We start from the raw sequence: 461,373 nt of genomic DNA on the forward strand, positions 1-461,373 counted from the left end.
AGGCAGCAGTAGGGAATCTTCGGCAATGGGGGCAACCCTGACCGAGCAACGCCGCGTGAGTGAAGAAGGTTTTCGGATCGTAAAGCTCTGTTGTAAGTCAAGAACGAGTGTGAGAGTGGAAAGTTCACACTGTGACGGTAGCTTACCAGAAAGGGACGGCTAACTACGTGCCAGCAGCCGCGGTAATACGTAGGTCCCGAGCGTTGTCCGGATTTATTGGGCGTAAAGCGAGCGCAGGCGGTTTGATAAGTCTGAAGTTAAAGGCTGTGGCTCAACCATAGTTCGCTTTGGAAACTGTCAAACTTGAGTGCAGAAGGGGAGAGTGGAATTCCATGTGTAGCGGTGAAATGCGTAGATATATGGAGGAACACCGGTGGCGAAAGCGGCTCTCTGGTCTGTAACTGACGCTGAGGCTCGAAAGCGTGGGGAGCGAACAGGATTAGATACCCTGGTAGTCCACGCCGTAAACGATGAGTGCTAGGTGTTGGATCCTTTCCGGGATTCAGTGCCGCAGCTAACGCATTAAGCACTCCGCCTGGGGAGTACGACCGCAAGGTTGAAACTCAAAGGAATTGACGGGGGCCCGCACAAGCGGTGGAGCATGTGGTTTAATTCGAAGCAACGCGAAGAACCTTACCAGGTCTTGACATCCCGATGCTATTTCTAGAGATAGAAAGTTACTTCGGTACATCGGTGACAGGTGGTGCATGGTTGTCGTCAGCTCGTGTCGTGAGATGTTGGGTTAAGTCCCGCAACGAGCGCAACCCCTATTGTTAGTTGCCATCATTCAGTTGGGCACTCTAGCGAGACTGCCGGTAATAAACCGGAGGAAGGTGGGGATGACGTCAAATCATCATGCCCCTTATGACCTGGGCTACACACGTGCTACAATGGTTGGTACAACGAGTTGCGAGTCGGTGACGGCAAGCTAATCTCTTAAAGCCAATCTCAGTTCGGATTGTAGGCTGCAACTCGCCTACATGAAGTCGGAATCGCTAGTAATCGCGGATCAGCACGCCGCGGTGAATACGTTCCCGGGCCTTGTACACACCGCCCGTCACACCACGAGAGTTTGTAACACCCGAAGTCGGTGAGGTAACCTTTTGGAGCCAGCCGCCTAAGGTGGGATAGATGATTGGGGTGAAGTCGTAACAAGGTAGCCGTATCGGAAGGTGCGGCTGGATCACCTCCTTTCTAAGGAAAAACGGAATGTACTTGAGTTTCTTATTTAGTTTTGAGAGGTCTTGTGGGGCCTTAGCTCAGCTGGGAGAGCGCCTGCTTTGCACGCAGGAGGTCAGCGGTTCGATCCCGCTAGGCTCCATTGAATCGCAAGATTCAAGTATTGTCCATTGAAAATTGAATATCTATATCAAATTCCATATGTAATTAATTACATATAGATAGTAACAAGAAAATAAACCGAAACGCTGTGAATATTTAATGAGTTAGGTCGAAAGACCAAAATAAGGTTAAGTTAATAAGGGCGCACGGTGGATGCCTTGGCACTAGAAGCCGATGAAGGACGTGACTAACGACGAAATGCTTTGGGGAGCTGTAAGTGAGCAATGATCCAGAGATGTCCGAATGGGGGAACCCGGCAGGTAATGCCTGTCACTCATTACTGTTAAGGTAATGTAGAGGAAGACGCAGTGAACTGAAACATCTAAGTAGCTGCAGGAAGAGAAAGCAAAAGCGATTGCCTTAGTAGCGGCGAGCGAAACGGCAAGAGGGCAAACCGAAGAGTTTACTCTTCGGGGTTGTAGGACTGCAACGTGGACTTAAAGATTATAGAAGAACTACCTGGGAAGGTAGGCCAAAGAGAGTAATAGCCTCGTATTCGAAATAGTCTTTATACCTAGCAGTATCCTGAGTACGGCGAGACACGAGAAATCTCGTCGGAATCTGGGAGGACCATCTCCCAACCCTAAATACTCTCTAGTGACCGATAGTGAACCAGTACCGTGAGGGAAAGGTGAAAAGCACCCCGGGAGGGGAGTGAAATAGAACCTGAAACCGTGTGCCTACAACAAGTTCGAGCCCGTTAATGGGTGAGAGCGTGCCTTTTGTAGAATGAACCGGCGAGTTACGATATGATGCGAGGTTAAGTTGAAGAGACGGAGCCGTAGGGAAACCGAGTCTTAATAGGGCGTATTAGTATCATGTCGTAGACCCGAAACCATGTGACCTACCCATGAGCAGGTTGAAGGTGAGGTAAAACTCACTGGAGGACCGAACCAGGGCACGTTGAAAAGTGCTTGGATGACTTGTGGGTAGCGGAGAAATTCCAAACGAACTTGGAGATAGCTGGTTCTCTCCGAAATAGCTTTAGGGCTAGCGTCGATGTTAAGTCTCTTGGAGGTAGAGCACTGTTTGGGTGAGGGGTCCATCCCGGATTACCAATCTCAGATAAACTCCGAATGCCAACGAGATATAATCGGCAGTCAGACTGCGAGTGCTAAGATCCGTAGTCGAAAGGGAAACAGCCCAGACCACCAGCTAAGGTCCCAAAATATATGTTAAGTGGAAAAGGATGTGGGGTTGCACAGACAACTAGGATGTTAGCTTAGAAGCAGCTATTCATTCAAAGAGTGCGTAATAGCTCACTAGTCGAGTGACCCTGCGCCGAAAATGTACCGGGGCTAAAACATATTACCGAAGCTGTGGATACCTTTATAGGTATGGTAGGAGAGCGTTCTATGTGCGAAGAAGGTGTACCGTGAGGAGTGCTGGAGCGCATAGAAGTGAGAATGCCGGTATGAGTAGCGAAAGACAGGTGAGAATCCTGTCCACCGTAAGACTAAGGTTTCCAGGGGAAGGCTCGTCCGCCCTGGGTTAGTCGGGACCTAAGGAGAGACCGAAAGGTGTATCCGATGGACAACAGGTTGATATTCCTGTACTAGAGTATATAGTGATGGAGGGACGCAGTAGGCTAACTAAACCAGACGATTGGAAGTGTCTGGCCAAGCAGTGAGGTGTGATATGAGTCAAATGCTTATATCTATAACATTGAGCTGTGATGGGGAGCGAAGTTTAGTAGCGAAGTTAGTGATGTCACACTGCCGAGAAAAGCTTCTAGCGTTAATTATACTCTACCCGTACCGCAAACCGACACAGGTAGTCGAGGCGAGTAGCCTCAGGTGAGCGAGAGAACTCTCGTTAAGGAACTCGGCAAAATGGCCCCGTAACTTCGGGAGAAGGGGCGCTGACTTATGGTCAGCCGCAGTGAATAGGCCCAAGCAACTGTTTATCAAAAACACAGCTCTCTGCTAAATCGTAAGATGATGTATAGGGGGTGACGCCTGCCCGGTGCTGGAAGGTTAAGAGGAGTGCTTAGCAATAGCGAAGGTATGAATTGAAGCCCCAGTAAACGGCGGCCGTAACTATAACGGTCCTAAGGTAGCGAAATTCCTTGTCGGGTAAGTTCCGACCCGCACGAAAGGCGTAATGATTTGGGCACTGTCTCAACGAGAGACTCGGTGAAATTTTAGTACCTGTGAAGATGCAGGTTACCCGCGACAGGACGGAAAGACCCCATGGAGCTTTACTGCAGTTTGATATTGAGTATCTGTACCACATGTACAGGATAGGTAGGAGCCTATGACCTCGGGACGCCAGTTTCGAGTGAGGCGTTGTTGGGATACTACCCTTGTGTTATGGCTACTCTAACCCAGATAGGTTATCCCTATCGGAGACAGTGTCTGACGGGCAGTTTGACTGGGGCGGTCGCCTCCTAAAAGGTAACGGAGGCGCCCAAAGGTTCCCTCAGAATGGTTGGAAATCATTCGCAGAGTGTAAAGGTATAAGGGAGCTTGACTGCGAGAGTTACAACTCGAGCAGGGACGAAAGTCGGGCTTAGTGATCCGGTGGTTCCGCATGGAAGGGCCATCGCTCAACGGATAAAAGCTACCCTGGGGATAACAGGCTTATCTCCCCCAAGAGTTCACATCGACGGGGAGGTTTGGCACCTCGATGTCGGCTCGTCGCATCCTGGGGCTGTAGTCGGTCCCAAGGGTTGGGCTGTTCGCCCATTAAAGCGGCACGCGAGCTGGGTTCAGAACGTCGTGAGACAGTTCGGTCCCTATCCGTCGCGGGCGTAGGAAATTTGAGAGGATCTGCTCCTAGTACGAGAGGACCAGAGTGGACTTACCGCTGGTGTACCAGTTGTTCTGCCAAGAGCATCGCTGGGTAGCTATGTAGGGAAGGGATAAACGCTGAAAGCATCTAAGTGTGAAGCCCACCTCAAGATGAGATTTCCCATGATTTTATATCAGTAAGAGCCCTGAGAGATGATCAGGTTGATAGGTTAGAAGTGGAAGTGTGGTGACACATGTAGCGGACTAATACTAATAGCTCGAGGACTTATCCAAAGAAAGTAACTGAGACATATTGACAACGATTTGGTTTCTTGATACAGTATAGATATTCAATTTTGAGTTGAGAATACTCAGAGTTAAGTGACGATAGCCTAGGAGATACACCTGTTCCCATGCCGAACACAGAAGTTAAGCCCTAGTACGCCTGATGTAGTTGGGGGTTGCCCCCTGTTAGATACGGTAGTCGCTTAGCGTTTATCCGCCATAGCTCAGTTGGTAGTAGCGCATGACTGTTAATCATGATGTCGTAGGTTCGAGTCCTACTGGCGGAGTATAGATTTCATTGCTGGATTTAGGTCTAGCTTTTTTTGTTTTTATCAGTTTTATAGTGACATAAATGTCGCTATTTTATTTCTTATCTATCTCTTATAATAGGTTTCGTAATTAATTTAATTACAAAAATTATATCTATTAATAGGAGGTTGAATGGAACAAGAAATTTTTGTTCACGCATATGAAGTTGTAAGGCCGATTGTACTTAAGGCTAGTAGACAATATTTCATCCAACTTTGGGACCAAGCTGATATGGAGCAAGAGGCTATGATGACGCTTTATCAGCTTTTAGAAAAGTTTCCTGAATTAAAGTCTGATGATGATAAGCTACGGCGTTATTTTAAAACGAAATTTAGGAATAGACTTAATGATGAGGTTAGAAGGCAGGAGTCTGTAAAACGACAAGCTAATCGACAATGTTATATCGAAATTTCAGATATTGCTTTTTGTCTTCCAAATAAAGAGTTAGATGCTGTTGATAGGCTTGTTTATGATGAGCAGCTTAATGCTTTCCGTAATCAGTTGTCTTCGGAAGATGCTACTAAGTTAGACCGTTTGCTAGCTGGGGAGTGTTTTAGAGGTCGAAAAAAGATGATCAGAGAGTTAAAATTTTGGATGGTTGATTTTGATCCTTACAATGAAGATGATTAATTCTTAATATAGAACCTTGACTGGCAATATTGTTTAATATGAATAAAAAACACTTCGAAAGTAGATTCATCTTATCTATCTTTTGAAGTGTTTTTAATGTAATGAATTTATTTTACTGCTATAGGGTTTCCAATGAATCTTGGAAGTTCAATATTTTCTTTGATTAGGGCTTCTTGGTAAAGTTTCAAGAAGTCTGCATAGATATGAGTTTGTTGTCCATTTTTTGTAAAGATGTCAATACGAAATACTAGTTGTCCGGAAGGAGTTGTGCTTAATCCAATGATATTTGGTGCTCCACAGATTTGAGGATAGTTTTCAATGTTTTTTTGATTTACTTCTTGGATGATGCTTGTCACCTTATTGATATCGGTTGATGGATAGACTGGGATATCAATTTGAGCTCTCATATCCCCTCGAGATTTGTTGGATACAATTGTGATATTTCTGTTAGGTATAAAGTGGAGAGTTCCATCAAATCCTCGAATTTGAGTAGTTCGAATACCTACGGTTGAAATAAGGCCTGTAACGGGTCCTACTTCAACTGAGTCACCGACTTCAAATTGGTTTTCTAACAAGATGAAAAAACCATTAACGACATCTGATAGGAAGCCTTGAGCTCCTAGACCAAGAGCAACCCCAGCAAGTCCTGCACCAGCAAGGAGGCTTGATACTGGAACCCCAAGGATACTAAGAAGCCAGTAAACAAGGAAAAAGTATAGCACGTAGTTCATGCAATTGTGTAGTAAACGTTCAATGGTTTTTTGTCGAGCAGGTGTTTGAATTGTCCAAGCTAGAGAGCGTCCGACTGTATGTTTAAAAAGGAAGTTGATAATCTTCTTACTAAGAAGAAAGATGATGAGAAGAATGAGGAGCTTAATCCCTTTTGTAATGAGTACCATTAGGGTCTCTTCAAAATTAAATTGTTGGATGTATCTTTGTAAAATATTCATAGCTTTAGTTTATCAAAAATTTGAAAAAGTAGCAGTTCCTAACGATTTTCTTGTGATTAAATTGGAGAAAAAAACTTTTAAAAGGCTTTGAAATATGGTAAACTAAACTGTATCTATAAAAAATTTTAAGGAGAATGACTACATGTCTGTATCATTTGAAAACACAGCCACTAACCGTGGTGTGGTGACATTCACTATCGGTCAAGATAAAATTCAACCAGCTTTGGATCAAGCGTTTAACAAGGTTAAAAAGAATTTGAACGCTCCAGGCTTCCGTAAAGGACACATGCCTCGTGCCGTATTTAACCAAAAATTTGGTGAAGAAGCTCTTTACGATGATGCTTTGAATGCAATTCTTCCAGCAGCTTATGAAGCAGCGATTGCTGAACTTGGTCTTGATGTTGTTGCACAACCAAAAATTGATGTAAAATCAATTGAAAAAGGTCAAGATTGGACACTTACTGCAGAAGTTGTTACAAAACCTGAAGTAAAACTTGGTGCATATAAAGATCTTGAAGTTTCAGTTGAAGCTTCTAAAGAAGTTACTGATGAAGAAGTTGATGCTAAGCTTGAAAACGAACGCAAAAACTTGGCTGAATTGGTCGTTAAAGAAGGTGCAGCTGAAAATGGCGACACTGTTGTTATCGACTTTGTTGGTTCAGTAGATGGTGTTGAATTCGACGGTGGTAAAGGTGAAAACCACTCTCTTGAACTTGGTTCAGGTCAATTTATCCCAGGATTCGAAGACCAATTGGTTGGAGCAAAAGCTGGTGATGAAGTAGAAGTTAAAGTAACTTTCCCAGAAGACTATCAAGCTACTGATCTTGCAGGTAAAGCTGCTGTATTTGTTACTAAAGTTAACGAAGTTAAAGCTAAAGAAGTTCCTGCTCTTGATGATGAGTTGGCTAAAGATCTTGACGATGAAGTTGAAACTCTTGATGAGTTGAAAGCTAAATACCGTAAAGAACTTGAAGCAGCTAAAGAAATCGCATATGATGACGCTGTTGAAGGTGCTGCACTTGATTTGGCTGTTGAAAACGCTGAAATCGTTGAATTGCCAGCAGAAATGGTTGAAGACGAAGTTCACCGTGCTATGAACGAATTCATGGGTAACATGCAACGTCAAGGTATCTCTCCTGAAATGTACTTCCAAATCACTGGTACAACTCAAGAAGATCTTCACAAACAATATGAAGCTGACGCTGACAAACGTGTGAAAACTAACCTTGTTATCGAAGCTGTTGCTGCTGCTGAAGGATTCGACGCTACAGAAGAAGAAATCCAAAAAGAAATCAATGATCTTGCAGCTGAGTACAACATGGAAGTATCACAAGTTTCTGCCCTTCTTTCACCTGAAATGCTTAAACACGATATCACTATGAAGAAAGCTGTTGAAGTTATCACAAGCACAGCAAAAGTTAAATAATATGACTAAAATCAAGTTTCTGTTGAGACTTGATTTTTTCTTCTATAAATGCTTTGACTATTGACTCTTTTTAGCGTAAAATAAAAGGTAGCGAAAAATTGATTGCTGAGCTATTTCTGATGGAAACTAGCTTGAGTAAGAATGAAGGAGAACCACTTTGGAACTAGACGTATTTGCTGGACAAGAAAAAAGTGAATTATCAATGATTGAAGTGGCCCGTGCTATCTTAGAAACACGTGGTCGTGATAATGAAATGTATTTCAATGATTTGGTCAATGAAATTCAAAATTACTTAGAAAAATCGGATGCTGATATCCGCAATGCTTTGCCATTCTTTTATTCAGATTTGAATACGGATGGAAGTTTCATTCCACTAGGTGATAACAAATGGGGCTTGCGTTCATGGTATGCAATTGATGAAATCGATGAAGAGGTCATCACATTGGAAGATACTGATGAAAATGCACCAAAACGTAAGAACAAGAAAGTTAATGCCTTCATGGATGGTGATGAAGATGCCATCGATTATAATGACGATGATCCAGAAGATGAAAACTTCACACCTGATTCTGATAGTCTTGAATATGACGACGATAGCGAAGATGATGAGAAAGCCGAAGTGGAATCTTATGACTCTGAGTTGAATGAAATTATTCCAGATGATGATTTGGATGATGTTGAGTTGTCAGAAGAAGATGATGACGATGACTATGAGGATGAGTCAAACGACTAAGTTTTCATTGACAAATGGTTTTGGATAGTTTAGACTATTTATCGGGCACCTCTTTTGAAGAGGTCATGATTAAGGCTCCCAGAGTGAAACTCTTGGGGGTCATTTTTGTTTTTAGTCATTTACTAGACTTGTCTAAGGTGAGGTACTTTGTACCGCTTCCATCAGGTACTAGGAAAGGGCTGTCGTGATTATCTGAGTGGGTAATCAATCTACTATCTGTAGTTGTTTTGAATAATATTATAAGGAGTTAACATGACAAAATATATTTTCGTCACTGGTGGTGTGGTATCTTCAATTGGTAAAGGGATTGTAGCTGCAAGTCTTGGACGTTTGCTTAAGAATCGTGGTCTTAAGGTTACGATTCAAAAATTCGATCCTTACATCAATATTGACCCAGGGACAATGAGTCCTTACCAACACGGTGAAGTTTATGTGACTGATGATGGTGCTGAAACTGACCTTGACCTTGGTCACTACGAACGTTTTATTGATATCAATCTTAATAAATACTCTAACGTGACTACTGGTAAGATTTATAGCGAAGTTTTGCGTAAGGAACGTAAAGGGGAGTATCTTGGTGCGACTGTTCAGGTGATTCCGCATATCACAGATGCTTTGAAAGACAAGATTAAGCGTGCAGCGACAACGACTGATTCAGATGTCATTATCACTGAAGTTGGTGGTACGGTTGGGGATATTGAAAGTCTCCCATTCCTTGAAGCACTTCGTCAAATGAAGGCTGATGTTGGTTCTGACAACGTTATGTATATCCACACAACGCTTCTTCCTTATTTGAAGGCTGCTGGTGAAATGAAGACAAAACCAACGCAACACTCTGTTAAGGAATTGCGTGGTTTGGGTATCCAACCAAATATGTTGGTTATTCGTACAGAACAACCTGCTGGTCAAGGAATCAAGAATAAATTGGCTCAGTTCTGTGATGTTGCACCTGAGGCTGTTATCGAATCACTCGACGTGGAACATATCTATCAAGTGCCACTTAATATGCAGGCTCAAGGTATGGATCAAATCGTTTGTGATCATTTGAAACTGGATGCTCCAGCTGCAGATATGACAGAATGGTCTGCTATGGTTGATAAGGTGCTTAATCTTAAGAAAACAACTAAGATTGCCCTTGTTGGTAAGTATGTGGAGCTTCACGATGCCTACTTGTCAGTGGTTGAGGCCCTTAAACACTCTGGTTTGGCAAATGATACTGCCATTGATATTGACTGGGTCAATGCTAATGGTTTGACTGCCGAAAATGTTGCTTCTCGTTTGGCTGATGCTGATGGGATCATCGTGCCTGGTGGTTTCGGTCAACGTGGTACTGAAGGAAAGATTCAAGCTATTCGTTATGCGCGTGAAAATGATGTGCCAATGTTGGGTGTCTGTCTTGGTATGCAATTGACATGTATTGAGTTTGCTCGTCATGTCCTTAACTTGGATGGCGCTAATTCAGCTGAGCTTGATCCAAACACAAAATATCCAATTATCGATATTATGCGTGATCAAATTGACATTGAAGACATGGGTGGTACTCTTCGTCTCGGTCTTTACCCATGTAAGTTGAAACCAGGTTCTAAGGCTGCTGCAGCTTATGGCAACCAAGAAGTTGTTCAACGTCGTCACCGTCACCGTTATGAATTTAATACTAAGTTCCGTGAACAGTTTGAGGCTGAGGGCTTTGTATTCTCAGGTGTGTCACCAGATAATCGTTTGATGGAAGTTGTAGAACTCCCAGACAAGAAATTCTTTGTGGCAGCGCAATACCACCCAGAATACCATAGCCGTCCAAACCATGCTGAAGAACTTTACACTGCCTTTGTGACAGCAGCAGTTGAAAATGCTAAATAATAAACTAGGACAGAGTGGGACAGCCTACTCTGTTTTTTATTGGCTCCTTTTATGCTAAAATAAAGGGAATAATAAGAAAGAACGAGGAAAACAAATGGCTAAATTCGGCTTTTTGTCAGTATTAGAAGAAGAATTAGATAAGCACCTGGACTATGATTTTGCGATGGACTGGGATAAAAAGAATCACGCTGTGGAAGTAACCTTTATCCTAGAAGCGCAAAACAGTAGCAATGTGGAGACTATTGATGATAAGGGTGAAGTGTCTGATGAAGATGTTATTTTTGAAGACTACGTGCTCTTTTACAATCCAGCAAAATCACGTTTTGATGAAGAGGACTACCTAGTGACAATCCCATACGAACCTAAGAAAGGTCTATCTCGTGAGTTTTTGGCCTATTTTGCGGAGACCTTGAATGAGGTGGCGACAGAAGGATTGAGTGACTTGATGGATTTTCTATCTGATGATGGACCTGAGGAATTCGGTTTGGTTTGGGACAAAGAAGCTTTCGAAAAAGGGAAAGATCAACTCGAAGAGAAGGAATTTTTTGCTTATCCGAGGTATTAAAGGGAGCGAAAAGGGATGGATGCTTATTTAAAAAATCAGTTTGATTTTACAGGTGTTAAAGCTGCCTTACTCGTAGAGCAAAGTATTTTGGTCATTCTCAGAGATAATAAACCGGATATTCCTTGGCCAAATACATGGGAGTTGCCAGGTGGTGGAAGAGAAGGTCAAGAAACGCCTCTTGAATGTCTTCAACGTGAGGTCTGGGAGGAGCTGGGCTTGACTCTTAAAGAGGAATCGATTATTTGGTCGAAAATCTATCCTAGTATGTTGGATAAAGATAGGTCAGCTGTCTTTGTGGTTGGCCGAATTAGCCAAGAGCAGTATCGTGAGATTCGTTTTGGTGATGAGGGGCAGGAATTTAAACTAATGCCTGTAGAGGATTTTATAAAAGCAGAAGGAGTCATTCCCCAGTTGCAGGAACGTTTTAAAGACTATTTATCAGAAAAGGAAGAAAATAATATATGGACAAATGGCAAGAATTAACGATTGAGGTTAATCGTGAGGTCGAAGAGGCGGCTTCTAATATTTTAATTGAATCTGGTAGTCAAGGTGTGGCTATTGATGATAGTGCAGATTATTTGGAAAATGCAGACCGTTTTGGTGAGCTTTATCCTGAGGTTGAGCAGGTTGAGACGGTTAAAATTACGGCATATTATCCGGAGTCAGCAGATATCGAAGCTATTACTAAGCAGGTTAATGAGCGTTTGGCTGAGTTGACGGATTTTGGTCTTGAAACTGGAGACATTCACTTGGCTACTCAAGAATTGGTTGAAGAAGACTGGGCTGAGAATTGGAAGAAGTACTATGAACCAGCTCGCATTACCCACGATTTGACTATCGTACCGTCATGGACGGATTATGAGGCATCAGTAGGTGAGAAGATTATCAAGCTAGATCCTGGCATGGCCTTTGGAACCGGAACACACCCAACGACTAAGATGAGTCTTTTTGCACTCGAACAGGTGCTTCGTGGTGGCGAGACGGTGATTGATGTGGGAACTGGTTCGGGTGTCCTCTCGATTGCTAGCTCTCTTCTTGGAGCTAAGGAAATCTATGCCTATGACCTTGACGATGTGGCGGTTCGAGTGGCACAGGAAAACATTGATATGAATCCTGGCATGGAAAATATCCACGTTGCGGCAGGTAATCTTTTGAAGGGCGTGACGCAAGAAGCTGATGTTATCGTGGCTAATATTTTGGCGGATATTCTCATCTATCTGACGGAAGATGCCTACCGTTTGGTTAAGGATGAAGGTTATTTGATTATGTCAGGGATTATCTCTGAAAAATGGGATATGGTGCGTGAATCGGCTGAGAAAGCTGGTTTCTTCCTAGAAACTCACATGGTTCAGGGAGAGTGGAATGCTTGTGTCTTCAAGAAGACAGATGATATTTCAGGTGTGATCGGAGGCTAAATGCAACAGTATTTTATAAAGGGGCAAGTTGAAAATCCAGTAATCATCAAAGACAAGGATACTGTAAAGCATATGTTTAACGTTATGCGTTTAACAGAGGATGATCAGGTTGTCTTGGTTTTTGAAGACGGTATCAAGCGTCTTGCGCGTGTGACTGACCGTGAGAATCATATCTTTGAAGTGATTGAAGACTTAAATGATAATGTTGAGATGCCTGTATCTGTAACCATTGCCTCTGGCTTTCCCAAGGGAGATAAGCTAGAGTTGGTGACACAAAAGGCAACAGAGCTTGGAGCTCAGGCTATTTGGTCCTTTCCTGCCGACTGGTCTGTGGTCAAGTGGGATGGTAAGAAGCTTGCCAAGAAGGAAGATAAACTTGCCAAGATTGCTCTAGGAGCTGCAGAACAATCCAAGCGTAATAGTGTTCCAGAAGTTAGATTGTTCGAGAAGAAGGGAGAATTTCTATCAGAATTAGATAATTTTGATAAGATTTTTATCGCCTATGAGGAAACAGCCAAAGCAGGCGAGTTGGCTACTCTAGCTCGTGAGTTGGCTCAGGTAGAGAATGGTCAGAAAATTCTCTTTATCTTTGGACCAGAAGGTGGTATTTCTCCGTCTGAGATTGATGCATTTGAAGAAGCTGGTGGCCTTAAAATTGGCCTTGGACCACGTATTATGCGGACGGAAACGGCTCCTCTCTACGCTTTGAGTAGTGTCAGTTATGCCCTAGAATTGAATAAATAAAAGAAAGTTGGCCTTGTTCCAACTTTTTTGTATTTGACACTTTTAAGCTAAGATTGCATCTTGTTATTGGTTTTGTATGACAAATCGAGTATTTCTAAAAAAGTTGATAATCTTATTTAGGTTTAATATAATTGTATTATCTTTATAAAAGGGGAAGATTTTTAATGAAAACAAATCGTTATGTGACTCAATCTGCTGTGGTTTTGGGCCTTTTTGCTCTCTTGACTGTGCCACAAGTCGTAGGGCAAGCCGATGAAGCAACGGCACTAGTACCAACTACTTCTACCGAAACTGTGGCAGATAGTGGTGCATCAGTAGTATCAGGACAAGGAACTTCTGGGACAGCTGTTCAAGGAGGAACAGAGACTGTTTCTGCTACACCAACAACAGTAGCGACAAATGCTTCTGAAGAGCCATCAGCTAATACCTCAACGGCCCAAGCGAGTCAAGAAGCCAGTGCTGTTTTGACGAATGCCAATCAGGTGACACCAGCAGTGCCAGTACAGGCCGAAACTGTTACAGAGCCTGCTCATGAGGGCCAGACCGTTGATATGCAGATTCTGTCAACAACAGACCTTCATACCAACTTAGTTAACTATGATTATTATCAAGATAAGCCGTCTCAAACAGTTGGTTTGTCTAAAACTGCAGGCTTAGCCTGCTAACTCATGACAGAAAAGAAAGTTCGGCTTATAATGAAGGTGAACAATACCAATCCGTTGTCTTTAATAGGGCTTTGCCTAGCCTGTATCAAAAACTGGATGAACAAGAGTCATGAGATAACTCGAATATGCCTTGAGCATGAAAATAAAATTACTAATAGCCTCTTGTTCTATTGTTCAATAGTTAACAGGAGGTTTTTGTAATGGAAGTTATGATTGAAACTTGTTGTGGAATTGATGTCCACCAAAAGTCTATCGTTTGTTGTATTCTAGATGGTCCACTAGAAAGCAATAAACCTAAAAAGATTCAGAAAAAATTTGGTACAACAACTATAGCTCTCCAAAACGCCTTAGATTGGTTATTGGAAAATCACGTCACACATGTCTTTTTTGAAAGCACTGGCCAATATTGGGTACCACTCTTTAATATATTCTCAGACTCAGAACTCAATTTGATATTAGCTAACCCCCAACATATTAAGAATGTGCCTGGTCGAAAAACAGACATGAAAGATGCCGAATGGATTGCACAGCTCGGACGTTGTGGACTTATTGAGCCTTCTTACATTCCAAGCCCTGAAGTGATGCAGTTACGTTTACTCACTCGTAGGTTACGTTCTTACAAACAACGTCAAACTCAAATAAAGAATGAAATTCATAACCTCTTACAACGTGCTAATATCAAACTAACCAGCTATCTTTCTGATATCTTCTCTAAGACAGGACAGTCTCTTTTAACGCTCTTTATCAATGGGGAACTCATTGATTATGACAATGTGACAGCTTGTATTCACAAGCATGTCAAAGCAAGTCCCGAAGAATTAATGGAGGCCATGAATGGGAAGTTGTCACTGGAGGATCGATTTCTCTTGGACCAAAGCCTAGAAGAATATCAATTGTATCAAAAACTCATGAACAAATTAAGGAGTGAAATAATAGCTTATATCGAAAAGGAGTTTCCCTGAAGAAAATAGATTACTTCAAATGATTCCTGGTGTGAGTGAAACTTGTGCAGCCACAATTTTAGCTGAGATTGGACCAGATGTGAAGGCTTTTCAATCAGACGCACACTTAGCTTCTTGGGCTGGGCTCTGCCCAGGATCTTATGAAAGTGCTGGCATTAAAAAATCCTCACATATCACGCAAGGAAATCGATATATCAAGCAGGCTTTGACCATGTCGGGATTGATTGCGGCTCACTCTAAAGACAATGCGTTTTCATCTTTTTATAGCAAAATTTCCCAAAGAGGAAGTAAGATGAAAGCCGTCATTGCTTGCGCACATAAGCTACTTCGTATCATTTACAAAATTCTCGCAACACACCAAGAATACGACAAAGAAAAAGTGCTAGGACTGAGGCAACAGTTCTAACACCAAAAATTTAAAAAATCTCAATTACAGTATAGCACAAGAAGAGTTTTTTGCGCTATTTTTAATGTTTTTTTCAAATAAAAAGCCCGTGAAACCAATCCCAATACGGTTTTAGTGGACAGTGGGGATACGATTCAGGGAACTCCTTTTGGGACTTATAAGGCCTTGATTGATCCTGTTGCCCAAGGTGAGACTCACCCTATGTATAAGGCTTTTGAGATGCTTGGTTATGATGCCGAAACGCTTGGAAACCACGAGTTTAACTATGGTCTAGAATTTTTGGATCGTATGGTTAAGGCTGCTAAGATCAACATTATCAATGCCAATGTACGTAATGCTCAGACCGGTGATTACTATTACAACCCTTATAAGATTGTTAACAAGACCTTTACTGATACGGATGGCAAACAGGTAACACTAAAAATCGGTATTACTGGTGTCCTTCCAACACAGATTTTGGTTTGGGATAAGGCCAACCTTGAAGGTAAGGTAACCGTTGATGATCCAATGGAGGCTGTTAAGGCTATCGTTCCTAAGATGAAGGCTGCAGGAGCTGACTATATTCTTGTTGCTGCTCACTCTGGTATTGGTGACAATGAATACACTAAGAACGAGGAAAATGAAGGTTACCAAATTGCTGGTATCGAAGGCGTTGATGCTGTTGCGACAGGGCATTCTCACGCTGATTTCCCAAATGGAGATGGCACAAGTTTTTATGCAAAATACCCTGGTGTAGATGATGTCAATGGTCTCATCAATGGGAAACCTGTGGTTATGGCTGGTAAATTCGGAGATCATCTAGGTATCATGGATGTCAAATTGACTTACACGGATGGCAAATGGAAAGTTGTTAACAGTAAGGCTAAGCTTGAAAAGATTGATACTAAGTCAGATGTTGCGGACAAGGACTTAATTGACATGGCAGCCCATGACCATAATGGAACAATCAACTATGTTCGTAAGGAAGTTGGTGAGACTACTGCACCAATTACTAGCTACTTTGCTCAGGTTCAGGATGATCCATCTATTCAAATCGTTAATAATGCACAACTATGGTATGCTAAAAAACAAGTAGCGGGAACAGCAGATGAAAATCTCCCAATCCTCTCAGCAGCTGCACCTTTCAAGGCAGGGACTCGTGGGGATGCGACCTACTATACCGATATCCCAGCTGGTCCATTGGCCATTAAGAACGTCGCAGACCTCTACCTCTACGACAATGTTACTGCCCTACTCAAAGTGACTGGGGCACAAATTAAAGAATGGTTGGAAATGTCTGCAGGACAGTTCAATCAAATTGATCCTAACAGCAAAGAACCACAACAACTCATTAACAGTAGCTATCGCTCATACAATTATGATGTGATTGATGGGTTGACTTATAAGTTTGATTTGACACAACCTAACAAATACGATCGTGAAGGTAAGTTGGTTAATCCAGACGCTAGTCGTGTTCGTGACTTGGCTTATCAAGGAAAACCTATTGATTTGAATCAGACTTTCCTTGTCGTGACTAACAACTATCGTGCGACTGGTAACTTCCCTGGTGTTAAAGATGCTGCAGAAAAACGCCTCCTCAATCTTGAGAATCGTCAGGCCATCATTGACTATATTGTCAGCGAGAAAACGATTAATCCGAGTGCCGATGGAAATTGGAGTTTCGTCCCTAATATCACGAATGCAGATATCCGTTTTGCTTCATCTGACAATGCGCGTGCCCACCTTGCTGGTCAGGATGCCATTAGTTATGTAGGACCATCAACACAAGCCGGATTTGCAGAGTACCGCTTGATTGTTAAGGAAAAGGCAAATCAAGTTGAGGATACGACTAAGAAAGAATCTGAGAAGTCACCAAAAGGTGTTGAGACAGCAGACCAAACTAAGCGTGAGACACCAAAAGCTACTGTAGGTGCTAGCGTGGCTAAACCTGTTCCAGCTATCCAGTTGTCAAACGCTCAAGTTGTTATCTTGCCTCAAGCTCAAGTACAAGAAACTCAAGGTCCAAGCTCAGTTAAGGCCTTGCCAAACACTGGTTCAGATGAATCTGTGTCAGCAACTTTAGCTGGTCTGGTTCTTGTGACCTTGGCTGGATTCTTTGGAATCAAAAAACACGAAGAAAATTAAGCAAGAGAAAAAGCCCTGATATGGGCTTTTTTGCTCTAGTTTTAGCGTTGGTTAAAGTTCTTTTGTGCTTCTAGGATAATAGGTGCTAGACGTTCGATATCGGACTGTGTGCCACGTAGCTCGAAGTCTCCCAACATTGGGAAGTCAAAACGTTGACTGTACTGTTTGGCGGTTAGGCAGTACTGGTTATTGAAGTTACGGTTGCCAGAACCGATGATACCAAAGCAACGTTCGTGATTGTTATGGGCTGCGATAAAGTCACCCAGTGGATTGGTTAGGATCTCAATATCTCCATTGTCAACGCCATTTCCTCCTTCAAGGTAGGTTGGCAAGAGTGCGACAAAGGGTTCATCTACTTGGAAGGTTTCATGATTAAGTTCTTTAATATTGATTTGGCGACATTCAATCCCGTGGTTGAGGGATAGATAGTCAGACATACGTTTGACAAAGCTTTGGGTATTACCGCTTAGACTAATATAAACGAGGGTAAGTTGAGACATAAGCGTCCTCTTTCTATCTATATCTTGTGTTTGTTCAATCATTCTAACACAAGATATTGTGCTTTTCAAGTTAGCTCCTTGCGCTTAAGAATTGCCTATCTAGCTCTTTTTCTTTACTTGTAAAAGTGATAAAATAAAGGTTATTAAAAGAAGCGAAGGAAGAAATCATGGCTAAAGATAAAAATGTAACAGGAGAAGAAATTTTAGACATTTGCTCGGCCTACATGTCAGCAGATGATTTGAAATTAGTTGAAAAAGCCTGGCATTATGCAACAGATGCTCATAGTGGGCAATTTCGTCAGTCAGGAGAACCTTATATTATTCACCCTATTCAAGTGGCAAGTATCCTGGCAGATCTCCATCTTGATGCAGTGACAGTAGCCTGTGGTTTCTTACACGATGTCGTTGAAGACACCGAAAAAACGCTCGATGATTTGGAAGCGGATTTTGGTACGGATGTACGAAATATCGTGGACGGTGTTACTAAGCTTGGTAAGGTTGAGTACAAGTCCCACGAGGAGCAGTTGGCTGAAAATCACCGTAAGATGCTTATGGCCATGTCTAAGGATATCCGTGTCATCTTGGTTAAATTGGCCGATCGTTTGCACAATATGCGTACCCTTAAGCATCTTCGTAAGGATAAGCAAGAGCGCATTTCTCGTGAAACTATGGAAATCTATGCTCCTTTGGCCCACCGTCTGGGTATTAGTCGTATCAAATGGGAATTGGAAGACATGTCCTTCCGTTACCTTAATGAGGTGGAATTCTACAAGATTTCTCACATGATGAAGGAAAAACGTCGTGAGCGTGAGGAACTTGTGGACGAGATTGTCGATAAAATTAAGACCTATACAGCTGAACAAGGACTTGTTGGTGATGTTTATGGTCGTCCAAAGCACATCTACTCTATTTATCGTAAGATGCGCGACAAGAAAAAGCGCTTTGATCAAATCTATGATTTGATTGCCATCCGTTGTGTTATGGAGACGCATAGTGATGTTTACGCCATGTTGGGATACATCCATGAACTCTGGCGTCCGATGCCTGGCCGTTTTAAAGACTATATTGCCAATCCTAAATCCAATGGTTACCAGTCTATCCATACAACGGTTTATGGGCCAAAAGGGCCTATTGAAATTCAAATCCGTACCAAGGAAATGCACCAAGTTGCCGAATATGGGGTTGCAGCTCACTGGGCTTACAAGAAAGGTATCAAGGGCAAGGTAGATTCGAAAGAGTCTGCTTTGGGAATGAACTGGATTAAAGATCTTGTTGAACTTCAAGACGCCTCAAATGGTGATGCTATGGGGTTTGTTGACTCTGTTAAAGAGGATATCTTCTCGGAGCGTATTTATGTCTTTACGCCAAATGGTGCTGTTCAGGAATTGCCTAAAGATTCAGGACCTATTGACTTTGCCTATGCCATCCATACCCAAGTTGGTGAGAAGGCCACAGGTGCTAAGGTTAATGGCCGTATGGTGCCCTTGACTGCCAAACTTAAGACAGGTGATGTGGTTGAGATTGTCACTAATGCCAATTCCTTTGGTCCTAGCCGTGACTGGATTAAGATGGTTAAGACCACCAAGGCCAGAAATAAAATTCGTCAATTCTTTAAAAATCAGGACAAGGAAGCCTCTATCACCAAGGGTCGTGAGCTTTTGATTGCCTACTTCCAAGAGCATGGCTATATTGCCAATAAGTACCTAGACAAGAAACATATTGAGGAAATTCTCCCCCGTATGAGTGTGCGTAGTGAAGAAGCTCTCTATGCCGCTGTTGGTTTTGGTGAAATTAGTGCTGCTGCTGTTTTCAATCGTCTGACAGAAAAAGAACGCCGTGAGGAAGAGCGTGCTAAGGCAAAAGCTGAAGCTGAAGAGCTAATGAACGGTGGCGAAGTTAAGACTGAGAAGAAAGAAGTTCTTAAGGTTAAGAGTGAAAATGGCGTCATCATTCAAGGTGCTTCAGGTCTCCTCATGCGTATCGCTAAGTGCTGTAACCCAGTACCTGGAGATGAGATTGAAGGTTATATCACCAAGGGCCGTGGAATTGCTATTCACCGTTCCGATTGTAATAATATCAAGAGTCAAGAAGGTTATGAGCAACGTTTAATCGAAGTGGAGTGGGATGAACGTAATGCCAATAAATCTTATTTGGCAGAGATTGACATCTATGGCCTTAACCGTTCTGGTCTGTTGAATGATGTTCTTCAAATCTTGTCAAATACGACCAAGAGCATTGCTACGGTCAATGCACAACCGACTAAGGACATGAAGTTTGCCAATATTCACGTTAGCTTTGAAATTGCAAACCTTATTGAATTGACTGGTCTTGTGGATAAGATTAAAATTATCCCTGATGTTTACAGTGTTAAACGTACGAATGGGTAAGGAGTTACTGCGATGAAGATTGTAATTCAGCGCGTGCAAAGTGCCTCTGTAGTTATTGAGGATTCTACGGTTGGCGCTATTAAGCAGGGACTCTTACTCTTGGTTGGAGTTGGTCCAGAGGACACCAAAGAGGACCTAGAGTATGCAGTTCGTAAGATTGTCAATATGCGCATTTTTTCAGATGAAGATGGCAAGATGAATCTTTCTGTTAAGGATATTGGTGGCCAAATTTTGTCGATTTCTCAGTTTACGCTTTTTGCAGATACGAAAAAAGGGAATCGACCAGCATTTACGGGTGCTGCAAAGCCTGACATGGCTAGCCAGTTCTATGACGATTTCAACCAATCCTTGTCAACTCATGTTCCTGTAGAAAGAGGACGCTTTGGCGCAGATATGCAGGTTAGTTTGGTCAATGACGGACCTGTGACCATTATTTTAGATACGAAAAATCGATAAACAAACCATTTTTCGCCTTGTGTGAGAGGTGGTTTTTTTATTCTCTCACATGAACTATTTAGGTGATGGATTTTCATTATTGGGGATTTATTTTTGTCATTTTAAGTAGACTGAATCAAGTGAATATTTAATGAAATTAGAAAATGTTGCTCTCAAATTTCTGAAAAAACCTGACCATTCATGATGAAAAAATTACCGTTTACGAGGATTACCGGAAATTCCCTTGTCTTACAAAAAAGATTAAGTTAACATTAGTTTCATAAGAAACACCAAGCGATTTTTATGAAACTAAAAATAACTCGAGTTTACAGCATGCAAATACAAATAGTGATAATTTGAAACGCCGAGGTGATTTAAACTTTTTTAGAGGGATAGAGAGATATGTCAAAGAAAGTAGCGTCAACTAAATTATTATCAGGTTTGTTTGTAGCCGGTGGTGTCCTAGGGATGAATCAGGTTGCCAAGGCAGATAACGTGGTCAGTTCAGAAGCAACAAAACCAGTTATTACAACTGAAGCAGATAACTTGGTGGTGGTACCAACTGAGGCCGTTGCTCCAGTAGCGACAACAGAAGTAGGTCCATCAACTGCTGCTGTTGCGACAGATACTGCAACAACAGCGACAGCTTCTACAATCTTTTCACAAGCTGTGCCAGCAGAAAGTGCTAGCTCAGAAACGCTTGTAGCCAGTGAAGCACTAGCTCCTGAGTCAGCTGCTGTGGAAACCATCACATCATCATCTGATAATGCTACTGAAGCAGGACGCCATTCAACTGCTCAAGTAACACCAGTTACAGAAGTGACAGAGCAAAACTTGAATGGTGATGCTTACTTGACAGATCCAGAAACAACAAAAGCAGCTTATAGCAAGACAGATGGTGATATTAATTATTCCGTTGTTGTGTCTAATCCAACAGCAGAAACTAAGACAATGACTGTCAACTTGACACTTCAACATGCTTCAGAAATCATCGGTCAAGATAACGTTGACCTTACGCTAACGGCAGGAGCTTCAGCTAAGGTTTCAAACTTGACAGTAGCGTCAGAGTGGTTGACAAACAATACAGGTTACTTGGTGACAATCAGTGTCAACGATAAATCTGGTAGTACTTTGTCAAGCAAGCGTGCTGGCTTGTCTGTTGAAGATGATTGGACAGTTTTCCCACGTTACGGTATCGTAGCAGGTTCGCCAACTGATCAAAACAGTATTCTTGTTAAAAATCTTGAAGCCTACCGTAAAGAGCTTGAGCTCATGAAGTCTATGAATATCAACTCATATTTCTTCTATGATGCTTATAATGAAGCTACAGATCCTTTCCCAGAGGGTGTCGATAGCTTTGTTCAAAAATGGAATACCTGGAGTCACACTCAGGTTGACACTAAGGCTGTTAAAGAATTGGTTGACCAAGTTCATAAGTCAGGTGCTGTTGCCATGCTTTATAACATGATTTCAGCAGATTCAAATCCAAAGAATCCAGCACTTCCTCTTGCTGCTTTGGCTTATAACTTCTACGATAGCTTTGGTAAGAAGGGTGAACCGATGACTTACACTATCGGTGATAACCCAACTCAAGTTTACTATGATCCGGCGAATCCAGATTGGCAAAAATACATCGCAGGTGTCATGAAGTCAGCTATGGATCGTATGGGATTCGATGGTTGGCAAGGTGATACAATTGGTGACAACCGTGTGACTGATTATGAGCACCGTAACAGTACAGACGAGGCTGACTCACACATGATGTCTGATTCCTATGCGTCATTTATTAATGCCATGAAGGACCTCATCGGTGAAAAGTACTACATCACAATCAATGATGTTAATGGTGGTAATGATGATAAACTAGCCAAGGCACGTCAAGATGTTGTTTATAATGAGCTTTGGACAAACGGTGGTTCAGTTATTCCAGGACGTATGCAGGTTGCCTATGGTGATTTGAAAGCACGTATCGATATGGTACGCAATAAAACTGGTAAATCACTTATCGTTGGTGCCTACATGGAAGAACCAGGTATTGACTATACTGTTCCTGGCGGAAAAGCAACTAACGGTGCGGGTAAAGATGCCCTTGCTGGTAAACCATTGCAAGCTGATGCGACACTTCTCGTAGATGCGACAGTAGCTGCAGCCGGTGGCTATCACATGTCCATTGCAGCCCTTGCCAATGCTAATGCAGCCCTTAACGTTCTTCAAAGTGCCTATTACCCAACTCAATACCTCAGTGTGGCTAAGGACACTATTCGTAAGCTTTACAATTACCAACAGTTCATCACTGCTTATGAAAATCTTCTCCGTGGTGAGGGTGTGACAAACAGCACTCAGTCTGTATCTACAAAGAATGCTTCTGGTGAAATCCTTTCTAAAGATGCTCTTGGTGTGACAGGAAATCAAGTTTGGACATTTGCTAAATCAGGAAAAGGTTTCTCAACTGTTCAAATGATTAATATGATGGGCATCAATGCGGGCTGGCATAATGAAGAGGGTTATGCGGACAATAAAACACCGGACGCTCAAGAAAATCTCACAGTTCGTCTTAGCCTAGCAGGTAAAACGGCTCAAGAAGCTGCTAAAATTGCCGATCAAGTCTATGTGACGTCACCAGATGATTGGGCAACTTCAAGCATGAAGAAGGCACAAGCAAGTCTTGAAACAGATGAAAATGGTCAACCAGTGCTTGTCATTTCAGTTCCTAAACTAACTCTTTGGAACATGCTCTATATCAAGGAAGACACAACAGCAACACCGGTAGAACCAGTTATCTTGAAACCAGTTACTAACCAAGCTGGTAAGAAAGTAGATAATACCGTAACATCTGAAGCAAGCTCAGAAACAGCTAAATCAGAAAATACAACAGTAACCAAAGATTCAGAGTCTCCAACTGATACTAAACCATCTGTTGAAGCTCCTAAACTCGATGAAACAACTAAACCAGCACCATCAGTTGACGAGTTAGTAAACTCAGCAGCTGTTCCAGTGGCGATAGCTGTGTCAGAGACCGCACATGATAAGAAAGATGACAACTCAGTATCTAATACGGATCAAGGTACAGTAGCATCAGATTCAATCACTACACCAGCTTCAGAGGCTGCAAGCACAGCTGCCTCAACAGTCTCATCAGAAGTATCAGAAAGTGTAACAGTATCATCGGAAGCATCAGAAACTGAAAATAGTTCAGTAGCATCAACTTCAGAGTCAGCAATTTCAACGACGACAGCAATTTCAGAATCACATGCAGTAGTTGAACCAGTGGCTTCTTTGACAGAATCAGAGAGTCAGGCAAGTACTAGCCTTGTTTCAGAAACTACAAGCACAATTGTCTCAGTTGCTCCGTCAGAAGTATCAGAAAGCACAACAGTATCATCTAAGGTCTCAGAAACTGATATTATCTCAGAAGCATCAACTTCAGAGACTTCAGCATCTGAATCAGAGACTTCAATCAGCACAGTCGTTTCAGAATCAGAAGTAGTTGAAGAACCAGCTGTTTCATTGACAGAATCAGAAAGTCAAGTGAGCACTTCAGAAGTGACTTCAGCGATTTCAGAAACAGTAAGCACATCTGAGGAAGTCATCCTTGATGGACTATCAGAAAACATCAATAGTTGGAATAGACTCTCTGTAGCTCCTCGCGTCTCAGAAACCTTGCCAAGTACTTCTGAAACGATTACAGAAGCAGCGTCACTCTTTAGCAACTATGCAAGATATTCAGAAACAGCAAGCTCAGAATCCCACTCTATGGTAGCAGCTTCTTCAGAAGCCTCTATTGAAAAATTAGCAGTATCTATCTTGAAAGATACTGAGGGTGGCTTGTACGATGCAACAACAATCAGAAATATTGTTGAGATGATTGATAGCATTACAACAAAGGTCAGCTATACTCGCAGTAGCCGTCAAGACCTTGTCAATACAGCTTCGTCAGATAACACTTACAATGGTAGTCAAGATCTTAACCTTGCAAGTAAGACAACGACGCAAGCAGGTGAAAAAGGAACAACTGAAGATCTTAAGGCTACAATTGCTAAAACAGCAAAATCTCACAAGTGGGGAGAGCATGCTGTAGCTATCCTTACAGCTATTGTCCTTGCAGGTGCGGCAACCCTTGCAGGTGCGGCAACCCTTGCAGCTCTTCGTAACTTCTTGATGTCAAAAAAAGTTGATAAATAATAAGTAGAACTCTTTGTGTAAACAAGGAGTTTTCTTTATACTGGCTGCTATTTTTTCTGAAAATTGTGATACAATAGAAATAGTTTGAATATTGTGTCAAAGGAGAGCCAATGATTACTGCAAATGATATCGTAAAGGCTAATGAAGTCTTAAAAAACGTGGTGGAACGCACACCACTAGATTTTGATCGCTACTTATCTGAAAAATACGGGGCGACCATTTATATTAAAAAAGAAAATATGCAAAAGGTACGCTCTTTCAAATTGCGTGGAGCCTACTATGCTATCCATCAATTGAGTGATGAGGATAAGGCGCGTGGTGTGGTTTGTGCATCAGCCGGAAACCATGCTCAGGGGGTTGCCTACACTTGTAACGAGATGAAGATTCCGGCAACCATCTTTATGCCAGTAACAACGCCTCTCCAAAAAATTGGTCAAGTCCGTTTCTTTGGTGGCAAGTTTGTAACAATCAAATTGGTAGGAGATACCTTTGATGCTTCTGCTCAAGCAGCACAGGAATATACCAAGTCTGAAGGGATGACTTTCATTGATCCATTCGACGATTATAATGTCCAAGCAGGTCAAGGAACTGTTGCTTATGAAATTTATGAGCAGGCTCAAGAGGAAGGTGTTTCCTTCGATAGTATCTTGGTTCCAGTAGGTGGTGGCGGCCTTATCTCTGGTGTAGCTACTTATATCAAGGATGTAGCACCGTCTATGGAGGTTATTGGTGTTGAGGCTAGTGGTGCTCGTAGTATGCGTGCTGCCTTTGACCGTGGTTATCCTGTAAAACTCGAAGAAATTGATAAGTTTGCGGACGGGATTGCTGTTCAAAAGGTAGGTGTCAAGACCTATGAAGTCGCACGTAAATATGTTGACCGCCTCTTGGGAGTTGATGAAGGCTTGATTTCAGAAACCTTAATTGATATGTACTCTAAGGTTGGTACCATTGCAGAACCCGCAGGTGCGGCGTCAGTAGCGGCTTTGGAAGTGATTAAAGATGAGATTAAAGGAAAAACCATCGTCTGCATCATTTCAGGTGGTAACAATGACATCAACCGTATGCCAGAGATGGAAGAACGTGCGCTTATCTACGATGGTATCAAGCATTACTTTGTGGTTAACTTCCCACAACGTCCTGGTGCCCTTCGTGAATTTGTAAATGATATCTTGGGACCAAATGATGATATCACTCGTTTTGAGTACATCAAACGAGCTAATAAAGGAAAAGGCCCAGTTCTCATTGGTATAGCTCTTAGTGATAAGAACGACTATGATGGACTTCTCGAGCGTCTTTCTGCCTTTGACCCAAGTTATATCAACCTTCACGGTAACGAAACACTATACAATATGCTTGTCTGAGGATAGGTTCAGATAAGAAGAAAAGAACCGACAAAAGTTGGTTCTTTTCTACTTTGACTTAGCTATAAAGTGGTACTAATGCCTTATCTTCAAACTAAAACCCCAGTATTTCTACTGAGGTTTTCTTTATTCGATAATTAAGAGTCCATCTTTAATGGCGAATGGATTGTCTTTATTGATGCGGTCATAGAACATGATACCGTTAGTATGGTCGATTTCGTGTTGAACAACGATTGAGTTGTAACCACGGAGTTTAACACGTTGCTTTTCGCCTTCTTTGTTGAAGTATTCAACAGTTACACGAGCATGACGAACCACGTAACCAGGAACGTCGCGATCAACTGAGAGGCATCCTTCGCCATCGCCCAAAGCAGCATCCTGAACAGAATGGGCAACTACTTTAGGGTTGTACATGATTTCTTGAAGGCTATATGCTTCTTTTGGTGGATTACCTTCAGCATCTTCAGGGTTTGGAACGAGAACAGCGATAATGCGTTTTGAAATATCTAATTGAGGGGCTGCAAGACCGACTCCCCCACGAAGCCCCATTTTTTCGGCAATAACAGGATCTTGTGAGTTACGAAGAAACTGCATCATTTTTTCGCCTAGGATAATGTCTTCGTCTGATAGTGGGAAGGTTACATCTTCAGCGACAGCACGCAAGGTTGGATTTCCTTCGCGAATGATATCATTCATATCAATCATATGGCTGGCGCGGATAATTTTGGTTTGAGCATCCATTTGTTTACCTCTATTTTCTTTTTTCTTTGATTTACTTGTTTATAACTATAGCACAAAAGGGTTGAAAATTAAACCATCAAGGGTTAAAGTGAGGCTTTTTCTAATCGATAAAAGCCAGTTTTTCCAAGGTTTGTCTCTCTAAAATACGATAGGTTTTAAAGGCCTCTTTTTCGATAATTCCCTGATCGATAAATTGTTTGATAACTCGCTGTACATGACGATAGCTAGTTCCAAAACGGGAAGCTAAAATGGATGGTGATAATTGAAAGATATTCTCTTCTTCACTTTTCAAAATATGGGTGGCCAGACGCTCTTTGACAGAGTAACTCGCATTTGTTGAAGCAGTAATACCTTGCTTATGCAGTGCCATAGCCAGGTTACGTCCAATTTGGTAGAGAAAAACAGGGTCTTTGAGGAGTTCTTCTTTATTATTTAATGGGAGCTGAACTGCTTGAACCTCTTCTAAAGCAATGACTGATGATCCTGCTGGTTGGTTGGTCATGAGTTCTACATCTCCCAATATCTGAGGCTGATTGAGCGTTTCTAGGATATGTTCTTTACCATTGAAGAGAGAACGAACAATTTTTACCTTTCCTGATAAAATGTAGGTCAGCTCAGTGATAGCTTGCCCTTGGGTACAAATATAATCGTTCTTTTGAAAGGTGACTTTCTGTAATTGGTTGAGGTAGGGGGGTGGAAAGACCTGGTCAAGTTGAGGTCTTATGGTATGATTACGCATACATCTCCTTTTTTAGGACCTAGGTCCTATTTTTTAAAGTCTCCTTAGATTATAATGAAAAAATAACTATTAGACAAGTAAGGAAAGGATGTTCTTATCCCTATATTATGACACGAATTTTAGAAAAAATGAGCCTGCTTGGGCTATCCTTGCTCTTGATTTCGGCCTTTTCGATTTCAACAGCGTTACCACCTATGTTGGACTACTATAGCCCAACCTTTTCTGCCGCGCAAGTGGAGCTTTTAGTATCTGTCCCTTCATTTTCCGTAGTCGCGATGCTCTTACTTAATTCATTTATTGACAAATGGCTAAGTGATAGACAGCTAATTGTGACTGGGCTGCTCTTACTTAGTAGTGCTGGGATTTTTCCTTTTTTTGTACAAGCCTATCCTCTTGTCTTACTGTCACGTATTGCTTTTGGAATGGGGATTGGTCTTATCAATGCTAAGGCGATTGCCATCATCAGTCAACGTTATCAAGGTAAAGAGCGGGTTCAGATGCTAGGTATTCGTGGCTCCATGGAGTTGATTGGTGGAGCTTCTTGTTCTCTTTTAGTTGGACAATTACTGAAAATTCATTGGACCTTTGCCTTTCTTATCTATGGTTTTGGTTTTGTGATTTTGATTATGTATCTCCTTTTTGTGCCAACGATGGAGCAAGTGGAGAAGAAGCAGATTACAAAAAGAAAACAAGTTCTGAACAAAAAAGACCTGGGTATGATTCTTGGCATGGCTCTTTTAGCAGGTTTTGTCATCTGTATCAATTCTTCGATTAGTTTGCGCGCACCTCTGTTTCAAGTTGCTGGTAAGACTATTGAAAGTGGTCAATCAGCCTTAGTACTGAGTTTAGAGCAGGGAATTGGAATTGTAGCTGGACTGAGTTTCGCCTCGCTTATAGGACATTTTAAAAATCGTCTTTTGCCAATAGTGATGTTCTTGTTAGCGGTTTGTCTCTTTGGGATGTCAGTGGCTGGTAACTTACCGATTTTGATTTTATCTTCAGTTGGTGTTGGTTTCTTTTATAGTATTATTTTGACAATTATCTTTAACCGACTTTCTGAGTCTATTGCTAGAAATCTGTTGAACAAGGCGACAGCCTATGTCCTCTTAGGGTGTAACCTAGGGTCAGCCATTTCCCCTTATGTTTTGAAATTGTTAGCACTCATATCTCCAAGTTTTAGTTGGATTTTTCTAGCCTATGCAATCGTAAGTTTCCTACTTTTCCTTGGATTCTTTCTGAATGCAAAAATGGCCAAAAAAGTCTAAGCTTCAAAAACTTAATCAGTGAAATCTTGCGATTGACAAAGATTAGTAGATGAGCTAAAATAGAGAGGTCGTAAAGACAAACCAACTCTTTCTTGGTTTTAGGAGAGCCAATCCTAAGACTCGGATGGAGCAAAAAAAGGAGAAAAAACATGGCAATCTCAAAAGAGAAAAAAAATGAAATCATTGCTCAATACGCACGTCACGAAGGTGACACTGGTTCAGTAGAGGTTCAAGTTGCTGTCCTTACTTGGGAAATCAACCACCTTAACGAACACATTAAACAACACAAAAAAGACCACGCTACTTACCGTGGTTTGATGAAAAAAATCGGTCACCGTCGTAACTTGTTGGCATACCTTCGCCGCACAGACGTTAACCGTTACCGTGAGTTGATCAGCTCACTCGGACTTCGTCGTTAATTCAAGATACAAGTGCCTAGGCCTTGTTCAATTGAATACACGAAAATGGAACTGCTCTATGATGGGGCAGTTTTTTTATTCATTAGGATTTTATCCCGAGTTCAAAACAGCTCTCTAGATGTAGAGGGATGTTTTTCTGTGTTCCTCTAAAAATTTCTGACGTTGATTAATCTATAGAATAAAAAAACTCCAAAATTAATTCTGGGAGTTTTTTAACTTAAAATCTTTTTGATAACTGTTTGAAATTGAGGGAGTTGATGAATAGCAGTTCCGACAAGGATACCTAACATATTTAAGGTGATATCTCCCAAATCAAAGACTCCTAAATGTCCGAAGTATTGAATGGATTCGACGGAGAAAAGGGTAAGGAGACAGAGTAGGAGATTACTCAATCGTGAAGAAAAGAGGAGTCCCAGAGGGATGAACATTAACAGGTTCATGATGGGAACGAAGTGGCTGCCCCAGTATAATTCCCGAGCGAAGGAAAGGGGGTTAAGTGAGAGACCTTGGGTACCAATGTTTTTCAAGAAAAGTAGGTAGAAGAGAGCAAGAAAGTAAATGAAGTAGAGTAGGAGTAGTGTCTGTTTTTTTAGCTTTCTAGTAAGAAGGAGTTTCAAAAAAGCGTAGACAAAGTAACTCAGTAGGACAATAATGACTAGGTTGAGTAAGACTTGAAAGTAGGAGCCATAATGGGCGATGTAATGAACGTACTGTTCGAGATGTCCCCTATAAAACCAATAAGACAAGGCCAGTGAGAGGATTCCTAGTAAGATGTTACTCAATGTTTTTAATGTTTTTGCCACTTTGCTCCTCCATTTGCATATGATGAGTACACATTATATCAAAAAAACGTTTAAAGAAAGTTAAGAAACTGTAACGAAGTTTTGATAGAATAAAAGGATAAGGCAGAATCAAAGACTAAAAAAGGACTTTGAAACAGCAACTCTACTTTTGACTAACAATTTAATGATTTTTGTAAACAGGCTATGAAAGCTTATAAAATAATTAAATTTTAAAAATTAGGAGTCAGCATCTTGTTTCAGGATTATTAAAATGTTATTATATAGTAGTGAATTTTTAACATAAAAAGGAGTTCGTCTTATGAATAAAAAGGTTTTGGCGACAGCTGGAATTGCAGCACTTGCAGTTTCTGCTACAGTTGCTAAAGCTGATGAGGTAACGACAAACGATCAAGCCTCAACAACAGCATCAGTATCATCGACAGCTACACAAGCTGTCCCAACTCAAGCCCAAGTCGAAGCGGCTAGAGAACAAGCCAGCGCTGCAAATCAAGCAGTATCGCAACAAGAGTCAGTTGTTGCTAATCATGAAGCAGCTGCAAACCAGGCTCAAGCAAACCTAGCGACAGCAGATGCTAACTTGCAAAAGGCACAAACAGCAGCCGATGAAGCAAGTCCAGAAACTATTGCTGCCGCTCAAGGTCAAGTAACTACTGCTGAAAATGCAGCTAAGGAAGCTAAGTCAGCAGTTGAAACAGCTCAATCAGCAGAAAAAACTGCCAAAGATGCAGCAGACAAACAGCAAGCTGTCGTTAATACAGATCAAGCTAATGTCAATGCTAAAGCTAGTGAAGTTGCTAATGCTCAAAAATCAGTAGATGCCGCTAAAGCAGCTCTTAATGGTTCTAGCGCTTCTGAGGCAGCTTCTAACCAAGCTAAAGCACGATCAGCTTTTGATGCTGCAACAGCAGCTGAGAAAAAAGCTCAAGAAGAATTGGCAGCCGCTCAGGTAGCTGATAAAGAAAAAGCCACTGCTATTTCAGCTAAAGAAGGGCAATTGACTGCAGATCAAAATGCAGCAAACCAAGCTAAAGCAGCTTATGAGACTGCTCAAACAGTAGCTAATGAAAAGGCAGCCGCACTTGCAGCCGCTGAAGCAACTAAGAAAAAAGCAGAATCTTCAACAACTTCAACAGCTAATGTTCGTCAAAAATTCTCAGTGTCACAAGAGTATGTCAATGCTCTTAAGATTCATGAGTCTAAAACAGTGACAGCAGCAGAAAAAGCTCAAGCTGAACAAGTCTTGAAGAACGTTAATAAACGTGATCGTGGTAACAATAGTTATCAAGATAATGAAGCGGATAAAAATGTTAAAATTAGTGATTTGAATAACCTTAGTGAAGCTCAAATTACAGATTTGTCATTGTATGCTTCAAGTTTGATTAACCAAATTCGTACAGCCTTTGGTACAACTCAAACATCTGTTTCAAAAGGTAGTGTTCTTGCGGCTGACCGTGTTTCAGACGGTTATGTAGCAGATAACTGGGGTTGGGAAGCTATTACCCATAAACGACATGATAGTGCCGCCCTTGACCGTGCTGGTAAGTCATTTAATAGTGTAAGTATTGGTGAAAACCTTAATACATGGCAAGGTTTGACAGGACCATTTACTCTTAACGACATTAAGAAATATGTCTATGAAGCTATGCTTGACTTCATGTTTAACGGTAATGAGTGGAACCATGCTCGTTCTATCTCTGGACTTACAGCAGATGGTGGTGAGTCTTACATTGGAACAGACATCAGTGTTGTTGCCGGTGCCTTTAACGTTCACGTAAACAATGTCAATAAAAATTCTATCGCTTCTGATAGTAGCTTTGACACAACTAAGATTGCTAACCCATATGAAGGTAACCAATCTCAATCATCTTCAAATGCAAATCTAGCAGCTGCAAAAGCAGCTTATGAAGCTGCTAAGCAAGCTAACGCTCAAGCTCAAAGTGACTTGGCTAGCAAGAAAGCGGCTTCTGAGTCAGCAACTCTTAAGCTTAAGAATACTCAGTCAGAACTTGCAGCTCTTAAAGCGACTGCAAGCAAGTTGGCAGCTGCTCAGAATAACCTTTCTGAAAAACAAGCAGCCCTTGCAACTGCTAAATCAGAATTGGAAAAAGCTAACGCTGCAGTTGAAAACCTTAATGCTAACGCACAAGAAAAAGCAGCAGCCCTTAGCAAAGCTCAAGCAACTCTTGATGAAAAACAAGCAGAGCTTCAAACAGCTAAAGCTAAACTTGCGACAAGCTCTGCAACCTTGCAACGTTTGACAAATGCATACAACGCTGCTAAGCAAGATACTGCTAAGAAACAAGTAGCATTGACACAAGCTAACCAAGCTTTGACTGCTGCTAAGAACCGTCTAGCAGCCCTTACAAATGCTTCAGGTAACCTGGCTAAGGCTAAAGCAGAACGTGCAACAGCCTTTGCTAAATTTACTGCAGCCAAAGGTGCTCTTTCAACTGAACGTGCGAAACTTGTTGAATTGTCTGCTAAACGTGATAAATTAACGAGCGAATACACAACTGTTCAAACAGCCTTCGATAACTACATGAAAGCTAAGGCAGACAAAGAGCTTCAAACACAATTGGCTAAAGAGTATGCTAACATTACATCTAAAGGTCTTACACCAGTACCTGTTTACGATGTAGATGGTAAAGTTATTGCTTTCACAACACAAGAACAAGCAGCTCAAACTGTAGCTCAGGTTCCTGTAAATTATGGTCAAACAAAAGCTGAGAAACAAGCTCCTGTACAAGAAGCAGACAGCTTGCCAGAAACAGGTGAGTCAACTACAGCAGGATTCAGTCTTGTAGGTCTCTTCATGACACTATTGGCCTTCCTTGGTTTCGTTGACAGACGTACACGTCGTAACTAATCATAATAAAAAAACGGCAACTGCCGTTTTTTTTATATGCCTGAGAATCTAAAAAAGTTAAGGTCGAAACCTTAACTTTTTCGTATTTAACCCAAGAAACGTTTAAGGAATTCCTTAGTACGTTCTTCTTTAGGATTTTCAAAGATTTGTTCTGGGCTACCTTGTTCAGCGATTACCCCTTTATCCATGAAGATGACACGGTCTGAAACATCACGTGCGAACTCCATTTCATGGGTAACGATAATCATGGTCAAACCAGTTTCGGATAGCTCCTGCATAGTCTTGAGTACTTCCCCTACCATTTCTGGGTCAAGGGCTGAAGTTGGTTCGTCAAAGAGGATGGCTTCTGGATCAACAGAGAGGGCACGAGCGATTGCTACACGTTGTTTTTGTCCCCCTGAAAGTTGTTTTGGTTTAGCTTTCCAGTATTGTTCCCCCATACCAACTTTCTCCAAGTTAGCTTTGGCGATGCTTTCAGCTTCTTTACGGTCACGTTTGAGAACAGTTGTTTGAGCTACGATAGCATTTTCCAAGACATTAAGGTTTTCAAAGAGGTTGAAGGATTGGAAAACCATACCGAGTTTTTCACGATAGGTAGTGAGGTCGTAACCTTTTTCAAGGACGTTGTCCCCATGATAGAGGATTTCACCACCTGAAGGTGATTCGAGTAGGTTAATAGAGCGAAGGAAGGTTGATTTCCCTGAACCTGAAGAACCAATAATTGAGATAACCTCACCCTTTTTGACACTGAGGGAGATATCTTTGAGGACTTCATTTTTTCCGTATGATTTTTTGAGGTTTTTAATTTCTAAAATCGTCTCAGTCATTAGTGAACCCCTCCTTGTGTGTAAGTATCTTGATCCAAACGGCGTTCTACATAACGCAAGATGCGTGTCACTGTGAAGGTAAGGACAAAGTAGATTGCTGCGATAACAAAGAATGTTTGGAAGTATTGATAAGTTTGGCTTGCGACAGTGTTACCTGCGAAGTAAAGTTCCACAACAGAGATAACGTTCAAAACAGAGGTATCCTTGATATTGATAACGAACTCATTACCAGTAGCTGGCAAGATGTTACGGATAACCTGTGGAAGAACAATCTTACGCATGGTTTGACCGTGGGTAAATCCAAGAGCAGTTGCAGCTTCAAATTGTCCTTTATCTACGGCGAAGATACCACCACGAACGATTTCACTCATGTAGGCTCCGGTGTTGATAGAAACGATGAAGACAGCTGCTAGGGTACGGTCAATATTGATACCAAAGGCCTGGGCAGTACCGTAGTAGATAACCATAGATTGTACAATCATTGGCGTACCACGGAAAACTTCGATATAGACATTAAGCACCCAACCGAAGAGTTTTTGGAGCAAGGCTACAAATTTATTAGTAGCCTTAGGAGCTGTGCGGTAAACACCAATCATAAGACCGATGAAAGTACCCACAACTGTACCGATAATTGAGATAAGAAGGGTAATTCCTGTACCACGTAAGAATTGTGGCCAGTTCTTAGCGATGATATTGCTCATCTGACTAAAGAAGTTTCCTTTTTTAGCCTCATCAGTCTTATCTGCAGGTTGGATGTCAATGATGTGATCCATCAGTTTAACACGTTCCTCTTGGCTGATTCCAGCAAGGACCTTATTGACTTGTTCCATTTGCTGGCTGTCTCCTTTGCGAAGACCGACGGCCAAGGAGACGTCATCGTCTGAAACCTGGAAACCACCATCTTTAAGCGTAATCATCTTATATTTTGAGCTAGCTTCTTCGGCAGTTTTTGCTTCAGGACGCTCTGAAACATAACCATCGATGATACCTGATGCAAGGGCTTGGCGCATAGCCCCAAAGTCTCCCATAGCCGTTTGTTTGCTGACACCTGGGATTTGGTCAATCAAATTATAGAGATAAACCCCTTGTTGAGCTGTGATTTTAGCATCCTTGAAGTCTTTGAGACTCTTAGCGTTGGCATAATCACCGTCTGAGCTGACAACCATGACAGGTTCGCTTCGGTAGTAGCTGTCTGAAAAGTCGATTTCTTGACGACGTTCAGCTGTTGGGCTCATACCTGCGATGATCATATCGATTTTGCCGGAAGTGAGGGCAGGAATCAAACCTGTCCAAGCTGTTTTGACTACCAAGGGTTTCTTGCCTTGAGCTTCAGCGATTTTTTTAGCGATTTGCACGTCATAACCGTTGGCATACTGTTTGGTACCTTCGATTGGAACGGCTCCGTTTGAGTTATCGTCCTGCGTCCAGTTGAAAGGTGCATAGGCAGCCTCCATACCGACACGGAGATACTCGTCTGCTTGAGCGCTTGATACCCCACCAAAAACGAGGAGGAGCGCTGCAAAGCAGGCTACAATAATTTTTTTCATTGAAACAATGTCTCCTATAAAAATGTCATACCTTACTATTTTACAGGAAATTAGGATTAATGACAATAAGTTGGGATTAGAAAAACAATCTCTATACCAAGATTGTCTTCAAATACAAGTTGTAATTTGATATAATGGGAAGGACGATTTGGAGCCTTAATCATTTTTGGTGTGATGAGGCTAGCATTTTAAAACGGAGATAATTATGCAAACGGCACAATTTATTATTGAATTACTAAAAGCAGTCTTTCTTGGGATTGTCGAAGGTATCACTGAGTGGCTACCGATTTCATCTACAGGTCACTTGATTTTGGTGAATGAATTCTTGAACTTGAGACAAAGTAAAGATTTCATCGATATGTTTAATATCGTTATCCAACTTGGTGCTATTCTTGCGGTTATGGTCATTTACTTTAAACGTTTGAATCCCTTCCAACCTGGTAAGACAGCACGTGAAGTGCAATTGACTTGGCAACTTTGGCTCAAGGTGGTCATTGCCTGTATTCCTTCAGCCTTCTTTGGTCTTCTTTTAGATGACTGGATGGAGGCCCATCTCAGTAATTTCTTTGTAGTAGCTATCATGTTGGTAGTCTACGGGATTGCCTTTATTTGGATTGAGGACCGCAATCGACGTGTAGAACCTAAGGTAACGGATTTGGCACGTATGTCTTACAAGACAGCTTTCTATATTGGTCTTTTCCAAGTCTTGAGTATCATTCCAGGGACAAGCCGTTCAGGTGCTACTATTCTTGGGGGTATCATCGTTGGTACTAGTCGTAGCGTAGCTGCTGACTTTACCTTCTTCCTTGGTATTCCAACCATGTTTGGTTATAGTGGCCTTAAGGCGGTTAAGTATTTCATTGACGGGAATACCTTGACAGGTGGACAAGTGGCTATTCTCTTGGTAGCTAGTGTGACAGCCTTTGTTGTCAGCTTGTTCGTGATTCGCTTCTTGATGAATTATATTAAGAAACATGATTTCACAGTTTTCGGAAAATACCGTATCGTGCTTGGTATTATTGTGCTTCTCTATGGAGCTGTCAAACTTATTTTCGGATAATTACTTTTAAGTAAACTGAAAAGGACTTCAATTGAAGTCCTTTTTAGCTGGTTTAGAGATCATTTGTGGAGAAGTTTTCCAAAGATAAGGTAAGCTAGCGACCATAGGACCAGTCCGCAAGTCAAAAAGCTAGCTAGGATTTTCAAGAAGTCCACGACATTATGCAAGGGATACCATCCGGACAAACAGAGAATTGGAAGGATGGTAACACACATGATTGAGAAGTGGAGAAGAGATTGCTGTTTGAGCGATAAACGATTATCGTCGTAAATGGGTGCAGTTGCTAGTATGATGGCGACGATTAGCCCTGTAAGAAAGGTAGATTTGTTTACTTGATAAGGTTGCCCCGATAAGTAGAGAAAGAGCGTCAATAAACTCGTTATTCCTCCAGCAATGCTAGCTCGTAGCCACCCTTTTTTATAGGCAGTCATGGTCATCACCTCCATGTATATCTTCACTTTTATTATACTCCAATCTAGGATAGATGACAGGTATAAATGGGGAAATACAAGGTTTTGTTAGTATTAAGAAGTTTTTAGAAATCCTTTCCAAAATAAGACTCAAACTTGCTCAGAAATTGCTATCTCTTGGCTTTTCTAGTATAATGAAATAACTACTCGTGCGAGGTTTTTTACATATGGAAATGAAACAAATAAGCGAGACAACTCTAAAAATCATGATTACCATGGAAGATCTTGAAGAACATGGTATGGAATTGAAGGATTTCTTGATTCCCCAGGAAAAAACAGAGGAATTTTTCTATACTGTCATGGATGAGTTGGACTTGCCTGATAACTTTAAAAATAGTGGGATGCTGAGCTTCCGTGTCACGCCACGCAAGGATCGTGTGGATGTCTTTGTGACTAAATCAGATCTTAAGGAAGACCTTGATTTCAACGATTTGTCATATATGGATGACTACTCAGGGCTTTCTCCAGAAGAGTTCCTCAAGGCTCTTGAGGGTAACTTTATGGACAAGGGTGACATCGAAGCACACCATAAGCTCGAAGAGCTTGAAAAGACCTTGGAAGAGGTTGATAAGGCTATGACAGAGCCTACCAAGGAAGTGCCCGAAGAAAATATTCGTGAAGACTATACCCACTATGTCTTGGCCTTCTCTGACTTTGATCAAGTGGTGACCTTTACACAAGGCTTGAAGGATGTGCCTGTTGAAGGTTCTGAGCTTTATAAACTTGGGGATGTCTACTATATGACAGTCCTTCTTTACTTGGCTGATGAGCCTGATTATTACGCGAACAATATGTATGCGCGTTTTCTTGAATATGCGAATGTAGCAGACCGAACACGTGCCTACCTACAAGAGCATGCAACAATCTTGATGGAAGAGGACGCCTTACCGGTACTACAAGCAACGAAATGGAGCTAAGACATGCCTTGGACCATTAATTATATATTCGTTTTGATTGGGACCTTTTTGATAGCCATCGTGACGACCCCTTTGGTACGCTCTTTGGCCTTACGTGTCGGAGCTGTTGACAATCCCAATGCAAGACGTATCAATAAAAAGCCAATGCCTAGTGCTGGTGGTCTAGCTATTTTGTTGGCCTTTGTACTAGCGACCTTGGTCTTTATGCCTATGATTATCCATAAGGATATTTGGCATGTTTCTTACATCAGGTACATCTTGCCGGTTGTTGTGGGGGGATCTGTCGTAGCTCTGACGGGCTTCGTTGATGATATCTTGGAATTAAAGCCTCTACCTAAGATGCTTGGTATTGTTATTGGAGCTGTCATTGTTTGGGCTTTTACAGACTTCCGATTTGATAGCTTTAAGATTCCATTTGGTGGTCCTATGATTCATTTTGGACCGGTCTTGACCTTGATTTTAACGGTGTTATGGATTGTGGCCATCACCAATGCCATTAATCTGATTGATGGTTTGGACGGCTTGGTTGGAGGCGTTTCCATCATTTCCCTTATGACTATGGGGGTGATCTCTTATTTCTTCCTCTATGATACTGATATTTTCTTGACCATGACTATCTTTGTCTTGGTGGCTGCCATTATGGGCTTCTTCCCTTACAATTATCATCCAGCAATTATCTATCTAGGTGATACAGGGGCGCTCTTTATTGGCTTTATGATAGGTGTTTTGTCATTACAAGGGTTGAAAAATGCAACTGCAGTGGCTATTTTGTCACCTGTTATTATCCTTGGAGTGCCTATTGTTGACACAGTGGTAGCTATTGTCCGCCGTAAATTGTCAGGGCGCCCAGCCATGGAGGCTGACAAGATGCACTTGCATCATCGCCTTCTAGCTATGGGCTTCACTCATCGAGGAGCGGTTCTGGTGGTTTATGCCATCGCTATCCTCTTTTCATTGATTGCCCTCCTGTTAAACGTTTCTAGCCGTCTCGGTGGTATTCTCTTGCTCTTGAGTTTGATTTTGGGAATGGAAATTCTGATTGAAGGGCTTGAGATTTGGGGCGTTGGTCGAACACCACTCTTCAACCTTCTGAAATTTATCGGGAATAGTGATTATCGCCAAGCAACCATGTTAAAATGGAAGCAAGGGCGAAAAAATTAAACATTTGAAAAGCCAAGTAATGGCTTTTTTGTTATAATGATTCTAATTAAGGAAAATGGAAGTTCTCTTTTTGTTTTCCAGAAAATAGCAAGACTATTTTCAAAAAAATAATGCAAATTAGCGAGCGACTGCTCGCTGTATATATGAAAAAGGAGTATACAATGTCTGTACTTGAAATCAAAAATCTTCATGTTTCTGTTGAAGATAAAGAAATCTTGAAGGGTCTTAATTTGACTCTTAAAACTGGTGAGACTGCTGCTATCATGGGTCCTAACGGAACTGGTAAATCTACCCTTTCAGCTGCTATCATGGGTAATCCAAACTATGAAATTACAGAAGGGGACATCCTTTTTGATGGTGAAAGTATCCTTGACTTGGAAGTTGACGAACGTGCACGCCTAGGTCTTTTCCTTGCTATGCAATACCCAGCTGAAATCCCAGGAATCACAAATGCTGAGTTCATCCGTGCGGCTATGAACGCTGGAAAAGAAGATGACGAAAAGATTTCTGTTCTTGATTTCATCACTAAATTGGATGAAAAGATGGAATTGCTTGGTATGCGTGAAGAAATGGCTGAGCGTTACCTTAATGAAGGTTTCTCAGGTGGTGAGAAAAAACGTAACGAAATCCTTCAATTGCTCATGTTGGAACCTAAGTTTGCTCTTCTCGATGAGATTGACTCAGGTCTTGATATCGATGCCCTTAAAGTGGTTTCAAAAGGGGTTAACGCTATGCGTGGCGAAGGCTTCGGTGCTATGATTATCACTCATTACCAACGTCTCTTGAACTATATCACTCCAGATGTCGTACACGTAATGATGGAAGGTAAAGTGGTTCTTTCAGGCGGTCCTGAATTGGCTGCTCGTCTTGAGCAAGAAGGTTATGCGAAAATCGCTGAAGAGCTCGGTTACGAGTACCACGAAGAAGCGTAAGTCTGTTACTCGAAATAACTAGAAAAGGAGTAACCTATGTCAAAAGAATCTATTATCGCTTTTTCACAAGCAAAAGCAGAGCCACTTTGGTTGCAAGACCTTCGTCAAGCAGCCTTTGATAAGCTTGAAAGTTTGGCTCTTCCAAAAATTGAGTGTGTTAAATTCCACCGTTGGAATCTCGGTGATGGAACGATTACTGAAAATGAACCATCAGCAAATGTGCCTGATTTTACAGCGCTTGGAAACAACCCTAAATTGGTCCAAGTAGGAACAAATACTGTTCTTGAACAATTGCCAGCTGACTTGATTAGCCAAGGTGTGGTCTTTACAGACCTTACGAGCGCTCTTGAGGAAATCCCAGAAGTCGTTGAAGCCTTCTTTGGTAAGGCTGTAGCCTATGATGAGGACAAATTGGCAGCTTATAACTATGCCTACTTCAATAGTGCAGCAGTCCTTTATGTACCAGATAATGTTGAAATTGACTTGCCAGTTGAAAGCTATTTTTACCAAGATGGAGCTTCAAATGTTCCATTTAACAAACACGTTTTGATCGTGGCCGGTAAAAATAGTAAATTGACTTACCTTGAGCGTTTTGAAACGCTAGGTGAAGCGACTGAAAAAGCTAGTGCCAACATTTCTGTGGAAGTTATTGCTCAAGACGGTGCACAAGTTAAGTTTGCGGCTATTGACCGTTTGGGTGAAAACGTCACAACTTATATTAGTCGTCGTGGTCGTATCGGTCGTGATGCCAGCATTGACTGGGCTCTCGGGATCATGAACGAGGGAAATGTTATTGCTGACTTTGATAGTGACTTGATTGGTAATGGAAGTCATGCCAACCTTAAAGTTATTGGTCTTTCATCAGGTCGTCAGGTTCAAGGGATTGATACTCGTGTGACGAACTATGGTAACAACTCTGTGGGTCATATCCTACAACATGGTGTTATCTTGGAACGTGGTACTTTGACTTTCAATGGTATTGGTCACATTGTCAAAGGTGCTAAGGGTGCTGATGCACAACAAGAAAGCCGTGTGCTTATGCTTTCTGACAAGGCACGTTCAGACGCTAACCCAATTCTCTTGATTGACGAAAATGAAGTTACAGCAGGACATGCTGCTTCAATCGGTCAGGTAGATCCAGAGGATATGTATTACCTCATGAGTCGTGGACTTGATCAAGACACTGCAGAACGTTTGGTTATTCGCGGTTTCTTAGGAGCAGTTATTACTGAAATCCCAGTTAAAGAAGTGCGCGATGAAATGATTTCTGTAACTGATACAAAACTAAACAAACGTTAGGAACTATCGACGCAGATAGTCTAACCTATGATATATCTAGATAGGGAGATAAGATGTCAGCTTTAGATGCCTATAAGATTCGACAAAATTTTGCCATTTTAGATCAGGTAGTTAATGATGAACCTTTGGTATACTTGGATAATGCAGCAACGACTCAGAAGCCTCAAGTAGTTTTGGACACTCTCATGGCCTACTATCATGAGGACAATGCCAATGTTCACCGTGGTGTGCACACTTTGGCTGAGCGTGCAACAGCTGCTTACGAAGCTAGTCGTGAAAAGCTTCGTCAGTTTATCAATGCTAAATCAACCAAAGAGGTCCTCTTTACACGTGGAACGACAACTGGTCTTAACTGGGTTGGTCGTTTTGCAGAGCAGGTTCTTGAGCCAGGAGATGAGGTGGTTATTTCAATTATGGAACACCACTCAAATATCATTCCTTGGCAGGAAGCTTGTAAGAAGACAGGGGCTAAACTTGTTTACGCCTACTTGAAAGATGGCCAATTGGATATGGAAGATTTGGCCAACAAGATTACTGAAAAGACAAAATTTGTCAGTCTAGCTCAGGTCTCTAACGTTTTAGGCTGCATCAATCCTGTCAAAGAAATTGCCAAGCTTGCCCACCAAGTTGGTGCCTATATGGTAGTGGACGGTGCCCAATCGGCGCCCCACATGGCCATTGATGTTCAGGATTTAGATTGTGATTTCTTCACCCTTTCTGGACATAAGATGTTAGGTCCAACAGGGATTGGGGTTCTTTATGGTAAGGAAGAGATTCTTAACCAGATGAATCCGATTGAATTCGGTGGTGAGATGATTGATTTTGTTTATGAACAAGAAGCCACTTGGAAGGAACTACCTTGGAAATTTGAGGCTGGTACACCTAACATTGCGGGGGCTATTGCTCTTGGTGCTGCTGTGGACTACCTCTCTGCTTTAGGCATGGAAAATATTCATGCTTACGAGCAAGAATTGGTAGACTATGTTTTGCCTAAGCTTCAGGCGATTGATGGTCTGACAGTCTACGGGCCAGAAGATCCTAGTCAGCATGCAGGTGTTATTGCCTTTAATATTGATGGGCTTCACCCTCATGATGTGGCGACAGCTCTTGATTATGAAGGAGTGGCAGTGCGTGCGGGTCACCACTGTGCTCAGCCTTTAATTAATCATTTAGGAATCTCATCAGCTGCCCGAGCAAGTTTCTATATTTACAATACTAAAGAGGATTGTGACAAGCTTGTGGAGGCAATTCTTGCGACGAAGGAGTTTTTCAATGGCACTCTCTAGACTAGATAGTTTATATATGGCTGTTGTGGCCGATCACTCTAAGAGCCCTCACCATCATGGTGTCCTACCAGATGTGGAGCAACTTCAACTGAATAATCCGACTTGTGGAGATGTTATCAATCTGTCAGTTAAATTTGATGGTGACGTGATTGAAGACATTGCCTTTGCTGGTGATGGTTGTACTATTTCTACAGCTTCATCAAGTATGATGACGGATGCAGTTATTGGAAAAACCAAGGCAGAGGCTTTGGAACTAGCGGAGATTTTCTCTCTTATGATTCAAGGAAAACATGACATCGCTACAGGTAAATTAGGTGAAGCTAAGCTTTTGGCGGGGGTTTCTAAATTTCCACAACGTATCAAATGTGCAACACTCTCTTGGAATGCGCTCAAAAAAGCCATAGAGAGAAGCGAGCTTTAGGAAGTCAAGGAGCAGTTAGTCTCCTTGCCCAAGCAAAAAGGAAAACGAATCAAACCTTTAATAAAGGAAAATACTATGACTGAAACAAATGAAAAAGTAGAACCAAAACCCATTGATTTGGGGGAATATAAATATGGTTTCCATGATGATGTGACACCAGTCTTTTCAACAGGAAAAGGAATCAGTGAAGATGTGGTCCGTGCCATGTCTGCTGAAAAAGGGGAGCCTGAGTGGATGCTTGAATTCCGCTTGAAATCACTAGAAACCTTTAAGAAAATGCCTATGCAAGAGTGGGGACCAGATCTTTCGGAAATCGACTTCGATGACTTGACATATTTCCAAAAAGCGTCAGACCGACCTGCTCGTGACTGGGAAGATGTACCTGAAAAAATCAAGGAAACCTTTGAACGTATTGGTATCCCCGAAGCTGAACGTGCTTACCTGGCAGGGGCTTCAGCTCAGTATGAATCAGAAGTGGTTTACCACAACATGAAAGAAGAGTATGACAAGTTGGGTATTATCTTTACAGATACGGACTCAGCTCTTAAAGAGTACCCAGAACTCTTCAAGAAGTACTTCTCAAAACTGGTTCCACCAACAGACAATAAATTTGCGGCCCTTAACTCTGCCTTCTGGTCAGGTGGTACCTTTATTTATGTACCTAAAGGCGTCAAGGTGGATATTCCGCTTCAAACCTACTTCCGTATTAACAATGAAGCAACTGCCCAGTTTGAACGTACCCTTATCATCGTTGATGAAGGTGCCAGCGTTCACTATGTGGAAGGCTGTACGGCACCAACCTATACTTCAGCCAGTCTTCATGCAGCCATCGTTGAAATCTTTGCACTTGAAGGAGCTTATATGCGTTATTCAACCATTCAAAACTGGTCAGATAGCGTCTATAATTTGGTAACCAAACGTGCCACTGCTAAGAAAAATGCTACGGTTGAGTGGATTGACGGTAACCTTGGTGCTAAGAAAACAATGAAGTACCCTTCGGTTTACCTAGATGGTGAAGGTGCACGTGGGACTATGCTTTCTATAGCTTTTGCCAATGCTGGTCAGCACCAGGATACAGGAGCTAAGATGATTCATAATGCGCCACATACATCATCATCTATTGTCTCTAAATCAATCGCCCGTAATGGTGGTAAGGTTGACTATCGTGGCCAAGTAACTTTCAATAAGGACTCTAAGAAATCTGGTTCCCACATTGAATGTGATACGATCTTGATGGATGATTTATCTAAGTCAGATACGATTCCATTTAATGAAATTCACAACTCACAAGTTGCTCTTGAACACGAAGCTAAAGTTTCTAAGATTTCTGAAGAGCAACTCTACTACCTCATGAGCCGTGGACTTTCAGAACAAGAAGCAACTGAAATGATTGTCATGGGATTTGTGGAACCATTTACCAAAGAACTTCCAATGGAGTATGCTGTTGAGCTTAACCGCTTGATTAGTTATGAAATGGAAGGATCAGTTGGGTAAAAATAAGCTTGTGTATAAATACAAAGTAAACTGAGAATTAGTCCAAAATACTATAAGGTTAAGATATGCATCTTAGCCTTTTTGTTTGGATTGATTGTAAAAATTCTATAGCATTGTGAAAGAAGAGCTATAGATGCACAATTTTTGGATATTTATAGTCTTTTTAGAGGCAAACATAACTGAGTTGTCGAATTATTCAGAATTAGGTCTTTACTTTAGAATGTTTTAAGGTATAATTATACACGAAAGTAAATTTTTTATTGGAGGAGGTTTCTTATAAACATGATTAAGAAACGTAACTTTAAAAGTATTGTAGCTACTGGAGTAATTGCTTTGGCTTCTGCAACACTTCTTGCTGCTTGTGGTTCAAAATCAACCTCAAGTAAAGATGAAATTAACTGGTACACACCTACTGAAATATTGACACTTGATGTTTCTAAAAATACAGACCACTATTCGGCCTTGGCGATTGGGAATTCAGAAAGCAACTTGCTCCGTGTTGATAAAAATGGTAAGTTGCAACCTGATTTGGCTGAAAAGGTTGATGTGTCGGCCGATGGTTTGACTTATACAGCTACTCTTAGAGATGACTTGAAGTATTCAGATGGTACTAAACTTACTGCTGAGGACTTTGTCTATACTTGGCAACGTATGGTTGATCCTGCTACAGCTTCTGAATATGCTTACCTCGCTTCAGATTCTCACCTTGTTAATGCTGCAGATATTATTGCTGGTAAGAAGAGTGTTGAAGAGTTGGGTGTTAAGGCTGAGGGTAATAAAGTTATCTTTACCTTGTCAAATCCTTCTCCACAATTTAAGAGTCTTTTGTCATTCTCAAATTTTGTTCCGCAACATAAGGAATTTGTAGAAAAGACTGGAAAACAATATGGAACGAAGTCTGATAAACAAATTTATTCTGGACCTTTTAAAGTTGAAAATTGGAATGGTACAAGTGGTAGCTTTAAACTTGTCAAAAATGACAATTATTGGGATGCTAAGCACGTCAAAACAAAGACAATCAATATTCAAACAGTTAAGAAACCTGATACAGCCGTTCAAATGTATAAACAAGGTCAACTTGACTTTGCAAGCATTTCAAGTACGTCAGCAATTTTTAATTCTAATAAAAAGAATAAAGATGTTGTTACAGTTCCAGAAGCAACAACAAGTTATATGACCTATAATGAAACTGGCAAAGTTAAAGGTCTAGATAATCTTAAAATCCGTCAAGCCCTCAACCTTGCTACTGATCGTAAAGGTATTGTCGAAGCTGCGGTTGATACAGGTTCAGTTCCAGCAACTAGTCTTGTACCTACTGGATTGGAAAAATTACCTGATGGTACTGATTTATCTAAATATGTAGCACCTGGCTATAGCTATAACAAGGAAGAAGCAGCTAAGCTCTTTAAAGAAGGTCTTGCTGAAGCTGGTTTGAGCGACTTGAAATTGACAATTACAGCAGATTCAGATTCACCTGTTTCAAAAGCTGCAGTTGATTACATTAAGGAAACTTGGGAGAAAGCTCTTCCTGGTTTGACTGTTGAAGAAAAATTTGTGACATTCAAACAACGTCTTGAAGATACCAAGAATCAAAACTTTGATGTTGCTCTTGTTCTTTGGGGTGGTGACTATCCAGAAGGATCAACATTCTATGGCTTGTTCACTTCAAATTCAGCTTATAACTATGGTAAGGCAAATAGCTCTACATACGATGCAGCCTATGAAAAAGCACTTTCAACTGATGCATTAGATCCAACAGCTGCTGCAAATGATTATAAAACTGCTGAAAAAGCACTTTATGATGAAGCAATGTATAATCCGATTTACTTCCGATTTACAAAAGGTTTGCAAAATCCTTCAATCAAAGGACTTGTACGTAACTCAACTGGTCTTGATGTTGACTTCACCTATGCTTATAAAGATAAATAGTTGCTATCATTATAATGACAGAGTAAAGTAGAACATTCATCAGCTACTGTATGTACGTTTATCACAAAATGAACTAAGAAGCTGGCGGCTTTAGTCCCAGCTTCTTTCGTTGTTAGATAAAGGAAATTTTATGACGAAATATTTATTGAAAAGGATAGCTATTTTGCTAGTTACCTTATGGGTGGTTGTCACTCTATCTTTCTTCCTAATGCAGGTTATGCCGGGGTCACCATTCAATAATCCCAAATTAACGAATGATATGATTGCGGTTATGAATAAGCAATATGGGTTAGATAAGCCTGTATGGCAACAGTATTTGCAATATCTTTGGAATGTACTGCACGGTGATTTAGGAACAAGCTATCAGTCTGCTAATCAGCCTGTTAGCATGATGATTAGTCAGCGTTTGGCAGTTTCAGCGCAACTGGGTATTCAAGCCCTTGTTGTTGGGGTGTTAGCTGGTCTTTTTGTAGGAGCAGTGTCAGCGCGTAATAAAAATAATTGGATTGATAATATCTTGAGCGTGCTATCAACACTCGGTATTTCAGTACCTTCATTCATTATTGGTCTTTTACTTTTGGATTATCTCGGATTTAAGTGGGGAGTTCTTCCTTTATCTGGATGGGGTTCATTTAGCCAAACTATTTTACCTACTTTAGCTCTGGCTATTCCAGTATTTGCTCAAGTTACCCGTTTTTTCCGTAGTGAAATGATTGAAACCATGAATACTGATTTTATTCAACTAGCTAGGGCCAAGGGATTAACAGCTCGTCAAATTAGTAATCGACATGCTTATCGAAATTCAATGATTCCTGTTCTTACCTTAATCGGTCCAATGGCTGCTAATATCCTAACAGGTTCAGCACTCATAGAGCAGATTTTCTCAATTCCTGGGATTGGCCAACAGTTTGTTACCTCTATTCCAACAAAAGATTATCCTGTCATTATGGGAACCACTATTGTTTATGCTGTTATGCTTATGGTAGCTATCCTATTGACAGATATCATTACTAGTTTTGTGGATCCACGTGTCCGTCTGAAGTAAGGAGAGTATCATGGAAGAAAAACAACTATTCAAACTTGTTGGTGCTGGAAATACTGAATCACAAGAAAAAATTGAAAAACCGACTCTCTCTTTTACGCAAGATGCTTGGAGACGTCTGAAAAAAAATAAATTGGCGACCATATCACTTTGGTTTTTAGCGATTCTGTTGGTCTTTTCAATTGGATCAAATTTCTTTGTTAAAGCCAAGGATGCTAATAGTTTTAATGGTGATGAAGTTAAGACATATCGTAATTTACCCCCAAAAATATCAGATAGTTTACCATTCTGGAATGGTAGTATCGTGTTTTCAGGCAATACGGAACCTAATGATGTGTATTCTGACCAATCTGTTCCAAAAGGTGATAAATTTATTTTAGGAACTGATAATCTAGGACGTAGCTTAGCGAAACGTGTGATTATTGGTATACGTATCTCTCTCTTGATTGCCATTGTTGCGACCTTGATTGATTTGATTATTGGAGTGACCTATGGTCTGGTGTCAGGGTTCTTGGGTGGGAAAATTGACCTCTTCATGCAACGTGTTATTGAGGTCATCTCATCTATCCCTAATTTGGTCATAGTAACTATGTTAGGACTTCTCTTGGGTAATGGTGTAATGTCAATCATTATATCCATTGCCATTGTCGGATGGACATCTATGGCACGTCAAGTACGCAATTTAACTTTATCTTATCGAGAACGTGAATTTGTTTTAGCCTCACGCGCTTTGGGTGAAAACAAATTTAAGATAGCTTTTAAACATGTTTTACCAAATATCTCAGGTATCATTATTGTTCAAATTATGATGACAGTTCCAAGTGCTATTATGTATGAAGCAGTTCTGTCAGCTATCAATTTGGGGGTTAAGCCACCAACAGCTTCTTTAGGTTCGTTGATTACAGATGCGTCTGAAAATCTCCAATACTACCCTTATCAGGTGGTTATTCCTGCTTTGGCTCTTGTTTTTATCTCTCTTGCCTTCATTCTTTTAGGGGACGGCTTGCGTGATGCATTTGACCCTAAATCTAACAAAGAAAACTAATAGGAGCGTAATAATGACGAAAGAAACGATTTTAAGTGTAAAAAATCTCCATGTTAATTTTCATACTTACGCTGGAGAAGTAAAAGCGATTCGTGATGTTAATTTTGACTTAAAAAAAGGTGAAACATTAGCGATTGTTGGTGAGTCTGGTTCAGGAAAATCTGTAACGACAAGGACACTAATGGGGCTATCAGATAAAAATGCTGAGGTAATTGGAGAAATTACCTTTAAGGGACGCAATATGCAAACCTTGAAGGAGCAAGATTGGGTTGAAGTTCGTGGAAATGATATTGCTATGATTTTTCAGGATCCTATGACCAGCCTTGACCCTACTATGAAAATTGGACACCAAATTGCTGAGCCTATCATGCTTCATGCCAAGGTATCTCAGAAGGAAGCCTTAGAAATGGCTTTACAATTAATGAAAGATGTTGGTATACCTAATGCTGAAGAACATATAAATGATTATCCTCATCAATGGTCAGGAGGAATGCGTCAAAGAGCAGTAATTGCCATTGCTCTAGCGGCAGATCCTGAAATTTTGATTGCTGATGAGCCTACGACAGCCTTAGATGTAACGATTCAAGCACAAATTCTTCATCTTATGAAAAAAATTCAAGAAGAGCGTAATTCATCTATTATTTTTATTACTCATGACTTGGGCGTTGTCGCTGGTATGGCTGATCGTGTAGCGGTAATGTATGCCGGTAAAATTGTGGAATATGGTACTGTGGATGAGGTTTTCTACAATCCGAAACACCCATACACGTGGGGGCTTCTTAACTCAATGCCTACAACAGAAACAGAATCTGGTAGTCTAGAAGCTATTCCAGGAACTCCCCCAGACTTACTTTATCCTCCTAAAGGAGATGCCTTTGCTGCTCGAAATGCCTTTGCTTTAGATATTGATTATCAGGAAGAACCGCCAATGTTTAAAGTATCAGATACGCATTTTGCAGCAACATGGCTCTTAGATGAACGAGCTCCTAAAGTAACCCCTCCTTCACCAATATTGAAACGATGGGAAAAATGGTCAAAGATGAAGGAGAAATAAGATGACACAAGAACGTAAGAAGTTAGTAGAATTAAAAAATGTGTCTCTAACTTTTAATAAAGGAAAATCAAACGAAGTTAAGGCCATTGATGACGTTAGCTTTGATATCTATGAGGGCGAAATTTTCGGCCTAGTTGGAGAATCTGGTTCAGGTAAAACGACCATTGGGCGTTCTATTCTAAAGCTTTATGATATTGATTCGGGTACTGTTACCTTTGCTGGTAATGATATATCAAGTTTAAAAGGGAAAGACCTTCATGATTTCCGTAAGACAGCTCAGATGATTTTTCAAGATCCTCAAGCTAGTCTTAATGGACGAATGAAGATTCGTGATATTATTGCTGAGGGGATTGATATTCATAAATTGGCTAAATCCAAGGAAGAACGTGAAGCCAAGGTTAAAGAACTTATTAATTTGGTGGGATTAAATGAAGATCACTTATCAAGATATCCTCATGAATTTTCTGGTGGTCAGCGTCAAAGAATTGGTATTGCGCGTGCTTTAGCGGTCAATCCTCATTTTATTGTAGCAGACGAACCTATCTCTGCTTTAGATGTTTCTATTCAAGCACAAGTAGTTAATTTGATGCAAAAGTTACAACACGAACAGGGGTTAACTTATTTGTTTATTGCACATGACTTGTCAATGGTTAAATATATATCCGATCGTATTGGTGTAATGCATTGGGGTAAACTCCTTGAGGTAGGACCAGCAGATGAGATTTACCATAATCCGATTCATCCTTATACAAAGAGTTTATTGTCTGCCATTCCAGAACCAGACCCAGAAAGAGAGCGGAAACGTCAACATTTGATTTATGATTCCTCTATTGAAAATGATGGGGAAAAGAGACAAATGTATGAAATCCGAACAGGACATTTTGTTTATGCTACAGAAGCAGAGGCTAAAAATTATAAAGAAGAAGCCAATGTAAATTAGACTGTAAAAAGGGCTCTTTGTCAACTGTAGTGGGTGACGGAAAAGCTAACATCTAGAGAGGACCTGATAGGTCTTCTCTTTTTTTATGTTTAGAGTGATGAAGACACGTTTCTTAAAGTTGATGAAGTTTCTAAAACCGAAGCCCAACCGTTTGATGTCTTTAATCAACTTGTTAGTCGCTTCGAGTTTCGCGTTTGAATAGTCAGTTTCTAGTGCATTCTTGATGTATTGCTTGTGTCTAAGAAAAGTCCTAAAGACCGTTTGAAAGTAGTGATTGACCTTGCTCATGTTCTCCTCTATTAACTCAAAAAACTCATCTACCCTCTTCTCCTGAAAGTGAAAAAGCAAAAGCTGATAAAGTTTGTAGGCATTAGCGAGCTCTTCTGAAAAGACCAATGTCTTCTCAATGATTTCATGTGGTACTAAAGTTTGTCGGAAGGTCTTTGAATAGAAAGAGTTGAGCGATAGCTTACGGCTGTCCTTTTGAAAGAGTCGCCAGTGATTTTTCAAGGCTCGATAGGGTAGTGACTTCTTATCAAACTGGTTCATAATAGCAATTCTTGTCTTTAAAAATGCTCGACCAAGGTGCTGGATAATGTGGAAACGATCAAGAACGATTTTGGCGTTTGGAAAAAGTTTTTTGGCTAGTGGCATATAGGTCCCAGACATATCCATCGTGATAAACTGTACCTGTTGTCGGACTTTCAATGGATACTTCAAAAAGTAGTTTCGTATAGTGGTTTGGCGACGATTATCAAGGATGGTTATGAGTTCGTTTGTCTCATAATTCTGGGCTACAAAAGCGAATTCCCCTTTCTTGAACCCAAACTCATCCCAGGACATAACAGTAGGGAGCTTGTCATAATGTTCCTTGAAAGTAAACTGGTCGAGCTTACGATAGACAGTGGACGTCGACACACGAAGCTTTCTGGCAATATCAGTTAGTGACATCTTCTCAGTTAGTAGTTGTGTAACCTTTTGTCGGACAAGGTTGGAGATTTGACAGTTTTTCTCAACGATTGATGTCTCAGCTACCGTGACTCTCCTACAATTTTTACACTGGAAGCGGCGTTTCTTCAGACGTAGTAGTGTTGGAGTTCCCGCTTGTTCGAGAAGAGGGATTTTAGAAGGCTTTTGAAAGTCGTACTTGATCATTTTTCCATGGCAATGAGGACATGATGGTGCAGGATAATCGAGTTTTGCTTGAATCTCTATATGAGTGTCAGTTTCAAAAACAAGTGAAATCTTGATGTTTTGGTCTTTAATTCCGATTAATTCTGTGGTATTCTTAATAAGTCTCATAAGTTCTTCCTAATGATGGTTTGGTTGCTTTTCATTATAGTTCTTATGGGACTTTTTGTCTGCATTCAAAAAGCTCTATAATCTCTACAGTGATTTTACCCACTACAGAAATTATAGAGCCGTAAAAAGGCGGTGATTTTTAGTTACCTCCTTTTTATTTGCTAGAGTAAGAAAGCGTTTACAACATATATTTAAAAAGATATAATAGATTTGAATAGCAAGTAATGGAGGGGACTAATATGGGAGTGTATAACAGTGACTGGCTACTCAATCAAATTCGTGGGACAGCTAATGTGGTCAGTAAGGCTTTTAAATTTGAGACTCTGGATATTGATTTAGGTCAGGTGGAGGACGAGCAAGGTCACACTATTGATGGTAATGACTATATTGACGACTTGTTGATCCATGAACAGTATGATCAGGCAACTATCTTCATTCATAGTCAACTCAAGCGTTTGACAACTAATGACTATAATCTCCTTGTCAGCGTCTATATTGAGTATTTGGAGAATTTGCCACCTGTAATAAGGCAAAAACACCATTTTGATGATAGAAAAATAGCAAGTTTGAGGAAAAAACTGTCCGAATTTTCATGGTAATTTGGTAGAGAGTGTGGAAGCGAAACGCCGAGCGTTTACGATTTTTCCACCCTCTTTTTTGTGTTATAATAGAATCACTATGGATAAATTAATTAAAACAATTTCAGAATCAGGTTCTTTCCGTGCTTATGTTCTTGATAGCACAGAAACTGTTAGAACCGCACAAGAAAAACACAATACTCTATCATCATCAACAGTTGCTTTGGGGCGTACCCTTATTGCTAACCAAATCTTGGCTGCTAACCAAAAGGGTGAAAGCAAAATCACGGTTAAGGTTATCGGAAACAGCTCTTTTGGGCATATCATCTCAGTAGCTGATACCAAAGGACATGTTAAGGGCTACATCCAAAATCCAGGTGTGGACATCAAGAAAACAGCAACTGGTGAAGTCTTGGTGGGGCCATTCATGGGACAAGGGCAGTTTGTTTCTATCATCGATTATGGAACTGGTAATCCTTACACGTCATCAACACCGCTTATTTCTGGTGAAATTGGTGAAGACTTTGCCTACTATTTGACGGAATCTGAGCAAACGCCATCTGCTGTTGGTCTTAATGTACTTCTTGACGAAGAGGACAAGGTCAAGGTTGCTGGTGGTTTCATGCTTCAGGTTTTACCAGGAGCTAGTGAAGAAGAAATCGCTCGTTACGAAAAACGCATCCAGGAGATGCCTGCCATTTCAACGCTTTTGGAATCTGATGACCATATTGAAGCCCTCTTGAATGCCATTTATGGGGATGAACCTTTCAAACGTTTGTCTGAAGAGGAGCTTAGCTTTGAGTGTGATTGCTCGCGCGAACGTTTTGAAAATGCCCTCTTGACACTTGGTAAGGATGAACTTCAAGCCATGAAAGACGAGGATCATGGGGCTGAAATCGTCTGCCAATTCTGCCAAACTAAGTATGAATTTTCAGAAGCTGACTTGGAGGAACTCATCAATGACTAAACTTAATTCGTCCTTCATGATTGGAAACGTGGAGATTCCTCATCGTACAGTATTAGCTCCGATGGCAGGTGTTACCAACTCGGCTTTCCGTACCATTGCTAAGGAATTCGGTGCTGGTCTCGTAGTTATGGAGATGATTTCTGAAAAAGGTCTCCTCTACAATAATGAGAAAACCCTTCATATGCTTCATATTGATGAGAATGAGCATCCAATGTCTATCCAGCTTTTCGGTGGTGATGCTGAGGGCTTGAAGCGTGCAGCCGACTTTATCCAGACCAATACCAAGGCTGATATCGTTGATATCAACATGGGTTGTCCGGTCAATAAGGTCGTCAAAAATGAAGCGGGTGCCAAGTGGCTTAAGGATCCAGACAAGATTTACCACATCGTCAAGGAAGTAACATCAGTACTTGATATTCCTTTGACTGTTAAGATGCGTACAGGTTGGTCAGACAGTGACTTGGCTGTAGAAAATGCTCTTGCAGCTGAGTCTGCAGGTGTTTCTGCTCTTGCTATGCACGGCCGTACTCGTGAGCAGATGTACACAGGTCACTGTGATCATGAGACTTTGGCTCGTGTTGCTAAGGCTATCACCAAGATTCCATTTATCGGAAATGGTGATGTTCGCAGTGTTCAAGATGCGAAACTTATGATTGAAGAACTTGGTGTAGATGCTGTTATGGTGGGTCGTGCAGCTATGAACAATCCTTACATTTTCACGCAAATCAACCACTTCTTCGAAACAGGAGAGGAGTTGCCAGAGCTTCCATTTGATAAGAAATTGGATATCGCTGAAGACCACCTCAAACGTTTGGTGAATCTTAAAGGTGAAAAGATTGCTGTTCGTGAATTCCGTGGTCTCGCACCACACTATCTTCGTGGAACAGCGGGAGCAGCCAAGGTTCGTGGCGAAGTCTCACGTGCCGAGTCTGTGGCTCAGGTCGAAGAAATCTTTGCGACTTTACGATAAATCTATATCTGATGAAAACTTAACCAGCTTGGTTAGGTTTTTATTTTACCTTTATTCTTCCTTGATAGTGATGATAGCCCATCACCAATCTTTTTCTTGCTCCACCCTTGCAAAACCTCTGTGTTTTCGATATAATTAACTGGTTAAGTAAATGGAGAAAGCAATGCTAGAACTAGAAGAACAAATAAATCAATTGATTAACCAAATCTTGCTTAAGGCTGAAAATCAGCATGAGCTCCTCATTGGTCAGTGCCGTAGTCAGGTTAAGTTGACCAATACTCAGGAGCATATTCTCATGCTTTTGTCTGAGGGACGAAAGACCAATTCTGAGTTGGCTAAGACCCTCAATGTCAGCCAAGCTGCTGTTACCAAGGCAGTTAAAACCTTGGTCAAAGAGGGCATGTTGGAGGCTAAGAAAGACAAGGATGATGGGCGCGTGACCTACTTTGTCTTGACACAAGAAGCTAAACCCATAGCCCAAGAGCATGAGGAACACCACCAAGAGACCTTGGGGGTTTATCGGTCTGTATTGGATCAGTTCGATAATCAAGAGCGTCAGGTGATTGGACGTTTCTTGACAACATTAGCAGAAAAAATCGAGGAATAAGATGCGCTATATTACAGTTGAAGGACTGAGCTTCCAGTATGATGCGGAGCCTGTTCTGGACAATATTCACTATCATTTGGATTCTGGGGAGTTTGTGACCCTAACTGGGGAAAATGGAGCTGCCAAGTCAACGCTTATTAAGGCTACTCTAGGAATTCTCAAGCCTAAGAAGGGAACTGTAACCATCTCTGAAACCAATAAAGATGGTAAAAAGCTTCGCATGGCCTATCTTCCACAGCAGATTGCCAGCTTTAATGCAGGTTTTCCAAGCACGGTCTACGAGTTTGTTAAGTCTGGCCGTTATCCTCGCCAGGGCTGGTTCCGTCGTTTGACTAAGCACGACTTGGAGCATGTTCAACGTGCCCTTGAGTCTGTAGGTATGTGGGAAAATCGTCACAAGCAAATTGGTCGTCTCTCAGGTGGGCAAAAGCAACGTGCCGTTATTGCTCGTATTTTTGCCTCGGATCCAGATATCTTTGTCTTGGATGAGCCAACGACGGGTATGGATGCAGGAACAGCCAATACTTTCTATGAACTCATGCACCACTCGGCTCACAAGCATGGCAAGTCTGTCTTGATGATTACCCACGATCCAGAGGAAGTCAAGGAGTACACAGACCGTAATATTCATCTAGTTCGTAACCAGAAATTGCCTTGGCGTTGTTTCAATGTCCATGAAAAGGATGGAGAGGAGCACAAACATGATTAGTGAATTATTAGCCTATGATTTTATGCAACGTGCTATTCTCGCCGTGATTGCTATCAGTATCTTTTCGCCAATTTTGGGGCTTTTCTTAATTCTTCGTCGTCAGAGTCTGATGAGCGATACCTTGAGTCACGTGTCCCTAGCTGGGGTGGCTGTTGGGATTTTCTTGGGACTATCAACCACTTGGATGACCCTTGTGGTTGTGGTTATTGCTGCTTTGGTTTTAGAATATCTCAGGGTTAGTTACAAGCATTATATGGAGATTTCAACGGCTATCCTCATGTCAATGGGATTGGCAGTGGCTCTTATTCTTAGTAACAAGGCGGGTAGCAGTAGTATGAGTCTGGATAGCTATCTTTTCGGTTCTATTATCACGATTAGCTCAGAGCAGGTGCGTGCCCTCTTTATCATTGCGGCTATTGTACTGGTCTTGACTCTACTCTTTATTCGTCCTATGTATCTTTTGACCTTTGATGAGGACACTGCTCATGTAGATGGCTTGCCAGTTCGTCTTATGTCTCTCCTCTTCAATATTGTGACAGGGATAGCGATTGCCCTGATGATTCCAGCAGCAGGATCACTTTTGGTTTCTACCATCATGATTCTTCCTGCAGCTATTAGTATGAAAATAGGTCAAACCTTTAAATCTGTCATTTTCTGGGCTATTGGTATTGGTTTGGTTGGCATGCTCTCTGGTATCTTTATTTCCTATTATTGGGAAACACCAGCTAGTGCAACTATTACCCTTATCTTCATCGCCTTCTTTGGTCTGGTATCCATCTTTGAACCTCTCTTAAAAGCAGAGTAAATAATAGAAGAAAAGAGCTTGAGAAATCAAGCTCTTTTTGTGATATACTAAAGTGGTTTTTGAGAGAAGTTAAAATAAGAATGGTAGATTTCTAGGCAGAAAAAATGATTAGTTTTTTCTTGTGTCTACTATTATTTGTAACAGTAACAAAAAAGGAGAAAACATGGAAATCTTTTTAACGAGTATATCGGGCATCCTAGTCATCTTAGGTATGATTTTAGTGGGATTCGTTATGGGCGAAAAAGGCTGGTTTGACGACAAGTCACGTGGTCTTATAGCGAAGCTAGTCACTCAAATTGCCCTGCCTTGTTACATGCTCTATACGATCACACAGCGTTTCACAGCGACAGACCTACTTAAAATGTTGCCAGAATTGCGTTTTCCTGCACTGTCCATGGTGATTTTACTTGGGATTGCGACAGCGGTGGCTAGTATTTTTGCAGTGAAAAAGGAGCGTCGTGGTCTCTTTATCTCCATGTTTTTTAATTCAAACACCATTTTTGTGGGGCTCCCTATCAATCAAGCCCTCTTTGGCGATGCTAGTATTCCCTATGTTCTTATCTATTATATGTGCAATACGACCTTTTTCTGGACCTTGGGAACTTACCTTATTCAGCGAGATGGGGAAGGAGAGGCAGAATTTGATTTAAAAACAAGTCTGAAAAAGATCTTCTCACCCCCTCTAATGGGTTTCATGTTAGGTCTTATTATTGTTATCCTTCATATTAAATTACCAACTTTTTTAGCCAGTGACTTGAAGTATTTGGGTAGTTTGACGACTCCTTTATCTATGATTTTCATCGGTTTGTCAGTGTCAAATGCAGGTGTGAAGCAGTTGGTTCTTAAAAAGGACCAGGTATTGATTTTGTTGGGACGCTTTGTAGTTGCCCCTCTCTTGATGGCTGCCATTGTTTACTGGGCACCTCTCCCAACTTTGATGAAACAAGTTTTTATCATCCAGTCTGCCATGCCTGTCATGACCAATGCTCCAGTAGTTGCTAAACTCTATGGAGCTGATAGTGATTACGCAGCTGTTATGGTTACTGAGACTACCCTTGCAACCATGATTGTTATCCCAATTTTGATGGTTCTTATGGCTTAAAAATAATCAAGTAACCCCTGTTTTTCTGGGGGTTTTTAAATTTGTAAAAAAATTCAAAAAAAGTTTACGAAAACGCTTTACAAATCGTAAAAAGATGCTATAATAATTACATAAGTTATGCAAGCGTTTGCATCGAAACGTAGGAGGAAATGAAATGAATAAGCTAAAAGAAAAATTTGGCTTTGAGTTCTGGCAAAAATTCGGTAAAGCCCTCATGGTTGTTATCGCAGTTATGCCAGCAGCAGGTCTCATGATCTCACTCGGTAAAACAGTTGCCATGATTAATCCAAACGTGGCACCACTCGTTATTACTGGTGGATTTCTTGAGCAGATTGGTTGGGGGGTTATTGGTAACCTTCACATCTTGTTCGCCCTTGCCATTGGTGGTAGCTGGGCTAAGGAACGTGCAGGCGGTGCCTTTGCGGCAGGTCTTGCCTTTATCTTGATTAACCGTTTGACTGGTTCAATCTTTGGTGTTACTTCAGATATTCTTGCTGATAAGGCTGCTACAGTCCACACCATTTTTGGTCAATCAATCAAGGTATCTGATTACTTCATCAGTGTTATGGAAGCTCCAGCCCTCAACATGGGTGTGTTCGTAGGTATCATCTCTGGTTTCATCGGAGCTACTGCCTTCAACAAATACTATAACTTCCGTAAATTGCCAGAAGCTTTGTCATTCTTCAATGGTAAACGCTTCGTACCATTCGTAGTTATTCTTCGTTCAGCTATCGCAGCTATCGTCCTTGCTATCGTATGGCCAGTTATCCAATCAGGAATCAACGGCTTCGGTATGTGGATTGCCAACTCAAAAGAAACTGCTCCAATCTTGGCACCGTTCTTGTTCGGTACTTTGGAACGTCTTCTCTTGCCATTTGGTCTCCACCACATGTTGACTATCCCAATTAACTACACTCAATTGGGTGGTACTTACCACGTATTGACTGGTGCCGCTAAAGGTACTGAAGTATTGGGTCAAGACCCACTCTGGCTTGCCTGGGTTACTGACCTTGCAAACCTTAAAGGTGCACACCCAGAACAATACAAACACCTTCTTGAATCTGTTACACCAGCCCGCTTTAAAGTTGGTCAAATGATTGGTTCATTTGGTATCTTGATGGGTATGGTGGTAGCTATCTACCGTAACGTTGATGATGATAAGAAACATCAATACAAAGGGATGTTGACTGCAACTGCACTTGCAACATTCTTGACAGGGGTAACAGAGCCAATCGAGTACATGTTCATGTTCGTGGCTACTCCACTTTACATCATTTATGCTTTGGTGCAAGGATGTGCCTTTGCCATGGCTGATATCGTTCACCTTCGTGTTCACTCATTCGGTTCTATCGAGTTCTTGACACGTACACCACTTGCTATTAACGCTGGTTTGGCGATGGATATCGTTAACTTCATTTGGGTAACTGTACTCTTTGGTGTTATCATGTTCTTCATCGCAAACTTCATGATTAAGAAATTTGACTACGCTACACCAGGACGTAACGGTAACTATGAGCAAGGTGAAGATTCTTCATCAGAATCTGCTGGATCAGCAAGTGCTGGAACAAGCTCAGCAAGCTCACAAGTTATCAACATCATCAACCTTCTTGGTGGACGTGCTAACATCGTCGATGTTGACGCATGTATGACTCGTCTCCGTGTTACTGTTAAAGACGCTGAAAAAGTCGGAACTGAAGAACAATGGAAAGCTGAAGGAGCTATGGGTCTTGTCATGAAAGGACAAGGGGTTCAAGCTATCTATGGTCCTAAAGCAGACGTATTGAAATCTGATATCCAAGACGTTCTTGATTCAGGTGAAGTTATTCCTGAAACACTTCCAAGTCAAATGACTGCTGTTCAAAAAGCAGAAGCTAACTTCAAAGGTGTGACTGATGAAGTGCATTCAGTTGCTGATGGTCAAGTTATCAACATCGAAGATGTTAAAGACCCAGTATTCTCACAAAAAATGATGGGTGACGGCTTCGCTGTAGAACCAGAAAACGGTAAAATCGTTTCACCAGTAGCTGGTAAAGTGACAAGCATCTTCCCAACTAAACACGCTCTTGGTTTGGTAACAGACAATGGTCTTGAAGTTTTGGTTCACATCGGACTTGACACTGTTAGTCTTGAAGGTAAACCATTCGACGTTAAAGTTACTGAAGGTCAAACAGTTGCTGCAGGTGATCTCTTGGTTGAAGCAAACCTTGATGCTATCCGTGAAGCAGGTCGTGAAACATCTACAGTTGTTGTCTTTACAAATGCAGATGCAATCAAATCAGTTAAAGTAGAACATACAGGTAAATTGGCTGCTAACGCTCCAGTTGCAAAAGTAGAACTTTAATTTGCTAAACGATAAACAAGCAGACAGCCCTTGGGCTGTTTTGTTTGTAAATGACCCTATGTCATTTCTAGATGCAAGTCAGAAGAGGGATAAACTTATGAAATTTCTAACTTTAAATACTCACAGTTGGATGGAAGAAGATGCAGAAGGAAAATTCCAAACCTTAAAGGAACAGATCCTAAAGGCTCAGTATGATATTATTTGCTTCCAGGAAGTTAACCAAGAAATAGAGACTTCTGTTGTGGACACGGATGCTTACTATCATGCACTTCCATCAGCAACACCAATCCACCAAGATCACTTTGTCCGTCTTCTTGTGGAAAAGTTAGCTGAAGAAGGGCTTCAATACCATTGGACTTGGGCCTATAATCACATTGGTTATGATCACCTTAATGAGGGGGTTGCCGTCTTGTCACGTCAACCATTGACAGCTAGCGAAATCTTGGTTTCAGATGTTGATGATCCAACTGACTACCATACACGCCGTGTAGCAGTTGCTGAAACTACTGTAGATGGCCGAGAAGTTGCTGTTGCTAGTGTTCACCTTTCATGGTGGGACAAAGGTTTCCAAGAAGAGTGGGCACGTATTGAGGAACGTTTCAAAGCTATTGGGAAACCGCTCATCCTAGCAGGTGACTTTAACAACCCAGCAGGTCGCGAAGGGCATCAAGCCATTTTGGCTAGCTCACTCAATCTTCAAGATAGTTTTGAAGTAGCTAAAGAAACAACTGGTAGCTATACAGTTGGACCAGGTATCGATGGTTGGAAGGGCAATGAAGAGCCTTTACGTATCGATTATGTCTTTGCTAGCCAAGATTGGACAGTAGAGCGCCTTAGCGTGATTTTTGATGGCAACAATCAACCTTTGGTAAGCGACCACTACGGTCTTGAAGCAGAATTAACATTTAAGTAGAAACTGTATCCTATTATGACCTAATAAGGGTAAAAAACATTGTCAAAAGACAAATAAAAGAGTAAACTAGAAGCTATAATTGAATTTTTATAAGGAGAGACTAATGGCTCATATTACATTTGATTATTCAAAAGTTTTGGATAAATTTGTAGCACCACACGAAGTGGACAACCTTCAAGCACAAGTAACAGTAGCAGACGAAATGATTCGCAAAGGAACTGGCCCAGGGGCAGACTTCCTTGGATGGCGTGACCTTCCAGAAAACTACGATCGTGAAGAATTTGATCGTATCTTGAAAGCTGCTGAAAAAATCAAAGAAGAAAGCGATGTTTTGGTTGTTATCGGTATCGGTGGTTCTTACCTTGGTGCCAAAGCAGCCATTGACTTCTTGAATCATCACTTTGCTAACCTTCAAACAAAAGAAGAACGCAAAGCTCCACAAATTGTTTACGCTGGTAACTCAATTTCATCAACTTATCTTGCAGACTTGCTTGAGTATGTTGAAGATAAAGACTTCTCAGTTAACGTTATCTCTAAATCAGGTACAACAACTGAACCAGCTATCGCTTTCCGTGTTTTCAAGGAACTCCTTGTTAAGAAATACGGTCAAGAGGAAGCAAACAAACGTATCTACGCAACAACTGACCGCCAAAAAGGTGCAGTTAAAGTTGAAGCAGATGCTAATGGTTGGGAAACTTTCGTTGTTCCAGATGACATCGGTGGACGTTTCTCAGTATTGACAGCTGTAGGTCTCTTGCCAATTGCAGCTTCAGGTGCTGATATCAAAGCCCTTATGGAAGGTGCTAACGCTGCACGTAAAGAGTATTCTTCATCTAAAATCTCTGAAAACGAAGCTTACCAATACGCTGCACTTCGTAACATCCTTTACCGTAAAGGTTACACAACTGAAATCTTGGCTAACTACGAACCATCACTTCAATACTTCTCAGAATGGTGGAAACAATTGGCTGGTGAATCTGAAGGTAAAGACCAAAGAGGTATCTACCCAACATCAGCAAACTTCTCAACAGACTTGCACTCTCTTGGACAATTTATCCAAGAAGGTACACGTAACCTCTTTGAGACAGTTGTTCGTGTGGAAAAACCACGTAAGAACGTGATTATCCCTGAATTGGAAGAAGATCTTGATGGACTTGGTTACCTCCAAGGTAAAGATGTTGACTTTGTTAACAAAAAAGCAACAGACGGTGTTCTTCTTGCTCACACAGATGGTGATGTGCCAAACATGTTCATCACTCTTCCTGAACAAGATGCCTTTACATTGGGTTACATCATCTACTTCTTTGAAATTGCTATCGCCCTTTCAGGTTACTTGAATGCTATCAACCCATTCGACCAACCAGGTGTAGAAGCATACAAGAAAAACATGTTCGCTCTTCTTGGTAAACCAGGATTTGAAGAACTTGGAGCAGAACTTAACGCTCGCTTGTAATTCTCAGATAAGATCAGCTTTGGCTGGTCTTTTTTTATTCATTTGTAGGCTAAAACTCTCCATTAATGATTTCTTGTAGGTTAATTTACGAATTTTTAGTTTAAACTTTTTGGACTGGCTAGTTGGAGTTGGGTTTTGTGGCTCTTTAATTTAGAAATGATTGTTGTTATAATTAGTTCAAGTATAGGAGGATGAATCATGATTGGACCTGTGGAAATGGGTGCTTTGTTGAAAAAAATCCGTTTATCAAAGAATTTGACATTGAAAGAACTTGCTAGTGATTATTTATCAGTATCTTTCCTATCAAAATTTGAACGTGGAGAATCTGATATCTCATTATCTAGATTTTTTCTCTTGTTAGATAAATTGGATGTCAGTATTGAAGAATTCTATGGTATTTTATCTCAAGATAATCCAACTCATACTGAAAAGTTATTAGAAAGGGCTAGTAAGGCTTATTATCAAAACGATAGTTTATCGTTGCAGAAGTACGCTAGAGAAGAGCGTCATAAATTTGAGCTCACACAAGACAAATCATTTCTCTATAACAGTATTATGCTAGAATCTTTTTTGGCAAGTGTTTCAAATAAAGAGGTTGATGAAAATAAGGTAAGGGAATTAACAGACTATCTTTTTAGCATTGAACAATGGGGAAAAAGAGAGTTAATCATATTAGGAAATAGTATGTCGTTTATTTCCACCCAGACACTTAATGTTTTGACCAAGGAGATTGTGTATAGAACTAGACTTTTTGGAAATAGCGACTCAAATCAAAGAATCCGAATTAGTCTTCTTATTAATGCAGCTTCTGAATTTTTACGACGTGATGAATTAGATTTAGCGAAATACTATTTAGATTTAGTCAATGATAGTGGAATTCCTGAGGTCCTCTTATATGAAAGACATGAGTTGATATTTGTAATGGGGTCTTACTTGATAAAGTCGGGTGAAGTTGCTGAAGGGAGAAATCTAATTGAGGGGTGTTTAGAAACTCTTAGGACTTTAGGTGCGGAAAAGTTATTGCTCGCTAAGGAATCAGAGTATCAAGAGTTGTTAAATTCCACTATATGACAATTTTATAGAGTGAGTTAAAAAATAGAATAAACTAAGACCATAGTACGACATCACTATGGTTTTTAATTTTCAATGGATATATGGTATTTCAATGTCTTCAATTTATCCAACTGATTATATACCAAGGTGATTTAGATTGTGAGGAAATCTATGAGAACCTATATTCTTAAATACAAGTATGACAATTTAGTTCATATCTTACTGTTAGCACTGAATTCTGCTATTTTTGTGAGTGCCTCGGTAACCTTAGCTTTAATGACGAATCAGCTGGTATCGAAGCGAATCCAATCTTTTTTAGCTCTATTAGGTCTAGAGGTGGGGCTTTACGTTATTTATTTAGTTTTGAATTATATTATTGCTGTACATCAAACAAAATTAATCCAAAAAATGACTTTGTCTATTCGTCAGTCTTATCTTAGTAAAATTATTCACCATTCTTTTAGTGAATTCAGAAAGACTGATATTGGAGAGCATCTCTCAGTATTAAATAATGATATCCAATTGATTGAATCAAATGGCTTTTCAAGTATTTATACTCTTTGTTCAACAGTATTTACCACTTTGTTTTCAATTATTGCCTTATTAAGTTATGATGTAAGGATTGTTCTTCTAGCCATTTTTTTGACTTTGTGTCTGACTTATCTTCCCAAACCATTTACCAATAAAATGCAGAAATCAATGGAGATATTTTCCAAAGCGAATGAGGAGCTTGTTTCTGGAATAAGCGATCAGTTATATGGATATGCGGATGTTTATTACGCCAGTCGTAAACAGATATTTCTTAGACAAGTGAGGTCCATTGTTGAGAAATATATTGCACAAAAAATTATTTTTACAAAAAGAAATACTAGCACTGAGACGTTGATGGCTTTATTTTCAGTTGCCGCCCAGATGTTGATACTTCTTCTAACTGGCTTGTTAATTATTTTTGGAAATATTACTGTTGGAACCATTGCCTCAGTAGGACAGATATCAGGTAATATTTTTAACTCTCTATCCACCATTAATCAGCTGCAAGTGACCATTAAGTCTGTCGATCCTATCTTAAAAAAATTTCACGATTTTCCAGAGGGTCCAAAGACTTGCATAGCGACTATTCAGGATGTTCGTTTTGAGAATGTAAGTTATCATTTTGGAGAGAAGGCTGTTTTTGAGGGATTCACCCAAACTTTTAAAAAAGGAGGCAAGTATGCTATTACTGGATGCTCAGGTAGTGGGAAGTCAACCCTGCTTAATATATTCTTAGGCAATCTTAAAGATTACGAGGGAAAAATCTTGTTTGGAAAATTGGAGTCAAAAGAAATTGATGAGAACTCAATCGTGTCTGAATGTGCCTATGTTGGGAGTCAAACTCATATCTATAATGATACCTTGAGGAACAATCTAACCCTTTGGAATGAAGCTATTACTGATACGCACATCAAGGAAGTTCTTGAAAGAGTTAATCTTTTATCTTTCTTAAGTCGTATAGATGAGCAAGTAAGTGACGGTAGCTTTTCGGAGGGCCAAAAACAAAGAATAGGCCTGATAAGAGCATTTTTAAAAGGATGTTCTGTTGTGATTTTTGATGAAGCTACTGCAAATCTTGACCATAATAACGCTACTCGTATTGAGCACTTATTATTAAGCAATCCCAATATCACTTATATTACGGTTACCCACCATCTTATAAAGGAAAATGAACCATATTTTGATATGATTATTCGTTTGGGAGAGGCCACTGAGTAAATGTTTCATATGATAAATGCTTAGGATTTATTTCAATTTTACTAACGGCAGTCAAAGTGCTATAATGTAAGGGATTGTGAATTTAGCAAGCTTTGCTATTTTCAAAAAAGAAAAAACAAATCAGAGATACAAATCTCTTAGAAGAGGTGAATCCCATGGGACGTAAATGGGCTAATATCGTTGCTAAGAAAACTGCTAAAGATGGTGCAAACTCTAAGGTTTACGCTAAGTTTGGTGTCGAAATTTATGTGGCTGCTAAACAAGGTGAACCAGATCCAGAATCAAACTCAGCTTTGAAATTTGTTTTGGAGCGTGCTAAACAAGCGCAAGTGCCAAAACACGTTATTGATAAGGCCATTGATAAGGCTAAAGGTAACACTGATGAAACTTTCGTTGAAGGACGTTATGAAGGGTTTGGACCAAATGGTTCTATGATTATCGTAGATACTTTGACTTCAAACGTTAACCGTACAGCTGCTAACGTACGTACTGCCTTTGGTAAAAACGGTGGTAACATGGGTGCTTCAGGTTCTGTTTCATACATGTTTGATAAAAAAGGTGTTATCGTATTTGCAGGTGAAGATGCAGACGCAATCTTTGAACAATTGCTTGAAGCAGATGTAGAAGTTGAAGATGTAGAAGCAGAAGATGGTACTGTCACTGTTTACACTGAGCCAACAGATCTTCACAAAGCTTTGGAAGCTCTCCGTGCTAACGGACAAGAAGAGTTCCAAGTGACTGAACTTGAAATGATTCCACAAACTGAGGTTACTCTTGAAGGTGAAGACCTTGAAGTTTTCGAAGGACTTATTGATGCGCTTGAAGCAGACGATGATGTTCAAAAGGTATATCACAACGTAGCAGATATGTAATCTCATTCAACACTTTCCTTACCATGGAAAGTGTTTTTATGTGGTCTGTCTAAGGATTTGTCTTGCTTGTCCTGACTTAATCTGATATAGTAGTAGCCAAGCGAATTATTGGAGGAATACGAAATATGAATATGATGCTAGTTTTGGCCATTTATGTGGTCGCAATTGTTGCTTATGTAGCTTTCAGCCGTCGTCGCCAAGCAAAGGCACAGGAAGATCGTTTTGCAGGTCTTGCTAAGGGTGCTGAGGTTGAAACAATCGGTGGTTTGATTGCTATTGTCGATGAGATTGACAAAGAAAATAATCGTATTGTTTTGGATGCAGAAGGTGTTTTCTTGACCTTTGATTTGAGTCGTTCAATCATGAAAGTGATCACACCAGCACCAACTACAGAAACAGCAGAAACAACTAAAAAGACAATTATAGAAGAAGATTCAGCAATTGAGTCTGCTGATGAAAAGTAAGATGTGTATTTGAGACTAGGTTAAATCCTGGTCTTTTTGCGTTTTCTAATCTTATCGGTATTAAAAGCTGTTCAGAACCCCTGAAAATGTGGTAAAATAAAGGGTAAACTATATTTAGAGGATATTCCATGTTTAAATTTAGAAAAAAATCTCATCAAGAGGTTCTAGACAATATTCCCAACCATATCGGTATTATTATGGATGGAAATGGCCGTTGGGCTAAAAAACGTCTACAACCACGTGTGATGGGGCATAAGGCTGGGATGGACGCCTTGCAAAAGGTAACTATCGAAGCGTCACAACTTGGAGTTAAGGTATTGACAGTATATGCCTTCTCAACTGAAAACTGGTCACGCCCACAAGATGAAGTGAAATTCATCATGAATTTGCCAGTTGAATTCTTTAACAAATATGTACCAGAATTAGACAAAAACAATGTTCGTATTTTGACAATTGGAGATAACAGTCGTCTGCCTAAGGAAACCTTAGATGCTCTTGAAAAGGCAGTTGAGCAGACAAAACATAATTCCGGTTTGGTTCTCAACTTTGCACTGAACTATGGTGGTCGTGCGGAGATTGTATCTGCAGTTCAAGCGATTGCTAAAGAGGTTGAAGCAGGCAAACTCAGTCCTGAAGCTATTGATGAAGATCTCATTGCTAAGCATTTGATGACAGATAAATTGCCTTACCTCTACCGTGATCCAGATTTGATTATCCGTACGAGTGGCGAGCTTCGTCTTAGTAACTTTTTGCCTTGGCAATCTGCCTACAGTGAGTTTTACTTCACAGATGTTTTCTGGCCAGATTTTGACCAGCAAGGGCTACGTCAAGCCATCTCTGACTACAATAAACGTCACCGTCGCTTCGGTGGTGTCTAGAAAGGACCTCTCATGCAAGAACGTTTAATTGGTGGGGGTGTGGCAGCAGCCATTTTCCTCCCATTGCTCTTTATCGGTGGTCTTCCTTTCCAACTTTTGGTTGGAGCTATGGCCATGGTTGCGGTGTCTGAGATGCTTCGCATGAAGCACTTGGAGATTTTCTCTATCGAGGGTATTTTATCAATGGTGGCAGCCTTTATCTTGGCTGTGCCGATTGATCAGTATTTTATCAGTCTTCCAACAAATGCCAGTGTGACAGGTTTCGCTGTTATTTCATTTTTGATTCTAGCGGGGACTGTCCTTAATAGCGACCATTATTCTTTTGATGATGCAGCTTATCCAATCGCATCTGCCTTTTATGTTGGTTTTGGTTTTCAAAATCTTATTGCGGCACGTTTGGATAGTTGGGAAAAAGTTCTCTTTGCCCTTTTTATTGTTTGGGCAACAGATATTGGAGCTTACCTCTTTGGTCGTCAATTTGGTCAGAATAAGCTATTGCCAAAAGTATCACCAAATAAGACTATTGAGGGTAGTGTCGGTGGTATCTTATCCGCAATTATTGTGGCTCTTATCTTTGGTTTGATTAACCACGGCGTTTATGCCCCTCATAACTTCTTCTGGTTGCTTATCTGTACGATTCTCTTTAGTATCTTTGGTCAATTTGGTGATTTGGTTGAATCAGCTATTAAACGTCACTTTGGCGTTAAAGACTCAGGCAATCTCATTCCTGGGCATGGTGGTATTTTGGACCGTTGTGATAGCTGGATCTTCGTTTTCCCAATCATGCACTTCCTAGGACTTTTTTAAGAGTGGAGGTGTCTAGATGAAAGCTATTATTACCTTTTTACTGATTTTCTGTGTGATTGTCGTCTTCCATGAGTTTGGTCATTTCTTTTTCGCCAAACGCTCAGGGATTTTGGTTCGTGAATTTGCCATTGGTATGGGACCGAAAATTTTTGCACATACAGGTAAGGATGGTACCGTTTATACTATCCGTATCCTCCCTTTGGGTGGTTATGTTCGTATGGCTGGTTGGGGTGAAGATACAACTGAGATTAAAACAGGTAGTCCTGCCAGTCTAACGATTGGATCAGATGGTAAGGTAAGACGTATCAACCTTTCGGATCGCCAGATTGATCAGACGGCTTTACCTATGAACGTCACTGCCTATGATTTGGAGGAAAAGTTAACCATTACAGGTCTAGTCCTAGATGAGACCAAGACCTATGAGGTTGATCATGATGCCACTATCGTTGAGGAAGATGGTACAGAACTTCGTATCGCTCCTAAGGATGTCCAATATCAAAATGCAAGCATTTGGGGACGTTTAATTACCAACTTTGCTGGTCCTATGAATAACTTCATTCTTGGAGTGCTTGTCTTTATTATCTTAGCTTTTGTTCAGGGTGGTGTTCAAGATACATCGACCAACCGTATCCAGGTAGCCGATGGAGGCGCTGCTCAGGTAGCAGGCTTGAAAAATGGTGATGCCATCGAGGCTATCAATAAGGACAAGGTTACTGATTGGGACAGCTTGAAGGAAGCATTGACAGAGAATACCCAAAAATTCTCCAAAGGTGACAGCCTTTCTGTGACAGTTAAGAGAAGTAACGGTCAGGAAGAAACAATCTCTGTTAAACCTCAGGAGAACCAAGGTAGCTACTTTTTGGGTGTTTCTCCTGCTTTAAAAACAGGTCTTAAAGATAAGATTTTTGGTGGTTTCCAAATGGCTTGGGAAGGGGCCTTCAAAATTCTCGTAGCACTTAAGGGGCTTATCACCAACTTTAGTTTGAATAAACTTGGTGGACCGGTTGCTATGTTCCAGATGTCTGCCCAGGCTTCAGAAAATGGCTTGATTTCCATTCTTAACCTTATGGGGATGCTCTCAATTAACCTGGGAATTTTCAATCTTATCCCAATTCCAGCCCTTGACGGTGGAAAAATTGTTATGAATATTATTGAAGCCATTCGTCGTAAACCACTTAATCAAGAAATTGAAAGCTATATTACACTTGCAGGTGTTGCTATCATGGTTGTTCTTATGATTGCAGTCACTTGGAATGATATTATGCGTGCTTTCTTTTAATTAGAAACAAAGAAACGAAAGGAAGTCTAAGGGACTTGAGCCAAGGGCCAGCCTCCTTAGTATGTAAATGATGAAACAAAGTAAAATGTTGATTCCAACACTTCGTGAAATGCCAAGTGATGCTCAAGTTATCAGTCATGCCCTTATGGTACGTGCGGGTTACGTGCGTCAGGTTTCTGCTGGTATTTATGCTTATATGCCATTGGCAAATCGTGCTATCGAGAAATTCAAAACCATCATGCGTGAGGAATTTGAAAAAATCGGTGCGGTTGAAATGTTGGCGCCAGCGCTTTTGACAGCAGATTTGTGGCGTGAGTCAGGCCGTTATGAAACTTACGGTGAAGACCTTTATAAACTTAAAAACCGTGATAAATCTGACTTTATCCTCGGTCCAACTCACGAAGAAACGTTTACAGCCTTGGTTCGTGATGCGGTTAAATCATACAAACAATTGCCACTTAATCTCTACCAAATCCAATCAAAATACCGTGATGAAAAACGTCCTCGTAACGGTCTTCTTCGTACACGTGAATTTATCATGAAGGATGCTTATAGTTTCCACCAAAACTATGAAGATTTGGATGTAACCTATGAAGACTACCGTAAAGCTTATGAGGCTATCTTTACACGTGCTGGCCTTGAATTTAAGGGGATCATCGGTGATGGTGGTGCCATGGGTGGTAAGGATTCTCAAGAATTTATGGCGGTTACTCCTGAGCGTACAGATCTCAACCGTTGGGTAGTTCTTGACAAGTCAATTGCTTCATTGGACGAGATTCCAGAAGATGTCATGGAAGAAATCAAGAAAGAATTGACATCATGGTTGGTATCTGGTGAAGACACAATTGCCTACTCTACAGAGTCAAGTTATGCAGCTAACCTTGAGATGGCAACAAACGCTTACACACCAGCGACTAAGGTTGTGACTCAAGAAGAATTGACTCGTGTTGAAACACCAGATTGCAAGTCAATTGATGAAGTTGCTGCTTTCTTGAATGTTCCAGAAGAACAAACCATCAAGACTTTGCTTTTCATTGCTGATGATGAACCAGTGGTGGCCCTTCTTGTCGGTAATGATCAGGTTAACGATGTGAAGTTGAAAAACTACCTTGCTGCTGATTTCCTTGAACCAGCTACAGAAGATGAAGCACGTCAAGTCTTTGGCGCTAACTTCGGTTCTCTTGGTCCAGTTAACCTTCCTGAAAATGTTCGTATCGTTGCGGACCGTAAGGTTCAAGACGTGGCTAATGCGGTTGTTGGAGCCAATGAAGATGGTTACCACTTGACAGGGGTTAACCCAGAGCGTGACTTCAAGGCAGAATACGTGGATATTCGTGAAGTTAAAGAGGGTGAAATTTCACCAGATGGTCAAGGTGTCCTTCAGTTTGCGCGTGGTATCGAGATTGGTCATATCTTTAAACTTGGGACACGTTACTCTGAAAGTATGGGGGCTAATGTTCTTGATGAAAATGGCCGTGCTGTTCCAATCATTATGGGATGTTACGGTATCGGTGTTAGCCGTATCTTGTCAGCTGTAATCGAACAACATGCACGTCTCTTTGTTAACAAGACACCAAAAGGTCAATACCGCTATGCATGGGGAATTAACTTCCCTAAAGAATTGGCTCCGTATGATGTTCACTTGATTACAGTTAACACTAAGGATGAGGAAGCCAATGCTTTGACAGAACGTTTGGAAGCTGCTCTTATGGCTGAAGGCTATGATGTCTTGACAGATGATCGTAATGAGCGTGTTGGTTCTAAATTCTCTGACAGTGACCTTATCGGACTTCCGATCCGTGTGACAGTTGGTAAAAAAGCCAGCGAAGGTGTTGTCGAAGTTAAAATCAAGGCAACAGGTGATACTATTGAAGTTAATGCCGATAACTTGATTGAGACACTTGCTATCTTAACAACAGAACAAAATGCTTAATATAAAAAATCTTTTCTTGCAGGAGCAAGAAGAGATTTTTCTTTTGTAGTGACAATGATAAATTGAGAGAAAAGAGAGTAAATTCCAATTTGACAGAATTGTCTAAATAGTGTAAACTTAAAACTATCATAACTACGGAGGCATCACATGCTTAACAAAGCGACCCATTTGGGAAATCTTAAAGCTTTTTATTACTTTAGTTTCTTTAGATAGGACGTTTGTGTTTCAGGATACAAGCGTCAGTCAGTTTGTATCTATGAAGCTAAAGCATTTTGTGATGGATTAGCCGATTAGATGAATAGGTCTAACCGGTGACATAAGCTAGCCTGTGCTAGTCAAGATGCATAAAACCAGTTGGGCCTGTCCTAACTGGTTTTTTTCATACCGTGGTCTATTTTTAATTTTCATTTGACGCTATCGTCTTGGAAAAATCATAAAAGAAAATTGGAAATAGATAGAATAAAAATAGAGGTATACAAGATGAAGAAATTCTTGGTCAGTATGATGGCTGTTATCACAGCTGTCCTCTTAGTAGCATGTTCCAATGCTTCTAATAAAGATTTGGTTCACGTCGGTGTGCTCCAATATGTGGAACATCCTTCCTTGTCAGCGACCCGTAAAGGGTTCATTGAAGAACTTAAAGAGGAAGGTTACGTCGACGGTAAGAACATCAAAATCGATTATCAGAATGCACAAGGAGATCAGTCTAACTTGCAGACGATTTCTCAGTCGCTTATTGAAGATAATGATGTCATGTTGGCTATCGCAACTCCAGCAGCCCAGTCTTTGAGTAGTTTGACAAAGGACAAGCCAATTCTCTTTACAGCTGTTACAGATCCAGTTTCAGCTAAATTGGTTAAGTCTATGGACAATGTTGGAGGAAATGTGACAGGGACAAGCGACATGTCACCAATCAACAAACAAGTCGAGTTGTTGAAAAAGGTCCTTCCAAACACTAAAAAAGTTGGGATTATGTACACGACCAGCGAGCGTAACTCAGAAGTTCAGGTTGAAGAAGCCAAGAAATACTTCAAGGAAGCTGGTATTGAAACGGTTATCAAGGGAATTTCATCAACCAATGATATCCAAGATACAGCCAAGAGCTTGATGAGTCAGACCGAAGTGATTTTCATCCCAACTGATAATACTATTGTTAGTGCTATTAATACCTTGGTAGATCTTTCTAAAGAGACTAAGGTTCCAGTTGTTGGTAGTGACGCTGGTAGTGTAGAAAAAGGTGTCCTGTTCACTTATGGAACTAACTATGAAGCGCTTGGACGTCAAACAGGTAAGTTGGCAGGCCGTGTTCTCCGAGGTGAGAAGGTAAAGGATGTCGATGCCGAGTATCCTAAAACCCTAAATGTTGTGGTTAACCATGACATGGCTAAAGAACTTGGTATTGATGTTTCTAGCATTAGTGACGAGGAATCTAAAGCATCAACGCAAGATGACAAACCAATTGCTAAAAAAGATAAGGGTGTCATTAAGCTTAAGGTCAATAAGTCTTCTAAAAAAGGATTTTCAAATGTGGTGCTAACTGCCATTTCTCAGGGACTTCTCTGGGCTATTATGGCTATTGGGGTCTTCATTACCTTCCGTATTTTGGACCTTGCTGATTTGACAGCTGAGGGGGCCTTCCCACTTGGTGCTGCTACGACAACTATCATGATTATCCGTGGAATCAACCCAATCTTTGCGACTCTAGGTGGTTTTGTAGCTGGTATGCTTGCTGGAGCTGTGTCTGGCTTTATGCATACGAAAATGAAGATACCAGCACTCTTAACAGGGATTATTACCTTAACAGGGCTCTATTCAGTTAACCTTTTGGTTCTTGGAAGTGCCAATGTCTCTCTTTCAGGACATAACACGCTGGTGACTATGGTTATGGATCTTGGTCTATCTAAGCTGAATGGTGTGATTCTATTAGGACTGATTTTTGTTAGTCTGGTAGTACTTATGTTGGTTGTTCTCCTTAATACACAGGTTGGACTTGCTCTTCGTGCAACAGGTGATAACCTTGCCATGGGTGAAGCCAATGGTATCAAGGTTGACCGTATGAAGATTCTTGGCTACATGATTTCCAATGGTTTGATTGCCCTATCAGGTGCCCTCCTAGCTCAAAACAATGGCTATGCGGATATGAATATGGGTACTGGTACAATCGTAAATGGCTTGGCTGCAATCATCTTGGCTGAGGTTATCGTCAAGTATCTACCGCTTGGAAAACGTCTCTGGTCAATTGTCGTAGGAGCTGTTCTCTACCGTTTGGTCTTGGTTATTATCCTTGCCATGAACGTTGATGCTCAAATGTTGAAATTGGCTTCAGCCATCTTGCTTGCTATCATCCTTTATGTGCCAGAAGTACGCCAAAAATTGAAAATCAGACCTAATAAATCCTTGACTCCAGGAGGTGACAAGTAATGGCTTTACTTAGTTTACAACAGATTCACAAAACCTTTGAAAAAGGCACAGTCAATGAAAATCACGTCCTTCGTGGTTTGGACCTAGACATTGAGCAGGGAGATTTTATCTCTGTCATTGGGGGAAATGGTGCTGGTAAATCAACCTTGATGAATTCAATTGCTGGTGTTCTTAGCATTGATGAGGGGGATATCTTGTTGGAGGGGCAATCTATTAAGAAAGCATCTGTAGATGAGCGCTCTAAAGACATTAGTCGTGTTTTCCAAGATCCTCGAATGGGGACAGCGACAAACCTTTCTATCGAAGAAAATATGGCGATTGCCTATCGTCGTGGTAAGAAACGTAGCTTCTTTAAAAAGTCTATCACTGAAAGCGAACGTCAAGTCTTCAAGGAAGCTTTGGTAGATCTTGGTCTTGGTCTTGAGAATCGTATGAAGACCGATGCTAATTTCTTGTCAGGTGGACAACGTCAGGCCTTGACACTTGCTATGGCAACCTTGGTTCGTCCAAAAATCTTGCTTTTGGATGAACACACAGCAGCCCTAGATCCTAAGACAAGTGATATGGTCATGAATTTGACACGTAAGATCGTTGAAGAACAAGAATTAACAACCCTTATGATTACCCATAATATGGAACATGCTATCGAATATGGGAACCGTCTAGTCATGCTCTATCACGGAAAAATCGTCGTCGATGTGCGAGGTGAGGAAAAGAAAAACCTCACTGTTGCAGAACTTATGGACCTCTTCCACAAAAATAGTGGACAAGTCCTCAATGACGATGCCTTGGTACTCGGTTAATAAACAAAAAAAGAAACTATCCAAAGTTCAGATTTTGGGTAGTTTTTTCTTGACTATTTTTGACCAAGTGCTAAAATAAATATATGGATTAGCACTCGTGGTTTATGAGTGCTAAAAATAACGTTTCACACGTTACTAATAATAAATAACATTTGGAGGTAATTGGTATGGCATTGAAACCATTGGGTGATCGTATCGTTGTCCGTTTTGAAGAAACAGAAGAAAAAACAGCTAGTGGCTTTGTTTTGGCAGGAGCCAGTCATGAAGCTACAAAGACTGCTGAGGTTTTGGTAGTAGGTGAAGGAATCCGTACTCTTACTGGTGAATTGATTGCACCTAGTGTTGCAGCAGGCGATAAAGTTCTTGTTGAAAATGGTGCAGGTGTCAATGTTAAAGACGGAGATGATTCCGTTTCAATTATCCGTGAAGCAGATATTTTAGCAGTCCTAGCTTAGGTTTATGCTAATCAGATATAAAGTAAGATAAAGAAGGAGTAACTATGGCAAAAGATATTAAATTTTCATCAGATGCACGCGCAGCAATGGTCCGTGGTGTTGATACTTTGGCTGATACAGTTAAGGTAACGCTTGGTCCTAAAGGTCGTAACGTGGTTTTGGAAAAAGCTTTTGGCTCACCTCTTATCACTAATGATGGTGTGACAATTGCTAAAGAAATTGAACTCGAAGATCACTTTGAAAATATGGGTGCTAAACTTGTCAGCGAAGTGGCTTCAAAAACGAACGATATTGCCGGTGACGGAACAACTACAGCCACTGTTTTGACACAGGCTATCGTCCGTGAAGGTCTCAAAAATGTAACGGCTGGTGCTAATCCAATCGGTATCCGTCGTGGGATTGAAGCAGCTGTAGCTACAGCCGTGGAAGAGCTTAAAGCCATTGCACAACCAGTTGCTAATAAAGAAGCTATTGCCCAAGTCGCAGCGGTTTCATCACGTTCTGAAAAAGTTGGTGAATACATTTCAGAAGCTATGGAACGTGTGGGTAATGACGGTGTTATCACTATTGAAGAGTCACGTGGTATGGAGACTGAACTCGAAGTGGTTGAAGGTATGCAGTTTGACCGTGGTTATCTTTCTCAGTACATGGTTACTGATAATGAAAAGATGGTCGCTGACCTTGATAATCCATTTATCCTTGTGACTGACAAGAAAATTTCAAATATCCAAGATGTCCTTCCACTCTTGGAAGAAGTGCTTAAGACAAGTCGTCCACTCTTGATTATTGCTGATGATGTGGATGGTGAAGCTCTTCCTACACTTGTTCTTAACAAGATTCGTGGAACTTTCAATGTTGTTGCTGTTAAGGCGCCTGGCTTTGGTGACCGTCGTAAAGCGATGTTGGAAGACATTGCCGTATTGACAGGAGCAACTGTCATTACTGAAGATCTTGGTCTTGAACTTAAGGATGCAACTATGGCAGCACTTGGTCAAGCTTCGAAAGTAACTGTGGATAAAGATAGCACAGTTATCGTTGAAGGTGCAGGAAGCACAGAAGCGATTGCTAACCGTGTTAACCTCATCAAGTCTCAATTGGAAACAACAACATCTGAATTTGACCGTGAAAAACTTCAAGAACGTTTGGCTAAATTGTCAGGTGGGGTTGCAGTTGTTAAGGTTGGTGCGGCCACTGAAACAGCCCTTAAAGAAATGAAACTTCGTATCGAAGATGCCCTTAACGCTACTCGTGCCGCTGTTGAAGAAGGTATCGTAGCAGGTGGTGGTACAGCCCTTGTTAACGTCATTGCTAAGGTTGCTGAACTTGATCTTGAAGGTGACGACGCTACAGGACGTAACATTGTCCTCCGTGCCTTGGAAGAACCAGTTCGTCAAATTGCTTATAACGCTGGTTATGAAGGTTCAGTTATCATCGATAAATTGAAGAACAGCCCAGTTGGTACAGGCTTTAACGCTGCTAACGGTGAATGGGTAGATATGGTTGAAGCAGGAATTATCGACCCTGTTAAGGTCACACGTTCTGCCCTCCAAAATGCTGCTTCTGTAGCTAGTCTTATCTTGACAACTGAAGCAGTCGTTGCCAATAAACCTGAACCAGAAACTCCAGCAGCACCAGCTATGGATCCAGGAATGATGGGCTACTAAGAGTTTAAAAAAGCAAAAGAAAAAACCTAGGAAAAGTCGAGAAACTTTTTCTGGGTTTTCTTTTTTTCAATTATTTGTTGTTAATTACTGAAAAGGGTTAAATGTATCAGAACTTCCTTGTTGACCTGCCATTTGCATCATCATTTGTTGTTGTCTAATGCGTTCTGCTTCCTTATTCGTATTGATAGAAACAGCAAGAAGGATGATCCAACCGATGAATGTCCAGCCTAGAAGAAAGGATAGGATAAAGATTGGCCATTTTTTATCTGTTTTATTTAGAAGAGCTGGTAATATAAGAAGTACTACCAAGGGGAAATTAATGATGACGGAGAGAAGAGCCGTGATCAATCCGGCACTAAGATCATCACTGGCAATTCCCAAGAGTATCATTCCAAGAGCCCAGAGGATAGCTGGGATGGAAGCGACGGCTAACATGATGAAGTTTGTTTGGGTTTTCTTGTCTTGTTTCTTCCAAGTTTCATTTAGATTTTTGCTTGCTTGTTGGAAAGTTTCACCAGTTTGATTCGCAAATTGGTTAACAGTCTGACTGGCCGTTTCTACAGCAGGTTTAACTTGTTCCTGGAAGGTCTTTGCTTGCTTTTCTTGAGCTAGGTTAGTTGCTTGGAAAGTCTCTTCTTCATCTGCTGTAGAGTTAGTGAGTGGCTCTTCAGCAACATCATAGCTGTCAACATTTTTTTCGGCAGTTTCTACCACTTCTGTTGATGGTGCAGATTCTGCTGGTTCAACAACTTCTGAATCTTGCTTAGTTTCTACAGTCTCTTTTTGTGAGACAGTTTCTGTTACTTCGACAGTTTGTTTGGGAGTTTCTCGGACAAACTCGCCTTTCTGAGCTGCTTCAGCCATTTCTTGAATACTTGGATTACGACCATTAACTGCTTGGAAAAAATCGATCCAATCTTGTTGCTTCATGTGTATAACCTCCAGATATCTTGATTAAAAAATGTTGATAATTACAATTATAGCAATAGTGTAAGGGGATCGCAATGGGAGTCTTTACTTTATTTCCTTATAATCTTCTTATCACTAAAGATGGGAAAGAGAAAGAAATAGGTTAGGACATAGACCACTAGAGGATATATCAGTGGATTATAGTCCCAGGCTCCTTGCCAATCTAGGTGTAAGAGTCTAACACTAGCGCGTGTTAGGCCTGTGCTCCAAGCTTTAAGGCCAAATGGTCTTAGGATTAAACTGAGTGGTGTTGGAAGATGCAAAAGGTAGACTCCATAAACTGTCACTAAAACTAAGAGATATAATCTAAAAAAACGCTGGTGGTAGGCCCACAAGCGTGTAAAATAGTTTTTCATTAGCCAATAACTGCAAAGAGTTTTTGAGCGTTTGATTGGCGAGTAGCATCCATGATGAGGAATAAGTCAACAATTGACCAGATACCACATCCACCACACGTCAAAAGTTTACCAACACCGAGACCAATTTGTCCTAACAAAAAGCGGTCAATTCCAAGAGTCCCACCTAGAAGTGAAATAATCAACAACATTGTTGGATCTTGGAAGCTGATTGAGTAAAGCATTGAAAGTTGTTGCTCAGGAAGTGCTTCAAGACGTTGACGGATGTACTGAACTTGTTCTGTTGGGAAATACTTGGCGTTAATGGTTATCCATTGATCGACTGGATTCATAAATTAAATACCCCTCAAATTTTAAATGATATGTAAAGGATAACATATTGTAAAGGGAGATTCAAGGCGGTTAAGGCTTTTGAAGTCAATAAAAGCAACTTATTTGCAAGCTTCCACTGTGTCATAACTAGAGGATCATTAGGATAATCCTTTCGCACTATGCTTGAGAATGAGCCTACTTCTATTATTTGTGATTTCTCAACCCTTGTTCAAAACTGTTTGAGCTCGCCTTAACAGTGATTTTGTCGAGTGTTAAGGGATGGGTGAAACTAAGGGTGTGAGCGTGGAGCATGAGTCGAGATGCGGGGCGGTGGCTATAAAGAGGGTCCCCCAGAATGGCATGCCCATGGTGGGCCAGATGCACACGAATTTGGTGGGTCCGACCGGTTTTTAGTTGGCAGTTGACCAGACTAGCTCCTTTGAAGGCTTTGAGGCGCGTGATGGTTGTATAGGCAACCTGCCCTTTTCTAGGATCAACCACCCGTTTTCTACGGTCATGGCGGTCGCGTCCAATCTTGTCTTTGTACACAGTCTCCTTGGTCTGAAATTTACCTTCAGCCAAAGCCCAGTATTGACGCTGAATCTTCTTATCTTCCAAGAGTCTATTGAGAATTGGCAGGATAAACGGATTTTTTGCGAAGAGTACAGCCCCACTAGTTTCCATGTCTAGTCGATGAACGACGTAACAGGTTTGCCCACAATAGGCCGAAACATGGTTAAGTAGAGCAATTTCTGTGGGTTCATTACCATGTGTTTTCATTCCTTCAGGTTTATTGACCACGATGAGATGCTGATCCTCATAGAGAGGTTCTACTAAACTGGCATTTCCCATAGGGATAATTTTTTCAGGGTAGTCCTCTGTATCAAAGGTCAGGCTAATCTTATCACCTTTTTCAACAGGACTCTGCCAATTAATAGTCTCTCCATTGATGAGGACGTGCTTTTTCGTGCGTAGGAAATGACGAATCTTACGAGGAATGAGGAGCTTAGTTTCGAGCAAGTCTTTGACGGTTGTTGCAGGATAGGGATTGATAATTTCTACGTGTAAAGTCATGGTTTCATTATATCATGAACGTTTAAAAGAGGACAGAATCTGTAAAAACTTGGTATAATAGGGTTATGACATTTTTTGATAATCTAAAAAACAAACTTTTTAAAGAAGAAAATAGCGGAAAGGGCAAGGATTCCCAGCCTGCTGAAAAATCGAAGAATTTACAAAATAAGATAAAGGGACTCTTCGCTAAGAAACCTGATGAGGTTGAACAAGCCGTTGAAGACCTAGATATGTCTCAGGAAAGTCAAGAGACGTCACGTTATCAACGTTCTAAGCAAAAGAAACCTATTGATACGACCAAACCTTTAGGTAAGGTTCAGGCGTTCTTGAGCAAGTTTACACTTTCGCCAAGAAATCCTATTCGTCGTTTCTGGCGTCGTTATCATATTGGGAAAATTCTCTTTATCTTGGTAGCTATGCTGGTTTTGACAGTTGGTTCCTACCTTTTCTATATTGCCAAGACGACCAATGTTTCAGATCTTCAAGATGCCTTGAAAGCTACGACGGTTATTTATGACAAAGAAGGCAATCAAGCTGGTTCTTTGTCAGGGCAAAAAGGGACTTATGTGGAGCTGGATGCCATTAGTGATAGCCTAGAGAATGCTGTTATAGCAACTGAGGACCGTACCTTCTATGAAAATAGCGGGGTTAACGTCAAGCGATTCCTCTTGGCCATTGTGTCCATGGGACGCTTTGGTGGTGGTTCGACCATTACCCAACAGTTGGCTAAAAATGCCTTCTTGACACAAGAACAGACAGTCACTCGTAAGGCCAAGGAATTCTTCCTCTCTTTGGAATTAACCAAGAAATACAGCAAGCAAGAAATCCTTACCATGTACCTCAATAATGCCTACTTTGGAAATGGGGTTTGGGGTGTTGAAGATGCCAGCCAAAAATACTTCGGGACAAGTGCTGCCAATCTAACCGTTGATGAAGCAGCGACCCTCGCGGGTATGCTTAAGGGACCTGAAATTTACAACCCAATCGATAATATCCAAAATGCGACCAACCGTCGAAACACTGTCCTCGCCAACATGGTTGATGACAAGAAGTTGAGTCAGGCAGATGCCGACAGTGCGGCTGGAGTTGATATGGCTAGTCGTCTGGATGATACCTATCAAGGGACTGGCGATGACTACAAGTATCCGTCTTACTTCGATGCCGTCATTGAAGAAGCTACGAAAACTTATGGCTTGAGTGAGGATGAAATTGTTAAAAATGGCTACAAGATCTACACAGAGATGGATGCCAATTCACAAGCTAACATGCAGCAAACCTACGAAAATACTTATCTCTTCCCTACATCAGAAAGTGATGGTAGTACAGCCCAGTCCGCTAGTGTGGCACTTGATCCAACAACTGGAGCGGTCCGTGGTCTAGTAGGTCGTGTAGGTGGTACCAGTGATACAACCTTCCGTAATTTCAACTATGCAACCCAAGGTAAGCGTAGTCCTGGTTCGACCATCAAACCTTTGGTAGTTTATGCCCCGGCCTTGGCTTCAGGGTGGAGTATCAACAAGGATCTCCCTAATAAACCAATCGACTACAACGGCTATACCCCAACTAACTATGGTGATATTGAGACAGAGGATATCCCCATGTATCAAGCTTTGGCCAACTCCTACAATGTCCCAGCAGTTTACCTATTTAATCAAATCGGTATTCAAAAAGGGATCAGTTACGGTCAAAAATTCGGTCTCAACTTTGACAATGTTCCAGAAGAACTGGGGATTTCACTTGGTGGTGGTGTGACAGCCAGTCCTCTTCAAATGGCTCAGGCATATGCGACCTTTGCTAATGGTGGTGAGATGAACACGGCTTATTTCATCACTAAAATTGAAAATGCCAGTGGTGACATTATTGCTACCCATAGTAAGAAGTCTAAACGTGTTATCAGCCAGTCAGTAGCTAACCAGATGACCAGCATGATGCTTGGTACCTTCTCAAATGGTTCCGCTGTGAATGCCAACTACACAGGTTATACGATGGCAGGTAAGACAGGTACTGTTCAGGCTGAATTTAACAAGGATTTGACTAGCGACCAGTGGGTGATTGGTTATACTCCTGATGTGGTTATGACGACCTGGATTGGTTTTGATAAGACTGACGAGAGTCACTACCTAACAGGAGCTAGCTCGGGAACAGCTTCGACGATTTTCAGCTACATCGCTGCGGATGTTTTGCCAAATACACCAGGTACTGAGTTTACCGTTGAAAATGCCTATGCAGCTGATGGTCAAACACTAGACTATACGGCAGATCCAAATGACTCGCGCAATAGCAGTAACAAGTCATGGACAGACAAGGCATCAGACGTTGTGAATGACGTTAAAGATCAGGCAAGCAGCCTTTGGGATAAGATTACAGACTCCTTCTCAGGTCTATTCAGATAGCTTGTCAATTGCATTTAAAAGTGGTAAGATAAAAAGAACGGAGGCGTTATGGCACAGAAAAAAGCAAGCCTAGCGTGTGCTGAATGTGGGAGCCGAAACTACTCAATTAATGTGAGTAGCACTCCCAAACCAACACGACTAGAAGTTAACAAATTTTGTAAACATTGTAAAAAATACACCTTGCATAAAGAAACAAGATAGGAGACACCGTGAGACAAACTGGAAGTATTTTCAAAGTCTTGAAAGACACGACTTGGCCAGACCGTAAACAACGCTGGCACGATTTTATTTCAGTTCTTGAGTATACTGCGTTCTTCACTGTCATCATCTATGCGTTTGATGAATTGTTGAGTCGCGCTATGTCAGCACTGATTAACTTTTTCTAAAGAAAACACAAAAAGAGTGGGAATGCCTGCTCTTTTTTGTTATAATAAATGCAGATAAAAGCGAGAACGAGGGCCATCAGGCTTTTTTATTACGCTTTGAATTAAACCATAGACATTCATTGACATTTAACACTCGAAGCTAGAAGATAGCTAGCCGAAGGTGTTTAAATGTCATTTAGAAAAAAGAAAGGAATCCTAAAATGCTAGATTCATTCGACAAGGGCTGGTTCGTCCTTCAAACCTATTCAGGATACGAAAACAAAGTTAAAGAAAACCTTTTGCAACGTGCCCAAACTTATAACATGCTTGAAAATATCTTGCGTGTTGAAATCCCAACTCAAACGGTCAATGTTGAGAAAAACGGTAAAGTTAAAGAAGTAGAAGAAAACCGCTTCCCTGGTTACGTTCTTGTTGAGATGGTAATGACAGACGAAGCATGGTTCGTTGTCCGTAACACTCCAAACGTTACTGGTTTCGTTGGTTCTCACGGTAACCGTTCTAAACCAACACCACTTTTGGAAGAAGAAATCCGTCAAATCTTGATTTCAATGGGTCAAACCGTTGATGTCTTTGATACTAATATCAAGGTTGGTGACGTGGTTCAAATCATTGATGGTGCCTTTATGGGTCAAGAAGGCCGTGTTGTAGAAATTGAAAACAACAAGGTTAAAATCATGATTAATATGTTTGGTTCAGAAACAGCTGCTGAACTTGAACTTTACCAAATCGCTGAACTTTAAGATAGACAAAAAGAGGTTGGGCTAAGAGACTTCAACCTTGGAAGACTATCTCATTAAACTTGAGGGAGAGGCTAGAAGCTAGATTTTTGAAATTTAGTTCTGTGTCACTCCCTTTTTTTCTAACGGATGATGATGAATTACAAACGATTTTACGATAGGATTAGCGCTCCTTTGCGTTCTTACGCTAAGGTTTTAGAAGGGTTGAACAAGCTTATAACTAGGACTTTTTACCTGCTTTTTCCTATATTTCTTATTTGGGTTTGGCTAAGGAATGGTTGGTTTGTTCTCTCTACGACGGTGCTTATTATGGGGGGAGGCTTTTTCCTTCTTTCTCTTGGTCGTAGCCTCTACAATCGACCGCGTCCATACCAGACCTGGGCTATTCAACCCCTTATTAAGAAGGACAGTCTGGGCAAGTCCTTTCCCAGTCGGCATGTTTTCTCAGCGACTGTCATTGCTATGTTGGCACTGACGCTTAACCCCTGGCTAGGTGGGACTATGCTTTTTCTGGCGGGCGCTCTAGCTCTTTTGCGTGTGCTAGGTGGTGTTCACTATCCTAGTGATGTTTTGGCAGGCTATGTCATTGGGATTCTTATAGGTCTCCTTCTTTATCTTTAGAAAATTTGGGTCTTCTTCGAGAGAGGAAGGCTTTTTTCGTTGAAAAAGGAAAGGCACCTCTAGGGCACCTTTCCTTTTGTTCTAAAATTCGAGTTGGCAATTAAGGGCTGTTCCCACCCTAAATGTTATCTTAGTCATAAGATGTGTTCTAAAATTCGAGTTGGCGATTAAAGGTTGTTCCCACCATTAGATATTAGCTTAGTTTAGGACATGTTTTTTAATAGCTTGAGCGACACCATGCTCATCATTTGAAGCAGTTACTAAGTTTGCAGTTTCCTTGACCCCTTCAGGTGCATTGCCCATAGCAATTCCTAGACCAGCTAGAGCTAGCATAGGACTATCGTTGAAGTTATCTCCGATGGTCATGACTTCTTCAAGAGGAAGGTCATAATATTTGGCAACCTCAAGGAGAGCGTGTTCTTTAGAAACATGTTTGGCTGTGACTTCAAGGTAGTTATCTTTAGATAAGTAGAAGGCTGTCTGTGGAAAATCCATGCTTAGGAGTTTTTGGTGGAGGTCCTGGATAACTTCAGGCTCATCAATCAACAATAGCTTGTGGATAGGTGGTTCTGAGTCTGAGACCGTGTCTTGTAGTTCCTTAATGATAGGAGATTCACCCGTGATACTTCCTTCCAACTGAGACCATTTGTCTAGTTCGTTGGTGATCCAGTCCTTGCCAGAGTAGATATTCACAGAGACACTTGGATAATCTGTGGATAAGTAGCTAAGAAGTTCTTGAATCTCAGATTTATCCACAGGGTGCTGTATGATAGCACGATCACCCTCAAGTACTAGGGCACCGTTGTAGCAGGCGATAGGATTGTCATGAAGTCCCAGTTTATGAGCAATTGGTTGCATCCCTAGTGGCGAACGGGCAGAAGCTAAAACAAAGGGAATATTTGCTTTTTCAAGCTTTGGCATTAGCTCTATCAGTTGCTCGTCCACCTGGTGGTTACTAGTGAGAATAGTGCCATCAATGTCACTGATAATCAAACGAATATTACTCATAGTCGCTATCCTTTCCATCGTATAAAATCGTTACTTTATCTTTAAGAGACTCGACCAAATCAGGGTCAGGTTTCTTATCTGTAATCCAGTAGTCAAAGTCTTCAATCTTGCCCAAGATATATTTGGAATGTTTTTCATATTTATCAGATTCAGCAATAAGAATCTTGGTTCTAGCAGCTTGCATGGCTAGTTGTTTGACAGCAACGTCCTCTTCATCTTCATAGCTAACCACTCCTTGACTGAGACTAGCCGCTCCAAAGAAGGCTAAGTCAAATTGTAGATGTTGCAAGAGCTGGGCTTCGTGAAGCGAATAGTAAAAGCGGTTTTTGCTGTAAAATCTTCCTCCCAAGAGATGAAAGTCGATTCCTTCTTTGCCACTTAGGACCAAGGCATTGTCCAAAGAGTGGGAGTAGACAGTTACGCTCTTAGTCAATTTTTGTGAAACTTCAAGCATCAGGGTAGAGACATCGAAGAAGAGTAGAGATTGCTCTTTGACCAAGCTAAGCGCTAGGTCTGCCATTTTTTTCTTGTCTTCAGTGAGTCCTTTCTGACGTTCCTGGAAGCCAAGAACAGTGGTATTTTTAACTGGAAGAATGCCACCATGGGTACGCTGAGCCAAATTCCTCTGGCTGAGGCAGTCGAAATCTCTTCTGACGGTATCTTTGGAAACACCTAATGCGTCAACCATTTCCTTGACAGATAGGTTTCCGCGCTCCTCCAAAAGTGTTAATATTTTCTCTAATCGTTGTTCCTGATACATGAGTCACCTACTTTCTGATACTAGTATAGCATCTTTTTGCTTTTTTGTTACACAAGAGCGCAAAAAAACTTAAAAAGAAGAAAAAAGGTGCAAAATAGACTCAGGTGAATTTGCCTCTTAAAGTTCCCTTATCATCTTTAAAAATCCTTCAAAAATGCTATAATAGAAGCATTACGAATATTGGAGAGAAACCATGAGTTTTTACAATCATAAAGAAATCGAGCCTAAGTGGCAAAAATACTGGGCTGACAATCATACTTTTAAGACAGGAACAGATGCCTCAAAACCTAAGTTTTATGCGCTTGACATGTTCCCTTACCCATCTGGAGCGGGTCTTCACGTAGGACACCCAGAAGGCTACACAGCGACTGATATCCTCAGCCGTTTCAAACGTGCGCAAGGTTACAATGTCCTTCACCCAATGGGATGGGATGCCTTTGGTTTGCCTGCAGAGCAATACGCTATGGATACAGGGAATGACCCAGCGGAATTCACAGCAGAAAACATTGCCAACTTCAAACGCCAAATCAATGCGCTTGGCTTCTCTTACGACTGGGACCGTGAAGTCAATACGACAGATCCGAACTACTACAAGTGGACGCAATGGATCTTCACCAAGCTTTACGAAAAAGGTTTGGCTTATGAAGCTGAAGTACCAGTAAACTGGGTTGAAGAATTGGGAACAGCTATCGCCAACGAAGAAGTTCTTCCAGATGGAACCTCTGAGCGTGGAGGCTATCCAGTTGTCCGCAAACCAATGCGTCAATGGATGCTTAAAATCACTGCCTATGCTGAGCGTTTGCTCAATGACTTGGATGATCTTGATTGGCCAGAGTCTATCAAGGACATGCAACGCAACTGGATTGGTAAATCAACTGGTGCCAATGTCACTTTCAAAGTAAAAGGGACAGACAAGGAATTCACAGTCTTTACGACACGTCCAGATACTCTTTTTGGTGCGACCTTCACTGTTTTGGCGCCTGAGCATGACTTGGTAGATGCCATCACAACACCTGAACAAGCTGAGGCTGTAGCTGACTACAAACATCAAGCCAGCCTTAAATCAGACTTGGCTCGTACAGACCTTGCCAAGGAGAAAACAGGGGTTTGGACTGGTGCTTATGCCATCAACCCTGTCAATGGTAAAGAAATTCCAATCTGGATTGCTGACTATGTTCTTGCCAGCTACGGAACAGGTGCTGTTATGGCCGTACCTGCCCACGATGAGCGTGACTGGGAATTTGCAAAACAGTTTGACCTTCCAATCGTAGAAGTGTTGGAAGGTGGAAACGTTGAAGAGGCTGCTTACACAGAAGATGGCCTTCACGTCAACTCTGACTTCTTGAACGGTCTCAACAAAGAAGAAGCGATTGCTAAAATCGTGGCTTGGTTGGAAGAAAAAGGCTTTGGTCAAGAAAAAATCACTTACCGTCTTCGTGACTGGCTCTTTAGCCGTCAACGTTACTGGGGTGAACCAATCCCAATTATTCATTGGGAAGATGGTACTTCAACAGCTGTTCCAGAAAGTGAACTCCCACTTGTCTTGCCAGTAACCAAGGACATTCGCCCTTCAGGTACTGGTGAAAGCCCATTGGCTAACTTGACAGACTGGCTTGAAGTGACTCGTGAGGATGGTGTCAAAGGTCGTCGTGAGACTAATACTATGCCACAATGGGCAGGTTCAAGCTGGTACTACCTCCGCTATATCGATCCACACAACACAGAGAAATTAGCTGATGAGGATCTCCTCAAACAATGGTTGCCAGTCGATATTTATGTGGGTGGTGCTGAACACGCCGTGCTCCACTTGCTTTACGCTCGTTTCTGGCATAAATTCCTCTATGACCTTGGTGTTGTACCGACTAAAGAGCCATTCCAAAAACTCTTTAACCAAGGAATGATCTTGGGAACAAGCTACCGTGATCACCGTGGAGCTCTTGTGGCAACTGACAAGGTTGAAAAACGTGACGGTTCCTTCTTCCATGTGGAAACAGGGGAAGAGTTGGAGCAAGCACCAGCCAAAATGTCTAAATCCCTCAAGAACGTGGTTAACCCAGACGATGTGGTGGAACAATACGGTGCTGATACCCTTCGTGTCTATGAAATGTTCATGGGACCCCTTGATGCCTCAATCGCTTGGTCTGAAGAAGGATTGGAAGGAAGCCGTAAATTCCTTGACCGTGTTTACCGTTTGATTACAAGTAAAGAAATCGTTGCGGAAAACAATGGCGCTCTTGACAAGGTTTACAACGAAACCGTTAAATCTGTTACAGAGCAAATCGAGTCTATGAAATTCAACACAGCCATTGCCCAACTCATGGTCTTTGTCAATGCAGCTAACAAGGAAGACAAACTCTATGTAGGCTACGCCAAAGGATTTATCCAATTGATTGCACCATTTGCGCCTCACTTGGCAGAAGAACTCTGGCAAACAGTCGCAGAAACAGGTGAGTCTATCTCTTATATAGCTTGGCCAACATGGGACGAAAGCAAATTGGTTGAAGACGAAATCGAAATTGTCGTTCAAATCAAAGGTAAAGTCCGTGCCCAACTCATGGTCGCAAAAGACCTGTCACGCGAAGAATTGCAAGAAGTCGCTCTTGCTAACGAAAAAGTTAAAGCAGAGATTGATGGCAAGGAAATCGTGAAAGTGATTGCGGTACCAAATAAACTCGTTAATATCGTTGTAAAATAAAAATAAATCCTTCGGAGCTTAGCTCTGGAGGATTTTTTAGGTTCAGCTTGACAAGAAATAGTAATTTTGTTAATGTTATTAACAAAAAGAGGGACACTATGAATAAGAAAGAACTGCATAAGTTTAATAATCGTTTTAACAGTTTTGTTTTAGCCTTTGAACAGTTGAAAAAGGCTCAGCATAGGAACAGTATTGATAAATCAATCACTATTAATGAAGTCCATTTGATTGACCTAATAGGTCGCAATCAGCCTGTGAATTTAGTGAAATTATCTGAGTTACTTGAAGTATCTAGGAGTGCCATTACTCAGAGTGTTAGACGTTTAACCAAGAAAGACCTTGTTTCTTTTGAATTTGCACCTGATAATGAAAAAAATAAATATCTGATATTATCCAAAAAAGGTGTTGACGTTTTTAACATTCATAAAGAGCAGCAAGAACATATTGAAAAAGCCATTTCTTCAGTTTTAAGAAACTATAGTGATGAGGACCTTCAAATGGTTATGAAATTGATGGATGATGTTGAAAAGGTATGGCAAGAATTACCGTGGTAAAAATCACGGTAATTTTAAAACTATATTGTTAATTACATTAACAAAAAAGAGGAAGATATGAATATACAAATTGAACTGATTTCAGAGTCTGATTTAGCAGACGAATCTTTTAATATTGTCATCGATGGCTTAAAACCAAGAGAAATCTATCGAGTCGAAATGTTTCTATCCGATTATTATTGTATCAATGCTCCCATGCTTTTAGCTCATGATGTTTTATGGAAATCAACAGCGACTTTTGTATCAGATAAGAATGGTATTATTGATATTTCACAAACTCCATCTTGTTCTGGCTCTTATGAAGATATTGCAACAATGGGGTTATTCTTTAATGCCAAACCCTTGACCAATAGGAAAAAGAAACTTCCAAACTCTCTTTCTAAAATTCCCTTATTAGATCACTTTTTTGTGGAAATCAAAATTATACAAGGTAATACTGTCGTCGCAAAGAGAACTTTCACAAGACATTACATGAGTTCGCAAATTAGTCATCAAGATATTTACGAGAGACATTTTCAAGGGAGACTCTTTTATGATAAAAAGGCAATAAAAGCACCAGCATTGATTATTGTGAGCGGTAGTGAAGGAAGGATTGAAAAGGCACAGAATATAGCTCAGCTTCTATCTTCTAGAGGTTATATTTGCCTAGCAGTTGCCTACTTTGGTTTAGAGGGGTTGCCAAAACATTTGGAACGTATTCCTTTAGAGTGCCTTATGGAAGCAAAGGATTATCTACGTCAGCATCCTCAAGTAGATAGTGAAAAAATTGGACTCTATGGACGTTCTAAGGGAGCAGAGTTAGTTTTAGCTGAGGAGAGCATTTTTAATGACGTTCAATGTTTGGTACTAAATTCACCCTCTGATGTGGTGTATGAAGGGATAAAAGGGAAATGGAACTCTCATACTTCTTCTTGGACGTATTTGCAAAAAGAACTTCCTTATCAAAAGTTTCGACTTAGAGATTATCTGTTCAGCAAACTTTTAAAAAAATCCTTTCCTAAAGATTGCTCTGCTAGGATAGATATTGGTCAAATGTATTCACCAATCTTACTGCTCGGAAGTACTGTTGATGAAATATGGGATGCCTCGTCAGCAATTGATGATATTGTCTCACATTATAAAGGACACCAGATTACATTTAAAAAATATCATGAAACAGGTCACATGTTGACAGTGGCTTATCAACCCAATCATCGCTATCGAAAAGATTGGCGTTTACTGATGAAAGAGAGCAAGGATTCTTGGTTGGCTACGATTCATTTTTTTGATAGGCATTTGAAGAAGCAATAACATAAGATTATAAATATGCTATAATAGTCCCAACTAAGATAAAAACACAGTTCTGGTTGGTAGTCCAGACGTAGGCAAGCCTATCAGTAACCTTCCTCCTTGGTTGTCCATTCTTAGGGATAGATTTAAGGAGGTGCTGTCGTGGAAACAATTTCAATTGGATTGACAGTTTATTTTGAAGATGGATTTTGGCATGGTTTGTTCGAACAAGTTTATCGAGAATCTTATCAAGTTTGTCGTGTGACATTTGGTCAGGAGCCAAAAGATGATGAAATTCTAGAGATTTTACAGACTCAGTTTACCCAATTATCTTTTAGTCCAGAGACTACAGCTAATCAACATGTAAAAATTAAGAATCCTAAACGATTACAGCGAGCTGTGAAGAAACAAGTAAATCAGAAAGTTTCTTCCAAGTCGAAAGAACTATTGCAGTTGCAGTACGAGGAAAGGAAAAAGATTTCAAAACATCAATCTAGTGTCCAAAAGCAATTGCTCAAACAAGAGAAATTTGAACGCAAACAGCAAAAACGAAGAGACAAGCATAAAGGACATTAATGTGTTTCTCTTTATAGAAACAGCTCTTTTCTAAATAGAAAGGAGCTGTTTTTACTAGTATTGAAGAATAGATTTCAACTGTTTCCTAATCTAGTTACTTATCGTCAAAACTTTTACTGATGATAGTTTCAAATTCAGGACAATACTTACTTGCCTCAAATTCAATGACACCATATTGGGCAATCTCATTTTGATAGAATGGATCGTGTGTAATGATTTCTTGAACAGCTTCTTTATTTTTAGCTCTTCCATCCCTCCACTTAGCTCTTCATTTTGACCACTTATCCCCAAAAGCCGTTTTTTAAACGGCTTTTTTGCTAGACTGGTTCTATCAAAAGGAGAGTGAACATGATATTACAAGCTAAAAATATAAGCAAACGGTATGGGAACCACCTTGCTGTTGATAATATTCAATTACAATTCAAAAGAGGGACTTTCAATGCGATTCTAGGACCAAATGGGGCGGGGAAATCAACGACGATTTCCATGTTGATTGGTTTGAAACAGCCAACGAAAGGTGAAATCATCTATGAACCAGGTGCTAAAATTGGTATGGTCTTCCAAACCAGTGTTTTAGATGAGATGCTGACGGTTAGGGAAAATCTGGCCATTCGTGCCAGACAGTATAAAGGACTGAAACCCAATCGTGTGTCTGATCTCATTGGTCGGCTAGGCCTATCAGCTTTCCAAAAGCAGAGATACGGGACGCTTTCAGGTGGCCAAAAGCGTCGGGTTGACATTGCGCGTGCTCTACTGCACAGTCCAGATCTTCTGTTCTTAGATGAGCCAACGACAGGTTTGGATATCCAAACCCGGAAGTCTATTTGGGATTTGCTCTATCAATTGCAGAGAGAAGAGGGAATGACCGTTGTACTGACCACGCATTATCTTGACGAAGCAGATGAAGCTGATCAGATTTATATTGTGGACCATGGGAAAGTGATTGCTCAGGGATCAGCATTAGATATTAAGAGTCGGTATGCAAAAAATATCTTGAAAATTCGTTTCAAGGAGATACAGCAGATAGAAAGTCTTAAAACTTCGGGAATGTCAGTAGAGCAACAAAGTCAACTGGAGTATGTTTTTCAACCTGAGAGTGAAAGGGAAGCCATTGATTACCTGGCACAAGTTAGAGATAGAATAGCCCATTTTGAGTTTCGTCCAGGGACCATGGATGATGCCTTTATTGCACTTACAGGAAGGGAGGTCCGCTAATGTTAGCTTTACTAAAGCGAAATTTTTTATTGTACTTCAGGAATCGTTCAGGAGTTTTCTTCTCCTTGTTGGGAGCCTTGATTTCCTTTATTCTCTATATTATTTTTCTTCAAAAAAATCTAACAGATGCTTGGAATCAGCTCCCCAATAGTGGTCCTTTGTTAAATAATTGGTTGATGAGCGGGACGCTGGCTGTGACAGGGATTACGACGAGTCTGGCTGCCCTGACTCAGTTGGTAAAGGACCGTGAACATCAAGTAGATCAGGATCTTTATTTATCGAATCATGGGAAATGGCAGTTACCATTTTCGTATCTAGCGAGTGCAATCATCATTTCTTTTGCCATGCAGGTCCTTATGTATGTGCTGATGTGTGGCTATTTTAGAGAAGTGCCAAATTTATACATACTACCTGAAGTGCTCCTCATTATGCTGCTTAGTAGCCTGCTTTCTAGCTTAGTGAATGCCATTTTTGTTTATTTTTTCCAATCTGTAGACAGTCTTGGGAAGTTTTCGACCATAGTGGGTACAGCTTCTGGTTTTTTGGTAGGGACTTATGTACCTTTGGGCGTTCTACCTGATTTTGCACAACTACTAATGAAATGTACTCCAGCAACTTATATTGCTGCACTTTATCGACAAGTCCTCATGAAAGAAACATTAAGTGAGACCTTTAAAGGTCAAGATAACCTTCTTCAAGAGTTTCAAGAAAAAATGGGCGTTCAGCTCAAGTGGCAAGGTTTATTGACAAAGGAAAATACTTACCTTATAGTGTTAGGAGGTATTCTTCTAGCAAGTATCCTTTGGATTGTTTTAGTGAAAAAAACTAGTCAGAAAAAATAAGTGAGAGTTGGAATAGGAATGAAACTTCGTTTTGAAGAAAAATCAGATATTTCGGCAAAGGATCCCTGTGTGGTCATCCAAGCAGAGCGATTGTCTGATCAAGCACGAGAGGTAATGGATTATCTCGAACAATTTTCAGTTGTAAATCAAGTGGTGATTCCTATTAAAACGGATGATCATTTGGTTATGGTAAAAATTGATGACATTATCCTAGCTGAGATTGATAAGAATGTGTTAACGATTTATACCGTAAACAATACCTATACGATGAGAGAGACACTAACAAACTTTCAGCATCGCATCAATCGTCGAAGTTTTTTACAGATATCACGTCATGCTGTTATGAATATAGACCATTTGGAGTCCCTATCAGATAGTTTTTCTGGCAATATGATGGCTAAAATGACAGGTGGGGTGAAGTCCAGTGTCAGCCGAAAATATGTCAAATCCTTGATGGATTATTTAGGGGTGTAGGAGGAACCAATGAAACGTTTAATTGCTTATTTTGTATCCGGCGTGAGAACGGGATCGTTCTTTTACCTTGCACTCCTTTTACTTGGTCAATTATTTCCCCAGCTTATCTATCCCAAAGTTAGTGTGGGGAATATTTTAGCCCTCTTTATGATGAGTGGTTTGATGGGAATGCTCTCGTGGATTTTGGAAGAGATTGACTGCATATCGTATAGGCTTAGAATAATCTTGCATTTCTTGTTGACGGTGATTGTACTTACAGTGACTTGTCTGATATCAGGCTGGTATGAGGCTTTAACGAACCCTGCTATCTGGATTGTTTTCATTTTCGTTTATAGTATTATCTGGCTATATCTCATTTGGCAAATGCATATGAGAACACAGCGTATTAATCAAGCTTTACTGCATCGTCGAAGCCAGAAAAAGAAACAAAAGTAATAAATTATAGAAAACTTCAAAAAAATACTCTTTTTCCTCTTGACCCTCACGCCACGTCATAGCCTATACTCTTAATTAGAGAGGAGTTCTAGTGAAATCTGTAAAAGAAGTGAGCCAACTATCAGGTGTCAGTGTGCGCACCCTTCATTATTATGACGAAATTGATTTGCTGAAACCGTCGGTTGTGGCTGAAAATGGTTACCGTTACTATAATCGCGATGCGGTTGTCCGTTTGCAAGAAATATTGCTTTACCGTGAGTTAGACTTTCCTCTCAAAAAAATTAAGGAAATCGTAGGTCAACCAGGTTATGATAAAGTTCAAGGGCTTAGGGATCAGATTAAGCTCTTAGAGTTGAAAAAGTCCCGGTTGGAAGCCGTCATAGCTCATGCCAAGGCCTTACAAATGGAGGAAGAAGAAATGTCATTTGAAGCATTTGATCAAAAAGCTGTGGAAGCCTTTCAGGAAGAAGCTCAGGCTAGATGGGGTCAGACAGAAGCTTATCAAGCTTTTGTGGCTAAGGGAGAGGAGTCCTTCCCTGAAGTTACCAAAGAGATGACTGCAATCATGTCTACCTTTGGACAGCTCAAGGAGTATAATCCTGGTGATGATAGTGTTCAGGAGCAAGTAAAGTCGTTACAAGATTATATTAGTCAGCATTTTTATCCATGTAACCAAACGGTATTAGCTGGTCTAGGTCAGATGTACCAAACAGATAATCGCTTTTCTAGTTTTATCGATAAAGTCGGAGGATCGGGTACTGCCGCCTTTCTCGCAGAAGCTATTCGTATTTATTGTCAATAAACTAAGGCCAAAGTCTATAAGACTTTGGCTCTTTTCATGCCATAGTGACATTTATGTCACTATTTTTATAATCATTTAATGCTTATAATTAATGTATCGTTTTAAAAGGCGATTAGTTAAGTGTTTCTGCTATTTTGCTTGAAATTTTCTTGCAGATAATCAGATAGAAATTGATCAAATTCTAACCTAAATCAAATTTACGGAGGAAACCATGTCCATTTTAACCATCGATCACATCTCAAAGTACTATAATCTCGACGGTACGAACCAAGAGCGCGCTTTGAACGATGTTACGCTTGGGATTGCACCAGGAAAGATCACTGCTATCTACGGTCCATCTGGCTGTGGTAAGACCAGTCTGCTTAGTATTATTAGTGGCTTGGATAGTCAGTATCAAGGAAATCTTTATTTCAAAAATCAAAACATGCGAGATTTTTCAGAGCGTGACTTGACCTATTTTAGAAAGGCTCATATTGGCTTTGTCTTTCAAAATTTCAATCTTATCCCTCATCAATCAGTCCTTGAAAATGTCAAGATGCCTCTTTACGTTAAAAATATGACTGATAAAGAGATGGTCGATATTGCGGAAAGGGAGCTCAGCCGTCTTGGAATCGGAGACTTTATCAAGAAAAATGTTAAGCAGCTTTCTGGTGGGCAAAAACAACGTGTGGCCATTGCCCGTGCCCTAGTCAATAATCCAGAAATGATTGTGGCTGATGAACCGACAGGTTCTCTTGATTCTCAGTCTCAGGAAAATGTTCTCGAAATTTTTAAAGAGCTAGCTGAGGCAGGTAAAACTGTGATTATTGTAACCCATAACCCTGAAGTGGCGGATTATGCGGATGTTGTCATTAAAATGAAGGATGGTGAAGTCGTTGAAACAATCGAAAAATAAGGGGTTGACCCTCAAGAATAAACTCAAATTGTCATTGAACAACTTTATGGAACGTAAGTGGCGTAATCTTTTGATTGCGACGGCAACTTCCATTGGTTTTATCGGTGTCTTGATTTCCTTTGGTTTGGGAAATGCTATTGTTGGTATGATTAATGACAGTACCGATGGTGGCAATATTCCATCCCAGATTCAGATCAGTCTTAGTGCTAAATCAGCAGCCAGAGGGGTTCTAAATGCGGATGACGAGAAGTTTATTCGTAGCCAGATTAAGAGTGATGACATTAAGTATTTGGAGAGTCCCTTTGGAATGAACATGGCAAGTCTTACCCTTGATGGCAAGACCATAGATTTCAGCAAGGACCTTCCTAACTATTCTCAGGTTATCAGTCTTTACAAGAACACAAAAATCTCTACATCTCGCAATGATAAGGATAAAATTTCAGCTGGGAAACCTTTTAAATCTGAAGATGAAAAGGGCTTAACCCTTCCGATGAGTTTTGTCAAACGCTACAACCAAGAAATAGGGAAGAAGCTCAAGGCTAAAGACTTTATTGGTAAAGAAATTTCAGCTCAGATTGTTGAAAATACTGCTGAGGGAACTAAAGTAGCGGATATCAAGACTAAGATTGTCCGTATTGTTGATGACAGCGAGGATGCTGAAGAGGGCAATAGCTATATGCCAGCTAAACAATTGGAAGAATTGCTCAAAGAAAATGGCTTTACCAAAACAGTATCTTACATGCTTTTGGAGCTCAAGGATCCAGCCAAGACTAAGGAAGTCACTAAAAAATTGCAGAAAAACAAGAAGTATCTGGTTCTTTCACAGCAGGCCATCCTAGATGTCATTATTAAATTCATCCGTGTGATCCAGGCCCTCTTGATTACCCTTTCATCACAAGCTATCCTAGTTTCAGCTGTTATGATTGGAATTATCATCTATATTAACATCATGCAACGCTCAAAAGAGATTGGTGTTATGAAGGCTGTCGGTTATCTTAATCGTGATGTGAAAGCTATCTTTGTTTATGAGGCCCTCTGGATTACGGGTATCTCACTAGCTCTTGCCCTCCTTGTATCGCAGGGCATTGGAAGCTTGGCTAACATGATTGTTTCACATCTCTACCCAAGTGTCAGCAAGGTGTTTGACCTAAATCTGACATCAATTCTCATCATGTTTGGTTTCTCACTCTTGATGGGCTATCTGTCAGCCTACCTTCCAGCCCGTAAAATCAGTAAAATGGACCCTGTCGAGTCCCTAAGATATGAATAGAAATAAAGAGTAGTCTCCTCAGGCTACTCTTTTTTGTCAAAACAAGCATTAGAAAAATCGGAAAATCCAAACAATAATTAACTTTCTGAAAAGTGGAGACAATTGCTCAAAAATGCTATAATAGTCAGTATATACAGGCTATTAATAACAAAAAAAGAAGTACCTATTCGATTGGAGGAATTCCATGTATAAAGATGATAGTTTAACCTTGCACACTGACTTGTATCAAATCAATATGATGCAGGTTTACTTTAACCAAGGTATTCACAATAAAAAGGCCGTTTTTGAAGTTTATTTCCGTCAACTTCCGTTTAAAAATGGCTTTGCTGTGTTCGCAGGTCTGGAGCGTATTGTCAACTATCTTGAAAATCTGACCTTCTCAGAAACTGATATTACTTATCTAAAAGATTTAGGTTATCCTGAGGATTTTCTGGACTATCTAGCCAACCTAAAACTCGAGTTGACTATCAATTCAGCTCTTGAGGGTGATTTGGTATTTGCTAATGAACCGATTTTCCAAGTGGAAGGTCCCTTGGCCCAGTGTCAGCTTGTAGAGACTGCCTTGCTAAATATCCTCAATTACCAGATTCTTATTGCTACCAAGGCAGCCCGTATTCGTTCTGTCATTGAGGATGCTCCTCTGTTGGAATTTGGGACACGTCGTGCACAAGAGATGGATGCAGCAATCTGGGGAACACGTGCAGCCGTGATTGGTGGTGCTGATGCAACGTCAAATGTACGTGCCGGCAAGATTTTTGGAATCCCAGTTTCTGGTACTCATGCCCATGCCCTTGTTCAAGCCTATGGCAACGATTATGACGCCTTTAAAGCCTATGCATCTACTCATAAGGACTGTGTATTCCTTGTAGATACCTATGACACCCGTAAGATTGGTGTTCCTAATGCTATCCGTGTCGCTAAAGAGCTAGGTGATAAGATTAATTTCTTGGGTGTTCGTCTTGATTCAGGTGACTTGGCTTATCTATCGAAGCAGGTTCGTAAGCAATTGGATGCAGCTGGTTTCCCTGATGCTAAGATTTACGCTTCAAACGACCTTGATGAAAATACTATCCTTAACTTGAAGATGCAGAAGGCTAAGATTGATGTTTGGGGAGTAGGTACTAAGCTCATCACTGCCTATGACCAACCAGCCTTGGGTGCTGTTTACAAGATTGTCTCAATGGAAGATGATAAGGGAGTCATGCATGATACTATCAAGTTGTCCAATAATGCTGAGAAGGTTTCGACACCAGGTAAGAAGCAAGTTTGGCGTATTACGAGTCGTGCTAAGGGCAAATCAGAAGGTGACTATATCACTTTCGCAGATACGGATGTTAATGCTTTAGATGAAATTAATATGTTCCACCCAACATATACTTACATCAATAAGACGGTTCGTGATTTTGATGCAGTGCCACTCTTGGTTCCAATCTACGACAAAGGGCAACTAATCTATGACTTACCAAGTCTTGATGAAATCAAGGCTTATGCTACTAAGGAATTGGACGAACTTTGGAATGAGTACAAGCGCGTGCTTAACCCTCAAGATTATCCAGTTGACTTGGCTAAAGATGTCTGGGATAACAAGATGACCTTGATTGATAATGTCCGTAAGAAAGCCCATGACTTGTCAGAGTAAAGGGAGAAATTATGACTTTGCAAGAAACTATTATTGCTCAACTAGGCGTTAAACCTAGCATTGATCCAAAGGAAGAAATTCGAAAATCCGTTGATTTTTTGAAGGCCTACATGCTCAAACATCCATTCCTTAAAACATATGTTTTGGGAATCTCAGGAGGTCAAGATTCTACATTGGCTGGTCGTCTGGCACAACTTGCGATTGAAGAGCTCCGTGCAGAGACAGGAAAAGACTATCAGTTTATTGCCATTCGTTTACCATATGGTGTCCAAGCAGATGAAGATGATGCCCAACGTGCTCTTACTTTTATCAAGCCAGATGTGAGTCTTGCGGTTAATATCAAAGAAGCTGTTGATGGTCAGGTTGCTGAACTTGCCAAGGCAGGTGTCACCGTTTCTGACTTCAATAAGGGAAATATCAAGGCCCGCCAACGTATGATTACCCAATATGCGGTTGCTGGTGAAAATAGTGGGGCAGTTATCGGAACAGACCACGCCGCTGAAAACCTTACGGGCTTCTTCACAAAATTTGGTGACGGTGGTGCGGATATTTTGCCGCTCTTTCGTCTAAACAAGCGTCAAGGTGCAGCCCTTCTTGCAGAACTTGGTGCAGACAAGGCCCTTTATGAAAAAGTGCCAACAGCTGACTTGGAAGAGGACAAACCAGGAATCGCTGATGAAGTGGCACTTGGAGTGACCTATCGTGAAATTGATGACTACCTTGAAGGCAAGGAAGTCTCAGCCAAAGCTCAGGAAACGATTGAGTCTTGGTGGCGTAAAGGTCAACACAAACGTCACTTGCCAATCACCATTTTTGATGATTTTTGGAAATAAGAGGAGAAATGAGTTATGATTAAAGCTTATATTGATTTTTGGAAGCGTGCCTTTGACTTTAGAGGCCGTTCGACTCGTCCAGACTACTGGTGGGCTTACTTGGTTAATGTCATTATTATTACTATTCTTACTGTTTTTTGTGTTCTTATTCCTTTCTTCAGTAATGTTGATCTTAGTGACCCAGCTCTGTTGAATAATTCGACTGAACTGCAAAAAATAATTATTACCTATGCTTGGCCACTAATGCTTTTTAGCTTAATTGAACTTATCCCTCAATTGTCTCTACAAATCCGTCGTTTGAGAGATGCAGGATTTCATCCGGCTTGGGTACTTCTAAGTTATATAGGTCTTATACGAATCTTGGCTATCTTCTCATTGATTGGAAGCATTGTCCTCCTTATCATGTCTTGTCAACCAACGAAACCAGCACCTGAAACGCAGTTTGATAAAGTGGAATAAGATTGTCATAACCCTAGGTTAAACCTAGGGTTATTTTTAAATTGAATTTTCAGAAATTAGTGATAAAATAGAGAGGAATAAGGCTTAAAAGGAGGAATCTTATGACTTCACTATCAACAGATTTCACAGATAAACTATTTGCAGACTATGAGGCCAATGCCAAATACAGTGCTATCGAAAATGCTGTAACTCACAATGGCTTGCTCAAATCTATCGAAACACGTCAATCAGAAGTTGAAAATGACCATGTTTTCTCAATCGATTTGACTAAAGATGAGGTGTCTAATCAGAAAGCTTCAGGACGTTGCTGGATGTTTGCGGCACTAAATACTTTCCGCCATAAATTAATCTCAGACTTCAAATTGGAAAGTTTCGAGCTTTCTCAAGCCCACACCTTCTTCTGGGACAAGTATGAAAAATCAAACTGGTTCTTGGAACAAATCATTGCTACAGCAGATCAAGAGATTGGCAGTCGTAAGGTTAAATTCCTTTTGGATACCCCTCAACAAGATGGTGGACAATGGGATATGGTCGTATCACTTTTTGAAAAATATGGTGTTGTGCCAAAATCAGTTTATCCAGAATCTGTAGCTTCAAGTAATAGTCGTGAGCTTAATCAATACCTCAATAAGCTTCTTCGTCAAGATGCTCAAATCTTGCGTGATTTGATTGCTGGAGGTGCTGATCAAGCTGCTGTTCAGGCCAAGAAGGAAGAACTTCTTCAAGAAATTTTCAATTATCTTGCCATGACTCTTGGTTTACCACCACGTCAGTTTGATTTTGCCTACCGAGATAAAGATGACAACTATCAATCTGAGAAAAATATCACACCACAAGCTTTCTTTGAAAAATATGTGGGTCTAAAACTCAGCGACTATGTGTCAGTCATCAACGCTCCAACAGCTGATAAACCTTTCGGGAAATCTTATACTGTTGAGATGTTGGGTAATGTTGTGGGTGCACCAAGTGTTCGTTATATTAACCTCCCAATGGATCGTTTCAAAGAGCTTGCCATTGCACAGATGAAGGCTGGAGAGACTGTTTGGTTTGGTTCAGATGTTGGTCAAGTTTCAGACCGTCAAAAAGGTATTCTTGCAACTAATGTTTATGACTTTACAGCTAGCATGGATATTAACTTGACTCAAGACAAGGCAGGACGTTTAGACTACAATGAATCTCTCATGACTCATGCCATGGTATTGACTGGGGTTGATTTGGATGCTGATGGTAAACCTATTAAATGGAAGGTTGAAAACTCTTGGGGAGACAAGGTCGGACAAAAAGGTTACTTTGTCGCTTCCGATGCCTGGATGGATGAATACACTTATCAAATCGTTGTTCGCAAAGACTTCCTTACAGCTGAAGAATTAGCAGCCTATGAAGCAGAGCCACAAGTACTTGCTCCTTGGGACCCAATGGGAGCCCTTGCTTCAAAATAAGACAATATATAAAACCACTGGAAATGATGCTAGTGGTTTTATATAGCTTCTTTAAATTTTATCGGTAAAAAAAGAGTTATCCATTCGGATAACCCTTTTATTTCTTATTCTTCTGCTGTAGCAGTGTTTGAATTTGAATGTTCAGAACCGTTAGAGGCCGATGTCGATGGATTTGTTGAAGCATCAGGGCCGTACTGTTGACTATCTTGTGAACTTGATGAGTCACTGCTTTGGCTTGAGTCTAAACTTGATGATGAGCTAGATGTTCCAAGTGATCCTGTGTAAACATTTGATGTTGAAGAACCAGTAAGGAAGACATAGCTACCATTATTATAAACACCGCTAGGCATATCGAAATCTTCAGAACCCGCACCATACATCTGGTTAAGGTAGCCACTTGTTACACCGTAGATTTGTTTAGCAATGTCAAGGTCTGAATCATGAAGTGGTGTTTTACGGTTTTTGTAACCTGTCCAAATCGCCATTGAATACTTAGTATTGTAACCAACGAAAGTTTCATCTGGAACCATAAGATAAGCATAGACGCCACTTTCTTTTTGTACCTTGTAGTATTCATCGTCACCATAGTTAGATGTACCAGTCTTACCAGCATTGAATGTACCAGGGACATAAGCTTCAGTCGCTGTACCACCTGTCATTACTTGTTTCAACATGCTTGACATCATGTAAGCTGTTTGTGGCGACATGGCCTCGACACCTTTAGAATCAAATGATTTTGTTGAACCGTCTTCAAATTTGATTGATTTAATGTAAGATGGTTTATAGTAAGTACCGCCATTTGCAAAGGCTGCATAGGCCGCAGCCATTTTCTCGCTTGATGCACCGTACTTAGGATCTGACGATGTTGTTGAAGATGAGATGGCATTTGAGTAATACATTTCTGGATACTCAATACCCAAATCTTTCAAGAAGGACTGTGCATATTCCAAACCAACAGCCTGAAGAGCTTTAACAGCTGTTACGTTACGTGATTGTTGAATAGCATAGGTCAATGATATACTTCCGTAATATTTACGGTCCCAGTCGTAAACTGGGGTTGAAGAGCCAGGGAAATTATAAGGATTATCGTAAACAGTCGTACCAGTGTTTGTATAAACACCTTTTTCAATAGCGGGAGCGTAGTCAGTGATAGGTTTCATTGTTGAACCCCAGTCACGGTCAGTTTGGACTGCTTGGTTGGTACCAAGGGCAACGTTCTCATCCTGATGGCGTGATCCTAGCTGAGCAACAACACGACCATTAGTAACATCAATAATAGTAGAGGCAACCTGGAAGCTATCATTTGGATAGTAGATATAGTCATCAGTATTATAGACATTCCAAATGTATTTTTGAATATCAGGATTAAGGTTAGTGTAGACGTCGAGACCTGCTGAGTAAATATCAGCATTGGCATCAGTAGATACCTGTTCGATAACTTGTTTGATGTAGTTATCTAGATATGGCTCGTAGCTAGCTTTCTTTGTGAGTGGAAGAAGACCATCTGATATGTCAGTTTCTTTAGCTTGTTCGTACTCTTCTTTAGAAATGTTTTTGTCTTCATACATTTCACTAAGAACAGTGTTACGACGCTTTTTAGCAGCATCCGGATTAGCATAAGGGTCATATTGTGTTGGTGCTTGTGGAATACCGGCAAGAAGAGCTGCTTGGGCAACAGAGAGGTCGCTCAAGTCTTTACCGAAGTAAGATTTAGCTGCAGTCTTCATACCATAGTAACCATTACCCATATAAACCTTGTTAACGTAGAAGGTCAAAATCTCTTGTTTAGTGAATTGACGCTCCATTTGGAGAGACAACCAGATTTCTTGTGACTTACGTTTAAGGGTTTGGTCCGAAGTGTTTGTTGAGAAGTAGGCCAATTTAATCAACTGTTGGTCGAGTGTAGACCCCCCCTGGGTACTACTACGACGAAGGTTATTAACAGCCACTCCCATGATACGGTAGACGTCAATTCCACGGTGTGTGAAGAAACGTTTATCCTCAATAGAGGTGATGGCATTAACTAGAGTTGTTGGAATTTCATCTGTGGATGCACTCTCACGTTTCTCAGCTCCCAAGTCAGCAATAAGGCTACCATTGGCGTCGTAAATCTTACTTGAGCTTGTTGATTGTAGTTTGTTCTCGGTAAGTTTAGGAACACTGCTAATATAGTAGGCAAAGAGGCTACCACCAGAGATGACACACACTACAAAGAAAGTCAGTAATCCAATAAATCCGTATTTTGCAATACGCCAGCCCAAGCTTTGGTCTGAAGTAGCTGAGCGTTTTCCCTTGCTATAGCGAGAAGAATCTGAACGTTTGGCTTTGATGTTTTTAGCACGTTTAGTCAAACCGCTCAGCGATTCTTTAAAGTTGTTGAAATTAAATTTAGCCATTATGTGTTACCACCTAATAATTTTTCAATGATTTCTAAATAAGGAACTTGAGGATAAGCTGCTTCTGCAATTGCATAGCCTCTTTTTTTGATATAATCAAGAGGCATTGATTTCGTCCCCTTATCAATTTGATAAAAAGCGATTAAGTCTTTGGCAGGCAGAAGGTAGGTTTCCTTAAGCGTCGAGAAGTGAAGTAGCACGAAGCAGATCCCATCTTGACTGATGACCTGAGACATGTGCTCAATTTGATGCGCATGAAAGTTTTTCATAGGCATGGCTGTCTTTTGTCGTGTCTCTTTGGCTTCAAAATCAATGTAATATCCCTTGTAAACACCAGAGTAGTCGGTAGTAGAGGCTTGTCTAAAGTAAGCTTCCACAATCTTTGCTCGTGAGCGTTTGGGATAATCGACTTTGACAATTTGAACAGGAGTGGGTTTTTTATGAATAACGGCTAAACCACGCGACAAATAGTAATCATTAGTCGCGTTAATAGCAGATTCAAAGCTCATCCCCCGATTGGCAAAGTCAACTCTATTTGATTTTTTAGGACGTACTTGTGCTTTCTTACGAGATATCTGATGGGGATAGTTTACCATTTCTTTCCCTTCTTCTTTATAAGATATGCATAAAGACTATTTTATTATACCATAAAATGAACGAGGAAAACAATAAATGACATCACTACTGGTAACTGGTTATAAGAGCTTTGAACTCGGTATTTTTAAAGACAAGGACCCTAAAGTAACCATTATCAAGAAAGCAATTAAACGTGATTTTAAGCGTTTCTTGGATGATGGTGTGGATTGGATGATTTTTACCGGCAACCTCGGTTTTGAATTTTGGGCACTAGAGGTGGCCAAAGAACTTCAGAAAGACTATCCTTTGAAGTTGGCGACACTTTTCCCTTTTGAAACGCATGGTCAGAATTGGAATGAAGCGAATCAGACAAAACTAGCAGCCTTTAAGCAGGTTGATTTTGTCAAGTATAGCTTTCCCGCTTACCAATCTCCAGCACAGTTTAAACAATTTAATCAGTTTCTCATTGACAATACAGATCAGGCTTATTTATTTTATGAACCTGAAAATGAAACAAATCTGAAATATTTTTACGGTATGATGATAGAAGCAAGGGATTATCCCGTATCTCGACTGACTTTTGATGACCTCAATGAGGTCATGTCGGAATAGGATATAATTGAGTTTTAAACTTGCATTTTTATTTTTTTTTCTGTATCATAAAAACATTAGACAGTAAAGTATTAGTAAGTTAGATAAGACAAGTATTGGAGAATAAAAATGGCTAAGATTAATTTAACGCCCAAGAAAATCTACGAACAAGAATTTAAAACAAGCATGCGTGGATACGATAAAAAAGAAGTTGATGAGTTTTTAGATGATGTAATCAAAGATTACGGTGTCTATATTGCTCTAGTTAAGGAATTGCAAGAAGAAAATGCAAAACTTAAGGCTAAAGCTTCATCAGCTCCTGCAAGTCGCCCAGCATACGCAAGTGCGACAAGTGAACCATCACGTGCGAATGCCAATGTTGCTTCGGCTTCAAACTATGATATCTTAAAACGTATCAGTCGTTTGGAAAAAGAGGTCTTTGGAAAACAAATCGTCGAATAAAACTGGTTTGTGCAATTTTTGGATAATCGCATGGTTGCTAGTCTTCCATGAGGAAAGTCCATGCTAGCACTGGCTGTGATGCCAGTAGTGTTTGTGCTAGGTGAATTAATAAGCCTAGGGACTTGTTTTCAAGTTACGGCGAGTGAACTGGCTAAGTCTTCGGATAGGTTTTAGTAGCTCTGAAAGTGCCACAGTGACGGAGTTTTTAGGGAAACCTAAAAAGTGGAACGCGGTAAACCCCTCAAGCTAGCAACCCAAACTTTGGTAGGGGCATGGGATGGCTGGAAACGAACGGACCATCCTGACTGCTTTGCAGTAGACAGATGATTATCGAAGGAAGTGGTACCTAGTCACTTCTGGAACAAAACATGGCTTATAGAAAATTGCATATAGGTGAGGCTGGGACACATGTCTCAGCCTTCTTTTAGCAAGAATTCTTTCTTTTACAACTATATCTAAAGAAAAGAGTGGGAAAATAAGCCATCAGTTAAGAAAGTTTGTACTCGTAACAATGAGATAAAAGGATGACAATGAAAGAAACATTTACATTAGTAGCAACTGCTGCAGCAGGTCTTGAGGCTGTGGTTGGACGTGAATTGCGTGAGTTAGGTTATGACACTCAGGTTGAAAATGGTAAGGTGCGTTTCCAAGGCGGTGTTCGTGCAATTGCTGAGACCAACCTTTGGTTGAGAGCAGCAGACCGTATCAAGATTGTAGTTGGTGAATTTCCAGCACGTACCTTTGAGGAACTCTTTCAGGGAGTTTTTGCCTTAGACTGGGAAAATTATCTTCCGCTAGGTGCAAAGTTCCCAATTTCTAAAGCTAAATGTGTTAAATCAAAGCTTCATAATGAGCCATCTGTTCAGGCGATTTCAAAAAAAGCAGTCGTTAAGAAATTGCAGAAGTATTTCCACCGTCCAGAAGGAGTGCCTCTTCAAGAAACAGGAGCAGAATTTAAGATTGAAGTTTCTATCTTAAAGGATAAGGCTACGGTTTTAATTGATACCACAGGTGCTAGTCTCTTTAAGCGTGGCTATCGTACTGATAAAGGTGGGGCACCTATTAAGGAAAATATGGCGGCTGCTATCCTTGAACTTAGTAACTGGTATCCGGATAAACCGTTGATTGACCCGACTTGTGGTTCAGGGACCTTCTGTATTGAGGCTGCAATGATTGGTATGAACATTGCGCCAGGATTTAATCGTGATTTTGCCTTTGAAGCATGGAATTGGGTGGATAAAGATTTAGTACAGTCGGTACGTGATGAAGCAGATAGCAAGGCAAACTATGATGTTGAATTAGACATTATGGGTTGTGATATTGATGGCCGTATGGTTGAGATTGCAAAAGCTAATGCCCGTGAGGCAGGTCTTGAAGATGTTATTAAATTGAAACAAATGCGTTTACAGGACCTGAAAACAGATAAAATCAATGGTGTCATAATTTCAAACCCTCCTTATGGTGAGCGTTTGTTGGATGACAAGGCTGTGGATATCTTGTATAATGAAATGGGTCAAACTTTTGCGCCACTTAAAACTTGGAGCAAGTTTATCTTGACCAGCGATGAACAATTTGAAAGCAAATACGGTATGAAAGCCGATAAAAAACGTAAGCTTTATAACGGTACACTCCGTGTTGATTTGTATCAATATTTTGGTGAACGTGTTCGCCGTTCTGAGGCTAGAAAGGTAAATTAAACGTGTCAGAAGATAAAACACAAAATGGCTATGAAGGTAGCCAAGAGCTAGATTTCCAAGATGCCAAGGAAATGACAGTCGGTGAGGCTGTCCGCAAAGAAGCTGAGATTAATGCTGGTGTAACAGAAACAGATAGCATTTTGGATAAGTATATCAAGCAACACCGTGAAGAAGTTGCCTCACAAAAATTTTCAAAGAAAATTGAAGCTGACGGCGATACATCACCTTTGGATGCTTTTATTCAAAAGCAACGTCAGGAGTTTGCGGATTCAGGTTTGATTAGCCAATCAATGGCTAATGAGTCAATCAACTCAACAACAGCTACTGAAGAAGTAACACTGGTCACATTTGGTTTTGGTGCAACAGATAACAAGGTTGATGAAGCTCAATCTCATGTTGATAAGCAGTTGCCAAATGCTCCTGTTGAACCTGAGGTTATTGCAGAACCAGAAAGTCAAAATTCTGAAGTTATCATTACGTCAACGAATGCTGATCGTTTCATCACGTCAGAAACAGAAAAATTTGACATTGGTGATGCACTTGCTGATTCCTCTACTTCAACTAATCAGCCAGCCTATAACGATGCATTGGTCGATAATATTGATGATAACAATCCTTTGATTGCTAACATTGATGATCCAGAACCACAAAATCCTGTTGTCGCCAATATTGATGATACTGAGCCACAAGCTTCAAACCCTTTGTTGGATGATGTTACTATCTCAGACACTATCGATTTGGCGGCTATTGCATCAACAGTGGCAGGGGTAACTGGAGCAAAAGCTGATGAAGAAAAGACAACACCAAAAGTGTCTATGGCAGTTAATCGCCCATCTGCAGAAGACAGAATCTCTTCAGAATCTATTTCGCCATCGCATAAGAGTGCCTTTGATGGTGACATTCCAGTTTACCGCCGTAAAGGTGTTGTTATCGGTGCTCTAGCAGTTCTTGCTTTAGCTATTATTGGTGGTAGCTATGCTCTTTATAAGGGAACACATAGCCAATCGGCAAAAACAACAAGCACAGCTTCTTCAGCAGTGACTTCATCATCAAGCAAGGACACGGCAGCTGCTGATAATAAGGCCTTCGAAGAAATGTATAAGAATTTCTTCACAGATGACGAGCAAACAAAACTCGCTAATGATCAATTTGGTAAGCTATCAGATTTGGAAAAACTGCTCAAGAAATTGGAGAAAACCAAGTATTATGATGCAGCTAAGAAAAAATATGATAATTTGAAGAAGCAAATTGAAGCTGTACAAAAGATTAACAGTCAGTTTGAGTCAGATGCTCTTGTAGATGGTAGCTATAATGCCTCTATCGCTGTTAAATCCGATGCTAACTTTAATAATCTTCCAGAAAGTGTAACAACAACTGGGAATGCGAGTCTTGATAGCACTATTCAAGAAGCTATTAAGGGTGGTAAGACTCAGCTTGAAGAAAAAGCTAAGGCTGCGAGCGTAACATCTGCAGCGACAGCTGCTGATAGCGCCAATACTGTTAGTCCTGCTGCACCTTCGGGTGATAACACGTCTGGAGCAGCTTCTAATGGTGGTGGTTCGGCTGCATCAAATACTTCTGGAGCGCAAAATGGATCAGCTAACTCAGGTTCAACTGGTGCGACTGGAGGAACTACTGGTGGTTCGGCTGCAGCTTCAACAGTTGTAACACGCGGAATCACAAATTATAACCCATCAATCCTTCAACGTGACCGCTCACGTGTGCCTTATAATGCAAACGTAGTAGCAGATACAAGTAACCCAGCTTGGATTTGGGCTGACGGTGTTCTTGATAAGATTATCGAAACATCACACTCACGTGGTTACTTCTCAGGAGATAACTTCATCCTTGAGCCAGTTAACATCATCAATGGTAATGGCTACTACAACTTGTACCTTCCAGATGGAACTTACCTCTTCAGTATCAACTGTAAGACAGGTTACTATGTTGGTAATGGTTCAGGTCACTCAGATAAACTTGATTATTAATAATAATCTGCGACACTCCCTAGGGAGTGTTTTTTGTTTTATCTTGGTGAAGGCCTAGTTTATAAGGATTTTGTGCTATAATAGAGGGATAAGATAGGGGTGAATACTATGGCAAAATTGATGCCGGGTAGAGTCCGTAATGAGGGTATTGAACTTTTTGAAAAGGATCTCATTACCATTCATCAGGTCTCAGAAACTCAGTTGGATACAACAGTTGACCAACATCATTTAATTTATGCACTCAATGATTCTGAAATCACGTGTGACTGTGATTATTTCGTTCAAAAAGGCTATTGTCCCCATTTGGCAGCGGTTGAGTATTATCTAAAAAATGATAAAGAAGGCCAGCGCCTCTTGGCAGAACTGGAAGAGGAACAAGAATCCTCTCAAGGTCAAGACCGAGGACACTCTTTTGGTGGTTTATTTTTAGAAGGCCTTTCCCTGAATGAAGATGATACCGTTAGATATAGCTTGATGGTAGAGGGAGAGGAATCTACCTTTGGTTCAGAGATTTGGTGGAGTATACGTTTACGTCGCTTACCAGATGAACGTTCTTATGTTATTCGAGATATTCCTGCCTTCCTCAAACTTGTAGAGGCTGAAGGTTATTATCAGATAGGTAAGAACTACTATGAACCCCTATCACTTATTCAATTTGACCAGGCTTCACAGGCATTTTTAGACTTCCTAGGACGGATGATTCCAGATGAAGCCAAGACTAATTTAGACTTTATTTTACCGAATAATGCACGTCACCTTTGTCTCCCTTACGGTTTTTTTGAGGAAGGTTTGAGACGGATGCAAGATTTGGATGGCTTTAGGTTTGAATGGGAAGGAACCGAATATCGCCAACTTTTGGTCGAGGATTTGACTGCTGATGCTCAGCTCTTCTCGTTTGATATTTGTGTCGAGCCTAAGATGATTGAATTGACTGTCGCTGAGAAGAATAGTCAGGCCTTTTTTAATAATCGTATTCTCTTTTATCAAGGTGTTTTTTATCGTCTGAATCGAAAACAACAAAAACTTTTGGTTGGCTTACGCTCTCTTCCAATCGGAAGCGATTTGAATAAGCACGTCAGCTTTAATCTCGATGAACAAGCCATCTTGGCTGCTAGTCTTTTTGATTTTAGGACTATGGGGCCAGTTAAGGCACCAAAAGCTTTTAATATCAAGGATTTCACACCGAGATTTCGCTTTGATCTGAAAGGTGACAGTGAGATTATTCTTACATTAGCCTTTGATTTTGATGGTTTCTTGGTACATGATCGCCAAGAGTTGAGTCATTTAGGATTTACCAGTAACTATCGTCATGAGCAGGCAGTTTTTCGTTTGATGTCTAAGCATGGATTCATCCCTGATTTTCAGTCATCTAAACGATTAAGTAGCAGTCAAGAGCTCTATGATTTCTTTACAAATACTCTATCAGATTTTGAAAATGCAGGAACGGTTCTGATTGGACAGGAGTTACGTGACTTACGGGTTGAGCAGAGTCCACAGGTTCAGGTAGAGCGTCAGGGAAATTTATTAGATATTTCCTTTGATTTTTCAAGTCTTGACGACGAAGATGTGGATCATGCTTTAGCAGCCTTGATGGAAAGCTCGCCCTATTTTATCAATCGTAGTGGTCAGTTGATTGTTTTTGACGAAGCGACGCATCGTATTAGTGAGAGTCTCAAAACTCTGAGAGCTCGTTACTCAGGAAAAGGTCACCTAGAACTCAATCAATTAACTGCCTATCAATTGATGGCTGCTCTTTCAGAAAGTGATTCTGTTCGTTTTTCAAAAGATTTCCAACTCTTAACGCAACATTTGAGTAAGCCAGAGACCTTTGATTTGCCAACCTATAAGGTAGAAGCTGGCCTTCGTCCCTACCAGGAAAGAGGTGTTCAGTGGCTATCGATGTTGCATCACTATGGTTTTGGCGGTATCTTGGCCGATGATATGGGGTTGGGGAAAACTTTGCAAACTATTGCCTATCTCTCTGCACATTTAGAAGAAGGACAACGAGTTTTGGTTTTGTCACCATCAAGCCTGATTTACAATTGGCAGGATGAGTTTAAAAAGTTTGCCCCTCAGTTAGATGTAGCGGTTTCTTATGGACTCAAGCCAAAACGTGATGACATCATTGCTGAAGACCACCAGATTATTATTACAAGCTACGCTTCCTTCCGTCAGGATTTTGATGCTTACAAGGCTGGCAAATATGACTATCTCATTCTCGATGAGGCTCAGGTCATGAAGAATACACAGACAAAGATTGCCCAATATCTACGTGATTTTTCTGTTCCACATTGCTTAGCACTATCTGGAACGCCTATTGAAAATCATTTGTTGGAGATTTGGTCTATTTTCCAGATTATTCTACCAGGACTTTTACCAGCTAAGAAAACGTTTCTTAAGTTAACACCTAAGGAAGTGGCTAGGTATATTTCTCCCTTTATTCTAAGACGTAAAAAAGAGGAGGTCCTTCCTGATCTCCCAGATTTGATTGAAATCACTCATCAAAGTGAATTGTCAGATGCTCAAAAGGCTATCTATTTAGCACAATTGCAACAGATGCAACAAGGATTAATTTCGGCAAGTGATCAGGAAATCAACCGTCGTAAGGTGGAAATCTTGTCAGGAATTACCCGCTTACGACAAATCTGTGATACCCCAGCTCTCTTTATGGACTATGCGGGAGATAGCGGAAAATTAGATAGCCTTAGAGAGTTGCTTAGCCAAATTAAGGAATCAGACCATCGTGTCCTTATCTTTTCACAATTTCGTGGGATGTTAGATATTACAGAGGGGCTCTTACAAGAATTAGGAATTTCCTCATATAAGCTAACAGGGTCAACGCCATCTGATAGTCGTCAGGAGATGACCAGAGCGTTCAATCAAGGAAGTCGAGATGCCTTTTTGATTTCTCTGAAAGCAGGAGGAGTGGGACTGAATCTAACTGGTGCTGATACGGTTATTCTGATTGACCTTTGGTGGAATCCAGCGGTAGAAATGCAGGCTATTAGTCGTGCTCACCGTATAGGTCAGGAACAAAATGTCGAAGTTTACCGTTTGATTACAAGAGGGACTATCGAAGAGAAAATTCTTGAGCTTCAAGAAGGCAAGAAAAACCTGGTAACAACCGTCTTGGATGGCAATGAAAGCCGTGCCAGCATGACCGTTGAGGATATTAAAGAAATTCTTGGTATTGCAATATCTTAATTTGTTATATTTGATATTGGAATACTAAGAGGTAAAAATGCTACTAGGCAAATCTTTTGAATTAGGCTATAATAGAATATTGCAAGACGTATCTTCCCATTCCCGATTATTTATATTAAGATACGCATCATCTCGAAAATGAAAGGAAGTCTTTTATGCATCGCCAAAGACGACAATTTCCGCTGATTCCAGACGGGGAACCTTGCTTGCAAGAACCGGTCTCTATGCGCCTATACGAAAATGAAGATTTAATCACAAATATCCGTGGCCCTTACCAAGATAAGGACTACAATGATTTGTTGCCGAACTATGATTTCTTGTCAGCTAAGCCTAGCAATCGTAAGCAGGCTCCAAAACGAGTGGAGACACAAGAAGCTGGCATGACTTATGCTGAGGAAGCCCGTGAAAAGGCTAAGCGTGATGTACGTGAGAAACGCCAAAAATTCCTCCGCCAAGAAGTTCAACAAACCAAGCATACTAATAGCCGTCAACTGACTACTAAGCCTAAGGTAGAAGCTAAACCAAGCTTTGAGGCTACTGTTGAACCAGCTGCTGTAACAACGGATAAAGGACCAGTGACAGCCTCTATCTTGGGAGCTCCTGTAAGTGCTATCAAGCGAACTTTAGCACCTAATGGGAAGCACTCAAAGATTCATCACTTGGCAAATCGTCTGCAACAAGATTCTTACATCTTGGCAGAAGTGGCTCCAACTTATCAACAGCCTAGTAACCCATCTCGTAAGAACGTCAAGAAAAATAGCTATGACTTCTTGAAACGTAGCCAGGTTTATAATTACCCAGAACGTCAAACTTACCGTGAACACCGAGTTGCTCAAGAATTAAATTTGACGCATTTAGAAGACGCAAACTAATCGCAGTGCGATTGTAAGGAGAAACTATGTCAAAAACTTATCATTTTATTGGAATTAAAGGATCTGGTATGTCAGCTTTGGCTTTGATGCTCCACCAAATGGGACACAAGGTTCAAGGTTCAGATGTGGAAAAGTATTACTTCACTCAACGTGGTCTTGAGCAAGCAGGTATTCCTATCCTTCCTTTCGATGAAAAAAACATCACAGAAGATGTTGAATTGATTGCTGGAAATGCCTTTCGTGAAGATAACAACGTTGAAGTTGCTTATGCAATTAAAAATGGCTACAGCTTTAAGCGTTATCACGAGTTCTTGGGTCACTTCATGGATCAATTCACTAGCTTTGGTGTGGCAGGTGCACATGGTAAGACTTCTACAACAGGTCTCTTGTCACATGTTATGAAAAATATCACCGACACGTCATACCTTATCGGTGACGGAACTGGACGAGGTTCTGCTAATGCACAATACTTTGTCTTTGAGTCTGATGAATATGAACGTCATTTCATGCCATACCACCCAGCATACTCAATCATCACTAACATTGACTTTGACCATCCTGATTACTTTACAAGTATCGATGATGTGTTCTCTGCCTTTGATGACTATGCTAAGCAAGTGCAAAAAGGACTCTTTGTTTACGGTGAGGATCCACACCTTCGTAAGATTACAGCCAATGCGCCAATCTATTACTATGGTTTCGAAGAAAATGATGACTTTATAGCAACAGACATTGTGCGTACAACGACAGGGTCTAATTTTAAGGTGAAACATGATGGACAAATCCTTGGAGAATTCCATGTACCAGCCTATGGTCGTCACAATATCTTGAATGCAACTGCGGTTATTGGGAACCTCTATGTAGCCGGTTTTGACATGGGCTTGGTTGCGGAACACCTTAAAACCTTCTCAGGTGTTAAACGCCGTTTCACAGAGAAAATTATCAGTGGTACTGTTGTCATCGATGACTTTGCCCACCATCCAACTGAAATTATTGCAACGCTTGATGCAGCACGTCAAAAGTACCCATCTAAAGAGATTGTTGCTATTTTCCAACCACATACCTTCACACGTACCATCGCCCTTCTTGATGAATTTGCTGAAGCTTTGAACGAAGCAGATGCTGTTTATTTGGCACAAATTTACGGTTCAGCGCGTGAGGTTGACCATGGTGATGTTAAGGTTGAAGATCTTGCTGCTAAGATCAATAAACCTGCCAAAGTGGTTACAGTTGAAAATGTCTCACCTCTCCTTGACCATGACAATGCTGTCTATGTCTTTATGGGAGCTGGAGATATCCAACTTTACGAACGCTCGTTTGAAGAGCTCCTAGCAAGCTTGCAAACACACATGTAATATATTAAGGGCTGTAGCGATTTCGCTCAGCTCTTTCTCTTAATAGAAAGGAATTTGATATGCTTATTCGACATGCCCGAAAGGATGATTGGGCTGATGTTGTTCGTATCGAACAAGAAAATTTTTCGCCTGAAGAGGCTGCAACTCCAGAGGCTATTGCAGAGCGTTTAGAGACGATTTGTGATACCTTTCTAATTGCTGAAATTGATGGCGTTGTAGTTGGTTACATCGAAGGACCTGTGATTGCGGAACGTTATCTCACAGATGACCTGTTCCATAAGGTGGCTCCTAATGCTAGTCAAGGAGGTTTTATTGCAGTTACTAGTTTGTCTATCTCCAAAGATTTTAAAGGGCAAGGTATTGGAACAGCCTTGATTGCAGCGCTTAAAGATCTGGCTATTGCTCAAAAACGCCAAGGTATTAGCTTGACTTGTCATGATTACTTGATTGCCTACTATGAGATGAATGGTTTTACTGATGAGGGAGAATCAGAATCAAAGCATGGTGGAAGCTCTTGGTATAATATGGTCTGGGAGAACCCAGAAACCCATTGATTTCAGTGTTACGTTACTGTGACAAAGGACCAATTGATTTGCATTAACTGACTTTTTAAGATATAATGGCGTTTGTTACTATAGAGGAGGTATGCCTTGACGGACAAGTTTAATGAACACTCGGAAGCTTCTGAAGATAGCCTAAGCTTCAAAGATCAGATTCTCCGAGACTTACAAGAAGCGACACGGCTCCGTTCTCTTCGTGAGGAGGAGCATAATAAAAGTGCAACTATGCCCGAGACACCACTTTCAACGTCAGCTGAGAGCGCTACAACTCGTAGTGATTCAGCGTCTAATAAAGTAAGTAACCAAGATTTTAGTTCACATTCTGTTTCACACAGTGCCTTTGCTAAATCTATGACTTCTGAGACAGCCCAAGATTCTCAACAAGATAGTCTTGGCTTGTTTTCAGATTCTCAAGAGGAGTCTTTAGTATCTGATGCTCATTCAAACCTAGCGTCTATTCCTAAAGAGCCAATTGAGGAGGAGACAAAGGTAAATATTCCTCAGGAGACTGAAACGTCGAAACGTCGTTTTAAACGTCCAGTTTGGGAAACTAGCCTTAACGAAGCATCTGAAGAGGAGTATATTCCTGCAGATGTTGCCAAGGAGCTCATTGAAGCTAAGTCTAACGAAGCTATTTATACAGACCCTAAAGAATTGGAGGCCAAATTGACCTCAGAACGTCAAAAAGAAGCATTCTTGCAGGAACATCATGCAACAAGTGACCAAGCGTCGCAAGAAAAGGTTCAATCAGAGCTAGTAGCTGATGGTAATGAGGATGATGAGAGTATTTCTCTAGAACCCTCTGGAAAACCTAAGAAAAAGAAAGGCAAGAAAGTGAAGAAGAAAAAGTCTTCGCCAAAAGATGGTAAACAGGCTGACATTGTCGACGAAGAGCCGATTTCACGTTCTAACCGAAATCACAAACGCAATAAAAATAACCGTCGTGCTGGTAAAATTGCAAGAAACATTATCATCTTCTTGCTACTTATCTTGTCAGTAGCTACATTCTTTGGTTATCGCTATGTTAGTGATGCTGTTGGCGCAAAAGATGTTAATTCAACTAAGTTTGTTAGTGTTGAAATTCCTGAAAATTCAGGTAGCAGTTATATCGGCCAACTCTTGGAATCAGCTGGTGTTATTAAGTCTGGTAAGGTCTTTAATTACTATACCAAGTTTAAAAACATCTCAAATCTGAAAAGTGGTTACTACAACCTTCAGGCTAGCATGACCATGGATGAAATTATTGAGGCACTTCAGAAAAAAGGAAGTGATAAACCTCAGGAGCCATCTCTTGGTACGGTCTTAGTCAAAGAAGGATATACCATTGATCAAATTGCCAAGGCAGTTGAAGTTAATTCTTCAGCTAAAAAAGGCAAAAAATCATCAACTGGACTTAAGGCGAAAGATTTCTTGAAATTGATGAAGGATGATGCTTTCATTACAAAGATGAAAGCGAAGTACCCAACCTTGTTGGCAAACCTTCCAAATTCTACGGATGCTAAGTATGTCCTAGAGGGTTATCTGTTCCCAGCGACTTATAACATTCATGATGATACGACGGTGGAGTCTTTGGCAGAGGAAATGTTGTCAACGATGGATACCTACCTATCACCTTACTATGCGACGATTTCATCTAGTGGACATAATATTAATGAGATTTTGACCCTAGCTTCTCTTGTTGAAAAAGAAGGAGCTACAGATGACGACCGTAAAAACATTGCTAGCGTCTTCTATAATCGTCTAAACTCAGACATGGCTCTACAAAGTAATATCGCAGTTCTTTATGCTCTTGGAAAACTTGGTCAGGAAACGACCTTGAAAGAAGATGCAACTATTGACACAAACATTGACTCCCCTTATAATGATTATGTTCATAAGGGGTTGATGCCAGGTCCTGTGGACAGTCCTAGTCTGTCTGCGATTGAAGCGGTTATCAATCCATCATCTACCAAGTACATGTACTTTGTGGCAGATGTAACCACTGGTAATGTCTATTTTGCTGAAAGCTATGAAGAGCATCAGCATAACGTTGAAACTTACATTAACAGCAAACTAAAAGATAAATAGTCTAATTGGCTCATTAAAATCAAGCAAACGAATAGTGGTTTTGATGATACAGCCAACGGCTCAAAAAATAGAAAAGAGAAAAAAATGGCAGAAAAAACATATGTAATGACACAAGCAGAGAAAGAACAACTTGAAGCGGAATTGGAGGAGTACAAACTCGTCCGTCGTCCAGAAGTTGTAGAACGTATTAAGATTGCACGTTCTTATGGTGACCTTTCAGAAAACTCTGAGTATGAAGCAGCCAAAGACGAGCAAGCCTTTGTTGAAGGACAAATTCAGATTCTTGAAACAAAAATTCGTTATGCAGAAATCGTTGATAGTGATGCTGTTGCTAATGACGAGGTTGCAATTGGTAAAACAGTTGTTGTTCAAGAAGTTGGTACAAACGACAAAGATACTTATCATATCGTTGGTGCAGCCGGTGCTGATATCTTCTCAGGTAAAATTTCAAATGAAAGCCCAATTGCTCAAGCCTTGATTGGTAAGAAAGTTGGCGACAAAGTCGCTATCGAATCACCAGCAGGTAGCTACTCTGTAGAAATCCTTAGTGTAGAAAAAACAGCCTAAGTGACTGTTGGCATTAAGGTGTCCAATATTTGAAACTAGTGGGAGTGAGACAAAACAGTTGTTCTGTCTCACTCCCTTTTTGCTTACCGGCGCTATTAGGAGTTAGGCTGGTCTGAATTAATCTATAAGAAAAGCACTCTTGGCATTTGCCAAGAGTGCTTTGTAGCTTATTTACGATTTTGCTTACCGGCATTACGGTTTTTCTTTGGTTTACTTGCAATTGCTTGAGTATTTTTTGGTGTTACATCTTTACGCTTGATTGGTGCAGTACGAGGTGCTTTTGGAGGGTTCTTTTTGAACTCTTCAGCAACTTTTTCTTTCAAGCGAGGTTTGATGATGTAGTTGGTAATCAACTGTTGGATAATAGAGAAGATACCACCAACGAACCAGTAGAGGATTACGGCTGCAGGTGAGCTAATACCAAAGAAAATCATCATGATTGGCATACTGTACATCGTCGCTGCCATTTGTTTACGTTGCTCTTCAGGAACTTGTTGAATAGACAACCAAGATTGGAAGTAGTAAAGAGCTGCGATGATGATAATCAATGGGAAGTCACGGTGACCAAGGTTAAACCAGAGGAAGTTATCTTGGAGTACACCAGGAGTGTAACGTGCTGCGTAGTAGAGTGCTGAGAAGAATGGGAACTGAATCAATAGAGGAAGACAGCCGACACCACCCATCAAGCTTAGACCGTTTTCACGCTGAGCTTGCATGAGTTCAGACTGGGCAGCCATTTTTTCCTCTTGAGTTTCGGCGTTACGCAAACGTTCGTTGATTGGTTCCAAGATAGGCGCAAGGTACTCACGTTTTGCTGATTGGTAGGCTGCGCTACGAGATTGGTGAAGACCAAGTGGCAAGATAATCAAACGAACAATGATGGTAACAAAGATAATACCAAGACCAAAGCCGAGACCAAGATTATCAGCGAAGTAGGTGATGACGTGGCTCATAGGGCGACCAAGGAGGTTCCAGACCCAACCAGTAGGATTACCAGACTTATCAAGGCTCACACATCCTGATAGGAAGAAAAGCATGCTGGCAGCAAGCCCCATCAGGGCTAGACGTTTTTGATTTTTATTCACAATATCATTCCTTTTGTTTTTTAGTTATACTTGTCTATTTTACCTTTTTTTAAGAAAGAGAACAAGCTAAAAACGGTGGCTTCCTCTTAATTAGCCATCCGAAAATCGCTGTAATTTGAGAAGTTTGCCATGGTCACATCGACATAGGTTACTTTAGACCATTTTGAAGGTCCTTTTCGAACTTCTTGAATAAATTTAGCTAACTTAGCAGGATTGTCTGACTGAGCTAGGATTTCAACAGTTCCGTCGTCATTATTCCAAACCCGACCGTATATATCTCCAATATCTAGTGCTAGAGCATAGGTTGAATAACGAAAACCAACACCTTGGACTCTTCCTGAGACTAATAATCGTACTTTTTGCATGATCCACGACCTCCTTTTGAAAGCTCTTTCTTTTAGTATAATCCTTGCTATAAAGTCGGTCAAGTCCAAGATTTATCAAGGAATTTCTGCTATAATGAGTGTATGGAAATCATTCAATCAAAGCAAAATGCTAGCATTAAGTCTGCTAGAAAATTATTGCAGCGCAAGCACCGTAAAACTAGTTATCTTTTAGAAGGATGGCATCTTTTTGAGGAAGCAAAGGCAAGTGGTGCTGAGATTCTTCAAGTTTTCGTGCTTGAGGAAATGGCTGATTGTGTGGCTAATATGGCTAAGGTGAAGTTGGTTAGTCCAGAGGTGCTCAAGGAGCTCTGTGAAACTCAGACCCCCCAAGGGATTGTGGCAGAAGTTGCTAAACAATCTCAAGCCTTGCCAGAGTCTCTCTCAGGTAAGTACCTTCTCTTGGAGGATGTTCAGGATCCTGGCAATGTAGGAACAATGATTCGCACAGCGGATGCCGCAGGTTACGATGGAGTTTTTTTGTCAGACAGATCAGCTGATATTTATAATCAGAAGACCTTGCGTTCTATGCAGGGAAGTCATTTCCATCTTCCAATCTATCGTGGACCTATTCTTGACATGGTTGAGGCTTGCAGAAAGCAAGGGGTACCCGTCTTGGCAACGACTCTCTCAGATGTCTCGGTTGACTATAAAGCAGTTAAGACAGATGGTAATTTTGCCTTAGTGATGGGAAATGAAGGTCAAGGAATTAGTCAGGAAATGGCTGAGTCTGCTGATCAACTTGTACATATTAGCATGCCAGGTCAGGCGGAGAGTCTGAATGTTGCTGTGGCAGCAGGAATTCTCATGTTTAGTCTCTAGGTCTCAAGGATGATTTTAGGAGAAAACAACTGACTTTTAAAGTAATTTTAAGCACTAGTGGTATAATGAAGAAGCATTAGAAACATTAATGAGGTATTATTATGAAACGACCAGAAGATGATAAAGAATTCATGGAAGTTGTGGGACATTTGATTTCACACCCACGTTTTCAAAAATTGGATGGGATTGTACAACACCATCATTCGACACGTTTAGAACACTCGGTTAATGTTAGTTACACCAGCTATAAGATTGCTAAAAAATTTGGCTGGGATGCCAAGAGTACTGCTCGAGGCGGTCTCTTACATGACTTTTTCTATTATGATTGGCGAGTGACTAAATTTAATAAGAGTCATGCTTGGGTACACCCACGTATTGCTGTTCGTAATGCTAGAAAGCTTGTTAATCTAAATAAAAAAGAAGAGGATATTATCCTCAAGCATATGTGGGGAGCAACGATTGCACCGCCGAAGTATAAGGAATCTTATATTGTTACTATGGTGGATAAGTATTGGGCGGTTAAAGAAGCGGCGACACCCTTACGAAACCGAATTAAAAATCGTAAGTTTTTCCGTCGTAAGACCCTACAAAGCCACCACCAATAATTCATTATTTTTAGGAGATAACTATGGAATCAAATGCAATTTATACGACTAGTGATGCGGGCTTAAGCCGCTTTTTCGGAAAGATTTATGGCCTTGTTGGTATGGGAGTGGGACTTTCAGCAGTCATTTCTTATCTGATGCTCTTCCCTCTCTCGCATGTTTTTGTCAATATTCTCATGAATTATTCTTGGGTTTACATGGCAGCCCTCTTTTTAGAGTTTGGTTTGGTCTTTTTGGCTAGCGGTGCTGCACGAAGAAATACACCTGCAGCCCTACCTTTATTTTTGGTTTATTCCGCTTTGAATGGATTTACACTTAGTTTTATCATCGTTCAATACACGCAAGCTATAGTTTTTCAAGCTTTCCTTAGCACTGCCATTGTTTTCTTTATCATGGCCCTTATCGGAGTTAGTATTAAGCGAGATCTATCAGGCATGGCTAAGTTCCTTATGGCAGCCTTGATTGGGATTATTGTGGCTAGCTTGATTAATATTTTCTTTGCAAGTAGCATGATGAGTTTTGTGATTAGTATTGTATCAATTCTTATTTTCTCTGGTTTAATTGCCTATGATAACCAGATGATTAAAAAGGTTTACTACGGTACCAATGGTCAGGTCACAGATGGATGGGCAGTTTCTATGGCACTTAGTCTTTACTTGGATTTCATTAACTTATTCTTGAATATCTTGCGACTCTTTGCTAGACGTAATTAGTAAAAAGAATCAGCCACCTGGCTGATTTTTTAATGTCTAATAGTTTTTTGTAAGTGTCCCTTGCTGGCCTGTGTAAGCGTAGAAGAGTGGGTAGTATTCCCATTTTCCGACATAGCTATCTTTATCTGGGAAGGCCCACTTGTCGTCTTTTTTAGTAAGTTCGACTGAGTAATTATCAAAGATATTTGTTCCTTCTGTCTTTGGTGCTGATGGGCTTACTTCTTTGATTGAATTCGGTAGGTAAGTTTCCATGTAGTATTGTCTTGTTAGTTGATCGACATTTCCAGCGTTGGCACCATTGCTTTGTAGGTAGTTTTTAAGGTCATCTGTGAGATTTGGGTGATTAGCACCATAGGCATCGTCTGCAGCTTTCATACTGATAGTTGACATGCTGACATTGAATTCTGCCTTATCTTTAGCGACAATAATGTTATCAACAGTATAGCTACCGCGTTCACGGTTAGCAGTTTGGACCCAACCAAAAACTTTTGGAATTTCATCACCGGTTGGTTTGATATGATCAGTATCATCATAGCTGTATTGAAGGCTATCTGAGAAATATTGGTTAAGTTCGCCCTTGGCTTTGTCCAAGTCGTTAGAAACAAATTTACTGTAGTCTTTGCTTTCACCACCTAGAAGAACTGCATTGAAATAAGCATCAACAGCCTTTTTAACATTGGTAGTTGTTTTACCATCGAAATCTTTTAGGCTAGTAGAAACTGTTTGTCCCTCTGTTTTCTCATCTTTTGATTCAAAATAGAGTTTATAGCTTTCGTCGTTGTTAACTTCGAAAAAGAGTGAGACAGTCTTGTAGTCGTCAGCTTCAAGCTTTCCAAAGTCATCTGTAGCGTCCTCTACGTTCTTATTTTTATTGAAGAGAGTAGGTAGGTCGCCCTTGTCGAGCTTGCTTGCTGTGACTTTTTTACCATCTTTATCTTTGAGGTAGAATTGTTTAGCAGATGTTTTAAGCTCATTTTCCATATCTTCCGAAGTATTCTCGAGTTTGAATGAAACTTCGACTAGGGTTTGGTCATCCTTGAGCTTGAGGTCGCTTCCTGACATATAGACAATATCGTTAACAGAAAGCTTGGCATCAAGTTTTGGCTTGGCACATGCTGAGAGCGTTAAGATGGCTGCTAGAGCAAGAGCCCCAGAGTAAAGATATTTTTTCATAAATAATCCCCATTATTTTATTAGGTTGTAGGTCTATTGTATCATGAAATATGCCTTGAGATTATTAGAAAATTGGGTTTCAAGCCTTTTCTTATGCTATAATAGGATTACTATTGTAAAAAAATGGAGAATCAAATGACAAAAACACCTTTTATTACGGCTGATAAACTTGAACAAATCACTGCAGAATTTCCAACACCTTTCCATCTTTACGATGAAAAAGGTATTCGTGAAACAGCGCGTGCAGTTAATGCAGCCTTTTCGTGGAATCCAGGTTTTAAAGAATTCTTTGCTGTAAAAGCTACACCTAATCCAGCAATCCTCAAAATCTTGAAGGAAGAAGGGTGTGGTGTCGATTGTGCGACCGATACAGAGCTTGTCATGAGTAAGAAAATTGGTTTTGATAGTAGCGCCATTAGCTTTACATCTAATGATACACGTGCAGAAGAGTTTGTTTACGCGCGTGATATTAATGCGACAATTAACCTTGATGCTTACGAAGATATCTTTTTCTTGGAAGAGGCTGCAGGGCTTCCTGAAACCCTTTCTTTGCGCTTTAACCCAGGGGGCGTCTTCTCTCTTGGTACTGATATCATGGATCATCCTGAAGAATCAAAATTTGGGATGACTAAGGAACAGCTCTTCAAAGGTTATGCCTACCTTAAAGAAAAAGGAGTGAAATCATTCGGTTTGCATGCTTTCTTAGCGTCAAATACAGTAACGAATGAGTATTACCCAACCTTGGCTGCTCAACTGTTTGAATTGGCGGTAGAAATCAAGAATGAACTTGGTGTTAGTCTTGACTTTATCAACTTATCAGGTGGTGTTGGAGTGGACTACACACCAGCCAATAAACAAAATGATATTGCCGTTATCGGTGAAGGCGTTCATGCTAAATTTGATGAAATCCTTGTTCCGAATGGTCTTGGACACATCAGTATTTACACTGAGCTTGGGCGTTTCATGACAGCACCTCATGGCCTTGTCGTTACTAAGGTTCTTCATATTAAGGACACTTATCGTCGCTATGTTGGTGTAGATGCTTCTGCGGTTAACTTGCTCCGTCCAGCTATGTACGATGCCTACCACCACATCACGAATATGACTAATCCAGATGGTGACATTCAAGTAGTTGATGTGACAGGTTCGCTTTGTGAAAATAATGATAAGTTTGCTAAGAACCGTGAATTGCCAGAAGCTCGTATTGGAGATACATTGGTTATCCACGACACAGGTGCTCATGGTTTCTCAATGGGTTACAACTATAATGGACGCCTTCGTTCTGCAGAAATTCTCTACCAAGAAGATGGCACAGCTCGTATGATTCGCCGTGCAGAGACGATGAATGATTACTTTGCCACTCTTGATGGTTTTGATTTTGACATTTAACAAAAAATAAGCTAGGCCTTAAAGGCTCTAGCTTATTTTACTTTAATGATGACAGCTTCAAGAATGATATCGGCTAATTCCTCAGGGGATTCGATACAGCCTTCTTTGAGCCAGATTGTCAAAATGGTAACAATAGTGCTAACATAAACTTCCAATGAATATTTGGCAGGGATATGATAGCTTTGTTCCATGAGCTCTGTAACATTTTCAATATCAGAGTTAAGGATAGTCTCGATAATGAATTCACGAATCATCTCATTGATGTTTGGAATGTGTGTCATCAAGGTGAGACAGAGTTTTTGATTTTCCTTAAGATATCGTAGCATTTCAGTGACAACACCTTCTTGGTAGGTCATGTCTTCCTGAAGAATACTTGAGATTTTATCTAAAATCTTTGAGAAGGTTGTTTCAACCAAATCTTCCTTATTTGAATAGTAGTAGTAGAAGGTCGGTCTGCTGAGATTTGCCTTCTTGATGATATCTGTGATGCTGATTTGTTCGAGTGAACTCTCCTCTAAGAGTTCAATAAATGCGTTGACAATTTTTCGTTCGGAAATAGTTGCTTCCTTGAGCATAAATAAACCCCTTTATATAAACATAATAATAATTCCACAACTTATATAATAACCTATTTTTTTTCTAGAAATCTTACAAGTCCTTTACAGTTGTAAGTGAAAAATACTGAAACTCTCATTTTATCAGTATTTTAAACGAAAAAACTATTTTTCTAGACGTTTTTAAGAATCAACGTCTTATTTGTCAGTAGGGGCCATTTTTGCTATAATATAAGGTAAATCAACATTATAGGAGAAATGAATTTATGAACACCGTCCTTTGGATTATTCTTGTTTTTGTAGCCCTTTTGGGTGGTTTTTATGGAGGCGCATACTTTGCCCGCAAACAAATGGAGAAAGAATTGGCTGAAAATCCTCGTTTGAATGTGGACGCTGTTCGTACCATGATGTCAGCTGCGGGTCAAAAACCAAATGAAGCAAAAGTGCGTCAAACATATAACCAAATTATCAAACAACAAAAACAAGCACTTGCAGATAGCAAGAAAAAGAAAAAATAATGGTGGGGAGCTGGGACGTGAATCTCAGCTTTTTACATGTAACCTAGGGGATAAGGAGGCAAGATGGATAATCGACCTATAGGATTTTTAGATTCTGGTGTCGGAGGACTGACGGTAGTACGTGAACTTAAACGTCAGTTGCCTCACGAGTCTATTGTTTATATTGGTGACTCTGCTAGGGCACCGTATGGTCCTAGACCGGCAGAACAAATCAGACAGTATACCTGGCAGTTGGTTAAATTCCTTCTGACCAAAGATGTAAAGATGATTGTTATTGCCTGTAATACGGCAACAGCAGTAGTTTGGGAGGAAATCAAAGGAGCCTTGGATATCCCAGTGCTAGGTGTGGTTTTGCCTGGTTCTAGTGCGGCTATTAAGTCTAGCCAATCGGGTCATATTGGTGTCATTGGGACTCCAATGACGATTGCCTCTAACATCTATGAACAAAAAATTAAGCATTTGGCACCACAAATGAATGTCTTGAGTTTATCTTGTCCTCGCTTTGCCCCTATTGTTGAATCCAATGAAATTAACTCAAGTGTGGCTAAAAAAATTGTTTATGAAAGCATGGCACCTTTAGTCGGTAAGGTAGATACCTTGGTTTTGGGTTGCACCCATTACCCACTTTTACGTCCCATCATCCAAAATGTTATGGGGCCAAGTGTCAAGCTAATTGATAGCGGAGCGGAAACAGTTCGTGATGTTTCTGTTTTGCTCAATTATTTTGAGATTAATCGTAGCCGTGAAGTCGAAGACAAGACGGAAGAATATTACACCACGGCTAGTGTGCTTGGTTTTAAAGAAATCGCAGAACAATGGCTAGGTGAAGAAGTTGCTGTCCAACATGTCGATTTGGACAAGGAGTTAGAAAATGACTAAATCAATTTTTGAATATAAAGACGAACAAGACTGGTATTTGGCTAGTTTTGGAAACTACAATCACTTGACTTGTTTTGGTGGTGATGAGGCCTATGAGCAATTTGTTGACTTTTTCCAAGCTTTGACTAACGTTTTGGCTGTTAGTGGCTTTCAGTTACATATTGCGAAACATTCTTCAGACCTTCGCTTGGTATCCTTTATTTTGGATTGCTTGAAAGAGGAAACTGGTCGTGACCTAGCTGTTACGCAACATCAAGGGGCTTTGGTAGTTAGTGAAGGAGATAAGCTTGTCTATGTACATGTGCCTAGAGAAGGTGTCGCCTTGAGCGATTTCTTTGGTTCTGATAACAAATCAGACTTTGGTGATGTCCTATTGATTGCGACACGCAATGAAGGAAAAACCAAGGAATTTCGTAAACTATTTGGAAAACTAGGTATTAAGGTAGAGAATCTTAATGATTATCCAGACCTTCCTGAAGTTGCTGAAACGGGTATGACCTTTGAAGAAAATGCACGCTTGAAGGCGGAAACCATTTCTGAATTAACTGGTAAAATGGTCCTTTCAGATGACTCTGGTTTGCAGGTAGATGTTCTTGGAGGTTTACCAGGAGTTTGGTCTGCTCGCTTTGCTGGTCCTGATGCTACGGATGATGAAAATAATGCTAAATTATTACACGAGCTGGCTATGGTGCTTGATGATAGCAAACGTACTGCGAACTTCCATACAACCCTAGTTGTTGCAGCCCCTGGACGTGATAGTTTGGTTGTTGATGCCGACTGGAAGGGTTATATTGGCCGAGAACCGAAAGGTGACAATGGTTTTGGTTATGATCCACTCTTTTTAGTTGGTAATACGGGTAAAACGGCAGCAGAGCTTTCTGCAGAAGAGAAAAATGAACAATCTCACCGTGGACAAGCTGTTAAGAAACTTATGGAGGTCTTCCCAGCATGGCAGAACAAACAATAATCGTAATGAGCGACTCCCATGGAGAACGTGACATTGTAGTAGATATAAAAAATCGTTATCAGGGGAAGGTAGATGCTATTTTCCATAACGGAGATTCTGAGTTAGAATCAAGTGATCCTGTCTGGGAAGGTATCCATGTGGTTCGTGGCAACTGTGATTATGATTCAGGTTATCCAGAACGTTTGGTCGTAAAACTTGGTGATGTGATTATTGCACAAACACATGGTCATCTTTATGGCATTAATTTTACCTGGGACAAGTTAGATCTTTGGGCGCAACAAGAGGATGCAGATATTTGCCTCTATGGCCACTTGCATGCGGCAGTAGCTTGGCGAAATGGTAAGACAGTGTTTATCAACCCAGGATCTGTTTCACAGCCACGTGGACCTATCCATGAGAAACTTTATGCTAAGGTGATTATAAACAGTTCAAAAATTCGTGTAGAATATTACACACGTGACCATGAACTTTATTCAGAACTTACACAGGAATTTGAACGATGATTGCTAAAGAATTTGAAGATTTTTTGTTGGCTCATTTAGATAATTATTTAATTCCATCAGATCAGGTTGCTATTTTTATTGATAGTCACAACGCTGATCATGTGGTCTTGCTTTTGACAAGCAATGGTTATTCGCGCGTTCCCGTTTTGACTAAGGATAAGCACTATCTTGGGACCATATCTTTGACAGATATTAAGCGTTATCAAGATGAACATAACTTGCAAGAGTGGGAGATGGTTAACCGTGATATCGGACCGATGACATCAGATGTCGTGGAAACAGTGGAAGATAATGCCAATCTAAATGAGGTAATGCATAAGCTAGTTAATAATCCTTTCCTTCCTGTGGTTGACAGCCAAGGTATTTTCAAAGGAATTATCACACGAAAATCGATTCTAAAGGCGGTTAATAGCCTCTTACATGACTTTACACATGACTATATCATCATTCCAAAAACAACTGACAACTCAGATCACTGATTTTCTGGCTACTAAGGTCATTTCGGAGAGTTCAAAGCAAGCTTATGCTTATGATCTTAAGCAGTTTGCAACGTCGATTTCAGGACAAATTGATCAAACCAGTCTCAAGCTCTATGAAAACCAACTGAAGGAATGGAAGCCATCCGTACAAAAGCGTAAGCGCTCTGCGGTCAATCAATTTTTGCTATACCTCTATCAAAAGGGGGAATTAGAGAAATTTTTCAAACTATCAGAGACGGTTACGATACCTTCTCAGGAGGATAAGTTGCGAATACTGGATCTTTCATCGCTTTATGAGGGGCGTGAAGGGGTTGGTAAGCTGTCTTGTCTGCTGATTCTAGAGTTGGGGCTATTACCTTCAGAGATTTTGGAGTTGGACTGGTCCGATATTGACTTGGATTTTGGTGTTGTAACTGTGGCCAAGGGAAGCACTAAGCGTGTTCTCAGACTTGAAGCAGATGTGAAGCAGTATTTGTTGGCTATTAAAGATGTCAACAGCCAGGGCTTGCTTTTGGGTAAGGTCTATACTCGACAATGGCTGTATAAGCAAATCCAGACTTATGTTAGTGACTGTGGCTTATCGAATGTAACTGCTCAAGTCTTGCGTCAGCAATTTATTCTTAGACAGATTGAAAAGGGAACGGGCGCCTTTGAACTTGCTCGTTTACTGGGACTAAAAAGTCCAGTGACCTTGGAGAAATACTATAAAACCTAATGGATATTAAGTTAAAAGATTTTGAGGGGCCACTGGATTTGTTGCTCCATCTGGTTTCTAAGTATGAGGTAGACATTTACGATGTTCCCATTGTTGAAGTTATCGAGCAATACTTGGCTTATTTGGCAACCTTGCAAGCCATGAAGCTTGAAGTTGCTGGGGAATATATGCTTATGGCTAGTCAGCTCATGCTGATTAAGAGTCGTAAGCTTCTGCCCACAGTGGTGGAAGCTGAGCCTGAAGCAGATGATCCTGAACAAGAGCTCTTGAGTCAATTGGAAGAATATGCACGCTTCAAAGCAGCTAGTCAAGAGTTGGCTAAGCAGCATGAGGTACGAGCTCAGTATTTTTCAAAACCAAAAGTTGAATTGGTTTATGAAGATGTGACGCTGAATCAGGATAAGACCATTCAAGATATTTTCTTGGCTTTTTCAAAAATCATGGCTGAAAAGCAGGAAGAAATTCGCCGAAATCACACGACTATTGCGCGTGACGATTATAAAATTGAAGACATGATGCTGATTATTGAGGAAGCATTCGGCTTAAAAAATGAGCTGTATCTGGATGAACTTTTCACAGATGCCAAAGATATGAATCAAGTAATCACCCTCTTTTTGGCAACTCTTGAATTGATTAAGGTACATCGCATATCAGTACAGCAGGAAACAATTTTTGGTACAATCACACTAAGAAAGGAATGGACGAATGAGTAGTCACTTAGCACGATTAGAAGCTTTACTTTTTGTGGCTGGTGAAGATGGTCTTAGTCTACGTACTATGGCGCAGCTTTTGGAAATGCCAGTGACGGGTCTGACTCAGTCCTTGGAGAAATTGCAAGCCAAGTACGCGGCAGATGAGGATTCAGCTCTTTGTTTATTGGAATCGTCAAATACCTATAAGCTGGTGACTAAGCCAGATTTTGCAAGTCTCCTTCGTAACTATTCTAAAACGCCAATCAACCAGAGTCTATCACGAGCGAGTCTCGAGGTCCTCTCTATAGTTGCTTATAAACAGCCTATTACACGTGCTGAAGTCGATGACATTAGAGGTGTTAATTCTAGTGGTGCTATTGCTAAACTTCAGGCCTTTGATCTCATTCAAGAGGCTGGTAAAAAAGATGCTGTCGGTCGTCCTAACCTATATGCGACTACTGATTATTTCCTAGACTTTATGGGGATTAATAGTTTAGAGGAACTTGTTGCTATTGATCAACTAGAACTTGAAGAGCAAGAAACGAGTCTCTTTAGGGAAGATGCTCCAGAGGAGCTTGAGGACTTGGACAATTAAGAGTAAACCTTGTTGAAACTAATCATTAAAAATAAAGAAACATAGCAGAGATGCTAGGTAGAAAGGATACAGCTTAAGCTGTAGAAAAAGAATGCGAATTAATAAATATATTGCCCACGCTGGTGTGGCCAGCCGTCGTAAGGCTGAGGAACTGATTAAAGAAGGTCGTGTGACCCTAAATGGGAAGACCGTTACGGAATTGGCAACTATTGTCAAAAACGGTGATGTCGTTGAGGTAAATGGTAGCCCAATTTATAATGAAGAGAAGGTCTATTATCTTCTTAATAAGCCACGAGGGGTTATTTCTTCGGTATCTGATGAGAAAAATCGTAAGACGGTGATTGACCTCATGCCCCACGTTAAGGAACGTATCTATCCTGTTGGTCGTCTTGACTGGGATACGACTGGCCTACTTATTTTGACTAATGATGGTGACTTTACCGATAAAATGATTCACCCACGTAATGAGATTGACAAGGTTTATTTGGCGCGTGTCAAAGGTATTGCGACCAAGGAGAACCTTCGTCCTTTGACTCGTGGAGTGGTCATTGATGGCAAAAAAACCAAGCCAGCACGTTACAATATTATCAAAGTTGACCATGAAAAGAATCGTTCAGTTGTTGAATTGACAATTCATGAAGGGCGTAACCACCAGGTTAAGAAAATGTTTGAATCAGTGGGCTTGCTCGTTGATAAGTTGTCTCGCACACGTTTTGGGACCCTTGATTTGACAGGTCTTCGTCCAGGTGAATCACGCCGTCTAAATAAGAAAGAAATCAGCCAGCTTCATAACGCTGCTGTCAATAAGGTCAAATAATGAAAAGATTTCTGATTGCCTTGGTCAGGGCTTATCAGAGATGGATTTCTCCCCTATTTCCACCGTCTTGTCGTTTTCGTCCAACTTGTTCGGTTTATATGATCCAAGCAATAGAAAAGCATGGCTTAAAGGGAGTTCTTATGGGAATTGCCCGTATCTTAAGATGTCACCCCCTATCAGAGACTGGAGATGATCCAGTGCCAGATTATTTTAGTCTAAAACGTAATAAAACTCCTTTGGATAAATGAATCCAAAGGAGTTTTTCTATGCTTAAGTTTTTGACCAAGTTTTTGGCAGGAAGAGGAGTAGTAAAGGATAGATTTCCAAACGTCCTGCAATCATAGCAAATCCCATGATAAGCTTAGATAAAGGACTGAAAATAGCAAAGCTATCAGTCGTTCCAAGTAATGGTCCAATGTTGTTAAAGGTTGAAGCAGCAGCACTTGTCACAATCAAGAGGTCTTGATTATCCAGTGACAAAACAGTGACTAAACTTAGTATAATGAGTACATATACAGCTAGGTATTTGAGAACACTGTGCTGCGTTTCTTTATCGAGAACACTTCCATTAATATGAAGTGACAGGATACGATTAGGATAGAGGCTAGCCAGGGTCTGATTTCGTGCAATCTTAGCAATAATCATAGCACGGATAACCTTGAAACCACCAGCCGTAGAACCCGCTGATCCCCCGATAAACATCAGGAGGAGTAGGATATACTGAGAGAAGAGTGGCCATTTGGTAATATCTGTCAGACCAAAACCAGTTGTTGTGATAATGGTTGACACTTCGAAAAATGAGTATTTGAAAGAGTCAGCCAAATTGTGGTAGATTCCAAAAATATTGAGGATAATTAAACCAGTTGAAATAGCCACAATCGCAAAGTAGGTACGTAGTTCTTCATCTTGGAAGAAAAACTTGATTTTGCGAAGGAGGATATAGAAATAAAGGTTGAAGTTAACCCCAAAGAGTAGGGTACCAACAGTAACCACATAGGTAATCAGATCGCTGTGGTAGTGGGCGATAGAGTCATTATAGACAGCAAATCCCCCAGTACCTGCGCCCCCCATAGCAGTGATGATACTATCAAAGATTGGCATACCGCAAAGCCAGAGAATAACAGCAAAAATAACGAACATGGTTAAATAGATGATGTAAAGAATTTGAGCTGTATTTTTGAGCTTGGCCACGACCTTACCAAAAACTGGACCAGGCACCTCTGCACGCATAACCTCATGGTGACCATTTTTACTGTTGTTCATGATGGCTAGGGCAAAGACCAATACCCCCATCCCTCCAATCAAGTGGGCGAAGCTTCGCCAGAAGAGGAGGGAGTGGGTAAGTACACCAGTATCTGTGAGAATAGTAGCCCCCGTGGTTGTAAAACCAGAGCTCATCTCGAAGAAGGCATCAATGACACTTGGAATCTGACCAGCAAAGACGAAGGGCAATCCTCCAAAGAAGGACCAGAGCACCCAACAGAGGGCTACAATAAGCATCCCTTCTTTGGTGTAAATATGGTAGTTTTTCGGTTTAAAGAGAGTACCAAGCACTCCGAGAAAGAGAAGAATCCCCATCGTACCCAAGATGCTGGCAAATACTTTGGCATCTTCTTGATAAATGAGGGCAACGATAAGTGGTACAACCAAGAGAGCAGCCTCAATAAGCAGGAGCTTGGCAATAAGAAAACGGACAATAGATCGATTCATGGCAGCTTACCTCTTCAACAAGTCGTAAATATGAGTTACATTTTGTAAGAGTGTAACGATCACGATTTTATCCCCAATAGCGAGTCTGTCTTCTCCCGTTGGGAAAATAGATTTTCCATTGCGAATAATAGCAGCGATAAGGACACCATTAGCAAATTCAAGCTCAGAAAGTTTCTTCCCAGCAATTTTGTTGTTTTCCTTAATTTGGAATTGCAAGGTTTCGATACGACCATTAGCCACATGGTGAAGGGCATCGAGACTTGAGTCTTTAGCATTATAACGCCCACGGACAAAGTGCATTACAGTGTCAACGGCAATACTCTTAGGTGTGACAATTGTTGTTGTCTCACGTGTATCGATAATCTCTAAAAGACTGGTACGGTTGACTTTAGTAATATTCTTGTGAATACCAAGGCTTTCGAGGAACATAGAGGTGATGATATTTTCTTCATCTACTCCAGTTAGGGTAGCTACGGCATCATAACTGGCTGCACTTTCCTCGAGAAGAAGGTCTTTAGCAGTACCGTCACCTAAGATAACAGAAACTTCAGGGAAGACCTGACTAAAGGTTTGCGCACGGTCCATTTTTTGCTCAATCAATTTGACCTTAATACGATTATTTTTCAAGATATTGAGCAAGTAGTAGGAGATGCGCCCAGCACCAATCAACAAAAGTTTTTTGATGCTTTTTGGTTTGATGTAACTGTGGAAAAGCGCCATATCAACACGTTTACCAGTGACATAAATCTTATCCCCAATTTGCATGGTAGCATTCCCATCTGGAATGATGAGTTCACCTTGACGGTCAATCGTACAAACTAGAATATTGCCGAATTTCTTACGGAATTGCTCCATTGTCATACCAGACAATTGGCTATTTTCAGTGACTTTAAATGCCATAAGAATAACGCGTCCATTAGCAAAAGTCTCAACTGATAGGGCGTTTGGAAATTCAACTGTATTGGCAATATAGCGAGCTGTTAAAAGTTCAGGATTAACCACTAATGAGAATCCAAGAAAGTTCTTGTCTTTGAAATAAGCATTTGAGTATTCTGGGTTACGCACACGAACAATAGTTTCTTTGGCACCCATTTGTTTAGCCAGAACGGCTGAAATCATGTTTACTTCATCTTTATCAGTCATCGCGATAAAGACATCGCAGTTACTAACCTCGGCTTGTTCCAAAATTTTAAAATTAGCCCCATTTCCAGCAAAGCCCATAACATCATAACGTTTGCTGAGGCGTTTGAGGACCTCTTCCTTTTCTTCAATTAAAATAACATCGTGCTTCTCTTCAACAAGAGAACGGCAGAGTGCGGTACCGACTTTACCGGCACCTACGACAATAATACGCATGAGTTACCTCCAAATAATCATTACTATGATACTCTATTTTAGCGGAAAAATCATCCTTTTCAGCTAGCTTTATCAACTATTCCTATTTAAGTGAATAAAGGTGAAATTTTTCTTTAAATAGTCTTGACTTTTAGACCAGAAGTGCTAAAATATATTCAAAGATTCGTTATTTTAAATCTAACCTGTCATGATTTAAGCTAATGAACGTCCACAACCATGTCGTCTGCTGAGCTTGACTCCGGGCGACATGGTATTTTTTATGTCTAGGAGAATTGAGATGTCACGTAATCATATTGTCTTGTTTGAACCTCGTATTCCACAAAACACCGGAAATATAGCACGTACCTGTGCAGCGACTAATAGCCCTCTTCATATCATCCGTCCTATGGGCTTTCCAATTGATGACAAGAAAATGAAACGTGCAGGTCTAGACTACTGGGATAAGCTTGACATCACTTATTATGATAATTTGGCAGATTTCATGTCCAAAAATCAAGATGGTCGTTTGCATCTAGTCACCAAGTTTGCGGATAAGACTTATTCAGAAGAGGCCTATGATGATGGTGAGGACCACTATTTTATGTTTGGTCGTGAGGATACAGGCCTACCTGAAGATTTTATGCGTGAGCATCCTGAAAAAGCTATTCGTATTCCGATGAATGATGAACATGTGCGTAGTCTAAATGTGTCCAACACTGTTTGTATGATTGTTTACGAAGCACTTCGTCAGCAACAGTTTGAGGGCTTGGAGCTGAGTCATCGTTATCAGCATGACAAGTTAAAATAGAGGTCTATTTTCTCTTATAAGAGTATCTATAGTCATTGACTATCAACAGATTAGAAATCCATAATTTGAGAACCTTGTCACCAAGGTTTTTTTATGTTATTCTTAAAAGGTCTTCAGGGCAGGGTGAAACTCCCGACCGGCGGTGATTCTATAGATAAGTCCGCGAGCGCAAGCTGATGAGGTGTGATTCCTCAACCGACAGTACAGTCTGGATGGAAGAAGACCAGTCTTTTTGCGTAGGCTTTTTTGGCATAGGCAAATCCATTGGGAACTTCTTTCAAATTGTTAAAATTTGGAGGAATTTTTTTATGACAAACACACGTAAATTGGCTTACATTGCCATTTTATCCGCAGTTTCATTCTTGTTGCTTTATTTTTCGTTTCCATTGATTCCAGCAGCAGACTTTTTGAAGGTTGATTTTTCAATCCTTCCTGTTCTGATTGCCTTGGTTATCTTTGATTTTAAGAGTGCCATTGGTGTTCTCTTGCTTCGTTCATTGTTGAAGCTTTTGCTAAACAATGGTGGTCCAGGATCAATGATTGGACTTCCTATGAATTTCGTTGCTCTAGGAGTCTTTGTTTGGGGCCTAAGCTATTTTTGGAAGAAAAATCAAACAAGCAAGAATTATATTTTTGGTTCTGTTGTAGGAACTGTCTTGCTTACAGTTGCTATGGTTATTCTTAACTATATTTATGCAGTACCACTCTATGCTAAATTTGCCAACTTTGATATTGCGCAATTCATAGGTCTCTATAAATATCTTTTCGCTATGGTAGTACCTTTCAATTTACTTCAAGGATTGATTTTTGCGGTAACCTTTGCTCTGATTTATGCTCCACTTAAGTCTATTCTAGTAAAATTATAAATATGAAACACAAACACACACATTATATTTATGCTTCTTTTGCCTTATTGTTATTTGTTGCTCTCGGTTACATGGTTAAGTTCTACCCTGAAGCCTTGACAGGATTTGATAGCAACATTCAAACTTGGGTTCGAGGAGACTTACCGGCAGGACTGACACGCTTTTTTAAAACGATTACCATACTTGGAAATACGCCCGTACAGGCTATTATTGCAATCGTAGCAGTAATCTGGCTTTATCTACGTCAGTATAAAGCAGAAGCTATCTTTGTAGGTGCCAGTGGGCTTCTCGCTAGTATCTTGATTGTAAGTTTAAAGTATATTTATCAGCGTCAACGCCCATCAATTACGCATTTAGTGCATGCTAGTGGTTATTCTTTCCCTAGTGGTCATTCTTTGGGAACTTTTATGATTCTTGGAGCAATTGCCATTGTTCTTGCTCAGCGTTTGGCGAAAAAAGAATCTAAAATAGCAGTTTATGGTATTACTGGGCTTCTGATTTTCCTTGTTGGACTTTCGCGTATTTATGTGGGTGTTCATTATCTAACAGATGTTTTAGCTGGCTTTACCTTAGCCTTTGGGTTGATTAATGCTATCTATCCAACTTATGACCGCATTCGCTTTGAATGGCGATTCCAAAGTAAACAGAAATAAAACAAACATGTAGTTTTTGAACTGCATGTTTTTTATTTGAAAAAAACATCAAAAATAGCGCAAAAAACTCTTCTTGTGTTATACTGTAATTGAGATTTTTTAAATTTTTGGTGTTAGAACTGTTGCCTCAGTCCTAGCACTTTTTCTTTGTCGTATTCTTGGTGTGTTGCGAGAATTTTGTAAATGATACGAAGTAGCTTATGTGCGCAATCAATGACGGCTTTCATCTTACTTCCTCTTTGGGAAATTTTGCTATAAAAAGATGAAAACGCATTGTCTTTAGAGTGAGCCGCAATCAATCCCGACATGGTCAAAGCCTGTTTGATATATCGATTTCCTTGCGTGATATGTGAGGATTTTTTAATGCCAGCACTTTCATAAGATCCTGGGCAGAGCCCAGCCCAAGAAGCTAAGTGTGCGTCCGATTGAAAAGCCTTCACATCTGGTCCAATCTCAGCTAAAATAGTGGCTGCACAAGTTTCACTCACACCAGGAATCATTTGAAGTAATCTATTTTCTTCAGGGAAACTCCTTTTCGATATAAGCTATTATTTCACTCCTTAATTTATTCATGAGTTTTTGATACAATTGATATTCTTCTAGGCTTTGCTCCAAGAGAAATCCATCCTCCAGTGACAACTTCCCATTCATGGCCTCCATTAATTCTTCGGGACTTGCTTTGACATGCTTGTGAATACAAGCTGTCACATTGTCATAATCAATGAGTTCCCCATTGATAAAGAGCGTTAAAAGAGACTGTCCTGTCTTAGAGAAGATATCAGAAAGATAGCTGGTTAGTTTGATATTAGCACGTTGTAAGAGGTTATGAATCTCATTCTTTATTTGAGTTTGACGTTGTTTGTAAGAACGTAACCTACGAGTGAGTAAACGTAACTGCATCACTTCAGGGCTTGGAATGTAAGATGGCTCAATAAGTCCACAACGTCCGAGCTGTGCAATCCATTCGGCATCTTTCATGTCTGTTTTTCGACCAGGCACATTCTTAATATGTTGGGGGTTAGCTAATATCAAATTGAGTTCTGAGTCTGAGAATATATTAAAGAGTGGTACCCAATATTGGCCAGTGCTTTCAAAAAAGACATGTGTGACGTGATTTTCCAATAACCAATCTAAGGCGTTTTGGAGAGCTATAGTTGTTGTACCAAATTTTTTCTGAATCTTTTTAGGTTTATTGCTTTCTAGTGGACCATCTAGAATACAACAAACGATAGACTTTTGGTGGACATCAATTCCACAACAAGTTTCAATCATAACTTCCATTACAAAAACCTCCTGTTAACTATTGAACAATAGAACAAGAGGCTATTAGTAATTTTATTTTCATGCTCAAGGCATATTCGAGTTATCTCATGACTCTTGTTCATCCAGTTTTTGATACAGGCTAGGCAAAGCCCTATTAAAGACAACGGATTGGTATTGTTCACCTTCATTATAAGCCGAACTTTCTTTTCTGTCATGAGTTAGCAGGCTAAGCCTGCTTAGAGTTTTTGATGCAAAGGAAGGGTCTTCTTATATAAAATGTATAAAAATAGCTTTTTTTGACTATTATTCTGTTAAAATCATATTAACTGTATATTAATTATATTATAATTATGATATAATATTTTTAAACTTTTGAATAAAGGAGAGTCTCTTGAACATAAAAGACAGCATTGGACTAAGAATCAAAACTGAGCGTGAACGTCAGCAGATGTCACGTGAAGTACTATGTTTAGATGGTGCGGAGTTGACTGTTCGCCAGTTAATTCGCATTGAAAAAGGGGAATCTCTCCCGTCTTTAGATAGACTATCTTACATCGCAAAACGTCTAGGAAAAAATATGGCCGATCTATTGGATCATGACAATATTACTATCCCTGATGAATATTATGAGATGAAGAATCGTTTGATTAAGTTTCCAACGTACAGAAACCCAGAAAGAATAAAGGATAAACTTGCCTTAATTGAGGAAGTCTATGAGAAATTCTTTGAACTTCTTCCAGAAGAAGAACTATTAACTCTAGATATTTTGGAAAATATATTAAGTTTCACTAGTTGGGAGGAGAGTCCAAAGGTTGAGGAAATATATGAAGATTTATTTGAACAGGTCAAAAGGAAGAAGAAATTCTCAACTAACGATTTATTAGTTATTGACTATTATTTCTTCCATCTTTATGGAAGAAAACAGTATGACAAAAAACTTTTTGAAAAAATCGTAAAGAGAGTATTAAATCAGGAAATTTGGACAGATGATGTCCATAATATTGTTTTATTTAATGATTTGATGGCTATTGCTGCTTTGAAGATTTTTCACAATTCCTTTTCAGACTTCTTAACAGTTGTGGATAAAGCATTAGCCGTTATAGAAAAATCACAATTCTATAGCTATAAACCTAGTGTTTTTGTTCTCAAAGCTAAATATGAACTTCTGCATAAGGGAAATAAGAAAAAGGCTGCAGAGAATTACGATAAGGCCATAATGTTTGCTTCCGTTTTAGAAGACTCGGTTTTAGAAGAAAGTATAAAAGCAGGGAAAGCGGCAGATGGTTTATAGAAATGGTGGTGACATAAATGTCACTACTTTTTTAATGGTTAAATGTTTACTATAGAAACATAAATAACAGTTAAAAGGAGTTTTATTTTGAAAAAACTAAATTTATTTACACTATTCTCACTACTTATCACTATCTTGCCTTATTTCACAGGTTGTCTTTAATAAGGAGTCACCATGTCAAAATATCCATATATTTCACAGATTGATCAGCGTGATTGTGGTGTCGCTGCCTTAGCCATGATTCTTAAACACTATGGTTCATCTTATAGTTTAGCTTATTTGCGGGAGTTGGCTCAGACTTCTCGTGAAGGCACTTCTGCGCTTGGTTTGGTTGAAGCGGCCAAGCAGTTGGGTCTTGAAACTCAGGCTATTCGTGCGGATTTAGACTTGTTTAAACAAGAAAACCTATCTTATCCTTTTATTGCACATGTGGTTAAAGAAGGTGGACTGCAACATTATTATACGGTGTTTGGTCAAATCAAGGGGCAGCTTATTATTGGTGATCCAGATCCTAGCAAGAAGGTCATTAAAATGCCCTTAGAGGAGTTTGCCAAAGAGTGGACGGGAGTTGCTCTCTTTTTTGTTCCAGGAAAATCCTATACTAAATACAAAGAAGATGTACCTGGGCTTCTTTCATTTTTACCGATTTTGTTTCGTCGTAAGGGTTTGATTGCAGTTATTGTCTTGTTAAGTTTTCTAGTGACCCTTGTTAATATTATTGGTTCTTATTATTTGCAATCTATTATTGACCGCTTGATTCCTCAGGAGGCTTACACTCTTCTGACCATGATTTCGCTAGGCCTATGTATCTCTTATCTAGCTCAACAAGTATTTACTTTTTTCAAAGATTATCTTCTACATCGATTGGGAAATTACTTGTCCATTGCTGTCATCCTTCCTTATATTAAGCATGTCCTTTCCTTACCTATTAGTTTCTTTAGTTCACGTCGTACTGGTGAAATCACGTCACGTTTTGGAGATGCCAACACTATTATCGATGCTCTAGCTTCAACGATTTTATCGATTTTCCTAGATGTGACCATTGTGATGACTCTAGCTGTGGCTCTTATTGTACAAAATCAGTCACTTTTTGTGATGACTCTCACGGTAGTGCCTCTTTATGTTTTAATCATTTTGGCATTCTATAAGCTTTTTGAAAAGGAAAATTATCAATTGATGGAGGCAAATAGTCAGGTCAATACCGCTGTTATTGATGATTTGAGAGGCATTGAAACCTTAAAATCCTTGAGAGTTGAAGAAAGACGCTATCAGGAAATTGAGGTGAAATTCCATGACTATTTGAAGAAGTCTTTGTCTAAGGCCAAGTGGCAATTAACGCAGGATGGTTTAAAGACAGGGGTTCAGTTAGTTTCCAATGTCTTTATCCTCTGGTATGGGGCACAATTGGTCATGGAAGGGCAACTATCTGCAGGTCAGTTGATTACTTATAATATGTTGCTGAATTATTTTACAACTCCTTTAATTAATATTATTAATCTCCAATCCAAAATTCAGCAAGCCAAAGTAGCCAATAATCGTCTTCAAGAAGTTTATGTTGTGGATAAGGAAGAAAAAGGAAAACTTAAAGAGTTTTCTTTTAAACAACTTGCTCTTAAAGGAGTCAGTCACCGTTTTAGTTATCAGCAAGAGACGCTTAGTAAGATTGATTTAACGATTCATAAGGGTGAGAAAATCGCCCTCATGGGTAAAAGTGGATCTGGGAAAACAACCTTAGCGAAAATGTTGTCAGGTTATTACACAAAATCTAGTGGTCATGTAACCCTAGATAAAGATGCTATTGGCCATGCGGAGTTACGTCAAATGGTGACTTATGTTCCCCAGCAGACCTATGTGTTTACAGGAACCATTTTAGAAAATCTGCTATTAGGATTTGAAGGAGAAGTTGACGAGAAAAAGCTCCTTAAGGTATGCCAACAAGCTGATATCTTAGAGGATATTCAAAAAATGCCACTAGGTTTTCAGACCCAAGTATCTGAGGATGGTGGTCTATCTGGTGGTCAAAAACAACGCTTGGCGATAGCGAGGGCCCTCTTGTCCAAGCAGCCTATCTTGATTTTTGACGAAGCTACCAGTGGTCTCGATAGTGATACTGAAAGCAGGGTCATGGCTAATCTTGCTAAGATTAAACGAACAATGATTTTTATTGCTCACCGCAATAGTGTCCGTCAACATGTCAGCCGTGTAGTGACCATGGGGGGTGGTCAGATTGAGTCGGACAGTCCTAATTTCAATCCATTCCAGTTTATTTAAAAAATCTACCTATTATATATGTAGAAAACTTAAGAAGTCTAAATTTTCACATCTTGCACCTATCTTCTTTATATAGTATACTGGTAGCATATTATTAAGAGGTGTAAACATGTTAGAGGCATATAAAAATTTTTGGTTAGGCTATCTCGATTTTTATGGTCGTACAAAACGATCAGACTATTGGTGGGTTGTCTTGATTAATGGAGTTATTGGTACTTTGATTTTCCTACTGATGAACCTGCTTGGGCAAACAAAAGCTGCTGGCTTTACATTGACAGCTTTTATTCTATTTATAACAGCAACGGCGCTTCCCACAATTTCAATTCAGATTCGTCGTCTACGTGATGCCAATTTCAATGTTGCTTGGATTGTATTAAAAGCGACACCACTACTAGTAGTACTTTGGGTGATGTATGCCTTTCCTACAAGAGATTCAAAATAACTCCAATATAAAAAGGGTGAAACTAGTTAGTCTAGTTCCACTCTTTTTTTCTTACAAAATAAAGCTACCTAAGAGGCTAACAAGGGTGAAGCTGATAGTTGCATAAAATACAGCGAGACGAGTTGCCTGAATAGGTTTATAGAGTCGAATTAGTGTTAGGACACACCAAATAAAGAGTACTGTGACAAACCAACCTGACAGTAAGCGACGTGGCGTCACACCATAGAGTGCCATATAAACGCTAAAGAGTGTCCAGGCTCCGATTAAGAAATATTTCAGTGGGAAGATGTAGCTGGTGTATATGAGGTCTAGCCAAACCGTAATTCCCAAACGCTCTTGACTACTTTGTCCAGTGCGTGCCATAAAGTAAAGGAGGATACTCGCATGAAGGCAAAGAATCTGAGCGCTCCCCCAGTTGTCGTGCAGGCCCCAGAGACTAATTTGCATGCCTTGGAGTAGACTAGTGACCATAAATATTCCCGATTCAAGTCGTATTCCCTTTGCTTTTCCACCTAATAGGCGACAGCCCAGGTCAATCGTACTGATCAAGACAAGGGTTGCTGGAAAGGCAAAGGAAAAATGGGTCAAGTAAGTGACATACAGGAAGCAAGCAGCGAGACATGCGACAATCAGTCCCTTAATTTTCCAAATGTCTTTTGGTGAAAAATATTCCAAGAGTTTCTTGTTTTTGGTTTGAAGACTAGTCTTTTCGTCGGAATATTCCTAGGAGGCTAGCTGTAAATCAGTAGTGTAGTTATTTGTTTCCATCATAATTCTCCTTTTGGATTTTAGTCCAAAAAAGACTTTATCATAAAAAACGTTTGACTTTGTTACCAAACTGTAAAATTACTAAAAATAGGTCTATGGACTTAGGTCTGGAGAATGAGTTGGAAAAATAGGCGAGAAAAAATATAATACTCACATTGAATGATAGATTGTACGGGCTATATTGTCAGAAACAGTCAAATACTAAAGAAAGCTTTTTATAGATTAACTGTTTATTTATCTGGGATTAAGCAAAGGACTCCCTATTCTCTTTAAAGATAGTAGTGGTAATCCGCTTTACAATCCATACCCTTTGAGAGTGACACTTCCAGTAATGGGCTTGACCCACCTCCTCATCGGTCTGGTAGAAGGATTCTTCACAGCTGGTGTTCAAGAATTCATTGAACGTTTGAATATTGATAATGCCCAGGAAATAACGACTAAAAAACTACGTCCGTTATTGCTCTTTATCCTAGCCTTGATTATCCTAACGCCACTTGGTTTATTGGCGACGGGAACAGCTTTTGCGGAATGGGATGTCAAAGAGTTGGTAGAAAAATTGTCTCATTATCATGTGGAAGCCCAAGCGCCAAAAGGAATGTTGAATGGTTTCTCATTCAATGCCCTCTTCCCAGATTATAGTATCGCAGGCATTCCAGAAGTCTTGGGTTATATCCTGAGCGCTGCTTCTGCTGTTTTGATTTTCTTCATCCTCTATCGCTTGATTTTCGGTAGAAAGGTTGAAAAATGATTCTGCCAGAATGGATGTCGGAAGAGCGTCCGGTAGTCACTAAAGTCGGTAGAAATAACTTTCTTATCCGGAATCGTCACCATCTGGAAGCTCTTCTTCAAAAGTTTGAAACGCATCCTTTAAAAGTAGCATCAGTCTTTCATCCAACTGCTAAGGTTTTACTTCTCTTTTTCTTACTTATTTCAGTAGGAATTAGCCGAAATCTCACAGTTTTGTGGATTCTAGCCTTGTTTTTAGGAGCTGGAGTGGCTTTTCTGCCACATTCTATTTTAGTAAGAACCTTGAAAAAGACTGTAGTGTTGTTGATTTTTCCTTTAGTTCTTTATCTACCGCATCTCTTACTTAGCGGAGGTCAATCGCTCTTTCTTTTTAGACTTCCTTTGATTGCTGTAGCCATTGCTTATTATTCAGAGACGAGTACAATAAGTGAGATGTTGGCGGCATTAAAAGGGTTGCATTTTCCTGATCTTGTTCTGCTCCAGTTGGATATCACCATAAAATATATTGATGTCTTTGGAAAACAATTAATGGATTTGCTCAAAGGGATTGAAGCGCGAAGTTTTGGTGGCAATCATCGTTTCCGGATTGGAAGTAATATCTGGGGAATTTTATACCTTAAAGCCATACGCTATGGTGAGGAACTGACTCAAGCCATGGAAGCACGTTGCTTTGTTGGTGAGTATGTCAAGTCATCACAGTCATTCACATGGAAAGACTGGCTGGCCTTGATAAGTCTAGTAGCAGTGATTTTAGGACAGATTCTGTTAGGAGGATGAGATGTTTCAATTGAATCAAGTGGCCTGTGCCTATGAACAAAAAAAGGTCTTTACTGGTCTTGATTTGGAGATTAGACAAGGGCAATATGTGATGTTGATGGGGGAAAATGGAACTGGAAAATCAAGTCTTATCAGTTTATTAACCGGCTTTAAGCAGGCAGAATCTGGACGCATTCTTTTCTTAGGTAAGGACCTCAAAGAATGGCTGAAGGACAAACGTCAAAAACGAGATTTTTATAGCCGCCTCGGAATCCTCTTTCAGGATGTGGATAGTCAATTATTTAATAGTACTGTCTATGATGAGATTGCTTTTGGTCCTCGTCAGCTAGGTCTGACCGAAGAAGAAGTCTCACAGCGGGTCCAAGATACACTATCCCTGCTGAAAATTGAAGATTTAAGGGATCGCGTTCCCTATCAACTGTCTGGTGGAGAAAAGAAGAAAGTGGCCTTTGCCAGTATCATGGTAACGAATCCAGATGTCTATATTCTTGATGAACCCTTCAATAATCTTTCTAAAGAATATGAAAAATTTTTTAGGGAACTTCTACATGAGCTTCATTCAGCTGGGAAAACCATTATTATGTCTGCTCATCACTTCAAGCACCTTCATCATGAAAAGGCTGATGTTCTTCTTTTTGAAGATGGCAAAGCTGATTTCTTTCCTGCCCAGGAAGTGCTCAATAACCAGCAAGTGATTGAGCGTTTGTCACATTATTAATAACTATAAGTAGAAAATCGTTATTGGTTTTCTACTTTTTCTTTGTCAAACAATTAATACTTTTAGGTGATAGTATTTTCTTATCACCTTGATTATGTTTAAGTATTAGTTAAGCTTAGTGAATTCTGTTACAATAAAAACAATCAATCTCAAAGGAGAATATTATGAAACTTAAAAAAATTCTTGGAATCACAGGTGTAGCCATTGCTTCAGTAGCTTTGCTTGCTGCATGTTCATCTAAATCATCAAAAGAAGCATCTAAATCTTCAGGTGCTAAAGAAACAATTAACTTTGCCACAGTTGGGACAACAGCACCGTTCTCATATGAAGAAAACGGTGAATTGACTGGTTACGATGTGGAAGTGGCTAAAGCAGTCTTCAAAGACTCTGACAAATATGAAGTGAAATTCCAAAAAACAGAATGGTCTTCAGTCTTCACAGGTCTTGACTCAGCTAAATACCAAATGGCTGGGAACAATATCTCTTATTCAGAAGAACGTGACCAAAAATACCTCTTCTCATATCCAATTGGTACCACACCAGCTGTTTTGACTGTTCCAAAAGATAGTAATATTAAGAAATATGATGATATTGCTGGACACTCAACGCAGGTTGTTCAAGGAACATCGACAGCTACTCAATTGACAGAGTTTAACGATAAACATTCAGACAAGCCAGTTGAGCTTAACTATACAAATGAAAATATTACACAAATGTTGACAAGTTTGAATGAAGGTAAGTACGACTTCAAGATTTTTGATGCACCAACTGTTAATGCAATCATCAAAAATAATAAATTGAGCAACTTGAAGACTATTGAGCTTAAATCTGATGAACAACCATACATCTACTTCTTGTTCGCAGATAACCAAAAAGACCTTCAAAAATTTGTAAACAAACGTTTGGAAGAACTCCAAAAAGATGGTACTTTGGCTAAGTTGGCTGAAAAATTCCTTGGAAATAAAGACTATATTCCAACTAAAGACGCTTTGAAAGTTCCAAGCAAAAAATAAGAAAGGAGCTGGGAATGATTCTCAGCTTTTTCATATAATTAAAATCTAGGACACGTTATAGTTAAAAACTATAGAAATGTACAATTATAAACAATTTGCTACAATTCTCATCCTATGGGATAATAATTTTACACTTAAAACAATTAAAAGGAGTTCGTTATGAAACTTAAAAAAATTCTCGGAATTACAGGATTGGCAATCGCTTCAACAGTAGCTTTGGCTGCTTGTGGTGCTGGTGGTAATAAATCAGCTAAAGATGATAAAACTTTGACAGTTGGTATCATGACTTTGGATGATACAACTGAGCCATTGTGGGATAAAGTCAAAGAATTGGCTAAAGACAAGGGTGTTACTATCGAGTTGAAAGAGTTCACAGACTACAACCAACCAAATGAAGCTCTTAAAAACGGCGAAATCGATGTTAATGCTTTCCAACACATTTATTTCTTGAACAACTGGAACAAAGAAAATAAAGGTGATGTTGTTGCAGTAGCTGACACACTTCTTAGCCCAATCCACCTTTTCTCAGGTACTGAAAACGGAAAAGCTAAGTATAAAGATGTTAAAGAGCTTCCAGAAGGAGCTACAATCTCAGTACCTAACGATGGTACAAACGAAAGCCGTGCTTTGACACTTCTTCAAACAGCTGGTTTGATTAAGTTGGATGTTAAAGATGGTGAATTGGCAACTATCAAGAACATTTCTGAGAATCCAAAGAAATTGGATATCAAAGAAATCTCAGCTGAACAAGCTGCCCAAACGCTCTCATCAGTAGATGCAGCGGTTGTTAATAACTCATACGCACAACAACAAAACGTTAACTATGATACAACTCTCTTCCAAGAAGAACCAAGTCAAGATTTGAAAGATTGGGTTAACATCATTGCAGCTAATAAAGATTGGGAAAAATCAAATAAAGCTGATGCTATCAAGACTTTGATTAAAGCCTACCAAAACGATGAAGTAGCACAAATCATCTATGATGCATCTAACAAGGTTGACCTTCCAGCATGGAAAGGTGCCCCAACACAAGATCAATTGAAAGCTAATTCAAAGAAATAAGCTAAGGACAGAGGGCGTGTGAGAGCACGCCATTTTGTCGTGTATGAAGGAGACGATTTGATGGCATTTTCAAGTGAAGAAGAGCAGTTACGAAAATTTCGTAACGATGAAATTGCTCAGCACTATTTTGAAGTCTTGCGGACTTTGATTTCTAAAAAATCTATTTTTGCTCAAAATATTGGTCTCTATGATGTGGCTGCTTACCTTGGTGAGATTTTCTCTGGTGTTGGTGCAGAGGTGACAATTGACGAGACCTATACGGCACCTTTTGTCTTGGCAAAATTCAAGAGTCCAAATCCAGATGCGAAAACAATTATTTTCTATCAACACTATGATACGGTTCCTGCAGATAATGATCAGCCATGGACAGATGAACCTTTCCGTCTGACAGTTCGTAAGGGCTACATGTATGGTCGTGGTGTTGATGATGATAAGGGGCATATTACAGCTCGTCTGACAGCCCTTCGGAAATATATTCGAGAAGTTGGCGACCTTCCTGTAAACATTACATTTATGATGGAAGGGGCTGAAGAATCTGCATCAACCGATCTTGAAAAGTATTTGGAAAAATACAGAGATGACCTTCTTCCTGCAGACCTATTGGTTTGGGAGCAAGGAAATCGAAATAGCAAAGGTCAGTTGGAAATCACAGGGGGCAACAAGGGGATTATTACCTTTGATTTGTCTGTCGAGAGTGCTGATGTTGATATTCATTCTAAATTTGGTGCCGTGATTGAATCGGCTTCATGGTACTTGCTTAATGCTATTTCAAGCATGAGAGATGATCAGGGACGTATTCTTATCGACGGTATCTATGAAAAGATTGTCCAACCAAACGAACGAGAGATGGATCTTATCGAAACTTATGCCATTGAAAATGCAGATAGTCTTCGTAAGATTTACGGCTTAAAACTACCCATTTTAGAAAGTGACCGCCGAGCTTTCTTAAAAACTTACTATTTTGAACCTGCCCTTTCCATTGAAGGCATTTCAACAGGTTATCAGGGGCAAGGGGTTAAGACCATCTTACCAGCTCAAGCCAGAGCTAAGATGGAGATGCGTTTGGTCCCTGGCTTGACGCCTGAGTACGTTTTGGAGTGTATCAAGGCTCACCTTAAAAAAGAAGGATTTGACCGTATCAAGGTGACCTTCACTCTTGGTGAAGAAAGTTATCGTAGTGATATGTCTGATCCAGCTATTGTCAATGTTATTGAGTTAGCAAAAGGTTTTTATGAAGAAGGCGTTGCTGTGCTTCCAACGGCAGCAGGTACAGGGCCTATGCATATGATTCATCGGGCTTTGGGTGTTCCTATGGCAGCCTTTGGTATAGGGAATGCCAACAGTCGTGACCATGGTGGGGATGAAAATGTCAGCTTAGCAGATTACTACACCCACATTGAACTAATTAAGGAGTTAATTGCAAGTTATGAGTAATGTCATTATTGATTTGAAAAATATTGATATCACCTTTACGCAGAAACGCCGCACTATTCAAGCGGTTAAGGATGTATCTATCCAGATTGAAAAAGGTGATATTTACGGAATTGTTGGTTATTCAGGGGCTGGTAAATCTACCCTTGTGCGTGCTATCAATCTTTTGCAAGTGCCTACAGCTGGTAAAATCACTATCGGTAAAGATGTGACTTTTGCAGATGGTAAGGTCCAATTGTCGACAAAAGAATTGCGTCAGAAACGTCAAATGATTGGGATGATTTTCCAACACTTTAACCTTATGGCTCAAAAGACGGCTTATGAAAATGTAGCCTTTGCCCTTCGTCATTCTAAACTAAGCAATGAAGAGAAAGACAAAAAAATTCGTGGTCTTTTGGAATTGGTTGATTTGGCTGATCGTGCGGAAAACTATCCTGCACAATTGTCAGGTGGTCAAAAACAACGTGTAGCGATTGCCCGTGCCTTGGCTAATGATCCTGAAATCTTGATTTCAGATGAGTCTACATCAGCTCTTGACCCTAAAACAACTAAGCAAATTCTTTCACTTTTGCAGGATTTGAATAAAAAACTTGGCTTGACAGTGGTTATGATTACCCATGAAATGCAAATTGTTAAAGATATTTGTAACCGTGTTGCCGTTATGCAAAATGGTCAACTTTTGGAAGAGGGCAGTGTCCTTGATATCTTCTCAAATCCTCAAGAAGATTTGACACAAGAATTTATTGAAACTGCATCAGGGATTGAAGATGCCTTGGCTAAGATTAATGCACAACCTTTGGTGAAAAACTTACCAAGCTCAGCCCTTCTCGTTCAACTTAAATATGCTGGTTCTTCAACAGATGAGCCACTCTTGACCGAACTTTTCAAAGAGTACGGCGTTTCAAGTAACATCCTTTATGGTAACGTTGAGATTCTAGGTGATACTCCTGTTGGTGAATTGGTCGTTGTCTTGGATGGTGAAGCGGATCAGGTTCTTGCTGCTCAAAAAGCGATTGAAAATGCAGGTGTCAGCTTACAAGTACTTAAGAAAGGAGCCCAATAATGGCAGATTGGATTCAACAAAACTTTCCAGATATTTATCGTATCGGTATGCAGGGGGTTAACTCTTGGCCAGACGCCATCTATGCGACTCTCTACATGACGGTTATTTCCTTCATCATTGGGGGACTTCTTGGTCTTGTTATGGGGCTCTTCTTGGTATTGACAGGTCCTCGTGGAGTCATTGAAAATAAATTTGTTTTCCAAATCTTGGATAAAATCACTTCAATCTTTCGTGCCATTCCTTTCATCATCCTCTTGGCGATTTTGAAAGGGTTCACTTACTTTATCGTAGGGACTAACCTCGGTATGACGGCAGCCTTGGTTCCATTGTCAGCTGCAACCTTCCCATTCTTTGCACGTCAAGTACAGGTGGTACTTGCAGATCTTGACCGTGGCGTTATTGAAGCAGCACAAGCTAGTGGTGCGACACTTTGGGATACGATTAAGGTTTACCTTGGTGAAGGTCTACCTGAGTTGGTTCGTGTATCAACCGTAACTCTGATTTCCCTAGTCGGTGAAACTGCAATGGCTGGTGCTATCGGTGCCGGTGGTCTTGGTTACATCGCCATCTATTATGGATATAACCGTTCTAGTACATCAGTTACCATTTTGGCAACTTTCTTGATTTTGATTTTGATTTTCCTTATCCAATTCTTGGGTGATTTCTTGACACGTAAATTGAGTCATAAATAGGATTTGAGAGCCTGTTTGCCACAGGCTTTTCTCATGTCTTGACGATTTCAGATATTTATCATAGTATGGAAGCTATCGAATGCTTTATGGTTGACTAACCATAAAAAAGGAGTTAATAAGTTATGAAACGTTTTATTTCAACTTGGAATAGAACCAGTCTAATTAAGCGTATTGCCATTGGTGTGGTAGTGGGTGCTGTGCTTGGTTTGCTTGTTCCTAAGTTTACGGTTATTGGTCTCTTAGGAGACATGTTTGTTGGTGGTTTGAAGGCAATTGCCCCACTTTTGGTCTTTGCCTTGGTTGCCAATGCCCTTTCCCAAACGCGAGAAGGGCAACAAAGCAACATGAAGACAGTTATTGTTCTTTATCTCTTTGGGACCTTTGCGGCAGCTTTGACGGCTGTTATTTCTCACTATATTTTTCCAATTTCTTTGAAGTTGGGAGCAGCTGCAGCGACTAAAGCGACAGCACCTCAAGGTGTGGGAGAAGTCTTTAAAGATTTATTGCTTAAGATGGTGGATAACCCTGTCAATGCCTTGGCTCAAGCTAACTATATTGGTGTTTTGGTATGGGCAGTTGTCTTTGGTTTTGCCATGCGAGCAGCTAGCAATCACACGAAGGATTTGCTTAATACCTTGGCAGAAGTGACTTCACAAATCGTTCGTTGGATTATCAACTTGGCCCCATTTGGTATCCTTGGTCTTGTCTTTAATACTATTTCTGAGAATGGTGTTGGTGTTTTGGCAGATTATGGGGTCCTAATCCTTGTTTTAGTGGGAACAATGGCCTTTGTTGCCTTGGTTGTTAATCCAATCATTGCTTTTGTGATGATGGGCAAAAATCCTTTCCCACTAGTTTTCCGTTGTTTGAAAGACTCTGGGATTACAGCCTTCTTTACTCGCTCGTCAGCAGCCAATATTCCAGTTAACCTTCAACTTTGTAAGGATCTTGGTTTGAATCCTGATACCTATTCGGTTTCTATCCCTTTGGGGTCAACTATTAATATGGCTGGAGCAGCCGTGACAATCAATGTCTTAACGCTTGCTGCAGTAACGACTTTGGGGATTCAGGTCGACTTTGCGACAGCACTCATTCTTAGTGTGGTTTCAGCTATTTCTGCTTGTGGTGCCTCAGGTATTGCTGGAGGATCCCTCCTATTAGTGCCGGTAGCATGTAGCCTCTTTGGTATCTCAAATGATTTGGCCATGCAGGTTGTCGGTGTCGGCTTTATCGTAGGTGTCATCCAAGACTCTTGTGAAACAGCCCTTAATTCTTCAACAGACGTTCTCTTTACAGCAGTAGCAGAAAAGAGCCGTTGGAAGAAAGCATAGCTAATTGTATAAGGTCGGCCTATTTGGCTGGCTTTTTGATTTTAGAGAAAACATAGTCAAAGACTATAGCTAGCTCAAGAATCTATCATCTTTGTATGTGCATAAATCTTTGATGAAACAAGATTACCTTGTCATTGTGTCAGCTATTCTTTTATTGGGGATTAGTATAGGCTTAATCTTCCTCAATCATGGTCGTTTTTACAATCCATGGGGATGATATTCTTGGCTTTTAGTAAAAGTATGCAGATAAGCACAACAAAAAACGTTCCAGTCTTGTCTAGATGAACGAGATTGGAACGTTTTTTGTTATTTCAAATATCCTAAATAATCAAATTTTTCTAGTGTTCGATTGTCAGCGACAACTAGGATGATTCCTTCATCAGGTAGTTTCTTACTTGGGTCAAAATGAGTGTTTAACTTGCCACTTTTCTCATCTCTAAAACCAATAACATTGACGTTATAATTTTGTCTTAGATTTAAAGTATGCAAGGACTTTCCAGCCCATTCACTAGGAATTTTAAGTTCAATTAAAGCTACATCGTCCTCTAAATGAAAAACATTTGATATGTTATAGCGGAGGATATTTGAAGCCAATTCTTTTGCTGTGCTACGTTCAGGAGTGATGACCCAGTTAGCACCCATTCCGTAAAGGACTTCCTCATAATTGTTATTCATAGCTTTGGCAATAATATTCTTAATACCAAGTTTTTTGCACTGCAAGAGCGCTAGCGCAGACGATTCTAGGTGTTCTCCAGTTGCAATAATGACTGAGTCGCAAGTATCGATACCAGCAGAACGTAGAAATTCAATGTCAGTAATGTCCCCAACAGCAGCCTTAGTCACCTGATCAGCAAGGTAATCAATTGTTGTAGCATTATTATCTAAGGCAATAACATCTTGTCCAAAAGAAGAGAGTTCGGTTGCAATAGTTTGTCCAAAGATTCCCAAACCAAGGACCCCAATAATTTGTGTTTTCATATAAAATCCTTTCAGAATATTGTCAATTAATAAAATAGTTTAGCCGACTGAAATGTCAGTTGGGGCATAAGAGATATGTTTTTCTTTTTTGGTCATCAAGCTCAAGAGAACAGTGATAGGTCCGACACGGCCAATGAACATCAGAGCCATGATAACAAGGCGTCCTAGGGTATTTAGATTAGGGGTCAAATCCATTGAAACACCAACGGTAGCAATGGCTGACACACTCTCAAAAAGTAGGCCTAGTGGTGAGAGAGTAGGATTAGTTTCCAGCAAAATAACATAGCCGACAAAGAGCATCGTTAGGAAAAAGAGTATAACTGTGAATGCTTGCAAAATGGTTTTGTTAGATATAATACGGTTTCGAAAAACCACACTCGAGTTACCAGATAGCTCTGACTTAAAAAGTAGGAACATGATAGAGGCAGTTGTCACCTTGATACCACCCGCAGTTCCTCCAGGACCACCCCCAATAATCATTTGAATCATAAAAAGAAGATTTGTGGAGAAATCGGCATTGGTATAGGAAATAGTTGCAAAGCCAGCGGTACGCATGGTTACAGTCTGAAAGAAACTTACCAGAAGTTGTTGCCAGACATTGAGAGTACCGATTGTCTTAGAGTTATCCATTTCCAGTAACCAAGCAAGTAGTGTTCCTCCTAATAGGAGACAACCCGTACTTATAAGCACAAGACGGCTTTGATTACTGAAAGGTTTCCAAGCTAATTTCCAATTCCTTGGACGATCTTTAATATAACGTCTTATTAGTTGAATCAAATCAATCCAAACTGCAAATCCCAAGCTTCCAGACATGATGAGAAAAGCTACAGCAAGGTTAATGGTTGGATTGGTTGCATAATCCTGTAAACTGTTAGAACCTAAGTTATCAAATCCAGCATTACAAAAGGCAGAGACAGCTAGAAAGAGACTATTGAAAATGCCATGACCAAGTCCAAAACGAGGAATGAAATCAGTCATAATCACAAGTGCTGCCATAGCTTCAATAGTAAAAGTTATTTTATAGACCTTAAAAAGATAAGCCTTCAAATCTTTTTGGTTATCCCTACTAAGTGCGGATTGAAGGAGATCTTGATCGCTCAGTCCTAATTTATTTTTAAGGGTATAGGTACTAAAGGCTATAAGAGAGACTAGTCCAAGTCCTCCCGTCTGCATGAGAAGCATAGAGAGAACTTGACCAAGACCATTGTAAGCCTTACTGACCGGGACAACAGAAAGTCCAGTTACACAGACCATTGACACAGTATTGAAGAGATGGTCTAGGTAGCTTGTTTCTGGACTGTTAGCATAGTGGCTTATGGGAAGGCTAAGTAAAATACTCCCCACTATAATGACAAAGACAAAGCTGAGCACAAGCTTTTGCGTGACAGAAAGACGATTTATCAATGAAAACCTCCGAGTTATCATAAGAATAAATAATAATCCAAGGAGCAAGAAACATCCCTTGGATAAACGTTATAACGGCTTCTTGTTAGGCATCCCAGCACGACGTGGGTACTTATTTGGGGTTTCTTTTTTCTTATCGACAATGGTGATATTACGTCCATCCCCATTAGGCAGTTTATAGTTCTCATTGAGAATAGGTTTGGCAAAAAGCAAGTTCAAGGCATTTTTAGCATCGGCTAGCTCTTCGTCAGCTGCTGCAGCTTTAAGTGCAATAAGTTGTCCACCCACCTTTAAGAAAGGAATGGTCAATTCTGAGAGAACCTGCATGCGTGCAACAGCACGGGCAGTTACAATATCAAACTGAGCACGGAAGCCCTTGTCTTGTCCAAAATCCTCTGCACGTCCATGATAGAAGTGAACACCGCTGAGCTCAAGTTCATCGGCCAAGAGATTAAGGAAATTGATGCGTTTATTAAGAGAGTCAATAATAGTCACATCAAGCTCCGGGCAAAGGATTTTCATAGGGAGACTTGGAAATCCAGCTCCAGCTCCGATATCGAGAAGTCGAATAGTCTGATTTTTAATATGTCCTTGGAGAACAGGAGCTAGGGAATCGTAGAAATGTTTGAGGTAGACCTCGTCTCTTTCTGTGATTGCAGTAAGGTTAATCTTTTCGTTCCATTCTACCAAGAGCTCAAAGTAGCGTTGGAATTGGTCTTTTTGTTTTTGGCTGAGATCGAACCCTAGTTCTTTCAAAGCCTTGTAAAAATCTTCAGGTGTCATTTTATATTCCTTTTATATAGTTTCAATGCTCTTATTTTACCATAATTAAGAGCTTTCATCTAACGCTATAAGACAGATGGAAACTAGGTCTGAGTAAGTTTCTCATTAGCTTTGAAAAAAGTTCTAAGTTTAAGAAATATGTAATATTAAAGATGTTATTTTTTCTTAAAAATTTGATATAATACTAATTAAGTCTAAAATCATAATCATGCTCTCTAATGAAAAGTGAATGTGGGGGATTATGGTCTTGTGGATTGAAAATAGATCCCTATGGGGAAATTTAATTTGAGGATTAAAAATGATTTATCTTTCAGAAGTTAGAAAGTCTCCAGAAGGGCTCGCCTTTAACGAAGCACCTTCTTTGTTGGAGTCTATTAAAGAACGCTATGATCAAGTTTTAAATCTTGAACAGATTCAAGCAAGTGGGCAGGTAGTCTATGACAATGGTTTGTACCTTTTGGATTATCAACTCAGCTATGATATTACCTTGCCATCTAGCCGTTCACTTGAACCTGTGACCCTTAGTTTTAACTATCCGGTTTCAGAAACCTTTATACAAGAGGCAGATGCTGCTCTTCAAAAAGAATTAGTCGAAGAAAATCTAGTTCTTATCTTGGATGGGGATACTATTAATCTTGATGAGAGTATTCTAGATAATATTCTTCTTAATATTCCTTTGAGAGTACTAACACCTGAGGAAGAATCAGGACAAATTTCGCTCTCTGGGAATGACTGGGAAGTCTTGTCAGAAGAGGACTTTGCCGCACTTCAACAGGAGAAAAAAGAGGCAAGTAATCCCTTTGCCCAATTGAACGGTCTTTTTGATGAAAATTAATTCAAAAAAACAAACTAAAAATGTTTGACAATTTTAAAAATCTATATTATTATATCATTAGAAGTTAATTTTCGGATTTATTCATTGGGTAAATCTACAGACTTTTTAAGGGAAATGGAAGTCAAAAAATTTTAAGAAAGTGGTAAATACTTATTATGAGCAAACGCATTTTGATTGTTGAAGATGAGAAAAACCTTGCTCGTTTTGTCTCTCTTGAACTTCAACACGAAGGATACGACGTTGTGACAGCAGACAACGGACGCGAAGGACTTGAAATGGCACTCGAGAAAGATTTCGATCTTATTCTCTTGGACCTTATGTTGCCTGAGATGGACGGTTTTGAAGTAACACGTCGTCTCCAACAAGAAAAAGATACTTATATTATGATGATGACGGCTCGCGATTCAATCATGGACATTGTTGCTGGTTTGGACCGCGGTGCTGATGACTATATTGTAAAACCATTTGCGATTGAAGAATTGTTGGCACGTATCCGTGCAACCTTCCGTCGCCAAGATATCGAATCTGCTAAGAATGCACCAGCAAAAGCATCAACTTATCGTGATTTGAAATTGGATGTTCAAAACCGTACAGTTGTTCGTGGTGATGAAGCAATTCCATTGACAAAACGTGAGTTTGATTTGTTGAACACACTTTTGAGCAATATGAACCAAGTGATGACCCGTGAGGAACTCTTGCTTCAAGTTTGGAAATATGATGACGCCATCGAAACAAACGTGGTAGATGTTTATATTCGTTATTTGCGTGGAAAAATCGACGTTCCAGGTAAGGAATCATATATTCAAACAGTACGAGGAATGGGTTACGTTATCCGTGAAAAATGAGTAAATTACAAGATAAATTATTTGGTAAAGTAACCATTAGAAAAAAGTTGACCATGACAACTGCTGTGGTCTTCTTTCTTGTATTGTCGTTGTTCACTCTGGTTGTTATTTTTTCAGCTAATACGCTTCTTTTGCAACGTGAACGTCAAAATGTAAACACTACAATCGCAAAAGTTGTTACTTACATCGAAAAGGATTGGGATTCGGATGAAGAATTAAGTCCAGAACCGCTCTTAGCGGCTCTTTATTCGCCTAAAAATATCTATGCATCAATTATTAATGGCGTACTTTCTGAAAAGCACTCTTTGGATGGTCAAGTTGCAATTTCTAATAAATTATATTCAAATCAGTCAGTTTTTGTGTATGACAAAAAAGGAACCTTTATCTTTACTTCTGAGGAGAATACAGATTCGCCTCCCGGTATGTCCGAGGTAAACAAACTGAAGTCAGTATCCTATAAAGGAAAGCGTGGTTTCTTACTACAAGTTCCAATTTACGGTAAGGATAAAAAGACCATCGTTGGCTATGCCCAGATTTTCCATGATTTGGAATTCTACTATGCTCTTAAAGAGCGTTTGGTTTTCTTGTTGATTTTCCTAGAAGTGGGGATGACTGTCCTAGTTATCGCAGCAACTGTAGTTGTCTTGACATCTATTCTTCGTCCGATGAGACAGTTGCACGAAACGATGGGAGTTATTACCGATTCGCCAAGTGATTTGGAACTTCGTTCTAAGATTGAAAGTCACGATGAAATTGGTGATTTGGCGGTTAACTTTAACCGCATGATGGATAAAATTCAAGAAAATAATCAGATGCAGATGCGTTTCTTGAGTGACGTCAGTCATGAATTGCGTACGCCGATTGCGGTTATCAAGGGGCATATGGACCTCTTGCAACGTTGGGGTAAAAATGACCCTGAGATTCTTGAAGAAAGTCTTGAGGCTGCAAGTCACGAGGCCAACCGTATGACGATTATGATTAATGATATGTTGGATTCTATCCGTGTCAAAGGATCATTTGAAAATCATAGAAACGATACTTGTGATTTGAATTCTTCAATCCGTACGGTTATTGGGAACTTCCGTGTCTTGCATGAAGATTATCAATTTTATCTCAATGATTTCGAAAGTTCAGAGCGTCTAGCACAGATTTATAGTCAGCACTTTGAACAGGCGATCACCATTTTGATTGATAATGCGGTCAAGTATTCGCCTGTCAATAAGGAAATACAGGTTACTATTAAAGCATTGGAAGATGAAATGTTGGTACAAGTGCAAGATAACGGTGAGGGGATTTCAAAAGAAGATATCAATCATATTTTTGAACGTTTCTATCGTTCAGATAAGGCGCGTAACCGTACAACAACTCAATCTGGTGTTGGTATTGGTTTGTCAATCCTTTATCAAATTGTGGAAGCTTATCGCTGCCGTATTGATGTTAGTTCTGAACTTGGTGTTGGAACACGTTTCGACCTTTACATTCCATTTGCAGATCGAGAAACGACGACACCTCAACTTGAGCTTTAAATCAATTTATAAGAGACTTAGAGTGATTCTTGGTCATGAGCACGCCTCGTTTAGGGCGTGCTTTTTATGTGTTTTTATGGTAAAATAGAGTACCGAATTTCAAAGATTGGTGGTGAAGTGCATGCGTTGTCCAAAATGTCAACATAATAAATCTAGTGTTATCGATAGCCGTCAGGCAGAGGATGGGAATACTATTCGTCGTCGTCGTGAGTGTGATTCTTGTCATGCTCGTTTTACAACATTTGAGCGTGTGGAAGAGGTTCCACTTTTGGTTGTCAAAAAAGACGGTACTCGTGAACAATTCTCTCGCGACAAGATTTTCAATGGTATCTTGATGAGTGCTCAGAAGCGTCCGGTTTCTAGTGAGGATATCGAAAATGCCATCACCCGTATTGAGCAAAACATTCGCCGTAACCATGATGGAGAGGTTGAGAGTGATGTCATTGGGAATTTAGTGATGAAAGAACTCGCTGACCTTGATGAAATTACTTATGTACGTTTTGCCAGTGTCTACCGTTCTTTCAAAGATGTTGATGAGATTGAAGAGTTGCTTCAAGAAATCACCAAGACTGTACGTGCGAAAAAAGAGTCTAAAAAATGAGACCTATTGAAGAATTTGTCTATGTTGGCAATCAGGTTATCGTTCCCGATCAGGCAAGTCTGATGCGTTGCTACTATCCCATTATTGGGGGTGAGGGATACGCTCTCTACCAGTATTTCGTGGCTTTTTATGACAATGGGAATCACCGCCATAAGTTTGCGGCTATTCTGAACCACCTTAACTTTGGAATGCAGCCCCTTCAGGAAGCACTGGCGGTTCTGACAGCAGTAGATCTTTTGGCCCTTTACCAGTCCCCTCAAGGGTTTTATGTTATAGAGCTTAAGTCTCCCTTATCAATTGAACAGTTTTTAAAACATGCCGTTTATAGTTCACTTCTCGAGCAAAAGATTAGTGAACCAGCAGTAGATGCTTTGAAACCTGCAGGTCTACAAGGCTTGCAAGATTTATCTAAACGTTTTTCGGATGTCTTTACCGATGAGCGTTTGGCTCAAAAGTCTGTGTCTGAAATCAAGCCCAAAAATTCATTTGATTTAAGCAGTTTCAGGAATCGTATGCAGGCTGACGGACTTGTATTTACAGATGAAAAGACAGATGTGCCAGAAATCTATAAATTGTCTGAAACTCATGGCATGAATTGGTATGACACCTATCTCTTAGCGAAAAAGACAGCCGTGAACCACCAGATTATTGTCAAGCGTATGCAGGTGCAATTAGAACAGGCTCAAGCTCAAACATTGGGTGGTGATTCTGTTTTGACGGAGACGGAGAAAAAGATTCTTAAAGCGGTTAGGTCCGAAAAGCCTATAGATTACTTGCAAAGTGCTAAAGGCCCAAGCGGGACTGTGACTAATTCTGAGAAGCAGATTCTCACGGATTTGGCACAAAGAGGCTTTATGGATGAGGTCATTAACCTCATGGTTGCCTACAGTTTGGGACGGACACGTTCGACGAATGTGAATCGAGAGTATATCTCTAAACTTGCCAACGATTTTGCCTTTAAGAATATCGTCACTGCTGAACAGGGGCTTTTAGCTTTGCGTAGTGGTTACGATAAGAAATCACAGCAAGCAAAAGCTGATTCTAAGAAGAAAACAAATGTGCCGAGCTGGAGTAATCCAGATTATGATAATCAAACTAGTCAGGCTGATCAGGCCAAGTTGGATGAAATTAGACGTCGAGCTTTGGCAAAACTAGAAAAAGGAAAGGAGTAGCCTATGGAAAGAGTTGGACAAACCCTAAACCGAGCAGGGCATCATGGGTCTGGCAATGCAACAGATTTAACGAAGCAAATTTTGGCAGATCCAAGAGTGGCTAGCTTTATTCAAGAGCATAGCCTAAGCCAGGATGAAATCAAGCGTAGTCTTCCTAAGTTTAATCAATTCCTGGTGGAATGCCGTAAGGTCAAAGAAGGTGATGCCTCGTATATTGCCAAAGGGTATGAGCCGATTCTGACCATGAATGAAGGCTACGCTGATGTCACCTATAAGGAGACGCGTCAGCTCAAAGAGCAACAAGAACAGCAGGCTATTGCTAAACGGATTAATTTGGTGAGTCTGCCTCAGTCTTATCGTAAGATTACCTTTGCGGACATTGCTCTAGATGATGTGGCTCGTGTTGATACCTTTGAGAGTCTCGTGGATTTTGTGGCGAATTACCCTAGTCCAGACCAGAAAGGCCTTTATATCTACGGAGACATGGGGGTTGGAAAATCCTTCATGTTGGCTGCTATGGCTCATGAACTTTCTGAAACCAAGAAGGTTGCGACGACCATTATTCATTACCCATCATTTACTATTGATGTTAAAAATGGAATCAAGGATGGTTCTGTCAAGGAACAAATTGATGCTGTCAAACAGGCGGAAGTCTTGGTTCTAGATGATATCGGTGCAGAACAATTCTCTTCTTGGATTAGGGATGATGTTTTGCAAGTTATCCTCCAGCATCGCATGATTGAGGAGCTTCCTACCTTCTTTACGTCTAACTATAGTTTTGCGGATTTAGAAGCGAAGCTATCCAATGGACGTCAAGGAGATGAGACTTGGCAGGCCAAACGTGTGATGGAGCGTATCCGTTTTCTAGCCAAAGAGGTTCACTTGAAGGGTGTTAATCGCCGTTAGGGTGATCCTAATAATGATAAAGAATAAGAGAGTTTGCTTTCCTTGGTGGAAGTGAGACTGCTAAATGAAGAAAGGAATCCCTATTTAATCAGGGACTTAAACATATGACATTACCTACAGTTGCTATCGTGGGTCGCCCAAACGTTGGGAAATCGACCCTATTTAACCGAATTGCGGGTGAACGTATCTCTATCGTCGAAGACGTTGAAGGGGTAACACGTGACCGTATTTATACCTCTGCTGAATGGCTTAATCGCCAGTTTAGCTTGATTGATACTGGTGGTATCGATGATGTTGATGCACCATTTATGGAACAAATTAAGCACCAAGCTGACATTGCCATGACTGAAGCTGACGTTATTGTCTTTGTCGTCTCAGGTAAGGAAGGCGTGACAGACGCGGACGAGTACGTTGCTCGTATTCTCTATAAGACCAACAAGCCAGTTATCTTGGCGGTAAATAAAGTGGATAACCCTGAGATGCGTGCAGATATCTATGATTTTTATTCTCTAGGTCTTGGTGATCCTTATCCAGTTTCATCTGTTCACGGTATTGGTACAGGGGATGTTCTCGATGCTATCGTTGAAAACCTTCCAACAGAAGTTGAAGAAGAAAATCCAGATATCATTCGTTTTAGTTTGATTGGACGTCCAAACGTCGGAAAATCAAGCTTGATTAACGCCATTTTGGGTGAGGACCGAGTGATTGCCAGCCCGATTGCTGGTACGACTCGAGATGCCATTGATACAAACTTTGTGGACAGTGAAGGTCAAGAGTATACCATGATTGACACCGCTGGTATGCGTAAATCTGGTAAGGTTTATGAAAACACAGAAAAATACTCTGTCATGCGTTCAATGCGTGCCATTGACCGTTCTGATATCGTCCTTATGGTTATCAATGCCGAAGAAGGTATCCGTGAGTATGATAAGCGTATTGCTGGTTTTGCCCATGAAGCTGGTAAAGGGATTATCATCGTAGTTAACAAATGGGATACGATTAAGAAAGACAATCATACCGTTGCTAACTGGGAAGCAGATATCCGTGATCAGTTCCAATTCTTGAGCTATGCACCAATTATCTTTGTATCGGCTGAGACGAAACAACGTCTTAACAAGTTGCCAGAGATGATTAAACGCATCAGTGAGAGTCAAAATCGTCGTATTTCATCAGCTGTTTTGAATGATGTTATCATGGATGCCATTGCCATCAACCCAACACCAACTGACAAAGGAAAACGCCTTAAGATTTTCTACGGCACACAAGTTTCGGTTAAACCACCAACATTTGTTATCTTTGTCAATGAAGAAGAGCTTATGCACTTCTCATACATGCGTTTCTTGGAAAATCAAATTCGTCAAGCCTTTGGTTTTGAGGGAACACCAATTCATTTGATTGCTCGTAAACGTAAATAAAAAAGAGACCAACCAGAATAGAATCTTTATGGGTTGGTCTTTTATCATTGTAAGGAGAAAACGATGTTAGAAAATGTTCAAGCTTATTTGTCAAAACAGGGAGTTAAGTATATCAAACCTGAAAAAGCCGGTCCACATAAGGAAGAGATGGAAGACCTCAAGGCACTTGGTCAAGTAGCTCGTAAGGAGATGCAGACTTTAGCAAAACTTCTAGAGGAGCGTTTGGCACCCTTTAAGATGGATCGTGTCAGTAATTGGGCCAATCAAGCACAAATATGTCGTCCGCACTTTTGGTGCTATTACAGGGCCCCTGAGGATAGTTTAGACGATGTTGCTATGGCGATTCGACTTTATGGTCAGTCTGAAAAATGGGGGATTTCAGTAGAAGTTAGCTTTGTCGAACGTAAAAAATCAGATACTACTTTAGCTAAGCAACATAAGGTCCTAGACTTACCGATTGCACCCTCTCTATACTATTTTGCCCAGGAAAATGGTGTCAGTCATCGTGTGGAAGGAACTGAAGAAAATCGTCAGATGCTTAAAGAAGCAGTTAGAGATGGTCGTGTTCGTAAGGTGTTGGTCAAATATGATGTCCCTGTGACTGCTAGTGAAACAATGGAAGAGTTGGTAGAAGAACTCGCTGATGGATTCTATAAGTTGAAACCATACTACGAGGAAGCTAATCAAAACTAAAAAAATCTCCAGTTTTTTCTGGAGATTTCTCTTATTTATTTTGGTGAAATCACTTCAGCACCACCCATGTAAGGACGAAGAACTTCAGGGATAGTTACTGAACCATCTTCGTTTTGGTAGTTTTCAAGGATAGCGGCTACTGTACGTCCAACAGCAAGTCCTGAACCGTTAAGAGTGTGAAGAAGTTTTACTTTACCATCGGCTTCGTCACGGTAACGGATTTGTGCACGACGGGCTTGGAAATCTTCTGTGTTTGAACATGAAGAAATTTCGCGGTAAGTGTTTTGTGCTGGAATCCAAACTTCCAAGTCGTAAGTTTTCGCAGCTGAGAATCCCATATCGCCAGTACACAAAGTGATGACACGGTATGGCAAGTTAAGTTTTTGAAGGATGTTTTCAGCGTTAACTACCATTTTTTCCAACTCATCATATGAGTCCTCAGGTTTTGAGAATTTGACCATTTCAACCTTGTGGAATTGGTGAAGACGAATCAAACCACGTGTATCACGACCAGCTGAACCAGCTTCTGAACGGAATGAAGGGCTCATAGCTGTGAAGTAGATTGGCAATTCTTTACCGTCAAGGATTTCACCACGGTAGTAGTTTGTCAAAGGAACTTCAGCTGTTGGGATAAGGACGTAGTCAGTACCGTCAAGCTCGAAAGTATCTTCCTTGAATTTTGGATATTGACCAGTACCGAACATTGAGTCGTGGTTAACCATGTAAGGTGTGATCATCTCAGTGTAACCTTCTTTAGCGTGCTCATCCAACATGAAGTTGTAGATCGCACGTTCCAATTTTGCTCCAAGGCCTTTGTAGAAGAGAAAGCGAGAACCAGTGACTTTAGCACCACGTTCCCAATCTAGGATACCAAGGTCTTCCCCAAGATCCCAGTGAGCTTTAACTTCAAAATCAAAGTCACGAGGTGTTCCCCAACGACGAACTTCTACGTTCTCGTCTTCGTCAGCACCTACTGGAACAGAGTCATTTGGTGTGTTTGGAAGTGTCACAACGATGGCATTAAGCTTCTCATCGATAGCAGCAAGTTCTGCATCAATCTCCTTAATTTCTGCAGAGACTTTTTGCATTGCTGCAATTTGTTCGGAAGCATCTTCTTTGTTACGCTTAGCTTGAGCGATACCATCTGAAGCAATGTTACGTTGAGCCTTGAGTTCTTCAGATTTGATAAGAAGTTCACGACGTTTAACATCAAGCTCTTTGAGTTCATTTAAAGTTTCAGCAGCGACACCACGTGTAGCCAATTTTTCGGCAAGGGCATCGAAGTCGTTACGAATACGTTTTACATCTAACATAAGTTCCTCCAAAAAGTAAAACACTCCAGTGAAAGTGTTGGAGTGACATAGGCCACGGTTCCATCCAACTTCACAGGAGTGCACTTGTTTATGTTTTTAATTATTAGAAACGGTAGAATTTCGTAGGTCAACCCTACCTGCTCGCAGCAACCGCAGGCTTTCTGTAAGGGTCTAGCTAGTACTTATCCGTCTGTTATATTATACAAAAATTATGATTTTTTGGCAAATAAACCTTTGAGTCGAGCCCCAATAGTTTGAATGAGAGTTGGTAGCTTGACGACTTTTTCATTGCCAAGGTGTTCCCTAGCAATTTTTAGAATCTTCCCAGAATCTTTAGAAGCAAAGAGGAATTTGCTCTTGTCTGTCAACACTTCAAAGTGACGGCTAATTCTCTTTCCTGATACATTCGCACCGATTTGAGTAATGCTAGTCCATGGGATTTGAATGTATTGCTCGACATTGACATCTGGGTAGAATTCAAGAGCCACATCTCCGATTAGAAATTTGCCGACTTTCCCCCCGATAGCCATGTAGGAAACGCCTGTTGTATGCAATTCAACTGTTTTGTTTAGTGATTGTGCCATATCTATCTCGCTTTTTGATTGTAGTACCTTTATTATAGCATAAGAAAAGAGTTCAGCTTTGCTAAACTCTTACTCTTTTTACATGATTCCGAAGAAGCTTGCAACAATACCAACTACAAAGAGTCCGATGATGATTGTGATTGGTGAAACTTTCTTCTTAAGCAACCACATACATGCAAAAGTAAGGAGAAGTCCCATCAAACCTGGAATCAATGAATCCAATTGTTTTTGGAGGGTATCAACTTGAATCTTATCGAAGCTAAGTTTGTCATTAACTTGGCCGAGGATAGTCTTAAGTTGGTCACCGCTAACATTGCCTTTAGGCCATTCGATATAGGCACCTTTAGACAAAACTTTACCTGGAAGGTTTACAGTGAAGACGATAGATACCCAACGTTCAACAAGGACAGCCAAGATGAACATACCAAGGATTGATGCCCCTTTAGTAATATCTTTCAAGATACCACCAGACATGTCTTTAGTGATTTCTGAACCTGCTTTGTAACCAAGTTCTTGAGTGTACCACAAGAAGGCCATACGGATAAGGTTCCAACCGATGAAGAAGATAAGTGGACCAGCGATGTTACCAGCTTGTGCCAATGATGCACCAAGGGCACCAAGGATAGGACGAACTGTGAACCAGAAAACAGGGTCACCGATACCGGCAAGAGGTCCCATCATACCGATTTTAACCCCTTGGATAGCAGCATCTTCGATGTCAGTACCGTTAGCTTTTTCTTCTTCAAGAGCCAAGGTAACACCCATGATAGGAGCAGCTACGTAAGGGTGGGTATTGAAGAATTCCAAGTGACGTTTAAGAGCTGCGGCTTGGTCTTCTTTGTTAGTGTAGAGTTTTTTGATAGCAGGAATGAGTGAGTAAGCCCAACCCAAGTTTTGCATACGTTCATAGTTCCATGAACCTTGCAAGAATTGTGAGCGCCACCAAACCTTTTTACGATCCGCTTGAGATAATTGAATTTTTTCAGCCATGAGAGCACCCCTTCCTAGTAGTCTTCCAAGATATCGCCGATTGGGTCGCCTGAACCAGATGAAGTTCCGCCACCATTTCCGCCACCTTGTTTAGAAAGGTTGAGGTAGATGAAGGCAATAGCGACACCGATAGCACCAAGAGCGATAAGTGTCAATTGGCTAATAGCAGCAAAAGCAAAACCGATGGCGAAGAATGGCCAAACTTCACGAGTTGCCATCATGTTGATAACCATAGCGTAACCAACGGCTACGACCATACCACCACCGACAACCATACCGTGGTTGAGCCAGCTAGGCATCAAACCAAGGGCATGTTGAACAGATTCTGCTGGGATAGCAAGAAGAAGGGCGGCTGGCACAGCGATACGCAACCCTTGAAGAAGGAGGGCGAGGTAGTGTGCACGTTCAACACCAGCAATGTTTCCACTTTCTGCAGCTTTATCTGCGGCATGAACAAGGGCAACAGAGGCTGTACGAACAAGCATAGTTAGGAAGAGACCGGCAACCGCAAGTGGGATAGCTGTTGCAGTCGCAACACCGATACCTTCAGTTGTGAAGTTACCACCTTTAACCAAAATAATGGCAGCAGCAACAGAGGCAAGGGCAGCGTCAGGAGCGACAGCGGCACCGATATTAGCCCAAGCAAGGGCGATCATTTGAAGAGAACCACCAAGCATGATACCTGCAGTGAGGTTACCTGTAGCAGCACCGATGAGGGTACATGCAACAAGTGGTTGGTGGAATTGGAATTGGTCAAGGATACCTTCAAGACCAGCAAGGAAGGCAACAACTACGACCAAAATTGCAGAAATAATTGACATATCTGACATGGTAATAATTCCTTTTCTATTGAGTTGTGATTAGCTGAGAGTATCAACTAATTTATCCGAATGAAGGTTATTGAACGTTAGCTTTTTTGATAAGGTCGAACAAATCTTTCTTAGAATCATTTGGTACCTTACGGACGTCGAATTCAACGCCAAGGTCACGCAATTTTTCGAAGCAAGCGACATCGTCTTTGTCCATAGACAAAACGTTGTTAACCATTGTTTTACCAGTTGAGTGAGCCATAGAACCAACGTTAAGTTCTTTGATTGGCACGCCACCTTCGATAGCACGAAGTGCGTCTTGAACAGTTTCGAACAAGATAAGCGCGTGTGTGTTACCAAAGCGAGGGTCCTTAGAAGCATCAATCAATTTTTGAATTGGAACAACGTTTGCTTTAACCCCATTTGGTGCTGCTTGTTTGATCAATTCTTTACGAAGCTCATCTTTAGCAACGTCATCTGAAGCAACAATGATACGGTCTGCTTTAGAAGCAGGTGTCCAGTTAGTTGCTACTTGACCATGCAAGAGACGTGTGTCCAAACGTGCCAAGTTAATCTTGAGTTTACCATCTCCGATAACTGTCCCTTCTGGGATAGCTCCTTGAGGTGCAGCAGCTTCTACAGGAGCTGCTGTTGTTTCCTCAGCTGGATTAAGCTCCTCTGGAAGTGCCTTGATACCACCCTTAGCTTCCTTGATGATATTAGCAGCAACTTGCTCTGCAGTAGCGTTAGCATCCATCATACGTTCAGTGTATGCTTGGATAAGCATTGGCAAGTTAAGTCCTGTGATGATAGCAATCTTGCGATCTGGATTTTCTCCAGCAATTCGACTGGCTTGGTTAAATGGTGAACCAGACCAAAGGTCAGCCAAAACAAGAATTTCATCATCAGCATCGAATTGTGCAATGGCGTCGTTGAAGTGAGCGTACAAGTCATCAGGACCTTCACTTGGCATGAAAGTTACGACTTGAACTTTCTCTTGGTCTCCAAAAATCATAGAGCCTGATTGGTGGATTCCTTCAGCGAACTTACCATGGCTGGCAATAATAATACCGATACCCATTCGTGTTCTCCTCCTTATAAATTATTTTTTCCTAGGCTTAAAAAGACTATCTCCGATTTTTATCAAGACGCTAAAAAAAGCGTCTCTCAATCTTTTTAAACATAAGAAATCAAGAACAATTATATTCTAAAACGCTTTCAAGAAAATGTCAATAGCTAGTGAGATAAAATTTCAAAAGAAGTCAAACTCTTTCAAAAATGAGCAAAATATTATAAAAAGATTGCCCAATCATTAGATTGGACAATCTTTTTATAATACTCGGAGATTATTTCTTCTTGACAATGAGTCGGAAAAGATTCTTAAAGCCTTGTTTGAGAACAACGATGAAGCTAGGTGCTTTTCTTAAACTTTCTCGAGGAATTCTTTTTTGAATTTCTTTCAAAGTTATTCGGCTTTTTCGACTGGCAAAACGGAAACGTCCATTTTGCTTAGTACGGATTTCAAAACGTGGGATGAACTTACCACCGAAGTAGACATCGGCAATCACATAAGTGACTTCATCCCAAGGAATTTGAACGTAGTCTTGTAACTTCGTATCATTGTAAAATTCGAAGGCCTTATCACCGACCATGATATTTCCGTAAATAGGTCCTTCACGAAACCAAGTTCCCTTAGTTGTGTGAGCCATTTCGGTATTGAGCGATTTAACCATACCTTGCTCCGATTAGAGTATACCAATAATGTGGAGCACAATAGCAAGGACAAAGATACCTAAGATGATAACGATTGGAGAAACTTTTCTCTTAAGAAGGTACATACAGAGGAAAGTCAAACCAAGGGCAGCAAGACCAGGAATCAATTGGTTTAAGTTATCTTGCAAGGTTGTCACCTTGTTGACTTCGAGTGATTTACCAGCAGCTTGTTCTAGGAAGGCTGCTTTAACACCGGCAATACCTTTTGGAAGTTTATCCCAATCGATATAAGCACCTTCTTGTTGTTTAACAGTAGAGACAACTGGTGTGAAGGTGATACTTACCCAACGTTGGATAAGAGAACCGATAACGAACATCCCCATCATTGATGCGCCACGAGTTACTTGTTGAAGAAGGTTACCAGATACGTCGTCTGTGATCGCAGTACCAGCACGGTAACCGAATTCTTGGGTATACCATTTAACGGCAGCTACCATGACGTTCCAGAGAACGAAGAAGACGATTGGGCCTAGGACGTTACCTGAAACAGCCAAACCTGCTCCTAATGAAAGGAAGATTGGACGAAGGGTAAACCAGAAGAGAGGGTCACCGGCACCTGCAAGAGGTCCCATCATACCGACCTTAACCCCTGAGATAGCAGCATCATCAATCTCAGCACCGTTGGCACGTTCTTCTTCCAAGGCAAGGGTAACCCCAAAGATTGGGTTGGCCATAAATGGTTGTGTATTGAAGAATTCCAAGTGACGCTTAAGCGCAGCAGCACGTTCTTCTTTAGTTTGATAAAGTTTTTTGATTGCAGGAATAAGGGTGTAAGCCACACCACCATTTTGCATACGTTCATAGTTGAATGAAGCTAAAAGGAAGTATGAGCGCAAGAAAGCTTTGAAACGATCTGCTTTTGTTAATTTAATTTTTGAATCAGCCATTTTCTTTCCTCCTAATTAAAAGTCTTCCAGAATTTCACCGAGGGGATCACCTGATCCTCCATCGTTTGAAGAACCCAATGAACCACTAGCTTCAAGTGCAAGGTACATAACGGCAAGGCAGAGACCGATGATACCCAAGCTAATCAAGGTCAATTCTTTGAGTGCAGCCAAAGCAAAACCAAGGAAGAAGAATGGCCAAACTTCGCGACTAGACATCATGTTGATAACCATGGCATAACCAACGGCTACAACCATACCACCACCGATTGTCATACCTGATTTTAACCATTCAGGCATAGCTTCAAGACCAGATTGTACGAGGTGTGCAGGAATCAAGAGCAAGAGGAGGGCAGGGATAGCAACACGGAGACCTTGGAGGGCCATACCGATAAAGTGCCATCTTTCAACACTAGCGATATCAGCAGCTTCTGCACGGCTATCCATAATATGAGCGATGAAGACAGTTGCTGTACGGACAACCATTGTCAAGGCAAGACCGGCAACAGCCAAAGGCACCGCAAGGGCGATGGCAGGACCAATCCCTTTAGTTCCTTGACCACCCAAAATAAGGATGATTGTAGAAGCTACAGCGGCAAGTGAGGCATCTGGTGCCATGGCAGCACCAACGTTAGCCCATCCCATAGTGATCAACTGTAAGCTACCACCCAACATTACGCCGAGTTCTAGATGACCAGTAACAAGACCGATAAGGGAACAAGCCACAACTGGTTGGTATGTTTCGATTTGGTCGTTAACTGAGCTACAACCGATGATGAAAGCAACAATTACGACTAAAATAATTTGTACTAAACTCATTTATGCATCCTCCAAAATTATTTCTTCTCTGCTAATTTAGTTTCAGCTGACTTAATCAAGGCATCAACGTTTGCTGGGCTATCACTTGGTACCCCACGAACGTCAAATTTGACACCCAATGATTGCAACTCTTTGATAGCATCCACATCTGTTTGGTCAAATGAAAGAGCTTTAGTAACGTTGACTTTTCCTTCTTTATAAGCTGAAGAACCAAGGTTGATTTCTTTAATATCAACACCTGCTTTAACAGCAGCAAGAGCATCTTCAACAGATTCAAAGAGAAGCATAGCACGTGTATCACCAAAACGTGGGTCATTGTTTGCTTTAACCATGTTTTTAATTGGGATAACGTGAACTTGAACACCAGATGGAGCGGCTTGTTTAATCATGTTTGTACGAAGTTTATCATGACAAACAGTGTCTGAAACAACGATGATACGGTCTGGGTGAGTTGAGTGAGTCCAACCAGTCGCAACCTGACCGTGGAGGAGACGTGTGTCAACACGAGCCAAAACGTATTTGATTTTTCCATCACCAAGTACTGTTCCTTCAGGAATGGTACCCTTAGGAATAGAAGGTTTAGCGTCTGCTGGTTTAGTGTCTTCTTCAGGAATAAGGCCTTCTGGAAGGACTTTAACGCCTTCTTTTGTTTCCTTATAAATGTTAGCGACAATCTCTTCAACCCCAGCATCAGGAGCTACCATACGTTCCGTATATGCTTGGATAAGCATTGGTAAGTTGAGTCCTGTCACGATAACCATCTTGCGATCAGGATTTTCTTCCTTAATTCGGCTTGCCTGGTTAAATGGTGATCCAGACCAAAGGTCTGCAAGGACTAGAATTTCGTCGTCAGCGTCAAATTGAGCAATGGCATCTTTGAAGTGAGCGTACAAGTCGTCAGGACCTTCATTTGGCATGAAAGTAACCACTTGAACTTTCTCTTGTTCACCAAAAATCATAGAACCTGATTGGTGAATACCTTCAGCGAATTTACCATGGCTAGCAATAATAATACCGATACCCATTAGTGTTCTTCCTCCTTTTATATATTGTTTCTTAGGAATAGAAAAATGATTATTGGTATTAGCATCGATCAGTATGAAATGACAACAATATTTTTTTAGTCCCTCGAAAATTAGAACACTCTAATTATAGGACGTTACCATGAATTTGTCAATGGTTTTCGTAACAAAAGTGTCATATAATTGAAAAAAAACATCAAATTATTGCAAATATACTTTTTTTCAGACAATAAGTGTTAAATATAGTTTTAAGCTATATCTAACTAGAGGAAATAGGATTAAGAAAAAATGAGATAAAAGCTTGTAATAGCTGGTGTTGGCTGCTATAATTTCTTCAATTAACTATTTAAGGTTAAATCTATAAGAAAAGAGGGCCTCCTTATGTCAGATTTACTAAGTATTTATAATGAATTGCAATCTAAGAAATGGGTTGACTTGACCCACAAAATTAATGCGGAAAGTCCACATTTCCCAGCCCTTCCTGCTTTGAAACAAGAAGATCTTTTCACATTAAAAGATGGTTTCCATGTTCAAAAATTTACAGTGGTTGGTCAATACGGAACGCATATTGATGCACCGATTCACTTTGTAGAAGGTGGTCGTTGGTTGGATGAGATTGCCCTCGAAGATCTTCTTTTACCACTCTATGTTATCAACAAGTCTAAAGAAGTTGCTGCGAATCCAAACTTTATCTTGAGCAAACAAGATATCTTAGACTTTGAAGCAGAGCATGGAAAAATTACTGAAGGGGCCTTTGTCGCTTTTCGTAGTGATTGGTCGAAGCGTTGGCCAGATCAAGATGCTATGCGCAACCTTGATGAAAATGGGGTTCAGCAAAGTCCAGGTTGGAGCCGCGAAGCTCTAGAATTCTTGATTCATGAACGCCATGTTAAGGCTGTCGGTCATGAGACTTTTGATACAGATGCTGGTATTCCAGCAGCAGAACATGGCTTGGTTAACGAATACTACCTCTTGGAACAAAACATTTATCAGGTGGAAGTCTTGAATCAATTGGATCAAGTTCCAGCTGTTGGTGCTTTGATTTCAATTGCATTTCCTCACTGGGACAAAGCGACAGGTTCCCCAGTGCGTGCAGTGGCTATTTTACCTTAATCATAAGAAAAAATACCGGAAATCTAATCGCACTGAAAAAGTCATCAATCGATGACTTTTTTGTTATACAAAACTTAAGGGATTGTATGCTTGATAACCAGTTAACTTTAGTCCAGTCTAGATGATATTGTTGTTCCAAAAAATCATTTTTTACGTCAGCTAACGGAACTCTGTGATTTTACCTTTATTTACGATGAGTTAGAAAAAAATTATCGTCCTGGCTTGGACGTAAAGCTTATTCGCCGATTATGATGTTCAAATATCTCTTATTAAAAGACATCTATAAGTTATCCGATGTGGAGGTGCTAGAGCAGTCCTTTTCTGATATGGCTTTTAAATACTTCCTTGCTCTGTCTCCAGAGGATAGCGTTATTGAACCTTCTTCATTGACTAAATTTCGTAAACTTAGAATCAAAGATGAACGGTTACTCGATTTACTCATCGTTAAATCTATATAAATTGCTCTGGAACATGGCTTGATTAAAAGTAAAATTCTCATTGCGGATACGACCTATACTAAAGCTCACTACAATCATAAGAAACTCCAAGAGGTTTTTCGTGAACGTTCAAAAGCCTTGCATAAAACAATTTACCAATGCTCATAAGATATCAAAGAAGAATTTTTTATAACAAGGATGTAGATCTCTTTGCTTATCCAGAAGGACATATGGAGCTAAAGAAAGTCAGGACAGGAAGAATAATGGTGAGATATAATTCTAAGGAAATCTATTATTTTGATATCAAGTATTGTAAAATCTGTCCTTTAAAAAGTGGGGTATTATACAGAAGGGGCTAAGTCAAAAACCTATTCTATTACCCTTAATAGTAATGAATACCACTTTCAGAAGAGATTCCAGAATTTAAAGAAAAGGACAAACATTGCTTTAAGATAGGGAAAATGAGGAACTTAAATACAGATATGATCTTGGTGTGGCTAGTGAACTGCACCCCAGAAGTTAGACAGAAAAAATCTACCTTTTGTGTTATCATCTTCAAGATAGTAACCATATAGGATATTACAAACCATCCCACCTATTTGATTTTATGGTTTTATTACTGTTTAGTGATGTAATGACTACCCATAAGGTGAGAAAATACGTTAAAAGTCATTGAAATATTATTAGGTAAACAATGTTCTCACCAATTAAAACGACTAAGACAAGTAGAGCAAAGGTGAGACTGTTAAAATGAAGTATGTTATACAAAAAACGTGACGACTGGTCATGTTTTTACATATTTGTATAATCAGAATTAGTAAACTAAGTTGTTGAGGAGGGAGCCATTTGTGCCATATTCTGGTCATTTGTGCCAGGAAGAAAATCAAGTTTATTTGGTTATTATAATAAAACTATCAGAAATAAGGAGTTATTATGGCACAAAAAAGACTAAAAACATTATTGACCAGTTCGCTATTACTCACTAGTTTATTGGCTAGTGTGACATTGGCTGATGAGCTAATAGATACTGAGTATAATTCGACTTCACCGGTTGAAGTCGTAGATACGACAATGACTAATCAGATTGCCACCTCATCGGAGAAAGATGTAGGTATAGCAACGACTAGTCAGGAGGAACCAAAACAACAAGTTGATACTAGTGTTTCTGATCCAGACTCTCCTATTGGAGTAGCATTACCTTCCTTAGGAGAGTCTGAGGAGGAGACTGCGGATAAGATACCGACAGTTACTGTTGACGAATATAAGCACAATGTAACTGAGTTGCCGAAAATAACAATAGAAGATGTACATCATTCTTTTACAGAGGATAACCAGAAACATACTATTTATTTTGGCCGTGAAACATGTTATTACTGCCGTCAGTTCTCACCTGAATTAAAAGTGTTGAATCAATTGTTAGAGGGGCGTTTAGAATACTATGACACCGACCAACCAGATTTTGACAGGAGCTATATTTTCGGTGAGATTGGTATTCCAGGGACACCAACTCTTCTGTACCTAGAGAATGGAAAAGTTCTTTCAGGTTGGGTTGGTGGAGGTTCAGCTAAGGAAGTTTATGACTATCTTTCGCAATCAAGCCAACACTTTATGACAAGTAGTAATGCTCCTACGGAACAAACATCAATTGCTATACAGCCATATGTAACAGAGGAAGAAAATAAAAAAGTAGGGCAATTACACCAATCTGAAGCTTTGTCATCGGTTTCCGTTTCTACTCAGACTTCTAAGTTTGTTCAGAAATCTGAGGCATCTCTACCTACATTGGGCACTTCAGATGATACTGTTATAATTATTTTGGGTCTTGTAAGCTCAGCAGTAGCTTTTTGGATTATAGGTAGTAAGACATATAATAATAAGGAGAAGTCATTAAAATGATAATCGATTTTACTAAGCAAGACACTGTATCTTAGTTTCTGCTAATCCACTAGTGTCGGCTCCGCTGGATGGTTGGACCTTTGGGAGACCATTTCAAAAACAGAAAAAATAGGGTGAAACTTTAATGGTTCAAAGACCTACTGCTATAACAGATTGGTCAATGGCAAATGGCCTTCTTTTGTCTGTTCGTGCCATAAATGGACCATTTGTGACAGAAAGATCTTTTTGGGATTGAACTTGTTATACTAGACATGTGATAATGATATCACAAAAAACTATTTAAAGGAGGTTGTCGCTTATGGCAGCACAAACACTGAACAATTTCAACTCACTTGATTCCGAAGCTCTCTCTACTGTTGGAGGTGGAAGAGGTATATGTCGCTATGTTTGGTCTGGTGCAAACGGATATTCTTGCCGTTATCCAGATGGACGTTGGGATTATATTGTAACAAAGTCTCCTTCTCAAGCGGTTTATGATATTGCAGTTCATGGTTGGAGTGGATTTTACATTGCCCCTTGATAGAAAGTAATCTAGTTGAAAAAGAGCAATAACAGCCCAATTGCGAATATCATAAATAATATCTATAATCTTACTTCTAAATTGATAAACAACTGCAAAAGAACGGAGATGTATTCAAATTCTAGCAGTTATTAATCTTTTTAAAGGAATATCACTGAGGTCAGGAGTGAGTTGAGTAATACTCTTACGACATTACAAGATGAATCAAAACGTAAAATTAATTTATCAAGAGGATTATCATCAATTGACTTGTCTTTTTGATAATTTATATGTTTGTGATGATTAGTAATGAAAATTACAAAAAAGATCAACTGAATTTAACCTATTAAGGTAGATTTAGTTGGTCTTTTATAATTATAGTCTGATTTTTCACCATTCGTGCCATATTTGGACCATTTGTGACAGGATCAACTATTAATTATGAGGGCTGTTATACTGAGGAGTGTGAAAGAAATATAGGAAAGGAGATGTAATGTTACGTTTTCGTAAAACTTTTGTGCCTCAGGTTGATATGATGGATTGTGGTGTGGCAGCTCTTGCTTCTATCTCTAGGTATTATGGATCAGACTACTCCTTGGCTCATTTGAGAGAATTAACCAAAACAACCAAGGAGGGCACAACAGCCCTTGGTTTAGTTCAGGCGGCTAAAAAAATGGGGTTTGAAACAAGGGCTATTCAAGCGGATATGTCTCTCTTTGAGATTAAAGATATATCCTATCCTTTTATCGTTCATGTCGCAAAAGATGGTAGACTACAACATTATTATGTGGTCTATAAAAATAAGAAAAATCATCTCATTATTGGAGATCCGGACCCTAGCGTCAGAATAACTAGGATGTCCAAAAAGGGGTTTGAAAAGGAGTGGACAGGTGTCGCCTTATTTTTTGCACCAGAACCCAGCTATAAACCATACAAGGATAAGAAAAATGGTTTATTAGCTCTTGTTCCACTTATTTTCAAGCAAAGATCTCTTATCACCAATATTGTCTTAGCTAGTTTTTTAGTTACTTTGATCAATATATTAGGTTCTTATTACTTGCAGGTAATTTTGGATGAGTATATCCCGAATCAGATGCAGTCAACTTTGGGAATTATTTCAATTGGTTTGGTTGTGACCTACATTTTGCAACAAATGATGAATTTTGCCAGGGAGTACTTACTGACTGTGCTGAGTCAACGTCTAACTATTGATGTGGTCTTATCCTATATTCGGCATATTTTTGAACTTCCCATGTCCTTTTTTGCGACGCGACAGACGGGAGAGGTAACTTCACGTTTTAGTGATGCCAATTCGATTATTGATGCGTTAGCATCGACCATCTTATCTGTTTTCTTAGATGTTTCAATTTTGATGATTGTGGGTGGTGTCCTTCTTCTCCAAAATAGGAATCTATTTTGGTTAGTCTTGTACTCCATACCGATTTATTTGATTATTGTCTATACCTTTATGAAGCCCTTTGAAAAGATGAACCATGATGTTATGCAAAGCAATGCTATGGTGAGCTCAGCGATAATTGAGGATATCAATGGGATTGAGACCATTAAATCTCTAACTAGTGAAGAGGTCCGTTATCAAAAGATTGATAGTGACTTTGTAGGTTATTTGGATAACTCCTTTAAGTTGTCCAGATTATCTATCTTACAGACCTCTATAAAACAAGGGGCACAATTGATTTTAAATGTGCTCATTCTATGGACAGGAGCTCAGCTCGTTATGGCAAATACGATATCAGTTGGTCAGTTGATTACGTTTAACATGCTCTTGTCCTATTTCACAACACCATTAGAAAATATCATCAATCTCCAAACCAAACTTCAGTCTGCAAAGGTGGCCAATGCCCGTTTAAACGAGGTATATCTAGTGGATTCAGAGTTTCAAACGTTCCAAGAAAATCCATATCAAGAACAGCTACTTAAAGGTGATATCACTGTCTCTGACCTATCTTATAAATATGGTTTTGGTCGAGATGCTTTATCAGATATCAATCTAACTATCAAACAAGGAGAAAAAGTTAGTTTTGTGGGTGTTAGTGGGTCTGGTAAGACAACCATAGCCAAGCTCTTAGTAAACTTTTATAAGCCTTACAAAGGTACGATTAGTTTAAATGGTCAAAATATCGATCAGTTGGATAAGAGATCCTTACGTCAGTTTATCAACTATCTTCCCCAACAGTCTTATGTTTTTAGTGGTAGTCTATTAGACAACCTAACTTTGGGAGCTGATCCTAGCGTGGTGCAGGAGGATATTTTAAAAGCTTGCGATATAGCAGAGATACGTCAAGATATTGAACAAATGCCCATGGGATTTCAAACAGAACTTTCAGATGGAGCGGGTCTTTCAGGAGGACAAAAGCAGAGGATTGCTTTGGCTCGTGCCCTCCTAACGAAATCTCGAGTGCTTATCTTAGATGAAGCGACGAGTGGATTGGATGTATTAACAGAGAAAAAAGTCGTTGATAACTTATTGCAACTAACAGATAAGACGATAATTTTTATAGCCCATCGTTTGAGTATCGCTCAGCGAACACATCGTATTTTTGTTATGGATCAAGGTCGCATAGTTGAGAGTGGTTCTCATGAGGAATTGTTGTCTCAAGCAGGCTTTTACCAGCGTCTCTTTCAAAGTTAATCGGGAGGAAAAACAGTATGAATCCGAATTTATTTAAAAGCACAGAATTTTACGACGCTTCTTGTTTTTCCTTTAGTCTTATTCGTGGTTTTTCTGGTATCCTTTTCCTTTTGGGCTAAAAAAGAGATTGTTGTTCAAGCCATAGGTACGGTAGAAGCAACACGTATTATTGCGCTGATTCAGTCAACCAGTGATAATCCTATTATGGCTAATTATTTGACATCCAATAAAGTGGTCAAAAAAGGTGAGACTTTGATTCAGTACACGGAGACAACTGAGATTTCACAGAAAGACAACCTTCAACAGAAACTGGATTTACTAAAGCGACAGGAGACACAGTTGAAAATTTTAAAGAGTAGTCTTGAACAAGGTTCTAACCTTTTTCAAGAAGATGATGATGAATTTGGCTACCAAAGTACGTTTAGTACCTATGTTAGTCAGTTGGACGAACTAGAAACATCGGTTCAGAATAATGATGGAGGATTTGTTACAGATGATACTAGTATATCTTCTAAAAAACTGGCCTTAAAAAATCAATTTTTGCAAGAAGTCGTCCAACAACTATCCACTTTACAATCACAGATTATTGATTTAGAAGGTAAAGTGAATCAAGCAGGCTTTCAATTGTCAAGTACGCAAATCCAAGCACCAGAAGATGGCATCCTCCATATTGTTCAACCGGCTAAACAATCTACAGTAGTTGCCACAGGGACAGAATTAGCCCAACTTTATCCTAATATTTTGGATACTAGGGAGGTGTTGATCAGTTACTATGTCAGCTCAGAATATGTTTCTAATCTCAAGAAAGGGCAAGTGGTTCGACTATTCCTCGATAAGGTTGGCAATCATGGTGTAACAATTAAAGGAAGTATAGAAAGCATTGACGGTTTTGCGACTGAAACCGAAAAGGGAAATGTTTTTCGTATCACAGCTAAAGCAAAGTTAACGACTAAGGAGGCTCAAAACATCAAGTATGGTTTGCAAGGACACGTTACGAGCGTCATTGCTAAAAAGACTTACTTTGATTATGTCAAAGATAAGGTGCTTAATCAACTAAATTAAACCAAGAAGTAAAAACTCAAGGATTGACAAGAAAACATGAATAAGTATCCGTTGAAAGATTTATAAGACAAAAAACTTGACGCTAGATCAAGTTTTTTGTCTTATAATTAGGTCCTGAGTAAACTCATATGCCACACTTCTAGTATTAAGAGAAACGTTGGGATAATACTCTAGTATCTCTCTTATACTAGCTAGACCAATACCACGGTCAGTTCCTTTGCTTGAGAAACCTTTTTGAAAGATTTTGGTAATAGAGATACTCTCTTCTTTGGTACTATTTTATTTGAAAAAAACATTAAAAATAGCGCAAAAAACTCTTCTTGTGCTATACTGTAATTGAGATTTTTTAAATTTTTGGTGTTAGAACTGTTGCCTCAGTCCTAGCACTTTTTCTTTGTCGTATTCTTGGTGTGTTGCGAGAATTTTGTAAATGATACGAAGTAGCTTATGTGCGCAAGCAATGACGGCTTTCATCTTACTTCCTCTTTGGGAAATTTTGCTATAAAAAGATGAAAACGCATTGTCTTTAGAGTGAGCCGCAATCAATCCCGACATGGTCAAAGCCTGCTTGATATATCGATTTCCTTGCGTGATATGTGAGGATTTTTTAATGCCAGCACTTTCATAAGATCCTGGGCAGAGCCCAGCCCAAGAAGCTAAGTGTGCGTCTGATTGAAAAGCCTTCACATCTGGTCCAATCTCAGCTAAAATTGTGGCTGCACAAGTTTCACTCACACCAGGAATCATTTGAAGTAATCTATTTTCTTCAGGGAAACTCCTTTTCGATATAAGCTATTATTTCACTCCTTAATTTGTTCATGAGTTTTTGATACAATTGATATTCTTCTAGGCTTTGGTCCAAGAGAAATCGATCCTCCAGTGACAACTTCCCATTCATGGCCTCCATTAATTCTTCGGGACTTGCTTTGACATGCTTGTGAATACAAGCTGTCACATTGTCATAATCAATGAGTTCCCCATTGATAAAGAGCGTTAAAAGAGACTGTCCTGTCTTAGAGAAGATATCAGAAAGATAGCTGGTTAGTTTGATATTAGCACGTTGTAAGAGGTTATGAATTTCATTCTTTATTTGAGTTTGACGTTGTTTGTAAGAACGTAACCTACGAGTGAGTAAACGTAACTGCATCACTTCAGGGCTTGGAATGTAAGATGGCTCAATAAGTCCACAACGTCCGAGCTGTGCAATCCATTCGGCATCTTTCATGTCTGTTTTTCGACCAGGCACATTCTTAATATGTTGGGGGTTAGCTAATATCAAATTGAGTTCTGAGTCTGAGAATATATTAAAGAGTGGTACCCAATATTGGCCAGTGCTTTCAAAAAAGACATGTGTGACGTGATTTTCCAATAACCAATCTAAGGCGTTTTGGAGAGCTATAGTTGTTGTACCAAATTTTTTCTGAATCTTTTTAGGTTTATTGCTTTCTAGTGGACCATCTAGAATACAACAAACGATAGACTTTTGGTGGACATCAATTCCACAACAAGTTTCAATCATAACTTCCATTACAAAAACCTCCTGTTAACTATTGAACAATAGAACAAGAGGCTATTAGTAATTTTATTTTCATGCTCAAGGCATATTCGAGTTATCTCATGACTCTTGTTCATCCAGTTTTTGATACAGGCTAGGCAAAGCCCTATTAAAGACAACGGATTGGTATTGTTCACCTTCATTATAAGCCGAACTTTCTTTTCTGTCATGAGTTAGCAGGCTAAGCCTGCTTAGAGTTTTTGATAATGAAGCGTTGATATTTATCCTGTTTAATATAAGCAATCATTATCTTAGTTTTTTTAGCTTTTACAGTAGCTTCCATGGCATTGTCTATCAGTATAGAGATAACAGTGATAAAGTCCAGAATAGTCATTCCCTCTAACGTGATAGGACTTGGAATTTCTAGGGAGATATCAATATTTTGGTCATCTGCTTGGAGAAATTTGGCAGATAGGAGGCTTTTTAGAGTATTATCTTGGATATTGATTAGTTGTGTCAAGTCAAATTGCTTGGTTTCTAGTCTTTTATCAGATGTTTCCAAAATCGAAGTGTAGATATCCTTGACTATTGTCATGTCTTCCTGATCAATGCCTAGTTTCAGAGTGGTAAGTAGGTTTCTATAATTATGACGAAAACCACGGACGGTTTGATAAAGCTCTTCAATTTTATGATTGTAGGTATCGAGATTTTTTAGCCTGATATTGTTTTGTAGATTTAGTTCTTCTTGCATTATATCTCTAGTAGTTCGGTCAAGAAAGATGAGCATTAAGAAGAACAAAATGGTATAGATAATGACAATAAATTTGCGTAGGTCTAGTGTAGATGAATGGGTAAATTCCTCAACGTAGACTAGGGAGTGCTGAATGATAAAATAAATTATCAATAAGAAATTCGTAGTTTTAATAGTTCTTTGGGATTTGGTATTAGGCCGCTGGTTTTTTAAAAATTTGAAACTTTGTTTGAAGAATCCAATTAAAAGAAAAGACAGCAATGTAGGAATAATCATTGACATATTAGAAAAAACGATATCTCTTTTAAAAAAGTCATTACCAATATTAAATAGTGGGTATAAAAAGAAAGCTATCATTCTTAAGCTGAGATTAGTTATTGTCAAAAAGAATATGCTATAAAATAACTTTATTTCAGACGAAAGGGTAGACTTTCTTAATAGTAAAAAAGAAAGGGAAAAATAAAATATTTCTTCACTAAAGTAAGGTAGAATACCCCATCTCGTCAGATTACAAATAAAATTAAATAGTGGTTTAAGAAGTAGCAAAAACAGAAATTGCCTAACTGACACTTTTCGATCAATGAGATATAGGAAGAGTGCTAGTTCTATCCCTATGCTAAAATTTATAAGAAACAAAAAAACTAGTTTTAACATCATATCTTCTTATCCTCATACATAAAGGCTAAGACTGCCTTGATATGTCTACGAGATACCAGACAGTTAGTGCCGTCTGACATTTCGATTTCGCGTTTGGTCTTATTGAGACGTACCAACTTGTCAGGGTTGATTAGGTAGGAGCGATGACAGCGGAAGAGCTTAGGATTGGCATTAGCTAAGTCTGAGATATTGGCTCGAAACTCAAAAATGCTATGGGAACCGTGTAAGATAACATAGTGCCTTTTAGCAGATGTTTCAATATAAAGCAAACGGTCATAGGAGAGATCGATATGGTCGGTTCCAGAATGAAAAGAGAACTTTTCCTCTTTTTTTATACTTTGCTTAGCGACATAGGATAGGGCTATCGCGACCTTTGATTGAAAAGAATCTTCATCTAGATTTTTGTCGATATAGTCTAGGGCAAAGAGTTGGTAACTAAAAGTTAAGGGCATAAACTCTGAGTGGGAGGTTACAAAGACAATATGAGCATCTGGTAGTTTGTTTCGGATGGTTTGTCCCAAATGGAGTCCTTCTTTTTCTTTCCCTTTAATCTCAATATCCAAGAAAAAGAGTTGTTGATGGTTGGCTGGCTTTATATATTCCAGAAGTTGGTTGGATTGTTCAAAGGTCTGGACACAGTCTAGTGTCTCACCATAGGATCTGAGAGCCTTATCCAGAGCCTGTTCCAATCTACCTTGCTGTATTATGTTGTCCTCTAAAATGTAGATATCCATATTTTAGTCCTTTATTGTGTTATATATTCTTTTTACGAATAAAATTAAAAGAATCACATAAAATATAACATAATTATAATCTAATTGCAATTAAATGAGAGCTAAGCTATGTTTATGAGCGCTTTTTCAAGTTTAAACTGAGTAATTTATTTTGCTGAGCTGATTCAAAATACTTATAATATATTACGTTATCTTTTTAAAGCTTCTAGTTACAGCTATTGTTGCTTTGATGATATTAGTTGGTCTCGGTATGATATTGCGTCGTAAAATAAAGGAAATTTTGATAAAGTGTTCACCCAATTGTAGAAAGTTCTTTTTTATTCATTACCTTGAATATTATATGTTTAAGATTGTACTGATCCAAGATGGTTAGCCAAAAAGCATTAGAAAACTGGATTAATTCTGTACTGCATAAGGCTAGGTTCTCTTAGTTTTGAATCGTTGATGGTGGTGGAACAAAATATAATTGTAAATGGCTTTCTCTATTTAATACACTTTTTAATACACTTTCTCTATTTAATACAGTAGGTGATGATTTCGCTCATCTCCGAAGGATAATTATACCGAAGAAGGATTTCATCATTCACGAGGAAGCCACTATTGTGAAAGTTATTGGTAAAAAGGAGGAATCTACCAAAATATAAGATAGATTCCTCCCTTTATTATTTTATTTGAGTTATAGCGATGATTTTTTCAGTGGCTCGGAAATCTCTGATGCCTTTTCTTGTTTATAAAAAGAGTTCCTGGAGTTTGCGAGCAACGCCATCCTCTTCATTAGTCCACTCAATTTGTTCGTTAGCGTGGGGGAGAAGAACAGAGCTAGCATTTTTCATGGCATAACCAGTTTTAGCAAGTTCTAACATCTCTGTGTCGTTGTGTTCGTCACCAAAAGCAATCAAATCATCCGTTGATTTGCGCATGGCCTTAAGTAAGTAGTTTAGGGCGTAGGCCTTGTTAATACCTTTAGGCGAAAATTCCAAAATATTAAGTGGACCACCCCAAGAATCAACTTCAATTTCTTCCTTGAAGTCCTTCTTGATGTCATCGGCAAGTTGGTACTTATCCTCATGGCGAGTTTGCATAAGGAGAGCGTTAGGGTTGCGCGTGATTTTAGTTGGTTCTAAACGCATAGCCTCAATAATTTTATCAACACCAAAGAGTTGTGGTTGGATACGCTCTGGGTGATTCATAGTGATATAGAAGTGTTTTCGATATTCACTAGCCAGAAAATCCATCTCTAACTCATCATGGCGTTGTAAGAGGCTAATCAGATATTTCTTATCTAATTTAACCGAATGCTCATAAGCCCAGTCTTGATCTGGAAGATTGGTCAAAGAGCCGTTAAAGGTAATGAGGGGTGTTTCTAAACCTAGCGTTTTGTAATGATCAATAGCCATACGATAAGGACGACCTGTAGCAATAACGACTTGGTGTCCTTTGTTTTGTATGTCTTTAATCGTCTTTTGTGTAAATTCTGAAATAGTTCCATCTGGGCGTAATAACGTTCCATCAAGATCTAGTGCAATCAATTTTTTTGTCATGTTCCTATTATAGCAAAAATCTGTCCTTTGTTGGTGATTAAGAAAGAGCTTTCTAAGAACGTTCGGTTTTTCATAAGAAAAGTCTCAGGAAATAAACCTTGCACCGTCAAATGATTTCATGTAGAATAGTAATGTTGCATTCTACATGAGAATGTTCCGAAATTATTCGGATTTTGACAATATTTTTTATTAAGGAGTCTAAACTTTCATGGAAAAGTTTTTCAAATTGAAAGAACATGGTACTGATGTCCGTACAGAAGTGACTGCCGGATTGACAACTTTCTTTGCCATGTCTTACATCCTCTTTGTTAACCCAGCGATGTTGGCCCAAACAGGAATGCCTGCACAAGGTGTTTTCTTAGCAACAATTATTGGTGCGGTTGCAGGGACATTGATGATGGCCTTTTATGCCAACCTACCATACGCTCAAGCGCCTGGTATGGGGCTTAATGCCTTCTTCACCTACACAGTGGTCTTTTCTTTGGGTTACACTTGGCAAGAGGCCTTAGCAATGGTCTTTCTATGTGGTGTTATTTCATTGATCATCACAGTAACTAAAGTGCGTAAGATGATTATTGAGTCTATTCCAACAGCTCTCAAATCTGCTATTTCAGCAGGTATCGGTGTTTTCCTTGCCTATGTTGGGATTAAAAATGCTGGTTTCTTGAAATTCTCAATTAATCCACATACCTACACTGTAGCAGGTAAAGGTGCTGACATGGCTAAGGCTTCAATTACAGCTTCATCGTCAGCTACACCAGGTTTGGTTGCTTTCAATAACCCAACTGTAATTGTAGGTTTGATTGGTCTTGCGATTGCGATTTTCTTTATTGTTAAAGGTATTCGTGGTGGTGTTCTTCTTTCAATCCTCGTAACGACTATCATTGCTATTTTTGCTGGTGTCGTTGATCTTGGAAGCATTGACTGGCACGCAGCTAGCTTGACATCATCTATTAAAGATCTTGGTCAGGTCTTTGGTGCAGCGCTTGGATCTAAGGGATTGGGATCACTCTTTGCAGACGTTTCTCGTTTGCCTGGTGTCTTTATGGCTATTCTTGCCTTTTCATTGACTGATATCTTTGATACTATCGGTACCTTGATTGGTACTGGTGAGAAGGTTGGTATCATTGCTTCAACAGGTGATAACAACGAATCAAAAGCTCTTGACCGTGCTCTTTACTCTGACCTTGTTGGTACAAGTATTGGTGCTATTGCAGGGACTTCAAACGTTACAACTTACGTTGAATCTGCAGCAGGTATTGGTGCTGGTGGACGTACTGGTTTGACAGCTCTTGTGGTTGCTGTACTCTTTGCCATTTCTAGTTTCTTTAGTCCAGTGGTGTCAATCGTTCCAAATGCAGCCACAGCGCCTATTCTTATTATTGTAGGTGTTATGATGCTCTCTAACCTTAAGAGTGTCGATTGGGAAGACTTGTCTGAAGCTATTCCTGCCTTCTTCACTTCTATTTTCATGGGATTCTCATATAGCATTACTTATGGTATCGCAGCTGGTTTCCTTACTTATACTTTGGTCAAAATCGTCAAAGGTCAAGCTAAGGATGTCCACTTTATTATGTGGATTTTGGATATCTTGTTTATCCTTAACTTCATCAGTATGGCTGTGTTCTAAAGCTTGAAAGTAAAAAGTCTGTACATTTGTCAGGCTTTTTCTTTTGCGATTTTCATCTGGAGGAATGTGAGAGAGTTTTTTTGATTAACTTTCAAATCTATAGTAAGTTTTACAAAATCATTTCTAATCCATGAGTGGTTGATGTGGTTAAAATAAATTTAAGATTAAAATACACATCTTAACTTCTTACTTAAATGATTCAATATTTATAAGTTTCTACTGTATTTTTGCAGTGGATTCTAGTCCATATTTTTATTTTTTGATATAATGAGAACATGATTTACAGTCAAAATGAAGAAGAATTGATTAGTATCGGTCAAAAGCTAGGTCGACTGCTCGATTCTGGAGATATAATTGTTCTCTCAGGTGATCTGGGAGCTGGCAAAACAACCTTAACCAAGGGAATTGCCAAAGGTTTGGATATTTCACAGATGATAAAGAGTCCAACCTATACTATTGTAAGGGAGTATGAGGGGCGAGTGCCACTCTATCATTTAGATGTCTACCGCATTGGTGACGATCCTGATTCTATTGATTTGGATGATTTTCTGTATGGTGAAGGTGTGACAATCATCGAGTGGGGTGAGCTCCTAGACGAGAGCCTGCTAGGGGACTATCTCCTAATTTCGATATCTCATCATGGAGATGGACGTCAGTTGCTTATTGAATCTTTCGGTCCTAGAAGTAAGGAGATTCAGGAGGAAATGGTAAATGGCTGAGCAAGAATTAGTCATTGAGGAAGCTCAAAGAGAGGATGCTGCCTCTCTAGCTTGTTTACTAGAGACTGTAGCCTTGGAATCGGATTTTCTAGCACAAGATGATAGAAGTTCTATACTGAGTGCTGAACAGTTAGCCACTTATATTGAAGGTCATCAGCATAGGCTTAATGAGATTTGTTTGGTGGCGAAATTGGGTCATGAGGTCATTGGTGTTTGTAATGTTACCTCTGATCAAGATACTAAGACTAGTCATATTGGCGATGTATTTATTGCGGTTTCTAAACCCTACTGGGGGAATGGTGTTGGCCAGTTTCTTATGGAAACAATGATTGACTGGACAGATCATACCCCAGCTATCCGCCGCTTAGAGTTGACAGTTCAAGCACGTAATGAACGTGCGGTTCATCTCTATCAAAAATTTGGATTTGACATTGAAGGCACTAAGAAACGTGGTGCAAGAACTAAAAATGGAGAATTTCTAGATGTTTATCTTATGGCTAAACTCATAGATTAGGAAAAAACATGAAACTTGGACGAAAAATTTTATTGATGTTGTTGGCGATTTTTGCAACGACAGTAGTAGCTGCTGGTATTTACCTAACGACAACTTATAATTACGCCACAGGCGAATTGTCAAAAACGTTTAGGGCTTCTAAAGCAACTTCGGGGAATAGTAAGGCTATTCAACAGACTAAGCCTATAACTATTCTCTTGATGGGGGTAGATACAGGATCCAAAGAACGTAAGGAAACCTGGGAAGGAAACTCTGATACCATGATTTTGGTAACAGTGAACCCTAAGACTAAGAAAACAACCATGACCAGTTTGGAACGTGACCTTTTGACAGATATTGAGGGGTCGGGTGAAGCAAAACTAAATTCAGCATATGCTGAAGGTGGTGCTGACTTGGCTATTTCAACCATTCAAAAGGTTTTGGATATTGATATTGACTATTATGCACTGATTAATATGCAGGGTATGATTGATCTGGTAGATGCTGTTGGTGGTATTGAGGTAACGAATCATTTTGATTTTCCAATTTCGATTGCAGAAAATGAACCTGAATTTCAGGCAAAAGTTGAGCCTGGAACCCATAAAATCAATGGTGAGCAAGCTTTAGTCTATTCACGTATGCGTTACGATGACCCTGATGGTGACTATGGTCGACAAAAACGTCAACGTGAGGTTATTCAAAAAGTTGTAGCTAAGCTCTTGAAGATGGACTCTATTGGTTCTTACAAGAAAATTTTATCGGCTGTAAGTTCTAATGTTCAGACAAGTATCGATCTTGGTGATACCAATACTTTGCGTAGCTTGATGGGTTATAGTGATGCCCTTAAAAATATTAAATCATACCAATTGGCCGGTTCGGATGCCATGATCAATGGAGGAAGCTATCAAGTAGCCTCCACTGAGGATATTCTTAAGGTGCAAAATCGTATCAAGAAGGAAGTTGGTAAGAAAAAAGTCTCTGAATCTAATCTTAAGACTAGTTTGGTTCTCTATGGTTCTGGTAGCTCTAACTATGGCTCAGATGATTTTGTTAATTCCAAAGGAAACGTGGCTTCGAGTGAAGTATCTTCAAATTATGAGGCCTGGCCATCTGAGGCAGCAGGTGGTGGATCGGTAAGTACCTACAATGGAGGCACTACCTATAGCAATAACTATAGTGAAAACACTGGTAATTATGTTCAGGAACAAGGTACGACAACCCCTACATACAATAATAATGGATCGGGTGTGACTACTTACAGCACTGTTCCAGCGGCGCAATAAATAAGGTTGGGTGATTCCCAACCTTTTTGCTTTGAAATGATATGGTTATTCCTTGCAATGGCTTTTGAGCTATGCTATAATATAGGAAGATAACGAAAGAGAGGCGGAGTAGAAACTTCGTCTCTTGTGTGTGTAAGGAGGTCATAATGTCGCAAAAAATTATTGATCTCGTGACGGCAGTCGTAGCTCCAGCTATTCCTGAGCCATACGAACTGGTCGATATCGAGTACGAAAAGCTTGGCGGTGACTATGTCTTGTCAGTTTTGATTGATAAGCCAGGAGGTATTACTGTAGAAGATACTGCAGACTTGACTGAAATTATCAGTCCCCTCTTGGATACTATTCAGCCTGATCCTTTCCCGGATCAATACATGCTGGAAGTTTCTAGTCCAGGGTTAGAGCGTCCCTTAAAAACCAAAGAAGCTTTGACAAATGCTGTTGGTCAATATATCAATGTTAGTCTTTACAAGGCTATTGATAAGATCAAGATTTTCCAAGGTGACTTGGTGGCCTTTGATGGGGAAACCCTAACAATTGATTACCTTGATAAGACTCGCCATAAAACTGTTGAGATTCCCTATCAAACAGTTGCTAAAGCTCGTTTGGCAGTCAAACTCTAAAACTCTTAGTGTAAATAAAGAAAGGATGCCAGTTTTAGCCTTTAGAGGCTAAAACAACAAAGAATATGAGCAAAGAAATGCTAGAAGCCTTCCGTGTCTTGGAAGAAGAAAAACACATTAACAAGGAAGATATCATCGATGCTGTGGTTGAATCGCTTAAGTCAGCCTACAAGCGTCGTTATGGTCAGTCAGAATCAGCTGTAGTTGAATTCAATGAAAAAACAGGTGATTTTCAAGTTTATACTGTTCGTGAAGTTGTAGATGAAGTCTTTGATAGTCGTTTGGAAATTAGCTTGAAAGATGCCCTTGCTATCAGCTCTGCCTACGAGCTTGGTGACAAGATTCGTTTTGAAGAGTCAGTCGATGAATTTGGCCGTGTCGCAGCGCAATCTGCCAAACAAACCATTATGGAAAAGATGCGCAAGCAGATGCGTGAAATTACTTATAATGACTATAAGCAACATGAAGGTGAAATCATGCAAGGAACAGTTGAACGTTTTGACCAACGTTTCATTTATGTGAATCTTGGAACGCTCGAAGCTCAATTGTCACGCCAAGACCAAATTCCTGGCGAAAGCTTTAAGTCACACGACGTCATCGATGTTTATGTTTATAAAGTTGAAAACAACCCTAAAGGTGTTAACGTCTTTGTAAGCCGTAGCCATCCAGAATTCATCAAACGTATCATGGAACAAGAAATTCCTGAAGTATTTGATGGAACTGTAGAGATCATGAGCGTGTCTCGTGAAGCTGGTGATCGTACCAAAGTTGCTGTTCGCAGTCATAACCCTAACGTTGATGCTATTGGTACTATCGTTGGTCGTGGTGGAAGCAACATCAAGAAAGTTGTCAGCCGTTTCCACCCAACACGTTTGGATGCTAAGACGGGAATTGAAGTTCCTGTTGAGGAAAATATTGACGTTATTCAATGGGTTGAAGATCCAGCTGAATTTATCTACAATGCTATTGCACCGGCTGAAGTGGACTATGTTCTCTTTGACGAAGATGATAGCAAACGTGCGACAGTAGTTGTACCAGATAACAAATTATCTCTTGCAATTGGTCGTCGTGGACAAAACGTTCGTTTGGCAGCTCATTTGACTGGTTACCGTATTGACATCAAGTCAGCTTCTGAATATGAAGCACTCGAAGCTGAAAAAGCTGAGGCTGCTACTGAGGAAGTTGTTGACGAGATTGTTGCAGAAGATGCTACACCTGTTGAAGTCACAACAGAAGAAGTAACTGAAACAACAGAAGCAGAATAAGAAGAACATAGAGGTGTTTGATGGCTAAAACACGAAAAATACCTTTACGCAAATCAGTTGTCTCAGGAGAAATCATTGATAAACGTGATTTGCTCCGCATTGTAAAAACTAAAGATGGTGAGATTTTCATTGATCCAACAGGAAAGAAAAATGGCCGAGGTGCTTACATTAAATTAGATAATGAAGAAGCTCTCCAAGCTAAAAAGAAACGTGCTTTTAACCATAGTTTCTCCATGGATGTTCCTGAAAGTTTTTATGATGAACTCATTGCTTATGTGGATCACAAGGTCAAAAGAAGAGAGTTAGGTCTTGAATAACACAGAAAAATTGTCAAATATGTTGGGACTAGCACAAAGAGCTGGAAAGCTTATTTCTGGCGAAGAACTTGTCATCAAGGCAGTTCAATCAGGACAGGCGAGACTAGTTTTTCTTGCCAATGATGCTGGTAGTAACGTGACTAAAAAGACGACTGATAAATGTAACTACTATAATATAGAAGTCTCCACAGTGTTTAACGCACTGGAATTAAGCATGGCTATTGGTAAACCAAGAAAAACGGTTGCTGTAGTTGATGCTGGATTTTCAAAGAAAATGAGGACTCTTATGGACTAAAGAATAGGAGGACATCACGTGTCAAAGAAACGATTATATGAAATCGCAAAAGAGGTTGGTGTAGAAAGTAAGGTTGTTGTTGCGAAAGCTCAAGAACTTGGTCTTTCTGTGAAGAGCCATTCCTCATCAGTTGAAGAAGCTGATGCTAATCGTATCACTTCAAGTTTAAAAGGGGGAACAGCTAAGGCTGAAAGCAAGCCAGCTCCTAAAGCGACACCAACTCCTAAAGAGGAAAAGGTAGCGCCTAAGGTTGATAAGGTACCTGTTGCCAAATCAGCTCCAGCTAAAGAAACATCAAAGGCTGAAGTCAAAGAAGCCCCTGCGACTCCGAAAAAACCACAAAGCCGTAATTTTAAGGCAGAACGTGAAGCACGTGCCAAGGCAGAAGCAGAGCGTCGTCAAAACGGCGGAGGCCGTGACAACCGTAATCGTAACCGAAATCAACAAGGGAACGATCAAGGTAAACGTCAGAATAATGATCGTCGCAACCAAAATGGAAATGGTCAAGGCAACCGTAATAATGGGAACCGCGGTAACAATAGTAATCGTGACCGTAATTTCCAAGGTAAACAGCGCAATGATCAAGGTCGAAATAAACGTAACGATGCTGCCCGTAACAATCAGGCAGGACCACGTATTGACTTTAAAGCGCGTGCAGCAGCCTTGAAAGCAGAGCAAAATGCAGAATATTCACGTCAAAGTGAAACACGCTTCCGTGAAGAAAAAGCTGCAGAGCAACGCCGTGCGAAAGAGCAAGAAAAGGCAAGAAAAGAAAAACAACAGGCTGAAGTCGCTGCTCAAAAAGCAGTTGCTGAAGCTAAGCCAGCTCCCAAACCAGCACCGGTTGCTCAACCAGCTCCAGCTGCGCAAGCACAAGATACACGTCGTAAAAAGGCACGTCCAGATAAATCACGTGATAATCGTCGCGAGAATGAAGATGGACCTAAGCAAACAAGAAATAATAAGTGGAATAATCAAAACCAAGTGAGAAATCAACGAAATAGTAACTGGAATAAAAACAAAAATAAAAAAGGTAAAAATAACCGTGGTAATTCAGCTCCAAAACCAGTAACAGAGCGTAAATTCCATGAATTACCAAAAGAATTTGAATACACTGAAGGCATGACGGTTGCAGAAATCGCAAAACGTATTAAACGTGAGCCAGCTGAAATCGTTAAGAAACTCTTCATGATGGGCGTTATGGCAACTCAAAACCAATCTCTTGATGGGGATACTATTGAGTTGTTGATGGTTGACTACGGTATTGAGGCAACCAAGAAAGAAGAAGTCGATAATGCTGATATCGAACGTTTCTTTGTTGACGAAGACTACCTCAATAAAGATGCTATGGTAGAACGTGCACCAGTTGTTACTATCATGGGACACGTTGACCATGGTAAAACAACCCTTCTTGATACCCTTCGTAACTCACGTGTTGCGACTGGAGAAGCTGGTGGTATCACACAGCATATTGGTGCCTACCAAATTGAAGAGGGTGGTAAGAAAATCACCTTCCTTGATACTCCAGGACACGCGGCCTTTACATCTATGCGTGCCCGTGGTGCTTCTGTTACAGATATTACTATCTTGATTGTCGCTGCGGATGACGGTGTTATGCCACAAACTATTGAAGCCATCAACCACTCTAAGGCTGCTGGTGTTCCAATCATTGTTGCGATTAACAAGATTGATAAACCAGGTGCTAACCCAGAGCGTGTAATCGGTGAATTGGCTGAACATGGCGTTATCTCAACTGCATGGGGTGGCGATAGCGAATTCGTTGAAATTTCAGCGAAGTTTGGTCAAAACATTGAAGAGTTACTTGAAACAGTTCTTCTTGTGGCTGAAGTGGAAGAACTTAAAGCTGACCCAACAGTTCGTGCCATCGGTACCGTTATTGAAGCGCGTTTGGATAAAGGTAAAGGTGCGGTTGCAACCCTCCTTGTTCAACAAGGTACCTTGCATGTTCAAGACCCAATCGTTGTTGGTAATACCTTCGGACGTGTCCGTGCTATGACCAATGACCTTGGTCGTCGTATTAAGACTGCAGCACCATCAACACCAGTTTCAATTACTGGTTTGAACGAAGCGCCTATGGCGGGTGACCATTTTGCCGTTTATGAAGACGAAAAAGCAGCTCGTGCAGCTGGTGAAGAACGTGCTAAACGTGCCCTTATGAAACAACGTCAACAAACACATCGTGTTAGTCTTGATAACCTCTTTGATACCCTTAAAGCTGGTGAATTGAAGACTGTTAATGTTATCATCAAGGCCGACGTACAAGGTTCTGTTGAAGCCTTGGCAGCATCACTTCTTAAGATTGATGTTGAGGGTGTTCGTGTTAATGTTGTTCACTCAGCAGTAGGTGCTATCAACGAATCTGATATTACTCTTGCGGAAGCTTCAGATGCTGTTGTTATCGGATTTAACGTTCGTCCTACACCACAAGCACGTCAACAAGCGGAAACTGATGAAGTTGAAATTCGTCTTCACAGCATCATCTACAAGGTTATCGAAGAAATCGAAGATGCCATGAAAGGGATGCTTGATCCTGAATTTGAAGAAAAAGTCATTGGTGAAGCTATTATCCGTGAAACCTTCAAGGTTTCTAAAGTCGGAACAATCGGTGGGTTCATGGTTACTAGTGGTAAAATCACTCGTGACTCAAGTGCCCGTGTGATTCGTGATGGTGTCGTTATTTTTGATGGTAAATTGGCAAGCTTGAAACACTTTAAAGATGACGTTAAAGAAGTCGGAAACGCTCAAGAGGGTGGTTTGATGATTGAAAACTATAACGATATTAAAGTTGATGACGTTATCGAAGCTTACATTATGGAAGAAATTAAACGTTAATTTTGTTAGCTTTTAAGAAAGCTTACTTAGGAGACAAAGCTAGGTCATCTGGCCTGGCTTTTGTTCCATCATAATAAGAGAGAAAGGATAAGACTATGGGAAATTCATTTCGTGTAGACCGTGTTGGTATGGAAATCAAACGTGAGGTCAATGAAATTCTTCAAAAGAAAGTTCGTGACCCACGTGTGCAAGATGTCACTATCACAGATGTGCAAATGCTAGGCGATTTGTCAGCTGCTAAGATTTTTTACACTATTCATTCAACCTTGGCCTCAGATAACCAAAAAGCACAAACTGGTCTTGAAAAGGCTACTGGGACAATCAAGCGTGAACTTGGTAAAAAATTGACCATGTATAAGATTCCGGATTTGACCTTCATTAAGGATGAGTCTATCGAATACGGTAATAAAATTGATGAAATGCTTCGTAATTTGGAGCGTAAAGACTAAGAAAAAATTCCTGTCAGTTATGGCAGGAATTTTGCGTTATAATAGAATAAAAAGGAGGACTTCAATGAAAATAACGGTCTATTTGGGAGCTAATATGGGTGACAGTCCTAGCTTTAAGAAAGCAACAATTGCCTTGGGTCAGTGGATTGCTAAAAATGGGCATACTCTAGTCTATGGTGGCAGTAAGATGGGACTTATGGGAGTTCTTGGTGATACGATTTTGGAAAATGGTGGACAGGCTCATGGGATTATGCCACAATTCCTCAAAGATAGGGAGATAGCTTATGAGGGGTTAACCTCAATGACAATAGTAGAAACTATGGCAGAACGAAAGACTGCTATGCTAGAGCAAGGAGATCTCTTTATCGCACTTCCAGGAGGTCTAGGGACACTGGAAGAAATCTCTGAAGCTATTGCAGCTGCTCGAGTCGGTAAGTTGGACAAACCCTGTGTTTTCTTCAATCTCAATGGCTATTATGATGCTATGAAAATGATGTTAGATACCATGGTTACTCATGATTTTTTGGAGGCTGAAACAGCAGCAAAATTCCTCTTTACAGATGATTTTTCAGAAATTGAAGCTTTCGTCCAGTCTTATGAACCACCTCAATTGAGACGTTATCGGTAGTATTGCTTTAATTTGTAAAAATGAGATGAATTAAAAAGATTCAATGACACATCATTGAATCTTTTTAATTAAATCTTTACAAATATTTCTTAGCGACTTCAATATCGCCAGCATAGTTATCACGTTTACCATTTACGATCTGGAAGGCATCAGCACCTTTACCAGCGATAACCACAGCGTCTTTAGAGTCTGTAGTCTCAGACATTGCTGTTTTGATTGCTTCCTCTCGATCGACAATGATACGAACCTCGCGACTGATGTGGCTAGCAATTTCCTGACAGATAGCAAGAGGATCTTCCTTGTTAGGATCATCAGCTGTTAGGATGACATCAACATCAGGGTAGGTATTGAGGACATGTCCAAAGTCTTTACGACGACTTTCACCCTTATTTCCAGGAGCCCCTAGAATTAGGCTAATATGGCCATCTTGATGGCTAGTTACGACTTGTAAGAGCTTATCTAGGCTATCTCCATTGTGAGCATAGTCAACAAATATCTTAGCCCCATTAGTTTGGGTTAGAACCTCCATACGCCCTGGAACAGAAGTTTGAGCGATTCCTTTCTTGATGTCTTGAAGGCTAGCTCCGAGACGTAGGCAGGCCAGACCAGCAGCCATGGCATTGTCCTGGTTAAAGTCACCGATGAGTTGGATATCATAGTCACCGGCTAATTTCCCACTTGCCTTAAAGCTAAAACCTGAGCCATGTTTAACAGCATTGTCGGAGTTTTTACCATAGAAGTCATGCTCTTTATCCGCAACTTCCTCAGCGATAAAAGCAAAGTGATCCATACCGCTATTGACGATAACAACTCGACTGTTTTCCAAGAGGAGACGCTTATGGTAGAAGTAGTCTTCAAAGGTTGGGTGTTCAATAGGCCCAATATGGTCTGGGCTGATGTTAAGAAAGACACCTACATCAAAAGTCAATCCATAGACACGCTTAGTCAGATAGGCTTGACTTGAGACTTCCATAATCAGATGGGTCATGCCATTAGCAACAGCTTCAGCCATCATACGGAAAAGGTCCAAACTCTCAGGTGTTGTTAAGGTAGACTTGAAGAAGTTTTTTCCGTCTAATGTCGTGTTCATGGTTGAAAGCATAGCAGGTTTATGACTTTGCTTGAGAATATTGAAGGCAAAGTAGGCTGCTGTTGTTTTCCCTTTTGTCCCAGTAAAAGCCAGTAATTTAAGCTTGTCTTGAGGGTATTGGTAGAAGGCCTGAGCAACGAGGCTCATAGCCTGCTTAATATCTGATACGATAATGGCAGGTATTCCCACTTGATAATCTTTCTCAGCCACGTAGAAACTCAAGCCAGCTTTGACAGCATTCTCTAAAAATTCAGGCTTGAAAGCAGCTCCTTTGGCAAAGAAGAGGGACGATGGTGTGACATCACGACTATCATAAGAAAGATGATCAAAAGTCACCCCAGTCCATGAATAGTAGTAGTTGTCTTGGTCGATAATATCTCTAAAATTATGGTCCTTTTTAAGAACCTTTAGAACTTGTTCAATAGTAATCATAGTTCCTATTTTAGCCTTAATGTTCTTGTTTTACAAGTCACAGCCAAAAGTTTATAATAAACTAGATTATATTTTATTCTCTAGAAAGAAAGTTATGACTGAAACTAAAACTGATACACAGCAGCAGCAGATGCTAAGAGGGACGGCATGGATGACAGCATCCAATATTATCAGTCGTCTATTAGGGGCACTTTACATTATTCCTTGGTATGCTTGGATGGGTAAACAAGGTGACCAAGCCAATGCCCTCTTTGGTCAAGGGTATAATATTTATGCTCTTTTCCTCTTGATTTCAACAGCAGGTATTCCAGTCGCGATTGCCAAACAGGTGTCTAAATACAACACACTTGGAAAGATGGAGACGAGTTTCTTCTTGCTCAAGCGTATCTTGTATTACATGATTGGTCTCGGACTGATTTTTGGTGTTTTCATGTACTTTGCTTCGCCGTGGATGTCTTACCTTTCTGGGGGAGACGAAGATCTGGTTCGCGTCATGCGTAGCCTTTCTTGGGCGGTTGTTATTTTCCCATCTATGTCTGTCTTACGAGGCTTTTTCCAAGGCTTTAACAACATGAAGCCTTATGCCTTAAGTCAGATTGCGGAACAGATTATCCGTGTTATTTGGATGCTGTTGGCGACCTTCTTCATCATGAAAATTGGGACAGGCGATTATGTGACAGCAGTTGTCCAATCGACTTTTGCCGCTTTTATCGGTATGTTGGCTAGTTATGGAGTGCTTTTCTTCTACCTTTGGAAGGAGGGGAAACTCAAGAGTCTTTTTGGCAAGCAGGCTGTTCATCCGGATATCAATCCAACTGCAATTGTTATTGAAACCTTTAAGGAAGCTGTCCCTTTTATTATCACTGGATCTGCTATTCAGCTTTTCCAACTGATTGATCAATGGACCTTTATCCGTACTATGGAGAAGTTTACAAGCTATAGTAACAGTCAACTTCAGGTTCTCTATGCTTACTTGTCTTCAAACCCAAGTAAGATTACCATGATTTTGATTGCCGTTGCTCTTTCTATTGCCGGGGTTGGGATTCCACTCTTGACGGAAAATATGGTTAAGAAAGATCTTAAGGGAGCGGCTAAACTGATTATCAATAACTTACAGTTGCTTTTGCTCTTTATTGTTCCTGCCATTGTAGGATCAGTGATTTTAGCTAAACCACTTTATACAGTCTTTTATGGTGCGCCAGATAGTCAGGCCTACTTGCTCTTTGTAGCCAGTCTGATTCAAGTTATTTTCTTGGCCTTGTATAGCGTTTTAGCACCAATGCTTCAGGCAATCTTTGAAACCCGTAAAGCTATCAACTATTTTGCGATTGGGGTTTTAGTTAAGGCAATCCTACAGTTACCATTGATTATTTTCCTAGGAGCCCTTGGCCCGGTTATTTCAACAGCCATCGGTTTAGGTGTTCCGATTGCTCTCATGTATAATCACCTCCACACTGTTACGCACTTTAGTCGTAAGACAGTGTTTAGAAAAGCCTTGCTCATCTGCATCCTTACAGTGCTCATGGCTATTCCAGTTGCGGTCTTCTATTGGTTGTTCCAGTTTGTACTGTCACCAACAAGCCGTATGGGTAGTGTGATTTACTTGGTCATTGGAGGAGGCCTTGGAATCGGTGTCTATGGCGTTCTTGCTCTTGTAACTCGTATGGCTGACCAATTGCTTGGTGCCCGAGCAGCTAGCCTACGTGCTAAATTACATATTAAATAAAATCTAAACCAAGTCATGTGGCTTGGTTTTTTTCTTTTCAACCTTTTCTGAAAAAGGAGTATAATAGGGGTGAAAAAATGAAATCGTTTTAATGATTTAGAATCGAGGAAAGGATTATGGTTGATTCTAGACAAGAACATATAAAATTAGGGGCCTATCCTCCCGAACAAGTTTACCAAGTCTTGCAGACAAGCACTCAAGGTTTGAGCTTACAAGAGGTTAAGGAGAGGCAGGCGACGTATGGCCCTAACCAATTGAAGGAAAGTAAAAAGGAGCCTATTTGGTTGGTCTTTTTCAGGCATTTTACTAGTCTTATGGCGCTCTTATTGTGGGTTGGTGGCTTTATCGCTATGCTTTCTCATAGTTTAGAGTTGGGGATTGCAATCTGGTTGGTCAACATTATTAATGGTCTCTTTAGCTTTATTCAAGAATATAGGGCAAGTCAGGCTACGGCAGCTCTTAACAAGCTTCTTCCATCCTATGCGCGAGTTCTTCGTGATGGTAAGGAGGATAAGATTCTAGCTCAGGACTTGGTACCAGGTGACTTGGTTTTCATTGAAGAAGGGGACCGTATTTCTGCAGATGGACGCTTGGTCGCTGTGACAGATTTGCAGGTTAACCAGTCTGCCCTCACTGGTGAGTCTAATCCTATATATAAGTCAGATCAAGCGGATTTGACTCCTGACAAGACTGAGTTAGAGTATGACAATATGGTGTTTGCAGGAACTACTGTCTCTTCTGGTTCTGGACATTTTATAGTATCTGCTATCGGGATGAAAACTGAGTTTGGACAGATTGCGGATTTGACACAGAATCTTGCTCAGGAAAAGAGTCCCCTTCAGAAGGAATTGGACCATTTGACTAAACAGATTTCAGTTATTGCGGTGTCTGTAGGTCTCTTCTTTATGGTCGCAGCGACTCTATTAGTCCATCAGCCTTTGTCTCAAGCCTTTATTTTTGCATTGGGGATGATTGTGGCCTTTATTCCTGAGGGGCTTCTTCCCACAGTTACTCTATCTTTAGCCATGGCCGTTCAGCGCATGGCTAAGGACCATGCTTTGGTTAAGAAGCTGTCTTCGGTTGAGACGTTGGGAGCAACTTCTGTTATTTGTTCAGATAAAACAGGAACTTTGACGCAAAATGCCATGACGGTTAACCATCTGTGGACCTTGTCAGACAGTTATGAGGTGACTGGGCTGGGTTATGCATCAGAAGGACAGATTGAGCAGGAAGGGCAACCTGTTTCTCTTAAAGAAAATGAGCTTCTTAATCGTTTGGTCCGATTCTCTCATTTGGCTAGTAATGCTCAAGTTGTGGCCCCTAGTGTTGATAATCCCAATTTTACAATTTTAGGTGATCCAACTGAGGCTTGTCTTAATGTTCTCGCTGAAAAAGCCGGAATTAATTTAAATGACAATCATATTTGGGCCCCTCGTATCAAGGAGATTCCCTTTGATTCTGATCGTAAACGGATGACGACAGTGCATAAGCTTGAAGCAGGATTGGATGGCAGTCATCATATCTCTATCACCAAAGGTGCTCCTAAAGAAGTGATGGAGCTTTGCTCGGACTACTATGATAATCAAGGGATGATTACATCATTGACGGCTACGGAGCGTCAGGCTATCCTTGCAGCTAACGACCAGTTTGCCCGAGATGGTTTACGTGTTTTGGCTGTGGCTTATAGACCTTTAGACAGTGAGCATGTTGGAGAAGACAAGTGGGACATGCAGACCTTGGAGGACAATATGGTCTTTCTAGGCTTGGTTGCCATGAGTGATCCGCCACGTCAGGGTGTGCGTGAAGCCATTGAAAAATGCCATAGAGCTAGTATTCGTATTATCATGGTGACAGGTGATTATGGTTTGACAGCTCTTAGCATTGCCAAGAAAATCGGAATTGTACAAGGGGACGATGCACGTGTTGTTTCAGGCCTTGAACTAGCTGATATGGATGACAATCAGCTTAAAGAAGCTCTTAAAGGCGAAATCGTTTTTGCTCGTGTAGCACCTGAACAAAAATACCGTGTGGTCAATGCCCTTCAAGAACTTGGCGAAGTTGTCGCTGTTACTGGTGATGGTGTTAATGATGCCCCTGCCCTTAAAAAAGCTGATATCGGTGTAGCTATGGGGGTATCAGGAACTGATGTTGCCAAGGAATCTGCAGATATGATCTTAACAGATGATCATTTTGCTTCTATTGTTCATGCTGTCGAAGAAGGTCGTGCAGTTTATAGAAATATTCAAAAATTCCTGACTTATATTTTTAATTCCAACACGCCAGAAGCCGTACCCTCTGCTTTCTTCTTGTTCTCTTTGGGACGCATACCTCTTCCCTTAACGGTTATGCAAATCCTAGCCATCGACCTGGGAACAGATATGATGCCTGCTTTGGGGCTGGGGGTTGAACCACCTGAAGAGGGCGTTATGGACAGACCACCAAGACGTCTTTCGGATCGCTTGCTCAATCGACAATTATTGATTAAGGCTTTTGTCTGGTATGGACTGATTGAAGCAGCCTTAGCGATGGGGGCTTTCTTCCTTAATTATTGGGTTAATCAAGGTAACTTAAACCATTTGGCCAGTTCAGGTCCTCTCTATCGAGAGGCAACTACCATGACATTAGGAGCTATTATCTTTACCCAAATTGGTATGGCTATGAATAGTCGTAAAGGTAGAGGGTCTATATTCCAAGTTAAACCATTTGCTAATCGGATTATTAGCTTAGGGATTGTTTTAGAAATTGTTCTCTTTATCATCCTGTCTTACGTGCCTTTCTTCCACACGCTATTTAACACTGCACCTATTGGACTTGATGATTGGCTCTATTTACTTGCTTGTCCGTTTGTTATTATGGCTTTGGAAGAAATCAGATATCGCTTATTTGATAAAAAGTAAGTCAGTAGCTTACTTCGGATTGCAGCGAGACTTTTAAATCATTTCTTAGTGCTTGAAACTATGATGTTTCAGGCACTTTTTGATGCTTGAAAACCTATTTTTGACAATCTCAAAAATTGGGCTTATTTTAAATTAGAGTCAGTATCTATCTGTCTTTTTAGGTTATAGAAATAAACTATAACTAACTATCAAGAATCCGTATGATGAACTTACCATTATTTTCAGAAAATAGTGATAAAATAGAGGTCATAGATATGGAGTATATCCACTTTACCATGTAGAAAGGGCGCATTATGACACAAGAATATCAATTAGAAACCATTTTGGCACACGCAGGAATCAATTCGGATGAAGCAACAGGAGCCTTGGCTTCACCAATTCATTTTTCAACAACTTACCAACATCCAAAATTTGGCCATTCTACTGGTTTTGACTATACACGAACTAAAAATCCAACACGCGCAACAGTGGAAAAAACACTTGCAGCTATTGAAAAAGCAGATTATGCTATTGCGACAAGTTCAGGGATGAGCGCCATTGTTTTGGCCTTTGAAATTTTCCCAGTAGGTAGCAAGGTTGTAGCTGCGCGTGACCTTTACGGAGGTTCTTTCCGTTGGTTTAATGACAAGGAAAAAGAAGGGCGTTTCTTTTTTGAATACACAAATACAGAAGATGAGATGATCGCGGCTATTACAGATGATACCGATATTGTCTACATCGAAACACCGACAAACCCACTCATGATTGAGTTTGATATTGAAAAAGTGACCAAAATTGCTCATGACAAAGGTGCAGTAGTTATTGTTGATAATACTTTCTATAGCCCAATCTATCAAACACCGATTACTCAAGGGGCTGATATCGTTGTACATTCAGCTACTAAATACCTATCAGGTCATAATGATGTTTTGGCTGGTGTTGTTGTGACCAGCAATCAAGAATTCTACGATAAACTTTATTATAACCTCAATACGACTGGTCCTACCTTGTCACCATTTGATAGCTATATGCTTATGCGTGGTCTTAAGACTTTAAAACTTCGTATGGAGGCATCAACAGCCAATGCTCAAGAAGTTGTAGCTTTCTTAGAAAAGTCACCAGCTGTTAAGGAAGTCCTCTATCCAGGTAAGGGTGGTATGATTTCCTTCAAAGTGGCTAATCAAGACAAGATTCCTACCATTATCAATTCCCTAAAGGTCTTTACCTTTGCGGAGAGTCTAGGTGGTGTCGAAAGCTTGATTACCTACCCAACGACACAAACTCACGCAGATATTCCAAGTGATGTGCGTGCTTCCTATGGTTTGACAGACGACTTGCTTCGTCTTTCAATTGGTATTGAAGCAGCACAAGATTTGATTGCTGACTTGGAAAATGCCCTTAGTCTTTAAGGAGTTATCTATGACACGTTATGATTTTACAACACAACCAAATCGCTTGGATCAAAATACCATGAAATGGCACGAAGCCGAAAGCAATCCAGAACTACTTGAGCTTTGGGTTGCCGATATGGACTTCCTACCTGTTCCTGAGATTAGGGATGCAGTTATCAACTATGCTGAGACACATATTTTTGGTTATCCTTATCCAAGTGAAGAGCTTTATCAGTCCATCATTAATTGGGAAAAAAATCAACACGGTTACGCCGTTGATAAAGAGAGTATTGTTCTCATTGAAGGTGTTGTTCCAGCCATTTCAACGGCTATTCAAGCCTTTACCAAAGAAGGTGATGCTGTTCTCATCAATACACCAGTTTATCCACCTTTTGCTCGTTCTGTCCGCTTGAATAATCGTCGGTTGATTGAAAATAGTCTTGTTAAGGTTAATGGCCATTTCGAAATTGATTTTGAACAATTGGAACGTGATATCGTCGAGAATGATGTTAAACTTTATGTTTTCTGTAGCCCACATAACCCAGGTGGGCGTGTCTGGACCAAAGAAGAATTGACTAAGGTGGCAGATTTGTGCCAGAAGCATGGTGTCCTCTTGATATCTGATGAAATCCACCAAGACTTAGCCCTATATGGGAATAAGCACATCTCTATGAATACAATTTCAGATGCTTACAAGGACTTTACCTTGGTGCTTAGTTCGGCTACTAAAACCTTTAATATTGCTGGTACCAAAAACAGTTTTACTATCATTGAAAATGAAGACTTACGTAAAGCCTTTAAACAAAAGCAATTGGCAAATAATCAACATGAAATTCCAACCATTGGTTTGATTACCACCCAAGCAGCTCTCACCTACGGGAAACCTTGGTTAGAGGAATTGAAAACTGTCTTTGAAACTAATATTGACCTTTTGACCAAGGAACTTAGTGAAAAGACTAATATCAAGGTCATGAAACCTGAGGGAACTTACTTGGTTTGGCTTGATTTTTCAGCTTATAATCAAGACCATAATGAACTTGGACGTTTGCTTAAAGAAGAAGCCAAGGTAGTGCTAAATGACGGTATTACTTTTGGTTCCGAAGGGGAAAAACATTTCCGCTTTAACGTAGCTACGCCAACTACAGTTGTTGCAGAAGGAGTTAAACGTCTCGTTTCTGTCTTTGGAAAATAATAAAAGTGATGCGAACAGCATCACTTTCAGAATGAAGACAAACATCGTTTTTGATGTTTGTCTTTTTTATATTCTTACCTAATTCTCCTATAATCCAATAATATTGAGATATTTGGGTAAAATTATAGGTCTTTCCTGTCATCATTTTTACCAATTTTTTGATATTTAGACACGCTAAAGTAAGCCCAACCTTATCTTCCATTTTGGACTTTCCTTTTTCTCTGGTATAACGTAAGTTATGATATTCTTTAGCTGTTCCGAATAACCGTTCTATCGTTTCTTTACGGTGTTGATACCGTTCTTTCATACCACTTTGATGGCGAATATCTTCACAGACTTCTAGGGCATCTTTCCAAATATGACGCACAACAACTTTTTGGTTCTGGCGACTTTCTGTACAAATAGCTAACAAGGGACAGGTCTTACAAATTTTAGGATTACTTTTATACTCTCGATAACCTTCACGTGTGGTTGTACGATAAGTTAACACCTTGTTCTCTGGACAAAGATAACAATCAAAATGCTCGTCATAGACAAAGTCTTTTGGACGTAAAAAATCTTTCTTACCTCTTGGTCTAGTGTAAGGGAAAACTGGTGTAATCCCTTTTTCTAGAAGAAACTTGGCAATACTAGGTGTTTTATAGCCTGAATCCGCAATAATGAATTCAGGAGAGAATGGTTCTAGTTTGACAAAAAGAGCAGAGAAAGCCTGACTATCATGGATGTTTCCTGCTTCAACCGTATAAGCTAAGGCCCAACCGTGTTTATCACAAGCTACTTGAGCATTGTAAGCGAAGACTTCCTTATGTTCCCCCTTATGAAACCAACCACTGTCTGGGTCTGTCGTTGATTGTTTCTTAGGTTTAGCCTCGCTTTTTTTGGCGGGCTTTAAGAGCTTTTTTGCGTGTTTTCTCCTATCTAAATTAATCTCAATCTCCAGTTGTTCACTCATGAATTTAGCTTTTTGATCAATAACAACAGTTTTGTACTTATGATTATTAGCAGCTGCCTTGATATGGGTCCCATCAATGAAGATTTCTGAGGGATCAATGAGCCCCGCTTCCAAAACATGATGAAGCACATGACTAAAAATGTGTGCTAACACTTCCTTGTTTTGAAAGCGTCGGCTATAGTTCTTACCGTAAGTTGTAAAATGAGGCACCTTATCGTTCAGAGATAAGCCAAGAAACCAACGGTAAGCCGTATTCACCTCAATATCTTTAATGGTTTGGCGCATAGAACGAATGCCATAAAAACATTGAATCAACGGAATTTTAACTAATAAAACGGGGTCTAGACTAGGGCGACCATTATCCGAGGAATAACTATCTTCGACAAGATCATAAATAAAAGAGAAATCAATCGTTTCCTCGACTTTTCTTAGAAAATGGTCTTTAGGCACAAGTTCATCAAGCGTATAGAATCCTACTTGACGTCGATTGTATTCGGGATTTTCTTTGTGAAACATAGGAACACCTCATCAAATACCTTTTTCTTTTATTATACTCCTTCAAAGCAAGAAAAGTCCCCAGAAGTATAACTTCTGAGGACTTTGTCTTCAATCTGAAAGTGATGCGAACAGCATCACTTTTATTATTGTTATGAGTGTACATCGTAAATTTTCAAGTTTAATAGAAGATCTTTCTGAGTGGAGAAAACTTTGACATCCTGCTTGCCAGAGGTATTAAATCTGGCTAGAGTGTAGGTTTGGCCATTGGGAAAGAAGATTTCCAAGCTACGATTGTCTGTAATAAGCGTTATAGTGATATTATCAGTTTCCTTATAGTGACTGTCAGCTTTATAACCTTGACCGTTACCCAAGAGTCCATCGTAATAGTAAGAAGAGGCAGTTTGACTACCATCCATGCTGTTATTCAGTTCGGCAGCATAGGCAGAGACCTGATAGGTACCACTTGTTATTTGGTAGGCGATTTTAACGTAATCAGAGCCTTGCCAGATATCAATGTAGATATAGCCTCCTTCTTTCTTAATATTTGAAAAATGCAGTTGGTAATACCCTGCACTATTTTTTCCAGCAAGATCAAGAAGGCCATTAGCATTTTGATTGTGACTTTTATCAATCCAAGGTTTTCTATTGTCACTAGTGAGTGGTCTTTGACTTGAAATGTTGCCATTTTGATTTTTGAGGGTTAATTGTTCATTCTTATAAAGGGGAGTGGACTGAATAATATTGTTCTTATCTAGCTGTAGCTGTCTGGGTGTAGCGTAAAAACCGATAGTTTTTAGAAAATCACTCTTGGGCTCTTGGTCACTGTGAATGCCTGACGTGAAGTAATTCCAATTACCAACCCAGCCAAGACTGATAAGGTTATGATTGCTTTCTTCAATTCGATCGCTTCCAGTGAAGTTAGCGCCATAATAGTCTGAGCCTTGATCTAAGCGTTTTGTTTCTGTATCTGCAATAAATAAGCCGTTACCATCTAAATGCCCTACAGTATAGTAGGTTCCAGTTGTTTCGCCTGAAGCTGTATCCTTAGCTCCAAAAAAGAGAACTTGCTTGTCCTGACCGTCGGTTGTTGTCATTGTTTTGAGAACGGGACACTCGATAGGAGCATTGTCCTGCCACTTACGACCCTTAAAAAATGTTTCGGGTAGGATTTTGGAGACTCCCTTGCTATCTGCTTTGTTCCAGTTGATGCCATCTTGAGATTGATAAACACCTAGTGCGTCACCTTCAGCGACATACATGAGTAATTTGTCTTTGAAGTGGAAGACATAAGGATCGCGGAAGTCTTTACCGTTATAGGATTGTTCCTTTGTCAATAAAGGTTTACCATCTTTTAAGGCATTAGTAAAGCTAGCTCCCTTGTCATTTGATGCACTAGCATAGATTGCTTGGCTTCCATCATCCGTGAGTCCAGTAAAATAGGCGACAGGTTCTTCGTTTTGGATATCAGAAATCCCCTGACTATCTGTGACTACACTACCTGTCCAAGCAGAATGCCATCCTTCTTTAGAGTCGCCACCCTTTGATGGTATAGCAGTCTCTTGTTTACTATAGGTGATAAAATCTTTAGTCGTTGTATGTGTCCAATCTTGACCGTTGGGTCCAAAAGGATCAGTAGCCCCATCCACAGAGTGTAGAAAATAGATATCATAGTAATTTTTTTCTTGATTCCATACGATAGTCTGTAGGTCGTTAGACCATCCTTTATGAGATGCTAGATGAAAGGTTTGACTCACAGAAGCCTTATTTGTTTTTGGAGAAGGATTGTTAACGTTCTCATTTTTCATTATAAAAACAAAAAATAAGATTAAAAAAGCAATAATAAAAATTAGAGAAGGATATTTTGATTCCATATAGTAATATTTCCTGATTAAATTGCATGTTTTTATAGTTATTATTTTAACAAAAAAATAGTTTTTGCCCTATTGTAAAATGAAGTGCAACACAAAAGACATGTTCATCTGATATACTAGAGTTGCGAAAAACAGTATAAAGGAAGATGAACATGTCCACTAATTATTCTACCACAAATCAATCATACAAGCACTTATCTGAAGCTGAGCGAGGGGAAATTGAAGCTTATTTAAGCGTAGGACTCAAACCTGCTGAGATTGCTCGTAGACTAGGGAGAAATCGCTCTACTATTACTCGTGAAATTAATCGTGGTTCCATAACACAAGTGAAAAAAGTAAATGGGCAAAAGGTCTATTACCAACACTATTATGCAGATGCTGCTCATAACCGTTATCGTCATGCTAGAGAAGCCAGCTATTATTTGAAACTGGATTCCGTATCGGATGACTTTCTGAGAGCATTTACAGAAGCAATGAGAGAGAAACCAAGGGTGCATAGCGTGGATACCTTTGTTCATACCTATAGACTCCAACATGTAGATGCAGTTGTTCCTTCAACCAAGACGCTCTATAACTATATCCATCAAGGATTGTTAGAGATTAAGGTCATTGATTTGCCAAGAGCAGTGCGGATCCGTAAGAAATTTACCAAGCGCCCCTCTACCAAGAAACATCTAGGAAAGTCAATTGAAGAAAGGCCAGAAGAAATCAATAATCGTTCCCGTTTTGGAGATTGGGAAATCGATTCTGTTCTGGGTGGAAAGACAATAGGAGAACCTTCTATTCTAACCTTGGTAGAACGACAAACACGCTATGCTGTCACAAAGAAACTCGTGGAAAAGAAAGCAGAGTATGTCAATCAAGCAGTCTTAGAGTGTATGAAACTTTATCCCATTAAGTCCATAACTGCAGATAATGGAAACGAATTTTCATCATTGAGTAAGATAGAGGGATTAGATGTTTATTTTGCACATGCCTATTCATCTTATGAACGAGGTACAAATGAGAATTTCAATGGACTACTAAGAGAGTTCATTCCGAAGGGGTGTTCGTTAAAAGAACTAAATCAGAATCTTTTAGAGGACTATACAAAGGCTATCAATGAAAGACCTAGACGAATTCATGGCTATCAGTCCGCAAAAAAGCTGTTTGAGCTAACTCAAACAGCTTGAAAGATACTCACTTAATCAGAGGAACATCTTTGTTGCACTTGACTTGACAATTAGGGAAAAATAGTTTTTTACAAAAAATATCAATTTGTCATTAAAAAAAGATTGGAATTTAGATAAAAAAATGATAGAATGGAACATGTAAAAACCTAAAAGGAGAGTTTATATGGATATTACAGTTAATTCACAGTCAAATACAGTAGCACCAAAGCAAGCAGAGTGCAAAAAGATGCGTTATAGCATCCGTAAGGTAGCCACAGTAGGGGCAACATCAGCACTCGTTGGTACCTTGGCGTTTTTGGGTGCCACTCAGGTAAAAGCTGATCAAGTTACAGAAACAGCACCAGCGGTAGCTACTGCGACAGCAACACCAGAAACAAGCACAGCATCTCTAACGGTAGCCAGTGAAACAGCAACAAGTGTGGCAACTTCAGAAGCAGTTGAATCTTCAGTTGCACATTCAGAGGTTGCAACTAAACCAGTTACAGAGACACAACCAAGCAACACAACTCCATCAGTAGTTGAAGAAAAGGCGTCTAGCACAGTAGTGACATCTTCATCAGATGCAACAACACCTTCAGCGACTGTTGCTGCAGTTTCTGCTCCGGCTCATACATCAGAGGCTGCAGTAGAAGCACCAACTTCAACAGCAAGCTCAGAAGCAGCTGATACACACACTGAAGTAGACCTTAAAGTTTCTGAAAACAGCGCGGCTAATGCCAACCTTAGTAAACTTAATGGTCGTATCAAGTCTATTGTTGAAGAGAATATGACCTCAGATCAAATCGTTGCCTTGACTGAGGAAGAAATTAAAGCACTTAATAAAGTTGACTTTAGTGATGATGCTATCAAGGGTACAGGTACTAGCTTGACTTACCGTAACTTGAAAGATATCGTTGCTAGCTTCTTGAAGCAAGACAGCAAATTGGCAGTTCCTTACTTTAAAGCAGATACAATCATCAATATGCCTGCCTTCAACACTGTTGATGCCCAAACGATGAAAAAAGAAGAAATCGACGTTTGGGATTCTTGGCCAGTCCAAGATGCTAAGTCAGGTGTAGTTAGCAACTGGAATGGTTACCAGTTGGTTATCTCAATGGCCGGTGCACCAAATAAAAATTCAAACCACATTTACTTGCTCTATAGAAAATATGGGGATAATGACTTTACTCATTGGAAAAATGCGGGTCCAATCTTTGGTTACAATGCCCTTGAAGATGACCAACAATGGTCAGGTTCAGCGACTGTTAACTCTGATGGTAGTATCCAACTTTATTACACTAAGAATGATACTAGTGGTGGTAAATTAAACTGGCAACAATTGGCTAGTGCTACACTTAACTTGGCTGTTGAAAACGACGAAGTTGTTATCAAGTCAGTTGAAAATGACCACATTCTCTTTGGTGGAGATAATTATCACTATCAAAGCTATCCTAAATTTATGAGTACTTTTGATGATGACCATAACCATGATGGTAATCCAGACCGTACGGATAACTACTGTCTTCGTGACCCACACATCATTGAAGATAACGGTAGCCGTTACCTTATTTTTGAATCAAATACAGGTGACGAAAACTACCAAGGCGAAAAACAAATTTACAAATGGTCAAACTATGGAGGAGATGACGCCTTTAACCTTAAGTCATTCCTCAATATTGTTAATAATAAACACCTTTACAACCTTGCATCATGGGCAAATGGTTCTATCGGTATCTTGAAACTTGATGATAATGAGAAAAATCCATCTGTAGCTGAACTTTACACACCGCTTGTCACTAGCCACATGGTTACTGATGAAGTAGAACGTCCAAGTGTTGTTAAGATGGGTGGCAAGTATTACCTCTTCACTGCTTCACGTATCAACAAATCTACGGATGCTGAAGGTACTGTAGCAGCGCGTGAAGCTGTCGGTGATGACGTTGTCATGCTTGGATTCGTATCAGACAGCCTCCGAGGAAAATATCGTCCACTTAATGGCTCAGGTGTGGTCTTGACAGCCTCTGTACCAGCTGACTGGCGTACATCTACCTATTCTTACTATGCGGTTCCTGTTGAAGGCTCATCAGATACTCTTTTGGTAACTTCTTACATGACTAACCGTGGTGGAATTGCCGGTGCTGAGAATAAATCAACATGGGCTCCAAGCTTCCTTATCAAGATGAATGCAGATGATACTACAGAAGTTCTTCCTAAGATGACGAATCAAGGTGACTGGATTTGGGATAAATCTAGTGAAAGCTTGGTACACGTAGGCGATCAAAACAGTGCTAAATTGCCAAACGAGGACTTTAATGTAGATTATTATGCGGTATCGGGTTATGGTCTTAAACCACATACTTATCCTACAGTTGATGGTTCAACAGGCGTTTCTGAAGCTCACGGTGTCTTGACTGTAACTGTTAAAGATGGTAAAGACAAGAAGGCAGATAAGCCAGAAACACCAGTAAGTCCAACAGAAGGTAACCATTCTGTTGATGATAAGACTAATAAACCAGGCACTTCTAAACCAGCGGACAATAATCAACCATCAGCTGATAAAGAAGATAAACCAACAAATCCTACGAATCCGGATTCTCCAGCTCGTACTCCTTTCCCATATTATGGAGACCACTCTAATGATAACAATTCTTCAAATGATCATCATGTAGCGGTCCCTGTGAAACCTTCGACAGGAGATTCTGTGGGTGATCGTCGTCCAGTAGCTCAAGCCGCAGAGATTGCGACACCAGTACCAAAGACTATTGTAGCAACTGGACCAACTGTTCCAACGAATACTGTTAAAGAAGAGTCTGTGACTGAAACAGAAGCTCCAAAACCAGTTAAGTCTGAAGAAAAAGTTCAGTCTCACGGAGTTGATAAAGCTAATGAAGTAACTAAGTCTGATGAGTCAAGTAAAGGCAACAATACTAAAGTTGCTGCCAAACTTGCTACGACTCCTAAGACACCAAGTGATTCAGAAGGTTCAAACAGCAACATTCTTTCAATCTTGGCGACTATCTTTGCAGCAATTGCTAGTCTAGCTCTTCTTGGCTATGGTTTGGTCACAGGAAAGATTCATTTACCTAAAAAATAATCCTTTTCAAAAACGTTTGCAGAAAAGCAAGCGTTTTTTTTGCCTTTTTGATATAATGGAGTGAGTATAAAGCAAAGGAAGAAACTATTATGGGTAAATTTCAAGTTATTTCACATCCACTGATTCAACATAAACTTTCAATCCTCCGTCGTGAGGATACTTCTACTAAGGACTTCCGTGAGCTAGTTAATGAAATTGCTATGCTTATGGGTTACGAAGTATCTCGTGACCTTCCTCTCGAAGAGGTTGAAATTCAAACACCAATTACCAAAACAGTACAAAAACAACTTTCTGGTAAGAAATTAGCGATTGTTCCAATCCTTCGTGCGGGTATTGGTATGGTCGATGGTTTTCTTAGCCTTGTACCAGCAGCTAAAGTTGGTCATATTGGTATGTATCGTGATGAGGAAACTCTTGAGCCGGTTGAGTACTTGGTTAAATTACCAGAAGACATTGATCAACGTCAGATCTTTGTAGTAGACCCAATGCTTGCGACTGGTGGTTCAGCAATCTTGGCAGTAGACTCACTTAAAAAACGTGGCGCTGCTAATATCAAGTTTGTTTGCTTGGTTGCAGCACCAGAAGGTGTCAAAAAATTGCAAGATGCTCACCCAGATATCGATATCTACACAGCATCTTTGGATGAGAAACTTAATGAAAACGGTTATATTGTTCCAGGTCTTGGAGATGCAGGTGACCGTCTCTTTGGTACAAAATAAGTTGAAAAGGGAAAATTTCCCTTTTTTTACTAGATTAATAAGTTTAAAGTGAAATTATTTTAGGGGGGGTTAGCACTCTTTCCAAAAGAGTGCTAAGAATGATGTTTTTTATTTGACCTAATTTGACTAAAATCATATAATAGCATCAAGACAATATTAAAAGGAGGATTCATATGATTCCTGTAGTAATTGAACAAACATCACGCGGTGAGCGTTCTTATGATATTTACTCACGTTTGCTCAAGGATCGTATCATCATGTTAACAGGTCCTGTTGAAGATAATATGGCAAACTCAATTATTGCCCAACTCTTGTTTTTGGATGCTCAAGACAATACAAAAGATATCTATCTTTATGTTAATACACCAGGTGGATCCGTTTCGGCTGGTCTTGCCATTGTTGATACAATGAACTTCATCAAGTCTGATGTTCAGACTATCGTTATGGGGATGGCAGCATCTATGGGAACAGTTATCGCTTCCAGCGGTACCAAAGGTAAACGTTTCATGTTGCCAAATGCAGAGTACATGATTCACCAACCAATGGGCGGTACTGGTGGCGGTACGCAACAAACAGACATGGCTATCGCAGCTGAACACTTGCTCAAGACACGTAATAATTTGGAGCAAATCTTGGCAGATAATTCTGGACAACCAATTGAAAAAGTTCATGTAGACGCTGAACGTGACAATTGGATGAGTGCTCAAGAAACGCTTGAATATGGTTTCATCGATGAAATCATGGCTAATAACCAATTAAAATAAACTGAGCTTGTCTTAAACAAAAGTCAGATGCAAATCGGTTGTATAAGGACCGTTTCATCTGGCTTTTTGTGTTATAATAGAAAACATGTTAATAATCAATGAGGAGTTGCTTGTGATTGATCAAGCTATAGAGTGTCTTGTTTCGTATTTTCTAAAGCTACCTGAGGTAGAGAATTATCGTTTGAAACGCCAGAAATTCGAAAATGACAGAGGACTTCAAGAGCAACTCTTTGCATTTCAAGAATTAAAAGATAGCTATGATGCTGCTAAGGCGTATGAGGCTTTTAGACCAGATGTGAGAGAGTTGAAACGTCAGGTTTTGCGAATGAAGCGCCAAATTGATTTAAACGAGGTGGTTATTGGCTATCGTCAGGCAGAGTTCGATTTACAGACTATTTTAGCCAATCTTGGTGAGGAGATTGCCCAAGCCGTTTCAGACCAGATTTTTATTGATACTGGCCTACCTCTTGCCCCTCATAAACCACATCATAAAAAGGGAGACACTAACATAAAGGAGAAGATGAGTCATGATTAAGCGTCAAGGCATTATTGTTTATTTATATTACAATAGAGACTTACGTAAAATTGCCAAGTTTGGAGATGTTGTCTACCATTCTTATAAGATGCGTTATGTGCACCTTTATGTAGATGAGGACAAGGTCGAGGATATTTTGAAAGAGCTCGATGGAATGAAAGCAGTGAAAAAAGTTCTGCCTTCCTACTATTCTGATATTGATATGGACTTTGTAGGTAGTCTGGAACGTTACGACACCTCAGTCCCTGAACCGTTTAAGAACTTTTCTCTTTAATGAGAGAAAAGTTTTTTTCTTTTTAAAGAGTTATTCTTAAAGTAATGGAAACGATTACTGTCGCTAAAGCTTAGTTTTGTGTAGTTGACAATTGTCTGATAATTCTGTAAGCTATAAGATGGACTTTTTTAAGAAAATATTAAGGAGAAATCTTATGTCTAAAAAGATCACACTTATTGTGTTAGCCTTTTTTGCTTCCGTTTTCTTGGTTGCCTGTGGCAAGTCACCAGATGTGACTGCTAATGCCAATGGTACTAAGATTGGCGATACAATCAAAATTGGTGTTAACATGGAGTTGACAGGTGCCGTTGCAGCCTATGGTAAGGCGGAGCAGAATGGTATTAAGTTGGCTGTTGACGAAATTAACAAAGCTGGTGGCGTCGATGGCAAAAAGCTTGAGCTTGTCACAAAAGATAATAAATCTGAAAATGCTGAAGCTTCAACATCTTCAACGAACTTGGCTATTCAGAATAATGTAAATGCTATCGTTGGTCCAGCGACATCAGGTGCTGTTGCTGCGGCTAGCCTCGTATCACAAAAAACAGGGGTTCCTTTGCTGACACCTTCAGGTACGCAGGATGACCTTACGGTAGATGCTAATGGTACGAAGAAATTCGTTTTCCGTACAACCTTCAAGGATAGTTACCAAGGTAAAGTTTTGGCAGCTTATTCTTACAATAATTTGAATGCTAAGAAAGTAGTTCTCTACTATGATAATGCTTCAGATTATGCCAAAGGTATTGCGGATGAATTTAAGCGTGAATATAAAGGTCAAATCGTTACTGAAGCTACCTTTGCTTCAGGGGACAAGGACTATCAGTCAGCCTTGACTAAATTTAAAGACCTTGATTATGATGCTATTGTAATGCCAGGTTACTATACTGAGACTGGTATTATTACAAAACAAGCACGTGACCTTGGAATTGATAAACCAATCCTTGGACCTGACGGATTCAGTGATGCGAAATTTACTGAGCTTGCAGGTAAAAAGAATGCTTCAAACGTCTACTATGTATCAGGATATTCAACAAATGTTGCCCTTTCTGACAAGGCATCAGGATTCATCGAAGCATATAAGAAAGCTTACAACACTGACCCAAATATGTTTGCTGCTCTAGCTTACGATTCTGTTTATATGATTGCAGAAGCATCAAAAGATGCGAAAACATCAGTTGATATTGCTGATAACTTAGCACATTTGAAAAACTTTGTCGGGGTTACAGGTAAAATGACGATTGATAAGGATCATAACCCTATTAAAGCAGCTCTTATGGTTAAAAGAGATAATGGTGAAGAGGTTTCAGCGGAAGCCGTTGAAATTGAAAAATAATCTGTTATCTATACTAAAAATGAACTAGAAAGTTTGGTTAAATATGTTTTTTGAACAACTTCCCCAACAACTAGTCAATGGTATCATCTTGGGTAGTATCTATGCCTTACTTGCCCTTGGATATACCATGGTTTATGGGATTATCAAATTGATTAACTTTGCCCATGGAGACATCTATATGATGGGTGCCTTCGTTGGTTACTATGCGATTAATAGCCTTGGAATGAATTTCTGGGTTGCCCTTGTCTTTGCTATGCTTGTCTGTGCGATTTTAGGGGTTGTCATTGAGTTCTTGGCTTATCGCCCACTCCGTAATTCGACACGTATTTCTGCCTTGATTACGGCTATCGGTGTCTCATTCTTCCTTGAGTACATCATGGTTCTCTTTGTAGGTGCAGATACACGTTCATTCCCTCAAAAGATTGCGATTAAGACTTATCATCTTGGATCAATCTCTGTAACAAATGTACAATTGCTTATCTTGGTAGTTGCCCTTGTCCTTATGGTTGCTCTTCAATTGATTGTTAAAAAGACTAAGATGGGTAAAGCTATGCGTGCCGTATCTGTAGACAGTGATGCAGCTGAATTGATGGGTATTAATGTTAATAACACTATCAGCTTCACTTTTGCTCTTGGATCATCACTAGCAGGGGCAGCGGGTGTCCTTATTGGTCTTTACTATAACTCTATCGAACCTCTTATGGGTATGACGCCAGGTATTAAAGCCTTTGTAGCTGCCGTTCTTGGTGGTATCGGTATTATCCCTGGTGCAGCACTTGGTGGGTTTGTTATCGGTATTTTGGAGACATTATCAACTGCAATTGGTTTGTCAAGTTACCGTGATGCCATCGTTTATGGTGTCTTGATCGTTATCCTTTTGGTTCGCCCAGCGGGTATCCTCGGTAAAAATGTGAAAGAGAAGGTGTAAGACATGAAGAAAAATCTAAAAGTAAACCTTATTTGGTTTGGTCTTATCATTGGGCTCTTCCTTATCTTGAAAGGTCTTGAACTTTCAGGTATCATGAACCTTTACTACATCCAAATCTTAATGGGAATTGGGATCTCAATCCTTATGGGACTTGGTACTAATCTGGTTCTTGGTTTCTCAGGGCAATTTACACTTGGACAAGCTGGTTTCATGGCAATTGGTGCCTATTCATCAGCTATCATTACTGGTATGATGCCAACATATGACGGTTTCTACCTCTCAATGGTTGTCGGTGTCATCATCGCAGCTATTGTTGCCCTTATCTTTGGTCTACCTACCCTTCGTTTGAAAGGGGACTACCTTGCCATTGCAACTCTTGGTATGGCTGAAATCATCCGTATCATTATCGTTAATGGTGGTGAATTGACTAATGGTGCTGCTGGTTTGACAGGTATCCTTCCTTATACAAGTTGGCCTGTAATTTATTTCTTTGTGGTAATCATTACAATTTTGGTACTTAACTTCTTGCGTTCAGCAACTGGACGTCAAGCAATCACTCTTCGTGAAGATGAAATTGCTGCTGAGTCAATGGGTGTTAATGTCACAAAAATGAAGGTTCTTATCTTTGTTATTGGTGCCATGATTTCAGCGATTGCTGGTTCACTTTATGTCAGCTACATCGGTACAGTTGTGCCAAAAGATTTCACTATCATGAAATCAATTGATTACCTTATCATTGCCGTTCTTGGTGGTCTTGGATCTATCACAGGTACTATTATTGCTGCTGTTGTTCTTGGTATTATCAACATGTTCCTCCAAAACGTTTCAAACCTTCGTATGATTATTTACGCCTTGGCTTTGATTCTTGTAATGCTCTTCCGTCCAGGTGGACTTCTTGGAACAAAAGAACTCTATCTCTCAAAATTCTTCAATAAATCTAAGGAGGGCAAATAATAATGGCACTTCTTGAAGTTAAAAATCTAACTAAAAACTTCGGTGGTTTGACTGCCGTTGGTGATGTTTCAATGGAACTCAATGAAGGTGAGTTGGTTGGGCTTATCGGACCAAATGGTGCTGGTAAAACAACCTTGTTCAACCTTTTGACAGGTGTCTATGAGCCAAGTGAAGGAACGATTACACTTGATGGTACAGTCCTAAACGGTAAAGCACCTTATAAAATCGCTTCACTCGGTTTGTCACGTACATTCCAAAATATCCGTCTTTTCAAAGACATGACTGTGCTTGAAAATGTTCTTGTTGGTTTGTCAAATAAGCAACCTTCAAATTTCTTTGCATCTCTTTTGCGTTTGCCTAAGTACTACTCAAGTGAAGAAGAGTTAAAAGCAAAAGCTATGGAACTCTTGGCTATCTTCAACTTGGATGGTGAGGCAGATACGCTTGCGAAAAACTTAGCTTATGGGCAACAACGTCATTTGGAAATTGTTCGTGCACTTGCAACAGAACCAAAAATTCTTTTCCTTGATGAACCAGCTGCGGGTATGAATCCACAAGAAACAGCTGAATTGACTGCTCATATTCGTCAAATTCAAAAAGACTTTGGTATTACAATCATCTTGATTGAACATGATATGAGTTTGGTCATGGATGTTACTGAGCGTATCTATGTTTTGGAATACGGACGCTTGATTGCAGAAGGAACACCTGATGAAATTAAGAATAACAAACGCGTTATTGAAGCTTACTTGGGAGGTGAAGCATAATGGCTATGTTGAAAGTTGAAAATCTCTCAATTAAATATGGATCTATTGAAGCTGTTAAAAATGTTAGCTTTGAAGTTAATGAAGGTGAAGTTGTAACTCTTATCGGTGCTAACGGTGCAGGTAAAACATCAATTCTCCGTACAATCTCAGGTCTTGTTCGTCCAACTGAGGGAACCATTTCTTATCTCGGAAATGAGATCCACAAAACACCTGCACGTAAGATTGTTGCTGAAGGTTTAGCTCAAGTACCTGAGGGACGTCATGTATTTGCAGGATTAACCGTAATGGAAAATCTTGAAATGGGAGCTTTCCTTCATACAAATAAAGAAGAGAACGCAGCTCTCTTGAAAAAAGTCTTCCAACGTTTCCCACGCCTAGAAGAACGTAAGAATCAGGATGCAGCGACACTTTCTGGTGGTGAACAACAAATGCTTGCAATGGGCCGTGCCCTTATGAGTCGTCCAAAACTTTTGCTTTTGGATGAGCCTTCAATGGGACTTGCTCCAATCTTTATTCAGGAAATTTTTGATATTATCGAAGATATTAAGGCACAAGGGACTACCGTTCTTTTGATTGAGCAAAATGCCAATAAGGCTTTGTCAATTGCAGACCGTGGTTACGTTCTTGAAACTGGTAAAGTGGTTCTTTCAGGTACTGGTGAAGAACTTCTTGCATCAGATGAAGTTCGTAAAGCCTATCTTGGAGGATAAGAAAAAGCGCCCGAGGGCGTTTTTCTATCGTCTCATACTGATTGTAAAATACGAATTTTTCAGTAAAATATTGCAATCGGTTACAATTAGTGTGGTATAATACAAGTAAGAAATCATTCGGAGGAAAATGAAACATGGCAGTAAAAGATTTTATGACGAAACGTGTGGTTTATGTCTCACCAGAAACAACAGTTGCAGCAGCTGCAGATATTATGCGTGATAAAGAATTGCGCCGTTTGCCGGTAATTGAACACGATAAACTTGTTGGGCTTATTACAGAAGGTACAATGGCAGAGGCTTCACCATCAAAAGCAACAAGCTTGTCAATTTATGAAATGAACTATCTCCTTAATAAGACAAAAGTAGGAGATATCATGATTAAGAATGTCCTCACTGTTTCCAAATATGCTAGCCTTGAGGATGCAATCTATATCATGCTTCAAAATAAGGTTGGAGTTCTTCCGGTTGTGGACAATGACCAAATTTCAGGAATTATCACAGATAAAGATGTCTTTCGTGCTTTCTTGGAAATTTCTGGTTATGGTCAAGCTGGAATTCGTATTGGGTTGGAAGTTCCAGATACTCCACGTGTTTTGGAAAAAATTGCGAACCTTATCGCTAGTGAGAATCTCAACATCGAACGTACAATTGTTGCACCTAAAAATGACACCGTACTTCGTGTCGAACTCCAAGTTGAAGGAGAGATTGGAATTGAACAACTCAAGAAAGTTTTTGTAGAAGCAGGATTCACAGTTACTGAAATTGCAGAGACAGAAGCAAAAGAGTTAGACTAATAAAGAAGATAAAACAAATTCTTTAGACTTCAGTTATCCTAAAAAATAGAAAGTTTGTAGGAACAGTTCAGTGGAAATGAGATTATAATCCTTGCTTTTTCTAGTAATTAATGAACTACAGGCTTGAACTTTATACAATAAAAAAGAGGCTAGAACATATGTTCCAGCTTCTTTTTTATTAGTCTTGAAAATCATAAAGTGTTGTAGAGAGGTAGCGTTCACCATTGTCAGGCAAGAGTGTCAAGACTTTCTTACCTTCACCAAGTTCAGCAGCAATCTTAAGGGCGGCAGCAATAGCAGCACCTGATGAGATACCAGCTAGGAAACCTTCTTGGCTACCCAATGTACGTGATGTTGCGATAGCTTCATCAGAAGGAATACGCACAACACTGTCATATGATTTTGTATCCAATGTGTCAGGAATGAAACCAGTTGAGATACCTTGGATTTTGTGTGGTCCTGGTTTATCACCATTCAAGACAGCAGATTCGTCAGCTTCAATACCGTAAACCTTGATATTTGGATTAGCAGCCTTAAGGGTTTTTGAAACACCTGAAATAGTACCACCAGTACCGATACCAGCAACAAAAGCATCCAAACCTTCTGCACCAAAATCTTCAAGGATTTCTTGACCAGTTGTAGCCGCGTGGACAGCTGGGTTTGATGGGTTGGCAAATTGAAGTGGTACCCAACCGTTGCGTTCAGCAGCAACTTCTTTAGCTTTAGCAATCGCACCTTTCATTCCTTCGCTACCAGGAGTCAATACAAGTTCAGCTCCATAAGCTTGGATGATTTTACGACGTTCAACACTCATTGTGTCAGGCATTACGATAACAACTTTATAGCCTTTAGCAGCACCAACCCAAGCGAGACCAATACCAGTGTTACCTGAAGTTGGTTCAACAATGGTATCACCAGGTTTAATAGTACCAGCTTTTTCAGCATCTTCAATCATACGAAGAGCAATACGGTCTTTTACTGAAGAACCAGGGTTAAAGGCTTCGAGTTTAACGTAAACATCTGCTGATCCTTCTGGAACAATAGAGTTAAGTTTAATAACAGGTGTTTTTCCAACAAGTTCAGTGATTGAGTTGTAAATTGTCATATTTAAAATCCTCTTAATCTTTGATTGATGGTTTTAAGTATACGACGGTAGGCTCAACTTGTAAAATACATCTTCTTTATCACTGTGATAACGTTTGACTATCAGATAGGAATTTCAACGATTTTCTTTCCAGATTTTTCATAAGTGACTTTCCCTTGATAGAATTCGGTTAGTTCCTGACCGAGTCTTTTAATCTCAGACTCTTCGACAAATAAAGTAGTAGAAACATCTGATAAGAAAGTTGTATCAAATTCTTGGAGTCCTTCTTTTTCAAGGAAGTTGGAGAAGACTTGGTACTGAGAGTAGGTTAACTCTACGGTTAGTCCTGTTAATTCCTTGACTTCCACTCGACCAATTTCTTCAATAGCATGGGCAACGCTACCAGAGTAAGCGCGGATAAGACCACCTGCCCCAAGTTTGATTCCTCCAAAATAACGAGTCACAACAGCTACGACATTAGTAAGTCCTTGTTTTTCTAGAACAGTCAGCATAGGCACTCCGGCTGTTCCAGAAGGTTCGCCATCATCACTCGAACGTTTAATTTGACCATCATCTCCAACAATCATTGCAGAGCAAGAGTGATTGGCCTTGTGATGCTCTTTCTTTATCTGAGCGATGTACTCTCTTCCTTCCTCTTCACTACTAATACGTTTCAAGTGACAAATAAAACGAGATTTTTTTATTTCTTCTTCAACGATTCCATCGTTGGCAATAGTTTTGTAATCCATAAAAAAATTTTATCATAAAAAGATGAATTCAAACATATTTTCGAATAGAAAGATATGGTACCTAAAGAATATTATGGACGACTATTTACGAAAGAACAGTTGCTAGTGGACTATCACTCAGAGGCTTTGACATTAGAAAGCATGATAAAGGTCGATAAACAACTTAGATGTAAAAGATGTTATAGTCAGATAGAGGAAGATTGGCAATTACCGGAAGGTCAGTATTATTGCAGAGCATGTATTGTCTTTGGTAGAAATCAAGAAGGGAAAGAACTTTATTATTTTCTTTCAAAAACATCAGAAATTGAGTTTCCTGTTTTGAAGTGGTTAGGAGCACTGACTCCCTATCAAGCTGAGGTCTCAGAGAAGCTTTTAGAAACATATCAAAAACAGAAAGACAGCCTCGTACACGCTGTGACTGGTGCTGGTAAGACCGAGATGATTTATAAAATCGTTGCCTATGTTCTTGAAAATAAAGGTCGTGTAGCTATCGCAAGTCCTCGGGTTGATGTTTGTCGAGAGTTGTTTCTACGTATGCAGAGGGATTTTACTTGTAGTATTTCTCTGCTTCATGCTGAGAGTGAACCATATGATGGTAGTCCGATTGTAATAGCTACCACCCATCAACTACTAAAGTTTTACCAGAACTTTGACCTAGTTATCGTTGATGAAGTTGATGCATTCCCTTTTGTAGGAAATGTCATGTTAAATCATGCTGTGGAGCAGGCAAAGAAGGAAACCGGTCGTTATATTTATTTAACAGCAACTTCTACATTATCTTTAGAGGAGCAGGTGCGACTTGGATCTTTAGAAAAGCATCACCTTGCCAGACGTTTCCATGGAAATCCTTTAGTACTTCCTAAATTCTGCTGGCAGGGAAGACTACAAAAATCTCTAATGAGAGGCAAGCTTCCAAGACCTCTTGTTTATCAGATTAAAAAGCAACGTAAATCAAAGTTTCCTCTATTAATCTTTTTTCCAAATATAGCGATAGGTGAAAAGTTTACTAGCATTCTGCAAAAATATCTTCCAGACGAAAAAATGGCCTTTGTTTCCTCAAAAAGTGAGGAGCGTTCAACTGTCGTAGAGAAGTTCCGAGAAAAAGAACTATCCGTCTTAGTGACAACAACTATCCTCGAACGTGGTGTGACCTTTCCACAAGTAGATGTTTTTGTTTGCATGGCAAATCATCACTTATACACTAGTTCGAGTCTTATTCAGATAGGAGGTCGAGTTGGAAGATCCCCAGATAGACCGACAGGAAAGCTTTATTTCTTTCATGAAGGACTATCCAAATCTATGCTTCGTTGTCGAGAAGAAATAAAAGTTATGAATAAAAAAGGAGGATTTAACAATGAAGTGTCTACTATGTAATGACTGGATTGAATCAGTGCCAAAATTAAGAGACCTGATTACGTTTAACCAGAGAGAAGAGTACTCCTGCTTATCTTGTAAAAATCAGTTTAAAAAACTTTCAAAAGAAAGATGTCAAAATTGTAATAAGGAGTTACATAGAGATACCTGTATTGATTGTAAACTTTGGATGAAAAAAGGCTATATTCCTAAGCACCTTGCCATTTATCACTATGAAGAAAACATGAAAGATTATTTTAGCCGCTATAAATTTATGGGAGACTATTGTCTTAGAAAAACATTTCAAAAAGATATAAAAAATAAGTTAAAACCATTTTTGACGAAAGGTTTTACCATAGTGCCGGTCCCATTATCGGAAGAACGCTTGGCAGAAAGAGGATTTAACCAAGTTGAGGGATTGATAGAGGGAATTCCCTATCAGGATATCTTTGAGAAAAGAGATATTGAGAAGCAATCATCGAAAACACGCAAGGAGCGTTTAAGTCAAGATAATGCCTTCTGTCTCAAGAAAGGTATAGATGTACCAGATAAGATTATTATAGTGGATGATATCTATACAACAGGATCTACTTTATATCAGATGGTTCAACTATTAGAAGGTATAGGTATTAAAGAAGTTTTGACCTTTTCACTAGCTAGATAATAAAAATCCTTGCAAATTTTCATGAAAAGGATATAATATAGATAAAGAAAACGCTAACAAGCGAGAAAGAGGTCTTTTATGATTAAATATAGTATCCGTGGCGAAAACATCGAAGTAACTGAAGCACTTCGTGACTATGTTGAAAGTAAACTTAGCAAAGTTGAAAAATACTTCAACGAAGACCAAGAATTGAATGCACGTGTAAATCTTAAGGTTTATCGCGAAAAGACAGCTAAAGTAGAGGTTACTATTCCAACAGGTTCTGTAACACTAAGAGCAGAAGATGTTTCGCAAGATATGTATGGTTCTATTGACCTGGTGGTTGATAAGATTGAAAGACAAATCCGTAAAAATAAAACAAAAATTGCACGTAAGCATCGTGAAAAAGTTCCAACAGGAGAAGTGTTCTCAGCTGATTTTAATAACGAACAAGTTGAAGAAGCACCAGCTGTTGAAGTTGTAAGAACTAAAAACATTGAGTTGAAACCAATGGATGTTGAAGAAGCCATCCTTCAAATGGAGTTGTTGGGTCATGACTTCTTTATCTATACAGATAGTGAAGATCATACAACTAATGTTCTCTATAAACGAGAAGACGGAAACTACGGTTTGATTGAAGCTAAATAATTAAAAAATAAAGGAAGTAGGTTGAGAGACGTGCTTCCTTTATTTTTTTCAAAAACCCTATTGACAAGAATTTATTTGGGTGATAAGATATAAAAGTTGTCTTAATTGCCTTGCCACAAACTTGAAAAGGTTCCAAAACTTTAAAAAAGTTATTGACAAGACAGGTCAGAGATGATATTATAAATAAGCTGTTTCGCGAGAGACAGCGGACACGAGAAGTGAAAAAAAACTTCAAAAAAAGTGTTGACAAGTTATTCTAGATTTGCTAGAATATAGAAGTTGTCTTAAGAGAGACAAAGACCTTTGAGAACTGAATAAGAAACCAAGTGCAGGGTTATGATAGAAGAATTATAACCTGTCAATTTACAAGAATAAATCGTCAGACGACGGTAATGAGTTAACGCTCGAACAATTATTAAATTTTTTAATGAGAGTTTGATCCTGGCTCAGGACGAACGCTGGCGGCGTGCCTAATACATGCAAGTAGAACGCTGAAGAGAGGAGCTTGCTCTTCTTGGATGAGTTGCGAACGGGTGAGTAACGCGTAGGTAACCTGCCTTGTAGCGGGGGATAACTATTGGAAACGATAGCTAATACCGCATAACAATGGGTGACTCATGTCATTTATTTGAAAGGGGCAAATGCTCCACTACAAGATGGACCTGCGTTGTATTAGCTAGTAGGTGAGGTAACGGCTCACCTAGGCGACGATACATAGCCGACCTGAGAGGGTGATCGGCCACACTGGGACTGAGACACGGCCCAGACTCCTACGGGAGGCAGCAGTAGGGAATCTTCGGCAATGGGGGCAACCCTGACCGAGCAACGCCGCGTGAGTGAAGAAGGTTTTCGGATCGTAAAGCTCTGTTGTAAGTCAAGAACGAGTGTGAGAGTGGAAAGTTCACACTGTGACGGTAGCTTACCAGAAAGGGACGGCTAACTACGTGCCAGCAGCCGCGGTAATACGTAGGTCCCGAGCGTTGTCCGGATTTATTGGGCGTAAAGCGAGCGCAGGCGGTTTGATAAGTCTGAAGTTAAAGGCTGTGGCTCAACCATAGTTCGCTTTGGAAACTGTCAAACTTGAGTGCAGAAGGGGAGAGTGGAATTCCATGTGTAGCGGTGAAATGCGTAGATATATGGAGGAACACCGGTGGCGAAAGCGGCTCTCTGGTCTGTAACTGACGCTGAGGCTCGAAAGCGTGGGGAGCGAACAGGATTAGATACCCTGGTAGTCCACGCCGTAAACGATGAGTGCTAGGTGTTGGATCCTTTCCGGGATTCAGTGCCGCAGCTAACGCATTAAGCACTCCGCCTGGGGAGTACGACCGCAAGGTTGAAACTCAAAGGAATTGACGGGGGCCCGCACAAGCGGTGGAGCATGTGGTTTAATTCGAAGCAACGCGAAGAACCTTACCAGGTCTTGACATCCCGATGCTATTTCTAGAGATAGAAAGTTACTTCGGTACATCGGTGACAGGTGGTGCATGGTTGTCGTCAGCTCGTGTCGTGAGATGTTGGGTTAAGTCCCGCAACGAGCGCAACCCCTATTGTTAGTTGCCATCATTCAGTTGGGCACTCTAGCGAGACTGCCGGTAATAAACCGGAGGAAGGTGGGGATGACGTCAAATCATCATGCCCCTTATGACCTGGGCTACACACGTGCTACAATGGTTGGTACAACGAGTTGCGAGTCGGTGACGGCAAGCTAATCTCTTAAAGCCAATCTCAGTTCGGATTGTAGGCTGCAACTCGCCTACATGAAGTCGGAATCGCTAGTAATCGCGGATCAGCACGCCGCGGTGAATACGTTCCCGGGCCTTGTACACACCGCCCGTCACACCACGAGAGTTTGTAACACCCGAAGTCGGTGAGGTAACCTTTTGGAGCCAGCCGCCTAAGGTGGGATAGATGATTGGGGTGAAGTCGTAACAAGGTAGCCGTATCGGAAGGTGCGGCTGGATCACCTCCTTTCTAAGGAAAAACGGAATGTACTTGAGTTTCTTATTTAGTTTTGAGAGGTCTTGTGGGGCCTTAGCTCAGCTGGGAGAGCGCCTGCTTTGCACGCAGGAGGTCAGCGGTTCGATCCCGCTAGGCTCCATTGAATCGCAAGATTCAAGTATTGTCCATTGAAAATTGAATATCTATATCAAATTCCATATGTAATTAATTACATATAGATAGTAACAAGAAAATAAACCGAAACGCTGTGAATATTTAATGAGTTAGGTCGAAAGACCAAAATAAGGTTAAGTTAATAAGGGCGCACGGTGGATGCCTTGGCACTAGAAGCCGATGAAGGACGTGACTAACGACGAAATGCTTTGGGGAGCTGTAAGTGAGCAATGATCCAGAGATGTCCGAATGGGGGAACCCGGCAGGTAATGCCTGTCACTCATTACTGTTAAGGTAATGTAGAGGAAGACGCAGTGAACTGAAACATCTAAGTAGCTGCAGGAAGAGAAAGCAAAAGCGATTGCCTTAGTAGCGGCGAGCGAAACGGCAAGAGGGCAAACCGAAGAGTTTACTCTTCGGGGTTGTAGGACTGCAACGTGGACTTAAAGATTATAGAAGAACTACCTGGGAAGGTAGGCCAAAGAGAGTAATAGCCTCGTATTCGAAATAGTCTTTATACCTAGCAGTATCCTGAGTACGGCGAGACACGAGAAATCTCGTCGGAATCTGGGAGGACCATCTCCCAACCCTAAATACTCTCTAGTGACCGATAGTGAACCAGTACCGTGAGGGAAAGGTGAAAAGCACCCCGGGAGGGGAGTGAAATAGAACCTGAAACCGTGTGCCTATAACAAGTTCGAGCCCGTTAATGGGTGAGAGCGTGCCTTTTGTAGAATGAACCGGCGAGTTACGATATGATGCGAGGTTAAGTTGAAGAGACGGAGCCGTAGGGAAACCGAGTCTTAATAGGGCGTATTAGTATCATGTCGTAGACCCGAAACCATGTGACCTACCCATGAGCAGGTTGAAGGTGAGGTAAAACTCACTGGAGGACCGAACCAGGGCACGTTGAAAAGTGCTTGGATGACTTGTGGGTAGCGGAGAAATTCCAAACGAACTTGGAGATAGCTGGTTCTCTCCGAAATAGCTTTAGGGCTAGCGTTGATGTTAAGTCTCTTGGAGGTAGAGCACTGTTTGGGTGAGGGGTCCATCCCGGATTACCAATCTCAGATAAACTCCGAATGCCAACGAGATATAATCGGCAGTCAGACTGCGAGTGCTAAGATCCGTAGTCGAAAGGGAAACAGCCCAGACCACCAGCTAAGGTCCCAAAATATATGTTAAGTGGAAAAGGATGTGGGGTTGCACAGACAACTAGGATGTTAGCTTAGAAGCAGCTATTCATTCAAAGAGTGCGTAATAGCTCACTAGTCGAGTGACCCTGCGCCGAAAATGTACCGGGGCTAAAACATATTACCGAAGCTGTGGATACCTTTATAGGTATGGTAGGAGAGCGTTCTATGTGCGAAGAAGGTGTACCGTGAGGAGTGCTGGAGCGCATAGAAGTGAGAATGCCGGTATGAGTAGCGAAAGACAGGTGAGAATCCTGTCCACCGTAAGACTAAGGTTTCCAGGGGAAGGCTCGTCCGCCCTGGGTTAGTCGGGACCTAAGGAGAGACCGAAAGGTGTATCCGATGGACAACAGGTTGATATTCCTGTACTAGAGTATATAGTGATGGAGGGACGCAGTAGGCTAACTAAACCAGACGATTGGAAGTGTCTGGCCAAGCAGTGAGGTGTGATATGAGTCAAATGCTTATATCTATAACATTGAGCTGTGATGGGGAGCGAAGTTTAGTAGCGAAGTTAGTGATGTCACACTGCCGAGAAAAGCTTCTAGCGTTAATTATACTCTACCCGTACCGCAAACCGACACAGGTAGTCGAGGCGAGTAGCCTCAGGTGAGCGAGAGAACTCTCGTTAAGGAACTCGGCAAAATGGCCCCGTAACTTCGGGAGAAGGGGCGCTGACTTATGGTCAGCCGCAGTGAATAGGCCCAAGCAACTGTTTATCAAAAACACAGCTCTCTGCTAAATCGTAAGATGATGTATAGGGGGTGACGCCTGCCCGGTGCTGGAAGGTTAAGAGGAGTGCTTAGCAATAGCGAAGGTATGAATTGAAGCCCCAGTAAACGGCGGCCGTAACTATAACGGTCCTAAGGTAGCGAAATTCCTTGTCGGGTAAGTTCCGACCCGCACGAAAGGCGTAATGATTTGGGCACTGTCTCAACGAGAGACTCGGTGAAATTTTAGTACCTGTGAAGATGCAGGTTACCCGCGACAGGACGGAAAGACCCCATGGAGCTTTACTGCAGTTTGATATTGAGTATCTGTACCACATGTACAGGATAGGTAGGAGCCTATGACCTCGGGACGCCAGTTTCGAGTAAGGCGTTGTTGGGATACTACCCTTGTGTTATGGCTACTCTAACCCAGATAGGTTATCCCTATCGGAGACAGTGTCTGACGGGCAGTTTGACTGGGGCGGTCGCCTCCTAAAAGGTAACGGAGGCGCCCAAAGGTTCCCTCAGAATGGTTGGAAATCATTCGCAGAGTGTAAAGGTATAAGGGAGCTTGACTGCGAGAGTTACAACTCGAGCAGGGACGAAAGTCGGGCTTAGTGATCCGGTGGTTCCGCATGGAAGGGCCATCGCTCAACGGATAAAAGCTACCCTGGGGATAACAGGCTTATCTCCCCCAAGAGTTCACATCGACGGGGAGGTTTGGCACCTCGATGTCGGCTCGTCGCATCCTGGGGCTGTAGTCGGTCCCAAGGGTTGGGCTGTTCGCCCATTAAAGCGGCACGCGAGCTGGGTTCAGAACGTCGTGAGACAGTTCGGTCCCTATCCGTCGCGGGCGTAGGAAATTTGAGAGGATCTGCTCCTAGTACGAGAGGACCAGAGTGGACTTACCGCTGGTGTACCAGTTGTTCTGCCAAGAGCATCGCTGGGTAGCTATGTAGGGAAGGGATAAACGCTGAAAGCATCTAAGTGTGAAGCCCACCTCAAGATGAGATTTCCCATGATTTTATATCAGTAAGAGCCCTGAGAGATGATCAGGTTGATAGGTTAGAAGTGGAAGTGTGGTGACACATGTAGCGGACTAATACTAATAGCTCGAGGACTTATCCAAAGAAAGTAACTGAGACATATTGACAACGATTTGGTTTCTTGATACAGTATAGATATTCAATTTTGAGTTGAGAATACTCAGAGTTAAGTGACGATAGCCTAGGAGATACACCTGTTCCCATGCCGAACACAGAAGTTAAGCCCTAGTACGCCTGATGTAGTTGGGGGTTGCCCCCTGTTAGATACGGTAGTCGCTTAGCGCAAAGGGAGTTTAGCTCAGCTGGGAGAGCATCTGCCTTACAAGCAGAGGGTCAGCGGTTCGATCCCGTTAACTCCCATAGGTCCCGTGGTGTAGCGGTTATCACGTCGCCCTGTCACGGCGAAGATCGCGGGTTCGATTCCCGTCGGGACCGTCAAGTAGAAATATTTGAGACTCGTTAGCTCAGTTGGTAGAGCAATTGACTTTTAATCAATGGGTCACTGGTTCGAGCCCAGTACGGGTCATATATGCGGGTGTGGCGGAATTGGCAGACGCACCAGATTTAGGATCTGGCGCTTAACGGCGTGGGGGTTCAAGTCCCTTCACCCGCATTATAGAAAAGTTAGCCGGCTTAGCTCAGTTGGTAGAGCATCTGATTTGTAATCAGAGGGTCGCGTGTTCAAGTCATGTAGCCGGCATAAAGATGGTCCGTTGGTCAAGGGGTTAAGACACCGCCTTTTCACGGCGGTAACACGGGTTCGAATCCCGTACGGACTATATTTTGAGTAACTTAGGTTACTCTTTTTATTTTGTTTCTTTTTTTTATATGTTATAATAGCTTATAATACTATTTTGAGGTGAATTTATGTCTAAAGTTTTTGTTTTTGGTCATCAAAACCCTGATTCTGATGCAATCGGGTCTTCTTATGGATACGCTTATTTGAAACGTCAACTTGGTGTTGATGCTGAAGCTGTTGCTTTGGGTACTCCTAACGAGGAAACTGCTTTTGTTCTTGATTATTTTGGTGTTGAAGCACCACGAGTGGTTGAATCAGCTCAGTCTGAGGGTGTTAATCAAGTTATTCTTACAGACCATAATGAGTTTCAACAATCTATTTCAGATATTAAGGACGTTGAAGTTATTGAGGTAGTCGACCATCACCGTGTAGCTAACTTTGAAACTGCTAATCCATTAATGATGCGATTAGAACCTGTTGGATCTGCATCTTCAATTGTTTATCGTATGTTTAAAGAAAACAATGTTGAGGTTCCTAAGGAAGTAGCTGGTTTGCTTCTTTCAGGTTTGATTTCAGATACTCTTCTTCTTAAATCTCCAACTACACATGCTTCAGATCCTGCAGTTGCAGCTGAACTTGCAGAAATTGCTGGTGTTAATCTTGAAGAATATGGTCTTGCTATGCTTAAAGCTGGTACTAATCTTTCTTCAAAATCTGCTGAAGAACTCATTGACATTGATGCAAAGACATTTGAATTGAATGGTAATCAAGTTCGTGTTGCACAAGTTAATACAGTTGATATTTCTGATGTTCTTTCTCGTCAAGCGGAAATTGAAGAAGCTATTAATAACTCAATTAAAAACAATGGTTACTCTGACTTTGTCTTAATGATTACTGATATTCTTAATTCTAATTCAGAAATTCTTGCACTTGGTTCAAATACTGATAAGGTTGAAGCTGCTTTCAATTTTGTTTTAGATAATAATCATGCTTTCCTTGAAGGAGCTGTTTCTCGTAAGAAACAGGTAGTTCCTCAGTTGACTGAAAGCTTTAATGCGTAAAATTAGGCCAGTAGGCCTTTTTTTAGTACTCTGATTAATGGTATAATAGTTTTTATGATAATACAATTTAACCCAACTAAACTATGTAAGCAACCTTTTTTTATGAAAATAGTGAATTATCTATATCTTAATCAGCCTGTGACCCTGAGAGCAATAAAAAGGCAGTTTCCTTTTCAAAAGAATATCGATAAATTAATTGAGGAGTTTGTAAAAGCAGGCTATATTGAACGATTCGAGAAACGTTATCGTTTATTAATTAGTCTTGTGTCAGATTCTTCTAAAATTGATTTAGAACAGCATTTTTTTATTGATGATGATTCTACTTGTTATTTTGAACTATTAAATCGTAGATTTGTTACTGAGATAAGTAATTCTACTAATGAAGTTGTTATTGTTGAACAAACGAGTATAACGAGAGACGATCTTACGATTTCAAATTATTTCTATAAATTAAGTGAAAATCTACCATTATCGGAAGAGCAGAATAGATTATATGACATATTAGGGGATGTTAATCCTGAATATTTTTTGAAACATGTTACGACTTTTCTTTTAAAATACGTTAGGAAGGAATATGCACTTCAAAAAAGGAGGAATATTTTTGTTGATGCTTTAGAATTATTAGGGTACCTTGTTCAAGTAGAAGAAGGGCGTTATCTTTTGAATATGGATTTAGATTCCGAAGCATTAGTTTTTAGTGCAAAAAAAGACTAGTTTTATTACTAGTCTTTTTTATGACAACTTTAACGATTCCTTAGTTCAAGATAACGTTTGTACCAGATGTTAACATAAGATTGTGAAAATGGCCCCTTACCATTGTTAATCCAATCTACCAAGATTTTAACATGTTCCTTTAAGATATAGTCAATATCAGGAGAGTAATGCATTTCTTTTTTATGTGTTTCATACTCATCTACATCTAGCAATTTTTTTTCACCATCAGCGAAGACTTTGACATCTAGGTCATAGTCTATATATTTTAGTGCTTCTTGGTCCAAAATATATGGACTAGCTAAATTGCAGTAGTAGGAAATGCCGTTATCCCTAATCATGGCTATAATATTAAACCAGTATTTTTTGTGGAAATAAACAATAGCAGGTTCACGTGTTACCCATCGTCTTCCGTCTGCTTCAGTAACGAGGGTGTGGTCGTTAACGCCAATAACAGCATTCTCAGTTGTCTTTAGTACCATAGTATCGCGCCAAGTACGGTGCAAACTACCATCATGCTTATAACTTTGAATTGTGATAAAGTCGCCTTCTTTTGGTAATTTCATGGCGTCCTCTTTCTACAATAAGGGTTATCCTCTTTATTGTATCATAATTTTGTGAAAAGAGGGGGAATACCTATAAATATTCTCTTAGAGCGGATGCTATCGCATCAAAGTCATAACCTTTTCGGGCTAAAGATTGTGTCAAGCGTTGTTTAAGCTCATAACCATCGTATTTTTTACTAAATTTTTGATATTGCTTATCAATTTCTTTATAAAGGAGGGCTTGTTCATTTTCTTCATCTGCTTCAAGTTCTAGATAATCGATTGCTAGTTTACTTTCTTGGAATGAAAAACCTTTATTGATAAGGCTTTGAGTTAATTTGTCTTTTAGGGCTTTAGATGGTAGTTTTCCCTGATATTTTCGTAACAGTTTTGAAGCTACTCTAATGGCTATTTCTGAGAAATCAAATTGGCTTAAAACATCGTCAATGATTTGTTTGTTACAACCTTTTTGAAGCCATTTTTGCTTCAGCACATAGGCCCCTTTATCACCTGAATTCAGATTTTGTTGAGCTAGACTCTCTAGGAGTTTGTAATCATCAATCCAATGATCTTTTTTTAGATTATCAATAATTTTGGGAATTATATGAGGGTTTATTTCATGTTTAAAAAGGTAATCTTTTACTTCTTTCTCACTACGTTGTTTAAATGAAATAAAATAGAGAGCTAAGTTTTTACCATGCGAGAACTGAGCAAAGGATTTAATATCCTCTAGTTGATCTTTGTCCAGTATCATTTCTTTAGTCAACATGTATTTAACGATGGTATCTTCTGTAACGTAGAGACTCTCTTTTTTGTCTATCTCAAGGAGATAAAGTCTCTTTTTCTTTTCGATTTTTGTGATTTTCATAGTTATTATTATATCAAAATGTTAGAATGGTAGTATGAATTTACAAGTGAAACAGCGTATCCCGCTTAAGATAAAACGCATGGGAATCAATGGCGAAGGCATTGGTTTTTATAAGAAAACTCTAGTTTTTGTACCAGGGGCTTTGAAGGGTGAAGAGGTGTTCTGTCAGATTGTTTCTGTTAAGAGAAACTTTGTTCAGGCGAAATTATTAAAGATCAATAAACCTTCTAAGTTTCGTGTCGAACCTGCATGTAGTATTTATGAAGATTGTGGTGGTTGCCAGTTAATGCATCTTCGTTATGATAAGCAATTAGAGTTTAAAACTGACTTGTTAGGACAAGCCTTGAAGAAGTTTAAACCGGCTAATTTTGAGTCATATGACATTCGTCCAACAATAGGGATGGAGCAACCACAACATTACCGAGCTAAACTACAATTTCAAACCCGTTCTTTTGGTGGCTCAGTTAAATCTGGCTTATTTGCGGAAGGGAGTCATCGCCTCATTAATATTGATGATTGCCTAGTTCAGGATGAGCTAACTCAAGCCATTATGAATAAGGTGACAAATTTGTTAGATAAATACAAGTTACCAATTTATAATGAGCGCAAAATTGCTGGAATTCGGACAGTTATGATACGACGTGCTTTGGGTTCAAATCAGGTTCAGTTGATTTTTGTAACCTCTAAATCAGTTTCTTTCACAAAATTAGTTAAGGAATTGACGGAAAGTTTTCCAGAGATTGTAACTATTGCTGTCAATTATAATTATTCGAAATCTAGCGAGATTTATGGTCAAGAGACGGAAATTCTTTGGGGGCAAGACGCTATTCAAGAAGAGGTACTGGACTATAACTTTGCTCTCTCTCCTCGTGCATTTTACCAGTTGAATCCTCAACAAACAGAGGTACTCTATGGTCAGGCCGTCGAAGCTTTGGATGTAGGTAAGGCTGAACACCTTATTGATGCTTATTGTGGGGTTGGTACTATTGGACTTGCTTTTGCAAATAAGGTAAAGAGTATTCGAGGTATGGATATCATTCCAGAGGCTATTGAGGATGCTAGAAAGAATGCTAAATCACTTGGGTTGGAGAATGCTCACTATGAGGTGGGTAAGGCTGAGGATATTATTCCTCGTTGGTACAAGGAAGGCTATCGAGCAGATGCTCTTATTGTGGATCCACCTAGAACTGGTTTAGATGATAAGCTACTTAAAACGATACTGGCCTACACTCCTGAAAAAATGGTTTATGTTTCATGTAATGTATCTACTTTGGCTAGAGACCTAGTTTCTTTGGCTAAAGTTTATGATGTTAATTATATTCAGTCAGTAGACATGTTTCCTCATACAGCTCGAACAGAAGCAGTTGTGAAGCTGACTAAGAAAATGTGATAAAACCTAACATAAAAAACAAGAAATTTTCCAAATTGTTGGAAAATTTCTTTATTTTTCTGAAAAATAGGAGTATAATAGGCTTATCGATTTTTTAAAGGAGGAGCGTATGAAAAAGAGCTTCATTCATCAACAAGAGGAAATTTCTTTTGTGAAGAATACTTTTACACAGTATTTGATTGATAAACTTGACGTCGTTGAAGTGCAAGGGCCTATTTTGAGTAAGGTCGGGGATGGTATGCAGGATAATTTGAGCGGTATTGAAAATCCTGTAACTGTTAATGTGCTTCAGATTCCTGACGCAACATACGAAGTTGTTCACTCATTAGCAAAATGGAAACGCCATACTTTGGCTCGTTTTGGTTTCAATGAAGGTGAAGGGCTCGTGGTTAATATGAAGGCTCTTCGTCCAGATGAAGATTCATTGGATGCAACGCACTCTGTTTACGTTGACCAATGGGACTGGGAAAAAGTTATTCCTGACGGACATCGTAATATCGCTTACTTGAAAGAAACTGTTGAAACCATTTATAAGGTTATTCGTTTGACTGAGCTAGCAGTTGAAGCACGTTACGATATTGAAGCTATTTTACCTAAGAAAATTACCTTCATCCATTCAGAAGAACTTGTTGAGAAGTACCCTGATTTGACACCAAAAGAGCGTGAAGATGCTATTACTAAGGAATATGGTGCTGTATTCTTGATTGGTATCGGTGGTGTTCTTCCTGATGGAAAACCACATGATGGTCGTGCACCTGACTATGATGACTGGACAACTGAGTCTGAGAATGGTTACCATGGTTTGAATGGGGATATCTTGGTTTGGAATGAACAATTAGGACATGCCTTTGAATTGTCATCAATGGGTATTCGTGTTGATGAAGATGCCCTTAAACGTCAGGTTGAAATTACTGGCGACCAAGATCGTTTGAAATTGGATTGGCACCAAGCCTTGTTACATGGCCTTTTCCCACTAACAATTGGTGGAGGTATTGGTCAGTCACGTATGGCTATGTTCTTGCTTCGTAAGAAACATATTGGTGAGGTTCAAACTTCAGTTTGGCCAGATGCCGTTCGTGAAAGTTACGAAAATATCTTGTAAAAAAAAGCACTAACGAAAGTTAGTGTTTTTTGGTTAGTAATTGCTGTGTATAATTGATCAATGAATTTGCTATTGGTGTAGATATGATGAGAGCTGGCTTCGTTTTTCTCATAAAGAAAAAACCTATCCCTTGAAGGAGATAGGTTTTTAGATTAATCGCCACTACGGAAAAAAGCATCGTAAAGAGCTCTGACAGCTGCTTTTTCTTGCTCGGTTTCAATTACAAACATAACAGAAACCTCACTAGAACCTTGAGAAATCATTTCTAGGTTAATATGTTTTTCAGAGAGCGCTTTAGCCGCTGTCGCTGTAACACCGATGTGGTCTTTCATGTTTTCGCCAACAATCATGAGGATTGAAAGGCCATGTTCAATTTCAACTTCATCAACACCGAGTTCACGAGTCAAGTATGAAAGAATTTCTTGTTCTTTGATTGGGGTAAGTTCACGTTCTCGAATAATGATTGAGAGATCATCGATTCCAGAAGGCATGTGTTCCCAACGGATGTTTAAATCTTCCAAAATTTGGAGGACCTTACGTCCAAAACCAACTTCACGGTTCATGAGGTATTTGGTCATATTGATGCTGACGAATTTATCATCACTCGCGATACCAACGACAGGAACAGTTGCACCCTTGTGTTCAAGAATAATGCGTGTGCCTGGATGGTCTGGATTATTAGTGTTTTTAATAACCAACGGAATTTTACCACGATAGGCAGGCAGTAGAGCCTCATCATGAAGAACCGAGAATCCAGCATAAGCCAATTCACGCATTTCTTTATAAGTTAACTCAGGAATAGAATGTGGTTCATGAACGACACCAGGATGGGCTGCGAAAATACCATCTACATCTGTGAAGTTTTCATATAAGTCTGCCTTAACTCCAGCTGCAACGATAGAACCTGTGATATCAGAGCCTCCACGTGAGAAAGTACAAATTTGATTATCAGGGGTAACACCAAAGAAACCAGGGATAACAAGAACCTCATCTGATTCACGAAGCTCTTCCAATTTGTCATAAGCTCCTGGAAGGATACGAGCATTTCCAGGTTCGCTTGAGACAAAAATACCAGCTTGGCGAGGGTGAACGTAACGTGCTTCAATACCATTATTACGGAAATATTCAGCGATTAATTTTGCGTTATTATCTTCCCCTGCAGCTAGGAAAGTATCATAAAGGAAATCATTATCTTCAATCGGAAGAGTGGCAAGATCGTTGATAGATTTAGCAATCTTTGCCATTTCTGTTGATTTGAAGCCTAGCTCATCTACCATAGCTTGGTAGCGGTTAATAATCCATTCTTGGTCAGCTTTGACATCAGCACCTTTTGTGTAGTGTTTATAGTATTTAATCAAGGCGTCTGTGACTTTGGTATCTTCATCGTTACGTTTACCTGGGGCAGAGACAACGACAAAGCGACGTTCAGGGTCAGATTTTACAATGTTTAAGACTTTTTCTAACTGTGTGGCTGAAGCAAGTGAGCTTCCACCGAATTTGATGACTTTCATAGTTACTCCAAAAATTTTAAATTACTCTACAATTATAGCAAAATTCTGACAATTTGTCACATTGTTTTTAAAAGCGAGTAAGATTTAGTCTGATTATGGTACAATAAGGAAAGAAAAGGAGGATATCCCGTGGTAGAGGCAATTATTTTTGATATGGATGGTGTCCTTTTTGACACTGAAAAATATTATTATGATCGACGTGCAAGTTTCTTAGCTCAAAAGGGAATTTCAATCGACCATTTACCCCCGTCTTTCTTTATAGGTGGAAATACCAAGCAAGTTTGGGAAAATATTCTCAGAGATGACTATGATAACTGGGATGTGCCAACTTTACAAGAAGAGTATAATGCCTATAAACAAGACAACCCCTTACCCTACAAAGAATTAATCTTTCCTGATGTTTTGAAAGTCTTGAATGAAGTGAAATCTCGAGGGCTGAAAATAGGTTTGGCTTCTAGCTCAGTGAAGGCAGATATCCTTAGAGCTTTGGAGGAAAATCATTTGGATGGTTTCTTTGATGTGGTTCTTTCAGGAGAAGAATTTAAAGAGAGTAAACCCAATCCAGAGATTTATCTGACAGCATTGAAGCATTTGAATGTGGAAGCAAATCAGGCTTTGATTATCGAAGATAGCGAAAAGGGGATTGCTGCTGGAGTCGCTGCAGGTGTTGAGGTTTGGGCCATTAAAGATAATCGTTTTGGCATGGATCAAGGTGCAGCCAAAGGCTTGTTGGATAACCTTGTAGGTGTTTTAGATTTATTAAAATAGAAGTGACACCGAGTTGTAGAACTCGGTGTTTTGATGTATCAAATTAAAAAACTCTAAGTTTCTGTTGACCTTTAGATGGACTATGGTATACTAGAAAATAACGATGAATGATTTGATAATCAAATTATCTATTCATCAAATAAAATTGTGATAAAAATATAAAGAACATACGGTTTTCATATAGGAACTAGTTATCGGAGGAATGCAAAAAATGGCTTACGAAACAATTCTTTATAGTGTTGAAGATGGAGTAGCAACTTTAACACTTAATCGTCCAGAAGTGCAAAATGGGTTTAATATTCCAGTTTGTGATGAGATTATGGCTGCAATTGAGGAAGCTAAACAAGATGCGTCAGTAAAATTCTTGGTAATCAATGCTAATGGGAAAGTCTTTTCTGTTGGTGGTGACCTTGATCAAATGCAAAAAGCGGTTGCTGTAGATGATGTACAGTCTTTGGTTCGTATTGCTGAGCAGGTAAATGAAATTTCTTTTGCTCTTAAAAAATTGCCTAAGCCAGTCATCATGGTAGTTGATGGCCCATGTGCAGGTGCTGCGGCTAACTTAGCTGTTGCAGCTGACTTTACGATTGCATCTGATAAAGCTAAATTCATCCAAGCTTTTGTAGGTGTTGGTTTGGCACCTGACGCTGGAGGTCTCTACCTTTTGACACGTTCAATCGGTATTAACCGTGCGACTCAAATTACCATGACAGGAGAACCAGTATCAGCTGAAAAAGCCTTGGCCTGGGGAATTGCCTACAAAGTTGTTGAGTCAGAAAAACTTGAAAAAACTGTGAGTCAATTGATTAAAAAATTGAACCGTTCTTCAGTGAATTCCTTTAAAGCCATTAAAGAAATGGTTTGGGAATCTGAATTTGCAGGATGGGAAAATTACGCTAAGTTGGAACTTGATTTGCAAAAATCTCTTGCCTTCACTGAGGACTTCAAAGAAGGGGTACGTGCTTATAGTGAGCGTCGTCGACCTAAATTCCAAGGGAAATAACCACATTTTCTAAAAGAAAAACTAAAGTTTTTTAATCGGGCTTGCGAATTTAGTTTGAGTCTGATATAATTTGAAAGTCAAAGTTTTATTGAAAGGAGTCTGGTGTGAATTACGACAAAATTGATGGCTATCTTGTTGATATTTTTAATAACGTAGTTATTATCGAAGAAGCAAGTTTAAAGAATTCAAAATTTAACGATGTTTCCCTCAAGGAAATGCATACCATTGATGTGATCGGTACACATCCAGATACGACACCAAGTGCAGTAGCTAAAGAACTCATGTTAACTCTTGGTACTGTAACAACTTCTCTCAATAAACTTGAAAAGAAAGGTTATATTGTCCGTACGCGTTCATCAGTTGACCGTCGTGTGGTCCATCTATCGCTTTCTAAAAAGGGTCGTTTGGTATATCGTCTTCACCGTCGTTTTCATAAATCAATGGTGATGAGGATTACAGAAGGCTTTAACGACGAGGAATTGAAGGTTATGAGCAAGGGATTGGAAAATCTCCACGCCTTTCTTGAGGAGTTGAAATAATGGCATTTGCAAAAATTAGTCAGGTTGCCCATTATGCACCTGCTCAGGTCGTGACTAATGATGACCTATCAAAAATCATGGATACTAGCGACGAGTGGATTCGCTCACGCACAGGTATTCAGGAACGTCGCATCTCATTGAATGAGAACACGAGTGATTTAGCTACCAATGTTGCCCATCAGCTATTAGAAAAATCAGGATTATCGCCTGAGGAGCTAGACTTTGTTTTAGTTGCAACGATTTCTCCGGATAGCTCTATGCCGTCAGTAGCGGCTCGAGTTCAAGGAGCGATCGGTGCAGTCAATGCTTTTGCTTTTGATATTACTGCAGCATGTAGTGGTTTCGTCTTTGCCTTGGCAACAGCAGAAAAATTGATTAAGTCAGGTGTCTACAAAAAAGGTCTAGTTATTGGTGCTGAAGTCCTTTCTAAAACTTTAGACTGGTCTGACCGTACAACAGCTGTCCTCTTTGGAGATGGTGCTGGTGGAGTTCTCTTGGAAGAAACTGAAGAAGAACATTTCTTCGGAGAATCTTTGAATACCGATGGTAGCAAGGGCGGTCTTGAGTCAGGAGCCTCTGCAGTTATCTCGCCTTATTCAGATGAGTCTGATCAGCCTAATCCCTATATGCAAATGGATGGGAAAGCGATCTTTGATTTTGCCGTTAAGACAGTTTCAAAGAGCATTAAGGCCTTGGTTGAAGAAAAAGGTGAACCTGATTACTTCCTTCTTCACCAAGCTAATATTCGTATTTTGGATATTATGGCTAAGAAAATCGATGTCAGTCGTGATAAATTCTTGGCAAACATGATGTCTTATGGTAATACCAGTGCGGCAAGTATCCCAATTTTGCTTTCTGAAAACGTGGCAAATGGGACCTTAAAATTAGACAGCGGTCAAACAATTCTTTTATCAGGTTTTGGTGGGGGTTTGACATGGGGCAGTCTTATTGTTAAAATCTAGTTATATAAATTATGCACCAGCATAGATTATAAGAAATATATTTATCTTAAAGGAGAAATTAAAATGGCAGTATTTGAAAAAGTACAAGAAATCATCGTTGAAGAACTTGGGAAAGATGCAGAAGAAGTAAAAGTAGAAACTACTTTTGACGAACTTGACGCTGACTCACTTGACGTGTTCCAAGTTATCTCAGAAATCGAAGATGAATTCGATATCCAAATCGAAACTGAAGAAGGTCTTAACACTGTTGGTGACCTTGTTGCTTACGTAGAAGAAAAAACTAAATAAGCAGGGCATAGAGAATATTCTTATTGGGGATATTCTCCTTTGTTTATACAATTACTTTGATTATTAAACTATTTATTTGATTAGAAAATCGAAAAAAAGGTGAAAAATGAAATCTCGTATTACAGAACTGTTAGGAATTAAATATCCAATCTTCCAAGGTGGTATGGCCTGGGTTGCTGTTGGCGACTTGGCTGGAGCCGTTTCAAGTGCTGGTGGACTCGGAATTATTGGTGGTGGTAATGCCCCTAAAGAAGTGGTAAAAGCTAATATTGATAGAGTAAAACAAATCACTGACAAACCATTCGGTGTTAATATCATGCTTTTGTCACCATTTGCAGATGACATCGTCGACCTCGTTATTGAAGAAGGCGTTAAGGTTGTTACAACAGGTGCCGGAAACCCAGGTAAATATATGGAGCGTTTCCACGAAGCTGGAATTACAGTAATCCCAGTTATTCCATCGGTAGCACTTGCTAAACGTATGGAAAAACTTGGAGCGGATGCTGTTGTCGCAGAAGGTATGGAAGCTGGTGGTCACATCGGTAAATTGACAACTATGGCTCTTGTTCGCCAGGTTGCGGATGCGGTATCTATCCCAGTTATTGGTGCTGGTGGTGTTGCTGATGGACGTGGTATGGCTGCTGTTCTTATGCTTGGAGCAGAAGCTGTTCAGGTTGGTACGCGTTTCGCTGTTGCTAAGGAATCTAATGCACACCAAAACTTCAAAGATAAGATTTTGAAGGCTAAAGATATTGATACTGTTATTTCAGCCTCAGTTGTTGGACACCCAGTTCGTGCGATTAAGAATAAATTGGCTACAGAATATAACCAAGCTGAAAAAGATTTCTTGGCTGGTAAAAAGACTCAAGAGGAAATTGAAGAGCTTGGTGCGGGTGCCCTTCGTAACGCTGTTGTTGATGGAGATGTGGAATATGGTTCAGTTATGGCTGGACAAATTGCAGGTCTTGTTCGTAAAGAAGAAACATGTGCAGAAATCTTGGAAGACCTTTACACTGGTGCTGCCAAGGTGATTAAAGAAGAAGCTGCTCGTTGGGCAGATGTAAACGTCTAAAAACGTCGAAAGGATTAGGATAGTGACAAAACGTGCGTTCTTATTTGCTGGTCAAGGGGCTCAGAAATTGGGCATGGCGAGCGATTTGTATGCGACTTATCCCGTTGTCAAAGAGACATTTGATACGGCTAGTCGTATTCTAGGTTATGATTTGCGTGAATTGATTGATTCTAACGAAGAAAAACTTAATCAGACACGCTATACTCAACCAGCTATTTTGACAACGTCAGTAGCCATTTATCGCCTTTTGGCAGAAAATGGTATCACTCCTGATATTGTTGCCGGTCTCTCTTTGGGTGAATATTCTGCCCTAGTTGCGGCTGGAGCACTCTCATTTGAGGATGTGGTAGCCTTGGTTGCTAAACGTGGAGAATTCATGGAAACAGCGGCTCCTGCTGGAAGTGGGAAAATGGTTGCAGTCATGAATACAGATCCAAGTTTGATTGAAGAAATCTGTCAAAAAGCATCTGAAAAGGGTGTAGTAACGCCTGCTAACTATAATACTCCTGCACAAATTGTTATTGGTGGTGAAGTTGAGGCTGTTGATTATGCTGTGGAATTGCTAAAAGAAGCTGGTGCTAAACGTCTGATTCCTCTTAATGTTTCAGGGCCGTTCCATACAGCTTTACTTGAATCAGCTAGTCAAAAATTGGCAGCAGAACTTGAGAAAGTGTCATTCAATGACTTTACGCTTCCTTTAGTAGGTAATACTGAGGCTCAAATCATGAAGTCAGAAGACGTCAAAGCACTTTTGGCTCGTCAGGTGATGGAACCTGTACGTTTTTATGATTCGATTGCCACTATCCAAGAATTTGGTGTAGATGAAGTGATTGAGATTGGTCCAGGAAAAGTCTTGTCAGGTTTCTTGAAGAAAATTGATAAAACCCTACCAACTCAAAATGTTGAAGATCAAGCTAGTCTTGATGCCCTTCTTAATGCTTAAAACGAGGTAAACATGGAACTTAAGAATAAAAATGTTTTTGTAACAGGTTCAACACGTGGAATTGGATTAGCTGTGGCACACAAATTTGCTAGTCTTGGTGCCAACGTTGTCCTAAATGGACGTTCTGAGATTTCTGAGGACTTGCTTGCACAGTTTGCAGATTATGGTGTAACTGTTGTTGGTATCTCAGGTGATATTTCTAATGGCGAAGATGCTAAACGTATGGTTGCTGAAGCTATTGAAAAGCTTGGTAGTGTTGACGTGCTAGTTAATAATGCTGGTATCACTAACGATAAGTTGATGTTGAAGATGACTGAAGAAGATTTTGAACGTGTCTTGAAAATCAACTTGACTGGTGCCTTCAATATGACACAAGCTGTCTTGAAACCAATGTCTAAGGCGCGTCAAGGTGCCATCATCAATATGTCATCTGTTGTAGGTCTCATGGGGAATATTGGTCAAGCTAACTATGCGGCTTCAAAAGCTGGTTTGATTGGCTTCACTAAATCAGTAGCGCGTGAAGTTGCAGCCCGTGGTGTCCGTGTCAATGCTATCGCTCCTGGTTTCATTGAATCAGATATGACTGACGCTATTCCAGAGAAAATGAAAGATGCTATGATTGCTCAAGTACCAATGAAACGTATTGGTCAAGCAGAAGAAGTGGCTGAAGTTGCAGCATTCTTGGCTAGTCAAGAATATCTCACAGGTCAAACCATCGCTATTGATGGTGGTATGACCATGCAATAATTGATTTTCAATATCAAAAAATCATTTATAAGAATATCCATCCGACAAAAGGAGAATATATATGTCTACAAATCGTGTTGTTGTTACAGGTTACGGCGTAACCTCACCAATCGGTAATACACCAGAAGAATTTTGGAACAGTCTTCATGACGGTAAAATCGGTATTAAACCAATTACTAAGTTCGATGCTTCTGAAATTCCTGTCTTTAACGCTGGTGAAATCCAAGATTTCCCGTTCGATAAATACTTTGTGAAAAAAGATACTAACCGTATGGACACTTACTCACTTTATGCGATTTATGCTGCTATGGAAGCTCTTGAAAATTCAGGACTTAACATGGAAGAAGAAGATCGTGATCGTGTAGGTGTTATCGTGTCATCTGGTATCGGTGGTCTCCAAGAACTTGAAGATCAAATCATCCGTATGCACGAACGTGGTATGAAACGTATCAAACCAATGTTTATCCCTAAAGCACTCTCAAACATGGGTGCTGGTAACATTGCTCTTAAAATTGGTGCTCAAGGGGTGTGTAAATCAGTGACGACTGCTTGTGCGTCTGCCAATGATGCAATCGGTGAGGCCTTCCGTGAAATTAAATTCGGTTTGCATGATGTTGTCTTGGCTGGTGGTGCTGAAGCTTCAATCACTAAGATTGGTATCGGTGGTTTTAATGCTCTTACAGCACTTTCAACAACAGAGGATCCAGAGCGTTCATCAATTCCATTTGATAAAGACCGTAATGGTTTTGTTATGGGTGAAGGTGCAGGGGTTCTCGTTATCGAAAGCTTGGAACATGCTCAAAAACGTGGTGCTAACATCTTGGCTGAGATTGTTGGTTACGGATCAAACTGTGATGCCTACCACATGACAACACCAACTCCAGACGGTTCTGGTGCTGCTAAAGCAATTAAATTGGCTATCAATGAAGCTGGTATCAAACCTGAAGATGTTGATTATGTTAATGCTCATGGGACATCAACACCTGCCAATGAAAAAGGTGAAAGTGGTGCCATTGTTTCTGTACTTGGTAAAGATGTTCCAGTTTCATCTACTAAATCATTTACGGGTCACTTGCTAGGTGCTGCTGGTGCGGTTGAGGCTATTGCAACAATCGAAGCTATTCGTCATAGCTATTTACCGAAAACTGCTGGTACAAAAGAATTGTCTGACTACATCGAAGCTAATGTTGTTTATGGTGAAGGTCAAGAAGCTGATATTGAGTACGCAATTTCAAATACTTTCGGTTTTGGTGGACACAATGCTGTTCTTGCCTTTAAACGTTGGGAGGCTTAATTCATGAATATTTCTGAAATCAAAGATTTGTTGGCTCAATTTGATGCATCAACTTTGCGTGAATTTTCATACAAAAACAATGGTGAAGAATTGAACTTGAGCAAAAATCAAACAAGTTCAGTAACAGCTGCCCCAGTAGCTCCTACAGTTGAAGTAGTTGCGCCAGCTCCTCAGGCTCCGGTTGCCCCAGTAGTAGCACCTGCTGCTGTTGAAACTCCAGCAACACCAGTTGAAGAAGCTTCTGCACCAGCTCAAGCTGCTGAAGGAGAAGTGGTTGAAAGTCCACTTGTCGGTGTGGCTTACTTGTCTCCATCACCAGAAAAACCAGCCTTTGTTTCTGTTGGTGACACTGTTAAGAAAGGTCAAACTCTTCTTATCGTTGAAGCGATGAAGGTTATGAACGAAGTACCAGCACCTAAAGATGGTGTTATTACTGAAATCTTGGTAGCGAATGAAGAAGTTGTTGACTACGGAAAAGGATTGGTACGCATCAAATGACAATTGATATTAATGCTATTCGTGAAGCTTTACCACACCGTTATCCAATGCTTTTGGTTGACCGTGTGCTAGAAGTTTCAGAAGACGAAATCACAGCTATTAAAAATGTAACGATCAATGAACCTTTCTTTAATGGACATTTTCCTCAATACCCAGTTATGCCTGGTGTTCTTATCATGGAAGCTCTTGCGCAAACAGCTGGTGTTCTTGAATTGTCTAAACCTGAAAACAAAGGCAAATTAGTCTTTTACGCAGGTATGGATAAGGTTAAATTTAAAAAACAAGTGGTTCCTGGTGACCAACTTGTTATGACAGCTAAGTTTGTTAAACGTCGTGGAACAATTGCTGTTGTTGAAGCTAAGGCTGAAGTCGATGGGAAACTTGCTGCATCAGGTACTTTGACTTTTGCTATTGGAAGCTAATGTTTTGTGAAAATCCTTCTGGCGACAGTCGGAAAGGATTTTTCTTTAGACATTGGTCTATCACATAGAAAGGAAATCAACACAGACTATCGAAAAATGTCTGATGTTATCTTGTTTTATGTTTAAAAAATTATTGATTGCCAATCGTGGTGAAATTGCAGTGCGTATTATCCGTGCAGCGCGTGAATTGGGTATCCAAACGGTTGCTATTTATTCTGAAGCAGATAAGGATTCTCTCCATACTATGCTTGCTGATGAAGCTATTTGTATCGGGCCTGCAAAATCAACGGATTCTTATTTGAATATGAATCGTGTCCTATCAGCTGCTATTGTGACTGAGGCTCAAGCTATTCACCCAGGGTTTGGTTTCTTGAGTGAAAACTCTAAATTTGCCACTCTCTGTGAAGAAATGAACATCAAGTTTATTGGTCCTTCAGGCGAAGTCATGGACAAGATGGGTGACAAAATCAATGCCCGTGCTGAAATGATTAAGGCTAATGTCCCTGTAATTCCTGGTTCAGATGGTGAAGTCTTTACAGCTGAGGAGGCTTTGGAAGTTGCCAACCGTCTTGGTTACCCAGTGATGCTTAAGGCTTCTGCCGGTGGTGGCGGTAAGGGGATTCGTAAGGTTAACACTGAAGAAGAGTTAGCTCCAGCTTTCGAATCTGCGTCACAAGAAGCTAAAGCAGCCTTTGGTAATGGGGCGATGTATATTGAAAAAGTTATTTACCCAGCTCGTCATATCGAGGTTCAAATTTTGGGAGATAGCTACGGTAACATTGTTCACCTTGGTGAGCGTGATTGTTCTCTTCAACGTAATAACCAAAAGGTCTTGGAAGAATCACCTTCAGTTGCTATTGGTAAGACACTTCGTCACGAAATTGGTTCTGCGGCTGTCCGTGCCGCTAAGGCTGTTAATTATGAAAATGCGGGTACTATCGAGTTCCTTCTTGATGAAAAAACAGGTCAGTTCTACTTCATGGAAATGAATACCCGTGTTCAGGTTGAGCACCCAGTTACAGAATTTGTAAGTGGTGTGGATATTGTTAAAGAACAAATCCGTATTGCCGCAGGTGAAAAACTCTCTGTGACCCAAGATGATATTGAAATCAAGGGACATGCTATTGAGTGTCGTATCAATGCAGAAAATCCTAAGTTCAACTTTGCACCTAGTCCAGGGAAAATTAGCAATCTCTACCTACCTAGTGGTGGTGTTGGTCTCCGTGTAGACAGTGCAGTTTATCCTGGCTATACTATTCCACCTTATTATGATTCAATGATTGCCAAAATCATTGTTCATGGAGAAAATCGATTTGAGGCACTCATGAAGATGCAACGCGCTCTTTACGAGCTCGAAATCGATGGTGTTGTGACTAATGCTGACTTCCAGTTGGATTTGATTTCAGATCGTAGCGTTATCGCTGGGGATTATGATACTTCCTTCTTGATGGAGACCTTCCTACCAGATTATCAGAATCGTGAGGAATAAAGTTTATGGGATTATTTGATCGAAAAGAAAAGTATATCCGTATCAATCCTAACCGTTCTGTCCGTAATGGGGTTGATCACCAAGTGCCAGAAGTTCCAGATGAACTTTTTGCCAAATGTCCTGGTTGTAAACAAGCTATTTATCAAAAGGACTTGGGACAAGCTAAAATCTGTCCAAATTGTTCTTATACCTTCCGTATTTCCGCTAAAGAACGTCTCGATTTAACGGTTGATGAGGGCTCTTTCCATGAACTTTTTACAGGAATTGAAACCAAAAATCCATTGAATTTCCCAGGTTATATGGAGAAATTAGCAGCAACCAAGGAAAAAACAGGTCTTGATGAAGCTGTTGTAACTGGTGTTGCAACAATCAAGGGGCAAAAAACAGCCTTGGCCATTATGGATTCTAACTTTATCATGGCTTCAATGGGAACTGTTGTTGGTGAGAAAATCACCAAACTCTTTGAACATGCGATTGAGGAAAAACTTCCAGTTGTTATTTTTACAGCATCTGGTGGTGCCCGTATGCAAGAAGGAATCATGAGTTTGATGCAGATGGCCAAGATTTCAGCCGCTGTAAAACGTCATTCTAATGCTGGCTTGTTGTATTTGACTGTATTGACAGATCCAACAACTGGTGGGGTTACAGCAAGTTTCGCCATGGAAGGTGATATCATCTTAGCTGAGCCACAAACCTTGATTGGTTTTGCAGGTCGTCGTGTTATTGAAAACACAGTTCGCGAAACTTTGCCAGATGATTTCCAAAAGGCTGAGTTCCTTCAAGAACATGGTTTTGTTGATGCCATTGTTAAACGTACAGAGTTGGCTGATACCATTGCCACACTCTTATCATTCCATGGAGGTGTTCAATGAGCGACGTAGCACGTATTTTAAAAGAAGCGCGTGACCAAGGCCGTTTAACTGCTTTGGACTTTGCCCAAGGAATCTTCGATGACTTTATCGAACTTCATGGTGACCGTAATTTCCGTGACGATGGTGCCATTATTGGTGGTATTGGTCGTTTAAATGGCCAAGCGGTTACTGTAGTGGGTATCCAAAAAGGTAGAAACCTACAAGATAACCTCAGCCGTAACTTTGGGCAACCTCATCCAGAGGGCTATCGTAAGGCTCTTCGCCTCATGAAACAGGCTGAAAAGTTTGGTCGTCCAGTTGTTACCTTTATCAATACTGCAGGTGCTTATCCTGGTGTTGGAGCAGAGGAACGTGGACAAGGAGAGGCAATTGCGCGTAACCTTATGGAAATGAGCGACCTTAAGGTTCCAATTATCGCCATCATCATTGGTGAAGGTGGTTCGGGAGGAGCTCTTGCCTTGGCAGTAGCTGATAAGGTTTGGATGCTTGAAAATACCATCTACTCTATCTTAAGTCCGGAAGGGTTTGCGACTATTCTCTGGAAAGATGGCTCACGTTCAGAAGAGGCAGCAGAGTTGATGAAGATTACATCAGGCGAGTTGCTTAATATGGGAATCGTTGATAAAGTGATCCCAGAACGTGGTTACTTTACAAGTGAAATTATAGAAGCAATTAAGACAGCAATCGTAGATGAGTTGGCAGAATTAAGCCAATTATCAACAGAGAACTTGCTTGAAGCGCGTTATCAACGTTTTAGAAAATACTAAAAAAACATTGGGATATATCCCAATGTTTTTTAAACGGTATGACGTTCGAAGGCTTGGTCTGAGATACCTTGTTCGAGGATAAGTTTAGCCCATTCCTTAGCTGAATGAAGACTGTGATCCTTGTAGTTACCACAAGATTCAATGGTAGTTCCTGGAACATCTTCCCATGTAATCTCGTTAGCAATAGCTTCAAGACTAGATTTGATAACTTTAGCAATTTCTGTAGGATCTTGTTTACCCCACATAATCATATGGAAACCTGTACGGCAACCAAATGGTGAGCAATCAATAAGTCCATCGATACGTTGACGGATCAGTTTAGCGAGTAGGTGTTCGATAGTGTGAAGACCACCTGTGTCAATACTATTTTCATTAGGTTGAATCAAACGGATATCAAAGTTTGTAATGATATCTCCTTTAGGTCCAACTTCCTCAGAAATAAGACGCACATAAGGTGCTTTTACAATGGTGTGATCAAGTTCAAAACTTTCAACAGTAACGTCTTTTGGCATGGTAATACCTCCCTATTCTAATAGAGTTATGATACCATAAAATCAGTTTAAAGTTCTAGTATATATTTGAGAAATCGCTATAAATATGATACACTAGAAGACGGTTTTCTTTAGGGAAACCTTAGAAAAGTTGAGGTAAAGACATGATAAACATGATAATTTTAGTTGTCTTTGCACTCATTGGTTTAGTCGTTGGATATTTAGCAATTTCTATTAAACTTAGCAAAGCTAAGGAACAAGCAGAAACTACCTTGCTAAAGGCAGAACAAGACGCTGTGAACCTTCGCAGTCAGGCGGAACATGATGCAGATCATCTGCGTGTGACTGCTGAACGCGAAAGTAAGGCTCAACGTAAAGAGTTCTTGTTAGAAGCAAAAGAGGAAGCTAGAAAATATCGAGAAGATATTGAAAAAGAATTCAAATCTGAACGTCAAGAGCTTAAACAGATGGAAAATCGTTTGACAGAACGTGCCACTAGCCTTGATCGTAAGGATGAAAATCTATCAAGTAAAGAACTTGCCCTCGAGAAGAAAGAGCAGAGTCTTGCTGACAAATCTAAACATCTTAATGAGCGTGAAGAGAATGTGACTCAGTTGGAGGCTGAGAAGCAGGCTGAACTTGAACGTGTTGGTCAAATGACCATTGCAGAAGCGCGTGAGGTAATCTTAACGGATACTGAGAATAATCTGACTCATGAGATTGCAACACGTATCAAAGATGCAGAAGCACAGGTTAAAGATACTGTTGATAAGACGGCCAAAAATGTGTTGGCGCAAGCTATGCAACGCTTGGCTGGAGATTATGTTACTGAACAAACAGTAACTACTGTTCACCTTCCAGATGACAATATGAAAGGTCGTATCATTGGACGTGAGGGGCGTAACATCCGTACGCTTGAAAGTCTAACAGGTATTGACGTTATTATTGACGATACTCCAGAAGTGGTTGTCCTTTCTGGTTTCGATCCCGTTCGTCGTGAAATTGCACGTATGACTCTCGAAGCCTTGATTAAGGATGGACGCATCCATCCAGCTCGTATTGAAGAGTTGGTTGAGAAGAGCCGTCAGGAAATGGATAACCGTATCCGTGAATATGGTGAAGAGGCAGCCTACGAAATTGGCGCTATGAATCTTCACCCTGATTTGATCAAGATTATGGGACGCTTGCAGTTCCGTACGTCGTATGGTCAAAACGTACTTCGTCACTCAGTTGAAGTTGGTAAACTAGCAGGTATCATGGCTGGTGAATTGGGTGAGAATGTTGCCCTCGCTCGTCGTGCTGGTTTCCTTCACGATATGGGGAAAGCCATTGACAAAGAAGTCGAAGGTAGTCACGTAGAGATTGGTGCTGAGTTTGCACGTAAGTACAAAGAACATCCAGTTGTGGTTAACGCTATTGCCAGCCACCATGGCGATGTAGAACCTGAGAGCGTCATTGCAGTTATTGTAGCTGCAGCAGATGCTTTGAGTTCGGCTCGTCCAGGGGCTCGTAATGAATCTGTTGAGAATTATGTCAAACGCCTTCGTGATTTGGAAGAAATTGCATCAAGCTTTGACGGTGTTCAAACAAGCTTCGCCCTTCAAGCTGGTCGTGAGATTCGTATTATGGTTCATCCAAACAAAATCTCAGATGATGAAGTTACGATCTTGTCTCACAAGGTACGTGAACAAATTGAGAAGAATTTGGATTACCCAGGAAATATTAAGGTTACAGTCATTCGTGAATTCCGTGCGGTTGACTATGCCAAATAAGATAAGAGGGCCGCAAGGCTTTTTTATTTTGCACTTGATACTGAAAGGTTGTATTCTTTTTGAAAATGTAAGAACTTTCTTATCAAATTGCGTCATTTTGGTAGATTAGTGTTTTGTAATGAAATATTTTGATTTTTTTTGACTGTTTTTAGTTGACAGTTATTAAAAATTGAGTATAATAGATTTTGTAAACGATTACAGAAGGAGAGATTATGCTAAAGTCTGAACGTAAGCAGATTATCTTGTCTCAGTTGAAACAAGATGGTTTTGTCACTTTGGAAAACCTAACTGTTTTGTTAAGTGATACTTCCGAGTCGACGATTCGTCGCGACTTGGACGAGTTAGCGGCAGATGGCCAACTTAAGCGTGTTCATGGTGGTGCTGAAAGCATTCATGGTCTAAAGGAAGAAATTGCCAATAGTCAAAAAGCTATTAGAAACGTTAAAGAAAAGGCTCAGTTAGCTGGTTATGCTGTCGATTTGATTAAGGAAGGTGATGTCGTCTTTCTTGAGGCTAGTACAACAAATGAACTTTTGATTCCACATTTGGCCAATCGTCAGGTAACGGTTGTGACTAATTCTATCCATCATGCGGTTAAGTTGGTAGATCTTGGTGTTAGCACTAGGATTGTTGGAGGAAAGGTTAAACATTCAACAGATGCCTCTATTGGAAGTACTGCTCAAGAGCAAATCAGACAACTGAATTTTGATTGTGCTTTCATTGGTGCTAATGGCGTTGATGCTAATTATTTCACCACACCAGACATGGAAGAGGCAGTTATTAAACGGACGGTTATAGCTAATGCGCAAAAAGCCTATGTTCTAGCTGATGCCTCTAAACTTGGTCAGATTACCTATGCTAAGGTAGCTGAGGTTGAAAAAGTAACCATAATTACAAATGCTTCGGAAGAAGAGCTCCTAAAAGAATTAAAAGAGAAAACGAGGGTTATTGAAGTATGATTTATACTGTAACGCTGAATCCATCAATCGACTTCATTGTTCGTATCGATAAAGTAGAGATTGGTGAAGTTAACCGTATGGAGAGTGATGATAAGTTCGCTGGCGGTAAGGGTATTAATGTTAGTCGTATTTTGCAACGCTTAGGTGTTGATAATACTGCAACGGGCTTCATCGGTGGTTTTACAGGACGTTTTGTGACAGATGGTTTGGATGCAGAGGGCATTAAAACCAAGTTTGTAGCAGTGGATCAAGACACACGTATTAATGTTAAAATCAAGGCTGACCAAGAAACTGAAATTAATGGTGCAGGACCTGTCATTAATGAGAATCAATTGGCTGAATTGGAAGCAGTTCTTTCAAGTGTAAGTGCCGATGATGTGGTTGTTTTTGCTGGATCAGCACCAAGCAATCTTGGAAATAAGGTCTATAACAAATTGATTCCACTAGTGCGTGAAACGGGTGCACAGGTTGTCTGTGACTTTGAAGGTCAAACCTTGCTTGATTCCTTGGCTTACCAACCACTCTTGGTTAAACCGAATAACCATGAGTTAGAAGCTATTTTCAATGTCAAACTTAATGGTTTGGCTGATGTTGAAAAATATGCGCGTGAAATCCTTGCTAAGGGTGCACAGAACGTTATCATCTCAATGGCAGGCGATGGAGCTCTGCTGGTCACACCAGAGACTGCTTACTTTGCTAAACCAATCAAGGGAACAGTTAAAAACTCTGTTGGTGCGGGTGACTCGATGGTTGCTGGTTTCACTGGTGAGTTTGTTAAATCGGGTGATCCGATTGAGGCTCTCAAGTGGGGGGTAGCGTGTGGAACATCTACAGCTTTCTCAGATGACTTAGCGACAATTGAATTTATTAAAGAAACATACAATAAAGTAGAGGTAGAAAAACTATGAAAATTCAGGATTTACTGAACAAAAAAGTAATGTTGCTTGACCTTCAAGCAACTACAAAAGAAGCTGCTATCGATGAAATGATTAACAGCTTGGTTGACAATGGTGTTGTGACTGACTTTGATGTTTTCAAAGCAGGTATTATGGCTCGTGAAGCACAAACATCAACTGGTTTGGGTGATGGAATTGCTATGCCACACAGCAAAAATGCTGCAGTAAAAGAAGCAACTGTACTTTTTGCTAAATCTAATAAAGGTGTAGATTACGAATCACTTGATGGTCAACCTACAGACCTCTTCTTTATGATTGCTGCTCCAGAAGGAGCAAATGACACTCACTTGGCAGCACTTGCTGAGTTGTCAAAATACCTTATGCAAGATGGTTTTGCAGATCGTTTGCGTAAGGTGACTTCTCCAGATGAAGTGATTGCTGCTTTCAATACGGGTGAAGAAGAAGCACAAGCTGAGGAAGCTAAGAAAGCACAAGCTGTTAAAGAAGCAGCTTCAAGCGATAAACCACTTATCGTAGCTGTAACAGCTTGTACAACTGGTATTGCTCACACTTACATGGCTGAAGAATCACTAATTAAAACAGGTGAAGAAATGGGTGTCAATGTTCGTGTTGAAACTAACGGTGCTTCAGGTGTCGGAACACCTTTGACTGCTGAAGAAATCAGTAAGGCTGTAGGTGTTATCGTAGCAGCAGACAAGGCAGTTGAAACAGCACGTTTCGATGGTAAAAAATTGCTTTCTAAACCAGTCGCTGCAGGTATTCGTCAACCTCAAGAATTAATCCAAAACATCTTGGATGGTAAGGCTGAAGTCTTTCATGCCGAAAATGCTGGAGCTGCTCAAGAATCAAGTGAGAAATTGAGCCTTGGTGGTGCCTTCTATAAACACTTGATGAGTGGGGTATCACAAATGCTTCCATTCGTTATCGGTGGTGGTATCATGATTGCGCTTGCCTTCTTGCTTGACCAAATCATGGGTGTTCCTAAAGATCAATTGTCACAACTTGGTTCTTACCATGAAATTGCTGCTCAATTCAAGGCAATTGGTGGCGCTGCCTTTGGCTTTATGCTTCCAGTACTTGCAGGTTACATTGCTTACTCTATCGCTGAAAAACCAGGTTTGGTATCAGGTTTCGTAGCTGGTGCTATTGCTTCAAGTGGTGCAGCCTTTGGTGGTGTTCCATTTGCTTCAGGTGGTAAAGCAACCCTTGCCCTTGCTGGCGTATCTTCTGGTTTCCTTGGAGCTCTTGTTGGTGGTTTCCTTGCAGGTGGTGTTATCCTTGTTCTTCGTAAACTCTTGGCAGGTATTCCACGTGCCCTTGAAGGAATCCGTTCTATCTTGCTCTTGCCACTTCTTGGTGTATTTGCTACTGGTTTCTTGATGTTAGCAGTAAATATCCCAATGGCAGCAATTAATACTGGTCTTAATAACTTCTTGTCAAGCTTGTCAGGAAGCTCAGCCGTACTACTTGGTCTCCTTGTTGGTGGTATGATGGCAGTGGATATGGGTGGACCAGTCAACAAAGCAGCTTATGTCTTTGGTACAGGTACTCTCGCAGCAACAGTAACTTCAGGTGGTTCAGTAGTTATGGCAGCAGTTATGGCGGCAGGTATGGTTCCTCCGTTGGCAGTATTTGTAGCAACACTTTTGTTTAAAGATAAATTTACTGAAGAAGAACGCAACTCTGGTTTGACAAACATTGTTATGGGACTTTCATTCATCACTGAAGGTGCGATCCCATTTGGTGCAGCTGATCCAGCACGCGCTATCCCAAGCTTTATCGTCGGTTCAGCTCTTACAGGTGCTCTTGTAGGTATGGCAGGAATCAAATTGATGGCACCACACGGAGGTATCTTCGTTATCGCCCTCACATCAAATGCTCTTCTCTACCTTCTCTTCATCTTGATTGGTGCTGTGGTATCAGGTATCCTCTTCGGATTCCTCCGCAAACCACTTGATAAATAAGATATGACAAAACAATCTCGTTGTGACGGGATTGTTTTTTTGTGTCGTAGCAGATTTTTGTCAGGGTACCTATTTTATGATAAAGTATAGGCAGAAATGGCTTAACTAGTAGCTAATACGCTGTATAAAGAAACATAAGAGGTAAAATATGGTAAAAAAATACGATTATATTGTCATTGGAGGCGGTTCTGGTGGTATTGCCAGTGCCAATCGTGCTGCCATGCATGGTGCTAAGGTGATTCTCTTTGAAGGAAAAGAGGTCGGTGGTACCTGTGTCAATGTAGGTTGTGTGCCTAAAAAGGTCATGTGGTATGGTGCTCAGGTTGCTGAAACCCTTCACCGTTATGCAGGTGAGTACGGTTTTGATGTGACGTTTAATAAGTTTGATTTTGCAACGCTTAAGGCCAATCGTCAGGCTTATATTGACCGTATCCATGGTTCTTATGAGCGTGGTTTTGATAACAATGGCGTTGAACGTGTATACGAGTATGCAAGATTTGTTGACCCTCATACGGTTGAAGTAGCGGGTGAGCGTTATACAGCACCCAATATCCTTATTGCGACTGGTGGTCACGCCCTTTATCCAAACATTCCAGGTAGTGAATATGGGATTACCTCCGATGGTTTCTTTGAGCTAGATGAGGTGCCAAAACGTACAGCTGTCATTGGTGCTGGCTACATCGCTGTTGAGGTTGCTGGTGTTCTCAACGCTCTTGGAAGTGACACACACCTCTTTGTGCGTAAAGATCGTCCATTGCGTACCTTTGATAAGGATATCGTTGATGTTTTAGTTGATGAAATGGCTAAATCTGGTCCAACCCTCCATACGCATGCTAATGCGACAGAGGTAGTGAAGAATGCAGATGATTCCTTAACCATTAGTTTTGATAATGGAGAGACGATTACAGTTGATTGCTTAATCTGGGCTATTGGACGCGCAGCCAACACTTCTGGTTTTGGTCTTGAAAAGACAGGTGTTAAATTGACTGAAAAAGGAACAATCTATTCGGATGAGTTTGAAAATACATCTGTTCCTGGAATCTATGCCCTTGGCGATGTGACTGGTAAACTTGATTTGACACCAGTTGCAGTCAAGGCTGGACGTCAATTGTCAGAGCGACTCTTCAACAATAAAGCTGATGCTAAGCTTGATTACACTGATGTAGCCACCGTGGTCTTTAGCCATCCAGTTATTGGTTCTGTTGGCTTGACTGAAGAAAAAGCAATCGCTAAGTATGGTGCAGAGAATATTAAGGTTTATAAATCTAGTTTCACACCAATGTATACGGCCCTTGGAGACAATCGTCAGCCTTCAACCATGAAATTAGTAACGCTTGGTGAGGATGAAAAAATCATCGGTCTTCACGGTATTGGCTATGGTGTTGATGAGATGATTCAAGGTTTCTCTGTGGCTATTAAGATGGGAGCAACTAAGGCTGATTTTGATAATACGGTTGCCATTCATCCAACAGGCTCAGAGGAATTTGTAACGATGCGATAGAAAAGTGAAGTCTGTTAACTGCGAGTTTCAGACTTTTCTTTGTGTCTGAATGGCTTCAATTGAAAGTAATCGCAAGGGATTCCCTTGCGAATTTCCATAGCCTTTTTGGCCATGGAAACCATTCATCCAACAGGTTCAGAAGAATTTGTAACGATGCGATAGAAAAGTGAAGTCTGTTAACTGAGAGTTTCAGACTTTTCTTTGTGTTCAAATAGCAGCCTACACTTTGTGTAAAGCTATAGACTGTCTAAATAAAAAAGGCCTTCAGGCCTTATTTTATTTAATTAAGTAGTTTCTTACTTCTGAGATAAAGTAAAGAGATCCAGTGACAACAAATAAGTCATCAGGATTTGCTGATTCAGCTTGTGCTAGCCAGTCTCTATAGTCGGCTACACGTTTGAAGTCTTTGGGATAGTCATTCAAGGGCAGTGCCTCAAAAAAGTCAAAGCTGGTTACCGTTATATCATAATCTTTCAATTCCTCTAGTAAGTCTGCCAAAGGCTTTCGTCTAAGTCCTGCAAAGAGGATGTGTACCCTACGATTAGCGAAGTTATCTTTTAGTACCTGCTTTAAGCTGGCAATTCCTTGAGGATTATGAGCACCATCTAGATAAATGTTATTTCCTATCCACTCACTACGACCAGGCCAATGCGTCTCTTCAATCCCCTCTTGGATGCTCTTATCGGTAATCTTAGAAAATGTTTGAGCTAGGATATGGGCAGCAGTGACAGCTAGCCCAGCATTGTTTTCTTGATGCTGCCCTAACATTGGAAGTTTAAGATTTGGACTTTCCCAATGGTCATAAGAAATTTGGATCGTTCGATTGTCTTTCGGAAGCAGCTGAATTTCCCTATCAATGATGGCTAAAGGAGCTTGTAGGTCATGTGATTTTTGGTTGAAGAAATGTTCAACTTCTGCAGAGACACGACCAAGTAAGATAGGTGTGTTTTCTCGCATGACGCCTGCCTTATGATTGGCAATGTCCAAAAGGCTATCGCCCAAGGTCTCAGTGTGATCAAAGCCAATCGAAGTACAGATGACAAGCTCTGGCGAAAGAACATTGGTCGAATCAAGGCGTCCACCAATTCCAGCTTCAATGATAGCCATATCAACCTGTTTAAGGTCAAAGTAGAGGAACATGAGTAAGGTGACCAATTCAAATTCCGTTGGTCGCTCAAAAGCAGTGTGCTCTTCTAAATCATCGAGTAGAACCTGAGCTTTCGCAACAAGGCTAATCAAATCTTTATCAGGGATTTCTGTGCCGTTAATGCTAATACGTTCGTTGAAGCGAGTGATATAAGGGGAGGTGAAAGTCCCGACCTGATAGCCTGACTTTATTAGGATATTTTGTAGGTAGCTAGTTGTTGATCCCTTACCGTTGGTCCCGACTATATGCACCGTTGGAAAGTGAGTCTGAGGATTTCCGGCTTGTTTCAAGAGCCAACGCATACGTTCGAGTTGAGGGCGACGGCCATTGCCCTTGAAAGAATGGATAAAATTTAGAGTTTCTGTATAGTTCATAGGATTATAGAAAAAAGGCAGGGTTTCCTAGCCTTTTATATGTTTTAGTTAGAAGCGGCATCACCAGTTGTTGCGCCACCAGTAGTCGCATTGCCAGATGTTGTATCTGCAGTAGCTACTGATGAAGAGGTAGTCGTATTGCCACCCTTTGTTGTATCTGCAGATGACGAATAGGTGTTAGTTCCTGCTTGGCTACTTGTTTCTGTTTCTGAATCAGTCGCATTGCCATAACTAGATGAGGTAGCACTTGATTCTTGAGTCTTATTATTGCCTTCTTTGATGACTACAGTTGATTGATTGGCTGATGAATCAGAAGTGTCCTTATTTTTAGAGGCTGTGAAATTCATGATGGTGATTGAAGCCACGATGATTGACAAAATTGTCCCGACGGCAGTAAGGACTTTTTGGAAGGCAGTGAAGCCTTTTGTAACGTGTTCAGTCACATTTGGGGCAGATTTTTTTTCTTCTTTTGATGAATGATTACGGCGTGAGTAATTTTCAGACATGATGCTCTCCTTAAAAATATTTCGTACTTTCTATTATATGATTTTCTCGCAAAAATTGCTAAAAAAATTATGCTATAATAAATAGTAAATAAAAATCGAGGAAAAATCATGATTTATTTTGATAATTCAGCCACGACGGTGCCTTATCCAGAGGCACTTAGAACCTATCAAGAAGTGGCTACTAAAATTTTTGGGAACCCATCCAGCCTACACCAATTAGGAACATCTGCGACACGTATTTTGGAGGCTTCTCGTAAGCAAGTTGCGGAACTCATTGGAAAATCAGCCGATGAGATTTTCTTTACGTCTGGAGGAACCGAAGGTGATAACTGGGTCATCAAAGGTGTAGCTTTCGAAAAAGAGCCTTACGGCAAACACATCATTGTTTCTGATATTGAACACCCTGCGGTAAAAGAATCTGCCAAATGGCTTTCAGAGCATGGTTTCGAGGTGTCTTATGCACCAGTAAATGAGCAAGGGTTTGTGGATGTTGAAGCTCTTGCTGAATTATTACGCCCTGACACGATCTTGGTTTCGGTTATGGCTGTTAATAATGAAATCGGATCAATCCAACCTATTCAAGCCATCTCAGATCTCTTGGCTAATGAGCCTACCATATCTTTCCATGTGGATGCTGTCCAGGCTATTGGAAAGATTCCAGTATCGTCCTATTTAACTGATCGTGTAGATTTTGCAACTTTTTCTGGTCACAAGTTTCATGCTGTTCGTGGTGTCGGTTTTGTCTACAAAAAGGCAGGGAAAAAGATTACGCCACTCTTAACCGGTGGTGGTCAAGAAAAAGATTTTCGTTCAACTACTGAAAATGTTGCTGGGATTGCGAGTATGGCCAAGGCCTTGCGCTTGGTCACTGACAAAGAGGAATTTTCTCTTCCTAAAATTGCCAAGATGAAAAAGATTATCTTTGACGAATTGGCTAAGTACGAGGATATTACTATTTTCTCAGGTGAGGGTGAAGACTTTGCTCCCAATATTTTGACCTTTGGAATCAAGGGTGTTCGAGGTGAAGTTATTGTCCACGCTTTTGAAGAGCATCAAATCTATATTTCAACGACATCAGCATGTTCATCTAAGGCGGGTAAACCAGCGGGAACCCTTATTTCTATGGGTGTACCGACTAAGTTAGCTCAAACAGCTGTTCGTATCAGTCTTGATGATGACAATGATATGGGACAGGTGGAACAGTTCCTCACGATTTTCAAGCAGGTCTACGCCAAGACACAAAAAGTGAGATAGCAAGATTTAATCGATTAAACAATAAAACTAAATTCACATTTAAAAGGAAAAGGAATGACACTAACATATTCAGAAATTATGGTTCGCTATGGTGAATTGTCTACTAAGGGCAAGAACCGTATGCGCTTTATCAATAAACTTAGAAATAATATTAAAGATGTCCTATCCATCTATCCAGAAGTTAAAGTGACTTTTGATCGAGACCGTGGACATATCTACCTCAATGATACAGACTACGAGCCAGTAGCAGAGTCTTTGAAGCAAATTTTTGGTATTCAAGCCTTTAGTCCTGTTTACAAGTTTGAAAAAGATGTCGAGGTTTTGAAAAAAGCTGTTCAAGACATTATGACTGGACTCTATCGTGATGGTCTTACTTTTAAAGTAACTGCTAAACGTAGTGACCATGACTTTGTTCTCGACAGTCGTGAGCTCAATCTTACTTTAGGAAATGCAGTTTTTGATGTATTGCCTGACATTAAGGCTCAGATGAAGGGACCAGATGTCAACCTTAAGGTAGAAATTCGTGCTGAGGCGGCTTATATTTCTCACGAGGAAATCAAAGGAGCAGGCGGTCTACCTGTAGGTACTGCTGGTAAAGGAATGCTCATGCTTTCAGGTGGGATTGATTCGCCAGTGGCAGGCTATCTTGCCCTTAAACGTGGCGTAGATATTGAAGCTGTCCACTTTGCAAGTCCTCCTTACACTAGCCCTGGAGCTCTTAAAAAGGCTCAAGATTTGACCCGTAAGTTGACTAAATTTGGTGGTAATATTCAGTTCATCGAAGTACCATTTACTGAAATTCAAGAGGAAATCAAAGAAAAAGCGCCAGAAGCTTATTTGATGACCTTGACCCGTCGTTTCATGATGCGTATTACTGACCGCATTCGTGAAGAACGCCGAGGCCTTGTGATTATCAACGGTGAGAGTCTTGGTCAGGTTGCCAGTCAGACTATGGAGTCTATGCAGGCGATTAATGCTGTCACATGTACGCCAGTGATTCGTCCAGTTGTCACTATGGACAAGTTGGAAATCATTGATTTGGCACAAAAAATTGATACCTTTGACATCTCCATCCAACCTTTTGAGGATTGCTGTACTATCTTTGCACCTGACCGTCCAAAGACTAATCCAAAAATCAAAAATGTCGAACAATATGAACGTCGTATGGATGTTGACGCCTTGGTTGAACGTGCGGTTGCAGGAATCATGGTGACTGAAATCACACCTATTGAAGAGGCGCAAGACGAAGTGGATACACTTATCGAAGACTTGCTCTAGTCTAGGAGGATACAGTACTAACATAGTAGTGCTTAGCTGCTACTAGAGTTAGGTATGTCGAAAAAGAAATGTCGATGTTGAACTTTTACCCAGAAAGGAAAATACATGACTGTTTATAACATCAATTTAGGAATCGGTTGGGCATCAAGTGGTGTTGAGTACGCCCAGGCCTATCGTTCTACAATTTTCAAAAACACAGGTATTAAGGCCAAATTTGTCTTTATGGATATGTTCTTGCAGGACAATCTTTCTGATTTGACCCGTAACATGGGGTTTGCGGATGAAGATATCATCTGGCTCTACAGCTATTTTACAGACCTAAAAATTGCTCCAACGACCTATACGGTCAAGGATTTGGAAAAGGAAATTCCTTATGACATCACGCGTCGTGAGATTAATGGTAAAGTGGTTAAGCTCTTTTGTGCCAAGGAAGATATCTTCTATGCAGCCTACTTGCGTAAAGAGGGTGAAGACATCGTTCACCGTGTGGAAAAAGTATCGCGTGGTTGCTTAATCCGTAAAGACTTTTACTCTTATACTAAGATGTTCACGGAGTACTACACACCGGTAGACAATAAGGCTCACCTCTATCAACGCCGTTTCTTCAATGAGGATGGTAGTGTTGCTTATGATGAAATTGTTGATGGTAAGGATAGTGTCTTCCGTTTTCCAGATAAGATTTTGTCATCTAAGCATGAATTTATCGCCTACTTCATGTCTCAACTTGGTCTAACTGACCAAGATACCGTCATCTTGGACCGTGCAACTGGTACGGGACAAGCTGTTTTCCGTAACACCAAACCTGCTAAGCTTGGGGTTGTGGTTCATGCAGAGCACTTTAGTGAAAATGCTGTGACAGACAAGACTATTTTATGGAATAACTTCTACGAGTACCAATTCAGCAATGCAGATAAGGTTGATTTCTTTATCACAGCGACAGAGCGTCAACGCAGCATTATGCTAGACCAGTTCAATAAATACACACCATTTACACCTCATATCGGAACCATCCCTGTGGGAAGTGTGGATAAACTGAGAAAGCCTGAAGGAGAGCGTAAACCATTCTCAATCATCACAGCCTCACGTTTGGCCAATGAAAAACACGTGGACTGGTTGGCCAAGGCTGTCGTTAAGGCTAAAGAAAGTCTGCCGCAAGTAAACTTTGATATCTATGGAACAGGTGCTGAAGAAGCCAAACTTAAGGCCATTATCGAGGAAAATCAAGCTCAGGATTATATCCACCTTAAAGGTCACCAAGACTTAACAGAAGTCTACAAGGACTACGAACTTTACCTATCAGGTTCTAAGAGTGAAGGGTTTGGTTTGACACTTCTAGAAGCCGTGGGATCTGGTCTAGGTATGATTGGTTTTGATGTTCGTTATGGGAACCAAACCTTTATCAAGGATAATGAAAATGGGTACCTCATTCCTCGTTTTGAAAAAGATGATGAGCCTGCTATCGTGGCTGCCTTGGCAGAGAAAATTGTAGCCTTCTTCAATCGCTCAGATTTGGATCATGTTCATCAAGTCTCTTATGATATTGCCAAAGGCTTTTTGACAGAGGAAATCGAGCAGAAGTGGCTTAACTTAGTAAAGGAGATGACTAGTCATGATTAATTTATTTGAAAACTATAGTCAGGGTAGTTGGGATCTCCATTACTCACTGATTGTCGCTGGCTATGTAAATACAACAGTTTGTCTTTCAGATGATGGCTTTCTGCCTAGTGATGTGACCTCACCCTACCTTTATTTCACTGGTTTTGACAAGGTTCAAGGTTCTGCACTTTACTTTAATCAGGTCCCTGTGCCTGACTACTGGGAAATTATAGGAACGAATAGCAATGCGGAAATCTTCCGTTTTGATAAGAAACGTGGTCATATTCATTATGCGCATCCTGCTCACCAACGTCTGGTTAAAGCAGTGGACTGGTATGATGAGTCAGGACGCTTGCGCGTGACTGAACGCTACAATAACAAGGGCTACCGTTTCTCACAAACAACCTACAATGTTAAGCAAGAAGCGACCATTACGAGCTATTTCACTCCAGACAACAAGGAAGTTATCGTCATCAACCATTTGACTAAAGACGTTATCTTGAATTGGAAAGACAAGGTCTACATTTTCAAAAACAAATCTGAATTTGTCGTCTTCTATCTTAAAGAAGCTGGTTATGATTTGAGTCGTATTCTATACAACTCATTGGCGACACCTTTCTTGACAACTATGAATCTTCCAAATTCTGGTCAAGACGTTCTCTTCTGGCAAGAACCTATCACTGATTCAGTTCCTGGGAATATGCGTCTGCTTCTTGAGAGCAACCATCGTCAGACTAAGATTGTTGTACAAGATTACACAGCTTATACGAATCTTCTAAAGTTGGTTAGTCCAGAGCAGGCTTCTCGCGTGGCCTTCCTTGGATTCATGTATCCATTTGCCCGTCAGAACAACTTCCAAAATCAAGCGCTTATCTTGACCAACTCAGACCAGATTGAACATTTGGAAAGCATTGTCAGTGAAGTGCCTACCATGCATTATCATGTTGGGGCCATTACAGAAATGTCAAGTCGCTTGATGGATTTGGCTAAATATAGTAATGTTAGCCTTTACCCTAATATTACGACAGAGCAGGTTAAGCGCCTTTATAAGGAAGCTGATTTCTACTTGGATATTAACCATCAAAATGAAATCTTGTCAGCGACACGTGCTGCCTTTGAAAATAACTTGCTTATCCTTGCCTTTACGAACACTAGCCATGGTCCTGAGTATACCGCGCCAAGTAATATCTTCTCACCAATGAATGCTGGTCAATTTAAGCAAACGCTTAAAGAAGCCTTGGGTAACCGTGACTTCCTTAATCACTTGCTTGATCGCCAACGTGAGCATGCTCATGTAGCAACACCAGAAGATTATAAGAAGATTATTGGTTAGGGAAATGACATTAGAGGTTCGTAACATTTATCCTCTGACACCAACATTTAAGAAGGTCGCTTCGCTTTATGAAGTGGCTTTTCCTGTAGAAGAGCGTCTCCCACTCTGGCAATTGTCTTGGAACGGCTTGAAAAGAGGACAATCTTTCTTGGCCTACTTTGATCAGGAAGTCTTCGTTGGCTTGACCTATACCATTTATACTGGCAACCTGGTCTACCTACTTTTTCTTGCAGTTGAGGAAAGTAAACAATCTCAGGGATATGGCAGTCAGATTTTGGCACAAGTTAAGAAAGAAGCAGGGGTACGACCGTGTGTGCTTACGATTGAACCCATGGATGAGGAGGATGCTTCTAACCGTAATCAGCGCTTAAAACGTTTAGCATTTTATGAGCGAAATGGCTATCAGCTATTGAATCACTTCTATTTCGAGGGGACTGAACGCTATCAAATTTTGACAACGGATAGGAGCCTTTGTTTAGCTGATTTAGAGCAGGATCTAGCTAAGACCTTCTTAGGAAAATATGGTATAAGGGTTGAGTAGGGGAATCATTACTTGGCTAAATATCAATGAGCAGAATAAGAATAATCAAAATAACTTTTTCTCTTGTCATTAGAGGGAAAAAATGATAGAATTGTAACGTTGACTAAATGCACGTCCTGTGCAACCGCACGACTACTGTTTGCAAGTGGGTTCGTCCCCGCAGTACTAGGCGAGTCTTCACAGAGGGAAACCTCAGACACATTAAAAATCTTAATAGGAGGTGCATCATGAGCACATACGCAATCATCAAAACTGGTGGAAAACAAGTTAAAGTTGAAGTAGGTCAAGCAATCTACGTTGAAAAAATCAACGCTGAAGCAGGATCAGAAGTAACTTTTAACGAAGTTGTTCTTGTCGGTGGTGATAAAACTGTAGTAGGTACTCCAGTTGTTGAGGGAGCTACTGTTGTCGGAACTATCGAAAAACAAGGTAAACAAAAGAAAGTTGTTACTTTCAAATACAAACCTAAAAAAGGTAGCCACCGTAAACAAGGTCACCGTCAACCTTATACAAAAGTTGTTATCAACGCTATCAACGCGTAAGTTAGCGACTAATCACTAAGAAAGGACACAATCTTATGTTGAAAACTCTTGAAAACTTGCAACTTTTCGCCCACAAAAAAGGTGGGGGTTCTACTTCCAATGGTCGTGATTCACAAGCTAAACGTCTTGGTGCTAAAGCAGCTGATGGACAAACTGTATCAGGTGGATCAATCCTTTACCGTCAACGCGGTACACACATCTACCCAGGTGTAAACGTAGGCCGTGGTGGTGACGATACACTCTTCGCTAAAGTTGAAGGTGTTGTACGTTTCGAACGTAAAGGTCGCGACAAAAAACAAGTATCTGTATACCCAGTTGCTAAATAATTAAGCTAAAGTCTGCACTTTTGTGTAGGCTTTTCTTTATGAAAAAAGGAGAATCCTATGCCTTTAAATCACTACCAACAAGAAGTGGGGCCAAGTCTAGCGGATGCTAGTCCAGGTAAGATGCCAGATGTTGCCCTATTAGAAGGTCGTTATTGTAGCGTTGAACATTTGACGGTGGCAGAGCATTATGAGGACATTTTAGACTTTTACTTTACTAATCAGATTCTTTCTGATTGGACCTATATGTATGCGGATCCTTTTGAATCTGAAGAAGCTGTACGTCAGTGTTTGGAGGATTATGAGCAATCCCAGAATCCTTATTTCTTTGCTATCAGGGATAAGGCTTCAGGTAAGGTTCTAGGAACCTTTTCACTTATGGCTATTACGCCGAAAAATCGAAGTGTTGAGATGGGGCGAGTGATTTTGGCACCTGCTTTACAAAAGACTCGAGCAGCCACAGAAGCTCAATATCTGCTTATGAAATATGTCTTTGAAGATCTTAACTATCGTCGTTATGAGTGGAAATGTGATAGTCTCAACCGTCCTTCTGCCAATGCAGCCATGCGTTTAGGGTTCACCTATGAGGGGCGTTTTCGTAACCATGCTATCTATAAGGGACGTAGCCGTGATACGGACTGGTTCTCGATTATTGATAGTGAGTGGCCAGAACTTAAAAAGCGATTTGAGAATTGGCTAGCTCCTGAGAATTTTGATGAAAAGGGACAGCAGAAACGTTCTTTAAGGGACTGTTAGCTGGCAATATAAGGGCTCTCTTCTGATGAAGGAGCCTTATTTTAGTAGTCTTAGTCCTAAATCGAAGTTCCTACTTTTCTAGAGATTATTATCGCTGTCAAAATCAGTCTAAATACTCATTTTTCTGTCAATAATATTCCCATAATAAAGCATATTTATGCTATAATAAAGAGTAATTGTATCAAGGAGAATATGACTAATGGATTTAATTCGCGAAAAAGTATTTGTTAACCGTTACCACTATGATGTTCGTAACCATGAGTGGGAAAAAGAGAATGGTGTTCCTAAAACAAATGTTGAAGTAACTTTCCAGTTGCACAATAAAGATGAAGAAGCTAACAATACGTCTGTTGTAGCTGTTTTGCAATTTATGATTGTCCGTGATGAGTTTGTTATCTCAGGGATTGTTTCTCAAATGGACCACATTCAAAACCGTATCGTCAATGAACCAAAAGACTTCTCACAAGAAGAAGCAGAAGCCTTGGCTGCACCGCTCTTGGATACGCTTCAACGTTTGACTTATGAAGTAACTGAAATTGCCTTGGATCGTCCAGGTATCAATTTGGAGTTCTAAGATGTCTCTTGCAGTTATTACGGATTCATCGGTTAATCTCCCTGCTGAAATTCAGGGCCATGCTGATGTTTATGTTTTAGATATTCCGGTCATCATTGAGGGGCAGCCTTTTGTTGAAGGAAAAAACTTGGATGTCAATCAGTTTTATGCGCAAATGGCAAACTCTGAGGAACTGCTCAAGACGTCGCAACCTAATCTAGCTGACTTGGATAACTTGCTTACGGAGTTGGAGGAGAAAGGTTATACCCATGTCATTGGGCTTTTCCTTTCTTCAGGAATCTCTGGTTTTTGGGCCAATAGTCAGATTTTGATTGAGGACCATGCCAAGTTGAAGATTACTTTTCCTGATACAAAAATCACAGCAGCTCCTATGGGAGCCATGGTGAGAAACGTTTTGCATTGGTCAGCCCAAGGGATGTCTTTTGAGAGCATTTTGAAGAAGCTTGAGGAACAAGTTGATCAAACGACGGCTTATATTCTTGTGGATGATCTTAATCATCTGGTTAAGGGTGGCCGTTTGTCGAATGGTTCGGCGATTTTAGGAAATCTTTTGTCTATCAAACCTATTTTGAATTTTAATGACGAAGGAAAAATCGTTGTTTTTGAAAAGGTGCGTACAGAGAAGAAAGCTGTGAAACGTTTGGTTGCTCTAGCTGAGGAAAATCGTGAAATGGAACTTAGTATTCTTCACACGAATGCTCCTGAAAAAGCTGAAGATTTTAAAAGGCAGCTAGAAGCAGAGGGAATTAGCGTTTCAACAGTGGTATCCTTATGTGCTGTAATTGCGACACACTTGGGTGAAGGAGCGCTAGTACTAGGTCTAACACCTAAATTTACCAAATAAGTACTATCCATCTGGGATGGGCTTGTCTATGATTAAGATCAATAGAGAGGGAAAATAACATGTCTATTAAAGTTATTGTTGCTGGATTTAAAGGAAGAATGGGTTCAACTGCGGTTGAAATGGTCAAGGGAGATGACGAATTGACTTTGGCTGCCTTGCTTGACCCATTTGCGACAGAAAAAGAAGTGGACGGTGTTCCTGTCTTCACAGATAAAGCGGATTTGGTTGGCTTTGACGCAGATGTCTGGGTGGATTTCACTATGCCAGCTGTTGCCTATGAAAATACTCGTTTTGCTTTGGAGAATGGTTTTGCACCAGTTGTGGGTACCACAGGATTTACTGAAGCACAAATTCAGGAATTGACAGACCTTTCTAAAGACAAGTCTATTGGTGGTTTGATTGCACCTAACTTTGCTATTGGTGCTATCCTTCTTATGAAGTTTGCGGTAGAAGCTAGTAAATATTTCCCAGATCTTGAAATCATTGAGCTTCACCATGACAAGAAAAAAGATGCGCCTTCAGGTACAGCGGTGAAAACAGCTGAACTTATCCGTGAGGTTCGCGAAACAAAACGTCAAGGTGCTGAGGATGAGGTGGAAACACTTGCTGGAGCACGTGGTGCTGAGTTTGATGGTTTCCGTATTCACAGTGTGCGTTTGCCAGGACTTGTGGCTCACCAAGAGGTTATCTTTGGTGCTCAAGGAGAAGGTTTGACCTTGCGTCATGATTCTTATGACCGTATTTCCTTTATGGGTGGGGTTAACCTCGGTATTAAAGAAGTGGTTAAACGTGATCAGCTTGTTTATGGTTTGGAACATTTACTATGAGATTAAGTTATTTGCCTTCTGAGTTTCAGAAGGCTTTACCAATATTAGAGAAGATTAAGTCAGCGGGTTTTGAGGCTTACTTTGTTGGTGGTTCGGTACGAGATGCCCTTCTTAACCGTCCCATTCATGATGTAGACATTGCTTCGTCTTCATATCCTGAGGAGACCAAGCAGATCTTCGAGCGTACGGTGGATATCGGTATTGAGCATGGGACCATTTTGGTCTTGGAAAATGGCGGTGAGTATGAGGTGACGACCTTCCGAACAGAGGACGTCTATGTAGATTATCGTCGTCCGTCTAGCGTGTCCTTTGTGCGTTCATTGGAAGAAGACCTTAAGCGTCGTGATTTTACAGTCAATGCTTTTGCTCTTAATGAAAATGCTGAGATTATCGACAAGTTTGATGGTCTTACTGATTTGGACAATCATGTTTTGAGGGCTGTTGGTAAGGCTGAGGAACGCTTTAACGAGGATGCCCTTCGTATCATGCGAGGACTACGTTTTGCAGCGAGTTTAGACTTTGATATCGAAGAAAAGACTTTTCAGGCTATGACCAGCCATGCCCCACTTCTGGAAAAGATTTCGATTGAGCGAAGTTTCATCGAGTTCGATAAGTTGCTTTTGGCCCCACATTGGAAAAAGGGAATCAAGGCACTTCTAGCGACTAAGGCTTATCAGTACCTTCCGGATTTTCAAGAAACTGCTGAAGAATGGCAGTCTTTTGTGGCAGACTATGTGGAGGACTTTAGATTTACAAGTTCTGAACAGGCTTGGGCGGCAACTCTTTTGGCTCTCAAGCATGATAATCCACGCTCTTTCCTTAAAAAATGGAAGACGTCTGTTAATTTCCAAAAGACAGTTCAGTCCTTGATTGAGATTTTCAATTTCCGTTTGGAGAGAGCCGTGACTAAACAAGATGTTTATCAGTATGGTAAGGAGCTCTTAGAGGCGGCTGAAACTTTGAGACAGGCTCAGGGCTTGGACGTCGATTATGAGCGTATTGCCGATTTGGATGGTCAGTTGCTCATCCATGATAAGCACGAAATCGTTGTGAATGGTGGCACACTGATGAAGGAGCTAGGATTCAAACCTGGTCCGGACCTTGGACGTACACTTAAAGCCATTGAAAATGCCATCGTTGATGGGAAACTAGCTAATGACAAGGAAGCTATTATGGCCTTTGTTCAAGCGATGAAATAAGTCTACGGACGTTATAAAAATGACACACCGCTACAGAGCATGCGTAGGATCCGTAGCGGTGTTATTTGTAAAAAGGAAGTAAGATGTCAGATTTTATTGTTGAAAAATTAACCAAGTCCGTTGGAGACAAGACGATTTTTAAAGAGATTTCATTTATTATACATGATTTGGATCGTATTGGGATTATTGGTGTCAATGGGACAGGTAAGACAACCTTGCTAGATGTTGTCTCTGAGTGTATTGGTTTTGATGGTGATGTGTCACCTTTCACTAAGTCTAATGGCTATAAGATTGCTTATTTGACTCAAGAGCCAGAATTTGATGATAACAAGACAGTGCTTGATACGGTCTTGTCATCAGACCTTCGTGAGATGGCTTTGATTCGTGAATATGAAACCCTTATGGCAGATTATTCTGAGGAGAATCAGGCTCGCTTGGAGAAGGTTATGGCTGAGATGGATAGTCTAGATGCTTGGTCCATTGAGAGCGAGGTCAAGACAGTCTTGTCTAAGTTGGGATTGTCAGACCTCTCGCAAAAGGTCGGGGACCTCTCAGGTGGTCTTCGTCGTCGTGTGCAGTTGGCTCAGGTTCTCTTGAATGATGCAGACCTCCTGCTCTTGGATGAGCCAACCAACCATTTGGATATTGATACTATTGCTTGGTTGACGAATTTTCTCAAGTCGTCTAAAAAGACGGTACTCTTTATTACCCACGACCGTTATTTCTTGGACAATGTAGCCACACGCATCTTTGAGCTAGACCAGGCTAATCTGATTGAATACCAGGGGAATTATCAAGACTATGTGCGTCTAAAGGCCGAACAAGATGAACGAGATGCAGCAGCCCTTCACAAGAAAAAGCAACTCTATAAGCAGGAGTTGGCATGGATGCGAACGCAACCGCAGGCACGTGCAACCAAACAACAAGCTCGTATCAATCGCTTTAAGGATCTTAAGGGTGAGGTTCACCAAACGGTTAATAATGACGATCTTGAAATTAACTTTGAGACCAGCCGTATTGGTAAGAAGGTGGTTAACTTCGAGCATGTCGATTTTGCTTATGAAGATGGCAAGCAAATTCTCAGTGATTTCAATCTTATCATGCAAAATCGTGATCGTATCGGTATTGTTGGGGATAATGGTGTCGGGAAATCGACCTTGCTCAATCTGATTAATGGTGACCTTGTGCCTACAGCTGGTGTCCTAGATATTGGTGAGACGGTACGTATTGGTTATTTCTCACAGCAAATTAAAGATATGGATGAGAGCAAGCGTGTCATTAACTACTTGCAAGAAGTTGCAGATGAAGTTAAGACAACGGTTGGGACAACCAGTATCACAGAGCTCTTGGAGCAATTCCTTTTCCCTCGTTCTACCCATGGGACACAGATTGCCAAGCTCTCTGGTGGGGAAAAGAAACGTCTTTATCTACTTAAGATTCTGATTGAAAAGCCCAACGTTCTGCTCTTGGATGAGCCGACAAATGATTTGGACATTGCAACTTTGACGGTTTTGGAAAACTTCCTTAATGGTTTTGGCGGCCCTGTCGTTACCGTAAGTCACGACCGCTATTTCTTGGACAAGGTAGCTAACAAGATTCTAGCCTTTGAAGAGGGTGGTGTTCGAGAGTTCTTTGGTAACTACACAGACTACCTTGATGAAAAAGCCTTCTTACAAGAGCAATCAGCCCTCCTCGAGAAGGAAAAAGAGCAAGCTAGCGTTAAAGTTGAGAAAGTTAAAGAAGACAAAAAACGCATGAGCTACTTTGAAAAACAAGAGTGGGCGACCATCGAGGACGAGATTGCTGACCTTGAAGCCAAAATCGAAGAGATTGAAGCAGCTATGCTTGAAAATGCTAGCGATTATGGACAGTTAGCTACCCTTCAACGTGATTTGGATGCTGCTAACGAAACCTTACTTGAAAAGTATGAACGCTATGAGTATTTGAGTGAGCTAGAGGGATAAGCTCTTTAGTAATCAAAGTATGACAAAAGCCCTGCATTTGCAAGGCTTTTTTATGTTTATGTAGTGTCTGGTTTCTTCTTACCACAAGCGGAATGAAAAGGAAAGGACTGAAACACCTGTAAAGATAATTAAGGAAGCTACCAAGCGCCCAATAAGAAAGGCTGAGAAAAACGGAGCACTAAAGAGCAAGAGCCCAAATACCAGACAAATCAAGGTGATTGACAGGGCAGGTTGTCCTGAGAAGCCGAATTGACGTTGGCGATAAGCTTGAAAGCCTTGTGTAAAGGCTGAGACAAGGAGCCACCAAGCGATAATGGTTACAGCTACACCTGAGAGCACCCATGCTGATGTTGATAGCAAAATAATTCCAAAAACAATGGAAATGATACTCTGAAGTAGTTGGAAGAAGGAGCGGTTTTCGTTATCTCGTTTAAAATAAACCATGAGACTTGAAACACCAGATACCAGCATCACTAGGGCAAACAGCCAACCAACGATGGCAAGAAGGTTTGTAGGATTAGCGAAGAAAAAGACACCCAAGAGTGTAATGAGAATGCCACTAATCAATGTAAAACTTTTCATAGGATACCTCTTATTAATTTTTCTTAATACTACTATGTAAGTATCAAATTGTCAAACAAAGACCTACTTTAGAGTGGCTTGATGTGATAAGTGTAGGTGGCAGCCTTTCTGGTTCTCGTAGCTACCTGACGACCTGTTTTTTGGAAGAGGTGTTTAAAGCGGCGCAAGAAATTTGTGGAATCCATCTTGAGGTAGTCTTCATTAAAGGTACCAAAAAGTTGACGGTAGGTGGTCAAGGTGTTTTCCTCGGGCATAATGGAAAGGATAGTTGGATAGTATTCGAGTCGTCCCTTGATACGTTCCATAGCTGTTAAGAGAATTTCCCAATGATCAAAGGCGAGGTCATCATGTGACAGTGTCTTATTGCCATCAACAAGTTGCAGTCGACCGTCTACCATGGCGATGTCTAACCAATGCGTAGATGCTGCATCGTCGGCCGCCTTTTCTACTTGAATATCATTAAAAGTCATGAAGCAGAGATAAGCCACTGTGATAGTCCACATCCGAGGATCCCGATAAGGTGTTCCCACTGTAATGAGTTGCTCAATATGATCAGGGTCGAGTTTAACAGATGTTTCCTCCTGTACTTCGCGACAGACAGCTAGATTGAGATCTTCTTGCTCCTGAACGAAGCCACCACTGAGAGCATATTTCCCCATGAAGGGATGGTTTTTTCGCTTGATAAGTAAGGTTTGGACTCTTCCTTCATAATAGCGGAAGATGACTGAGTCAACGGTCACTGAGGGCTTAACGTACTTATCTATCTCTTCTCGCCGATAGATGTCCAAAAATTCCTTTTCACTACCAGAGTTTTCGAAGGTTTTAGTCATAGGTTTCCTCCATGTTTGTATTGTAAGTTATAAGTAATGATTATGTTGGATTACTCTTTTAAATCTCGATGTGTAAACGTTCCTTGATTGCCTTCTTGGCATTGTGGTAGTTGTCCGCAAAGAAGCTGTCGCTATTACTATTTTCCCCTAAAATAACGATTTTATCCTTGAATGGTGATAGGAGGTCTAGGAGGTGCCGGGTAAACCAGTCACGTGTTTGATTATCAGCCATAGTCATGTCACGGAAACCATCATCTACATAGTTTGATTTTGGCAGGATCACAAAAATCAAATCCCACTTTTCACGGGCCTGAGTTACCTGATAGAGGCGATCCAACAAGTCGAACTCTTCTTGGGAGATATTTTCTTTCAAATAGTAGTCTATATAGACCTTAGTGACTGTTGAATTGGTATCGGCAAAGATAAGTCCTGAGTGTTGCCCTTTGTCAATGATATCAGAGGTCTGGGCGTATTGATCTGTTAGGAGATGAATATAGTCGTTGGTATCTAATTCATCATCTCGTACATTGTACTTTTCTTGATATTCCCTAGCATATTCCAGAGAGCAGGGAGCATTGTAAGTGCGGGCCAAATCCTTAACAAGAGTAGTCTTTCCACCGCTAGCAGAGCCCACAACAAGGACCTTGCGCGTAAAGTGGCGACGGAAAGGCTTGGTGATAAAACGCCAATTTTCCATCGGATTGTCTCGAATCTCAGTAGCAGAGATATTGATAATAGACCGTTCGATGAGTTCTACCTGAGCTTGAGGGTAATAGCGATTGAGCTCAGTTACATACTCTGGCTCTCCAACATAGAAGGTAATCTTTTCAGGATCATCCGTATTCTTAGCGATAAGCTCTTTGACACGATTAACCCAAGGCACCCAGCCCTCTGGATAGGCTGGCATCCCAGCTTCGTCTAGTTTATCCACAACGACTAATTCATCATCATAGAAGACTTCTCGAACATAACGGAAACGTCGATTGAGTGATAGGCCTGCGCGTGTCCCACGATCTTCTTGTGTGTTGCTGCCACTTACGATGACGAGCACATTGTCATTAGCACGTTTTGCCTTGGTAATGAGGTCAACGTGTCCAACGTGCATTGGAGCGAAAGTTCCAAAAACAATGCCGATGCGCTTTCCTGATAAATGTTTTCTTTTCATAAAAAATGATCCTTTTTGAGATTTAGTAAAATTACTAAATTTATGATAGCATAGTTGGTAATCTTTGTAAATGTAAAAATAGTAAATTTACTAAATTATTTTCAACACATTTTAGCCTTAAAGTTCAAAAAAAGTTTAAAAAATTTTGGAGAAAAACCAGAAAAATAGAATCCGCTTACATTGTTGAATTGATAACATTTTAGGATTAACTTAAAAAAGAGAGGTCACTTGCTATGTCATAAAACCTAACATAAAAATCAAAAAAATAGCAGAAAATACTTGACAAGAAGATTCTGAAAATTTATACTATTCATGTAATTAAATTACTAAGGTAATTATTTGAAAGGAAACATTGATATGACAACAGGTAAAGAGTACGTTGCTAGCGTTTTTGAAAAAGTGAAAGCTCAAAATGGCCATGAGGCTGAGTTCCTTCAAGCAGTTGAAGAAGTTTTCGATTCACTTGTTCCTGTCTTCGATAAATATCCTAAATATATTGAAGAAAACCTTTTGGAACGTTTGGTTGAACCAGAACGTATCGTTTCATTCCGTGTGCCATGGGTTGACGATAAAGGACAAGTACAAGTAAACCGTGGTTTCCGTGTACAATTCTCATCAGCTATTGGTCCTTACAAAGGTGGTCTTCGTTTCCACCCATCAGTAAACCAATCAATCATCAAATTCCTTGGTTTCGAACAAATCTTTAAAAACTCATTGACTGGTCAACCAATCGGTGGTGGTAAAGGTGGATCAAACTTCGATCCTAAAGGTAAATCAGATAACGAAATCATGCGTTTCTGCCAAAGCTTCATGACTGAATTGAGCAAACACATTGGTGCAGATACAGACGTACCTGCAGGTGATATCGGTGTTGGTGGACGTGAAATTGGTTACCTCTACGGCCAATACAAACGTCTTCGTAACGAGTACACAGGTGTTCTTACTGGTAAAGGTTTGAACTGGGGTGGATCACTTGCTCGTACAGAAGCAACTGGTTACGGTGCTGTTTACTTTGCAGAACAAATGCTTAATGCACGTGGTGAAAACTTTAACGGTAAAACAGCAGTTGTTTCAGGTGCTGGTAACGTTGCCATCTACGCTATCGAAAAATTGCAAAGTCTCGGTGCTAAAGCGGTAACATGTTCTGACTCATCTGGTTTTGTTTATGATCCAGACGGAATCGACGTTGACTTGTTGAAAGAAATCAAAGAAGTTAAACGTGAACGTATCGTTAAATATGCAGAAGCACGTCCAAACGCAACCTTCACACCTGCTGGTGGTGAAAAGACAGTTTGGTCAGTTAAAGCTGACTTGGCATTCCCATGTGCAACTCAAAATGAATTGGATGAAACAGATGCAGAAACACTTGTAGCAAATGGTGTATTGGCTGTTTCAGAAGGTGCTAACATGCCTTCAACTTTGGGAGCTATTGATGTCTTCCTTAAAGCTGGTGTATCATTTGGTCCTGCCAAAGCTGCTAACGCTGGTGGTGTTGCTGTATCAGCTCTTGAAATGGCACAAAACAGCGGACGTACACAATGGACATTCGAAGAAGTTGATGCTAAACTCTACGATATCATGAAAGGTATCTACGAAAATGCTGCAGCAGCTGCTAAAGAATTTGGTCATGAAGGTAACCTTGTTGTAGGTGCCAACATCGCTGGATTCCTTAAAGTTGCAGATGCTATGTCAGCACAAGGTATCGTTTAATTAATAGACTATTACCAATAGCCTCTCGATAAAATAAGAAAAGAAGCCTGCGGGTTTCTTTTTTTGTTTAGACAGATTTAGGAGGAAGAGGAGATTTGTCCTTTTTTGGTATAATGAGCTAGTAAGAAATCTCTTTCTAGAGTAGATTTTTATGAATTAGAATATGAGAGGAATAATCGTGAGTCTTGGAAAGGATCCCTGTGGGGCAAAAGAAAAGAAGTATACTAATCAGACAGTCATTCTAATAAGTTTCTTGATCAGCATAGTGTCGATACTGCCTATGTTCTTTTTTAGGGACAAGCTTTATGGTGATGATATTGTCTTTCACATTAACCGACTGTTATCCTTGGATACTGTCTGGAAGAGTCCTATCAATTTTACAACTAACGGAGGGACTGGACAATTAATCAATACCTTTTATCCCTGGTTAACCTATTATCCTATTTTTATAATCTATAAGCTGACTCAGTCAGTCTTTGTAGCCTGGATGAGTTTTCAATTTCTTGTTCGCTTTGTAACTTGTTTGCTTAGTTTTTACGGATTACGTTTATTGAACTATTCTGATAAACAGGTGATGATATTTGTTACCTTTTATCTCTTTTCGGGTTATTTCTTGCACAATTCTTATTATCGGGCAGCCGTTGGCGAAATGCTGGCTATGATTTTTTTACCTCTAGTTTTCGTTGGCGTTCGTTTGATAACATTTGGAGATTATAAGAAATGGTGGGTTTTGACTCTTGGCATGCTTGGTTTAGTCTATTCCCATGTCTTATCTGTCCTTTTGGCTTCTCTTATGATTTTCATAGCAGTGGTAGCTAGTTTTGGGATTTGGGATAATAAAAAAGAACGTATTCTAGGATTTCTTAAGGCCACTCTTGTCACTCTTAGTATGTCTCTAGCTTTCTTTGTTCCTATGATAGAGCAATTCAAGTATGTCACCCTACGAACGACTTTTAAACCGCTCCTATCCAAGACTGCCTTAAGTCTGGCAGACAACTGGGAGTTGATTCTAAAAAGTGATGTAAGGACTCCATCAGTTAATCTTCTCTATCTCCTGGGTCTAGTGCTAAGCCTGATCTTTGCTAAGCGTTTTGTGAAGGATAAGGAAGCTAGAATTTACCTTTTTATTTCTCTTGTTTTGGCTTTTTTAACTTTGAATAGTTTTCCTTGGCAGTTATTACAGGAGAGTCCAGTATCCAACCTTCAATTTCCTTGGAGATTATGGAGTTTTGCCTTGCTTTTCTTCAGTTTAGCCTTGGCTAATATCTTGGAAAATATGTCTATGAAGGCAACGACGATACTTGTCTTGTTTGGTCTTTGCCTGAATATGTTTCAGATTGTTACTGTCCAAGATAAGATGACTAAAGCCAAGAATATATTGCCAAGCAATACAAAAGTCACGAGAGAGATGCTAGCTAAGGGAACTTATAAAAATATAAATGGCGATTACACCAATAAAGAAGTGTCCTTTGGCTTTGTCTTTGACAAACATCTTTTCTTGGATAATCAGGAAATTAAGTCAACCATCAGACGTTCTCCAAAGGAGCTAGCACTTACAGTAGATAACGAGTCAAAAGAAGCTAAAGTCTTGTCACTACCAGTTTTCTACTATAAAGGACAAGAAGCGAGGATTGATGGAAAAAGAGTAACTACTTACTTAGCTAAGGAAAAGAATCCAACTAATCTAGTCCTACCACCAGGTAAGCATGGTGTCGTTTTGACCTATAGCTATACCCCAGTTGCCAAATTGGCAATGGGTGTTTCAACTATTAGTCTTTTGGCGTTTATTGGTTATTTGTATAGAGTGAAGAAAGATGACTAAAAAGAAGCCTGCGGGTTTCTTTTTTTGTCTGTTTTACTAGAGGGTAGGCCTTTTGATATAATAGGTCAAGGTGATTAATATGAAATTGAAAACCTCCGTCTCTGATAAAAGAAGGAGATATGATTTCATAGTTTAGATAAGAAAAGGGAGTAAATAGATGATAAAAACTATCGTAAAGGATGTCTTTTTCCTTGGACAAAAATCGACAGAAGCGACTAAAGAAGACCTCTATTTGGCTAAAGATTTACGTGATACACTGGAGTTTCATAAGGATGCCTGTGTGGGTATGGCTGCCAATATGATTGGCGTTAAAAAGCGTGTTATTATCGTCAATATCGGTTTTGTTAATCTAGTTATGTTTAATCCTGTTTTAGTCAGCAAGTCCTCACCTTTTCAAACAGAGGAGTCTTGTTTGTCATTAGAGGGAAGTCGTCCAACAAAACGTTATGAGTCGATTGAGGTTGCTTATTTAGATGAACAATGGATGCCTAAACAGTTAAGTTTTTCTGGCATGCCAGCTCAAATTATTCAACATGAATTGGATCATTTGGAGGGGATTATTATTTAGATAGCCTAGCCCAAGTGGGCTAGATTTTTGAGTTCAAATCCTTAATAATCATAGTTACAGGAGTGAGAGTGGAAAGCAATTTTTTTCTCACTCTTTTTTAGTTCTCATAAGAACTTTTTTCTTGACATTAGTTCTCATAAGAACTAAAATAGTTTCCATGAGAATTATTCAAGGAGGGACTTGCGATGCATGGAAAAGATACTTTTAGTGAATTCAGAGAATTCATCAATACTATGGAATCTCGCGTGCAAGAGTTAGGAAAGGTCCATGGGGTTGAGCATTTAGCTGGCCCACAAGGATTTGCCGTCAAGTATTTGTCTGACAATCAAGATAAAGAAATCTTTATCAAAGACATTGAAAAAAGACTATGTATTTCTAAATCAGTGGCTAGTAATTTGGTCAAACGAATGGAAAAAAATGGTTTTGTTGAGTTGGTGACATCGGACAAGGATAAACGCTACAAGTATGTTCATCTGACAGACTTAGGTAAAAAGAAAGCTCGAGATGTCAAACATTTTCGAGAGGCCATCCATGAACAGCTGTTAGAAGGTATTTCCAAAGAAGATGCTGAAACAGCCTTTCGTGTCTTTCACCAAATTCGTATGAATTTAGAAAAAAATAAGGAGTAACTTATGTTTAAAATTTTTAAACGTTTGACGACAAAAGAGTTAATCATGATTGTCTTAGTGGTGATTTTTGTTTGCTTGAACGTCTATTTAAACTTGAAAATTCCAGACTATATGTCTGATATTACGACACTCTTATCAACTAAGGGAACTAAAGCGTCGGATATTTTTGCCTGGAATACAGATGCCCCAGGGATGCGAATGCTTTTAATGTCATTTGCAGGCTTTATGGCTTCTGTAGTTGTTGGTTTCTTAGCTGCCAGAACAGCGGCAAGTTTTACCACCCGTCTTCGTGATGATATCTTCCATCAGGTTCTAGATTTTTCGGATGCTGAGATTAAGAAATTCTCAATTCCTAGTCTTTTGACCCGTACGACAAATGATATTACCCAATTGCAGCTGGTACTTACCATGGGGTTACAGGTTATTACACAGGGGCCTATCATGGCCATTTGGGCGATTACAAAGATTGCCGATAAAAATGGGAACTGGCTCCTTGCCTTGCTTGTCGCTGTGGCAGTGATTGCCATTCTCATGCTCTTCCTCTTGATTATGGTTATGCCTAAGCAACGCTTGATTCAAACTCTGACCGATAAACTGAATAGCGTAACGCGTGAATCTCTTACTGGAATTCGTGTGGTGCGTGCCTATAACGCCGAAAGTTATCAAGAGGATAAATTTGAAAAGGCCAATACTGATTTGACCCAAAACAATCTCTTTATCGGTCGTTCTTTGGCCTTACTGACACCGGTAATGACTGCTGTATCAAGTGGTTTGACACTGGCTATTTATTGGATTGGTGCACATTTGATTGAAGATGTTAAGATTCCAACAGATCCAACTAAGATTGCTGGTGCCATGGAAAATAAGATCCATCTTTTCTCAGACATGGTGGTTTATTCATCTTATGCCATGCAGGTTGTTATGGGATTCATGATGATGATTGTTGTTTTCTTCCTTCTTCCACGTGCAGTTGTAGCAGCTGGTCGTATCAATGAAGTTCTAGATACCCAATCTTCAGTCTCTTATCCTGAAAATAGTTCTAAAAAACCTAAAGAAGTGGGTACTGTCGAATTTGATGATGTTTCCTTCCGTTATTCTGAAACTTCAGAGCCTGTTTTGGAGCATGTTAGCTTCAAAGCTAAAAAAGGTGACACGGTTGCCTTTATTGGTTCGACTGGATCTGGTAAATCAACGCTTGTCAACCTTATCCCACGTTTTTATGATGCCACGCAAGGAACAATCAAGGTTGACGGAGTAGATGTGCGACATTACGACCATGAAACCTTGCACAATATAGTCGGTTATATTCCACAGAAGGCTGTGCTTTTCTCAGGTGATATCACGTCAAATATGACGATGGGAACGAGCAATAACAGTCCCCTTGATGATGCTAAGATTTGGGAAGCCCTTGAATTGGCTCAAGGAAAAGACTTTGTTGAAAATAAAGAAGGTCAACTTAAAGCAGAAGTTGCCCAAGCTGGGTCTAACTTCTCAGGTGGACAGAAGCAACGTTTGGCTATTGCGCGTGCCTTGGCACGTAAGCCTGAAATCTTGATTTTCGATGATTCCTTCTCAGCCTTGGACTATAAGACCGATCGTAAGTTACGTCAAGAATTGGCTGAAAAAACACAAGATATGACCAAGTTGATTGTTGCCCAACGTATCTCTACTATTATGGATGCGGACCAAATCTTGGTACTTGACCAAGGTAAGGTCGTTGGTCAAGGGACTCACAAGGAACTCTTGGCAAATAATGAGGTTTACCAAGAAATTGCCTATTCACAATTGTCTAAGGAGGAGTTAGAAAATGGAAAATAAGCCAAAAACATCATCCTATAAACGCTTAAAACCCTATATTAAAGGTTTCCAAATTCCGTTTGTCCTTGCGATTTTTGGAGCAATTATTTCAGCGGTCATTACAGTTATTGGACCAGATAAGCTTAAAGAAATTACCAATACTATTACTGAAGGGATTACACCTACTAAAATGGGGACAATTCCAGGTATTGATTTGGACAAGGTAGCAAGTATTGCTATGACCTTGGCTGTTCTCTATGCCATTTCAGCGATTGTTGGTTACTTACAAAGCTTTACGGTTGCGACAGTTACACAACGCTTTTCACAACGTTTCCGTACAGCTATCCAAAAGAAAATCAATAGTGTTCCTCTTAATTATTTTGATAGTCACTCTCAAGGGGATACCCTCTCTCGTGTGACCAATGACGTTGACCTTTTGGGACAATCGCTTAGTCAAGGTTTAGGTACCTTGATTACTTCAAGTGTTCTCTTGGTGGCAGCCATTATTATGATGTTCTACTCAAATGTCACTATGGCTTTCACTGCGATTGGTTCTGTCTTGATAGGTTTTGTTCTGGTAGCCTTCATCATGGGCTTCTCGCAACCCCTTTTCAAACGCCAACAAGAAAATTTGGCTAATATTAATGGTTATATTGAAGAAATCTACACGGGTCAAGCAGTCGTAACGAGTTACAATGCTGCTCAAGAAAGCAGTCAAGCTTTCAAGGGACTTAATGATAAACTCTATAAATCGATGTGGCAATCACAGTTTATCTCAGGTATTATGATGCCACTTATGATTTTCATTGGGAACTTTGGTTATGTTATGGTCTGTCTTGTGGGTGCCATCAAAGTTATTGATGGTATCTTGACGATTGGTGATGTGGTAGCCTTCATGACCTATGTTCGTATCTTCTCCCAACCTCTTTCTCAAATTGCACAAGGGATTACACAACTCCAATCAGCTACTGCAGCCATTGGTCGTATCTTTGAATTTTTGGAAGAAAAAGATATGGACGACGAGTCAGCTAAGACAGCTGAGTTGACAGATACTAAAGGTCAAGTAGTCTTTGATCATGTTTCCTTTGGTTATACTCCTGAAAAGACTATTATTCATGACTTTTCAGCCCTTGCTAAGCCAGGTCAAAAGATTGCGATCGTTGGTCCAACAGGTGCTGGTAAGACGACTATTGTTAACCTGCTTATGAAGTTCTATAACATCGACCAAGGTCGTATTACCATTGACGGTGTGGATACTAATGACATGAAACGTGAAACCGTTCATGATCAATTCTCTATGGTGCTTCAAGACACTTGGCTCTTTGAAGGTACTATTCGTGATAATTTGATTTACAACCAAGAGAATATTTCTGATGAGCAAGTTATTGCTGCAGCTAAGGCTGTCGGTGTTCACCACTTCATCACCACACTTCCAAAGGGGTATGATACTTATTTGGATGATTCTGTGACCTTATCAGTTGGTCAGAAACAGCTCTTGACCATTGCGCGTGCGCTTCTTAAGGACGCCCCTCTTCTTATCTTGGATGAAGCGACATCATCAGTTGACACCCGAACAGAAGAATTGATTCAAAAAGCCATGGACAAGCTTATGGAAGGTCGGACTTCCTTTGTCATTGCCCACCGCTTATCAACCATTCGAAATGCTGACCTTATTCTTGTGATGAAAGATGGTAACATTATTGAACAGGGCAATCATGATGAGCTCATGGCAGCAGATGGTTTCTATGCTGATCTTTATAATAGTCAATTTACAGAAGAAGTTGCCTAAACTTTTCTTATAAAATTATAAGATTTTACAAAAATCTATAGCACGTATGACTGTCAGTCATGCGTTTTGTGTTATACTGAAAAAAACAGACAGATTAGGAGATTATGATGCAATATCGCAAAGCAAGACTAGACGAAGTTCAGGAAGTTGCACAAGTATGTGCAGATGCCTTTGAAGATTACCCCTATCTTTCAATGATTGCCAGTAATTTAAAGAATCCTGAACAGTATAAGGAATTTGTCTTAGCCTTGCAGGAAGTGTTGGTGCGTTTGGCGATTAAACAGGACTCATGTTTGGTGGCTGAAAAGGACGGTCGCATTGTTGCGGCAGCTATTTTACAGCATCAGACGATTTCTATGCTTAATTATCTTCAAAATGGGGCGACCAAGCTTTTCAGTTTTATAAGCATCACTAAGTTGTTCAAGTATTTTAACTTTGTTGAAGAGTCCGAAAGACATCTGGAAGATTCTGCAGAATACGACTGGTACCTGATGATGTTGGCGGTGACTCCAGATTATCAAAGAAAAGGGATAGGAAGTCTCTTTTTGCTTGAAGGGGTTGAACCCTTTGTACGTAGTACAGGAGGTCACAGCCTTGGCTTGATTACCAATCGTGATTACAATGTACCTTTCTACGAAAAAAATGGCTACAAACAATGTGGTTATAAGGTTTTGACCTACGAAACACACAAACTAGGCAACTGGCCTTTTGTCAAATCACTTGATGCATAGCCTTGTGCTATTTAACTTAGATAAGCAAAATGAATCTGGCTTCGGCTGGATTTTTTTCTTAGCTTTAGAGTCCTTCTTGTCTGGCTCATTCCTTATTTTTAAGTCTAACTATGCTATAATTAGGAAACGCTATTAGAGGAGGTTTATATGTCAACTCCAAGTATTTATGGGGAATATGCTCAGTATCTCCCCAAGATTTTACAAGAAATAACAGACCCGATTATTGCGGCTAATATTACTAGCAAAAAAGAAACAGGCTTTAAACTCTATGAACATTTTATTTCACGAATCAAAGAAAGCGATTCTATGCGTGAAAAGTGTCTTAGGAAAAATTTGCCTGAAACCAGCCAATCTGCTCTCAAAGAAATTCGTGACAGTATTGGAATTCGAATCGTTTGTGGCTTTGTTGATGATATTTATAAAACTATCGATGTCATCAAGACTATCCCTGGCGTTTCTATCTATAACGAGAAAGATTACATTTTAAATGCTAAGCCCAATGGCTATCGTTCTTACCACCTCATTTTGGAAATCGAAACCGAGTTTCCAGATGTCTTAGGAAATGAGAAAGGAACCTATTTTGTTGAGGTTCAGCTTCGAACCATCGCTCAGGATTCTTGGGCCAGTTTGGAGCATCAGATGAAGTACAAGCACGACATCAAAAATCCAGAAATGATTACCCGTGAGCTTAAGCGCTGTGCGGATGAATTAGCTTCATGCGATTTGACCATGCAGACCATCCGTAACTTAATTCAAGAAGGAGGGGACTAGAATGGCTTTGAAAATTCTACTAGCTGAGGATGAAGAGGCTCTTTCTCGAGTTTACAAGGCAGCCCTAGAGCATCAGGGTTATGAGGTGGATCAAGCATTCAATGGGCAAGAGGCTGTTGATTTAGCTGCACAAAATGCCTATCAAGTGATGATCATGGATATTATGATGCCCATTAAAACAGGTATCGAGGCCCTGAAAGAGATTCGCTCTTCTGGGGACAGGACACATGTCATTATGTTGACAGCTATGGCTGAAATTGATGATCGCGTGACCGGGCTTGATGCTGGGGCAGACGATTACTTGACCAAGCCAATCTCCCTTAAGGAACTTTTGGCTCGTCTGCGCTCATTAGAACGTCGTGTGAGTGAGAGCTTCACTGCCAAAATTTTGACTCTTGGTTCTGTTCGTTTGGACCAAGAAGAGCAGGAGTTGGTAGCTGGGAACGCTATTCGACTTTCAAGCAGAGAGACAAAGTTAATGGCCCACTTCATGCTTAATCCTGCTAAGAAATTAACGACTGAGCACCTTTTTAAGACCATCTGGGAGGATGAGGGAGATGTGGACGAGTCGATTGTCTGGGTCTATATTTCCTATCTGCGTCAGAAATTGCAAGCCATCCAGGCTGACATCAGCATTCTTGGTGAAAAAGGTGGCGACTTTTGCCTTCTCGCCAATTAGAGAGGAGTAGCTCATGTTTAGACGTTTACGACTTCAATTTATTACGATTGCTTCCTTGGCTATCCTCTTTATCTTGGTCTTTACGGTGGGAATCATCAATACTGTGAGGTCCTTTCAGACGGAGCAGGAAATTAGTAAGGTTCTCAATACACTCACAGAAAATAATGGTAGTTTTGGAAAAACGAAAAAAATTGAGATCAATCAAGGGCGTGAAATTCCATCAGATAGTTTTCGTTTTTTCAGCGCGACCTTGTCTGGTGATGAAGTGGTCAGTCAGGATACCAGTCATACTTCCTTGATAAATGATGAAGAGGCCGCTACTTATGCCCGTGCAGCTAGCCGAATGACGAGTACTCTTGGAACCATTAGAGAAAAAAATATTAATCTCAGTTATCAGGTTAGTAAAGTCAGCAAAAATAAGATCCTTGTGGTCTTTCTGGACACAACCTCTTATTATAATTCTTCCCAAGCCTTGTTAAGTCTTTCTATCCTTTTATCAATGTTTGGCTTTATCTTTTTTGTCATCATTGTCAGTGCCCTATCAGGAATTGTCATTCGTCCCTTCATTCGAAACTACGAAAAGCAGCGACGTTTTATTACCAATGCTGGTCATGAATTAAAGACACCATTGGCCATTATTTCTGCTAATACGGAGCTACAAGAACTCATGACTGGAGAGAATGAGTGGACCAAGTCGACGAATGACCAGGTGGCACGTTTGACCACTTTAATCAATTCTCTGGTAGCCCTATCTCGTCTGGAGGAGCAGCCGGATATCGTTCTTCAAGATGTAGATTTTTCCTATATTACTGAGGATGCAGCAGAGGACTTTAAGGGGCCTGTCGTTCGAGATGGTAAATCTTTCGTTATGGACATCACACCGGATATTCATGTGAAAGCAGAGGAGAAGTCTCTCTTTGAACTTGTAACCCTCCTTGTGGATAATGCTAACAAGTATTGTGATCCAGAAGGGACTGTAACCGTAAGGCTCCGTCAGATTGGAAGGACACGAAAACGGGCTCGTCTAGAAGTGTCAAACACCTATAAAGATGGTAAGGATGTTGACTATAGTAAGTTTTTTGAGCGTTTTTATCGTATCGAAGAATCCCATAATAACAGAGAACACAAGGGGTTTGGTATTGGCCTCTCCATGGCTCAAAGCATGGTCAAATTATTTAAGGGGCGTATCTTTGCCTCTTATAAAAATGACACCATCACCTTTACGGTTATCTTGTAAGGATATTTTTTAAATATTTGACTAGGTGAAAACCCTAATTTATGATAAAATAGTAAGGATGAAGATTTAGTGTTTTCTTTGCAAAAAAGAAACCATTTTCTTATCCTAATCATAAAAAGGAGATGCTCGAATGAGCCCTTTAACCACCTTAAAGGGCTGGTAATTGACGACTTAGGAAAGATAAATCTCAGCTAAGAATCAAATCATAAAACAAAATAGTTAATAGGGAGAAATCATGGCAGAACCAAAATACAAACGTGTCCTCATTAAGCTTTCAGGTGAAGCTCTAGCTGGTGAACGAGGTGTTGGGATTGATCTTCCAACTGTCCAGGCTATGGCTAAGGAAATTGCTGAGGTAGCGGATTCAGGTATTCAAATTGCTCTAGTTATCGGTGGTGGTAACCTTTGGCGTGGTGAACCTGCAGCTGAAGCAGGAATGGATCGTGTTCAAGCAGACTACACTGGAATGCTTGGAACAACTATGAATGCCCTTGTTATGGCAGATAGTTTGAAACAACTCGGTGTTGATACACGTGTTCAAACAGCGATTGATATGAAATCTGTGGCAGAGCCTTATATTCGTGGTCGTGCCCTTCGTCACCTTGAAAAAGGTCGTATTGTTATCTTTGCAGCAGGTATTGGTTCACCATACTTCTCAACAGATACAACAGCGGCTCTCCGTGCAGCTGAAATCGAAGCTGATGCTATTCTTATGGCTAAAAACGGTGTTGATGGTGTCTACAATGACGACCCTCGTAAAAACGCTGATGCCGTTAAGTTTGACGAATTGACACACGTGGAAGTTATTAAACGTGGCTTGAAAATTATGGATGCCACAGCTTCTACCCTTTCAATGGATAATGACATTGACCTTGTTGTCTTCAATATGAATGAACCAGGAAACATCAAACGTGTTATCTTTGGTGAACAAATTGGAACAACTGTATCTAACAAAGCAGAATCACACAAATAAGAAAGAGAGAATTTATGACAAACGCAATTATTGAAAAAGCAAAAGAACGTTTCACCCACTCACACGAGTCATTGGCCCGTGAATTTGGATCTATCCGTGCAGGCCGTGCCAATGCATCACTTCTTGACCGTATCACTGTAGAATACTATGGTGCTCCAACACCACTTAACCAATTGGCTTCAATCACTGTTCCTGAAGCACGTGTTCTTTTGATTTCACCATTTGATAAAGGTTCAATTGCTGATATCGAACGTGCAATCAACGAATCTGATCTTGGTATTAACCCAGCTAACGATGGTTCTGTTGTGCGCTTGGTTATCCCAGCACTTACAGAAGAAACACGTAAAGAGTTAGCTAAAGAAGTGAAAAAAGTCGGTGAAAATGCTAAAATCGCTATCCGTAACATCCGCCGTGATGCAATGGATGAAGCTAAGAAGCAAGAAAAAGACAAAGAAATCACAGAAGATCAATTGAAAGCTTTGGAAAAAGATATCCAAAAAGCAACTGATGACGCTGTTAAGAAGATTGACAGCATGACAGCAGAAAAGGAAAAAGAACTCCTTACTGTTTAATCAATAGAAAAATAAGGAGAGTGGGACAGAAGCAAAAGAGCATGGACTATGTTAGCTTCCTTGTCCGACTCTCTTTTTAGAGGAAAAAGATGAATACATTACTTGGAACAATTATTACTGCCCTAGTAACAGATGAAAATGACAAATTTTATTTTGTTCAAAAGGACGGTGTGACCTTTGCCTTGTCTAAAGAAGAAGGGGAACACGCCATTGGTGACATGGTGACAGGTTTCGCCTATACAGATAGCAAGCAAAAATCACGTCTGACTCAAAAGGAAATCAAAGCAACTCGTGATTCTTACGATTGGGGAGAGGTCACTGAAGTTCGTAAGGATTTGGGTGTCTTTGTAGATGTGGGAATTCCAGATAAGGAGATTGTTGTCTCTCTTGATGTTTTACCGGAACTCAAAGAGCTTTGGCCTAAGAAAGGTGACAAGCTCTATATCAAACTCGATGTGGATAAAAAAGACCGTATTTGGGGGCTTCCTGCTGAACCTGAGGTCTTTCAACGTATGGCTGGTCCCGCTTACGATAATATGCAAAACCAAAAATGGCCAGCCATTGCCTACCGTCTCAAACTCTCAGGAACCTTTGTTTATCTACCAGAGAATAACATGCTTGGTTTCATCCATCCCTCAGAACGTTATGCTGAGCCACGCTTAGGTCAGGTCCTTGAAGCGCGTGTGATTGGGTTCAGAGAAGTTGACCGTACCCTCAATCTTTCTCTTAAACCACGTTCTTTTGAAATGCTTGAAAATGATGCTCAGATGATTTTGACTTATTTAGAGAGCAATGGTGGCTTTATGACGCTTAATGACAAGTCATCACCAGCAGATATCAAGGCAACCTTCGGTATTTCTAAGGGACAATTTAAGAAAGCTTTAGGTGGTCTGATGAAGGCTAAAAAAGTCAAACAAGACCAGTTTGGAACAGAATTAATCGGTTAGGAGAAGGCATGAGAAAATCCTTTTATACTTGGTTGATGGCCCAGCGTAATCCGAAATCCAATGAACCAGTAGCAATCTTGGCTGACTTGGCTTTTGAAGATTCAACCTTCCCGAAGCATACTGATGACTTCGAAGAAGTTAGTCGTTACTTGGAAGATCAAGCTAGTTTTTCCTTTAATTTGGGGCAGTTTGACCAGATTTGGGAAGATTATCTGGCTCATTAATAGCGACTAAGTCTACGATAAGCATAATGACTTTTAGCATTTTCTTTAAAAAGTAATTACCATTTGAATTGGTATGAATTGTTACAATTTTTTACAAATATCTCAGCTTTTTTTCAATAAATTAGGCTTGTTACAACTAGTTAGTAATTGCTTTAAAGTGCAGTAAATCACCCCTCTTTTGACAAAAAGTGTGGTATTATTGTATATGTTAAAATTGTTAAAAAAGGAATGAATTATACATGTTATCAAAATCTAAAACAACAAAGGCACTTCTTTACTCGACCGCTGCACTTTCACTTTTTGCTGCAAGTCATGTACATGCCGATGAAACTTCAAACTGGGTGGCACGTTCAGTAGATCAAATCAAAGCAGATATCGCTGTAAGTGATAACCAACAAACTTATACAGTTCAATACGGTGATACTTTGGGAAGTATCGCTGAAGCAATGGGTATCGATGTGAATGTTTTGGCTAACATCAATCAAATCACAAACATTGATTTGATTTACCCTGGGACAGTCTTGACAACAACATACAATGCTGATAATCAAGCTGTCTCTGTTAAAGTTGAAACTCCAGCTTCAGAAACATCAACTACACCTGTGGTTGCAGAAGCTAATTTGACAACTAACGAAGTGACTGTAAATGGTCAATCTGTAGTTGCAGCGGACTTGACAGCTCCAGTTGAAACAGTAAGCACAACAGCTACTCAAGTACCTGCTACAGAAGAGTCAACTCAAGCTGTTTCAGAAGTAACAGAAGCTATCGCATCAGCATCAGAAGCACCAGCATACGCAGAAACTGAACAACCAGTTGCTGATGCTATTGATCATGTCACTGCGTCAGCAGAGGCTACACCTGAAGCAGAAACTACTCCAGCTGCTGAAACACCAGCACAACCTGAAGTAAAAGAAGAAGCTCCAGCGGTAGAACCAGCAGCAACATCAGAAGCGTCTTCAGAAGCACCAGCGACTTCAGAAGCGCCAGCAGAACAGCCAGCGGCAGAACCAGCAGCAACATCAGAAGTAGCATCAGAAGCACCAGTAGCTTCAGAGGCACCAGCAGTACAACCTGCATCAACGAATACACTTCCAACGGATCCACACCTTCAACCACAAGCTGAAGCTTTCCGTCAAGATGTAGCAGCACAATTCGGTCTTACTGATATCGGTGGTTACCGTGAAGGTGATCCACAAGACCATGGTCAAGGACTTGCCGTTGACGTTATGGTTCCAGTTGGTTCAGAAGTTGGTAATCAAGTCGCTCAATATGCAGTAGACAATATCTCAAATGCAGGTATCTCATATATCATCTACAGACAACAATTCTACGCACCAGTAGATAATATCTACGGACCAGCAAACACTTGGAACCAAATGCCTGACCGTGGTAGCATTACTGAAAACCACTATGACCACGTTCACGTATCATTTAACGCATAATTAAGAATTACAAAAAGTCACGCTTGGCGTGATTTTTTTGATATAATGGAGAAAAAGACGAAAGAAAGAGGAACTCTATTTGCAAGAGTATTCTGTTGAAATTACCCTAAATCACCCAGATGATGTCTTGTCACTTTTTGGGACCAATGAGCGCCATCTAAAACTTATTGAAGAAAACCTAAATGTTATCATTCATGCTCGAACAGAGCGTGTGCAAATCCTTGGTGATGACGAGGAAAGTGTTGAATTGGCCCGTTTGACCATTCAAGCCCTCCTTGTTTTAGTGGAGCGTGGAATGCTAGTCAACACTTCAGATGTTGTCGCAGCCTTAACCATGGCTCAAGATGGTTCGATTGACAAGTTTGTTGCCCTTTACGAAGAAGAAATTATTAAGGACAATAGTGGCAAACCAATCCGAGTGAAGACCTTGGGGCAAAAGGTTTATGTTGATACCATTAAAAACCATGATGTGGTCTTTGGGATTGGTCCAGCTGGTACAGGGAAGACCTTTTTAGCGGTTACCCTTGCGGTTACAGCCCTTAAACGTGGTCAGGTTAAACGTATTGTTCTGACACGTCCAGCAGTTGAGGCAGGAGAGAGCCTCGGTTTCTTGCCTGGTGATCTTAAGGAAAAGGTGGATCCTTACCTTCGTCCTGTCTATGATGCCCTTTATCAAATTCTTGGTAAAGAACAAACGACCCGCCTTATGGAACGTGAAATTATTGAGATTGCCCCCCTCGCTTATATGCGTGGTCGTACCCTCGAGGATGCCTTTGTTATTCTTGATGAGGCACAAAATACAACCATCATGCAAATGAAGATGTTCTTGACTCGTCTTGGTTTTAATTCTAAGATGATTGTCAATGGGGACATGAGTCAGATTGACTTGCCACGTCGTGTTAAATCAGGCCTTGTCGATGCTATGGAGAAATTGAAGGGAATCAAGGCTATTGATTTTGTTCACTTCTCTGCTAGCGATGTCGTACGTCACCCAGTTGTGGCTGATATCATTAATGCTTATGAAAAAGATGCACCTAAAGTTGACTTTGGGGAAAAATCAGAGGAAACAAACAAGGTTGAAGAAGAAACAGCGTCAGGATTGACTGAATACCCAGTTATTGGTGCTGAGGATCTTAAAAAATAAATAGCTAAAAAGAGGTTTGAGAGTAGTATTCTCAGCCTCTTTTTCCTTTACAGTCATGTCATTAGCTTTTCCCCTAGTTTTGGTAAAATAGTATTGAATAACAGGCCAGTAAGGGGGGAGAGGTATGACTAAAGCAAAAAAATGGAAGATTGCTATCATTGTATTGCTTGGATTTGTTGCGACAGTCTTGATAGCCATAGGAGAGGGAAGATTTTGGAAGTATCAAGAGAACTATATTCCAGACGGTACTTATTAGATGATAAAATACGAGACTAAATCGGCATATTCCAATGAATTGATAAATCGGACTAAGCGGGGAGAGAATAATGATAGCTTATATGAGGATTTTATAGTAGTTGAGAATATGAAATCTCAATTTTATTATGTTTTTTATGGGGATGGGGAACCTTCTGTCTCACCATTTGAGCACGATGAAAAGCTCCCACAGACTTTTGACCCACGTACAGGGACTTTAAAACAGGATTTAACAGTCTCTGAATATAAAGCTCTAGTGATGTCTCATATTGATAAGATTTCTAAAAAGGGAGAGGAGTATTCAAGAGTAAAAGAAGTATCTGTCCAAAGGTGTATAGACGATTATAAAAAAAATGTTGAAGCAAAAAAGAACTTATGAAAAGCTCCCTAATGGTCTCGTTCTGACTGTTTATGCTAATGATGGACATATTGAGTCGCGTAGAACTTTTAAACGATTGAGCTCAGAGGAAGCCAAAGAGGTCAAAAGTGGTTATGATTGGGATTATGAGTATGCCTTGAAGCATTATAAATACAGGGAGCATTATGGGGATTATGCCATCTGGCGTTGAACCGCTTACCGAGCAAGTACCTCTTTACTATCGGGAATCATAACCTAATGTTTTATTAAAAAACCTTACAGTCTTTATGATAATTGTCAAATACTATTTCACCATTTATTTTGGTACAATAGAACGGTAGACCAATAAAAAAGGAGATTATTATGAACCAGCAAGAGTGGATTGAGTACTTTGAATTAGTCAACGGTCGCAAACCAACTCCCGCAGAGTTAGCTCAAGCTCAGGCAGCAGGCGAGTTTATCCTTGAACGACCTAATGTCTTTGGCTCAAATGGACAGGTGACGGAGCAAAGACCGATTAAGCCAGCTGAACCTGTGATAACGATGACGCAGCAGCCTCAGTTTGCCCAAACAACAGCAACCTTCCAACAAGTCGCACCTGCTAAAAAAGGTATGTCTAAGAAAACTAAGATTATTTTGGCATCAGTCTTTGGTTCCTTAGCAGCGATTTTACTTATTGTTGGGGGCTACTCACTATGGCGCTACCAATCAGGTAAGATTGCGGATGGAACATATGAGGTAGTAAGTTTTTCTTATTACAATGAAGATAAGAATAGAATGGTCGACGGCATTAAAGAATACAAGGATGAAGACACAAAATTGTTAGATTTTTTAGTTGTAAAGAAAAATCAATCTAATCATTACAATTATTTAGAAAGCGATGGGAAATCTTCAATTAGTCTAATTCAAAATGAGAAATCGATTCCTCAGAAATTTGATCCTTGGAACAGAACTCAAAGTCAAGTACTTAGTGCAGATGATGTTAAAGATATTGTCACTGATTATATGAAAAAAATGTCTAAAGAGTATTCTTTCTACTCAAAAGATGATGTTAAGAAAACTGTAAAAACAGCAGTTAGTGAATATAAAGATACTCTTAAAGAAACACGCACTTACGTAAAACATGGCGATGAATTTACGCTTAATATTTATGATAAAAAGGGTAAGTTAAAAATGACTACTACCTATAAGCTAATGAGCCGGGAAGATGGTGAAGAACGTAAGGATGATTATGATGATGCCGTTAAGGATTACAAGAAAGACCTAAAAGAGATTAGTGACAAGTATGACGAATATAGTGACTACGGTTATGGTTATGGCTACGATTACGGCTATGGTTATGGTAATGACTATGGTGACACCTATGGCGGATATAATGACGGTAAGAATAGTGGATCAAAATCAGATTCAAGTGATAGTAGTAAAAAATCTAGTGATAAAATTTAATCAGCCAATGATGTAAATGAGTAAAGTGGTACAAGAAGAAGAGCTAAAACTCCATTCTGGTATCGCTTTTCTTTATATGAAAATAGTCAAATAGCTTTGGAGTCTTTTTTCTGGTAGAATGGAAATATCAATGAAAAAGGGGACTTTTATGAACGAAAAAGAGTGGTTAGATTATTTCGAAACGATCAATAATCGTAAGCCGACAGAGGAAGAAATCCAACAAGCAAAAGCTAATGGGGAATTTATTTTTCAAGAGTCTAGGGACGAGGATGTTAATCCACAGCAAGCTCAGTTGAGTGACCAAGTAACACAACCCGTTTCACAAGTTGCTCCTGCTAAGACAGGCTTGTCTAAGAAAGCTAAAATTATTATTGCTTCTGTACTGGGGGCGATTGTCCTAGTGGCGCTTTCATTTGGTGGCTATGCGTTTATGCACCTGCAAGGTGGTAAAATACCTGAAGGAACCTATCTGCTTGAAACTTATCGCTTTTACCATAAAGATAAGAAGAAAATGGTTGATGGTATGGAATCTTTCAAGAAAAGTGGTCTAGAGGCTCATGATTTTGTTAAAGTCAAAGGTAATAATGTTAAATTTTATTTTTATACCTTAGCTGGCGGGAACAATCTGGTTGACTTTACAGACTATGATACTGACGAATCATACCGTCCAGATGCTTGGTCTGGAACGCTTAAACCAACCATGTCACTATCTGAATACACTAAAGTCATTGACCAAGCGGTAGATAATCAATACAAAATAAGTGAATACCGAACTAAGGCTGATAACGATGAAAGTAAAAAGATTTACGTTAAATCCTACAAAGAGTCTCTTGAAGAAACCGTTCGATACAAGGTTAAGGGTGATAAATTGATCGTCACAACTTATAATAAGAAAGGCAAACTTACAGAAGAAAGAAGCTTTAAACGTCTTTCAAAGGATGACGTGAAAAAATTAGACTATGACTATGAACGTGATGTCAGAGCTGATAAAAAGCGCTTCCAAAACTAGTAATGTTTAAAACCAGCTTAGCTGGTTTTTTTAGTGTCCAAAACGTGCTATAATAAGATGTTATATCATCAGTGTTAGCCCATTTGTTAACACATGAAAGGAAATTAAAATGACAAAAACATTCTACATCACAACACCTATCTACTACCCATCTGGTAAATTGCATATTGGTTCTGCCTATACAACCATTGCTTGTGACGTCTTGGCACGTTACAAACGTATGATGAACTATGATGTCTTCTACCTTACTGGGCTTGATGAACACGGCCAAAAGATTCAACAAAAGGCTGAAGAAGCAGGAATCACACCACAAGAGTATGTGGACGGTATGGCTGTTGGTGTTAAGGACCTCTGGCAACTTTTGGATATCTCATACGATAAATTCATCCGTACGACTGATGATTACCATGAAAAAGTAGTGGCACAAGTTTTTGAGCGCTTACTTGCTCAAGATGATATTTACTTGGGTGAATACTCTGGTTGGTACTCAGTCTCAGATGAGGAATTCTTTACAGAAAGTCAGCTGTCGGAAGTTTTCCGTGATGAAGATGGAAATGTAACGGGAGGTATTGCTCCATCAGGACACCAAGTAGAATGGGTATCTGAAGAATCTTACTTCCTTCGTCTCAGTAAATACCAAGACCGCTTGGTAGAATTTTTCAAATCGCATCCTGATTTCATCACTCCGGATGGTCGCCTTAATGAAATGCTTAAAAACTTCATCGAGCCAGGTTTGGAAGACTTAGCCGTGTCACGCACAACCTTCACTTGGGGGGTTAAAGTCCCATCCAATCCTAAACACGTGGTCTACGTCTGGATGGATGCTCTTCTCAACTATGTGACTGCTCTTGGTTATGGTCAGGATGAGCATGCTAACTTTGACAAGTTCTGGAACGGAACTGTCTTCCACATGGTCGGAAAAGACATCCTTCGCTTCCACTCCATCTACTGGCCAATCCTCCTCATGATGTTGAACATTAAATTGCCAGAACGTTTGATTGCCCACGGTTGGTTTGTCATGAAAGACGGTAAGATGTCTAAGTCTAAAGGAAATGTGATCTATCCAGAAATGTTGGTAGAACGTTTTGGTCTTGATCCACTCCGTTACTACCTCATGCGTAGTCTTCCTGTCGGTTCAGATGGTACCTTCACACCAGAAGACTATGTGGCTCGTATTAACTACGAGTTGGCTAATGACCTTGGAAACCTCCTCAACCGAACAGTTGCCATGATTAACAAGTATTTCGGTGGTCAAGTGCCTGCCTATGTTGAGAACGTTACAGACTTTGATGCTGATTTGGCTAAGGTTGTGGCTGAAAATATCGAAGAGTTCCACAAACAAATGAACGCTGTAGATTTCCCACGTGCCTTGGACGCCGTTTGGAACATCATTTCACGTACCAATAAGTATATTGATGAAACAGCTCCATGGGTTCTCGCCAAAGAAGATGGTGACAAGGAACAATTGGCAGCAGTTATGGCTCACTTGGCTGCTAGTCTTCGTGTCGTTGCCCACCTCATTCAACCATTCATGATGACCACTTCAAATGCCATTATGGAACAGCTCGGATTGTCAGGAGCGTTTGACCTTGAAAATCTTGAACTTTCAGGATTCCCAGAAAATGTGACAGTCATTTCAAAAGGAACTCCAATCTTCCCACGTCTGGATATGGACGAGGAAATTGCCTACATCCAATCTCAAATGAACGCAGGCAAACCTCAAGAGAAGGAATGGAACCCAGAAGAGGTTGAACTTAAGTCTGAAAAAGACCAAATCAAATTTGATGACTTTGACAAGGTTGAAATCCGTGTCGCTGAAGTTAAAGAAGTAGAAAAAGTCGAAGGTTCAGACAAATTGCTTCGCTTCCGTCTTGACGCTGGTGACGGTGAAGATCGTCAAATCCTCTCAGGTATTGCTAAATTCTATCCAAACGAACAAGAATTGGTCGGCAAGAAACTTCAAGTCGTGGCTAATCTCAAACCACGTAAGATGATGAAGAAATATGTCAGCCAAGGTATGATTCTTTCCGCAGAACATGACGGCAAACTCACTGTCTTGACAGTAGATTCATCGGTTCCAAACGGAAGTGTGATTGGGTAAAATATCATAAAAAATAGTTTATCAATTTTTTGAATTGGGAAACTGTTTTTTACTAATCTTCGGTTGTGAGTAAAGCGCTTGAAACACATCTTTGTTGAGTGCTTGGAAGTTTTGCTTCCTTAAAACCGGAAATCATCTACTCTTAAGGGAAGTCTTAAGAGGACCTAGTGTATAAGAAAACGAGTTCAGTCGAACTCGTTTCAGAATGAAGACAAACATCGTTTTTGATGTTTGTCTTTTTTATATTCTTACCTAATTCTCCTATAATCCAATAATATTGAGATATTTGGGTAAAATTATAGGTCTTTCCTGTCATCATTTTTACCAATTTTTTGATATTTAGACACGCTAAAGTAAGCCCAACCTTAGCTTCCATTTTGGACTTTCCTTTTTCTCTGGTATAACGTAAGTTATGATATTCTTTAGCTGTTCCGAATAACCGTTCTATCGTTTCTTTCCGGTGTTGATACCGTTCTTTCATACCACTTTGATGGCGAATATCTTCACAGACTTCTAGGGCATCTTTCCAAATATGACGCACAACAACTTTTTGGTGCTGGCGACTTTCAGTACAAATCGCTAACAAGGGACAGGTCTTACAAATTTTAGGATTACTTTTATACTCTCGATAACCTTCACGTGTGGTTGTACGATAAGTTAATACATGGTTCTCTGGACAAAGATAACAATCAAAATGCTCGTCATAGACAAAGTCTTTTGGACGTAAAAAATCTTTCTTACCTCTTGGTCTAGTGTAAGGGAAAACTGGTGTAATCCCTTTTTCTAGAAGAAACTTGGCAATACTAGGTGTTTTATAGCCTGAATCCGCAATAATGAATTCAGGTGAGAATGGTTCTAGTTTGACAAAAAGAGCAGAGAAAGCCTGACTATCATGGATGTTTCCTGCTTCAACCGTATAAGCTAAGGCCCAGCCGTGTTTATCACAAGCTACTTGAGCATTGTAAGCGAAGACTTCCTTATGTTCCCCCTTATGAAACCAACCACTGTCTGGGTCTGTCGTTGATTGTTTCTTAGGTTTAGCCTCGCTTTTTTTGGCGGGCTTTAAGAGCTTTTTTGCGTGTTTTCTCCTATCTAAATTAATCTCAATCTCCAGTTGTTCACTCATGAATTTAGCTTTTTGATCAATAACAACAGTTTTGTACTTATGATTATTAGCAGCTGCCTTGATATGGGTCCCATCAATGAAGATTTCTGAGGGATCAATGAGCCCCGCTTCCAAAACATGATGAAGCACATGACTAAAAATGTGTGCTAACACTTCCTTGTTTTGAAAGCGTCGGCTATAGTTCTTACCGTAAGTTGTAAAATGAGGCACCTTATCGTTCAGAGATAAGCCAAGAAACCAACGGTAAGCCGTATTCACCTCAATATCTTTAATGGTTTGGCGCATAGAACGAATGCCATAAAAACATTGAATCAACGGAATTTTAACTAATAAAACAGGGTCTAGACTAGGGCGACCATTATCCGAGGAATAACTATCTTCGACAAGATCATAAATAAAAGAGAAATCAATCGTTTCCTCGACTTTTCTTAGAAAATGGTCTTTAGGCACAAGTTCATCAAGCGTATAGAATCCTACTTGACGTCGATTGTATTCAGGATTTTCTTTGTGAAACATAGGAACACCTCATCAAATACCTTTTTCTTTTATTATACTCCTTCAAAGCAAGAAAAATCCCCAGAAGTATAACTTCTGAGGACTTTGTCTTCAATCTGAAACGAGTTCAGTCGAACTCGTTTTTTTATACACTATATTTCAATAAATGCTTAATGCGTTCCACACTTTCATCAGGACCATAGGCATCAGGGTATCGGTCTAGTTTACTGATAGCGTCAAGGTCTGCTTGGTCTAGGTGGAAGTCGAAGCTATTAAAGTTTTCTTTCATCCGTTCGATATGGGTACTTTTAGGAATGGTCAAAATCCCTTGTTGGGTTTGCCATCTGAGGATGACCTGGGCAACTGTCTTGCCATGTTTTTCAGCAATAGCAGTCAGAGTTGGGTCCTGAAAAATACCATCCTCTCCTCTATGAAAAGGAGCCCAGGCTTGCGTTAGGGTGCCGAATTCCTTATCAGCTTTCTGAATCAGTTTGTGTTGTTTATAGGGATGCAACTCGATTTGATTGACTGCTGGAATGACCGGTGTCTGCAAGGCAAAATCCGTCAAACGCCCTGTTGAGAAGTTAGAAACACCAATGGCTCTAATAAGTTCTTCATGCTTAAGCTCAATCATAGCACGCCAGGCACCATGTAAGTCGCCAAAAGGTTGATGAATCAAATATAAATCAAGATAGTCAGTATCTAGTTTGCGAAGTGTTTCTTTTAGGGCTAATTTGGTATCTTCGTAGCCAAGCTGGCTAATCCAGGCTTTACTAGTCAGGAAAATATCCTCGCGAGGGATACCAGATGCCTTAATAGCACGTCCCACGGCTTCCTCATTTCGATAAAGACTAGCAGTATCAATCAATCGAAAGCCTACAGAAAGAGCATCTTCAACGGCTTTTTGACATTCTTTTTGATCGAAAATTTGCCAGACACCAAAACCAAGCACAGGTATTTTGATGCCATTATTAAGTGTTTGAAATTCCATTTTCTTCTCCTTAGTGGTGGGGTAGTAAGCTATCCTGAATTTCCTCGATAAATGCTTGAATAATTGCGGATTGTTTCTGTTTATTATTGGTCACAAAACCCAAGGTGTGCTTTGGACTGTTCTTCAGTGGAAGTAAAACAATTTGGTCCTTAATGAAACTATTAACAATACCGAGGCCAGAAGCGTAACTATCTGAGGCACAGAGTAAATTCATGACACTGCCTCGGTCATTACTGTAAATCACTTGTTGGTCAGGCAGAACCTCGAGAGGATCTTCGTCAAAATGGATTCCAGAGCTTTCTTGACGAAAGCGGACCTGTGGGTATCCCTCTAAATCTTTGAGGTTGAGGGATTTTTTGTGAGCTAGGGGATGTTGGCGACCTAAGAAAATCTTAGTTTCAAACTCTCCGAGTGGGGTGAAAGTCAGATCCATGTGTTGGAAACTGCGTTCTAGGATATGGTCGTTGTCTTCATCTAGATAAATAATCCCCAGGTCACTTTCGAAGCTTTCAACGCTTTTGAGAATCTTCCTAGTCGTTGTTTCAATCAGTTGAAATTCTTGATAATCACTACGAAAACGTTGGGCAATGTGAGCCATAGGAAGTGATAAGAAATCGTAGTGGTGACTGGCAACAGTGAATGATTTCTTGAATGATTTACGGTAGCGTCCCTCTAGGAGATCTAACTCTCCAAGAATACGTTTGGCGTATTTGAGAAAATCATGACCGTCATCAGTTAGTTTGGCTCCTGTATTGGAACGCTCAAAGAGTTGGACGCCAAGTTCTTCCTCTAAGTCACGGATGGATGCTGAGAGATTAGGCTGAGTCAAAAAGAGTTTTTTAGCAGCCTTACTAAAAGACCCTGTTTCAGCGATAGTCTGAACATAGCGACATTGTTGAAAATTCATAAGCATCCCCTTTGAAAAAATATGATTGTAGGTCATATTATAACAAAATGAGAAGTCTAAAATCAGCAAAATTCTGATAGGAATAGATGAAGACCTGATATGAAATTTCTATGATTAAATCGTTTTAGGAGTAATTATGGAAATTGAGATAAGTCGTAAGAAAGCAGTTCTGATAAATGAAAAACTGCATCCACAGGTTAGACACTGAAAATCTAACTTATGGGATGCAGTTTGAAATATTAATCATTAAGATATCTAATGGCTTTCAATTTTTTAGGACGAATAAGGAAGAGTCCTAGGGCAATTAAAGGTAGCCAGAAAATGAAATTCCAGATACTTGTAGCTGGTGCAGCCTGTGTTGATTGCGAGAGAAGAACACTGGCAAAATCAACCAAACAGTGCAGAATAATAGTCCACCAGAGGCTACCAGTACGTAGGTAAATAGCAGCAAAGAATATTCCTATAGCTGTCGCATAATAAACTTGGAACAGGGTAGCATTCAAGGGTTGATGAGTGAGATTCCCGAGATGGGCCAAACCAAAAGATAAGGCAGACAAGAGAACGACTCCTAAAACCTGTTTTGAAGATCTAATACCATCTTGGAAGGCGAGTTTAAGGAAAAGTCCACGAAAAAAATATTCCTCAAAAAACCCGGCTCCTAAGGCAATAACCAAGGCAGTTCCTATCATATGAGGTGCTTTACTGATCCCCAAAGCAACCGCAGAAACATAGAAGAAATCTGCCAAAAGAAGAAACCAACAAACCCCTAAGGTTTCAGACCAACGTATCTTTTTAGTCGATTTGATCTTTAATCCAAGGCGTCTCTGTACGAGGAAATAGTATAGACACATAAGGCCAAGCGTTTTAATGAGATAACCAATATTCTCAGGCAGAGGCCTAAGAATCAAACGCAGTACAAGGTTCGCTAAAATAATACTAATCCCAAGAAGGATCAGCAATCTCATTTCTTTTTTTGTCATTGAAAAGTCCCCCAACTTTCTTAACATTTTTTTCAAGCATACGACGAAAAACATTTAAAGTCAAGGTCTTGAAGGTGTTTTTTTATGTGTTTTTAGTTATGAAGAGGCCAGTTCTTGATGACCTGTTTCTAATAGGAAGCCTATTCTATCGTTGAAACGGTTTATTATGAGAAAAAAATGAACAGCTATAAGAAAGTATTAAGTAAAAACTCTTTAAAAGCCTTACGAATTACACTAAATTGTAAAGAAATGATTAAAATATAACAAAAGTGTGTCAAATTTTAAAAACGTGTAGCAAATATATAATATTTTTTTCAGAAAACTATTGCTAAATTTAAAAAATCACGGTAGTATATTAGGCGGTGAAGAATTAGGTTAAAAATGTTAACCAAGAAGGAGAAAGTGTAAATGAAAGTCAATCCATTTAAAACAACATTGTATTCAAGCGTATTGCTTGCAGGACTCGCGGCTACAAGTGTAGCAGCTGCAGATGAAGCTAAAGATGTAACAGCAACTACTGATGCTGATGCAACCGTATCAAATACGGCTGCAGAATCAAGTGCTAATCTTGTTAAGACAACAGGTGATGCAGCAGTTGTTACTACAGTACCTGGAACAGAAGAAAAAACTACTACTGAAACAGATACTACTGTAAAAACAACAACTAAAGCTATTGCTGAAGTTTCAAATCCTGACTTCGATAACGCTGTTAAAGCTGCAACAATGACTGCAGCAGCATCAAAAGATTCTGCTGATGTTAAAGCTGTCCAAGATCAAGCAGCTAGAGATGCTCAAGAAGCTTCAAATACAGTTGTTTCTGAAAATAAATTGACTCGTGAAGAAGCTGATGCAGCTCTTACATCTGCTAAAGCAAATGTTGTTGCAACAGGGGGATTCACAGCTACAGAAGAAGCAGGTGTTAAACACACTAGCGTTGAAGCTGCTAACAATGACAACAAAGTTCAAACAACAGCTTTGACAACTGCGGTTTCAGAATATAAACAAAAACTTGCAGATTACAAGACACAATTGGATAAATACTACCAAGACGTTCTTGCTTATGCTGCTTGGGAAAAATCATACAAAGAGTACACTGGTGGAACAACAGCTCGTCTTTTGACAAAAGGCTTGGCTGAAAATGCTACTGGCTTGATTTATAAAACAGAATCTGATGCTACTATGACTGTTGAAAACTCAGCAGGTTCTGTTGACTACTTGGATAAAACAATCCAATCAGGTCATTCAGTAGATGAAATCCTTGAACAATTCAACACATCTCGTTACATTCCAAGTGACTTCAGTGCAGCTAACGGTACACAATACACTATCAATGCTGACGGTGAATACACTGAAGATGTATGGTTGAAGATGGCTACGGGTCAAACATTGACTGTAACATACAACAACATAAACGGAACATCATTCAATGGTACTCCAGTTAAGAAAATTGTTGCAACTTACACTTTGGTAGAAACACCAAGTACAGATGGTTCAGCCATTGTTAAGTTGTACCACGATCCAACTAAGACACTTTTCATTGGTTCACAAACTGACGACACTAATAAAAAACTTCACGTTAAGATGAACTTGAACTTCTTTGATTCTGAGTCATCTGTGACACCACTTGATTTGTCTAAGAACGGTTCAGTTTTGAGTATCTCTTCACTTAACCACTGGAACACTGAGCTTGGAAACCACATTGAAAAAGTTGGTTTGAATGGTAATGAATACGTTCAAATTCCTGGTTCATCTATCACTTTGCATGAGGATGGTTATGCTTATGCAACAAACGATAACGAATTTGTTGCTAACGGTTCACGCTTTAACAGTGATCCAACAGTGGATCCAACAACTGGTGAAGTCACAGATGAAGGTTGGGATGCGATTAACTCAGACGGAACGCCTCGTACGAAGAATGCCTACTATGGTGCTGCTGCAACAATCTTCAAGGGTGAACCAATGGACTTTATCGCAGGTGGAAATAACCTTAATGTTCCAATCGCTTATTGGTTTGCGACAGATTCATCTGTAATTGTTCCTGAATTGCCAGAAGAACCAAACAAACCAGTTCTTCCAAATACTGTTTCAGCAAAAGTTACTTACCACAAAAACTTTGTATCTGTTGAAGAAACAACTGAGAAACCAAAACCTCAAGTACCAACAACTCCAGCAGAACCAACTCCAGGTAAACCTGTAACATCAACATCAGTACCTGTAATACCAACATCAGTACCTGTAAAAGAAGAAGCTCCAACTCTTCCAGCTACTGGTGAAAAATCAACAGCAGCTTCTGTAGCAGCAGGTGCAGCTATGGTGACATCAGCTTTGGCTTTGTTCGGTATCTCAACTTACAAACGTAAACACTAAGATAATACCTCAAAAGCTAGGAAATTTTCCTGGCTTTTTTGTGCACTTATATTGTATATTCAAGGCATATAAAAGGCGGCCACTTGGATCGCTTCTTGGGAGATTATGAAAATGAAAAAAGTTATTTAGGATTGATGATAGTATAGCCTGAACAGCTTAAGAGGAGCTTAAACGCAAAAATTACCTCCATTTTCCAGAAAAACTGCGAATAGATAGGTGGAGGTAAAAATGAAGAAAAAATTACTAAATTGTCTTTTACCGCTAGCTTGTCTAGCGACTGTTTCGGTTTCGTGTGGCAGCTCTGCTCAGGCGGCTGTTCTCGGGGATGACTACCCTTCCTCTTGGAAATATGGTGGTTTCGGCGTGGACCCTTGGACCATGTATTGGCGTCAGTGTACGTCCTTTGCAGCCTATCGCCTCAGTAACACCAATGGTTTCACTCTGCCAGTAGGTTATGGAAATGCCATCACTTGGGGCAGTATTGCACGTGCCAACGGTCACCGTGTTGACATGAACCCTGCCGTAGGGAGTATCGCCTGGTTCTCAGCTGGTGTCAATGGAGCAGGTCACATGGGACATGTCGCTTGGGTTGCGGAAGTTCGTGGTGATCAGGTGACCATTGAGGAGTACAACTACGATGCAGGTCAAGGGCCTGAGAAATATCACAAACGTAGTTTCCACAAGAGTCAAGTGTCTGGTTATATCCATTTTAAAGACCTCGAACCAGGGGCTCAAAATGGAAATCCTACTAACTCTTCTTTCAAAGTTGGTGATACGGTTCGCTTCACAGGAACTTTCCGTGTAACATCTATAGTAGGAAATAACATCACTAGTCAAGATTTAGCTGGAGGCACACCAACCAAACACAATATCGTTGATCCTGGACCTGTTCTTGAAGTTGATGGACAAGGCAATCCAACTTCAGACCAGTACCTCAATCCTGGTGAGACCTTTACTATTCCAGGTAACTTCAAAGTGCTAGCCATTGACCCACCTAGCGATGGCGTCCTCGTCCAAATCGGAAATCGCAAGACTTGGGTAACCCAGTCTGTCCTTGAAAAGGTTTAAATCTATTGAACAATCGTGAGAATGGTTGCTATTTTGAGGGTATTAAATCATAATGTACTGACCCCAAAAGGTTAGACAATTAATTTAAGCAAAGGATTTAGTTCTGTATTGCACAGGACTAAGTCCTTTTCTACCATTTGTCAAGTATATCAAGGTATTTGCCGAAAAATAGTTTGACTTCCATAGTCAAACTAAGGAAATTGTCTTTTTTGAACTAAAGTTTAGTGTAAAAAGTGTACACTAAACCAACATCTTATCTGATGATTTTTTTGATAAGGCGTTACAACAATATGGCATAAACAATTTTACCGATTTTGGATAGAAGTATAATCATAAAGTTTGTTATGCGTTATGAGGTAATACATTGTTCTAATGAGACGATGTATAGAGGCAATCGTGTGTGGTTTGGTTGAAGTCACTTGCGATTGTCTTTTTCGTTTTAGTTTTGCCTTAATGCGCTTATTATTATAGTAAGCAATGTAGTCTGCAATAGCTTGTTCCAATTGGTTAAGCGACTTAAATGTCTTCTCGTAACCATGAAACATCTCAGACTTAAGAATGCCAAAGAAGGGCTCCATCATGCCGTTGTCTGGACTATTGCCCTTACGTGACATGGATGGCTGAATCCCTTTATCCTCTAAAAAATGATGATAGAAATCATGTCGATATTGCACCCCTGGTCACTATGGAGAATAGTGTTCTCGTAATTGCCCTCTGTGAAGGCTTGTTCCAACATCATTTTTACTTGTGCTAAGTTCAGCGAAGTAGAAAGATTGTAGGCTATAATTTCGCTGTTAAAACCATCTAAAACTGGTGATAAATAGAGTTTTTGGCTGCTTGCCGGAATAGCAAACCCTGTTACATCTGTGTAGCACTTTTCCATTGGTTTTGATGCTTCAAACTGGCGTTGAATGAGATTCTCTGCTTTCATACCAACCTCTCCTTGGTATGAATAATACTTACGTTTACGACGAATTCGAGCACTTAAACCAAGAGCCTTCATCAGACGCTGAATCCTCTTATGATTGACCCAAAAACCACGATTCGGAGTTCTCTCATTTTTTTTAGAACCGCATTTTCTGCTTGAAGACGTTCTAATTCCGTCATTTCTTCTAGCTTTTTCTTGTATTGTGCGAGCCAGTTAGGAAGCATCCCTTGATTTGGGAGAGAATATTCGAGAGAAACTCTATCTTGAGAACAGTATTCATGTAGGATTTTATCAATCATTTCTTCCTTTCTAAGTTCATAGATAAGGACTTTATCCTCATAAGTCAATTTCATAATAAAAACACCCTAGAAGTTAGATTTTTTCTGTCTAACTTTTGGGGTGTAGGTCATTTCACGGTTGGTTTTGACTAGTTAAGTAAAATCAAGTTAGTCGAAAATAATAAAAATAAAATTTTCTGATAGCTAACATATTCTATTGATCGTGACTAAAAAGCAAAGGATGTTTTCTAATTTTTCAATGGCAGCACAAATGCCTATATTATAGTGTTTTTGAACTGTTTCAACTATCTAAAAAGAGTATTTAAAAATATTTCCCTAATTGTCAAGTCAAGTGCAACAAAGATGTTCCTCTGATTAAGTGAGTATCTTTCAAGCTGTTTGAGTTAGCTCAAACAGCTTTTTTGCGGACTGATAGCCATGAATTCGTCTAGGTCTTTCATTGATAGCCTTTGTATAGTCCTCTAAAAGATTCTGATTTAGTTCTTTTAACGAACACCCCTTCGGAATGAACTCTCTTAGTAGTCCATTGAAATTCTCATTTGTACCTCGTTCATAAGATGAATAGGCATGTGCAAAATAAACATCTAATCCCTCTATCTTACTCAATGATGAAAATTCGTTTCCATTATCTGCAGTTATGGACTTAATGGGATAAAGTTTCATACACTCTAAGACTGCTTGATTGACATACTCTGCTTTCTTTTCCACGAGTTTCTTTGTGACAGCATAGCGTGTTTGTCGTTCTACCAAGGTTAGAATAGAAGGTTCTCCTATTGTCTTTCCACCCAGAACAGAATCGATTTCCCAATCTCCAAAACGGGAACGATTATTGATTTCTTCTGGCCTTTCTTCAATTGACTTTCCTAGATGTTTCTTGGTAGAGGGGCGCTTGGTAAATTTCTTACGGATCCGCACTGCTCTTGGCAAATCAATGACCTTAATCTCTAACAATCCTTGATGGATATAGTTATAGAGCGTCTTGGTTGAAGGAACAACTGCATCTACATGTTGGAGTCTATAGGTATGAACAAAGGTATCCACGCTATGCACCCTTGGTTTCTCTCTCATTGCTTCTGTAAATGCTCTCAGAAAGTCATCCGATACGGAATCCAGTTTCAAATAATAGCTGGCTTCTCTAGCATGACGATAACGGTTATGAGCAGCATCTGCATAATAGTGTTGGTAATAGACCTTTTGCCCATTTACTTTTTTCACTTGTGTTATGGAACCACGATTAATTTCACGAGTAATAGTAGAGCGATTTCTCCCTAGTCTACGAGCAATCTCAGCAGGTTTGAGTCCTACGCTTAAATAAGCTTCAATTTCCCCTCGCTCAGCTTCAGATAAGTGCTTGTATGATTGATTTGTGGTAGAATAATTAGTGGACATGTTCATCTTCCTTTATACTGTTTTTCGCAACTCTAGTATATCAGATGAACATGTCTTTTGTGTTGCACTTCATTTTACAATAGGGCTTTAAAAATATTTTCAAAAAATATGAAATAAATTAATTGACAAAAAATTATAATAAAGTATAATAGATTGTGTTAGGAAGAGTTTGTTTTTTTGGCAGGGTGACTCTCTGGTCAAAAAAGACTAACTTAGAATCTGGAATTCTAAGTTATCAAATTCCAATGTTTCATTGTGATGATTTAAAAAGAGAAGATTTAAACAGCAAAAAAATTAGATTAATCGATTTAAAACATCAGCATCATCGTAGCGGGAGCTAGCGGTATTTTTAATCCGTGTAGAGCTAACGACAGATTCAAAAACAGCAGAATCGGTAGAGACTAATCTTCAAAAGCGAAGAGGGAGAGAAAATAAAGCAGTAACTGCTAATATACCTATCAGAAGGTGGACTAAACCTAATGACTGATAGGTGGTATGTTTTGAGAGTGGCGTTTTTAGCAATACTCTTCTAGGAAATAGTATCTTGTAAGCAGTATGACGTTCTGTGTAAAGAAGCTAGAGGGAAAGCTTCTCAGATTGACTGACTATCAATCACAAGATACTCTTGACTAGAAACCATTTTGAGCCAACACAATTTTGAGTTTGTTGGTACTGAACTGCACCTAGGAAATTGGTGGTTCAATGTTAGTAAATAGAGACTTTAACTTGTAAAAGTCTAAAAATTGTTTTATCTCATTATCAACTCAAGGATTAAGTTTTTAGTGGGATTGAGGAATAAAAGGGTGAAAAGCATATTGGGATGATGCTTCAGTGACGGAATTTGATCAGATGTTTGTGAGAGCATCTGTCTATGCTACATTGACTATTTTTAATGGTTATGTTGGATAGAAACTGTTTTCAAGATCCTGATACCAAGGAAAGTTGGGGGATTTTCCTTTAGGTATCGAGATTGTTGAAAAGAGATCGAATGGACTGAGTGGCACTTGTATCCTAGGTTAAGCAATACACCTATAAACCTAAGTTTCCATACAGCAGGGAGCAAGTTTCAGTTTGAATGGGGGATGCATCTAGAGTAATCTAGATGTTTTTTTATTTTGTGAATTCTTTTACGAATAAGTAAGAGAGTGCACGAAGGAGAGAGTCATGTTAATTGCAAAAAATCAGGAGGGAAACCTCGTTTCAGCTCTAGAAACCAGTTTGCAACGTAAGGAATCCTATAGCTGTCCTGGTTGCCAGGGAGTTGTCCTTCTGAGACATGGCCAGGTAATGTGTCCACATTTTGCTCATAAGTCTTTGCAAGATTGTCAGTTCTTCTCGGAGAATGAATCGGCCCAACATTTATCTCTTAAGGCAGCTTTGTATAAATCTTTGGTTAATCATGGTGAAAAAGTAAGTATTGAAAAAGTTTTGTCTGAGATGGGGCAAATTGCAGATTTATTTGTTGGCGATTCCCTGGCTCTAGAAGTTCAGTGTTCTCGGTTATCCCAGCAACGTTTGAGAGAGAGGACATGTGCCTATCACCAAGCAGGTTACGAAGTGCGTTGGCTTTTGGGTGAGGAACTCTGGTTGAATGGTCGTCTAACAGACCTACAGCGGGACTTTCTCTATTTTACGGCTAAGATTGGATTTCACCTATGGGAGCTTGATTGGAAGCGTGAGGAAATTAGACTTAAGTATCTCATCTATGAGGATATTTTTGGGAAAGTCTATTATTTAACTAAGGCTTGGCCGTTAACCGAAAATCTCATGACAGTTCTACGTTTTCCTTATCAAGCAGAGCAGGTTGAGACTTATCAAGTAACTCAGCGAAAGAGGGTCTCACATGTGATTCAACGAGAATTAATGGGGAAAAATCCAAGGTGGATGAGAAGGCAGGAAGAAGCCTATCTTAATGGAATGAATTTATTATGCCTGTCTGATCAGGATTTTTCCCCACAAGTAAGATTTCCTGAATCTAAGCAGGGCTTTGTACAAATTAGACAGTCACTTGAAGGTTTTGAAAAGCTTTTTATGCAATATTATCGAAAAAGGCATTTTTCTTATCGACAAACTCTCTACCCTCCCACCTTTTATGCTAAAATAGTAAAGAATAGATACAATTAAGGAGAATATTATGTCAGACAATCGTGCTCATTTAGAAGAGAAATACACATGGGATTTGACGACCATTTTTGCGACAGATGCAGATTGGGAGACTGAATATGAAAGCACTGTTCAGGATTTGAAGAAGGCTAGTGCTTATGCAGGTCATCTCTTAGATTCTGCTAAGAACTTGCTTGAGGCAACTGAACTTTATATGAGTCTTATGCGTCGCTTGGAGAAAATCTATGTCTATGCGTCAATGAAAAATGACCAAGACACAACAGTAGGGCTTTACCAAGAGTACCAAGCTAAGGCCTCAAACCTTTACTCACAGTTGAGTGAAGCTTTTGCATACTTTGAGCCTGAATTTATGGCCTTGGATGATAAGAAATTAGCTGAATTTAAAGAACAAGAGCCAGGTCTTGGGCTTTATGACCACTATTTTGAACGCCTTTTGGCAAACAAGGACCATGTTCTTTCTCAAGAAGCTGAAGAGCTCTTGGCAGCAGCCGGTGATATCTTCAACGGTCCAACGGATACCTTCAATGTCTTGGATAATGCTGATATCCTCTTCCCATGGGTATCAGATGGTCAAGGGGATGTGGTTGAGTTGACACATGGTAACTTTATCACTCTTATGGAATCTAAGGACCGTGACATTCGTAAGGGAACCTATGAAGCGATGTATGGGACTTACGAACAGTTCCAACATACTTATGCACAAACACTCCAAGGTGTTGTTAAGGTTCACAATTACCAAGCCAAAGTTCGTCACTATAATTCGGCACGTCATGCAGCACTTGCGGCTAACTTTATTCCAGAGAGTGTTTATGATTCACTCTTGGAATCAGTGAACAAGTATTTGCCACTTTTGCACCGTTACCTTGATTTGCGTAAGAAGGTCTTGGGACTTGACGAGCTTAAGATGTATGACGTCTATACACCACTTTCTGAGACTGAAACTGCTCTTACTTATGAAGAATCTCTAAAGAAAGCAGAAGAAGTCTTGGCAATCTTTGGTGAAGAGTATAGTAAAGGGGTTCATGCAGCCTTTACGGAACGTTGGATTGACGTTCACCCTAACAAAGGAAAACGCTCAGGTGCCTACTCAGGTGGTGCCTATGATACCAATGCTTTCATGCTTTTGAACTGGCAAGACACTTTGGACAATCTCTTTACCTTGGTTCACGAGACTGGCCACAGTTTGCATTCAACTTTCACACGTCAGACTCAACCATATGTTTACGGAGATTACCCAATCTTCTTGGCGGAAATTGCGTCTACAACCAATGAAAATATCTTGACAGAAACGCTTCTTAAAGAGGTTAAAGATGACAAGGCACGTTTTGCTATTCTTAACCACTATTTGGATGGTTTCAAGGGAACTGTCTTCCGTCAAACACAATTTGCCGAGTTTGAGCATGCTATCCATGAGGCAGATGCATCTGGTCAAATCTTGACAGCGGACTTCATGAATAAGCTTTACGCAGACCTCAATGAGAAATACTATAACCTTAAAGCTGAGGATAACTACGAAATTCAGTTTGAGTGGGAACGTATTCCGCATTTCTACATGAATTACTATGTCTACCAATACGCTACAGGATTTGCTGCGGCAAGCTACTTGGCTGAAAAAATTGTTCACGGTACTGAAGAAGATAAAGAAGCTTACCTTACTTACCTTAAGGCGGGAAGCTCAGACTATCCTTTGGAAGTCATCAAGAAAGCTGGTGTTGATATGACCAATACCGACTACTTAGATGCTGCCTTCAAAGTTTTTGAAGACCGTCTTGTTGAATTGGAAGCTTTGGTTGAAAAAGGTGTTCACCTTTCTTAAAAAGAAGTTACCATATGAGAGAATCATTCTGAATCAGGATGATTCTTTTTATGTCTAAAAACGAACATTTACTGGAATGGAAGTTCTAATTGATATGGAAATACGTTGGTGAGCATATTTATAGCCCATGGTTTATATTCGTGATAGACTAAAAACCTAACGTTTTGTATTTTATAAGTGAACAATGTTCAGAAATAGAAAGTAGGTTTTTGTGAAAACAACCAATCGTTATCTTGTAGCAACGTGTGGTGTCTTACTCCATCTCATGTTGGGGTCTACCTATGCTTGGAGTATCTATCGTAATCCTATTATGGCCCAGACTGGCTGGGATCAATCTTCAGTTTCTTTTGCCTTTTCGTTGGCTATCTTTTGTCTAGGGCTTTCTGCAGCTTTCATGGGGCGTCTGGTTGAAAAATTTGGTCCTAGAGTGACTGGGAGTATGTCGGCTGTTCTCTATGCTGGGGGTAACATTCTGACAGGAGTTGCCATTGCTCATGGAGAGCTGTGGATGCTTTATCTTGGTTATGGTATTCTTGGTGGTCTAGGACTGGGTGTGGGTTATATTACGCCTGTTTCAACTATTATTAAGTGGTTTCCTGATAAGCGTGGACTTGCGACTGGCCTTGCCATTATGGGCTTTGGCTTTGCCTCATTGTTAACCAGTCCCATTGCTCAATATCTGATTCAGGCACGTGGTGTTGAGCAGACCTTTTATATCTTGGGAGTCGTTTATTTTGTTGTTATGCTTTTTGTCTCACAATTCATTAAACGACCAAGTGTAGAGGAAGCACAACTGTTGGCTGACAAGAGTCCGAACCGTCAGGCTGCTGATTTGAGCAAGGGAGTTACGGCTAATGAGGCTCTGAAATCATCAACTTTCTACTGGTTATGGCTTATTCTGTTTATCAATATTTCATGTGGCTTAGCCCTTGTTTCTGCTATTTCTCCAATGGCTCAAGATATGGTTGGGATGTCAGCTGAATCAGCGGCAGTTGTTGTAGGTGTTATGGGAATCTTTAATGGTTTTGGTCGCCTTCTGTGGGCAGGCTTGTCGGATTATATTGGGCGTCCGAAGACCTTTGTTCTCCTCTTTGTGGTTAATATTGTTATGGCTGTCCTCCTAATTGTCCTGCAAGTTCCACTTGTCTTTGTGGTTGCGATGGCTGTTCTGATGACTTGCTACGGGGCAGGTTTCTCATTAATTCCTCCCTATCTTAGCGATATCTTTGGGGCAAAGGAGTTGGCTACCCTTCATGGTTATATTTTGACTGCCTGGGCGATGGCGGCCTTAGTGGGGCCAATGCTTTTATCCGTAACCTACGAATTGATAAAATCATACCAGATGACCTTGCTTGTTTTCATCGCTCTTTACGTGGTGGCTTTGGTCGTTTCCTACCTCTTGAAAAAGAGGGGGTTACGTCAAGTAGCTTAATGATGACGATTTGAGTTATAGATAAGAAAAATCTCTAGCACTCGCTAGGGATTTTTTATATAATAAAACACATGGTTAAATCATATAGTAAAAACGCAAATCACAACATGCGTCGTCCAGTAGTCAACAAGGATATCGTGGACTACATGCGAACGCATCTTCAGGAAAATAAAGGGCATTTGGCTGAACTGGAGGCCTTTGCTCGTAAGGAAAATATTCCAATTATCCAGCACGAAGTAGTTGCTTATTTCCGATTTTTGTTGCAGACCTTGCAGCCTAAGAAAATCCTTGAGGTAGGAACAGCTATTGGTTTTTCAGCCCTTCTTATGGCTGAGTATGCGCCTGATGCTCAGATTACAACGGTTGATCGTAATGAAGAAATGATTGGCTTTGCCAAGGAAAATCTAGCCAAGTATGACAGCCGCAAACAAATTACCTTGGTCGAAGGAGATGCAGCAGAAGTTTTGCAAGATTTGGACACTGACTATGATTTTGTCTTTATGGACTCAGCCAAGTCTAAATATATCGTCTTTCTGCCTGAAATCCTAAAACGTCTCAAGGTAGGTGGTGTCATCGTCTTTGATGATATCTTCCAAGGGGGCGATATTGCCAAAGATATCATGGAGGTTCGTCGTGGTCAGCGTACGATTTACCGTGGCTTGCATCGTCTTTTTGATGCGACCTTAGATAACCCTGGATTGACTGCTAGTTTGGTCCCTATGAGTGACGGACTTCTTATGCTTCGGAAAAATTCTGAAAATATTATCTTGCCAGATTAAGCATTATTTAAGTAAGTGTGGTATAATAACAAAGATATTGACAATTTAAGGAGTAGATAAAATGGCTAAAGAAAATGAAAACCTTGAGTCAACAGAAGAAACTGTTGAAGAGGTTGTAGCAGACAAAGACGCAGAACAAGAGCATCTTGATCGCCAAAAAGAAGAAGAGGAAAGCATCGCCCTCGCCAGTGAAAAAGCGAAAGAAAAAGCTAAACGTGCTAAAACTAAAAAGACACGTGATGCTGGTAAACCAAGCTCAGGTGGTCGCTTCCTTGGAGGTCTTGCCCTTGTAGCTGTTTCAGCTCTCGTTGGTGCAGGTGCTATGTATGTTTCTCTAGGTAACAAAACAACTGAAGAAACAACTTTGGTATCTATGAAAGGTGATACTGTTACTGTTGGTGATGTTTTTGATTCACTTAAAGGTAGTAGCCAAACACAACAAAGTGTTTTGAGTGCAACTTTGCAAAAGGCTCTTGAAAAAGAATATGGTAGCAAAGTCAGCAAAGAAGACGTTGACAAAGCTTATAAGCAAGCTTCAGAACAATACGGAGATCAATTCTCACAAGTACTTGCAGCCTATGGTCAAACAGAAGAGTCATACCGCACTCAAATCCGTACACAAAAATTGGTTGAGTACGCTGTTAACCAAGCCGCACAAAAAGATTTGACGGAAGCAAATTACAAGGCTGCCTATGATAACTACACACCAAATACAGAGGTGCAAGTGGTTTCAACTACTGATAAAGCAGTGGCAGATAAGGTGGACTCTGAAGCTAAGGCAGAAGGAGCAGATTTCTCACAAGTAGCTAAAGATAACAGCTTGGAAGTGACTTCTAAGACGGTTAACTCAGCTTCTCAAGACTTCCCAGCAGATGTTTTGACAGCAGCCTTCAAACAAGATGCTAATGCCGTCTCTGACGTAGTGACTGTTTCAAACAGCTCAACTGGTGCTGCGACTTACTACATCGTCAAAACTGTTTCAAAATCTGAGAAAAATGCAGATTGGAAAAACTATAAGGATGATTTGACTAAGGTTATCATCAATGGTAAGAAATCTGATACTAACTTCACTAACTCAGTGATTGCTAAGGTCCTTAAGAAATATAATGTTAAAGTTGTAGACAAGGCCTTTAGCGCAATTCTTGACCAGTATGTGACTGGTTCTGGAGCTTCATCAAGTTCATCATCAAGCTCTAGCAAATAAATCACATGATAGAGTTGATAATGCTATTATCAGCTTGACCTAAGACCTAAAACACGTTAAAATGGAGAGTGGCTGAAAGTTCTAATATCATGACATTTTTAGCCTTCCCTTTGAGATTGGTAATCATCGCTTCTGATACAGAAAAATGGCGGTCGCTGCGAGCCATGGACGAATCTGGTTACTTGCTACTCAAAGTTCACAATTAAAGACAAATAAGAATGACAAGTTCATTGAATGAAGGTGGTACCGCGGTTCACGTCGCCCTTCGTTTAGTGGACTTGTCTTTTATTCTTTGGGTATTTTCTGAATGAAATGTGTGGCAATATTGGAGGTGGCGTATGAAAACCTATTTTGTCAAACAGAAGTTTCGATTGGGTGGCGAACGCTTTGATATCAAGGATGATCAAGGTAGAGTTGCCTATCAGGTTGAAGGGTCCTTCTTTAAGATTCCAAAGACCTTTACGATTTTTGGTGAGGATGGTCGTGAGATTAGTCATATCACCAAGGAGCCGCTTAGTCTCTTGCCTAAGTTTACAGTAGACTTGCGGGATGGTTCGAGTTTTTACATTCGAAAAAAATTAACCTTTCTTCGTGATAAGTATGATGTCGATAATCTTGGTTTGCGAATAGAGGGTAATATTTGGGACTTGGATTTTCAACTACTTAATAGTCAAAATCAGGTAGTTGCTAGGATTCAAAAGGAGCTCTTCCATCTGACATCGACCTATACTGTTACTGTTTATGAAAATACTTACGCCGATTTAGCCATTTCCCTGTGTGTTGCTATTGACTATGTGGAAATGCTCGAGAATAGCTCAAAATAAAAAACAATTAATTAAGGAGAAACAATGAAACAACTTACTTCAGCACAAATTCGTCAAATGTGGCTTGATTTCTGGAAATCAAAAGGTCACGCTGTTGAACCATCAGCTAACTTGGTTCCAGTTAACGATCCAACCCTTCTTTGGATTAACTCAGGGGTTGCCACTTTGAAAAAATACTTTGATGGCTCTGTGATTCCTGAAAATCCACGTATCACTAACTCACAAAAGGCTATCCGTACCAACGATATCGAAAATGTTGGTAAGACAGCTCGTCACCACACAATGTTTGAAATGCTTGGTAACTTCTCAGTTGGTGACTACTTCCGTGATGAAGCCATCGAATGGGGTTATGAGCTTTTGACAAGCCCAGAGTGGTTTGATTTTCCAAAAGACAAACTTTACATGACTTACTATCCAGATGATAAAGATTCATACAACCGTTGGATTGCTTGCGGTGTTGAACCTAGTCATTTGATTCCAATTGAAGATAACTTCTGGGAAATCGGTGCTGGCCCTTCAGGACCAGACACTGAGATTTTCTTTGACCGTGGCGAAGACTTTGACCCTGACAATATTGGTATCCGTTTGCTTGAAGAAGATATTGAAAACGACCGTTACATTGAAATTTGGAACATCGTTTTGTCACAATTCAACGCAGATCCAGCTGTTCCACGTTCAGAATATAAGGAACTTCCTAATAAAAACATTGATACGGGCGCAGGTCTTGAACGTCTTGTAGCCGTAATGCAAGGGGCTAAAACAAACTTTGAAACAGACCTCTTCATGCCTATCATTCGTGAAATCGAAAAAATGTCTGGTAAAACTTATGATCCAGATGGTGACACAATGAGCTTCAAGGTCATCGCTGACCACATCCGTTCATTGGCATTTGCCATTGGTGATGGTGCCCTTCCAGGTAATGAAGGTCGTGGTTATGTCCTTCGTCGTCTTCTCCGTCGTGCCGTAATGCACGGCCGTCGTCTCGGCATTTCTGATGCTTTCTTGTACAAACTTGTTCCAACTGTTGGTCAAATCATGGAAAGCTATTACCCAGAAGTTCTTGAGAAGAAAAACTTTATCGAAAAAATCGTTAAACGTGAAGAAGAAACCTTTGCACGTACTATCGATGCAGGTTCAAGCATGCTTGACGAGCTTCTTGCTAACCTTAAGAAATCTGGTAAAGATACGCTTGAAGGTAAAGACATCTTCAAACTTTATGATACTTACGGATTCCCAGTGGAATTGACAGAAGAGTTGGCTGAAGATGAAGGCTTCAAGATTGACCATGAAGGTTTTAAAGCAGCCATGAAAGAACAACAAGAACGTGCGCGTGCTAGCGTAGTTAAAGGTGGTTCTATGGGTATGCAAAATGAAACCCTCGCAAACATCACTGAACCATCTGAGTTCTTGTATGAAGCAGAGACTGCAGAAAGCCGTTTGAGCGTAATCGTTGCTGACGATGCTCGTCATGATAGTGTAAATTCTGGTCAAGCACTCCTTGTCTTTGAACAAACACCATTCTACGCTGAAATGGGTGGACAAGTAGCAGACCACGGTACAATCTCAGATGCAGCTGGTACAGTCGTTGCGCGTGTTGTTGACGTTCAACGTGCACCAAATGGACAAGCGCTTCACACTGTTGAGGTTGAAGGTGAACTTGTTGTAGGTGCTAACTACAAACTTGAAATTGACCACACACGTCGTCACCGTGTTATGAAGAACCACACAGCGACTCACCTCTTGCATGCTGCCCTTCATAATATTGTTGGTGATCATGCTGTCCAAGCGGGTTCTCTTAATGAACAAGAATTCTTGCGTTTCGACTTCACTCACTTTGAGGCTGTAACTCCAGAAGAATTGCGTGCTATCGAAGAACAAGTCAACGAAGAAATCTGGAAAGCCACTCCAGTAACAACTATTGAAACAGACATTGACACTGCTAAATCAATGGGAGCTATGGCCCTCTTTGGTGAAAAATATGGTAAGAATGTTCGTGTCGTTTCAATCGGTGATTACTCTGTTGAGCTTTGTGGTGGTACGCACGTTGCCAACACTGCTGAAATCGGTATGTTCAAGATTGTTAAAGAAGAAGGTATCGGTTCAGGAACACGTCGTATCTTAGCAGTGACATCACGTGAAGCTTACCTTGCTTACCGTGAAGAAGAAGATGCCCTTAAAGCAATCGCAGCAACGCTTAAGGCACCACAATTGAAAGAAGTACCTAACAAGGTTGCTAGCCTTCAAGAGCAGTTGCATGCCCTTCAAAAAGAAAATGCTGCTCTTAAAGAAAAAGCAGCAGCTGCAGCAGCTGGTGATGTCTTCAAAGACGTTAAAGAAGCTAACGGTGTTCGTTACATCGCTAGCCAAGTGGAAGTTTCTGACGCAGGTGCCCTTCGTACATTTGCTGATCAATGGAAACAAGCAGACTACTCTGACGTTCTTGTCCTTGCAGCTCACATTGGCGAAAAAGTTAATGTCCTTGTAGCAAGCAAGTCTAAGGATGTTCACGCAGGTAATGTTATCAAGGTTCTCGCACCAATCGTGTCAGGTCGTGGTGGTGGTAAACCAGATATGGCCATGGCCGGTGGTAGCGATGCCAATGGTATCCAAGATCTTCTTTCGGCAGTAGCAGAACAGCTTTAAGATGTGATACAATAAAAGAAACTTGAAAAGGTAGGATGAAAATCCTATCTTTTTTCTTTGTAAGTAGCATTGAAAGTTAAAAGTATTTTCATTTCACAATTGAAATAGTGAATATTGGGTGGTATACTATTACAAATCATAAAAATTATAATAGTTTCAAGTAATAGGGAGCAAGCGATGTTTGGACAAGACTTTGGTCATCGGTTAAGAGAGTTGAGATTAGCACAAGGACTCACTAAAGAAAAATTTTGTGAAGGGGATGAGGTTTTATCAGTACGACAATTGACACGTATAGAGACAGGGAAGTCTCAACCTAAACTAGAAACCTTAGAGCACTTGGCAAGACGTCTGAATATATCTTTATCGGAATTGCTTGGAGAGAGAGCTATAGGCTCAAAGTTGCCGGTAGAATACCTCAATCTCAAATATCAATTGATGCATGCGACTAGTTTAGATAAGCCAAATAACCTAATGAAACTAGACGAAAAGCTGGGTAAAATTATTGATAGCTATTATGATGATTTGCCAGCTGATGAACAGAGGGTTGTTGATATCTTACAGTCAAAACTTTACTCTTATACTTCAAAGACACATCAAAAATTTGGCATGAGCATATTGGAGAAGAGTTTACCTTCATTATGTGAGAAAAGGGTATACACTATCAATGACCTACTACTTATAGAACTATATCAAATCTCGTTAGGAGATGGTGATAGTATGCGGTCAGATGGGTTTAGTGAAGGGACTTTTTATGCCATCTGTAGAAATCTTATAAATAGTTATGATAATATTCCCACGGAGTATCTATTTTTATTTAGGGATGCCTTATTAATGGTTCCAATAGTTGAATATGAACGAAAAAAGTTTCATTTATCGGAGATAGCATTCATTCAACTGCATCACATTATGGAGGAAACTCAAGATTATCAGAAAAAACCAATTTTGAGAATGCTAGAGGGACAGTATCTATATGTTGTAAAGAATGATATTTTTGAGTCTAAAAAAGCCTATCAAGAAGGGATAATCTTGGCTAGATTGTTAGGAGATACCTCTTTAGCTGACATCATATCAGAGAAAATGAGAGATGCTATGAAAGAATAGAGCAGGACATACGTGTCCTTTTTTTTTAAAATATGCAGTATATTAGATTCATAAGAAGAACTAAAGAATATAACTTATTCATCGAGATTTTTGAAAATGACACAGTCTAAAATAGAGTATTAAGGAGAATTATTATGAAACCTGCTACAAAACGTTTCACAACTTTAACCGCACTCGCTTTAACTTCCGTTCTATTACTTGGTGCATGTGGTAATAACAAGAAGGAAGCCACATTAACATCGAGCTCTAGTAAGGTTAGTCAGAAAGTGAAATCGACAAAACCATCTTCAAAAGAAAAAGCGAAGAAGTCTGAGAAAAAGACAAAATCTTCTAGTTCAGAAGAAGTCGCAAAAGAAACCTCTGGAGAAAAGGATTCACAACCATCAGCCGGAAATGTTGCTGGATCTGCTCAACAAGAAGTTGCCCCAACAAATCCTAGTGAAGAAACAGCTGGAGTAAATCAAGGAACGACGACAGAACAACCAGCTGCTTCAGCGGAACAAACACCAGCTACCACAGCAGTGGATGTTACAGCAATGGCTAATGGTGATTTCTCTAGTGTTGCTGGTACCTATCAAAATGACTTAGGGGACACAATTACAGTATCCCCATCCGGTAGTGTAACTCGTGTAGGCGCTGAAAGTGGTTATAGTGATACAAGTAGTCAGCTCTTTAATGGTTTTGCTCAAGATGGCGGTTATGTAGCAGGTTTTGCTCATAATGATGGACCAACCAGTGACCCAATTTTCTTTGACAGTAATGGACAGATTCGTTTCGGTTCTGATGCGATATATGGTCGGATGCATGTTTACAATAAATTAGATTAATGGTATTGTCCCTCGGTACTTAAGAAAAGGAAATCACAAGTAGTAGAAGGAGCACACTTTAAAAATGTCTCAAAAAGAACATGGAGAAGTGAGAAGTACTAGTGGTACCTTAAAGGGGACCTATCACTATTTGGATTCTCCCAGTCCTCATTTGTTTCCGTTTGTCTTTATTAGTAATGTAACAAATAGCCTTCAGATGTTTCTCGTGTGTAAGAACGGTAAGCCAATTGCCTTTCCATTACTTCTACCAAATCAGTATAAAATTGTTTACATTAAGGACTTTCAAAATGTTAGCTCCTGCGATGAGATTACTGTGACTGAACATTTAGAAGAATACATCTATGATGAATCATAGTTAGACTAGATTGATACCTATAGTCAAATCAACCCAGAATGAATTAATTAATCTATTCAGATTTGCTTAATGTGTCAAGGAATTAGATGTAGCAAAAGCCCTCAGGTAGCCCCTTTGGGCTTTTCTTAATCATAGTTATCTGAAAGAATTAGCTATCAATTTTCTACAAAATAAAGTTTAGTAATAATATTGAAATAATTGTAAAAAATATTTCAAAGAGGTATAATAGAAATGTGAAAACGGTTCCAATTTTTATCAAACAGCCTAGAAAGTGAGAGTGATCAAAATGAGAAAGGCATATGTTTTTAAGGAACGTCAACGTTACTCAATACGTAAATATTCTTTTGGAGCTGCATCAGTCTTGATTGGTACGAGCTTGATGCTTGGTGGACATACTTTGGCTCAGGAACAAGCCAATAGCACAGGTTCCATCATGGACTATGAAGTTATTGTAAATAATTCTGAAGCACCCCAAATTGACCAAGCAACTTCAGAAGCTGTTACCGATGTCCTCAATCAACCAGCCTCAAGATCAGAAGTGCCAAGACCTAAGCTTGCCAGCAGTGAAGTTGCTTCTTCTGAAGCTAGTAGTGTAGTGGCTAGCGAGACTGCTTCTTTGGAAGTACCGGCAGAGGTTGCCCATTCTGCATCTGCTGTTGCTTCTGTTGCGAGCTCAGAGGTGGCTAGCCCACGTTCTGAAGTGTCATCAGTAGCTAGCTCTGAAGTAGCTAGTGAAACTGACCGTTCAGCGATGTCAGAAGCAGTGGAAGTTAGACCTACTGACCGTGAAGCTGTCGATACTAGTCTTCGTACTGTCTTAACTAATGCTAGTCAGCCAGGTGTAGATGGTCCTGTGACTGCTGATGGTTCTCTTGATATTCCATCAAACGGTACTTTTTATTTCCGTCGCACAACTGAAATTCGTACAGCTCCAGTCATGGATATCAAACCTACTTTCGTCTTTAGTGCAGGTGACCATGTTATCTATGATAAGGTCTTGAAGAGAGATGATCATCAATGGATTTCTTACATTGGTTACGATTATGAACGCTACTACGCTGATATCGCAGCTTTGAAGGCCGAAAATACTAGTACCACTGAAGCGACTAGAGATGAAGCCGTCCCTGAACGTGGTACTTATTACTTCACTAAACCTGCAGATGTGAAGAACCAACCTAGCTTGACTGCTAAGACTGAGTTCAATTTTGATCCAGGCATGTCAGTCAACTACGATAGATCTTTGCTTGCGGACAACCACCGTTGGATTTCTTATACTTCGTACAGTGGTACTCGTCGTTATGTCGACCTAGGTGCTGTTGCAGAGGCTGTAGCTAAACCAAGAGGCGATATCGCTATTGAAAGTCATGACAATGGTGACTTTAGTGTAGTTATCAGTAATGTTTCAGACCAAAACGGTGTCCTCGGGGTATCTGTTCCAATCTGGTCTGAAAAGAATGGCCAAGATGATATCATTTGGTACAATGCAACTCGTCTTAACAATGGCAACTACAAGGTTAACGTCAGTCTAAGTGACCATAAGAATGAACGTGGTCTCTACAATGTTCATCTTTACTATGTTGAAACTAATGGTAAATTAGTTGGTGTGGGTGGCACAGCTTACACAGTTCCTGCCAAGGTTGAAGAAACGCATACAACTACTAGCTATAGCCTTCCTGACTCAGGAACTTACACCTTCAAAGAACGCACTGGCATTAAGGCAGAACCTCGTGTGGCAAGTCCAGAGTTAGCCTACTATGATGCTGGTATGTCAGTCAACTACGACAAGATTGTCAGTGGTGATGGTTACCAATGGCTTTCTTACCTCAGCTACAATGGCAACCGCCGTTATGTAGCTGTGGCAAAACTTGCTCAACAAGAAAGCAAACCAAGCGGTACTATCAATATTGAAAACCTCTCTAACCTCGGTTTTGACGTTCATATCACTAATGTTTCTGGTGGTGACAAGGCTATTCAAGGCGTAAGTGTTCCAGTTTGGACAGCTAAAGACGGCCAAGACGACCTTGTATGGCACCAAGCTAGCAGACAAAGTGATGGTAGCTACAAGGTTCGTATCAATGTTAGCGACCATAAGTCTGAAGCAGGTGAATACATTGTCCATCTCTACTATGTCCAAGATGGTAAAATGGTAGGTATCGGAGGCACTAGTACAACTGTTCCAGTTCAAAATGCAACTCACCACAATCTTCCAGCTTCAGGTTCATATACCTTTACTGCTCGTACTGGCATTAAGGCAGAACCTCGTGTGGCAAGCCCAGAGTTGGCCTACTACGATGCTGGTATGTCAGTCAACTATGACAAGATTGTCAGTGGTGATGGTTATGAATGGCTTTCTTACCTCAGCTACAATGGCAACCGACGTTATGTAGCTGTGGCTAAACTTGCTCAACAAGAAAGCAAACCAAGCGGTACTATCAATATTGAAAACCTCTCTAACCTCGGTTTTGACGTTCATATCACTAATGTTTCTGGTGGTGACAAGGCTATTCAAGGCGTAAGTGTTCCAGTTTGGACAGCTAAAGACGGCCAAGACGACCTTGTATGGCACCAAGCTAGCAGACAAAGTGATGGTAGCTACAAGGTTCGTGTCAATGTTAGTGACCATAAGGCTGAAGCAGGTGAATACATTGTCCATCTCTACTATGTCCAAGATGGTAAAATGGTAGGTATCGGAGGCACTAGCACAACTGTTCCAGTTCAAAATGCAACTCGCCACAACCTTCCAGCTTCAGGTTCATATACCTTTACCGCTCGTACTGGCATCAAGACTCAACCTTTGGTAGCCAATCCAGATGTTAGCTACTATGATTCAGGCATGTCAGTCAACTATGACAAGGTTGTCAATAATGACGGCTATACATGGCTTTCTTATCTCAGCTATTCAGGACATCGTTTCTATGTGGCTATCGCACCAACGAGTGTGACTAAACCTGTAGAACAACCTGTTCAACCAAGCACACCATCATCTGGTACCTATACTTTCAAGGAACGCTCTAGTATTAAAGCAGAACCAAGTGTAGCGAGTCCAGAGTTGGCTTACTATGATGCTGGTATGTCCGTTAACTATGACAGATTGGTGACCACAGATGGTCACACATGGCTCTCTTATGTTAGTTATGGAGGCAACCGCCGTTACATTGCTATTGATGGTAAGGCAACAGCAGTTGCTCAACCAGCAAGTCCAAGCCTAGCTGCAACTGGTACTTATACCTTTACCAAACCTAGCTCTATCAAGGCTCAACCAAGTGTTGCTAGTCCAGAGTTAGCCTACTATGATAAAGGCATGTCCGTTCGCTATGACAAGGTCCTTACAGCCGATGGACACACATGGTTATCTTATACGACTTATAGTGGTGCAAGACGCTATGTGGATATTTCTTAAGAGTTGTAACATCACTCTCTTTTGAGGGTGGTGTTTTTTTAGTTTCAAGAGTTGAATCAATATATTGTTCAATATGCTTTAGAAACATTTGCTGTAAATTAGCGAAAGTTATAAAATCAAGGTGAAAGTATAGGATTCGTTCTATGAGTAACTAGCATCTTAAGTTATAGAATAAGGATGTTGTAATTAGAGGTGTTCAATTATGTTAGATATTTTTGTTTTAGAAGAAGATTATTTTCAACAAGCTCGTCTTGAGGATGCTATCCACAAGTCTAAACAAATATATATTTTAAGAATTGGGAAGGTTGATTTATACGATAAACCCAATCAATTATTAGAGCGTATTACGGAAAGGGGCTCGCATTTACTGTTTTTTCTAGATATTGGATCTGACAGTGATGTCGAAGGGGGAATATTGGTTGCTCAACAGATTCGTGAGCGAGATCCGTATGCAAGTATTGTTTTCATCACAGCACATCCCGAACTCCTACCTTCAACCTTTCAGTATCGCTTAGCTGCACTTGATTTTATTGACAAGAATTTGCCTGATATTGAATATGAAGATAGGATTATTTCTGATATTGGATTAGCACTTTCTAAAAATGGTCTGAGCCAAATAGAGTGTGCTTTTACTATAGATACAAAGAATGCAACTATACAAGTTCCTTTTCATAAGATTCTCTATTTTGAAACATCTCCAACGGTTCATAAGGTAATTCTTCATACAACAGAAGAGCAAATTGAGTTCTATGGTCAATTATCAAAAGTTGTAAAACAAGATTGCAGACTATATAAATGCCATAAATCATTTGTTGTAAATCCCGAAAACATTGTGAGATTGGACAAAGAATTAGGTGTTATTTATTTTGAAAACGGAGAGTCATGCTTGGTTTCGAAAGCTAAACAAAAAGAGATTGTTGCTAAGATGCTTGTTCCAAAATCCATGGCAGTTTGATGTATATAGTATTTTTATTTTAAATGTTATTTTCTGATTATGACGAAAAAACGACTGTTTATGACTTCAATGAAAAATTTAGCTTTCTATATATTATAATAATCTCGTAAATTATCAGAAAAGGAATCTCACTCATGAAAAATACAAGTAAACTTATTGGTATCCTATCAGCTCTAATTGTAGTTATCCTTGCTGTCTTCTTGGTGACTAAGTTTAATAGTCATGAGTCAGCGCGTGTTAGCACAAGTAGTAGCCCAGCTAAAACGGTTAAGAAATCATCTTCAAGCTCAAGCAAAGCTGTTAAGAAGGATAAGAAATCAGCTCAATCATCAACTTCAGCAGTTTCAAATGAAGAAAATGACAATCAGGCTTCAGCAGTAGCACCTAAAGCTTCTTCTCAAGAACAAGCTCAAGCAGGAACTGCAGATGGCGGACAAGTGGCTGAAGCAGCAGCTGGATCAGACAAGGTTAAATCTGAAAAGAATACAAATAATAGTCAATCATCGCTTGACTTTGGTGCCCTTGATAATGGTGATATTAGCTCTCTTGTGGGAACTTGGACTAATGCGAATGGTGAATCAGTTACAATTAACGCTGATGGTACAATTATTAAAAACTCAACAGGTTATACTGCTCAATTGAAGCCTCAAAGAGTTTCAGATAATATTTTTTATGCAGGAGTATTCTCAGATACAAGCTCAGCTGCATTGAGAGCGATTTCTGGAGGTAGTAACGGCTCTGATTACCTTGTTATTGGTCAAGACCAAACTGCTGAAGGTTTCCCTTATTATCGTAACTAGTACGAAAAAAGATTGCTATTTATGAACTGCACCCCAAAAGTTAGACAGATAAAATCTAACTTTGTGGGGTGTTTTTTAATTGATTGAAGTGAAAAATGTTACAAACTATTGTCTTTTTCGTAACAAAAATGTAAAATAAGTAAAGAGAACAATAAATCTCATTTTGAATAAGAGGGATTCGTTTATTAAAGGAACTGCTCCACCTTGGATCTATCTTAAGATTATGCTAGAGGAGTTATGTTATGCTTAACATCTATGTTTTAGAGGATCATTTTATCCAACAAAATCGTATTGAAGAGGTTATTCATACGATTCTTAAGAAAAATAACATTAAAGTGGGCGACTTTGAGGTTTTTGACAAACCCAATCAACTGTTAGACTTTATTACCGAGCGAGGGTCTCATCAGCTCTTTTTCCTAGACATTCAGATTAAAGACGATACTAAAAAAGGCTTGGAAGTTGCAAAGCAGATTCGCAAGAGTGACCCCTATGCCAATATTGTTTTCTTCACGACTCATTCAGAGTATCTTCCCTTAACTTTTCAATACCAACTGGCAGCTCTAGACTTTATTGACAAGTCTTTGGAGGGCGAGGACTTTCAAAAGCGTCTGGAAAGTATTATCTTATTAACCTGCAAAAAGATACAGAGTCAGAATCCAGAAGACGCTTTTCGGATTGAGAATGTTAAGACCGTTATTCAGGTTCCCTTTCATGATATCTTGTACTTTGAGACCTCGGATATCGTCCACAAGGTTATCCTTTATACTAAAGAGGAGCAGATTGAGTTTTATGGCAGTCTCTCTCAAATTGAAAAGAGTGACCCTAGACTGTTTAAATGTCATAAGTCCTTCCTAGTTAATCCAGAAAATATCATCAAATTAGATAAAAGTACGGGGACGGTCTATTTTGAAAATGGTGGCGTTTGCTATGTTTCAAAGTTGAAACTAAAGAAATTACTTGAGAGAATTAGCCTATGACAGCGATTAATTTTGTGTTGGATAATCTAGACTTTTTAGCGGAGATTATCCTCTTTATTCTCATTTATCAATATATTACCTCCGAGAAGATAAAGCTAAGATGGTATATCATCATCCCCTTGATTATCCGATTTTTGTTTGTGCTTTCTCCAGTCCTATCCTATGTTTTAGGGCATGCCTTCTTGGTTGTTTATTCCCTTTACAGAAATCGTTATGGCAATAGGTTATTAGATATTTTCTATGGCTTGTTTCCAATCGTCATAGAAAGTCTTGTTCACAATCTTATTATTTATGGGATTGCCTTAGTCATCAATCGACATTATCTGATTGTGCTGAATCATTTTCATTTAAACCTTGTCACTGAGTTGCCAGTCTTTCCTGTGTTTTGGTTAATCATTAAGACCTTAAAAGTAGATTTCAAAGCGCTGAACTATGGTTTTAGAAAGTCATTTTCAAAGTACTTTTTATTGCTTATAGATATATCAATGTTATCTTATGCCCTCCTTCTCCAATATATTACCTTTTTTGTGCAACAGATCCCTGGAGGAAGAGATTGGCATGTTTATCTCGTGGTGACCTATGCTTTACTCTTTCTTGCGACCCTTGTTTACATTAATGCGACTTTCAGCGAAAGACTAAAAGAAGAAGTCCTACTCCAAAAAGATAGGCAAATGAGTGATTTGGCTCATTATAGTCAACAAATCGAGCAACTCTATACTGATCTTCGTCGATTTAGGCATGATTACTTAAATATCTTGTCTAGTATCAAATATGGCATTGACTCCAAAGATATAGCTATCATTTCCGATATCTACGATAACATCCTTGAAAAAACAAAGACTCGGATTGAGGGGAAACAGTACGAAATTGCCAACTTGATTAATATTAAAGATGAAGCCGTTAAAGGTGTCTTGGCTAGTAAAGTCTTGGAAGCACAAGACCAGTCTATTACCGTTCACCTTGAGGTCAGCGACGTCTTTGAAGTATCGAGGATGGAATTGTTGGATTTCATAACAGTGCTATCCATTTTTTTGGATAATGCTATTGAGGCTAGTTTGGATAGCATTACTAAAGAAGTAACCATTGCTCTTATCAGTAGCGATACAAAGGTAGTAATAGTAGAGAATACCATTGCTCAAGAATCTATCAATACAGTCGGCATCTTTAAACTTGGTCGCTCAAGTAAAGGAGAAGGACGTGGTATAGGTTTGTCCACTGTTCGAGAGATTTTAGGGAAGTATCCTAATTGTTCTTTGTCAACACAATCTAAAGACTATCGTTTTAAACAGACACTAAAAATAGAAGATGTGGTCTGATTATGACGGAAAAAACACCGTTTATGACTTCAATGAAAAATTTAACTGTCTATATATTATAATAACCTAGTAAATTATCAGAAAAGGAATATCACTCATGAAAAATACAAGTAAACTCATTGGTATCCTATCAGCTCTAATTGTAGTTATCCTTGCTGTCTTCTTAGTGACTATGTTTAATAGTCATGAGTCGGCGCGTGTTAACACAAGTAGTAGCCCAGCCAAGACGGTCAAGAAATCATCTTCAAGCTCAAGTAAAGCTGTTAAGAAGGATAAGAAAACAGCTAAATCATCATCTTCAGCAGTTTCAAATGAAGAAAATGACAATCAGGCTTCAGCAGTAGCACCTAAAGCTTCTTCTCAAAAACAAGCCCAAGCAGGAACTACAGATGGTGGACAAGTGGTTGAATCTACAACACCAGCTTCTCAAGTTGGAGGAGTTGAAGGTGGTCGAGGTGCATGGACAGCAACTTCTGGAACATTGACACTTGATGAGGAAACACCTGTTTATGCTGCTCCAGATAAAGATAGCGGAGCAGTTTCTACACTTCCTGCCGGAGATGTTGACTGGGATAAATATGAAATTTTACCTGATGGAAACTGGTATAGTTTTGTTAAGAATGGCCAACGTTATTATATTTCATATTCAGATGTAGGACATTGATAAATGATTTAAAAAGCAAACATGATAACTCGTATAAAGTTATCATGTTTTTTATGTTTCCCTCTACTTTTCCTAACAAAATTACGAATAAATAAGTATGGCTTGCTTCGGCTTTCGATTATGACAAAAATCGGACAGTTTATGATTTAAGTGAGAACAAGCCAAATAAATTTGGTATACTAATGGGTAAGTGAGAAATATTTAGTAATATTCTGTAAAGTACTTGTAATATTTGTCACCGAGTGTTACAATCAACCTGTAACATCAATTCGATAGAGAGAATAATTGATATGAAACGAGAAAAATTTTTACACGAACAACAACGTTTTTCCATTCGTAAATATTCATTTGGGGCAGCATCAGTTCTTTTAGGAGCTAGTTTGGTCTTTGCGGGGCAAGCTTTGGCTGATGAGCATCATGAGGTTTCAACACCTTCAGATGCTTCTTTGCGTGCTATCTCAGATAGTGATGCTGTGACAGCAGCTGATATTTTCAGTGGTGTAGCAACAGATGGGGCAGCGTCAAGTGAGAAAGCTAGCCAAGTCTCAACAACTAGTCAAACCGCCAGTGAAACTGCCACTAGCGAGGCTACGAGTGAAGTGAGTGCTAGTACCTCACAAGTAGCAGATAAAACTTCTGAATCAACAGTTGCCAGCTCAGAAGCCACAAGTGGTACAAATACTTCGTCTGAAACAGCTACTAACTTTGATGTATCTGCCTTAACGAGAGCAGCTGTCAATACTAGTTTGGTGAGCCAACCGGCTACAACTACAGCAAGCGACCTCCCAAGCCAAGGAACTTATGTCTACAAGGAACGTACAGAGGTTAAGAATCAACCTAAGGTTTCTGCCAAGGCTGAATTTTATGTAAATCCAGGGGATAGCGTCTTTTACGATCAAGTCGTGACAGCTGATGGTTACCAATGGATTAGCTACAAATCATACTCTGGTGTGCGTCGTTATGCTCCAGTGAAACCAGTTGCAGCTGGTAGTGGTAACGGTAATAGTGGTAATGGGGATGGCAAACCTTCTAATGGCGCTCAAGCCACAACAGGTGCTTTGAATATCCCAGCGACAGGAACTTACTACTTTACACGTGACACAAATATTAAGAAGGAACCAAAAGCAGATCTCAAACCTACTTTTGTTTTCGGCAAGGGTGACCATGTCATCTATGATAAAGTTTTGACAGCTGATAATCACCAATGGATTTCTTACCTTGGTTATGACTATGTTCGCTATTATGCCGATATTGCGACTTTGACACCAGCCAAAGCTGAAACACCAACTGTTAAACCAACAGAAACTAATCAAGCAAAACCAGAAACTACTGGTGCTGAAAAGCTTCCAGCAAGTGGTACTTATAATGTGACACGTAGCTTGAATGTTAAAAACGAACCTAAGGCTTCTGCAGATACACTTTACACCTTGGAAAAAGGCTACAAAGTGAACTATGACAAGGTATTGACTGCGGATAACCACCAATGGATTTCTTACATTAGTTACAGTGGTACACGTCGTTATGTGGATATTGCGGCTTTGAAAACGACTGAGTCTAAACCGGTGGCTCCTAAAGATGGGGTTAAACCTGCTCCAAAACCTGAACTTACGCCAGAGAAAACTACTGATAATTCAGAAGTGACAGAAGTACTTGAAATCCCAGACAAAGGGACTTATCACTTTAAGAAAACTGCTAATGTGAAATCTGAACCTAAAGTTTCCTCTAAGACTGAATTTACTTTCGAAAATGGTGATTCCTTGTCATATGATAAGGTTATGTTGGCAGATGGTCACCAATGGATTTCTTACAAGAGTTTTAGTGGTGCTCGTCGCTATGTTGATATTGCTAAAGTAGAGGTTAGTCAAGACAAAGCTGGTACTACAACAAGCGAGTCAGATCTTAAACCAAACCAACCGGTTGCTTCAGAGAATGTTAAACCAGTAGATAATAAGCCTATGGAAACCAAACCAGTCGATAAACCGGCTGAAAAACCAGCAGTGACAGGAGCTGATAAACTTCCTTCAAGTGGGCGTTACAACTTTACTAAGACTGTAGATGTTAAGGACGAACCAAAGGTGTCAGCCAAGACTGAGTTTGTTTTTATGAATGGCGATTCTGTCTTTTATGATAAGGTTTTGACAGCGGACAATCATCAATGGATTTCTTATGTCAGCTACAGTGGTAAACGTCGTTATGTTGATGTTGCGACTGTGAAAGTAACAACAAACAAGCCAGTTGAGTCTAAACCGACTGAAAATAAACTTACCGGTAAGCTTAACATTGAAAATATGACTGAAAATGGCTTTGATGTGGTTATTACTGAGGTTTCAGGTGCAGGTAAGGCTATCCAGGAAGTACTTGTTCCTGTCTGGTCTGACAAAGACGGTCAAGACGACCTCAAATGGCCATCTGCAAGTAAACAAGCAGATGGTAGCTACAAGACACATGTATCTATCAGCGATCACAAGAATAATCGTGGTGATTACACTGTCCACCTCTACTATAAGATTGATGGTAAACTTCAAGGTGTTGGTGGCACTCATACCAGTGTTCCAGTTCTTCAAGATCTTAGCCACCAATTGACCAATAACGGTTCTTACTACAGTGTTCGTGGTAAATACGATGATATTATCATTGTCAATAAAAAACATGGTCTTTCTAAGGACTATAACCCAGGTGAGAATCCTACAGCTAAAGCAGCTTTTGTTCGTCTTCGTGACGATATGATTAACCAAGGTTTGAATGTTGGACGTTCATACAGTGGTTTCCGTTCTTATGACTATCAAAAGACTCTTTACGATAACTATGTTAGCCGTGATGGTCAGGCAACTGCGGACCGTTACTCAGCTCGTCCTGGATATAGTGAACACCAAACTGGTTTGGTCTTTGATTTGACCGATAAATCTGGTAATTTGCTTGAAGATTCACGTGCTAGCCAATGGCTTAAAGACAATGCACATAACTATGGCTTTATCGTGCGTTTCCAAGCAGGTAAAGAAGCTTCAACTGGCTACATGCCAGAAGCATGGCACATCCGCTATGTGGGTAAAGAAGCTAAAGACATCCACGATTCAGGTTTGAGTTTGGAAGAATACTTCGGTATCGAAGGTGGCGATTATGCTGCTAGCAGCAAACCTGCTGAAAGTAAACCAGCCACTACAGGTGCTATCAACCTTCCAGCGACAGGCACTTATACCTTTACAGGTCGTGCGTCAATCAAAGCGGAAGCTAAGGTTTCAAGCCCAGAGTTGGCCTACTATGACAAGGGGATGAGTGTTAACTACGATAAGGTTCTCACAGCCGATGGCCGTCAATGGCTTTCATATGTAACAGCAAGTGGTAAACGTCGTTATGTTGATATTGCAGCGGCCAAGGCAGAAGCTAAGCCAGAAACAAAACCAGTTGCGAAACCAGCGAATAACCCAAGTCTCCCAGAATCAGGCACTTATACTTTCACAGGTCGTGCGTCAATTAAGGCAGAAGCTAAGGTTTCAAGTCCAGAGTTGGCCTACTATGACAAGGGTATGAGTGTTAACTACGATAAGGTTCTCACAGCCGATGGCCGTCAATGGCTTTCATACGTGACAGCAAGTGGTAACCGTCGTTATGTTGATATTGCAGTAGCTAAGACAGAAGTAAGTCAACCAGCCGCAAAACCAAGTCTCCCAGAATCAGGTCGTTATACCTTCACAGGTCGTGCGTCAATCAAGGCAGAAGCTAAGGTTTCAAGTCCAGAGTTAGCCTACTATGACAAGGGCATGAGTGTTAACTATGACAAAGTTTTGACAGCTGATGGCCACACATGGCTTTCATATGTGGCAGCGAGTGGCAACCGTCGTTATGTTGATATTGCTTAATGAAGTAATGAATCAGGTTGGACAATGTGTCCAGCCTTTTTTGATAGCCTTTCTTTATCATGAGATTGAATTTTTCAATTTTTGTGACGTCTTTTGGAGTGCTATAATGGTTAATATAGAATCGAGGTTACTATGAAAATTGCATTGGTACAGATGGATGTTGCTCACGGAAAGCCTGTGGAAAATAAAAAGCACGTGAAAGAGATGTTGGAGAGGGCACTTAGCGAAAAGCCTGACGTCATTGTGCTACCTGAAATGTGGAATACTGGCTATGCTTTAGATGAACTGGATGGGCTTGCAGATAAGGAAGGTTTGGACTCTCAAGAAATCTTGTCTCATTTTGCTAGGAAACATGCTGTGGCTATTATCGGAGGGTCCGTTGCTATTGAGAAGGACGGCAAATTCTACAACACGACCTACGTCTACAATAAGTCTGGGGACCTAATCAATACCTATAGCAAGGTCCATCTCTTTGGCCTCATGGCAGAGGACCAGTATATGTCTGCAGGGTCTTCGGAGTCTGTATTTGAGCTTGATGGTGTGACAGCTACTAGTGTCATTTGTTATGATATTCGTTTTCCTGAATGGGTGCGAACACAGATGGCACAAGGAGCCAAGGTACTTTTTGTGGTAGCGCAGTGGCCAGAACCTCGTGTGCAACAATGGGAGATTTTGTTAAAGGCGCGTGCGGTTGAAAATCAAGCTTTTGTAGTTGCGGTTAATCGTGTCGGAACAGGACCAGACGATGTCTTTTCAGGGCATTCTATGGTTATCGATCCACTTGGAAATGTGGTCTTGCAATCCAAGGAGCATGAGGAGGGCATTTTTACGGCCGATATTAATCTTGAAGAGGTAGATAAGGTTCGAGGTCAGATTCCTGTTTTTGAGGATCGTCGCACGGACTTGTATCATTAAGGAGCGTTTATGTTATTTGAAGAATCGGACTTATTGAAGGCATTGCCAGAACAGTTTTTTGCAGGTTTGGTTGCTAAGGTTAATGCCAAGGTGGCGGAAGGAGCAGATGTGATCAATCTTGGTCAGGGCAATCCCGACCAACCGACCTATGACCATATTGTTGAGGCGCTGTGCCTTTCAGCGAAAAATCCTGCTAGCCATAAGTATTCACAGTTTCGAGGCAATCGTCCTTTTAAGGAAGCAGCTGCTAGTTTTTACGAAAAACATTATGGGGTTGATTTGGATGCAGAGCGTGAGATTTGTGTCATGGGTGGAGCTAAAATTGGACTAGTGGAATTGCCCCTAGCTTTGATGAATCCTGGCGACCTTCTGCTCTTGCCTGACCCAGGTTATCCAGATTACTTGTCAGGAGTGAGTCTAGGACGTGTAGCTTATGAGACCTTTCCTTTGACGGCTGAAAATGATTTTTTGCCAGATCTGGATGCCATTCCTGAGGAGACCGCTCGGCGTGCTAAGTTTATCTATATCAATTATCCGAATAATCCGACGGGGGCTGTGGCGACTAAGGCTTTTTATGAAAAGTTAGTTGCTTGGGCGAAGACCTACGAAGTAGGAGTGGTGAGTGATTTGGCTTACGGAGCTTTGGGTTATCAGGGCTATGAGAATCCTAGCTTTTTATCAACGCCTGGTGCTAAAGATGTGGGCATTGAGTTCTATACTTTCTCGAAAACCTTCAATATGGCTGGTTGGCGTTTGGCCTTTGCAGCTGGGAATGACCAGATGATTGAAGCCTTAAATCTGATTCAAGACCATCTTTTTGTGGGAATCTTTCCTGCCTTGCAGGAGGCTGGGATTGCAGCTCTCTTAGACCCTAAATCTGAGGAGGCTGTTGCTCAACTGAATGCGACTTATGATAGCCGTCGAGATGCTTTTGTCCAGGCAGCTGCTAAGATTGGCTGGCAGGCCTTTCCATCCAGAGGTTCTTTCTATGCTTGGATGCCTGTGCCAGAGGGGTACACCAGTGAGAGTTTTGCGGATCTTTTACTTGAGAAGGTCCATGTTGCTGTGGCACCAGGTAAAGGATTTGGTCCTGCGGGTGATGCTTATGTTCGTATTGGGCTTTTGGTAGAGCCAGAGCGTCTGGTCGAAGCGGTCGATCGTATTGCCAACTTGCATTTATTTAATAACTAGATAGCATTCGTGAAAACAAGTAGTTGAAAAAGACTGCTTGTTTTTTTCATATTAATTTCAGTTTTTCCTTGACAAATGAATAAAAATACAATAAACTTGTTACATATTTATTCAAAAAGGAGTGCATAAATGAAAGTTTCAATCGTTGGTATCACTGGTTATAGTGGTTTAGAGTTAGTTAAAATTTTGAATAATCATAAAAAAGTGGAACTTGTTTCTATTCACGCAACCAAGGAAGTGGGCCGACGATTGTCTGATGTGTATCCCTATCTGACAGATGTTTGTGACTTAGATATTGAAGCTTATGATGCGGAAAAGATTATGAAAAAGGCGGATTTGGTTTTCTTTGCCACACCTTCAGGAGTTGCTAGTTCGCTTGCAGAGGAATTTGTTCAAGCTGATTTTCCTGTTATTGATTTATCTGGGGATCATCGCTTGCCGGCAGATGTTTATCAAGGATGGTATAAAAAATCACCTGCCAAGCAGAGTGTTTTGAATAAATTTACATACGCATTATCAGAATATACAGATGTGAAGGATAAGAAATTTATCGCCAATCCTGGATGCTATGCAACAGCGACGGAGCTGGCCCTGATTCCTTTGGTTGCTTCTGGTCTGATTGAGACGGATAGTGTCATTGTGGATGCCAAGTCTGGTTTAACTGGTGCGGGTAAGGCTTTGAGCGAGTCTAGTCATTTTGTCAATGTTCACGATAATTACGTGACTTATAAACTCAATCATCATCAGCATATTCCTGAGATTGTTCAATCCTTGCAGAACTTTAATCCGGAAATGCCTGAGATTCAGTTTTCAACGTCGCTTTTACCAGTTAATCGCGGAATCATGGCTACGGTTTATTGTAAGTTGAAGAAGGACGTGACTGTAGCTGATGTGGCTTCAGCATTCACAAAGGCTTATAGCGATAAACCCTTTGTACGTGTTCAAGACAGCTTGCCAGAACTACACAACGTTATCGGATCGAATTTTACAGATATTGGATTTGCCTATAATGAAAAAACCAATGTTCTGACAGTTATTTCAGTCATTGATAATCTGCTTAAAGGAGCAGCTGGACAGGCAGTGCAAAATCTCAACCTCATGCAGGGGTGGGATGAGACGGAAGGTTTGCTTATGACACCGTCATACTTGTAGATGTAAGCATAGAGTTAGGAGAAAAAAATATGAAAGTCATCGATGGAACAATTGCTAGTCCGCTGGGATTCTCAGCAGATGGGCTACATGCAGGATTTAAAAAGAGAAAAATGGATTTTGGTTGGATTGTCTCTGAAAAACCAGCCAGTGTGGCAGGAGTTTACACGACCAATAAGGTGATTGCAGCTCCTCTGATTGTGACCAAGACCTCCGTTAAAAAGGCTGGGAAAATGAAGGCTATCGTTGTTAACTCAGGTGTAGCCAATTCTTGTACAGGGACTCAAGGTTTGGAGGATGCTTACACCATGCAGGAGTTGACCGCTGAAAAGCTAGGTGTTGAACCAGATTTGGTTGGTGTAGCCTCTACAGGGATTATCGGTGAGTTGCTACCAATGGATACTTTGAAAAATGGTCTTTCCAAGATAGTAGTTAATGGGAATGCTGATGATTTTGCCAAGGCGATTTTGACGACTGATACAGCGACTAAGACCATTGCTGTGACGGAGACCTTTGGACGTGATGTGGTCACTATGGCTGGTGTCGCTAAGGGCTCAGGAATGATTCACCCTAATATGGCGACCATGCTTGGATTTGTTACTTGTGATGCTAATATTTCTAGTGACACCCTGCAATTGGCCTTGAGCCAAAATGTGGAAAAGACCTTTAATCAGATTACAGTTGACGGAGATACTTCAACCAATGATATGGTTCTTGTTATGTCAAATGGTTGCACGCTCAATGAAGAGATTCTGCCAGATACACCAGAATTCGATAAATTTTCGAAGATGCTGAATTTTGTGATGCAAGAGTTGGCTAAGAAAATTGCCAAGGACGGTGAAGGTGCTAATAAACTCATCCAAGTTGATGTGGTTAATGCCCCTAATGCCCTTGATGCACGTATGATGGCCAAATCCGTTGTCGGGTCAAGCCTGGTTAAAACGGCTATCTTTGGTGAAGATCCTAACTGGGGACGTATTTTAGCCGCTGTTGGCTACGCTGGTGTGGATGTTCCTGTGGATAATGTTGATATTATGCTTGGCGGTCTGCCAGTTATGTTGGCCTCTAGTCCTGTTTCCTTTGATGATGAAGAAATGAAAGACATCATGCATGATGATGAAGTTACTATAACGGTAGATCTTCATGCTGGTCATGAAAAAGGAACTGCATGGGGGTGTGATCTTTCCTACGATTACGTTAAGATTAATGCCCTCTACCATACTTAAGTTATCTATGATAAAGGAGTTAACTGATGACTACTGAATATATTGTAATCAAGATTGGTGGAGTAGCCAGTAAGCAGCTAACTCCTGAGATATTGACTAAACTGTCAGAATGGCAGCAGGCTGGTCAAAAAATTGTTATCGTTCATGGGGGCGGTTTTGCTATTAATCAGCTGATGGAGGAGAATCATATTCCAATTCACAAGGTCAATGGTCTTCGTGTGACGGGTCAGTCAGATATGGCTTTGATCAAAGAAGCTTTGGTTGACATGGTTGGGAAAAACTTAGCAGGTGAGTTGACTACTGCAGGTTTGCCAGCCTATCAGCTTGTAGATGAATTGTCAGACCTTGTTCATGCTGATTTCTTAGATCAAGAGACCTATGGTTTTGTGGGTGAGGTCAAAAACATCACTAATCAAACCCTAGTGAGCCTCCTATCTCAAGGCAAACTTCCCTTGATTCCGAGTCTAGGCTATAGTGAGCAGGGGGATTTGCTCAATATTAATGCCGATTACCTTGCCAGAGCAGTGGCGATTAGTCTAGGTGCTAAAAAACTTATCCTTCTGACAGATGTCAAGGGCGTTTTAGAAAATGGTCAGGTTTTGGAGCAGCTGAATTTTGTGGACGTTCAGAAAAAAATAGATTCAGGTGTGGTTACTGGAGGCATGATTCCTAAAATTCAAAGTGCTGTTCAGACAGTTCAGGCTGGTGTCGAGCAGGTCATTATTGGTGATAACCTGACAGACGGTACCATAATCAAGGAGTAAGAGATGACAAAATTATTTTCAAACTATAAGCGGGCAGCGATTGATTTTGCTTCGGCTCAGGGCAATTATTTGACGGATACAGATGGCAAGACCTACTTGGATTTTTCATCAGGTATTGGGGTAACCAATCTGGGTTACCATCCCCATGTCAATCAGGCTTTGACAGATCAGGTGGGCAAGATTTTGCACCAGCCTAATCTTTATCACAATCAGTTGCAAGAAGATGTTGCTAACCTTTTAATTGGTGACAAGGACTATCTGGCCTTTTTCTGTAACAGTGGTGCAGAGGCCAATGAGGCAGCCATCAAAATTGCCCGTAAGGCTTCGGGTAAACAAGAAATCATTACCTTCCAAAATTCCTTTCATGGTCGAACGTTTGGATCTATGTCTGCCACTGGTCAGGATAAAATCAAACAAGGTTTTGGTGAAGGTGTTCCCCACTTTAGCTATGCTATTTTCAATGACATAGACAGTGTCAAGGCCCTAACCAGTGAAGAAACTGCAGCTATTATGCTGGAGTTGGTTCAAGGGGAATCAGGTGTGCAACCTGCGGATAAGGACTTCGTTAAGGCTTTGTCTGATTTTTGTAAGGAGACAGGTATTTACCTCATTGTAGATGAGGTTCAGACAGGAATTGGTCGTACTGGTAAGCTTTTTGCTTATGAGCACTACGATATTGAACCAGATATCTTTACTCTGGCCAAAGGCTTGGCAAATGGGGTACCAGTGGGTGCCATGCTTGCCAAGTCCTCTCTTGGGACAGCTTTTTCTTACGGAAGTCACGGTTCTACCTTTGGAGGAAACAAACTGGCCATGGCGGCGGCCAAGGCTACGCTTGAAGTCATGTTGGCTCCAGGTTTTCTGGATACTACTCTTGAAAATGGGAACAAGCTACAAGAACAATTGCAGGCAGCTTTATCTGATAAAGAGACGGTTACCACTGTACGTGGTTTGGGCTATATGATTGGGATTGAGACTACGGGCAATTTAGGAGAATTGGTCCAGGCAGCTAGAGATAAGGGTTTGATTGTCTTAACTGCTGGGACAACTGTGATTCGTCTTTTGCCACCAATCACCCTAAGTGATGCTGAAATCGAAAAGGGTGTGGCTATCCTATCAGAAATATTTGACTAGAACATAAAAATCACTTGATTCTTGAATCAAGTGATTTCTTTTACTTATTGTCAGTAGCAATCTCGCTGAGAAGTCCTTTAGCTGTTGTTGTTGGCAGAATACGGACACGATTAAGTGAGAGGAGACCATCCTTGGCACTAGCTAGCCCTTCGTTAGTTGTCAGTCCTAACTTGTATGTTTTCTTAGCTAGGTCCAGTGTCGTTTGATTGTAGCGACCTGATGGGTAGGCAATGGTATTGACCTTAGTATTGAGTTTGTTTTCAAGGAAGTCAATAGAATCCGTTAATTCAACCTTTTGTGTTGCCTTGTCAGTGGCTGATAAATCAGGGTGGTTAACCGTATGAGACTGGAAGCTCATGCCGTGCGCCATCATTTCTTTCATCTGCTTGACGGTAAGATTTCCAGCATTTCCCTTCTTAACAAAGCCAGTGATCACATTGTTGGTCGCCTTAGCCTTGTATTTTTTGAGAATCGGATAGGCAATCGTATAGAAATCTTCGTTACCATCATCAAAGGTCAGCCAAACAACCTTCTTAGCAGGCAAGGCATTTTCGGTGAAGGCCTTATAGGCTTCTTCAGGCGTTAGGAAATAGTAGCCTGCCTTGGCCAAGGCCTTGATTTGTGCCTCGAAGAGGTCTGGGTCAACGATAAGGTTGGCGTTAGAAGCTTCAGATGGATCCATGACGTGTACGGCATGATACATCAGGATAGGGATTTGGACAGGCTCGTCATAGGTTTTCCATTTAGCTGTACTCGTAGATTGGCTTGTCTGGGTTCCTTTTTGGCTATTTCCAGACTGGCTTGGGCGGTTTAACATGAAAACTGCCAGTAAGCCAAGGAGGACTAGATTTAGTAAAAGCAGAAGAAGGTTCAGTTTCTTTCTGTTAGCGTTAGTTGATTTTTTCTTTTGAGAAGTCATTGTATCCCCTTTCAAATAGGTCTAGCTATTATTCTAACAAAAATGGAGTGGAAATGCACAAAATTTTCAGTAAAAAAGAATACTTAGCTTCTTAAATGGCAACAATATTCTGTCAATTCCGATAGAAATATGGTACAATTAAAGAAATTTATGTTTTTAAGGAGAAATCGTAAATGTCTATTAAAATTGGATTGCTTGGCTTTGGTACAGTAGCTAGCGGTATTCCTTTCCTTTTGAAGGAAAATGGTGAAAAGGTTCTTGCAGCCTCACGTGACCAACTCGAAATTGCGAAGGTTTTGGTTAAAGATGACGAGGAAAAAAATCGTCTTATCGCTGCAGGTAACGACTACAATTTTGTCACAAATGTTGACGAAATCCTTAACGATGACGAGATTCAAATCGTTGTTGAATTGATGGGACGTATCGAGCCAGCTCGTACCTTTATCACAAAAGCACTTGAAGCAGGAAAAAACGTAGTTTCTGCTAACAAAGACTTGATTGCAACTCACGGCAAAGAGTTGATTTCTCTTGCCCAAGATAAGGGCGTGGCTTTCTACTATGAAGCTGCTGTTGCTGGTGGTATTCCAATTTTGCGTACTTTGGCTAATTCTTTGACATCTGACAAGGTGACACGTATTCTCGGTGTGCTTAACGGAACATCTAACTTTATGATGACTAAGATGGTTGACGAAGGTTGGTCATATGAGGATGCTCTTAAGACTGCCCAAGAACTTGGTTATGCTGAAAGTGATCCAACCAACGACGTTGAAGGTATTGACGCTGCTTATAAAGCTGTTATCCTTAGCCAATTTGGTTTTGGTGCCACAATTGATTTCGACGATGTGACTCACAAGGGGATTACAAACATCTCTACTGATGATGTAGCTGTCGCTCAAGAATTGGGCTATGTCATCAAATTGGTTGGTGATGTGCGTGAAGTAGAATCAGGTATCTCAGCAGAAGTATCACCAACATTCTTGCCAAAAAATCACCCACTTGCTAGCGTTAGCGATGTTATGAATGCGGTCTTTGTTGAATCTATCGGTATTGGCGAATCAATGTACTACGGACCAGGTGCTGGTCAAAAACCAACAGCAACATCTGTTTTGGCAGACATTATCCGTATTGCTCGTCGTCTTTCAGATGGCAATGTTGGTAAACCATTCAACGAGTTCCGCCGCGACTTGCCATTGGCTAATCCAGCGGACGTTAAGAGCAACTATTACTTTGCCCTTGATACGCCAGACGAAAAAGGTAAAATCCTTCACTTGTCTGAAATCTTCAACTCAGAAGATATTTCATTTGAACAAGTCTTGCAACAAAAAGCAAATGGCACAACAGCTCGTATCGTTGTGATTACACATGCTATGTCTAAAACACAACTCAAAGCTGTTACTGAAAAACTTGAAGCAGCAGAAGATTTCACTGTTGTCAACACATTGAAAGTTTTGTCTAACTAATTGATAAGCCCATACTGGCGCGTATAAGAAAGGTATTCAAGGAGAAAAGTCGCTAATGGCTTTCCTCCTTTTGGTGTATTATTATGAAAATTACTGTCCCAGCAACATCTGCCAATATTGGTCCAGGTTTTGACTCTGTGGGTGTTGCCGTTTCTAAATATTTGACAATCGAGGTGCTTGAACCAGCAGATGCATGGCATATCGAACACGATTTGGGCGATATTCCTTCAGATGAAAATAACCTCCTCATTTCAACAGCCTTGCAGGTGAAGTCTGATTTGCAGCCCCATAAATTGGTGATGACATCAGATATTCCCTTGGCGCGTGGGCTAGGTTCTTCAAGTTCTGTTATTGTCGCAGGAATCGAGTTGGCCAATCAATTGGCAGACTTGAAGCTCTCAGACGATGATAAACTTGATATTGCGACCAAGATTGAAGGTCACCCGGACAATGTTGCTCCAGCTATTTTTGGGAATCTTGTTGTGGCCTCTTATGTGGACGAACATGTTAATAGCATTGTTACAGATTTTCCAGAGTGTGCCTTTGTAGCCTTCATCCCGAGCTATGAACTCAAAACGTCTGATTCACGTGGGGTTCTTCCAAGTGACTTGTCTTACAAAGAAGCTGTAGCTGCATCATCTATTGCCAACGTTGCCATTGCTGCCCTCTTTGCAGGTGATTTGGTTAAGGCGGGACGTGCCATCCAAGGAGACATGTTCCACGAACGCTACCGTCAAAAACTGGTTAAAGAATTTGCGACTATTAAAGAATTGTCAGGCCAATACAGTGCTTATGCGGCCTATCTCTCAGGTGCTGGCCCAACAGTTATGACCTTGACACCAAATGATCAGGCTGAGGCTCTTAAAACGGCAATAGATGGTCTTGGTTTAGATGGTGAAACCTTCATCCTATCTGTGGACAAAGCAGGTGTGGTCGTTGACTAGAAAAAATCAAGGGCTATTCTTTGGTCTAGCGACTTATATTCAATGGGGATTTTTATCCCTTTTTTGGAAGCTTTTAGCAGGTGTTTCGGCTTACAACACCTTCTCATGGCGAATTGTTTTTACTGTAGTGACTATGTTGGTCTATGCCCTAGTTGCTAAGCAAAATGCACGTTTTAAAGATGAATTAATCGAACTTTGGCGAGATAAGAAAGTCTTACTTCGGATGCTACTTGCTAGTTTTCTCATAGCAGCTAACTGGTTGATTTATATCTATGCTGTGGGTCATGGTCAAGCGACGCAGGCTAGCTTGGGCTATTACATTATGCCTATTGTTTCTATCCTATTTGCCCTCATTTTTCTTCGTGAATCATTGAGTAGGACCATGTGGGCAGCAGTGGTATTGGCCTTTATAGGAGTACTGGTTCTTGTTGTCAATACAGGAAAACTTCCCATGGTTTCTTTGGGATTGGCCCTGACCTTTGGTTTCTATGGTTTAATCAAAAAAGGGGTTAAGCTCTCCAGTGACGTAGCCATGCTAGTAGAAAGTGGCTTGCTACTACCTTTTGTAGCTATCTATCTCATATTCTTTTCTCCAGAATCATTTTCTTCCTATTCGAGCTTGGAGATGTTTCTTCTAGTCATCTCAGGTGTAGTGACGGCTGTTCCTTTGCTTTGCTTCTCAGAAGCAGTCAAAAGGGCACCGCTTAACCTTATCGGTTTCATCCAGTATCTTAATCCTACCATTCAACTTCTTGTAGCCATTCTCATTTTTGGTGAGACGGTCAGCTTTGGAGAATTGAAAGGCTTCCTCTTTATCTGGATGGCCATCCTAGTCTTTGTAACTGGCCAAATAGTAACATTTCATAGAAGTTCCTGATAGCTATCGGGAACTTTTTATAATGCCGTTCTAAAAATTAATCAAGCTTATCTGACAATTTTAGAATTTTAAGATATAATAGTGATATTAGATTAAAATAATGGAGTATTTTATGCGAAAAATGAAAAAGCTAGCGAGCTATCTGATTCTGCTTGCTATTCCAGTTGCTATTGCTGTAGCCCTGTTTGTTTTTAACGGTTCGGGTTATCGCTTGTCAGAACAAGATGCGGCAGACATCGCCTACAAAAATGCTGGTGTCCAAACTTCTGAGATTTCTCAATCAGCAATCTCAAAATTACGTATTGGATTACATGGAAGCTATAGTGTTAGTTTTACAACACCCGACAATCATTTTGAATACACTATTGATGGTCAGTCAGGATCTATTTTGAAACATAAGAGTGACCATCCAACATCTAAGGATGAGGATGATACTAAAAAAGGTGAAGAGACTAAAGATGAGAGTCAGTCTAGCGAAAGCAAGGATGAGCCACCAGTATCTAAAGAAGCTGCTCAAACAACAGCACTCAATCATGCGGGATTGGCTGAAGGTTCTGTAACGAACTTGACGGTAGATTTGAAGACTGAAGGAAGCGGGAAAGTCTACAATATTAGCTTTGATTATGCAGTGAGTCATTTGCGTTATAAATACGCAGTAAATGCTGATTCGGGAGCTATCGTAGCCTATACAACTGAGTATCTCACAGGGGTTGCGACTCCTGCTCAGTAGGTCACAGATAGAGTGAAAGCTCTCCTTATCATTGAGGAAAATCCTTGCAATTTCTCTGAAATGGTGTAAACTTAAAGTGAAAACGGTAACAGTGGCTGTAAAGGTTGCCGTAGAATCAAGGAGGCTTTGACCATGAAAGAATTCCAAGCATTTAAAGACACGCTTAGCAATAAGGCTCTCAAAGCCATTTACGAAGAAAGTAAATTGGAAGTCCAAGACGAAACAACTGAAGGTACAGAAGCTTTCTCACTAGCCTTGGCAACCCAAATGGCTATCAATCTACTTGAAAGCTATGAAAAATGGCTAAAAGAAGAAAGAGCTAAGGAAGAAAAATAAGATACAATCCTTGTCGGAAGACAGGGATTTTTCTTATGCTTGAATGTACAATATAAGTGCACAATAAAAACTCATAAGATTTTCTAGTAAAATAGAATTGAACGAACTAGTTACGAAAGGAAATCTTATGAGCTACCATCATTTTACCATAGACGAGCGTGAAAGTATTCTCATTTACCGTACGCAAGGCCTAAATTTTTCTCAAATTGCTAAGTTACTTCATCGTCATCCATCTAGTATTAGTCGTGAGTGGAAGCGCCATACAAAATCAGGAGCTTATTCTCCAAATCATGCACAGGAATCGTACCATAATGCCAAATCACACTGTGGGCGGAAACGGATGCTTGAAATAGATCACAATTTAAGCAATACCATCAAACATCTATTTCTCGATTACCAATGGTCTCCTGAAGAAATAGAAGGTCGGTTGCGCTTAGAGTATGGGAAAACTGTTGTTAGTTATCAAACAATCTATAGAGCCATTTATCGAGGACATTTTGAGGATAACTCATTATCTCATGGTGCTCGTGGTGTCATTCGTAAACTTCGTCATCGTGGGAAAACACGTCATACTAAAGGTCATGTTGAAAATAGAGGGAAAATATCCATTTCTCATACAATTCACGAAAGACCAGAAGAGGCTAATAATCGAACTAGAATAGGAGATTGGGAAGCCGATACTGTTGCAGGTAAAACTGGAAAAGCTTGTTTAGTGACTCTAACAGACCGTTATTCTCGTTTTCTAAAAATCAAAAAGGTAGCTGTTAAGAAAAGCAAGTTGGTAATAGAAGCTATGGTAAAACTGTTAGAACCCTTGACGAAGTATACAGTAACTCCTGATAGAGGGAAAGAATTCACCTATCATCAGAAATTGAGTGATCAATTGAACATTGAAGTCTATTTTCCTGACCCTCATGCTCCATGGCAACGAGGAACCAATGAGAACACGAATGGATTACTTAGAGAATATTTTCCAAAGGGTAGTGATCTAACATTGGTTGATGATCAGACTATTCAGCTATGGGAGAACAAACTTAATAATAGGCCACGAAAATGTCTTAACTGGAAAACACCTTATGAAGTATTCTATGGGGAAAGTATGCACTTAATTTGACAATTCAAGTGAGAATAAGAAGTGATGCATTGTATCTATGTTTCAAAGTGGAATCTGTAGTCTGACTTATTGTGATAACATCTTCCCCATAATTTCGTTTGTCTTGAGATTAAAAATGTGATAGAATAAGACCAATCAGAGGTGCTTTGAAGCCCATTTGTCACAGGAAGCGGTGGTACTGAGAAATCCGCACAAATGCCAAAGCTGGTTGCTGATGGTCAAATTGAATCAAGAAAGCTGTGAGTGGTTGCCACTCAAAACTGGGTGGTACCGCGGATACACATTCGTCCCTGTCATATTATGGCAGGGATTTTCTATATCTTTTAAAGAACCAAGACCGAAGGTCGCAGGTGAATTTAGAGATATTGATGCAGACGGAGCGAAAGCGAGGTCTACGTTCCTACCAAAGGAGGGTGACATGAAGCAATCTTTTGAGACCAGTAAATTGTATTATGGTTTTCCCATTTTTATCTTGGGTTACCAGGACCAGACACATGGCTATAATGTGACGACTTGTAGTTCTTCCTATAGTCTAGGAGATTGGCTAGTCATCGGGGTTGGTAGCGAGGAAAATGCGGCAGACCAGATTAAACATTATCAGAAATTTACAGTGAATATTCCTGATGAAAACCTCATGCTAGAGATGGAACAGGCTGGTTTTATTAGTCATCGTGAAAAGATTGATAAACTTGGCTTGGATTTCCGACCTTCTGAACTGACACAAGCACCTATTTTGGATGCTTGTCCAGTCGTTTTGGATTGTAAGGTAGACAGAATTATTGAGGAAGATGGTATCTGTCATATCTTTGCTAAGATTCTAGACCGTCTGGCTGAATCTGATTTGTTGGATGATAGGGAACATTTTAAAAATGACCGTTTTGCACCGGCTTACTTTATGGGAGATGGACATAAGCGTGTCTATCGCTATCTAGATGACCGAATCGACCCCATGGGAAGCTTCATCAAGAAAGCGAGGAAGAAGAATGACAAGAGCTGAATTACCAGAACAAATCGAAACAGAACGTCTTCTTTTACGAGTCCGAACAGTGGCGGATGCCGAAGATATCTTTGATTTTGCCAGTCGTCCAGAAGTCTCTTACCCAGCAGGATTTCCACCCGTCAAGACCTTGGAAGATGAGATTTACTATCTAGAGCATATCCTCCCCGAGCGCAATCAAAAAGACAATCTCCCAGCTGGTTATGGCATTGTGGTCAAGGGGACTGATAAAGTGATCGGTTCTGTTGATTTCAACCATCGCCACGAAGATGATGTGCTGGAAATTGGCTATACCTTGCACCCAGATTATTGGGGCCGAAGCTATGTGCCAGAAGCGGCGCGTGCTTTGATTGACCTAGGATTTAAGGATTTGGGTCTTCACAAGATTGAGCTGACATGTTTTGGCTACAATGTCCAAAGTCAACGCGTCGCTGAGAAGCTTGGTTTTACCCTCGAAGCTTGTATAAGGGACCGCAAAGATGCCCAAGGAAATCGCTGTGACAGTTTGATGTATGGCTTGTTGAAGAGTGAGTGGGAAGTAATGATAGATGGCTAAAAAGAAAAATCGACAAAAAGAATTTAAGCGTAAGCAAAAATTGATGATAAAAGTTGTTTCTGAAGAAGAAATTGCATTGACAGAATCACTTGGGTATCAACCTGTCTTTGTAGAACGTCGGAAAATTCAAAATTTTGATGAACAAAACATAGCAATGATGCAATATTTTTATGAATATGGGGTTTATCCGGATGTTCAGGAAATCAATTCCAAATTGGGAACCGGGACTTTTGATTGGAATCAAGATCATGCTTTATTCAGAGAAGCTATGTATACTCCAAATAAACAAAAGAGAAATAAACTGTTAAAACAAGTTTTAAAGCTTAACCCAGATTATTTTGCTGCCGAGTATCATCTTTTTCTTTCGACTGTTCAAGACATTGACTTACCAACTTTTAAAAGAGTATTGGAATTTGAAACTCTGGTTTTAGAAAAATGGAAAATCAATGGGTATAACAATTGGAACTCCTTTGAAGCACGCCCGATCCTAACTGCTCTTATGTTTCTGATTGAATATTATATGGCGGAAAGATTTTATTATAAGGCTTTGGAAATGGTTAACTTATACTTAAGTAAACAACCAGAGCGATTCCCTCCTAACTTTGTTTTCTGTATGCTCTCTCTATATCATATCACTGGACAAGAATCTAAAGTTGAACGGTTCTATCAGGAAGAACTGAATCAAGGAATACGTAGTGATACTGTGTTGATACATGCTATTATTTCTGCTTTCTCTAGAGGAAAGGTTGAAGAGGCAAGTAAATTATTTGCAAAACTTGTGGAAATCAACGATGATGCTGTTGACTATTTTATAGATGAAGATTGGCCCTTTAAGATTCCTGAAATAGAAGAACTGGAATGTTATTACCCAAATTCAGTCGAATCACTACAAGCTAGCCTGTATCCTATGTCTGATTATTTACAGGAAAATATTATTTTGACAGACTTTTTGACAAATGAGGCAGAGAAATTTTGCTCTATATCAGGAATTACTAGCCCTCCTGATTTAGCGGAAAAGTTATATACGGTAACTAACTGGTTCTCGTTTATGCGAGAAGAGAAAATGAAGGGAATTCGGATGGATATTGTCCGCATTTTTGTTGAAAATGGAATTCAAACGTCTGCTGACTTTAAAAATTGGACAGAAAAAGAAATCCTCGCTTTGAAGGGAATTGGTCCTGTTACCGTTCAGAAGCTAAAGGGAAATGGGATAAGGTTTAAAAAAGATAATTAATTATTTATTAATAAAAATTTAAATAAACAATAGAAATAACTAGAAAGGACACACACATGTCTAAAGAACTTTCACCAAAATACAATCCAGCCGAGGTTGAGGCTGGTCGTTACCAAAAATGGCTTGACGAAGATGTTTTCAAGCCTTCTGGCGATAAAAAGGCTAAGCCTTATTCAATCGTTATTCCACCACCAAACGTAACTGGTAAACTTCACCTTGGTCACGCTTGGGATACAACTCTTCAAGATATCATCATCCGTCAAAAACGTATGCAAGGTTTCGATACGCTTTGGCTTCCTGGTATGGACCACGCAGGTATTGCTACTCAAGCCAAGGTTGAAGCCCGTTTGGCTGAAGATGGCATCTCTCGTTATGACCTTGGTCGTGAAAAATTCCTTGATAAAGTCTGGGAATGGAAAGACGAGTATGCGTCAACTATCAAGCAACAATGGGGTAAGATGGGACTCTCTGTAGACTACTCTCGTGAGCGTTTCACACTTGACGAAGGTCTTTCAAAAGCGGTTCGTAAGGTTTTTGTAGAGCTATACAAGAAAGGCTGGATCTACCGTGGCGAATTTATCATCAACTGGGATCCAAAAGCTCGTACAGCCCTTTCTGATATCGAGGTTATTCACAAGGATGTCGAAGGTGCCTTCTACCACATGAACTACATGTTGGAAGACGGTTCACGTGCCCTTGAAGTAGCAACAACACGTCCTGAGACTATGTTTGGGGATACTGCAGTAGCGGTTAACCCAAATGATGACCGTTATAAAGACTTGATTGGTAAAAATGTTATCTTGCCAATCTTGAACAAGCCAATCCCAATCGTTGGGGACGAACACGCAGACCCTGAGTTTGGTACTGGTGTGGTTAAAATCACTCCTGCCCACGACCCTAATGACTTCTTGGTTGGTCAACGTCATAACTTGCCACAAGTCAATGTTATGAACGATGATGGTACCATGAATGAATTGGCTGGTGAATTCAACGGTATGGACCGCTTTGAAGCACGTAAGGCTGTTGTTAAGAAATTGGAAGAAATCGGTGCCCTTGTCGAAATTGAAAAAATGACTCACTCAGTTGGTCACTCAGAGCGTACAGGTGTGCCCGTTGAGCCACGTTTGTCTACCCAATGGTTTGTTAAGATGGATCAATTGGCTAAGAATGCTATCGCAAACCAAGACACAGACGACAAGGTTGATTTCTACCCACCTCGTTTCAACGATACCTTCCTTCAATGGATGGAAAATGTCCATGACTGGGTAATCTCTCGTCAGCTCTGGTGGGGTCACCAAATCCCTGCTTGGTACAATGCTGAGGGTGAAATGTACGTTGGCGAAGAAGCACCAGAAGGTGACGGATGGAAACAAGACGAAGATGTCTTGGATACTTGGTTCAGTTCTGCCCTCTGGCCATTCTCAACTATGGGTTGGCCTGACGTGGAAGCAGAAGACTTCAAACGTTACTTCCCAACTTCAACCTTGGTAACAGGTTATGATATCATCTTCTTCTGGGTGTCTCGTATGATCTTCCAATCATTGGAATTCACAGGACGCCAACCATTTAAGAATGTCCTTATCCACGGCCTTATCCGTGACGAGCAAGGACGCAAGATGTCGAAATCTCTTGGTAACGGTATCGACCCAATGGATGTTATCGAGAAATATGGTGCCGATGCCCTCCGTTGGTTCCTTTCAAACGGTTCTGCACCAGGTCAAGACGTGCGCTTCTCTTACGAGAAAATGGATGCTTCATGGAACTTCATTAACAAGATTTGGAACATCTCGCGCTACATCCTCATGAACAATGAAGGGTTGACCTTGGATGCGGCACGTGAAAATGTAGCTAAAGTGGCTGCTGGTCAAGCAGGTAACGTTACAGACCGTTGGATTCTCCATAACCTCAACGAAACTATCGGTAAGGTCACTGAAAACTTTGATAAGTTCGAATTTGGTGTGGCTGGTCATATTCTCTACAACTTCATCTGGGATGAGTTTGCGGACTGGTATGTTGAGTTGACTAAGGAAGTGCTTTATAGCGATAACGAGGATGAAAAAGTCATCACACGTTCTGTTCTTCTTTACACCTTGGATCAAATCTTGCGTCTCCTTCACCCAATCATGCCATTCGTAACTGAAGAAATCTATGGCCAAATCTCTGAAGGAACGATTGTGACTGCGGAATACCCAGTGGTTCGTCCAGAGTTTGAAAACGAAGAAGCAGCAGCGGGCGTTGAAGCTCTTAAAGACGTGATTCGTTCAGTACGTAACTCTCGTTCAGAAGTGAACGTAGCTCCAAGCAAACCAATCACTATCTTGATTAAGACAAGCGACAGCAAGCTCGATGCCTTCTTCAATGACAATGTCAACTACATCAAACGCTTCACAAACCCAGAACACTTGGAAATTGCAGCAGATGTCGAAGTACCTGACTTGGTTATGTCAAGCATCATCACAGGTGCAGAAATCTACTTGCCACTCGCTGACCTTCTAAATGTCGAAGAAGAATTGGCTCGTCTTGAAAAAGAATTGGCCAAATGGCAAAAAGAACTCGACATGGTTGGTAAGAAACTTAGCAATGAACGCTTCGTAGCTAATGCCAAACCAGAAGTTGTCCAAAAAGAACGCGACAAACAAGAAGATTACAAAGCTAAATACGATGCGACAGTCGTACGTATTGAAGAAATGAAGAAATTGGTGAAACAACAATTGATTAAAGTTTTCTAAAAATATATTCTGATTGCTTTTAAATAAATTTGATAATGATATTAATTATTTCCTGATGCAATAGTTGAATATATGGAGCATAATAAAATGGGCCTAGAAGAAAAAATCCGTAAAGACATTGTGCTTATTAATAGCAAAATTTCTAGTTTTAAGAATAAAGATGAAATTATTCGACATCTTAAAAAGAAATTTGATGCTTTGACAAATTTTGAAAAAGAACAACTCTGGGAAGATTTTAAAAACGAGAATTTTATAAAAACTCGAATTTCCGAAATTGCAATAAACAAAGTGTTGTATAAGAAACATGTTGGAGATTATCTTGAATCTAAAATGTTGAATATAATTGAAGAGAAGTGTAAAGAAAGTTCTTATGACTTATTGTCCGAAATCATGTCAAAATCGCTATTAACTGAACTTGATTTTCCATTAGATGAAAAAGAAACAAAAATTTTGATAAAACGTCTCTCGAAATCAATTAGATCTCTATTCCCGTTAATACTATCTGATGGTTTTAGTACTAATCTTAGTTCTGTAGATACCGGTATAATGACATCCAATGCAGGAGATTCTGCTCAATTTTTGTTTATTGCTAGGGCTATATTAGCAGGTTTTGATAGTTCAAATGTTGATGTTAGAACTTCTAGATATGATGCAATTGTTGGATATAAGGGAAAAACATTTAGAGTCCAAGTAAAAGGGATTAGTGGTAATACAATTTATTTTAAAGATCGCGCAAGAGGTGGACAAGGAATTGATTATACTCATGAGAGAAACAAAGGTAGACGTATTACAAAAGAAGATTGTGATATCTATGTAGCAGTTAATAAGAAAAATGGCTTGGTATATCTAATTCCTATAGAAGTTGTAGAGCAAAGCAAGGAAAAAGTTTCAACAAATGAAATGAAAAAATATCTTGAATACTGGAGTATCTTTGATGAACTTTTAGATCAAAAAATAAAACAAAAATCAAGAGCGCGTAAGTGGAAAGCAAGAATTAGATAATTAGTAAAGGAGCAAACATGACAAATTCTGTAAGTTCGAACCGACCAGAGAAGTACAACATTGCAGCTTTCTTCTCTGGTGTTGGGGGAATTGAGTTGGGATTTGAACAGACCAACGAGTTCAGAGTGGTGTATGCCAATGAATTTGATAAGTATGCGCGTCAGACTTATCGTTTGAATTATCCGAACACGCATTTGGATAGTCGGGATATTCATGCGGTGCAACCGAAAGACATTCCGGCTGAACGTGTGGATGTGATTATGGGAGGCTTCCCTTGTCAAGCTTTTAGTATTGCGGGTTACCGCAAGGGTTTTGATGATGATCGTGGTGATCTTTTCTTCGAATTGCTTCGGATGATTGAGGGACGAAAACCTCGTGCTATTTTCATCGAAAATGTAAAGAACATGGTTGGTCATGACCATGGGAATACTTTTAAGGTCATTCGTGAAGCTTTGACTGAGAACAACTACTTCATCAAGTGGAAGGTTCTCAATGGGAAAGACTATGGGAATATCCCACAAAACCGTGAGCGTATCTATATTGTTGGTTTCGATACTAAAGAAGCCTACGATGTTTTTGAATTTCCTGAAGAAGTCAATTTGACAACTTCTTTGAGTGATGTGATTGATTTTGGTGCGACACCTGGCGAAGCATTCTATTACAGAGAAGGTAAGCAAAGATTTTATGATGAATTAAAAGAGTGTGTGACTAGTCAGGATACGGTATACCAATGGCGTCGCCAATACGTTCGTGAAAATAAGAATGGTGTAGTCCCTACTCTGACAGCAAATATGGGAACAGGCGGACATAACGTTCCATTGATCTTGACAGACAGTGGTGAGATTCGTAAGTTGACTCCGAAAGAAACCTTTAATGTTCAAGGGTATCCAAAATCCTTTAGACTCCCAGAGGGGGTTTCTAACGGTCAGCTGTATAAACAAGCAGGAAACAGTGTCGTTGTTCCTGTAATTAAACGCATTGCGGAGAATGTTGCTAAGGCTTTAAACAAGGGTATAGGTAAAACTCAACATGATCGCTCAGGAAATATCGCAATTATCTATATCAAGATGAATGGACAATTTGAAGGCGAGTCGTATGTTAAAGATTTTGTAAATAATGAAGCCGATGCATACAAAAAAATTTATGAAGAATATGATGGCAATCTTGAAGTTATTACTGATAAACAGTATGAATCGTTGATTCGTAATAAAAAAAGTAAAGAGTTCTATATGCTGTCCATAAATAGATAATGAATCTATACGTTTTGTTTTTTCCAGCTAAAATTATGTTAGGTTATCCGAAAATCGTAGCAATTTAGCGTTTTACAGCATTATTTAACGAATTATATAAGTAAGAGGACTAGTGAAAATCTAGTCTTCTTTTGATATACTTAAGCAAGAAGTGAGGATCAATTGATGTGGGAACACCTAAAACAAGAACAAAAAGAAAAATACAAGACTCTCATTACCAATTTTGCTAGTCTGAGTGAGGCCTTTTCACAAAAAGCAGAAGTAGATGAAAAGAATAGCGCAGAGGATTTTGTAGCTCCAATTGTTAATTCAAAATTTCAAGAAACAGTTTTTCAAAGAGCTTTTCAAGCAGTTGGAGAGGATATTGCAAATACCTCCTATGATGCTTCGGTTGTCGTTGATGAGAACCACAAATATCTTGTTGGTATCAAATCATTTGGTCTTAATTCAGGCGACCAAAAGATTGCTCAGTTTAAGAAAGACTCACAGTCTTGGAATGAATTACTAAGTGAAATTACTTTTTATGCTGAGATTTCTCCTGATAAAGAAAGTGCAGATAGGGAAAATTATGGGCGATATGAAAAATTAGCTCGAAAAATTGCAACTTTACGGAATCAACGAATTGAATCTTCCAAAGCATTGATTAAGGGTTTTAAGTCAGATTCAACCCATGTGGAGGCTGTGTATCATGTATTAATGCCGACACCAAAAGGTAGAGTCCCTCAAATTCATGTGGGCGAGACATCTTATTTACCAGTTGATTTGGACAATTTACAAATTAAAGGGTCGACCAATCTAAAAAATCCAACGAATTTTAGGTTTACCGATGGTCATCATGATTACAAATACACTGCTGCAGATAGTCAGCTACATATGACTTTTAATAATAAGGAGATTATTGTCGATACTTGGGATGTACAGTATGTCGAAGACCCCTTTTATCTTTTTGAGAATCTTCATTTATTGACAGCAGATAAGAAAGATTCTGATATTTTAGAAACTGTCTCTTGGGTAATCACAGATAAAAATGGTAATGTAGAAGAAAATTCTGGTTTTAATGGATTTAATGGCGGATCCAAGTTAGCTAAGAAAGACCGTTTACCACGTATTATAAAATTTCAGCATCGCTTTAAAAACGAGTTATCCTCAGAGGAGATGGCTTTTGCTATACATTCATTAGAGGAGATTCTATTAAAAAGTTGGAAGACTAAGGAAGAAAAAAATCAAATGAAGATTATTCGTGAGAAGTTAGTAGATTTTGCTCACTTAAAGAATAATCGAAATTTAAAAAAGAGTATTGAAAAGTTGGTTTACCGACCTGTGAGCGAGGTTTACATCCCAATTCCAGAATCAAATCATTTTCATACCGAGCGACCAGATTTTTTTGGAAAAAATATTGGTACGTTTAAACCTGGAACAAAGAAGCTCGCTCTTTCAAAAGAAAATCGAACGTTTAAGTTGAAATTTTTACCATCTGGAGATATTATTGATGCCTATATTAACCAAGAATCTGGGAAAGCAATCCAGTCTATAGATAAACAGGATATTCTTGGTAATTGGATTTTGAGAGGAGTTTTCCAACTTGCTGAGCGGGAAATCCTAACGGCACAACGTTTAGATGAATTGGAAATCAACGGTATTCGTCTCAGCAAATTCAAAAATGGTGAAATTGGTATAGAGTTTATCTGGATTGATATTGATAATCCCCCATCAGATGCTATTGGATGGGTGGCAAAGAACAAATAATTATTTTCAAATTCCTAAAATAATTTTCCCCCTTCAGCTTTCTTTTTATGATATGACGAAATCAGTAACGATAATTTTATATTCGTAAGATACCTATAAGAGATGAGTAGTAGAAAAGTCGGAATAAAACATAATACACAATGGTTAAACTAAGCTATAGTAAGTTTGATATTTTTATTTATAACTACTTAACTAGATTGAATACTTCGTAAAACTAGAGTACTCTAGAAGTGAAAAAATCATAGAAATTCTTAGATTAATTGCACCAAAAACTTTCATAGATATGGAAATATATTTGTTTCTTGCAGACTTTCGAATTATTAAAGAGGACTTGGACATGGTGGGGAAGAGACAAACAAAGAATACCTAAGCGGAGATTATTCAGAATAAGTGTGGCGAATAAGTTTGTTCTCAATACAATTACTATCTAAAATATTCTGTAAGTTCTAACCGACCTGAGAAGTACAACATTGTAGTTTCTTTCTCAGATGTTGAAAAATAGAGTTATAGTTTGAACAAACCAATGAATATGATAGGTATGGTTGTCAGTCTGATTGTTTAAATGATTCAAATTTATATTTTGATAATCGTGAAACCTTATCCGCCCCTATGTATGTGGTGACATAAGAATTTTTTATGACAACTTCTTTGAATAGTCTCTTATTTTGAAAAAATAGAATTTTTTTGGCTGTAAAATGAAATTGTGATTAAGATAAATATTTGACTATTTTTTACAAGCCCAACTTTCAGTGTTGAGCTTGTTTTTTCATATTCAAAAAGGTTAGTATAGGGCTCTTAATTTTTCAAAAGAATTTACTGAAAACTCTTGAAATTCAAGAAAAAAGGAGTAGACTAATAGGTGATTAAACCTAGGAGGCAAGTCGTGAAATACTACGTTCAATTCATGTTGATTTGTTTGTTTGCCGTTATTGGTGAAGCTATTTCAACATTCTTCAAATTACCTATTCCTGGAAGCATTATTGGCCTATTCTTGCTTCTTATTGCTCTTCAGCTTAAGTGGATTCGTCTACGTCATATTCATGCAGTAGCAGAGTTTTTAATTGCCAATATGACTATTCTATTTTTGCCAGCAGGTGTCGGTATTATGGAACGATGGAATGCTATTTCAGCGAATATTGTCCCTATTATTTTGATTATTATGGGAGCCTTGGTTCTTAATATTGTAGTGATTGCAGTAGTTGTCGGTTTCATCAAAAAACATTTTGAAGGTGATTACGAGGAGGTTAAACGTGGCTAATTTTTTTAATACACCCTTGTTTGGGCTAACACTTTCTGTACTAGCTTACACAATAGGGCTTTTGATTTATCGCTGTTTTCCTAATCCCTTGACAACGCCTCTCCTTGTATCGACTGCCTTGATTATCGTCATTTTGCATTATACAGGTATTTCCTACAAGGATTACTATGTAGGTGGCTCTTATCTTAATAGTTTGATTATTCCTTCAACGGTCGCTCTAGCAGTTCCTTTTTACAAGAATCTGCACCTCATGCGCCATCACTATAAGAGTATTTTAATTGGATCAACGGTTGCCTGTGTTTTAAATACGAGTTATACGGCCTTGATTGCTAAGCTTTTTGGGATGGATTATTTCTTAGCCATCTCTCTCTTTCCTAAGTCTGTAACAACTGCCATGGCTGTAGGGATTTCGGAAAAAATGCAGGGGATTACGACAGTAACCTTGGTCGTCGTTGTTATTACGGGAATTTTAACCTCAGTCTTGGGTCCAGTCTTTTTAAAAATGATTGGTATTAAAGACCCAGTTGCTATCGGACTTTCACTAGGAGGGACCGGACACGCTGTAGGTACAGGAACTGCCTTCAGATATGGTCAGGTTGCAGGTGCCATGGGTGGTCTTTCAATCGCTGTAACAGGTATTCTATATGTCTTTATTAGTCCTATTGTGGCAAGTTTGATTCTGAAATAAAAAATTAAGGTTTGGATAGGTTTTCCAAGCCTTTTTAGCTGTGAAAAACAAGCAAAATCTGACCTTTTATGTTATAATTAAGGTTATGAATTATGGAGATTATATCTGGGATTTGGGTGGTACCTTGTTGGATAATTACCAGGTATCAACCCAAGCCTTTCTAGCAACTTTAGAACAATTTGAGCGTACAGCAGAACCTCAAGCAGTCTATGATGCCCTTAAGGTATCAACGAGTACTGCCATTGCTATGTTTGCGCCTGATATAGCTGATTTTCGAACCCTATATAAGCAGGAGGAAGCCAAGCATTTACAGAAACCTGTTCTTTTTGAAGGTGCTAAGGCTGTCCTAGCTAAGATTGTGGCTGAGGGTGGGCGTAATTTTTTGGTTAGCCACCGTAATCACTTGGTGCTAGAAATCCTTGACAAAGCAGAAATTGCCTCTTATTTTACAGAGGTTGTAACTTCTGAAAATGGCTTTGCTAGAAAGCCGAGTCCAGATGGTTTCCTTTATTTAATTAAAAAATACGATATTAAACACGGCTTGGTCATTGGTGACCGCCAGATAGATATAGAGGCAGGAAAAGCAGCAGGTCTGGATACCTTGCTTGTTGATGGCCATAAATCATTATTGGAGATTGTGACATAAATGACTGATGAATTAAAAAATCTTGAAGAAAAAGCGCAAGAATATGATGCCAGCCAGATTCAGGTCTTAGAGGGGCTTGAAGCGGTACGTATGCGCCCAGGTATGTATATTGGATCAACCTCAAAAGAAGGGTTGCATCATTTGGTATGGGAGATTGTCGATAACTCAATCGATGAGGCCTTGGCTGGTTTCGCCACTCATATTCAGGTCTTTATTGAGCCGGACAATTCTATCACGGTTGTCGATGATGGTCGTGGTATTCCAGTCGATATCCAAGAAAAAACTGGCCGTCCTGCAGTTGAAACTGTCTTTACAGTACTTCACGCTGGTGGTAAATTTGGCGGAGGCGGTTATAAGGTCTCTGGTGGATTGCACGGGGTTGGTTCTTCGGTTGTTAATGCCCTCTCAACACAACTTGATGTTAAGGTTTATAAAAATGGCTATATCCACTTCCAAGAGTATAAGCGTGGGGTCGTGGTAGCAGATTTAGCAGTAATTGGTGAAACAGAGAAACATGGTACGACTGTTCACTTTACGCCAGACCCAGAGATTTTCCAAGAAACTACCGAGTTTGATTTTGGAAAATTGGCTAAACGTATCCAAGAGCTAGCCTTTTTGAACAAGGGGCTTCGTATCTCTATCACAGATAAGCGTGAAGGTCTCGAACAAGAGAAACATTATCACTACGAAGGTGGTATCACGTCTTATGTGAAATACATCAATGAAAACAAGGATGTTATCTTTGATGAACCTATCTACACTGATGGTGAGATGGATGGTATTTCGGTTGAAGTTGCTATGCAATACACGACTGGCTATCATGAAACGGTGATGAGTTTTGCCAACAACATTCATACCCATGAAGGTGGTACCCACGAACAAGGTTTCCGTACAGCCTTAACGCGTGTCATTAATGACTATGCGCGTCAGAATAAGATTCTCAAAGAAAAAGATGATAATTTGACAGGGGATGATGTTCGTGAAGGTTTGACTGCTATCATCTCTGTTAAACATCCAAACCCACAGTTTGAAGGTCAAACCAAGACCAAGCTTGGAAATTCTGAAGTAGTTAAGATTACCAATCGTCTCTTCAGTGAAGCTTTGAGTCGCTTCCTCTTGGAAAATCCTGCTATCGCTAAGAAGATTGTTGAAAAAGGGATTTTGGCTTCTAAGGCCCGTATCGCTGCTAAGCGTGCCCGTGAAGTGACACGTAAGAAGTCAGGTCTTGAAATTTCTAACCTTCCAGGGAAGTTGGCAGACTGTTCATCGAATAATGCTGAAATGAATGAACTTTTCATTGTCGAAGGGGACTCAGCCGGTGGTTCTGCTAAATCAGGTCGTAACCGTGAATTTCAAGCTATTCTGCCAATTCGAGGTAAGATTTTGAACGTCGAAAAGGCTAGCATGGATAAGATTCTAGCCAATGAAGAAATTCGTTCTCTCTTCACAGCTATGGGAACAGGTTTTGGAGCTGAATTTGATGTCAGCAAGGCACGTTATCACAAGTTGGTAATTATGACCGATGCCGATGTCGATGGGGCTCACATCCGTACCCTGCTTCTGACTTTGATTTACCGCTTTATGCGTCCAGTCTTGGAATCAGGTTATGTCTACATTGCACAACCACCAATTTATGGGGTTAAGGTTGGTTCTGAGATTAAAGAATATATCCAACCTGGTGCAGATCAAGAAGACAAATTGCGTGCTGCACTTGAAAAGTATAGTGTGGGACGTTCAAAACCTACGGTACAACGTTATAAAGGTTTGGGTGAAATGGATGACCACCAACTTTGGGAAACTACCATGGACCCTGAAAATCGTTTGATGGCACGTGTTTCTGTGGACGATGCTGCGGAGGCAGATAAGATTTTCGATATGCTGATGGGAGACAAGGTTGAACCTCGCCGCGAATTTATCGAAGAAAATGCCGTTTACAGTACTCTAGATATCTAATATTCTTTTAAAAAAGGATGCAATGCTAGGATAACTATGATATAATCGTAATGTTATTCTACATTTATGAACATAATAGACGATTAAGGAGAAACTATGTCTAGCGGAATTGTTTTACTGATTGTAGTGGTAGTTATACTCGTAATTATCGCTTACTTAATCGGTATTCTTATTAGAAAACGAAATGATTCGCGGATTGCAGAGCTTGAAGAGCGCAAGCAAAGCTTGTTTGACTTGCCAGTTAATGAAGAAATTGAAGAAGTCAAAAAGCTTCACTTGATTGGACAAAGTCAAACAACCTTCCGTGAATGGAATCAGAAATGGGTAGATATCTCAACAAACTCATTTACAGATATTAAGAATCATATTTTCGAAGCTGAAAATATGAATGATACTTTCCATTTCTTCAAGGCTAGTGGTGAAATCAATAACATTGAGAGTCAGTTGGATCTTGTGGAAGAAGACATCAAGTCTATTCGCGAAGCGCTCTCAACCTTGAAAGAACAAGAAGAAAAGAACAGTGCTCGCGTTAAGCATGCATTAGACTTGTACGAAGAGTTGCAAAACTCAATCGAGGAAAACTCTGATAATTTCGGTTCTACCATGACCGAAATCAATAAACAGCTTAAAAACATTGAAGCTGAGTTTGCAGAATTCGTGACGCTTAACTCATCAGGTGACCCTATTGAGGCATCAAGTATTTTGGATCGTGCAGAAGAACACACTATTGCATTGGGTCAAATTTCAGAGAAGATTCCTGCGATTGTAGCTAAGTTGGAGGATGATTTCCCAGATCAGTTAGATGATTTGGAATCTGGCTATCGCAAGTTGATTGAGCAAAATTATCACTTCCCTGAAAAAAATATCGAACGTCGCTTCCAAGAAATTCGTGAAGCTATCCGTTCTAACTCAAGTGAATTGGTTTCTCTTGATTTGGACCGTGCGGAAGAAGAAAACGTTGAGATTCAAGATAAAATCAACAACTTGTATAGTATTTTCGAACGTGAAATTGCCTCATACAAGGTTGTTATGCGTCATAAGAAAATCTTGCCAGACTATCTTAAACACGCTAAAGAAAACAACAAAAAACTTCAAGAAGAGCTTGAGCGTCTCATGTTGACTTATATCTTCGATGAAACTTATGCGGCAGATGTTCGTAGCTTTGCATCTGATATCTCAGGTGTGGAGACAGCTGTGCTTCCAACCCTTGAAAACTTTGAAGCTCAGGTGAAGCCTTTCTCAGAACTTGAAAAGATCTTTGAAAAGAGTCTCAATACCTTGTCTGCTGTTGAAAATGGTCAGGTTGAGGTCTTTGAAAATCTTCAGGCTATTGAGAAAAACGAAGCTAAGGCACGTGAAGAGCTTGATATTTATGTTAATAAATTGCATGTTATCAAGCGTTACATGGAAAAACGTAACCTGCCAGGTATTCCTCAATCCTTCTTGAGTGTCTTCTTCTCAACAAGTGCTCAAATTGAGGCCCTTATGGATGAACTCAGCCGTGGACGTATCAATATCGATGCGGTCATGCGTTTGACAGAAACATCTAAAAATGCCATTGATCATTTGGAAGAAACTGCCTACTTGGTGGTTCAAAATGCAACCTTGACTGAGCAACTCTTGCAATACTCAAATCGCTACCGTTCGTTCGAACCTGCTGTTCAAAGTAGCTTTGAGCATGCACTTAAATTGTTTGAAGTTGATCATGATTATGATGCATCTTTGGAAGAAATCTCTTATGCCTTGGAAACAGTTGAACCAGGTGTGACAGATCGTTTTGTATCATCTTACGAGAAGACACGCGAACAAATTCGTATGTAAGAGAAAGATTCTGGACTAGGGTCCAGAATTTTTTGTAAGGTCCGTTTTTCATTTCATATTAAAATTAAATCTAGTGAAGGCTTAGATAGGCATCAAAGAATCGAGGTAATTATGTCAGAAGTTAAAGGTTTATTAGTTATGGACGTAGATTCAACGCTAGTCCAAGAAGAAGTTATCGATTTATTGGGTGAAGAAGCAGGCGTTGGTCAAGAAGTTGCTGAAATCACAGAGCGTGCCATGCGTGGAGAATTGGATTTTAGACAGGCCTTAAATGAGCGTGTAGCGACCCTCAAGGGATTGCCAGAGAGTATATTTGATAAGGTCTATGCTCGTATTCATTTCAACAAAGGAGCCAAGAAACTTGTGGATAAACTTCACGCCCGTGGCTTTAAGGTAGGCTTGGTTTCTGGAGGCTTCCATGAGACTGTGGATAGACTAGCAGCTGAAGCAGGAATTGATTATGTCAAGGCTAATCACCTAGAGGTGGTTGATGGTGTCTTAACTGGTAAGGTTTATGGTGAGATTGTTACCAAAGATGTCAAGGTAGCCAAACTCAAAGATTGGGCAGCAGAAAATGGTCTCGAACTCTCGCAAACCATTGCAATGGGTGACGGTGCCAATGATTTACCTATGATTAAGACAGCTGGTATCGGCATCGCCTTTTGTGCCAAACCAATTGTTCGTGAACAAGCTCCCTACCAAATCACAGAACCAGACTTGTATAAGGTAATCGAGATTTTGGATGAGGTTAAGAAATAGTAGATATATAAATAGTCCTTTGGATGATTCCAAAGGACTATTTGTATACCCAAAAAGCACCGATTCGGTGCCACTTTCTCAAGTTGAATACGGACTCAGCCTTATTTTAACTTTGCTGCCTTGTTTCGAATGGTTTCACCCTCTCTTTGTAACGATTTTTGGTTGACTTCTCCTCAAACTCATCCTATCATAGAGGAGTCTAGTATTGAAATGGGGGAAGAGACATGTTATACGAATATCCAGCGATTTTTCACACGATTGAGGAAGGTTATCAAATTAGTTTTCCTGACTTTGGTCGTAGCATTAGGGCAGATTCTTTGCCTCTTGCTATGACGAAAGCATCTGTGTTTTTATCACATATTATTAAAGGGTATGGAGATAAGCCTTTACCAGAGCCGACTGCGGTAAGCAGTATTCCTAATGAGGAAGAACTCGTTGTTTTGATTCAAACAGAGCTTGATTAAGACTAAAAAACTCTCGGAAGATTAATTCCCGAGAGTTTTAGGTTTTATTGGCTACATAGACGCCCAGGACGACTAAAATGCCTGCAAAAATTTGTAGTTGCGAGAAGGGTTCTCCTAAGACGACAACAGCAGCTAGAATTGAGATAATGGTCGAAATCCCAATAAAGGATGCTGTTCGGTTGACCCCGATATTTGCGATGGCAAAATTTGATAGCAGATAGCCCAGAACACTGCATCCCAAGCCTTGATAAAGGATAGTGATAGTGAATTTTGGATTGCTCACAGGGAGAAGCAAGAGCTCTTTCAAATCACCTGCTAGAAAGCCTTGGCTGAGTGCAAAGAGTCCAAATGTCAGGCAACCACTGGCAAGCATAAAGTAGGTAATCTCAAGGCTACTGAATTGACTGGCTCTTTCGACATCAACGCAATAGAGGGCGTAGGAGACGACTGCTAGACCTAGAATCAAGTAGCCCACCAAGGAGAAGTGGGTAGAGCCGCCAGCAGCAAAGACAGCTATGATGATACCGATGAGGGTTGTGATGACACCGACCACCTGCCAACGGCTGGGCCATTCTTTTAAAATAAGGCTAGACATGATAAGGGCAACGACTGGGATGCAGGCAAGAAAGGCTCCACTTTCAGAAGCCGTCGTCATACGAATGCCAATGGTTTCACAGATAAAATAGATTATCGGATTGAGGATGGCAATACGTGTCAGGGGTTTAAGATTTCTACCGTTAATTTTTAGCCGACGTCGGCTGAATAGGAAATAGAGGTTGATAAAAAGGAAGGCGGTGACAAAGCGCCAAGAGATTAAAGCCAGGTCACTGACCTGTGCTGTAATAGATTTGGTAAAGATAAAACTGAGCCCAAAGAGAATCTCACAGGTCGCTGCAGCTAAGCATCCTAAGATGATTTTATTTTTCATTGTCTCACCTCCTGAATTTGGATTTCCACGCCTATTATAGCACTTTCAGGAAGCGTTTACATCAATCTGAACCTAAAAAATAGACTAGCAGATTAGCTAGCCTATCTTATCTTATTAGTTACCAATTGAGACAGTTCCGTCTGAACCAACTTTGACATTGGTACCGTCTTGGCTGTTAACTTCGACTGAACCATCTTGGCCAACTGTTGCACTGTTACCTTCGCTATCGTTGGCTTCGACAGTATTATTGCCGTTTGTTTTTGCTGAGTTACCGTTTCCATCGCTGACCTCAGTTGATCCGTCTTTGTTGACTTTTACTGAAGCACTTGAATCAGTTGAAGAAGATTCTTTGGTCACCTTGCTTGATGATGTTGTTGAAGATGACGAGTCAGTTTTGTCTTTAGAGTTGCCACATGCTGCTAAGGTCAACAAGGCAAGAACTGAGACAGAGGCTAAAGTTAATTTAGAAAATGTTTTCATAATAGTCTCCCTTTTTCCTTAGTAAATTCATTTTAAATGAAAAAATGAAATTTTAAAAGCGCTTCCAGTTATTTTTAATCAACTGTAATCCCTCGGTAATATCCGTGTTGTACAAGGCTAATCTATTGGAAAATAAGAGCTAAAAGCTCTTACGCTTTTTCTTCTTTTGCTAGATATTTCAAAGCGTTCAGCTCGGTCCTTAAGGCTCTCTTTGTTATAATAATAAAAAAAGATTGAGGTGGCATGATGTATCAAACAACAATTAAAGGTGACAAACGTTTCCATTCGCTTTCAGAAGGTTACGGAGCACCTGTGGAACTTTTTGGCTATACGGAAGATGGGGAAACACCGATGAGTTTGGTGAATATTGCCTTGGCTTCCTGTGTGACCATGTGTCTACAGAGTTATTTTGCCAAATATCAGGGAATCGAGGAGCTTGCTATTCAAATTGATTCCAACTATGAAGAAGACCATTTCACCCTTGCCATTCATTTACCTGAGGATTTGATTTTGGAAAATGAGCAAGAACTCTTGGCTTTTGTGGATAATTTTTGCCGAGTGAAGAAGCTTTTTCGTGAAGATATTCAGGTTGATATTAGCTTAGCCAAATAAGCTTACTATCCTTTATGAACTTCGTGTTATACTAGTAGATAAAGACGTGTCATTTCACTAGGTGTGGAATGAGCAACAATAGGAGGGCTTGCTATGCAAGACAAACTACATGAAATCCGTGTGTTTGAGAATTTTCAAGAAGAACTATTTGAGACGGGACATGTCATCGTGACAACTAAAGTAGTCGAGAAGTCCCTGAATTATTTTGGTAATGCTCACGGGGGCTATTTGTTTACGCTTTGTGATCAGGTCGCAGGGCTTGTAGCCATTTCAACAGGTGACTATGCGGTGACGCTTCAGTCTAATATCAATTATCTCAAGGCAGGGCATTTGTCTGACCAACTCAAGATTGAAGGCCTGTGTGTTCATAATGGTAAGACGACTAAGGTGGTGGAAGTTGTCATTACTAATCAGGAAGAGAAAATCCTTACAAGGGCTACATTTACCATGTATGTGACAGGGTCGGTCGAGAAATAGAAAAGGAGCGTTTATGTCAGATTTTCAAACCATGGATGACTTTGCGGTCTTTGTTAATGAATACCTGACACCAGACCAATTGAGCGTTCAAGCCTATTCTTATGCGTCAGACCAACAGGAGCTCTCTCTTCTTGTGACCGTTGATGATTATGAGATGATGTGTCGTTGGCATGCTGTCTGGACTTTTTCAGGGTTACACCAGGCCTTCTTTCAGTCTGTAATGGACTTGGATAACAGCTTTTCTATTGATAGTGATAGCTTGGCTATGAAAGTGCGTTTAAGGGATCAAGAGCTCTTGTTTCAAGCAAAGGGGCTTGAGATGGTGGTTGTCGATTTGCCTGAGCCCCTTTTTCGTTTAGCTGATGTGTCTTTTAACGAAGGAGGAAAGCACTTTACCTACCTTTGTGAAGATCAAAGTGTTGCAGCAGAAGATTGGATCTTGGTTCCTATAGGTTCTGGTAATGCTGAAAAAGAAGCATTTGTGGAAAAAATTTCCTATGTCTTAGCAGATGAGGTTCCAGTCGAGCTTACGAAACTGAAAAAGGTGATTCAAAAGTTGGATTTAGTAACCGTTCGTTATGATGTGAAGGTTGTTCGAAAGGGATTTTTGAGTTTTTCAGGGATGGCTTTTGAGGGCGAGGAACTAGGTAAGCCGACAGACTTTCTTTGGGTACCCTTTTTGGCAGAACAAGATGATTTGGCTGTTCCTACCTATGGTATTCGAATCAATGATGGCAGTCGCAAGACTTATGTAACGGCCTTGGCTGGTGAGGATGATAGTATGGAAATGATTGCTCTTGCACCAGCTACTTATGCGGTTTTTAAACTTAGAGGGCCTGCAACAGCAGCTGTTTGGGAGAGTTTTCATTATGCTAAGAAACATTTTGAAATGATTGATCAGCCAACTGTAGAGGTTTATCCACCAGGGAATCGTCAGGCTGAAGATTATGAAATGGAAGTTTGGATTCCAATAAAGGAGGAAGTATAGATGCGTCTGGATAAGTTTTTGGTTGATTGTGGTGTTGGTAGTCGCAGTCAAGTCAAGACCTTTCTCAAAAAGAAGCAAGTAACCGTAAATGGTCAGGTGGAGACGTCGCCCAAGACTCAGATTGATGAGAATCAAGACCAGATTGCTTTTCAAGGTCAAGCATTAACACACGAGACCTTTGTTTACTATCTGTTAAATAAGCCTCAGGGTGTTATTTCAGCGACGGAGGATGCCCGTCACAAGACAGTACTTGATTTACTGGATGATACAGCACGACATAAGCAGGTCTTTCCTGTTGGTCGTTTGGATATTGATACTCACGGTCTCCTGCTTTTGACAAATAATGGCGATTTAGCTCACGCTATGCTGTCTCCAAAGAAACATGTTGATAAGATTTATCAGGCTAAGGTGGATGGAATCATGGAGCAGGAGGATATTCTGGCTTTTGAAAAAGGGATTGAACTCAAAGACCACACTTGCCAACCAGCTAAACTAGAGATTGTATCCGTAGATAGGGATGCTGGGACGAGCTTGGTTCAGATTACCATTGCTGAGGGGAAATTCCATCAGGTTAAGCGTATGGTAGCTGCTTGTGGTAAGGAAGTGACAGAGTTACAACGCCTAAGTATGGGGCCTTTAAGTCTGCCAGATGATTTAGAACTTGGTGCTTGGCGACGTTTAACCGAGGAGGAGTTGGAAGCTTTAGCTGTTTTTGGAATTCCTTTGGCTTAAGCTAGTTAAGAGTTGCGAAATGGGCAGATTTTTGTTACTATTATTGTGAAATAATAGAAGAAAAAACGAGGTAAATTCAAGTGGCATTTGGAGATAACGGACCACGTAAGAAATCATTTTTTGAACGTCTAACAGTATTGGTCGTTTTGATTATGCTATTAGTAACAGTTGGGGCATTGATTTTCCAAGCAGTCGCAGCTGTCCTTTAAGACGCTATCAAGCGTTTTTTTGTGTATGTCGGAAATTCTTTCGTTTGTGATTGAATTTGTACATGGCATACAAATCAGAAAGAGAGAAATATAGATGAGTATGTTTTTAGATACAGCCAAGATTAGTGTCAAAGCTGGTCGTGGTGGTGACGGGATGGTTGCCTTCCGTCGTGAGAAATATGTACCTAATGGCGGTCCTTGGGGCGGTGACGGTGGTAAGGGTGGCTCAGTCATTTTCAAGGTTGACGAAGGCTTACGTACCCTTATGGATTTCCGTTATAATCGTAAATTCAAGGCTAAGAATGGCGAAAAAGGGATGACCAAGGGAATGCACGGTCGAGGTGCTGAAGACCTCATCGTTAGCATCCCGCTTGGTACGACAGTTCGTGATGCTGAGACAGGCAAGGTTATTACTGATATGGTTGAGGATGGCCAAGAGTTTGTCATTGCTCACGGTGGACGTGGTGGACGTGGAAATATCCGTTTTGCGACACCTCGTAACCCTGCTCCTGAAATCGCTGAAAATGGTGAGCCAGGAGAAGAACGTGAACTTCAATTGGAATTGAAGATTTTGGCGGATGTTGGTTTGGTTGGTTTCCCATCTGTTGGTAAATCAACAATCCTCAGTGTGGTAACCGCAGCAAAACCAAAGATTGGTGCCTATCACTTTACGACAATTGTTCCTAACTTGGGGATGGTTCGTACGAAGTCAGGTGAGAGCTTTGCCATGGCTGACCTTCCAGGATTGATTGAGGGGGCTAGCCAGGGTGTTGGTTTGGGAACACAGTTCCTTCGCCATATTGAGCGTACACGTGTTATCCTTCATGTGATTGATATGTCAGCGAGTGAAGGGCGTGATCCTTACGAGGATTATCTTCAAATTAACAAAGAGTTGGAAACTTACAACCTTCGCTTGATGGAACGTCCACAAATTATTGTGGCTAATAAGATGGACATGCCTGGGGCTGAGGAAAACTTGAAAGAGTTTAAGGAAAAATTGGCTGCTAACTATGATGAATTTGATGAGTTGCCACAAATTTTCCCAATTTCAAGTTTGGCTCACCAAGGTTTGGAAAATCTCTTGGAAGCTACTGCAGAGTTACTTGATGAGACTGATGAATTCTTGCTTTATAGCGAAGACGATATGGAACAAGAAGAAGTGTACTACGGCTTTAACGAGGATGAACGTCCATTTGAAATTAGCCGTGATGACGATGCCTCATGGGTACTTTCTGGTGAGAAACTTGAAAAACTCTTTGTCATGACTAACATGGAACGTGACGAATCTATCATGAAATTTGCACGTCAATTACGTGGTATGGGAGTTGATGAAGCGCTTCGTGAACGTGGTGCTAAGGATGGCGACATCGTTCGTATCGGTAACTTCGAGTTTGAGTTTGTTGATTGACGTTGAAAGACTCTCTAAGTGCTGAAGCACTTGATAGTCTACGGCAGCCGCTATGGCGGTCTGCCTAGCAACCTCACTAACTGTGTGAAGTCGGCGAATATAAAAATATTGAAATAAGAGGTTTACAATGGGAGATAAACCGATATCCTTCAGGGATAAAGATGGAAATTTTGTTTCTGCGGCCGATGTTTGGAATCCAAAGAAACTTGAAGAACTCTTTACGCGCTTAAATCCTAACCGAAAACTCCGTCTTGAGCGTGAGCGCTTGGCAAGGGAAGAAGCAGCAAAACACCCTGAACTAAATGAAGAAACAGAGCAAGTCTAGCACTTGCTCTGTTTTTCTTATCCAAAATGGTAATCAAAAACAGCTACTCTAGCAAGAGTAACTGTTTTGATAATTAGGCGTTTAGAACCTTGTCCAAGAATTCTTTCAAACGTGGGTGTTGTGGGTTATCAAAGATTTGATCTGGAGTACCATCTTCGAGGAACTCACCGTCCGCAGTAAAGATTACTCGGTTGGCAACTTGACGAGCAAATCCCATTTCGTGAGTAACGATAATCATGGTCATACCTTGCTCTGCCAATTCTTTCATAACGTTAAGAACGTCTCCGACCATTTCAGGGTCAAGGGCAGAAGTCGGTTCGTCAAAGAGCATGATATCAGGATTCATTGCCAAACCACGGGCAATTGCCACACGTTGTTTTTGTCCACCTGATAGGCTATCTGGCATTGCATCTGCCTTGTCAGCAAGTCCCACACGATCAAGAAGATCCATAGCTAATTTATCAGCTTCTTCCTTGTTCATACGTCCGAGTTCAACAGGTGCAAATGTCACGTTTTCAAGGACTGTCATATGTGGGAAAAGGTTGAAATGTTGGAAGACCATTCCGATATTTTCACGGGCTTTGTCAAGATTTGTCTTAGAATCTGATAATTCATAGCCATCAACGACTACTTTACCAGATGTCACTGTTTCAAGTAGGTTAAGCGTACGAAGGAAGGTTGATTTACCTGAACCTGAAGGACCGATGATACATACAACGTCACCTTCGTAGAATTTGGCGTCAATGCCTTTAAGGACTTCATTGTCGCCGTATGATTTGTGCAAGTCCTGCACATCGATTTTCAATTCAGCCATTATTTAAGTCTCTTTTCTAGTCGTTTAGCCAATTTCGTCAAGCATGTGATGATGACCAAGTAAAGGATGGCCAAGATTGCATACATACGGAATGATTGGTAGTTACGAGCAATGATGATTTTACCAGTTTGGAAGAGTTCAACCAAACCGATAGCTGATACGATAGTCGTATCTTTCAATGAGATAACAAATTGGTTGATGAAGTTTGGCAACATCAAGCGAACCGCCTGTGGCAAGATAACCTTACGCATTGTTGTATTGTAAGGGACACCCAAGCTTCGACTGGCTTCCATCTGACCAATAGGAACAGCTTCGATACCACCACGTACAATTTCGGCAATGTAAGCACCACCGTTAAGTGAGAGGGCAATTGTCGCTGCCACAAAGTCATTGATTGGTGATTGGTGACCAGTGATATTTTCAATCAAGTTAGGAATACCCCAGTAGATGAAGGCTGCAACAATCATCAATGGGATACCACGAACCACGTCAACAAAGACTTGAGAAATCACGCGGAGTGTCTTGTTTGGTGCAACTGCCATCATACCGAAGATAACACCGATAATCATGGCAATAGCAAATGAAAGAAGGGTCAATCCAAGGGTAATTCCAAGACCTTGGAGAAGTTGTTTGTAGTTGTTTTTAATCAAGCCTACGATGGTTGTTTCATCGGTAGCTTTTTTTGAGCTTCCTTCTTTTGATTTGTTGCTATCAAGGTATTTATTGATAATCTTATCGTAAGTACCATCTTTAACGATAGCAGCCAAACCATTGTTGAACATCTCAATCAACTCAGGGTTAGTGCCTTTTTTAACAGCAAATCCGACTTCACCAGTAGCAATACCTTCAATTGGTGTTGTAAAGTTACGTCCTTGTTGGATAGCGTATAGAAGAACGGCTTCATCATCCATAAGAGCATCGATTGAACCAGAGTTCAAGCTGTCATACATAGTAGAAGCTTCATCGTAAGCACGAACAGTAAAGCCATATTCACCAGCGTGGTCTTCCAACCATGAGTAAGATGACGTACCGTTTTTAGCTCCTACAGTCTTACCTTTAAGATCCTTGTAAGATTTAACCTTACTTCCTTTAGCTACAGCCAAACGAATGTTTGATGTGTAGTAAGGATCAGAAAAGTCAAAGATTTGTTTACGAGCATCAGTGATGGTCATACCAGCCAATACGGCATCAGCTTGGCTAGATTGTACAGCATTAAGTGATGCATCGAAACCAGGGTTTGTCAATTTGACATTGAAGCCTTGGTTTTTAGCAATAGCATTGATGATATCAACATCGATACCTACATATTTACCTGAACCATTTTGGTATTCGAATGGAGCAAAAGATGAGTCCATTGAGATAGTGTAGGTTTCCTTAGCAGGAGTGGCTTTTGCATTAGCATCACCAGTCAATTTAAGATCTGCTGAAGGTTTTGATGAAGAAGATTTTTCTGAGTCACCCAACCATTTGTTCATGATTTTGTCGTAGGTGCCGTCTTTCTTCATTTCCTTAAGAGCTTCGTTGAAGTCTTTGATAAGATTTTCGTGTTTTCCGCCTTTTTTAACAGCGAAAGCGAAGCTACCGATAGATTCAGGCTTAATGTTGATAGCATAGTCTTTTCCTTGACCAATAGCGTATTTAACAACTGGTGTGTCGTCCATAGCTGCGTCAACAGAACCAGAATCCAAGCTATTGTTCATCAAGTCGCTAGTGTCAAAAGTTTTAACTGTAAAACCATATTTGCTAGCGTTTTTATCAAGCCAAGTTTGAGCAGCGGTACCGTTTTTAACACCGACTGTTTTACCCTTCAATTGTTTGTAGTCGCTGACTTTGTCGCTGCTACGTGTATAGATAACAATTGAAGTGTCGTAATAAGTGTCTGAGAAAGTGAAGACCTTCTTACGTGCATCGGTAACAGTAGTACCGGCCATTAGGGCGTCTGCTTGGCCTGATTGAACAGCGTTAACAGCTGCATCGAAACCAGGGAAGGTTTGGTTAACATCCCAATTTTTACGTTTGGCAACTTCGTTGATGATATCAACGTCGATACCTTTGTAGGTCTGATCAGAATCTTTGAATTCAAATGGGGCATAGGCTGTGTCTGAAACGACTGAAATTGTTTCAGCAGATACCTTAACTCCGAAAACAAAGAAAACTGACATGGCACTCAAGAAGAGTGTCAGAAGTTTTTTCTTCATTATAAAAAGTCTCCTTTATAAAATACCTTCCTATTCTATCAAAAAAAGGTCTTGTTATCAAACTTCTTGGAGTTTGATGTTAGGAAATGTAACAAGGTTCGTTAGCTATGAGAGCTATCTGAGAAGAAGTTGACAAGCTTGTGTCAATTAGTTACACTGTAATCGAATACATGTAAGATTTGTTACAGGAGCTGAAAAATGAAGAAACGTATGCTTGAGAAATATACTAGCCGATATGATAAAGTTCCAAGTTGGCTGATGATTATGCTGTCCTGTTTTATTGCCTTGGGTTATTTCCTTATAAGTGGATTTCTATCAGGGATTGTTGTGGGAATTCCAATGGCTATTGTTCTTTCGTTCTTAGTATTAAATGGCAACATTCAGTTCCAGGATATACATTCGATTTACTATAAAATATTTTCAACCTTGTATTTTCAGTTGGGAGCCTTTGCCTTTACTGCCTTAGCTATCTTTTTCTGGGTTAAAGTTGTTGAAAAACGTCCCATTCGTACACTGGGATTCTTCAAGGGTCATATTTGGTTGAACCTGCTTAAGGGCTGGGGATTGGGAACCCTGCTCTTGTTAGTTAGTTTCCTTGGGACTTATTTACTTGGAGGGTTAGAATTTGTAAAAGTAGACTTTTCTCAGAGAACCCTCTTATACATACTATCCCTAATCCCTTTCTGGTTTATCCAAGGTGGAACCGAGGAACTGGTGACACGTGGATGGTTACTTCAGACGGTGACTAATAAATTGAACCTTTCCTGGGGAATTGCTATTTCAAGTTCTTTCTTTTCAATATTACACCTAGGAAACCAGGGTGTTACCGCCTTGTCTCTAATCAGTATTGTTCTAGTAGGAGTTCTTTTGGCTCTTTACATGCTCAAGACAGATAATATCTGGGGTGTCGCTGCCCTTCACGGTGCTTGGAACTTTGCGCAAGGGAATATAGTTGGCGTGGCAGTTAGTGGGCAGAATGCAGGCGGTAGCTTATTGCACTTTCAGGCCAGGTCAGGCTTGCCTGATTGGTTATCAGGTGGAGCCTTTGGTCTAGAAGGGAATATCGTTACCTGTCTCGTTCTCTTGGTAGGGATTATTATCCTTCGTCTACAATTGAAAAAAGAAAACTTTTAAGGCTGAGTTCAAAGACTCGGTCTTTTTACTTCTGTGTTAAAATAGAAGAAAGTTTGGAAAAGGGGAAGAGATGAGAGTTAGACTTGAGCGAGGTATGATTTGTGTCCAAATTGTCTATGGACTTATATTTCTTGTCGCTTCCACCGGTCTATTCTGCTGGTTTCTTTTAGATGATTATCGTTTTGGGAACTTTGTAGATAACTGTGTTGCCTTCTTCATTTTACTAATATTTCTTCATGCTCTGACTAATTTAGTTGACGGTATTGTGAGACTTAAAGGTCATAAAAAAATTTTGGAAATTAACAATGATACCTTTATTTATTATGGAAGGTTATGTGGACGAGTAACCTTTGAGATTCCGCTGTCTGAAATTGACTTGGTTATGAAGGATTGGTCAACGCCAATGGATGATGCCAAACACTCGTCGACTATATACTATATTCTAAAACGTATCGATGATTTCGGAAATATAAGGTCTTGGGAAAGAAAGAGATATAGAGTTTTATACATTTTTTTCAATGATAGTAAAACGGCCTTGAAATATGATAAAAAACTTGGTTTTCAGACACGAAAAAAGCGAAAATACGTTGCTGAGACAAAAATGATTCACATTCCTATCGCAGAAGGAGAATTTTTCTCCGACCAAGAGATGAATGATTACATAAATGAAAGGAAAAAGAATGATAGATAGAAAAGAAGATAATCAATTCCATTTGGTTTCTAAATATGAACCTTCTGGGGATCAACCTCAGGCCATCGAAGCCTTGGTGGATAATATTGAAGGTGGTGAGAAGGCTCAAATTCTAAAGGGGGCGACAGGGACAGGTAAGACCTATACCATGAGTCAGGTCATCCAGCGCGTCAATAAACCAACCTTGGTTATCGCCCACAATAAAACTTTGGCAGGTCAGCTTTATGGAGAGTTCAAGGAGTTCTTCCCAGACAATGCTGTGGAATACTTCGTTTCCTACTATGATTTCTATCAGCCAGAGGCCTATGTACCATCATCAGATACCTATATCGAAAAAGATAGCTCTGTAAACGATGAAATTGATAAACTCCGTCACTCAGCGACATCGGCCCTCCTTGAGCGTAATGATGTTATCGTTGTGGCTTCCGTTTCTTGTATTTACGGTTTGGGTTCGCCAAAAGAATATGCCGATTCAGCGGTTAGCCTTCGTCCAGGTCAGGAAATTTCTCGAGATAAGTTGCTAAATGATCTGGTTGATATCCAGTTTGAGCGAAATGACATTGATTTCCAACGTGGGAAATTCCGTGTACGTGGTGATGTAGTCGAAATTTTCCCGGCTAGCCGTGATGAACATGCCTTTCGTGTCGAATTTTTCGGTGATGAGATTGACCGCATCTGTGAGATTGAAAGTTTGACAGGACGCAATCTCGGCGAGGTTGAGCACCTTGTTCTTTTCCCGGCGACTCACTTTATGACCAATGAAGAGCATATGGAAGAAGCCATCAAGAATATTATGGAAGAAATGGAAGCTCAGGTTAAGCAATTTGAAGCTGAGGGTAAGCTCATCGAGGCTCAACGTATCCGCCAAAGGACAGAATACGATGTTGAAATGCTTCGTGAGATGGGCTACACCAATGGTGTCGAAAACTACTCACGCCATATGGATGGTCGTAAAGAAGGCGAGCCACCTTTCACCTTGCTTGATTTCTTCCCAGAAGATTTCCTCATCATGATTGATGAAAGCCACATGACAATGGGGCAGATTAAGGGAATGTATAACGGAGACCAGGCTCGTAAGAAGATGTTGGTTGATTACGGTTTCCGTTTACCATCGGCTCTTGATAACCGTCCACTTCGACGTGAAGAATTTGAGAGTCATGTTCATCAGATTGTCTATGTGTCTGCCACTCCAGGGGACTATGAGATGGAGCAAACTGAGACTGTCGTTGAGCAAATCATCCGTCCGACAGGGCTCCTTGATCCAGAAGTCGAAGTGCGTCCAACTATGGGACAAATGGATGACCTCCTTGGTGAAATCAATGCCCGAACTGAAAAAGGCGAGCGTGTCTTCGTAACCACTTTGACTAAGAAGATGGCTGAAGACTTGACTGACTATCTCAAGGAAATGGGTGTCAAGGTCAAATACATGCACTCTGACATTAAGACTTTGGAACGTACTGAGATTATCCGTGACCTACGTTTGGGTGTCTTTGATGTTCTTATCGGTATTAATCTGCTCCGTGAAGGGATTGACGTTCCTGAAGTTAGTCTGGTTGCTATTTTGGATGCTGATAAGGAAGGTTTCCTTCGTAACGAACGTGGACTTATCCAAACGATTGGACGTGCTGCCCGAAACAGCGAAGGGCACGTTATCATGTATGCGGATAAAATTACGGAGTCTATGCAAAAAGCCATGGATGAAACAGCTCGACGTCGTGAAATCCAGATGGCCTATAATAAGGAGCATGGCATTGTTCCACAAACGATTAAGAAAGAAATTCGTGACCTTATTTCGATTACCAAGGCTAATGAAGCAGAAGTGGCAGAGGATACTGTGGACTACAGTGCCATGAACAAGAAAGAACGCCGAGAAGCCATCAAAAAACTTCAAAAACAAATGCACGAAGCAGCAGAACTTCTTGACTTTGAATTGGCGGCTCAAATCCGTGATATGGTGCTAGAACTGAAGAGTATGGATTAGAAGCATTGAGCCTTGGGTTAACACTTTAACAAGATGGGCCAGAGAAAAATTGCGGCTTTTATTTGTTTAAATTTGAACCTCTATGTGTTTCTAATTCATGCTATAGAAGGTATAAAAATTGAAAAAGAGGGAGAGTGGGAGAATTATACGCAAATTATTTTTGAGCCCATGTGGACTATAAAAAGAGAACTTGTTTGGATACCAATGTTTGGTTATATATTGTTTATGGCTTTCTATGCTTCTATTTATCTGCATTTGCGACATCGTGAGTCGATTAAAAACTAATTGTTAAGATTTTATTTGACTACTTACTAGAAAGGACTATCTATGTCACGTTCACAAGCTACTATTCTGACCAACATGTGTCTTATCGAAGATGACCATGGAAATATTGTCATGCAAATTCGCGATCCCAAGCGTTATTCTTGGTCGGGTGCTGCCCTACCTGGTGGTCATATTGAAGCACACGAGGGGCTAGTGGAGTCAGTTATTCGTGAGGTCAAGGAAGAAACTGGATTGACCATTAAAAATCCTAAATTGGTTGGTATGAAGCATTGGTACACGACAGAAGACGAGCGTTATCTCGTTTTCCTCTATAGAACTTCAGACTTTGAAGGAGACATTCATTCGACAGAAGAGGGAGAAGTCCGTTGGGTTGCCAGGGAGGACGTACCTAAGATGGAGCTGGCCTATGACATGCTCAACCTCCTGCACGTGTTTGAAGAGGATCAACTCTCTGAACTTTTCTATCGTGAGCGTCTTGAAAATGACTTTATCCGAGAATTTTGGTAATAATATGAACTATTTATTCAGATGAATGAATAGTTTTTTTGTCGTAAAAATCAGATATAAGAGCTTTAAATAAGTATTTTTTAGATTTTGCAATGACGATAAAATTAATAAAAATGAAAATTATAATCGATAAAAGTTCATTTTTCCATTGACAAATGCATAATAATACATTATTATACTTACATAAGTTAATAAATATAGAAAAGAGATTGATTATGAAAACATGGAAAAAACTTTTGTTGGGGTTTGCAGGGATCTTTGCTTTGACGACTTTAGCAGCTTGTTCTTCGTCGAAGGACACTTTGGAAAAGGTGAAAGATAAAGGAACTTTGACAGTTGCTCTTAATCCTCACTTTGCTCCTTTTGAATTCAAGACAATCCAAAATGGTAAGGATACGATTGTTGGAGCTGATGTCGAAATTGCTAAGGCTATTGCAGATGAGCTTGGTGTAAAAGTCAAATTCTCTGAAATGTCTTTTGATAATGTCTTGGCCAATGTTCAATCTGGTAAGGCAGACATTGCCATTTCAGGAATCTCAGCTACTGAAGAACGTCAAAAAATCTTTGATTTCTCAGATACCTACTATGAGTCTGAAACAGTTCTTGTTGTTAAAAAAGATGCGACAGGAACTTACAAACAAACCGGTGATTTTGCTAAAAAATCTGTAGCCGTTCAAAAAGGTTCTATTCAAGAAAACATCGCCAAAGCCAACTTGTCAGATGCTAATGTGGTATCCTTGGCACAACCTGGTGAAGCTATCAATGAATTGAAATCTGGTCAAGTTGAAGGAGTGGTTCTTGAAAAAGCCATTGCACAAGGTTATGTAGATCAAAACAGTGATTTAGCTGTGTCAGACATTGCGCTCAAGTCTGATTCAAAAGATGCCTATGCTGTCGCAATGCCTAAAGGAAGCGATAAGCTAAAAGCAAAGGTTAATAAGGTTATCGCTAAACTCAAAAAAGAAGGTAAGATTGACAGATATGTTCAAGATGCCTATGCTCTTTCACTTAAGAGTTCTACTAAATAAGGGGTTATTATATGAAGAAATTTTGGTTTATCCTTACAGCTCTAGTCGCCACGTGCTTTCTAGTTGCTTGTAGTGGAAGTCAGGGAGTAAGTCCCAAAACGATTAAGGAAAAGAAAAAAATTGTCGTGGCAACAGAATCTGAATTTGCGCCTTTTGAGTTCAAATCGTTGGTTAACGGCAAAGATACGCTGGTTGGAGCAGATATCGAGTTGGCCAAAGCTATCGGTGAAAAACTCGGTGTAAAGGTTGAATTTTCCGTGATGTCTTTTGATAATGTTCTTGCTAACGTGCAAAGTGGTAAAGCTGATATCGCCATTGCTGGTATTTCGGTGACAGACGAACGTAAGAAGGTTTATGATTTTTCAGACAGCTACTATACGTCAGAAAATGTAGTGATTGTCAAAAAAGACAAGGTAAATGACTACACAAGCACTGATAGTCTCGCTAAACAAACGGTCGGTACGCAAAAAGGGTCTGTCCAAGAAACCGTTGCTAAGAAACAAATCCCTAAGGCAAGTGTCGTATCACTAGCTTCAAATGGTGAAATGATTAACGAACTTAAATCAGGTCAGCTTCAAGCAGTTGTACTTGAGAAGGCCATTGCAGAAGGTTATATCGCTCAAAATGATGATTTAACCCTTGCCAACTTTAATCTCAAGTCAGATGGTACAGATGCTTATGCCGTCGCAACACGTAAGGGTTCAGATGACTTGCTTAAAGAAATCAATGCCGTCATCAAAGAGACTAAGGACTCTGGAAAATTTGACCAATGGTTGAAAGAAGCATCAACCTACAAACAAAGTAAGTAAATTTAAAACTCCCGAGCACCTGAAACGAGCATGTTTCAGGTGCTTTCATCAACAGTGAAAAGTCTCGTTTGGTCCTCGCTTTACTCACTTAGGGGGAGTCTCCAAAAATTCTTAAATCTAAAATGGGGCAATACCCCATTTTTTATTGAATTCTCTGCTAAAAACGGTTATTATCAAAGTAGGTAAGTCTGTTCAATAGACAAATGACATCGTATAGAGTGCTTAAGAAAAGCAAGGAGAAACTATGAAGCTACCACGTTTTGGTGTTGAAGAATGGCTTAATGTCCATGAAAAATCTGCCATATATGATATCGCAGGAGTTTCAATTAAGGCCCTCACAATGGAAGAATTATTTGACCTGTCAGGCCTTGATAAGGACGCCTTTTTTGCCCAACTGCTAAAGAAAAAGATGGATTACGGCTGGATTGAGGGGGCACCAGAGTTCAAAACTCAGGTGGCTAGTTTATACAAGAACATGCCGGTTGATAATATCCTCCAAACCAACGGGGCAACGGGAGCGACGATGCTAGCCCTTTACGCTCTTATTGAGCCTGAAGACCATGTCATCTCCATGTATCCAACTTATCAGCAGCTCTATGACATTCCTAAGTCACTAGGAGCAGATGTGGATCTCTGGGCGGTTGAAGAGGACAAGGGGTGGTTGCCTGATTTGGACCAACTCCGTCGTCTGATTCGTCCTAATACAAAGATGATCTGTATTAACAATGCCAACAATCCTACCGGTGCCCTTATGGACGCTGCTTACCTCGAGGAGCTAGTGGCTATCGCTAAAGAAGTAGACGCCTATATCTTCTCAGATGAGGTCTATCGCAGTTTTGACCAGCCTGCACCTTCTATTGTGGATTTGTATGAAAAGGGCATTGCCGTCAATAGTCTGTCAAAGACCTATTCCATTCCTGGTATTCGTGTGGGTTGGGTTGCTTCTAACACAGAGGTGGCGGATATTCTGCGTGACTACCGCGACTACACGATGATTTGTGCTGGTGTCTTTGATGATATGGTGGCTACCCTTGTCTTGGAAAATAAAGAAGCCATCCTAGAACGTAATCGTCAGATTGTAGAGGAAAATCTAGCTCTTATGGATGCGTGGATTGCCAAGGAACCTAAGGCGTCATGGATTAGACCTGCTAGTGTTTCCACCTCTTTCGTCAAATTAGATGTGAATCGTCCTATCGAAGATTTTGCTTTAGAGCTTCTTCAGGACTATGGTGTTCTTGTGGTTCCGGGTAACCGTTTTGACAAGGAGTCCCATGTTCGCATCGGTTATTGCTGTGACAAGGAAGTCCTTCAAAAGGGCTTAGAAAAATTGTCGCAATTTCTTAATAAATGTTGACAATACCACTAATTTTAAGTAAAATAAACGAGCAAAAATTATATTTATACAGGAGTTTCTTATGAAAAAACTTTTCCTTGGAGCCATGGCTCTCCTTGCTGCCGTTACCTTGGTAGCATGTGGGTCAAAAAAAGACGCTTACGAATCTATTAAAGAAAATAAAAAACTTGTCGTGGCTGTCAGTCCAGACTATGCACCATTTGAGTTCAAAACTTTGGTCGACGGTAAAGACCAAGTTGTCGGTTCAGACATCAAGTTGGCACAAGCTATCGCTGATGAACTTGGGGTTAAACTTGAAGTGACAACTATGAGCTTTGACAATGTCCTTTCTAGCCTTCAAGCTGGTAAGGCTGATATTGCCATATCTGGTATCTCAGTGACAGATGAACGTAAGAAAACCTTCGATTTCTCAGATCCTTACTACGAAACACAAAATGCAATCATCGTTCGTAAAGATCAAGAATCTACCTACTCAAGCCTAGATGCTTTCAAGGGTAAAAAAGTTGCCGTTCAAAAAGGTACTATCGAAGAAGGACTTGCTAAGAAACAGTTGAAAGACTCAACAGTCGTATCACTTACAGCAATGGGTGAAGCTATTAACGAAGTTAAGTCTGGCCAAGTTGATGCTGTTGACCTTGAAAAACCAGTAGCAGAAGGTTACGTGGCACAAAATCCAGATTTGGCTTTGGCAAGTGTTGCCCTCAAAGTTGACGATGGTGATGCTAAAGCAGTCGCTATGGCTAAAGGCAATGACAAATTGAAAGAAGCAGTAAACAAGGTTATCAAGAAATTGAAAGACAATGGTACTTACGACGAGTACATCAAGGATGCTTCTAAATACACAGCAGTTGAATAAAAGAGAGCTAGAGGATGATTCCTCTAGTTTTTGTATGGTAAAGCCCCTGATAATCTCCAATAAGACTTAGAAAATAGTGTTGACATCAAAATTACTCAAACTTAAAAGATATTTCTTGACAGAAAAAGATCAGTCTTGTATACTTGAATAGAACGTGTAAAATGTTACATTATCTTGAGGAGGTGAATTCAATGTCAAAAACAGTAGTACGTAAAAACGAATCACTTGACGACGCTCTTCGTCGTTTCAAACGTTCTGTGACTAAAGCTGGTACTCTTCAAGAGGCTCGTAAACGTGAACATTACGAAAAACCTTCTGTAAAACGTAAACGTAAATCAGAGGCAGCTCGCAAACGTAAAAAATTCTAATTAAGAATGAAATTAACAGAAAAAAGCTTGAGATTACTCAAGTTTTTTCTTTTTCCTCGAATAAATAAGTCTCTTGGTATAAAAAAATAAGACGTCTGATAGTTCAGGCGTCTTAAGTTTCATATGCTTTTAGGTGAACAAATAAAGATTATTTGTTTGCAAGAAGATCGCGGATTTCAGCAAGCAATTCTTCTTGTGATGGAGCTGCTGCTTCTTCAGTAGCTTCTTCTTCTTTTTTACCAAGAGCTACAGCGTGGTTAGCAGCTTTAACAACGAAGAAGAGGGTAGTACCAACGATGATGAAGTTGATAATTGCACTCAAGAAGTTACCGTAAGCGATACCGTTCCATGATAATTTAGAGAGGTTTTCAACGTTAGCAGCCTTAACAACTGGGTTAAGGATAACTGGAGTGATAATATCACTTACAAGTGAAGTGATGATAGCGTTGAAGGCAGCTCCCATAACAACGGCTACAGCAAGATCAAGGACATTCCCCCTGAATAAAAAATCTTTAAGTTCTTTAATCATTTTGATAATGATTCCCTTCTTTTATTTATTTTTAATAGTTTATCCAATTTTGTAATTCTTGACAAGGGATTTGCTCATGAAAAATCAATTTTATTTTACTTTCATTTTTCATCGTGTTATAATTAGAAGTAATGCAATTATGGTAAGATAGGGGGCAGTTAGATGGTAATTGATAAAGTTTTAATAGAAGATATTAAGAGCAGTACCAATATCGTCGACGTGATTGGTGAAGTTGTCAGTCTTAATCGCGCAGGTCGAAATTACCTCGGTCTCTGCCCTTTCCATAAGGAGAAAACCCCCTCATTTAATGTTATCGAGGATAGGCAGTTTTATCATTGTTTTGGTTGTGGAAAGTCTGGGGATGTCTTTAAATTTTTAGAGGAATACCGTCAGATTTCTTTCCAAGAAAGTGTCAAGGTTCTGGCAGACCGCTTAGGTATTGCGGTTACGATAGATGCACCAAGACAGGCTCAGCAGCAGAATTCTCCTAATCAAGCCTTCTATGATCTTCATGAGGATGCGCTTAAGTTTTATCACGCAGTTCTGATGACGACTAAGATAGGAGAAGCAGCGCGTGCCTACCTCTATGAGCGTGGTATGACTGACGATTTACTTAAGACCTTCCAGATTGGTCTAGCCCCTGACGAACCAGATTATCTCTATCAGTCTGTATCAAAAAAATATGACGAAGAGGTACTGACAGAATCAGGTCTTTTTAATCTTTCTGAAAGTAATCGTCTTTTCGATACTTTTAAAAATCGAATCATGTTTCCGCTTAAGAATGAGTTTGGAAAGACTATCGGTTTTTCAGGACGTGTTTGGAACAAGGACGATATTGAAAAAGGACAAGCCAAGTACAAAAATACGAGGGCTACCCGCATTTTCAATAAGTCTTACGAACTCTACCACCTCGATCAGGCTAAGCCGGTGATTCAGAAGACCCATGAGGTCTATCTGATGGAGGGATTCATGGATGTCATTGCCGCTTATAGGGCTGGGCATGTTAATGCTGTGGCTTCTATGGGGACGGCGTTGACTCCTGAACATGTCAATCGTCTGCGTAAACTCACCAAGAAAATTGTTCTGACCTATGATGGTGATAAGGCTGGGCAAAATGCGATTGCCAAGTCTCTTGAGCTTTTATCGGATTTTCAAGTTGATATTGTTAAAATTCCAGACAATATGGACCCTGATGAATATCTACAGAAAACATCCGAAGAGGCTTTGGGGAAACTTTTGGTCGAGTCCCGCATTTCAGATGTGGAATTTTGGATAGGACAGCTCAAGCCCGCTAATGTAGACAATCTTCAAGCAGAGATTGCCTATGTTGAGCAGATTGCTAAGATTATTGCCAAGTCACCTTCTGTGACAGCACAAAATTCCTACATTTCTAAGGTAGCTGACCTTTTGCCAGACTTTGATTTTTTCCAAGTCGAGCAAGCGGTCAATAACGAACGGTTGACCATGAGGAATCAGCAGACGGCTCAATTATCGGCTGCTAGTAATAGTGCTTATGAGTCTTCAGCGTCAGGACTCAGAGGAACGGTCAAACTACCTTCTACACCTAAGATTACAGGTCTTCGTCGGGCGGAAAATCAACTCTTCCATCGTATGCTTAATCATCCTATGATTTTGAATGACTATCGCATGAGAGAGGAGTTTTTCTTCCAAACACCTGAGTTAGAGGAGCTTTATCATATTCTGAAACAAGATGGTCAGATTGATACCGTAGCTTTGTCTCTACTTTCTCAAGAGATGCAAACAGCCTATTATCAGGTTTTAGAGGAGATTTTACCACCTGAAACTAGTCTTGAAGAAGTTCAGGCTATCGAAGAGCGTAGAAATCATTTTTTGAGGGAACAGGACTTTCGTAAGCAAAGTAAACAAATAAGAGAATCAAGTAACCACGGTGATGTGGATGCAGCGGTGGAAGCCCTGCAGATGCTCATCGCCCAAAAACGAGATATGGAGTAACACATGGCAAAGAAAAAACAAAATACAGCATTTAACGTTCAAGTCGCTGATTTCATTCGTAACCACAAAAAAGCTGGTACAGCAATTGATGATGAAGTCACAGAAAAACTAGTTATCCCATTTGTTCTGGATGCTGATGGGATTGATGACCTTTTGGAACGTTTGACAGACGGTGGTATCTCTATCACTGATAAGGACGGAAATCCTTCATCTAAATATGTTGTTGAAGCCCCAAAACCAGAAGAGTTGACAGACGAGGAGCTTCTTGGTTCAAACTCAGCTAAGGTCAATGACCCTGTTCGTATGTACCTCAAAGAGATTGGGGTAGTGCCTCTCTTGAGTAACGAAGAAGAAAAAGAGTTGGCTATCGCTGTTGAAAATGGTGACTTGGAAGCTAAACAACGTTTGGCAGAAGCTAACCTTCGTTTGGTAGTGTCAATCGCAAAACGTTATGTGGGACGTGGTATGCAGTTCTTGGACTTGATTCAAGAAGGTAACATGGGGCTTATGAAAGCCGTTGATAAATTTGACTACTCTAAAGGGTTCAAATTCTCAACTTATGCGACATGGTGGATCCGTCAAGCAATTACTCGTGCCATCGCAGACCAAGCACGTACCATCCGTATCCCAGTTCACATGGTTGAAACTATTAATAAATTGGTGCGTGAGCAACGTAACCTCTTGCAAGAGTTGGGACAAGACCCAACACCTGAGCAAATCGCTGAACGTATGGATATGACTCCAGATAAGGTTCGTGAAATCCTTAAGATTGCTCAAGAGCCAGTTTCTCTTGAAACACCTATCGGTGAAGAAGATGATAGCCATTTAGGTGACTTTATCGAGGATGAAGTTATTGAAAATCCAGTAGATTACACAACTCGTGTGGTTCTTCGTGAACAATTGGATGAAGTGCTTGATACTCTTACAGACCGTGAAGAGAATGTTCTTCGTCTCCGTTTCGGTCTTGACGATGGGAAGATGCGTACTTTGGAAGATGTTGGTAAAGTCTTCAACGTCACTCGCGAACGTATTCGTCAGATTGAAGCTAAAGCCCTTCGTAAATTGCGCCACCCAAGCCGTAGTAAACAACTTAAAGACTTTATTGAAGACTAAGATAGTAAATGGAAGGGGCCTGATTATTAGGCCCTGATTTTGGAGGGAAAGCTATGTCTGAAGTAAAATACACTGAAGCAGAAATTGAAAAAATCAAAGACCGTATCTTGGAAGCCTTAGAAATGGTCATTGATCCAGAGTTGGGAATTGATATTGTCAACCTTGGCCTCATTTACGATATCCGTTTCCAGCAAGATGGTTATACTGAAATCGATATGACCTTGACGACTATGGGATGCCCCTTGGCAGACCTTTTGACAGACCAAATTTATGATGCTATGAAAGAAGTGCCAGAAGTCACTAAGACTGAGGTTAAGTTGGTCTGGACACCAGCTTGGACTGTTGAAAAGATGAGTCGTTATGCCCGTATCGCACTAGGTATTCGTTAGGAGAAATCTTATGAAAACACTGGCTATCGTTGTTCCTTGTTATAACGAGGAAGAGACTATTCATCCTTTTTTAGAGGCTTGTCAGGCAGTTGAGCGACAAATGGCCAACCAGTTGGCTTTCAACTATTACTTTGTCAATGACGGTTCAAAAGATCGCACCTTAGAAGTTCTTAGACAGGTTTCAAAGCAATTTGAAAATGTTCACTATCTCTCTTTCTCGCGTAATTTTGGGAAGGAAGCAGGTTTACTTGCAGGACTTGAAGCAGCCCAAGGTGACTACGTCACAGTTATGGATGCCGATCTTCAAGATCCCCCTGAACTGCTCATCGAGATGTATGCCAAAATCCAAGAAGGTTACGACGTTGTCGGGACAAGACGTGCAGACCGTAAGGGTGAGCCACCTATTCGTTCACTCTTTGCTAAGGCCTTCTATTGGTTGATTAATAAAGTTTCTGATACTGAAATGGTGGATGGGGCACGTGATTTCCGCTTGATGACTCGTCAAGTCGTTGATGCCATTCTTGAGCTCAAGGAAGTCAATCGCTTTTCAAAAGGCCTCTTTTCTTGGGTCGGCTTTGACGTGGCCTACGTCTCTTATGAAAATCGTGAACGTGTGGCGGGAGAGACTTCATGGTCTTTCTGGAGCCTATTGAGTTACTCACTTGATGGCTTTATCAACTTCTCAGAAGTACCCTTGAAGCTTGCCACATGGGCAGGGACCTTCTCATTCTTGATTTCTTTGGTTGGAATTATTTTCGTCATCATCAGAAAGTTGACCATTGGTGGAAGCGTAGCTGGTTGGGCGAGCCTTGTCTCTATTATCCTCTTTATAGGGGGGATTCAGCTCTTAGCGCTTGGAATCATCGGTCACTACATTTCCAAGATTTTTTTAGAAACCAAGAAACGACCAGTGTATGTTATTAAAGAAAAAGGGTGAAATTTCACCCTTTTTTTGTTAGAATTAAAGTGCTATTAATGAAAATTACAAGGAGAAAAATATGATTCTAGTAACAGGTGCAAATGGCCAACTCGGAACTGAGCTTCGTCATCTTCTTGACGAACGTAACGAAGAGTATGTAGCAGTAGATGTGGCAGAAATGGACATCACTGATGCTGCCAAAGTAGATGAAGTATTTGCAGAAGTAAAACCAACCTTGGTTTATCACTGTGCTGCTTACACAGCTGTTGATTCTGCTGAAGATGAAGGTAAAGAGCTTGACTATGCTATCAACGTGACAGGTACTGAAAATGTTGCTAAGGCTGCTGAAAAACATAGTGCAACATTGGTTTATATTTCAACGGACTACGTTTTTGATGGTAAAAAACCAGTCGGTCAAGAGTGGGAAGTTGATGATAAACCAGATCCACAGACAGAGTATGGCCGTACAAAACGCATGGGTGAAGAGTTAGTCGAAAAACATGTGTCAAACTACTATATTATCCGTACTGCATGGGTCTTCGGTAACTATGGTAAGAACTTTGTCTTCACTATGCAAAACCTTGCTAAGACTCACAAGACACTTACAGTTGTTAATGACCAACACGGTCGTCCAACTTGGACACGTACTTTGGCAGAGTTTATGACTTATTTGGCTGAAAATCGTAAGGAATATGGTTACTATCACTTGTCAAATGATGCAGCAGAAGATACAACTTGGTATGACTTTGCGGTTGAAATCCTCAAAGATACTGATGTTGAAGTGAAACCTGTTGATTCAAGCCAATTCCCAGCTAAAGCTAAACGCCCACTTAACTCAACAATGAGTTTGGATAAGGCTAAGGCTACAGGATTTGTCATTCCAACATGGCAAGATGCTTTGAAAGAGTTCTACAAACAAGAAGTGAAATAAGAACTAAAATATAGAAGATGGTTTCGTACCATCTCAGAATGAAGACAAACATCGTTTTTGATGTTTGTCTTCATTCTGAAGGGATCTCTAGAGGTCCCTTTTTCTGTTTGCATTAGGCAAAAGCCTTGTAAAATGGTATAATTGACTAGATTATAGACTTGTTAGAAAGGGGATTTATGCAACACGTATTCATTATCGGAAGTCGTGGACTTCCAGCAAAATACGGTGGTTTTGAGACATTTGTAGATCAATTAGTCTCCAACCAAGTTTCATCCCAAATTAAATACCATGTTGCCTGCCTTTCTGATAAAAAGGCATATGAGCATTTCGAATATAAAGGTGTAGATTGTTTCACGATTAAGGCGCCTAAATTAGGACCGGCTCGCGTTATTGCCTATGATATGATGGCTATTAATTACGCTTTGAAGATAATACATGAGGAAATTATAGAAGAACCGATTTTCTATGTTCTAGGAAATACTATAGGTGCTTTTGTGGCTCCCTTTGCTACTAAGATTCATAAAATTGGTGGTAAATTCTACATTAATCCAGATGGCTTGGAGTGGAAACGAGCTAAGTGGCCCAAGCCAGTACAAGCTTATCTAAAGTACTCTGAGAAAGTAATGACAAGACATGCTGACTTAGTTATCTCGGATAATCCAGGAATTGAAACCTATATTCAAGGAGCCTATCCGTGGTCTAAGACAACTTACATTGCTTATGGAACTGATTTATCTCTGACAACACTGACTCATCAGGATGCCAAAGTTAGAGATATTTACAAGATGTGGAATACTTACGAGAAAAACTATTATTTGATTCTTGGTCGTTTTGTTCCAGAAAATAACTATGAAACGGCCATTCGTGAGTTTATGAGTTCCTCAACAAAACGTGATTTAATTATTATTTGTAATCATGAGGGCAATGCTTATTTCGAGGAATTGCGTTCCAAGACACAGTTTGATAAGGATCCACGTGTGAAGTTTGTTGGAACAGTTTATGATCAAAATCTATTAAAATATATTCGCAAAGAAGCTTTTGCTTATATTCATGGTCATGAAGTTGGAGGAACCAACCCTGGCTTACTGGAAGCTATGGCACAAACTGATTTGAATTTAGTATTAGGCGTCTCATTTAACCGGTCAGTAGCTCAAGATACAGCTCGTTATTGGAAAAAAGATGAAGGCAATCTGTCGCATTTGATTGATCAAGTAGATGGCGTTTTAGATTACTCTGAACTAGGTAAGTTAGCTAAGGAGAACATGAAACAGAACTTTACTTGGAAAAAAATTGTAGGTAAGTACGAGGAGCTATTTTTATCATGAAAGTAAATATCTTACTGTCAACCTACAATGGTGAGCAGTATTTAGCAGAACAAGTGAAGAGTATCCAAGAGCAAACCTATCAGGAGTGGGAACTTCTCATACGTGACGATGGTTCATCTGATGGAACAGTCGAACTTATTAAACAACTGGCTAAACGAGATCCACGTATTCACTTTATTAATGAGAATCATATCGAGAATGTTGGTGTGATCAAAAGTTTCCATGCCCTACTTAAGCATGGGGAGGCAGACCTTTACTGTTTCAGTGACCAAGATGATTTTTGGCTTCCTGAAAAAATCTCACTCCAAGTGGCAGAGGCCAAAAAGTATTCTCAGGATAAACCTTTACTCATATACACTGATTTAAAGGTAGTGGATGAAAATTTGTCTGTCCTCCATGAGAGTATGATTCGTACTCAGTCTGACCATGCGAATACTGAGTTGATTCAAGAGTTGACTGAAAATACAGTTACTGGTGGCGTTGCCATGATTAACCATGCTTTAGCAGAACTATGGACTGGTGAGGAAAAGCATGACTTACTGATGCATGACTGGTATCTAGGTTTGCTAGCTTCTGCCTTTGGTAACTTAGTCTATATTGATGAGCCAACTGAGCTCTATCGTCAACATAGCAGTAATGTCCTTGGAGCTCGAACTTTGCGAAAGCGGATGAAAAATTGGGTTAGACCCCATATCCTTTTTGCCAAATATTGGAGTCTTATCAAAGCTAGCCAAGACCAGGCTAGAAATTTGCTGGAACTCCCGTTAAGTTCACAGAATAAGGAAATCATTGAAAACTTTGTAACAATTATGGATGCTCCATTTAGAGAACGTTTAGCACGTATACGAAAATACGGTTATCGAAAAAATAGAGCATTTCACACAACTGTGTTTACGACATTGATTCTTACAAAGTTTGCATATAGAGGAGAAAAAGATGTTAGACTTTTTTAGTCAGAAAAATCGTATTTTGTTACGAGAAATGGTTAAAACCGATTTTAAATTGCGCTACCAAGGTAGTTTAATCGGTCATTTGTGGTCTATTTTGAAACCACTTATGCTCTTTACAATTATGTACTTGGTATTTGTTCGCTTCTTACGTTTTGATGACGGAACACCGCATTACGCCATTGGCCTCTTAATCGGTATGGTTACATGGAGTTTCTTTTCAGAAGCGACGAGTATGGGGATGATGTCAATTGTATCAAGGGGTGACTTGTTACGAAAATTGAATTTTTCAAAAGAAATTATTGTTATTTCATCAGTTGTTGGAGCTTCAATTAACTATGTGATTAACCTTCTTGTTGTCTTTGTTTTTGCCTTGGTAAATGGTGTTAATTTCTCATTAGGATGGTTGACAGTTATTCCATTGTTTGCTGAACTCTTTCTTTTTTCAGCTGGTATTGCCTTTGTCTTAGCAACGCTCTTTGTTAAGTACCGTGATATTGGTCCGATTTGGGAAGTAGTTATGCAAGCTGGTATGTATGCGACACCTATTATCTATTCGTTGACATTTATTTTGCAACGTGGACAAGTTAAGATTGCAAAACTGATGATGTTGAATCCTTTAGCACAAATTATTCAGGACTTGCGACATTTTATTGTCTTCTCAGGTAGCTTACGTGGTTGGGATTTAATTGGTCATAAGGCTATTGCTATCATTCCGTATTTCCTACCACTTGTTATCTTTGCTATTGGTTACTACATTTTCCATCATCAAGCTAAAAAATTTGCGGAGATTCTCTAATGACAGAAAAGAAAATTGCAGTTAAAGTGGACCATGTAAGTAAGTTTTTCAAATTACCGGTTGAGTCTACTCAAAGTCTTAGAACTGCCTTAGTAAATAGATTTAAAGGGATCAAAGGCTATAAAGAACAACATGTCCTGAAAGACATTGACTTCGAAGTTGAGGAAGGTGATTTCTTCGGAATCGTGGGACGAAATGGTTCAGGGAAATCAACATTATTGAAGATTATTTCTCAAATTTATGTTCCTGAACAAGGGACGGTTACCGTAAATGGCAAAATGGTTTCATTTATTGAACTTGGTGTCGGTTTCAACCCTGAATTAACTGGACGTGAGAATGTTTATATGAACGGAGCCATGCTTGGCTTTACGACGGCAGAAGTTGATGCCATGTATGATGAGATTGTTGAGTTCGCAGAGCTTGAAGATTTTATGAACCAAAAACTCAAGAACTACTCGTCTGGTATGCAGGTCCGTTTGGCTTTCTCTGTGGCTATCAAGGCACAGGGTGATGTTCTTATTCTTGACGAGGTTCTTGCAGTAGGTGATGAAGCCTTCCAACGTAAGTGTAATGACTACTTTATGGAACGTAAGAAATCAGGGAAAACAACAATTCTTGTAACCCATGATATGGGGGCTGTTAAGAAGTACTGTAACAAGGCTATTTTGATTGAGGATGGGTACATTAAAGCCAAAGGCGAACCTAGAGACGTTGCCAATCAATATAGTTTTGACAATACAGAACAAGTAATCACTTCAGAACAATCTGGAATTGAAAGAAGTGGTTCGCTTGTGGAAAATCTGAAGTTATCACTATTGTCTTCTAAGAGAGCGACACCAAATGAACCAATTTCATTTGATTTGACGTATACTCTGCTAGAAGATGTGCCTACTTATATTGCTATCTCATTTACAGATATTGATCGTAATATTTGGATTTATAATGATAATACGATGGACAATTTAACAAGTGGCAAGGGTGATGTTAAAGTAAACTATCAGTGTTCACTAGCAGGGCTAAACGATATTAAGTTAAAACTCGAAATTACTGTAAGGGATGCGAATAACCAAGTTCTAGCCTTTCTTCCGGCTGATGAGATTCCAGTTATTGTTCTAAATAGGAATGATATTGATGATGATGATGAGTCAGCTAAAGATTCTGCAACTGGTATTATTCAAAGAAATGGGAAGTGGAGTTTTTCTTAAGAGAAAAAAGGGAAGTTTGAATGAAAGTATCGATTATTTGTACCAATTATAATAAGGGGGATTGGGTACGAGAAGCTATGGATAGCTTTCTCAATCAGAAAACAAATTTTGATTTCGAGATTATTATCATTGATGATGCTTCAACAGATCATTCGTATGAGATTATTCAAGAGTATCAAAATAAGTTTCCTGAAAAAGTTAGAACTTTTCGTAATGAAGTGAATCTTGGCATTGCTAGAACTTGGAAAAAAGTTTGCCAAGAAGCTAAGGGCCAATACATCGCGAGATGTGATAGTGATGATTTTTGGACGGACCCATTAAAACTTCAAAAGCAGGTTGATTTGCTAGATGCTTCAACAGATTCACTATGGTCAAATACCGAATTTGACATGGTAGATCTAGACGGAAATATTTTCCAAAAAGATGCCTTTGCTAATAAGGCACTTCCTTTGATTGATTCTTACGAAGAGATGCTTGTCATGAAAGGAATGACAATGGCTTCAACCTGGTTGGTTGATACCGCTCTTATGCAAGATGTATCTGCTCAAATTAGTGATACTGCCACAGATGATACATTTGAGTTACAACTTGAATTATTCAAACGCACTAAAATTTCTTTTTTGAGTGATTCCACTACTGTATATCGTATGAATTTAGGATCTGATTCAAAACCTATGACATTGGAGACTGCCGAAAGGCGGTTCACAGGTATCTTAGATTCTCAAATTAAATATCTCAACAAGTATCCAGATCAGGATATTCAAAGAATTTCACACTTGGCTCTTGTTAAGGATCGTGATTTGGATATCTTAGTTTTTAAAAAAGACCGTCAGATAGAAGATTTAGATTTAAGACTGAATCAGGTGTCACGAATTTCTCATGACCAAAATGAGTATATTGAAGTCTTGAAGAAAGAAAATCAAGATTTTCAAAGTGAGTTGAATCGTATACAGAGTTTATATGATGACTTACAAATCCAATATAACAGTGTTGTTACTTCGAGAAGATGGACAATACCAACTAAAATTATTAATTTCTTTAGGAGAAGTAAATGAAACGTCTATTGCTTTATGTTCATTTCAATAAATATGATCATATTAGTCGACATGTATTTTATCAGCTTGAACATATGAGACCATTGTTTGATAAATTGATTTTTATTTCAAATAGTCGTCTTAGTGAAAGTGAAGTACAAAAGCTTCGTGATAAACACTTGATTGATGATTTTATCCAACGTGAGAATAAAGGCTACGATTTTGCTGCTTGGCATGATGGTATGGAATTTGTTGGATTTGATAACTTGAAACAGTATGATTCTGTCACTGTTATGAATGATACCTGTTTTGGTCCGCTATGGGATATGGCACCAATCTATGATAAATATGAATCAAATCCAAATGTAGATTTTTGGGGTATGACTAATCATCAAGGAATCAAGGCTGGTGATATTTATATTCATGAACATTTGCAATCTTACTTTATTTCATTTAAAAAACGTTTAGTTGAATCTAGTGTTTTCCAAAAGTTCTGGAAATCAGTTGAGAGTTTCGAAGATGTTCAAAAGGTAATCGATAATTATGAAACTCTTTATACCAAGAAGTTTATGGATGCTGGATTTAAGTATGAATCGATTCTTAATACGATTCCACTAAATGATAAGTTTTTCCATAGTAATTTTACAATTCATTATCCTCATGTTTTGCTTGATGCAGGGGTTCCATTTATTAAGGTTAAGACATTTGATTTAACCCAGCACCTTGCACCTTATTTGCTTAAGGAAATTGAGAATAGAACGGACTATCCGGTAGAATTCATTTTGTCACACATGTCGGATATGAGTTTACCGACTCCGCCTTATTTACTTGATCGCAAAGTCATTGAGGAAAGCTCACAGACATATTCAGACACTAAAAAAATTGCTGTACATCTTCACGCCTACTATATCGACTTACTCGAAGACTTTTTGAAGCAATTTGAGAATTTTCACTTTACTTATGACCTCTTCTTAACAACGGATTCAGAAGAGAAGAAGGAAGAGATCCAGTCTATCCTTGATAAGAATGGAAAAGTAGCTCGAATCTTTATTACTGGGAATCGTGGACGTGATGTTATTCCAATGCTTAAGTTGAAAGATGAACTTTCTGCTTATGATTATATTGGACATTTCCATACGAAAAAATCACCAGAATACCCTTATTGGGTTGGAGATTCATGGCGAAATGAACTTTTCTCAATGTTAATTCAACCTGCTGATAACATTATTGCAAATCTAGAACGTGATGATAGGTTAGGGCTTGTAATTGCTGATATTCCAACTTTCTTCCGTTATACTAAAATTGTGGATCCTTGGAATGAGAATCGTTTTGCCGAAGGAATGAATGATTTATGGGAGCGTATGAATCTTGGTCGAGAAATTGACTTTGATAAGATGAATACTTTTATCATGAGTTATGGAACATTTATTTGGTTCAAGTATGATGCTTTGAAACCATTATTTGACCTTGATTTGCAAGATGAAGAAATCCCAGCAGAACCAATTCCACAACATACCATTTTGCATTCAATTGAGCGTATTCTAGTTTACCTTGCATGGGCAAGACGTTATGATTATGCGATTGCAAAAAACGATATCTATATTACGCCTTTTGTAGATAATGTTGTGTTAAATATCCGACCTGATACTTTACCAAATACCTATATTAATTTTGATAATATCGGTGGTATAAAAGGTGCTCTCAAATATATTATTGTAGGTCCAGGAACTGCTGTGAAGTATATTTTGAGAAGAATAAAGAGAAAATTTAAATCTAACAATATGAAGGAGAAATTATGACAGAAAAAATTGCGGTGCTTTTACCAGCTTATAATGAAGAAGTGACTATCCAAAAGGTTATTGCTGATTTTCAGAAAGCACTTCCAAATGCGGATATTTATGTTTATGATAATAACTCTAAAGATAAAACTAATGAATTAGCAAGAGAAGCCGGTGCTATTGTGCGTTTTGAACCTAGACAGGGTAAGGGAAATGTAGTTCGATCTATGTTCCGTGAAATTGATGCTGATTACTATATTATGGTTGATGCTGATGATACTTATCCTGCAGATGAGGTAGAAAAACTTTTAGAGCCGTTACGTTCAGGAATGGCTGATATGACCATTGGTGATAGGTTGTCAAATGGTACTTATGCTGAAGAGAATAAACGAGGTTTTCATGGTTTCGGTAATAATTTAGTCAGACTTCTAGTGAATAAATTATATAAGGGTAATTATCAAGATATTATGACTGGTTACCGTGGCTTTAATCGACTTTTTGTTAAGACCTTTCCAGTTCTTTCGCCTGGATTTGAAATTGAGACAGAGCTTTCTATTCACTCATTAGATAAACGTTTTAAATTGGTTGAGGTTCCGATTACCTATCAAGATAGACCAGAAGGTAGTGAATCTAAGTTGAATACTTTTTCAGATGGTTTTAAAGTTTTGAAAATGATTTTTAACCTTTTTAAAGATTATAAACCTCTATTGTTCTTTAGCTTAGTTAGTCTTGTATTATTCATTTTAGGTCTATGTGTAGGGATTCCTGTAGTAACTGAATTTGCTAAAACAGGATTAATTGATAAGATGCCATCAGCTATTTTAGCAACGGGGTTGATGATTCTTGCCGCTTTATCTTTTATTGCTGGTTTTATTCTAGATACACTAGTAAGACAAAATAGAATGCAGTATGAGTTGAAAATCTATGACTTTTATAAGGACTGATAAATCTATTATGGAAACAATAAAAGATAATTTTTTGAGTAGAAAAGGTTATAGTAATGTTGTGCTCACAATCATTCTGATGGTTACTCTACTTACGGGATTAGTGTCGATTACTTTGAGAAGCCCTATGGTGGGATTAGATGAAATGGGGCATTACGCAAGGAGTATTGAACTTTCAAATGGTAATTTACTTAGTTTACAGGATGGAAATCCTGCACTTGCTGGAGGAAAAATTTCAAATACACAATATGAATTTATAGAAAAAGCTAAGCAAGTTCAATCGGGTAATTCTACTAAGTATAAAGCGACGGATAAAGATTGGTATCATAAATTTTCTTCACTTCCTTATACTAATCAGAAAAGGTTTTATGTGAATACAAATACTGTTCCCTATACACCTTTTTCTTACTTACCATATGTTTTTACAGCTTATTTGTCAAAAATTATTGGAATAAAGCCTGTTACAGAATATTTGTTAATGAGACTTATTGGTTTCTTAACCTATTTTCTTTTGTTTATATTAGCTATTAAAATTACACCAGTTGGGAAGTTTACTTTAGCATTTATTTCTACTATTCCGACTGTAATAGTTAGTTGGACGAATATTTCTGCCGATGGTTATATGGTTGCAATCTCAGCTTTATTCTTTGCTGTAATATTGAGAGTGGTTTATTCTTTAAAGCAAGGAAAAAACATTACTTTGAATGATGTACTAGCTGTCTCAATTGTAACGGTATTATTATCAATGGGGAAAATTCCAATATTCCTATATTTATTTTTGCTATTACCGCTTGCATTTTTACTGAGAAAAAGATCAAATTTTGAACATAAGGCATATTTTTATTTATTATTTCTTTTTGGTCTTAGTTTTTTGGTAACTGTATGGTGGGTATTGATTGTTAAGAACATTAATACAGGTGCCTATTTTGGTAGAAATGTAGATACGTTCAAGCAGTTGAGTTTTATCTTATCAGATATCCCAAGTTTTTTAACCTTACTTGCTCGTACATTATTGGGCTATAATTTTTTTGTATATACCATTGGATATACGAATGATTTAGCTGTTTATGCAATTCCAAAGTTGTTTACATACTTAAGTGCTACAGCACTGGTGTTATCAGTATTTACTAAATACAATAGTCAAAACTATCTAAAAGCACCAAGAAATATTTATTTTAAGTTGTTTGAGATTTCAAAATATTTAATCTCTTTTGCTTTTATTGTTTCGGTATTTATCATACTTTACTTACAGTTCTCGGAAATTGGTAGTCATACCATTGATGGAGTTCAAGAACGATATTTTATCCCGATTTACTTCATTTTATTAAGCATAATTCCTAAACGAAAAATATCATCTGGATTGTACCTGACTATAATTTCGTTATTGGCAATTTTACCAGCGATTTCTTACTGGTTAATTCTTTTTAATCAACTCTAGAAATGGAAAATAATTTTATGGAAAAAGTTCGTAGTTTTGGGATATCTTTTATTAAGTGGCGTTACGTAATTGCCCTCTTTGCTCTTTTTTGTTCAGTAAGTTTAAATCTTAATGGTAGTTCAATTGCTAATTGGAATAACTTTGGTGTTAGAGAAACCGTTTCAGGTGTCCAGTCTGAAACAAAGACGGTTGATGATTATCAAGGTTTTCAAAAATTAAAGTTATGGGTTCCATCGCTAGATCGTACGGATGATACTATTATAGGTAGTCCTAGACCAATCAGATCTGATGAATGGTTAGTTCAAACACCTTTTTACTTATCTCAGGTAAAAACAGGAAATCATTTTACAAATCAATCCTATCAAGTTTCAGGTCAGAATATGATGATGGCTTATAACGTTTCATCCTGGCACATTTCAACGATAGGGAAACCATTTAACTGGGGATTTCTTTTCTTAGGAGCGTCTAGAGGGTTATCTTGGTATTGGAGTTTTAAAATTATAGCAATGCTACTATTAGCTTATGAATTTGCTATGATTTTAACCTCTAAGCGTAAGCTATTATCAGCTGTATCAAGTTTTTGGATAACTTTCACACCAACAGTACAATGGTGGTTTATGCAACATCTTGGCGATGTGGTATTCTTTTCATTATTGATAATGGTGTCTATATATCATTATTTTAACTCTGAAAAGAAAGTGTTCAAAATATTAATGGCAATAAATTTGATAGTTGCTCTTATTGGGTTCCCGTTAATTATATATCCAGCATTCCAAGTCCCCTTTGCTTATATTATTCTATTATTTACAGTAATACAGTTTTTCAAGGCATTAAGAAATAAAAAAGTTAAACTATTTGACGTGATTGTTATTGAATTAACTTTATTTGTTTCGCTTATGATAGATGCAATAACTATTTATCAAAGTTGGGATGCAATATCAGCAACTCTTCATACAGTATACCCAGGAAAAAGAATTTCCGTTGGTGGGGAATATACTTGGAAAAATTTAAGTGATTTCTTATATAATATTGTTCTGCCATTTAAGGCACCTCAAGTGAGTAACCAAGTTGAACTATCAAGTTCATTTAATTTCTTGCTTTATATACTTCTGATCTTGCCTTTTGTTATTAAGAGGAAAGATATAAATAAAAATATCTTTGGGATTGTCTTAGTAGTTTATTCACTAATGCTGATGCTTTATAGTATAGTTGGTATACCAACGGTACTATCTAAATTGACTTTGTTTAGCTATGTACCATTTTCGAGGTCGTGGCAATCGATGTCAGTAATTGCAGTTTTTGCTTCGATATGGTTTATATCCTTTATATGGGATAAATTAGAGAGAGTAAATTTAACTAAAATTTTACCATCTTTATTCACTGTCACGATACTTTACTTATACAGAGGACTAACAGATGATATCTATAAGAATTATTTAGGAAGGTTTACATCTGTTATTTTAATTGTGATTATGTTAATTGCTTTTATTTGTATTCTTTATAGAAAAAAACGAGTATTCTATCCTATTATGTTAGCCATTATAATTGTGGGTGGATTGACTATTAATCCGGTTACACATGGCATAGGTGCTATTGAAAATAAATTACTATCTCATGAAGTTGAAAGCATTGTAGGAAAAAATCCTAATGCGATTTGGATGTCTGATTCTACAAATCTCTATCACTTTGTTCAAATGTTTGGTGCTAAAAGTATAGATGGTGTTAGATTTTATCCCGATAGACAACTTATGACTAAAATTGATAAGCAAAATCAATATGAAGATGTATGGAATAGATATGCACACTTAAAATATTCATTAACGAACGAGAACACATCTATGACTACACCAGTTCCCGATAATGTAAATATTAACTTAAATATAAATGAGTTAAAAGACTTAAATGTAAAATATATTTTGACAACTAGAGACTTAAATAAAGAATTTGGTTCGTCATTTACAGAGATTTATCAGGATAATGATAATAATAGAATCTTTGAATATTTGAATTAACTTCCCCCTCCCACTTACGAATAGGTAAGTAGGAGGTTTTTTCTTATGTATAGTATTGTATCTGAGGAGGCGGGGCTTTTGCCTCGTGAGCGACTCTTACAGAAGGGAGCAGAGGTTTTATCGGACCAGGAGCTGTTGGCGATAGTGCTGCGGACAGGGACCAAGTCTGAGTCGGTCTTATCTATGGCTAATCGTATTTTGAAAGGGATGACGAGTTTGGCGGATTTGTCTCGTTTGTCTTTGAATGAGCTTCAGAAGATTCCTGGTATTGGGCGTGTGAAGTCTATTGAGCTGAAGGCTATGGTGGAGTTGGCTAAGCGGATTGAGAAGGCCGAGTTGGCTCGTTCCGAGCAGATTATGTCCAGTCAGCAAGTAGCCCGTCGTATGATGTTGGATATTGGGGACAAGCCTCAGGAGCATCTGGTGGCTATCTACTTGGATACGCAGAATCGTGTTATTCAGCAGAAGACGGTCTTTATTGGTGGTGTTCGTCGTTCGATTGCTGAGCCACGTGAGATTTTGCATTATGCTTGTCATCTGATGGCAACGTCCCTGATTGTGGTTCACAATCATCCATCGGGTGAGGCCTATCCGAGTCGAAATGATATTGATTTTACGCAAAAGATTAAGCGGTCTTGCGATGATTTGGGGATTTGTCTGCTTGATCATCTGATTGTTGGCAAATCGACCTATTATTCTTTTCGTGAGGAGAGGGAGGATTTTGAGCTTTAGATTGAGGCGATGTGATAAAGACAAGAGAAAAGCAACTGAGTGCAGTCTCAGTTGCTTTTAAAGTTCGTTAACAACGTATTGAAAGAGTTTGAGGTCTTCTTCACGTTTGTCTAGGAGAAGCTCTGGGTGCCACTGGACACCAAGGAAGCGAAGGTCTGGTGTATTTGACTCAACGGCTTCGACAGTGTTGTCCTCAGGATCACGCGCAATGACACGGAGGTCAGAGGCCAAGTGTTTAATACTTTGATGGTGGAAGGAGTTGATAGAGGTTTCACGTCCGTAAATTTCTGCCAACTTACTGTCCTCTTCAACAATCATCTCATGGTAGAGGTAATCAGAAGGCTTGTCCTGCCAGTGATTCTCGATGTCTTGGTGGAGACTACCACCTAGTGCGACGTTCATGAGTTGAGTTCCACGACAGATTGAAAAAATGGGTTTCTTTTGCTTAGTGGCTTCTTCGATAAGTGCCATTTCAAAGATATCACGTTCGAGGAAGAAGTCATCTTCACTGGCATGGTTCTTTTCGTTGTAGAATTTAGGGTCAACGTTTTGCCCACCGATAAGGATGAGCTTGTCAATCATGGAGATATAGGTCTTGGCTTCCGATGGATCGGATACGGGTAGTAGGATTGCTAGGCCACCGGCTCTTTGAACTCCTTCTACAAAGCCAGATGGGGCATAGGACCAGTTGATGTCTTCATGGGCTGGATTAGGCCTTACATTGGCTGTGATTCCGATAATTGGTTTAGTCATTGTTCCTCCTTGATTTTTCTTCTTCTTTCATGAAATAGAGTAGGGTTTGTAATTCGCTAGTCAGGTCTACGTATTGGACCACCACGTGGCGTGGAAGATTGAGGTTGACTGGAGAGAAGCAGAGGATGCCTTTAATTCCAGCATCAACCAAAAGATCAGCCACCTCCTGAGCCTTAACTGATGGCACTGTCAGGATGGCTGTTTTGATATCTTCTTGAGCAATCTTGTCCTTAATTTGGGAAATCCCATAGATAGGAATATTGTCCTCAGTTTGAGTTCCAACCAGTTCGTTATCGTCTGTATCAAAAGCCATGACCAGCTGCATGCGGTTACGCTCTTGAAAACGGTAGTGGAGGAGGGCACGCCCGACATTCCCAACACCTACGAGAAGTACCTTGGTAGTCGCATTGTCATTAAGGAGTTCAGCGAAAAATGTCATTAGTTTGTTCACGTCATAACCAAAGCCACGACGACCTAGCTCACCAAAGTAGGAGAAGTCTCGACGAACAGTGGCAGGGTCAATCCCAATCGCTTCAGCAATTTGTTTAGAGCTTGCTTTCTCGATATTTTCACGATGGAATCGCTTGAAAATACGATAGTAGAGAGAGAGACGTTTGGCAGTGGCGTTTGGGATGTTTTTCTCAAATGTCATTGATCGCTTTCCTTTCTTCAATTAGTATGATTCTCTTATATTTTAAGAAAAGTTTGTGAAGATTGCAACAAAATAGTGTAGAAGAGGCGATATAAAAAACCTATCACAAGGATAGGCTATTTCTATGTAGTAAGAAAGAAGTTTAGACTTCTTCTTGTTCGAAAACGTTACGGTCAACCAAACTCTGCATCAAGAAATAGAATTTCTCTTGCAAGATGTGATGATCTTCATTTTTAAAGATATTAACGTTACGAAGACCAGATTTATCTGTAATTGACAATTTGAAACCAGTCAAGTCTTTGTTAATAGTGATTTTAAGTGGGAAACCTTCGCCTGAGTTAGGCACTTTTTCGAGAAGGCGGTGCAACTCGTAGTTTCCAATTTTATTTTGCACAAAAGTCGTATCACGTAGGGTGAATTTTTTGACATTAGGACTGATGGTGTAACGGTATTTACAGTCAGTCAAATGAATGCTTTTTTCAAATGCCATGTTGGTCTCCTATGATTTGATTAAGTTTTTCTGCTAGGGCTTGGAGTTCTTCAGCAGTATTTTCCTCTGATAAACTAATGCGGATAGCTGTTTTTAGCTTGTCAGAATCCTTGCCATAGAGGGCCTGGATGACGTGGCTAGGGTCAACAGTTCCAGCAGTACAAGCAGAACCCGTTGAGACGGCAAAGCCAGCTAGGTCTAACAAGGTTAAGAGAGGGCCATTTTCCTTACCAGGAAAACTGATGTTGATGACGTGAGGTAGACTAGATCCTCCACCATTAATTTCATAAGGAACGGTAAGGGTATCTAGAAAGGCCTGACGAATCTTTTCAACATGCTGGTAATTGGCTTGGTAATTCTCGCTAGCATTCTTATAAGCAGCGGTCATACCTGCAATACCGACCAGATTTTCAGTACTGGCACGACGTTTTTCCTCTTGCTCACCACCATGGAGAAGGTTGTCAAAATGCAAATCGTTATGATAGAGCAGGCCGACACCTTTAGGTCCATGGAATTTATGGGCACTAATAGAGAGAAAATCGGCTCCAAGTTCCTCTGGATGAATAGGAAGTTTTCCTGCTACCTGAACGGCATCGACGTGGAAGGCAGCTGGGTGATTGGCAAGCAAGTCACCAATTTCTTTGATAGGAAGCAATTGGCCGGTCTCGTTATTGGCATACATAACAGAAACTAGAATAGTATCGTCACGTAAGGCCTCAGCGATTTGTTGGGCAGTAATGACTTGATTTTCTGGTTGAATATAGGTTACTTCAAAACCAAAACGCTCTTCCAAGTAGGTCATGGTGTGAAGGACAGAGTGGTGTTCAATAGCAGTTGTAATCAGGTGCTTACCTTTAGCTTGATTGGCTAGGGCGTAACCTTTGATAGCTGTATTGTTTCCTTCGGTCCCCCCAGAAGTGAAAATGAGCTTACGAGCAGGGACTTCAAATTGTTTGGCCATTTCTTCACGGGCTTCACGAAGTTCCTTGGAAGCTTGACGACCATAAGCATGGAGGCTGGATGGATTTCCAAAGGTTTCAGTCATGACATGTGTCATAGCTGAAATAGCAGCAGTATTTAAAGGAGTTGTTGCTGCATTGTCCAAATAAACCATAGCTTAGTCCTCGTGTGCTGTATATGCAAAGAGTGGACTAAGTGGTTGACGTTCGAAGATACGAGTAGTAGCGTTAGCGATTAGCTCACTTGCTGAAATGTATTTAACGTTTGTAGGCACTTTTTCTTTAGTCGCAACTGAATCTGTTACCAAGATTTCTTTGATTGGAGCAGCGTTGAGGACTTCGGCAGCACCTCCTGCAAAGAGACCGTGACTAGCAACTGCATAGATGTCTTTAACGCCACCACGTTCAAGGATTTTAGCTGCTTCAGCAAATGTTTTACCAGTATTAAGGATATCATCAACCAAAATTGCTGTTTTTCCTTCAACCTCACCGATGATGTAGCCTTCTTCGCGTTCTGAATCATCTTGAGCGTAGTCAATGATAGCGATTGGTGCATCAAGGTATTCCGCCAAGCTACGAGCACGTTTAACACCTGAGTTTTTAGGGCTAACAACGACAACATCACTTCCTGTGAATCCTTTTTCGTTGTAGTATTCAGCAAACAATGGCATTGTGAAGAGGTTATCTACTGGGATATCGAAGAAACCTTGAACTTGGACAGCGTGAAGGTCAAGTGTCAAGACACGATTGACACCAGCTTTAACCAGCATATTGGCAATCAATTTAGCAGTGATTGGTTCACGTGAAGCAGCGATACGGTCTTGACGTGCATAACCAAAGTAAGGCATAACCACGTTGACAGAGTTAGCACTGGCACGTTTGCAGGCATCAATCATGATGAGCAATTCCCAAAGGTGGTCGTTAACAGGGTTGCTTGTAGATTGGATGATATAAATATCGTCCCCACGAACAGACTCTTCAATGTTGATCATGATTTCACCGTCAGAAAATTGACGTGAAGATACTTTACCAAGTGGCAATCCAGTAGCCTCAGCAATTTTTTCAGCAATTTCTGGGTTTGAGCTGAGCGAGAACAATTTCAATTGTGGGTTTGCTTTTTGATGTACCATGACGATGGTGACTCCTTTAAAAAGATAAGATGCTAAGCCCAGTTAGGGCTATTGTAATAAAACTACAGATAGTTCTATTTTAGCAAAAAGAAGCAGAAATTTCAGCCATCAAAGTATGATATTGGTGAAAAATACCGAACCTTTGCTAGATAAAATTCCTTTGTATGCGTTTTTAGACCTCTGGAGGTCATTTATGAGATAAAATGCTTGTAGTATTTAACGCTGCATGTGTTTAAACATAAAAAGACAAGGAGCTAACTCCTTGTCTAACTTTTAGTCTTTGTCTCGTTTGAGGGTAGCTACAAAGCGTGCGACCTTACTCTTGGCATACTTAAAGTCAATATTATTTTCTTTAAGGAAAGCATCAAAGTCGTCTTTACCTTTTTCAGCATCTGAAACTTCTAGCTCAAGCTCGTAATCTTTCTTATCAGCATAGACATTGACATCGAGGGCCATGAGGCCGATGTTGGTCTGATACTCGCGACGGGTAGTGGTCAAATGCCCGAGGATGGTTAGGTCCTCAAGTTTAACCCCACGTTCCAGAAGAATGGATTTGATCTGACAATCAGGAAAGTCCAACGACTTAGTCAAAGCCTTAGCATCCGAACAATCCATGGTAACGTTGTACTCCATGTTTCCGACTTTTTCAGGGATCTTCAAGGTCAGCTCACCATGAGTGGGAAGCGTCCTGATACGCAAGGAGAGTTTTTTATTTCTCATGTCACTCTGAGGAGTGTCAATGTAGTAGTTGGTTTGCGTAACAGGTGTCACATGGGAGAAAAGCATCGCTAAACGATTGTACTCGTCTTTGGTGAGTAGAGTCTTGTACTCTATCTCTAAATGGTTCATGTGTGTCCTCCCTTGTGCTTTCAAATGTGGTATAATATAACAGATTGTATTTATTTTATAAAAAACTAAAGCTTTTGACAAGGAGGAGTCCTATCTTGACCATGGATTGGGAACAATTTTTAGACCCCTATATTCAGGCCGTAGGTGAGCTCAAAATCAAGCTCCGAGGCATTCGTAAACAATTTCGTAAGCAAAATCGTCACTCGCCTATTGAATTTGTGACGGGACGTGTGAAGTCAGTGGCTTCCATTGAGGAGAAAATCGCCCTTCGTGGCCTTTCGGTTGAAAATTTGGCTCAAGATATGCAGGATATTGCTGGTCTCCGAGTCATGGTCCAGTTTGTCGATGATGTGGATGAGGTTTTGGCTTTGCTGCGTCATCGTAGTGATATGACCATTGTTTCAGAGCGTGACTACATCAGAAACCGTAAACATTCGGGTTATCGCTCTTATCATGTTATTATCTCTTATCCCGTTGATACCATTGATGGTCGTAAGGAGATTCTTGCAGAGATTCAGATTAGGACTTTGGCCATGAACTTTTGGGCCACCATTGAACATTCCCTTAATTACAAGTATCAGGGGAACTTTCCAGAGGAAATTAAGCTTCGCTTGGAAAATACGGCCCGCATGGCCTATGAACTTGATGAAGAAATGCGTAAGATACGTGATGATATTAGAGATGCCCAGTTGCTCTTTGATCCAATTAACAGAACTTTGAAGGATAGTGTAGGAAATAGTGATGACACAGATGAAGACCTCTTCGGATGAGATGAAGGTAGCTATTATTGCCAATGGTAAACCCCAAAGTAGGCGTGTGGCCTCAAAACTTTTTAATGCCTTTCGAGATGATCCTGATTTTTATTTGACCAAGAAAAATCCAGATGTGGTCATCTCAATTGGTGGTGATGGCATGTTGCTATCGGCCTTTCATATGTATGAAAAAGAGCTTGCTCGTGTGCGTTTTGTAGGGATTCACACGGGTCACTTAGGCTTTTATACGGATTATTTGGACAGTGAAGTGGATCAATTAATCGAGACGCTGCGAAAAGACAGTGGTGCTAAGATTTCTTACCCTCTTTTGAATGTCAAATTGACCCTGGCTGATGGGCGTTCTTTTACGTCGATTGCCCTCAATGAAGCAGCCATCAAGCGTAATGAGAAAACCATGGCAGCAGATGTTTGTCTTAATGATGTCTTGTTTGAGAGTTTTCGTGGTGATGGACTGTCGGTGTCAACGCCTACAGGATCAACGGCCTACAATAAATCTTTGGGCGGTGCGGTCCTTCATCCTACCATTGAAGCCTTGCAACTGACTGAGATTGCCAGTCTTAATAATCGTGTGTATCGTACCCTAGGAAGTCCCCTTATTGTGCCCAAGCATGAGAAGATTACGGTTTATCCTACCCGAATGGGAAGCTACACTCTGTCCGTTGATAATAAAACCTATACTAACCGTAATGTGAAAAAGGTAGAATTCTCACTTGACCAACGTAAGATTTCCTTTGTGGCTAGTGCCAGTCATACCAGTTTCTGGGAACGTGTACGTGATTCCTTTATCGGAGACATGGAAGAATGAGATATGAGTTTACAGTTGGGCGTTCTTGCCGGGTTAAGACCTTTTTGAAGGAGCACGATATTTCTAAAGGTCTTCTAGCCAAGATTAAGTTCGAGGGCGGTCATATTTGGGTCAATGGTGAGGAGCAGTTTGCGACTTATCCTGTTCATGAAGGAGACGTGGTTGCCATTGAAATCCCTAATGAGGTACCGCACGAGACTTTGAAACCTATTCCTTTTGACTTGGATATTGTCTATGAGGATGATAACTTCTTGGTGATTAATAAACCTTATGGCTATGCCAGTATTCCAAGTGTTAATCATGACAATACCATGGCTAATTTCGTCAAACATCACTTCGTTAGCAACAATTATCCTAATCAGCGTGTGCATATTGTGACACGTCTGGATAAGGACACGTCTGGTCTTATGCTGTTTGCTAAGCATGGTTATGCCCACGCGCGTATGGATAAGCAGTTGCAGCAGAAGTCTATTAAGAAACATTACTATGCCTTGGTTGAAGGTGATACAAAACTTGAGGAGCAGGGCGAAATCATTGCACCGATTGCGCGTGATGTGGATTCTATTATTACACGTCGGGTACATAAATCAGGGAAATATGCCCATACGAGCTATCGCTTGGTAGCTGATTATGGTAGGGTGAAGTTGGTTGATATCAATCTTCATACCGGACGTACGCACCAGATTCGTGTGCACTTTGCACACTTAGGTTTGCCTCTTTTGGGAGACGACCTTTATGGCGGGTCCCTAGACTACAGTATTAAGCGCCAAGCCTTGCATTGTCATCGCCTTGCCTTTATTGATCCTTTCACCAAAAAAGAGATGGTCCATGCATCTTCCTTGACAGATGATTTTGAAACCGTTATCATGAACTTACAAACTAAAAAAGATTGATTGAGGATTTTTTATGCGTAGTCTATTTGGTGAACTTCGTGAACGTATTTTAGGGAAAGGTGTTAAGATTGTTTTTCCTGAGGGTAACGACGACCGTGTGGTTCGTGCTGCTGCCCGTTTGAAATTTGAAGGATTGGTGGATCCTATTATTTTGGGAGACCCAGTTGAGGTTCACAAAATCTTGAGCGATTTTGGCTTTGCAGACTTTAACTATACGATTATTAATCCTGAAGCCTATGAAGGTTTTGAGGAAATGAAGGAAAAATTTGTTGAGATCCGTAAAGGAAAAGCAACAGTCGAAGATGCAGAGAAATTGCTTCGTGATGTGAACTATTTCGGTGTTATGCTAGTTAAACTTGGTCTTGCTGATGGAATGGTTTCAGGTGCTATTCACTCAACAGCGGATACGGTGCGTCCTGCCCTTCAAATTATCAAAACAAAACCAGGCATTTCACGTACATCAGGTGTTTTCCTTATGAACCGTGAAAATACCGATCATCGTTTGGTGTTTGCCGACTGTGCCATCAACATTGAACCAAATGCTCAAGAATTGGCAGAAATTGCAATTAATACTGCTGAAACAGCTAAAGTTTTTGGTATTGATCCTAAAGTGGCCATGCTTAGCTTCTCAACTAAAGGTTCTGCGAAATCGCCAAAAGTTGACAGGGTTGTTCAAGCAACAAATATTGCTAAAGAAATGCGTCCTGACTTGGCTATTGATGGTGAGTTGCAGTTTGATGCAGCCTTTGTTCCAGCAACAGCTGCTATTAAGGCTCCAGATAGTAACGTAGCAGGACATGCCAATGTCTTTGTCTTCCCAGGTTTGCAAGCAGGTAACATTGGATATAAGATTGCCCAACGTTTGGGAATGTTCGAAGCTATCGGTCCAATCTTGCAAGGTCTTAATAAACCTGTTAACGACCTTTCACGTGGGGCTAGTGCTGAAGATATTTACAATTTGGCGATTATCACAGCTGCTCAAGCTCTTAATGGCTAATTTTAACTTAAAAACAGAGGTCTGACCAAGGTGTTAGACCTTTTTGTTTTATGCATGACGAGTGATTAAAAATAAATTGAATGAAGTGGCTAGAAATATAGGGAATACAAGGGACTATTGAGTTTGTCGTGTTTTATCATGTAAAATGCTTGTGCAAAATTGTCTGGCAACGACTGCTTTTCTTGATTATTTATGCTATAATGAAAGAGTAAAATTTTATTTTTTGGAGAAATCTTATGAAAAAAAGCAAATGGTTAGCCCTTGCGGGTGTGGCACTCCTCAGTGTAGGTGCCTTAGCGGCTTGTTCTTCTAAGTCAAGTACTAGTGGAACGACTTATAGCTATGTTTATCAGTCTGATCCTGAGACATTGGACTATGTTTCTACTAGTAAGGCAACGACAACGGATACTGTAACAAATGGTGTTGACGGTCTTCTTGGTTATGACAAATATGGTAATTTGATTCCATCTGTTGCTAAAGATTGGACAGTCTCTGCTGATGGTTTGACCTATACATATAAGATTCGTAAGGGTGTTAAGTGGTACACCTCTGATGGAGAAGAGTACGCTGACGTTACTGCCAAGGACTTCGTGACTGGTCTTAAGCATGCAGCAGATAAAAAGTCAGAGGGGATATATTTAGCAAAGGATTCAGTTGTCGGTTTATCAGACTACCTATCTGGTGCTAATAAAGATTTCTCAAAGGTTGGTGTTAAGGCACTAGATGATTACACATTACAATACACATTAAAACAGGCGGAGCCATACTGGAATTCCAAGGTAACTTATTCGCTATTTTGGCCAATCAATGAAGATTTTCTTAAGTCTAAAGGGAATGGCTTTGGAAAGTCAACGGATCCATCATCAATTCTTTATAACGGTCCTTTTATCTTGAAATCTCTAACGGCTAAATCGTCTATTGAGTTAACTAAAAACGAACATTATTGGGATAAGAAAAATGTTCACTTTGATAATGTTAAATTATCTTATTATGATGGTTCTGATCAAGAATCATTAGAACGTAACTTTACAGATGGTGTTTATAGTAAGGCGCGTGTCTTCCCAACGAGTTCTAATTATTCTTCTGTTGAAAAGGAATATAAAAATGATATTTTCTACACACAACCTGGACCAGAAATTCAGGGTATTGGGGTAAATATTGATCGTCAAAGTTACAAACATACTGCTAAAAAAACAGATATTGAGAAAGAATCAACTAAAAAGGCCCTTCTTAACAAGGATTTCCGTCAGTCTGTTAACTTTTCTATTGACCGCACTGCTTACTCAGCTCAAATTAATGGTAAAGCTGGTGCTGCTCAAGCAATTCGTAATATCTTTGTCAAACCAGAATTTGTATATGCAGGTGATAAATCATTTGGAGAATTAGTGTCTGAGAAATTACCTTCTTATGGTAGCGAATGGTCAGGTATTAATGTAGCCGATGGACAGGATGGTATTTATAATACTAACAAGGCTAAAGAAAAGTTTGAGAAAGCTAAGGCAGCTCTTCAAGCAGAAGGAGTTCAATTTCCTATCCATTTAGATTTTCCAGTTGATGAATCAGCGAAAACTGCTGTTGCACGTGCACAATCAGTGAAACAAACTGTTGAAGAAGCTCTAGGTAAAGAAAATGTTGTTATTGATATTAATCAAATGTCTTCTGATGATTTGAATAATATTACATATTATGCTTCAAATGCTGCCGCAGAGGATTGGGATATTTCAAATGGGGTAGCTTGGGGACCAGATTACGAAGATCCATCTACTTATCTGGATATTTTTAAGACAACAGCAAGTGAGAACACTAAGACATTTATGGGATTTGATGATCCAAATAGTGCTGCTGCTGCTAAAGTTGGTCTAAAAGATTACGATACTTTGGTTGATGCTGCTTCAAAAGAAACAAACGACTTGAATCTTCGTTATGAACGATATGCAGATGCTCAAGCATGGTTGACAGATAGTTCTCTATTTATGCCAACGATGGTAAATAGTGGTGCTGCCCCTATGATTTCTCGTATGGTTCCATTCTCGGGGGCTTACTCACAAATTGGAAATAAAGGAGTAGATACTTACTTCAAGTATCTCAAGCCACAAAAAGATGTTGTTACTAAAAAAGATTATGATTCAGCTCGTGAAAAATGGCTTAAAGAGAAGAAAGTGTCTAACGACAAGGCTCAAAAAGATCTTGCGAAACACGTTAAATAATGCAATGGAAAGAGGCGTAAGCCTTTTTCTTTTGTCAAAAATAGGTCAAAATTCCTCAGAAAGTATCTAGCAATTGTAAGAAAGAAAGTATAAGACAAAACATTCTGAAAATTGCTGTTATTTCGATTTTTATGGTATAATAATGACATAACTATGATTTTTTGGAGAGTGCTTATGAAAAAAAGAAGATAGTGCGTTACGAATGCTAAACAGAAAGACAAGCAAGGTTGTGGGGAGGTCATCCTCAGGCTACTTTGGTTAATCAGAGAGCCCTACCAACGCATGCTTGATTGACAACAGACTCAGGTGATTACTCAAGTAGGAGTTGAGGGTTCTGACAGATGCTCACGCATTTTGAACCTAAAAAAGCTGTTGTCATAAGAAAAATGATGATAAAGCCCGTGAAAACTGGTTTAAAGAAAAGTCTAAGTCCAACGAACACGCTCAAAAAATCATGAGAATGACGTTAAATAAAGGACGATTGAACTTTCTCATTTGATTGGGAAAGTTCTTTTGGAGTTAAAGGAAGAGACATGAAAAAATACATTTTATTGAGAACCCTTCGTTCTCTATTGTCAATATTTGTCGTGACGGCCTTGACCTACACCATTATTTATACCATGGTGCCGAGGCGTCTGATTTTCAGACAGGACCCTAACTACAACAAGATTGCAAAGACAGCCGATTCGAAGGCAAACTATGAAAATACAATCTATGAGCGAATGGGTTATATTGATTACTATGACACCAAGGAGTTGCAGGAAAAAGCTAGCTCCCTTGATAAGTCAGTAACCACTAAGCCAACAAAAGAAAATAAAGCTATTTACCAAAAATATGTGGATAGTTTAGGACATGGCTGGCGTTTGCATCAATTCAAGGAAAGTAAGCAATTCTATGCGACACGTGATGTGCCTGTACTTGAACGTGTGTTTGGCTTCTATAAGCACCTCTTTGAATTTGACAATACGGGATGGGTGAAAGATAAAACAAATCCAAACTTGAAACGATACATTCGAATTGAAAATGATCCAGCTATTGGTTGGTCAGTGGTTGGTTCAGGGACTAAGCATAAATATCTGCTTTACTTTAACGGTCAGTTCCCATTTGTTCACCAAAACTTCGTGAAGATGAACCTTGGTACATCTTACCCAACTTATGCTGAGCAAGGTGTTCTTGATGTTATTACGCAAGGTCAAGGGCAAACACAAAGCTCTGAGGTCAACTTCCCTACTGGTAAGAAGATATCTTCAGTAGATATCTACTCTCGTACTTATAAATCACCAAGTCAGGCTGATGCGAGAGATCGTTCTTACTATGGAAATGACCCATACACAGCTACCAAGAGTCGCTACCAATACCCATCAATGGTGACAAGTTCTGCCATTGCAGGTTTGATTGGTTTGGTCTTGTCTTATGCTTTGGCAATTCCATTGGGATCATACATGGCACGCTTTAAAAACACGCTCTTTGATAGTGTATCAACAGGTGTCTTGACTTTCTTGCTTTCACTACCAACCATCGCCTTGGTTTATATCATTCGTTTGATTGGTTCTGAGATTGGTCTTCCAGATTCCTTCCCTATCTTGGGTGCAGGTGACTGGCGTTCATACGTCTTGCCATCTGTTATTCTCGGTCTCTTGTCAACACCAGGTCTTGCGATTTGGATTCGTCGTTACATGATTGACTTGCAATCACAAGACTTCGTTCGTTTTGCACGTGCCAAAGGGTTGTCAGAACAAGAAATTTCGAATAAACACATTTTCAAAAATGCTATGGTTTCCTTGGTTTCAGGAATCCCAGCATCTATCGTTAGTGTTATTACAGGGGCAACTTTGACAGAAACAATCTTCGCCTTCCCTGGTATGGGTAAAATGTTGATCGACTCTGTTCGTGCTTCAAATAACGCTATGGTTGTGGGTCTTGTATTTATTTTCACAGCTCTCACCATCTTCTCATTGCTTGTGGGTGATATCCTTATGACTATAATTGACCCACGTATCAAATTGACATCTAAAGGAGGTAAATAATGGCTTCAATTGATAAAAGTAAGTTCCAATTTGTAAAGCGCGATGATTTTGCCTCTGAAACAATTGATGCACCAGCTTATTCTTACTGGAAATCAGTGATGCGTCAATTCTTTAAAAAGAAATCAACAGTAGTAATGTTGGGGATCTTGATTGCCATCGTTTTGATGAGTTTCATCTATCCAATGTTCTCTAAATTTGACTTCAATGATGTCTCAAAAGTAAATGATTTCAGTTTGCGTTATGTACATCCAAATGCTCAATACTGGTTCGGTACTGACAGTAATGGTAAGTCCCTCTTTGATAGTGTTTGGTTTGGAGCTCGTAATTCTATCCTTATTGCTGTTATCGCTACCTTCCTTAACGTTGTTATTGGTTTGCTTGTAGGTGCTGTTTGGGGGATTTCTAAGACCTTCGATATGATTATGATGGAAATCTACAACATCATCTCAAATATTCCTGCCCTCCTTGTAGTTATCGTCTTGACTTACTCATTGGGTGCTGGTTTTTGGAATATGATCTTTGCCATGACTGTCACAGGTTGGATTGGTATTGCCTATACCATTCGTATTCAAATCATGCGTTATCGTGATTTGGAGTACAACTTGGCTTCTCGTACACTGGGAACGCCAACTGCTAAGATTGTGGTTAAAAACATCATGCCGCAACTTGTGTCAGTTATCGTGACTATGGCTAGTCAGCTTTTGCCAGGATTTATCTCTTACGAAGCCTTCCTTTCATACTTTGGTTTGGGGCTTCCCGTTACGACGCCTAGTCTTGGTCGTTTGATTTCAGACTATGCACAGAACGTTACAGTCAATGCTTATCTCTTCTGGATTCCATTGACTACCTTGATCCTCGTTTCCCTTGCTCTCTTTATTGTCGGTCAAAACTTGGCGGATGCCAGCGACCCACGTACGCATAGATAGGAGTCCAATATGACAGAAAATAAAAATGTAATATTATCGGCTCGCGATATCGTCGTGGAATTTGACGTTCGTGACCGTGTTTTGACAGCTATTCGAGGAGTTTCCCTTGATTTGGTTGAAGGTGAAGTTTTAGCCTTGGTTGGTGAGTCTGGTTCAGGTAAATCAGTTTTGACCAAGACCTTCACAGGGATGCTTGAAGAAAATGGTCGTGTCGCTAGTGGTTCTATTGATTATCGTGGCCAAGATTTGACCAAGCTTAAGAGTCACCAAGATTGGGCAGCAATTCGTGGAGCTAAGATTGCAACTATCTTCCAAGATCCTATGACCAGTCTTGACCCAATTAAGACTATCGGTAGCCAAATTGTTGAAGTCATTGTCAAACACCAAGGAAAATCAGCCAAAGAAGCTAAAAAAATGGCCATTGATTACATGGACAAGGTTGGTATTCCTGATGCTGAAAAACGTTTCAACGAATATCCTTTCCAATACTCTGGTGGGATGCGTCAACGTATCGTCATTGCCATTGCCTTGGCTTGTCGTCCTGATGTCCTTATCTGTGACGAGCCAACAACTGCCCTTGATGTGACCATTCAAGCTCAAATCATTGACCTTTTGAAATCACTCAAAGAGGAGTATGGTTTCTCAGTGATTTTCATTACCCATGACCTTGGTGTGGTAGCAAGTATCGCTGACAAGGTTGCTGTTATGTATGCTGGTGAAATCATCGAGTACGCAACGGTTGAGGAAATTTTCTATGAGCCTTGTCACCCATACACTTGGAGCTTGCTTTCAAGCTTGCCACAGTTGGCTGACGATAAGGGTGAGCTTTTCTCTATTCCAGGGACACCACCATCACTTTATACACCAGTTGTTGGAGATGCCTTTGCCTTGCGTTCAGACTATGCCATGCAAATTGACTTCGAGGAAAAAGCACCACAATTCCAAGTTTCAGATACTCACTGGGCTAAGACCTGGCTCTTACATGAGGATGCACCAAAAGTTGAAAAACCTGAGGTTATCCAAAATCTACATGAAAAAATCCGTACTAATATGGGATTTGCACATTTAGGAGATGAGGAGGAAGGCAATGCCTGAGAAGTTAGTTGAAGTAAAAGATGTGGAGATTTCCTTCGGTGAAGGAAGCAAGAAATTCGTTGCTGTCCACAATGCTAATTTTTTCATCAACAAGGGTGAAACCTTTTCCCTCGTTGGTGAGTCTGGTAGTGGTAAAACTACTATCGGTCGTGCCATTATTGGTCTGAATGATACAAGTAATGGTGAGATTATTTTTGACGGTAAGAAAATCAATGGGCACTTATCTCACTCTGAGAAAAACGACCTTATCCGTCGTATTCAGATGATTTTCCAAGACCCTGCGGCTAGTTTGAATGAACGTGCAACAGTTGATTATATCTTGTCTGAGGGCTTGCATAACTTCCATCTCTATAAGGATGAGGAAGATCGTAAAGCTAAAATCAAGGAAATCATCAAAGAAGTGGGACTTCTTGAGGAGCACTTGACACGTTACCCTCACGAATTTTCTGGGGGACAACGTCAACGTATCGGTATTGCGCGTTCCTTGGTTATGCAACCTGACTTGGTCATCGCTGACGAACCAATCTCAGCCCTTGACGTGTCAGTTCGTGCCCAAATTTTGAACCTGCTTAAGAAATTCCAAAAAGAGTTGGGATTGACCTACCTCTTTATCGCTCACGACTTGTCAGTGGTCCGTTTCATTTCTGACCGTATCGCTGTTATCTACAAGGGGACAATCGTGGAAGTTGCTGAGACAGAAGAACTCTACAACAATCCTATCCACCCTTACACCAAGTCACTCTTGTCTGCTGTTCCTATTCCAGATCCGATCTTGGAACGTAAGAAAGTCTTGAAGGTTTATGATCCAAACCAACACGACTATTCTGTTGATAAACCAGAAATGGTTGAAGTACGTCCAGGACACTTCGTTTGGGGTAACAAAGCCGAAATTGAGACTTATCGTAAAGAACAAAGTAAATAAGTCTTTTAAATGCAAAAAAATCGTGTTCCAAAAGGAACACGGTTTTTCTTTAGTCCAGATTTAAGCGTTTGGTCATGATATAGTAGGTACCAAAGTAACTTGCTGCGATGAGAATGAGAGACTGAACTAGACTAATGATATATGACGAGTTATTGATTGCAGTATATGTTGCATCTCCGGTCAAGGCTGCACCGAGTCCAAAGAAGAAACCAATAAAGAATAGGATAGCCTGAATGGCGAAAAAGGCGACAAATCCCATAAGAACTTTGTTAGTGTTGAAGAGGTTTCCGATACTAATACAGAGGTAATAGAAAAGAATACCAGCAATCATTGACAAGATTGTAGAAGGGATGAAGAGGTAGAAAGCGCCTATCTCTTTTAGGATCTGGCCAAAGTAGCTGGTAGCTAGGAGGATATCTTTCATATCAAGGCAGAAAGCAGCTATAATTCCAATCGAAAGGAGTATAACGAGTGATGAAATGATATCTAAAATAAAGGCTACCAAGAGTTTCGATAAGATTAATTGGTGAGCAGAAACTGGGAGTGTATTGGTTAGATAGCCTTCTCTCCCAAAGACAGTTTTTGCAAAGCGTCTGACAATGAGGACTATTGTTGCTATGTAAATGGCTCCCCATACAATAATGGTAGCAAAAACCATCAGTGTGAAGAAAGCAAAAAAGAGTAGACTAGGTTCTTGGTGGCTCTGTTCAGTTACAAAAATAAATTTTTGAAGCATTAAACCCAAGGGGATTGAGAGTAGGATGGCAATACCATAGATGCCGAGATACCATTTACGGATCGATTGTAATTCATACTTAACTAATTTCCAAAACATGCTCATACCTCCTAGTTGTGGAACACCTCTCTAAAGAGTTTGTCGATAGATTTGCCATGGGCTTGACGGATATTATCAGCATCACCCTGAAGTTCAATCTGACCGTATTTTAGGAAGACAACTTCATCTAGAACAGATTCAATGTCTGCAATCAAATGAGTTGAAATGATCACAGAAGCATCTTCAGAGTATTGGTTGATGATGGTTTTAAGGATGTAGTCACGTGACGCGGGATCGACCCCACCGATAGGTTCATCAAGGAGATAGAGTTTAGCTTCACGACTCATAACCAAAATCAACTGAACTTTTTCTTTGTTTCCTTTTGAAAGGTCTTTAAGGCGCAAATCAGGCTGGAGCTTTAAATCCTGCAAGAGTTGCAAGGCAAGAGGATAGCGGAAGTCAGCATAGAAATCTTGGAAGAAGTCCAAGTAGTATTGGATAGTTTTACTTTCATCTAAATAAGTTGTATCAGGTAGATATGCCACTTGAGCTTTGGTGATAGGTGATGGCTGAAATCCATTAATAGTTACTAAACCAGAAGTTGGTTGAAGGAGGCCATTCAAAATCTTGATGAGAGTTGTTTTACCACTACCGTTTGGTCCTAAGAGACCAATGATTTTACCAGACGGGATGGCCATGGTTACATCTCTAAGGGCTGGAATACCATTATAGGTCTTGGTGAGATTTGTTAGAGTTACAATATCAGTCATCGGTCTATAAGTCCTTTCCTGTTTGTTCGATGTAGTCAGTAATGATGGCTTTGATTTCAGGTGAGCTAAAACCAATGGCTGCCATCTCAGTGACAAAGTTTTTCATGAGACTTTGGGCAATCTCATGTCGTTTTTGATCAATAAGTTTTTCATCTTCAGTAACAAAGCGACCAGAGGTACGGGCAGAATAGACCAGCCCCTCTTTTTCAAGTTCTTGGAAGGCTCTTTGTACGGTGTTGGGATTTACCCCGGCTTCCTGAGCAAATTCCCTTACAGGTAGGAGTTGTTGTCCCATACTCAATTCCTTGGAAGCTATCTTCAGCTTGACGCGATAGGCGATTTGGAGATAGATTGGCGATTTTTCATCAAATGTCCAAGCCATAAGAGACTCCTTTCTAAAAGTATAATAGTATTATTCTTGTACTACCGTAATGATACAACTAAAATGATGAATTTGCAAGTAAAATACCATATTTTCTCTAATTTCTTTGGCTTTTCCCAAACTTATATTCCTATTTTTGGTACAATAGGGGCAAGTATATTCGACCTGAAGGGAGATTATTTTGAAAATTTTAGCAACAGATATGGATGGTACCTTTCTAGACCATCTTGGTGCCTATGACAAAGCACGTTTGGATAACCTTTTGGATGCTTGTGAAGCTAAAGATTATGTTTTTACCGTAGCTTCTGGGCGAGCCCTCTTGGCCTTGGAGGAGCTTTTTGATGGGTTTGTGGACCGTATTGCGATTATTGCGGAAAATGGGGCCTTGGTTCAGTACAAGGGTGAGGTCTTGTTCGAGTCCAAGCTAGAACCTAAGGATTATTTGCAAATTGCAGATACAACTTTATCCCTGCCAACTTGCGAGGGGATTCTCTTGTCAGGCCGTCGAGGTGCCTATGCACCAAACGATGCAGACCCAGCCTATCTTAAGGCCATGGAACGTTACTATGAAAATGTCATGGCAACGGATCTTGAAGCGGTCACAGATGATATTTTCAAGGTAACTGCTAAGTTTCAAGGAGATACCATCATGGAACGTGGTAACTACCTCAACACGATTTTTGAGGATATGACTGCTGTGACAACTGGCTTTGATTCCATGGATATCATCCTTAAAGGTGTGGACAAGGGCTTTGGTCTCTACCATCTTTGTCAAGAGTTGGGGAGACAGGCTTCAGATGTTGTAGCCTTTGGTGATAATCTCAATGATATGGAGATGCTGACCTTCGCGGGTCGTGCGGTTGCTACGGAAAATGCGCGTGATGAGATTAAGGCAGTGGCAGATGAGGTGATTGGCCACCATAAAGATGGTGCAGTCTTTGACTACATGGAAGGATTGGTGGGCTCAGATGTCTGAGATTAAATTACTAGCCTTGGACCTAGATGGGACCCTCTTTACTAAGGATAAGCAAGTAACAGCTGAAAATAGAGCTGCTTTGAAGGCGGCAGAAGCTAAGGGAGTTCATGTGGTCATTACGACTGGTCGTCCTCTGCCAGCTATTACTCATATCTTGGAAGATTTGGGCTTGTTGGATGATAAGCACTATAGTGTGACCTTCAATGGTGGCTTAGTTCAGCGTAATAATGGGGATATCCTCATAAAGAAAGAAATGAGTCGAGAAGATTTAAAGCAGATTTATGCTGTCTTTGAACCTCTAGGGCTTCCTATGGATGTTATCAGTGATGGCATTGTCTATGGTGTGTCAAGTAAAGGCAATCATTCTCTCTATCGTCAGGCTAATCCTACCTTGACCTTCGTTGATGTGGAGAGTATTGATGACATTCCTGAAAATATCGTCTATAATAAGGTAGTTACGGTCTGTGAGGAAGCATTTTTGGATGGCCAAATTCAAAAACTACCTAAACAGCTATACCAGAATTTTGAAGTTTTTAAGTCTCGTGAAATTATCCTTGAGGTTATGCCCAAAGGGGTTCATAAAGCTGTAGGCTTGAAACTTTTGTCTGATTATCTTGCCCTTGATAAAAGTCAGGTTATGGCTATGGGAGATGAGGAAAATGACTTGACCATGTTGGAGTGGGCTGGTCTAGGTGTGGCTATGGCAAATGCTGTTCCTAAGGTTAAGGCTGTTGCCAAGGCAGTAACGACAAAAACTAATGAGGAATCTGGAGTGGCTGAGGCCATCCACAAATATATTCTAGAGAAATAAGGAGAACCAAATGGGTCTATTTGATCGATTATTTGGACAAGAGGAAAACCAGTCACAGGAGACTGTAGCAAATCAGGAAATTTCAGAAACTGAGTCTCTTGATAATCAAGACTTGTCATCAAGTGAAGGGACAAGCCAAAGTCAAACAGAACAGCTCAGTGAGTCAGAGACTCAAGTAGAAGAGATTTCGTCTACAGAATCTGCTGAAGAAAGCGAATCTACAGTGACAGAAGAAAGTGAAGTAGCGTCTGATGAGGACCTATCTGTTGATGATCAGGCCTCAAGCGAAGCAGAGGGCGTATCAGAGTCAGAAGAAAGCCAAGTCGCTGTGGATAACCACTTCGCGGATGTCATGGCTGATTACTATGCTAAAAAGGCTCAGGTAGCTGCTGCTGCAGAAAAAGGTGAAACGGTTACTTTTGAGGCTGTTCAAACCCGTAAAGTTGAGGAAAAACCTGAAGAAGTTCAGGCTTCAAAAACTGAAACAGAACAAGAGAAATACAATCGTACCCTTAAGAAGACGCGTACAGGTTTTGCTGCCCGCTTGAATGAATTCTTTGCGAATTTCCGTCGTGTTGATGAGGAGTTCTTCGAAGAATTGGAAGAAATGCTGATTCTTTCCGATGTAGGTGTTAATGTTGCCACGCAATTAACGGAAGACTTGCGCTATGAAGCCCGCCTCGAAAATGTCAAAAAGACTGAAGATTTGCAACGCTTGATTATCGAAAAACTTGTGGATATCTACGAGAAGGATGATGTCTACAAGGAGCAGATTAATTTCCAAGATGGTTTGACAGTCATGCTTTTCGTTGGTGTCAACGGGGTTGGTAAGACAACGTCTATCGGTAAGTTGGCGCATAAATACAAACAAGAAGGCAAAAAAGTTATGTTGGTAGCTGCTGATACCTTCCGTGCGGGAGCTGTCGCTCAGTTGGTTGAGTGGGGGCGTCGTGTTGATGTGCCAGTAGTGACTGGTGCTGAGAAGGCTGACCCAGCTTCAGTGGTCTTTGACGGTATGGAAAAGGCCCTTGCTGAAGGAGTTGATGTCCTTATGATTGATACTGCGGGTCGTTTGCAAAATAAAGACAATCTTATGGCAGAGCTTGAAAAGATTGGTCGTATTATCAAACGTGTGGTTCCAGAAGCACCTCATGAAACCCTCTTGGCCTTGGATGCCTCAACAGGTCAAAATGCGCTTAGTCAGGCCAAGGAATTTTCAAAAATCACACCTCTTACAGGCCTTGTCTTGACTAAGTTGGATGGTAGTGCCAAGGGTGGTGTGGTTCTGGCCATTCGTCAAGAGTTGGATATTCCAGTTAAATTAATTGGTTTTGGTGAGAAAATTGATGATATTGGTGAGTTCCATTCAGAAGAATTCATGCAAGGTCTCCTGACTGGTTTGGTTTAAAAGAGTATTTAAAAAGAGTGAGTACTGGGAAAAGGAATTCACTCTTTTTAATGGTGTCCTCACCTTGAAAAAAGTCACTTTTATTGGTAAAATAGTAAGGAAAAACGCATGCTCTGAAAAGTGAGCTGTAACTTAATCACTGAACAACCCCTAAGCCGTAAAAAGAGATGATTGCTTTCTCTTTTTTAAGGTGAGTCATAAGAAGATTTTTAATCTTAGTTTAAGGAGAAGACATGTCTGAACGTGGACTTTTGATTGTTTTTTCAGGGCCTTCTGGTGTCGGAAAAGGAACTGTTCGTCAGGAGATTTTTTCAACACCTGACCACAAATTTGAATACTCAGTATCAATGACCACGCGTGCTCAACGTCCTGGTGAAGTTGATGGGAAGGATTATTTCTTCCGTTCGCGTGAGGAATTTGAAGAGCTTATTCGTAATGGTCAAATGTTGGAATATGCTGAATATGTGGGTAACTACTACGGAACACCTTTGACTTATGTTAATGAAACCTTGGATAAAGGTATTGATGTATTCCTTGAAATCGAGGTTCAAGGGGCCCTTCAGGTTAAGAAAAAGGTCCCAGATGCTGTCTTCATCTTTTTGACACCACCAGACTTAAACGAGCTTCAAGAGCGTTTGGTTGGTCGTGGGACAGATTCTGAGGAAGTTATTGCTCAACGAATCGAGCGTGCGCGTGAAGAAATTGCTCTCATGAGCGAATACGATTATGCCATTGTTAATGACGAAGTGCCTTTGGCTGCTGAACGTGTCAAACGTGTTATTGAAGCAGAACACTTCCGTGTTGACCGTGTGATTGGCCGCTATCGTAATATGATTTCAGAAAAGAAATTATCAGATAAATAAATTAGAAATAGGTATAGATTATGATGTTGAAACCCTCTATTGACAAACTTTTGGATAAAGTGCCTTCAAAATATTCATTGGTTATTTTGCAAGCAAAACGTGCCCATGAATTGGCTGCTGGTGCTGAACCAACTCAAGAGTTTACGTCAGTAAAACCAACCCTTCAAGCCCTTGAAGAAATTGAAACTGGTAATGTGACTATTCACCCAGATCCAGAATCTAAACGTGAATTGGCACGTTTGAAAGTTATCCAAGCACGTCTTGCTGCTGAGGAAGAAGAACGTAAAATCAAAGAACAAATCGCTAAAGAAAAAGAAGAAGGCGATAAAATCTAAAATCAAAGTCATGCTTTGGTTTATGAGGAGAGGGGGAGCTGAGGCATAGTGTCTCAGCTTCCTTCTTTATGATGATAATCAAGAGCTCAGCTTTTCTTGAGCTTGAAAGATACTGGTCTTAAGGAAGTGACAGGAGGAAATTTATGGTTTTAGTAGCACAAATTATTGTAGACGTTCCTCTGATGCAGACGGACAGACCTTATAGTTACCTTATCCCTGAAGCTATGCAAGGTCAAATTGCCATTGGTATGCGAGTGCATGTACCTTTCGGTAAAGGAAATCGTCTATTGCAAGGCTTTGTTATTGGTTTAGAAGAGCAGGAGAACTTGAGAGACTTTCCTGAATTAAAACCTATCGCTGAGCTTTTAGATTATGAGCCAGTCCTTAATCAGGATCAACTGGATTTGGCTGATCAGATGCGACATACGGTCTTTTCCTATAAGATTTCCATCTTGAAGTCAATGCTACCTGGTCTCCTTAATTCCCAGTACGATAAGGTTATCATGGCGACTGATAAACTGGATGAAGAGGATAAACAGACTTTTCTTCAGGGGCAGGATCATGTTCTTTTCTCGCAGTTGTCAGAGGAGCAGCGTCAAGCCATTCCTCGTCTGGTCCAGTCTGGGCGTGTAACGGTTGATTACCTTGCTAAGGATAAGCAGAACATTAAGACTGAGAAGCACTATAGTGTTCAAAAGGGCATTCTTGAGACTTTGGCTATTTCGCAACGGGCTAAGAGGCGTTTGGAGATGCAAGACTTCTTGCTCGAGAAGAGCGAGCCAGGGAAGGTGGCAGACCTCCACAAGCTTTTTTCACGAGATGTGGTTAAGTTTTTCATTGAAGCTGGTGCCTTGGTCATCACTGAAGTTGAGGTCAATCGTGCCGACAGCTACTTTGAAAAGGTAGAAAAGACGGATTTTCTTGAGCTTAATGCTCAACAGGCACATGCTGTTGAAGAAATGACGTGCCAAATCGGACAAGGTGGCAAACCTTTCTTATTGGAAGGGGTAACGGGATCAGGTAAGACAGAGGTCTATCTGCATCTTATCGAGAGGACCTTGGCTATGGGGAAAACGGCTATTGTCTTGGTACCAGAGATTTCCCTGACGCCCCAAATGACCAATCGTTTCATTTCACGGTTTGGTGACTTGGTGGCCATCATGCATTCAGGCTTGTCAGACGGTGAGAAATTTGACGAGTGGCGTAAGGTTAGATCTGGCCAGGCCAAGGTTGTGGTAGGAGCACGTTCGGCGATCTTCGCTCCCTTGGACAATATCGGAGCTATCATTATCGATGAGGAACATGAGGCTACTTATAAACAAGAATCCAATCCTCGCTACCATGCTAGAGATGTGGCCTTGCTTAGGGCTAAGAGTCATGGAGCCGTGCTTGTTCTTGGTTCAGCAACACCTTCTATTGAGACTCGGGCGAGAGCTCAGAAAGGGGTTTACCATTTTCTTGAGTTGACTCAGAGGGCTAATCCTAATGCCAAAATTCCTCAGGTGGAAGTGGTGGACTTTAAGGATTTTGTGGGCCGTCAAGAGGCTAGTGATTTTACGCCACCTCTCTTAGAGAAAATCCGAGAACGCTTGGCACGTAAGGAACAAGTCGTGCTAATGTTGAACCGTCGTGGCTATTCCTCTTTTGTCATGTGTCGTGACTGTGGCTATGTGGATGATTGTCCCAACTGTGATATTTCATTGACCTTGCACATGGATACTAAGACCATGAATTGCCACTATTGTGATTTTCAAAAAGCAATACCACATGTCTGTCCTAACTGTCAGAGCCGTCAGATTCGCTATTATGGGACTGGGACACAGAAGGCTTATGACCAATTGACGGAACTTTTGCCAGAAGCCAAAGTGATTCGTATGGATGTTGATACGACACGTAAGAAAGGGGCTCACGAGAAACTCTTGGAGGCCTTTGGAAGTGGTAAGGCCGACATTTTGCTCGGAACCCAGATGATTGCCAAGGGCTTGGATTTTCCAAATGTTACCTTGGTAGGGGTCTTGAATGCAGATACGTCGCTAAATTTACCAGATTTTCGTTCAGCTGAACGTACCTTCCAACTGTTGACTCAGGTGGCTGGTCGTGCTGGTCGTGCTGACAAGGAAGGGGAAGTTATTATTCAAACCTATAATCCTAGTCATTATGCCATTCGATTTGCGCAGCAACAGGATTATGAAGGTTTCTATGCCTATGAGATGGGGATTCGCCGTCAGTTGGCCTATCCGCCCTATTTCTATACGGTAGGAATTACGCTTTCTCACAAGGATGAAGAGTTTGTGGTTCGCAAGAGCTATGAGGTTATGGCTTATTTAAGAGAGCACCTGTCAGACAAGGTGACCTTCCTAGGGCCTACGCCTAAGCCGATTGCCCGAACACATAATCTTTATCATTATCAGATTATTATCAAATACCGTTTTGAGGATAACTTGGAAGAAACGCTTAATAGGGTCCTTGACATGACTCAGGAGCCTGAGAACAAGGACCTGCGTTTGATTATTGATCACGAACCTCAGAATTTTACCTAATCTAGAAAAGGAAGAATATGACAAAATTAGTATTTATGGGAACGCCTGCCTTTTCAGCGACAGTGCTGGAAGGACTTTTGACCGATGAGCGTTATGATATTGTCGCTGTGGTGACGCAACCAGACCGTGCTGTCGGCCGTAAAAAAGAAATCCGCATGACACCGGTCAAGGAAGTAGCCTTGGCGCATGACTTGTCAATTTATCAACCTGAAAAGTTGTCAGGTTCTGAGGAAATGGCACAGCTTATGGCACTTGGTGCTGATGGAATTGTTACTGCGGCTTATGGACAATTTTTGCCAAGCAAGTTACTTGATAGCATGGATTTTGCAGTGAATGTCCACGCTTCACTCCTGCCAAAATACCGTGGTGGAGCACCTATCCACTATGCCATTATTAATGGTGATGCAGAAGCAGGTGTGACCATTATGGAAATGGTCAAGGAAATGGATGCTGGTGACATGGTTAGCCAAAAGGCCTTGCCAATTCTTGACGAGGATAATGTTGGTACTATGTTTGAAAAATTGGCAGTCTTGGGTCGTGACCTCTTGCTTGAAACCTTGCCTGCCTATATCGCTGGAAAAATCAAACCTGTTCCTCAAGATGCCAGTCAAGTAACGTTTTCGCCAAATATTAGCCCAGAAGAGGAGCGTCTTGATTGGAATAAGCCGGCTCGTGACATCTTCAATCAAATCCGTGGTATGTACCCATGGCCTGTGGCCCATACCTTGCTTGATGGCAAACGTTTCAAAATTTATGAGGCGGACTTGGCAGAAGGTCAAGGACAGGCTGGTCATATTATTGAAAAAACCAAGAAGAGTTTGGTAGTTGCGACTGGTCAAGGAGCCATTTCGCTTAAGACAGTTCAACCTGCAGGAAAACCTCGTATGGCTATTGCTGATTTCCTTAATGGGGTCGGACGCAATCTTGAAGTAGGTGATGCATTTGGCCAATGATTGGAAAAAAACAGCTCGTGGACAGGCACTTGAAGTCTTAGAAGAAGTCTTTCAGGAAGGGGCTTACTCAAATATTGCTCTCAATGCACATCTGAGCAAGTCACAGCTGACAGATAAGGACAAGGCCTTGGTGACGGAAATTGTCTATGGGACCGTGGCTCGTAAGATTACTTTGGAGTGGATTCTAGCCCATGTTATTGAGGACCGTGATAAGCTTGAACCTTGGGTTTATGACTTATTACTTTTGAGCCTTTATCAGTTGGTCTATTTAGATAAGATTCCAGCCCATGCGGTAGTTAATGATGCCGTTTCTATTGCTAAAAATCGTGGCAATAAAAAGGGTGCTGAGAAGCTGGTAAATGCGGTTCTTCGTAAACTATCTAGCCACCCTTTGCCAGATCCAAGCCAGATTAAACGTGTCAATAAACGCTATTCTGTTCAGTATTCTCTACCTGTATGGTTGGTTAAAAAACTTATCGACCAGTACGGGGAAGACCGTGCCCTTGCTATTTTCCAAAGCCTCTTTGTGAGAAACAAGGCTAGTGTGCGTGTAACGGATGCGTCACGTTTGAAAGAGATAGAGGAGGCTACTGGGGCTGAGCGTTCAGTCCTATCACCAGTCGGGCTTGTTAAGTCTTCAGGTTACTTTGCTGGGACAGATTATTTTAAAGAGGGATTATTGACCATTCAGGATGAGACCAGTCAACTGGTTGCACCAACTTTAGGGATTCTAGGTGAGGAAGAAATCCTGGATGCCTGTGCGGCACCTGGTGGTAAGACGGTACATATGGCCTCTTATTTGACGAGTGGACATGTGACGGCGCTTGACCTCTATGATCATAAGCTTGCCCTTATCGAAGAAAATGCCCAACGTCTTGGCCTAGCTGATAAGGTTAAGACACAGAAACTGGATGCTAGTCAGGTACATCAAGTCTTTCCGGCTGATAGTTTTGACAAGATTTTAGTGGATGCTCCTTGTTCAGGGATTGGACTCATTCGTCGGAAACCCGACATCAAATATAACAAGGACCTCCAAGACTTTGAGTCCCTTAAGGCTGTGCAGTTGGATATCCTATCCAGCGTTTGTCAAACCCTACGAAAAGGTGGTATAATAACATATAGTACTTGCACCATCATAGCAGAAGAAAATCAAGAGGTGATTCAAGCCTTTCTTGAGAGCCATCCTGATTTTGAGCAAGTTGCCTTAGACCATCCATGTAAAGACATCGTGGTCAATGGCTGTTTGGCAATTACCCCCGAACAGTATCTAACTGATGGTTTTTTCATCGCACAGTTGCGTAAAAAAGCTTAGGGTTACAGAGGAGGAAATGCTGACGCAAGTCAGAAAGAAAACTATGGAAATATCATTATTAACGGACATTGGCCAAAAACGGTCAAACAACCAAGATTTTGTTAATAAATTTGTCAACCAAGCTGGTGTTACCCTTGTCGTTGTTGCAGATGGAATGGGTGGACACCGTGCTGGAAATATTGCCAGTGAGATGTCAGTGACTGACCTTGGTCGTGACTGGATTAACACTGATTTTCGTGAGTTGAGTCAAATTCGTGATTGGATGATTGCTGCCATTGATGCAGAAAATCGTAAAATCTATGAACTTGGCCAAAACGAAGAATATAAGGGAATGGGAACAACTATTGAGGTTCTTGCCTTTGTTGATAACGCTGTGATTTTTGCTCATGTTGGGGATTCACGTATTGCCCTTATCCGTAATGGTGAGTATAAGCAATTGACGAATGACCACTCTTTGGTCAATGCTCTGATTAAGGCTGGTCAATTGACAAAAGAGGAAGCAGCTGTTCATCCACAACGTAATATTATTACACAATCTGTAGGGCAGGCCGCTCCAATTGAAGCTGATCTTGGTGTCCAACAATTGGAACCAGGAGACTATATTCTGGCTAATTCAGACGGCCTAACTAACATGATTTCAACCGAACAGATTGTTCATATTGTTAACAGTCCTGGTTTCCTTGAAGAAAAAACCAGTCGTCTAGTAGCCGCTGCTAATGAGGCAGGTGGTCTTGACAATATTACCGTTGCCCTCGTTAAAGTAGAAAGTGAGGAAGGATAATGATCCAAGTTGGCAAATTGTTTGCTGGACGTTATCGAATCCTTAAAGCTATCGGACGTGGTGGTATGGCGGATGTTTATCTGGCTAATGACCTGATCTTGGATAATGAGAAAGTGGCCATTAAGGTGCTTCGTACTAATTATCAAACCGATCAGGTAGCTGTGGCACGTTTCCAGCGTGAAGCACGTGCCATGGCAGAACTCAGTCATCCCAATATCGTTGCAATCCGAGACATTGGCGAAGAAGACGGCCAGCAGTTCTTGGTGATGGAGTACGTGGATGGTTCGGACTTGAAGAAATATATTCAAGACCATGCACCACTTTCTAACCAAGATGTTGTGCGTATTATGGGAGAGATTCTTTCTGCCATGACTCTTGCCCATCAAAAGGGTATTATCCACCGTGACCTTAAGCCACAAAACGTTCTTTTAACTAAGGACGGTAGGGCCAAAGTTACAGACTTCGGGATTGCGGTTGCCTTTGCAGAGACTAGTTTGACTCAAACCAATTCTATGTTGGGTTCTGTCCACTACCTCTCACCAGAGCAGGCGCGTGGATCTAAAGCAACTATCCAAAGTGATATCTATGCTATGGGTATCATGCTCTTTGAAATGTTGACAGGGCGTATTCCATATGATGGTGATAGTGCAGTTACCATCGCTCTTCAGCATTTCCAAAAACCATTACCATCAATCTTGGCTGAGAATCATAATGTTCCTCAGGCATTGGAAAATGTGGTTATTCGAGCGACAGCTAAAAAGCTTGAAAATCGTTATAACAGTACTTTGGAAATGAGCCGAGATTTAGTAACTAGCTTATATCCTAGCCATAGCCGTGATGCGAAGGTAGTCTTTGATGACATGACGGATACTAAGACTTTGCCTAAGGTTACTCCAGTTCCGTCAGTAAGCTCTGAGAAAAAGGCAACTGCCAAGTCATCAGAGTCAAAACAAGCTGTAAGTAAGCAACCAAGGAAAAATTCAACACTAGCTAAGAATAAAAAGAAGAAAAAAAAGAAAAGCTTTTTCTCGACATCACTCAAGGTATTCCTGGGGTTGGTCTTTATCGGGATTATCATTTTTGCCTATTTGGTATTTACCAACCCTGATAGTACTCAGGTGCCTAACGTGGTCGGTCAAGAGTTGTCCACAGCTCAGACTAAAATTGAGGGTGCTGGATTTAAGGTAGGTGAAGTTAAGGAAGTGGAAGATGACTCTGTCGATACAGGCAAGGTCGTAAAGACTGATCCTACAGCTGGAACCACACGAAAAGAAGGATCAAGCATTGATATCTATGTTTCTTCTGGTAGTAAAGGTTTCGCTTTGAAAGACTACAAAGGTAAAAATTATAAGGATGCCATTGAGGATTTAACTTCGAATTATGGCGTTTCTGAGGACCAAATTGATATTCAGCATGTCGAAGACGACAGTGCTGAAGAGGGAGAAATCCTATCTCAAAGTCCAGGTAAAAACAAGTCTTTCAATCCTAAGGATAGTAAGGCCAAGATTAAGTTCCGTGTGGCAACTCCTAAGACAGTTACCATGCCTGATGTGACTGGTTTGACGGTTTCAACAGCGGTTCAAACCTTGAATCGTAAGAGTATCTCAAGTAGTAGCATCGAGTATCATGACTATAATACTGGTGCTAAGTTAGACAAGGATAAGGTTCCTAGCAGTACAGAGGTCCTTTATCAAGATCCACAAGCTGGTACAAGTGTTGATGGTACAGTGATTCTCTATGTTTCGGTTGCAACAGCAAGTTCAAGCCTACAGTCAAGCTCAAGCAGTACGACACATTCGTCATCGACGAGCTCAAGTACTGAAAGCACAAGCTCTAGTACTGAAACACCGACAGAGGCTACTCACACAGACCAACAATAGTTTTTAATAATTGAGACATAATAAAGAGAGGTTCTTCAATCTCTCTTTTTTCTTATCTAGAGTTCTTGTCAATAGCTTAAAAGGCCTGCTTGCCAGGGGTCAGAGATTCTTTTATAATGAAGACATCACATATAGGAGAGACGCTATGAGAAACCGTAGAAAACTGAGAAGGTATATCATTACCTACGATATCGTCATGACGGTCCTGGCCCTGATTTCCATAGGTTTGGTTATCTTTGATTTAGTTGGCTTAATTTCAATTGGAAGGCGACCTTTCAGAGTGATAGATCAGTCTATAACGCTCATCTTTGCCATTGATTATGCGATTCGTTTCTCCCTGGCACCTCGTAAGCGAATTTTTGTTAAAACGCATGTATTAGACTTGTTGGCTATTATTCCCTACAATGAAGTCTTTACTTTCCTCCGTTTTTCAAGGGTGGGACGCTTTGCCAGATTGGCCAAACTCTCACGCTTAATTGGTTTGAGTAGCAAGCTCAAGCACATTTCCAATCGCATTAATCGCAGAAATGGCTTTTATTTTCTACTTTCGGTTAATAGTATTATCATCCTTATCAGTAGTGCCGTTATTGCCCGAGTAGAGCACCATAATTTTATTGATGCTATTTGGTGGTCTGTAGCAACGGTTACTACGGTAGGTTATGGCGATATCGTTCCTCGAACATTGGTAGGTAAGGCCGTTGCGGTCGTCCTTATGTTTAGTGGGATTGCCACTCTGGGGTTGTTAACAAGCTCTCTCAATAATATTTTTGTGCGGTCAGGTCGTCAGACTGAAAGAAAATTGGCTGAGATTGAGAAGGAGTTGGCAGAGCAGCGTGTCATACTGGAGGAAATCAGAAGTACGGTGCAACTCATAAATAGCAAAATGGACGAAACTGACGATTAAGATTTTTGAATGAAAGACGGTGTTTCCTTTAATGGAGGCACTTTTTTTGCTTTCTGCGGCTCCTTTTCTATCTTGCTTAGTCGGTGCTCAAACTGGGTCCTTTTGTCAATTGCCTTAAAATTTGATAGAATGAAGCCTGTATACTTTTATTTGAGAGGTCCTTATGACCAAATTTAATTTTTTCTTAGTGGTGGAAGCCCTGCTTTTGACTCTGGGTCTGATCACCATCTTTAATAATGATATTACCAGTTTTATTTTCATTCTGGTCTTGACCTTGTTGGCCGTTCGCTTTTTTAACAAGGAGTCCAAGAGTGACTTTGTCTTGACCATCAGTTTGATCTCACTTTTTCTGGTTTCCATGTGGAATATCTATGTGGTACTTGCTATCCTAGTGGGTGTGGCCTATGTCATGATAAACCATTTCTCACAGGTTAAGAAAAAGAATCGCTATGCCCTCATTCAATTCAAAGAAGATAATTTGAATCCTCGGGCTGTCCGAAATCAGTGGATTGGGACTCGTATGGAACCTGTCAGTGATCGTTATGACTTTGATGATATCAATATCATCCGTTTCTTTGGGACAGATGTGATTGATTTGACTCAGGTTATTGTTTCGGGGCGAGATAATGTCGTGATTTTGCAGAAACTGTATGGACCGACGACTATCTTGGTACCAATTGATGTTTCCGTTAAACTCAACATATCGGCAATCTATAGCTCTGTCACCTTCTTTAATGAAGATGAATACGACCTCCGTTATGAAAGCTTGACCTTGCAGGAGGCGGAGTATGAGCATGCTCATCGGACGGTTAAATTGATTCTCAATGTGGGAGCTGGACCAGTGGAGGTACGTCGCAAATGAAGAAACAGTACCTATTTTTAATCCTGATTTACTCGGTGGTTGTTTTGGTTGGCGTTACCCTTGTAGTGATGGATAGCTTTAACCTCAACTTTTCACTGGTTTTCGGCAATCTGTCTCAGGCCTTCCACTTCCTTTTTAACATGTTTTTTGTGGTTCTGAGTTTGCTCATTTTGCTTTATATTCTCTGGGCCATTGCCAATGATAACAGTATGCGTTCAGTCAATCAGGATTTACGCCGCATTATCAATAATCAACCAGTCAAACGTCAGGGAGATATTGAGTTAGACAAGAATATGATGCGCCTGTCTCATAAGATGCGTAAATTGACTAAGGACTTGCAGAAAACTGAGAATGCCCAAGCTCTACAAAGTCGTGATATTATCAAGAAGGAGAGAGGTCGTATTGCTCGGGACCTTCACGATACCGTTAGTCAGGAACTTTTTGCGGCTAGTATGATCTTATCTGGTGTATCTCAGATGGCGGATCAGCTAAGTAAGGAAGATTTGCATAATCAAATCCAGGCGGTTGAGGCTATGCTGACGGACGCTCAAAATGATATGCGTGTCTTGCTTTTGCATCTTCGTCCGACAGAGCTTGAGAACAAGACCTTGCAAGAAGGCTTGCAGATGATCCTTAAGGAATTAACCGATAAATCCAATATTCATGTCGTCTACAAGGATATGGTTAAGAAAGTGCCCAAGCGTATTGAAAATAATCTCTTTAGGATTGCCCAAGAGTTTATCTCTAATACCCTTAAACACGCCAAGGCTAGCCAGATAGAGGTTTATCTCTATCAAAATAGTCAGGAAATTCAATTGAAAATGTTGGATAATGGTGTTGGTTATGACTTAAATGCGTCGACTGACGAGATGAGTTATGGCTTGAAAAATATCCAAGAGCGTGTCGATGAAATGGCAGGAACTGTGCAGTTCCTATCAGCTAAAGGTAAGGGGACGTCTATTGATGTCCGTGTACCGATATTAAGAGGAGAAGACAATGTCGAATAAGATTAATGTGATTTTGGTCGATGACCATGAGATGGTCCGTTTGGGACTTAAGAGTTTCTTGAATCTCCAAGGAGATGTAGAAGTCGTTGGAGAGGCAGGGAATGGTCGAGAGGGTGTCGATCTTGCCTTGGAACTGCGTCCGGATGTCGTCGTTATGGACCTTGTTATGCCTGAATTAGATGGTGTTCAAGCGACTTTGGAATTGCTCAAAGAGTGGCCTGAAGCCAAGATTTTGGTTTTGACTAGCTATTTGGACAATGAAAAAATTTACCCAGTCATTGAAGCTGGTGCCAAAGGCTATATGCTTAAAACCAGCAGTGCGGCAGAGATACTCAATAGTATCCGAAAGGTTTACCGTGGTGAAGAAGCTATCGAAACTGAGGTGGACAATAAGATTAAATACCATGATAGTCATCCGGACCTACACGACGACTTGACGGCACGTGAACGTGATATCTTGGCCCTTCTGGCTAAGGGGTATGACAATCAAACTATTGCTAATGAGCTATTTATTTCATTGAAGACCGTTAAAACTCACGTGTCTAATATCCTTGGAAAACTTAATGTCGATGACCGTACTCAGGCTGTTGTTTATGCCTTTAGACATCATTTGGTTTCGCAGGATGATGAATAAAGCTATCAACTAAGTTTGTTATCTAGGGGTCAGGGAGGGGGATCATAACTATTAACCCTAACTCGGATTTTGCGAGTCAAATTCTTTGACTTTATTTCTAGCAAAACATATAATTAAACCATCCTAAAACTTTTCTTTTTTCATATGAGGTTGAAGCGACCTCATATCATCTATCTAAGTTCGCTTAGATGATGAAATCTCCTAACTCCTAGCAATCGGTATTTCCGGTTGCTTTTTTTGAAAAAAAGTTTAAAAAAAGTGTTGACAGCCCACTAGTTTTTCTGTAGAATAATAAGAGTCTTTTGGGGTATAGCCAAGCGGTAAGGCAAGGGACTTTGACTCCCTCATGCGTTGGTTCGAATCCAGCTACCCCAGTTCTACCTGAGGGTAGAGACACAGATTATGGTCCGTTGGTCAAGGGGTTAAGACACCGCCTTTTCACGGCGGTAACACGGGTTCGAATCCCGTACGGACTATAAGTACCAGCTAGAGAAAGCTGGTTTTTTTGTGTCCTTTTTGATAAAATAGAGGGGTTGACTGGCCTAGGTCAGTCATTTTATACCACTTTAAAATCATAAATAACGAGACCTCGACCCGAAGAAAAACCTTTGTTTTGTGATGGCTGTCAGATGATGATAAGCCCTTGGTCGAGTCGTAGTTTTATTTGAAGAAGTAAACAGATAATAAGGAAATGCAATGACATACTATAACGTTGGAAAGATTGTAAATACACAGGGCTTGCAGGGTGAACTTCGTGTTTTATCTGTAACAGATTTTGCGGATGAACGTTTTAAGAAGAAGAGTGTCCTAGCCCTTTTTGATGACAAAGATAATTACATCATGGATGTCGAGATTGCGAGTCACCGTAAACATAAAAACTTTGATATCGTTAAGTTCAAAGGGCTTTACCATATCAATGATGTAGAGAAGTACAAAGGTTGTAGCCTCAAGATTGCTGAGGAAAATCTAACAGACCTTGATGATGGGGAATTTTACTATCATGAAATCATTGGACTTGATGTTTATGAAGGTGATACTTTGATTGGTCAGGTCAAAGAGATTCTCCAACCGGGTGCTAATGATGTTTGGGTAGTAAAACGTAAAGGCAAGAAAGATTTGCTCTTGCCATATATCCCACCTGTAGTTCTTGATGTTGATGTTGCAGCTGGCCGTATTGAGGTTGAGCTCATGGAAGGATTAGACGATGAAGATTGATATCTTGACCCTATTTCCAGATATGTTTGCTCCTTTAGAACATTCCATTGTTGGTAAGGCAAAGGATAAGGGGCTTCTAGAAATCAACTATCACAATTTCCGTGAAAATGCGGAGAAGGCTCGTCATGTAGATGACGAACCTTACGGTGGTGGACAAGGCATGTTGCTTCGTGCCCAGCCAATTTTTGATACCTTTGACAAGCTAAATGTCACTAAGCCTCGCGTTATTCTCCTAGATCCTGCGGGGCGTACCTTTGATCAGGCCTATGCAGAAGAATTGGCGCAAGAAGAGGAACTGGTCTTTATCTGTGGCCATTATGAGGGCTATGATGAGCGCATCAAAACTTTGGTGACAGACGAGATTTCCTTGGGAGACTTTGTCTTGACTGGGGGAGAGCTGGCTGCTATGACTATTGTAGATGCCACTGTCCGTTTGATTCCTGAGGTTTTAGGTAAGGAAGCTAGTCATAAGGATGATAGTTTCTCATCAGGGCTTTTGGAATTTCCACAGTACACTCGCCCAGCTGAGTTTCGTGGCATGAAGGTGCCAGATGTGCTCTTGTCAGGTCACCATGTCAATATTCGACGTTGGCGTATGGAGCAGAGTTTGCGTAAGACCTGGGAGCGTCGACCAGATCTTTTGGAAAACTATGATTTTACGGATGAAGAACGTCAGATTTTAGAAGAGATAAAAGCAGAAGGAAAATAAAATGTCAGAAGAAAAGATTTATGATATTACCATTATCGGTGGTGGACCAGTAGGACTTTGGGCTGCCTTTTATGCTGGACTACGTGGCATGACTGTTAATATTATTGAGAGTCTGTCAGAACTTGGTGGACAGCCTGCCATTCTCTACCCTGAGAAGAAAATCTATGATATTCCTGCCTTTCCTCAAACAACAGGTGCGGAATTGACAGAAAACCTCTTGACTCAGCTTAAGCGTTTTGAAGACCGTGTCAGCATTCATTTGAAAGAGGAAGTTCAAACCTTTGAAAAGACCGATGGTATCTTCACAATTACTACTAGTAAGGGCCAACACTTGTCTAAGGCTATCGTCATTGCCTGTGGAAATGGTGCCTTCGCCCCACGTCCTTTAGGTGTGGATAATGAAGAAGATTATGCGGATAATAACTTGTTCTATAATGTGCATAGCCTGGATCAATTTGCTGGCAAGAAGGTTGTGATTGCTGGTGGTGGGGATTCAGCTGTTGACTGGGCCAATCACCTAGATGGGATTGCTGAGAGCGTGACTTTGATTCACCGACGTGATGCTTTTCGTGCCCATGAGCATAGTGTAGAGCTTCTTCATCAATCATCAGTTAATGTGATGACACCTTATGTACCCCTTGAAATCAAGGGTGAAAGTGGTCTTGCCAAAAGTTTGACTGTTCAAAAAGTGAAGTCAGATGAAGTTGTGGAATTGCCGCTTGATGCCCTTATTGTTAGCTTTGGCTTCTCAACCAACAATAAAAACCTTCGTAACTGGAATGTTGACTTTAAACGCTCTAGCATTACTGTCAATGCCCAGTTTGAAACTTCACAAGAAGGTATTTATGCTATTGGTGATGCAGCAGAATATGAAGGCAAGATTGACTTGATTGCTGTGGGAATGGGTGAAGCCCCTATCGCTATCAACCAAGCCATCCAATATATTGATCCAGATGGTAAGAATCGTCCGGTTCACTCAACATCGTTAATTGAAGAATAATGTCAAAAGAAGGAAAGTCGCAAAAGAAGACTTTGTCTTCAATCTAAGGAGAGACTTGTCTCTCTTTTTTCATGTCTAAAAACGTGGTATAATACACCTATGGCTACAACGAAAAAAACGAAAAAAGGGACGGCTTCTAAGAACGGTAAGAAGCGTCTTACAAAAGCAGAATTAGACAGACAGAAGGCGATTAAGCGAATGCTATGGACCTTCTTTTTTGCCTTTGTCTTAATTTTCCCAGTCTTTCGATTGGGTTTCTTTGGGGTTACCCTCTATAATCTCTTTCGAGTATTTGTGGGGAGTATGGCTTACCCCTTAATTTTTGCTATATATGTTTATCTCTTTGGCTTTAAATTGTTACGTAAACACAGTAACTATGTCACAGGATTTTGGATGGTCTTCGCGGGGCTCTTGTTGGAGTTTCATGCCTATCTCTTTAGTCTAGATCGTATGAACGGTCTGGATATTTTCCCTGGTACCAAGGACTTGCTTTTTGGGGAACTTGTGAGTGTGCAAGTCGCTCGTTTTGCGGGTGGTGGTATGTTGGGGGCTCTTCTGTATCAACCGATTTCCTTCCTCTTTTCAAATATCGGTAGCTTCATGATTGGGGTATTGATTATTCTCTTAGGGGCTTTCATTCTTAGCCCTTGGGATGTCTTGGATATCATGGAGTATGCTAAGGAAGCTTGGCAGAAAGGGGCTGAGAAGCGTTTGGAACGGACGGCTCAACGTCAGGAGAAGAAGGCAGAACGTCAGGCTCAGAAAGAACGTGAAGCAAAAGAACGTGCCGAAGCCGAGCGTCTGGCTGATTTGACTGTCGACGAGGAGACGGGAGAAATCTTGGATGATGCCGCTGAGGCCTTGCCACAAGAAGCTGAGATTTTTGCACCCGAACCTGAAATCAGTGATTATGCCTCTGAGGATTACTATGATAATCTGCCTCCAGAGGATTATGAGGATTTCCAAGAAGATTATGCACCTTATCCAGAGGATGTGCCAAGCGATGAGTTTCCCCCATCTATGGTGGTTGAGGGAGATGACGTACCAGTCGAGGTTGATTTCACGCCTAAGGAACTCCTGCAGTATAAATTACCTCATATAGATCTCTTTGCACCTGATAAGCCTAAGAGTCAATCTAAAGAGAAGAACATCGTTCGTAAGAATATTCGAATCTTAGAAGATACCTTCAAGAGTTTCAATATTGATGTCAAGGTTGAGCGGGCTGAAATTGGACCGTCAGTGACCAAGTATGAGGTCAAGCCTGCTGTTGGGGTCCGTGTCAATCGCATTTCAAATCTAGCAGATGACTTGGCTCTGGCTCTAGCTGCGAAAGATGTTCGTATTGAGGCACCTATTCCTGGAAAATCTTTGGTTGGTATCGAAGTGCCTAATTCAGAGATTGCAACGGTTTCTTTCCGTGAACTTTGGGAACAGTCCAAGACGGATCCTAATAAGCTCTTGGAGGTTCCCCTTGGTAAGGCGGTTGACGGTTCGGCTCGTAGCTTTGATTTGGGTCGGATGCCTCACTTACTAGTCGCTGGATCTACGGGTTCTGGTAAATCGGTTGCGGTTAACGGTATTATCTCTAGTATTCTTATGAAGGCTCGTCCTGATCAGGTGAAGTTCCTCATGGTCGATCCTAAGATGGTTGAACTTTCAGTTTACAATGATATTCCTCATCTCCTTATCCCTGTAGTGACCAACCCACGTAAGGCCGCCAAGGCTCTTCAAAAAGTGGTAGATGAGATGGAGAATCGTTACGAACTCTTTAGTAAGTTTGGCGTGCGTAACATTGCTGGCTACAATGCCAAGGTGGAAGACTGGAACGCTCAGTCGCAAGAAAAACAGATTCCTCTGCCTTTAATTGTGGTTATCGTTGATGAGTTGGCTGACTTGATGATGGTAGCCAGTAAGGAAGTGGAAGATGCCATCATTCGTCTGGGACAAAAAGCACGTGCTGCGGGAATTCACATGATTCTCGCCACTCAACGTCCATCGGTTGATGTTATCTCTGGATTGATTAAGGCCAATGTGCCATCTCGTGTGGCTTTTGCGGTGTCTTCGGGAACAGATAGTCGTACCATTTTAGATGAAAATGGGGCAGAAAAGCTACTCGGACGTGGGGATATGCTTTTCAAACCGATTGATGAAAACCACCCTGTTCGTCTGCAAGGTTCCTTCATCTCTGACGATGACGTAGAACGTATTGTGACCTTTATCAAGGATCAGGCTTCAGCTGACTATGATGAGAGCTTTGATCCTGGTGAAGTTTCTGAAAATGATTTTGGTGGAGGTTCCTCTGCCAATGGTGGTAGCTCAGAAGGTGACCCACTCTTTGAAGAGGCCAAGGCTTTGGTCCTTGAAACACAAAAAGCAAGTGCTTCCATGATTCAACGTCGTCTGTCAGTTGGTTTCAACCGTGCCACTCGTTTGATGGAAGAGTTGGAAGAAGCAGGCGTTATCGGACCAGCTGAAGGTACCAAACCACGTAAGGTTTTGATGACTCAAGAATAATGGACTGGAAAGAGTCTCAAGCCTAGTTCTAAAGGAATTAAAATCGACAAAAGAAATGAGAAAAATGAGTGTTTTGCCATTTATTTTCTCATTCTTTTTTTATGTTCAAAATAGACCAAAAAATTGCAAAATATTCCATAAGAACGCTTACAAAACGAACATTTTCTGCTATAATAGGAGAAAAAGTGAGTAACAAAAACTAAGGAGTAAAAAATGGACAATTTATTAACCGTTCATTTTCATAGTATGCATGGCGACTATTCCAGATACAGTATGTGGAAGTGGCTAGATGGTTATTGGGGCGAAGAAGCCCATTTTTCACGTGAGGATGATTTTGGCCTTGTTGGTCAGGTTACTTCTCCCTCCAATCGTTTTATTGATTCTGTCAATCTTTTGGTCAAAACGGAAGACTGGTCGAGGCAAACACATGATTACCGTGTCCGACGCTTCCTAGGGGATGCTCCCAATGCTATTTGGATAGTTGAAGGTGATCCAACGGTTTATTATTCTAAACAGGCAGCCTTGACTAGCCATAGTTTCGAAGGTCGTGACCAGCATGCCTTTGATATGGCTCTTCGTAGACAGGAATTTGATCAGAAGTGGGGCTTTCAAGGTTGGTTAGGTCATAAGTATGAAAAAGGGGCTACAGAGTTTCGCCTTTGGTCACCTCTAGCTCGTCGTGTGAAGCTCTTGCTTTTTAAAAAGGGCAGTAAAAACCCTAAGATCATTAAGATGAGCCGAGGAACCAGTATCAATAAGGACCGTCATGAGATGAATACTCACGGTGTTTGGAGTGCCACTGTCAAAAAGGATTTGGATGGGGTAGCCTACCAATTTCGTGTGTATCATGAGGAAAGCTTCTATCAGGATACAAGAGACCCCTACAGTATTGCCCTTAGCTTAGATAATAAAAAAAATTTGGTGGTCAATCCTAAGAGACTTGTCCCAAGAGGGTATGAAAAGGTTACTAAGCAAAAAGCGAGCTGGCGTAAGGCAAATGCTTGCTCATCCGTAATCTGTGAAATGCACCTCCGTGACTTCTCGATTTCAGAGACGTCTGGGGTTAAGAAGTCCTATAGAGGAACCTATCTAGGTGCTTGTCAGAAAGGGACTAGAAATGCCCATGGAGATGTGACTTGTTTTGATTACCTCAAACGTATGGGCTACAACTATGTCCAACTGCAACCAGTCTTTGATCACCATAAAACCTATGATAAAGATGGTAAGCTTCTCTACAACTGGGGCTATGATCCTGAGAATTACAATGTTCCGGACCGTCAGTTTGCTGCTGATCAGAAGAATCCTGTGGCACCGATTTTAGAGCTTAAGAGAATGATTCAGGCCTACCATGAGGCAGGAATTGGGGTCATCATGGATGTGGTATATAACCATACTTACTCTTCTTATAGCTCTCCGTTCCAACTATCTGTGCCGGCTTATTACTACCGTATGCATGACAATGGGTCTTTCCAAGATGGATCAGGCTGTGGAAATGAAACAGCCAGTGAAAAGGAAATGTACCGTAAGTATATGATTGATTCTTTGACCTATTGGGCAGAAGAATTTGGAGTGGATGGTTTCCGCTTTGACCTCATGGGCTTACATGATGTCGAAACGATGAAAGCCGTTCGTTCGGCTATGGATGATATTGATCCTAGGATTCTTCTTTATGGTGAAGGATGGGATATGGGAATTGGACTTCCTGTAGACCAAAAGGCCAAGAAGGATAATGCAGCCTTGATGCCTAGAATCGGATTTTTCAATGACAATGCGCGTGATGCGGTCAAGGGAGCAGAGGTCTATGGGCACATCAGTAATGGCTATGTGTCTGGAGCTCCATTGGAAGATCAGATTGCCAAGAGTCTGCTTGGTAGCCGTGGTTTTGTAAACTACCTCATGCCTGGTCAGGTCCTCAACTATATCGAAGCGCATGACAACTACAATTTGAATGATTTGATGCACCATTTGCATCCACATGATTCGCCAGAGGATATTGAAAAACGTATCTACTTGGCTAATGCCCTCAATCTGACTATGCAGGGGATGTGTTTCATGCAATTGGGACAAGAATTCCAGCGTAGTAAGATGGTTGCAACAGGTGAAGATGGAAATTACACGGAAGCGGATGTTAAGCGTGCCATGAATAGCTACAATGCCCCTGATGCTGTTAATCAGGTGGATTGGAATCAAGTGACTCTTAAGAAAGACTTGGTTGCTAAAGTTGCCAAATTAATTGAGCGTAAGCAAACCGTACAAGAATTTTCATATCGTTCATATGCAGATATTTACGATAATCTCTATGTCGCAAAAGCTGAGTATGATTCAGGTATTGTTGAATTACATATTTCTGGAAAATTACGTAAGACTTTTGTGTTCGATAATATGAAAAAAGATTTGGAGATTTACTGACAAGAATGTCAAAAAATGTTATAATACAGTAAACGCTTACATAAGTGGTTTTGTTTACTTGTAAGCCCTATCGGTCTGAAGGGTTTTCTAGTGTATTTACATATATTTCAATGTTTTAATTTCTTGATAGTTAGAACTATCAAGGCTAGTTTAAGAAAGGAGTGATGGTATGAATCTCGATGAAGCCATGTACACATTTGGAACAGGTGAGAACTTCCACCTTCAGAATTATTTGGGTGTGCATGAATTAGAGGGAGAAGAAGGTTTTATCTTCCGTGTGTGGGCCCCTCATGCTGAGCAGATTCAGGTAATTGGAGATTTCACAGGTTGGTTTGATGAACCTCTGGATATGACCAAAAACCATATCGGTGTTTGGGAGGCAACTTCAGCTCTCCCAGAGGAAGGACAACTCTATAAGTTCTTGGTGAAACGTAAGGGAGGTCAAGTCGTCGAAAAGATGGATCCTTTTGCGACTTACTTAGAGCCTCGTCCTGGAACAGGAGCTGTGATTCGTAAGAAGAAAACTAAGAAGTGGAAGGATGGCCTTTGGATGGGTCGTCGTAAACGCTTTGGTTTCCAAAAACGTCCGGTTAATATCTATGAAGCTCATGCATCATCTTGGAAACTAAAAGAGGATGGTCAACCTTATACTTTCAAAGAATTGAAAGAAGAGTTGATTCCATATTTGGTTGAGATGAACTATACCCACGTGGAATTCATGCCACTCATGGCTCATCCTCTTGGGATGAGTTGGGGTTACCAGCTTATGGGTTACTTTGCTTTTGAGCATACCTATGGCACACCAGAAGAATTTCAAGATTTCGTAGAAGCATGTCACCAGAATAATATCGGTGTCTTGGTAGACTGGGTCCCAGGTCACTATACACAGAATGACGATGCTTTGGCCTACTTCGATGGTACACCAACTTTCGAATATCAGGATCATGATCGAGCTCATAACTATCGTTGGGGCGCACTTAACTTTGACTTAGGAAAAAATCAAGTTCAGTCTTTCCTTATTTCAAGTGCTCTTTACTGGATTGAAAATTATCATATCGATGGTATCCGAGTGGATGCAGTATCTAACATGCTCTATTTGGACTATGATGAAGGTCCATGGATGCCTAACAAGGACGGTGGAAATCGTAACTTGGAAGGCTACGGCTTCCTTCAAAAACTCAATCGTGAAATTAAAAAACGCTATCCAGATGTTATGATGGTTGCGGAAGAATCAACTGCAGCAACGCCAATCACCCAACCGATTGAAGAAGGTGGTCTAGGTTTCGACTTCAAATGGAATATGGGTTGGATGAACGATATCCTCAAATTCTACGCAGAAGATCCAGTTTACCGTCAGTATGACTTCAATCTGATGACCTTCAGTTTCATGTATTGCTTCAATGAAAACTATGTTCTACCTTTCTCACATGATGAAGTGGTTCATGGTAAGAAGAGCATGATGCATAAGATGTGGGGTGACCGCTATAATCAATTTGCTGGTCTTCGTAACCTCTATGCTTACCAACTCTGTCACCCAGGTAAGAAATTGCTCTTTATGGGTTCTGAGTTTGGTCAATTCTTGGAGTGGAAGTTTGATTATCAACTCGAATGGGGTAATCTTGAAGATGAGATGAACCAGAAGATGCAGGCCTTTACTAGCCATATGAATGCTTTCTACAAGGACCATAAATCTCTCTGGCAGATTGATGATTCTTACGATGGTATTGAGATTATCGATGCGGATAACCGTGCTGAAAGTGTTCTTTCCTTCATTCGTAAAGATGATAAAGGCGATAAGGGTGACTTCCTCGTCTGTGTCTTCAACCTAGCTCCAGTGGAACGTCAAAACTTCACTATTGGATTGCCAGTAGCTGGTATCTACCAAGAAGTGCTTAACACTGAGATGGAAGAATTCGGTGGCGTTTGGAAAGAAGGAAATCCTGAAACCCGTACCCAAAAAGCGAAGTGGAAGGACTATGAAAATACCCTTAGCTTCACCCTACCTGCTCTAGGAGCAAGTATCTGGCGTGTAAAACGTCGTTTGAAATAAAGGGTAGACTTAAACGTGTACACGATTTGTTTTTCGGGGTGATAGATAGAAAATCACAATTCTAAGATGCTTTTGATTTTCGAACTGTTACTATTAGTGAAAAACTTACTTTAATTGTCATAATCAGTTTCGACTGATTATCTCGTCATCCTTTTTGGGATGAAACTAAAAATCATGAGGGGGACTATTCATGAAAAATGAAATGTTGGCTTTGATCCTTGCTGGTGGGCAAGGAACTCGTCTTGGAAAATTGACCCAAAGTATTGCCAAACCAGCTGTTCAGTTTGGTGGACGCTACCGTATCATTGACTTTGGTTTGTCAAACTGTGCCAATTCAGGGATTAACAATGTTGGTGTCATTACACAGTATCAACCACTTGCTTTGAACAACCATATCGGAAATGGTTCAAGTTGGGGCTTGGATGGTGTTAACTCTGGTGTATCAATTCTTCAACCTTACTCAGCTAGTGAAGGTAATCGTTGGTTTGAAGGTATCAGCCACGCTATTTACCAAAACATTGACTATATCGACAGCATCAATCCTGAATACGTTTTAATCTTGTCTGGTGACCATATTTACAAGATGGACTATGATGATATGCTCCAAGCACACAAAGACAACAACGCGAGTCTTACTGTAGCAGTTCTTGATGTACCACTTAAGGAAGCTAGCCGTTTCGGTATCATGAACACTGACGCTAATAACCGTATCGTCGAATTTGAAGAAAAACCTGAAAATCCTAAATCAACTAAGGCATCAATGGGTATTTACATCTTTGACTGGAAACGTCTTCGCAACATGTTGGTTTCAGCTGAAAAGAGTGCCGTTGATATGTCAGACTTTGGTAAGAACGTTATCCCAGCTTATCTTGAAACAGGTGAAAGCGTCTTTGCTTATGAATTTGAAGGCTATTGGAAAGACGTAGGTACCATCGAATCCCTTTGGGAAGCAAACATGGAGTACATTTCTCCTGAAAATGCCTTGGATAGTCGTAACCGTCAATGGAAAATTTACTCACGTAACGTGATTGCTCCACCAAACTTCTTTGGTGAACATGCCCATGTTGAGGATTCCCTTGTAGTCGACGGTTCAATAGTTGATGGAACTGTTAAACATTCTGTGCTTTCAACAAGTGCGCAAATCCGTGAAGGAGCAGTTGTTGAGGATTCAGTAATCATGAGTGGTGCAGTCATTGGTAAAGGTGCAAAAATTAAACGTGCTATTATCGGTGAAGGTGCACACATTTCTGAGGGTGTGGAAATTGACGGTACAGAAGAAGTGCAAGTCGTAGGATACAATGAAGTAGTGGGGGTACCAAAAGATGAAGATTGATAAATATTCTGCAATTCTAGGAAATACCGTAGGATTCCATGACATGGATGGTTTGACTGAGCACCGTCCTATTGCCACCCTACCATTTGGTGGAAAATATCGCCTCATCGACTTCCCATTGTCTAACTTGGCTAACGCTGGTATCCGTAGCGTCTTTGGTATCTTCCAAAACGAAAACATCAGTTCTGTTTTCGACCACATTCGTTCAGGTCGTGAGTGGGGCTTGTCAACACTCCTCAGCCACTACTACCTTGGTATTTATAACACTCCAGTTGAAAGTTCAACTGTTGATGAAGAATACTATCGTCAAATTTTGACTTACCTTAAACGTTCAGGTTCAGACCAAACGGTAGCGCTTAACAGTGATGTTTTGGTCAACATTGATCTTAACCAAGTTTTCCACCTCCACAATACAACAGAACAAAAAGTTACTGTGGTCTACAAAAAACTTCCTAAAGAACTCATTTCAGATGTAAACAGCATTTTGGAAATTGATGAATCTGACAAAGTGCTTAGCCATGAGCTCTTCCAGGGTGGAGATAAAGAAGCTTACAATATGTCTACAGACATCTTTGTTGTGGATACACCATTCTTGATTGCAAAATTGGAAGAAGAAGCAGCTAAAGAAGAACCACGTAAGCTTCGTTATGTACTTCGTGATTTGGCAGTTGCTGAAAATGCTTTTGCTTACGAGTACACTGGTTACCTTTCAAATATCCACTCAGTGAAAGCATACTTTGATGCTAACTTGGATATGTTGGAATCACACAAATTCTATAAACTTTTTGCACCAAACCAAAAAGTTTATACAAAAGTTAAAAATGAAGAGCCAACATACTATTCAGACTCTTCAGAAGTTAAGCTTTCACAATTTGCATCTGGTTCGATTGTACGAGGAAAAGTTGAGAACTCAGTGATTTCACGTAATGTTGATTTGTCTGAAGGTTCTAGTGTGAGCCATTCAATTCTCTTCCCACGTGTTAAAGTTGCCAAGGGCGCGACAGTTGAATACGCTATTGTGGATAAAGGTGTTGAAATTGCTGAAGGTGTTACGATTCGAGGTACAGAAAACAACCCAGTTGTCATCAAAAAAGGTAGCGTTGTAACAGAGGATATTGTACGATGAAAATTTTATTTGTAGCAGCAGAGGGTGCTCCTTTCGCTAAAACTGGCGGTTTGGGTGACGTTATCGGTGCTCTTCCTAAATCTCTAGTCAAAAATGGTCACGAAGTTGCCGTAATTCTCCCATATTATGATGTGGTTTCGGCTAAATTTGGCGATCAGGTTGAAGACCTTGGCTTCTTCTATACAAATGTTGGTTGGCGTCGTCAATATGTCGGCATCAAGAAAATCGTTCGCGATGGTGTGACTTTCTACTTCATTGATAATGAGCAGTATTTCAACCGTGGTACGGTATACGGTGAGTGGGACGATGGTGAGCGTTTCGGCTTCTTCCAAATGGCTGCCCTTGAGTTGATGGAAAAAGTGGACTTTATTCCAGATATTCTCCATGCTCATGACTACCACACAGGCATGATTCCATTCCTTCTTAAGGAAAAATACCATTGGATTCAAGCTTACCAAGGTATTAAGACAGTCTTCACTATCCACAATATTGAGTTCCAAGGTCAATTTGACAGTGGTATGCTTTGGGAAATCTTTGGTGTTGGTTACGAGCGTTATGCTGATGGTACCCTCCGTTGGAATGATTGCCTCAACTGGATGAAAGCAGCTGTTCTTTACGCAGACCGTGTCACAACAGTTTCACCATCATATGCTGGTGAAATCCAAACACCTGAATTTGGTAAAGGCCTTGATCAAATCATGCGCATGGAATCTGGTAAGTTATCTGGTATTGTTAATGGTATCGATACGGACCTCCTTGATCCAGAAACAGATACTCACATTCCTTATCATTTCTCAGTGGATGATTTGTCAGGTAAAGCCAAAGACAAGGCAGCTCTTCAAGATCGTGTTGGACTTCCAGTTCGTGAAGACGTTCCATTGATTGGTATTGTCTCTCGTTTGACTGACCAAAAAGGTTTCGATTTGGTGGTAAATGAACTTCACAACATCTTGCAACATGATGTTCAGATTGTTCTTTTGGGTACTGGTTATAGCGACTATGAGAATTCTTTCTCTTGGTTCGCTCATGCTTACCCAGAAAAAATGTCTGCCAACATTACTTTCAACTTAGAGTTGGCTCAACAAATTTATGCTGGTTGTGACATTTTCCTTATGCCTTCAGCCTTTGAACCATGTGGCCTCTCTCAAATGATGTCTATGCGCTATGGTACCTTGCCAGTGGTTAGTGAGGTTGGTGGTCTTCGTGACACCGTTGAACCTTACAACCCTGTGACAGGCTCAGGTACAGGCTTCTCATTTGGTAACTTCTCAGGTTACTGGATGGTTCAAACCCTTGAAAAAGCTCTCGATGTTTACGAAAACAACGCTGATGCTTGGAAACAACTCCAGCACAATGCGATGACACGTGACTTCTCATGGGATACAGCAAGTTTGGCATATGTTGATTTGTACAAACAATTAGTATAATTCCAAAGATAACTTTTCTCGCAAGGGAAAAGTTATCTTCGTGTAAAGCGTTTGAAAACGCTTCTAAAATTATTTAGCCCCTAAGTTTTGCTTGGCAGAGATTATAGAGAAAGCGTCTAAAAGTCTGAATAGAAGAATAACTCTAATCGTGTTATAATATAATTGACTGTTTTGACAGTTTTGTAAATAAAGATTTTGAAATGTCTGTTTCGAATCTTGTCTGGCAAGGTTTGGAAGTTTGAGTAAAATTTCCAATTCCCTCTTATCTGAATAGATACCTGTAAGAAGTGTATTGAAGATAAGGAAGTAGTAAGAAAGGATTTCTATGCAACTCGAAAATTTAACAAAAGAACAATTCATCCGTGACTTTAAGGATACTCTCCATCAAGAGCAGTTGATTAAAGTTGCTAAGGCCACACCAACGGAGATTTTTACTGCCTTGGCTGGTTTGATCCGTAAATATTACACAAATACATGGATTGAACGTAACCATGCACTTTCAGACAATCAAGAAAAAATTGCTTACTACTTCTCGATTGAATTTCTTTCAGGTCGTATGTTGGAAACTAACCTTCTCAACCTTGGTATTCTTGACCTTGTTAAAGAGGGATTCGCAGAACTTGATATTGACTTCCGTGAAGTTGTAGAAGCTGAGCATGACATGGCACTTGGTAATGGTGGTCTTGGTCGTTTGGCTGCTGCCTTCATGGATTCACTTGCGACTACTGGTTATCCTGGTTTTGGTAACGGTCTTCGTTACCGCTATGGACTATTTAAACAACGTATTGTTGATGGTTACCAGGTGGAATTACCAGATGGTTGGTTTGGTTCTACAGGTAATGTTTGGGAAACACGTAAAGACCACGATATTGTCTATGTGAAACTCTTTGGTGATGTGGTTCTTGAAAGCAATGAAGATGGTCGCTTTGTCCCAACTTATAAGAATGCTCAAGTCCTTCGTGCCGTACCTTATGATGTGCCGCAAATTGGTTATAAAAATGGTGTGATTAACAATCTTCGCCTTTGGGATGTTGAAATTCCTGAAGAATATGAGTTGGATTACCCAACATTGGAAGCACGCCGTCGTGTGAAAGATATTACTGCCATTCTTTATCCAGATGATTCAACAATTGAAGGTAAAAAATTGCGTTTGGTTCAAGAGTACTTCATGACAAGTGCCGGTCTCCAAACAATCATCAAATCTTACCTCAAGATGGGCTTGCCATTGAAAGATATCCACGAAAAAGTATCTGTTCACATCAATGATACCCACCCTGCGGTTGCACCAGCTGAATTTATGCGTCTTCTCCTTGATGAATATGGTCTTTCATGGGAAGATGCTTGGAATGCGACTGTTAAGACTATGAGCTACACTAACCACACTATTCTTCAAGAAGCCCTTGAAAAATGGGATCAACAGCTCTTCAAACGTGTCCTTCCACGTGTTTACCAAATCATCTTGGAAATCGACAACCGTTACATTGCTGAAATGGCTGGACGTGGTATTGCTGCGGATGTTATCGAACGTACTCGTATCGTTAAGGATGGTCAAGTTCATATGGCTAACTTGGCTATCATCGGTGGTCACTCAGTTAACGGGGTTGCCAAACTTCATACCGAACTTCTTAAAGAAGATACACTTCACGATTTCTATACTATTTATCCTGAAAAATTCAATAACAAGACAAATGGTATCGTTCAACGTCGTTGGACACAAATTGCAGCTCCTGAACTTTCAGCAGCCATTGATGACGTGATTGGTGATGGTTGGCGTAACGACATCCATGAGCTTGAAAATCTTACAACTTACTTGGATGACAAGGAAGTCTTGAACCAGTTCTATCAAGTTAAGAAGACTGCTAAACAACGTTTGGCAGACTACATCAAAGAAACAACAGGCCTAGAAGTGTCTACAGATACTATCTTTGATGTTCAAGTGAAACGTCTTCACGCTTACAAACGTCAATTGCTTAACCTTCTCCACATCATCAAACTTTATTGGGATCTGAAAGATAATCCAGATAAAGACATGGTACCTCGTGTATTCATCTTTGGTGCCAAAGCTGCCCCTGGTTATCACTTCGCTAAATCTGTTATCAAACTTATCAACGAAGTTGCCAATCTTGTTAACAATGATGAAAGCCTCCAAGGAAAACTTAAAGTGGTCTTCCTTGAAAACTACCGTGTCAGCCTTGCGGAACTTATCATTCCAGCAGCAGATGTCTCTGAACAAATCTCATTGGCTTCTAAAGAAGCATCTGGTACCTCAAACATGAAATTCATGATGACTGGTGCTATTACCTTGGCAACACTTGACGGTGCCAACATTGAAATCAAGGACGAAGTAGGCGATGAGAATGTTGTTATCTTCGGTATGGACAAGGACGAAGTTTATGAACACTATGCACGTCACGATTACTACTCTCGTGCAGTTTATGAAAATAACACAGTCATTCGTCGTGTCGTCGATACTTTTGTTAACGGTACGATTCCAAATGCTCAAGCTGAAGGTACTGAAATTTACGAAGCCCTCATCACCCACAACGATGAGTACTTCCTCTTGGAAGACTTCGCTGCTTATGTAGAAGCTCAAGAGAAAATCGATGCACTTTATCGTGATCATGACAAGTGGGCACGTATGAGCTTGGCTAATATTGCTAAATCTCATAAATTCACTTCGGATGATACGATTACAGAGTATGCTAAAGAAATTTGGGAATTGAAAAAATAGGCGATAGCTTATGAATCACAAAAAAGATAGCGACTAGAAATGGTCGTTGTCTTTTATTTTTTTAAGAAGAGAGATGACTGAGACAGATAAGCAGCATTTAGAGTGTCTGTTACAGTAGGAGTTTGTCCCTAGCTTAATCCAAGCCCTTAAAACTTGCACTTACTTATCAAGATGTTATAATGACCTATAGGTATAAGCATCAGAAAAAGGGGGAAAATTTATGGCTTTACGCAGCCAATTAATTACCAAAGAGTTTCCAGAATTAGATAGGGTAGAGCGTTTAAACAACGAGGCCTTTCCAGAAGAAGAACGTATTCCATTAAGTGAGTTTTTACAATTGGATGGTCGTGATGATTATCATTTCTTTGCCTTTTATGACGAGGATGATTTTGTTGGATTTGCCTCAGTTCTCTATAATGCCAAAGTTTTTTATGTGAGTTTCTTTGCCATCGTACCTCAAATGCGGAGTCATGGCTACGGAAGTGAGATTATTGATAAACTGGTGGACTTTTATGGACCATCGCGTTCTATGGTCTTGGAAGTAGAGCGCTTGGATGAACCTAACGACAATCCTGAGCAACGTGTGGCGCGTTGGGATTTCTATAAGCGTAATGGTTTTAAGACTTCCAATGCCTTCTTGGAATATGAAGGTTTGAGCTTTGAGATTCTCTATCGTGGCGATCACTTTGACGAAAAAGCCTACAGAGACATATTCCACAAACTTCAGGAAAATGCTTATTTTGATTTTAGTATCAAACATCGTCACTTGAGCGATTTATAAAGAATCTAGTTAAGCAGGTCTTAGTTGGCCTGTTTTTCATTTATTTTCAGGCTTTACCAATCGTTTTCAGATTAATTTGGAGTCCTATGCTATAATAGAAGTACTATGAAGAAAGTAATTTTACAGTATCTGGCAAGTGCCCTGGCTGTAATCCTCATACTTGGTCTTGTGGTTTTCAATCGACAGCGAAATCACTCTTTGGTAAAGAAGGTCAAAGACCCTGAGATTTCCTATATCTATCAGGATTCTTTGGAAAATATAGATAGACTGGCACTTAGTCAGGCTGGGGTTATCCAATCTTATCAACTCGATGCTTTGTCTGTTAGGAAGGAAGATGGGAAGATTTACCTCGTTCTCCATATCAATCATTCCTATGATATGCAGGTAAATCTTGTCCTAAAGGCAGATATCTACGGTGATTTATCTGTGGTTCAAGCGACGCCATCAAAGGCTTTAAAGCTGGCCTTGGAGGACGCGTCTTATCAAAAGCGATTGACCTTGATTTCACAAAAGGCAGATGCTATTATGGCTCGTGACCACTGGGATCAGGCCATTAAGCCAGCCTATGTGGCTCAGGTGAGAAGTAAGATGAAAAAGACTTCCTTGACCCAGCTAGACAAGGTTTTACAGGACATTGACCAAGAAAGTAAGGAAGTGGGCTCAGATACCTATACGGCCTTTTTCCAAGCTTCTCAACTCCCTAATCATGACAAGCTCAATTTGGTTATGAAGCACATGCAGGTTTATGTGGACAAGTACCAGTTCCTCCAGTTAGGGAAGTCAGGTTATAAATTTTCCAAGAAGTTAGAGCCAACTAGTCCTTTTTACAGTTACTTCCGTGAGGCTATTATGGAGACCTATCAGACGGATTTAGGGCTTGGGGTGGATGACTTAGGTATCAAGCTCCACCTTTTTAGGTCTTGGATTGATAAGCAGTCTATGGATTATATTAGGAGCAACTACAAGGGTAAGACAGACTTGGATAAGCTACTGGCCTACAGCAAGGACAAGAAGATTCATCTGGATTACACAACAGGTGCTTCCTACCATAATCGAAGCTTGGGAGACTTTACCTATCCGCAGAACATGAAAATTCAGCTACCTCAGACCAGTGTCATTGGCCCTTATGGAGTTAGCAATTCCCGTTTTATTGAGTTTATTGTCAATATGGATACGGGGAGGTTTGTTTCTGAGTGGAATGTCTACAAGAAAAGGAAAGACGGTAGCATCGACTCTAATCCTAAGCATTATAAGATTGAAGCTGGCGCTGACATTGCCGATACGGATTCTGCTAACTATGGGCTGTCTAAGGGCTTGAATGCTGACCTACCAGCCTATCTCAATAATAGCCATACCTATCTCGACGTTCGTCATCCTGCTGACAATGCGATTAGACGCAAGATGGTTAGGAAGTGGAAAAATCCCAAGAATGTCTTAAACGGTGGGCGCTATGCTGATATTGTTAAAAAAGGAGGCTTGAAAGACCTTGAAACATGGAGACAAGTTAAAGCTGAAGACCGGCTCCAGGTCTACAATGCTTACCTTGATTATATTCGCTCTCATCTTGTGCTTAATGGGTTTGACAGCTTTTACCAAGAAACCTACAAGCCCCAAGGTGGGGACAAAAAAGACTGAAACCCTTGATAGTGTTCTTGTCGCTAAAAATTTCTATCGTGTAAGGGATGCCTATGCCATCAAGCTCTACGGGCAGGATGAGGGGATGTCCTTTGATGTGTCTGGCCAAAGACTTTTTGGATCAAACATTGCTATTAAGGATGGCCTATTATATGGCTCAAGTCTTGGGGATTTAACCATTGAGGCTTATTTTCAAGGAGAGGTGTCCTACCTTTTAGAGGCTACCCAGAAGCTCCCAGTGGACAAAAATCGCATAAAAGCTAATCACTATAGTCAGGACATTGTTCTGAATAAGGTTTGGACTAGTCTGGAAGGCCAAGAAACCTCCAACAGTATCATCACTCAGTTTCAGGATAAGACTCTACTCAAGTTGCGGATTAGCTACAACAAAGAGTTTCTTCCCACAAAGATTCAAGGTTTCTACAATAGCCAAACCTTGAATGGCTGGCGGGACCTCTTTTACATAGATTATCCTTATAGTGATCAGGAAGCCTTCAATCAGGCTCAAGATGCCTATATACAACACATCCAGTACATGGAAACTCATCCTGAGGAAGAAGCAGGAGAGTTTGGTTAATAAAGCAAAATCACCTTTATCTCGAGATAAAGGTGATTTGTTTTGCGCCTAAGATTTAAGTTTTAGTTTTGATTTGTGGCAACTTCTGGAAAAAGCTTGTCTAAGATTTTTGAAGTGATAGCCTGTCCAGGTCCTTCAGCACAGTAGGTGTGCATATACATAGAAGGGTTAAAGTTGAGCTCGATGCAGGTGCAATGAGGGTTTTCTTTGCTAGCAGGTTGGGTTTCATCTGGAATAATGAGGTCAACCCCACAAGCCCAAGCGCCCATACTAGTTGCCATAGCTGCAGCTAGTTCTTGGTAAGAGGAATCCATGGTCTCAGTGACATCAATAGAGTCACCACCCGTAGAAATGTTAGAGTTACGACGTAGATTGACCTTTTTCCCTTCTGGGAGAATATCATCAGGGGTATAACCCTGTTGTGTTAACATCAGTTGTTCGATGTCTCCTAGCGCAATGATTTCAAGTGGTGAGCGGTGATCACGTCCTCGCAATGGATTGGCATTTTTCTGAGCGACCAATTCACGAATGGTGTGTTTGCCATCACCGACAACATTGGCAGCGACACGAAGGAGGACAGCCTCACAGCGCCCATCCAGAATGAAGAAACGGTATTCGGTTCCTGGGATAAATTCTTCAACAAGAACAGCTGTATCTTCTGCAAAGGCAATCTCGAGGGCTTTCTTATAGTTATCAAGGCTGGCAGGCTCTTGGAAAATGGAAATGCCCAGACCAAAGTTGGTTGATTTTGGTTTAACTACAATTTGCTTGTCCTTGATAAGAGGATAATAAGCTAGACCTTGTTCCAGACTGGTAAATTCGTCGCCAGCAGGGACAGGGAAACCGGCATCAGCCAGGATTTTTTTGGTCACGGTTTTATTGGCCATGGCAAGAGGTACTACATAGTTGTCTTTTGAGGTCATGTTACCATTTTTGACGTACTCAACATGATCTTTATGCCAGAGTTTAAGGAACTGATCCTGCTCATCTAGGATTTCAAAATGAATCCCCTTTTGAATGGCATCAAAGAGTAGCATCTGAGTAGAAAGCTCCATCTCCTCGTAACCCTTAAGAGCATAGTGGGCAGTCCAGTCGTAATCATGATAGGCAAGAGCCTTGTCAAGGGCAAAGTCAGCAAGGGACTTGTCTTTGATATGAGGCAGAAGTTGAGCAGCTAGTGTCTGGCTAGGATCAGCAAAGGCATCTTTGACTTGTTTGACCAGACCTTGATGATAGTCACCAAGCCCAAAATGTTGCACCAGTTGGTCCAGAGCTGTCGTAATGTTCTGAGTTTCAGCTTCAGAAGGTAGAGAATCTAAAGGATGAGAGAGGGCAACTTTTTCATTCAGCGCGTGACCTTGAGCCAGAGCCTGATCGACATTTTCAGGGGCATCCATCCAAAGGAAGGCTAGCAGGAGTAGGTGTACGGTATCCATGGTAGTTTGGCTAATACCGATACGCTCAAAGGGGTTGAGGTCGAAGTTACGGAATTCCAGATAGGTAATTCCCTTGTCAAGGAAGGAACGATTAACCTTTTGTCCACGGAAACGAACAGCTGAGTAAAATTCTTTCTCCGCAATCAAATCTCCTTGTTCGATATAGTTTTCGATGGCAGAGACATAATCTTCTAGGCTTGCAAAAGATACTTGGATTTCTTCCTTATTGACATAACCATGGTCACTGTTACGGAAGGAACGCACGGGTTCTGGCACTTCTTGGTCGAAGAAACCTTGCTCAGCAACAGGTGCAGCACCAAAGAGATAGGTAATTACCCAACGGTAGCGCAAATAGTTCTGGGCCAGCTTAAGATAGAGGGCATTTTTGAAAGCAATCATATCAGTCTGGTCGCTTTCTTTGAATAGGACCTCAACCAAATCTTTCCCAAGTTCCATATTATAGTGGATACCTGAGATAGCTTGAAGTTTGGTTCCGTATTTTTCAGCCAAGTAGTTACGATAATGGCGTTCGAATTCATTTTCCAGTTGGGCAACTTGGATTTCTTGGGCCTTGATACGAGGTGGCATGGACAAGGGCCATAGAAGTTCATCTTTACTGATGGAACGTCCGGCTACATCGGTAATGGCTCCAAGAAAACGACGAGCCTCAGTGGTAGATTTAGCAACTGGTGTGATGAGCTCCATTTGAAACTCACAAAAATCTGTTTGAATATAAGGGTGGAAACTTCGAGCTCCTAGGCAAGAAGGGTGAGGCGTATGTGCTAATTTTCCCTGTCTATCGACACGAAGACTTTCGCGTTCAATTCCAAAGTTAGCTTGAAGGATAGGGCTGGTAGGCTCCAGCTTTTGAAGCAGTTGATTTATAGTCATAGAGTCACCTTTTCATCTAATGTTAGTGTTAGTCTATTATAAATAGGAACAGAAAACAAATTTCTGCTACGTTTGGCTATAATTTACGAACATTTATGATAAGTTTGTGAAAAATGAGCAGGTTTTAGAACGATATTTTTATCAAACATCGTAAAATGCTTACAAATGTTAGTGAAATGACATTGTACTTGCAATTTTACTCAATTTAACCTATACTAATGACATATATATGAGAACGAAAAAATCCCTAGGGTCTGCCCTCAGGGGCTTTTGTATGCTCTCAAAAGGGTATGACCGTTCTTTTATAGATAAATGATAAGCATAAGACTGTTAGTTTTAAGCTTTGCTCTGCCCAATAACGATGCTTTCGCCGTGATGATATTCCTATAACTGCAGAAGCAGTTATAGGAAGCGGAGTTATCGAGACTTTGGCTCGATAACTAGTCATGGAACGACTGAGTCGGTCGCTGACGTCCGCCATCACTTAAGAAAGCATCAAAAAAGAAAAATATCAAAAGAATAAAGAATAAAAAACGGAGGTAATTATGTTTCAAACCCTGATCGCCCAGATAAAGGAATACAAGAAACCCTCAATCCTAGCGTCCCTCTTCATGACGTTAGAAGTCATGTTTGAGATTTCCATTCCCTTTGTCATGGCCAATCTTTTGGACAAAGGTGTCCAGCAATCTAACATGTCTAACATTTGGCTCTATGGTGGCCTCATGTTGGTCTGTGCCTTCCTGTCGCTTTTCTGTGGGATGCAGTCGGCACGCTATGCGGCCTTTGCTTCTGCTGGATTTGCCAAGAATCTACGTCAAGCCATTTTCAAAAAGGTTCAAACCTTCTCTTTTGAAAATATCGATAAGTTCTCAGCTGGTGGTTTGGTAACACGTATGATGACTGATGTTACCAACGTGCAGAACTCTTACCAGATGATTATCCGCATCTGTGTACGTGCACCACTTAACCTGATTTTTGCCATTGCAGCAAGTTTCCTGATTAATGGCGAAATGGCTTGGATTTTCGTTGGTGTGACACTCTTCCTTGGTCTGGTTTTGGCTATTATTACCAAAATCGTATACCCTCTTTTTACTCAAGTGTTTGAGGCTTATGACAACCTCAATAACAGTATCAAGGAAAATATCACTAACATGCGTGTGGTGAAATCCTACGTTAAAGAGCAGGAAGAGACAGATAAGTTCAAGAAAGCTTCACGCCGCATTTACAAGATGTTCATGCGTGCTATTCGTGTGGTTATCATGTCTAACCCAGCCATGATGTTGTCTATGTATGCGTCCTTTCTCATGATTTCCTGGTTTGGTGCTCATCTTATCGTTATCGGCAAGCTATCTACAGGTGAATTGACTTCCATGTTCAGTTACACCATGACTATCCTAATCTCACTTATGATGTTCATGATGATCTTTGTCATGTTGTCTATCTCTATGGCTTCTGTAGAGCGTATCAATGAAGTGCTTAATACTGAATCAACCATTGTTTCACCTGAAAATGGCTTGACTGAAGTCACAGATGGTTCTATCAGCTTTGATCATGTAGATTTCTCATATACTGATGAAAATGGTGACAAGACCCATGTTCTCAAAGATATTTCGCTTGATATTAAGTCTGGTGAGGTTATCGGTATCCTTGGTGGAACAGGTTCTGGGAAATCAAGTTTGGTTCAGCTCATTCCTCGTCTTTATGATGTGGAGGCAGGTCAAGTTAAGGTTGCTGGCCACGATGTTAAGGATTATGATTTGGATAGCTTGCGTAAGCAAGTTGCCATGGTGCTTCAAACCAACGTCCTTTTCTCAGGAACCATTAAGGAAAATATGCGTTGGGGAAATAAACAGGCAACAGATGAGGAAATCATTGAAGCTTGTAAGATTGCCCAAGCTGATGAATTTATCCAAGAGTTTAAGGATGGCTATGACACCAAGATTGAACGTGGTGGTGCCAATGTCTCAGGGGGACAACGTCAACGTCTTTGTATCGCACGTGCCCTCCTCATGAATCCAAAAATCTTGATTCTGGATGATTCAACATCAGCGGTTGATACCAAGACAGATAGTTTGATTCGTCAAGGTTTGGCATCAAGTCTTAAGGATACAACCAAGATTATCATCGGTCAACGTATTTCATCCATCCAAGATGCAGACCGTATCGTTGTTATGGATGATGGCCGTATCGATGCTATTGGTACCCACGATGAATTGGTGGCTAACAATGCCATTTATCGTGACGTCTACAAGATGCAAACACAAGGGAAAGGAGTAGCAGATGCAGAATAAGAAAAAAGCTAATTGGGGCTCTCTAGCACGTCTTCTACGCTTTTTGTGGCAAGACTACAAACTTTCACTTTCTATCGCCTTTGTCCTTATTGTGGTTGCTTCCTTGGCAACGGTCAATTTGACGGCCTCTATTCAGTCCTTGGTTGACGTATACGTTCAACCCATGCTCAAATCTGGTAGCCATGACTTTGGTCCGCTTTTGCATTTCTTGACTTCAGTGGGGGTCTTCTGTCTTATTGGTGTGATTGCCAACTATGTGTCATCACTCCTCATGGCGACGATTTCGCAAGATTCTCTACGTTCCCTTCGTAATCAGCTCTTTGCTCGTATGCAAAAGCTTCCTGTTCGCTACTTTGACACTCACCAACACGGTGACATCATGTCTATTTACACCAACGACATCGATGCCCTCCGTCAGGCTGTTGAGCAGTCTATTCCACAGTTGCTACAAACGGCCATTACCTTGATTGGGGTAACTGTAACCATGCTTACGGTTAGTCCTCTTCTCTTTATCGTGGTCCTAGTCATGGTAGGTATCATGTTTATGGTCATCAAAAATGTATCAGCTAAATCAGGCCGTTACTTTGGTGAACAACAAAAGAATCTTGGGATTGAAAATGGCTTCATTGAAGAAATGATGTCAGGTCAAAAAGTGGTCAAGGCCTTTGTTCACGAAGAAGAAAGCATGGCTGATTTTGACAAGATTAACGAGCAACTCTTTGAATCTTCTTACTTGGCCAACCGCTATGCCAATGTTCTCATGCCAATTCTTGGGAACTTAGGAAATGTTTCCTTTGTTTTGACCGCCTTGGTTGGTGGACTCTTTGCCCTTAATGGTGTTGGTGGTTTGACTATCGGTGGTCTCATGGCCTTCCTACAATTGAACCGTTCCTTCAACGGTCCTATTACTCAGGTCTCTCAACAACTGAACTTTGTTCTTATGGCACTTGCAGGTGCTGACCGTATCTTTGACCTCTTGGATGAGCCAGAAGAAGTTGACCAAGGTAAGGTCACTTTGGTCAACTACGAATTGGTAGATGGTCAAATGGTTGTGACAGACAAGAAAACCAATCTCTGGGCTTGGAAACACCCACGTCCAAATGGCGACTACGAATTGGTCGAGTTGGTCGGAAATGTGGTCTTCCAAGACGTTGATTTCTCTTACGATGGTAAGAAACAAATCCTTCATGACGTTAATCTCTATGCAGACAAGGGGCAAAAGGTTGCCTTTGTCGGTGCGACAGGTGCTGGTAAGACGACGATTACCAACTTGATTAACCGTTTCTACGATATCCAATCTGGTGTGATTACTTATGATGGTATTGATGTCAAGCTGATTGAGAAAGATTCTCTTCGTCGCTCGCTTGGTATCGTGCTTCAAGATACCCATCTCTTCACAGGGACTATCGCTGAAAATATTGCCTATGGCCGTTCCGATGCGACACGCGAGGAAATTCTTGAAGCTGCCCGTATTGCTAACGTGGATTCCTTTGTGCAACACCTGGATAATGGGTATGACACTGTTCTGACAGATGACGGTGCAGGCTTGTCTAACGGGCAACGTCAGCTTATCGCCATTGCGCGTGCTGCCCTTGCCAATGCACCGGTTCTTATCCTTGACGAGGCGACATCCTCTATTGACTCTCGTACCGAAAAAATGGTGCAAGAGGGGATGGACCGTCTTATGGAAGGACGTACGGTTTTCGTTATTGCCCACCGTCTTTCAACCATCGTCAACTCTGACGTTATCATGGTTATGGACCACGGACGAATCATTGAACGTGGTGACCACGACAGCCTTATGGAACAAGGTGGTACCTACTACCGACTCTATACTGGTGGTCTTGAAATTGATTAACATTAAAAGAACTCAGGTTTTGCCTGAGTTTTTTTGCATATGAAGAAAATGATTCTTTTGAGACTTTTCTTGTTAAAACGATAGATTCGATATCTTAAATCTCAACTTCTTCTAAACCATGTGCGTCTAGTCGGTAGATCTTTTGGCAGACTTGTCTGAGGTAGTTGACATCATGTGATACTGTCAGAATTGCCCCTGGATAGTTCTCGAAGAGCTGTCGAACTTGGGGTTGTGAGGTGGGTGAAAAATTTCTGGTTGGTTCATCTAAGATAAGGAGCTGAGGGCTTTCTAAGACCAGGTGCAGTAGGAGAAGTTTTCCTTTCTGTCCTCCAGATAAATCAGAGATTGCATGGTTCATTTCATCATGACTAAAGTTGAGGTAAGCGAGATGGGAGCTTATAACTTCTCGTTCAGACTTGTCGCCAGTCTTACTCAAAAACGCTATTGGAGACAAATCCAGTGGCAAGATAGTGTCATAACGTTGAGGCATGTAGCCAATAGTCAGGTCTGTCTTCTGACTAAGTTTTTGGTAGAGATAGTGTAAGAGAGTGGATTTACCGCAGCCGTTATCACCAACAATACCAATTTTTTCCTGGCCTTTCAAAGAAAGTTTGAGATGGTCAATGGTTAGGTGGGGAGCTATGTTTATCTGCTTTTCATCCAGATTTAAGAGATATTTCCCCTGAGGTAGAGGGTCAATATGAGAAAAGAAAAGTTCAATACTGTCTTCTTTATCAGGCATCTGTGTCATGTCTTGGGCAAGGCGGTCGTAGCGTTTTTCTTGTGAGAGGACTGCTTTCATCTTTTTAGCAAGCAATCGTCCTTGCGTGCTGTCATGTGTATTGCGTAGGGTGGTTTGGACATTTTGTTTGATACGACGATGCTTGGCCATGGCTTTGTCATAGGCTTTTTTCTCGGTTTTGGCTTGCTGCATCTGTTGTTGATAGGAATCAGTGCGATGTTGGCTATAGTTATCATAATCGAGGTGCTCCACACTGGTCCTTGCCTGTCGACGACGTTTAAGGAGTTCCAGATGGATAATGGTATCTGCTGTCTGGCTTAGTAGGTCCTCGTCATGTGAGATGTAGACAATCGTTTTATCAGAGTGCTTGATAAAGTTTTTTAACCAAGTTATAGTAGTCAAGTCCATATCGTTTGAGGGCTCATCAAGAAAAATGATGTCGTGGGGACGAGCTAATTCTCGGATGAGTTGAATTTTGAGTTTCTCACCACCTGACAGAGAGGAGATAAGCTGACTGCTAGCAAAACGATCACTATCAAAATGAAGTTCATCAGCCAGACGATAGAGGGTAGCATAGTCTAGGTCATAAGTGTCCTCAAAGAAGTAGTCGTTAAGGGTTAGAGATTGCAAGCTATCCGAAATCTGTTGGGGAATATAGACCTGTGGGCTATCTGTTTTGTTAATAGTTCCCTCGTAAGATAGATGGTCAAAATGTGCTTTTGGATTGACCAGAAGGACAAGGAGACTAGATTTTCCATTGCCTTCCTCCCCAATGATGGCGACTTTTTCGCCTAGAGCTATCGTTAGATTTAGATCATGAACGAGTTCACGCAAATCCTTGGTATGTGTTATGGTTAGGTGTTGAATCTGTATCATAGGACCTCCTAGGTCAGAGTGTTTGTGGATATTGTTTCATGGGAAGTAGGCTTTTACTTCAAACAATATCAAAGGTCAAAAAACAGTCCTACCTTATAAGATAGAACTGTCTTGAATCTAGCTAAAAAGCTCTCTAGGAGATAGTGATGGTGTGGACGCAAAAAAGCGCAGATACCACCAATAAATTTTCTACAGAAAAAGAGCGCAAAAAAAGACATGAAAACAATCTATCAAATAAAGCAGGTTTATTGTGAATAGACTTAGTTGTTCATGTCTCCATTTACCTCCGAATGTTACTTGCCTTGATTGTACGCTGTCTAACGGATTTTGTCAAATGAAAATCTAGTCCTCTTAGACCGCTGATGTACCTTATCAACAGTCTCCACCTATGCTATGAGAGAAATAGGACAGTTCTACCTTATTATAGAAAATAAGTTTATATAAAGTTATAAAGAAGCTGAAGTCAATTTTACTCTTGAAATTAGCTGAAAAAGCAGATATTGAAGATTATTCAAACCAGTAAGGTCTAAGTCTTTCTATACTTAATGATTAAGGCTACTTACAAACGTTATTTGCTACAAATAAAAATATCTCAGTTTTAAAATCCAAACATTGAATAAATGAACATTCTAGCTGACTCGAACAATTTGGAACATGGCCAATCTTTTGAGTGTCTAATATTTGTGATGTACTTTTGGCTGTCTGATAGACTTCTTGGACTTCAATTAGCAAATGCGTCAAGATATGATTGTAGTGTTTGAAAAACAAAAAAATAAATTTACTTACTTTTTAACATGCGGATATAATAGGCTAATTTTTTTGCTTCAACGAGAAGAAATATTAAAGCGTAAATGAGAATATCAGCCATTTAAACTAGTTTTATTTTCTCATGAGTTTAGAATGATAACATGTTCAAGTCGATTAGGTTAAAAATGAAAGTGAATTTTATATTTTCATAGAAACTGGGAAATACGCCATAATAAAGAGTTTTGACATATTTTAGATAGAATTCAGGAAGTAAAAACAATAAAATTGTCAGACAACTAATATTTTTTTAAAAAAGTGAGATTAAAACCTTGACTGTAAATTGTCAGAATGTTAGAATATGGAGTGAATCATGACTATGAGAAAACTGACTTATAATCATGTGACCTATAACTAACTATCTTTTAGAGGGAGATTTTTAATGAAAGACTTTTTTAATAGACGCCAACGCTTTTCATTGCGTAAATATTCGTTTGGTGTCGCTTCAGTCTTGCTAGGAACAGCACTTTTTGCTGCTCATAGTGTACAGGCAGATGAAGTAGCGACTCCAACTGTATCGGCGGGTAATCCGGGCACATCCGTAGCAGGAGAAAGTTCAAGTAGTTTAGTCAATACTACGACAACAGCACCCCAATCAAATCCAGCAGCTAGCGTGACTTCCCCATCCGCTTCTGCAACATCTACGTCAACAGTTGCTTTGGTATCACCAGCTTCTGAAGTAGCAAGTGCTTCAACAACAGAAACAACGTCTACAGCTGCAGCACCAGCGACAACAGCAACGGCTGCAGCTACTGCTAGCTCAACTCCAACAGCTGCGGGTACTACATCTGTAGGTTCAGCACCTTCTTCTTCAACAGGTACAACTAGCACATCAGCTGTAACTCCAACAGCGGTACAACCTACAGTGGAACAGCCAGTCGCTTCAACAACACAACCGACGGCTACAACACAACCTGTATCAACGCCTACAGCTACTCAGCCAGTTGCTTCAACACAGCCTACATCGGCTTCAGTGGCACAACCTGCAACGACAACTTTGACAACGTCAACACCAAGTCCAACGTCCGTAGCGAATACAGCAGCTTTGACAACAATGTTGACGGCGAACCCAATGTCCGCTGCAGGAACTGCACCAGAAGTACGTAGTCGTAGCAGTCGTAGACGTCGTGATGCGGCAAATCCGGTAACAACTAACTATACAACCGGTCCAGCTACGGCAACTCCAGCTATGAGTGATCCTAACGGGGCAACAATTTCAAGCCGTCCCTTAGTTGTTCCAACACCTAAGGATTCTGGTCAACATGTAACTACAGGAATTGACTTTCAGTTAAATCCCAATCCGTCACAATACACCTTTGCTGTAACTGATCTAAATAGTTTTAATGCAACATACAATAAAAAATACTATTATCGTCTGTCTAAACCATACAATGCTTCAAATGATATTACAATTGAGTTAGTTGATGGTCAGAATAATAATGTGGTTGAAACTAAGTCAATTAATGGTTCCGGTACTGTAAGTTTGGGTCAATCAATCTTAGCTCCTCTGACTGGTAGTTCTCAGGCCTATATTGAATTCCGTTTTGAGAATATTCAGGATGCGGATAAATCAAGTCGACCAGCTCTACGTGCGACATGGAAAGTATCGGGACTAGTTCAGAACTTTGCAGGTCAACGTTCTGGTATTCAAATCTACGATGTTGCGAATAAAGCAAACGAAGGTACATCAATCACAGACCCACAGTACTATATTCCTCGCTTAACAGATAAAACAACTTATTATAAAGCTGTTGATAGAGGGACTAGGCAAGATGTCTCTAGAACCGAGGGTATTGCTACTATCACGACTGCTAAACGTTCGAATGACGTGAAGAATTCTGATATTGTTGCAAGATATGCAGACGGGACTGTAGATGTTAGAAACGAAAATGGTCAAATTGTTAACAAAACAACCTATGTTAATGTGGACCGTAATAATATCAATCCTCAGGAATATAAGGAAGACGGCGCTGAGATCAACCTTGGTACTTACACATCAACAGGTATGGAGGGGCAAAATCTTACTGCTTCAGGTCTTCGTGCATTTGAAGGCTATAAATTGTATCAGACAGCTGATTCAAGATCTCTTATTGATGTTTTGAAACAACCTTTCCATGTTGGGCAACGTTGGTTTGATGTGGCAAATGCTCAGGGGGGAGTTAAGCGTATCAAAGAGGTTGTCAGTGAAGATGGGACTGTACGCATTGAAATGTGGGCCATCAAGTCTGACAGTCTGAATAAAATCTCTAGTGACCTGAATACAGATGGTTACTTTAAAGTTTACGAAACTGTTATTCCACCAGGAAAAAACAACTACGATGTCCGTCCTCAAGATGCAGGTAAGGATATTGATGTTTCTGACCCAGGTTGGAATCAAGATAATAACACTCCACAAATTCCTAAACCAGGTTTTGAGTACATTGACTCACTTAAGAGTAAGCTGGTACAAGGTAAACCATTTACTATTTTTAGTGATAAACAAGTCACAAACTATAAGGGCGATCTTCAGTTCGAAAAGACAGAAAATAATGTGACAACTCTTCTTTTCAAGAGACCAAATGGAACGTTCTATAAGATGGATAAGGAGTACTTACAAGATGCATCAGGTAATCCAACTGGAAAAGTTAATATGAAGGAGACTGATGTCTCAGCAACTGATGCAAATGGGTATAAACCTACCTATGTTTCAAAAGGTGAGTTCTACGTAAACCGAGGTGATAAGGATAATGCGTATTCTATTAATGGCACACCTGTATCTTCTGGGAACGTCTTCCGTTTACAAAATGATTTGAACCCAGTTTATCGTACGGTTTATTACTATGCTAAGCCTGAGCCAGTAAAAGTTAAACTTCAGTTTACAAAAGCACTTGCAGGTCGTACCTTGCAAGATGGTGAGTTCGACTTTAAGATTCAAGATACAGCAAGTGGTTACAATGAAACAGTATCTAACCAAAATGGTAAGGTTACTTTTAGTGAGCTTACTTTCACAAAACCAGGAGTGTATACCTACAAAGTGAACGAAGTTCCAGGGACAGATACAGATGTAGACTATGATGGTATGGAATCAACTGTTACTATTACCGTAACAGAGAAAAATGCTATTGGTGATTTGGATGCAAAAGTCACTTACACCTCAATCAATGGTCAAGATGACTCTGGAAACACAACTGACACTAATGTTTCAGCAACAAATCCGACGGTTAGAACCGGTACTGATACAGAATTCAACAACTTTGTCGTAGCTCCAGTAAACGTTGAATTTGACTTTACGAAGAAATTATCTGGTCGTAATCTAAAAGCAAATGAGTTTACTTTTAATCTTTTGAATGAAGCAGGTGCAGTGGTTGGCACTGCAAAAAATGATTTGAACGGCAATATTAAATTCACGGGCATTAAATACAAAGTTAGTGATCTTGGAACAAATTCTGCAGGAAAGCGAAATGACAGCAAGACCTTTAACTACACTGTAAAAGAGGTTGTGCCAACGACAGCCGAAGCTGGTATGTCTTATGACCAAATGGAAGCGAAAGTAGCTGTTACTGTTACTAAGACAGGTCATACTTTGACAACTGCTACAACTTACTCATCAGTTAATGGTATTGATGCTAATGGTAACCCAACGACGGGTGTAGATAAAGAATTTAACAATACCTTCACACCGAATCCAGTAAAAGTAAACCTTGAGTTCGATAAGTCTCTTTCAAATGGTACGCTTAATGCTGGTGATTTCAGCTTTAAATTGACTGGTGACGGTAATGTTAATGAAACGGTAACAAATAAAGCTAATGGTAAGATTAACTTTAGTACGTTGTCATTCGATAAAGCTGGTGTCTATAACTACACTGTAAAAGAAGTAGCTGGAACAAACACAGATGTTGATTATGATGCGATGACAATCAACGTGAAGGTTACCGTAACAAAAGATGCCAATACGGGTCTATTGTCAGCAAGCACGGTGATGACTTCATCAGGTGGTGAAGCAACAGATGCCAATGACAGAGTCTTCAACAACTTTGTCGTTCCTCCAGTACCGGTAAATGTTAATTTCACAAAAGCTTTAGCAGGTCGTACACTTGTAGCAGGTGAATTTACATTTGAAATGAAGGATGAAAACGGAGTTGTTGTTGCTACTGGAACCAATGATGAACATGGTGTTGTTACCTTTAATCAACTCCCAGAAGTGAAAAATGCTCAAGTTGGTAAAGTCATCAAGTACAAGGTGACTGAGAAAGTTCCAGCTAACAAAGAATTCGGTGTCACTTACGATAACATGGTTGCTGAGGTTTCTGTGACTGTTTCTAAGAATGCAGACCACACTTTGAAAGCAACGGTAACTTATCCAGGAGGAGACACAGAGTTCAACAACGTTGTAACCCCACCAACAGAGCCTAAGTTCCAACCAGAGAAATTCATCGTTAACAAAAAGAAATTTGACATCACTGGTAACAAGTTGATGGATGACGACAATGAGTTGACAAATGAATACACTGAAACAAATGCGGATCCATACGTAGACAAGACAAACAACAATGAGCCTGAAAACTTGAATACCAAGACAGTTAAGAAGGGCGATGAGATTGTTTACCAAGTATGGTTGGATACAACAAACTTGAAAGCAAGTGACAATATTCAAGCTGTTGGTATTACAGATAAATATGAAGCTGACAAACTAAAGATTAATGTTGCAGATATCAAAGCTTACGATTCAGTAACGGGTGCAGATGTAACCTCTAAGTTTGTCATCACAGTAAACAACGGAGAAATCACTGCAACTTCTAAAAACGAATTTATCAAAGATAAAGTTATCGACACAACTAAGTTCGAGTTTGGCCGTTACTACAAATTTGATATTCCTGCTACAGTCAAGATGACGACTCCAAATGGTGTTGATATCGAAAATACGGCAAATCAAATTGTTCACCAGTACGATCCGACAAAAAGAGATATCACTAAGCCAGAAAAACCAACACAAAAACGTGTCGTAAATCTTCCAGTTCCACTCGAATTTGATTTTACGAAGAAATTAGATGGTCGAAATCTTGTGGAAAACGAATTTACATTCGTATTGAAAAAAGATGGCGTCGCAATTCAAACTGTGAAGAACAGTGCGCCAGACGCAACAACTGGAATCGCGAAGATTGCCTTCAAGCCACTTGAATTTACAAAAGCGGACGCTGGTAATACCTTCACTTACACTGTGGAAGAAGTTGCTGGAACGGATGCTACTGTGTCTTATGACAACATGGTTGCAACAATTAAAGTAGAAGTCAAACATGACGGAACGACTAAGACAACTGTTGTGAACATGCTTCAAGACGCACCGGACAAAG

General features: G+C 40.3%; 406 protein-coding genes, 11 tRNA genes, 6 rRNA genes, 1 other RNA gene, 7 pseudogenes, 1 riboswitch and 1 other annotated feature (2 of these 433 cut by a window edge). Of the genes and pseudogenes, 349 read left to right on the forward strand and 82 right to left on the reverse strand.

What is annotated here, in order from left to right:
• The 6 genes from V471_RS03550 to V471_RS03575 form a co-directional block, all read left to right on the forward strand.
• Positions 1-1,194: ribosomal RNA gene (locus V471_RS03550) — 16S ribosomal RNA — on the forward strand; it begins 354 nt to the left of the window's first position.
• A 54-nt stretch (positions 1,195-1,248) separates the two neighbouring features.
• A tRNA-Ala gene (locus tag V471_RS03555) sits at positions 1,249-1,321 on the forward strand.
• Positions 1,322-1,467: 146 nt separating this feature from the next.
• Positions 1,468-4,367 (forward strand): 23S ribosomal RNA (locus V471_RS03560).
• Between the two features lie 83 nt (positions 4,368-4,450).
• Positions 4,451-4,566 (forward strand): 5S ribosomal RNA (rrf, locus tag V471_RS03565).
• Together the 16S, 23S and 5S rRNA genes with 2 tRNA genes alongside form the textbook arrangement of a ribosomal RNA operon.
• 5 nt (positions 4,567-4,571) lie before the next feature.
• Positions 4,572-4,645 (forward strand) — tRNA-Asn (locus tag V471_RS03570).
• Positions 4,646-4,799: 154 nt separating this feature from the next.
• On the forward strand, positions 4,800-5,297 hold the full coding sequence (locus tag V471_RS03575; protein WP_049529225.1) for a sigma-70 RNA polymerase sigma factor region 4 domain-containing protein: 498 nt from the start codon (positions 4,800-4,802) through the stop codon (positions 5,295-5,297).
• Between the two features lie 107 nt (positions 5,298-5,404).
• On the opposite strand, the gene V471_RS03580 is transcribed toward V471_RS03575, so the two are convergent.
• A complete protein-coding gene (locus V471_RS03580; protein WP_049529224.1) occupies positions 5,405-6,247 on the reverse strand; it encodes a mechanosensitive ion channel family protein in 843 nt (280 codons plus the stop codon).
• A 142-nt stretch (positions 6,248-6,389) separates the two neighbouring features.
• On the opposite strand from V471_RS03580, the gene tig reads away from it, so the two are divergent.
• The 11 genes and pseudogenes from tig to V471_RS03635 all read left to right on the forward strand — a co-directional run.
• The gene (gene tig, locus V471_RS03585) at positions 6,390-7,673 is read left to right on the forward strand and encodes a trigger factor (protein WP_002885606.1); all 1,284 of its coding nucleotides are present in this window, start codon (positions 6,390-6,392) and stop codon (positions 7,671-7,673) included.
• A 157-nt stretch (positions 7,674-7,830) separates the two neighbouring features.
• On the forward strand, positions 7,831-8,406 hold the full coding sequence (rpoE, locus tag V471_RS03590; RefSeq protein WP_002885605.1) for a DNA-directed RNA polymerase subunit delta: 576 nt from the start codon (positions 7,831-7,833) through the stop codon (positions 8,404-8,406).
• Positions 8,407-8,658: 252 nt separating this feature from the next.
• The gene (locus V471_RS03595) at positions 8,659-10,263 is read left to right on the forward strand and encodes a CTP synthase (RefSeq protein WP_084871110.1); all 1,605 of its coding nucleotides are present in this window, start codon (positions 8,659-8,661) and stop codon (positions 10,261-10,263) included.
• Positions 10,264-10,357: 94 nt separating this feature from the next.
• Positions 10,358-10,828, forward strand: a complete 471-nt coding sequence (locus tag V471_RS03600; protein ID WP_002889725.1) for a DUF3013 family protein — start codon at positions 10,358-10,360, stop codon at positions 10,826-10,828.
• Between the two features lie 15 nt (positions 10,829-10,843).
• On the forward strand, positions 10,844-11,311 hold the full coding sequence (locus V471_RS03605) for an NUDIX hydrolase (RefSeq protein WP_084871111.1): 468 nt from the start codon (positions 10,844-10,846) through the stop codon (positions 11,309-11,311).
• Positions 11,290-12,243, forward strand: a complete 954-nt coding sequence (prmA, locus tag V471_RS03610; protein ID WP_084871112.1) for a 50S ribosomal protein L11 methyltransferase — start codon at positions 11,290-11,292, stop codon at positions 12,241-12,243. The genes V471_RS03605 and prmA overlap by 22 nt, the downstream gene beginning before the upstream one ends.
• Positions 12,244-12,987 carry a 16S rRNA (uracil(1498)-N(3))-methyltransferase gene (locus V471_RS03615; RefSeq protein ID WP_084871113.1) on the forward strand — a complete coding sequence of 248 codons (744 nt, stop codon included), beginning with the start codon at positions 12,244-12,246 and terminating at the stop codon, positions 12,985-12,987.
• Between the two features lie 164 nt (positions 12,988-13,151).
• Positions 13,152-13,643: pseudogene (locus V471_RS03620) on the forward strand (2',3'-cyclic-nucleotide 2'-phosphodiesterase); the annotation flags it as partial.
• A gap of 209 nt (positions 13,644-13,852) precedes the next feature.
• Positions 13,853-14,614, forward strand: coding sequence for an IS110 family RNA-guided transposase (locus tag V471_RS03625; RefSeq protein ID WP_049529073.1), 762 nt, complete (start codon positions 13,853-13,855; stop codon positions 14,612-14,614).
• A 19-nt stretch (positions 14,615-14,633) separates the two neighbouring features.
• The gene (locus V471_RS03630) at positions 14,634-15,020 is read left to right on the forward strand and encodes an IS110 family transposase (protein WP_045768432.1); all 387 of its coding nucleotides are present in this window, start codon (positions 14,634-14,636) and stop codon (positions 15,018-15,020) included.
• A gap of 81 nt (positions 15,021-15,101) precedes the next feature.
• Positions 15,102-17,144 (forward strand): annotated as a pseudogene (locus V471_RS03635) (bifunctional 2',3'-cyclic-nucleotide 2'-phosphodiesterase/3'-nucleotidase); the annotation flags it as partial.
• A gap of 41 nt (positions 17,145-17,185) precedes the next feature.
• On the opposite strand, the gene nrdI reads toward V471_RS03635, so the two are convergent.
• The gene (nrdI, locus tag V471_RS03640; protein ID WP_048790371.1) at positions 17,186-17,644 is read right to left on the reverse strand and encodes a class Ib ribonucleoside-diphosphate reductase assembly flavoprotein NrdI; all 459 of its coding nucleotides are present in this window, start codon (positions 17,642-17,644) and stop codon (positions 17,186-17,188) included.
• 167 nt (positions 17,645-17,811) lie between these two features.
• Here nrdI and V471_RS03645 point away from each other — a divergent pair, with 167 nt between their 5' ends.
• The 4 genes from V471_RS03645 to ilvA all read left to right on the forward strand — a co-directional run bounded on the left by V471_RS03645 (position 17,812) and on the right by ilvA (position 26,009).
• A complete protein-coding gene (locus V471_RS03645; protein WP_084871114.1) occupies positions 17,812-20,031 on the forward strand; it encodes a RelA/SpoT family protein in 2,220 nt (739 codons plus the stop codon).
• Between the two features lie 12 nt (positions 20,032-20,043).
• Complete coding sequence (dtd, locus tag V471_RS03650) at positions 20,044-20,487, forward strand: D-aminoacyl-tRNA deacylase (RefSeq protein WP_049545639.1); 444 nt, start codon at positions 20,044-20,046, stop codon at positions 20,485-20,487.
• Positions 20,488-20,868: 381 nt separating this feature from the next.
• Positions 20,869-24,648, forward strand: coding sequence for a glycoside hydrolase family 66 protein (locus tag V471_RS03655; RefSeq protein WP_084871115.1), 3,780 nt, complete (start codon positions 20,869-20,871; stop codon positions 24,646-24,648).
• A gap of 110 nt (positions 24,649-24,758) precedes the next feature.
• On the forward strand, positions 24,759-26,009 hold the full coding sequence (ilvA, locus tag V471_RS03660; RefSeq protein WP_002883616.1) for a threonine ammonia-lyase IlvA: 1,251 nt from the start codon (positions 24,759-24,761) through the stop codon (positions 26,007-26,009).
• 126 nt (positions 26,010-26,135) lie between these two features.
• On the opposite strand, the gene def is transcribed toward ilvA, so the two are convergent.
• Both def and V471_RS03670 read right to left on the reverse strand, forming a co-directional pair.
• Complete coding sequence (def, locus tag V471_RS03665; protein ID WP_002883663.1) at positions 26,136-26,750, reverse strand: peptide deformylase; 615 nt, start codon at positions 26,748-26,750, stop codon at positions 26,136-26,138.
• A gap of 100 nt (positions 26,751-26,850) precedes the next feature.
• Positions 26,851-27,489, reverse strand: coding sequence for a Crp/Fnr family transcriptional regulator (locus V471_RS03670; protein WP_049529348.1), 639 nt, complete (start codon positions 27,487-27,489; stop codon positions 26,851-26,853).
• Between the two features lie 107 nt (positions 27,490-27,596).
• Here V471_RS03670 and V471_RS03675 point away from each other — a divergent pair, with 107 nt between their 5' ends.
• Positions 27,597-28,754: an MFS transporter gene (locus V471_RS03675; protein ID WP_049529347.1), complete on the forward strand. Its 1,158-nt coding sequence runs from the start codon at positions 27,597-27,599 to the stop codon at positions 28,752-28,754.
• A 149-nt stretch (positions 28,755-28,903) separates the two neighbouring features.
• A complete protein-coding gene (rpsO, locus tag V471_RS03685) occupies positions 28,904-29,173 on the forward strand; it encodes a 30S ribosomal protein S15 (RefSeq protein ID WP_002883618.1) in 270 nt (89 codons plus the stop codon).
• Between the two features lie 212 nt (positions 29,174-29,385).
• Here rpsO and V471_RS03690 read toward each other — a convergent pair whose 3' ends face one another.
• Positions 29,386-29,976 carry a VanZ family protein gene (locus tag V471_RS03690; protein ID WP_049529346.1) on the reverse strand — a complete coding sequence of 197 codons (591 nt, stop codon included), beginning with the start codon at positions 29,974-29,976 and terminating at the stop codon, positions 29,386-29,388.
• A 298-nt stretch (positions 29,977-30,274) separates the two neighbouring features.
• Here V471_RS03690 and V471_RS03695 point away from each other — a divergent pair, with 298 nt between their 5' ends.
• On the forward strand, positions 30,275-32,842 hold the full coding sequence (locus V471_RS03695; RefSeq protein WP_049529345.1) for an SEC10/PgrA surface exclusion domain-containing protein: 2,568 nt from the start codon (positions 30,275-30,277) through the stop codon (positions 32,840-32,842).
• A gap of 86 nt (positions 32,843-32,928) precedes the next feature.
• Here the strand turns inward: V471_RS03695 and V471_RS03700 are convergent, their stop codons facing one another.
• Positions 32,929-33,669, reverse strand: a complete 741-nt coding sequence (locus V471_RS03700) for an amino acid ABC transporter ATP-binding protein (protein WP_013989971.1) — start codon at positions 33,667-33,669, stop codon at positions 32,929-32,931.
• A complete protein-coding gene (locus V471_RS03705; protein ID WP_002886433.1) occupies positions 33,669-35,216 on the reverse strand; it encodes an ABC transporter substrate-binding protein/permease in 1,548 nt (515 codons plus the stop codon). The genes V471_RS03700 and V471_RS03705 overlap by 1 nt, the downstream gene beginning before the upstream one ends.
• Before the next feature lie 205 nt (positions 35,217-35,421).
• On the opposite strand from V471_RS03705, the gene V471_RS03710 reads away from it, so the two are divergent.
• Positions 35,422-36,276 (forward strand): undecaprenyl-diphosphate phosphatase, encoded by an 855-nt coding sequence (locus V471_RS03710; protein WP_002883622.1) that lies wholly within the window; start codon positions 35,422-35,424, stop codon positions 36,274-36,276.
• A 59-nt stretch (positions 36,277-36,335) separates the two neighbouring features.
• On the opposite strand, the gene V471_RS03715 is transcribed toward V471_RS03710, so the two are convergent.
• Positions 36,336-36,707: a DUF3021 family protein gene (locus V471_RS03715; RefSeq protein WP_045001980.1), complete on the reverse strand. Its 372-nt coding sequence runs from the start codon at positions 36,705-36,707 to the stop codon at positions 36,336-36,338.
• Positions 36,708-36,913: 206 nt separating this feature from the next.
• On the opposite strand from V471_RS03715, the gene mecA reads away from it, so the two are divergent.
• The 12 genes from mecA (at position 36,914) to V471_RS03775 (ending at position 50,266) form a co-directional block, all read left to right on the forward strand.
• Positions 36,914-37,663, forward strand: a complete 750-nt coding sequence (mecA, locus tag V471_RS03720; RefSeq protein ID WP_014633671.1) for an adaptor protein MecA — start codon at positions 36,914-36,916, stop codon at positions 37,661-37,663.
• A gap of 3 nt (positions 37,664-37,666) precedes the next feature.
• Entirely contained in the window at positions 37,667-38,824 is a 1,158-nt protein-coding gene (locus V471_RS03725) for a glycosyltransferase family 4 protein (RefSeq protein ID WP_014633670.1), read from the forward strand.
• A 161-nt stretch (positions 38,825-38,985) separates the two neighbouring features.
• Positions 38,986-39,756 carry a Fe-S cluster assembly ATPase SufC gene (sufC, locus tag V471_RS03730; protein ID WP_084871116.1) on the forward strand — a complete coding sequence of 257 codons (771 nt, stop codon included), beginning with the start codon at positions 38,986-38,988 and terminating at the stop codon, positions 39,754-39,756.
• 36 nt (positions 39,757-39,792) lie between these two features.
• Complete coding sequence (gene sufD, locus V471_RS03735; RefSeq protein ID WP_084871117.1) at positions 39,793-41,055, forward strand: Fe-S cluster assembly protein SufD; 1,263 nt, start codon at positions 39,793-39,795, stop codon at positions 41,053-41,055.
• A gap of 53 nt (positions 41,056-41,108) precedes the next feature.
• Positions 41,109-42,341, forward strand: a complete 1,233-nt coding sequence (locus V471_RS03740) for a cysteine desulfurase (RefSeq protein WP_084871118.1) — start codon at positions 41,109-41,111, stop codon at positions 42,339-42,341.
• Positions 42,328-42,762, forward strand: coding sequence for a Fe-S cluster assembly sulfur transfer protein SufU (gene sufU / locus V471_RS03745; protein WP_002886440.1), 435 nt, complete (start codon positions 42,328-42,330; stop codon positions 42,760-42,762). The genes V471_RS03740 and sufU overlap by 14 nt, the downstream gene beginning before the upstream one ends.
• A gap of 75 nt (positions 42,763-42,837) precedes the next feature.
• Positions 42,838-44,256 carry a Fe-S cluster assembly protein SufB gene (gene sufB / locus V471_RS03750; protein ID WP_045001978.1) on the forward strand — a complete coding sequence of 473 codons (1,419 nt, stop codon included), beginning with the start codon at positions 42,838-42,840 and terminating at the stop codon, positions 44,254-44,256.
• Between the two features lie 282 nt (positions 44,257-44,538).
• A complete protein-coding gene (locus tag V471_RS03755; RefSeq protein ID WP_014633665.1) occupies positions 44,539-46,185 on the forward strand; it encodes a peptide ABC transporter substrate-binding protein in 1,647 nt (548 codons plus the stop codon).
• A 130-nt stretch (positions 46,186-46,315) separates the two neighbouring features.
• Complete coding sequence (locus V471_RS03760) at positions 46,316-47,230, forward strand: ABC transporter permease (RefSeq protein WP_045001977.1); 915 nt, start codon at positions 46,316-46,318, stop codon at positions 47,228-47,230.
• Between the two features lie 10 nt (positions 47,231-47,240).
• Entirely contained in the window at positions 47,241-48,272 is a 1,032-nt protein-coding gene (locus V471_RS03765; RefSeq protein ID WP_014633663.1) for an ABC transporter permease, read from the forward strand.
• Between the two features lie 13 nt (positions 48,273-48,285).
• Entirely contained in the window at positions 48,286-49,326 is a 1,041-nt protein-coding gene (locus V471_RS03770) for an ABC transporter ATP-binding protein (protein ID WP_014633662.1), read from the forward strand.
• A gap of 1 nt (position 49,327) precedes the next feature.
• Positions 49,328-50,266 (forward strand): ABC transporter ATP-binding protein, encoded by a 939-nt coding sequence (locus V471_RS03775; protein WP_014633661.1) that lies wholly within the window; start codon positions 49,328-49,330, stop codon positions 50,264-50,266.
• Positions 50,267-50,318: 52 nt separating this feature from the next.
• Here V471_RS03775 and V471_RS03780 read toward each other — a convergent pair.
• A pseudogene (locus V471_RS03780) lies at positions 50,319-51,568 on the reverse strand (ISL3 family transposase).
• Between the two features lie 239 nt (positions 51,569-51,807).
• Here V471_RS03780 and V471_RS03785 point away from each other — a divergent pair.
• From V471_RS03785 to groL, 22 genes are all read left to right on the forward strand, one after another.
• A complete protein-coding gene (locus tag V471_RS03785; protein WP_045001973.1) occupies positions 51,808-52,167 on the forward strand; it encodes a hypothetical protein in 360 nt (119 codons plus the stop codon).
• Between the two features lie 79 nt (positions 52,168-52,246).
• The gene (gene hslO, locus V471_RS03790; RefSeq protein ID WP_002883609.1) at positions 52,247-53,113 is read left to right on the forward strand and encodes an Hsp33 family molecular chaperone HslO; all 867 of its coding nucleotides are present in this window, start codon (positions 52,247-52,249) and stop codon (positions 53,111-53,113) included.
• Entirely contained in the window at positions 53,106-54,083 is a 978-nt protein-coding gene (gene dusB, locus V471_RS03795; protein WP_002886445.1) for a tRNA dihydrouridine synthase DusB, read from the forward strand. The genes hslO and dusB overlap by 8 nt, the downstream gene beginning before the upstream one ends.
• Positions 54,084-54,246: 163 nt before the next feature.
• A complete protein-coding gene (locus V471_RS03800; protein ID WP_084871120.1) occupies positions 54,247-54,690 on the forward strand; it encodes a zinc-dependent MarR family transcriptional regulator in 444 nt (147 codons plus the stop codon).
• Position 54,691: 1 nt separating this feature from the next.
• Entirely contained in the window at positions 54,692-55,399 is a 708-nt protein-coding gene (locus V471_RS03805; RefSeq protein WP_002883613.1) for a metal ABC transporter ATP-binding protein, read from the forward strand.
• A complete protein-coding gene (locus V471_RS03810; protein WP_084871121.1) occupies positions 55,392-56,204 on the forward strand; it encodes a metal ABC transporter permease in 813 nt (270 codons plus the stop codon). Before V471_RS03805 ends, V471_RS03810 begins: the two co-directional genes overlap by 8 nt.
• A gap of 163 nt (positions 56,205-56,367) precedes the next feature.
• A complete protein-coding gene (locus V471_RS03815) occupies positions 56,368-57,306 on the forward strand; it encodes an AEC family transporter (RefSeq protein ID WP_045001970.1) in 939 nt (312 codons plus the stop codon).
• A 154-nt stretch (positions 57,307-57,460) separates the two neighbouring features.
• Positions 57,461-59,647 carry a PTS transporter subunit IIBC gene (locus tag V471_RS03820; protein ID WP_014633653.1) on the forward strand — a complete coding sequence of 729 codons (2,187 nt, stop codon included), beginning with the start codon at positions 57,461-57,463 and terminating at the stop codon, positions 59,645-59,647.
• Positions 59,648-59,744: 97 nt separating this feature from the next.
• On the forward strand, positions 59,745-60,560 hold the full coding sequence (locus tag V471_RS03825) for an endonuclease/exonuclease/phosphatase family protein (RefSeq protein WP_002886451.1): 816 nt from the start codon (positions 59,745-59,747) through the stop codon (positions 60,558-60,560).
• Between the two features lie 103 nt (positions 60,561-60,663).
• Positions 60,664-62,013: a glucose-6-phosphate isomerase gene (locus V471_RS03830; RefSeq protein ID WP_002883580.1), complete on the forward strand. Its 1,350-nt coding sequence runs from the start codon at positions 60,664-60,666 to the stop codon at positions 62,011-62,013.
• A gap of 198 nt (positions 62,014-62,211) precedes the next feature.
• On the forward strand, positions 62,212-63,084 hold the full coding sequence (locus V471_RS03835) for a helix-turn-helix domain-containing protein (RefSeq protein WP_002886452.1): 873 nt from the start codon (positions 62,212-62,214) through the stop codon (positions 63,082-63,084).
• Positions 63,085-63,237: 153 nt separating this feature from the next.
• Positions 63,238-64,815, forward strand: coding sequence for an ATP-binding cassette domain-containing protein (locus tag V471_RS03840; protein ID WP_084871122.1), 1,578 nt, complete (start codon positions 63,238-63,240; stop codon positions 64,813-64,815).
• Between the two features lie 155 nt (positions 64,816-64,970).
• Positions 64,971-65,687 (forward strand): YebC/PmpR family DNA-binding transcriptional regulator, encoded by a 717-nt coding sequence (locus V471_RS03845; RefSeq protein WP_002886454.1) that lies wholly within the window; start codon positions 64,971-64,973, stop codon positions 65,685-65,687.
• 125 nt (positions 65,688-65,812) lie between these two features.
• The gene (locus tag V471_RS03850) at positions 65,813-66,151 is read left to right on the forward strand and encodes a preprotein translocase subunit YajC (RefSeq protein ID WP_002886455.1); all 339 of its coding nucleotides are present in this window, start codon (positions 65,813-65,815) and stop codon (positions 66,149-66,151) included.
• Between the two features lie 128 nt (positions 66,152-66,279).
• Positions 66,280-67,029, forward strand: a complete 750-nt coding sequence (locus V471_RS03855; RefSeq protein WP_002886457.1) for an isoprenyl transferase — start codon at positions 66,280-66,282, stop codon at positions 67,027-67,029.
• 12 nt (positions 67,030-67,041) lie between these two features.
• Positions 67,042-67,836 (forward strand): phosphatidate cytidylyltransferase, encoded by a 795-nt coding sequence (locus tag V471_RS03860; protein WP_002886458.1) that lies wholly within the window; start codon positions 67,042-67,044, stop codon positions 67,834-67,836.
• A 16-nt stretch (positions 67,837-67,852) separates the two neighbouring features.
• Positions 67,853-69,115: an RIP metalloprotease RseP gene (gene rseP / locus V471_RS03865; RefSeq protein ID WP_002886459.1), complete on the forward strand. Its 1,263-nt coding sequence runs from the start codon at positions 67,853-67,855 to the stop codon at positions 69,113-69,115.
• A gap of 70 nt (positions 69,116-69,185) precedes the next feature.
• Positions 69,186-71,048, forward strand: coding sequence for a proline--tRNA ligase (locus tag V471_RS03870; RefSeq protein ID WP_157108263.1), 1,863 nt, complete (start codon positions 69,186-69,188; stop codon positions 71,046-71,048).
• Positions 71,049-71,528: 480 nt separating this feature from the next.
• Positions 71,529-73,469: an ABC transporter substrate binding protein gene (locus tag V471_RS03875; RefSeq protein WP_002883690.1), complete on the forward strand. Its 1,941-nt coding sequence runs from the start codon at positions 71,529-71,531 to the stop codon at positions 73,467-73,469.
• On the forward strand, positions 73,469-74,272 hold the full coding sequence (locus V471_RS03880; RefSeq protein WP_002883592.1) for an ABC transporter ATP-binding protein: 804 nt from the start codon (positions 73,469-73,471) through the stop codon (positions 74,270-74,272). The genes V471_RS03875 and V471_RS03880 overlap by 1 nt, the downstream gene beginning before the upstream one ends.
• 167 nt (positions 74,273-74,439) lie before the next feature.
• Positions 74,440-74,727 carry a co-chaperone GroES gene (gene groES, locus V471_RS03885; protein ID WP_045771703.1) on the forward strand — a complete coding sequence of 96 codons (288 nt, stop codon included), beginning with the start codon at positions 74,440-74,442 and terminating at the stop codon, positions 74,725-74,727.
• 44 nt (positions 74,728-74,771) lie between these two features.
• Positions 74,772-76,391, forward strand: coding sequence for a chaperonin GroEL (gene groL, locus V471_RS03890; protein WP_002883626.1), 1,620 nt, complete (start codon positions 74,772-74,774; stop codon positions 76,389-76,391).
• 84 nt (positions 76,392-76,475) lie between these two features.
• Here groL and V471_RS03895 read toward each other — a convergent pair whose 3' ends face one another.
• The 4 genes from V471_RS03895 to V471_RS03910 form a co-directional block, all read right to left on the reverse strand.
• Complete coding sequence (locus V471_RS03895) at positions 76,476-77,321, reverse strand: superinfection immunity protein (protein ID WP_014633643.1); 846 nt, start codon at positions 77,319-77,321, stop codon at positions 76,476-76,478.
• 89 nt (positions 77,322-77,410) lie between these two features.
• Positions 77,411-77,716 carry a DUF2752 domain-containing protein gene (locus V471_RS03900; protein ID WP_084871123.1) on the reverse strand — a complete coding sequence of 102 codons (306 nt, stop codon included), beginning with the start codon at positions 77,714-77,716 and terminating at the stop codon, positions 77,411-77,413.
• A complete protein-coding gene (locus V471_RS03905) occupies positions 77,716-78,048 on the reverse strand; it encodes a TM2 domain-containing protein (protein WP_013989998.1) in 333 nt (110 codons plus the stop codon). The genes V471_RS03900 and V471_RS03905 overlap by 1 nt, the downstream gene beginning before the upstream one ends.
• 184 nt (positions 78,049-78,232) lie before the next feature.
• Entirely contained in the window at positions 78,233-79,102 is an 870-nt protein-coding gene (locus V471_RS03910; RefSeq protein ID WP_014633642.1) for an RluA family pseudouridine synthase, read from the reverse strand.
• A 65-nt stretch (positions 79,103-79,167) separates the two neighbouring features.
• On the opposite strand from V471_RS03910, the gene pbp2a reads away from it, so the two are divergent.
• From pbp2a to V471_RS03935, 5 genes are all read left to right on the forward strand, one after another.
• Positions 79,168-81,495, forward strand: coding sequence for a penicillin-binding protein PBP2A (pbp2a, locus tag V471_RS03915; RefSeq protein WP_014633641.1), 2,328 nt, complete (start codon positions 79,168-79,170; stop codon positions 81,493-81,495).
• 48 nt (positions 81,496-81,543) lie between these two features.
• Entirely contained in the window at positions 81,544-81,696 is a 153-nt protein-coding gene (gene rpmG, locus V471_RS03920; protein WP_002886472.1) for a 50S ribosomal protein L33, read from the forward strand.
• Positions 81,697-81,704: 8 nt separating this feature from the next.
• Positions 81,705-81,881, forward strand: coding sequence for a preprotein translocase subunit SecE (gene secE / locus V471_RS03925; RefSeq protein ID WP_002883656.1), 177 nt, complete (start codon positions 81,705-81,707; stop codon positions 81,879-81,881).
• Positions 81,882-82,081: 200 nt separating this feature from the next.
• Positions 82,082-82,621: a transcription termination/antitermination protein NusG gene (gene nusG, locus V471_RS03930; RefSeq protein ID WP_002883644.1), complete on the forward strand. Its 540-nt coding sequence runs from the start codon at positions 82,082-82,084 to the stop codon at positions 82,619-82,621.
• Between the two features lie 129 nt (positions 82,622-82,750).
• Positions 82,751-83,239, forward strand: coding sequence for a phosphatase PAP2 family protein (locus V471_RS03935; RefSeq protein ID WP_037605467.1), 489 nt, complete (start codon positions 82,751-82,753; stop codon positions 83,237-83,239).
• Positions 83,240-83,437: 198 nt separating this feature from the next.
• On the opposite strand, the gene V471_RS03940 is transcribed toward V471_RS03935, so the two are convergent.
• Together V471_RS03940 and V471_RS03945 are read right to left on the reverse strand one after the other, a co-directional pair.
• Entirely contained in the window at positions 83,438-84,247 is an 810-nt protein-coding gene (locus tag V471_RS03940; protein WP_014633640.1) for a Cof-type HAD-IIB family hydrolase, read from the reverse strand.
• Positions 84,240-85,007 carry a DeoR/GlpR family DNA-binding transcription regulator gene (locus tag V471_RS03945; protein ID WP_014633639.1) on the reverse strand — a complete coding sequence of 256 codons (768 nt, stop codon included), beginning with the start codon at positions 85,005-85,007 and terminating at the stop codon, positions 84,240-84,242. The genes V471_RS03940 and V471_RS03945 overlap by 8 nt, the downstream gene beginning before the upstream one ends.
• 193 nt (positions 85,008-85,200) lie before the next feature.
• Between V471_RS03945 and leuS the strand changes: the two genes are divergently transcribed.
• The 4 genes from leuS to V471_RS03970 all read left to right on the forward strand — a co-directional run bounded on the left by leuS (position 85,201) and on the right by V471_RS03970 (position 90,101).
• Entirely contained in the window at positions 85,201-87,702 is a 2,502-nt protein-coding gene (gene leuS / locus V471_RS03950) for a leucine--tRNA ligase (RefSeq protein WP_084871124.1), read from the forward strand.
• Between the two features lie 98 nt (positions 87,703-87,800).
• Positions 87,801-88,256, forward strand: coding sequence for a MarR family winged helix-turn-helix transcriptional regulator (locus V471_RS03955; RefSeq protein ID WP_014633637.1), 456 nt, complete (start codon positions 87,801-87,803; stop codon positions 88,254-88,256).
• Between the two features lie 57 nt (positions 88,257-88,313).
• Complete coding sequence (locus tag V471_RS11060) at positions 88,314-89,546, forward strand: acyl-CoA thioesterase/BAAT N-terminal domain-containing protein (RefSeq protein ID WP_198166465.1); 1,233 nt, start codon at positions 88,314-88,316, stop codon at positions 89,544-89,546.
• A gap of 141 nt (positions 89,547-89,687) precedes the next feature.
• Positions 89,688-90,101 carry a YjdF family protein gene (locus V471_RS03970; RefSeq protein ID WP_002886480.1) on the forward strand — a complete coding sequence of 138 codons (414 nt, stop codon included), beginning with the start codon at positions 89,688-89,690 and terminating at the stop codon, positions 90,099-90,101.
• Between the two features lie 94 nt (positions 90,102-90,195).
• Here the strand turns inward: V471_RS03970 and V471_RS11370 are convergent.
• Positions 90,196-90,348 (reverse strand): annotated as a pseudogene (locus V471_RS11370) (YciI family protein); the annotation flags it as partial.
• A gap of 101 nt (positions 90,349-90,449) precedes the next feature.
• On the opposite strand from V471_RS11370, the gene V471_RS03980 reads away from it, so the two are divergent.
• The 11 genes from V471_RS03980 to pepC all read left to right on the forward strand — a co-directional run bounded on the left by V471_RS03980 (position 90,450) and on the right by pepC (position 100,404).
• Positions 90,450-91,316, forward strand: a complete 867-nt coding sequence (locus tag V471_RS03980) for an ABC transporter ATP-binding protein (RefSeq protein WP_014633635.1) — start codon at positions 90,450-90,452, stop codon at positions 91,314-91,316.
• A complete protein-coding gene (locus V471_RS03985; protein ID WP_045001958.1) occupies positions 91,316-92,158 on the forward strand; it encodes an ABC transporter permease in 843 nt (280 codons plus the stop codon). The genes V471_RS03980 and V471_RS03985 overlap by 1 nt, the downstream gene beginning before the upstream one ends.
• Positions 92,159-92,176: 18 nt before the next feature.
• On the forward strand, positions 92,177-92,632 hold the full coding sequence (locus V471_RS03990; protein ID WP_002886486.1) for a LytTR family DNA-binding domain-containing protein: 456 nt from the start codon (positions 92,177-92,179) through the stop codon (positions 92,630-92,632).
• Between the two features lie 9 nt (positions 92,633-92,641).
• The gene (locus V471_RS03995) at positions 92,642-93,067 is read left to right on the forward strand and encodes a DUF3021 family protein (RefSeq protein ID WP_045001956.1); all 426 of its coding nucleotides are present in this window, start codon (positions 92,642-92,644) and stop codon (positions 93,065-93,067) included.
• A 91-nt stretch (positions 93,068-93,158) separates the two neighbouring features.
• Complete coding sequence (locus V471_RS04000; protein WP_084871125.1) at positions 93,159-93,869, forward strand: MerR family transcriptional regulator; 711 nt, start codon at positions 93,159-93,161, stop codon at positions 93,867-93,869.
• Positions 93,870-94,080: 211 nt separating this feature from the next.
• A complete protein-coding gene (locus V471_RS04005; RefSeq protein WP_014633632.1) occupies positions 94,081-94,764 on the forward strand; it encodes an ABC transporter ATP-binding protein in 684 nt (227 codons plus the stop codon).
• On the forward strand, positions 94,733-96,034 hold the full coding sequence (locus tag V471_RS04010) for an ABC transporter permease (RefSeq protein WP_084871126.1): 1,302 nt from the start codon (positions 94,733-94,735) through the stop codon (positions 96,032-96,034). Before V471_RS04005 ends, V471_RS04010 begins: the two co-directional genes overlap by 32 nt.
• Before the next feature lie 184 nt (positions 96,035-96,218).
• Positions 96,219-97,673, forward strand: a complete 1,455-nt coding sequence (locus tag V471_RS04015) for a nicotinate phosphoribosyltransferase (RefSeq protein WP_084871127.1) — start codon at positions 96,219-96,221, stop codon at positions 97,671-97,673.
• Between the two features lie 11 nt (positions 97,674-97,684).
• On the forward strand, positions 97,685-98,506 hold the full coding sequence (gene nadE / locus V471_RS04020; RefSeq protein ID WP_049553990.1) for an ammonia-dependent NAD(+) synthetase: 822 nt from the start codon (positions 97,685-97,687) through the stop codon (positions 98,504-98,506).
• Positions 98,507-98,521: 15 nt separating this feature from the next.
• Entirely contained in the window at positions 98,522-98,965 is a 444-nt protein-coding gene (locus V471_RS04025) for a DUF805 domain-containing protein (RefSeq protein ID WP_049527398.1), read from the forward strand.
• 101 nt (positions 98,966-99,066) lie between these two features.
• Positions 99,067-100,404, forward strand: coding sequence for an aminopeptidase C (pepC, locus tag V471_RS04030; RefSeq protein ID WP_049527400.1), 1,338 nt, complete (start codon positions 99,067-99,069; stop codon positions 100,402-100,404).
• Between the two features lie 104 nt (positions 100,405-100,508).
• Here pepC and pbp1a read toward each other — a convergent pair whose 3' ends face one another.
• Both pbp1a and recU read right to left on the reverse strand, forming a co-directional pair.
• On the reverse strand, positions 100,509-102,800 hold the full coding sequence (gene pbp1a, locus V471_RS04035) for a penicillin-binding protein PBP1A (protein WP_084871128.1): 2,292 nt from the start codon (positions 102,798-102,800) through the stop codon (positions 100,509-100,511).
• Positions 102,800-103,396 (reverse strand): Holliday junction resolvase RecU, encoded by a 597-nt coding sequence (gene recU / locus V471_RS04040; protein WP_045769236.1) that lies wholly within the window; start codon positions 103,394-103,396, stop codon positions 102,800-102,802. The genes pbp1a and recU overlap by 1 nt, the downstream gene beginning before the upstream one ends.
• A 76-nt stretch (positions 103,397-103,472) precedes the next feature.
• On the opposite strand from recU, the gene V471_RS04045 reads away from it, so the two are divergent.
• The 11 genes from V471_RS04045 (at position 103,473) to greA (ending at position 116,739) form a co-directional block, all read left to right on the forward strand.
• On the forward strand, positions 103,473-103,988 hold the full coding sequence (locus V471_RS04045) for an SLOG family protein (RefSeq protein WP_049529112.1): 516 nt from the start codon (positions 103,473-103,475) through the stop codon (positions 103,986-103,988).
• Between the two features lie 108 nt (positions 103,989-104,096).
• A complete protein-coding gene (gene gpsB, locus V471_RS04050) occupies positions 104,097-104,429 on the forward strand; it encodes a cell division regulator GpsB (RefSeq protein ID WP_045769238.1) in 333 nt (110 codons plus the stop codon).
• Positions 104,430-104,443: 14 nt separating this feature from the next.
• Positions 104,444-104,810, forward strand: an RNA gene (gene rnpB, locus V471_RS04055) — RNase P RNA component class B.
• Positions 104,811-104,959: 149 nt separating this feature from the next.
• The gene (locus V471_RS04060; RefSeq protein ID WP_014633857.1) at positions 104,960-106,126 is read left to right on the forward strand and encodes a THUMP domain-containing class I SAM-dependent RNA methyltransferase; all 1,167 of its coding nucleotides are present in this window, start codon (positions 104,960-104,962) and stop codon (positions 106,124-106,126) included.
• A gap of 2 nt (positions 106,127-106,128) precedes the next feature.
• A complete protein-coding gene (locus tag V471_RS04065; protein ID WP_070578717.1) occupies positions 106,129-108,114 on the forward strand; it encodes a cell division site-positioning protein MapZ family protein in 1,986 nt (661 codons plus the stop codon).
• Between the two features lie 108 nt (positions 108,115-108,222).
• Positions 108,223-111,318 carry a DEAD/DEAH box helicase gene (locus V471_RS04070; protein WP_045769240.1) on the forward strand — a complete coding sequence of 1,032 codons (3,096 nt, stop codon included), beginning with the start codon at positions 108,223-108,225 and terminating at the stop codon, positions 111,316-111,318.
• Between the two features lie 155 nt (positions 111,319-111,473).
• Positions 111,474-112,190: a hypothetical protein gene (locus V471_RS04075; protein ID WP_045769241.1), complete on the forward strand. Its 717-nt coding sequence runs from the start codon at positions 111,474-111,476 to the stop codon at positions 112,188-112,190.
• A gap of 26 nt (positions 112,191-112,216) precedes the next feature.
• Positions 112,217-113,545, forward strand: a complete 1,329-nt coding sequence (murC, locus tag V471_RS04080; protein ID WP_014633623.1) for a UDP-N-acetylmuramate--L-alanine ligase — start codon at positions 112,217-112,219, stop codon at positions 113,543-113,545.
• Between the two features lie 59 nt (positions 113,546-113,604).
• Complete coding sequence (locus tag V471_RS04085; RefSeq protein WP_013990021.1) at positions 113,605-114,099, forward strand: GNAT family N-acetyltransferase; 495 nt, start codon at positions 113,605-113,607, stop codon at positions 114,097-114,099.
• Positions 114,100-114,195: 96 nt separating this feature from the next.
• Positions 114,196-116,172, forward strand: a complete 1,977-nt coding sequence (mltG, locus tag V471_RS04090) for an endolytic transglycosylase MltG (protein WP_084871129.1) — start codon at positions 114,196-114,198, stop codon at positions 116,170-116,172.
• Positions 116,173-116,256: 84 nt separating this feature from the next.
• Entirely contained in the window at positions 116,257-116,739 is a 483-nt protein-coding gene (greA, locus tag V471_RS04095) for a transcription elongation factor GreA (RefSeq protein ID WP_002883697.1), read from the forward strand.
• Positions 116,740-116,906: 167 nt separating this feature from the next.
• On the opposite strand, the gene yidC is transcribed toward greA, so the two are convergent.
• Together yidC and V471_RS04105 are read right to left on the reverse strand one after the other, a co-directional pair.
• On the reverse strand, positions 116,907-117,824 hold the full coding sequence (gene yidC / locus V471_RS04100; RefSeq protein ID WP_084871130.1) for a membrane protein insertase YidC: 918 nt from the start codon (positions 117,822-117,824) through the stop codon (positions 116,907-116,909).
• A gap of 86 nt (positions 117,825-117,910) precedes the next feature.
• Positions 117,911-118,189: an acylphosphatase gene (locus tag V471_RS04105; protein WP_013990023.1), complete on the reverse strand. Its 279-nt coding sequence runs from the start codon at positions 118,187-118,189 to the stop codon at positions 117,911-117,913.
• A gap of 102 nt (positions 118,190-118,291) precedes the next feature.
• Here V471_RS04105 and V471_RS04110 point away from each other — a divergent pair, with 102 nt between their 5' ends.
• The 3 genes from V471_RS04110 to V471_RS04120 all read left to right on the forward strand — a co-directional run bounded on the left by V471_RS04110 (position 118,292) and on the right by V471_RS04120 (position 120,347).
• Positions 118,292-119,029, forward strand: a complete 738-nt coding sequence (locus V471_RS04110) for a TrmH family RNA methyltransferase (protein ID WP_049553983.1) — start codon at positions 118,292-118,294, stop codon at positions 119,027-119,029.
• A 101-nt stretch (positions 119,030-119,130) separates the two neighbouring features.
• Positions 119,131-119,634, forward strand: coding sequence for an HD domain-containing protein (locus tag V471_RS04115; protein WP_002883682.1), 504 nt, complete (start codon positions 119,131-119,133; stop codon positions 119,632-119,634).
• 23 nt (positions 119,635-119,657) lie between these two features.
• Positions 119,658-120,347: a Bax inhibitor-1/YccA family protein gene (locus tag V471_RS04120; RefSeq protein ID WP_002886525.1), complete on the forward strand. Its 690-nt coding sequence runs from the start codon at positions 119,658-119,660 to the stop codon at positions 120,345-120,347.
• Positions 120,348-120,383: 36 nt separating this feature from the next.
• Here the strand turns inward: V471_RS04120 and V471_RS04125 are convergent, their stop codons facing one another.
• Positions 120,384-121,520, reverse strand: coding sequence for a DUF5105 domain-containing protein (locus V471_RS04125; RefSeq protein WP_013990025.1), 1,137 nt, complete (start codon positions 121,518-121,520; stop codon positions 120,384-120,386).
• A gap of 135 nt (positions 121,521-121,655) precedes the next feature.
• On the opposite strand from V471_RS04125, the gene V471_RS04130 reads away from it, so the two are divergent.
• Entirely contained in the window at positions 121,656-122,909 is a 1,254-nt protein-coding gene (locus V471_RS04130; protein ID WP_002886527.1) for a diaminopimelate decarboxylase, read from the forward strand.
• Positions 122,910-122,941: 32 nt separating this feature from the next.
• On the opposite strand, the gene V471_RS04135 is transcribed toward V471_RS04130, so the two are convergent.
• On the reverse strand, positions 122,942-123,484 hold the full coding sequence (locus V471_RS04135) for a TetR/AcrR family transcriptional regulator (RefSeq protein WP_002886528.1): 543 nt from the start codon (positions 123,482-123,484) through the stop codon (positions 122,942-122,944).
• A gap of 245 nt (positions 123,485-123,729) precedes the next feature.
• Between V471_RS04135 and V471_RS04140 the strand changes: the two genes are divergently transcribed.
• The 10 genes from V471_RS04140 (at position 123,730) to yidD (ending at position 129,876) form a co-directional block, all read left to right on the forward strand.
• Positions 123,730-123,981: a YneF family protein gene (locus tag V471_RS04140; protein ID WP_002883695.1), complete on the forward strand. Its 252-nt coding sequence runs from the start codon at positions 123,730-123,732 to the stop codon at positions 123,979-123,981.
• Positions 123,982-124,044: 63 nt separating this feature from the next.
• On the forward strand, positions 124,045-124,860 hold the full coding sequence (gene racE / locus V471_RS04145; protein ID WP_002883619.1) for a glutamate racemase: 816 nt from the start codon (positions 124,045-124,047) through the stop codon (positions 124,858-124,860).
• Entirely contained in the window at positions 124,853-125,827 is a 975-nt protein-coding gene (locus V471_RS04150; protein ID WP_002886529.1) for a nucleoside-triphosphate diphosphatase, read from the forward strand. Before racE ends, V471_RS04150 begins: the two co-directional genes overlap by 8 nt.
• On the forward strand, positions 125,809-126,330 hold the full coding sequence (locus tag V471_RS04155) for a metallophosphoesterase (RefSeq protein WP_084871131.1): 522 nt from the start codon (positions 125,809-125,811) through the stop codon (positions 126,328-126,330). The genes V471_RS04150 and V471_RS04155 overlap by 19 nt, the downstream gene beginning before the upstream one ends.
• Complete coding sequence (gene cbpB, locus V471_RS04160; protein ID WP_002883680.1) at positions 126,327-126,809, forward strand: cyclic-di-AMP-binding protein CbpB; 483 nt, start codon at positions 126,327-126,329, stop codon at positions 126,807-126,809. The genes V471_RS04155 and cbpB overlap by 4 nt, the downstream gene beginning before the upstream one ends.
• Entirely contained in the window at positions 126,763-127,524 is a 762-nt protein-coding gene (xerD, locus tag V471_RS04165; protein ID WP_013990030.1) for a site-specific tyrosine recombinase XerD, read from the forward strand. The genes cbpB and xerD overlap by 47 nt, the downstream gene beginning before the upstream one ends.
• The gene (locus V471_RS04170) at positions 127,524-128,237 is read left to right on the forward strand and encodes a segregation/condensation protein A (protein ID WP_049553982.1); all 714 of its coding nucleotides are present in this window, start codon (positions 127,524-127,526) and stop codon (positions 128,235-128,237) included. The genes xerD and V471_RS04170 overlap by 1 nt, the downstream gene beginning before the upstream one ends.
• A complete protein-coding gene (gene scpB / locus V471_RS04175) occupies positions 128,230-128,811 on the forward strand; it encodes an SMC-Scp complex subunit ScpB (RefSeq protein WP_049553981.1) in 582 nt (193 codons plus the stop codon). The genes V471_RS04170 and scpB overlap by 8 nt, the downstream gene beginning before the upstream one ends.
• 91 nt (positions 128,812-128,902) lie before the next feature.
• On the forward strand, positions 128,903-129,628 hold the full coding sequence (locus V471_RS04180; RefSeq protein WP_049529103.1) for a pseudouridine synthase: 726 nt from the start codon (positions 128,903-128,905) through the stop codon (positions 129,626-129,628).
• Positions 129,628-129,876 carry a membrane protein insertion efficiency factor YidD gene (gene yidD, locus V471_RS04185; protein WP_013990033.1) on the forward strand — a complete coding sequence of 83 codons (249 nt, stop codon included), beginning with the start codon at positions 129,628-129,630 and terminating at the stop codon, positions 129,874-129,876. Before V471_RS04180 ends, yidD begins: the two co-directional genes overlap by 1 nt.
• A 22-nt stretch (positions 129,877-129,898) precedes the next feature.
• On the opposite strand, the gene V471_RS04190 is transcribed toward yidD, so the two are convergent.
• Together V471_RS04190 and trkA are read right to left on the reverse strand one after the other, a co-directional pair.
• Positions 129,899-131,338, reverse strand: a complete 1,440-nt coding sequence (locus tag V471_RS04190; RefSeq protein WP_045769250.1) for a TrkH family potassium uptake protein — start codon at positions 131,336-131,338, stop codon at positions 129,899-129,901.
• 6 nt (positions 131,339-131,344) lie between these two features.
• A complete protein-coding gene (gene trkA, locus V471_RS04195) occupies positions 131,345-132,694 on the reverse strand; it encodes a Trk system potassium transporter TrkA (protein ID WP_014633874.1) in 1,350 nt (449 codons plus the stop codon).
• A gap of 277 nt (positions 132,695-132,971) precedes the next feature.
• Here trkA and V471_RS04200 point away from each other — a divergent pair, with 277 nt between their 5' ends.
• The 3 genes from V471_RS04200 to V471_RS04210 all read left to right on the forward strand — a co-directional run bounded on the left by V471_RS04200 (position 132,972) and on the right by V471_RS04210 (position 135,000).
• Positions 132,972-133,481: a tRNA (cytidine(34)-2'-O)-methyltransferase gene (locus V471_RS04200; protein ID WP_049529100.1), complete on the forward strand. Its 510-nt coding sequence runs from the start codon at positions 132,972-132,974 to the stop codon at positions 133,479-133,481.
• 105 nt (positions 133,482-133,586) lie between these two features.
• Positions 133,587-133,709, forward strand: a riboswitch (FMN riboswitch).
• Positions 133,710-133,789: 80 nt separating this feature from the next.
• Entirely contained in the window at positions 133,790-134,347 is a 558-nt protein-coding gene (locus V471_RS04205; protein ID WP_049529098.1) for an ECF transporter S component, read from the forward strand.
• Positions 134,348-134,349: 2 nt separating this feature from the next.
• Positions 134,350-135,000 carry a phosphatase PAP2 family protein gene (locus V471_RS04210; RefSeq protein WP_045001950.1) on the forward strand — a complete coding sequence of 217 codons (651 nt, stop codon included), beginning with the start codon at positions 134,350-134,352 and terminating at the stop codon, positions 134,998-135,000.
• A gap of 113 nt (positions 135,001-135,113) precedes the next feature.
• Here the strand turns inward: V471_RS04210 and V471_RS04215 are convergent, their stop codons facing one another.
• Together V471_RS04215 and V471_RS04220 are read right to left on the reverse strand one after the other, a co-directional pair.
• A complete protein-coding gene (locus V471_RS04215) occupies positions 135,114-135,500 on the reverse strand; it encodes an IS110 family transposase (protein ID WP_002886743.1) in 387 nt (128 codons plus the stop codon).
• Between the two features lie 19 nt (positions 135,501-135,519).
• Positions 135,520-136,281 carry an IS110 family RNA-guided transposase gene (locus tag V471_RS04220; RefSeq protein WP_157108258.1) on the reverse strand — a complete coding sequence of 254 codons (762 nt, stop codon included), beginning with the start codon at positions 136,279-136,281 and terminating at the stop codon, positions 135,520-135,522.
• Between the two features lie 373 nt (positions 136,282-136,654).
• On the opposite strand from V471_RS04220, the gene V471_RS04225 reads away from it, so the two are divergent.
• The 3 genes from V471_RS04225 to V471_RS04235 all read left to right on the forward strand — a co-directional run bounded on the left by V471_RS04225 (position 136,655) and on the right by V471_RS04235 (position 140,267).
• Positions 136,655-137,554, forward strand: coding sequence for a helix-turn-helix transcriptional regulator (locus V471_RS04225; RefSeq protein WP_084871132.1), 900 nt, complete (start codon positions 136,655-136,657; stop codon positions 137,552-137,554).
• 174 nt (positions 137,555-137,728) lie between these two features.
• Complete coding sequence (locus tag V471_RS04230) at positions 137,729-139,825, forward strand: peptide cleavage/export ABC transporter (RefSeq protein WP_049529069.1); 2,097 nt, start codon at positions 137,729-137,731, stop codon at positions 139,823-139,825.
• 109 nt (positions 139,826-139,934) lie between these two features.
• A complete protein-coding gene (locus V471_RS04235; protein WP_013990041.1) occupies positions 139,935-140,267 on the forward strand; it encodes a DUF805 domain-containing protein in 333 nt (110 codons plus the stop codon).
• A gap of 51 nt (positions 140,268-140,318) precedes the next feature.
• On the opposite strand, the gene V471_RS11410 is transcribed toward V471_RS04235, so the two are convergent.
• Positions 140,319-140,942, reverse strand: coding sequence for a hypothetical protein (locus tag V471_RS11410; RefSeq protein ID WP_228382825.1), 624 nt, complete (start codon positions 140,940-140,942; stop codon positions 140,319-140,321).
• A 352-nt stretch (positions 140,943-141,294) separates the two neighbouring features.
• Between V471_RS11410 and V471_RS04245 the strand changes: the two are divergent.
• The 10 genes and pseudogenes from V471_RS04245 to V471_RS11380 all read left to right on the forward strand — a co-directional run.
• A pseudogene (locus V471_RS04245) lies at positions 141,295-141,783 on the forward strand (PDGLE domain-containing protein); the annotation flags it as partial.
• Positions 141,780-142,559 carry an energy-coupling factor transporter transmembrane component T gene (locus tag V471_RS04250; protein WP_073687408.1) on the forward strand — a complete coding sequence of 260 codons (780 nt, stop codon included), beginning with the start codon at positions 141,780-141,782 and terminating at the stop codon, positions 142,557-142,559. The pseudogene V471_RS04245 and the gene V471_RS04250, both read left to right, overlap by 4 nt.
• A gap of 1 nt (position 142,560) precedes the next feature.
• Positions 142,561-143,277, forward strand: a complete 717-nt coding sequence (locus V471_RS04255) for an energy-coupling factor ABC transporter ATP-binding protein (protein WP_084871133.1) — start codon at positions 142,561-142,563, stop codon at positions 143,275-143,277.
• A 164-nt stretch (positions 143,278-143,441) separates the two neighbouring features.
• The gene (locus V471_RS04260; protein ID WP_002883793.1) at positions 143,442-144,290 is read left to right on the forward strand and encodes an amino acid ABC transporter substrate-binding protein; all 849 of its coding nucleotides are present in this window, start codon (positions 143,442-143,444) and stop codon (positions 144,288-144,290) included.
• A 159-nt stretch (positions 144,291-144,449) separates the two neighbouring features.
• Positions 144,450-145,352 carry a MetQ/NlpA family ABC transporter substrate-binding protein gene (locus tag V471_RS04265; RefSeq protein ID WP_084871134.1) on the forward strand — a complete coding sequence of 301 codons (903 nt, stop codon included), beginning with the start codon at positions 144,450-144,452 and terminating at the stop codon, positions 145,350-145,352.
• 60 nt (positions 145,353-145,412) lie between these two features.
• Positions 145,413-146,786 (forward strand): M20/M25/M40 family metallo-hydrolase, encoded by a 1,374-nt coding sequence (locus V471_RS04270; protein ID WP_070849342.1) that lies wholly within the window; start codon positions 145,413-145,415, stop codon positions 146,784-146,786.
• Positions 146,779-147,846, forward strand: a complete 1,068-nt coding sequence (locus V471_RS04275) for a methionine ABC transporter ATP-binding protein (RefSeq protein ID WP_014633603.1) — start codon at positions 146,779-146,781, stop codon at positions 147,844-147,846. Before V471_RS04270 ends, V471_RS04275 begins: the two co-directional genes overlap by 8 nt.
• Positions 147,846-148,538, forward strand: a complete 693-nt coding sequence (locus tag V471_RS04280) for a methionine ABC transporter permease (RefSeq protein WP_002883771.1) — start codon at positions 147,846-147,848, stop codon at positions 148,536-148,538. The genes V471_RS04275 and V471_RS04280 overlap by 1 nt, the downstream gene beginning before the upstream one ends.
• Positions 148,539-148,660: 122 nt before the next feature.
• The gene (sstT, locus tag V471_RS04285) at positions 148,661-149,869 is read left to right on the forward strand and encodes a serine/threonine transporter SstT (RefSeq protein ID WP_002886576.1); all 1,209 of its coding nucleotides are present in this window, start codon (positions 148,661-148,663) and stop codon (positions 149,867-149,869) included.
• 94 nt (positions 149,870-149,963) lie between these two features.
• A pseudogene (locus tag V471_RS11380) lies at positions 149,964-150,086 on the forward strand (energy-coupling factor transporter transmembrane component T family protein); the annotation flags it as partial.
• 89 nt (positions 150,087-150,175) lie between these two features.
• On the opposite strand, the gene V471_RS04295 reads toward V471_RS11380, so the two are convergent.
• The 3 genes from V471_RS04295 to rsmG all read right to left on the reverse strand — a co-directional run bounded on the left by V471_RS04295 (position 150,176) and on the right by rsmG (position 153,034).
• Complete coding sequence (locus tag V471_RS04295; protein WP_002886585.1) at positions 150,176-150,847, reverse strand: potassium channel family protein; 672 nt, start codon at positions 150,845-150,847, stop codon at positions 150,176-150,178.
• Between the two features lie 39 nt (positions 150,848-150,886).
• Positions 150,887-152,251, reverse strand: a complete 1,365-nt coding sequence (locus V471_RS04300) for a TrkH family potassium uptake protein (RefSeq protein WP_080976121.1) — start codon at positions 152,249-152,251, stop codon at positions 150,887-150,889.
• 69 nt (positions 152,252-152,320) lie between these two features.
• Entirely contained in the window at positions 152,321-153,034 is a 714-nt protein-coding gene (gene rsmG / locus V471_RS04305) for a 16S rRNA (guanine(527)-N(7))-methyltransferase RsmG (protein WP_049529060.1), read from the reverse strand.
• 298 nt (positions 153,035-153,332) lie between these two features.
• Between rsmG and V471_RS04310 the strand changes: the two genes are divergently transcribed.
• The 8 genes from V471_RS04310 to V471_RS04345 all read left to right on the forward strand — a co-directional run bounded on the left by V471_RS04310 (position 153,333) and on the right by V471_RS04345 (position 161,027).
• A complete protein-coding gene (locus V471_RS04310; protein WP_049529058.1) occupies positions 153,333-153,869 on the forward strand; it encodes a DUF177 domain-containing protein in 537 nt (178 codons plus the stop codon).
• 155 nt (positions 153,870-154,024) lie between these two features.
• Positions 154,025-154,714, forward strand: a complete 690-nt coding sequence (locus V471_RS04315; RefSeq protein ID WP_002886589.1) for a response regulator transcription factor — start codon at positions 154,025-154,027, stop codon at positions 154,712-154,714.
• Positions 154,711-156,240, forward strand: coding sequence for a HAMP domain-containing sensor histidine kinase (locus V471_RS04320; RefSeq protein ID WP_002886591.1), 1,530 nt, complete (start codon positions 154,711-154,713; stop codon positions 156,238-156,240). The genes V471_RS04315 and V471_RS04320 overlap by 4 nt, the downstream gene beginning before the upstream one ends.
• 121 nt (positions 156,241-156,361) lie before the next feature.
• Positions 156,362-156,841, forward strand: coding sequence for a transcriptional regulator NrdR (nrdR, locus tag V471_RS04325; protein WP_002886592.1), 480 nt, complete (start codon positions 156,362-156,364; stop codon positions 156,839-156,841).
• Positions 156,838-158,013 (forward strand): DnaD domain protein, encoded by a 1,176-nt coding sequence (locus tag V471_RS04330; RefSeq protein ID WP_049529055.1) that lies wholly within the window; start codon positions 156,838-156,840, stop codon positions 158,011-158,013. Before nrdR ends, V471_RS04330 begins: the two co-directional genes overlap by 4 nt.
• A gap of 3 nt (positions 158,014-158,016) precedes the next feature.
• Entirely contained in the window at positions 158,017-158,919 is a 903-nt protein-coding gene (dnaI, locus tag V471_RS04335; protein WP_013990064.1) for a primosomal protein DnaI, read from the forward strand.
• A 104-nt stretch (positions 158,920-159,023) separates the two neighbouring features.
• Entirely contained in the window at positions 159,024-160,334 is a 1,311-nt protein-coding gene (gene der, locus V471_RS04340) for a ribosome biogenesis GTPase Der (protein WP_002886596.1), read from the forward strand.
• A 63-nt stretch (positions 160,335-160,397) separates the two neighbouring features.
• Positions 160,398-161,027: a ribonuclease P gene (locus V471_RS04345; protein ID WP_084871135.1), complete on the forward strand. Its 630-nt coding sequence runs from the start codon at positions 160,398-160,400 to the stop codon at positions 161,025-161,027.
• A gap of 35 nt (positions 161,028-161,062) precedes the next feature.
• Here the strand turns inward: V471_RS04345 and serS are convergent, their stop codons facing one another.
• The 9 genes from serS to V471_RS04390 all read right to left on the reverse strand — a co-directional run bounded on the left by serS (position 161,063) and on the right by V471_RS04390 (position 169,224).
• Positions 161,063-162,340: a serine--tRNA ligase gene (serS, locus tag V471_RS04350; protein ID WP_064524529.1), complete on the reverse strand. Its 1,278-nt coding sequence runs from the start codon at positions 162,338-162,340 to the stop codon at positions 161,063-161,065.
• A gap of 209 nt (positions 162,341-162,549) precedes the next feature.
• Complete coding sequence (locus tag V471_RS04355) at positions 162,550-162,924, reverse strand: DUF956 family protein (protein ID WP_002883765.1); 375 nt, start codon at positions 162,922-162,924, stop codon at positions 162,550-162,552.
• A gap of 78 nt (positions 162,925-163,002) precedes the next feature.
• Complete coding sequence (locus V471_RS04360) at positions 163,003-163,914, reverse strand: PTS system mannose/fructose/sorbose family transporter subunit IID (RefSeq protein WP_002883717.1); 912 nt, start codon at positions 163,912-163,914, stop codon at positions 163,003-163,005.
• A 14-nt stretch (positions 163,915-163,928) separates the two neighbouring features.
• On the reverse strand, positions 163,929-164,744 hold the full coding sequence (locus V471_RS04365) for a PTS mannose/fructose/sorbose transporter subunit IIC (RefSeq protein WP_045768767.1): 816 nt from the start codon (positions 164,742-164,744) through the stop codon (positions 163,929-163,931).
• Positions 164,745-164,811: 67 nt separating this feature from the next.
• Positions 164,812-165,804 carry a PTS sugar transporter subunit IIB gene (locus V471_RS04370; RefSeq protein ID WP_002883770.1) on the reverse strand — a complete coding sequence of 331 codons (993 nt, stop codon included), beginning with the start codon at positions 165,802-165,804 and terminating at the stop codon, positions 164,812-164,814.
• A gap of 265 nt (positions 165,805-166,069) precedes the next feature.
• Positions 166,070-166,456 carry a DUF956 family protein gene (locus V471_RS04375; RefSeq protein ID WP_002883750.1) on the reverse strand — a complete coding sequence of 129 codons (387 nt, stop codon included), beginning with the start codon at positions 166,454-166,456 and terminating at the stop codon, positions 166,070-166,072.
• 12 nt (positions 166,457-166,468) lie between these two features.
• Positions 166,469-167,383 (reverse strand): PTS system mannose/fructose/sorbose family transporter subunit IID, encoded by a 915-nt coding sequence (locus tag V471_RS04380; protein WP_002883815.1) that lies wholly within the window; start codon positions 167,381-167,383, stop codon positions 166,469-166,471.
• A gap of 15 nt (positions 167,384-167,398) precedes the next feature.
• Positions 167,399-168,199 carry a PTS mannose/fructose/sorbose transporter subunit IIC gene (locus V471_RS04385; protein WP_002883727.1) on the reverse strand — a complete coding sequence of 267 codons (801 nt, stop codon included), beginning with the start codon at positions 168,197-168,199 and terminating at the stop codon, positions 167,399-167,401.
• A 17-nt stretch (positions 168,200-168,216) separates the two neighbouring features.
• A complete protein-coding gene (locus tag V471_RS04390) occupies positions 168,217-169,224 on the reverse strand; it encodes a PTS sugar transporter subunit IIB (protein ID WP_022495829.1) in 1,008 nt (335 codons plus the stop codon).
• Between the two features lie 378 nt (positions 169,225-169,602).
• Between V471_RS04390 and V471_RS04395 the strand changes: the two genes are divergently transcribed.
• From V471_RS04395 to V471_RS04425, 7 genes are all read left to right on the forward strand, one after another.
• Positions 169,603-170,334 carry a cyclase family protein gene (locus V471_RS04395; RefSeq protein WP_002883746.1) on the forward strand — a complete coding sequence of 244 codons (732 nt, stop codon included), beginning with the start codon at positions 169,603-169,605 and terminating at the stop codon, positions 170,332-170,334.
• Positions 170,335-170,585: 251 nt separating this feature from the next.
• Positions 170,586-170,792, forward strand: a complete 207-nt coding sequence (locus V471_RS11180) for a transposase (RefSeq protein WP_230311015.1) — start codon at positions 170,586-170,588, stop codon at positions 170,790-170,792.
• A gap of 18 nt (positions 170,793-170,810) precedes the next feature.
• The gene (locus V471_RS11295) at positions 170,811-170,939 is read left to right on the forward strand and encodes a hypothetical protein (protein ID WP_002883737.1); all 129 of its coding nucleotides are present in this window, start codon (positions 170,811-170,813) and stop codon (positions 170,937-170,939) included.
• A 765-nt stretch (positions 170,940-171,704) separates the two neighbouring features.
• The gene (locus V471_RS04405; protein WP_002883806.1) at positions 171,705-172,667 is read left to right on the forward strand and encodes a thioredoxin family protein; all 963 of its coding nucleotides are present in this window, start codon (positions 171,705-171,707) and stop codon (positions 172,665-172,667) included.
• Between the two features lie 298 nt (positions 172,668-172,965).
• Complete coding sequence (locus tag V471_RS04410; RefSeq protein WP_022495973.1) at positions 172,966-173,187, forward strand: garvicin Q family class II bacteriocin; 222 nt, start codon at positions 172,966-172,968, stop codon at positions 173,185-173,187.
• Positions 173,188-173,659: 472 nt separating this feature from the next.
• Positions 173,660-175,816, forward strand: coding sequence for a peptide cleavage/export ABC transporter (locus V471_RS04420; protein WP_002883725.1), 2,157 nt, complete (start codon positions 173,660-173,662; stop codon positions 175,814-175,816).
• Positions 175,817-175,900: 84 nt separating this feature from the next.
• Positions 175,901-176,878: an HlyD family efflux transporter periplasmic adaptor subunit gene (locus V471_RS04425; RefSeq protein WP_232326838.1), complete on the forward strand. Its 978-nt coding sequence runs from the start codon at positions 175,901-175,903 to the stop codon at positions 176,876-176,878.
• Between the two features lie 87 nt (positions 176,879-176,965).
• On the opposite strand, the gene V471_RS11300 is transcribed toward V471_RS04425, so the two are convergent.
• The 6 genes from V471_RS11300 to V471_RS04450 form a co-directional block, all read right to left on the reverse strand.
• A complete protein-coding gene (locus V471_RS11300) occupies positions 176,966-177,136 on the reverse strand; it encodes a GHKL domain-containing protein (RefSeq protein WP_157108264.1) in 171 nt (56 codons plus the stop codon).
• A 102-nt stretch (positions 177,137-177,238) separates the two neighbouring features.
• Entirely contained in the window at positions 177,239-177,625 is a 387-nt protein-coding gene (locus tag V471_RS04430) for an IS110 family transposase (protein WP_045768432.1), read from the reverse strand.
• Between the two features lie 19 nt (positions 177,626-177,644).
• On the reverse strand, positions 177,645-178,406 hold the full coding sequence (locus V471_RS04435; RefSeq protein WP_049529073.1) for an IS110 family RNA-guided transposase: 762 nt from the start codon (positions 178,404-178,406) through the stop codon (positions 177,645-177,647).
• A gap of 208 nt (positions 178,407-178,614) precedes the next feature.
• Positions 178,615-179,124 (reverse strand): GHKL domain-containing protein, encoded by a 510-nt coding sequence (locus V471_RS11065; RefSeq protein ID WP_198166466.1) that lies wholly within the window; start codon positions 179,122-179,124, stop codon positions 178,615-178,617.
• Between the two features lie 653 nt (positions 179,125-179,777).
• Positions 179,778-180,515 (reverse strand): LytR/AlgR family response regulator transcription factor, encoded by a 738-nt coding sequence (locus tag V471_RS04445; protein WP_002883766.1) that lies wholly within the window; start codon positions 180,513-180,515, stop codon positions 179,778-179,780.
• A 728-nt stretch (positions 180,516-181,243) separates the two neighbouring features.
• Positions 181,244-182,056 (reverse strand): HAD family hydrolase, encoded by an 813-nt coding sequence (locus V471_RS04450; protein WP_002889987.1) that lies wholly within the window; start codon positions 182,054-182,056, stop codon positions 181,244-181,246.
• A gap of 208 nt (positions 182,057-182,264) precedes the next feature.
• Here V471_RS04450 and V471_RS04455 point away from each other — a divergent pair, with 208 nt between their 5' ends.
• The 11 genes from V471_RS04455 (at position 182,265) to V471_RS04505 (ending at position 192,608) form a co-directional block, all read left to right on the forward strand.
• Positions 182,265-183,686 (forward strand): NCS2 family permease, encoded by a 1,422-nt coding sequence (locus tag V471_RS04455; protein ID WP_002883789.1) that lies wholly within the window; start codon positions 182,265-182,267, stop codon positions 183,684-183,686.
• Between the two features lie 275 nt (positions 183,687-183,961).
• Entirely contained in the window at positions 183,962-184,405 is a 444-nt protein-coding gene (gene tsaE / locus V471_RS04460) for a tRNA (adenosine(37)-N6)-threonylcarbamoyltransferase complex ATPase subunit type 1 TsaE (RefSeq protein ID WP_084871137.1), read from the forward strand.
• Positions 184,398-184,919, forward strand: coding sequence for a GNAT family N-acetyltransferase (locus V471_RS04465; protein WP_002886613.1), 522 nt, complete (start codon positions 184,398-184,400; stop codon positions 184,917-184,919). Before tsaE ends, V471_RS04465 begins: the two co-directional genes overlap by 8 nt.
• Before the next feature lie 8 nt (positions 184,920-184,927).
• Positions 184,928-186,181 (forward strand): glycopolymer--peptidoglycan transferase LytR, encoded by a 1,254-nt coding sequence (gene lytR / locus V471_RS04470; RefSeq protein ID WP_002886614.1) that lies wholly within the window; start codon positions 184,928-184,930, stop codon positions 186,179-186,181.
• Between the two features lie 146 nt (positions 186,182-186,327).
• Positions 186,328-186,801: a ribosome maturation factor RimP gene (rimP, locus tag V471_RS04475; RefSeq protein WP_002883745.1), complete on the forward strand. Its 474-nt coding sequence runs from the start codon at positions 186,328-186,330 to the stop codon at positions 186,799-186,801.
• 65 nt (positions 186,802-186,866) lie between these two features.
• Positions 186,867-188,066 carry a transcription termination factor NusA gene (gene nusA / locus V471_RS04480; protein ID WP_002886615.1) on the forward strand — a complete coding sequence of 400 codons (1,200 nt, stop codon included), beginning with the start codon at positions 186,867-186,869 and terminating at the stop codon, positions 188,064-188,066.
• 20 nt (positions 188,067-188,086) lie between these two features.
• Complete coding sequence (gene rnpM, locus V471_RS04485) at positions 188,087-188,383, forward strand: RNase P modulator RnpM (RefSeq protein ID WP_002883779.1); 297 nt, start codon at positions 188,087-188,089, stop codon at positions 188,381-188,383.
• Positions 188,376-188,678, forward strand: coding sequence for a YlxQ-related RNA-binding protein (locus V471_RS04490; RefSeq protein WP_002883776.1), 303 nt, complete (start codon positions 188,376-188,378; stop codon positions 188,676-188,678). Before rnpM ends, V471_RS04490 begins: the two co-directional genes overlap by 8 nt.
• Positions 188,679-188,696: 18 nt before the next feature.
• Entirely contained in the window at positions 188,697-191,531 is a 2,835-nt protein-coding gene (infB, locus tag V471_RS04495; RefSeq protein ID WP_045768763.1) for a translation initiation factor IF-2, read from the forward strand.
• Between the two features lie 95 nt (positions 191,532-191,626).
• On the forward strand, positions 191,627-191,980 hold the full coding sequence (gene rbfA, locus V471_RS04500) for a 30S ribosome-binding factor RbfA (RefSeq protein WP_002883798.1): 354 nt from the start codon (positions 191,627-191,629) through the stop codon (positions 191,978-191,980).
• Between the two features lie 64 nt (positions 191,981-192,044).
• Positions 192,045-192,608 carry an LOG family protein gene (locus tag V471_RS04505; protein WP_013990078.1) on the forward strand — a complete coding sequence of 188 codons (564 nt, stop codon included), beginning with the start codon at positions 192,045-192,047 and terminating at the stop codon, positions 192,606-192,608.
• A gap of 76 nt (positions 192,609-192,684) precedes the next feature.
• Here the strand turns inward: V471_RS04505 and V471_RS04510 are convergent, their stop codons facing one another.
• Complete coding sequence (locus tag V471_RS04510; RefSeq protein ID WP_084871138.1) at positions 192,685-194,130, reverse strand: UDP-N-acetylmuramoyl-L-alanyl-D-glutamate--L-lysine ligase; 1,446 nt, start codon at positions 194,128-194,130, stop codon at positions 192,685-192,687.
• A gap of 94 nt (positions 194,131-194,224) precedes the next feature.
• Between V471_RS04510 and V471_RS04515 the strand changes: the two genes are divergently transcribed.
• From V471_RS04515 to V471_RS04530, 4 genes are all read left to right on the forward strand, one after another.
• Positions 194,225-195,856 (forward strand): putative polysaccharide biosynthesis protein, encoded by a 1,632-nt coding sequence (locus V471_RS04515; RefSeq protein ID WP_002886619.1) that lies wholly within the window; start codon positions 194,225-194,227, stop codon positions 195,854-195,856.
• A 116-nt stretch (positions 195,857-195,972) separates the two neighbouring features.
• Positions 195,973-198,753: a cation-translocating P-type ATPase gene (locus V471_RS04520; RefSeq protein ID WP_084871139.1), complete on the forward strand. Its 2,781-nt coding sequence runs from the start codon at positions 195,973-195,975 to the stop codon at positions 198,751-198,753.
• 293 nt (positions 198,754-199,046) lie between these two features.
• Positions 199,047-200,141 (forward strand): cystathionine gamma-synthase, encoded by a 1,095-nt coding sequence (locus tag V471_RS04525; protein WP_002886623.1) that lies wholly within the window; start codon positions 199,047-199,049, stop codon positions 200,139-200,141.
• Between the two features lie 10 nt (positions 200,142-200,151).
• The gene (locus tag V471_RS04530; RefSeq protein ID WP_002886624.1) at positions 200,152-201,315 is read left to right on the forward strand and encodes a MalY/PatB family protein; all 1,164 of its coding nucleotides are present in this window, start codon (positions 200,152-200,154) and stop codon (positions 201,313-201,315) included.
• On the opposite strand, the gene V471_RS04535 is transcribed toward V471_RS04530, so the two are convergent.
• A complete protein-coding gene (locus V471_RS04535; protein ID WP_084871140.1) occupies positions 201,284-202,783 on the reverse strand; it encodes an IS1182-like element ISSth2 family transposase in 1,500 nt (499 codons plus the stop codon). The two genes, V471_RS04530 and V471_RS04535, sit on opposite strands and share 32 nt — an antisense overlap.
• A 131-nt stretch (positions 202,784-202,914) precedes the next feature.
• Positions 202,915-204,636, reverse strand: a complete 1,722-nt coding sequence (locus tag V471_RS04540; RefSeq protein ID WP_002886625.1) for a glycoside hydrolase family protein — start codon at positions 204,634-204,636, stop codon at positions 202,915-202,917.
• A 152-nt stretch (positions 204,637-204,788) separates the two neighbouring features.
• Between V471_RS04540 and V471_RS04545 the strand changes: the two genes are divergently transcribed.
• The 12 genes from V471_RS04545 (at position 204,789) to V471_RS04600 (ending at position 216,656) form a co-directional block, all read left to right on the forward strand.
• Positions 204,789-205,808, forward strand: a complete 1,020-nt coding sequence (locus V471_RS04545; RefSeq protein WP_171021848.1) for an IS30-like element IS1139 family transposase — start codon at positions 204,789-204,791, stop codon at positions 205,806-205,808.
• A gap of 163 nt (positions 205,809-205,971) precedes the next feature.
• On the forward strand, positions 205,972-208,881 hold the full coding sequence (locus V471_RS04550; protein WP_045771731.1) for a glycoside hydrolase family 68 protein: 2,910 nt from the start codon (positions 205,972-205,974) through the stop codon (positions 208,879-208,881).
• 89 nt (positions 208,882-208,970) lie between these two features.
• A complete protein-coding gene (gene upp, locus V471_RS04555) occupies positions 208,971-209,600 on the forward strand; it encodes a uracil phosphoribosyltransferase (RefSeq protein ID WP_002883819.1) in 630 nt (209 codons plus the stop codon).
• Positions 209,601-209,773: 173 nt separating this feature from the next.
• Positions 209,774-210,364, forward strand: coding sequence for an ATP-dependent Clp protease proteolytic subunit ClpP (gene clpP / locus V471_RS04560; RefSeq protein ID WP_002886628.1), 591 nt, complete (start codon positions 209,774-209,776; stop codon positions 210,362-210,364).
• 85 nt (positions 210,365-210,449) lie between these two features.
• Positions 210,450-210,899, forward strand: a complete 450-nt coding sequence (locus V471_RS04565) for a YlbF/YmcA family competence regulator (protein ID WP_014633576.1) — start codon at positions 210,450-210,452, stop codon at positions 210,897-210,899.
• Positions 210,892-211,173: a YlbG family protein gene (locus tag V471_RS04570; protein ID WP_002890011.1), complete on the forward strand. Its 282-nt coding sequence runs from the start codon at positions 210,892-210,894 to the stop codon at positions 211,171-211,173. The genes V471_RS04565 and V471_RS04570 overlap by 8 nt, the downstream gene beginning before the upstream one ends.
• A gap of 154 nt (positions 211,174-211,327) precedes the next feature.
• Positions 211,328-212,503 carry an ABC transporter substrate-binding protein gene (locus V471_RS04575; RefSeq protein WP_045771732.1) on the forward strand — a complete coding sequence of 392 codons (1,176 nt, stop codon included), beginning with the start codon at positions 211,328-211,330 and terminating at the stop codon, positions 212,501-212,503.
• Between the two features lie 43 nt (positions 212,504-212,546).
• Positions 212,547-213,431, forward strand: a complete 885-nt coding sequence (locus V471_RS04580; RefSeq protein WP_002883743.1) for a branched-chain amino acid ABC transporter permease — start codon at positions 212,547-212,549, stop codon at positions 213,429-213,431.
• A gap of 3 nt (positions 213,432-213,434) precedes the next feature.
• Entirely contained in the window at positions 213,435-214,385 is a 951-nt protein-coding gene (locus V471_RS04585; protein ID WP_002883720.1) for a branched-chain amino acid ABC transporter permease, read from the forward strand.
• A gap of 2 nt (positions 214,386-214,387) precedes the next feature.
• Positions 214,388-215,152 carry an ABC transporter ATP-binding protein gene (locus tag V471_RS04590; protein WP_045771733.1) on the forward strand — a complete coding sequence of 255 codons (765 nt, stop codon included), beginning with the start codon at positions 214,388-214,390 and terminating at the stop codon, positions 215,150-215,152.
• Positions 215,152-215,862 carry an ABC transporter ATP-binding protein gene (locus tag V471_RS04595; protein ID WP_013990087.1) on the forward strand — a complete coding sequence of 237 codons (711 nt, stop codon included), beginning with the start codon at positions 215,152-215,154 and terminating at the stop codon, positions 215,860-215,862. The genes V471_RS04590 and V471_RS04595 overlap by 1 nt, the downstream gene beginning before the upstream one ends.
• Before the next feature lie 134 nt (positions 215,863-215,996).
• Positions 215,997-216,656, forward strand: a complete 660-nt coding sequence (locus V471_RS04600; RefSeq protein ID WP_070849374.1) for a CBS and ACT domain-containing protein — start codon at positions 215,997-215,999, stop codon at positions 216,654-216,656.
• 178 nt (positions 216,657-216,834) lie between these two features.
• Here the strand turns inward: V471_RS04600 and cysK are convergent, their stop codons facing one another.
• Both cysK and V471_RS04610 read right to left on the reverse strand, forming a co-directional pair.
• Positions 216,835-217,761 (reverse strand): cysteine synthase A, encoded by a 927-nt coding sequence (gene cysK, locus V471_RS04605; RefSeq protein WP_070849377.1) that lies wholly within the window; start codon positions 217,759-217,761, stop codon positions 216,835-216,837.
• Positions 217,762-217,862: 101 nt separating this feature from the next.
• Entirely contained in the window at positions 217,863-218,489 is a 627-nt protein-coding gene (locus V471_RS04610) for a YigZ family protein (protein WP_070849380.1), read from the reverse strand.
• A gap of 54 nt (positions 218,490-218,543) precedes the next feature.
• Here V471_RS04610 and V471_RS04615 point away from each other — a divergent pair, with 54 nt between their 5' ends.
• The 15 genes from V471_RS04615 to V471_RS04685 all read left to right on the forward strand — a co-directional run bounded on the left by V471_RS04615 (position 218,544) and on the right by V471_RS04685 (position 228,708).
• The gene (locus tag V471_RS04615; protein ID WP_084871141.1) at positions 218,544-219,863 is read left to right on the forward strand and encodes a DEAD/DEAH box helicase; all 1,320 of its coding nucleotides are present in this window, start codon (positions 218,544-218,546) and stop codon (positions 219,861-219,863) included.
• Positions 219,844-220,506 (forward strand): ComF family protein, encoded by a 663-nt coding sequence (locus V471_RS04620; protein WP_045001926.1) that lies wholly within the window; start codon positions 219,844-219,846, stop codon positions 220,504-220,506. The genes V471_RS04615 and V471_RS04620 overlap by 20 nt, the downstream gene beginning before the upstream one ends.
• A gap of 78 nt (positions 220,507-220,584) precedes the next feature.
• Entirely contained in the window at positions 220,585-221,133 is a 549-nt protein-coding gene (hpf, locus tag V471_RS04625) for a ribosome hibernation-promoting factor, HPF/YfiA family (protein ID WP_002883786.1), read from the forward strand.
• 423 nt (positions 221,134-221,556) lie between these two features.
• A 16S ribosomal RNA gene (locus tag V471_RS04630) occupies positions 221,557-223,104 on the forward strand.
• Positions 223,105-223,158: 54 nt separating this feature from the next.
• A tRNA-Ala gene (locus tag V471_RS04635) sits at positions 223,159-223,231 on the forward strand.
• A gap of 146 nt (positions 223,232-223,377) precedes the next feature.
• Positions 223,378-226,277 (forward strand): 23S ribosomal RNA (locus V471_RS04640).
• A gap of 83 nt (positions 226,278-226,360) precedes the next feature.
• Positions 226,361-226,476, forward strand: a 5S ribosomal RNA gene (gene rrf, locus V471_RS04645).
• 5 nt (positions 226,477-226,481) lie between these two features.
• A tRNA-Val gene (locus V471_RS04650) sits at positions 226,482-226,554 on the forward strand.
• Between the two features lie 2 nt (positions 226,555-226,556).
• Positions 226,557-226,629, forward strand: a tRNA-Asp gene (locus tag V471_RS04655).
• A gap of 18 nt (positions 226,630-226,647) precedes the next feature.
• Positions 226,648-226,720: transfer RNA gene (locus V471_RS04660), tRNA-Lys, on the forward strand.
• A 5-nt stretch (positions 226,721-226,725) separates the two neighbouring features.
• Positions 226,726-226,807: transfer RNA gene (locus V471_RS04665), tRNA-Leu, on the forward strand.
• A gap of 14 nt (positions 226,808-226,821) precedes the next feature.
• A tRNA-Thr gene (locus V471_RS04670) sits at positions 226,822-226,894 on the forward strand.
• A gap of 7 nt (positions 226,895-226,901) precedes the next feature.
• Positions 226,902-226,973 (forward strand) — tRNA-Glu (locus tag V471_RS04675).
• Positions 226,974-227,061: 88 nt separating this feature from the next.
• Entirely contained in the window at positions 227,062-227,994 is a 933-nt protein-coding gene (locus tag V471_RS04680) for a manganese-dependent inorganic pyrophosphatase (protein ID WP_002886641.1), read from the forward strand.
• Between the two features lie 54 nt (positions 227,995-228,048).
• A complete protein-coding gene (locus V471_RS04685) occupies positions 228,049-228,708 on the forward strand; it encodes a DUF1803 domain-containing protein (RefSeq protein ID WP_002886642.1) in 660 nt (219 codons plus the stop codon).
• A gap of 29 nt (positions 228,709-228,737) precedes the next feature.
• Here V471_RS04685 and ntdP read toward each other — a convergent pair whose 3' ends face one another.
• Together ntdP and recX are read right to left on the reverse strand one after the other, a co-directional pair.
• Positions 228,738-229,271 carry a nucleoside tri-diphosphate phosphatase gene (ntdP, locus tag V471_RS04690; protein WP_002886644.1) on the reverse strand — a complete coding sequence of 178 codons (534 nt, stop codon included), beginning with the start codon at positions 229,269-229,271 and terminating at the stop codon, positions 228,738-228,740.
• Between the two features lie 70 nt (positions 229,272-229,341).
• Positions 229,342-230,118 carry a recombination regulator RecX gene (recX, locus tag V471_RS04695; protein ID WP_002886645.1) on the reverse strand — a complete coding sequence of 259 codons (777 nt, stop codon included), beginning with the start codon at positions 230,116-230,118 and terminating at the stop codon, positions 229,342-229,344.
• Between the two features lie 34 nt (positions 230,119-230,152).
• Between recX and rlmD the strand changes: the two genes are divergently transcribed.
• Both rlmD and asnA read left to right on the forward strand, forming a co-directional pair.
• Positions 230,153-231,508, forward strand: a complete 1,356-nt coding sequence (gene rlmD / locus V471_RS04700; RefSeq protein WP_084871142.1) for a 23S rRNA (uracil(1939)-C(5))-methyltransferase RlmD — start codon at positions 230,153-230,155, stop codon at positions 231,506-231,508.
• 109 nt (positions 231,509-231,617) lie between these two features.
• Positions 231,618-232,610 carry an aspartate--ammonia ligase gene (gene asnA / locus V471_RS04705; RefSeq protein ID WP_014633569.1) on the forward strand — a complete coding sequence of 331 codons (993 nt, stop codon included), beginning with the start codon at positions 231,618-231,620 and terminating at the stop codon, positions 232,608-232,610.
• Between the two features lie 152 nt (positions 232,611-232,762).
• On the opposite strand, the gene V471_RS04710 is transcribed toward asnA, so the two are convergent.
• Positions 232,763-234,121 carry an aspartate kinase gene (locus tag V471_RS04710; RefSeq protein WP_002890033.1) on the reverse strand — a complete coding sequence of 453 codons (1,359 nt, stop codon included), beginning with the start codon at positions 234,119-234,121 and terminating at the stop codon, positions 232,763-232,765.
• Between the two features lie 129 nt (positions 234,122-234,250).
• On the opposite strand from V471_RS04710, the gene V471_RS04715 reads away from it, so the two are divergent.
• From V471_RS04715 to V471_RS04780, 14 genes are all read left to right on the forward strand, one after another.
• On the forward strand, positions 234,251-234,889 hold the full coding sequence (locus V471_RS04715) for an HAD family hydrolase (RefSeq protein ID WP_084871143.1): 639 nt from the start codon (positions 234,251-234,253) through the stop codon (positions 234,887-234,889).
• A gap of 211 nt (positions 234,890-235,100) precedes the next feature.
• On the forward strand, positions 235,101-235,892 hold the full coding sequence (locus V471_RS04720; protein WP_084871144.1) for an enoyl-CoA hydratase: 792 nt from the start codon (positions 235,101-235,103) through the stop codon (positions 235,890-235,892).
• Between the two features lie 104 nt (positions 235,893-235,996).
• Entirely contained in the window at positions 235,997-236,431 is a 435-nt protein-coding gene (gene fabT, locus V471_RS04725) for a fatty acid biosynthesis transcriptional regulator FabT (protein WP_002885562.1), read from the forward strand.
• Positions 236,431-237,393 carry a beta-ketoacyl-ACP synthase III gene (locus tag V471_RS04730; RefSeq protein ID WP_037612035.1) on the forward strand — a complete coding sequence of 321 codons (963 nt, stop codon included), beginning with the start codon at positions 236,431-236,433 and terminating at the stop codon, positions 237,391-237,393. Before fabT ends, V471_RS04730 begins: the two co-directional genes overlap by 1 nt.
• Positions 237,394-237,456: 63 nt before the next feature.
• Positions 237,457-237,681, forward strand: a complete 225-nt coding sequence (locus V471_RS04735) for an acyl carrier protein (protein WP_002885495.1) — start codon at positions 237,457-237,459, stop codon at positions 237,679-237,681.
• A 106-nt stretch (positions 237,682-237,787) separates the two neighbouring features.
• Positions 237,788-238,753, forward strand: a complete 966-nt coding sequence (gene fabK, locus V471_RS04740; RefSeq protein WP_084871145.1) for an enoyl-[acyl-carrier-protein] reductase FabK — start codon at positions 237,788-237,790, stop codon at positions 238,751-238,753.
• A 22-nt stretch (positions 238,754-238,775) separates the two neighbouring features.
• On the forward strand, positions 238,776-239,696 hold the full coding sequence (gene fabD, locus V471_RS04745) for an ACP S-malonyltransferase (RefSeq protein WP_084871146.1): 921 nt from the start codon (positions 238,776-238,778) through the stop codon (positions 239,694-239,696).
• Positions 239,697-239,708: 12 nt separating this feature from the next.
• On the forward strand, positions 239,709-240,443 hold the full coding sequence (gene fabG, locus V471_RS04750) for a 3-oxoacyl-[acyl-carrier-protein] reductase (RefSeq protein ID WP_002885572.1): 735 nt from the start codon (positions 239,709-239,711) through the stop codon (positions 240,441-240,443).
• Positions 240,444-240,504: 61 nt separating this feature from the next.
• Positions 240,505-241,737 carry a beta-ketoacyl-ACP synthase II gene (fabF, locus tag V471_RS04755; RefSeq protein ID WP_084871147.1) on the forward strand — a complete coding sequence of 411 codons (1,233 nt, stop codon included), beginning with the start codon at positions 240,505-240,507 and terminating at the stop codon, positions 241,735-241,737.
• A gap of 3 nt (positions 241,738-241,740) precedes the next feature.
• On the forward strand, positions 241,741-242,235 hold the full coding sequence (gene accB / locus V471_RS04760) for an acetyl-CoA carboxylase biotin carboxyl carrier protein (protein WP_002886657.1): 495 nt from the start codon (positions 241,741-241,743) through the stop codon (positions 242,233-242,235).
• Entirely contained in the window at positions 242,232-242,657 is a 426-nt protein-coding gene (fabZ, locus tag V471_RS04765) for a 3-hydroxyacyl-ACP dehydratase FabZ (protein ID WP_002885470.1), read from the forward strand. The genes accB and fabZ overlap by 4 nt, the downstream gene beginning before the upstream one ends.
• A 118-nt stretch (positions 242,658-242,775) precedes the next feature.
• The gene (locus V471_RS04770) at positions 242,776-244,146 is read left to right on the forward strand and encodes an acetyl-CoA carboxylase biotin carboxylase subunit (RefSeq protein WP_002885488.1); all 1,371 of its coding nucleotides are present in this window, start codon (positions 242,776-242,778) and stop codon (positions 244,144-244,146) included.
• 5 nt (positions 244,147-244,151) lie between these two features.
• Positions 244,152-245,018 (forward strand): acetyl-CoA carboxylase, carboxyltransferase subunit beta, encoded by an 867-nt coding sequence (gene accD / locus V471_RS04775; RefSeq protein ID WP_084871148.1) that lies wholly within the window; start codon positions 244,152-244,154, stop codon positions 245,016-245,018.
• The gene (locus V471_RS04780; RefSeq protein WP_084871149.1) at positions 245,015-245,785 is read left to right on the forward strand and encodes an acetyl-CoA carboxylase carboxyl transferase subunit alpha; all 771 of its coding nucleotides are present in this window, start codon (positions 245,015-245,017) and stop codon (positions 245,783-245,785) included. Before accD ends, V471_RS04780 begins: the two co-directional genes overlap by 4 nt.
• A 29-nt stretch (positions 245,786-245,814) precedes the next feature.
• On the opposite strand, the gene V471_RS04785 is transcribed toward V471_RS04780, so the two are convergent.
• Positions 245,815-246,297 (reverse strand): S-ribosylhomocysteine lyase, encoded by a 483-nt coding sequence (locus tag V471_RS04785; protein WP_002885585.1) that lies wholly within the window; start codon positions 246,295-246,297, stop codon positions 245,815-245,817.
• A 143-nt stretch (positions 246,298-246,440) separates the two neighbouring features.
• On the opposite strand from V471_RS04785, the gene V471_RS04790 reads away from it, so the two are divergent.
• The 5 genes from V471_RS04790 (at position 246,441) to gorA (ending at position 253,389) form a co-directional block, all read left to right on the forward strand.
• Entirely contained in the window at positions 246,441-248,048 is a 1,608-nt protein-coding gene (locus V471_RS04790; protein WP_084871150.1) for a ribonuclease Y, read from the forward strand.
• Between the two features lie 212 nt (positions 248,049-248,260).
• Positions 248,261-249,007, forward strand: a complete 747-nt coding sequence (locus V471_RS04795; RefSeq protein WP_045769284.1) for a DeoR/GlpR family DNA-binding transcription regulator — start codon at positions 248,261-248,263, stop codon at positions 249,005-249,007.
• The gene (gene pfkB / locus V471_RS04800; RefSeq protein ID WP_084871151.1) at positions 249,004-249,915 is read left to right on the forward strand and encodes a 1-phosphofructokinase; all 912 of its coding nucleotides are present in this window, start codon (positions 249,004-249,006) and stop codon (positions 249,913-249,915) included. Before V471_RS04795 ends, pfkB begins: the two co-directional genes overlap by 4 nt.
• Positions 249,912-251,888, forward strand: a complete 1,977-nt coding sequence (locus tag V471_RS04805) for a PTS fructose transporter subunit IIABC (protein WP_002885474.1) — start codon at positions 249,912-249,914, stop codon at positions 251,886-251,888. The genes pfkB and V471_RS04805 overlap by 4 nt, the downstream gene beginning before the upstream one ends.
• Before the next feature lie 148 nt (positions 251,889-252,036).
• A complete protein-coding gene (gene gorA, locus V471_RS04810) occupies positions 252,037-253,389 on the forward strand; it encodes a glutathione-disulfide reductase (protein ID WP_084871152.1) in 1,353 nt (450 codons plus the stop codon).
• Positions 253,390-253,665: 276 nt separating this feature from the next.
• On the opposite strand, the gene V471_RS04815 is transcribed toward gorA, so the two are convergent.
• Both V471_RS04815 and V471_RS04820 read right to left on the reverse strand, forming a co-directional pair.
• Positions 253,666-254,910, reverse strand: coding sequence for a bifunctional folylpolyglutamate synthase/dihydrofolate synthase (locus V471_RS04815; RefSeq protein ID WP_070847449.1), 1,245 nt, complete (start codon positions 254,908-254,910; stop codon positions 253,666-253,668).
• Between the two features lie 44 nt (positions 254,911-254,954).
• Positions 254,955-255,416 (reverse strand): DUF6556 family protein, encoded by a 462-nt coding sequence (locus V471_RS04820; protein ID WP_013990111.1) that lies wholly within the window; start codon positions 255,414-255,416, stop codon positions 254,955-254,957.
• A 108-nt stretch (positions 255,417-255,524) separates the two neighbouring features.
• Between V471_RS04820 and V471_RS04825 the strand changes: the two genes are divergently transcribed.
• From V471_RS04825 to V471_RS04885, 13 genes are all read left to right on the forward strand, one after another.
• Positions 255,525-256,670, forward strand: a complete 1,146-nt coding sequence (locus tag V471_RS04825; protein WP_013990112.1) for a cysteine desulfurase family protein — start codon at positions 255,525-255,527, stop codon at positions 256,668-256,670.
• A gap of 54 nt (positions 256,671-256,724) precedes the next feature.
• Positions 256,725-257,948: a tRNA uracil 4-sulfurtransferase ThiI gene (gene thiI / locus V471_RS04830; protein WP_013990113.1), complete on the forward strand. Its 1,224-nt coding sequence runs from the start codon at positions 256,725-256,727 to the stop codon at positions 257,946-257,948.
• 105 nt (positions 257,949-258,053) lie between these two features.
• Positions 258,054-259,565 (forward strand): accessory Sec system glycosyltransferase GtfA, encoded by a 1,512-nt coding sequence (gtfA, locus tag V471_RS04835; protein WP_084871153.1) that lies wholly within the window; start codon positions 258,054-258,056, stop codon positions 259,563-259,565.
• The gene (gene gtfB, locus V471_RS04840; RefSeq protein WP_084871154.1) at positions 259,558-260,877 is read left to right on the forward strand and encodes an accessory Sec system glycosylation chaperone GtfB; all 1,320 of its coding nucleotides are present in this window, start codon (positions 259,558-259,560) and stop codon (positions 260,875-260,877) included. Before gtfA ends, gtfB begins: the two co-directional genes overlap by 8 nt.
• A gap of 4 nt (positions 260,878-260,881) precedes the next feature.
• Positions 260,882-261,418 carry a GNAT family N-acetyltransferase gene (locus V471_RS04845; RefSeq protein WP_084871508.1) on the forward strand — a complete coding sequence of 179 codons (537 nt, stop codon included), beginning with the start codon at positions 260,882-260,884 and terminating at the stop codon, positions 261,416-261,418.
• A gap of 112 nt (positions 261,419-261,530) precedes the next feature.
• Positions 261,531-261,605 (forward strand) — a sequence feature (ribosomal protein L21 leader region).
• 40 nt (positions 261,606-261,645) lie between these two features.
• Positions 261,646-261,960, forward strand: coding sequence for a 50S ribosomal protein L21 (gene rplU / locus V471_RS04850; protein WP_002885597.1), 315 nt, complete (start codon positions 261,646-261,648; stop codon positions 261,958-261,960).
• 35 nt (positions 261,961-261,995) lie between these two features.
• Positions 261,996-262,286 (forward strand): 50S ribosomal protein L27, encoded by a 291-nt coding sequence (gene rpmA, locus V471_RS04855; protein ID WP_002885483.1) that lies wholly within the window; start codon positions 261,996-261,998, stop codon positions 262,284-262,286.
• A 57-nt stretch (positions 262,287-262,343) separates the two neighbouring features.
• A complete protein-coding gene (locus V471_RS04860; protein WP_070576586.1) occupies positions 262,344-263,039 on the forward strand; it encodes a GNAT family N-acetyltransferase in 696 nt (231 codons plus the stop codon).
• Between the two features lie 199 nt (positions 263,040-263,238).
• Positions 263,239-263,613, forward strand: coding sequence for a DUF1149 family protein (locus V471_RS04865; protein WP_002885550.1), 375 nt, complete (start codon positions 263,239-263,241; stop codon positions 263,611-263,613).
• Between the two features lies 1 nt (position 263,614).
• Positions 263,615-264,457 (forward strand): DegV family protein, encoded by an 843-nt coding sequence (locus V471_RS04870; protein ID WP_014633550.1) that lies wholly within the window; start codon positions 263,615-263,617, stop codon positions 264,455-264,457.
• Between the two features lie 59 nt (positions 264,458-264,516).
• Positions 264,517-265,284 (forward strand): 4-hydroxy-tetrahydrodipicolinate reductase, encoded by a 768-nt coding sequence (dapB, locus tag V471_RS04875; RefSeq protein ID WP_014633549.1) that lies wholly within the window; start codon positions 264,517-264,519, stop codon positions 265,282-265,284.
• On the forward strand, positions 265,281-266,483 hold the full coding sequence (locus V471_RS04880; protein ID WP_084871155.1) for a CCA tRNA nucleotidyltransferase: 1,203 nt from the start codon (positions 265,281-265,283) through the stop codon (positions 266,481-266,483). Before dapB ends, V471_RS04880 begins: the two co-directional genes overlap by 4 nt.
• Positions 266,484-266,566: 83 nt before the next feature.
• Entirely contained in the window at positions 266,567-268,447 is a 1,881-nt protein-coding gene (locus V471_RS04885) for an ABC-F family ATP-binding cassette domain-containing protein (protein ID WP_084871156.1), read from the forward strand.
• Positions 268,448-268,525: 78 nt separating this feature from the next.
• On the opposite strand, the gene V471_RS04890 is transcribed toward V471_RS04885, so the two are convergent.
• The 3 genes from V471_RS04890 to V471_RS04900 all read right to left on the reverse strand — a co-directional run bounded on the left by V471_RS04890 (position 268,526) and on the right by V471_RS04900 (position 271,024).
• A complete protein-coding gene (locus tag V471_RS04890; RefSeq protein WP_084871157.1) occupies positions 268,526-269,029 on the reverse strand; it encodes an HdeD family acid-resistance protein in 504 nt (167 codons plus the stop codon).
• 68 nt (positions 269,030-269,097) lie between these two features.
• Positions 269,098-269,859, reverse strand: coding sequence for an NUDIX domain-containing protein (locus tag V471_RS04895; protein ID WP_084871158.1), 762 nt, complete (start codon positions 269,857-269,859; stop codon positions 269,098-269,100).
• Between the two features lie 58 nt (positions 269,860-269,917).
• A complete protein-coding gene (locus V471_RS04900; protein ID WP_084871159.1) occupies positions 269,918-271,024 on the reverse strand; it encodes an AAA family ATPase in 1,107 nt (368 codons plus the stop codon).
• Positions 271,025-271,381: 357 nt separating this feature from the next.
• Between V471_RS04900 and gdhA the strand changes: the two genes are divergently transcribed.
• The 22 genes from gdhA to metG all read left to right on the forward strand — a co-directional run bounded on the left by gdhA (position 271,382) and on the right by metG (position 293,228).
• The gene (gene gdhA / locus V471_RS04905) at positions 271,382-272,734 is read left to right on the forward strand and encodes an NADP-specific glutamate dehydrogenase (protein ID WP_002885547.1); all 1,353 of its coding nucleotides are present in this window, start codon (positions 271,382-271,384) and stop codon (positions 272,732-272,734) included.
• 280 nt (positions 272,735-273,014) lie between these two features.
• Entirely contained in the window at positions 273,015-274,556 is a 1,542-nt protein-coding gene (locus tag V471_RS04910) for a YfhO family protein (RefSeq protein WP_232326839.1), read from the forward strand.
• A gap of 157 nt (positions 274,557-274,713) precedes the next feature.
• The gene (locus tag V471_RS04915) at positions 274,714-275,124 is read left to right on the forward strand and encodes a peptide deformylase (protein ID WP_014633541.1); all 411 of its coding nucleotides are present in this window, start codon (positions 274,714-274,716) and stop codon (positions 275,122-275,124) included.
• 185 nt (positions 275,125-275,309) lie between these two features.
• Positions 275,310-275,753, forward strand: a complete 444-nt coding sequence (locus V471_RS04920) for a MarR family winged helix-turn-helix transcriptional regulator (protein ID WP_002885568.1) — start codon at positions 275,310-275,312, stop codon at positions 275,751-275,753.
• A 3-nt stretch (positions 275,754-275,756) separates the two neighbouring features.
• Positions 275,757-277,571 (forward strand): ABC transporter ATP-binding protein, encoded by a 1,815-nt coding sequence (locus V471_RS04925; protein WP_084871161.1) that lies wholly within the window; start codon positions 275,757-275,759, stop codon positions 277,569-277,571.
• Positions 277,561-279,339 carry an ABC transporter ATP-binding protein gene (locus V471_RS04930; RefSeq protein WP_049529161.1) on the forward strand — a complete coding sequence of 593 codons (1,779 nt, stop codon included), beginning with the start codon at positions 277,561-277,563 and terminating at the stop codon, positions 279,337-279,339. Before V471_RS04925 ends, V471_RS04930 begins: the two co-directional genes overlap by 11 nt.
• A gap of 107 nt (positions 279,340-279,446) precedes the next feature.
• Positions 279,447-280,070, forward strand: coding sequence for a GNAT family N-acetyltransferase (locus tag V471_RS04935; RefSeq protein WP_002886697.1), 624 nt, complete (start codon positions 279,447-279,449; stop codon positions 280,068-280,070).
• A gap of 147 nt (positions 280,071-280,217) precedes the next feature.
• The gene (locus V471_RS04940; RefSeq protein ID WP_049529160.1) at positions 280,218-280,841 is read left to right on the forward strand and encodes a GTP pyrophosphokinase; all 624 of its coding nucleotides are present in this window, start codon (positions 280,218-280,220) and stop codon (positions 280,839-280,841) included.
• 1 nt (position 280,842) lies between these two features.
• Positions 280,843-281,520 (forward strand): response regulator transcription factor, encoded by a 678-nt coding sequence (locus V471_RS04945; protein ID WP_084871162.1) that lies wholly within the window; start codon positions 280,843-280,845, stop codon positions 281,518-281,520.
• Between the two features lie 13 nt (positions 281,521-281,533).
• Positions 281,534-282,757, forward strand: a complete 1,224-nt coding sequence (locus V471_RS04950) for a sensor histidine kinase (protein ID WP_049529158.1) — start codon at positions 281,534-281,536, stop codon at positions 282,755-282,757.
• Positions 282,758-282,992: 235 nt separating this feature from the next.
• On the forward strand, positions 282,993-283,730 hold the full coding sequence (pyrH, locus tag V471_RS04955) for a UMP kinase (protein ID WP_002885551.1): 738 nt from the start codon (positions 282,993-282,995) through the stop codon (positions 283,728-283,730).
• Between the two features lie 14 nt (positions 283,731-283,744).
• A complete protein-coding gene (gene frr / locus V471_RS04960; protein WP_002886708.1) occupies positions 283,745-284,302 on the forward strand; it encodes a ribosome recycling factor in 558 nt (185 codons plus the stop codon).
• Between the two features lie 89 nt (positions 284,303-284,391).
• Positions 284,392-285,249 (forward strand): RNA-binding virulence regulatory protein CvfB, encoded by an 858-nt coding sequence (gene cvfB / locus V471_RS04965; RefSeq protein ID WP_002886710.1) that lies wholly within the window; start codon positions 284,392-284,394, stop codon positions 285,247-285,249.
• Positions 285,250-285,257: 8 nt separating this feature from the next.
• Positions 285,258-285,473 (forward strand): YozE family protein, encoded by a 216-nt coding sequence (locus V471_RS04970; protein ID WP_002885591.1) that lies wholly within the window; start codon positions 285,258-285,260, stop codon positions 285,471-285,473.
• 239 nt (positions 285,474-285,712) lie between these two features.
• Positions 285,713-286,915, forward strand: coding sequence for a LysM peptidoglycan-binding domain-containing protein (locus V471_RS04975; protein ID WP_084871163.1), 1,203 nt, complete (start codon positions 285,713-285,715; stop codon positions 286,913-286,915).
• A gap of 79 nt (positions 286,916-286,994) precedes the next feature.
• On the forward strand, positions 286,995-288,059 hold the full coding sequence (locus tag V471_RS04980) for a PhoH family protein (RefSeq protein ID WP_084871164.1): 1,065 nt from the start codon (positions 286,995-286,997) through the stop codon (positions 288,057-288,059).
• A 124-nt stretch (positions 288,060-288,183) separates the two neighbouring features.
• Entirely contained in the window at positions 288,184-288,315 is a 132-nt protein-coding gene (locus tag V471_RS11305) for a hypothetical protein (RefSeq protein ID WP_002886713.1), read from the forward strand.
• Positions 288,316-288,423: 108 nt separating this feature from the next.
• Positions 288,424-288,693, forward strand: a complete 270-nt coding sequence (locus tag V471_RS11190; RefSeq protein ID WP_232326840.1) for a hypothetical protein — start codon at positions 288,424-288,426, stop codon at positions 288,691-288,693.
• Entirely contained in the window at positions 288,668-288,883 is a 216-nt protein-coding gene (locus tag V471_RS11195; protein WP_232326841.1) for a hypothetical protein, read from the forward strand. Before V471_RS11190 ends, V471_RS11195 begins: the two co-directional genes overlap by 26 nt.
• 152 nt (positions 288,884-289,035) lie before the next feature.
• On the forward strand, positions 289,036-290,118 hold the full coding sequence (locus tag V471_RS04990; protein ID WP_084871165.1) for a zinc ribbon domain-containing protein: 1,083 nt from the start codon (positions 289,036-289,038) through the stop codon (positions 290,116-290,118).
• 130 nt (positions 290,119-290,248) lie between these two features.
• Positions 290,249-291,127 carry a flagellar basal body-associated FliL family protein gene (locus V471_RS04995; RefSeq protein WP_014633530.1) on the forward strand — a complete coding sequence of 293 codons (879 nt, stop codon included), beginning with the start codon at positions 290,249-290,251 and terminating at the stop codon, positions 291,125-291,127.
• 109 nt (positions 291,128-291,236) lie between these two features.
• Positions 291,237-293,228 carry a methionine--tRNA ligase gene (metG, locus tag V471_RS05000; RefSeq protein ID WP_002886717.1) on the forward strand — a complete coding sequence of 664 codons (1,992 nt, stop codon included), beginning with the start codon at positions 291,237-291,239 and terminating at the stop codon, positions 293,226-293,228.
• A gap of 154 nt (positions 293,229-293,382) precedes the next feature.
• Here metG and V471_RS05005 read toward each other — a convergent pair whose 3' ends face one another.
• The 4 genes from V471_RS05005 to V471_RS05020 form a co-directional block, all read right to left on the reverse strand.
• Entirely contained in the window at positions 293,383-294,870 is a 1,488-nt protein-coding gene (locus V471_RS05005; RefSeq protein ID WP_084871166.1) for an IS1182 family transposase, read from the reverse strand.
• Positions 294,871-294,994: 124 nt separating this feature from the next.
• Positions 294,995-295,840, reverse strand: a complete 846-nt coding sequence (locus V471_RS05010) for an aldo/keto reductase (RefSeq protein ID WP_002886720.1) — start codon at positions 295,838-295,840, stop codon at positions 294,995-294,997.
• Positions 295,841-295,850: 10 nt separating this feature from the next.
• Positions 295,851-296,747, reverse strand: a complete 897-nt coding sequence (locus V471_RS05015) for a LysR family transcriptional regulator (RefSeq protein WP_002885507.1) — start codon at positions 296,745-296,747, stop codon at positions 295,851-295,853.
• A gap of 239 nt (positions 296,748-296,986) precedes the next feature.
• Positions 296,987-297,727 carry a CPBP family intramembrane glutamic endopeptidase gene (locus V471_RS05020; RefSeq protein ID WP_002886723.1) on the reverse strand — a complete coding sequence of 247 codons (741 nt, stop codon included), beginning with the start codon at positions 297,725-297,727 and terminating at the stop codon, positions 296,987-296,989.
• Positions 297,728-298,135: 408 nt separating this feature from the next.
• On the opposite strand from V471_RS05020, the gene V471_RS05025 reads away from it, so the two are divergent.
• Both V471_RS05025 and V471_RS05030 read left to right on the forward strand, forming a co-directional pair.
• On the forward strand, positions 298,136-300,094 hold the full coding sequence (locus V471_RS05025; protein ID WP_002886728.1) for a GbpC/Spa domain-containing protein: 1,959 nt from the start codon (positions 298,136-298,138) through the stop codon (positions 300,092-300,094).
• Between the two features lie 228 nt (positions 300,095-300,322).
• Positions 300,323-301,162: a CHAP domain-containing protein gene (locus V471_RS05030; RefSeq protein ID WP_084871167.1), complete on the forward strand. Its 840-nt coding sequence runs from the start codon at positions 300,323-300,325 to the stop codon at positions 301,160-301,162.
• Positions 301,163-301,599: 437 nt separating this feature from the next.
• Here the strand turns inward: V471_RS05030 and V471_RS10930 are convergent.
• Positions 301,600-302,443, reverse strand: a pseudogene (locus tag V471_RS10930) (IS3 family transposase); the annotation flags it as partial.
• Positions 302,444-302,758: 315 nt separating this feature from the next.
• Complete coding sequence (locus V471_RS05050; RefSeq protein WP_171021848.1) at positions 302,759-303,778, reverse strand: IS30-like element IS1139 family transposase; 1,020 nt, start codon at positions 303,776-303,778, stop codon at positions 302,759-302,761.
• Between the two features lie 1,164 nt (positions 303,779-304,942).
• Between V471_RS05050 and V471_RS05055 the strand changes: the two genes are divergently transcribed.
• From V471_RS05055 to V471_RS05165, 22 genes are all read left to right on the forward strand, one after another.
• Positions 304,943-305,902 carry a competence protein CoiA gene (locus tag V471_RS05055; protein WP_084871168.1) on the forward strand — a complete coding sequence of 320 codons (960 nt, stop codon included), beginning with the start codon at positions 304,943-304,945 and terminating at the stop codon, positions 305,900-305,902.
• Between the two features lie 10 nt (positions 305,903-305,912).
• The gene (gene pepF, locus V471_RS05060; RefSeq protein ID WP_084871169.1) at positions 305,913-307,718 is read left to right on the forward strand and encodes an oligoendopeptidase F; all 1,806 of its coding nucleotides are present in this window, start codon (positions 305,913-305,915) and stop codon (positions 307,716-307,718) included.
• Positions 307,719-307,929: 211 nt separating this feature from the next.
• On the forward strand, positions 307,930-309,150 hold the full coding sequence (locus V471_RS05065) for an L-lactate MFS transporter (RefSeq protein WP_045769259.1): 1,221 nt from the start codon (positions 307,930-307,932) through the stop codon (positions 309,148-309,150).
• Between the two features lie 71 nt (positions 309,151-309,221).
• Positions 309,222-309,929, forward strand: coding sequence for an O-methyltransferase (locus tag V471_RS05070; RefSeq protein ID WP_014633986.1), 708 nt, complete (start codon positions 309,222-309,224; stop codon positions 309,927-309,929).
• Between the two features lie 61 nt (positions 309,930-309,990).
• A complete protein-coding gene (locus V471_RS05075) occupies positions 309,991-311,133 on the forward strand; it encodes a peptidyl-prolyl cis-trans isomerase (protein WP_002886735.1) in 1,143 nt (380 codons plus the stop codon).
• 338 nt (positions 311,134-311,471) lie between these two features.
• Entirely contained in the window at positions 311,472-311,957 is a 486-nt protein-coding gene (locus tag V471_RS05080; protein ID WP_013990151.1) for an LURP-one-related/scramblase family protein, read from the forward strand.
• Positions 311,958-311,981: 24 nt separating this feature from the next.
• The gene (gene alaS, locus V471_RS05085; RefSeq protein WP_049553646.1) at positions 311,982-314,600 is read left to right on the forward strand and encodes an alanine--tRNA ligase; all 2,619 of its coding nucleotides are present in this window, start codon (positions 311,982-311,984) and stop codon (positions 314,598-314,600) included.
• Positions 314,601-314,777: 177 nt separating this feature from the next.
• Entirely contained in the window at positions 314,778-315,701 is a 924-nt protein-coding gene (locus V471_RS05090) for a helix-turn-helix domain-containing protein (RefSeq protein ID WP_084871170.1), read from the forward strand.
• A 134-nt stretch (positions 315,702-315,835) separates the two neighbouring features.
• Positions 315,836-316,528 (forward strand): DUF6287 domain-containing protein, encoded by a 693-nt coding sequence (locus tag V471_RS05095; RefSeq protein ID WP_084871171.1) that lies wholly within the window; start codon positions 315,836-315,838, stop codon positions 316,526-316,528.
• A gap of 641 nt (positions 316,529-317,169) precedes the next feature.
• A complete protein-coding gene (locus V471_RS05105; protein WP_084871173.1) occupies positions 317,170-320,283 on the forward strand; it encodes an SH3 domain-containing protein in 3,114 nt (1,037 codons plus the stop codon).
• Positions 320,284-320,485: 202 nt separating this feature from the next.
• Positions 320,486-321,238: a response regulator transcription factor gene (locus V471_RS05110; protein WP_002886759.1), complete on the forward strand. Its 753-nt coding sequence runs from the start codon at positions 320,486-320,488 to the stop codon at positions 321,236-321,238.
• Between the two features lie 134 nt (positions 321,239-321,372).
• Positions 321,373-322,038 (forward strand): DUF6287 domain-containing protein, encoded by a 666-nt coding sequence (locus tag V471_RS05115; protein ID WP_002886760.1) that lies wholly within the window; start codon positions 321,373-321,375, stop codon positions 322,036-322,038.
• Between the two features lie 242 nt (positions 322,039-322,280).
• Positions 322,281-323,015, forward strand: a complete 735-nt coding sequence (locus V471_RS05120) for a response regulator transcription factor (protein WP_002886762.1) — start codon at positions 322,281-322,283, stop codon at positions 323,013-323,015.
• Positions 323,012-324,331, forward strand: a complete 1,320-nt coding sequence (locus V471_RS05125) for a sensor histidine kinase (RefSeq protein ID WP_045772182.1) — start codon at positions 323,012-323,014, stop codon at positions 324,329-324,331. Before V471_RS05120 ends, V471_RS05125 begins: the two co-directional genes overlap by 4 nt.
• A 97-nt stretch (positions 324,332-324,428) precedes the next feature.
• Positions 324,429-324,995: a transcriptional regulator gene (locus V471_RS05130; RefSeq protein WP_002886764.1), complete on the forward strand. Its 567-nt coding sequence runs from the start codon at positions 324,429-324,431 to the stop codon at positions 324,993-324,995.
• Positions 324,996-325,285: 290 nt separating this feature from the next.
• Entirely contained in the window at positions 325,286-328,852 is a 3,567-nt protein-coding gene (gene ldcB / locus V471_RS05135; protein ID WP_045772183.1) for an LD-carboxypeptidase LdcB/DacB, read from the forward strand.
• 132 nt (positions 328,853-328,984) lie between these two features.
• The gene (locus V471_RS05140; RefSeq protein WP_002886767.1) at positions 328,985-329,767 is read left to right on the forward strand and encodes a carbon-nitrogen family hydrolase; all 783 of its coding nucleotides are present in this window, start codon (positions 328,985-328,987) and stop codon (positions 329,765-329,767) included.
• A gap of 9 nt (positions 329,768-329,776) precedes the next feature.
• Positions 329,777-330,958, forward strand: coding sequence for a pyridoxal phosphate-dependent aminotransferase (locus V471_RS05145; protein ID WP_013990171.1), 1,182 nt, complete (start codon positions 329,777-329,779; stop codon positions 330,956-330,958).
• Between the two features lie 129 nt (positions 330,959-331,087).
• Positions 331,088-332,110, forward strand: a complete 1,023-nt coding sequence (argC, locus tag V471_RS05150; RefSeq protein WP_014633505.1) for an N-acetyl-gamma-glutamyl-phosphate reductase — start codon at positions 331,088-331,090, stop codon at positions 332,108-332,110.
• A gap of 29 nt (positions 332,111-332,139) precedes the next feature.
• Positions 332,140-333,333, forward strand: coding sequence for a bifunctional ornithine acetyltransferase/N-acetylglutamate synthase (argJ, locus tag V471_RS05155; RefSeq protein WP_045768481.1), 1,194 nt, complete (start codon positions 332,140-332,142; stop codon positions 333,331-333,333).
• A 26-nt stretch (positions 333,334-333,359) separates the two neighbouring features.
• On the forward strand, positions 333,360-334,097 hold the full coding sequence (gene argB / locus V471_RS05160) for an acetylglutamate kinase (protein ID WP_002886771.1): 738 nt from the start codon (positions 333,360-333,362) through the stop codon (positions 334,095-334,097).
• 3 nt (positions 334,098-334,100) lie between these two features.
• Positions 334,101-335,231: an acetylornithine transaminase gene (locus V471_RS05165; protein WP_084871174.1), complete on the forward strand. Its 1,131-nt coding sequence runs from the start codon at positions 334,101-334,103 to the stop codon at positions 335,229-335,231.
• A 40-nt stretch (positions 335,232-335,271) separates the two neighbouring features.
• Here V471_RS05165 and V471_RS05170 read toward each other — a convergent pair whose 3' ends face one another.
• The gene (locus V471_RS05170; RefSeq protein WP_070654863.1) at positions 335,272-336,150 is read right to left on the reverse strand and encodes a polysaccharide deacetylase family protein; all 879 of its coding nucleotides are present in this window, start codon (positions 336,148-336,150) and stop codon (positions 335,272-335,274) included.
• A gap of 173 nt (positions 336,151-336,323) precedes the next feature.
• On the opposite strand from V471_RS05170, the gene V471_RS05175 reads away from it, so the two are divergent.
• From V471_RS05175 to V471_RS05275, 20 genes are all read left to right on the forward strand, one after another.
• Positions 336,324-337,610 carry a homoserine dehydrogenase gene (locus tag V471_RS05175; protein WP_084871175.1) on the forward strand — a complete coding sequence of 429 codons (1,287 nt, stop codon included), beginning with the start codon at positions 336,324-336,326 and terminating at the stop codon, positions 337,608-337,610.
• An 83-nt stretch (positions 337,611-337,693) separates the two neighbouring features.
• Complete coding sequence (gene thrB, locus V471_RS05180) at positions 337,694-338,554, forward strand: homoserine kinase (protein WP_084871176.1); 861 nt, start codon at positions 337,694-337,696, stop codon at positions 338,552-338,554.
• The gene (gene rarD / locus V471_RS05185; protein WP_084871177.1) at positions 338,547-339,431 is read left to right on the forward strand and encodes an EamA family transporter RarD; all 885 of its coding nucleotides are present in this window, start codon (positions 338,547-338,549) and stop codon (positions 339,429-339,431) included. The genes thrB and rarD overlap by 8 nt, the downstream gene beginning before the upstream one ends.
• A gap of 112 nt (positions 339,432-339,543) precedes the next feature.
• Positions 339,544-340,161: a PepSY domain-containing protein gene (locus V471_RS05190; protein WP_084871178.1), complete on the forward strand. Its 618-nt coding sequence runs from the start codon at positions 339,544-339,546 to the stop codon at positions 340,159-340,161.
• 132 nt (positions 340,162-340,293) lie between these two features.
• Positions 340,294-340,497: a hypothetical protein gene (locus tag V471_RS05195; protein WP_002886082.1), complete on the forward strand. Its 204-nt coding sequence runs from the start codon at positions 340,294-340,296 to the stop codon at positions 340,495-340,497.
• A gap of 127 nt (positions 340,498-340,624) precedes the next feature.
• Positions 340,625-341,611 carry an IS30 family transposase gene (locus V471_RS05200; RefSeq protein ID WP_013990693.1) on the forward strand — a complete coding sequence of 329 codons (987 nt, stop codon included), beginning with the start codon at positions 340,625-340,627 and terminating at the stop codon, positions 341,609-341,611.
• Between the two features lie 418 nt (positions 341,612-342,029).
• Entirely contained in the window at positions 342,030-342,608 is a 579-nt protein-coding gene (locus V471_RS05210; protein ID WP_014632771.1) for a flavin reductase family protein, read from the forward strand.
• Positions 342,595-343,164, forward strand: coding sequence for a GNAT family N-acetyltransferase (locus V471_RS05215; RefSeq protein WP_014632772.1), 570 nt, complete (start codon positions 342,595-342,597; stop codon positions 343,162-343,164). Before V471_RS05210 ends, V471_RS05215 begins: the two co-directional genes overlap by 14 nt.
• The gene (locus V471_RS05220) at positions 343,157-344,398 is read left to right on the forward strand and encodes a helix-hairpin-helix domain-containing protein (protein ID WP_013990181.1); all 1,242 of its coding nucleotides are present in this window, start codon (positions 343,157-343,159) and stop codon (positions 344,396-344,398) included. The genes V471_RS05215 and V471_RS05220 overlap by 8 nt, the downstream gene beginning before the upstream one ends.
• Positions 344,399-344,454: 56 nt before the next feature.
• Complete coding sequence (locus V471_RS05225) at positions 344,455-347,127, forward strand: valine--tRNA ligase (RefSeq protein WP_014632773.1); 2,673 nt, start codon at positions 344,455-344,457, stop codon at positions 347,125-347,127.
• A 72-nt stretch (positions 347,128-347,199) separates the two neighbouring features.
• Positions 347,200-348,129, forward strand: a complete 930-nt coding sequence (locus tag V471_RS05230; RefSeq protein ID WP_014632774.1) for a group I intron-associated PD-(D/E)XK endonuclease — start codon at positions 347,200-347,202, stop codon at positions 348,127-348,129.
• Between the two features lie 17 nt (positions 348,130-348,146).
• Positions 348,147-349,379 carry a DNA cytosine methyltransferase gene (gene dcm / locus V471_RS05235; RefSeq protein WP_045001549.1) on the forward strand — a complete coding sequence of 411 codons (1,233 nt, stop codon included), beginning with the start codon at positions 348,147-348,149 and terminating at the stop codon, positions 349,377-349,379.
• Between the two features lie 165 nt (positions 349,380-349,544).
• Complete coding sequence (locus V471_RS05240; protein ID WP_014632776.1) at positions 349,545-351,125, forward strand: hypothetical protein; 1,581 nt, start codon at positions 349,545-349,547, stop codon at positions 351,123-351,125.
• Positions 351,126-352,008: 883 nt separating this feature from the next.
• The gene (locus V471_RS05245; protein WP_002884266.1) at positions 352,009-352,383 is read left to right on the forward strand and encodes a CidA/LrgA family protein; all 375 of its coding nucleotides are present in this window, start codon (positions 352,009-352,011) and stop codon (positions 352,381-352,383) included.
• Positions 352,376-353,071 carry an LrgB family protein gene (locus V471_RS05250; protein WP_084871179.1) on the forward strand — a complete coding sequence of 232 codons (696 nt, stop codon included), beginning with the start codon at positions 352,376-352,378 and terminating at the stop codon, positions 353,069-353,071. The genes V471_RS05245 and V471_RS05250 overlap by 8 nt, the downstream gene beginning before the upstream one ends.
• 85 nt (positions 353,072-353,156) lie before the next feature.
• Positions 353,157-353,717 carry an HAD-IA family hydrolase gene (locus V471_RS05255; RefSeq protein WP_045001551.1) on the forward strand — a complete coding sequence of 187 codons (561 nt, stop codon included), beginning with the start codon at positions 353,157-353,159 and terminating at the stop codon, positions 353,715-353,717.
• A complete protein-coding gene (gene gyrB / locus V471_RS05260; RefSeq protein WP_014632780.1) occupies positions 353,718-355,670 on the forward strand; it encodes a DNA topoisomerase (ATP-hydrolyzing) subunit B in 1,953 nt (650 codons plus the stop codon).
• A gap of 96 nt (positions 355,671-355,766) precedes the next feature.
• On the forward strand, positions 355,767-357,491 hold the full coding sequence (gene ezrA / locus V471_RS05265; protein ID WP_084871180.1) for a septation ring formation regulator EzrA: 1,725 nt from the start codon (positions 355,767-355,769) through the stop codon (positions 357,489-357,491).
• Between the two features lie 111 nt (positions 357,492-357,602).
• Positions 357,603-358,250, forward strand: a complete 648-nt coding sequence (gene serB, locus V471_RS05270; protein ID WP_049528266.1) for a phosphoserine phosphatase SerB — start codon at positions 357,603-357,605, stop codon at positions 358,248-358,250.
• Between the two features lie 224 nt (positions 358,251-358,474).
• The gene (locus V471_RS05275) at positions 358,475-358,714 is read left to right on the forward strand and encodes a hypothetical protein (RefSeq protein WP_014634861.1); all 240 of its coding nucleotides are present in this window, start codon (positions 358,475-358,477) and stop codon (positions 358,712-358,714) included.
• Between the two features lie 37 nt (positions 358,715-358,751).
• Here V471_RS05275 and V471_RS05280 read toward each other — a convergent pair whose 3' ends face one another.
• Positions 358,752-359,642, reverse strand: coding sequence for a DMT family transporter (locus tag V471_RS05280; RefSeq protein WP_045772204.1), 891 nt, complete (start codon positions 359,640-359,642; stop codon positions 358,752-358,754).
• Between the two features lie 114 nt (positions 359,643-359,756).
• The gene (locus tag V471_RS05285; protein WP_013990188.1) at positions 359,757-360,122 is read right to left on the reverse strand and encodes a hypothetical protein; all 366 of its coding nucleotides are present in this window, start codon (positions 360,120-360,122) and stop codon (positions 359,757-359,759) included.
• A 246-nt stretch (positions 360,123-360,368) separates the two neighbouring features.
• On the opposite strand from V471_RS05285, the gene V471_RS05290 reads away from it, so the two are divergent.
• From V471_RS05290 to V471_RS05320, 7 genes are all read left to right on the forward strand, one after another.
• Positions 360,369-360,734: an OsmC family protein gene (locus V471_RS05290; RefSeq protein ID WP_049528259.1), complete on the forward strand. Its 366-nt coding sequence runs from the start codon at positions 360,369-360,371 to the stop codon at positions 360,732-360,734.
• A 93-nt stretch (positions 360,735-360,827) separates the two neighbouring features.
• A complete protein-coding gene (locus V471_RS05295; RefSeq protein ID WP_049528255.1) occupies positions 360,828-361,211 on the forward strand; it encodes a PaaI family thioesterase in 384 nt (127 codons plus the stop codon).
• Between the two features lie 13 nt (positions 361,212-361,224).
• Positions 361,225-362,199 (forward strand): GyrI-like domain-containing protein, encoded by a 975-nt coding sequence (locus V471_RS05300; protein WP_061652483.1) that lies wholly within the window; start codon positions 361,225-361,227, stop codon positions 362,197-362,199.
• On the forward strand, positions 362,200-362,931 hold the full coding sequence (locus tag V471_RS05305) for a pseudouridine synthase (protein ID WP_084871181.1): 732 nt from the start codon (positions 362,200-362,202) through the stop codon (positions 362,929-362,931).
• An 80-nt stretch (positions 362,932-363,011) separates the two neighbouring features.
• Positions 363,012-363,140 (forward strand): DUF4044 domain-containing protein, encoded by a 129-nt coding sequence (locus tag V471_RS05310; RefSeq protein WP_002884629.1) that lies wholly within the window; start codon positions 363,012-363,014, stop codon positions 363,138-363,140.
• Positions 363,141-363,234: 94 nt separating this feature from the next.
• Entirely contained in the window at positions 363,235-364,548 is a 1,314-nt protein-coding gene (obgE, locus tag V471_RS05315; protein ID WP_013990190.1) for a GTPase ObgE, read from the forward strand.
• Positions 364,549-364,675: 127 nt separating this feature from the next.
• The gene (locus V471_RS05320; protein ID WP_002884415.1) at positions 364,676-364,873 is read left to right on the forward strand and encodes a hypothetical protein; all 198 of its coding nucleotides are present in this window, start codon (positions 364,676-364,678) and stop codon (positions 364,871-364,873) included.
• A 73-nt stretch (positions 364,874-364,946) separates the two neighbouring features.
• On the opposite strand, the gene V471_RS05325 is transcribed toward V471_RS05320, so the two are convergent.
• Together V471_RS05325 and V471_RS05330 are read right to left on the reverse strand one after the other, a co-directional pair.
• Positions 364,947-365,687, reverse strand: coding sequence for an amino acid ABC transporter ATP-binding protein (locus V471_RS05325; RefSeq protein ID WP_002886797.1), 741 nt, complete (start codon positions 365,685-365,687; stop codon positions 364,947-364,949).
• Positions 365,687-367,885 carry an ABC transporter substrate-binding protein/permease gene (locus tag V471_RS05330; protein WP_002886798.1) on the reverse strand — a complete coding sequence of 733 codons (2,199 nt, stop codon included), beginning with the start codon at positions 367,883-367,885 and terminating at the stop codon, positions 365,687-365,689. Before V471_RS05330 ends, V471_RS05325 begins: the two co-directional genes overlap by 1 nt.
• Positions 367,886-368,083: 198 nt before the next feature.
• On the opposite strand from V471_RS05330, the gene V471_RS05335 reads away from it, so the two are divergent.
• The 9 genes from V471_RS05335 (at position 368,084) to rpsU (ending at position 376,898) form a co-directional block, all read left to right on the forward strand.
• On the forward strand, positions 368,084-369,019 hold the full coding sequence (locus V471_RS05335) for a CPBP family intramembrane glutamic endopeptidase (protein WP_002886799.1): 936 nt from the start codon (positions 368,084-368,086) through the stop codon (positions 369,017-369,019).
• A 70-nt stretch (positions 369,020-369,089) separates the two neighbouring features.
• The gene (locus V471_RS05340) at positions 369,090-369,710 is read left to right on the forward strand and encodes a hypothetical protein (protein WP_002886800.1); all 621 of its coding nucleotides are present in this window, start codon (positions 369,090-369,092) and stop codon (positions 369,708-369,710) included.
• Positions 369,700-371,691: an excinuclease ABC subunit UvrB gene (gene uvrB / locus V471_RS05345; RefSeq protein ID WP_084871182.1), complete on the forward strand. Its 1,992-nt coding sequence runs from the start codon at positions 369,700-369,702 to the stop codon at positions 371,689-371,691. Before V471_RS05340 ends, uvrB begins: the two co-directional genes overlap by 11 nt.
• Before the next feature lie 327 nt (positions 371,692-372,018).
• Complete coding sequence (locus tag V471_RS05355) at positions 372,019-372,483, forward strand: 8-oxo-dGTP diphosphatase (protein ID WP_084871184.1); 465 nt, start codon at positions 372,019-372,021, stop codon at positions 372,481-372,483.
• Positions 372,484-372,698: 215 nt separating this feature from the next.
• Entirely contained in the window at positions 372,699-373,511 is an 813-nt protein-coding gene (locus V471_RS05360) for a transporter substrate-binding domain-containing protein (protein ID WP_084871185.1), read from the forward strand.
• 11 nt (positions 373,512-373,522) lie between these two features.
• Positions 373,523-374,320, forward strand: coding sequence for a transporter substrate-binding domain-containing protein (locus V471_RS05365; RefSeq protein ID WP_002884336.1), 798 nt, complete (start codon positions 373,523-373,525; stop codon positions 374,318-374,320).
• Between the two features lie 244 nt (positions 374,321-374,564).
• Entirely contained in the window at positions 374,565-375,674 is a 1,110-nt protein-coding gene (locus V471_RS05370) for an aminotransferase (protein WP_049554122.1), read from the forward strand.
• A gap of 61 nt (positions 375,675-375,735) precedes the next feature.
• On the forward strand, positions 375,736-376,530 hold the full coding sequence (locus V471_RS05375) for an ABC transporter substrate-binding protein (protein WP_002886806.1): 795 nt from the start codon (positions 375,736-375,738) through the stop codon (positions 376,528-376,530).
• Between the two features lie 191 nt (positions 376,531-376,721).
• On the forward strand, positions 376,722-376,898 hold the full coding sequence (rpsU, locus tag V471_RS05380) for a 30S ribosomal protein S21 (protein WP_002884573.1): 177 nt from the start codon (positions 376,722-376,724) through the stop codon (positions 376,896-376,898).
• A 148-nt stretch (positions 376,899-377,046) separates the two neighbouring features.
• Here the strand turns inward: rpsU and mscL are convergent, their stop codons facing one another.
• The gene (mscL, locus tag V471_RS05385) at positions 377,047-377,427 is read right to left on the reverse strand and encodes a large conductance mechanosensitive channel protein MscL (protein WP_084871186.1); all 381 of its coding nucleotides are present in this window, start codon (positions 377,425-377,427) and stop codon (positions 377,047-377,049) included.
• Between the two features lie 162 nt (positions 377,428-377,589).
• Between mscL and dnaG the strand changes: the two genes are divergently transcribed.
• The 15 genes from dnaG (at position 377,590) to radC (ending at position 394,967) form a co-directional block, all read left to right on the forward strand.
• Positions 377,590-379,401, forward strand: coding sequence for a DNA primase (gene dnaG, locus V471_RS05390; protein ID WP_084871187.1), 1,812 nt, complete (start codon positions 377,590-377,592; stop codon positions 379,399-379,401).
• Between the two features lie 3 nt (positions 379,402-379,404).
• The gene (gene rpoD, locus V471_RS05395; protein ID WP_002884252.1) at positions 379,405-380,514 is read left to right on the forward strand and encodes an RNA polymerase sigma factor RpoD; all 1,110 of its coding nucleotides are present in this window, start codon (positions 379,405-379,407) and stop codon (positions 380,512-380,514) included.
• 53 nt (positions 380,515-380,567) lie between these two features.
• Complete coding sequence (locus V471_RS05400) at positions 380,568-380,903, forward strand: metal-sulfur cluster assembly factor (RefSeq protein WP_002886809.1); 336 nt, start codon at positions 380,568-380,570, stop codon at positions 380,901-380,903.
• 10 nt (positions 380,904-380,913) lie between these two features.
• Positions 380,914-381,840 (forward strand): glycosyltransferase family 2 protein, encoded by a 927-nt coding sequence (locus V471_RS05405; RefSeq protein ID WP_070847588.1) that lies wholly within the window; start codon positions 380,914-380,916, stop codon positions 381,838-381,840.
• 61 nt (positions 381,841-381,901) lie between these two features.
• On the forward strand, positions 381,902-382,753 hold the full coding sequence (rfbD, locus tag V471_RS05410) for a dTDP-4-dehydrorhamnose reductase (protein ID WP_070847591.1): 852 nt from the start codon (positions 381,902-381,904) through the stop codon (positions 382,751-382,753).
• 176 nt (positions 382,754-382,929) lie between these two features.
• Positions 382,930-384,078: a beta 1-4 rhamnosyltransferase Cps2T gene (gene cps2T, locus V471_RS05415; protein ID WP_045772217.1), complete on the forward strand. Its 1,149-nt coding sequence runs from the start codon at positions 382,930-382,932 to the stop codon at positions 384,076-384,078.
• Entirely contained in the window at positions 384,075-385,031 is a 957-nt protein-coding gene (locus V471_RS05420) for a glycosyltransferase family 2 protein (RefSeq protein WP_045772218.1), read from the forward strand. The genes cps2T and V471_RS05420 overlap by 4 nt, the downstream gene beginning before the upstream one ends.
• A complete protein-coding gene (locus V471_RS05425; RefSeq protein WP_014634840.1) occupies positions 385,015-385,824 on the forward strand; it encodes an ABC transporter permease in 810 nt (269 codons plus the stop codon). The genes V471_RS05420 and V471_RS05425 overlap by 17 nt, the downstream gene beginning before the upstream one ends.
• Positions 385,824-387,029 carry an ABC transporter ATP-binding protein gene (locus V471_RS05430; RefSeq protein WP_070847594.1) on the forward strand — a complete coding sequence of 402 codons (1,206 nt, stop codon included), beginning with the start codon at positions 385,824-385,826 and terminating at the stop codon, positions 387,027-387,029. The genes V471_RS05425 and V471_RS05430 overlap by 1 nt, the downstream gene beginning before the upstream one ends.
• Positions 387,030-387,049: 20 nt before the next feature.
• Positions 387,050-388,084, forward strand: a complete 1,035-nt coding sequence (locus V471_RS05435) for a glycosyltransferase family 2 protein (RefSeq protein ID WP_045768505.1) — start codon at positions 387,050-387,052, stop codon at positions 388,082-388,084.
• Positions 388,081-389,862, forward strand: a complete 1,782-nt coding sequence (locus V471_RS05440; protein WP_084871188.1) for a rhamnan synthesis F family protein — start codon at positions 388,081-388,083, stop codon at positions 389,860-389,862. Before V471_RS05435 ends, V471_RS05440 begins: the two co-directional genes overlap by 4 nt.
• Positions 389,859-390,785: a glycosyltransferase gene (locus tag V471_RS05445; RefSeq protein WP_045768507.1), complete on the forward strand. Its 927-nt coding sequence runs from the start codon at positions 389,859-389,861 to the stop codon at positions 390,783-390,785. Before V471_RS05440 ends, V471_RS05445 begins: the two co-directional genes overlap by 4 nt.
• A gap of 10 nt (positions 390,786-390,795) precedes the next feature.
• Positions 390,796-392,223: a DUF2142 domain-containing protein gene (locus tag V471_RS05450; protein WP_225901268.1), complete on the forward strand. Its 1,428-nt coding sequence runs from the start codon at positions 390,796-390,798 to the stop codon at positions 392,221-392,223.
• Between the two features lie 17 nt (positions 392,224-392,240).
• Entirely contained in the window at positions 392,241-394,235 is a 1,995-nt protein-coding gene (locus V471_RS05455; protein ID WP_232326842.1) for a DUF7657 domain-containing protein, read from the forward strand.
• A 45-nt stretch (positions 394,236-394,280) separates the two neighbouring features.
• Positions 394,281-394,967, forward strand: coding sequence for a RadC family protein (radC, locus tag V471_RS05460; RefSeq protein ID WP_045768510.1), 687 nt, complete (start codon positions 394,281-394,283; stop codon positions 394,965-394,967).
• Between the two features lie 57 nt (positions 394,968-395,024).
• On the opposite strand, the gene V471_RS05465 is transcribed toward radC, so the two are convergent.
• The 6 genes from V471_RS05465 to V471_RS05490 all read right to left on the reverse strand — a co-directional run bounded on the left by V471_RS05465 (position 395,025) and on the right by V471_RS05490 (position 399,800).
• Positions 395,025-395,720, reverse strand: coding sequence for a gamma-glutamyl-gamma-aminobutyrate hydrolase family protein (locus V471_RS05465; RefSeq protein WP_013990214.1), 696 nt, complete (start codon positions 395,718-395,720; stop codon positions 395,025-395,027).
• On the reverse strand, positions 395,713-396,372 hold the full coding sequence (locus V471_RS05470; RefSeq protein WP_045768511.1) for a redox-sensing transcriptional repressor Rex: 660 nt from the start codon (positions 396,370-396,372) through the stop codon (positions 395,713-395,715). The genes V471_RS05465 and V471_RS05470 overlap by 8 nt, the downstream gene beginning before the upstream one ends.
• A 142-nt stretch (positions 396,373-396,514) precedes the next feature.
• The gene (locus V471_RS05475; protein WP_002884733.1) at positions 396,515-396,862 is read right to left on the reverse strand and encodes a DUF1831 domain-containing protein; all 348 of its coding nucleotides are present in this window, start codon (positions 396,860-396,862) and stop codon (positions 396,515-396,517) included.
• Positions 396,852-397,976: a cysteine desulfurase family protein gene (locus V471_RS05480; protein ID WP_045772223.1), complete on the reverse strand. Its 1,125-nt coding sequence runs from the start codon at positions 397,974-397,976 to the stop codon at positions 396,852-396,854. The genes V471_RS05475 and V471_RS05480 overlap by 11 nt, the downstream gene beginning before the upstream one ends.
• 3 nt (positions 397,977-397,979) lie before the next feature.
• Positions 397,980-398,951 carry a ribose-phosphate diphosphokinase gene (locus V471_RS05485; RefSeq protein ID WP_013990217.1) on the reverse strand — a complete coding sequence of 324 codons (972 nt, stop codon included), beginning with the start codon at positions 398,949-398,951 and terminating at the stop codon, positions 397,980-397,982.
• 273 nt (positions 398,952-399,224) lie between these two features.
• The gene (locus V471_RS05490; protein ID WP_037604672.1) at positions 399,225-399,800 is read right to left on the reverse strand and encodes a CYTH domain-containing protein; all 576 of its coding nucleotides are present in this window, start codon (positions 399,798-399,800) and stop codon (positions 399,225-399,227) included.
• A 95-nt stretch (positions 399,801-399,895) separates the two neighbouring features.
• On the opposite strand from V471_RS05490, the gene V471_RS05495 reads away from it, so the two are divergent.
• The 9 genes from V471_RS05495 to V471_RS05535 all read left to right on the forward strand — a co-directional run bounded on the left by V471_RS05495 (position 399,896) and on the right by V471_RS05535 (position 410,445).
• Complete coding sequence (locus V471_RS05495; protein ID WP_045768515.1) at positions 399,896-400,570, forward strand: GTP pyrophosphokinase; 675 nt, start codon at positions 399,896-399,898, stop codon at positions 400,568-400,570.
• Positions 400,542-401,378 carry an NAD kinase gene (locus tag V471_RS05500; protein WP_084871190.1) on the forward strand — a complete coding sequence of 279 codons (837 nt, stop codon included), beginning with the start codon at positions 400,542-400,544 and terminating at the stop codon, positions 401,376-401,378. Before V471_RS05495 ends, V471_RS05500 begins: the two co-directional genes overlap by 29 nt.
• Complete coding sequence (locus V471_RS05505; protein ID WP_084871191.1) at positions 401,375-402,271, forward strand: RluA family pseudouridine synthase; 897 nt, start codon at positions 401,375-401,377, stop codon at positions 402,269-402,271. The genes V471_RS05500 and V471_RS05505 overlap by 4 nt, the downstream gene beginning before the upstream one ends.
• Positions 402,272-402,284: 13 nt before the next feature.
• Positions 402,285-403,268: a phosphate acetyltransferase gene (gene pta, locus V471_RS05510; protein WP_084871192.1), complete on the forward strand. Its 984-nt coding sequence runs from the start codon at positions 402,285-402,287 to the stop codon at positions 403,266-403,268.
• Positions 403,269-403,504: 236 nt separating this feature from the next.
• The gene (locus V471_RS05515) at positions 403,505-405,475 is read left to right on the forward strand and encodes a peptide ABC transporter substrate-binding protein (protein WP_014632817.1); all 1,971 of its coding nucleotides are present in this window, start codon (positions 403,505-403,507) and stop codon (positions 405,473-405,475) included.
• Positions 405,476-406,008: 533 nt separating this feature from the next.
• Positions 406,009-407,502, forward strand: a complete 1,494-nt coding sequence (locus V471_RS05520) for an ABC transporter permease (RefSeq protein ID WP_014632819.1) — start codon at positions 406,009-406,011, stop codon at positions 407,500-407,502.
• On the forward strand, positions 407,502-408,428 hold the full coding sequence (gene oppC / locus V471_RS05525; protein ID WP_002886846.1) for an oligopeptide ABC transporter permease OppC: 927 nt from the start codon (positions 407,502-407,504) through the stop codon (positions 408,426-408,428). The genes V471_RS05520 and oppC overlap by 1 nt, the downstream gene beginning before the upstream one ends.
• 9 nt (positions 408,429-408,437) lie before the next feature.
• Positions 408,438-409,523: an ABC transporter ATP-binding protein gene (locus V471_RS05530; protein WP_037601740.1), complete on the forward strand. Its 1,086-nt coding sequence runs from the start codon at positions 408,438-408,440 to the stop codon at positions 409,521-409,523.
• Positions 409,516-410,445: an ATP-binding cassette domain-containing protein gene (locus V471_RS05535; protein WP_014634820.1), complete on the forward strand. Its 930-nt coding sequence runs from the start codon at positions 409,516-409,518 to the stop codon at positions 410,443-410,445. The genes V471_RS05530 and V471_RS05535 overlap by 8 nt, the downstream gene beginning before the upstream one ends.
• A gap of 49 nt (positions 410,446-410,494) precedes the next feature.
• Here the strand turns inward: V471_RS05535 and V471_RS05540 are convergent, their stop codons facing one another.
• Genes V471_RS05540 through V471_RS05550 form a run of 3 tightly spaced genes read right to left on the reverse strand, consistent with a single transcriptional unit; the run spans position 410,495 to position 412,372 of the window.
• Positions 410,495-411,280 (reverse strand): hypothetical protein, encoded by a 786-nt coding sequence (locus V471_RS05540; RefSeq protein WP_041826692.1) that lies wholly within the window; start codon positions 411,278-411,280, stop codon positions 410,495-410,497.
• A gap of 11 nt (positions 411,281-411,291) precedes the next feature.
• Positions 411,292-411,990, reverse strand: a complete 699-nt coding sequence (locus tag V471_RS05545; protein WP_084871193.1) for an ABC transporter ATP-binding protein — start codon at positions 411,988-411,990, stop codon at positions 411,292-411,294.
• A 4-nt stretch (positions 411,991-411,994) separates the two neighbouring features.
• Positions 411,995-412,372, reverse strand: a complete 378-nt coding sequence (locus tag V471_RS05550; protein ID WP_002884206.1) for a GntR family transcriptional regulator — start codon at positions 412,370-412,372, stop codon at positions 411,995-411,997.
• Between the two features lie 181 nt (positions 412,373-412,553).
• Here V471_RS05550 and V471_RS05555 point away from each other — a divergent pair, with 181 nt between their 5' ends.
• From V471_RS05555 to V471_RS05700, 29 genes are all read left to right on the forward strand, one after another.
• A complete protein-coding gene (locus V471_RS05555; protein ID WP_084871194.1) occupies positions 412,554-413,348 on the forward strand; it encodes an HAD-IIB family hydrolase in 795 nt (264 codons plus the stop codon).
• Positions 413,341-414,159: a Cof-type HAD-IIB family hydrolase gene (locus V471_RS05560; RefSeq protein ID WP_070579768.1), complete on the forward strand. Its 819-nt coding sequence runs from the start codon at positions 413,341-413,343 to the stop codon at positions 414,157-414,159. Before V471_RS05555 ends, V471_RS05560 begins: the two co-directional genes overlap by 8 nt.
• A gap of 10 nt (positions 414,160-414,169) precedes the next feature.
• Positions 414,170-415,567, forward strand: coding sequence for a signal recognition particle-docking protein FtsY (gene ftsY / locus V471_RS05565; protein ID WP_070579770.1), 1,398 nt, complete (start codon positions 414,170-414,172; stop codon positions 415,565-415,567).
• A 233-nt stretch (positions 415,568-415,800) separates the two neighbouring features.
• Positions 415,801-416,430, forward strand: a complete 630-nt coding sequence (gene gmk, locus V471_RS05570) for a guanylate kinase (protein ID WP_002884259.1) — start codon at positions 415,801-415,803, stop codon at positions 416,428-416,430.
• 20 nt (positions 416,431-416,450) lie between these two features.
• Positions 416,451-416,765, forward strand: coding sequence for a DNA-directed RNA polymerase subunit omega (gene rpoZ / locus V471_RS05575; protein WP_013990232.1), 315 nt, complete (start codon positions 416,451-416,453; stop codon positions 416,763-416,765).
• A gap of 143 nt (positions 416,766-416,908) precedes the next feature.
• The gene (locus V471_RS05580; RefSeq protein ID WP_045772232.1) at positions 416,909-419,305 is read left to right on the forward strand and encodes a primosomal protein N'; all 2,397 of its coding nucleotides are present in this window, start codon (positions 416,909-416,911) and stop codon (positions 419,303-419,305) included.
• Between the two features lie 17 nt (positions 419,306-419,322).
• Positions 419,323-420,258, forward strand: a complete 936-nt coding sequence (gene fmt, locus V471_RS05585; RefSeq protein WP_070579772.1) for a methionyl-tRNA formyltransferase — start codon at positions 419,323-419,325, stop codon at positions 420,256-420,258.
• Complete coding sequence (gene rsmB / locus V471_RS05590; RefSeq protein WP_002886858.1) at positions 420,248-421,570, forward strand: 16S rRNA (cytosine(967)-C(5))-methyltransferase RsmB; 1,323 nt, start codon at positions 420,248-420,250, stop codon at positions 421,568-421,570. The genes fmt and rsmB overlap by 11 nt, the downstream gene beginning before the upstream one ends.
• Before the next feature lie 43 nt (positions 421,571-421,613).
• Positions 421,614-422,351 carry a Stp1/IreP family PP2C-type Ser/Thr phosphatase gene (locus V471_RS05595; RefSeq protein WP_002886859.1) on the forward strand — a complete coding sequence of 246 codons (738 nt, stop codon included), beginning with the start codon at positions 421,614-421,616 and terminating at the stop codon, positions 422,349-422,351.
• Positions 422,351-424,231, forward strand: a complete 1,881-nt coding sequence (pknB, locus tag V471_RS05600; protein WP_002886860.1) for a Stk1 family PASTA domain-containing Ser/Thr kinase — start codon at positions 422,351-422,353, stop codon at positions 424,229-424,231. Before V471_RS05595 ends, pknB begins: the two co-directional genes overlap by 1 nt.
• A 145-nt stretch (positions 424,232-424,376) precedes the next feature.
• A complete protein-coding gene (locus V471_RS05605) occupies positions 424,377-425,135 on the forward strand; it encodes a potassium channel family protein (RefSeq protein WP_002886861.1) in 759 nt (252 codons plus the stop codon).
• Positions 425,136-425,298: 163 nt separating this feature from the next.
• Positions 425,299-425,997, forward strand: coding sequence for a cell wall-active antibiotics response protein LiaF (gene liaF, locus V471_RS05610; RefSeq protein ID WP_084871195.1), 699 nt, complete (start codon positions 425,299-425,301; stop codon positions 425,995-425,997).
• On the forward strand, positions 425,994-427,004 hold the full coding sequence (locus tag V471_RS05615; protein WP_045768527.1) for an envelope stress sensor histidine kinase LiaS: 1,011 nt from the start codon (positions 425,994-425,996) through the stop codon (positions 427,002-427,004). The genes liaF and V471_RS05615 overlap by 4 nt, the downstream gene beginning before the upstream one ends.
• A complete protein-coding gene (locus V471_RS05620; RefSeq protein ID WP_002884791.1) occupies positions 426,994-427,638 on the forward strand; it encodes a response regulator transcription factor in 645 nt (214 codons plus the stop codon). The genes V471_RS05615 and V471_RS05620 overlap by 11 nt, the downstream gene beginning before the upstream one ends.
• Positions 427,639-427,941: 303 nt before the next feature.
• Positions 427,942-428,013 (forward strand) — tRNA-Gln (locus V471_RS05625).
• 29 nt (positions 428,014-428,042) lie between these two features.
• A tRNA-Glu gene (locus V471_RS05630) sits at positions 428,043-428,114 on the forward strand.
• A gap of 220 nt (positions 428,115-428,334) precedes the next feature.
• The gene (gene rimM, locus V471_RS05635; RefSeq protein WP_002884411.1) at positions 428,335-428,853 is read left to right on the forward strand and encodes a ribosome maturation factor RimM; all 519 of its coding nucleotides are present in this window, start codon (positions 428,335-428,337) and stop codon (positions 428,851-428,853) included.
• A complete protein-coding gene (gene trmD / locus V471_RS05640; protein ID WP_002886864.1) occupies positions 428,843-429,562 on the forward strand; it encodes a tRNA (guanosine(37)-N1)-methyltransferase TrmD in 720 nt (239 codons plus the stop codon). Before rimM ends, trmD begins: the two co-directional genes overlap by 11 nt.
• Before the next feature lies 1 nt (position 429,563).
• On the forward strand, positions 429,564-430,562 hold the full coding sequence (locus tag V471_RS05645) for an NAD(P)/FAD-dependent oxidoreductase (protein ID WP_070847633.1): 999 nt from the start codon (positions 429,564-429,566) through the stop codon (positions 430,560-430,562).
• 99 nt (positions 430,563-430,661) lie between these two features.
• Complete coding sequence (locus V471_RS05650) at positions 430,662-433,076, forward strand: DNA translocase FtsK (protein ID WP_084871196.1); 2,415 nt, start codon at positions 430,662-430,664, stop codon at positions 433,074-433,076.
• A gap of 213 nt (positions 433,077-433,289) precedes the next feature.
• Positions 433,290-435,485 (forward strand): type I pullulanase, encoded by a 2,196-nt coding sequence (gene pulA, locus V471_RS05655; protein ID WP_084871197.1) that lies wholly within the window; start codon positions 433,290-433,292, stop codon positions 435,483-435,485.
• A 169-nt stretch (positions 435,486-435,654) separates the two neighbouring features.
• On the forward strand, positions 435,655-437,535 hold the full coding sequence (gene glgB / locus V471_RS05660) for a 1,4-alpha-glucan branching protein GlgB (protein ID WP_002886869.1): 1,881 nt from the start codon (positions 435,655-435,657) through the stop codon (positions 437,533-437,535).
• A gap of 190 nt (positions 437,536-437,725) precedes the next feature.
• Positions 437,726-438,868 carry a glucose-1-phosphate adenylyltransferase gene (locus V471_RS05665; RefSeq protein ID WP_084871198.1) on the forward strand — a complete coding sequence of 381 codons (1,143 nt, stop codon included), beginning with the start codon at positions 437,726-437,728 and terminating at the stop codon, positions 438,866-438,868.
• Positions 438,858-439,994: a glucose-1-phosphate adenylyltransferase subunit GlgD gene (glgD, locus tag V471_RS05670; protein ID WP_002886871.1), complete on the forward strand. Its 1,137-nt coding sequence runs from the start codon at positions 438,858-438,860 to the stop codon at positions 439,992-439,994. The genes V471_RS05665 and glgD overlap by 11 nt, the downstream gene beginning before the upstream one ends.
• On the forward strand, positions 439,991-441,421 hold the full coding sequence (gene glgA / locus V471_RS05675) for a glycogen synthase GlgA (RefSeq protein ID WP_002886872.1): 1,431 nt from the start codon (positions 439,991-439,993) through the stop codon (positions 441,419-441,421). The genes glgD and glgA overlap by 4 nt, the downstream gene beginning before the upstream one ends.
• A gap of 325 nt (positions 441,422-441,746) precedes the next feature.
• Positions 441,747-444,152, forward strand: a complete 2,406-nt coding sequence (locus V471_RS05685) for a glycogen/starch/alpha-glucan phosphorylase (protein WP_084871199.1) — start codon at positions 441,747-441,749, stop codon at positions 444,150-444,152.
• A 220-nt stretch (positions 444,153-444,372) separates the two neighbouring features.
• Positions 444,373-444,933, forward strand: a complete 561-nt coding sequence (locus V471_RS05690) for a GNAT family N-acetyltransferase (protein WP_002886874.1) — start codon at positions 444,373-444,375, stop codon at positions 444,931-444,933.
• 105 nt (positions 444,934-445,038) lie between these two features.
• Entirely contained in the window at positions 445,039-446,568 is a 1,530-nt protein-coding gene (locus V471_RS05695) for a DUF1310 family protein (protein ID WP_002886875.1), read from the forward strand.
• A complete protein-coding gene (locus V471_RS05700; RefSeq protein WP_002886876.1) occupies positions 446,549-447,145 on the forward strand; it encodes a hypothetical protein in 597 nt (198 codons plus the stop codon). Before V471_RS05695 ends, V471_RS05700 begins: the two co-directional genes overlap by 20 nt.
• Positions 447,146-447,207: 62 nt before the next feature.
• Here V471_RS05700 and gshAB read toward each other — a convergent pair whose 3' ends face one another.
• Positions 447,208-449,472 carry a bifunctional glutamate--cysteine ligase GshA/glutathione synthetase GshB gene (gshAB, locus tag V471_RS05705; RefSeq protein WP_084871200.1) on the reverse strand — a complete coding sequence of 755 codons (2,265 nt, stop codon included), beginning with the start codon at positions 449,470-449,472 and terminating at the stop codon, positions 447,208-447,210.
• Between the two features lie 545 nt (positions 449,473-450,017).
• Between gshAB and V471_RS05710 the strand changes: the two genes are divergently transcribed.
• A complete protein-coding gene (locus tag V471_RS05710; RefSeq protein WP_002886878.1) occupies positions 450,018-451,763 on the forward strand; it encodes an ABC transporter ATP-binding protein in 1,746 nt (581 codons plus the stop codon).
• Complete coding sequence (locus V471_RS05715; protein ID WP_049554223.1) at positions 451,753-453,621, forward strand: ABC transporter ATP-binding protein; 1,869 nt, start codon at positions 451,753-451,755, stop codon at positions 453,619-453,621. Before V471_RS05710 ends, V471_RS05715 begins: the two co-directional genes overlap by 11 nt.
• A 94-nt stretch (positions 453,622-453,715) precedes the next feature.
• Here V471_RS05715 and V471_RS05720 read toward each other — a convergent pair whose 3' ends face one another.
• On the reverse strand, positions 453,716-455,239 hold the full coding sequence (locus V471_RS05720; RefSeq protein ID WP_084871201.1) for an ATP-binding cassette domain-containing protein: 1,524 nt from the start codon (positions 455,237-455,239) through the stop codon (positions 453,716-453,718).
• A gap of 1,186 nt (positions 455,240-456,425) precedes the next feature.
• Here V471_RS05720 and V471_RS05725 point away from each other — a divergent pair.
• A protein-coding gene (locus tag V471_RS05725; RefSeq protein ID WP_084871202.1) for a Spy0128 family protein crosses the window boundary here: on the forward strand, positions 456,426-461,373 show its 5' portion. The gene runs 5,357 nt beyond the window's last position; only the first 4,948 of its 10,305 coding nucleotides appear in the window; the start codon lies at positions 456,426-456,428; the stop codon falls past the right edge of the window.

The organism is Streptococcus salivarius (genome assembly GCF_002094975.1).
Taxonomy (GTDB): domain Bacteria; phylum Bacillota; class Bacilli; order Lactobacillales; family Streptococcaceae; genus Streptococcus; species Streptococcus salivarius_D.

What these genes read in the sequence shown, in the direction of transcription:
- V471_RS03575 (WP_049529225.1), top strand. Translation starts at nt 4,800, where the DNA reads ATGGAACAAGAAATTTTTGTTCACGCATATGAAGTTGTAAGGCCGATT.
- V471_RS03580 (WP_049529224.1), bottom strand. Translation starts at nt 6,247, where the DNA reads ATGAATATTTTACAAAGATACATCCAACAATTTAATTTTGAAGAGACC.
- tig (WP_002885606.1), top strand. Translation starts at nt 6,390, where the DNA reads ATGTCTGTATCATTTGAAAACACAGCCACTAACCGTGGTGTGGTGACA.
- V471_RS03595 (WP_084871110.1), top strand. Translation starts at nt 8,659, where the DNA reads ATGACAAAATATATTTTCGTCACTGGTGGTGTGGTATCTTCAATTGGT.
- V471_RS03600 (WP_002889725.1), top strand. Translation starts at nt 10,358, where the DNA reads ATGGCTAAATTCGGCTTTTTGTCAGTATTAGAAGAAGAATTAGATAAG.
- V471_RS03605 (WP_084871111.1), top strand. Translation starts at nt 10,844, where the DNA reads ATGGATGCTTATTTAAAAAATCAGTTTGATTTTACAGGTGTTAAAGCT.
- prmA (WP_084871112.1), top strand. Translation starts at nt 11,290, where the DNA reads ATGGACAAATGGCAAGAATTAACGATTGAGGTTAATCGTGAGGTCGAA.
- V471_RS03615 (WP_084871113.1), top strand. Translation starts at nt 12,244, where the DNA reads ATGCAACAGTATTTTATAAAGGGGCAAGTTGAAAATCCAGTAATCATC.
- V471_RS03625 (WP_049529073.1), top strand. Translation starts at nt 13,853, where the DNA reads ATGGAAGTTATGATTGAAACTTGTTGTGGAATTGATGTCCACCAAAAG.
- V471_RS03630 (WP_045768432.1), top strand. Translation starts at nt 14,634, where the DNA reads ATGATTCCTGGTGTGAGTGAAACTTGTGCAGCCACAATTTTAGCTGAG.
- nrdI (WP_048790371.1), bottom strand. Translation starts at nt 17,644, where the DNA reads ATGTCTCAACTTACCCTCGTTTATATTAGTCTAAGCGGTAATACCCAA.
- V471_RS03645 (WP_084871114.1), top strand. Translation starts at nt 17,812, where the DNA reads ATGGCTAAAGATAAAAATGTAACAGGAGAAGAAATTTTAGACATTTGC.
- dtd (WP_049545639.1), top strand. Translation starts at nt 20,044, where the DNA reads ATGAAGATTGTAATTCAGCGCGTGCAAAGTGCCTCTGTAGTTATTGAG.
- V471_RS03655 (WP_084871115.1), top strand. Translation starts at nt 20,869, where the DNA reads ATGTCAAAGAAAGTAGCGTCAACTAAATTATTATCAGGTTTGTTTGTA.
- ilvA (WP_002883616.1), top strand. Translation starts at nt 24,759, where the DNA reads ATGATTACTGCAAATGATATCGTAAAGGCTAATGAAGTCTTAAAAAAC.
- def (WP_002883663.1), bottom strand. Translation starts at nt 26,750, where the DNA reads ATGGATGCTCAAACCAAAATTATCCGCGCCAGCCATATGATTGATATG.
- V471_RS03670 (WP_049529348.1), bottom strand. Translation starts at nt 27,489, where the DNA reads ATGCGTAATCATACCATAAGACCTCAACTTGACCAGGTCTTTCCACCC.
- V471_RS03675 (WP_049529347.1), top strand. Translation starts at nt 27,597, where the DNA reads ATGACACGAATTTTAGAAAAAATGAGCCTGCTTGGGCTATCCTTGCTC.
- rpsO (WP_002883618.1), top strand. Translation starts at nt 28,904, where the DNA reads ATGGCAATCTCAAAAGAGAAAAAAAATGAAATCATTGCTCAATACGCA.
- V471_RS03695 (WP_049529345.1), top strand. Translation starts at nt 30,275, where the DNA reads ATGAATAAAAAGGTTTTGGCGACAGCTGGAATTGCAGCACTTGCAGTT.
- V471_RS03700 (WP_013989971.1), bottom strand. Translation starts at nt 33,669, where the DNA reads ATGACTGAGACGATTTTAGAAATTAAAAACCTCAAAAAATCATACGGA.
- V471_RS03705 (WP_002886433.1), bottom strand. Translation starts at nt 35,216, where the DNA reads ATGAAAAAAATTATTGTAGCCTGCTTTGCAGCGCTCCTCCTCGTTTTT.
- V471_RS03710 (WP_002883622.1), top strand. Translation starts at nt 35,422, where the DNA reads ATGCAAACGGCACAATTTATTATTGAATTACTAAAAGCAGTCTTTCTT.
- V471_RS03715 (WP_045001980.1), bottom strand. Translation starts at nt 36,707, where the DNA reads ATGACTGCCTATAAAAAAGGGTGGCTACGAGCTAGCATTGCTGGAGGA.
- mecA (WP_014633671.1), top strand. Translation starts at nt 36,914, where the DNA reads ATGGAAATGAAACAAATAAGCGAGACAACTCTAAAAATCATGATTACC.
- V471_RS03725 (WP_014633670.1), top strand. Translation starts at nt 37,667, where the DNA reads ATGCCTTGGACCATTAATTATATATTCGTTTTGATTGGGACCTTTTTG.
- sufC (WP_084871116.1), top strand. Translation starts at nt 38,986, where the DNA reads ATGTCTGTACTTGAAATCAAAAATCTTCATGTTTCTGTTGAAGATAAA.
- sufD (WP_084871117.1), top strand. Translation starts at nt 39,793, where the DNA reads ATGTCAAAAGAATCTATTATCGCTTTTTCACAAGCAAAAGCAGAGCCA.
- V471_RS03740 (WP_084871118.1), top strand. Translation starts at nt 41,109, where the DNA reads ATGTCAGCTTTAGATGCCTATAAGATTCGACAAAATTTTGCCATTTTA.
- sufU (WP_002886440.1), top strand. Translation starts at nt 42,328, where the DNA reads ATGGCACTCTCTAGACTAGATAGTTTATATATGGCTGTTGTGGCCGAT.
- sufB (WP_045001978.1), top strand. Translation starts at nt 42,838, where the DNA reads ATGACTGAAACAAATGAAAAAGTAGAACCAAAACCCATTGATTTGGGG.
- V471_RS03755 (WP_014633665.1), top strand. Translation starts at nt 44,539, where the DNA reads ATGATTAAGAAACGTAACTTTAAAAGTATTGTAGCTACTGGAGTAATT.
- V471_RS03760 (WP_045001977.1), top strand. Translation starts at nt 46,316, where the DNA reads ATGACGAAATATTTATTGAAAAGGATAGCTATTTTGCTAGTTACCTTA.
- V471_RS03765 (WP_014633663.1), top strand. Translation starts at nt 47,241, where the DNA reads ATGGAAGAAAAACAACTATTCAAACTTGTTGGTGCTGGAAATACTGAA.
- V471_RS03770 (WP_014633662.1), top strand. Translation starts at nt 48,286, where the DNA reads ATGACGAAAGAAACGATTTTAAGTGTAAAAAATCTCCATGTTAATTTT.
- V471_RS03775 (WP_014633661.1), top strand. Translation starts at nt 49,328, where the DNA reads ATGACACAAGAACGTAAGAAGTTAGTAGAATTAAAAAATGTGTCTCTA.
- V471_RS03785 (WP_045001973.1), top strand. Translation starts at nt 51,808, where the DNA reads ATGGGAGTGTATAACAGTGACTGGCTACTCAATCAAATTCGTGGGACA.
- hslO (WP_002883609.1), top strand. Translation starts at nt 52,247, where the DNA reads ATGGATAAATTAATTAAAACAATTTCAGAATCAGGTTCTTTCCGTGCT.
- dusB (WP_002886445.1), top strand. Translation starts at nt 53,106, where the DNA reads ATGACTAAACTTAATTCGTCCTTCATGATTGGAAACGTGGAGATTCCT.
- V471_RS03800 (WP_084871120.1), top strand. Translation starts at nt 54,247, where the DNA reads ATGCTAGAACTAGAAGAACAAATAAATCAATTGATTAACCAAATCTTG.
- V471_RS03805 (WP_002883613.1), top strand. Translation starts at nt 54,692, where the DNA reads ATGCGCTATATTACAGTTGAAGGACTGAGCTTCCAGTATGATGCGGAG.
- V471_RS03810 (WP_084871121.1), top strand. Translation starts at nt 55,392, where the DNA reads ATGATTAGTGAATTATTAGCCTATGATTTTATGCAACGTGCTATTCTC.
- V471_RS03815 (WP_045001970.1), top strand. Translation starts at nt 56,368, where the DNA reads ATGGAAATCTTTTTAACGAGTATATCGGGCATCCTAGTCATCTTAGGT.
- V471_RS03820 (WP_014633653.1), top strand. Translation starts at nt 57,461, where the DNA reads ATGAATAAGCTAAAAGAAAAATTTGGCTTTGAGTTCTGGCAAAAATTC.
- V471_RS03825 (WP_002886451.1), top strand. Translation starts at nt 59,745, where the DNA reads ATGAAATTTCTAACTTTAAATACTCACAGTTGGATGGAAGAAGATGCA.
- V471_RS03830 (WP_002883580.1), top strand. Translation starts at nt 60,664, where the DNA reads ATGGCTCATATTACATTTGATTATTCAAAAGTTTTGGATAAATTTGTA.
- V471_RS03835 (WP_002886452.1), top strand. Translation starts at nt 62,212, where the DNA reads ATGATTGGACCTGTGGAAATGGGTGCTTTGTTGAAAAAAATCCGTTTA.
- V471_RS03840 (WP_084871122.1), top strand. Translation starts at nt 63,238, where the DNA reads ATGAGAACCTATATTCTTAAATACAAGTATGACAATTTAGTTCATATC.
- V471_RS03845 (WP_002886454.1), top strand. Translation starts at nt 64,971, where the DNA reads ATGGGACGTAAATGGGCTAATATCGTTGCTAAGAAAACTGCTAAAGAT.
- V471_RS03850 (WP_002886455.1), top strand. Translation starts at nt 65,813, where the DNA reads ATGAATATGATGCTAGTTTTGGCCATTTATGTGGTCGCAATTGTTGCT.
- V471_RS03855 (WP_002886457.1), top strand. Translation starts at nt 66,280, where the DNA reads ATGTTTAAATTTAGAAAAAAATCTCATCAAGAGGTTCTAGACAATATT.
- V471_RS03860 (WP_002886458.1), top strand. Translation starts at nt 67,042, where the DNA reads ATGCAAGAACGTTTAATTGGTGGGGGTGTGGCAGCAGCCATTTTCCTC.
- rseP (WP_002886459.1), top strand. Translation starts at nt 67,853, where the DNA reads ATGAAAGCTATTATTACCTTTTTACTGATTTTCTGTGTGATTGTCGTC.
- V471_RS03870 (WP_157108263.1), top strand. Translation starts at nt 69,186, where the DNA reads ATGAAACAAAGTAAAATGTTGATTCCAACACTTCGTGAAATGCCAAGT.
- V471_RS03875 (WP_002883690.1), top strand. Translation starts at nt 71,529, where the DNA reads ATGAAGAAATTCTTGGTCAGTATGATGGCTGTTATCACAGCTGTCCTC.
- V471_RS03880 (WP_002883592.1), top strand. Translation starts at nt 73,469, where the DNA reads ATGGCTTTACTTAGTTTACAACAGATTCACAAAACCTTTGAAAAAGGC.
- groES (WP_045771703.1), top strand. Translation starts at nt 74,440, where the DNA reads ATGGCATTGAAACCATTGGGTGATCGTATCGTTGTCCGTTTTGAAGAA.
- groL (WP_002883626.1), top strand. Translation starts at nt 74,772, where the DNA reads ATGGCAAAAGATATTAAATTTTCATCAGATGCACGCGCAGCAATGGTC.
- V471_RS03895 (WP_014633643.1), bottom strand. Translation starts at nt 77,321, where the DNA reads ATGAAGCAACAAGATTGGATCGATTTTTTCCAAGCAGTTAATGGTCGT.
- V471_RS03900 (WP_084871123.1), bottom strand. Translation starts at nt 77,716, where the DNA reads ATGAAAAACTATTTTACACGCTTGTGGGCCTACCACCAGCGTTTTTTT.
- V471_RS03905 (WP_013989998.1), bottom strand. Translation starts at nt 78,048, where the DNA reads ATGAATCCAGTCGATCAATGGATAACCATTAACGCCAAGTATTTCCCA.
- V471_RS03910 (WP_014633642.1), bottom strand. Translation starts at nt 79,102, where the DNA reads ATGACTTTACACGTAGAAATTATCAATCCCTATCCTGCAACAACCGTC.
- pbp2a (WP_014633641.1), top strand. Translation starts at nt 79,168, where the DNA reads ATGACATTTTTTGATAATCTAAAAAACAAACTTTTTAAAGAAGAAAAT.
- rpmG (WP_002886472.1), top strand. Translation starts at nt 81,544, where the DNA reads ATGGCACAGAAAAAAGCAAGCCTAGCGTGTGCTGAATGTGGGAGCCGA.
- nusG (WP_002883644.1), top strand. Translation starts at nt 82,082, where the DNA reads ATGCTAGATTCATTCGACAAGGGCTGGTTCGTCCTTCAAACCTATTCA.
- V471_RS03935 (WP_037605467.1), top strand. Translation starts at nt 82,751, where the DNA reads ATGATGAATTACAAACGATTTTACGATAGGATTAGCGCTCCTTTGCGT.
- V471_RS03940 (WP_014633640.1), bottom strand. Translation starts at nt 84,247, where the DNA reads ATGAGTAATATTCGTTTGATTATCAGTGACATTGATGGCACTATTCTC.
- V471_RS03945 (WP_014633639.1), bottom strand. Translation starts at nt 85,007, where the DNA reads ATGTATCAGGAACAACGATTAGAGAAAATATTAACACTTTTGGAGGAG.
- leuS (WP_084871124.1), top strand. Translation starts at nt 85,201, where the DNA reads ATGAGTTTTTACAATCATAAAGAAATCGAGCCTAAGTGGCAAAAATAC.
- V471_RS03955 (WP_014633637.1), top strand. Translation starts at nt 87,801, where the DNA reads ATGAATAAGAAAGAACTGCATAAGTTTAATAATCGTTTTAACAGTTTT.
- V471_RS11060 (WP_198166465.1), top strand. Translation starts at nt 88,314, where the DNA reads ATGAATATACAAATTGAACTGATTTCAGAGTCTGATTTAGCAGACGAA.
- V471_RS03980 (WP_014633635.1), top strand. Translation starts at nt 90,450, where the DNA reads ATGATATTACAAGCTAAAAATATAAGCAAACGGTATGGGAACCACCTT.
- V471_RS03985 (WP_045001958.1), top strand. Translation starts at nt 91,316, where the DNA reads ATGTTAGCTTTACTAAAGCGAAATTTTTTATTGTACTTCAGGAATCGT.
- V471_RS03990 (WP_002886486.1), top strand. Translation starts at nt 92,177, where the DNA reads ATGAAACTTCGTTTTGAAGAAAAATCAGATATTTCGGCAAAGGATCCC.
- V471_RS03995 (WP_045001956.1), top strand. Translation starts at nt 92,642, where the DNA reads ATGAAACGTTTAATTGCTTATTTTGTATCCGGCGTGAGAACGGGATCG.
- V471_RS04005 (WP_014633632.1), top strand. Translation starts at nt 94,081, where the DNA reads ATGTCCATTTTAACCATCGATCACATCTCAAAGTACTATAATCTCGAC.
- V471_RS04010 (WP_084871126.1), top strand. Translation starts at nt 94,733, where the DNA reads ATGGTGAAGTCGTTGAAACAATCGAAAAATAAGGGGTTGACCCTCAAG.
- V471_RS04015 (WP_084871127.1), top strand. Translation starts at nt 96,219, where the DNA reads ATGTATAAAGATGATAGTTTAACCTTGCACACTGACTTGTATCAAATC.
- nadE (WP_049553990.1), top strand. Translation starts at nt 97,685, where the DNA reads ATGACTTTGCAAGAAACTATTATTGCTCAACTAGGCGTTAAACCTAGC.
- V471_RS04025 (WP_049527398.1), top strand. Translation starts at nt 98,522, where the DNA reads ATGATTAAAGCTTATATTGATTTTTGGAAGCGTGCCTTTGACTTTAGA.
- pepC (WP_049527400.1), top strand. Translation starts at nt 99,067, where the DNA reads ATGACTTCACTATCAACAGATTTCACAGATAAACTATTTGCAGACTAT.
- pbp1a (WP_084871128.1), bottom strand. Translation starts at nt 102,800, where the DNA reads ATGGCTAAATTTAATTTCAACAACTTTAAAGAATCGCTGAGCGGTTTG.
- recU (WP_045769236.1), bottom strand. Translation starts at nt 103,396, where the DNA reads ATGGTAAACTATCCCCATCAGATATCTCGTAAGAAAGCACAAGTACGT.
- V471_RS04045 (WP_049529112.1), top strand. Translation starts at nt 103,473, where the DNA reads ATGACATCACTACTGGTAACTGGTTATAAGAGCTTTGAACTCGGTATT.
- gpsB (WP_045769238.1), top strand. Translation starts at nt 104,097, where the DNA reads ATGGCTAAGATTAATTTAACGCCCAAGAAAATCTACGAACAAGAATTT.
- V471_RS04060 (WP_014633857.1), top strand. Translation starts at nt 104,960, where the DNA reads ATGAAAGAAACATTTACATTAGTAGCAACTGCTGCAGCAGGTCTTGAG.
- V471_RS04070 (WP_045769240.1), top strand. Translation starts at nt 108,223, where the DNA reads ATGGCAAAATTGATGCCGGGTAGAGTCCGTAATGAGGGTATTGAACTT.
- V471_RS04075 (WP_045769241.1), top strand. Translation starts at nt 111,474, where the DNA reads ATGCATCGCCAAAGACGACAATTTCCGCTGATTCCAGACGGGGAACCT.
- murC (WP_014633623.1), top strand. Translation starts at nt 112,217, where the DNA reads ATGTCAAAAACTTATCATTTTATTGGAATTAAAGGATCTGGTATGTCA.
- V471_RS04085 (WP_013990021.1), top strand. Translation starts at nt 113,605, where the DNA reads ATGCTTATTCGACATGCCCGAAAGGATGATTGGGCTGATGTTGTTCGT.
- greA (WP_002883697.1), top strand. Translation starts at nt 116,257, where the DNA reads ATGGCAGAAAAAACATATGTAATGACACAAGCAGAGAAAGAACAACTT.
- V471_RS04105 (WP_013990023.1), bottom strand. Translation starts at nt 118,189, where the DNA reads ATGCAAAAAGTACGATTATTAGTCTCAGGAAGAGTCCAAGGTGTTGGT.
- V471_RS04110 (WP_049553983.1), top strand. Translation starts at nt 118,292, where the DNA reads ATGGAAATCATTCAATCAAAGCAAAATGCTAGCATTAAGTCTGCTAGA.
- V471_RS04115 (WP_002883682.1), top strand. Translation starts at nt 119,131, where the DNA reads ATGAAACGACCAGAAGATGATAAAGAATTCATGGAAGTTGTGGGACAT.
- V471_RS04120 (WP_002886525.1), top strand. Translation starts at nt 119,658, where the DNA reads ATGGAATCAAATGCAATTTATACGACTAGTGATGCGGGCTTAAGCCGC.
- V471_RS04125 (WP_013990025.1), bottom strand. Translation starts at nt 121,520, where the DNA reads ATGAAAAAATATCTTTACTCTGGGGCTCTTGCTCTAGCAGCCATCTTA.
- V471_RS04130 (WP_002886527.1), top strand. Translation starts at nt 121,656, where the DNA reads ATGACAAAAACACCTTTTATTACGGCTGATAAACTTGAACAAATCACT.
- V471_RS04135 (WP_002886528.1), bottom strand. Translation starts at nt 123,484, where the DNA reads ATGCTCAAGGAAGCAACTATTTCCGAACGAAAAATTGTCAACGCATTT.
- V471_RS04140 (WP_002883695.1), top strand. Translation starts at nt 123,730, where the DNA reads ATGAACACCGTCCTTTGGATTATTCTTGTTTTTGTAGCCCTTTTGGGT.
- racE (WP_002883619.1), top strand. Translation starts at nt 124,045, where the DNA reads ATGGATAATCGACCTATAGGATTTTTAGATTCTGGTGTCGGAGGACTG.
- V471_RS04150 (WP_002886529.1), top strand. Translation starts at nt 124,853, where the DNA reads ATGACTAAATCAATTTTTGAATATAAAGACGAACAAGACTGGTATTTG.
- V471_RS04155 (WP_084871131.1), top strand. Translation starts at nt 125,809, where the DNA reads ATGGCAGAACAAACAATAATCGTAATGAGCGACTCCCATGGAGAACGT.
- cbpB (WP_002883680.1), top strand. Translation starts at nt 126,327, where the DNA reads ATGATTGCTAAAGAATTTGAAGATTTTTTGTTGGCTCATTTAGATAAT.
- xerD (WP_013990030.1), top strand. Translation starts at nt 126,763, where the DNA reads ATGACTATATCATCATTCCAAAAACAACTGACAACTCAGATCACTGAT.
- V471_RS04170 (WP_049553982.1), top strand. Translation starts at nt 127,524, where the DNA reads ATGGATATTAAGTTAAAAGATTTTGAGGGGCCACTGGATTTGTTGCTC.
- scpB (WP_049553981.1), top strand. Translation starts at nt 128,230, where the DNA reads ATGAGTAGTCACTTAGCACGATTAGAAGCTTTACTTTTTGTGGCTGGT.
- V471_RS04180 (WP_049529103.1), top strand. Translation starts at nt 128,903, where the DNA reads ATGCGAATTAATAAATATATTGCCCACGCTGGTGTGGCCAGCCGTCGT.
- yidD (WP_013990033.1), top strand. Translation starts at nt 129,628, where the DNA reads ATGAAAAGATTTCTGATTGCCTTGGTCAGGGCTTATCAGAGATGGATT.
- V471_RS04190 (WP_045769250.1), bottom strand. Translation starts at nt 131,338, where the DNA reads ATGAATCGATCTATTGTCCGTTTTCTTATTGCCAAGCTCCTGCTTATT.
- trkA (WP_014633874.1), bottom strand. Translation starts at nt 132,694, where the DNA reads ATGCGTATTATTGTCGTAGGTGCCGGTAAAGTCGGTACCGCACTCTGC.
- V471_RS04200 (WP_049529100.1), top strand. Translation starts at nt 132,972, where the DNA reads ATGTCACGTAATCATATTGTCTTGTTTGAACCTCGTATTCCACAAAAC.
- V471_RS04205 (WP_049529098.1), top strand. Translation starts at nt 133,790, where the DNA reads ATGACAAACACACGTAAATTGGCTTACATTGCCATTTTATCCGCAGTT.
- V471_RS04210 (WP_045001950.1), top strand. Translation starts at nt 134,350, where the DNA reads ATGAAACACAAACACACACATTATATTTATGCTTCTTTTGCCTTATTG.
- V471_RS04215 (WP_002886743.1), bottom strand. Translation starts at nt 135,500, where the DNA reads ATGATTCCTGGTGTGAGTGAAACTTGTGCAGCCACTATTTTAGCTGAG.
- V471_RS04220 (WP_157108258.1), bottom strand. Translation starts at nt 136,281, where the DNA reads ATGGAAGTTATGATTGAAACTTGTTGTGGAATTGATGTCCACCAAAAG.
- V471_RS04230 (WP_049529069.1), top strand. Translation starts at nt 137,729, where the DNA reads ATGTCAAAATATCCATATATTTCACAGATTGATCAGCGTGATTGTGGT.
- V471_RS04235 (WP_013990041.1), top strand. Translation starts at nt 139,935, where the DNA reads ATGTTAGAGGCATATAAAAATTTTTGGTTAGGCTATCTCGATTTTTAT.
- V471_RS04250 (WP_073687408.1), top strand. Translation starts at nt 141,780, where the DNA reads ATGATTCTGCCAGAATGGATGTCGGAAGAGCGTCCGGTAGTCACTAAA.
- V471_RS04255 (WP_084871133.1), top strand. Translation starts at nt 142,561, where the DNA reads ATGTTTCAATTGAATCAAGTGGCCTGTGCCTATGAACAAAAAAAGGTC.
- V471_RS04260 (WP_002883793.1), top strand. Translation starts at nt 143,442, where the DNA reads ATGAAACTTAAAAAAATTCTTGGAATCACAGGTGTAGCCATTGCTTCA.
- V471_RS04265 (WP_084871134.1), top strand. Translation starts at nt 144,450, where the DNA reads ATGAAACTTAAAAAAATTCTCGGAATTACAGGATTGGCAATCGCTTCA.
- V471_RS04270 (WP_070849342.1), top strand. Translation starts at nt 145,413, where the DNA reads ATGGCATTTTCAAGTGAAGAAGAGCAGTTACGAAAATTTCGTAACGAT.
- V471_RS04275 (WP_014633603.1), top strand. Translation starts at nt 146,779, where the DNA reads ATGAGTAATGTCATTATTGATTTGAAAAATATTGATATCACCTTTACG.
- V471_RS04280 (WP_002883771.1), top strand. Translation starts at nt 147,846, where the DNA reads ATGGCAGATTGGATTCAACAAAACTTTCCAGATATTTATCGTATCGGT.
- sstT (WP_002886576.1), top strand. Translation starts at nt 148,661, where the DNA reads ATGAAACGTTTTATTTCAACTTGGAATAGAACCAGTCTAATTAAGCGT.
- V471_RS04295 (WP_002886585.1), bottom strand. Translation starts at nt 150,847, where the DNA reads ATGAAAACACAAATTATTGGGGTCCTTGGTTTGGGAATCTTTGGACAA.
- rsmG (WP_049529060.1), bottom strand. Translation starts at nt 153,034, where the DNA reads ATGACACCTGAAGATTTTTACAAGGCTTTGAAAGAACTAGGGTTCGAT.
- V471_RS04310 (WP_049529058.1), top strand. Translation starts at nt 153,333, where the DNA reads ATGATTTATCTTTCAGAAGTTAGAAAGTCTCCAGAAGGGCTCGCCTTT.
- V471_RS04315 (WP_002886589.1), top strand. Translation starts at nt 154,025, where the DNA reads ATGAGCAAACGCATTTTGATTGTTGAAGATGAGAAAAACCTTGCTCGT.
- V471_RS04320 (WP_002886591.1), top strand. Translation starts at nt 154,711, where the DNA reads ATGAGTAAATTACAAGATAAATTATTTGGTAAAGTAACCATTAGAAAA.
- nrdR (WP_002886592.1), top strand. Translation starts at nt 156,362, where the DNA reads ATGCGTTGTCCAAAATGTCAACATAATAAATCTAGTGTTATCGATAGC.
- V471_RS04330 (WP_049529055.1), top strand. Translation starts at nt 156,838, where the DNA reads ATGAGACCTATTGAAGAATTTGTCTATGTTGGCAATCAGGTTATCGTT.
- dnaI (WP_013990064.1), top strand. Translation starts at nt 158,017, where the DNA reads ATGGAAAGAGTTGGACAAACCCTAAACCGAGCAGGGCATCATGGGTCT.
- der (WP_002886596.1), top strand. Translation starts at nt 159,024, where the DNA reads ATGACATTACCTACAGTTGCTATCGTGGGTCGCCCAAACGTTGGGAAA.
- V471_RS04345 (WP_084871135.1), top strand. Translation starts at nt 160,398, where the DNA reads ATGTTAGAAAATGTTCAAGCTTATTTGTCAAAACAGGGAGTTAAGTAT.
- serS (WP_064524529.1), bottom strand. Translation starts at nt 162,340, where the DNA reads ATGTTAGATGTAAAACGTATTCGTAACGACTTCGATGCCCTTGCCGAA.
- V471_RS04355 (WP_002883765.1), bottom strand. Translation starts at nt 162,924, where the DNA reads ATGGCACAATCACTAAACAAAACAGTTGAATTGCATACAACAGGCGTT.
- V471_RS04360 (WP_002883717.1), bottom strand. Translation starts at nt 163,914, where the DNA reads ATGGCTGAAAAAATTCAATTATCTCAAGCGGATCGTAAAAAGGTTTGG.
- V471_RS04365 (WP_045768767.1), bottom strand. Translation starts at nt 164,744, where the DNA reads ATGTCAGATATGTCAATTATTTCTGCAATTTTGGTCGTAGTTGTTGCC.
- V471_RS04370 (WP_002883770.1), bottom strand. Translation starts at nt 165,804, where the DNA reads ATGGGTATCGGTATTATTATTGCCAGCCATGGTAAGTTCGCTGAAGGA.
- V471_RS04375 (WP_002883750.1), bottom strand. Translation starts at nt 166,456, where the DNA reads ATGGTTAAATCGCTCAATACCGAAATGGCTCACACAACTAAGGGAACT.
- V471_RS04380 (WP_002883815.1), bottom strand. Translation starts at nt 167,383, where the DNA reads ATGGCTGATTCAAAAATTAAATTAACAAAAGCAGATCGTTTCAAAGCT.
- V471_RS04385 (WP_002883727.1), bottom strand. Translation starts at nt 168,199, where the DNA reads ATGAGTTTAGTACAAATTATTTTAGTCGTAATTGTTGCTTTCATCATC.
- V471_RS04390 (WP_022495829.1), bottom strand. Translation starts at nt 169,224, where the DNA reads ATGGGTATCGGTATTATTATTGCTAGCCATGGTAAATTCGCTGAAGGT.
- V471_RS04395 (WP_002883746.1), top strand. Translation starts at nt 169,603, where the DNA reads ATGTCAGATTTACTAAGTATTTATAATGAATTGCAATCTAAGAAATGG.
- V471_RS11180 (WP_230311015.1), top strand. Translation starts at nt 170,586, where the DNA reads ATGTTCAAATATCTCTTATTAAAAGACATCTATAAGTTATCCGATGTG.
- V471_RS04405 (WP_002883806.1), top strand. Translation starts at nt 171,705, where the DNA reads ATGGCACAAAAAAGACTAAAAACATTATTGACCAGTTCGCTATTACTC.
- V471_RS04410 (WP_022495973.1), top strand. Translation starts at nt 172,966, where the DNA reads ATGGCAGCACAAACACTGAACAATTTCAACTCACTTGATTCCGAAGCT.
- V471_RS04420 (WP_002883725.1), top strand. Translation starts at nt 173,660, where the DNA reads ATGTTACGTTTTCGTAAAACTTTTGTGCCTCAGGTTGATATGATGGAT.
- V471_RS04430 (WP_045768432.1), bottom strand. Translation starts at nt 177,625, where the DNA reads ATGATTCCTGGTGTGAGTGAAACTTGTGCAGCCACAATTTTAGCTGAG.
- V471_RS04435 (WP_049529073.1), bottom strand. Translation starts at nt 178,406, where the DNA reads ATGGAAGTTATGATTGAAACTTGTTGTGGAATTGATGTCCACCAAAAG.
- V471_RS11065 (WP_198166466.1), bottom strand. Translation starts at nt 179,124, where the DNA reads ATGCAAGAAGAACTAAATCTACAAAACAATATCAGGCTAAAAAATCTC.
- V471_RS04445 (WP_002883766.1), bottom strand. Translation starts at nt 180,515, where the DNA reads ATGGATATCTACATTTTAGAGGACAACATAATACAGCAAGGTAGATTG.
- V471_RS04450 (WP_002889987.1), bottom strand. Translation starts at nt 182,056, where the DNA reads ATGACAAAAAAATTGATTGCACTAGATCTTGATGGAACGTTATTACGC.
- V471_RS04455 (WP_002883789.1), top strand. Translation starts at nt 182,265, where the DNA reads ATGGAAAAGTTTTTCAAATTGAAAGAACATGGTACTGATGTCCGTACA.
- tsaE (WP_084871137.1), top strand. Translation starts at nt 183,962, where the DNA reads ATGATTTACAGTCAAAATGAAGAAGAATTGATTAGTATCGGTCAAAAG.
- V471_RS04465 (WP_002886613.1), top strand. Translation starts at nt 184,398, where the DNA reads ATGGCTGAGCAAGAATTAGTCATTGAGGAAGCTCAAAGAGAGGATGCT.
- lytR (WP_002886614.1), top strand. Translation starts at nt 184,928, where the DNA reads ATGAAACTTGGACGAAAAATTTTATTGATGTTGTTGGCGATTTTTGCA.
- rimP (WP_002883745.1), top strand. Translation starts at nt 186,328, where the DNA reads ATGTCGCAAAAAATTATTGATCTCGTGACGGCAGTCGTAGCTCCAGCT.
- nusA (WP_002886615.1), top strand. Translation starts at nt 186,867, where the DNA reads ATGAGCAAAGAAATGCTAGAAGCCTTCCGTGTCTTGGAAGAAGAAAAA.
- rnpM (WP_002883779.1), top strand. Translation starts at nt 188,087, where the DNA reads ATGGCTAAAACACGAAAAATACCTTTACGCAAATCAGTTGTCTCAGGA.
- rbfA (WP_002883798.1), top strand. Translation starts at nt 191,627, where the DNA reads ATGGGAAATTCATTTCGTGTAGACCGTGTTGGTATGGAAATCAAACGT.
- V471_RS04505 (WP_013990078.1), top strand. Translation starts at nt 192,045, where the DNA reads ATGAAAATAACGGTCTATTTGGGAGCTAATATGGGTGACAGTCCTAGC.
- V471_RS04510 (WP_084871138.1), bottom strand. Translation starts at nt 194,130, where the DNA reads ATGATTACTATTGAACAAGTTCTAAAGGTTCTTAAAAAGGACCATAAT.
- V471_RS04515 (WP_002886619.1), top strand. Translation starts at nt 194,225, where the DNA reads ATGACTGAAACTAAAACTGATACACAGCAGCAGCAGATGCTAAGAGGG.
- V471_RS04520 (WP_084871139.1), top strand. Translation starts at nt 195,973, where the DNA reads ATGGTTGATTCTAGACAAGAACATATAAAATTAGGGGCCTATCCTCCC.
- V471_RS04525 (WP_002886623.1), top strand. Translation starts at nt 199,047, where the DNA reads ATGACACAAGAATATCAATTAGAAACCATTTTGGCACACGCAGGAATC.
- V471_RS04530 (WP_002886624.1), top strand. Translation starts at nt 200,152, where the DNA reads ATGACACGTTATGATTTTACAACACAACCAAATCGCTTGGATCAAAAT.
- V471_RS04535 (WP_084871140.1), bottom strand. Translation starts at nt 202,783, where the DNA reads ATGTTTCACAAAGAAAATCCCGAATACAATCGACGTCAAGTAGGATTC.
- V471_RS04540 (WP_002886625.1), bottom strand. Translation starts at nt 204,636, where the DNA reads ATGGAATCAAAATATCCTTCTCTAATTTTTATTATTGCTTTTTTAATC.
- V471_RS04545 (WP_171021848.1), top strand. Translation starts at nt 204,789, where the DNA reads ATGTCCACTAATTATTCTACCACAAATCAATCATACAAGCACTTATCT.
- V471_RS04550 (WP_045771731.1), top strand. Translation starts at nt 205,972, where the DNA reads ATGGATATTACAGTTAATTCACAGTCAAATACAGTAGCACCAAAGCAA.
- upp (WP_002883819.1), top strand. Translation starts at nt 208,971, where the DNA reads ATGGGTAAATTTCAAGTTATTTCACATCCACTGATTCAACATAAACTT.
- clpP (WP_002886628.1), top strand. Translation starts at nt 209,774, where the DNA reads ATGATTCCTGTAGTAATTGAACAAACATCACGCGGTGAGCGTTCTTAT.
- V471_RS04565 (WP_014633576.1), top strand. Translation starts at nt 210,450, where the DNA reads ATGTTAATAATCAATGAGGAGTTGCTTGTGATTGATCAAGCTATAGAG.
- V471_RS04570 (WP_002890011.1), top strand. Translation starts at nt 210,892, where the DNA reads ATGATTAAGCGTCAAGGCATTATTGTTTATTTATATTACAATAGAGAC.
- V471_RS04575 (WP_045771732.1), top strand. Translation starts at nt 211,328, where the DNA reads ATGTCTAAAAAGATCACACTTATTGTGTTAGCCTTTTTTGCTTCCGTT.
- V471_RS04580 (WP_002883743.1), top strand. Translation starts at nt 212,547, where the DNA reads ATGTTTTTTGAACAACTTCCCCAACAACTAGTCAATGGTATCATCTTG.
- V471_RS04585 (WP_002883720.1), top strand. Translation starts at nt 213,435, where the DNA reads ATGAAGAAAAATCTAAAAGTAAACCTTATTTGGTTTGGTCTTATCATT.
- V471_RS04590 (WP_045771733.1), top strand. Translation starts at nt 214,388, where the DNA reads ATGGCACTTCTTGAAGTTAAAAATCTAACTAAAAACTTCGGTGGTTTG.
- V471_RS04595 (WP_013990087.1), top strand. Translation starts at nt 215,152, where the DNA reads ATGGCTATGTTGAAAGTTGAAAATCTCTCAATTAAATATGGATCTATT.
- V471_RS04600 (WP_070849374.1), top strand. Translation starts at nt 215,997, where the DNA reads ATGGCAGTAAAAGATTTTATGACGAAACGTGTGGTTTATGTCTCACCA.
- cysK (WP_070849377.1), bottom strand. Translation starts at nt 217,761, where the DNA reads ATGACAATTTACAACTCAATCACTGAACTTGTTGGAAAAACACCTGTT.
- V471_RS04610 (WP_070849380.1), bottom strand. Translation starts at nt 218,489, where the DNA reads ATGGATTACAAAACTATTGCCAACGATGGAATCGTTGAAGAAGAAATA.
- V471_RS04615 (WP_084871141.1), top strand. Translation starts at nt 218,544, where the DNA reads ATGGTACCTAAAGAATATTATGGACGACTATTTACGAAAGAACAGTTG.
- V471_RS04620 (WP_045001926.1), top strand. Translation starts at nt 219,844, where the DNA reads ATGAAGTGTCTACTATGTAATGACTGGATTGAATCAGTGCCAAAATTA.
- hpf (WP_002883786.1), top strand. Translation starts at nt 220,585, where the DNA reads ATGATTAAATATAGTATCCGTGGCGAAAACATCGAAGTAACTGAAGCA.
- V471_RS04680 (WP_002886641.1), top strand. Translation starts at nt 227,062, where the DNA reads ATGTCTAAAGTTTTTGTTTTTGGTCATCAAAACCCTGATTCTGATGCA.
- V471_RS04685 (WP_002886642.1), top strand. Translation starts at nt 228,049, where the DNA reads ATGATAATACAATTTAACCCAACTAAACTATGTAAGCAACCTTTTTTT.
- ntdP (WP_002886644.1), bottom strand. Translation starts at nt 229,271, where the DNA reads ATGAAATTACCAAAAGAAGGCGACTTTATCACAATTCAAAGTTATAAG.
- recX (WP_002886645.1), bottom strand. Translation starts at nt 230,118, where the DNA reads ATGAAAATCACAAAAATCGAAAAGAAAAAGAGACTTTATCTCCTTGAG.
- rlmD (WP_084871142.1), top strand. Translation starts at nt 230,153, where the DNA reads ATGAATTTACAAGTGAAACAGCGTATCCCGCTTAAGATAAAACGCATG.
- asnA (WP_014633569.1), top strand. Translation starts at nt 231,618, where the DNA reads ATGAAAAAGAGCTTCATTCATCAACAAGAGGAAATTTCTTTTGTGAAG.
- V471_RS04710 (WP_002890033.1), bottom strand. Translation starts at nt 234,121, where the DNA reads ATGAAAGTCATCAAATTCGGTGGAAGCTCACTTGCTTCAGCCACACAG.
- V471_RS04720 (WP_084871144.1), top strand. Translation starts at nt 235,101, where the DNA reads ATGGCTTACGAAACAATTCTTTATAGTGTTGAAGATGGAGTAGCAACT.
- V471_RS04730 (WP_037612035.1), top strand. Translation starts at nt 236,431, where the DNA reads ATGGCATTTGCAAAAATTAGTCAGGTTGCCCATTATGCACCTGCTCAG.
- V471_RS04735 (WP_002885495.1), top strand. Translation starts at nt 237,457, where the DNA reads ATGGCAGTATTTGAAAAAGTACAAGAAATCATCGTTGAAGAACTTGGG.
- fabK (WP_084871145.1), top strand. Translation starts at nt 237,788, where the DNA reads ATGAAATCTCGTATTACAGAACTGTTAGGAATTAAATATCCAATCTTC.
- fabG (WP_002885572.1), top strand. Translation starts at nt 239,709, where the DNA reads ATGGAACTTAAGAATAAAAATGTTTTTGTAACAGGTTCAACACGTGGA.
- fabF (WP_084871147.1), top strand. Translation starts at nt 240,505, where the DNA reads ATGTCTACAAATCGTGTTGTTGTTACAGGTTACGGCGTAACCTCACCA.
- accB (WP_002886657.1), top strand. Translation starts at nt 241,741, where the DNA reads ATGAATATTTCTGAAATCAAAGATTTGTTGGCTCAATTTGATGCATCA.
- fabZ (WP_002885470.1), top strand. Translation starts at nt 242,232, where the DNA reads ATGACAATTGATATTAATGCTATTCGTGAAGCTTTACCACACCGTTAT.
- V471_RS04770 (WP_002885488.1), top strand. Translation starts at nt 242,776, where the DNA reads ATGTTTAAAAAATTATTGATTGCCAATCGTGGTGAAATTGCAGTGCGT.
- accD (WP_084871148.1), top strand. Translation starts at nt 244,152, where the DNA reads ATGGGATTATTTGATCGAAAAGAAAAGTATATCCGTATCAATCCTAAC.
- V471_RS04780 (WP_084871149.1), top strand. Translation starts at nt 245,015, where the DNA reads ATGAGCGACGTAGCACGTATTTTAAAAGAAGCGCGTGACCAAGGCCGT.
- V471_RS04785 (WP_002885585.1), bottom strand. Translation starts at nt 246,297, where the DNA reads ATGCCAAAAGACGTTACTGTTGAAAGTTTTGAACTTGATCACACCATT.
- V471_RS04790 (WP_084871150.1), top strand. Translation starts at nt 246,441, where the DNA reads ATGATAAACATGATAATTTTAGTTGTCTTTGCACTCATTGGTTTAGTC.
- V471_RS04795 (WP_045769284.1), top strand. Translation starts at nt 248,261, where the DNA reads ATGCTAAAGTCTGAACGTAAGCAGATTATCTTGTCTCAGTTGAAACAA.
- pfkB (WP_084871151.1), top strand. Translation starts at nt 249,004, where the DNA reads ATGATTTATACTGTAACGCTGAATCCATCAATCGACTTCATTGTTCGT.
- V471_RS04805 (WP_002885474.1), top strand. Translation starts at nt 249,912, where the DNA reads ATGAAAATTCAGGATTTACTGAACAAAAAAGTAATGTTGCTTGACCTT.
- gorA (WP_084871152.1), top strand. Translation starts at nt 252,037, where the DNA reads ATGGTAAAAAAATACGATTATATTGTCATTGGAGGCGGTTCTGGTGGT.
- V471_RS04815 (WP_070847449.1), bottom strand. Translation starts at nt 254,910, where the DNA reads ATGAACTATACAGAAACTCTAAATTTTATCCATTCTTTCAAGGGCAAT.
- V471_RS04820 (WP_013990111.1), bottom strand. Translation starts at nt 255,416, where the DNA reads ATGTCTGAAAATTACTCACGCCGTAATCATTCATCAAAAGAAGAAAAA.
- V471_RS04825 (WP_013990112.1), top strand. Translation starts at nt 255,525, where the DNA reads ATGATTTATTTTGATAATTCAGCCACGACGGTGCCTTATCCAGAGGCA.
- thiI (WP_013990113.1), top strand. Translation starts at nt 256,725, where the DNA reads ATGACACTAACATATTCAGAAATTATGGTTCGCTATGGTGAATTGTCT.
- gtfA (WP_084871153.1), top strand. Translation starts at nt 258,054, where the DNA reads ATGACTGTTTATAACATCAATTTAGGAATCGGTTGGGCATCAAGTGGT.
- gtfB (WP_084871154.1), top strand. Translation starts at nt 259,558, where the DNA reads ATGATTAATTTATTTGAAAACTATAGTCAGGGTAGTTGGGATCTCCAT.
- V471_RS04845 (WP_084871508.1), top strand. Translation starts at nt 260,882, where the DNA reads ATGACATTAGAGGTTCGTAACATTTATCCTCTGACACCAACATTTAAG.
- rplU (WP_002885597.1), top strand. Translation starts at nt 261,646, where the DNA reads ATGAGCACATACGCAATCATCAAAACTGGTGGAAAACAAGTTAAAGTT.
- rpmA (WP_002885483.1), top strand. Translation starts at nt 261,996, where the DNA reads ATGTTGAAAACTCTTGAAAACTTGCAACTTTTCGCCCACAAAAAAGGT.
- V471_RS04860 (WP_070576586.1), top strand. Translation starts at nt 262,344, where the DNA reads ATGCCTTTAAATCACTACCAACAAGAAGTGGGGCCAAGTCTAGCGGAT.
- V471_RS04865 (WP_002885550.1), top strand. Translation starts at nt 263,239, where the DNA reads ATGGATTTAATTCGCGAAAAAGTATTTGTTAACCGTTACCACTATGAT.
- V471_RS04870 (WP_014633550.1), top strand. Translation starts at nt 263,615, where the DNA reads ATGTCTCTTGCAGTTATTACGGATTCATCGGTTAATCTCCCTGCTGAA.
- dapB (WP_014633549.1), top strand. Translation starts at nt 264,517, where the DNA reads ATGTCTATTAAAGTTATTGTTGCTGGATTTAAAGGAAGAATGGGTTCA.
- V471_RS04880 (WP_084871155.1), top strand. Translation starts at nt 265,281, where the DNA reads ATGAGATTAAGTTATTTGCCTTCTGAGTTTCAGAAGGCTTTACCAATA.
- V471_RS04885 (WP_084871156.1), top strand. Translation starts at nt 266,567, where the DNA reads ATGTCAGATTTTATTGTTGAAAAATTAACCAAGTCCGTTGGAGACAAG.
- V471_RS04890 (WP_084871157.1), bottom strand. Translation starts at nt 269,029, where the DNA reads ATGAAAAGTTTTACATTGATTAGTGGCATTCTCATTACACTCTTGGGT.
- V471_RS04895 (WP_084871158.1), bottom strand. Translation starts at nt 269,859, where the DNA reads ATGACTAAAACCTTCGAAAACTCTGGTAGTGAAAAGGAATTTTTGGAC.
- V471_RS04900 (WP_084871159.1), bottom strand. Translation starts at nt 271,024, where the DNA reads ATGAAAAGAAAACATTTATCAGGAAAGCGCATCGGCATTGTTTTTGGA.
- gdhA (WP_002885547.1), top strand. Translation starts at nt 271,382, where the DNA reads ATGACAACAGGTAAAGAGTACGTTGCTAGCGTTTTTGAAAAAGTGAAA.
- V471_RS04910 (WP_232326839.1), top strand. Translation starts at nt 273,015, where the DNA reads ATGTTCTTTTTTAGGGACAAGCTTTATGGTGATGATATTGTCTTTCAC.
- V471_RS04915 (WP_014633541.1), top strand. Translation starts at nt 274,714, where the DNA reads ATGATAAAAACTATCGTAAAGGATGTCTTTTTCCTTGGACAAAAATCG.
- V471_RS04920 (WP_002885568.1), top strand. Translation starts at nt 275,310, where the DNA reads ATGCATGGAAAAGATACTTTTAGTGAATTCAGAGAATTCATCAATACT.
- V471_RS04925 (WP_084871161.1), top strand. Translation starts at nt 275,757, where the DNA reads ATGTTTAAAATTTTTAAACGTTTGACGACAAAAGAGTTAATCATGATT.
- V471_RS04930 (WP_049529161.1), top strand. Translation starts at nt 277,561, where the DNA reads ATGGAAAATAAGCCAAAAACATCATCCTATAAACGCTTAAAACCCTAT.
- V471_RS04935 (WP_002886697.1), top strand. Translation starts at nt 279,447, where the DNA reads ATGCAATATCGCAAAGCAAGACTAGACGAAGTTCAGGAAGTTGCACAA.
- V471_RS04940 (WP_049529160.1), top strand. Translation starts at nt 280,218, where the DNA reads ATGTCAACTCCAAGTATTTATGGGGAATATGCTCAGTATCTCCCCAAG.
- V471_RS04945 (WP_084871162.1), top strand. Translation starts at nt 280,843, where the DNA reads ATGGCTTTGAAAATTCTACTAGCTGAGGATGAAGAGGCTCTTTCTCGA.
- V471_RS04950 (WP_049529158.1), top strand. Translation starts at nt 281,534, where the DNA reads ATGTTTAGACGTTTACGACTTCAATTTATTACGATTGCTTCCTTGGCT.
- pyrH (WP_002885551.1), top strand. Translation starts at nt 282,993, where the DNA reads ATGGCAGAACCAAAATACAAACGTGTCCTCATTAAGCTTTCAGGTGAA.
- frr (WP_002886708.1), top strand. Translation starts at nt 283,745, where the DNA reads ATGACAAACGCAATTATTGAAAAAGCAAAAGAACGTTTCACCCACTCA.
- cvfB (WP_002886710.1), top strand. Translation starts at nt 284,392, where the DNA reads ATGAATACATTACTTGGAACAATTATTACTGCCCTAGTAACAGATGAA.
- V471_RS04970 (WP_002885591.1), top strand. Translation starts at nt 285,258, where the DNA reads ATGAGAAAATCCTTTTATACTTGGTTGATGGCCCAGCGTAATCCGAAA.
- V471_RS04975 (WP_084871163.1), top strand. Translation starts at nt 285,713, where the DNA reads ATGTTATCAAAATCTAAAACAACAAAGGCACTTCTTTACTCGACCGCT.
- V471_RS11305 (WP_002886713.1), top strand. Translation starts at nt 288,184, where the DNA reads ATGACTAAAGCAAAAAAATGGAAGATTGCTATCATTGTATTGCTTGGA.
- V471_RS11190 (WP_232326840.1), top strand. Translation starts at nt 288,424, where the DNA reads ATGAAATCTCAATTTTATTATGTTTTTTATGGGGATGGGGAACCTTCT.
- V471_RS11195 (WP_232326841.1), top strand. Translation starts at nt 288,668, where the DNA reads ATGTTGAAGCAAAAAAGAACTTATGAAAAGCTCCCTAATGGTCTCGTT.
- V471_RS04990 (WP_084871165.1), top strand. Translation starts at nt 289,036, where the DNA reads ATGAACCAGCAAGAGTGGATTGAGTACTTTGAATTAGTCAACGGTCGC.
- V471_RS04995 (WP_014633530.1), top strand. Translation starts at nt 290,249, where the DNA reads ATGAAAAAGGGGACTTTTATGAACGAAAAAGAGTGGTTAGATTATTTC.
- metG (WP_002886717.1), top strand. Translation starts at nt 291,237, where the DNA reads ATGACAAAAACATTCTACATCACAACACCTATCTACTACCCATCTGGT.
- V471_RS05005 (WP_084871166.1), bottom strand. Translation starts at nt 294,870, where the DNA reads ATGTTTCACAAAGAAAATCCTGAATACAATCGACGTCAAGTAGGATTC.
- V471_RS05010 (WP_002886720.1), bottom strand. Translation starts at nt 295,840, where the DNA reads ATGGAATTTCAAACACTTAATAATGGCATCAAAATACCTGTGCTTGGT.
- V471_RS05015 (WP_002885507.1), bottom strand. Translation starts at nt 296,747, where the DNA reads ATGAATTTTCAACAATGTCGCTATGTTCAGACTATCGCTGAAACAGGG.
- V471_RS05020 (WP_002886723.1), bottom strand. Translation starts at nt 297,727, where the DNA reads ATGACAAAAAAAGAAATGAGATTGCTGATCCTTCTTGGGATTAGTATT.
- V471_RS05025 (WP_002886728.1), top strand. Translation starts at nt 298,136, where the DNA reads ATGAAAGTCAATCCATTTAAAACAACATTGTATTCAAGCGTATTGCTT.
- V471_RS05030 (WP_084871167.1), top strand. Translation starts at nt 300,323, where the DNA reads ATGAAGAAAAAATTACTAAATTGTCTTTTACCGCTAGCTTGTCTAGCG.
- V471_RS05050 (WP_171021848.1), bottom strand. Translation starts at nt 303,778, where the DNA reads ATGTCCACTAATTATTCTACCACAAATCAATCATACAAGCACTTATCT.
- V471_RS05055 (WP_084871168.1), top strand. Translation starts at nt 304,943, where the DNA reads ATGTTAATTGCAAAAAATCAGGAGGGAAACCTCGTTTCAGCTCTAGAA.
- pepF (WP_084871169.1), top strand. Translation starts at nt 305,913, where the DNA reads ATGTCAGACAATCGTGCTCATTTAGAAGAGAAATACACATGGGATTTG.
- V471_RS05070 (WP_014633986.1), top strand. Translation starts at nt 309,222, where the DNA reads ATGGTTAAATCATATAGTAAAAACGCAAATCACAACATGCGTCGTCCA.
- V471_RS05075 (WP_002886735.1), top strand. Translation starts at nt 309,991, where the DNA reads ATGGCTAAAGAAAATGAAAACCTTGAGTCAACAGAAGAAACTGTTGAA.
- V471_RS05080 (WP_013990151.1), top strand. Translation starts at nt 311,472, where the DNA reads ATGAAAACCTATTTTGTCAAACAGAAGTTTCGATTGGGTGGCGAACGC.
- alaS (WP_049553646.1), top strand. Translation starts at nt 311,982, where the DNA reads ATGAAACAACTTACTTCAGCACAAATTCGTCAAATGTGGCTTGATTTC.
- V471_RS05090 (WP_084871170.1), top strand. Translation starts at nt 314,778, where the DNA reads ATGTTTGGACAAGACTTTGGTCATCGGTTAAGAGAGTTGAGATTAGCA.
- V471_RS05095 (WP_084871171.1), top strand. Translation starts at nt 315,836, where the DNA reads ATGAAACCTGCTACAAAACGTTTCACAACTTTAACCGCACTCGCTTTA.
- V471_RS05105 (WP_084871173.1), top strand. Translation starts at nt 317,170, where the DNA reads ATGAGAAAGGCATATGTTTTTAAGGAACGTCAACGTTACTCAATACGT.
- V471_RS05110 (WP_002886759.1), top strand. Translation starts at nt 320,486, where the DNA reads ATGTTAGATATTTTTGTTTTAGAAGAAGATTATTTTCAACAAGCTCGT.
- V471_RS05115 (WP_002886760.1), top strand. Translation starts at nt 321,373, where the DNA reads ATGAAAAATACAAGTAAACTTATTGGTATCCTATCAGCTCTAATTGTA.
- V471_RS05120 (WP_002886762.1), top strand. Translation starts at nt 322,281, where the DNA reads ATGCTTAACATCTATGTTTTAGAGGATCATTTTATCCAACAAAATCGT.
- V471_RS05125 (WP_045772182.1), top strand. Translation starts at nt 323,012, where the DNA reads ATGACAGCGATTAATTTTGTGTTGGATAATCTAGACTTTTTAGCGGAG.
- V471_RS05130 (WP_002886764.1), top strand. Translation starts at nt 324,429, where the DNA reads ATGAAAAATACAAGTAAACTCATTGGTATCCTATCAGCTCTAATTGTA.
- ldcB (WP_045772183.1), top strand. Translation starts at nt 325,286, where the DNA reads ATGAAACGAGAAAAATTTTTACACGAACAACAACGTTTTTCCATTCGT.
- V471_RS05140 (WP_002886767.1), top strand. Translation starts at nt 328,985, where the DNA reads ATGAAAATTGCATTGGTACAGATGGATGTTGCTCACGGAAAGCCTGTG.
- V471_RS05145 (WP_013990171.1), top strand. Translation starts at nt 329,777, where the DNA reads ATGTTATTTGAAGAATCGGACTTATTGAAGGCATTGCCAGAACAGTTT.
- argC (WP_014633505.1), top strand. Translation starts at nt 331,088, where the DNA reads ATGAAAGTTTCAATCGTTGGTATCACTGGTTATAGTGGTTTAGAGTTA.
- argJ (WP_045768481.1), top strand. Translation starts at nt 332,140, where the DNA reads ATGAAAGTCATCGATGGAACAATTGCTAGTCCGCTGGGATTCTCAGCA.
- argB (WP_002886771.1), top strand. Translation starts at nt 333,360, where the DNA reads ATGACTACTGAATATATTGTAATCAAGATTGGTGGAGTAGCCAGTAAG.
- V471_RS05165 (WP_084871174.1), top strand. Translation starts at nt 334,101, where the DNA reads ATGACAAAATTATTTTCAAACTATAAGCGGGCAGCGATTGATTTTGCT.
- V471_RS05170 (WP_070654863.1), bottom strand. Translation starts at nt 336,150, where the DNA reads ATGACTTCTCAAAAGAAAAAATCAACTAACGCTAACAGAAAGAAACTG.
- V471_RS05175 (WP_084871175.1), top strand. Translation starts at nt 336,324, where the DNA reads ATGTCTATTAAAATTGGATTGCTTGGCTTTGGTACAGTAGCTAGCGGT.
- thrB (WP_084871176.1), top strand. Translation starts at nt 337,694, where the DNA reads ATGAAAATTACTGTCCCAGCAACATCTGCCAATATTGGTCCAGGTTTT.
- V471_RS05190 (WP_084871178.1), top strand. Translation starts at nt 339,544, where the DNA reads ATGCGAAAAATGAAAAAGCTAGCGAGCTATCTGATTCTGCTTGCTATT.
- V471_RS05195 (WP_002886082.1), top strand. Translation starts at nt 340,294, where the DNA reads ATGAAAGAATTCCAAGCATTTAAAGACACGCTTAGCAATAAGGCTCTC.
- V471_RS05200 (WP_013990693.1), top strand. Translation starts at nt 340,625, where the DNA reads ATGAGCTACCATCATTTTACCATAGACGAGCGTGAAAGTATTCTCATT.
- V471_RS05210 (WP_014632771.1), top strand. Translation starts at nt 342,030, where the DNA reads ATGAAGCAATCTTTTGAGACCAGTAAATTGTATTATGGTTTTCCCATT.
- V471_RS05215 (WP_014632772.1), top strand. Translation starts at nt 342,595, where the DNA reads ATGACAAGAGCTGAATTACCAGAACAAATCGAAACAGAACGTCTTCTT.
- V471_RS05220 (WP_013990181.1), top strand. Translation starts at nt 343,157, where the DNA reads ATGGCTAAAAAGAAAAATCGACAAAAAGAATTTAAGCGTAAGCAAAAA.
- V471_RS05225 (WP_014632773.1), top strand. Translation starts at nt 344,455, where the DNA reads ATGTCTAAAGAACTTTCACCAAAATACAATCCAGCCGAGGTTGAGGCT.
- V471_RS05230 (WP_014632774.1), top strand. Translation starts at nt 347,200, where the DNA reads ATGGAGCATAATAAAATGGGCCTAGAAGAAAAAATCCGTAAAGACATT.
- dcm (WP_045001549.1), top strand. Translation starts at nt 348,147, where the DNA reads ATGACAAATTCTGTAAGTTCGAACCGACCAGAGAAGTACAACATTGCA.
- V471_RS05240 (WP_014632776.1), top strand. Translation starts at nt 349,545, where the DNA reads ATGTGGGAACACCTAAAACAAGAACAAAAAGAAAAATACAAGACTCTC.
- V471_RS05255 (WP_045001551.1), top strand. Translation starts at nt 353,157, where the DNA reads ATGAATTATGGAGATTATATCTGGGATTTGGGTGGTACCTTGTTGGAT.
- gyrB (WP_014632780.1), top strand. Translation starts at nt 353,718, where the DNA reads ATGACTGATGAATTAAAAAATCTTGAAGAAAAAGCGCAAGAATATGAT.
- ezrA (WP_084871180.1), top strand. Translation starts at nt 355,767, where the DNA reads ATGTCTAGCGGAATTGTTTTACTGATTGTAGTGGTAGTTATACTCGTA.
- serB (WP_049528266.1), top strand. Translation starts at nt 357,603, where the DNA reads ATGTCAGAAGTTAAAGGTTTATTAGTTATGGACGTAGATTCAACGCTA.
- V471_RS05275 (WP_014634861.1), top strand. Translation starts at nt 358,475, where the DNA reads ATGTTATACGAATATCCAGCGATTTTTCACACGATTGAGGAAGGTTAT.
- V471_RS05280 (WP_045772204.1), bottom strand. Translation starts at nt 359,642, where the DNA reads ATGAAAAATAAAATCATCTTAGGATGCTTAGCTGCAGCGACCTGTGAG.
- V471_RS05285 (WP_013990188.1), bottom strand. Translation starts at nt 360,122, where the DNA reads ATGAAAACATTTTCTAAATTAACTTTAGCCTCTGTCTCAGTTCTTGCC.
- V471_RS05290 (WP_049528259.1), top strand. Translation starts at nt 360,369, where the DNA reads ATGTATCAAACAACAATTAAAGGTGACAAACGTTTCCATTCGCTTTCA.
- V471_RS05295 (WP_049528255.1), top strand. Translation starts at nt 360,828, where the DNA reads ATGCAAGACAAACTACATGAAATCCGTGTGTTTGAGAATTTTCAAGAA.
- V471_RS05300 (WP_061652483.1), top strand. Translation starts at nt 361,225, where the DNA reads ATGTCAGATTTTCAAACCATGGATGACTTTGCGGTCTTTGTTAATGAA.
- V471_RS05305 (WP_084871181.1), top strand. Translation starts at nt 362,200, where the DNA reads ATGCGTCTGGATAAGTTTTTGGTTGATTGTGGTGTTGGTAGTCGCAGT.
- obgE (WP_013990190.1), top strand. Translation starts at nt 363,235, where the DNA reads ATGAGTATGTTTTTAGATACAGCCAAGATTAGTGTCAAAGCTGGTCGT.
- V471_RS05320 (WP_002884415.1), top strand. Translation starts at nt 364,676, where the DNA reads ATGGGAGATAAACCGATATCCTTCAGGGATAAAGATGGAAATTTTGTT.
- V471_RS05325 (WP_002886797.1), bottom strand. Translation starts at nt 365,687, where the DNA reads ATGGCTGAATTGAAAATCGATGTGCAGGACTTGCACAAATCATACGGC.
- V471_RS05330 (WP_002886798.1), bottom strand. Translation starts at nt 367,885, where the DNA reads ATGAAGAAAAAACTTCTGACACTCTTCTTGAGTGCCATGTCAGTTTTC.
- V471_RS05335 (WP_002886799.1), top strand. Translation starts at nt 368,084, where the DNA reads ATGAAGAAACGTATGCTTGAGAAATATACTAGCCGATATGATAAAGTT.
- V471_RS05340 (WP_002886800.1), top strand. Translation starts at nt 369,090, where the DNA reads ATGAGAGTTAGACTTGAGCGAGGTATGATTTGTGTCCAAATTGTCTAT.
- uvrB (WP_084871182.1), top strand. Translation starts at nt 369,700, where the DNA reads ATGATAGATAGAAAAGAAGATAATCAATTCCATTTGGTTTCTAAATAT.
- V471_RS05355 (WP_084871184.1), top strand. Translation starts at nt 372,019, where the DNA reads ATGTCACGTTCACAAGCTACTATTCTGACCAACATGTGTCTTATCGAA.
- V471_RS05360 (WP_084871185.1), top strand. Translation starts at nt 372,699, where the DNA reads ATGAAAACATGGAAAAAACTTTTGTTGGGGTTTGCAGGGATCTTTGCT.
- V471_RS05365 (WP_002884336.1), top strand. Translation starts at nt 373,523, where the DNA reads ATGAAGAAATTTTGGTTTATCCTTACAGCTCTAGTCGCCACGTGCTTT.
- V471_RS05370 (WP_049554122.1), top strand. Translation starts at nt 374,565, where the DNA reads ATGAAGCTACCACGTTTTGGTGTTGAAGAATGGCTTAATGTCCATGAA.
- V471_RS05375 (WP_002886806.1), top strand. Translation starts at nt 375,736, where the DNA reads ATGAAAAAACTTTTCCTTGGAGCCATGGCTCTCCTTGCTGCCGTTACC.
- rpsU (WP_002884573.1), top strand. Translation starts at nt 376,722, where the DNA reads ATGTCAAAAACAGTAGTACGTAAAAACGAATCACTTGACGACGCTCTT.
- mscL (WP_084871186.1), bottom strand. Translation starts at nt 377,427, where the DNA reads ATGATTAAAGAACTTAAAGATTTTTTATTCAGGGGGAATGTCCTTGAT.
- dnaG (WP_084871187.1), top strand. Translation starts at nt 377,590, where the DNA reads ATGGTAATTGATAAAGTTTTAATAGAAGATATTAAGAGCAGTACCAAT.
- rpoD (WP_002884252.1), top strand. Translation starts at nt 379,405, where the DNA reads ATGGCAAAGAAAAAACAAAATACAGCATTTAACGTTCAAGTCGCTGAT.
- V471_RS05400 (WP_002886809.1), top strand. Translation starts at nt 380,568, where the DNA reads ATGTCTGAAGTAAAATACACTGAAGCAGAAATTGAAAAAATCAAAGAC.
- V471_RS05405 (WP_070847588.1), top strand. Translation starts at nt 380,914, where the DNA reads ATGAAAACACTGGCTATCGTTGTTCCTTGTTATAACGAGGAAGAGACT.
- rfbD (WP_070847591.1), top strand. Translation starts at nt 381,902, where the DNA reads ATGATTCTAGTAACAGGTGCAAATGGCCAACTCGGAACTGAGCTTCGT.
- cps2T (WP_045772217.1), top strand. Translation starts at nt 382,930, where the DNA reads ATGCAACACGTATTCATTATCGGAAGTCGTGGACTTCCAGCAAAATAC.
- V471_RS05420 (WP_045772218.1), top strand. Translation starts at nt 384,075, where the DNA reads ATGAAAGTAAATATCTTACTGTCAACCTACAATGGTGAGCAGTATTTA.
- V471_RS05425 (WP_014634840.1), top strand. Translation starts at nt 385,015, where the DNA reads ATGTTAGACTTTTTTAGTCAGAAAAATCGTATTTTGTTACGAGAAATG.
- V471_RS05430 (WP_070847594.1), top strand. Translation starts at nt 385,824, where the DNA reads ATGACAGAAAAGAAAATTGCAGTTAAAGTGGACCATGTAAGTAAGTTT.
- V471_RS05435 (WP_045768505.1), top strand. Translation starts at nt 387,050, where the DNA reads ATGAAAGTATCGATTATTTGTACCAATTATAATAAGGGGGATTGGGTA.
- V471_RS05440 (WP_084871188.1), top strand. Translation starts at nt 388,081, where the DNA reads ATGAAACGTCTATTGCTTTATGTTCATTTCAATAAATATGATCATATT.
- V471_RS05445 (WP_045768507.1), top strand. Translation starts at nt 389,859, where the DNA reads ATGACAGAAAAAATTGCGGTGCTTTTACCAGCTTATAATGAAGAAGTG.
- V471_RS05450 (WP_225901268.1), top strand. Translation starts at nt 390,796, where the DNA reads ATGGAAACAATAAAAGATAATTTTTTGAGTAGAAAAGGTTATAGTAAT.
- V471_RS05455 (WP_232326842.1), top strand. Translation starts at nt 392,241, where the DNA reads ATGGAAAAAGTTCGTAGTTTTGGGATATCTTTTATTAAGTGGCGTTAC.
- radC (WP_045768510.1), top strand. Translation starts at nt 394,281, where the DNA reads ATGTATAGTATTGTATCTGAGGAGGCGGGGCTTTTGCCTCGTGAGCGA.
- V471_RS05465 (WP_013990214.1), bottom strand. Translation starts at nt 395,720, where the DNA reads ATGACTAAACCAATTATCGGAATCACAGCCAATGTAAGGCCTAATCCA.
- V471_RS05470 (WP_045768511.1), bottom strand. Translation starts at nt 396,372, where the DNA reads ATGACATTTGAGAAAAACATCCCAAACGCCACTGCCAAACGTCTCTCT.
- V471_RS05475 (WP_002884733.1), bottom strand. Translation starts at nt 396,862, where the DNA reads ATGGCATTTGAAAAAAGCATTCATTTGACTGACTGTAAATACCGTTAC.
- V471_RS05480 (WP_045772223.1), bottom strand. Translation starts at nt 397,976, where the DNA reads ATGGTTTATTTGGACAATGCAGCAACAACTCCTTTAAATACTGCTGCT.
- V471_RS05485 (WP_013990217.1), bottom strand. Translation starts at nt 398,951, where the DNA reads ATGGTACATCAAAAAGCAAACCCACAATTGAAATTGTTCTCGCTCAGC.
- V471_RS05490 (WP_037604672.1), bottom strand. Translation starts at nt 399,800, where the DNA reads ATGAACCATTTAGAGATAGAGTACAAGACTCTACTCACCAAAGACGAG.
- V471_RS05500 (WP_084871190.1), top strand. Translation starts at nt 400,542, where the DNA reads ATGACACAGATGAAGACCTCTTCGGATGAGATGAAGGTAGCTATTATT.
- V471_RS05505 (WP_084871191.1), top strand. Translation starts at nt 401,375, where the DNA reads ATGAGATATGAGTTTACAGTTGGGCGTTCTTGCCGGGTTAAGACCTTT.
- pta (WP_084871192.1), top strand. Translation starts at nt 402,285, where the DNA reads ATGCGTAGTCTATTTGGTGAACTTCGTGAACGTATTTTAGGGAAAGGT.
- V471_RS05515 (WP_014632817.1), top strand. Translation starts at nt 403,505, where the DNA reads ATGAAAAAAAGCAAATGGTTAGCCCTTGCGGGTGTGGCACTCCTCAGT.
- V471_RS05520 (WP_014632819.1), top strand. Translation starts at nt 406,009, where the DNA reads ATGAAAAAATACATTTTATTGAGAACCCTTCGTTCTCTATTGTCAATA.
- oppC (WP_002886846.1), top strand. Translation starts at nt 407,502, where the DNA reads ATGGCTTCAATTGATAAAAGTAAGTTCCAATTTGTAAAGCGCGATGAT.
- V471_RS05530 (WP_037601740.1), top strand. Translation starts at nt 408,438, where the DNA reads ATGACAGAAAATAAAAATGTAATATTATCGGCTCGCGATATCGTCGTG.
- V471_RS05535 (WP_014634820.1), top strand. Translation starts at nt 409,516, where the DNA reads ATGCCTGAGAAGTTAGTTGAAGTAAAAGATGTGGAGATTTCCTTCGGT.
- V471_RS05540 (WP_041826692.1), bottom strand. Translation starts at nt 411,280, where the DNA reads ATGTTTTGGAAATTAGTTAAGTATGAATTACAATCGATCCGTAAATGG.
- V471_RS05545 (WP_084871193.1), bottom strand. Translation starts at nt 411,990, where the DNA reads ATGACTGATATTGTAACTCTAACAAATCTCACCAAGACCTATAATGGT.
- V471_RS05550 (WP_002884206.1), bottom strand. Translation starts at nt 412,372, where the DNA reads ATGGCTTGGACATTTGATGAAAAATCGCCAATCTATCTCCAAATCGCC.
- V471_RS05560 (WP_070579768.1), top strand. Translation starts at nt 413,341, where the DNA reads ATGTCTGAGATTAAATTACTAGCCTTGGACCTAGATGGGACCCTCTTT.
- ftsY (WP_070579770.1), top strand. Translation starts at nt 414,170, where the DNA reads ATGGGTCTATTTGATCGATTATTTGGACAAGAGGAAAACCAGTCACAG.
- gmk (WP_002884259.1), top strand. Translation starts at nt 415,801, where the DNA reads ATGTCTGAACGTGGACTTTTGATTGTTTTTTCAGGGCCTTCTGGTGTC.
- rpoZ (WP_013990232.1), top strand. Translation starts at nt 416,451, where the DNA reads ATGATGTTGAAACCCTCTATTGACAAACTTTTGGATAAAGTGCCTTCA.
- V471_RS05580 (WP_045772232.1), top strand. Translation starts at nt 416,909, where the DNA reads ATGGTTTTAGTAGCACAAATTATTGTAGACGTTCCTCTGATGCAGACG.
- fmt (WP_070579772.1), top strand. Translation starts at nt 419,323, where the DNA reads ATGACAAAATTAGTATTTATGGGAACGCCTGCCTTTTCAGCGACAGTG.
- V471_RS05595 (WP_002886859.1), top strand. Translation starts at nt 421,614, where the DNA reads ATGGAAATATCATTATTAACGGACATTGGCCAAAAACGGTCAAACAAC.
- pknB (WP_002886860.1), top strand. Translation starts at nt 422,351, where the DNA reads ATGATCCAAGTTGGCAAATTGTTTGCTGGACGTTATCGAATCCTTAAA.
- V471_RS05605 (WP_002886861.1), top strand. Translation starts at nt 424,377, where the DNA reads ATGAGAAACCGTAGAAAACTGAGAAGGTATATCATTACCTACGATATC.
- liaF (WP_084871195.1), top strand. Translation starts at nt 425,299, where the DNA reads ATGACCAAATTTAATTTTTTCTTAGTGGTGGAAGCCCTGCTTTTGACT.
- V471_RS05615 (WP_045768527.1), top strand. Translation starts at nt 425,994, where the DNA reads ATGAAGAAACAGTACCTATTTTTAATCCTGATTTACTCGGTGGTTGTT.
- V471_RS05620 (WP_002884791.1), top strand. Translation starts at nt 426,994, where the DNA reads ATGTCGAATAAGATTAATGTGATTTTGGTCGATGACCATGAGATGGTC.
- rimM (WP_002884411.1), top strand. Translation starts at nt 428,335, where the DNA reads ATGACATACTATAACGTTGGAAAGATTGTAAATACACAGGGCTTGCAG.
- trmD (WP_002886864.1), top strand. Translation starts at nt 428,843, where the DNA reads ATGAAGATTGATATCTTGACCCTATTTCCAGATATGTTTGCTCCTTTA.
- V471_RS05645 (WP_070847633.1), top strand. Translation starts at nt 429,564, where the DNA reads ATGTCAGAAGAAAAGATTTATGATATTACCATTATCGGTGGTGGACCA.
- V471_RS05650 (WP_084871196.1), top strand. Translation starts at nt 430,662, where the DNA reads ATGGCTACAACGAAAAAAACGAAAAAAGGGACGGCTTCTAAGAACGGT.
- pulA (WP_084871197.1), top strand. Translation starts at nt 433,290, where the DNA reads ATGGACAATTTATTAACCGTTCATTTTCATAGTATGCATGGCGACTAT.
- glgB (WP_002886869.1), top strand. Translation starts at nt 435,655, where the DNA reads ATGAATCTCGATGAAGCCATGTACACATTTGGAACAGGTGAGAACTTC.
- V471_RS05665 (WP_084871198.1), top strand. Translation starts at nt 437,726, where the DNA reads ATGAAAAATGAAATGTTGGCTTTGATCCTTGCTGGTGGGCAAGGAACT.
- glgD (WP_002886871.1), top strand. Translation starts at nt 438,858, where the DNA reads ATGAAGATTGATAAATATTCTGCAATTCTAGGAAATACCGTAGGATTC.
- glgA (WP_002886872.1), top strand. Translation starts at nt 439,991, where the DNA reads ATGAAAATTTTATTTGTAGCAGCAGAGGGTGCTCCTTTCGCTAAAACT.
- V471_RS05685 (WP_084871199.1), top strand. Translation starts at nt 441,747, where the DNA reads ATGCAACTCGAAAATTTAACAAAAGAACAATTCATCCGTGACTTTAAG.
- V471_RS05690 (WP_002886874.1), top strand. Translation starts at nt 444,373, where the DNA reads ATGGCTTTACGCAGCCAATTAATTACCAAAGAGTTTCCAGAATTAGAT.
- V471_RS05695 (WP_002886875.1), top strand. Translation starts at nt 445,039, where the DNA reads ATGAAGAAAGTAATTTTACAGTATCTGGCAAGTGCCCTGGCTGTAATC.
- gshAB (WP_084871200.1), bottom strand. Translation starts at nt 449,472, where the DNA reads ATGACTATAAATCAACTGCTTCAAAAGCTGGAGCCTACCAGCCCTATC.
- V471_RS05710 (WP_002886878.1), top strand. Translation starts at nt 450,018, where the DNA reads ATGTTTCAAACCCTGATCGCCCAGATAAAGGAATACAAGAAACCCTCA.
- V471_RS05715 (WP_049554223.1), top strand. Translation starts at nt 451,753, where the DNA reads ATGCAGAATAAGAAAAAAGCTAATTGGGGCTCTCTAGCACGTCTTCTA.
- V471_RS05720 (WP_084871201.1), bottom strand. Translation starts at nt 455,239, where the DNA reads ATGATACAGATTCAACACCTAACCATAACACATACCAAGGATTTGCGT.